Source organism: [Actinomadura] parvosata subsp. kistnae, from assembly GCF_900323885.1.
Lineage (GTDB): Bacteria > Actinomycetota > Actinomycetes > Streptosporangiales > Streptosporangiaceae > Nonomuraea > Nonomuraea composti.
Genome location: NZ_OOHJ01000018.1, coordinates 1 through 458,308, shown reverse-complemented (window position 1 = coordinate 458,308; position 458,308 = coordinate 1). Strand labels below are relative to the sequence as shown.

Here is a 458,308-nt window from a genome sequence, read left to right as displayed (position 1 = left end):
CGACCTGGTCGGCGAGATCACCGGCCGAACGCTGCCGCTGACCATGGGTCGCCGGCGCCTGCAGGAGATCGCCCGCCAGGCGAGGGCGCATCCACGCTGGGTCGGGGCCGCGGCGCCCGCGCTGGTCGCGGCCTCGGCAGCGGTCCTGACCGGTGGCGGTCCGGTGGTGGCGCTGGCCGCGTTCATCGCGACCCTGCTCGGGGACCGCGCCGGGACCTGGCTCGCCAGGCGGGGAGTCGCGGAGTTCTTCCAAACGGCCGTGGCCGCGGCCGTCGGCACCGCGGCCGCGGTGCTCATGATCTGGCAGCAGGTGCCCGTCCAGGCCTCAGCGATCGTCGTCGGAGCGGTGATCGCACTGCTGCCCGGCCGGCCGCTCGTCGCCTGCGTGCAGGACGGCATCGCGGGCGAATACGTCACCGCCACCGCGCGACTGTCGGAGGTGGTGTTCATCGTGGCAGCCGTCCTGTCGGGGATCGGCATCGTGCTCACCGTCGCTGTCAAGGCGGGTGTGCGGATCACCGTGGACGATGCGCCCACGGCACCACTGTCGCTGGCGGTGCCGCAACTCATCGGGGCGCTCATGCTGGGGCTGACGTTCGCGGTGGCGCTCCGAGTGCCGCCCAAGCACACACCACCGGCGGCCCTCGGTGGTGTGGTCATTTGGACTGCTTATGTCTGTCTACGGTGGCTGGACTGGCCGGCGGTGCTCGCCACCGCCGTGGCAGCCGCGGTGATCGGGCTGATGGGCTCGATCTACGCCAACCGGGTGCGGGTACCACCCATCGTGTTCGTGATCCCGGCGATCGGACCGCTGCTGCCAGGTTCGGTGATGTTTCGCGGAATGCTGAAGCTGAACCTCGGTGACGTGCTCGGTGGCACCCACTACCTCATCGAGGCCCTGTCAACTGCCCTGGCCATCGGCGCCGGGGCGATCCTGGGCATCGATGTGCTGCGTGCCCTGGGCAGGCGCGACATCAGGCGCCGCATCCGTCCGGCTGCCCGCCGTACCAGGGGCTATTGACGTCCGCCGACCTCAGCCACGAGCGGGGTTGTGGGGGAGTCGGCGCAGAACGTCCGCTATGTCGACCGGAGGGATCTCCCGCTGTTCCTCGCGGCGTTCGGTCCGAAGCACGAATCGCGCGTCGCACCGTCGTACAAAGCCGTTCCGCCCACCGGCCCTGATCTCTGCACCGCCCCCTGTCGATGCTTCGCATTGGTGTCGAGTCGCGCGCTGGATGTGATTCAGCCGTGACCGGTGTTCTGCCCCTTGAAGCCTAGGATCAAAATCATGCTTCTGCCGGTACATCCGAATGCCGCTGCCAGGGCCGCGGCCATAGTGCTGACACTGATTTCCTTCACGTTGTCCTGCACTATTCAGGATGTCAGCACGCCTCTTCCCGGGCGTCCGCAGGCGTTGCCTGAAGTGCCCGAATACGAGTCGGCGGCGAGCATATGGCGTGATGCCGTAGTCACGGTGCCTGCGAAGATCAAGGGCAAGTTGCCCGTTGAGCCGGCTGCCATGTTGGGCGAGGACGAGGTTCTGATGGTCACCTCGTCCGAGTGGCGGCCCACTTTTTACTCCTACGATCTTCGTGCGGGCGGTGTTCGCGCCCTCGGCACTGCGCCGAAGTGGGCAGAGTGCAGTTTGTGCTTCGAGATCATGAGCGTCGCCACGAGTGAGACGAAAATCGTGTGGACGGCAGGGGTCTATCGCTCGGAGCCGTGGAACGCGGGCAAACGGCACGTGGAACTCTGGACGATGCCTCGGTCGGGCGGCGAAATGAGATTGGCGACCTGGTTGACCGGCCATGGCCAGGTGCCGTTCGAGGACAGGTTGTCGATCGTCGGTGATGACGCCGTTTGGCACGGAGATGGACAGGCTTATCGTGTGCCGTTGGAGGGAGGGGCCGCTCAGCGGCTCCCATCGCTGGAGCAGACGGTGCCGGCGGCTGTGCGGGAATGGGACGGAACGCAGTGCGGGCGCGAGTGGTGTGTCGGCCTGCCGCCGCAGCGTCGTTATGAACTGACCAAACTCGTAGTGCTGCGGAAGGACGGGACAGAACGCCGGGAAGTCGTGGCGTCGTACGGAGGGCCCCTGATGAACGATCGGTTCGGGCTTTTCGGAGGACCTTACGTGAATGACAACAAGGAGAGGAGCCATACGGCGAAGCATCCTGGGCCACAACCGATTCTGTACGACCGGTGCACGGAGAAATCGGGGAGGATCGGCGGGCTGCTGAAGGACAGTGCCGCTTACGACGTGTTCACGGGTGGCGAGCGTGCGGCCAGCCCGGAGGAACCGCTCCTGTACTGGAATTCGCCTGATCGTAAGTCCTGGATCGTGCTTGATTTGTCGCGGATTCCCGACTCTTTGTGTACGTGAAGTATGCGCGTTGCCGGCGGCGGCCAGTGCCAGGGCAGCGGATTCCGTGTCGCAGGTCGTGCGGCTGCCGCCTGCCCGTCCGAACCGCGCATGTGCACGGCGAAGCATCGGCTGCCGCGAGCGTCATGGTCGAGGCCGGCGGATGGCAGGCAGGCGTGGTTCGCGCATGTGACGATCGGCCGGCCGGTGCGCGGGTCTCAGATGGGAAGCGTTCCGAGATCGCCGCCCGTACGGACGAAAGCGCGGACGAGCGGCGTCTCGCCGGCCGAGCGCCGGAGGACCAGCGCCCACTCGGTGGGCGGGGCGTCGTGGATGGGCAGGTAGAGCGCGGGGACCCGAACTGCTGCACACCATGCGCACCGGCCGCCGCCCAGGCACGACCTCCCGCCTGGCCACCCTGCCCAGGCACCGCCAGGCCGTCGCATGGACCGGCTTCGGCCTCGGCGCCGTCCCCTGTTCCCCCAGGGCGTCGTCGCCGGGATCTTCGTCGCGAACGGCTTCGAACGCCACACCTGGTTCCTGGCCACCTACATGCCACATGCCCTGCGCTGGCCGGTCGTCGTGGGCATGATCCTGCTCGGCCTGACCGCGTACGGTGTGGCGATCCTCCAGGTCCGCCGGGCCGAAGGCGTACCGGAGTTGCCGCGAATCCTGACGATGCTGCGCCCGCCGCGATGACGAGGAGGCGACGAGTGGCGGAGGCGAAGCCGCTTGGGCAGCCGTCGCGCCAATACGGACGGCAGCACCCGTGCGCCGTGACGTACGTGGGTCCGCCGGGTAGCGTGCTTGACCACGGCGAAGCAGTACAGCCGCGCGAGCATGACCGTGTGAGTGCCGAAAACTACGCCGCCCTTCGTCCGGCCGCCTGGCCGGGTCATGTGCAGGGCGGGTCGTAGGAGGCATCCGTGCCCACATACCGGCGCCAGGCGTCGGGTGTCATGGCGCCGGCCGTGACGGAACAGATGCCGCGGATGTTGCTCTCCGCGTCCAGTTCCCACAGCTGCACGGACTGATCTTGCCCCGCGCTGGCGAGCAGGTGCCCGTCCGGGCTGAAGGTCACGGACGAGACGGTGCCCGTGTGGCCGTTCAGTGGCCTGCCGCGGAGTTCTGCGTGTCCTGGGCCGAGCACCCGCCACAACCACACGGTCCCGTCATAGCCCGCGCCGGCGAGGGTTCGCCCGTCGGGGCTGAACGCGACGGCTCCCAGGCCGTCGTCGGGCCCCGGCAGGGTCTGTGGCGGGCGTACAGGCTCGGCGACGTTCCACAGCTTGATCCATCTGTCCACCGTGCCGGCCAGCGTTCTGCCGTCGGGGCTGAACGCCAGGGACGTGGCCGTGTCGGGAAGGTCCGGCAGGGTTCGGGTGCCGGATGGATGCGCGGGATCGGTCACGTCCCACAGCCGGACCGCTCCGTCCACGGCCAGGGCCAGGGTGCGGCCGTCAGGGGCGAACGCCGGTGAGGGGATGTCCTCGGACGGCCCGTGCAGCACCGTCGGCCCCTTGGGGTGCGCGGGGTCGGTGAGCTCCCACAGCAGGACCGAGCTGTCGAGGGTGACGGCGGCCATGAGCCGTCCGTCCGGGCTGAACCACACCGACTGGAAGCTGTCCCGGGGAGCGAGAGGGGGGCCGAGTCGTTCGGTGATGTACGGCCCCCTGAGACGCCACAGGCGGATGGAACGGTTTCCGTCCCGCTCGTCGCCGATGGTGGCCAAGGTGTGCCATCCGGGGTCAACGGCGACGTATCCGTTGATGGCCGGGGCCTTGTCGGTCGGCCACGTGGGAAACAGACCGAGGGGCTTCGGCCGAGTGGGCCGCGTTATGTCCCAGACGTGAGGATACAAGTCGTCGAAGGCGGCGAGAGTTCTGCTGTCCGGGCTGAAGGCCACTTTGTTGAGGGCCATCGACCGGTCGGTGAGACGACCAGCCTGGACGTTCCACAACCGCACCGTCCCGTCCTCGGACCCGCTGGCGAGCGTACGGCCGTCCGGGCTGAACCCCAGCGACTTGACCCGCCCGGTGTGGCCGGTGAGTGTCCGCCCGATCTGCCGGAGCTCGCTCTGGCCGGCGATGTTCCACAACCTGATGACTCTGCCGTCTGTGCCGGCGAAAGTGTAACCGTCGGGGCTGTAGGCAACGTCGGAGATGTCGTCGCTGGTTCCCCCGAGCGGCCGGCTGGCCATGGTTCCGTCGGCCGGTTCCCACCGCCTGATGTCGTCGCTCGCGCTGGCCAACTCCGTGCCGTCGGAGCTGAACGCCAGCGCGTTGACCGAGGTGAGGAAGCCGTCGTGCCTGATGGGTCGTCCCATCGGACGCGGGTGGGCCGGGTCGTCGAGGGACCAGCACCGGATCGTGCTGTCGTTGTCGCCGACGGCCAGCCTGAGCCCGTCGGGGCTGAACGCCAGCGAGTACACATTGTCGGCGATGGGGGCGGGCAATCGCGCCAGCGGTTTCGGCCGGGCCGGATCGCGGACGTCCCACAGCCCCACCTGCGTGTCCCCGACGGCCAGGACGTGCCCGTGAGGGCTGAACGCGAGCGAGGTCAGGGACTCGTTCCGTCTGGGGAGGGGGTGCAGCGGCCTGGGCCGGGCCGGGTCGCGGACGTCCCACAGCCGCACCGTGCCGTCGTTGCCCGCGCCGGCGAGGGTACGGCCGTCCGGGCTGAACGCCACCTTTCTGAAGCCGTCGGTGGGCTCGGCGGGGGTGCGGCCCAGCGGCCGTGGCTTGAGGGGATCGGCGACGTCGTACAGTCGCACGTGTCCGTCGGACCCGGCGGCGGCGAGAACTCGCCCGTTCATGCCGAACGCCACCGTGTCGATCTCAGTGTCCCGGCCGGACAGCAGGACGGACAGCGGGGTGTGCCGGAGGTTGAGCACCTGGGTGTAGGTGTCGTCTCCAGGTTTCATGCGGTGTGCGACCAGGGTGAGCTGGGCCGACAGGGAGATGTCGGTGTCGGCGAGCCGGTCCGCCTCGGCCAGGACGCGGTTGTAGGTGGCCGTGTCCCGCTGGAGCTCCGCTTCGCCCTGCGAGCGTACGGCCAGCACGGCGGTGGTGGCGGCGACCACGGCCAGCACGGTCAGGGCGGCGATGACGCCGGCGCGCAGCCGCGCCGTACGACGGTGCTGTCGGACGCCGGCCGCCAGAAACTCCCTCGCGGCCACGCTGATGTCGCTGGCCGGGGCCGAGGCCGCCCAGGTCCGCACGACCTCCAGGCGGCTGCCCCGGTACAGCAGGGCGGGATCGCGGTCCGCCCGCTCCCACGCGGCCGCCTCCTCTTCGAGGTCCTGGTGCACGACCCGGCCCGCCCTGTCGGCGTCGATCCACCGGCGAAGCCGCGGCCAGCCACGCAGCAGGGCCTCGTGCACGATCTCCACGGTGTCCGTGTGCCGGGACAGCAGCCGGGCCTCCGTGAAGACGTCCACGACGGCGGACGTGACCGCCGGCTCTTCGAACGCTTCCGCCAGCTCCGCCCACGCGACCCGTCGCCGGGTGTCGTCCGCGCCTTCGCCGATCCGTACCAGTCGCAGGAACACGGCGCGGGCCCTGGCTTGCCCGGCGGCGTCCAGGCCATCGATCGCCTGGTCGGCGGTGGTAGCCAGGGCGCGCTGGATGCCGCCGGTGGCCTGGTATCCCTCGACCGTGAGCGTAGCGCCGTGGCGCTGCTGCCAGCTCATGCGCAGGGCGTGCGCGAGCAGCGGGAGCCGTCCGGCCTCGTAACCGGCCGGCTCCTGCCGGCCGCCGGCGCCGGAGCCCTCGCCTGGACCGCCGGATGAGCCGAGGTCACGCAGAAGCAGCTCGACCAGGCCGGGTTCGATGTCCAGCCCCACGTCCTGCGCGGGGTAGACGATCGCCTCCCGTACCTCCGCGAGCGACATCGCGCCCACCAGCAGCGGCGAGTCCTCCAGAGCTGCACGCAACCCTGGATGGCCGGCGCAGGAGGCGTAGAAATCGGCCCGCAGCCCGATGACCACGACCCCGGCCGGCCTCGCCGCCGCGGAACCGGCGATCCGGGTCAGCACGTCGATGAACCGGCGACCGCAGCGCTCGTCGTCACACGCCGTGAACAACTCCTCGAACTGGTCCACCACCACGACGACTCGCATCCCGTCGTCGTCGCCGGCATAGTCGGCCAGCATCGCCGCGCCCGCGGCGGGATCGACGCCGAGTCGCTCGGCGGTCTCGGCCTGGTCCGCGCCCGTCAGGGAGGAGAGCTGGGCGGCCAAGGCACCGATGGGATCGTCCGTGGGCCTGAACAGCATGACCGGCCAGCGATGGGAACCGGGCAGAGCCGAGGCCGCGAGCCTCGGCAGCAAGCCGGCGCGCAGCAGCGAGGACTTCCCCGCACCCGACGGAGCCACCACCGCCTGGATGCCGCCGGAGCCCAGCAGGCGCCGGTCGAGCCGGGCGAGCAGGTCGGCGACCAGCGCGTCCCGACCGAAGAACCAGCGGGCCTGCTCCGGCCCGAACGCCGCCAGCCCAGGGTAGGGACATTCGACGTCCACGCTGCCCGGGCGCGCCCGTCGACGCGCATCCGGGCTGTCACCGTAGTGGAAGTGCTGGTCCCGGCCCGCCTGGTAAATGCGTGCCGGACCGGACGCGTACGCCTCCTGCCGCGGACCTGCCCCTTCCGGAGCGCCGCGCGAAGTGCCACTGGTGCCCGGGTCCGGGTTCGTGCGGATCACCCCCTGGCGATGTGCCGGCCCTTGCGCGGTAGACACTGGAGCCGTACGTGCCAGGAACCCGCCGAAGCCTTCCCGGCGCCGGCATCGCCGTCACGCCGCGCCTCCAGCAACCGGGCGGTCCCCGCACCCGGGCCGATCGGGTCCATCGCTCCCCCTCCCGGGCGTCGTGCCGCCCTGCATACGTGTCGTCTTTGATCATGAATGCATTACCGGCACGCCGCGTGCTCAGAGGGCTGTATGCGCTGCCAACGCCCACGAAACAGTTCAAGCGGTATGCGTGTACGCGTGCAGAACGCCGCCGAGCCGGTCTTGCCGGCATACGTTCGGATCGGCGATTCGCCATGGATGCGGTCAGGGATGGACGCCACGGGGCAGATGAGGGTGCGGATGGAGCGGATTGTGGATGGGCGCCCTGGCCGCTTCCGCCGGCAGAACACGTTCCACCCTTATGCCAAATCTCCGGACCACCCTAGGGGCATCCCTAGCCTCGCTCCCGATGCGGCGCAACTCCTGTCCTAGCGATACTGCGCGAATGGTCCTCCTCCAGGAAATCAAAGCGTCCGATTTGCTCACCGACATCAACGAGAAAATGAAGGCTGACGACGGCCATCCGGTGGAGTACAAAGATCGTGCCATCATCGGGGACCTCAAACTGTCGAGAATGCGGCTGTCCCGGGCCCTGTGTTTCGCCAACTGCACGTTCACCAGCGCGATCGACCTCACAGCCACGCAGGCTGACGGCGACCTCATCTTCGTGGACTGCGAAATGCACGGACTCAACGCCCCGAGCCTGCGTACGGAGGGTCATCTCGTTCTGCAGCGGGTTCACAACGTCGGCGCGATCTCGCTCATGCGGGGGCGGCTGAACGGCAACCTGCGCTGTACAGGCAGCACGTTCGAAGCAACGGACGGCCCGGCCCTGGACGGCCGCAACCTCCAGGTCGAAGGCGGTGTGCAACTCGACGAGGGATTCGCGGCCGACGGGGAGATCACCATCGTCGCAGCCCAGATCAAAGGCACCATCAACGCCCGGGGCGCGCAATTGCGCAACCCCTCAGGGCGTACCATCGATGCCTCGCACCTGGCCCTGGACGGCGAGTTCCTGTGCGGAGCCGCATTTCGCTCTGAAGGTGAGCTGAGGTTGCGGCTGGCCAGGATCGGCGCGCTGCACGCCAGGCTGGGCCACTTCGTGAACCCCGGTAGGTACGCCCTCATGGCGGAGGGCATCCAGGTCGCCACCGGCCTCTATCTCAGAGGCGGCTTCGAGGCTCATGGGATGGTCCTGTTGAGCGAGGCGAACGTCAGGGGAGAGATCAACTGTACGGGAGGCACGTTCGCCGACCCGCCTCCGGACCAGGCGGTGATCGAGGCGGAGCACCTGACGGCCGACGCCGTGCTCATGCAGTACCAGTTTCGCGCGAAGGGGAAAGTACGCCTGGACGGCAGCACGATCACCGACCGGCTCAGCTGCAATGGAGGCAGGTTCAGCAACAAGGGCGACATCGCCCTCAGCGCCAATGGTGTGAATTGCGGCGAGATCCGCCTAGGCGACGGCTGTGTGATCAACGGCGGTGTCACCCTCCACGTCGCCAGGATCGCACGCGAGCTGAGCTGCTCAGGGGGCCGTGTGTGCAATCCCGGCGACATCGCCCTGATGGCTAACGGTCTGATCTGCAACGGCACGGTGTACCTGAACAACGGCTTCAAGGCCGAGGGGACGGTGCAGTTCCTCAGGGCCCGCATCGCGACGGAGCTCAACTGCACCCGCGGCACCTTCAAGGGTGACAGGACGCACCCCGCCCTGTCGGTCAACGGACTGATCTGTGGCGGCGCCGTCTTCCTCAACGACGGCTTCAAGGCCGAGGGCATGGTGGAGCTCATCAACACCACCATTGAGAGCGAACTCAACTGCACCAACGGACGTTTCCACAATGTGGACGACGACGCTCTCGTCGCGGAGGGGCTGGTCTGTCGCGGCAGCGTCTACCTCAACGAGAAGTTCGTCGCAAAGGGCAAGGTGCTGCTGCATCAGGCATCGGTGGCCCGCCAACTCGACTGCACCCATGCCAAGATCGACCGGTTCTACGCCCGATGCATGAAGGTCGGCACGAACTTCATCTGGCGTCCCCAGGAAACCCCGAAGGCAGTGGACGTCTCCCATTCGCACGTCGGCAACCTCCAGGATCTGCCGGCCTCCTGGCCGGGCGGGCAGGCGACAACTCTCGCTGGGTTCGCCTTCGACGAGGTCGACGACGAGGGGGTCTCGCCCGACACGCGGATCACGATCAGCCAGCGTCTGGACTGGCTCCGCTCGGCGGCCTTCGCCCCCGACGTCTACCAGCGGCTCGTTCGCATCTACCAAGGTGACGGCCACAGCGACAAGGCCAGGCGGATCGCCATCGAACTCCAGCGGCAACGGAGGCGCCAGCCGGACCTGAAACTACGGCGGGACGGTTCGAACGGCCGCGTCTGGAACCTCGGCGGCCCGCTTCTGCGACTGTGGAACTGGTTCCTCGACAAGTCCGTCAGCTACGGCTACGCCTTCCACCGCCTGCTGCTGCTGGCGGTGCTGTGCTGGGTCGTCTCCTGGTTCCTGTTCACCCTGGCCCAAGGACAAGGGCTCATGATCGCCGCTGCCGCCGGGCAGAGCGGCCCCCGTCCCCGGGTGTCCGAGTGCACGGCGAGCTATCCGTGCTTCGTGCCGTCCATCTACTCCATGGAGTTGCTGCTGCCGGTGGTCAACCTGCGCCAGGTGACCTATTGGCTGCCCGACTTCGCGGTGTCGCCGTTGGGCAAGGTGCTCTGGTATTGGGTGTGGGCAGTGATCATCTTCGGCTGGATGATGGCGATCGCCCTCGCGGGCGGCATCGGCCACCTGTTCAGCCGCCGCGACTGACTCACGCGTGAATCAACCTTGGGCCAAGCAGGCGGCAGCGAAACCCTGGCCGATGATCGTCGATCAGGGGCTGGTGATGTGGGCGCCGAGAAACTCGGTCGTCCTATGTGACCTGCGTAGTGGTATTCCTTGATCATTCCTGTGATGGCTTCTTCAGCGTCGCGACGCGGCCGAGAGGAGCACCCGCCGATGCCAGGGCCCCGGCTGGTTCGCACGCCGCTGGAAAGCGGGCGATCATCGCCGTACGACGTATTCCTGATCGCGGATCACTCCTCAGTACAAGGGGACACGTACCAGTGAAGGAGTGCGCGAGGAGTGCGCAAAAACACACTGTGCACGCTCTGTCCGGGGCACTCGTCGGATGCCGGCGCCTGCCCCCCATGCCCGCTCACCGAGCTCAGCCTCGAAGCGCCCCCTGACGATCGTCCGCCGTCTCTGGCTTCGGTCTTCCTGCGCCGCCACGCCAGGGACATCAAACGGGCGGACGACGAGGTGACCCGGCACCTGTGCTGCGCCGCAGAGGCCGACTTCGTCTTCGCCCAACGGCTCTTCGACCACATCGTCCGTCAGCCGCGGCGCGGTATCGCGACGTCGCCTGGCGTGGACATCCCGGCGGTGCTGCGACACGCGTGCGCGGGCCGGCGGCGCCGGGCCCTGCGTGACTGCGCTCTGGCCGCGTTCAGCCTGTCCGGCCTGTTCACGGCGTTGGGCACGATCGCCGTTGCGATCCACACGTTGTCGTTGGCGCCCCTCCGCCTGCTTCCGTGGGCGCTGGGCTCGATGCTGCTCGGCAACACCCTGGTGAGGTTCGTCTACGGGCTGACCCTGAACCGCGCGATCACGGTGGCCCTCAGGCCCGGCCATTTCTCGCCGGAGGAGGCGCCCAACCCGGTAAAGCCCCTGCTGCGTCGGCGGATCGCGCAGATCGAGGAGCTGACGCGGGGCAACCTGTCGATCTACCGCAAGTTCGAGCCGTTCACGGGGTACGGGCAGGTCATCGGCGGCTGGTCGTTCGCCATAGACGTCACCAAACCCCGGTACGAGGGAGCCCCCACGAAGCCCTTCGAGGTTCACGACATTCGGGAGCGCGTGGCGGCGCAGGTGCGGGCGCTCAACTGGAAGGGTCTTGAAGTCACGGACCGGATCTTCGTCAGTGGCCGCGACGTCTGGAAGGACGACGGTTACGTCGACGACACCGGCTGTCCCCTTCCTGGTGTCGGGGACACCAAGATCGACGAGCTGCTGGCGGAGCGGGACGGCCGGGCACGCCCGTACACGGTGATCCGGTTGATCGGCTGGGACGGTGAGCTGGCGCTCACCATCTTCCTGCGGTTCGCGATCGTGCAGCAGAACCTGTTCATCGAGGCGAGCCATTCCGTCCTCACACCGTTGCAGGCACGCTTCCACAAGTACGACAAGGTCCGCCCGATCAGGTCGGCGTGGAGCCTTGCCTGGCTGGCGGTACGCAGCATCGGCCTCTTCGGTGGCGTCATGGACGTGTTCGGTCACCTGTCGGAGTTCGTACGGGACCGCAGCGCCCTGGCCGAGCCGGCCGTCGCCCCGCAGGACCGCAGTTTCAACCACGGCGCCTCCTACTGCGTCCGCGAGGAGGCCAGCGACTCGCGGTACCAGCGCTATTTCCAGAAGCTCGACAGCGAGATGTACACGAAGGTCGTCGAGCAGCGCATCTTCGACGCCATGGTGGAGTTCTTGGACGAGCGCAACGTGCACACCGGGGAGCTGATCGAGCGGCAGACGACCATTCTCAACAACGGGGTCCTGGTGACCGGCGGCAGCTCCATCAGCGGAAGCAGCGTCGCGGCAGGGGACAACGCGCAGGCGACCACCCATATGCCCGCGCCGAGCGACAACAGGAGCAAGAAGGGCAAGCAGAAGGAGAAGTGAGGCACCGTGGCCGACAACTACGGCATCCAGGTGAGCGGTGGGCAAGTGACCGGATCCTCCCTCGCGGCCGGGCCCAGGGCGCGGGCGACGACCTACGGCACCCCGCCGCCGGACGGCGAGGCGCCCGAGCACACGCCGGTCGGTCACGCGCCCGTACCGGAGAAGGAGCGCAAGGTCTTCGTGATCCACGGGCGGGACGAGCAGGCACGGTTGCGGGTCTTCGACCTGCTGCGCCGCATGGGCCTGGAGCCGCTCGAATGGGAGACCCTCGTCCGTGAGACCGCGACCATGAGCCCGCACCTCCTGGACGTCGTCGGGCGGGCGTTCGGGACGGCGCAGGCGGTGGTCGTGGTGATGACGCCCGACGACATCGTCCGGCTGCACCCCGAGCTCGCCGGCGACCACGGCGACCACGACCAGCAGTGCCAGCCGCGGCCGAACGTGCTGTTCGAGGCCGGCCTGGCCTTCGGGGTCGCCCCGGCGCGCACGGTCCTGCTGCGACTGGGCCGGGTGCGGCCCTTCTCCGACATCGCCGGGCTGAACCATGTCCAGTTCGACGGCTCCGCGACGAGCGTGCTGAAGATCCGGCAGCGACTGGAGACCGCGGGCTGCCGCCTGTCCGGGACGGGCGTCGACTACGTCGAACCGAGCCTGCTCCGCGACCTGGCCGCCTACACCCGCCGACCTCCGCGACGGGGACGATGACCGGTGCGCCTGATCCACGGCCTGCGGCAGGTCTTCCGCACGTCCCGGGGCCGGGTGTTGCTGGCGACGCAGTTCTTCATCGCCTTCGGCGTCGTCTCGGCCGGCGTCCAGTTCGTCGGCCAGGTGTTCGGCGTGCGGTTCGGCAATCCCGGCGGCGTGACGGCGATCTCGCTGGGGGCCTGCCTGGCCTGGGGCGTCCTGGCCGCCTATTCACGCGGCCGGGTGTCGCGCGACTTCCCCCACCCCGACATGACCATCACCATCCAGGTCGGCGACCTGTTCGCCCAGGAGGCGGATCTGGTGGTCGGCTTCACCGACACCTTCGACCTGGACACCACCGACGACAGCATCATCAATCGCAACAGCCTGCAAGGACAGCTGCTCAGCCGCCTGTACGAGGATGATCTCGCGCGGCTGGACGGAGAGCTGAAACGGGCCCTCACCGCCACCGTCCCGGTCGCCGCCGAGACCGCGGAGTCCAAGCCGCGCGGCAAGCGGGATCGCTACCCTCTCGGCACCGTCGCCGTGATCGGCTCGCCGCGGCGCCGGATCTACTGCCTCGCCTACAGCAGGATGGGCAACGACCTGGTGGCGCGCTCGTCCGTCGACGACCTGTGGGCCGGCTTGGCCCGGCTGTGGGCCGCGATCGGGGACCACAGCCAGCTCGGCCACGTGGCGGTGCCCGTCATGGGGGCGGAGCTGGCGCGGGTGCATGCCCTCGACCGGGAGAACCTGCTCAAAGTGATCATCCTGTCCTTCGTCGCCCACTCCCGGATGCGTCCGGTCTGCCGCCGGCTCAGCGTGATCATCCGGCCCGAGGACGTAGAGAAGGTGGACCTGCTCGAAATGCGCGCTTTCCTCACCGCCCTCTGAACGCCGTAGGATCGGCGCCGTGGCGAAGAAGCGTAAAGGGAAGGCGAGTCCCACGCGCGGGGTCAGCGGCAATCCCGCCCGGCGCGCGCAGCAGCTCGCCGCCGCCCGTCCGCCCGCGCCCGATGCTGGTTCGGGGCTGTTCGAGTCGCTGCTGGGGACCGCTGGGGATCAGTGGTGGCCGGGCTCCCATCGTGCGATCATCGAGCGCCTCGCCGGCCTGCCCGCCGGCTCGCCTCTGCGGCTGGAGAACGCGGTCGTCGACCTGGTCGGCGAGGAGATGTGGGCGCGCACCCAGGCCGAGACCATGGGTTTCCACTGGGACCAGTACCTGGCGTCGCTGGCCGACCTCGTCCGCGACCGGATCCGGCGCGCCGCACGCACCGGTGGGCAGGTGGACGACCTGTGGCGGCTGCTGCACGGGCTCGCCGCGATGACGCCGCCGTCCAGCGGGGAGATGTTGCGCCGCGACCCCGACCCCGCCGTCCGCGCAGCCGTCGAGGACAGCACCGCGGCGCTGGCCGAGGCCGGGGTCGGTCCCGGGTGGCCGGGTGAGGTCCTGCGGGCGGCTCCGGCTGGAGAGCCGCTGCTGCTGACCGACGTGTACGGCTCGCGCCACGCGCTCGTGGCCCCCTTCGCCTGGGGTGGGGAGGACCCGCACTGGTACTGCTGGGACGTCGACCGCTGCACCGGCGACCGGGTCGTGCACGCCGCCGTCTTCGCCTCACCGGAGGAGGCGTTCGCCGAATGGCGGGCCGCCGTGGGGGTGCGCGCGGCGCCCGCCTCCACCCGCCCGGCCCCGTGTGACCGGGCCACCGTCCGTGACCTGCTGGATCCGCTGTGCCGTGCCGATCTCCTGAGTGTCCTGATGATCGGCACCGAGTCGCGACAGCTCGTCGCCGAGCACTTCCGCCAGCGTCAGCGCGCCAGAGCCCTCTGCGAGCCGTTCACCGTCGCGCCCGAGGCCGGCCAGGACCTCGTCCCGATCATCGACGACTTCGCCGCCTGGCTGCGCGAACGGAACGGCCCCAGGCCCGAGCGGGAAGACGTCGCCACGCTCGCCGACAACTGGTCCGACCTGTCCGGGCCCGGCTACTACGCCTGCTCCCCGCATCGGATCGAGCACACCGTGATCCTCGTCGCGGACGGGTACGCCGAGGAGTACGCCGAAGCCGCCCTCGACCTGCTGCCCGAGTGGGTGGAGTGGTGCATCGAACGCACCGGCCTGGCCGACGAGCCGGCCGAGCGAGCCCGGCAGGCGGCCGCGAACAACCGGTGGCACGGATCCGACACCATGGACCTGCGCCGCTCCGAATAGGTGAATCGCTCCTGAAGCACGGCCATGCCCGTGGTGCTCGGCCGCCCGCCTCGGGCGCCCGGCATGAGGCTCCTGATCATGCCCAGGACCGAGAGGGAGCTCTACGGGGCCTGGCCGCCCTCGCCGAGCCGCCTTCGCCGAGCGGCCGTCGCTGGTGGCGGCGGTCGCTGGGCGAGGGGGCTGGTTCCGCTCTGCGCGAAGCAGGCAGAACGCGAACGCACTGGCTATTTATGGTGAGGTATGGCCACATCCATCCCGTCGCGTCCAGCGTTCGATCGGACCGCCCCCAAGTCGTTCCCGGCCGGCGAGCCGCTGTGGCGGCACGTGCTCGGTGAGTGCTTGAGAGGGCTTCGCCATGAGCGGGGCGAGAAGCTGAGCGAGACGGCACGTCGTGCCGGGGTCTCGCCGCAGTATCTGTCCGAGATCGAACGGGGCGTCAAGGAGCCGTCGAGCGAGATGATCGCCGCGGTCGCCGGTGCGCTGGATGTGACGCTGGTCGATCTGACCCTTGCCGTCGCCGAGAGCCTGCGGCCCGCTCAGCACAGCGCGTCGAGGGGGGCCACCTGCTCGGCGGCGGCGACGGTGTACGCGCTGGCCGCCTAGCGCGGCCGGCTTGGGGTTACGAGCGCTCCTCGATGATCTGGTCGATGAGCCCGTACTCCAGGGCCGCCTGGGCGGTGAACACGCGGTCGTGGTCGGTGTCGGCGCGCAGGGTCTCGACCGTCTGGCCGGTGTGCCGGGCGAGGATGCGCTCGATGTCGGCCCGGACGCGTACGACCTCGTCGGCCTGGAGGATCAGGTCGGGGATCGTGCCGCGGCCCTGGGCCGCCGGCTGGTGCAGGATGATCCGCGCGTGCGGGAGGGCGGCCCGCTTTCCTTCGGCGCCCGCGGCGAGCAGCACGGCACCCACCGCGACCGCCTGTCCCACGCAGGTCGTCGAGACGCGCGGGCGGATGTGGCGCATGGTGTCGTAGATCGCGAGCATCGCGCTCGGGTCGCCGCCTTCGCAGTTGATGTAGAACTGGATCTCCGCGTCGGGGTTGTCCGATTCCAGGAAGATCAGCTGCGCGATGAGGGCGTTCGCGACGCCCGCGTCGATCGCGGTGCCCAGGTAGACGATCCGCTCGGTGAGCAGGTGCGAGTAGACGTCCATGATCCGCTCGCCACGAGGGTGCTGGGCGATGACGTTCGGGATCGTGTAGCTGGTCACTGGCCGACTCCTTGGGTGACGCCGAATCCGGGCCGTGGGCGATGTTGTGGCGCGATCTCGTCGAAGTTCTGGACGATCGCGTCGATGAAGCCGTACTCCAGGGCCTCCTGCGCCGTGTACCAGCGATCGTGCAGGGAGTCCTCGAAGATGCGCTCGACGGGCTGGCCCGTGTCCTCGGCGATCAGGCCGAGCACCGTGTCGCGGGTGTGCCGGAGGTCGCCGGCCTGCAGCTCGATGTCGACCGCGGTGCCGCCGATGCCCGCCGAGCCCTGGTGCATCAGCACGCGGGAGTGCGGCAGGGCACGGCGCTTGCCCCGCGTTCCCGACGACAGCAGGAACTGCCCGGCGCTGTAGGCGATGCCCAGCACGAGGGTCGACACGTCACAGGGGATGATGCGCATGATGTCGCGGATCGCCAGCATCGACGGGACCGAGCCGCCGGGGGAGTGGATCCACAAGGAGATGTCGGCCGACGCGTCCTGCGTGGCGAGAGCCATCAACTGGGTGGCCAGCAGCGTCCCGTTGTCGTCGTCGAGAGGGCCGTCGAGAACGAGGACACGCTGCTCGTACAGCTCGCGCCTGACCCGCGGGTTGAACAAGGGGAGTTTCGACTCTTCGCTCATGCGTCCATCTTGTGAGGCCGCCGGGACCGGAGTCGACACAATCTGCCTGCGGCAGATCTGCTGTGAGCAGCGTGAGCTGCTGAGCCGGCGGCGCGGGCTTCCTCGTGGTCGAGGAAGGCGCGCGCGGCCGGCTCGCCGCTCTAGCGCTTGAACAGGCGCGGTGTCAGGTCGATGAGGTTCTTCTGCCAGACGTCCCAGCCGTGCGGCCCGGGGGTGACCCCGTCGAACTCGTAGCGGATGCCGAGCCGGTCCAGGGTGGCCAGTGACGACGTGAAGAACGGGTACACGAAGTCCGTGCGGTCCCCGACGTACAGGCGCAGCAGCTTGGTGCCCTTGTTGATCGCCGCCGCGTCGACCCCTGTCTCGTCGCCGAACCAGCCCGAGAACACCCCGATGTAGGCGAACTGGCCGGGGTGCGCCTTGAGCACTCCGAACGTCTGGACGCCGCCCATGGACAGGCCGGCGAGGGCCTGCTGGGACGGGTCGGAGGAGACGTGGTAGTGGGAGCGGGCGGCCGGGACGATGTTCTCCAGCAGCTCCTTGCCGAAGTCGGGCACGTTGCCGTTGCCCATCACGACCACCATCGGCACCAGGTCCCCGTCGAGGAACCGGTGGTCGAGGATCTGCTTGGCGCGGCCCATCTCGACCCAGTCCGTGTAGCTCTGACCGCTGCCGTGCTGGAGGTAGAGGACGGGGTACGGCTCGGCCCGGTTCGGGTCGTAGCCGGGCGGGGTCCACACCAGCGCGGTCCGGTCCGCGTTCGCCACGGTGCTGCGGTACGTCATGCTCTCGACCTTGCCGCCCTGGCCGGCGGGGACGTCCGAGAGGAGGCGGGCTCGCTTTCCCGGGACGAAGAAGGTGCTCCAGTTCGGCTCGGAGGTCACCTTCGTCGGGTTCGACGCGTCCTTGGCCGACACCCCGTCCACGATCAGCTGGTAGTAGTAGAACCACGGGTCGAGCGGGCCGACGGTGACGCGCCAGCGGTCGCCGGCGCGGGTCGCCGGCACGCGCAGCCAGCTGCCGTTGGGCGCCCAGTTCGCCCACACCTTGACCTGCTGGGCGTCCTTGAAGGCGGTGGTGGTCTCGAAGGTGACGAAGCCGTCCTTCGTCACGAACGGGGTGGGCGTGGTGCCGGGCGCGGGCGGGGTGAACGCGCCCTTCAGCGGCCCGTGCCCGTCGCTGGGGCCGTGGTCGCGCACCTTGCGGAACAGCCGCGGCAGGAAGTCGATCAGGTTCTCCTGCCAGGCGTTCCAGTTACCGCCGGCGTCGGGGTTGACGCCGTCGAACTCGTAGCCGACGCGGGCACGGTCCAGTGCCTTGGTCAGCTTGTACGTGGCGTTGTAGGCGGGGTCGGTCACGTTGCCCGTGTACAGGCGCAGCAGCTTGGGATGCCGGTTGAGCGCCCGGCCGGGGTCGTCGGCCGCGAGGCCGGAGAACGAGCCGGCGTAGGCGAAGCGCTCGGGGCGGGCCAGCGCGGCACGCACCGCTTGCGCGCCGCCGGCGCCGATGCCGGCGATGGCCTGGTGGGCGGGGTCACGCAGGACGCGGTAGCGGCCGGCGAGCGCCTGGCGCAGGTCGTCGTCGGTCCCGCCGGCGTCGCTGATCGCGACGACCATGGGCTCGATGGCCTTCTGGGCGGCCAGGTTGTCGAGGATCTGCTTGGCCCGGCCCAGATCGAGCCAGTCGCTGGCGCTGCCGCCATCGCCGGGCTGCAGGTACAGCACGGGATAGGCCTTCGGTCCCCTGGGCGCGTAACCGGGCGGGGTCCACACCAGGGCCGAGCGCTCCTGCTGCTGGGCCCGGTAGGTCAGGGTCTCCACCTTGCCGCCCTGCCCCTGCGGCACGTCCGCGAGCAGGCGCGCCGACTCGCCGGGCACGAAGAACGTGCTCCACAGCGGCTTGGAGGCCACGCCGGTGCCGTTCGTCGGGTCCTTGAGCCCCTTGGTGTCGTCACCCGTGACCTGGTACGAGTACAGCCCCGGCTTGAGCGGGCCGATGGCCCCCGTCCAGACGTCGCCTCGCCGGGTCAGGCCGTAGTCCGCCCAGGCGAAGGAGGGGCCGAAGTTCCCCTCGACGTTGAGCTGCGCCACCTGGCCCACGCTGGCCTCGACGTAGGCCGCCGGCACGTTGAACGCCACGTAGCCGTCCTCGGAGACGTCCAGCCACGGGGCGTCCGCGACCGCCGGTCGCGGCGCGAGCGACACCGCCGCGATCGCCATGACCCCGGCCGCGATCGCCGCCGAGAGCCGGCGCACCCCCTGAGGGCGCGAAGTGCCGTGATCAGGTGCAAAGGGCATGCGAAACTCCCCTGACGAAGCCGGCCGCCGGAAGGTCAGCCGCGGGTCCAGCGCTGGTTGGCGCCGCCGTGGCAGGACCAGATCTGCAGCCTGGCGCCGTTGGCGGTGGTGTTGCTCGGCACGTCCAGGCACTTGTTCGCGCCCACCGCGGTGATGCTGCCGTCGGCGTTGAGGCGCCACTGCTGGTTGGTCTGGCCGGTGCAGTCCCAGATGATCACGCTGCTGCCGTCGGCGGTGGCGCGGTTGCTGACGTCCAGGCACTTGCCGCCGTAGACGCGCAGCTCACCGGCGGCGGTGGGCGTCCACTGCTGGTTGGCCTGGCCGTTGCAGTCCCAGATCTGCGCCTGTGCGCCGTTGGCCTGCGAGGCGCCGGCGACGTCGAGGCACCTGCCGGACGCCACGTTTTTGATCGCGCTCGCGCCCGTGGGAGTCGGGTCCGGATCCGGATCCGGTGTCGTCGCGTCGAGGCCGAGGAAGGAGATGGCGTAGGCGAGCTGGCCGCTCATCGGCAGCTGGTGCCCGACGCCGGAGATGCTGATGCCCTCGACGGTGGCATGGGTCGAGGTGTCGCCGTACCGGGTACGGGTCCAGGACGACTGCGGATGGTCCGTCAGGGCCGGGGTCTGGCTCAGCGCGTTCAGGTTCGTCCACTGCTTGATCTCTTCGCCGAAGTTGGGGTAGGCCAGCGTGGTGTCCGTGGTGCCGTGCCACAGCTGCATGCGCGGGTAGCGGCCGGTGTAGCCGGGATACATCGCGCGGGCCTGGTCGCCCCACTGCTGGGCGGTCTTGACGACCTGCCCGCCGGAGCACTGGCTGTTCCACAGCGAGCCGTTGGTGGTGGCGAAACATCCGGCCGGTACGCCGGAGAAGGCCGATCCGGCGGCGAACACGTCGGGGTACTGGGCGGCCAGCACGTTGGTCATCATCGCGCCGGAGGAGAAGCCGCTGACCACGATCCGGCCCGGGTCGACGTTGTAGCGCTGGCGGGCGTAGGCGACCATCGCCATGATGCCGGTGGAGTCGCCGCCGCCGTCGCGCCTGAGAGCGGCCGGGGTGGACACGTCGAAGCACTTCTCCGAGCGGGTGGCCTCGGGCAGGACGATGAGGTAGCCGTACCGGTCGGCGGCGGTGACGTAGTCGTGCCCGTTGCCGTTGAAGATCGCGCTGGCGGATCCGCCGCAGTAGTGGACCAGGACCAGCAGCGCCGGCCGGGCCGCGACCCGGTCCGGCACGTACAGGTACATGTTCAGGTTCGTCGGGTTGGTGCCGAAGCCGGTCACCCGGGTCAGCGACGCCGCCCCGGCGGGCGTGATCCCCAGCAGCACGGCGGCGGCCAGCAACGCCGCGGCGACGGCCGCTGACACGGCGGACAATCCTCGTTTCACCCTGTGTCCTCCCATCAGGACGCCATGCAGGACCCGCGGCGGTGGCGAAACGGAGCAAATATGAGGCCGAAACGTACTGTCAAGAAGCCCCTGGTTCGTCGCGGGGAGGGGGAGGGGGCGGGCGGGCGCACCTACCTCGCGTTCCGCGCCGGGGCGGAGGAGGACCGGCCATGAAACTTTCATGCCGGGAACGCCGTACCGAAAGTTTCGGGAGGAAGCAGCCGGAGGTGAGCCCGGAACAACCGGCCTGGATCCGGAGAGGTGTTTCCGAAATTTTCCGAAGATTCGTCGATAGGTTTCGGCGAGCTGCCGGGGCGGCGAACGGAGTAGGTTCAGGCCCGTGAGCGATATCCGACTCCTCGGCCCCGAGGACCTGCCCCTGTGCCGGCGGCTCGAAAGCGACCGCGGGTGGTCCACCGACGAGGCCAAATGGCGGTTGATGTTCGAGGTGGGCGAGGTCCACGCCATTGACGCGGCCGACGGCGACGGCCTGGCCGGGTGCGTCGTGGTGACCCGCTACGGCGACGCGCTGGCCGACGTCGGCATGATGCTGGTCGCCGGCCGGTACGGCAGGCAGGGCCTCGGCACCCGGCTCATGGAGCACGCCCTGGAGGTCGCCGGTGACCGCGTCGTGGAGCTGACCGCGACCCGCTTCGGCCGCCCCGTCTATGAACGGCTGGGCTTCCGCCCCACCGGCAGCCTGACGATCAACGCGGGCCCACTGCGGGGCACGTCGAGGCCGCCCGGGGTCCGCGCCGCCACCCCGGACGACCACGCCGCGCTCCTCGCCCTGGACGCCGAGGTCACCGGCGCCGACCGGAGCGCGGCGCTGACGGCGCTGCTGGCCAGGGCCGAGCGCACGGTCGTCACCGACGGCGGCTTCGCCGTGGCCTGGAACGCCGGCCCCCACCGCGTCATCGGCCCCGTGGTCGCACCCTCGGAGGAGGCCGCCCGCGATCTCATCCTGGCCGCCGCGCACGACGCCGACCGCGACGTGCGCATCGACCTGCTGGACGCCTACCCGGGCCTGCGCCCGTGGCTCACCGCCCTGGGCCCCGCCGAGGGACCCGCGCCTCTGCCCACGATGGTCCACGGCGCCGACCGCCACCCGGGCGACCGCGGGCGCTACGTGGCGCCCATCCTCATCTCGATGGGCTGACCGGGCAGCACTCCGGCTGCTACAGCCGCTCGGCCAGGCGCCGGGCCGCGATCTGGACGATCTCCCACGCGGTGGAGAACGGCGGCGCGTAGGACAGATCCGACCAGGCCAGGTCGTCGACGGTCGCGCCGTGCCACAACGAGGTGGCGACGGTGTCGATGCGTTTGCCCGCGCCCCGCCCGCCGACGATCTGCGCGCCCACCAGCCGGCGGTCCGACGGCGACGCGAGGATCTTCACCGCGATCGGGTCGGCCTCGCTCATGTAGCCGCTGGCCGTGCCGCCCTCGGTGACGAGGGCCGCCACCTCGATGCCGGCGGCGGCCGCCTCGTGCTCGTTCAGTCCGGTACGGGCGATCTCCAGGTACGTCGGCCCCGCGGCGAACCGGGTGATCGCGGTGCCCAGCACGCCGCCGAACCGCAGCGTGCCGGGGGTGACGAGGTTCGTGCCGACGATGCGGCCCTGCTTGTTGGCATGGGTGCCGAGCGGCAGGTACGTCCACGTGCCGGTGAGCCGGTGCCGGGCCTCGCAGCAGTCGCCGGCCGCCCAGATGCCGTCGGCCAGGCTCCCGTCCGGCTCGGGCCGCAGGCCGCCGCCGGGGCCGCTGGGCAGCTTGTCGAGGTCGAGGAAACCGGTGTTCGGGGTGACGCCCAGCGCCAGCACGACCAGGTCCGCCGGGTGGCGCTCGCCTTCCGCCGTGTAGACGCCGCGCACCCGTCCGCCGGCCACGTCCAGCCGCACGACCGGCGAGCCGGTCACGACTCGGACTCCCGCCGCGCGCATCCCCGCCTCGATCCGGGCGGACAGGTCCGGGTCGAGGGAGCTCATCACGCGGGTACGGGTGATGACGGTGACCTCGTGGCCCCGCCTCCTCGCGGCCTCGGCCATCTCGACGCCGATGTAGCCGCCGCCGGCGACGACCACCCGGCCGCCGCCCCCGGGGAGCCCCGCGAGCAGGTCCAGCCACGCCGCGCCGTCCGCGAGCGTCTTCACCGGCGCCACCCCGGCGTACCGCCGCCCCGTACCGGGGTCGACGGCCCAGTCGCGCACCACGGCCGACGCGCCGGTCGCGATCACCAGCTCGTCGTAGCCCAGCACCTGCTCGCCGCCGGCGTCCTGGTAGGTGACGGTGCCGGCCTGCCGGTCGATCGCGGTCGCGGTGGCGCCGAAGCGCAGGTCGATCCCGGCCGCCCGGTGCTGCTCGGCGGTGCGGGCCACCAGCGCGTCGCCGCCGGGCACGTCGCCGGCGATCCAGTAGGGGATGCCGCAGGCGGAGTACGACGTGTCGCCCGTCGCCTCCAGCACGGTCACGGCCAGCCCTGGCCCCGCCGCCCGGAGCGCCTGGTGCGCCGCGCTCATCCCTGCCGCGTCGGCTCCGATGACCAGCAGCCGGGTGGCGCTCACCGGGCCACGTCCGTCGAGGTCACGTCCGTCGAGGTCACGTCCGGGATCACGTTCGTCGAGGTCACGGCTCGGAGCCTATCCGGCTCTGAGCGGACATGTCGTGCTCCTTCCGGCTCGTCTACCGGGGGGCCTGTGCCGCCGGCCGCGGTGTCCGGGTGGTCGAGCGGGAGATGAGCCTGGTGTGCTGCTCGCGCTCGCTGGCCAGCCGCGGGCCCCACACGGGCTCCGCGTCCGGAGCGGACGCGGGCTCCTCCCGGTAGAAGATGTCGATGTCGACCTCCTCGCCGCCCATGACCACGGTGTCCCACGCCTCGCTGATGACCAGGACGCGCAGGGTCTCGGCCGACAGCCGGCCGAGGTGGGCCCGCAGGGCGGCGTCGTCCGGGAGGCCGGAGACGCGCTGTGACAGGCGGCCCCGGATCGCTCCGAGCCGGTCCATCAGCGTGTCGATGTCCGCCGCGACCTGCGCGTCGGAGCCCGATGCGGCGGGCGTGGTCGCGCAGCCCTTGGCGATGTTGTCCTTGATGGCGCGGGTCACGCCGTTCTCGTCGGTCGTGACCATCGCCTGCCAGGCGCGGCTCTTGTGCCGGTACTGCAGCATCGCCATGGCGGCCTCGTGGCGGATGAAGTCGGCGTCGCGGAACGGTCGCCCGCGCCAGACCTGGCTGAGCGTACGGGCCAGGGAGATGGCCGAGGCCAGCCCGCTGTTGAGCCCGCGGCCCGGCCAGAAGTGGATGGCGTTGGCGGCGTCGCCGAGCAGGAAACCGTAGGTGCCGGGGGTGGTCGAGGTCGGGGCGTGCAGGCGCGCGGTGAAGCGCGGCCGCTGCACCATGTCCAGCCGGAACGCGGTGACCGCGCTGAGATTGTGCTCGGCCACCCCGAACATCACCAGCCCCTCCTGCACCCGCCGCCACAGGGCCGACCCCTTGATCAGGGCGGGCAGGAACAACGTGCCGTGCGTGGAGCAGTGGAAGTCGCCGTCGCCGGTGCGGCCCATCATGCACGGGTTGGCGGCCACGCACTCCTCGAACACGCGGCGCACGGGATCGATGCCGACGACCTCCGCCGCCTCCTCGTCGGTGAGCCGCATGTTGAGGAAGCCCTCGCCGCCCAGCGCGTTGAGCAGGTAGCGGTTTTGAGCCACGGTCAGCAGGACCGACATGGCGTCGGGCAGGTCGGACTTGACGCGCAGGCCCAGCACGACATCCTGCAGATGCTTGCCGTCCAGGGAGTAGATCGAGCTGTCGGCGGTGCCGAACTTGGCGGAGAACCGCTCCCGCGTCCGCGAGCGGCCGCCCTCGCAGATGGCCAGCACGTGATCCTGCTTCGCGCTGTCGCCGTGCTCGCCGGGGTCGAAGCGGGCGGGGACGAGCCGGATGCGGTCGGGCTTCTCGCCGGCCATCTCCAGGAGGGTGTCCTCGATGTAGGCGATGCGCAGGTTGCGGGGGGCGTGCCCCCGGATGGAGTCGGGGCCGGGCGGCCACATCTCCGAGTACGCGCCGGGCTCGAACAGCCGGGTCTGCACCGGGCCGGGGAGATTCAGGTACTGGCGGCTCTGCACGGTGACGACCTGCTGACGTCGTACGTTGCCCTGCTCCTGGCCCTTCCACACGACCCGGGAGCCGTCCTGGGTCCAGCGGCCGTCGTACACGGTGACGGCGACCCGCGGGCCCATGAGGTGCTCCAGGAGGAGCGCGAAGCTCAGCCCGACGGGGCCGCCGCCCGAAACGGTCACCCGGAGCACCGGCCCCGGGTCAGGTGGCTGCGCGGGCCCGCCGGTTCGCGGCAGCGTGGATCCGGCTGCGTGCGGTTGCAAGGGGCCGCCGTAGACGGTCGCGCTGTCGTCGAGGGCGCCGAGGATCGTCGCGGTGTCGTCGGCGGGCAGGAAGCGGAACTGCTCGTCGCCGATCGTGATCAGATCGCCGGGCTGGAGCACCTGTGAGGTGACGCGCCTGCCGTTGACCAGCGTCCCGTTGCGGCTTCCCAGGTCGTGCAGGACGTACTGCCCCGCCTCATGGCGGATCTCGGCGTGGCGGCGCGAGGCTCGTTCGCTGGAGAGCACCACGCTGGAGTCGGTCCTGCGGCCGAAGGTGGTCGGTGTGTCACCGAGCGGGAAGCGGCGGTCGGCGAGAGGGCCGCCGTGTCCGACGATGGCAGGGGGCATGATGCCTTCCTTATCGTGAAAAATCGTGACAAGAGCGCTGGCCATCGATGCGTTCTCGTCCATCATGGGCGATCAGAGGCGGCCGCGTAAGTGAGAAATACGCACATCCGGCTCGGCCCCGCCCGCGAACCCGTGCTCCCGTGCCGTCCGCTCGCAAGCGTCCGGCAGGGAACCGGCAAGCGGGCTCCGCATGCTGGGAGATGTCAGGCGGTACCAGCCGATGCACGCGCGGAGGCGATGGGAATGACCGGCACCGAGATGCGACAGTTCCCGGCCCAGCTGGAAGAGATCGGGCACGCGCGCCGTTTCGCGGGCGGCGTCGTCGCCGGCCACCCCGCCGCGGACGACGTCGTCCTGGCCGTCTCCGAACTGGCCGCCAACGCCGTCGAGCACACCGCCGCCGGCCGCCACGACAGCTTCGAGGTGCGCATCACCCACCTGGCCGACGCCGTCCTGGTCGAGGTGCACGACCACGGCGGCGCGGGCGCGCCGCGGCTCGGCGCGGCCGGGTCGGAGGCCACGCGGGGGCGCGGGCTGTTCCTCGTGGACCACCTCTCCCGAGGCTGGGGCGTCACCCGGCGGCCCGACCACACCGGCGTCTGGTGCGAGATCGGCTGCACCTGCGCGGCACCCGTACCGGCCGCCGCCTGAAGGAACGGCGGATCAGGCGCCCGCACGATGATCGAGGAAGCACTTCGGTTGTGCGGCACCGTGTGCAAGCGCTTCCTGATCCTGGTCGCATTCCGGCACGACCCCTGTACCGCGCCACCATCGGCCTCGACGACCCGGTGGTTTATCGGCCTGTCAGGACGCCGCGCAGGAATCGGGCGTAGGAGATCTGACGGTAGGCGTCGAGCTCGCAGGCGACGCCTCTTGTTCCTGACCCTCCGCCTGCTGTTCGGTGCGCGCCGCTGAGAGCCGCTGGTTGGCGTCCTGGAGGGCTTGCGCCGCATTCCGCACGGCAGCACTGTGCGGGTCAGTCAGCTGCCGCTTACTGCTGGGTGAGATCGCTAGGGGCCTTGCCGCCGGTGCTCAGCAGTCGACGAAGTCCCGTACGGTTGCGGCGCTGGATCGGATCACCCACAGTCCGCTGCCCGCTGCGAGCACGTCCGAGCGGGCTCTGACGTGCTCGATGTCCACATCGTCTGGCCACCATGTGCCCGTCTCCGACCACCGCACCCCTTCCAGTTCGACATCCGACAGCCGCACGGAACGCAGGTCGGACGTGGTGAAGTCGTCGAGGAACAGGTACACCATGTCCTGGTCGAGAAAGACCTCGCGGCCCAGCAACTCGCTGACGACGTCCCGGACCCAGGTGACGGCCCACGCGACCAGGGTGCGCGCCGCGTCGTGGATGTCGCCGAGATCACGGGTGAGGCAGTGGATGAGCTGGCCGGCGAGGTCATGCTCGAGATCGCGGCTGAGCGCGTGTGCGAGGTCGAGCACCAGGTCGAGAGCACGGGCGTGATCGAGGCCGCGGGCGAGGTCGCCGGCGCCGATCGGATTGTGAGAGGAACCGGCGGATCGGGCGAGAACCGCTGTCAGCTCCGTGGCGCGCTCGCGATCCGTACGAAGGCGGAAGGCGAGGTCGTGGGCCAGCGAGCGGGCACGCTGGCGCGTGTGGCCGTGGACTTGCGGGCGGTCGACGTGATGGGCCAGTTTCCGGGCGAGACGGAGGCTGAGGCCGAGGGCATGGTCGTGGTCGAGGGCGCGAGTGAGGAGACGGCGCGACGTCCGGACACGAGGATGCTGCCGTAGGGCCAGACGATCCTCAGGGCCGACGGCAGGGAACGCCTCATCGTAGGTGCAGTGACGGCTCTCTGCCCGTTCCTCGCCCATGGAGGAGATCTTGGTGAGCAGGATCTGGCCGAGCCCCGCCTCGATGTCGAGAAGCGCGTGCAGGCCGTCGAGCTGGGTGGCGTAGTGGGAGTGCAACAGCACCTCACGTAGCCCGGCCTCGATGTCCAGGATGCTGTGCAGATCGTTCATCACTGTGTTGGGCCACAGGTCCAGCCGTCTGGCGGGATCAATATCCAGGGCGAGCATGGGGGTCCTCCTCTCCGCGGGCGAGGTGTGCAAGGATGGCTCGGCGGGCCTTCTTGAGGCTGGCGCTGACCGCGTTGGGAGTGATGCCGAGTTGCTCGGCGATCTCGGCCGGGGTGTAGTCACTGAGCCTCCAGGCCATGACCTGGCGTTGCCGGGGTGGGAGCGTGCGGAGCGCCTGCAGGATGACCTGACGAGACTCCCACTCTGCGGCCTCTTCGGGGCGGGGCAGGAGCGCTGTCGGTTCAGGCACTGGGTCGAGCGCCTCTTCGCGCGCGTCGGTGAGATGCCGGACCAGGGCCCGTGAGGCGACTGTATGCACCCATGCCGGCGGATTGTCGATCTCCTGCCATCGCTGGTAGGCCTTCTCCATTGTCTCCTGTGCGATGTCACCGGCCACCGATGCTGTCGCGCCTTGATTGACCAGGAAAGCCACCAGAATATGGGCCGTGCTGCGGTAGAACGACGAGAATTCCATATCGGTGGTGTGGCGCGCTTCGGGCTGGGATCGCCGAATGTCCTCATGCGGTGCGCGCGATGAGCTTAGCCCTTCTGGGGGGTTCGGGTCGCTCATGGCGCCGTGTCTGCTCTCGGGGCATATGTGAGAGTCATGGTCAGACGGTGTGCTTTTCCGTGCTCCTCGCCCCACTCCAGCTGCCCGTGTCCGGCGACCATCTGGACGAGTCGCACGAGGTAGCGGCCCTGTATCCGGGCGTGCCGCACCTGCCAGCGCAGGCGTAGCCATAACGCCAGGAGTGCGCCCGCATGAGCGCTGATGACCGTGATGACGGTGATCACGGCAGTGAGGATGTCCATGTACGAGCCCCTTCTGGCTGTGCGCGAGTCTATGTATAAGAGCTCGGGAAGGCCCTCGAAATGAACGTGCTGCCGAAGATTTCCATCAGAAGAATTACTCTGAAAAAAGCTCGGATAATGCCGCAGGTCTCGCTGGAACCGAACGCGTACTTAAGTCGCCATTCGTTGTTCGGGCCGGTCGAGGTGGGTGTGGGCCCGCACGTGCGTGTTCCCACAGTCTCGGGGAGCTGACGGCGGGGTCACGCACGCGGTGATCCGGGTCGTAGAGGAGTGGCTCAGATCAGACCCAGGGCCAGCATGGCGTCGGCGACGCGGCGGAAGCCGTCGATGGTGGCGCCGGCCACGTCGTTGCCCGGCATGCGGTACTCCGCGGCCGTCGTCAGGCAGCGGGCGTGGATGTCCCGCATCCTGTCGCGCAGCCGGCGCTCGGAGAAGTCGAACGACCACGAGTCGCGGCTGGCGTTCTGCTGCATCTCCAGCGCGCTGGTCGCCACGCCGCCCGCGTTGGCCGCCTTGCCCGGCCCGAAGGCGACGCCCGCCTCCAGGAACACCTTGATCGCCTCAGGGGTGGTCGGCATGTTCGCGCCCTCGCCGACCGCGACGCAGCCGTTGTCCACCAGGAACGCGGCGTCGCGGCCGGGCACGAAGGCGACTTGCCCGCCACGGCGTTCCGCGTACGTCTCCAGCCGGCCGCGCTCCATCTGCTTGGCCTGCTTGAGCAGCGCCAGGTCGATGCCCTTGCCGTCGAAGCGCACCTGCGCGCCCTTTGGCCTGACATGCCTTTTCTGCGGGGCTGGGCTATGGTCGGGCCTATGAGGGGGCCGTGGAGAACACCACACGGGTCCATCGCGTTCAGCGGCGTGATGGGCCTGGTTCTGCTGTCCCTCATCGCGTTGATGCTGGCCGGCGCCGTTGCGGCCCCTGGTCCAGCCACGGCCGCGCCCGCATCCGCCGGCCACGTGTGGGCTCCCGGCGGGCAGGACGTCGACCTGTCCAGCCTGCCGCCGCAGGCCGGGAACGTGCGCGAGCACCACGTGCTGTCGTTGTGGCGGGTCGTGCGCGGCACCGGGCAGGCCGAGGCCGCCCACCTGGCGCTGACGGCCGTTTCCGGGGCGGACCGCGAGCTGCTGCGGGATCCGCAACAGCTCGCTCACCGCACCGCGGGGTCACGAAGCCCGCCGCTCGCCTGACCCGCGTCTCCGCCGTCCAGCCGGTGTCTTCTTCGCCCTGGCCGGTGTCTTCTCCATGGGCCGACGCCTTCTCCATGGTGAGGCGTCTTCGCGTCGCAGACTTCACCAGCGAGTCCTCGTAGGGACGCCCTGACCTGTCGTCATGTCCCGGCCCGTTCGTCCGGGCCGTCTGCTGTGGGGGCGGCTGCCGCATGCCGCCTTCCGCCTCGACATCAGCTAGGAGCTGATCATGCTCGTTGCCGAAGAAGTCCACCTCTTCGCCCCGCGACGACGTCCGCGTGGATCCGTGTCCCGCCGGCCGGCCACCCGCGTGCTGCGGGGAGGCCCGGCATGAACGCGTGGCGGCGCTTCGTGGCGCTGGACCTCGGCACCGCCCGCACCCGCTCGCTGATCCTCGGCGGGCAGGCCATCGCCGACCGGCCGTCGGTGGTCGTGCGGCGCCCGGCCGGCGCCGGTGCGGCGGACGTGGTGCGGCCGGTCCGGCACGGCATGGTGGCCGACCGGGGCGCGTGCGCGCGGCTGGTGCGGCTGGCGTTGCGCGACACCCGGCTCTTCGACAGCCGGCCGCTGGAGCGGGTGCTGGCCGGAGTGCCGGTGGCGGCGTCGCCCGGCGACCGCGAGGCGGTCCGCGCCGCGGTCGCGGGGATCGCCGGGTGCGAGGTGGCCCTGGTGGAGGAGCCGCTGGCGGCCGCCGTCGGCGCCGGTCTGGACGTTCTCGGCGCCCGTCCCCGGCTGCTGCTGGACGTCGGGGCGGGCATCGTCGAGGCCGTCGTCCTGCGGGACGGGGTGGTCAGCGACGCGGTCAGCCTCCAGCTCAGCACCACCACCGGCACGGGGCCGACCGCGGACGCGGTGGACAGCATCGCCGACATGACGGCGGGCCTGCTCCGCCGCCTCCCGGCCGCCACCCGCCCCGACGCCCGGGCCCGTGGCCTCGTCGTCACCGGCGGCGGCGCGCACCACGAGCACCTGCTCCGCCGGCTGCGCACCGCCCTGCGGGCACCGGTCGCCGCAGCGCCCCAGCCGCAGTACGCCATCGTCCGCGGCCTGATGCGGCTCTGCCTGCAACCGGCCTTGGCGGGCCACCCCGCCTCGCCGGCCCGCTGACGCGCCCGATCCCGGCGCGCCATCCCGCTCGGCGCGGGTCGCCGGCCTGCCCACGGCTTTCTGCCGCGTACCGTCACGGAAAGGAACGAAGGATCATGAGCACCCACCTCAGCAGCGTGCAGCTGCAGGCTCTGCGCGAGGACCTGCGGGAGCAGCTCGAACAGCGCAAACGGCACCTGGACGAGCTGCGCGAGCAGGAACGCGACAGCAACGGCGGCGAGGGCACCTGGCAGGAACTGGTCGCCTCGGCCGCCGCCGCCGAGCGTGCCGTCGCCGAGCTGTCCCGGGCCTTCGACCGGCTGGCGGCCGGCACCTACGGCCGGTGCACGCACTGCGAAGCCGGCATCCCGTTCGAACGGCTGGAGATCCGGCCGCTGGCCCGCACCTGCATCGACTGCCAGCGGCGGCACGAGGCCGCCTGACCCCACGGAGGGGCAGGTCATCCTGCCCCTCCCTCTTCCCGGAAGCTGATCATGATCACACTGGATCGCCTGGTGAACGTCCTCGGCGGGTACGGCGTGCGGCTGTGCAACCGGCCCGAGGCCCGCGCCGCCTGGCTGCACGGCGTGGCCGTGCCCGACGCCGCCGACCCGCACGTCACGGGCGACCTGCTCCTGGCCATCGGCACCGGCTCGATCGAGGAGGCGGTGCGCTGCGCCGTCGCGGCCAAGGCCACAGCCGTCCTGGTCCGGCCCTCCCCGTCCGGTGGCCCAGGGGAGAGGGGCGGCTTGGCCCGGCCCGCCCCGTCCGGCGGCCCAGGGGAGAGCGGTGGCGGCCTGGACCGGCAGGCTGCCGCGCTCGGGGACCGGCACCAGGTGGCGGTGCTGCTGGCCGACCCCGCGATGCCGTGGAGCCAGCTCGCCGGGGTCGTGTACGGGCTGGTGCTGGAGAGCCGCGAGACCGCCTCCGGGCGCGGCCCGACCGACCTGTTCGCCCTGGCCGACAGCCTGGCCGACACCCTCGGCGGCGCGGTGACCATCGAGGACCGGCACTCGCGCGTACTCGCCTACTCCCGCTCCCAGCAGGCGGGCGACCCCGCGCGGCTGGAGACCATCCTCGCCCGCCGCGTTCCCGACCGGCTGCGCGAGCTGTTCCAGCGGCGGGGGGTGTTCGACCGGCTGGCGGCGGCGGACGAGCCGGTGTTCGTGCCCGCCGACCCCGAGCACGGCCTGACGGCGCGGACGGTCGTGCCCGTACGGGCCGGTCGCGAACTGCTCGGCTCGGTCTGGGTGACCTGCGAACGCCCGCCGGCCGGCGCCCACCGCCGCGCCCTGGCCGACGGCGCGCACACGGTCGCGCTGCACCTGCTGCGTTCCCGGGCGAGCGCCGATCTGGAGCGGCAGGTGGAGTCCGACCTGATCATCCGGCTGCTGGAGGGCGGCGCCGACGCCCCCACGGTGATCAGCCGCCTGGGGCTGGCGCCGCAGCCGCTGCGGGTCGTTGCGGTGCGCGCCCACACCGACGGTGAGCGGCGGGGAGAGGGCGAGCGGTACCTCGGCGGTGAGCGGCACCTCGGCGGTGAGCGGCACCTCGGTGGTGAGCGGCAGATCGGTGGTGAGCGGCGGGTCGGGCGTGAGCGGCAGGGCGGTGGGGATCGGCAGGGCGGTGGGGATCGGCAGGGCGGTGGGGATCGGCAGGGCGGTGGGGATCGGCAGGGCGGTGGGGATCGGCATGCCGCGTTGCTGCTGGCCTTCGAGCAGGCCACCACCGGGTTCGGCTGGTCCAGGCCGGGTCGTAGCGCGTTGCTCGGTGACACGCTCTACACCGTCCTGCCCGCCGAGCAGGCCGGCGCGGCGCGGAGGTGGATCTCCGCACTGTGTGCGGAGCTGCCCGCTCATGTACGCGTCGCCGCCGGCATCGGCGCGCCCGCCGAGGCCGCCGAGCTGCCCGCCGGCCGTCAGGAGGCCGACGAGTGCCTGGCGCTGCACGAGAGCAGGCCCGGCGACGTCCCGCCCGCCTACGACGAATCGTGGGACGACATCCTGCTGCGACGCCTGCGCGCGGCCGTGCGCACGGGCCGGACCCCGGCTCGCGGACCGGTGTCCACGCTGCTGCGGCACGACGCCCGCCACGGCACGCGCTTCGTCGCCACGTTGCGGGCCTGGCTGGAGTGCCAGGGCGACCCGGTGCCGGCGGCCGAGCGTCTCGGCGTGCATCCCAACACCGTGCGGAACCGGTTGCGCAAGATAGGCGAGCTCACCCCGCTGGACCTGGGCGACGCCCGGCAGCGCCTGGCCATGACGATCATGCTGGCCGCCGTCGAGGACGAGCCCCGAGCCTGAGCGATGCGCCGAACCCGGGCCCGGGCGTGGGGCCAAGGCCGGGCCGGGGCGTGGGGCTGAGGCGGGGCCGGGGCGTGGGACTGAGGCCGGGCCGGGGCGTGCGGGCGAGCCCGTGGCCCCGTCGTTGTGCCGGGCCCACAACGGCGGCGCCGCGGTTGTCGTCCGCCCACAACGCCCCCGCCCGCCCGCCGGGCCATGCTGGCCGTGACATCGGCATTCGTACCCCAGGAGGTTGGACATGGCCGGGAACTGGCCGCGCTCGGCGATCGTGGTGGGCGCGGGCATCGTGGGCCTGTCGACCGCGTGGTTCCTCCAGGAGCGCGGGGTCGAGGTCAACGTGGTGGACCGCGCGGGGGTGGCGGGCGGCGCGTCCTGGGGCAACGCCGGCTGGGTCGCGCCGGGCCTGGCCATCCCGCTGAACGAGCCGGCCGTGCTGCGTTACGGCCTGCGCTCGCTGCTCGACCCGGCCGCGCCCCTGTACGTGCCCGCCGGTCTCGACCTCGGCCTCTGGCGGTTCCTGCTCCGCTTCGCCGCGAACAGCGGCCGGCGGTCCTGGTCGCGGGCCGCCCGGGCGAACCTGCCGCTCAACGAGGAGTGCGTCGAGGCGTACGAGGTGCTGGCCGCCAACGGCGTGTCCGCCCCGGTCGTGGACGCGCCGATCACCGCCGCGTTCCGTACCTCACGGCAGGCTGAAGGCCTGCTGCGCGAGCTGCGTAGGCTCGAGCAGGTGGGGCAGCACGTCGAGCACACCGTGCTGGACCGGGACCGGCTCGCCGAGCAGGTCCCGCTCGCCGGCGGGGAGCTGGGCGCGGGGGTGCGCATCGACGGGCAGCGGTACGTCGACCCGGGCGCTTTCGTGCACGCCCTCGGCGAGGCCGTCATGCGGCGGGGCGCGACGGTGTACGCGTTCGAGGTCGACGAGGTGCGGACCGACGACCGGAAGGCGATCGTCCGCTCGGCGAAGGGCACCGTGCTGTCCGCGGACGCGGTGGTGCTCGCGACCGGCGCCTGGCTGCCCCGGCTGGCCCGGCAGTGGGGCGTGCGCGTCCCGGTGCGGGCGGGCCGCGGCTACTCGTTCACGGTGCCGGTCGATCGTCCCGTGCCCGGCCCTCTTTACCTGCCGGACGTCCGGGTCGCCTGCACTCCCTACCGGGGCGGGCTGCGGGTGGCGGGCACGATGGAGTTCCGCGACCCGGACGCGCCGCAGGTGCCGGCCCGCCTGGAGGCCATCATCGCCTCCGCCCGTCCTTTGCTGCGGGGCGTGCGGTGGGACGAGCGGACCGACGCCTGGGTGGGGCCGCGCCCGATCACCCCGGACGGGCGCCCGCTGGTCGGCGGGACGGTGGCGCCCACCGTGTACGTGGCGGGCGGGCACGGCATGTGGGGCCTGGCGCAGGGCCCCGTCACCGGCCGGCTGCTGGCCGAGTGGATCACCACCGGCAAGCAGCCCGAGGCCCTGGCCGACCTCGACCCGCTGCGCTGACCGGCGGCCCGGCGACCGCGGCCGTCGTTCAGTGGTGGAGTGCGGGAGCCCCGGCCCAGTCCGGCAGGGGCTCGCAGCGGCTCGTCCACCGCGGCGGCAGGTGGACGCCTTCGGCGGCGGCGACGATGCCTCCGACGATGGCGCACGTGGTGTCGATGTCCCCGCCGGCCGCCGCCGTGGTCCACAGGGCCGCCTCGTAGTCGTGGCGGTGCCGCGCCGCCACCCACAGCGTGAACGGCACCGTGTCGTGCGCGGTGACCTGCCGGCCGTTGCCGAGCGCCCGGGCGGCGAGCACGGGGTCGCTGACGGTGAGGAGCCGCCGGGCCTCCTCGATGCCATCGCGGACCAGGCTCGCGGGCACGTGCCGGCTGATCCGGTCGAGGAAGGGCCCGGCGGGCAGGCCGGGCTCGGTCGCGGCCACGGCGGTCGCCACCGCGACGGCCACGGCCCCGGCCACCGCCTCAGGGTGGGTGTGGGTGACCTGCGCCGACAGGCCGGCCTGACGGACGACTTCGGCCAGATCGCCGGCGAACCAGGCGCCGAGCGGCGCCACCCGCATCGCGGCGCCGTTGCCCCACGAGCCCTTGCCGTCGAAGAGCCCGGCGGCCAGCGCCCGCCAGCCGGCGCCTTCGCGGACCAGCCGGAGCATCCGGTTCGTGGAGGGGCCGTATCCGCGGTCGAAGTCGTGCCGGGCGGCGAAACTCGCCGCGAGCTCGTCCTGGTCGACGGTGCCGTGCTCGGCCAGGACGCGATAGACGGAGCACGCCATCTCGGTGTCGTCGGTCCACTGCCACGGGCCTGGTGGCAGGGAGCGAGAGGAGAGGGCGTGCCGGTTGGCGGGGACGAAGAACTGGGAGCCGAAGGCGTCACCGAGGGCCAGGCCGTGGAGCGAGGCGGTGGCCCGGGCAAGGGGATGTGCTGACATCGCTTCTCATTGTGGCGGATGCCGGGCCCCGCTTTCCCGGCGCCGCGTCGGTCAGGAGAAGGCGTTCGACAGCCGCTGCAGGTCGGCGGCGTGGCCGAGGGGTGAGCCGTCCTCGACCCATCGGGGAAGCGTCGCGGGGTTGAAGAGGTGCTCGACGGCGAGCAGCGCCGCGCCCGTGACGCCCTCCATGTGGTCCATCGACGCGGCCCTGACCTCCAGGCCCTGCCCGGCCAGGTCGGTGACGCGCCGCAGGATGACCTCGCGGAACACGTCGAGGAAGTAGCCGCCGGTGCGTAGGACGCCGCCGCCGAGCACGAGCGCGCCGGGGTTGCAGAAGTTCACCAGGTTGGCCGCCACGGTGGCGATGGTGCGCGCGGCGCGGCCGACGAGCTCGCGCGCGAGGTCGTCGGCGGCCACGACGGCGGCGCCGACGTCCGCGAGGGTCAGGTGGCCGCGCCGCCGGATCGCCGCGCTGAAGGCGGGGCTCTCGGCGGCCCGTTCCGTCGCTTCGATCAGCAGGGCCCATCCGCTGGCGACGGCTTCGAGACAGCCGGTCTTGCCGCACCGGCAGACCTTCGCCGGGTCGTCGGTGATGTGCGTGTGCCCGATGTCTCCCGCCGCGCCGCGCTGCCCGCGCAGCAGCCGCCCCCGCACCACCAGGCCGGCGCCCACCCCGGTGCCGACCTTCATGAACAGCATGTCGCGTCCGTCGGGCGCGGAGCCGCGGGTCCACTCGCCGAGCGCCATGAGGTTGACGTCGTTGTCGACCCAGACGGGGGCGTCGTAGTGGTCGCGCAGCCAGGACCGGACGCTGAAGCCGTCCCATCCGGGCATGATCGGCGGCGCGACGAGACGCCCGGTGGAGAAGTCGACCGGCCCCGGGACGCCGATGCCGATGGCCCAGGGCCGCCCCAGCCGCGTCTTCTGGGCCAGGTGGTCGAAATGCCGCCGGACGTGCTCCATCGTCTCGTCGGGGCCGTCCTCGACACTCCAGTCCTCGTGGACGTCCTCGATCAGCCGGCCGTCGAGGTCGGCGACGGCCACGGTCATCTCGGACGCCCCGAGGAGGGCGGCGTACACGTGCCCGGCGTCGGCACGGAAGCGCAGCAGGCGCGGCTGCCGGCCTCCCGAGGAGGGCGCCAGCCCGTCCTCGGCGAGCAGGCCGGCGTCGATGGCCTGCTCCACGCGCTGGGTGATGATCTTCCTGCTGAGCCCGGTCGCGGTGACCAGCTCGGGACGGGTTCTCGCCCGCCCTGAGCGGACGAGGTCGATGACCAGGGCGAGCGGCGCGCTTTCGAGCGCGGTGAGCGGGCCCTGGAGCTCGGTCAGGCCCGGCTTGGGTGGGACGCCGCGGACCGGGGTGCTCTCAGCCGACGCTCCGACGGGCCTTCTCGGCGCGGCGGCTGATGGCATCGCAGGTCCTTGTCGCGGTGAGGGGGCTGGTGGATGCCCATACTCTCACGGCCGCGCCGCCGGATCTTCGGCGTGGCGCCGCGCGCTGATCTCCGCCTTGATCGCGGGCAGCCGCCGCTGGAGGTCGTACGGCGCGATCGCGAGGATCTGCAGGACGGCCAGGCCCGCGGGCAGGGCGATGAACAGCCACATGATGCCGCCGGCGACCGCCGGGGTCACCGCCGCGGGGTCGTAGGCGATGGCGGCCAGGCCCCAGGCGAGCAGTGCCGAGCCGAGCGCGGCGCCGACCTTGGTGCTCATGCTGTAGCCGGAGAAGAGCAGCCCCTCCTCGCGGCGGCCGCCGCGCCACTCCTGCCACTCGACCGTGTCGGCCGTCAGCGCGGGAGCGGCGACGAAGCCGAGCCCGCCGACGAGGTTCGCCGCGAAGAACACGACGGTGAACGCGACGAGCTGCTCCCGCAGCGGGACGAGCGACAGGGTGAGCGCGATGTAGGCGACCAGGCCGAGGACGATGCCGCGCCGGTGCCCGATGACGCGCAGGATCGGCGCGGTGAGCAGCGACCCGACGACCGCCGACAGTGAGAACGCCAGCAGGATGACCGAGATGGCGGCCGGGTCGCGCATCGTGTGGAGCGCGAAGTACACGGCGCCGCCGGTGATGACGCCGAGCCGGGCGAAGGACAGGATCGAGAAGGCGAACACCGACAGCCAGGGCCGGTTGCGGGCGAGCGTCCTGAGCGAGGCGCCGAGGTGCCCGCGCTCGCGGGCGGCCGGGGTGAGCGCGACCCGCTCCTTGACCCAGGCGTGGACGAGCCAGATGAGCAGCATCCCGGCCACCGAGAAGATCGTGATCGTGACGCCGAACCCGAGCCTGGAGGTCGGTACCCCGCCGATGGCGGTGATCAGCGGCTGGGTCAGGGTGGAGACGAGGATCAGGCCGATGCCCACGCCGAACGAGCGCAGGCCGGCGAGCTTCATCCGCGTGCCGGAGTCCCGGGTGGCCATCGACAGCAACGCGCCGTAGGGGACGTTGACGATCGAGTAGGCCAGGCCGACCAGGATGAACGTGACGGTGGCGTACGTGATCGTCCACGGCTCGTCGCCGCCCGCCGGGGTGAGGAAGGTCAGCACCGTGAGGCCGGACAGCAGCGGAGCCCGAACAGCAGGTAGGGGCGGGCGCGCCCGCGCCGGGTGTGGGTGCGGTCGAGGAGCACGCCCACCAGTGGGTCGAAGAAGGCGTCGAGCAGCCGCGCGGCGAACATCACGGTGCCCGCGGTGGCCGCGCTGATCAGCGCCACGTCCGTGTAGAAGAAGAGCAGGTAGCTGGAGATCGTCGTCCACGTGAGGTTGGAGGCGATGTCGCCCAGGGCGAACGCGGCCCGTTCACGCAGGCGCACGGCTCTCGGATCGTCGGCCGGGTCGGTCCGGGGCTGGTCGGAGGGTCCGGCCGGGTGGGCGGAAGGGGGTGCGGTGCGTCGCCTGAGCATCGGGGGGCCTACCCATCGTCGTCTGCCAGTCATCGGCTCGGCCATCTTGTGTTCCGTAGGGGCATAAGTCAAGGTCGAACCGCAAGATCCTTTGCGTTACGTCGAAGTCAACCCTCGTGTGACACCTCCCTGGACTTTTGTGCCTTAAGCGCGTAACTTGCTCCCCGGTTCACCGGGGCGGCGTCCGCGCCGCCCGGCCGCAGACAGATTGGGAGACCCATGACCGACCCCGGGTCGCGGCGCGTCTATCCGGACCACGTCGACGTCGCGATCATCGGAAGTGGCCCGGCGGGCGCCGCCTACGCGCGCGTGCTCAGCGAGCGGGCCCGCACGCGTCCGTCGCGCTCTTCGAAGCGGGCCCCACCGTCACCACCCCGCCGGGCGCGCACGTCAAGAACCTGCGCGACCCCCGCGCCCGCGCGCTCGCGCAGCGCCGGTCAGAAGGCCCGAGCCGCAGGACGCGACGGCCCCCACCGACACCATGGACGGCTACGCCGGCTCGCGGGAGCGCCTGCTGCGCCCCGGCACCTTCCTCCTACGGGACGGCTGGCGGCAGCCAGGGGAGGACGGCCTGCCCGCGGCGGCCTTCTCCAGCAACGTGGGCGGCATGGCGGCGCACTGGACCGGCGCCTGCCCGCGTCCCGGCGGGGGGGAGCGCATCCCTTCGTGGCCGGCCTCGACGACCTCCTCACCGAGGCGGAGCGGCTGCTGGCCGTCACCTCGTCGGCGCTCGCGGACGCTCCCCTGGCAGACCTCGTGCGCAAGAGGCTCGCCGAGGAGTTCGACGACGGCCGGGCGCCGGACCGGCGGGTGCGGCCGATGCCGCTCGCCGTGCGGCGCACGGCCTCCGGCGAGCTGATCTGGTCGGGCTCCGACGTCGTGTTCGGCGAGGTGACGCGCCGCAACGCGAACTTCCGGCTGCTCGACGAGTCGCTGGTGACGCGGGTCCTCGTCCAGGACGGCGCGGTCCGCGGCGTCCGGGTGCGCGACCTGCGGAGCGGGCACGAGCACGTGGTCGGAGCGCGGTTCACGGTCGTGGCCGCCGACAGCCTGCGCACCCCGCAGGTGCTCCACGCCTCCGGCGTCCGCCCGCCGCCCTGGGCCGCCACCTCAACGACCAGCCGCAGATCGTCCACGCCGCCCGCCTCCGCGACGCCCCGCAGGAGCCGCCCGCCCCGGCGGAGGACGGCGCCATCACCGCGCGGAGCGGGGTGAGCTGGGTGCCGTTCACCGACGACCAGCCGTTCCACGGGCAGGTCATGCAACTGGACGCCTCCCCGGTTCCGATCGACGGCGACGCCGTCCCCGGCTCGATCGTCGGCCTGGGCTGGTTCTGCGCCAAGGACCTCCAGCCCGGCGACCGCGTCACGTTCTCCGACTCCGAGACGGACGAGTACGGCATGCCGGCCATGCGCATCCACTACACCCTCACCGACCGGGACAGGGCGAGCATCGAACGTGCCAAGGCGTCGATCAAGGCCGCGGCCGCGGCGCTCGGCACCCCCTCGGCGACGAACCGCTCGTCTTCCCGCCCGGAGCGTCCCTGCACTACCAGGGCACCATTCGCATGGGCGTCCGCGACGACGGCACCTCGGTCTGCGACCCCACCAGCCAGGTGTGGGGCGTCCGGGGCCTGTTCGTCGCCGGGAACGGCGTCATCCCCACCCCGACGGCCTGCAACCCCACCCTCACCGCCGTCGCCCTGGCCGTCCGCGGGGCGCGCCGCGTCGCCGCCGAGCTGAACCAGCGAAAGGACGCATGATGCTGGAACGGGAACTGATCCAGAGCCGCGGCTTCCGCAACGTCGTCACCGGCGGCGACATCGCGGGCTTCCAGCTCCTTCTCCGCATGCCCAACTACCGAGGGGTGTGGGCCAGCCTGATCGACGGCGTGGCCGTCCGGGTCGGCGACCGCCAGTGGGACGCGGAACAGCCGCTGTGGACCCTCCAGGGACGCACCTTCACCATCGCCGAGCTGCGCGCGTCCACCGGCGTCCGCTGGCAGCTCGACGAGCCGGCCACCATCTTCGTCCCGCACCCCGGCGGCCTGGCCCCGGCGTCCACGACGTGGCCGTGGACATCGCCATCCACGCCCCGTACATCCCCGCGGAGTTCCAGCCCTCCCTCTTCCACGCCGAGCGAAAGGTCACGCTGACCGCATGAACGACACCGCGACCCTGCGGTACGGCGTCTCGCTGTACAGCTACACCGGCGACATGAACACCGTCCTCACCCTCGACGACGCCATGGCCCACATCGCCGACCTGGGCGCCACCGGCATCGAGATCCTCGGCGAGGGCAACATCCCCGGCTACCCCACCCCGAGCACCGGGTGGATCGACTCCTGGCACGCCGGCCTCGCCCGCCACGGGCTGGAGGCCACGAACTACGGCTCCTGGATCGACTCGCGCATGTGGCGCGAGCGTGACCTGACGGTCGCGGAGGGCGCCGCGATGCTCGCCCGCGACCTGCGGTTGGCCTCGACGCTCGGCTTCACCAGCGTCCGCCCCAAGGTCGGCGTGGTGTCGGCGGACCTGCGGCCGCACCCGATCTGGGAGCCGGTCATCGAGCGCAACCTCGACCTGGCCGCCGAGCTGGGCATCGTGATCTGCCCCGAGATCCACGCCCCCACCCCGATCAGGCACCCGGTCGTCGACGACTACCTCTCCTTCATCGAGCGCACCGGTACGTCCAGCTTCCGCATCCTGATCGACACGGGGATCTTCCAGCGCGCCGTCACCACGGTCAAGCACGACGGGCTGAGCGAGGAGGCGATCGAGGAGGGCTGGCGCAAGCCGCTCGCCGTCCCCATGGAGGATCTGGTGGCGGTGCTGCCGTACGTCGCCTTCGTCCAGGCCAAGTTCTTCGACATCGACGACGAGCTGAACGACCCGCACATCCCGTGGCGCGAGATCCTCCGGACCCTGATCGAGCACGGCTACGACGGCTACCTGTCCAGCGAGTACGAAGGGGATCGGGCGCCGTACCGCTCGATCGAGCAGGTACGCCGCCAGCACACCCTGCTCAGGAGGCTGGAACGGGAGATCCGCGCGAAGGCGTGACCCTGGCGAGGCCCCGCCCCGCCGCTCCGGCTTCACGAAGGGGCGCCTGAACCGCCCGGCACACTTTCCCGCCGGACAGGAGATCCACGATGATGTGAGCGCGTTATGGGCCCGCCGATTCGCGCACGCCGATCAAGGCCATGACGCGGATGGAGGCATTGCCGTGACAATAGCTCCAGGCCGGTGGAAGAGGGCGACCGCGATTATGCTGGTCGCCGTGCCCATGGCCCTGTTCGGCGCCATACTCGCCGGCCAGGCGACCGCGCACGTGTCTCCGCGCGAAGGCATTTCCTGGGATCTGGGTGCGGCGGATGCGTTGCTCTATGACTCCGGGGCGACGGGGCCGGTCACGCAGGACGGCAATGGTTATGAGTTGTACCCGCTGAAAGACCACTCCGAGACGCGGAAGCCCTACACCCGTGACGAGATCGAGGGCCTGTTTCCCGAGGGCAGCAGGGCGATACCCATCAACGTCGACAACGGGCCCCGGCAGGACTGGCCCGGCGTGGTGGCAGAGCTGGACCTGAAGGATCCGTTGACGCGCGGAATGTATCCGCTGGAAAGCGGCAGGTATCCGGCGGCCAAAGGCGAGCTTCTCGTCGTGGCGAGTGAATATGACGATATTCGAGCGGCTGTGGGCGGATTCCAGCCCGGGAGCAGATTCGCCGAGACGGTGAAGATCGTGGGGGTGGCCAAGGACATTCGACGGCACTGGCTCCCTCCCACTGTCTCCTTTCCCGGCAGCGGGCTGGTGGAGAACGGCGGGCGCTGGCACCAATGGCTGGTGGACACGCCGCAGCCCATTGGCTGGGAGCAGGTAGGCGCGCTGAACCAGAAAGGGCTCTACGTCAGGTCGCGGGCGGTCGTCAACAACCCGCCGCGGCCGGATGAGCGAGCCGAAGCCTTGGACAGGGAATATCACCTGACGCAGCCGGACTATTCGAAGGCCCTCATCTGGGGTGTGGCGGTCTGTGTGGTGCTGGTGTATCCGGGTCTGGTCTTTCTCCTGCGGGGCCGGCGGCGGCTCATCGTGGTGCAGCTGATTCTGGCCGTCCCCGTGAGCATCGGGCTCGGCCTTTTGTGCGCGTCATGGCTGACGCCCTCTTTCGCGGAATCGGCCATCGGCCCGTTCGAAGTGCCTTGGCAGCAGGTTCTGGTCGTGGCCGCCGTAGGGGAGGCCGTCATCGCGCTCGCCCTCCCCAGGGCGATCGGCCGGGCCGTGTTCGGGGGCTGATCACGGCGTCCCCTCGTCGAGGAGCGCGCGGGCGGTCGCCACGTCGGTGATCAGGACGTTCACCCAGCCGCCGCTGATCGCCGCGCGGATCGCCGCGTGCTTGCGCTCGCCGCCGGCCATGCCGATGCGGCGGGGGATGGCGCGCAGGACCTCCGGGTCGATGCCGACGACGCGGCTGTTGAGGTCGCTGTGGATGAGCTCGCCGGCGGCGTCGAAGTAGCGCTGGCAGACGTCGCCGACCGCGTGGGCGGCGATGAGCTGGTCCTGGTCGGCGGGGGCGATGGCGTTGCCGCTGTCGCGCAGCAGGGGGGAGGGCTGCACGCTGCCGATGCCGACGAGGGCCATGGTGAGGCTCTGCCACTCCTTGGTGATCGACTGCATGGCGGTGTCGGCCACCAGGCTGCGGCGGGTCTCGGCGGTGCTGACCAGGCCGGGGGCCTGCACATAGACGGGCTCGGCGCCGATCAGCTCGGCGAGGTGGCTCAGCAGCCGGTTGGCCTTGGCCTGGACGGCGCCTTCGCCGACACCGCCGGCGAGCTGGACGACGCGGTCGGCGCCGGCCACGCGCAGCGGGTGCAGCCGCTCGGCGACCGACAGGAGGGTCTGGCTCCAGGGGGAGATGCCGATGCGTTCGCCGCCGGCCAGGGTCGATTCGAGGTAGGCCGCTCCGGCGGAGCCGATGCCGGCGATGATCTCCGACTCGTCGCCCTCGACGTCGACGACGACGGCCTCCCGTAACCCGTACCGGCTCTCCAGGCCCTGCTCCAGGGCGAGGTGCACGCCCTGCGAGACGATGACCACCGTGCGGACGATGCCGATCTCGCCGGCCCGCTTCAGCAGGCGGGACACCTTGGTCTGGGAGATGTGCAGGGCGTCGGCGATGTCGGCCTGGCGGATGCCCTGTTCGTGGTACATGTGCGCGACCTTGGTGATCAGCCGCACCCTGCCGTCGGAGGCGGACCGGCCGGCGCCGCTCGCATGGACAGCCATCAGGACCCGTCCCCTTCGTCGTCGCGGAGTTTCCTCGCCTGACATTGTCCACGCGCGGGGTCACTCCTCGTACACGCCGCACTGAGGCGTGCGCGGCCCGCTGCGCCGCGTTCTGTGCGGCGGGCAGGTCGAGGCTGCGGGTCGCGCAGGGGACAAGCGGTTCTCACCACGGAAGGTCGCTCAGAGTTATTGACAGACATGCACGGATCAGCCAATCTACGGACACGGAAAATTATGCACTATCGCATAATTATGCACCACTGGGAGACTGCGATGTGCCGGCGCTGACGGGTGGAGGAGCCTCCACCCGGCCTGCTCCTGAAGACCTGCCCGCCGAGCGACGAAGCGGATGACGAGCGAGGAGTGATCGACATGACTGATCTGCCCACCTTTGGTGCTGGTATCTGGCATTTCGCCACCTACAAGGACCGTTATGCCACCGACGGCTACGGGCCGCCGGTCGGGCTGCTGGAGCAGATCGACCGCGCGGGCGCCGTGGGCGAGCTGTCGGTGGTGGACCTGAACTGGCCGTTCGTGGGTTTCGACGGGACGCTCGACGACGTCAAGGCCGCGCTGGCGAGCAACGACCTCAAAGCGATCGCGGTCACGCCTGAGATCTACACGCGCGACTTCGTGAAGGGTTCGTTCACCAACCCGGATCCGGCGGTGCGCAAGAAGGCGCTGGCGTTGATGCACGACGCCACCGAGGTGGCGCTGGAGCTGGGCTGCTCGTACGTGAAACTGTGGCCGGGCCAGGACGGCTGGGACTACCCGTTCCAGGTGAACTACCGCGACGTGTGGCAGCTCGCCCTCGACGGCCTCAAGGAGCTGTGCTCGGCCCACCCCGAGATCAACTACGTGATCGAGTACAAGCCGCGCGAGCCCCGCGTGAAGATCGTCTTTCCGAGCGTGGCCCGCACGCTGCTCGGCATCGAGCGCATCGGCCTGCCGAACCTGGGCATCCTGCTCGACTTCGGCCACTCCCTCTACGGCCAGGAGACCCCGGCCGACGCCGCCCAGCTCGCCATCGACCACGGGCGGCTGTTCGCGATCGACGTCAACGACAACATGCGCGGCTGGGACGACGACATGGTGGTCGGCTCGGTGCACCTGGTGGAGACGTTCGAGTTCTTCCACACCCTGCGCAGGAACAACTGGGACGGCGTCTGGCAGCTCGACCAGTTCCCCTTCCGCGAGGACAGCGTGCAGGCCGCCAAGCAGGCGATCCGCTTCCTGAAGGCGATCCACCGCGCGCTCGACGTCCTGGACGACGACGCGCTCGCGCGGGCCCAGGCCGCGCACGACGCGCTGGCCGCCCAACGGCTCGTGCAGAACGCGCTGCTGACCTCGATGGCCGGGCTGGAGAGCGCATGACGGACCTGGCCGTGCACGAGCACGTCGGCCTGCCCGTCTTCGAGCGGCTCGGCCCGCACGCGAGCCGGGCCGAGCAGGTCGCGCACCTGGCCGAGGCCGCCCGCCAGATCCGCATCCAGGACCTCAAGCTCGTCCACCACGCCCGGGCCGGGCACATCGGCGGCGACTTCTCCGCCATCGACATCCTGACCACCCTGTACGGGGCGGTGCTCGACATCAGCCCCGACCGGGTCGCCGACCCGGAGCGCGACCGGTTCATCCTGAGCAAGGGCCACGTCGCGGGCGCGCTCTACACGACGCTGGCCGCGTTCGGGTTCCTGCCGGTGGCCGAGCTGGCGACGTTCCTGCAGCCGCTGTCGGCGCTGAACGGCCACCCGAACCGGACGAAGGTGGCGGGCGTCGAGGCCAACACCGGGCCGCTCGGGCACGGGCTGCCGGTCGCGGTCGGGCACGCGCTGTCGGCCAAGCTGGACGCCTCCCCGCGCCGCACCTACGTGCTCGTGGGCGACGGCGAGCTGCAGGAGGGCAGCAACTGGGAGGCGATGATGGCCGCCTCCCAGCACCGGCTCGACCGGCTCACCGTGATCGTCGACCGCAACCGGCTCCAGCAGGGGGCGACGGTCAAGGAGACCAACGACCTCGACCCGCTGCACGACAAGGCCACCGCCTTCGGGTTCGCGGTGGCCGAGGTGGACGGGCACGATCACGGCGCGCTGCTGGACGTGCTGGCGCAGGTGCCGGTCCAGCCGGGCAGGCCGACGTTCGTGATCGCCCACACGCACAAGGGGCATCCGATCTCGTTCATGAGCGACAACGTCGCCTGGCACCACAAGGTGCCGGGCGAAGCCGAGTACCACCAGGCGCTCACCGAACTGGAGGACAAGCCATGACCCCGCCCCCCTCGGTCGCCGACCGGCCCCGCTTCGACTGCCGGGACGCCTACGTGGCGACCCTGTCGGAGCTGGCGCACGAGGACCATCGGATCGTCGGCGTGGTCAACGACTCGGTCGGCTCCAGCAAGCTCACCGGCTTCCGCAGCTCCTTCCCCGACCGGCTGATCAACGTCGGCATCGCCGAGCAGGACATGGTGGGCGTGGCCGCCGGCCTGGCCAACGGCGGGCGCATCCCGTTCGTCTCGGCGGCCTCCTGCTTCCTGACCGCGCGGGCGCTGGAGCAGATCAAGGCCGACGTCGCCTACTCCAACCACAACGTCAAGCTGTGCGGCATGAGCCCCGGCCTGGCCTATGGCGAGCTGGGTCCCACCCACCACTCGATCGAGGACATCGCCTGGCTGCGGGCGATCGACAACCTGACCGTCATCGTCCCGGCCGACCCGGTCGAGACGAGCGCCGCGCTGCGCTGGGCCGCCCAGGTGGAGGGGCCGGTGTTCGTCCGGGTCAGCCGCATGAGCGTGCCGCAGGTCAACGCCGACGACTACACCTTCACCCCCGGCCGGGCGGTGACGCTGCGCGACGGCGGCGACGTGACGCTGATCGCCAACGGCACCGTACTGTGGCGCGCCCTGGTGGCCGCCGAGCAGCTCGAAGCCGAAGGGATCTCGGCGCGGGTGCTGTCGATGCCGACGGTCAAGCCGCTCGACGTGGACGCGGTGGTGGCGGCGGCGCGGGAGACCGCGGGCATCGTCACCGTCGAGGAGTCGACCATCGCCGGCGGCCTCGGAGGCGCCGTCGCCGAGACCGTCGTCCAGCACCACCCGGCCCGCGTCACCATCCTCGGCATCCCCGGGTTCGCCCCCACCGGCTCGGCCGCCTTCCTGCTCGACCGGTACGGCATGTCCCCCGAAGGCATCGCCGACGCCGCACGGAGCCTCGCCCGCCATGGCTAGCCCGCTCATCCTGGCCATCGACCAGGGCACCAGCTCCACCAAGGCCCTCCTCGTGGACGGCGAAGGGCGCGTGGTCTCCCGCGCGTCCGCGCCGCTCGCCGAGACGCAGCCCCGGCCCGGCTGGGTGGAGCAGGACCCGGAGGAGCTGTGGCAGAGCGTGCGGCGGGCGGTCGCCGCATGCGTCACCCCCGACCAGGCCCGCCGGGTCGCCGGCGTCGGGATCAGCAACCAGCGCGAATCCCTCGTCCTGTGGGAGCGCCGCACCGGCAAGCCGCTCGGGCCGCTGCTGAGCTGGCAGGACCAGCGCACCGTCGGCCGCTGCCGCGAGCTGGCCGCCGAGGCCGAGCTGGTGCGCTCGGTCAGCGGGATGCCGCTGGACCCGATGTTCTCCGCGCTCAAGGCGCGGTGGCTGCTGGACACGTACGGGCGGAGCGAGGTCTGTCTCGGGACGGTCGACTCGTGGCTGCTCAGCCGCTTCGGCGGCGAGCACGTCATCGAGGCCGGCAACGCCTCCCGCACCCAGCTCCTCGGCGTCGAGACCGCGCGGTGGGACCCGGGGCTGCTGGAGCTGTTCGGGGTGCCGGACGAGGTGCTGCCGCGCGTCGTGTCCTCGTTCGGGCCGTTCCCCGCCGTCCGCGACCTGGCGCCGCTGCCGGACGGGGTGCCGGTGCTGGCCGTCCTGGGCGACTCGCACGCCGCGATGTTCGCCCACGCCGGCTGGCGGCCCGGCGTCGTCAAGGCCACCTACGGGACCGGCTCGTCGGTGATGGCCGTCGGCGGCGGCCGGTCGGCGGGGCTGTGCCGCAGCATCGCCTGGGACCTGGGCGACGGGCCCGTCCCGGCCGTCGAAGGCAACATCCGCGCCACCGGCCGGACCATCACCTGGCTGTCGGAGCTGCTGGGCGTGCCCGCCGAGACGCTGCTGGCCGAGGCGGAGGGCACCGACGCGGGCGGGGTGACGTTCGTGCCCGCGTTCGGCGGGCTCGGCGCCCCCTGGTGGGAGCCGGACGCCACCCCCGTCATCACCGGCTTCTCTCTCGGCACGCGGCGCGCCCAGCTCGCCGCCGCCGCGCTGGAGGCCGTCGCCTTCCAGGTCGAGGACGTCGTGACCGCCGTCGAGGAGGCGGCCGGGCAGGTTCGCGTCCTCATGGCGGACGGCGGGCTCACCCGCAGCGCCCGGCTCATGCGGCTCCAGGCCGACCTCAGCGGGCGCACCGTGGCGCGCTCCGGCGAGCACGACCTGTCCGCGCTCGGCGCCGCCGACGCCGCAGGGCTCGCCGCCGGATTCTGGACGACCGAGGAGCTGGAGCGCCGCCCGAGGCCGGTCGAGGAGTTCCGGCCGGCGGCGGACGACTCCTACCGGCGGGCACGCCACGCCACCTGGCGTGCGGCGGTCCGCCGGGCCCGGCCCTGCGAGGAGAGCCAGGCCGCCCGCGAGGAGAGCCACGCCGCCCGCGAGGAGAGCCGGGCCCGTCCCGACGAGGAAAGGAGCAGCACATGACCGCGAGGGTGCCGGCCCGCTGGATCGCTGGCGCGGCCGTCGCCGCGCTGGTCGTGCTCATGGCGGTGGACACGGAGTACCGCACCGCCGAGACGGCCGCCGCGGCGGCGCCCGCGACGTTCGACCCGGCCGCGTTCGGCGCGCGGAACTACGAGGCCAAGGTCGTGCCGGCCATCAAGCAGTCCGCCGTGGACCTGCCGGTCCTGCTGAAGGCGCTGGCCGAGGACAAGGAGGCGGCCGGGCGGAAGTACGGCAAGCGCCAGGGCACCGGCCCGTACACCTTCGCCGTCAAGGGCAGGGGCGAGGCCGGGCAGGCCCGCTCGGGCCTGCTGCCGGTGACCGTCGAGGGCGTGCCGGCCGGCACGCGGGTGTCGCTGCAGATCGGCCCGGCCATCAACGGCACCGCGCTGCGCGACGCCGCCGGCTTCATCACGTTCGGCCAGTTCACCAACCAGGTCGAGTACGCCGACGCGGCCACCGCGCTGAACGACGAGCTGCGCGCCAAGCTCCTCAAGAGCCTGGACGTGCCCGCCCTGGACGGCAAGGAGATCTCGTTCACCGGCGCGTTCACCCTGCTCACCCCGCAGACGGTGACGATCACCCCGGTGGAGATCTCATGACGCTGCGGGCCCGCGAGGTCACCAAGGTCTACGGCGGCACGCACGCGCTCAAGGGCGTGGACTTCGCCGTCGCGCCCGGCCGCGTCACCGCGCTGTTCGGGGAGAACGGCGCCGGAAAGTCCACGCTGATGAAGATCCTGGCCGGGATCGAGCAGCCCACGACCGGCCACGTCGAGCTGGACGGCAGGCCGGTGCGGCTGGCCTCCTCGCGGGACGCCGCCGACCAGGGCATCGCCATCATCCACCAGGAGCTGAGCCTGTGCCCGAACCTCAGCATCACCGACAACCTGTTCCTGGCCCGCGAGCTGCGCACCCCGTTCGGCGCGGTGGACCGCACGGCGCAGCGCGAGCGCACGCTCGCCGTGCTGCGCACCCTGGAGGAGGAGCTCGACCCCGACACGCCGGTGGCCGACCTGCGGCTCGGCCAGCAGCAGATCGTGGAGATCGCCCGGGCGCTGCTCCAGGACACCCGCGTGCTGATCATGGACGAGCCCACCTCCGCGCTCACCGCGCCCGAGGTGGAGGTGCTGTTCAAGGTCATCCGCGACCTGACCTCGCGCGGGGTCGCCGTCGTCTACATCTCCCACCACCTGGACGAGGCGCTCGACATCGCCGACGACGTGGTGGTGCTGCGTGACGGCACGCTGGTGGCCACCGCCCAGGCCGCGGAGGTGGACCTGCGCTGGATCGTCGAGCAGATGGTCGGCCGCGACCAGGACACCCTCTTCCCCGACCGCGACTCGCAGGCGGGGGAGCCGGTGCTCGACCTGCGGGACCTGATCGTGATCGACCCGGCCAACCCCGACCGGCTCGCCGTCGGCGGCGTGAGCCTGACCCTGCGCGCCGGGGAGATCGTCGGCGTCTACGGGCTCATGGGCTCCGGACGCACGGAACTGCTCGAAGCGCTCGCCGGGCGCATCCCGCCCGCGTCCGGCGAGATCGTCCTGGCCGGCGAGCCGCTGACGCGGGCCGGCATCCGCGACCGCATCCGGCGCGGCCTCATCCTCGTCCCCGAGGACCGGCAGCGCGACGGGCTCGTGCAGACCATGACCGTCGGCGAGAACCTGTCACTGGCCGGGCTCTACCAGTACGTGCGGCGGCTGTTCGTCTCGGCCGCCCGCGAGGGCGCGGCCGTGCGCCGCGTCATCACCGACATCACCGTCAAGACCAGCGGCGCCAAGGCGGCCATCGGCTCGCTCAGCGGCGGCAACCAGCAGAAGGTCGTCATCGGCAAGGCGCTGCTGACCGGGCCGCGCGTGCTGCTGCTGGACGAGCCGTCCCGCGGCGTGGACGTCGGCGCCAAGGCCGACATCTTCCAGCTCATGGCCGCGCAGGCGCGCCGCGGGCTGGCCGTGTTGTTCACCACCTCCGAAGCCGAGGAAGCCCTGCACATCCCCGACCGGCTGCTCGTGCTCGCCCGCGGCGCCGTCGTCGGCGAGTACCGGCGCGGAGAGATCGATCGGGAGGAACTCATGCGCGTATCCGACGGCGCCACGAACGGAGGTGCGCTCCGATGACCTCCACAGCGTCCAGGCCGGCCGGCACCGTCCAACCGGACCGGGCCGCCGCCACGGCCCGCCGGCTGTCCCTCCTGAACGTGGCCTTCGAGCTGCGCGCGTTCATCGCCCTGGCCGTGCTCGTCGTGGTGTTCGGCGTGCTGTCCGACGCGTTCCTGACCGTCCCGAACCTGATCACCATGACCAAGCACGTGGCGATCAACGCGGTGATCGCGCTCGGCATGCTGCTCGTCATCCTCAAGGGCGGCATCGACCTGTCGGTCGGCTCGATCGTCGGCCTGTCCGGCGTGGTCGCCGGCGAGCTGCTGGGCGGCCTGCACGTCGGCGGCGTGATCGCCTACCCGCCCGTGTGGGTGGTGATCGTGCTGTGCGTCGGCGTCGGCGCGCTGGTCGGCGTCGTCAACGGCGTGCTCGTCACCCGCTTCAACGTGGCCCCGTTCATCGCGACGCTCGGCATGCTGTACGTGGCGCGCGGCGCCGCGATGCTCATCTCCGACGGCGCCACCTACCCCAACCTGGCCGGCAACCCCGCCTTCGGCAACACCGGCTTCGGCCTGCTGGGCAGCGGCCGGCCGCTCGGCCTGCCCACCTCCATCTGGATCATGATCGTGCTGGCGGTGGCGGTCGTGCTGCTGCTGGCCAAGTCGCCGTTCGGCCGCTGGCTGTACGCGACCGGCGGCAACGAGCGGGCCGCCGACCTGTCCGGCGTGCCGATCCGCCGGGTCAAGACCATCGTGTACGTGATCTCGGGCGCGTGCGCGGCCGTGGCCGGGCTCATCATCGCCTCCGAGCTGACCTCGGCCGCGCCGCAGGCGGGGGAGACGTACGAGCTGAACGCCATCGCCGCCGTGGTGATCGGCGGGGCCGCGCTCAGCGGCGGCCGGGGCACCGTGCGCGGCACCCTGGTCGGCGCGTTCGTCATCGGCTTCCTGGCCGACGGCCTGGTGATCCTGGGCGTCTCGACGTTCTGGCAGATCCTCATCAAGGGCGCCGTGATCATCCTCGCGGTCATGCTCGACCAGGGCCAGCAGCGCTTCAAGCGCCGGGGGGCCGCCGCCGCGGCGGTCGCCGCGACCCGGCACCACGACTAGACAGCACCACCCCCCCACAAGGAGAACCACCATGCGCCGTGTCCTGACCATGGCCCTGTCCCTGACCCTCGGCTGCGCCGCCCTGACCGCCTGCGGAGGCGGCGGCGAGCAGCCCGCGACCGGCGCGCCCGCGAGCAGCGGCTCGGCCGCCGCCGGCGGGCTGATCGCCGTCATCACCCCGTCCCACGACAACCCGTTCTTCAAGGCCGAGGCCGACGCGGCCAAGGCGCAGGCGGAGAAGCTCGGCTACCAGACGTCCGTGGCCTCCCACGACGACGACCCGAACAAGCAGAGCGAGCTGATCGACGCCGCCATCTCCCGCCAGGCCAAGGCGATCATCCTGGACAACGCCGGCGCCGACGCCTCCATCGGCCCGGTCCGCAAGGCCACCGAGGCCGGCGTGCCCGTCTTCCTCATCGACCGCGAGATCAACGCCACCGGCATCGCCAAGGCGCAGATCGTCTCCAACAACTCCCAGGGCGCCCAGCTCGCCGCGCAGTCGTTCGTCGAGGCGATGAAGAGCAAGGGCAACTACGTCGAGCTGGTCGGCAAGGAGTCCGACACCAACGCCAGCGTCCGCTCCAAGGGCTTCGCCGACGTCATCTCCCAGTATCCCGACATGAAGCAGGTCGCCAAGGAGAGCGCCAACTGGGACCAGCAGGAGGCGTTCACCAAGATGGAGACCATCATCCAGAAGAACCGCGACATCCAGGGCGTCATCGCCGGCAACGACACCATGGCCCTCGGGGCGGTCGCGGCGCTGAAGGCCGCGAACCTGCTGGACAAGGTCACGGTCGTCGGCTTCGACGGCAGCCCCGACGCGATCGCCGCCATCAAGGCGGGCGAGATGCACGCCACCGCGCTGCAGCCCGCCGCGCTCGGCGCCACCAGCGCCGTGGACCAGGCCGACCAGTTCATCAAGACCGGCAAGACCGGCAAGGAGGAGAAGCAGTCGATCGACTGCGAGCTGGTCACCAAGGACAACGCCGACGACTTCGGCGTCTTCGCCCGCAAGTAGAGCGGAGCACAACGATGGGACAGACCGCGACCTTACTGAGCCGCCTGCTGATCTGCGCGCTGACCGTCATCGTCACCGCCGCCCCGGCCCCGCCCGCCGTGGCCGGCGCCGCCCGTCACGGCGACGCGGACCGCAGGCCACGCGTGATTCTCATGCACGACCCCGAGCTGGACGACCAGAACACGCTGATCCGCTACCTGCTCTACAGCAACGAGTTCGACACTGAAGGGCTGCTGTACGCCAGCAGCGGCGTGCACTGGGCCGGCGACGGCAAGGGCACCACGTGGTTCGTCCCCGGCCGCGAGTACGACCGGCCAAGGCTGAACCTCTGCCCGTGCACCTCCTGGCGGTGGAAGCCCGGCGAGCGGTTCATCCACGAGGCCGTCGACCTGTACGCACGGGCGTACCCGAACCTGAAGGCACACGCCAGGGGCTACCCGAGCCCCGGCGAGCTGAAGTCGAAGATCCTCGGCGGCAACATCGCGTTCGACGGCGACATCTCCACGGACTCTCCCGGCTCCGACCTCATCAGGCGCAAGCTCCTCGACGACGAGCCAGGCCCGCTCCACCTGCTCACCGGCGCCGGCCAGAGCACGATCGCCCGCGCCCTGAAGTCCATCAAGGACCAGTACGAGGGCACGCCGCAGTGGCCGGCGATCTACCGCAAGGTGTCGCGGAAGGCCGTCATCCAGTCGTGGGGCGACCAGGACGACACCTACGCCAAGTACATCCAGCCGAACTGGCCGGACGTCGAGTTCCGCCAGATGGCCACCACCATCTGGGGCTACGGCGCCCGCCGCGCCGTCCTGCCGCAGGACGCCGAGCTGCTGTCCGCCGCCTGGACCAGGGCGAACGTCTCCGAGGTCGGCCCGTTCGGGCCGTTCTACCGGGTGTGGGGCGACGGCAGGCAGATGGTGCCCGGCGACATCTTCGACTTCTTCGGCTTCTCCGGCGTGACCGCCGAGCAGCTGCGGGAGCAGGGCTACATCGTGTGGACCGCCCTCCAGGAGAAGGGGTCGTGGATCTCCGAAGGTGACACCTCCATCTTCATGAACCTGCTCGCCAACGGCCTGCGCGCCGGCACCGACGCGAGCTGGGGCGGCTGGGGCGGGCGCGCCGGCACCGACGTCGGCCCCGACGGCACATCCTCCGCCGACTACGCCTCCACCCGCTGGTTCCGCGCCGCGCAGCACGACTTCGCCGCCCGGCTGAAGTGGACCACCACCCCCGCGTTCTCCCAGGTGAACCACCAGCCGGCCGTCAGCGTCGCCGGGCCGCTGGACCGCGACGTCCGGCCCGGCCGGACGGTGACGCTGAACGGGCGGGTCGCCGACCCCGACCGCGACGCCGTCACCGCCACCTGGTGGCAGTACACCGACGCCGGCACCTACCCCGGCACGGTCGAGGTGACCCAGCGCGACGGCGCCGCCCGGGTCCGCGTCCCGCGTGACGCGCGGCCCGGCCAGACCATCCACCTCATCCTGCAAGGTACGGACGCCGGCACCCCGGCGCTCACCTCGTACCAGCGGGTGGTGCTGACCGTGCGGTGAGCAGATGGGCGGGGCGCGCCGTCACGGACCTTCCTTCGCGGCGGCGCGGGCCCTGGCGAGCCGGCGTTCCCGGGCCGCGCACGCGAGGCGCACGACCACCGAGCGGACGGCCTCGGCGGGGCGGTTGGACGGCACGAACAGCTGCCGCTTCAACCGGGCGAGGCGCTGGTGCCGGGTGATGGACGGGCGCAGCCGGGACTCCCAGGCGGCCAGCGCGGCGCCGAGGTCGCCGGGGCTCTCCCGCAGGGCCCGCCCGAGCTCGGCCCCGCCCCGCAGGGCGAAGGTGGCCCCCATCCCCGAGTACAGGTTCAGGCACCAGGCCGCGTCGCCCACCAGCACCACCCTTCCCCTGCTCCACCGGGGCATCTTCACCTGGTGCACCGAGTCGAACAGGAAGTCCGGCGCCTGCTCCAGCGCGTTCAGGGCGTGCCGCACCACGGGGTCGTCCATGTCGGAGAACGCGGTGCGCAGCCGCTCGATCCTCGACCCGGTGAACTGCCCTTCGACGTCGTCGGTGCGGTAGGTCAGCAGGGCGGTCGGCGGCCGGTCGGCGAACCCGAACACCCACGCCCCACGGCCCGCGCGGGCGCTGATGACGCTGTCGGCCGCCGCGAAGGACGGCACCTGCTCCTCCAGCTGGAACACGCAGATCATCGCGTTCCACTCGGTCATGTGGTCCTCGTGCGGGCCGAAGACCATGCGGCGCACGCCCGACCGCATCCCGTCGGCGCCGACGACCAGGTCGAAGCTCTCGCGGTGCCACGTGGCGGCGCCGGTCTCCTCGAGCAGCACGCGGGCCCTGGCGCCGGTGTCGTCGATCTCGACGGGTTTCGTGGCGAACCGTACCGGGATGGGCTTGTCCGTCCCGTCCCCCTGGACGCCCTCCCAGAGCGCGGCCTCGATGTCGCCGCGGACGACCGCGGCGGGAGCGCCCGGCTGGTGCAGGAACCCCAGGCCGGGCTCGCGGGTGCCGCGCCGGGTCAGCGAGTACGCCTTCCCGCCGTCCGGCGGGTTGCGGGTGTGCAGGTGGGCGGCGATGCCGAGGTCGGCGGCGGCCCGCCGGCCCTCCGGCATGAGGCCGATGAAGTAGCCGCCTCGGCGGCGGACGGGGGCTCGTTCGACGATGACGGGCTGCCAGCCGGCCTGCCGTAGCCCGATCGCCGCGGCCATGCCGGCGATCCCGAGCCCGACGACCAGTGCGCGTCTCTCCATGGTGTCGCTTCTCCTCAAGCTCGGTCGGGGACGACGACCGCGCGGGTGGGCCCCTGGTGCGCCCACGCCTCGCCGACGCGGCTGAGCGGGAAGGCGGTGTACGGGGCGTCGAAGGTGCCGTCGGCGAACCGGGCGATGACCTCGGGGAACGCGGCGATCATCGCGGCCTTCGAGACCGAGCCGGCGCCGCTGCCGCCGATCCGGATCGGCCGGCTGCGCAGCAGGGACGCGGGCAGCGCTGCCGCACCGCCGGCGAGCGAGCCGATCTGCACGTAGTCGAGCGCCGACCTGCCGGTCCTGCTCAGCGCGGCGAAGGCGGCCTCGGCGACGGGGCCCCACACGAAGTCGAGCACGAGCGTGGGCGGCGCCTCGGCGACGGCGGCGGTGAGGGCGGCCGCTCCGGCGTCGGGTGCCGTGAGCGGAACGGTGACGGCGCCGAGGCCGCGCAGCCGGTCCAGCGCCTCGTGGTCGCGCCCGGCCGCGATGACGTGCTGCGCGCCGAGGGACAGCGCCGCCCGTACGGCGAGGCTGCCCGACATGCCGGTCGCCCCCAGCACGAGGACGGTGCCGAGCCCGCCCGTCTCCTTCTGGTGCTCGACCAGCGGGATCCAGCCCGCCGTGGCGGGGTTCATGCCGGCGGCGACGGCGAGCGGGTCTGCCCCGGCGGGCACCTCCACCTCGAACGGGGTGACCAGCCACTCGGCCATCGTGCCCCACGGCGCGCGGGCGAGGCCCGTGTAGACCAGCCGCCCATCGTCGGTCCTGGCGACGGCGTCGACGCCGGGCACGAGGGGGTAGGTCGTGCCGCTGCCGTAGTGGCGGCCGGCGGCCAGCCCGCGGACGACGTGGTGGAGGCCGGCGCCGACCAGCCTCAGCGGCGCCTTGCCCGGCTGCTGCTCCGGGTCGGGGAAGTCGGCGCAGACGGGCGCCGATTCGGGGGTGGTGACGACTGCGGCACGCATGACACGCTCCTGAACTTAGTTCAATTCCGACGTCACCCACCGTGCCTGAACTTTGTTAAGCTGTCAACCGTGGCGAAGGGCATCACGCGGGAGCGGATCGTGGCGGCGGCGTTCGAGCTGCTCAACGAGAAGGGCATGGACGCCCTGACCGTCCGCGCGCTCGCCTCCCGGCTCGGCGTGGGAGCCCCCGCGCTCTACTGGCACGTCCGCAACAAGCAGGAACTGCTGGACGAGATGAGCACGTCCGTCATGCGGCGGGTCATCGAGGCCCTGGAGAAGATCGACCTCGGCGCGGGCTGGCGTGCCGACCTGGCCGCCTACGCCCGCGTCCTGCGCTCGGAATACCTGCTCTACCGCGACGGCGCGCGCATCTTCAGCGGCACGCGCTTCTCCGACGCCGAGGTGGTGCGGGCGAAGGAGCACTGGCTCGGGCGCCTGACCGCGGCCGGGTTCTCCCTGGGCGCGGCCGACGACGCCATCGACCTGGTCGGCGCGTTCGTGGTCGGGTTCGTGATCGAGGAGCAGGAGCGCAGGCAGTCCGCGGGCGCCGACCCGGCCCGTTACTCGCTGGCCGGGCGCGACGCGTGGCTCGGCGAGGGCGCCGACCTGGTCAAGGCCGCCGGGCACCTGCGCGACGACGGCGATCGCCGGTTCGACCGGCAGCTCGGCGTCCTCCTCGACGGGCTCGCCGCCCAGCTCCGCTGACCGCGCCCGGGGTGCGGCTCAGCCGGCCAGTGCCGGCTTGATGCTCTCTTCGGCGAACGCGCGGAACGTGGTGGGCGTGGTGCGGGCGGCGGTGCGCGGCAGGGCGTTGTTGACGCCGCGCTCGCCGGGCTCGTACCGGACGGACCTGCCGAGCACGTCGGTCAGGACCGCCGCGATGCCGCGCGGTAGGAGAGGTCGTCGCCGCCGAGCACCTCGACCGCCGACGTCGACCTCGACCGGATCCGGCGCCTCCTCCGGACCGTCGTGCCCGCCTGACCGCCAATCACCAGGGGAGGGGCCCGTGTTCGTCGACGAACGTGCCGGTCGGGCCGTCCGGGCCGAGCGTCGCCATCCGCACGGCGATCGCGGCCCCCTGCTCCGGGGTACGGTCGCCGGCGAACCCGTTCCCCTCGGTCGCGGTGAGCCCCGGGCAGACCGCGTTGACCAGGATCCCGTGCTCGCGCAGCCGCTTGGCGTACTGGAGGGTGACGGCGTTGAGCGCGGCCTTGCTCGGCGGGTACCCCAGCAGCGGCGGCAGGCCCGCGAGGTCGCCGTCTTGTGCGGCCATGGCGGTGAGCGAGCCGCCGCGCCCGGACAGGTTCACCACCCGCCCGGCCGGCGAGCGCAGCAGCAGCGGCAGCATCGCCTCGGTCACCGCGATCACGCCGAAGACGTTCGCCTCGAACACCCGCCGCACCTCGGCGAGCACGTCGCCGCCGGTGCCGGGGACCTGCCGCTCGTCGCCGAGGATCCCGGCGTTGTTGACCAGGACGTCCAGCCGGCCGTGCCGGGCCGCGACCTCCTCGGCCGCCGCCGCGACGGTGCCGGCGTCGGTGACGTCCAGGGCGATTCCGTGCACGTCGCCCCCGGCGGCACGCAGCCGCTCGACCGCCGCCGCCCCCCGCCGGGCGTCGCGGGCGCCGGCGAACACCGTCATGCCGAGCCCGGCCAGCCCCGCCGCGACGGCCTCGCCGATTCCCCTGTTGGCCCCGGTGACCAGGGCGATGCTCCTCGTTCCTGTCATGCGGACAGCTCACCAGCCGGCGGCCGGCGGCCCCAACACCGATGGAGCCTCGCACCCATACCCTGAAGGTATGGATTCGCGGAAGCTGGCCTACTTCGTCGCGGTCGCCGAGGAACGCAACTTCACCCGGGCCGCCGACCGGCTCGGCATCGCCCAGCCGCCGCTGTCCCGGGCGATCCAGCGCCTGGAGCGCCGGCTCGGCGTGCGGTTGCTGGAGCGCACCAGCCGCCACGTGTCGCTCACCCGTGCCGGCGAGGTCCTGCTCAAGGAGGGCCGCAAGGCACTCGACGGCCTGGCGGCGGCCGAACGCCTGGCCCAGCGCGCCGGGCGGGCGCTCACGGTGGTCACGAAACCGGGCGGCGACGCCGGACTGCTCGGGCCGCTCCTCGACCGGTTCGCCGCGCACCCCGACGCGGTCGAGGTCGAGGTGCTCATCTGCGGCATCGGCGAGGAGCAGGCCCTGCTGCGCGGCGGGACGGCCGACCTCGCGCTGCTGCGCCTGCCCCAGGACGACCTGACCGGCCTCGCCACCGAGGAGCTGCTGACCGAGCGCGAGATGGTGGTGCTGCCGCGCACCCACCGGCTCGCCGGGCGGGCCGCGCTCCGCCCGGCCGACCTGGCCGGCGAGACCTTCCCACGCTGGACGGCACGGTGGCCGGGCACCGGGCCGGTCATCAGCGACACCGGTCAGGTAGCCGAGCTGATCGCGCTCGGCCGCATGGTCGCCGTGCTGCCCGAGTCGGTCGCCCGGCACCTCGGCCGCGGCCTGGCCGCCGTGCCCCTCGACGGCCGCCGGACGACGCTGCTCGCCGTCTGGCGCGAGGGGCGCCGCGACCGCGCGCTCGCCGCGCTCGTCCGCACCGCCGCCGAGGTCGCCGTGACGCGCTCGACGTCGGCAGCGTCGGCGGCCTCGGCGGGGTCGGTGGGGTCGGCGGCCTCGGCGGGATCGGGCGTCGTCGGACGCGCGGTCACGCCCTGAGGCCGCCGAGGATCACCCACAGCACGCCCGCCTGAACCAGGCCCGCCACGTCGATGGCCAGCATCCAGGCGATCCCGCTCAGGCTGGTCAGGGAGACGAGATAACTGAGCGGGAGGGTCATCACGGTCTGCGCCATGACGAAGACGTCCGGCACGCCGCTCCGCGACGCCAGCCACCCGGCGAGCCCGAGGAGCACGACCAGCGCCGCGTAACTCCCCGCTATCCAGGTGGCCACTGCCCTCCCTCTCAATTCCCCTCCCGTGTCGTCGGACTAACTGGTGGCGTCGGCGCCGTTCTTGGGATCGCCCAGCCGCACCCCTTGGCGATAGGTCCAGGCCCACGCCGTGCAACCGAACGGCGAGCCGTAAGCGGCGCAGGTGCGGTCGAGCAGCGTGGTGTAGAACACGTCGTCCACCGCCGACTTCTTGTCGGGCGTCATGTGATAGGTCGCGCCCTTGTAGTAGTTCCCGATGACGCCGAAGCCGTAGTCGTGCATGTCGCAGGCGACGGTGAAGTCATACCCGCCCGGCTGGTTTCCGGTCGGCGACGAGCAGTGGTCGTAGGTGATGCCCATGACGGTGTGGCCGGTGGGCGTGGTCCTGGTGCTCGAACTCCGCCAGCCGTAGTGGGCGACGGACGCGGCCCTGCACTCCGCCTGCGTGTACCACATCCATTGGGAGGCGTTGGGGCAGGTCGGCGGGTAGTTCATGAGGCCGGCGGACGGGGTGTCGGCCGCCTTCACGAGGGTGGCCCTCGGCTCCCGCGCTCCGGAGAAGTCCAGGCTCCACGTGCCCGAGCCGGGCGACTTGAGCCGGGTCAGGTTCCCGGCCTGGTCGTAGGCGTAGGTCGAGACCGTGGAGGCTCCGCCCTTCTGCAGCGTCACGCTGCGCAGATAGCCCTTGCGGTCGTAGCTATAGGTCTCCACCGTCTGGGCGGCCTCGTCCTTCGACTTGCTCTCCACCGACTTGAGGTGCCCGGCGAAGTCGCCGAGGCCGTCGGCGGTGGCCGTGGTCGTCTCCGCGTAGCTCAGCGCGAGACTCCGCTGGGGGCCGCTCCCGGTGTCGAGGTCCGCGACGGCGGTCACGCGGCCCTTGTCGTCGTAGGTGACCTTGGAGGTGCCGGACGATCCCGCGCTCACCGTGGTCACGCGCCAGTCGCCGCCGACCCGCTCCCAGGTGAGCACCAGCGTGGTGTCCGCGCCCAGGACGATCGTCTCGGTCGCCTGGTCGGCGCCCACGGTCAGGGTCGATCCCGTGCTCGCCTTGTACGTCTTCTGGTCCGTGCCCGCCACCCGCGCGTACCGGATCGTCTCGCCCTCATGCAGGTCGGCGACCTGGGCGGCGGAATCGTCGGCGTCGAGCTGCCGGCTCGTCAGGCCGCCGAGGATGTCGGCCCGCCATCCGGGGCCGAGCACGGACAGATCGGGACGGGGCCGCGGCAGTTTCGCCGCCTGAATTTCACCGTCCGTTTGTCTGGTGAGCCGGTATTCGCGGTCGAAAGCGCCCGCGAAACCATTGCGCTCCGCGAACTGGAACGTACGGGTCGCCGGGACGTAGAGCCCGGGACCGGTGATCTGCACTGCTCTGGTGGGCTGGGTGGGGGCGGCCGATGTCTCTGCGGTAGCGGGAGAAAGGGCGCTCACGACCGTCGCCGAACATAACGCGACAGCGATCGCGGCATGCAGGATGCGCATGCGGGTAATCTTCCTTTCGGTTGTGACCGGGGCCGGATGGTGCTCGGCCTAATGGGTGATCACCGTCGAGAAGTATTACTGGTGTAAAGAGACCTGTCAATGTTCGATAAATGGCGCATGTGGCCATTCCGGGCGTTATTTAAGCAGGGTTTTCAGGCGGCTTGAATGCGTCGTCAGCGGTCGGAAGGGCGTACCAGATCGGTCTCGTAGGCCAGGATCGCCAGCTGGGTCCGGTCCCGCAGGCCCAGCTTGTTGATCAGGTGCGTCACGTGCGTCTTGACGGTGTGCGGGCTGATGAACAGGCGGCGGGCGATGTCGCCGTTCGAGTGCCCGGCGGCGACCAGCTTCAGGATCTCGTGCTCGCGTGGCGTCAGCCCCGACAGCCGGGCCTCGGCATCGTGCGCGCGCGGGGGCCTGTGGGCGAACTGCTCGATCACCCGGCGGGTGACGCCCGGCGACAGCAGCGCCCCGCCCGCCGCGACGGAACGGACGGCGCCGCGCAGCTCGTCGGCGCGCACGTCCTTGGTGAGGAAGCCGCTGGCGCCCAGGCGCAGCGCCTCGAAGACGTGCTCGTCGGTGTCGAACGTGGTCACGACGATCACCCGGCAGCCCGGCACCTCCCGCAGGATGCGCTCGGTGGCGGCCAGGCCGTCGAGGCCGGGCATGCGGATGTCCATCAGCGCCACGTCCGGCCGGTGCGCCCGGGCCTGACGCACCGCCTCGTCGCCCGTCGCGGCCTCACCGACCACTGTGATGTCGGGCGCCCGGCCGAGCAGGGTACGGAACCCGGCCCGTACCAGCGCCTGGTCGTCGGCTATCAGGACGGTGACGGTCATCCGGGCCGCCCGGGTGGTGCCGGTATGACGGCTCGTACGACGAAACCGGCCTTGGTGGGGCCGGCGGTCAGCGTTCCGCCCAGGGAGGCGACGCGCTCCCGCATGCCCGCGATGCCGTGCCCGGCGCCGCGGCCGTTGTCGGCGACGGTGATCTGGACGTCGCCGGTCGTGTGCCGGACGACGACCTCGGCGTGGCGGGCGTCCGCGTGCTTGACGGTGTTCGTCAGCGCCTCCTGGACCACCCGGTAGACCGTCCAGGCGAGCGGCGCCGGCACCGGCGCGCCCTCCTGCCGCACCGTCACGTCCAGCCCGGTCGTGCGCGCCAGCTCCACCAGCGTGGCCAGCTCCGCGGGCGCGGGGAGCTCCGCCTGAGAGGGCGGCTCGGTTTGAAGGGGCAGCTCCGTCTGAGGGGGTGGCTCCGTCTGAGGGGGTGGCTCCGTCTGAGGGGGTGGCTCCGTCTGAGGGGGTGGCTCCGTCTGACGGGGCGGCTTCACCTGGGCGGACGGGCCGCCGCCGGGGGTGCGGGGGTCGTCGCGGAGGGCGCCGATCAGCGTGCGCAGCTCCGCCATGGCCTGCCCACGGGCCTGCTGCGCCACCCGCACCGCCTCCCTGGCCGCGGCCGGGTCGGCGTCGAAGGCGTCCTCGGCCACGGTGAGCTGCACGCCGAGCACGGCCAGCGTGTGCGCGACGACGTCGTGCACGTCGCGGGCCATCGCCACGCGCTCGGTGGCCCGCAGCCGGGCGTGCGTCTCGTCCTTCAGCCGCCGCTCGGCCCGATAGGCGGCCGACGCGGCCAGGACGAGGCCCAGCCACAGCGCCTCGCCGGCGAGCACCCGCCCCGACACGGCCGACCCCGCCGCCAGGAACAACGCCCCGCAGCCCGCCGCCCACCCGAGGTGCCCGCGCAGCACGGCCCGCGCGTACGCCAGGCTGGCCGGCCACACGAACGCCCCGGCCGTCAGCCCCGCCACGGCCAGCCCGAACACCAGCGTCGCCGAGGCGCCCAGCACGGCCAGTGGCCACCGCCGCCCGGCGACGTGCAGGACGGGCAGGGACACGGCCAGGGACACGAGCCCCGCCCATGACGTACGGCCGCCGAGCAGCAGACTTCCCGCCACGACGCCGGCCCCGGTCGCCACCGCCCACCCGCCGACCTTCACCCGCACCGCGCTGACCGCCGCCCGCCTGCCGACCTTCACCCGCGCGGCGCTGACCGCCGTCCACCCGCCGACCTTCACCCGCACGACGCTAACCGCCGCCCATCCCTCCGCCCAGCCCCGTGCGGCCGAAATACGCGAAAGGATGACATGCTCAGCCGCAGGCGCAGGAACGCACCGCACCCCTGCTCCGATGTGCCACCCCCGCCGGGACGCCTAGGTTCGGCGGGCATGAGAAGCCTCATCGCGCTGATCCTCGCCGCCACGCTCACCGTCGCCCCTGCCCCTAAGGACCTCCGTGGTGCCGTCCAGGCGGTCGTGGACGCGGGCGCACCCGCCGCTGTGCTGGCCGTCCGTACCGAAGAAGGGCCGGAGGACGTCGCCGCAGGGGTCGCCGACACCCGCACCGGCCGCCCCGCGAGCGCCGGCGACCGCTACCGCGTCGCCAGCATCACCAAGACCTTCACCGCCGTGCTCGTCCTCCAGCTCGCCGCCGCGCACACGATCGACCTCGGCGCCCCCATCAGCCGGTACGTCGAGGGCGTCCCCGGCGGCTCCCGGATCACCATCAGGGACCTGCTCCGCCACACCAGCGGCCTGCCCGACTTCTACGACGCGCTCGCCCTGAGAACGTCGGCCGACTGGCGACGGCGCCGCCTCGAACGCCTCACCGACGACCGCCGCCTGTCCCTGGCCTTCGGCCTCGAACCGGCCCCGCCCGGCGCCCCGGAGGCGACGTACTCGAACACGAACTACGTGCTGCTGGGCAAGCTCGTCGAGCACGTCACCCGCCGGCCGTACGCCGACGAGGTCGCCGGCCGCATCATCCGGCCGCTCGGCCTGCGCGACACCTACTACGCCGACGGGCAGCCCGCCATCCGAGGCCGCCACCTGCACGGATACATGCCCGGCGACCTGCCGGGCGAGCCGGACGCCGACTACGCCCACCTGACGGACTTCACCACCCAGACCGTCAACCAGAGCGGCCCGGCCGGCTCGATGATCTCCACGGTGCACGACCTGACCCGTTTCTACCAGGCCCTGTTCACCGGGCGGCTGCTGCCCGCCGCGCTCATGCGGGAGCTGACCGGCACCGTGCCGGTGCGCGGCAACTCCCTGCCGTGGGTGCGCGGCTTCGGGCTCGGCGTGCACCGGTACGACTTCGGCTGCGGCCCCGTGTACGGCCACATCGGCGGGGTCCGCGGCTACACGGGCATCGTGGTCAGCACCGCCGACGGCCGCCGCCAGGCCGCCATCGCCGTCACCCTCAACCCCAACCCGGCCGCCGTCCTCCCTGCTGCGGTCAAAGCCGTCACCGAGGCCATCTGCCCGTGACCGTCACCAGCCGTTGTCGATGAGGCGCTCGGGCGGGGCCGTGATCTTGACGGGGGATCCCCATCCTCGGTAGACGATGTTCATCGTCATGGTGCCGGCGTCGCCGCCCTCTGGCCTGGTGAACTTCATGGTGGCGTGGAAGCGCCGGGGGAGATGGTCGGGGCCCGTCCAGAGCTTCCAGGTGATCTGCCCGCCGTAGGACCCCATGTCCTCGGTCCCGAACGAGATCCCGGCCTGCCTCTCGCCCAGGTCGGGCACCGTCACGGTGCCGCTGTGGAGGGTCGTCCGCACTCCCTCGACGGTGCCGCCTTCGGCGGTGGCCGCGTCGTAGGAGGCGGCCAGGTCGAGGAAGCCCGGGTTGATCCCGTTGACCAGGTCCTTGCCCCAGACGACCCCGGCGAGGTTCTGCCAGGCGTCCCATTTTCCCAGCTTGGGCGGCGACTTCCAGATGTACTTGCCCTCGTCGGAGCGCACGTAGCTCTGCGAGTAGTAGTACCGGCCCATGGTGATCTGCCGTGACCGGCCCGTCGCGGCCGGCTCGCGGGAGATCACCGTGAGGTCGGCGGCGTACATGCCCGCGGCGTTGAAGCGGTACGCGCCGGAGATCGACAGGTCGTCCGAGGGCGGAGGGCCGCCGCGTCGCCTGACGGAGAAGCGCACGCTGCTCTTCTTCGCGAACTGCTTCTTGATCGCAGTGACGACGGAGCCGAGCGACTCCGGCGCGGGAGCCGCGTGCACGGCGCCGCCGGGGATCGCCACGCTCAGCACGCCGGCGACGACCAGCGCGGCGCCCATGCGTTTCATGCGCTGATCGTCCCAGACGATGATCACCATCTCGTCACGGCAAGATGATCAGGACAGGTGCACCAGCGGTTCCTCCCTGGTCTCCGTGCCGACCGCGACGTTGCCGCCGGACAGGACCGCGACCACCGGCCCCGGCGGCAGGTGCGCCCGGTGGGTGAGGTAGGCGGCGGTGGCGACCGCGCCGCTGGGCTCCGCGCGTTCGCCCAGCTTGTGCCAGAGGAGGGCGGCGGCGGTGTCGATGGCGTCCTCGGTGACGGTCACCATGTCGTCCACGTACCGGTGGATGTGCTCCCACGCCAGCGCGCCCAGCACCGGCGCGCGCAGCCCGTCGGCGCGCGTGCGGTAGGTCAGCTCCACCGGCCACGCCGTACGCGTGCCCGAGCGGAAGCTGGCCGCGCCGTCGGCGGCCAGCTCCGGCTCGACGCCGATCACCCGGATCGCCGGGTCGGCGGCCTTGACGGCGACCGCGATCCCGGCCAGCAGGCCGCCGTTGCAGACGGGCACCAGGACGGCGCCCGCGTCCGGCAGGTCCAGGCAGATCTCGGTGCCGGCGCTGCCGTGCCCGGCGATCACGTCGAACGCGTCGGAGCCGACCACCGTCGCGCCGAACCGGTCGGCCAGCGCCAGGCACGCCTCCTCCCGCAGGGCGGGCGGCACGATCACCACCTCGGCGCCGAGCCGGCGCGCGGCCCGCACCTTCAGCTCCGGCGCGGTGTCCGGCAGGACGACGGTCGCCCGCACCCCCTGCTCGGCGGCGGCGTAGGCGATGGCCTGGGCGTGGTTGCCGGACGACTGCGCGATCACGTGCCGGACGCCGCGCCCGGCCAGCCGGGCCACGGCGTTGACCGCGCCGCGCACCTTGAACGAGCGGGTGGGCTGCCGGTTCTCCGGCTTGACCCAGAGCCGTTCGCCGGGCAGCCGCAGCAGCGGCGTGCGCCGCACGTACGGGGCGATGCGGTCACCGGCGGCGCTGATGTCGGCCGCGGTGACAAGCCCCGCGCGCGCCGCGCCTTCCGCGCCCGCACGGGCGATGTCTTCCGCGTTCGTACGGGCGGCGCCTCCCGCGCCCGTACGCGCCGTCCCTTCCGCGTTCATGCGCTCAGCACCCTCTCCTGAACGGCGTCCAGGTCGGCGGCGGACTCCGACGGCGGCGCCGCGTCCGGGACGTGGTCCTCCAAGTGGTGCAGCGGCCGGTACCAGAGCCCGACCAGCCCCCAGACCACCAGGAACACGCCGCTGGCGAGCAGCACCGCGCCCGCGCCCCCGCCGGGCCCGCCGGCGAACCGGCCGGCCCAGGCCGCGAGCGGGTCGGCGGCGAGGAAGCCGAGCGGCTGCATGGCGGTGGCGATCATGATGTTCACGGCGAGCACCCGCCCCTGCAGCTCCGGCCCCACCTTGACCTGGATGATCGACAGCCAGTGCGCGTTGCCGATGCTCATGCACGCCAGCCGGACGAACAGCCCGGCCGCGACCAGCCACACGACCGGCCACACGCCCATCAGCACCACGCCGATCCCGGACCCGACGACGAAGCCGATCATGCCGGTGGCCCGCCGCCGGGTGCCGCCCCACACCAGCACGACGCCGGTGCCGACGGCCGCGCCGACGCCGCCGACGGCGGTGACCGCGCCGAGGTCCGCCGAGGTGCCGATGGCCAGCACGACGGGGGTGACGAGCACCCACATCAGGGCGGTGCAGAAGTTCACCACCGCGAAGTACAGGGCCATGACGAGCAGCGGCCGGCGCCTGCGCAGGAACCGCCACCCGCCGGTGAGCGCCGCCGTGAACGTCTCCTCGCGCCGGCGGAACAGCCGGTCGGGGAAGCGCACCAGCAGCAGCGTCAGCACGCCGACCGCGAACGTGGCCACGTCCACGGCGACGACGGCCGACAACCCGAACAGGCCGATGAGCGCGCCGCCCGCGAGCGGCGCCACCACGTTGCCCGCGCCGAAGCCGACGTTCGCCAGCGCGTTGGCCTGCGGCAGGTACGGTTTCGGCACGAGCTGCGCGATCGCCGCCAGCCACGCGGGCTGCTGGAACGCCGACACGACCGAGGTCACGCCGACGATGAGGCAGACGTTCCAGAACTCGAGGCGTCCGGTGGTCAGCAGCAGCACCAGCGCCACCATCGCCAGCCCCGACAGCGCGTCGCAGGCCAGCATGATCTTGCGCCGGTCGATCCGGTCGGCCAGCGCGCCGCCGAGCGGGGTGAGCAGCACGGCCGGGATCTGCGCCAGCATCGTGACCAGCGCCAGGTCCAGGATCTCGCCGCTGCGCTGGTAGGCCCACACGCCGAGCGCGAACGAGCTGAGCGCCGTGCCCAGCGCCGAGACGATCTGCCCGGCCGCGACGGTGTAGAAGGGCTTCAGGCCGGTACGTTCCGGCGGGCGTACCGGGTCGGGCAGCGTTCCGGCCGCCCAGCGGGTCAGGTGCGCCAGCACGAGGGCGGCCAGCGGCTCGGCCTGGTGGCGCAGGAAGTAGTGCCCGGCCCTGGGCAGCACGGCCCGCTCCACCCGTGGCGCGAACGCGGCCCACTCGGTGTAGCGCTCCTCGTGCAGCTCGGTGGCGCGGTCCCGCTCCCCGACCAGGCTCAGGATCGGCGCCCGCAAGGGCACGGCCTTGCCGGCCCCCTCACGAGCCCCTTCACGAGCCCTCTCACGAGCGCCCTCACCGGCCGCCTCGCCGCTGAGTTCGCGGGTGAACCACTCCTGCGCCTGGTCGGCGTCATGCCGCATCGCCCGTACGGCGGTCCGCTTGGCGGCCTCGTCCATGTCGTCGAGCAGCCCACCCGAGGCGCGCAAGGCGTCGCGGAACATCCGGTCCGACACCCACCGGTCGCCGCCGAACAGCCGCCTGACCGGCCCGGGCAGCCGCGCCGCCGGGAAGCTGGCGGCGGCGATCACCCCCAGCACGGGCACGCCGTCCGCCTCCAGCCGGCGGGCCAGCGCGACGGCGGGCGCGGAGCCCACGCAGTGGCCGTAGATCGCGACGGGAGCGGACGCGGTGGCGGCCACCTCGGCGGCCAGCACGTCCACCAGCTCCTCCAGCGGCAGCGGCGGCTCGTCCGGGCGGGCGGGGTCGTGGCCGGGCAGCTCGGCGGACAGCACCTCCACCCGGTCGCCCAGCGCCTGGGCCAGCGGCTGGTACACCGCCGCGGACCCGCCGCCGTACGGCACGCACACCAGCGTGAACTCGCTGGTCCGGCCGCCGCCGAGGCGGTGCAGCAGCCCGCCGCCGTCCTCGCGCCCCAGGAACGCGGCCAGGTCGGCCACGGCCGGCCGGGTGAACAGGTCGATCACCCGCAGCCCGTGGCCGATCTCCTTGACCGCGCGCACCGCGGCGAACGAGTCGCCGCCGAGGGCGAAGAAGTCGTCGCCCGCTCCCACCCGATCCACGCCGAGCACCCGGGCGAACACCCCGGCGACCAGCTCCTCGGCCGGCGTCGAGGGCGCCGCGTACGCGGCCTGCTCGGCGACCGGCTCGGGCAGGGCGGCCCGGTCGATCTTCCCGTTCGGGTTGAGCGGCAGCCGGTCGAGGGGGACGACGTGCGCCGGCACCATGTAGTCGGGCAGCCGCTCGCGCAGCGCCGAGCGCACGGCCGCGGCCTGCACGGTCGCGGGCGTCACCCAGGCGGCGAGCTGCCTGGCCTTGCCCTCGCCGACGGGCAGCACCACGGCCTCCGCGACCTCGGGCAGGGCCCGCAGCGCGGTGGTGACCTCGCCCAGCTCGACGCGGTAACCCCGTACCTTGACCTGGTCGTCCACTCGCCCGCGGAACTCGATCCGCCCGTCGGAGGTGACGCGCAGCAGGTCGCCGCTGCGGTAGCAGCGGCCCTCCCCGGTCAGCGGGTCGGGGACGAACCGCTCGGCGGTCAGCTCCGGCCGGCCGATGTAGCCGCGGGTGACGCCGGGGCCGCCGACCACCAGCTCCCCGGGCACGCCGGGCGGCACCGGCCGCAGGGCCGCGTCCACCAGGTGCCCGTACACGCCGGGCAGCGGGCGGCCCAGCGGCACGATCCCGGTCCGCCGGTCGGCGGGGACCTCCTCGGTGTCGCACACCAGGCAGATCATCGTGGACTCGGTGTGGCCGTAGTGGCTCTGGATCCTGAGCCCCGGCCGGGCGGCCCTGGCCCGCTCCACCAGGTCCCACGGGCACGCCTCGCCCGCCAGGATCAGCAGCTCGCGCGGCAGGACGGCGGCCAGGTCGCCGCCCGAGGCCAGCAGCTCCAGGTGGCTCGGCACGCACTTGACGACGTCCACCTGGTGCTCGGCCAGGTAGCCGGCGAACGCGGCCGGGTCCATCGCGGTCTCGCGCGGCACCAGGTGCACCGTCCCGCCCGTCGTCAGCGCGCCGAACACGCAGGTCAGGCCGAAGTCGGCGGCCGGCGTCGAGACCACCGCGAACGACCCGCCGGGCACGCCGATGCGCGGCAGCATGCCGCCCAGGTAGTTCAGGACGCCGCCGTGCTCGGCCGCCACCGCCTTGGGCGTGCCGGTGGAGCCCGACGTGAAGATCACGTGGTGCAGGTGCTCCGGCCGTACGTCCACCTCGGGGCGGGTGTCCGGCAGGGACGGGAGGCGGTCGAGCGCCAGCACCCGCCGGCCGTCCCCGACCAGAGGCGCGAACTCGCTCACCGTCACCACGGCCCGCACCCCGGCGGCCTCCAGCATGGCGGCGATCCGCGCCGCCGGGTACGCCGGATCCATCGGCAGGTAGCCGCCGCCCGTCTTCTGGATGCCGAACAACGCGCACGCCAGGCCCGCGCCCGGCTCCAGCAGCACGCCGACCGGCTCGTCCGCCGCCACCCCGGCCGCCAGCAGCCAGTGCGCGACCCGGTTCGCCTCCGCCTCCAGCTCCCCGTACGTCAGGGCACGATCGGCGCCCACCACGGCCGGCGCGCCCGGCGTCTCGTCCACCCAGCGCTCGACCAGGTGGTGCACCGCCCCGGCGGGCGGCTCAGGCGGCGGCCCGCCGGCCACGACCGGGCCGGTCACCGGCTCCAGCGGCACCGCGCCCACGGGCGCGTCCAGGTCGGCGAGCAGCCCGTCGAGCAGCGCCGCGTACCAGCGCGTCAGCTTGGCCGCCGTGCCCGGCTCGAACAGGTCCGTCCGGTACGCGAGCCCGCCGCGCAGCGGCACGCCCGGCCCGTCGTCGACCACGTGCCAGCTCAGGTCGAACTTCGTGGTCAGCTCCGGCAGGTGGATCTCGGACGCCTCCAGCCCCGGCAGCTCCGGCCCCGCCACGCCCGGCAGGTAGTTGAGCATCACCTGGAACAGCGGCGTCGCCGCCAGGTTCCGCTCCGGCCGCAGCCGGTCCACCACCCGGTCGAACGGCGTCCCCGCGTGCGCCAGCGCGCCCAGCGCCGACTCCCGCGCGCGGGCCAGCAGGTCACGCCCCGTCGGGTCGCCCGCCACGTCCGTCCTGACGACCACGGTGTTGAGGAAGCAGCCGACCACGCCCTCGGTGTCCGGGTGGTCGCGGCCCGAGACGGGCACGCCCACCGCGATGTCCGTGCTCGCCGACAGCCGGGCCAGCAGCGCCTGCAGCCCGGCCAGCAGCACGATGAACGGTGTCGAACGGTAGGCCGCGGCCACCGCCCTGATCCGCTCGCTCAGCCCGGCCGGCAGCTCCAGGTCGATCGCCGCCCCACCCGGGTCGGGCACCGCCGGGCGCGGCCGGTCCGTGGGCAGGTCGAGCACCGGCGGCAGGCCGTCCAGATGGCCGGCCCACCAGTCCAGGTCGGCCGGGTCGGGAATCGGCGACACCTCCGCGTACTGGGCCGGGGGCGGGGCCAGCGGGGGGCGCAGGCCGAGGCGGGCGGCGTACAGGGCGGACAGCTCCGACAGCAGCAGGCCGCGCGTCCACGCGTCGGTGGCCATGTGGTGGAAGGTGAGCGAGAGCACATGCTCCCGCTCACCGCCTGCCGCGCTGTCCTCCGCGCCGCGGTTCGTGCCATCCGCGCCGCCATCCGCGCCGCCGTCCGCGCCGCTTTCCGCGCCGCTTTCCGCGCCGCCGTCGCTCACGGTGAGGAGCACCGCGCGCATCGGCGGCTCGCGGTCCAGTGCGAACGGTGTCGCCAGGTGCGTGGCCAGCACGCCCTCGACGTCCGAACGGTCCACGCGGGCCGTGGAGACCGGCACCTCGGCGGCGTCCCGCACCACCATCACCGGCTCGGGGCCGGAGTCGTCGATCACGCCGCGCAGCACGTGATGCCGCTCGGCCAGGTCACGCACCGCGCCCAGCAACGCCTCCACTCGCAACGGGCCGCGCAGCCGCAACGCGACGGGCACGTTGTAGGCGCTGCTGTCCGGTTCGAGCTGCGCCAGGAACCACAGCCTGGCCTGCACCCCGGACAACGGCACCGGCCCGTCCACCAGTCCGTCCACGCGTCCGCCCGCCGGCCCGTTCACCGGTCCGTCCGCGCGTCCGCCCACCGGCCCGTCCACCGGCTCGCCGGTCAGGGTGTGGCGCGCGCGTGTGGCGGTGGCGGTCGCCGGGCGGGGGAGTGCGGCGGCCAGGTCGGCCAGCACCGGATGCTCGAACAGCAGCCGCACCGGCACCGCCGCCCCCAGCCGCTCCCGCAGCCGCCCCGCCACCCGGGTCGCCGCGAACGAGTGCCCGCCGAGGGCGAAGAAGTCGTCGTCCGCCCACACCTCGGCGAGCCCGAGCACGTCCGCCCACACCTCGCCCACCAGGCGTTCCTCGGGAGTCGCCAGCGGCACCCGCACCGCCGGCCCCGCCTCGGGCACGGGCAGCGCCGCCCGGTCCACCTTGCCGTTCGGGGTGAGCGGCAGCGCCTCCAGCACGCCGATCGCGGCCGGCACCATGTAGTCGGGCAGCCGCTCCCGCAGCGTCGCCCGCACCTGCGCCGCATCGACCGTGGCCGGCGTCACCCAGGCGGCCAGTCGCCGCTCCAGCCCGTCGCCGACCGGCTGCACGTACGCCTCCGCGACCTGCGGCAAGGCCCGCAACGCCGCGGCGACCTCGCCCAGTTCGACGCGGAACCCGCGCACCTTCACCTGGTCGTCGATCCGCCCCAGGAACTCGACCAGCCCGCCCTCGGTCACCCGGACCCGGTCGCCGGTGCGGTACCAGCCGCCGGTGAAGCGTTCCGCGGTGAGGTCGGGCCGGCCGAGGTAACCGCGCGCCACACTGGGCCCGCCGATCCACAGCTCCCCGGGCACGCCGGTCGGCAACGCCCGTCCGGCCGGGTCGGCCACCCGGCACACCACGTCGGCCAGCGGCCGCCCCAACGGCGCCCGGCCGTGACCCTGACCCGAGCCTTGACCTGTGTCCCGGCCCGTGCCTTGGCTCGCGTCCCGGCCCGTGCCCTGGCTCGCGTCCTGGCGCAGCTCGGCCAGGGCCTCGCCCGCGTCGCAGGCCAGCACCGACACCGTGGTCTCGGTGGGCCCGTAGTGGATCTGCACCTCCAGGTCCGGCCGCGCCTGCCTGACCCGCGCCACCAGGTCCGCCGGCACCGCCTCGCCGGCCAGGATCAGCAGCTTCCCGGGTAACGCGGCCGTGCCGAGGAGTTCGAGCTGGCTGGGCACCATCTTGATGGCGTCCACGGGGTGCGCCGACAGGCGGGCGGCGAACGCGGCCGGGTCGGTGGCCGTCTCATGGTCGATCAGGTGGAGGGTGGCGCCCGTGGTCAGGGCGCACCACACGTTGGTCATGCCGAGGTCGGCGGCAGCGGTGGAGACCAGCGCGAACGACCCGAGCCCCCTGGGGATGACCTCGGCCACCGCGCCGAGATAGTGCGTGATGTGCCGGTGCTCGACCGCGACGCCCTTCGGCCGCCCGGTCGATCCCGACGTGTAGATGACGTACGCGAGGTGCTCCGGCCGCACGTCCACGCCGGGACGTTCGCCGGACGCCCGCGCCGCGTCGGCCAGTTCGGCGTCCGTGAGCACGATCCGCGCCCCGGCGTCGGCCACCACCGCCTGGTTGCGCCGCTCCGGGTAGACGGGGTCGAGCGGCAGGTAGGCCGCGCCCGCCTTGAGCACGCCGAGCAGGGCGACCACCAGCTCGGGCCGCCGCTCCAGCAGCACCCCGACCGGCTCCTGGGGCCGCACCCCGCGCTCCAGCAGCCAATGAGCCACCTGGTTGGCACGCCGCTCCAGCTCCGCGTACGTAAGCGAGCCGCCCGCGACCGCGTCCGAGGGCGAGCCGGCCGTAACGCCGTCCGTGCCTGAGGCGGCCCCGGCCACGTTCGTGGGCGAGCCGGCCCGCGCCGCGCCAGCGAGCGAGCCGCCCGCGACCGCGTCCGCCGGTGGGGCGATCGCGATCGCGTCCGGGTGGAGGTCGGCCATCCGCTCGACCAGCGTGTGCAGCGGCACGTCCACGGGCAGGTCCGCGGCGCGGCCGTGCAGGTCGTCGCCGGACGGGAGCCGTACCGGCGCGTCCGGGGTGGTGAGCATGCCGTCCAGCAGCTCCAGGTACCAGCCGGCCAGCCGCCGTACGGTGGCCTCGTCGAACAGGTCCGTGCGGTAGCGCAGCTCGCCGGAGAAGCGGGTGCCGTCGTCGCCCAGCTCCAGGTTCAGGTCGAACTTGGCGGTCGGCGCGGGCGGCGTCCCCACCTCGACCTCCAGCCCGGGCAGCGACACGGGCGCGCCGGTGTCGTAGACGTTGAGCATCACCTGGAACAGCGGCGTGACCGCGAGGTTCCGCTCGGGCTGCAGCCGCTCCACGACCCGCTCGAACGGCGTGCCGGCGTGCGCGAACGCGTCCAGCGCCGCCGCGCGGGCCCGCGCCAGCAGCTCGGCGCCGCTCGGGTCGCCCGAGGTGTCGCCGCGCACGACGAGGGTGTTGATGAAGCAGCCGACGACCCGCTCGGCGTCAGGGTGGTGGCGGCCTGCGTGCGGCACCCCGATCGCGATGTCGTCGGTGCCGGACAGCCGGCTCAGCAACGCCTGCAGCCCGGCCAGGAACACCATGAACGGGGACGTCCCCGTTACCGCCCGTACCTTCGCCGACAGCGCCTCCGGCACCTCCACCGCGACCGCCGCACCCTCCCACGTGGGCACGGGCGGGCGCGGCCGGGCCAGCGGCAGGTCGAGCACCGGCGGCAGGCCCGCCAGGTGCGCGGCCCACCAGTCGAGGTCGGCGTCCGGCCGGCCGGCCTCCCACGCGGCCACGTCCGCGTACTGCAGGGACGGGGGAGCGGGGGGCGGCTCCAGGCCGAGGCGGGCGGCGTACAGGTGGGCGAGGTCGTCCAGCAGGACGCGTTCCGACCAGGCGTCGGTGGCGATGTGGTGGAAGGTGAGGGCGAGCACGCACTCGTCGTCCCCGACCCGGAACACCGTGGCCCGCAGCGGCGGCTCCGCGTCCAGCCGGAACGGCCGCCACGCGTGCCCGGTCAGCTCCCGCTCCAGCTCGGCCGGCTCGACGTCCACCACGGGCACGGGCACGGTGGCGGCGGGGCGCACGCGTCCGTCCTCGATGACGCCGCGCAGGATCCAGTGCCGCTCCGCCAGGTCCGCCACCGCGCCGGTCAGGGCGGCGACGTCCACCGGGCCGCGCAGCCGCAGCGTCAGCGGCACGTTGTAGGCGGGAGTGTCCGGTTCGAGCTGGGCCAGGAACCACAGCCGCTCCTGCGCCGGCGACAGCGGCATCTCGGTCGCCGACGTCGCCGGGATGCCCGGCGCCTTGCCGTTCTCCTTGGTGGCGGCCTGCTCGTTCTGCTTGAGGGCGGCGGCGAGCCTGGACCGGACGAGCTGCGCGATCCGGTCCTCACGTACCTCGGTCATCCCTCGATCCCCTCCATCAGGTCGGCGGCCAGCAGCTCCTCCAGCGCGGCGGCGAAGTCGGCGAGCACCGGGCGGTCGAACAGCAACCGCACCGGCACGGCGACCTGCAACATCTCGCGCAGGCGGGCGGCCACCCTGGTCGCGGCGAACGAGGCGCCGCCGAGGGCGAAGAAGTCGTCGCCGGCCCAGACCTCGGGACGTTCGAGCACCTCGGCCCAGACGGCGGCCACCAGCAGCTCGGCGTCGGTGGACGGCGCGGTGCGCGGCGGTTCGGGGCCGGTGTCCGGCTCCGGCAGCGCGTCCCGATCGACCTTGCCGCTGGGCAGCGTGGGCAGGGCCGGCAGGGCGACCCACCGGCGCGGCACCATGTGCCCGGGCAGCCGGGACCGGGCGTGCCGCTCGATCGCGGCCAGATCCGCCGCCTCCGGCACGACGTAGCCGACCAGGTGAGCATCCGCCCCCGCCCCCGCCACGGTCACCACGACGTCGCTCAACGCGGGCCCGGTGGTCCCGGCGCCGGTCAGCCCGGGCCCGGTCGGGGCAGCGCCGGTCGTCACGGCGTTGGTCACCGCGGGCTCAGGCAGTGCGGGCTTGGTCGCTGCGGGGTCGGCCAGCTCGCGCAGCACGGCCTCGATCTCGCCCAGCTCGATCCGGTACCCGCGTACCTTCACCTGGTGGTCGCGGCGGCCGTGGAACTCCAGCGTCCCGTCCGGACGCCAGCGCACCAGGTCGCCGGTGCGGTAGCAGCGGCCGCCCGGCGCGAACGGGTCGTCCACGAACGCGGCCGCCGTCAGGTCCGGCCGGCCCCGGTAGCCGCGCGCCACCCCGGCGCCGCCCAGCAGCAGCTCGCCGACCGCGCCCGGCGGCACCAGCCGCAGCCGCGCGTCCACCACGTACGCCCGCTCGCCCGGCATCGGCGCCCCGATCGGCACCCGGTCGCCCTCGTGCGCCCGCACCCGGTGCAACGTCGAGGTGACGGTCGTCTCCGTCGGCCCGTACGCGTTCCACAGCTCGCCGACGCGCAACAGGATCTGCTCGGCCAGCGCCGGATCCAGCGCCTCCCCGCCCGCGACCGCGCGCAGCGCCGGGCCGCCCGCCCAGCCGGCCGCGATCAGCATCCGGTACGAGGTCGGCACCAGGTCGATCACCGTCGCCCCGCTCGCCGTGATCACCTCGGCCAGCGCGTGCCCGTCGGTGGCCGTGGCCCGGTCCACCACGACCGACGTGCCGCCCGCGGCCAGGACGCTCCACAGCTCGGAGGCGGAGGCGTCGAAGCTCAGCGACGCTACCGCGGGCTGCACGTCGGCCGGGCCGAGCCGCAGCGTCGAGATCATCCCGGCCACGAGCGCGGCCAGCCCGCCGTGCGTCACCTCGACTCCCTTGGGGGCGCCGGTGGAGCCGGAGGTGTAGGTGACGTACGCCAGGTCCTCGGAACGCACCTCGGGCAGGTCAGCGCGCGGCCCCGCCGCCAGCCGGTCCGCGTCGAGCACCACCGGCCCGTCCGCGTTCCCTGCTTCGCCGCGCGTGAGCACCACGCGGGCGCCCGCGTCGGCGGTCAGCAGGCGCAGCCGCTCGGCCGGGTGTTCCGGGTCCAGCGGCAGGTACGCCGCCCCGGCCCGCCACACTCCGAGCAGCACCGCCGGCAACATCCGGTCCCGTGGCACGCGGACCCCGACCACGTCACCCCGCGACACCCCGTGCGCCAGCAGCCCGGCCGCAATCCGGTCGGCACGGTCGTTCAGCTCCGCGTGGGTGAACGCGGCACCATCCGGGCCCAGCACGGCCGTGCCTGCGGAATCGCCCGCGCTACCCGTCGTACCACCTGCCGTGCCCGCGGCATGTGCGGCGAGCATCACCGGCACCGGCGGCAGATCGTCGGGCAGCTCCGGCCCGGCCGCACGGTGAAGCAGCGCCGCCCGCTCGTCCGGAGTGACCGGCTCGAACGTGGCGACCACCAGGTCAGGCTCGGCCACGGCGCGCCGCAGCACCCAGAGCAGCCGATCCAGGTAAGCCTCGGCCGCCTCCCGCTCGAGCAGCGCGACCGCGTACTCCAGGTGCAGCTCGGCCCCGGCGGTGGTCCGGTTGACGAGGACGCTGAACTCGTGGACCGCCGCCCCCGACCCGACCTCGGTGAGCAGTTCGAGGCGGCCGGCGCGGACCGGCACGTCGGCGTGCTGCATGGCGAGCAGGACGGGGGCGCGGGGCAGGTCGGCGGGCGGCACCTCCTGGTGGACGAGCGCCCGCGTGGTGGCCTGCCCGGCCTGCCGGACGAGGTCGCGGAAGGTCGGCGCGGCGTCGGGCCGCAGGCGTACCGGAACGGTGTCGATGAGCGGCCCGACGACGCGGGCCAGCTCGGGGCGGGCGCGCCGCGCGGCGACCATGCCGACCAGCGTGTCGGGCTCGCCGGTGACGAGGGCGAGCGCGGCCACGTACACGGCGAACGGGGTGGCGCCGCAGGCGCGGGCCAGCGCGGCGATGCCGTCGGTGAGCTCGCCGGGCAGCGGCCTGATCAGCCGGGACGTCGTCAGGTCGGCAGGCGGCGGCCCCGCCACCGGCGCCCCGGCCAGCTCGTCCCGCCAGAACGCGCGCAGCCGGGCGAGGTCGGGCCGCTCCTCCTGCTCGCGGACCGAGAGGCCGGGCCGGTCCTCCTGCTCACGGACCGAGAGGTCGGGCCGGTCCTCCTGCTCGCGGACCGCGACATCGGTCCGGTCCTCGTGCTCGCGGACCGCGACGTCGCCGAGCTGCACCGCCGGCTCGGGCACGGGCTCGCCCGCGAGCTCGGCGGCCAGTTCCTCCATGAGCACGCCCACGGAGCCGCCGTCGAAGGCGAGGTGGTCGGTGACGAGCACCAGCTCGGCCGCGTCGTCCGCGACGGGGCACAGGCTGGCGCGCAGCAGCGGCACCTCGCCGGTCACGTCGAACACGTGCTCCGCCGCGGCCTGCGCCACCTTCACCGGGTCCGCGCCGGCGGGGTGCTCGGCGAGGGGGACGGCGACGGGCGGGTGCACGACCGCGTACGGGACGCCGTCCTCTCCGACGGAGACCGTGCTGCGCAGGGCCTCGTGCCGGCGCAGGACGGCGTCCAGCGCGGCACGCAGCGGCGCGCTCCCGCTCAGGCCCCGCACGCGCAGCCGCACGGACACGGTGGTGACCGGGCTGTGCGGATGGAGCTGGCGCAACGTCCAGAACTCGCGTTGCGCGGCGGTGAGCGGATGCCGGGTGCGGCCGGTCCGCCGCACCGGCGCGGAGCCGGGGTCGCGCAGGCGCGCCGCCAGCCCGGCCGCGGTGGGTTCGGTCAGGAACGCCGCCAGGGGCACGGTGTGCCCGAGCCGCCGCGACAGCTCGGTCACCACCCGGGCGGCGGCCAGCGAGTGCCCGCCCAGGTCGGGGAACCGGTCGTGCACGCCCACCTCGGGCAGGCCCAGCACGTCCGCGATCACCTCGGCCACCTGTCGCTCGTCGTCCGTGCGCGGCGCGACGAAGGCGGCGCCTCCGGTCCGGGCGGCGCCCAGCTTGGGCAGGGCCGCGCGGTCCACCTTGCCGGTGGGGCCGATCGGCAGCTCGTCCTGGACGCCGATCCTGGCCGGGACCAGGTGGTCGGGCAGGCGGTCGCGCAGCCAGTCGCGCAGCTCGGGCTCGGTGACGCCGGAGGCCGCCACGTGCGCGGCGAGGTAGGCGATGCCGTCGCCGTCGGTGTGCGACAGGACGACGGCGCGGCGTACGGCGGGATGGCGGTCCAGCGCCACCTCGACCTCGCCCAGCTCCACCCGGTAGCCGCGGATCTTGACCTGGTCGTCGGCGCGGCCCACGTACCGCAGTTCGCCGTCCACCCACCGGACCAGGTCGCCGCTGCGGTAGACGCGGGTGCCGTCCGGTTCGGTGCGGAACGCCGGCGACTCGTGGCCGAGGTAGCCGCGGGTCACGCCGGGCCCGCCGATCCACAGCTCGCCCACCTCCCCGTCCCGCACCGGTTTGCCGTCGGTGTCGCGCACGCTGAGCAGCGCGCCGGCCATCGGCTCGCCCAGCGGCGGCTCGCCCTGGTAGTCGCGGGTGACCTCGAACATGGTGGAGCCGGTGGTGCACTCGGTGGGGCCGTACATGTTGAGCACCCGCCGTACGCCCGGGTTCGCGAACATGCGCGCGACCAGGGCGGCCGTCAGCCGTTCGCCGCCGGACAGCACCATGCGCACGCCGTCCGGCAGCGGCTCGCGCAGCAGCACCGACAGCGCCGACGGGACGCCGAAGACCGTGCGCACCTCGTCGCGGGCGGGCAGCGTGGGCAGCGACAGCACGGTGTCCGCCATGATGACGGTGCCGCCGGCGTACAGCGGCGTGAAGATCTGCGTGATGGAGGCGTCGAAGCAGATGGAGGAGCCGGCCAGCATGCCGCTCAGCTCCTCGGGGGTGTAGTGGGACGCCTCCCAGCGCACCAGGTTCATGGTGTTGCGGTGCTCCACGACCACGCCCTTGGGGCGGCCGGTGGAGCCGGAGGTGTAGATGACGTACGCGGCGTCGCCCGGCTCGCCGGGCACCTCGGGCCCGTGCCCGGCGGGCGTGACGTCGTCGACGAGCACCGTGCCGGCGCCGGTCAGCGCCGCGGTGTCGCGCCGCGCGGCCGAGGTGACCACCGCGCTCACGGCGGCGTCCTCGGCCATGAACCGTAACCGCTCCGCCGGGTACGCCGGATCCAGCGGCACGTACGCGGCGCCCGCCTTCAGCACCCCGATCAGCGCGGGCACCAGCCACTCGTCGCGGTCGAGGCAGATGCCCGCCAGGTCACCGCGTCCGACACCCCGCGCGGCCAGCGCGTGGGCGACCCCGTTGGCCCTGCGGTCGACCTCGGCGTAGGTCAGCCGGGTCGTGCCCGCGACGACGGCGACGCGATCGGGCGTGCGCCGGCACTGCTCCTCCAACGCCTCGTGCAGGCGGCGGGGCGAGTCTGTGAGAGGGCGGTTCGCGCCCGTCACATCCGTAGTCATGTGTCCTCTTTCCAGCAATGGTCGAACGTGCACGGATGGGCGGCTCTCGAAGGTGCCCATCCCTCGGTGACCGTCATCGCGGGCCCGGGCGAGGTCGTCGCCGGGCGGGCGGGGTCGTGCGTGCGGTCAACTGTCGCGGGGCCGGCGGGGGAGCGGGTCGTCTGCGGATCGCCTGCTCCCTTCGCCGAAGACCAGGGTCGTCCGCACAGCAGCATGAGCGACGCGGCTTGCCGCTGACTTGGAACCTGCCGTGATCTTGCTTGCAGGAGGGGCGCGTCATCGGCCGTTCGGCTCGGAACGGTGCAAAAGGCGATAGGGGACGCACCGGCGCGCAGCGTCGACCAACACGCGCAAACCTCCTGGACCGGCGACGGGTGTACGTCGGGCTCCGGACCTGAACGAGGCACGTGACCTCGCCCCGCACCGGGGCGCCGGCCCACCATGATCCTCTTCACCCGGGCCGAACCGCAATCGGTATCAGCGTCCGAACACGGACACCGCGTGGAGGGAGGTGATCGCTAGGACCTTTCAGCCATTCCGCCGCCGGACGACGCCGGAGAGCAGCACGGCCCCGGTGAGGGCCCGGCTCGCGGCATGAACGACCCGCCGGGCCCGCCCCATGGCCAGGACGAGCGCCACGATCAGGCCGGGCCAATCGAAGACGACGTAGCTCCAGACGGAGATGTCGTCGCCGACGAGGGCGTGCCTGAGCGGGCCGTCGAGCAGCAGGCCGTTGAGTGTCGCCCAGGTCAGGAGGGCGACGGCGGCCGCGTACGAGCCGACCGTGAGCGCCACGGGGCCGGGCGTCGGGAGGCGGCCCGCATGTACTCGATCACGATACGTGTCCGGCCAGAGGTGAGCGAACTGTCGCCCGCGTTCGATGCCGGGACGGCATGACGGCACTCGCCCAGCACGGGAAGACCTGCGTGGCATGATTCCGCCATGACGGAGATCGGCAGATCCGGTGCGCACGACCGGGTGGTCAGCAGCCTGGGCACGGCCATCGTCAACGGCGACCTCGCCCCCGACGACGACCTCGACGTGGCGGCGCTCCAGGAGCGCTTCTCGGTGAGCAGGACCGCCGTGCGTGAGGCGCTGCGCGTGCTCGCCGCCAAGGGCCTGGTGGGCGCCCGGCCCCGGCGCGGCACCTTCGTGGCGCCGCGCGAGCACTGGGCGCTCCTCGACGCCGACGTGCTGCGCTGGCGCTTCGCCGACCGGGTGGACGAGACGTTCCTCGACGAGCTGGGCGAGGTCCGCCTCACCGTCGAGCCGGCCGTGGCCCGCATGGCCGCCCTGCGCCGCACCGACCGCGATCTCGCCGACCTGGAGGACGCCCTGGCCGCCATGCGTACGGCGGCGGGCCGGGCGGCCGTCGATCACGTCGAGGCCGACCTGGCCTTCCACCACGCCCTCCTGCGGGCCGCGCACAACGAGCTGATGACGCAGATGGCCACCGCGATCGAGGCGGGGCTGCGGCTGCGCGACCAGTTCGTGCACGCCACGCTCACCAGCGAGTCCGCCGACAAGCACGCCGAGGTGCTGCTCGCCGTGCGCAAGCAGCGGCCGAAGGCGGCCGAGAGCACGATGCGGGCGCTCATCGAGCGCTCGATCGCGGACGTCGAGCTGGCCAAGAAGGTGCACGGGGAGCAGGCACAGCACTGAATGAACGGCGGCCTGCCGGGGTCTGCGTCGTTACCTGGCCACGCCGGCGACCGCCACCGCCCGCTCCACGGCGGCCATCGCGCGCTCCACGGCGGCCATCGCCCGCTCCACGGCGGCCATCGAGCGCATCCCGGCGCCGGCCAGGGTCTCCATCACCGCGTTCAGATGGCGGGACCCGGCGGCTCGGAGGGTGGCGATGACGGGCAGCGCGGCCGGCGCCTCGTCCAGGGCGGTCATCCCGCGTCCTCGACGATCACGGTGCGGGGCACCGGGACGAGGGTGACCGAGCGCAGCTCCAGGGCCGGACGGGTGGCGGGCCGCACCTGGGGCGAGAGGAAGACGGGGGCGTCCGCGCCCAGCGGCAGCAGCTTGATCTCGATCCCGTGCTCCAGCACCTCCTCGCGGAAGCGGCGCAGCCCGATCTCCCAGGCGGGGCCGTACCAGAACTGGTCGGCCACCAGCCGCCCGCCGAGGTAGGCGCGGCCCACATCGCCGATCCAGTCCAGCCGCAGCAGCACCTCCTCCTCGCCCGTGAACGCCTCCCGGGGGACGGTGACGCGGTACACGGCGGCTTGCTCGAAGTCGGCGTCGGTGGGCGCGGAGGCCCGTCCGGAGGCGGGATCGATCACCGGGGGCCGCGCCGGGCCCGCCTGCCTGACCTCCTCCACCTTCGCCTCGGGCGCCTGACCGGCCGCGGCAGGCGCCGGCAGCAGGCCGAACACGCCGTCGGTGCCCGTCGCCGAGGCCGGCGCGGGGAAGATCCGCACGTCGGAGGAGCCCTGGCCGTAGACGACCAGGCGGCCTTCCTCGATCACCACGGGCCGCTCGCTCAGCACCAGCCGGTCGGCTCCCCACAGCCGCCCCTGGGCGGCGGTCAGGGCCTGGCCGGCGTCCAGCACCAGGACGGCCGCGCGGGCGCCGGCCGCGTCACGCATCCGCAGCAGGCAGCCGGTGCCCGGCGCGAGGTCGGAGACCACGAGGCGGTCGCCGTCGCGCTCCACCGTCGCGGGGCCCTCGACCTCGGTGGCGGCGTCGAAGACGAGTTCCACCGGGATACCGGCCGTCTGGCAGAAGACGTGCACCGGCTCGTCGCCCTCCAGCACCCCCATGGGCTGCGCGGTGGCGGTCAGCAGCAGGTTCCCGCCGACCGGGCGGGCCAGCGGCCACACGAAGTACGCCCCGGACGGCACCGTCACCGGCTCGCGCGGCACCACCAGCTCCCGCCCGCCCAGCTCGACCGCGAATCGCACCTCCTCGTGGTCGGGCAGCGTCTCGACCGGCTGGTGGTTGTTGACGAACAGGAACCCGGAACGGCCGTCGGAGCGCACGCACCAGCGCAGCGTCTCCCGGTCGGCGGTGTCGGCGGGGGCGTCCGGCGGCATCGCCAGCGTCATGGTGGCCAGGTCGGGCCCGTCGGCGGCCAGCCACAGATGTTGCAGCCGCAGGTGCCGGAACGAGTCGCGGAACTGGCCGTACTCGCCGAGCGGGGCCTGGAAGTCGTAGTTGATCACCGGGCAGTCGTTGGGGTAGCCGGTCGCGTGCGACTCCTGCAGCGTGGACAGCGCGCCGATCTTCTGGGACGCCCCGTGGTACATGTAGTAGCCCTGCCACACCGACCCGCTGCCCAGCTTCACCAGCCCCAGCGCGGCGATGTCGGCCGCCTCGATGATCGGCCGGCGGTGGTAGGAGGTGTACATGCCGCCGCCCAGCTCGCACGTGGCGAAGGGGTAGCGGGCCAGATGGCTCTCGTCCGAGCCGGTCACCTCGGTGGTGCGCAGGTCCGCGCCGATGGAGTCGTCGTCGCGGCCGGGGCCGAAGAAGTAGTGGGCCCGGCTCTGCTGCGGCGAGCCGTCGTGCGCGGTGTCCCACGCCGCCTCCGGGTAGCCGCCGAACAGCGGGATCACCTCGTCCGGCGGCAACTGCGCGTGCCCCCACCCGGTCGCCGTCCACAGCGGTGCGTCGATGCCCGCCGCCTGGGCGATCCGCTTCAGCGTGACGAGGTGGCCCGGCTGGTCGTGCAGCTCGTTCTCCACCTGCACCGCCACCACCGGACCGCCGTGCCCGCGGGTCAGGCCGGACAGCTGGGCGCCGATCTGCTCGAACAGCGGCCGGACCAGCTCGATGTAGCGGGGGTCGTCGGTACGCGGCACACAGTCGGCCGCCAGCACCCAGTCGGGGAAGCCGCCGTTACGCGACTCGCCGTGCCCCCACGGGCCGATCCGCACCACCACATCGAGCCCCAGCTCGGCACAGGTGGTCACGAAACGGCGCAGGTCGCGGTCGCCGCTCCAGTCGAAGACGCCGCGCCGCTCCTCGTGCAGGTTCCAGAAGATGTACGTGGCGACCGCCGTCACCCCGCCCGCCCGCACCTTCAGCAGCTCCTCCCGCCACTCCTCGGCGGGATAGCGGCCGTAGTGGAACTCGCCCATGATCGGGAACCAGGGCCGGCCGCCCCGGATCAGGTACCGGGAGTTCACGGTGATCGCGTCGGGCTGGTGGGGGAGGTCGCCCAGCCGCAGGTGGCCTTCCATGGGCGGGGGGATCAGGGCGGGGACGTCGAGTCGTCGCACGGCTGCACGGTACTGTGAATGCACGAAAAAATACTACTATTTGGGGTTCCTGTCGGCAGCCGGCCGGCCTGCTCCTGGAAGGGAAGGAGGCCGCCTGGCCCGCCGTCCGGGCCGGCCTCGATCCGAACGTGTTCCGCGTAAAGGACGCGGTCAGAAGCGGGTGGCGCGTACCTCGAACACGGTGAAGTCGTCGATCGTGCCCCGGCTCTGCAGCAGGAACCCGACCAGGCAGGCCACCGCCTCCACCCCTTGGGCGGCGCGCGCCTGCCCGGTCAGGAGGAAGACGAGCGGCGTCGAGGGCTGGTCGATGGCGAAGTGCCGGTCGTGGCGGTGCACGTCGTGCAGCACCTTGATCGGGATCGGCCGGGGTGAGGTGAACCACACCACGGCCGCCCACAGCGGCAGCGCCGGGTCGGGCTCGACCGCGGCGTCGTAGCACGCCACGCAGCCCTGGCCGACGTGCCGCCCGTGGGGGCACGTCCAGTGGGCCGCGTCGTGGTGGGACCGGTCGCCCGCACCGAAGGTCGCGGTCTCGACCACGCGACGGCGTGCGGTGCGGGTGCTGGGCTGGCTGATGATGAGTCCTCCGGATGGTCGCAGAGCCGATCGGCGACGAGGCCCGCTCGCCGGTGCGGACGGAAGCGCCCGGCCCCGCGCTGGGCGGCCGTCCCGCTGGACCATCCTGCTCGCTCAGGCGGGGTCAGGCGAGCACCGGCGGCGGAGCGGCGCTCCTCACAGCTTGACGAGTTTCGCGTACGGGGAGGCGATGCGATACGTTTCCGCGCCGAAATCGATGAGAACGGTGTCATCCTCGCCAACCGCGAGGACCCGGCCCAGACCGTATTTGTCGTGGCTCACCCGATCTCCCATCGTGAACTGCTCGATCGGTGGCGGCGGAATTTCCGGAGTGTTGAACGGGCTGCCCGGCGGGCGTCGCCGGACGGCCGGCGAAGTACGTCTCATTGGACAAGTATGCGCCCCACCGGCGAATAAATCGAGCCCGGGGCGAAATGTGCGGGATCCCACAGGGGCGGGACCTGGCCGGACGGCCTGCTCAGGACAAGCGGAAGCCGGGCCCTGGCCTGCGCCTGGACCCGGCGTCGTGCCGTGCCAGGTCAGGCGGGAACGATGTTCTCCGCCTGCGGGCCCTTCTGACCCTGAACGACGTCGAAGGCCACCTTCTGGCCCTCGGTCAGCTCACGGTAGCCGCCGTTGGCCACGATGTTGGAGTAGTGCGCGAACACGTCGGCGCCGCCGCCGTCCTGCGCGATGAAGCCGAAGCCCTTTTCCGAGTTGAACCACTTCACAGTGCCGGTGGCCATGTCGATCTCCTTCAGACAGTGCCGAAAACGAGAGAAATCACACCTCGTGAAATCTCGTGCCGCCGTGATGCGCCCATCCGGAAATTGGCCGGAAAACAGAAAACGCGCCCGTAGATTACTCCGTCAGGCGCGCATAAGTTTTTATGGGTACCATAACTGCAACGTACATCAGGCTAACACACTTTCTCCGTGCCCATCGCTGCTCGGGAAAAATCCCCGTGCCCGGCGCCGTGACACAACCATGACACGGCGCTGACGAGCCGAGGACATCGCCGTCCCACAGTGATGGGGATCGACCGGCGCCCGCGTCCCCGCGGCGCGTCCGGCTGTCCCCGTGCCACTGAGGAAGGCTGATCGAACGTGACAGAACGCTTGCGCGTCGCCGTGCTGGCGGGTGGGCCGTCCGCCGAGCACGAGGTGTCGCTGCAGTCGGCGCAGGCCGTGCTGGACGCCCTGCCGAGAGACCGGTACGAGCCCTTCCCCGTCATCATCGACCGGCAGGGCAGGTGGCCGGTCGAGCTGCGACGCGACCTCGCGGACGTGGTCTTCCCCGTGCTGCACGGCCCGTTCGGGGAGGACGGCGTCGTCCAGGGCCACCTCCAGACGCTGGGGCTGCCGTACGTGGGCTGCGGCGTCCTGGCCTCGGCCGTGGCGATGGACAAGGTCGCGATGCGGCGCACGTTCCTCGCCGAGGACCTGCCCGTCACCCCGTACGTCTGGTTCACCGAGCACGACTGGCGCACCACCACCGACCCGTGGGCCCTGGTGAAGCCGCTCGACTGGCCGATGTACGTCAAACCGGCCAACATGGGCTCCTCCATCGGCATCTCCCGCGTCACCTCCATGGACGAGCTGCGCGCCGGGGTGGACCTGGCGCTGGCCCACGACCGGGTGGTGGTCGTCGAGCAGGGGGTGTCCGCGCGCGAGCTCATCTGCGGCGTGCTCGGCGATCACGACACGCCGCGGGCCTCGGTGCCGGGCGAGCTGATCGTCTCCGGCGAGTGGCTGGACTACGAGGCCAAGTACCTCAGCCGGGCCGAGATCGCCACCATCCCCGCCGTGCTGCCCGAGCGGGTGGCCGACGAGGTGCGGGAGCTGTCCCTGCGCGCCTTCCGGGCGATCAACGGCTACGGCCTGGCCCGCGTCGACTTCTTCTACGAGGAGGACTCGGGACGCCTGTACATCGGCGAGATCAACACCATGCCCGGCTTCACCGCCCGCTCCGTCTACGCGCGGGCGTGGGCGGCGAGCGGCGTCCCGTACCCCGACCTGCTGCGCCGCCTCATCGACCTGGCGCTCGCCAGGAGCGCCGCATGATCCCCATGACGCTGGACGAGATCGCCAGGGTCGTCGGCGGCCGGCCGCACGACGTGCCCGACCCCCAGTCGCTCGTGACGGCGCCCGCGGCGGTCGACTCGCGCGAGGTCGTGCCCGGCGGCCTGTTCGTCGCGACGGCCGGCGCCCACGTCGACGGCCACGACTTCGCGGCCGCGGCCGTCGCGAGCGGCGCCGCCTCCGTGCTGGCCACCAGGCCCGTCGGCGTGCCCGCCGTCGTCGTCGAGGACGTGCAGACCGCGCTCGGCCTGCTCGCCAGGCACGTGCTCGGCCGCCTCGGTCCCGCCGTGATCGGCCTGACCGGCTCCGTCGGCAAGACCACGACCAAGGACCTGCTCGCCCAGGTGCTCGAACGGCACGGGCCGACCGTCGCCACCGACCGGTCGTTCAACAACGAGCTGGGCCTGCCGCTCACCGTGCTGCGCGCCGACCCCGCCACCCGCTACCTCGTGCTGGAGATGGGGGCGAGCAGGAAGGGCGACCTGACGTACCTGACCGGGATCGCGCCACCCCACGTCGGGCTGGTGCTCAACGTCGGCAACGCCCACGTGGAACGCATGGGCGGCGGCCTCGCCGACGTGGCCCAGGCCAAGGGCGAGCTGGTCGAGGCGCTCCCGCCGGGCGGGCTCGCCGTCCTCAACGCCGACGACCCGCACGTCGCCGGCATGGCCGGCCGCACCAAGGCCCAGATCCTCTGGTACGGCGGATCCGCGCCGGTCCGCGCCGAGAACGTGCGGATGGACGGCGCGGCGCGGCCCGCGTTCGAGCTGGTGACGCCCACCGGCCGGGCCCCCGTCACGCTCGACCTCATCGGCGCCCACCAGGTGAGCAACGCCGTCGCCGCGGCCGCCGTCGCCACCGCGCTCGGCCTGGACGCCGCCGACATCGCCGCAGGGCTGACCGCCGCCCGGCGCCGCTCCGCCGGCCGCCTGGAGATCGTCGAACGGCCCGACGGCACCACCATCGTCAACGACGCCTACAACGCCAACCCCGAATCCATGCGGGCCGGGCTGCGGGCGGCCAAGGCACTGGCCGGCGCCCGCCGTACCGTCGCCGTGCTCGGCGCGATGGGCCAGCAGGCGGACGCCTCGCGCGCCCGGCACGCCGAGATCGGCCGGCTCGTCGCCGACCTCGGCTACGGCGTGCTGATCGCGGTCGGCGACGGAGACCCGCTCGCCATGGCCGAAGCGGCACGGGCCGCCGGCCAGGGCGTCGCCGTCCACACCGCCGAGGACGCCGCCGAGGCCGTCACCCTCGCCACCGCGCTGCTCCAGCCCGGCGACGTGGTGCTCGTCAAGGCCTCCAGCGAGATCGGCCTCGCCGCCTGCGCCCGCGCGCTCGCCGCCACCAGTTAGAGGAACGGAGACTCATTGCGCACCATCGGCCTCATCGGCGGACTGAGCTGGGAATCGACCGTCATCTACTACCAGATCATCAACCAGCGGGTCCGCGAACGCCTCGGCGGCAGCCACTCCGCCAACAGCCTCATCTGGTCCGTCGACTACACCACCGTCGAGGACCTCATCTTCGCCGACCGCTGGGACGACGTGAGCGCGCTGCTGACCGGCGCGGGCCGGAAACTGGAGGAGCTCGGCGCCGACGTCCTGCTCGTCTGCAGCAACACCTTCAGCCGCGTCAGCGACGACGTCGCCGGCGCCGCCCGCGTGCCCGTCCTGCACATCGCCGACACCGTCGGCGCGGAGGTCCGCGCCCGGGGGATGCGCAAGGTCGGCCTGCTCGGCACCCGCTTCACCATGGAGCAGCCCTTCTACCGCGACCGGCTGGCCGCCCACGGCTTCGACGTGATCGTCCCGCGACGGGAGCAGCGGGAGCTGGTCCATCGGGTCATCTTCGAGGAGCTGGTGCGCGGGGTGATCAGCGAGCCGTCCAGGGACGCGTACGCCCGCATCGTCGCCGACCTCGCGGACGACGGCGCGGAAGGCGTCATCCTCGGCTGTACGGAGATCGAGCTGCTGCTCAGCGAGAAGGACACCGCCGTCCCGGTGCTGCCCAGCGCCCGCCTGCACGCGGAGGCCGCCGCCGCCTTCGCCCTGGCCGGCTGACACCCACCTCCCGCCCGCAGGGTGCCGCCCATACCGCACCCTGCGTCCCCGCCCGCAGGGTGCCGCACCCTGCGGGCGGACGCTACCGCGGAGAGGCGGCGGGGCGCGGTCGACGGTGGCAGCATCGGGCGTCCCGCCGGGATCGAGGGATCGGCGGGCCGCCGCGATCAGGCGCCTGCTCGCCGCGAACGCCGCCGCCTTCCTCTCGGCGAGCGGGTCACCGTCGTCGCCCTGCCGCAGGACCACCCCGAGGATCAGCCGGTCACGGTCGCCGGACGCGGGGCGGGCGGCCCACAGCAGCGCCGCGCCCGCCGCCGAGCTGGTGCCGGTCTTGAGACCGACCACTCCGGGGAACGCGAGCAGCTTGTTCGTGTTGACGATCGTGCCCGGGACGCCCGGCACGGTGACCCGGGGGGTGGCGACGATGTCACGCAGCACCGGGTTCTTCATCGCCTGCTCGGCCAGCCTGAGCTGATCGGCCGCCGTGCTGACCGTGGTGTCCTCGTAGCCGCTCGCCCCGGTGTAGACGGTGTCCTGCATGCCCAGCTCGGCGGCGGTCGCGTTCATCCTGGCGACGAAGGCGCGCTCGGAGCCGGCGTCCCAGCGGGCCAGCAGCCGGGCGGCGTTGTTCCCGGACGGGATCAGCATCAGCTCCAGGAGCTGCCGCTGCGTGAAGCTCTGGCCCTGCCTGATCGGCACCGTCGACTCGTCCCGATTGGCGGACTCGACCGCCGCCTGCCGGTCCACCCGGATGGACGGCCCCTGAGCGGTCCCGCTGAGCGGGTGGTCGCGCAGGATCACCAGGGCGGTCATCACCTTGGCCAGGCTCGCGATCGGCACGGGCCGCTGCCCGCCGTGCGTGCGGAGGCTGCCCGCCTGCCCGGCGATCGCGACCGCCGCCTGACCCGCCGCCGGCCAGGGCAGCGCCGCCGGAAGGGCCGGCGTCCGGGCGTACGTGCGGGCAGGCGTTCCGTCCCTCGTGCCGGTCGATGCCGGTCGCGGCGGGCCGGCGCCCGGGAACGACGGCGGCTGCGCCTGCGTGCCGCTGTAGACCATCCAACCGGCGGCGAGGACGGCGGACACGGCGACACCGAGCACCACCATGGCGGTAGAAGGGCGGGCCGCCGCCATCGACGATCGCGGCCGGAGCGGGAACGTGCGTGATGCGTCCATGACGATTCACGATCGGCGCCGAATGTACGCACGCCGTGCGCCGGAGGTCACCGTTTCTCGACGGCCACCACCGCTGCCGCAGGCCGTGACACGACGATGACGCGACACGGACCAGCCCAGGACACGACCGCCCGGCAGCGGTGACCCGGGCACGCATCCTGACCGCCCGCGACGTCGCCCGGCAGCGGTGACGCCGACGCGTGTCGTGACGGCCCGCGACGTCGGCCGGCGGCGTGACGCTGACGCGTGTCGTGACGGTCCGCGACGTCGGCCGGCGGCGGTGACGCGGATGTGCGTTCTGGCCGCCGCCGGGCGTGCCGTCAGACCACGGCCGTCGGCTCAGTTGCGGTGAGCTGGGCGTGCAGGCGTTTGCACTCGTGGACGAAACGGATCGTCCGGCGGCTGCGCGCGAACTCGGCCACGACCGGGATCTCCCCGCGCGCACCGGCCCAGCGGGCCACGTCGGCGGCGAACGCGACGAGCTCGGCGTGGGTCACGGTGATGCGCTGCCCCTCGCCCGGCAGCATCCCGGGCAGCAGCGCGCGTACGATGCGCCACACCTCGCGCTGCCCGCCGGCCTCGGCCAGCTCCGTCAGGGCCGCGACGGCGGGGCGGATCTCCCGCCAGGTGCGGCGCAGCACCAGCGCGAGCTGGCGGCCGATCGCCTCGGCGGGCAGGTCGCCGCGCGCGGCCATGCTCAGGATCAGCGGGATCATGCCGGGCACGCGGCCGGCCAGGAGGTAGGCGAGGATCACCGCCGTGGACTCGCCCAGCGGGCCCTCGGCGAGGTCCAGGCTCGCCAGCTCCGCCGGGGCCGCCCACTCGCCCCAGTGGCCGCGCAGCAGGAACGGCAGGAAGTTGACGGCCACGACCTCGCGGTGCGAGGGCAGCATGGCGGGCCAGGCCCGGAGGGTGCCGCCGGACTTGCTCATCGACCAGTCGTACGGCTCGCGCAGCAGCACCTCGTCGATCAGCCGGTGCCCGGTGGGGGCGGTCGTTCGCAGCACGGGCTGCAGCCTGACCTCGGTGAAGTGCTCCGGCTCGCCGTCGCCGAAGTCCACCATGGAGGCGCCGACCATGTGACGCCACACGTGGCCGCACTCGGGGTCGGCCAGCCCGCCGCCGGCGAGCCACCGGGCGGCCAAGCGCCCCGCCTCAAAGCCGGCCTCAGAGCCGGCCCTGGTGCCGCCCTCCAAACCGCCCTCCGAGCCGCCCTCCGAGCTGGCCTTAGCGCCGACCTCGGCGCCGATCTTGGCGGCTCGGTCGGCCGCGTCCTGGTGGCAGCCTCGGGGCAGCCGGAGCAGCGCCTGTGCCAGGTCGGCCGGGAGCGGCTCCACGCGCCCGGCCGCGGCGGGCGCCGCCCGGGTCACCACGCCGCTGAAGAACCGGGGGGCCACGGCGGGGCCGGACAGGGCCCGCCCGCCGGAGGTCGCCAGGCCGAGGCGACCGTCGATGAGGGAGGAGGGCGCGGCGTACGTGTACGCCTGCGTCGCAGAAGTCATGGCCGGGACGATAGATCGCCCCACCGACAAACCGGGTCAGCTCACCGGGCCGCCGACGGGGGAGGGGCGGGCGGCCTGGAGGGCGGCGCGGATGGCCTGCTCGACCCCCTGGTGCACGTTGAGCATGCCTTCGACCTCGGTGACGCGCAGCAGGCGGGCCGGCCCGGGCTGCAGGGACGCGAGGTGGAGGGCGGCGCCGTCGCGCTGGGTGGCGAGGTGGGTTTGGAGCAGGACGTGCAGGGCCGAGCCGCGCATGTACGGCACCTCGCTCAGGTCGAGGACGATGTGGTCGCCGTGGTGGCACGTGCGACGGATGTAGTCGTCGAGGAGGTGGGCGGTGGTGGTGTCGATCGTGCCAGCCACCGCGATCACGGTGACGCCGGGCAGGTGCTGGGAACTGAACGTCAGCGACGGCACAGCGGCGGACCTCCATCAGAGCCCAGGGGGGACGGGCATGTGTCCGGGTAACGTTCACACTACGCCTCCCCTGGTGCCCCTGCGCTACCCCTGCGGCGGCCTTCGGGCGCGAAGATCTCCCGGTTATCCGGGTTTGCCGCGAAAGTCCTTGCGAGCCAGGGTGCCTTGTGCCTGCCGGATGCGGCGGCCGGTGGCCTCCCCCGAGGTGATGACGATGAAGCGGTCGCGGCCTCGTGCCCACGGCGGCGCGAGCACACCCGTGGCGGTCATGAGGACTTCCGGCCCTGTTGGCGGGTGCGGCGCCCGGGATCTCATGGTGCGGGCTGCCCGCCCATCACCAACGGAAGGGAACGTGCTCATGACCGCGGTTTCGCAGGAGCAGGTGCGCAAGGCCGTCGACGAGGAGCCGCGGCACATCAAGCCGCGGCTGCTGGGGCACCAGCCCGGGCCTGTCGCTGATCTACGCGCACGTCTCCCGGCTGATCCGGCACACCGGCCAGCAGGCGATCTACCTGGCCGGGCCGGGGCACGGCGGGTCGGCGCTGGTGGCCGCCGGTTACCTGGAGGGCACCTACAGCGAGATCTACCCGCACGTCGGCCAGGACGAGGCCGGGATGCTGCGGTTGTTCCGGCAGTTCTCCAGCCCGGGCGGCATCCCCAGCCACGTCTCGGTGACCACGCCGGGCTCGATCCACGAGGGCGGCGAGCTGGGGTACGTGCTGGTGCACGCCTTCGGCGCGGTGATGGACAACCCCGACCTGCTGGGGATCGCGGTGGTGGGCGATGGGGAGGCCGAGACGGGGCCGCTGGAGGGGTCGTGGAAGGGCGTGTCGTTCCTCAACCCGGAGCGCGACGGCGCCGTGCTGCCGATCCTGCACCTCAACGGCGCGAAGATCGCCGGCCCGACGGTGCTGTCCCGCAAGGACCCGGCCGAGGTGCGCCGGCTGCTGGAGGGGCACGGGTATGAGGTGCTGGAGGTGGCGGGCGCGGACCTGCCGGGCATGCACCACCGCTTCGCCGCGACGCTGGCCGGCGCCTGGAGCAAGATCCGCACCATCCAGCACCTGGCCCGCACGGGCGAGTGGGACGGGGCGCGCCCCCGGTGGCCGCTGATCGTGCTGCGCTCGCCCAAGGGGTGGACCGGGCCGGAGCAGGTGGGCGGCGTGCGGATGGAGGGCACGTGGCGCTCGCACCAGGTGCCGCTGTCGGGGGTGCGTGACAATCCGGAGCACCTGGCGATGCTGGAGCGCTGGCTGCGCTCGTACCGGCCGCAGGAGCTGTTCGACGCCACCGGCGCGCCCACCGAGCCGGTGCGCGCGCTGGCGCCCGAGGGTGAGCTGCGGATGAGTGCCAGCCCGCACGCCAACGGCGGCCTGCTGACGCGCGACCTGGCCCTGCCCGACTTCCGTGACTACGCCCTCGACGTGCCGGAACCGGCGCGCACGCGGGCCGAGTCGACCCGGCGGCTCGGGGAGCTGCTGCGGGACGTCTACCGGGACAATCCCGACAGCTTCCGGCTGTTCTGCCCGGACGAGACCAGCAGCAACCGGCTGGGCGCGGTGTTCGAGGTTTCCGGCCGGGCCTTCGCCGAGCGCGTGACGGCGGACGACGTGGCGATCGGGCGGGACGGGCGGGTGATGGAGGTGCTGTCGGAGCACAACTGCCACGGCTGGCTGGAGGGCTACACGCTGACCGGCCGGCACGGCCTGTTCGCCACGTATGAGGCGTTCGCGATGGTCAGCGCGTCGCAGACGGTGCAGCACGGCAAGTGGTTGCAGGAAGCGGGCCGGCTGCCGTGGCGGGCCAGGGTGCCCAGCCTGAACGTGCTGCTCACCTCGACGGCCTGGCGCAACGACCACAACGGCTTCTCCCACCAGGGGCCCGGCCTGATCCAGGTGGTGCTGACCCAGCGCGGCGACGTGGCCCGCGTCTACCTGCCGCCGGACGCCAACTGCCTGCTGTCGGTGGCCGATCACTGCCTGCGCTCGCGCTCGTACATCAACCTGATCGTCATCGACAAGCAGCCGCAGCCGCAGTGGCTGGGCATCGAGCAGGCGGTGGAGCACTGCGCCCGCGGGGCGGGGATCTGGGAGTGGGCCGGCACTGACGACGGCGCCGGCGACCCGGACATCGTGCTGGCCTGCGCGGGTGCACGGCCGCCCGGACGCCGACCGGTTCCGGGTGCGGGGCTTCGTCGAGGAGGGCACCACCACCACGCCGTTCGACATGACGGTGCGCAACCGCGCCTCCCGCTACCACCTTGTCATGGACGCGATCAACAACGCCAAGCGGCTGCCGCGCGGCGCCGGCGACCTGATGGCCTGGTGCGAGCGCAAGCTCGCCGAGCACCAGGCGTACGTGGTCGAGCACCTGGAGGACCTGCCGGAGGTGCGCGACTGGGCGATGAAGGACTGATCGGCCCCGATGCCTGAGGACCAAGGTCCTCAGGCGCCGGGCCGTCCGGCACTGAGCACCGGCCGCGAGAACCGATGTGATGAAGGTGCGCAAGGGAAACCCGACAGAACAGGAAAGGGAGGCCCGCCATGGCCACCGCCATCAACCGGCCTGTGATGCACACCAGTGTGGGCCAGGCGGAGCACAAGAACCCCGTCGACTACGTCTGGGCCGCCGCCCGCATCGCGATCGGCTGGATCTTCCTCTGGGCCTTCCTCGACAAGACCTTCGGCTTCGGCTTCGCCACCCCGGCCGCCAAGGCGTGGATCCACGGCGGCAGCCCCACCACCGGCTTCCTCAAGGGCACCGGCGAGCACGCGCTCGGCGGCTTCTTCTCGGCCCTGGCCGGGCAGGCGTGGGTGGACTGGCTGTTCATGGCCGGTCTGGCCGGGGTCGGGCTGGCGCTCGTGCTCGGCATCGGCACCCGGATCGCGGCCGGCGCCGGCACCGCGATGCTGCTTCTGATGTGGGCGGCCGAGCTGCCCCTGACCACCAACCCGTTCATGGACGACCACATCATCTACTCGATCGTCCTCGTCGGCCTGGCCCTCGCCGGCGCCGGTACCACCCTCGGCCTCGGCAACCTGCCCGTCGTCCGCCGCACCCCGTGGCTCCGGTAGCCGCCCCGATCCCGCGCCCGCCCCGCCCCCGGGGTGGGCGCGTTGCCGTGTCCCTATAGGTCAAGAATGGGGGTCATGACGCGGTCTGTGTATGTTGCGGCGGGTGAGGCGGGAGCCAACAAGGCGACCGTGGCTCTGGGGCTGGTCGAGCTGCTGTCCCGGCAGGTGGGGACGGTGGGCGTGTTCCGGCCGGTGGTGCGGGCGGGCCGGGAGGACGCGCTGGTCAACACGATCAGGAGCCGGTTCCAGCTCGCGCTGCCGTACGAGGCGTGCGCGGGCGTCACCTACGACGACGTGCACGCCGACGTGGAGCGCGCGGCGGGCGAGGTGGTGGCCCGCTTCCGCGCGCTGGCGGGGCGGTGCGACGCAGTGGTGGTGGTCGGCACCGATTACACCGACGTGGGGGCGCCGACGGAGTTCGGGTTCAACGCGCGGCTGGCCGCCGACCTGGGCACCCCCGTGATCAACGTGGTGAACGCGAGAGACCGCGGCGCGGCGCAGGTCGCCGCGGCGGTGGAGCTGTCGTCCAGGGAGCTGGCCCACCACCATGCCCGCGAGCTGGCGGTCGTGGTGACCAGGGCCGGCGAGCATCTGACGCTGGAGCACCCGACGCCGGTGTTCGTGCTGCCGGAGACCCCGTCGCTGCGCGCGCCGACGGTGGCCGACCTGCTGGACGCCTGCGAGGGCCGGTTCTTCCTGGGCGAGCGGGACGGCCTGGGCAGGGAGGCGAGCGCGCTGATGGTGGGCGCGATGTCGCTGCCCGGCATCCTGGAGCGCCTGACCGAGGGCGCGGTGGTGATCATCCCGGCCGACCGGGCCGCGGCGCTGCTGCCGGGGTTGATCGCGGCGCACCAGGCGCCGGGCTTCCCCGCCCTGTCGGCGGTGCTGCTGACCGGCGGCACGCAGCTGCCGCCCCCGGTGGAGCGGCTGCTGCGCGGCATGGCGATCCCGCTGCCGGTGATCGCCACCGACCGCGACACGTTCGACACCGCCACCCGCCTGTCGGCGGTGGAGGGCCGGTTCACGCCCGAGGCGGGCGGGAAGATCGACACGGCTCTGAAGCTGTTCGCCGCGCACGTGGACGGCCCGCTGCTGCTGGAGCGCCTCGACATCGCCAAGACCGACGTCGTCACGCCCCTCATGTTCGAGTACGAGCTGCTCGACCGGGCCCGCGCCCGCCGCCGGCACATCGTGCTGCCCGAGGGCGAGGAGCCGCGCATCCTGCGTGCCGCCGACATCCTGCTGCGGCGCGGCGTGGCCGAGCTGACCCTGCTCGGCGACGAGGAACGCATCCGGGTCCAGGCCGCCCAGCTCGGCCTCGACCTCGACGCGGCCCGCGTGCTCAGCCCGTTCGACCCCGAGCTGCGCGAGCGGTTCGCCCGCGCGTACGCCGAGGCGCGCGCCCACAAGGGCATGACGGTGGAGCTGGCCCGCGACACGGTCACCGACGTGTCCTACTTCGGCACCCTGATGGTGCACACCGGCCTGGCCGACGGCATGGTGTCGGGCGCGGCGCACACGACCGCGCACACGATCAGGCCGGCGTTCGAGATCCTGCGGCTGGGGCTGGTCTCCAGCGTGTTCTTCATGTGCCTGGCCGACCGGGTGCTGGTCTACGGCGACTGCGCGGTCAACCCCGACCCGACGGCCGAGCAGCTCGCCGCCATCGCGATCGCCTCGGCCGGCACCGCCGCCCGTTTCGGGGTGGAGCCGCGGATCGCGATGTTGTCGTACTCGACCGGCGCCTCGGGCGCGGGCGTGGACGTGGACAAGGTCCGCGCCGCCACCGAGCTGGTCCGCGAGCGCCGCCCCGACCTCCAGGTGGAGGGGCCCATCCAGTACGACGCCGCGGTGGACCCCGCCGTCGCCCTGGCCAAGATGCCGGAGAGCCAGGTGGCCGGGCGCGCCACCGTCTTCGTGGTGCCCGACCTGAACACCGGCAACAACCTCTACAAGGCCGTCCAGCGCAGCGCCGGGGCCGTGGCGGTGGGGCCGGTGCTGCAGGGGCTGCGCAAGCCGGTCAACGACCTGTCGCGGGGCGCGACCGTGGCCGACATCGTCACCACCGTCGCGGTCACCGCCGCCCAGGTGCACGACGACGAGCCGCCGGCCTGAGGGGGCTTCAGGCGGGGCACCGCTCGAGGGTCTGGCGGGCGATCTCCCCTTCCTCGTCGGTGGGGACGACCAGGACGGGCACCTCGGCGCCGGGCGGGGACACCGCCCGCTCCCCGGTCGCGTCGGCCTCGTTGAGCGCGGCGTCCACGGTGATGCCGAGCCGCTCCAGCCCCGCCAGGGACTCGGCGCGGGTGGCGGCGTCGTGCTCGCCCACCCCGCCGGTGAAGACGATCGCGTCCACCCGGCCGAGCAACGCGTAGTAGGCGCCGACGTACTTGCGGATGCGCCGGGTGTAGACGGCCAGGGCCAGCCGGGCCTCGTCGTCGTCGCGGGCGCGGGCCTGGCGCATGTCGTTGGAGCCGGTCAGCGCAAGCAGCCCGCCGCGGTGGCTGAGCGCGTGCTCCACCTGCTCGGCGTCCAGGCCCGCGGTACGGGCCAGGTAGCCGGCGAGGGCGGGGTCGACGTCGCCGGAGCGGGTGCCCATGACCAGCCCTTCCAGCGGCGTCATGCCCATGGAGGTGTCGACGCTGCGCCCGCCGGCGATCGCGGTGGCGCTGGCGCCGTTGCCCAGGTGCAGCACGATCAGGTTGAGGTCGGCGAGGTCGCGGCCGAGCAGGGCGGCGGCGCGGCGGGAGACGTAGGCGCACGAGGTGCCGTGGAAGCCGAACCGGCGTACACCCCACTCGCGCGGCACCGCGTACGTGTACGCCTCCGGCGGCATCGTGCGGTGGAAGGCCGTGTCGAACACCGCTACCTGCGGCACGTCGGGGAACACTTTGAGCGCCAGCCGGATCCCGGTCAGGTTGACCGGGTTGTGCAGCGGCGCGAGCGGCGCCAGCTCCTCGATGGCGGTAATGACCGCGTCGTCGATGAGCACCGCCTCGGCGAACCGGTCGCCGCCGTGCACCACCCGGTGCCCCACCGCGACCGGGGCCAGCTCGGGGCCCGCCGCCGCGAACGCCTCCAGCATCGCGTCCAGACCCTCACCATGGCCGGGGAAGACGGCCTCCCGCTCGTACGGCGGCCCGTCGCCGGTGCGGTGCGTCAGCCGCCCCGCTCCTCCCCGATGCGCTCGACGAGGCCCTTGGCCGACCGCTCGCGAGTGCGCGGGTCGATGAGCTCGTACTTGATGGAGGAGGAGCCGGTGTTGAGGACGAGGATGGGGGAGGCCATGCCCCTGAGCCTAATCTCGTGCGGGGGCTTGACCTTGCCCCAGGGGCAGGGTTCGACGATCGTCCCCATGAACGACAACGACTTCCGCACCGTCGAAGCCCAGCTCCGCGAGCAGTCCGCCGCCTACTGCGCGGCCAACCACGTCCCCGGGTTCGTCGCCGGCGTTTTCCACGCCGGCCGGCAGGCCGTCGTCGCCCACGGCACCGCGAACGTCGTCACCGGCGCGCCGATGCGCGAGGACACCGGGTTCCTCATCGGCTCCGTCACCAAGGTCCTGACCACCACCCTGGTGCTGCAGCAGGTGGACCGGGGGGTGCTCGACCTGGACGCGCCGGTCGTCAGCTACCTGCCGGAATTCGCCCTGAACGTGCCGGGCGCGGCGGACAAGATCCTCGTCCGGCACCTGATCTCGCACACCAACGGCATCGACGCGGACCTGTACTTCCCCGACGCGAAGGGCCGCGACGCGCTCAAGGCGTACGTGGCGGGCCTGGCGGACTCCTGCGGCGTGCTGTTCGAGCCGGGCGAGCAGCTCAGCTACTCCAACGGCGGCATGATCGTCGCCGGCCGCCTGCTGGAGGTGGTGACCGGCCTGTCCTTCCCCGAGCTCCTGCAGCGCGACCTCTACGGGCCGGTCGGCATGAAGGACTCCAGCACCTCGGCGGAGCAGGCCATCCTGCGCGGCACCGCGATCGGCCACTTCCCCGACCCGGAGACCATGGAGGCCAGGCCCACCGGCCTGTTCACCCTGCCCGACACCTGGGGGCCGGCGGGCGGCACCCCCATCGGCACCGTCGCCGACCTGCTCGCCTTCGGGCGCACCCACCTCGCGGGCGGCGTGTCGCCCTCCGGCGCGCGGGTGCTGTCGGCCGCGTCGGTCGCGCTGATGCAGCAGGTCTCGTACGACATGCGCACCCCGAACGTCCCGCCCATGGGCATGGGCTGGGTGCGCTATCCGTTCGGGGACGTGACCGTGCTGGCCATGTCGGGCGCGTCGCCGGGCGGCGTGTCGCTCCTGTGCGTCGTCCCCGAGCACGACCTGGTCTTCGCCGCGTACGGCAACACCCCGGGCGCGATCATGCTGCACGACCAGCTCCTGCAGTGGCTCCTGCGCGAGCACCTCGGCGTCCCGATCCCCAGGCTGGTCACCGAGATGCGGCAGGACGTGGACCTCACCCCGTACGCCGGCACCTACCGCTCCGACCAGCTCCGCATCGACGTCAGCATCGTGGACGGCCAGCTGGAGGAGCGGACCACCTACGAGCCGGCGGACGGCGCGCAGGAGCGGATCTTCACCGCGTTCGCGGGCGGCGCCGTCTCCGCCCCGCCGCAGCGTTACGTGCCGATCCGGCCCGGCCTGTTCGCGCCCGCCGGGTACCCGCTGGAGGCGTTCGACGGATACCTGCGCCTGCTGCTCGTCTCCTACCACGACATCCGGGAGGGCCGGGCGCGCTTCCGCAACGGCGGCGGCCGCCTGACCCGGCGGGTCTGACCGGGGGAATGGGAGGATGTCCGGCATGCTCACCATCGGCCAGCTCGCGGACTACGCCGGAGTGACCATCAAGGCCGTCCGCCACTACCACCAGCGCGGCCTGCTGGCCGAGCCCGGCCGGGACGTCTCCGGCTACCGGCGCTACACCGCCAAGGACGCGATCGACCTCGTCAAGATCAGGACCCTGGCCCAGGCGGGCGTGCCGCTGGCCCGGATCAAGGACCTGCTCGACGCCGACGCGGACACGCTGGCGGCGGCCATCGCCGAGATCGACCACGACCTGGAGGACCGCATCGCGCAGCTCCGGCGAACCCGGGAACAGCTCGCCGAGCTGCGCGGCGGCGACCGCCTGTTCGTCTCGCCGGAGGTCGCCGACTACCTTGAGGAGCTGCGCCGGCTGGGCGTCAGCGAGCGCCGGCGCGACCTCGAACGCGACGGCTGGATCCTGATGCAGACAGCCTCGCCCGAGGACGCGGCCGGCTGGATCGCGGAGAAGCGGCAGCTCATCGGCGACCCCGAGTTCCGGGCCCTCTACCTGGAGCACGACGCCGCCTACGACTGGCCGCCCGACGACCCGCGCCTTCCGGCGCTCGCGGAGCGCACGCGGAGCTGGTTCGCCGGCCGGGTGGAGTCCCCGCCCGTCCGCGGCGAGGCGATCGCCCGGCTGGCCCGGCAGTCGCAGCCCGGGGCCTCGTCCCCGGCGTGGGAGCGGCTGGCCCGGCTCATGGAGGGCTGACCGGCAGGCTGACGATCATCGTCAGCCCTCCTCCCGGTGTCTCCTCGGGGACGAGGGTGCCGCCCATGGCCTCGGTGAGCCCGCGCGACAGCGCGAGGCCGAGCCCGACGCCGGTGCCGTTGTCGCGGTCGCCGAGCCGCTGGAACGGCAGGAAGACCCGCTCGTGCTGCTCGGGCGGGATGCCGGGCCCCCGGTCGACGATCCGGATCTCGACCTCGTCGTCGTGCCGGCTGCCCGTGACCAGCACCTTGTGCCCGGGCGGGCTGTGGCGTACGGCGTTGGCCATCAGGTTGACCAGCACCCGCTCCAGCAGGGCGGGGTCGGCGACGATCTCGGGCAGGCCGGCGGACACGTCGCCCTCGACGCGCTCGCGCAGCGGGCCGAGGTCGTCGATGGCGCGGGGCACCACGTCCTCCAGGGCTACGGGCTGGAGCGACAGGCCGAGCACCCCGGCCTGCAGCCGGCTCATGTCGAGCAGGTTCTCCACCAGCCGGTCGAGCCGGGTCAGGGACTCGTCGGCGGTGGCCAGCAGCTCGTCGCGGTCCTCGTCGGTCCACGTGACGTCCCGGCTGCGCAGGCTCTCCACCGCCGCCTTGGCCGCCGAGAGCGGCGTGCGCAGGTCGTGGCTGACGGCGGCGAGCAGCGCGGTCCGCATTCTGTCGGCCTCGGCCAGCGGCTTGGCCAGCCCCGCCTCCTGCTCCAGGCGTTCCTGGCGGAGCGCGACGGCGGCCTCGGCGGCGAAGGCTTCCAGCACCCGGCGGTCGCTGGCGTCCAGCAGCCGGCCGCGGGCGGCGAGCACGAGCCGGTCGCTGATCACCACGTCGGTGTCGGCCGCGGCGGGGGCGGTGCAGGGCGCGGCGCCGGAGGTGGCGATGATCCGCCAGGCGGCCGGCTCGGACTGGTCGTCGGGGGTGGGCTCGCCGGCGCGTTCGAGCAGGGTGACCGACTCCAGGCCGAACGTCTCGCGCAGCCGTCCCAGCAGGGAGGGCAGCGCGGCCTCGCCGCGCAGGACGTGCCCGGCCAGCGTGGACAGGACCTCGGCGTCCGCGCCCGCCCGCGCGGCCTGTCGGGTGCGCCGGGCCGCCAGGTCCACGATCGTGCTGACCACCGCCGCGACCAGCACGAACACGATCAGGGCGAGCAGGTTCTCCGGGTCGGCGATGGTGATCCGGCCGACCGGCGGCGTGAAGAACCAGTTGAGCAGCAGCGACCCGCCCACCGCCGCGACGATCGCCGGCCACATGCCGCCGATCAGCGCGACCCCCACCACGAGGCACAGGAACAGCAGGATCTCGCTCGGCAACTGCAGCACGTCGCGGAACGGGGCGAGCGCGGCGGTCAGCGCGGGCAGCCCGGCCGTCGCCACCGCCCATCCGGCGAGCCGCCGCTTGCGGGTCAGGGCGGCGCGGCTGCGTTCCCGCCGCCCGCGGCCCTTCTTGGCCTCCTCGTGCGTGACCAGGTGCACGTCGATCGAGCCGGACAGGGCGGTGGTCTCGACGCCGACGCCGCGCGAGAGTATCTGCGCGAACCGGCCCCTGCGGGAGGCGCCCAGGACGAGCTGGGTGGCGTTGACGCCGCGGGCGAAGTCGAGCAGCGCGCGCGGCACGTCGTCGCCGACGACCTGGTGGTAGGTGCCGCCCATGCTCTCGACCAGCGTGCGCTGCCGGGCCAGGCTCGCCGGGTCGGCGCCGGCCAGCCCGTCGGCGCGGGTCACGTGCACGGCCAGCAGGTCGGCGCCCTTGGTGCGGGCCGCGATCCTGGCCGCCCGCCGGACCAGCGTGTCGCCCTCCGGGCCGCCGGTCAGCGCGACCACGACCCGCTCCCGGGTCTCCCATGTGCCCTTGATGCCGTGGTCGGCGCGGTAGCGGTCGAGCTGGTCGTCCACCTTGCCCGCCACCCACAGCAGCGCCAGCTCCCGTAGGGCGGTCAGGTTGCCGACGCGGAAGTAGTTCGCCATGGCGGCGCTGACCTTCTCCGGCGCGTACACGTTGCCGTGCGCCATCCGGCGGCGCAGCGCCTCCGGCGACATGTCCACCAGCTCGATCTGGTCGGCGCGGCGCACCACCTCATCCGGTACGGTCTCCCGCTGCGGCACCCCCGTGATCTCCTGGACGACGTCGTTGACCGACTCCAGGTGCTGGATGTTCACCGTGGAGATGACGTCGATGCCGGCGTCCAGGATCTCGTCGATGTCCTGCCAGCGCTTGACGTTCTTCGAGCCGGGCACGTTGGTGTGGGCCAGCTCGTCGATCAGCGCCACCTTCGGCCGGCGCGCGATCACGGCCTCGACGTCGAGCTCGGTGAACGTGGCCCCCCGGTACACGACGCTCCTGCGGGGGACGACCTCCAGGCCCTCCAGGAGGGCGGCGGTGCGCGGGCGGCCGTGCGTCTCGACCAGGCCCACGACCACGTCCCGGCCGCGCTCGGTCGCGCGGCGGCCCTCCCCGAGCATCGCGTACGTCTTGCCGACCCCGGGGGCCGCCCCGAGGTAGACCCGCAGGCGGCCCCTGGTCATGACCGGTCCAGGGCCAGGTTGAGTTCGAGCACGTTCACCGCGGGCTCGCCCATGAAGCCGAGCGCGCGGCCGGTGGTGTGCTGCCGGATGAGCCGCTCCACCTCGGCCTGGTCGAGACCGCGTTCCTTCGCGACGCGGGGGGCCTGGAGCTCGGCGTAGGCGAGCGAGATGTGCGGGTCGAGACCCGACCCGCTCGCGGTCACGGCGTCGGCGGGGACCACCGCCGTGGCGTCGCCCCGGACGGGGACGGTGCGGCCGGCCGCGTAGTCCTCGCCCGGCCTCGCGCACTCCACCCTTCTGCCCTCGTAGGTGGCGACGAAGGGGACGGCCGGGCACGCCTGGTTGACGCTGACGGCCTTGTCGGGGAAGACCTTCAGCACCGCGCCGACCCCGTCCGGGGTGCAGTACGGGCGGGCGCCGCTGACGCCCTCCAGTTCGCCGATCGCCTTGGAGCGGGTGCAGACCTGGGTGAGCAGCGACTTCCGGTCGGGCGTGTCGATGACGTCCTCGGGGCCGAGGTTGCCGGCGCTGGTGGAGGTGGGGTCGTAGCCGTCGCCGGCGGCCGACGGGCGGGACTGGAAGTACTTCCTGACCGGGTTGCCGTCGGCGTCGGTGAAGGACTGGCCGATCAGCGAGCTGCCGTGGCCGCCTTCGACCAGGGAGCCGTTGGCCTGGTGGTGGAACAGGGCCTGGGCCACTCCGGTGGTGACCAGCGGGTAGACCAGGCCGAGCAGCACGGTCAGGACGGCCACCGCGCGCAGGGCGGCGAGATGCTGGCGGAGCCAGCCGGGCATGCGGTCCATTCAGCTCATCCCCGGAAGGAACTGGATCAACAGGTCGATGATCTTGATACCGATGAAGGGGGCGACGATGCCGCCCAGGCCGTAGACGTACAGGTTGCGGGACAGCAGCTTGGAGGCGCTGGACGGCCGGTAGCGCACGCCCCGCAGGGCGAGCGGGATGAGGGCGACGATGACCAGCGCGTTGAAGATCACCGCTGCCAGGATCGCGGACTGGGGGCTGGACAGGCGCATGACGTTGAGCGCGTCCAGGCCCGGGTAGACCGCGGCGAACATGGCCGGGATGATCGCGAAGTACTTGGCGATGTCGTTGGCGATGGAGAACGTGGTCAGCGCGCCGCGCGTGATGAGCAGCTGCTTGCCGATCTCGACGATCTCGATGAGCTTGGTCGGGTTGGAGTCGAGGTCGACCATGTTGCCCGCCTCCTTGGCGGCCGACGTGCCGGTGTTCATCGCCACGCCCACGTCCGACTGGGCCAGGGCGGGGGCGTCGTTGGTGCCGTCGCCGGTCATCGCCACCAGGCGGCCGCCCTCCTGCTCCCTTTTGATGAGGGCCAGCTTGTCCTCGGGGGTGGCCTCGGCCAGGAAGTCGTCCACGCCGGCCTCGTCGGCGATGGCCTTGGCGGTCAGCGGGTTGTCACCGGTGATCATGACGGTGCGGATGCCCATCCGGCGCATCTCGTCGAAACGCTCGCGCATGCCCGCCTTGACCACGTCCTTGAGGTGGATCACGCCGAGCACCCGGCCCTTTTCGGCCACCACGAGCGGGGTGCCGCCGGAGGCCGAGATGCCGTCCACCAGGTGGCCGACCTCGTCGGTGGGGTGGCCGCCCGCGTCACGCACCCACTTCATGACCGCGGTGGCGGCGCCCTTGCGCACCTCGCGGCCCTCGAAATTCACCCCCGACATGCGGGTCTGGGCGGTGAAGGGCACCCATTCGGCGCCGTGGATCTCGCGTTCGCGCAGGCCGTAGTGCTGCTTGGCGAACACCACGATCGAGCGGCCCTCGGGGGTCTCGTCCGCGAGGCTGGACAGTTGCGCCGCCTCGGCCAGCTCGGCCTCGCTGACTCCGTCCACCGGGACGAACTCGGCGGCCTGCCGGTTGCCCAGGGTGATGGTGCCGGTCTTGTCCAGGAGCAGGGTCGAGACGTCCCCGGCGGCCTCCACCGCGCGGCCCGACATGGCCAGCACGTTGCGCTGCACCAGGCGGTCCATGCCGGCGATGCCGATCGCGCTCAGCAGCGCGCCGATCGTGGTCGGGATCAGGCAGACCAGCAGGGACACCAGGACGACGCCGGTGACGCCGTCGGCGTTCAGCGCGAGCGAGTCGGGCACGCCCGGGTTGACCAGCTTGCTGTAGATCGCGAGCGGCTGCATGGTGACGGTGGCGACCAGGAAGATGATCGTCAGGGCGGCGAGCAGGATGTTGAGCGCGATCTCGTTCGGGGTCTTCTGCCGGTTCGCGCCCTCCACCAGGGCGATCATCCGGTCGATGAAGCTCTCACCCGGCTTCTGGGTGATCTTCACGATGATCCGGTCCGACAGCACCTTCGTGCCGCCGGTGACCGCTGAGCGGTCGCCACCCGATTCCCGGATGACCGGGGCGGACTCGCCGGTGATGGCGGACTCGTCCACGCTCGCGATGCCCTCGATCACGTCGCCGTCGCCGGGGATGACCTCCCCGGCCTCGACGATCACCAGGTCGCCCTGCTTCAGCTCCGGGGCCCCGACCACGTCCCACTCCGTCGCCGCGCGGCTCTTGAGGCGGCGGGCGGTGGTGTCGCGCTTGGCGGCGCGCAGCGTGGCGGCCTGCGCCTTGCCGCGCCCCTCCGCCACCGCCTCGGCCAGGTTCGCGAAGATCACCGTCAGCCACAGCCACACCACGATCGCCCAGGCGAAGAACGACGGGTCGAAGACCGCGAGGACGGTCGTGAAGACGGCGCCGGCCTCCACGATGAGCATCACCGGGTTGCGCCACAGGGTCGCCGGGTTGAGCTTGCGCAGCGCGTCCGGCAGCGAGCGGATCATCTGCTCCGGGTCGAGCAGCCCGCCGCCCACGCGCCGCTTCTCCAGTACGGGGGTCGACATGTCAGGACAGTCCTTCCGCGATGGGGCCGAGCGCGAGGGCGGGCAGGAACGTGAGGGCGACCAGGATGATCGTCACGCCGACGACCATGCCGACGAACTGCGGCCGGTGCGTCGGCAGCGTGCCCGCACCCGCCGGCACCGGCGCCTGCGCGGCCAGCGAGCCCGCCAGGGCCAGCACCAGGATGATCGGCAGGAACCGGCCGAACACCATGCACAGGCCGAGCGCCACGTCGTACCACGGGGTGTTGACGGTGAGGCCGGCGAAGGCGGAGCCGTTGTTGTTGGAGGCGGAGGTGAACGCGTACAGGACCTCCGAGAGGCCGTGCGGGCCCGAGTTGAACATGCTGGCGCGCTGCTCCGCCGAGCCCATCGCGAACGCGGTGCCGACCAGCACCAGGGCCGGGGTGACCAGGAAGTAGAGCGAGGCCAGCTTGATCTCGCGGGCGCCGATCCTCTTGCCCAGGTACTCCGGCGTGCGGCCGACCATCAGCCCGGCCACGAACACGGTGATCACCGCGAGGATCAGCATGCCGTACAGGCCCGATCCGGTGCCGCCCGGCGCGACCTCGCCCAGCATCATGTTGACCAGCGTCATCATGCCGCCGAACGGGGTGTAGCTGTCGTGGAAGGAGTTCACCGCGCCGGTGCTGGTGAGCGTGGTGGCGGCGGCGAAGGTGGCCGAGTTCGACACGCCGAAGCGCACCTCCTTGCCCTCCATCGCCGCGCCGACCGCCTGCGGCACGGTGGCGTTCCCGCTGAGCTCGAACACGTTCGTCAGCAGGACGCTCGCCAGCGCGAGCACGCCCATCACGGCGAGGATCGCGTAGCCCTGCCGGACCTGGCCGACGAGCCTGCCGAACGTGCGGGTGAGCGAGAACGGGATCACCAGGATCAGGAAGATCTCGAACCAGTTCGTCCAGGTGGCCGCGTTCTCGAACGGATGGGCCGAGTTGACGTTGTAGAAGCCGCCGCCGTTCGTGCCCAGCTCCTTGATCACCTCCTGGGAGGCGACCGGGCCGCCGGTGATCGCCTGGGTGCCGCCGGTCAGCGTGCTCACCTCGTGCGGGCCGGCGAAGTTCTGGATCAGCCCGCCCGCGACCAGCACCAGCGCGCCCACGAACGCGATCGGCAGCAGGATCCGGATCGTGCCGCGGACCAGGTCCACCCAGAAGTTGCCGATCGTGCCCGCCTTGCGCCGGGCGAAGCCGCGGACGAGGGCGATCGCCACCGCCATGCCCACGGCGGCCGAGACGAAGTTCTGCACCGCGAGGGCGGCCATCTGGGTCAGGTGGCCCATCGTGGACTCGCCGGAGTACGCCTGCCAGTTGGTGTTGGTGACGAAGCTGATCGCGGTGTTCCAGGCGATGTGGTCGGTGACCGGCTTCATGCCGACGCTCAGCGGCAGCTTGTCCTGCAGCCGCTGGATGCCGTACACGACCAGGATCGAGACCACCGAGAACGCCAGCAGGCCGCGCGCGTAGACGCCCCAGCTCTGCTCGGCGTCGGCGCGCACGCCCAGCAGGCGGTAGATCACCCGCTCGGCCCGGTTGTGCCTGGTCGTGGAGTAGACGCGGTACATGTGATCGCCGAACGGCTTCCACACCAGGGCCACCGCGGCGATCAGGGAGGCGATGAAGAGCATCCCGGCCAGGGTCGTGCTCATCAGAACCGCTCCGGGAACAGCAGGGCCGCGACCATGAAGATCACCAGACCGGCCACCACGACCAGGCCGGTGGCGTTGACAGCGCTCAAAGCCGCTCCACCGCCCGCACGACCAGCCCGAAGACCACGAAGATCGCGATCGTCAGGGCGACGAAGATGACGTCCGCCATCCCCACTCCTCAGCTCGAATGATGAGATCGCCGCCGCCCTCGGGGGGCGGCCGCAGATCAAGCAAACGCCGGGAATCGGGTGGTTTTGCCGTTCTTGACGGGATTCATACGGGTGGAGCCGGAATCTTGACGGGCTCTCTACGCGCCGGCCCGGGCCGTGCTCAGCCCTCGCTCACGCGTCCCAGGTGACCGGGAGGCTCTTGACGCCGTAGATGTCGGCGGTCTCCGGCCGCAGCGCGACCTGGTCGGCGGGCACGGCCAGGCGCAGCGTGGGGAAGCGGTGGAACAGGGCGGGGAAGGCGACCCGCATCTCGACGCGGGCGAGCTGCTGGCCCAGGCACTGGTGGATGCCGTGGCTGAAGGCCAGGTGGCCGCCGTCCTGCCGGTGGACGTCGAGCACGTGCGGGTCACGGAAGCGCTCGGGGTCGCGGTTGGCGGTGCTCAGGGACAGGATGAGCGTCGTGCCGGCCTTGATGGTGTGGCCGCCCAGCTCGACGTCCTCCAGCGCGACCCGGAAGAACTGCTTGGCGACGGTCAGGTAGCGCAGCAGCTCCTCCACGGCCTGGTCGGTGAGGGCGGGGTCGGCGCGCAGGGCGGCGAGCTGGTCGGGATTCCGCAGGAGGGCGAAGGTGCCCAGGGCGAGCATGTTGGCGGTGGTGTCGAAGCCGGCCGACAGCAGGATCAGGGCCATGCCCTGCAGCTCCTCGTCGGTCAGGTCGCTGTCGAGCAGGTCGCTGAGCACGTCGTCGGTGGGATGGGCGCGCTTGGCGGCGACGAGTTCGGCGAGGTACTGCTGGGTCTCGACGTAGGCGGCGCCCACCTCCTCGTCGCCGGCCTCGCCGCCGAGGAACAGGTCGATGTTGTGCTGGAAGCGGCCGCGGTCCTCGTACGGGACGCCGAGCAGCTCGCAGATCACGATGGCCGGGATCGGCTTGGCGAAGGCGGTCACCAGGTCGGCGGACGGGCCGGCCTTCTCCATGGCGTCCAGGTGCTCGGCGGTGATCTGCTCGACCCGCTCGGTCAGCAGCCGCATGCGCCGGACGGTGAACTTGCCGACCAGCGGTTTGCGGTAGCGGCTGTGCTGGGGCTCGTCCATCAGCAGGAACTCGCCGGGCGGCGCCGGAGGCACCTCGATGTCGCCGTAGTCGATGAGCGGGTGGTGCTTCATCAGCTCGCGGCGGGAGCTGAAGCGCGGGTCGGCCAGCACCTGCCGGACCAGGTCGTAGCCGGTGACCACCCAGCCCTGGTGGCCGTCGGGGAAGGTGAAGCGGCTGATCGGGCTCTGCGCGCGGGCCTCGACGAGCTCCTGGGGCGGGTCGAACGGGCAGCCGGGCCGGCGGGTGGTGGGCATGGCGGCGAGGGTGTGGTCCATCAAGGTGGTTCCTTTCAGGAGATCTTGCGGCGGTAGGCGTTCATGGCGAAGGCGTAGGCGACGACGAGGATGCCGACGCACCAGCCCAGGGCGATCCAGATGTCGTTGCCGACGGGCTGCTCGGCGAACAGGGCGCGCACGGCGTTGACGATGGAGGTGACCGGCTGGTTGTCGGCGAAGACGCGCAGCACCGTCGGCATGGTGTCGGTGGGCACGAACGCCGAGCTGAGGAAGGGCAGGAAGATCAGCGGGTAGGAGAACGCGCTCGCGCCTTCCATGGTCTTGGCCGACAGGCCGGGGATGACGGCGATCCAGGTCAGCGCGAGGGTGAACAGGATGAGGATGCCCGCCACCGACAGCCAGGCGAGGATGCCCGCGCTGGAGCGGAAGCCCATGAGCAGGGCCACCAGCATGACGACGACGAGCGAGACGAGGTTGGCGACCAGCGAGGTCAGCACGTGTGCCCACAACACCGACGAGCGGGCGGTCGGCATCGACTGGAAGCGCTCGAAGATGCCGCCCTGCATGTCCATGAACAGGCGGTAGGCGGTGTAGGCGATGCCCGAGGCGACGGTGATGAGCAGGATGCCGGGCAGCATGTAGTTCACGTACGACGTGCCCGATCCGATGTTGATCGCGCCGCCGAAGACGTAGACGAACATGAGCATCATGGCGATCGGCATGATCGCGGTGGTGATGATGGTGTCGGGGCTGCGGGTGATGTGGCGCAGGGAGCGGCCGAGCAGGACGCCGGTGTCGCCGAAGAAGTGCTTGCTCATGATGGGGTTCCTTAGGCTTTCGTGCCGACGAGGCTGAGGAAGACGTCCTCGAGGGTCGGCTGCTTCTCGACGTACTCGACCTTGGCGGGCGGCAGCAGCCGCTTGAGCTCGTCCAGGGTGCCGTTGACGAGGATGCGGCCCTCGTGCAGGATCGCGATCCGGTCGGCGAGCTGCTCGGCCTCGTCGAGGTACTGGGTGGTGAGCAGGACGGTGGTGCCGTTCGCGGCGAGCTCCTTGACGGCCTGCCAGACCTCGATGCGGGCCTGCGGGTCGAGGCCGGTGGTGGGCTCGTCCAGGAAGATGACCGGCGGGTCGCCGATGAGGCTCATCGCGATGTCGAGGCGGCGGCGCATGCCGCCCGAGTAGGTGGCCACCTTGCGGCCGCCCGCGTCGGTGAGGGAGAAGCGGGCGAGCAGGTCGTCGGCGATCCTGCCGGGGTTGCGCAGGTGGCGCAGGCGGGCGACCAGCACCAGGTTCTCCCGGCCGCTGAGGATCTCGTCCACGGCGGCGAACTGGCCGGTCAGGCTGATCGACTCGCGCACGTCCGCCGCCTGGGTGGCGACGTCGAAGCCGTTCACGCGGGCGGTGCCGGCGTCCGGCTTGAGCAGCGTGGACAGGATCTTCACGGCGGTGGTCTTGCCGGCTCCGTTGGAGCCGAGCAGCGCGAAGATGCTGCCCCGCGCGACCTCGAAGTCCACGCCGCGCAGCACGCGCAGGTCCTTGTATGCCTTCTCCAGGCCGTGCACCTGGATCGCCGGAGCTTGCTGGGTGGTCATCGCGTCGTCCTGTTCTCTTGCGCGGCGCGCTCGATGGCGCTGGTGAAGCGGGCGCGCTCGCGGGCCCGGTACTGTCCGAGGGGGTAGTTGGCCATGAACGCCTCGACGAACTCCACGGGGTCGTCGCCGAAGATGTCGCGGATGGGGGTGCGGTCGGCCGCGCTCTGCTCGAACAGGTCGGCCAGGTCCTCGTACATGGTCATCGCTTCGGCGCCGTCGGCCGGCCCGAAGTGCATCAGGTAGCGCTCCAGGGCCTCGACCGCGGTGCGGTAGGCGCCGGGCAGCCCCTTGACGCGGGCCTTGTACCGCCGCCAGCGCTTCTTCTCCTCCAGGGAGCCGGTGACCAGCTCCAGGTAGTGCAGATAGCGGCTCTTCTGTTCGTCGGCCACGTCTACTTGCCTCCTTTGCGCAGCTGCTGGAGCCGTTCGGCCAGGAAGCTCCAGGTCTTCCAGAACTCGTCGAGGTGGTCGCGGCCCCGGGCGTTGAGGGAGTAGACCTTGCGCGGCGGCCCCTTCTCCGACGGGACCTTCGCCACCTCGACCAGGCCGCGCTGCTCGGCCCTGACCAGCAGGGCGTAGACGGTGCCTTCGGCGATGTCGGTGAAGCCCCGGCCGCGCAGCCACGCGGTGATCTCGTAGCCGTGGGCGGGCCGGGCGGACAGGATCGCGAGGACGATGCCGTCCAGCGTTCCCTTGAGCATTTCCGTCATGAGGGTGGCCATGGCGTATCTCCCCCTTTCTCCGCTACTCGGTGGTGCTGACTACCGGTACAAAGTAACACTGACTACTGGTACCTAGCAACACCGAATAGTGGGCGGCTTGAGCGTTCACGCGCCCACCATCGGCGCATCCGCTGACACCGGGCCGTCATGGCGCTGAGACGGCCACTGACACGAAGTCCCGCCGTGCGGCGCCGCACGGCGGGACTTCGTGGTGGGGTGATATCCGGGCTCAGGGCCTCGCGGTCGCGGGGAAACCCGTCCAGCGCAGGTGGGCCGGGAGGTGGCTCATGTCGTTGAACATCACGATCGTGGGAGGCAGGCCGGTGCGGTAGTCGATGACGGTCAGCGCCGTGTTGGCGCTGTTCAACCCCAGCCAGCGGGACGGCGGCGCGTCCATCGCGTGCCGGATCAGCCACGCGATCTGGTAGGCGTGCGTCACCAGCACCTCGTGCGTGTCGGGCTCGTCCCGGTCGGGCGTCCTCGCGAACCGTTGGACCAGGGCGTCGGCGAGCTCCCGGCCCTCGGCCGCCTCCGCCGCGTCGTAACCGTCGAAGAAGCCGAGCCAGGACGCCGGCGTCTCGGCCGGGTCAGGGATGTAGGGCACGTGGTCGGTCAGCTCGGCGGCCTCGGCCACCGGCACGTCCGGCAGGTGGCGGGCCAGCTCGTACGCGCTCGCCTCGGCGCGCGGCAGCGGCGAATGCCACACGGCGTCGATCGGCAGCCCGGCGAGCCGCTCGCCCAGCAGGCTCGCCTGCTTCCGCCCCGCGTCGGTGAGCTGCCCGAACGCGTCGGCGGCGCCGTGGCGCGCCAGGTAGAGGTGTCGTGTCGTCATCGGGGGTCGGGAACGCGGCGGTCGCGCTCCCTGCTCCTTCCTCTCGGGTCTTTCTCAGGTCGTGACAGTGCCGGTCGTGACGGTGCCGGTGGTGCCGTCGACGGTGATGAGGGCGCCGTCCCGCAGGACGGTCGTCGCGTCCGGCACGCCCAGGACGGCCGGGATGGCGCACTCGCGGGCGACGATCGCGGCGTGCGAGAGCACGCCGCCGGTCTCGGTGACGACGCCGGCGGCGACGCGCAGCAGCGGGGTCCAGGCGGGGTCGGTGAAGGGGCAGACCAGGATGTCGCCCGGGCGGACGCGGGCGAAGTCGGCGGGGCCGCGGACGATCCTCGCAGTGCCGGTCGCGGTCCCGCGACTGCCCGGCGCGCCGGTGAACGCGGCCGGCGGATGTTCTGCGCCGGAAGGCGGCAGCGTGGCCGGCGGGTGTTCTGCGTCGGTAGGCGAGAGTGTGGCCGGAGGCGGTGTCTCGCCGTGAGGCGGGAGTGCGGTCGGCGCGTGTGTCTCGCCGGGCGGCGGAGGGAGGGCGGCGGTGATCGGCCGGGCTTGCAGGATCCAGATGCGGTCGCCGGTGATCGCCCACTCGATGTCCTGCGGCCCGCCGCACGCGGCGGCGATCCGCTCGCCCAGCCCGGCGAGCCGGATGGCGGTCGCGTCGTCGAGTGCCGGCAGGTCGCGGGCGGGGGCGGGCACCTCGCTCGTGACGAGCCGCGTGCCGTGCCGGTCGAGGCGGGTCCGCTTGCTCGCGACGGTACGGGTGACGGATCCGCCGGCGGTGACGACGTAGGCGTCAGGGGTGACGGTGCCGCCGACGACGCTGGGCCCGAGCCCCCAGGACGCCTCGATCCGGGTGGGGTTCCCGGTGAACATGACCCCGGACACCTCGGCGTCCAGATGGCGCTGGACGATGACGGCCATCGCGAGGTCGTCGCCGCCGGCCGTGCCCCGGTAGTGGACGGCGCGTTCGGAGAACAGCGAGGCCCAGCAGGAGCGTACGGCGGCGGCGACCTCGCCCGCCCCGTGCACGGCGAGGAAGCTCTCGTGCTGCCCGGCGGCCGATGCCTGGCCGGTGTCCTCGCCCGATGCCGACGACCTGACCGCCACGACGGGATCGCCGAGCCCAGCCAGTGCCTCGGCCAGTGCCTCGGCCAGCTCTCCGGCCAGCTCTGCGGTGAGGTCGCCGGAGCCCGCCGGGTCGCGCGCGGCGGCGCGGTACGCGGCGAACGGGACGACGAAGCCGTCAGGAACCGGCAGTCCCGCCCGCAACAACGCGCCGAGCGCGCCCGCCTTGCCCCCGCAGGTGCCGGCGACGGCCTGCGCAAGGGGAACGATCATCCCTCCGCCTCTCAACATTTTGTTGACAATAATTTGTTGATTCTGCATGATGAGTCGCATGTCACGCAAGCAGCACAAGGCTCACAGCGCGCAGGGCGACCACGCCCAGGCCGAGCGGGAGCAGGGCGCGCGCCGGCGGCTCATGGACGCGGGCGCCGCCGCGCTCGACCCCCGCCCGTGGCGGCCCTCGCCCGCGCCGCCGTCGGCGGTCGACCTGGTGCAGTTCGCCGTCTGGCGGCACGCCGACCTGAGCCCCGACGACATCCTGAGCGCGCTCGCCCTCCTGCCCGCCGCCCGCGCCGAGGTGGAGGGGCTGGAGTCGGCCCTGCTGTTCATCGCCAGGAGCGCGGGCCTGACGTGGGCGCAGGTGGCGCAGGTGATGGGGTTCAACTCGCCGCAGGCGTGCCAGCAGCACTTCACCCGCCTGACGGCGCGGCAGGAGGCCGGCTCGTGACGGTCGACTCCCCGCTCGACCTGCTGGTCCTGCACGCCGTACGCATCACCGGCTACGCCGACACGCCGGCCATCGCGCACCGTTACGGGCTCGACGCGGCCGAGACGAAGGAGGTGCTGCTCGACGCGCAGGCGTACGGCTGGGTCCAGCACACCGTCGCCTTCGGTGACACCGGAGGCTGGTCGCTGACCGAGCGCGGCAAGGCGGAGAACGAGCGCCTGCTCGCCGCCGAGCTCGCCCGCGCCGGCGTCGCCGACGAGGTCCGCGACGTCTACCGCGCGTTCCTTCCGCTGAACGCGCTCCTGCTGCGGGCCTGCACCGACTGGCAGCTCCGGCCCGCCGACGGCGACCGGCTGGCCGTCAACGACCACTCCGACCCCGACTGGGACGCGCGGGTGCTGACCGAGCTGGCCGGCCTCGACCAGGCGCTCAAGCCGCTCGCTGCCCGGCTCGAAAGTGCCCTGGCCCGGTTCCGTGGCTACGACACGCGCTTCACGGCGGCACTCGCCCGCGCCCGGTCAGGCGACGCCGCGTGGGTGGACCGCACCGACGTCGACTCCTGCCACCGCGTCTGGTTCGAGCTCCACGAGGACCTGCTCGCCACCCTCGGCCTCGACCGGCACGAGCAGCCCTGATCCCGCGCTCTGCCACCGGCGCGAAAAGGCCCCGGCCTCCAGCGGGTCGCTGGAGCCGGGGCCCGTTCTTGCCGTAGCGGGGGTTTCTCCTTCACTTGAGGGACGCGGTGACGTCGTCGACGGGTGCGGTGGCGCGGGTGCGCAGGGTGGCGGCGGCGAGCAGGGCGGCGGCCAGGGCGATGGCGGCGGCTCCGACGAACGCGGCGGAGAAGCCGTCGGTCAGGGCGGGCAGGTCGCCGAGCCGGTCGGCGCCGTTGGCGGCGGCGACGGCGGTCATGGCGGCCAGGCCGAGGGCGGAGCCGACCTGGTAGCTGGTGTTGACGATGCCGGAGGCCAGGCCGCCCTCCTCGGGGCGGGCGGCGGAGATGGCGGTGCCGAGGGAGGGGATGAAGGCCAGCGACATGCCGAGGGCGGCCACCAGGCTGGCGGGCAGGACGTCGGTGGCGAAGCTGCCGTCCGGGCTGATCAGTGAGAGCCAGGCCATGCCGGCGGTGAGCAGGGCGAGGCCGGTGACGGTGGTGGTCTTCGGGCCGAAGCGGCCGATGGCCTTGGGAGCGAGGACGATCATGCCGAGCATGATGAGGATGGTCATCGGGAGCAGGGCGGCGCCGCTGGGGAAGGCGCTGTAGCCGAGGACCTGCTGCAGGTAGAGGTTGAGGAAGAACCACATCGGGATCCAGGCGCCGCCGAGCAGGAGCTGGGTGAGGTTGGCGGCGGCCAGGTTCGGGGTGCGGAAGATGGACAGGCGCATCAGCGGCTCGCGGCGGCGGGCCTGGATGGCGATGAACGCGATGAGCAGGGCTGCGGCGGCGGCCAGGGTGATCCAGGTCTGGGCGGAGGCCCAGCCGGCTTCGGGGGCGCGGACGATGGCGTAGACGGCGGTGCCGAGGCCGAGGGTGACGGTCAGGGTGCCGAGCACGTCGATGGAGCCGCGCGTGGAGGTGGTGGCGGGCATCAGCGGGCCGGTGGCCAGGAGCGCGGCGATCGCGATGGGGATGTTGATGTAGAAGACCCAGGGCCAGCTGAGGTATTCGGTGATGAGGCCGCCGAGGAAGACGCCGGCGGTGCCGCCGGCCGGGGCGGCGGCGCCGTACAGGGCCAGGGCCTTGGTCAGCTCCTTGGGGTCGTGGCCGAACAGCATCATGAGCAGGGTGAGTGCGGACGGGGCGATGAGCGCGGCGCCGATGCCCTGGACGGCGCGGCCGGTCAGTTCCACCCATACCTCGGGGGCGATGCCGGCCAGCAGGGAGCCGGCGAGCAGGATCAGCCAGCCGGTGCTGAACAGGCGGCGGGCGCCGAGCAGGTCGGACAGGCGGCCGCCGAGCAGCAGCAGGCCGCCGAAGGCGACGACGTAGGCGTTGAAGACCCAGGACAGGTTCTCCTGGGAGAAGCCCAGGTCCTGCTGGATGCGGGGGAGGGCGACGCCGATGATCGAGGTGTCCATGATGACGATGAACTGGGCGGTGGCGATCAGGGCCAGGGCGGCCCAGCGCCGGGGGGATGGTGCGGACATGAGAACTCTCCCATAGCTTTTCGTTACCCCTGGGGGGTATGTCGGGCGGTGCCAATAAATACCCCCTGCGGGTATATGTCAAGCCCCGAGTTCTCGCGGTTGCTCGGAATACCGTAGGGGGGTATGGTGTTGGTATGAGCGACTGACCTAGGAGAGGGGTGGACATGGCCGGATACGCCGGTACCAAGCAGGACCACGCGTTGCGCCTGCGCCGTATCGAGGGGCAGGTCCGCGGGCTGCAGCGGATGGTCGAGGACGACAAGTACTGCATCGACATCCTGACGCAGGTGTCGGCGGCGACCAGCGCGCTGAAGTCGTTCTCCCTGTCGCTGCTCGAAGAGCACCTGGCCCACTGCGTGGCCGAGGCCACGCTGAAGGGCGGGCCCGAGGCGGAGGCCAAGGTCAAGGAGGCCTCCGACGCCATCGCCAGACTCGTACGTTCCTGACCCCCACCGGATTGAAGGAGAGATCTGCTATGAGCACCGCCACCTACACCGTCAAGGGCATGACCTGCGGCCACTGCGTGAGCTCGGTCAAGGAGGAGGTCGGCGAGGTGGCCGGGGTCACCGGCGTCGAGGTGGACCTGGCCTCCGGGCTGCTGACCGTGGACAGCGACGGCCCCGTCGACCCGGCGAAGATCGTCGCCGCGGTGGAGGAGGCCGGGTATGAGGTGGTGACGTCGTGAACACCGCGGTGAAGCTGGGCTCGTACGTGCTGGGGCTGGCCGTCGTCTTCGGTGGCGCGCTGGGCGTCGGGAAGGTGGTCGGCCCGGTGGGCGCGCAGCCGGCGGCCGAGAACCACGCCGCCATGGCGGCGCCCACTCCGAGTGCGAGCGCGGCACATGGGGAGCACGCCACCGCCCCGGTGCAGGACGATACCCCCGGGGGGCTCCAAGTTTCTGAGAACGGCTACACCCTGGACCCGATCACCACGGCGCTCAAGCCCGGCGAGCCGGCCGACTTCCGTTTCACGGTGACCGGCCCGGACGGTAAGGCGGTCACCGGTTACCAGGTGGAGCACGACAAGAAGCTGCACCTCATCGTGGCCTCCCGGGATCTGGCGACGTTCCAGCACGTGCATCCGGAGATGGCGGCCGATGGCGTGTGGTCGGTGCAGCTGACCTTGCCGAAGGCGGGCCCGTACCGGGCGTTCGCGGACTTCGCGCCGACCGGTGGCGAGGGCCTGACGCTGGGCGCGGATGTGTTCGTGGCCGGCGACTACCAGCCCGAGGCGCTTCCCCAGCAGAGCCGGACGGCGACGGTCGACGGGTATGAGGTCACCCTCGACGGCGACCTGACCCCCGGGCAGTCCAGCCGGCTCACCCTCAAGGTGAGCAAGGATGGCAAGCCGGTCACCGACCTGCAGCCCTATCTCGGCGCCTACGGCCACCTGGTCGCGCTGCGCGCCCGGGATCTGGCCTACCTGCACGTGCACCCCGACGGCGAGCCGGGCGACGGCAAGACTCAGGCCGGTCCCGAGATCGTCTTCTACGCGGAGGTGCCGAGCACCGGCGACTACCGGCTGTTCCTGGACTTCCAGCACGAGGGCAAGGTCCGCACCGCCGACTTCACCCTGAGCGCGGGCGAGCGACCGCAGGTCCCTACGCCCACCCCCACGCCGACGCCGACCGGGCACGACGACGACGGCCACGGCCACTGATCGAGGAAGGAGAACGGTGATGTCCCAGCTCACCGATGACCGGCAGAACGCGGTCGAGCTCTCGATCGGCGGCATGACGTGCGCGTCCTGCGCGAACCGGATCGAGCGCAAGCTGAACAAGCTGGACGGCGTGACCGCGACGGTCAACTACGCCACCGAGAAGGCGAAGGTCACCTTCCCCGAGGGTGTGGATCCGCAGCAGTTGATCGCGGAGGTGGAGAAGGCCGGCTACACCGCGGCCCTGCCCGCTCCGCCGCAGCCCGACCAGGCCGAGCCGGAGCCGCAGGACGAGCTGCAGTCGCTGCGGCAGCGGCTGATCACCTCGGTGGTGCTGGCGGTGCCGGTGATCGCGATGGCGATGATCCCGGCGTTGCAGTTCACCAACTGGCAGTGGCTGTCGCTGACGCTGGCCGCCCCGGTGGTGGTGTATGCGGGTTGGCCGTTCCACAAGGCCGCGTGGACCAACCTGCGCCACGGCGCCGCCACCATGGACACGCTGATCTCCATCGGCACCCTGGCCGCGTTGGGCTGGTCGTTGTGGGCGCTGTTCTTCGGCAGCGCCGGCACGCCCGGCATGACGCACCCGTTCGCGTTCACCATCGAGCGCACCGACGGCTCCGGCAACATCTACCTGGAAGCTGCCGCCGGGGTGACGGCGTTCATCCTGGCCGGCCGCTACTTCGAGGCCCGCTCCAAGCGCCGCGCCGGCGCCGCATTGCGGGCGCTGCTGGAGCTGGGCGCCAAGGACGTGGAGCTGGCCGACGGCCGCCGCATCCCCACGGAGCAGCTCAAGACCGGTGACCGGTTCATCGTCCGGCCCGGCGAGAAGATCGCCACCGACGGCGTGATCGAGGAGGGCACCTCGGCGGTGGACGCCTCGATGCTCACCGGCGAATCGGTGCCGGTCGAGGTGCGGCCGGGCGATGCGGTCACCGGCGCCACCGTCAACGCCGGTGGGCGGTTGATCGTGCGGGCCACCCGGGTCGGCGCCGACACTCAACTGGCTCAGATGGCCAAGCTGGTGGAGGACGCCCAGACCGGCAAGGCGCAGGTGCAACGCCTGGCCGACCGCATCTCCGGCATCTTCGTGCCGATCGTGATCGCGCTCGCGCTGGGCACGCTCGGGTTCTGGCTGGGCACCGGGGACGGGGCGGGGGCGGCGTTCACCGCGGCGGTGGCGGTGCTGATCATCGCCTGCCCGTGCGCGCTGGGCCTGGCCACGCCGACCGCGTTGCTGGTCGGCACCGGCCGGGGCGCGCAGCTGGGCATCCTGATCAAGGGGCCGGAGGTGCTGGAGTCGACCCGCCGGATCGACACGGTGGTGCTGGACAAGACCGGCACCGTCACCGAGGGCAGGATGACCCTCACCGGCGTGCACGTGGCCGAGGGGGAGAGCGAGGAAGAGGTGCTGCGCCTGGCCGGCGCGCTGGAGCACGCCTCCGAACACCCCATCGCCCAGGCGATCGCCCGCCAGGCCCGCTCCCAGGCGACCGTGGAGGACTTCACGAACGTCGAGGGGCTGGGCGTGCAGGGCATCGTGGACGGCCACGCGGTCCTGGTCGGCCGCCCCCGCCTGCTGGAGGAGTGGTCCCAGCACCTGCCCGCCGACCTGGAGCGGGACCTGCACGAGGCGCAGGCCGCCGGCCGCACCGCGGTCGCGGTCGGCTGGGACGGCAAGGCGCGCGCGGTGCTGGTGGTGGCCGACGTGGTCAAGCCGACCAGCAGGGAAGCCATCGCCCAGCTGAAAGCGCTGGGCCTGACCCCGGTCCTGTTGACCGGCGACAACGAGGCCGTGGCCAGGACCGTCGCGCAAGAGGTGGGCATCGACGAGGTGATCGCCGAGGTGCTGCCCGCCGACAAGGTGGACGTGGTCAAGAAGCTGCAGGCCGACGGCAAGGTGGTGGCGATGGTGGGCGACGGCGTCAACGACGCCGCCGCGCTGGCCCAGGCGGACCTGGGCCTGGCCATGGGCACCGGCACCGACGCGGCGATCGAGGCCAGCGACCTGACCCTGGTCCGGGGCGATTTGCGGGTGGCCGCGGACGCGATCCGGCTGTCCCGCCGCACGCTGTCGACCATCAAGGGCAACCTGTTCTGGGCGTTCGCCTACAACGTGGCCGCCCTGCCACTCGCGGCGCTCGGCCTGCTCAACCCGATGATCGCGGGCGCGGCCATGGCGTTCTCCAGCGTCTTCGTGGTCACCAACAGCCTCCGGCTGCGCCGCTTCAAGTAACGCGGGTCAGCGGGCCTCGGTCGTACCGTAGGCGAGCCACCCCAGGTCGCGGAAACCGGCGGCCTCGGCCACCGCAGCCGAGGCCCGGTTGTCGGGCGCGTGCATGTAGGTGGGCAGGGCGCCTTCGTCGAGCACCCGCCTGGCCGCCTGCGCGACGAGCCGGCGTGCGAGCCCCTGGCCGCGGGCCTCGGGGGCGGTCACGACGGCCAGCTCGTGCCCGTAGGCGTCGTGCCGCTTCACCCCCACCCCGGCCAGGTGCGCGCCGGTCGCGGGGTCCGTGGCGACCAGGACCTCGCCGCCGAAGGGCCACAACCACTCCGGTACGCCGCGCGCGTCGGCGGGCACCCAGGCTCCGGCGTCCGGCAGGGGCGCCGGGTCGGTGGTCCAGCGGTAGACGGCGGTGAACCAGCCACGCTCGGGAAAGCCGACCAGGGCGGGGATCTGCGGCCCCAGCACGGCGAGGTCCTTGTCCTCGGCATACCGCTCCGCCACCGCCACGGCGGCGTGCGGCGGCACGGACAACACGCCGGCCTCGGGGCTCGACACGCCCAGGGCGGGGTGGATCCGGCCGTCCCAGCCGGGCTTCTCGCGCTGGGGGGCGCCGATGACGTCCAGCCCGGAGGCCGGGAGCCGGCCGCCGAGCCAGTGGGACAGGTGCTCGGTGAGCAGTCGTTCCATGACCTTCCTCCAAAGTACGGTAGGGGGGTATGGTACATCTCGATCCTGGAGGAGGACATATGAGACGCCTCGCCCCGCTTGAGCCCGATGAGGCGCCGGGCAAGTCCAAGGAGCTGCTGAACGACATCGTCAGCAGGAGAGGCGGCGTGGGGGAGATGGTCGCCACCATGGCGCACTCGCCGGCGCTGCTGGAGGGCTACCTGAGCCTCTCCAGGGCCATGAAACGGGTCAAACTGCCGCGCGCCCTCAGCGAGAAGATCTCCCTCGCCGTCCAGGAATGGATCGGCTGCGGCACCTGCCTCCAGGCGCACACTGAGGCCGCCCGCGCGGCCGGGCTCAGCGACGCCGACATCGCGCTCGCCCGGCAGGGCACCTCCACCGACGCCGGGGAGGCGGCCCTGATCGCCGTGGCCGTGCGGGTGCTGGTGGAGCCGTCCACCATCACGGACGCGGACGTCGCCGACCTCCGGGCGCACGGCTGGAGCGACCGGATCATCGCCGAGCTGGTGGGCGTGGTCACGCTCAACCTGCTGACCGGGGCGTTCAACCTGCTGGCCGGCCTGCAACCGACCGAATGAAACGGCAGCGCCATGCTCGATGGTAGGAGGGTCATGGCTGCGACTGCATCGGTGAAGTCGCCGTTCCCGGCGAGCAACGGCGCTCCTCCGCCGGTCGCGGCCGGCAGGTTTGCCGCAGGCGCTGGACGTGCTGTTCGGGCGGGCGCACGGGGCGGCGCCCGATCCGTTCCTGGTCGCGCTGTCGACCCTGTCCATGCTGTCCCTGCTGGGTGGCGACCAGCCGGTGCTGTGTCTCGTCGATGACGCGCACTGGGCGGACGAGCCGACGCTGAAGACCCTGGCGTTCGTCGCCCGCCGGCTCAGCGACGAGCCCGTCGCGCTGGTGCTCGCCACGCGGCCCGACGAGGGCCACGATGCCGGCCTGCCCGGCCTGCGCCGCGTCCCTCTCATGGGCCTCGACCGGGAATCGGCCAGGACGCTGCTTACCCGGCACCTCGGCGAGCGGCGTCCGGCGGCACCTACGAGCCGCCGGTCATGACCGACGAGCTGCGGCGCTCGTTCCTGGCCAGGGTCCGGGCGCGGCACGCCGCAGCTTACCTCGCCCTGGACGATCTCTTCGTGGCCGCCGAGGGGTCGGGGAGCGGCTGATGCGGGCGGTCGCCGAGGCTGCGGAAGGCAGGGTGATCCGCTGGGAGGTGGCCGCGGCGAACGAGGCGGCGCAGCGGTTCTACCGGCGCATCGGGCCGGGCTGGTCCCCAAGGTGATCTGCCGGTGGCAGGTGGGGGCCACCTGACGCGTACGGAATGGGTCTAGGATCTTCGGCGGCCCGTTCTGAGGAGGATTGACCCGTATGGAGCGCAGACGTTTCCTGGCCCTGGCAGGCGCCGCCGGTCTGGGTGCCGCGACCGGACACGTCACCCCGGCCCTGGCCGCGAGCTACCCCTACTACGACGGCGGCGTGCCGGACGAGGCGCACGCCAAGCTGGGGGAGCTGGCGCCGTACGGGGTGTCGGCGCTCGCGTTCACCCCTTCGGGCGGCTGGGTCGTCGTCACCCAGGACGGCCGGTACTTCGCCCGCGGCATCCCTGACGCCTGCTTCGCCGAGATCGGCCGGCTCAGCGCCGCCGGGCGGAAGATCAACTGTGTGGCGTTCCCGCCGGAGGGCGGCGACCGCTGGGTGATCACCACGGATCGGGGCGTGACGGCGCGCGGCATCCCCGAGGCGTGCGAGCAGCGCATCGACGCCTTCTACGAGGCCGGCCAGCAGGTCGTGGACGTGGCGTTCCCGCCCGCCGGCGGCGACCGGTGGGTGGTGACCGCCTCCGCCGGCTACTACGCCAAGGGCGTGGACGACGAGTGCTACCAGATGATGCGCAACCTCACCCAGGGCGGGCGCCGCATCACCCGCGTCGCCTTCCCCCGCGCCGGCGGCTGGACGGTGGTGGCGCAGGACGAGTTCCACGCCCGCGGCATCCCCGACGCCTGCTTCGAGCGCATGAACACCCTGGCCGGCGGCGGCTGGCAGCTGCACAACGTGGCGTTCTCGCCGTCCGGCGGCTGGGCGCTGGCCTCGCGCGGCAAGGTGCCCGCGCTGCCCGCCGACAAGGTCCGCCAGGTCGAGAACGCCGTCGGCGGCGGCACGATCTGGCAGCGCATGAACGCGTACCGGACGCCCGGCGTCGCGGTCGCGGTGGTCGTCGGCAACAAGATCGCCTGGTCGACCGGCTACGGCTGGCTGGAGGCCGGCAGCGGCGCGGCGGCCCACCCCGAGACGGCGTTCCAGGCCGCGTCCATCAGCAAGGCCGTCACCGCGGTCGGCGTCCTGCGCCTGCTCCAGACCCGCAAGATCGCGCTCGGTGCGGACATCCGGCCCTACCTCGGCTGGTCCCTGCCCCGCCGCTCCTGCGTGACGTCCACGGCGGTGCCCACGATCGACCGCGTGCTGACCCACCGGGCCGGCGTGATCGGCCGCGGCTCCACCACCCCGGCGGACGCCTGCACCGGGTTCGCGGCGGGCGGCGGCGGCTTCCCCGGGTACGGCCCCGACGCGACCGTCCCCACGCTGCTCCAGGTCATGAACGGCGCGGGCAACACCCCGAAGATCGAGCTGACCACCGCGCCCGGCGCCGAGTACCACTACTCGGGCGCCGGGTTCGTGCTCCTGCAGCGGATGGTGGAGCAGCAGACCGGCATGACGCTGGCCCAGTACATGCAGAAGGAGGTGTTCGCGCCGCTCGGCATGACCACCAGCTCGTACGCCCTCACGCCCGCCTTCGAGCTGGCCGCCGGCCACACCACCACCGGCGCCGTCATCCCCGGCAAGCGCAACCGCTACCCGGAGTCGGCCGCCGCCGGCCTCTACACCAATGTGCTGGACCTGTGCCGGCTCGTGTCGTACCTCAACCGCGCCTACACCGCCTCCGCCGACATCGCCGGCCCGCTCACCAGGACCTCGGTCCGTACGCTGCTCACCCAGGGGCCCCAGCCCGGCATGGGGCGGGGCCTGTTCATCGCCGGGGCGGGCACCGACGGCTTCTCCTACAGCCACGACGGCTCCAACTACGGCTTCAAGTCGCTGTTCGCCGGCTACCCGAAGTTGGGCGCCGGCTTCGCCGTGCTGGCCAACGGCAGCAACACGAGCCTGGTCACCGAGATCGCCGCCGCCGTCAAGAAGGTGTACGGCTGGCCCTGACCGGCGCGGGCGGCCCGCCCCTTAAGGGTGGGTCACCAGTCAGGGGCGGGTCACGAGGATGCCGTCGTCGTCGCTGAACAGCTCGGCTCCCGGGTGGAACGTGACGCCGCCGAACGACACCGGCACGTCCCGCTCGCCGGTGCCCGACTTGCCGCTCTTGCGGGGGTTCGAGCCGAGGGCCTTGACGCCCAGGTCCAGCTCCCGCAGGGCGGTGACGTCCCGTACGGCGCCGTTGATCACCACGCCCGCCCAGCCGTTGCCGGCCGCCATGCCGGCGATCACGTCGCCCATCAGCGCCGTGTGCAGCGAGCCGCCGCCGTCCACGACGAGCACGCGGCCCTCGCCCGGCTCGCCCAGGACGGACTTGAGCAGGGCGTTGTCCTGGTGGCAGCGGACGGTCGCGATCGTGCCGGAGAAGGCGCGGCGGCCGCCGTACTGGCGCAGCTGCAGGTCGCAGGAGTCGAGGCGGTCGCCGTGCTCGTCGTACAGGTCGGCGGTGACGATGGTCATGATCGGAAGCCTCTCACGTCACCAGCTCGGTACGCAGCTCGTGGCTGTCGTCCGGCAGCCGGGCCTCGTAGAAGAGCCGGTGGGTGCCGTCGGGGAGGGGCAGCACGTCGAGGTAACGCACGTCCGCGACCGGCGCTCCCGGCACCAGCGCCCCGTTCCTGGGGGTGGCCAGGCCGGTGCGTTCGCGCCAGTTCTCCGAGGCGGAGGCGCGGCCGTCGTAGGAGGCGCGGCCGTCGGGCAGGACGCTCGTCACTCGGGCGCCGCGGGCGTCCCACGCGCCGGGCCGGCCGGTCAGGACCGTGCCGCGCGGGCGCCAGCTCAGGCCGTCGTCGCTGGTCGCGTACGCGGTGCTCATGCGGTCCTCCGCGCCCGGCACGTCCAGCGGGTGGCAGCAGAGCCACGCCCGCCACTCGCGCCCGTCGTGACGGATCACCGGGTCCTTGACGCCGGTGCGGGCGTCGCCGGGGAAGACCGGCCGCACCTCGGACACCGCCAGCCCTTCCGGCGTCGCGGCCTCGGTGACCCCGATCCACCAGTGCTTGGTGCCCGGCGTCGCGCAGCTCACGTACAGCCGCCATCGCCCCGACGGCGTGCGGACCAGCGCGGGGCGCTCCACCATCGCGGCGCCGAAGCGGTCGCGCGGCAGCACGGCGACCGTCGTGAACCGCTCGCCGTCCGGGGAGCGGGCCACGACGTTGTGGTCCTCGCCGCCCGCGCGGACGCGGTAGGCCAGGACGAACGTGCCGTCGGCGGCGAGCGCGGCGCTCGGCGCCCCGGCCCACTGCTGCGGCCCGGAGCCGGGCGCGGGCACGGCGACCGCGACGCGGCCCTGCCCGGGGAGGGGGAAAGACGTCATGGCCCGAGTCTGGGGAGGAGGGCGCCCCGGCGGGAGTGGCAGCACTGCCCTGGTACGGGAATTTCCTGCCATACTCGTGGCCGTGATCCGCAACGTCGCCGCCGTGGTCGGCGATCAGGTCGCCGCGTTCGAGCTCGGGATCGTCTGTCAGGTGTTCGGCCTCGACCGCTCCGACGACGGGCTGCCCGTGCACGACTTCGCGGTCTGCGCGCCGCGGCCCGGCCCGATCCCGACCACCTCCGGGTTCCTCGTGCATGTCGAGCACGGGCTGGAGCGCGTCGCCGAGGCCGACCTCGTGGCCGTGCCGGCCTGGCCGCCGCTCGACGCGCCGGCTCCCGAGCCGCTGCTGGCGGCGCTGCGGGAGGCCGCCGGGCGCGGCGCGCGGGTGCTGACCATCTGCACGGGCGCCTTCCTGGCCGCCGCCGCCGGGCTGCTCGACGGCAGGCGGGCCACCACCCACTGGCAGTTCGCCGGGCTGCTCGCCCGCCGCCACCCCCGCGTCCGCGTCGATCCCGGCATCCTGTACGTCGAGGACGGCCCCGTCCTCAGCAGCGCCGGAGCCGCGGCCGGGATCGACGCCTGCCTGCACCTCGTCCGCCTCGAACACGGTGCCGCCACGGCCAACGCCCTGGCCCGGCGCCTCGTCGTGCCCGCCCATCGGTCGGGCGGGCAGGCCCAGTACGTCGAGGCTCCCATGCCGTCGCCGCGCACGCCGTACGAGCTGGCGGAGCTGCTCGACTGGATGCAGCAGCACCTCGACCGGCCCCTGACGGTGGAGACGCTGGCGGCACGGGCGGCCATGTCACCGCGCACGTTCGCCCGGCGGTTCAAGGCGCTGACCGGCACGACGCCGCACCGCTGGCTGCTCGAACGGCGGCTGCAGCTCGCCGAGGAGCTGCTGGAGGGCACCGAGCTGAGCGTGGACGCGGTGGCCGTGCGGGCGGGGTTCGGCGGCGCCGACGGTCTGCGGCACCACTTCGCCGCCAGGCGCGGGGTCGCCCCCGCGGCCTACCGCCGCGCCTTCCGCCACCATCCGCCGTGATCCCCGCCCGCACGGTGCCTGTGTCCCGTGGCCTCTCATGGGCAACTCACGGGAACGTCCTGTGCGGCCGCTCACCGCGACCGCACGGCACGCGTATCGTCCTGAGGCCTCTCGGCGGGTCGGGCAGAGCCCGCCGAGAGGCCGCTTGGACGCCGACGGCCGGTCAGCCGCCGTTCGCCGGGGCGCCGGCCTGAGCGGCGACCCGCTCGATGGCCTGGACGGCGACCTCGGGCTGGTCGACGTAGATGTAGTGCTCGCTCTTCTCCGCCGTGCTCAGCTTGCTGTTGCTGGACAGCGCCAGCCACGCGCGCTGGCCCGCGGCCCACGCCTTCTCCAGGCGCGGCCCGTACTCGGGCAGGGCCGCGAGGTACGGCTTGCCGTGCTGGACGACCTCGACCGGGATGTCCCCGGCGGAGCGGACCTTGCCGTCGGTGATGGTGAGCTTCTCGGGGTTCTGGCCCTGGAAGACGGCGAGGTTCTGGGCGCGCAGCTCGGCCGCCGGGCCCTTGGCGGACTCGGGGATCGCCTTGGAGATGTCGGCGAGCATCGTGGAAGGAGTGGCGTCGAGCAGGACCAGGCCCTTGACGCGGTCCTGGTGCTCGGGGGCGTAGCGGGCGGCGATCAGGCCGCCGAGCGAGTGGCCGGCCAGGACGACCGGGTTGTCAGCGGCGACCCGGTCGAGCACGCCGGTGAGGACCTTGCCGGTGGCCGCCATGTCCTGCGGGCCGTCGGGCTGGTCGCTGGCGCCGGAGCCGAGGCGGTCGTAGGAGCAGACGCGGTTCTTCGCGCTGAGCGTCTTCTGGATGCCGGCCAGCTTGTCGAGCCCGTCGCCGGCGCCGTGCAGGAGCACGATGACCGGCCGGCCGTCCGCCGCCTCGCCCGAGCAGGACACGTTCACCAAGTGACCGGCGACCTTGATCTTCGTGGTGCCGGAGATCACGGCGTCCTCGGACTGCGGCTCGCTCTTGGTCTTGGGCGTGCTCTTGGGGGAACTGCTGGAGGCGAGGGGATCCCAGTTCTCCAGGGAGTCGCCGTCACAGCCGGTGACTCCGGCGCCGATCATGGTGCAGCACAGTGCGGCCACTGCGGTTGCCTTGATCCTGCGGAGCATGATGTTCCTCCATCGAGAGTACGAGAGCGGGCCGGCGGGCGATGGCCGCGCGATAACGCTACGGAGCCGGCAGTGCCGGGATCGTCACCACACGGTGGACATTCGCCGGTAGCTCGCATGGGGGACAAACCCCGCGAACCCGTTAAGCTCACCCGGTGCTCGATCTACGACGCGCCAAGGATCTGTGGCAGCGGTGTGACGTCACGGTGCGGGACCTTCCGCTCGCGCTGCTGCTGACCGTCCTGTCCCTCCTGCCGGGCTTCCAGGGCCACGGGACGCAGATCGGCGAGTTCCCGTCCCGGCCGTACGATCTGGTGGCCGTCGCGGTGATCGCCCTGGAGGCGATGCCGCTCGCCGTGCGGCGGCGGTGGCCGGGCTGGTCGGTCGCGCTGGTGGCGCTCGGCTTCGCCCTCGACCAGTTCTTCGCCTGCCACGCGCTGGCGGGCATCGCCCTGCCCATCGCGCTCGTCAGCGCCGGCGCCCACGTGCGGCGCCGCCGGCCCCTCACGATCGTCCTGCTGTCGGTCGCGTACGTGGTGTTCATCGCCGCGCTCCAAGGGCTCGGCGCGAACGAGACCCCGCTGGACATCGCGCTGCTCTACCTGGCGCTGGCCCTCTCGTGGGCCATCGGCGCCTGGCTGCGCTCCACCCGGGCCGCCGAGGCCGAGCGCCGCCGCCACGTCGCCGAGGCCACCCGCGTCGCCGAGCGCACCCGCATCGCCCGCGAGCTGCACGACGTCGTGACGCACCACGTGACCGCGATGGTCGTGCAGGCCGAGGCGGCCCGCTACATGACCGCCGCGCCCGAACGCCTCGACACGACCCTGACCGCCGTCACCGACACCGGCCGCCGGGCCATCGCCGACCTGCGGAACCTGCTCGACCTGCTCAACCCCGACCACGACGCCGAGGTCAGGACGCCGTCCGCCGCCGACCTGCCCGCCCTCGCCGAGCAGACCCGCCAGGCCGGGCAGCCGGTGGAGCTCGTTCAGGAGGGCGAACCTTCGCGATCGTCCGGCGCCGCCGAGTTCGTGGCCTATAGGGTCGTCCAGGAAGCCCTGACGAACGCGCTCAAATACGCCCACGGCAGCCGCACCGTGGTGCACGTGCGCTACGGCGAGAAGGAGATCAGCGTGGCGGTGAGCACCGACGGCCCCAGCACGGCGGCCGGCTCTCCCGGCGAAGGCGGGCCAGGCCCGGCCGGCTCGTCCGGCGGGAGCGAGCACGGCCCGGCCGGTCCTCCCGGCCGGCGCGGCTCGTCCGGCTCTCTCGGTGGGAGCGGGCGCGGCCTGGCCGGGCTGCGGGAGCGGGTCGGCGCTCTGGGCGGCGAGTTCAGCGCGGGGCCGCAGCCGGACGGCGGCTTCCTCGTACGGGCGCGCATCCCCCTGGAGAGCGCGTCGTGACCGCGCCCGTCCGGGTCCTGGTCGCCGACGACCAGGCGCTGATCCGCACCGGCTTCGCGACGATCATCGACGCGCAGCCCGACCTGGAGGTGGTGGGCGAGTGCGGTGACGGCCGCACCGCCGTCGACCTCGCCCGCCGGCTGCGCCCCGACATCGTCGTCATGGACGTGCGCATGCCGGTGCTCGACGGCATCGAGGCCACCCGCCGGCTCGCGGGCGCCGGCGTGACGGACCCGGTCAAGGTGCTCGTGGTGACCACGTTCAACCTCGACGAGTACGTGTACGAGGCGCTGCGGGCGGGCGCGAGCGGGTTCCTGCTCAAGGACGCCCCGCCGGCGCAGCTCCTCCAGGGCATCCGCACCGTCGCGTCGGGCGCCGCGCTGCTGGCCCCCGAGGTGACCCGGCAGCTCGTCGGCCGGTACGCGGCCCGCATCCGCCCCCAGGAGGGCGGGGCCGAGGACGTCCCGCTGACCCGGCGGGAGCTGGAGGTGCTGCGCCTCATCGCCGACGGCCTGTCCAACAGCGAGATCGCGGGCACGCTGGTGATCAGCCAGGAGACCGTCAAGACGTACGTGTCCCGCATCCTGACCAAGCTCGACCTGCGTGACCGCGTCCAGGCGGTCGTGTACGCGTACCGCAGGGGCCTGGTGGCTTAGAGAGCGGCGGGTCAGACGCGTACGACGGCGGTGTGGCCGTGGCCCCGGCTGTCGCCGACCTCCACCTTGAGCGCCCGCTTGGCCCGGCGCACGCCGCGATCGCCCTTCTTGACCGACCGAACCCGCCACGGCAGCGTGATCTTCACCTCGTCGGCGGTCCTGGACGGGTCGGACACCGCGAGCCGCACCTCCTTCCGGCCGGGGTCGCGGCGCACCAGCAGCGTGCACGGCCCGTCGGCGGTCAGCGGCCCGTCGGGGGTCTGCACCGTGCCGGCCTGCCAGAAGACGGCGGCGAGCAGGTCGCCGCGCGAGATGGCCTGCGCCGTGCCCGAGTTGGCGAGGATGCGGACGCGCAGCCCGTAGGACGCGGTCTGCGCGGCGGACGCCCCGGGCAGCACCGCGTAGGCGTAGCGGGCCTTGCGCGGGTCGGTGCCGTGGTCGATCACGATCGTCGTGTAGTGCCTGGTGACGGGGGTGTCGTCGCCGGCGGTGGTGGCGCCCGTGTCGATGTCGCGCCAGCGGCCGGTGCGCTCCTCGCGGATCACCTTGGCGCCGTCGCCGTCGAGCAGCGCGTAACCGGCCACGCCCGGCAGGTGGATCCAGCGGTCGCCCTGTTCGAGCGGCGGGTGGCGGTCGTGGGTGTTGCGGTTCTCGACGATGGTCTCGACGCGGCGGCCGTCGGAGGCCGTGATGCCGGCGCCGAGGGCGATCACGGCGTCGTCGAGCAGGAACCACGCCTTCTTGGCCCGCAGCGAGGAGCCCTCGGCGATCAGCTTCATGGCGGCGACGCCGTACTCGCCGTCGAGCGCCACGCCGCCCGCCCACGGCGTGGGCGGCAGCCGGCGGTGCCCGTGGGGGAGATCGGCCCGCCTGCGGGTGTCGACCGTCGTGCCGGGCAGCCGGTACGGGTCGATCGTCGGCCACAGCTCGTCGTTCCAGTGGGTGAGGTCGTCGGTGTAGAGGTAGGTCATGCCGTCGCCGGTGTACCAGCCGTGCAGGTTCTCCCGGTTCATGGCCTCGGCGGCGCCGATCCGCCGCGAGCTCATCGCGATCGCGAACGCCCACGTGGGGCGGCGGTGCACGACCCGGTCCATGTCGGCGAACACCCACGTCCCGGTCGTGCGCGGGCCGACCGGGACCTTCGGGTCGTCCAGCAGGGCCCTGGCCTTGGCGACGCTCGACAGCGGCGCGACCGTCTCGTACGGCACCGCCGTGTTGCGCGTGAGCCACCCCTTCACCAGCGGGCGCCAGCGCCGCGCGTGCCGCTCGGGCGCCGCGTCCAGCAGGGCCAGCATGGTCTCGACGGTCTTCTGCCCGGAGTGGTAGTCGCGGTGGCCCTGCCGGGAGATGGACCGGCCGCGCACGCAGTCCATCATCAGCCCGTCGAAGACGAACGGGACGAAGGAGCGGTCCACGATGTCGCAGACCTTCCCGATGCCGGGGATCTCCCACGGCGAGCGCGCGAGCATGACGATCAGCTTGGCCACGCTCTCCAGGTAGTCCACGCCGTAGGCGCCCGTGTAGGGGTACACGTCGTGCTGGATGAACGACCCGTCGCGGTGGAAGCCGTCGCCCGGCCCCCGCGTCGGCCGCAGCAGGTCGGCCACCGCCTCCCTGGCCCGCTTGACCAGGCGCGCGTCATGGGTGAGCAGCCCGCGCACGGCCACCGCCATCGCCTTGCCGGCCCGGTTCGCGCCGGTCTCGACGACGCCGGGGTGGCTGACGCGCCGCTCCGGGTCGGGGCACCACCGGCGCAGCGGGCGCAGCCAGCGCTTGAGCCCGTCCTTCGGCAGGCCGTCGTACAGCAGGGCGCACGTGTCGGTCAGCGAGCGGGGGACGCCGATCTCCCACCAGTACCAGTTGCTGCCGCGCGGGTCGAGGCCCTCGTGGTAGGCGTGCTCGTACAGGAAGTCCAGCGCCCTGGCCGCCGTCCGCGCGACCCCGTCGTCCCGGTACATCGAGGTGCCCGGCGTGGCCCAGCCCAGCGCCAGCGTGCGCATCCGGTTGTAGGCGCGGTTGAAGTTGCCCGTACGGGGGTCGCCGAGCGGCAGGTCGGGCCAGAGGCTCGGGCCCCTGGGGGAGAACTCCAGCTTGCGCAGCACCGCGTTGGCCGAGCCCTCGACCGCCTCGGTCCTGTCGGCGTGGGCGGTGCCGTGGTCACCGCCGGCCAATAAGCTCACCCACCGCTCCCGGGCGGCGTCGAACGCGGCGGCGCCGACCGCCTCGGCCGGTCGTTCCCACAGGGCGAGACCGGCCGCCTCGGCCGGTCGTTCCCACAGGGCGAGACCGGCCGCCTCGGCCGGTCGCTCCCACAGGGCGAGACCGGCCGCGGCGGCGGCGCCCAGCAGGGCGGAACGCCGGGTAAGGGGGTGGATCACCATGCGTAATAGGATATGGACCGCCGATATTCGCGCATCCCCGCATTTCCCCCGCTATCAGCGTCAGTCGGCCGGGGTCATGGAGATCTCCCAGTAGGCGGCGTACCGCCCGCCGAGCCGCAGCAGCTCGTCGTGCGTCCCCGCCTCCACGATCCGCCCGCCGTCCAGGAAGGCGATGCGGTCGGCGTGGCGGATCGTGCTCAGGCGGTGGGCCACCATCACGACGGTGCGGCCCGCCATCAGCCGCTCGATCCCGGCGTGCACGGCCGCCTCGTTGACCGGGTCGAGGGCGGAGGTGACCTCGTCCAGCAGGACGACGGGGGCGTCCTTGAGGAGGGCGCGGGCGATGGAGACCCGCTGGCGCTCGCCGCCCGACAGCAGGGCGCCGCCCTCGCCGACCGGAGTGGCCCAGCCGTCGGGGAGCCGGGCGATCACCTCGTCGAGGCGGGCGGCGCTCGCCGCCGCGCGGACCTCGGACTCGGTGGCGCCGGGACGGCCGAGGCGGACGTTGTCCTCGATGGTGCCGTCGAAGAGGTAGACGTCCTGGAAGACGATCGCGAACCGGGACATCAGGTCCTGCGTGTCCACGTCCCGCACGTCCACGCCGCCGATGCGGACCGCGCCGGCGTCCACGTCGTGGAAGCGGGCCAGGAGCTGCAGCAGCGTGCTCTTGCCCGCCCCCGACGGGCCGACGACGGCGAGCCGCCGCCCCTCGGGCACCGCCAGCGACAGGCCGTCGAGGACGAGGCGGTCGCCGTGACGGAAGGACACCGCGTCGAGCTCCAGGTCGTGCCGTTCCGGGCGGACCGGGTCGGGGGGCTCGGGCAGCGGCGGGGTGCGCAGCACCGTGTCCAGCTTGGCCAGCTCGGCCCGGGCGCCGCGCGCCTGGCCGCCGATCTCGCCCAGCGACAGCAGCGGGTCGGCGCAGCGGGCGGCCAGGACGAGGATCGCGAGCAGCTCGGCCGGCCCGATGGCGCCGCCCAGCGCCAGGTACGTGCCCAGCACCAGCAACGCGGTGAGGACCGCCTGCACCGTGAGCGACAGGCCCAGGATGCCCGGCAGCGCCGACACCATCGTGCGGCGGGAGGAACGCCGCAGCTCGTCGAGCGCGTCGTCGAGCAGGCCGAAGCGTTCCGCGGTCCGGCCGCCGGCCCGCAGCACCGGCTGGGCCTGGAGGTATTCGATGACGCGGGCCGTGGCGTCCTGGTCGCGGCGGTGCCGTTCGGCGTCGGCGGCGGCCGTGGCGCGTCCCGTCCAGAGCTGGATCGCGGCCACGAGGGGCGCGGCGAGCAGCGCGGCCAGCCCCATCCGCCAGTCGAAGGCGAGCATCACCGCGACGATGGCCAGCGGGGTGACGGCGGCGGAGACGTACGGGGACAGCAGGTGCGCGATCACGCTCATCGCCTGCTGCACGCCCCGGCCGGCCAGCAGCGACACCTCGCCGACGCGGGCGGGGGCGTACCAGCCGATGGGCAGCCGGGCGAGGTGGTCGCCGAGCCGGCGGTACGTGCCGCGCAGCAGCGTGGTGCCGGCGCGGAAGCCGGACAGGTCGCTGACGTAGCGCAGCGCCGCGTAGATCGCGACCCCCGCCGCGAACGCGGCCAGCCACGGGCGGGCGCCGGCGACGTCGCCGCCGAACAGGGCCCGCAGCACGGGCACGAGCAGGGCGTAGGACAGGCCCTCGACGATGGCGGTCGCCATCATCAGGGCCACGGTGCGGCGGACGGGGCCGGCGTACTGGTGGCCCAGGACGCGCAGCAGCATACGGATCATCGGGCCTCGTCTCCTCGCTGGGATCGCCAGAACGCGGCGAACCTGCCGTTGCGGCGCAGCAGCTCGGCGGGCGTGCCGCGCTCGATGACGGATCCGTCGTCCAGCATGACGACGGTGTCGGCGTCGGCGATCGTCTCCATCCGGTGCGCGATGACGACGATCGTCCGGCCGGCGCGCAGCGTGGCCAGCGCGTGCCGGACCGCCTGCTCGGTCTGCGGGTCGGCGAACGCGGTGGCCTCGTCCAGCACCAGCACGGGGGTGTCGGCGAGCAGCGCGCGGGCGATGGCGATGCGTTGCGCCTCGCCGCGCGACAGCCGGGCCTCCTCGTCGAGCACCGTGTCGTAGCCGCGCGGCAGCCGCAGGACACGGTCGTGGACGCCCGCCAGGCGCGCGGCGCGTTCCACCTGGTCGGGGTGGGCGCCGGGAACGGCCAGCGCGATGTTGTCGGTGACCGAGGCGCGCAGCAGGCGGATGTCCTGGAAGACGAAGGAGACCGTCCGGTAGAGCCGGTCGCCGCCGAGCTCGCGCAGGTCGACGCCGCCGAGCGTGATCGAGCCGTGCGTCGGGTCGAAGAACCGCGGCAGGAGCTGGACCAGCGTGGACTTGCCGCTGCCCGACGGGCCGACGATCGCGGTGACGGTGCCGGGCTCGAGCGTCAGGTCGATGCCGCGCAGCACCTCGCGCTCCGCGTCGTATCCGAAGCGCACGCCCCGCAGCTCGACGCGGTGCCCGCGCGGCTCGGCGGGGCGGGCGGGCTCGGGCAGCGGCTCCACCGCGAGCACGTCCCTGATGCGGCCGACGGCGCGCCAGGCCGCCCGCATCGCGTCGAAGCCGTGCCCCAGCGCCGCCACCGGCGCGGTCAGCCCCAGCCCCAGCAGCAGGAACGGCAGCAGGTCCGCCGGCGCCAGGCCGCCGCCCGCGATCAGGGCGGTGCCGCCGGCCAGCACGACCAGCAGCACGAACGGCGGCGACAGCGCCGTCTGCATCGCGGCGGCGATCGGCGCCAGCCCGCGCGCCCAGCGCAGGAACGTGCCGGCGAACTCGTCGGTGGCCGTCACGAACCTGCGGTGCGTGCGATCGGCGCCGCCGAACGCCTTCACCACCGCGATGCCCTGCACGAACTCCACCACGGAGCCGGCGATCCGCCCCATCGCGGCGTCGAACTCGCGCTGCTCGCGCTGTCGCGCCGCCGTCATCATCAGCGGCACCGTCGCCACCGCGACCAGCACCGGGATCAGCGTGATGAGCGTCAGCCGCCAGTCCACGGTGAACAGGTAGACGAGCGACACCAGCGGCACCACGAACGCCGAGACCAACTCGGCGGGCGTGTGCGCGATGAACGGGTGCACGGCGCTCACGTCCTCGCCCACGACCTTGGCCAGCTCGCCGGTGCGGCGCCGGGAGAACCAGCCGATCGGCACGCGCCCCAGGTGGGCGGCCAGCCGCCGGCGGAACGCGAGCTGCACCCGTCCGTCGAGCAGGTGCCCGATCGCGGACGACGCCGCGGTGAACAGCAGCTGGACCAGCAGCCCGGCCACCCCGGCGAGCACCACGAGCCAGACCCGGCCGGGGTCGGCGGGGCCCGGCGCCAACAACACGCGGCCCAGCTCCACCACGGCCAGCAGCGGCGCGAGGCCCGCCACGGCCCCGATCACCTGCAGCACCACCAGGGCGGCGAAGCTCCCGGCGTGCGGGCGCAGCAGCCCGGCCAGGTCTCCGGGCCGCTCGACCGGCGGGGCCACCTCCGCGAGTGCGGCTCCGGGCCGGGTGTCAGCCACCGAGGGCCTGCCGGAGGAAGCCGAGGATCTCCGCCCGCGCGGGCTCCGCCTGCGGCACCATGCCCGGCATGCTGAGGAACGCGTGCCCGGCCCCGTCGTACTCGCTGAGCCGGGCGGGCGTCCCGGACGCCTGGAGCCGCTCGGCGTAGCGGCGGCCGTGGTCGGCGACCGGGTCGGCGGTCGGCACCACCACGAGGGCCGGGGCGAGCCCGCTCAGGTCTCCGGCGTGCAGGGGCGACAGCGCGCGGGCGTCGGCACCCTCCGGCACGGCGAGCTTCCGGAAGAAGTGCAGCTGGGGCAGGGTGAGGGTGGGCGTGCAGGGGTACTCGCGGGTGGAGGGGAGGTCGAAGGCTTCCGAGGTCACGTCCGCGCCGGGGTTGACCAGCACCTGCGCCCGCAGGCGCAGGCCGGCCTGCCTGGCCCGGATCGCCGACAGGGCGGTGATCAGCCCGCCGAAGCTCTCGCCGAAGACCGCCACCCGGCCGGGGTCGACGCCCCACTCGCCGGCGTGCTCCACCACGTGCCGGAGCACGTCCCAGCCGTCGTCGGCGGCGGCGGTCAGCGGGGTCTCCCAGTCGAGCAGGCGGTGCTCGACGGCGACGACGACCGCGGGCAGGCGGGCGGCCAGGTGGCTGTTGGCCCAGTCGCACTGCGCGGCCGTGCCCACGAACCCGCCTCCGTGCACCTGCACCACGAGCGGCAGGCGGGCGCCCCCGGCCGAGGGCCGGTGGACCCGGACCGGGAGGTCGCGGCCGGGCAGCGCCACCTGCCGCCACTCGATGGTGGCGCCCGGGTCCGGCTCCCCGGTGATCGCGCGCGCCGCGACGGACGCCCGGACCCGGTTCTCGGCCTCCTGGAAGGCGGCCAGCCCCTCGGGGGTCAACGTGGACCAGTCCGGCTCCGCCGGCCTGTCCATGGTGGTGGTCTCGCTCATGCGCTCTCCTCCACGAGTTTCGCTACCTGAGGTTTCGAAACTTAAGGTAGCGCAAATGGATATCCTGTGCGCATGACCTCCGCCACACCCGCCCGGCCGCCCGGCCGCCCGCGCTCCGGCGTCAACGACGTGGTGTTCGCCGCGACGCTGAGCACGGTCCACGAGCTGGGCTACGCGCGCGCCACCGTCGAGCGCATCGCCGCCGCGGCCGGCGTCGCCAAGACGACGATCTACCGCCGCTGGCCGACGAAGGGGGCGCTGATCGTCGACTGCCTCCTCGACGCGTTCGGCCCGGTGCCGGTGGACGGCGGGAGCAAGGCCGCGATCCTGTCCGGGGCCATCCGGTGGATCGCGGGGAAGATCGGCGAGCCGGGCGTGGGCGACGCGTTCGCGGGCGTCTTCAGCGACGCCGTCAGCGACCCCGGGCTGCGGCTGATCCTCGCCACGCGGCTGCAGGACCCCTACCGGATCGCGCTCCAGGACGCGCTCGGCGAGCCGGAGCAGCGGGTCCTGTTCTTCATCGACGTCGTCGTCGGAACCCTGCTCCACCGTCTCGGCATGACCGGCGTGCCCATGGTCGAGGCCGACGTGGACGCCCTGGTCGACATGGTCCTGCCGGTCTTCGGCTGAGCCCGGGCGCTCGCCGGCGCGTGACCGCGGTTACTTCAGGTCGGCGAGCAGGGCGTCGAGCACCGAGCGCAGGGCGGCGGCGTTGGTGTCGTCGAACCAGGTGGTGCGGACGCGTTCGTTCAGCCCGCCGGGCGTCTCGTGGTCGCCGGCCAGCCGGTGCAGTGGGCGGGTCTCGTCGCTCAGGGACCGGCCGACGCCCTGGAAGAGCCCGCGCACGTAGCGGTCGGCGTCGGCGGGGGACAGCCCGTGCCCGGCCGCCCAGGACGTGAGGGTGGCGAGGTAGGAGTAGTGCGTGCTGAGCGTCGCGGTCAGCGCGGAGAAGACGTTGAACGTGGCCTCGTCGGCGACCGGCAGGGCCCCGCCCAGCGAGGCGAAGAACGCGTCCACCACGGGGTTCGGCGGGCAGGTCACCGTGACGGAGCGGCGCTCGCGCACGGCGGGCAGGGGGATGGCCCGCACCACGGGCGCGTCGGTGCCGAGCAGGCTCCGGACGTCGTCGTTGGCCACGCCGCCCATCACGTTGACGACCGTCGTGCCGGCGGCCACGCGCAGCCCGGCCAGCGCCTCGTGCCGGTCCTGGGGGCGTACGGAGATGATCAGCAGCTCGGCGCGGCCGGCCACGTCCTGGTTGTCCGCGCACACGTGGACGCTCGCGTAGCGCTCGGACAGCTCCGCCGCCGCGCGCGCCCCGCGCGGCGAGAGGAGCACCTCGGGCGGCGCGTCGGCGCCGTCGCACAGGCCGGTCACGATGGCGCGGGCGATTTCGCCGACCCCGATGATGCCGATGCGCACCGCTGCTACCTCCACGTTGAACGGGCGGGACGTGCCCCCGCGAGGATACCGGTCACGTACGGGAGGCGATCCGGCCCTTCCTGCGCGGCCGGTGGCCGGTCACCTCGTGCCCCGCCTCCGGCCGCAGCCGCACCATCAGCAGCGCCCCGGCCAGCGCGACCGCGCCGCACAGCCCGAACGCGAGCGAGAAGTCCCCCTGCGTGAGCGGGGTCGCGGCGGAGCCGTGCGCCACCTGGAGGACGATCGCGGCGGCGGCCACGCCCAGCGCCACGGAGATCTGCTGCGTCATGCTGAAGAGCGTCGAGGCCGAGGCCCGGTCGGCGGGCCCGATGTCGGCGAACGACAGCGTGTTGATCCCGGTGAACTCGATCGAGCGGGTCACCCCGGCGACGAAGGACACCACGGCGACCAGGACGAACCCCGTCCGCGCGTCCAGCAGCCCGAACGCCGCGATCGACAGCGCCACCCCCACGCCGTTCGCGACCAGCACCGTACGGAACCCGAACCGGCGCAGCAGCGGCGTGGTGACCGCCTTGATGACCAGGTTGCCCAGGAAGTACACCAGCACGATCTGCCCCGCCTCCAGCGGCGACAGCCGCCACGCCTCCTGGAGCATGAGCGGGAGCAGGAACGGGGTCGCGCTGATCGCCAGCCGGATGAGGTTGCCCGCGTGCACGGACGCGGCCGCGAACGTCGGCACCCGCAGCGGCCCCAGCTCGACCAGCGGATGGGCGGCCCGGCGGAACCGGCGCACGGCGGCCACGCCCACCAGCGTGCCGACGGCGAGCAGGGCGAGGTCCAGGCCCACCGCCGACGGGTGCGCCAGCTCCGACAGGCCGTAGATGGCCAGGCTCAGCGCCGTGATGATCAGCACCGTTCCGGCGCGGTCGAGCGGCCTGGGGTCGGGCTCGCGCAGGCCGGGGACGAAGGTCAGCACGAGGACGGTGCCGGCGACGGCGAGCGGCACGTTCAGCAGGAAGATCCACTGCCAGCCGTACCAGGTGGTCAGCGCGCCGCCGACGACCGGGGCGACGACCGGCGCGATCAGGGCCGGCCACGTGATCAGCGCCGTGGCCCGCAGCAGGTCCTCCTTGCCGGCGTTCCTGAGCACGATGATGCGGCCGACCGGCATCATCAGGGCGCCGCCCACGCCCTGCACCACGCGGGCCAGGACGAACTGCCACAACTCCGTGCACGCCGCGCAGCCCACCGAGGCCAGGCCGAACACCACGATCGCGGTCGCGAACACCCGCTTGGCGCCGTAGCGGTCCGACAGCCAGCCGCCGAGCGGGATCAGGGCCGCGCCCGCGACGACGTACGCGGTGATGCCGATGTTCACGCTGACCGTGTCCACGCCGAACGTGTGCGCGAGCTGGGGGAGCGAGGTGTTGATGATCGTGGAGTCGAGGTTCTGCATGAACCACGAGACGGCCACGATCAGCGCGACCCGCCGGGGCGCCTTGGGGGAGGGGTCGTGCGGGGCTTGCGTCATGTTCTCTCCGGGGGGCGGGCGCGCTCGACGACCATGGTCACACACCGACCGGATAAGGTACGCGCGTGAGTCTCGAGCGGGAGCAGGGCCCGTCCCGGCGGCGCGGCGCCGAGCTGGAGGCCGCGCTCCTCGACGCCGCCTGGGACGTCCTGCTGGAGCACGGCTACCACGGCTTCACCTACGAGGCGATCGCCGCCCGCGCCGGCACGAGCCGCCCCGTCCTGTACCGCCGCTGGCCGCAACGCGACGACCTGCTGCTGGCCACCCTCACCCGGCACTGGCGGCCGATCGCGGTGCCCGACACCGGCAGCCTGCGCGAGGACGCGATCGGGTTCCTGCGCAACGCCGACGCCGACCGCGCCGGCATGATCACGCTGATGAGCGTGCAGCTCGTGGAGTACTTCCAGGACGCCGGCACGAGCCTCGAAGAGCTGCGCGACACCCTCGTGCCACCGGGCCTGCCGGGCCCGTTCGAGACGATCGTCGCCCGCGCGGTCGAGCGCGGCGAGCTGCCCGACGTGCCGCGCTCGTCCCGGGTGCTGAACCTGCCACTCGACCTGCTGCGCCACGACATGCTCATGACGATGCGCGCGGTGCCCGACGAGTCGATCGCGCAGATCGTGGACGAGGTGTGGCTGCCGCTCCTGGGAGCGCCCGCGCACCCGTGATTCCCGGCGGCCCCGGTTTGTCGGTCGGGCCCGCCATACTCACCGCTGAAGATCGCGTGAAGACCGGCGGGCCGTCGCCCGGCCGGTCCATCCCCCCTTTCACCCATCAAGGTAGGTGCCGCATGAGTCATGCCCGGATGGCGCAGGTCACGATGCCCCGCTCCGAGGACGAGCCGGCGGGCTCCCCGGAGACGACCGGCGAGCACGAGCAGCACGCCGAGGACCGGCTGACGATGCCGGCCGCCTGGCTGCGCGCGCTGCACCCGCGCCGCGGCGGGGCCAAGGTCGCGGTGCCGCCGCTCGACCTCGCCGCCCCCGAGCGGCTGGCCGCGAAGCTGGACGGGCTGCGGCAGCAGGTTCTCGACGCGCTGGAGGCGTGCCGCGACCCCGAGCTCGCCGCCGCCGGCGCGGCGTACCTGGCCGGCGAGCCCGCGGCCGCGCCGCTGGGCGCCGCGGTGGTGGTGGCGTCGCTGTCGTGGAGCGACCACGAGCTGGCGGCCCTGTTCGCCGAGACGTGGCTGGTCGAGCGGGGCCTGGCGTTCGCCGCGACGGCCGTGACGGAGCTCGCCTCGCTGACGTACGAAGTCGCCCAGGACAGCTGGCGGGTGCGGCGGATGGCCTCCCACGAGTACCACCACTACTGGTACGGCTGGAACCGGATGGAGCTCGCCGCCCGGATCCGCGCCGTCCTGTCGGCCGCCTCCGACGCCGAGTACGCCGAGGTGGTCGCGGCGCTGGCGGCCGGCCGCGAGGGCGGGCTGCACCATCGGGTGATGGCGTCGTTCCTGGCGCCGTCCGAGACCGGCTGGGTCACGGCCGACTGCGCCAAGGCCGGCGCCGTCAACGTGTACCTCGCCCATTACCTGGTCGCCGCGATCAGCACCCCGGAGCAGGCGGCGCTCATCGTGGACCACGTGCACGGCCACATGGCGGCGAGCTCCGCCTCGCTCGCCACGCTGGTCGACGGCATGGGCGTCGAGGTCGTGCCGCTGCTGATCGGCTGGCTCGGCCAGACGTACGACGCGGACGGCGAGCGGCGGCTGCTGGGCACGCTCGCCGAGCTGCCGTCCGACGCGGCGATGCGGGCGCTGCTCGACCGGCTCGACCAGAAGCACGTCCAGCCGGCCTTCCTGCGCGCGGCGGCGCGCTTCCCGCGCCGGGCGATGCGGCTGCTGGCCGCCACCGGCGGCAAGACCGCCGACCAGCTGCTGCGCGCCCACGTGCTGACCCACCTCGACCTGGTGGAGGAGGTGGTGTCCGGCATGAACGCCGGCGCCGCCGAGCGGATCACCGGCATCGCGAACGCCGTGCCCGTCGCCACCGCCCCGCCGGAAGCGCTACCGGAGGTGCTGGTCAGCCCGCCCTGGGCCAGGAAGCGCAAGACCCGCAAGCCGACCGTGGTGACCGGCCTGACCTGCGCGGACGCGCCGGTGCTGGCATGGGCGCCGGGCGAGCGGGACAACTGGCGTTCCCCGGCGGCCCTGGACCGGTGGGACCGGGCCTACAACCAGACCTGGGAAGCGGTCGCGCGCGGCATCTCCAGCGACGGGGCCAGGCGGGACTACCTGTACAACGAGATCACCCTGTTCGTCTCCGGGCCCGAGCGGCTGGCCGCGCCGCTCATCGAGAAGTGGCGGCCCATCGACCAGTGGGGCGCCGGCGACTGGCTGCCGCCGGTGATCGCCAGGTTCGAGCTGGCGGCGCTGCCCCTGGCCCTCGACCTCGCCAGGAGCAACCCGGCCACGGTCGGGCACGTGCTGCTCCCGTTCGCCGCCCCGGAGATCGCCGTGCTGATGGCCGACTGGCTGTCCCGGCTGAAGTCCGCCCGCGCCACCGCGCTGGCCTGGCTCGACCGCCACCCCGAGACGGCCGCCCGGGCGCTGGTCCCCGTGGCCCTGGGCAAGCCCGGCGTGCCGAGGCGGCAGGCCGAGCAGGCGCTGACCGCGCTGGCCGGCGCCGGCCACCACGACGTCGTGACGCGGGCCGCCGCCGGCTACGGCCCCGCCGCCGAGGCCGCCGTCACCGACCTGCTCGCGGCCGACCCGCTCGACGCGCTGCCCGCCAGGCTGCCCGCCCTGCCCGATTGGACGCAGGTCGCCCTCCTGACGCCGATCCACCTGCGCGGCGACAAGGGCGCGCTGCCGGCCGAGGCCGTCAGGAACGTGATGACGATGCTGGCGATCTCCAAGCCCGGCCTCCCGTACGCGGGCCTCGCCCTCGTCAAGGAGGCGTGCGACGGCCGCAGCCTGGCGGAGTTCGCCTGGGCGCTGTTCCAGCGCTGGCAGGCGGCCGGCTACCCGGCCAAGGAGAGCTGGATCATGGACGCGCTCGGCCTGCTCGGCGACGACGAGACCGTGCGCCGGCTCACCCCGCTCATCAAGACGTGGCCGCGCGACGGCGGGCACGCCCGCGCGGTCGCCGCCCTCGACCTGCTGGCGGGCATCGGCTCCGACGTCGCGCTCATGCACCTGCACGGCATCGCCGAGAAGGTCAAGTTCAGCGGGCTCAGGAGCCGGGCCAAGCAGAAGATGGACGAGGTCGCCGCCGAGCTCGGGCTGACGCCGCTGGAACTGGCCGACCGGCTCGTGCCCGACTTCGGGCTGTCTCCCGACGGCAGCATGACCCTCGACTACGGGCGCAGGAGCTTCGTCGTCGGCTTCGACGAGCAGCTCAAACCGTACGTGACCGACGCCGCCGGCAAGCGGCTGAAGAACCTGCCCAAGCCGGGCGCCAACGACGACCCCGAGCTCGCGCCCGCCGCCCACCAGCGCTTCGCCGGGCTGAAGAAGGACGTGCGGGCCGTCGCCTCCGACAACATCCGCCGCCTGGAGCAGGCGATGGTGACCCGCCGCCGCTGGAGCGGCGCCGAGTTCGGGCGGCTGCTCGTCGGCCACCCGCTGCTGTGGCACATCGTCCGGCGGCTCGTCTGGGGCATCTACGACCCGTCGGGCGAGCTGACGGGCACCCTGCGCGTGGCCGAGGACCGCAGCTTCGCCGACGTCGAGGACGACCCGCTGACGCTGCCCGCCGACGCCCTCGTCGGCGTCGCCCACCCCCTGGAGCTGGGGGAATCGCTGGCCGCCTGGTCCGAGGTGTTCGCCGACTACGAGATCCTCCAGCCGTTCCCGCAGCTCGGCAGGGAGACGTACGAGAACGACCCCGCGCTGATCGCCGAGATCGAGGCCGCCAAGATCCCGGCCGGCGCCGTCATCGGCCTGGAACGGCGCGGCTGGCGGCGCGGCGCGCCCCAGGACGCCGGTATCCAGTACTGGATCGAACGGGACGTGCCCGGCGGCCGGACCGTCACCATCGGCTTCGAGCCCGGCTTCGCCATCGGCTACGCCGGCTACGAAGAGGAGCAGAGCCTCGTCGGCGTCTCCGTCGACGGCCTCGACCCCGTCACCGCCTCCGAGATCCTGCGCGACCTGCGGGAGATCACCCGATGAACGAGCACGTGCAGCGCCCCCCTGCCGAGATCCGCTACGCCGCCGAGCTGGCCCGGCTGCGTGAGAGCGACACCGACGCCCGCCCGCCCGGCTGGGCGCTGAGCCTGCGCGCCGCCCGCCGCTTCGTGCTCGGGGACGAGAAGCTGGGCATCAGCCGCAAGTTCGTGGGCGACCCCTCGCTGATCGACCGGTCGCTGGTGTCGCTGGCCACCAACCGCGGGCTGATGCTCGTCGGCGAGCCCGGCACGGCGAAGTCGCTGCTGTCGGAGCTGCTCGCCGCCGCGGTCAGCGGCACCTCGACGCTCACCATCCAGGGCGGCGCGGCCACCACCGAAGACCAGATCAAGTACTCGTGGAACTACGCGCTGCTGGTCGCCGAAGGCCCCTCCACCCGGTCGCTGGTGGCCGCGCCGCTGCTGCGCGGCATGGCCGAAGGCAAGGTGGTGCGCTTCGAGGAGATCACCCGGTGCCCGCTCGAAGTCCAGGACTGCCTGCTGTCGCCGCTGTCGGACCGCGTGCTCGCCGTGCCCGAGCTGAGCGGGCCCGAATCCATGGTGTTCGCCAAGGAGGGCTTCACCGTCATCGCCACCGCCAACACCCGCGACCGCGGCGTCAACGAGATGAGCGCCGCACTCAAACGCCGCTTCAACTTCGAGACCGTCTTCCCGATCGCCGACTTCGAGACCGAGCTGCTGCTGGTCGAGGCGGAGGCCGCCGCGCTGCTGAAACGCTCGGGCGTCGAGGCGCCGCCCCGGCGCGACGTCCTGGAGGTCCTCGTCACCGCCTTCCGCGAGCTGCGCGAAGGACAGACCGCGCGCGGCGACGCCACCGACCGGCTGTCCGGGGTGATGAGCACCGCCGAGGCCGTCTCCGTCGCGCACGCCGTCGGGCTGCGCGGCTGGTTCCTGCGCGGCGAGCCCGGTACGGCCGCCGACCTGGTCTCCTGCCTGGCCGGCACCGCCGCCAAGGACAACCCGGAAGACCTGGCGAAACTACGCCGCTACCTGGAGCAGCGGCGGCGGCACGGCGACCAGTGGCAGGCCCTGTACGAAGCCCGCCACCTCCTGCCGGGCTGACCATGGCCGTCACCTTCATCGGCGTCCGCCACCACAGCCCCGCCTGCGCCCGGCTCGTCGCCGACACCATCACCTCCCTGCGGCCCGCGTACGTGCTGGTCGAAGGCCCGGCCGACATGAACGCCCGCATGGACGAGCTCCTGCTCGGCCACCAGCTGCCGATCGCCGTCCACACCGGCTACCGCGACCCCGAGCGGCGGCACGGCTCGTGGACGCCGCTGTGCGACTACTCGCCCGAATGGACGGCGCTCACCGCCGGCCGCGCCGCCGGCGCCGAGCTGCGCTTCATCGACCTGCCCGCCTGGCACCCGGCCCTGGCCGGCGTCCGCAACCGGTACGCCGACGCCGAGGCCCGCTACGACGAGGTCACCCGGCGGCTGTGCCACGCCTTCTCCGTGGACAACGTGGACGCGCTGTGGGACCACCTGTTCGAGATCGAGCCGGCCGACGGGCTGGCCGAGCGGCTGGCCACGTACTTCGACCTGGTGCGCGGCGACACGGAGCCGGGGGCGGACGACGCTGCGCGCGAGGCGTACATGGCGCGGTGGATCAGGGCCGCGGCGGCCGACGCCGGCGAACGACCGGTGGTCGTGGTCACCGGCGGCTTCCACCGACCTGCGTTGATCCGGCTCGCCGGGCAGGGCGCCGCGAGCCGGCCGGGATCGGCTGGGGATGGCGACGCGAGCCGGCCGGGATCGGCTGGGGAGGGTGGCGCGAGCCGGGCGGAGTCGGCTGGGCATGGTGACGCCGAGTGGCCGGAGGTGCCCCGGCCGCCGGAGGACGCCGTCGTCGGGAGTTACCTGGTGCCGTACTCGTTCCGGCGGCTGGACGCCTTCGACGGTTACCAGTCGGGCATGCCGTCGCCGGGCTACTACCAGCGCCTCTGGGAGTCGGGGCCGGACGAGGCCGCGCGCGGGCTCACCGAGGCGGTCACGGCCCGGCTGCGTGCCCGCCGACAGCCCGTGTCCACCGCCGACCTGATCGCCGCCCGCGCCACCGCCGACGGGATCGCGCTGATGCGCGGCCACCCGCGTCCGGCCCGCGTCGACGTGCTCGACGGCCTGGCCGCCGCGCTGGTCAGCGAGGCGCTGGAGACACCGCTGCCCTGGGCGGCACGCGGGCCGCTGCCGGAGGGCAGCCATCCGGTGATCGTCGAGATGATCGCCGCGCTCAGCGGCGACCGGACCGGCCGCCTCCACCCCGCGACCCCGCTGCCGCCGCTCGTCCACGCGGTGCTCGCCGTGCTGGGCGGCCCCGGCGAGGAACGGCTCGACCTCGGCGAGGACGCCGGCCGCGAGCGCAGCCGGCTGCTGCACCGGCTGCGCGTGCTGGGCATCCCCGGCGTGGAGCGCATCTCGGGGCCGCGCCCGGCGGGCGACGCCGAGCTGACCGAGCGGTGGGTGCTGACCGAATCGGAGGACCGGCTGCCCGCCCTGATCGAGGCCGGCGGCTACGGCGTGGACCCGCAGGAGGCCGCCGCCGCCGCGCTCGCCGAGCGGATCACCGGCGCGGACCTGGACCAGCTCGCCGACGTGCTGTTCGACGCGGCGCTGTGCGGCATCGGCGAGCTGGCCGGCCGCGTGCTGGACGACGTCGCCCGGGCCGTCGGCGCGGCGGCCGACCTCGGGGCGCTGGGCCGCACCCTCACCGTGGCGCTGGCGATGTGGCGCCACGACGGCCTGTTCCACACCAGCGGCAGCACCACCCTCGGCACGGTCGTCGAGGCCGCGACCCGCCGGGCGCTGTGGGTCGCGGAAGGCATCCGCGGCGGCCCCGCCCCGGCCGACCTGCCGCGCATCCACGCGATGGCCGCCGTCCGCGACGCCATCCGGCACGCGGGCCCGGCCCTCGGCCTCGACCCGCAGCTCGCCCTGGGCGTCGCCGACCGCCTCGCGACCTGCCAGGAGGCACCCCCCGACCTGCGGGGCGCGTCACTGGGCCTGAGCTGGTCACTACGCGACACGACCGCCGCCGATCCCGCCAAGACGGCGCACAGTACGGACTCTGGCGATGCCGCCAAGGCGGTGCACGCTGCGGGTGCTGGCGATCCCGCCGGGGCGGCGCGTGGTGGGGTGGCCGGTGATCCAGTCAGAGCCGTGCGGGGTGCGTTCGTGCCGGCGACGGCCGGGGACTGGCTGGCCGGGTTGTTCGCGCTGGCGCGTGAGGAGGTGCTGCACGCCGACGGCATGCTGGAGCTGCTCGACGAGCTGGTCGGCGGGATGAGCGACGACGACTTCCTGGTGGCGTTGCCCGCGCTGCGCCAGGCGTTCGGCTTCTTCCCGCCCCGCGAGCGGCACCTCATCGCCACCCGCCTGGTCGCGCGGCGCGCCGGAGGGGCGTCCGCGTGGGAGTTGATGCGGTTGGAGGCGGCACCAGAGCTGGTGGCCGCCGGCATGGCACTGGACGAGCGGGTCGAGACGGCCCTGCGCAGGGAGGGACTGATCACGTCATGACCGACCCCACCCTCGAACGGTGGCGGCTCCTGCTCGGCGAGCCCGGCAGCGTGTGCCTCGGCGGCGCGCCGCTCGGCGGGCCGGCCGCCGCCCGTGACGCGGCTCTCGACTGGCTCTACGGCCGCGACGAGGACCTGCGCCGGCGTGGCGTACGGCGGCAGGGCGGCACCGGCCCGTCCACGCTGACCACCTTCGACTGGCTGGACGACATCACCCGGCTCTTCCCCAAGGAGACCGTGGAGCGCCTGCAACGCGACGCCGTCGAGCGTTACGAGATCCACGACGTGGTGACCGACCCGGCCGTGCTGGCCCGCGTCGAGCCCAACCCCGCCCTGCTCAAGGCGGTCCTGCGCACCAAGCACCTGATGAACCCGCAGGTGCTGCGGCTGGCCAGGCGGATCGTCGAGCAGGTCGTCCGCCAGCTCATGGACAAGCTCGCCACCGACGTGCGCAGCGCGTTCACCGGCACCAAGGCGCGGCGAGCCGGCAGGTTCCGGCTGGCCCGCAACTTCGACATGGTCCGCACCCTGCGCGCGAACCTCGGCCGCTACCAGCCCGACACCGGCAAGGTCGTCATCGAGACCCCGTACTTCTTCTCCCGCACCCGCCGCCACCTGGAGCAGTGGCAGGTGATCCTGCTCGTCGACCAGTCCGGGTCGATGGTCGACTCGGTGATCCACTCGGCGGTCACCGCGGCCTGCCTGTGGGGGTTGCCGGGGGTGCGCACCCACCTGGTGGCGTTCGACACGGAGGTGGTGGACCTGACGTCCGACGTGGACGATCCCGTGGAGCTGCTGATGAAGGTGCAGCTCGGCGGCGGCACCGACATCGCCCGCGCGGCGGCGTACGGCGCCGGGCTGGTGGAGCAGCCGCGCCGGTCGATCGTCGTGCTGATCTCCGACTTCTACGAGGGCGGCGACCCGGGCCGGCTGGTGCGCATCGTGCGCGGCCTCGTGGAGCAGGGAAGCAAGGTGCTGGGACTGGCCGCCCTCGACGAGCAGGCCAACCCCGACTACGACCGCGGGCTGGCGCAGCGGCTGGCCGACGCCGGGGCGCACGTGGGCGCGATGACGCCCGGCGAGCTGGCGTCCTTCGTGGCGGAGCACGTGGGCCGATGAGGACGGACCTGCTCGGGCTCACCCCCGACTCCCTCGCCGCGCTCACCAACCGCGGGCTGGTCAAACGGGCCGGCAAGGAGGCCGTGCCGGAGTTGCGTACCGACGAGGATGGCACCGTGCACGGCGACTTCCCCGGCGGTCCCGCCACCAGCGTCCCGACGGGCGGCCTGGACGCGGCCCGCTGCACCTGCGGCGCCACCACCGCCTGCCGGCACGTCATCGCGGTGATCCTCGCCTACCAACGCCTGCATGCCGAGCCCGCACCCGCACCCGAACCCGCGCTTGCGCCAGGGGACGCCGCGCCGGGGAAGGCCGCGCCCCAGCCCGTGCCGGGGGAGGCCCCGCCGCAGCCCGCGCCGGGAGAAGCCGCACCCCAGCCCGCGCCTGAGGAGGCTGCGTCCCAGCACGGGGCCGAGGTGGGGGTGTGGTCGCCGGGGGAGATCGGGGATGACCAGCTCACCGCCCGGATCGGGGCCCGGCTCATGGCGGCCGCCCGGCGGGCCGTGCGGGCCGGGTTTGCTGCGCGGGTTCGGCGGGCGAGCGCCGTCGATCCGGTGCCGCAGGTCGAGTTGCCGTCGGCGACCGTGCGGTTCCTGGTGCCGGGCGATCTCGGGTTCGTGCACACCGACAGCGTCGCCGGGGTCAGGGACGATGTGATCGCGCTGGCCGTGTGGGCGTTCCGGGTGGCGGACGAGCGGCATCCCGGCGTGCCCGACGTGCGGGTGGACGTGGGCGGGGAGGCGGGCGCCGGGGACGGGCCTGGGCTGGGGCGGGCGCTGGGGCTGGCGGGGACGGTGCTGCGTGAGGGGGCGGCGCATCTCGGGGAGGGCCTGGAGGCGACGGTCGCGGACGTGCGGCGGCACCTGGACGCCGCCGGGCTGCGCTGGCCGTTGCTGGCCGTCGAGGATCTGGCCGAGCAGCTGGCCGCTTACCGTGACCGCGGCGCGCACTACCGTCCCGAGCTGGTCGCGAGCCACGTCGCCGAGCTGCACGCCCGCCACCGCGCGGTGACCGGGCCGGGCGCGACCTTGCGCAGCAGTGTGCTCGGCACGGCGGAGGCGGCGGAGACGCCGCTGCGCCGGGCCCGGCTGGAGAGCCTGGGCTGCCGGGTGCGCGGCGTAGGGTATCGGCGGATCGCGGAGGTGTACCTGGCGCACGGCGACAACGCCATGGTGCTGGTGCTGCGCCGCGAATGGGATGGTGACGAGGACGGCCCGGCCCTGGCGCGCCGCCGCGTCGCCTCGTCCACGCTGGGCGCCCTGGCCACGGGGAACCTGGTCACGGAGTCCGCGGTGCGCAGCGCGAGCCGCACGGTGCGGCTGGCCACGGGCCGGATCTCCAGGACGACGGTCAGCCCGTCGCGGGGCGACTGGGGCGCGCTGCCGCCGTCCCTGGTGGTCAGCGACTACGCGGCGCTCGGCCGCGAGCTCGACGCGCTGCCGCTGCGGCCGGTCCGGCCGCGGATCGAGGCGGAGCTGGTGCGGGTCGTGGCCGTCGCGGGCGTGGAGACCATCCGGTACGCCCCGGCGACCAGCGGCTCGACGCGGTGATAGCCGACGGTTCCGGCAACACCGTCGTCGTCTCGGCCACCCACACCGCCGCCGCGCCCGGCCGGCTCGACGCGCTGGCGGCCGTGCTGGCCGGGGTGGAGGGCGAGCCGCGGTTCGTCAGCGGCGTGGTGGGGCGCCGGGCGGGGGCTCTCGTGATCGAACCGCTGGGCGTGGCGGCCGGTGACCGGGTGATCGTTCCCGATCTGCGGGCCGAGGGCGGGGGCGGCGGGCCGGTGGCCGTCGCGGACGATCGGCCGGAGCCGCTGGCCGAGGCCCTGATCGAGGCGCGCGGGCTGCTCGCCGAGGTGGCCCATCACGGCCTGGTGCACCTGCCGCCCGCCTACGGGGAACGGCTCGCCGGGGCGGCGCACCGGCTGACCGTGCTCGGGCTGCGGCGCGTCGCGGGGGCCGTCACCGCTTTCGAGCGGGCGCGGGCGGGCGGGGCCGAGGAGGAGGCGGTCGAGCGGGCGTGGGTGGATGCGTACCTGCGGGTGGAGGTCGCCCTGGACCTGAACTGACGAGGGGTTGAAAACATCGTCTCTCATAGAGACAATGTTTCCGGCGCCTCAAGGAGTGAGGCGCCTGAAACGTGGTACTACTGGAGATCCGCGAAGGAGGACGGAAGGGCGAGTTGGGGCACCCATGACCGAGCGTTACCTCGGTGTCCTCGGCGTGGCCGAGGCCCTGGGAGTGAGCCGGCACGCGGTGCACAAGTGGCGCACGCGCCACCCCGGCGGCTCCGAGCACCCGTTCCCGGAGCCTGATGTCGAGGTGGACGGCGCTCCTGGCTGGCGGGCCGACCGGGTGCAGGAGATCGTCCGGTGGCGGGAGAGCCTGCCGGGGCGCGGCACAGGCGGCGGGCGGCCCACGGCGGCGCGTCAGGAGTACCTGAAGGTGGCGCTGGCGCGCGGCCTCCACCGTGACGAGGCGCTGCGCGCGCTGGCCACGTTCCAGGCGGAGTTCCCCCAGATGACCGAGCCCGAGTTGTGCGCCTGGCTCATCGAGAAGTTCCGCCGCTGACCCTCTTCTTCTTCCTGACGGGACATGAAAGGCGATGACGCATGCTCGGAAACGGCTCAGAGGTGGGCGGGGAGACGGCGCCGGGGTTCGAGGCGGTGCGCGCGGCGTTCGAGGAGAATCTGGCCTCCGGTGCGGAGATCGGCGCGGCGGTCACCGTCTACGTGCACGGGCAGAAGGTCGTCGACCTGTGGGGCGGGCTCGCCGACCCTGACGCCGGCCGCCCGTGGGAGCGCGACACGGTGCAGGTCGTCTACTCCACCACCAAGGCAGTGACGGCCGCCTGCGCGCTGCTGCTCGCCCAGCGGGGCGAGCTGGACCTGGACGCGCCCGTGGCCCGCTACTGGCCCGAGTTCGCGGCCGGCGGCAAGGAGCGCATCCCGGTGCGGTGGCTGCTCACCCACCAGGCGGGCCTGCCCGTGCTCGACCGCCCGATCACCCCGGCCGAGGCGATCGCCTGGGACCCCGTGGTGGACGCGCTCGCGGCCCAGCGACCGGCGTGGGAGCCGGGCACGGAGCACGGCTACCACGCCTTCACCTACGGGTGGCTCGTCGGCGAGGTGGTCCGCCGGGTCTCCGGGCGGAGCATCGGCACGTTCCTCGCCGAGGAGATCGCCGGGCCGCTCGGGCTGGACCTGTGGATCGGGCTGCCCGAGCGGGAGCGGCACCGGGTGAGCCGCATCGTCACCGACCCGGCGGCGTTCGACACCTCCGCGATCGACCTCGACGCCGTTCCCGAGCTGATGCGGAGCGTGCTGGCCGCCTACGCCGACCCCACCTCGCTCAGCTCGCGGGCCATGAGCCTCGTCCGGCCCCCGCTCGACCACAACGACCCCGCCGAGCAGGCCGCCGAGCTGCCCGCCACCAACGGCATCTGCACGGCGCGCGGCCTGGCCGGCTTCTACGCCGCCCTCATCGACGGGCGGCTCCTCACCCCCGGCACCCTGGCCGCGGCGACCGCCGAGCAGGCCGCCGGGATCGACCGCGTGCTGCTCGTGCCGGTACGGATCGGCACCGGGTTCGGCCTGCCCACCCCCGACGCTCACTGGTACTCGCCCACCGCCTTCGGGTTCGGCGGCTGGGCGGCTCGCTCGGGTTCGCCGATCCGGGGAACGGGGTCGCGTTCGGCTACGTGATGAACCGGATCCGGCACGAGGTCCCGGACACCCGGTCGGCCCGGCTCTACGCCGCCGTCAAGGAAGCGCTGAAAGCGTGAGCCGTCAAGAAAGCTCTGAAAGCGTGAGCGGTCACCAGCTCCACATCCCCACCCGCACCTGCACTCCCGGCGAGGCGTGCAGGACGGGCTGCCCCTCTGGCTCGGGCAGCCCGGCGGCCGGCACCACGCTCTGGTCCAGCCCGTGGAGCCGGGCGTGGTGCAGCGGCCACGGCGGATGCTCGACCTGGGCGGCGGCCAGCCGCCCGGCCACGACGCTGAACAGCCGGAACCGGGCGGTCAGGAAGTGCGCCAGCTCGTCCCGCTCGCGCTCCACCAGCGGCACGCCGACCTCCACGTCCGCGTCGCACCGGGCGCCCACCGGCCCGGGCAGGCGGCGGCGGCACCGGTAGCGGAGGTGGCCGTGGTCCGCCTCCACGGACATGCCGGACCAGTAGTAGGGCAGCCAGTACCCGCCCCGCCCGCCGAGCGCGGCCGGCAGCAGCCCCGCGTCCAGGGAGAAGAACCAGATCCCGGTACGCCCGCGGGCGTCGCGCACGTACGTCCGCAGGTTCGTCTCGGGAAAGGTGGACAGCCACGGCAGCGCGGGCAGGCCGGGCACCCGGACGCCCCGCATGAGGAAGCAGGTGAGCCCGACCCACGCCGACCCGTCGAACGTCTCCACCGTGAGCTGAGGGGGCAGGAGCGCCTGGACGTGCTCGGGCCGGTAGCGCCAGTGGATGAAGGTCATGCGCGACCACTCGTGGTACATGACGGGCAGGCTGACGTGGGGTGATGGTGGAGGTCGCACACCGTGCCCCTGCCCGGCGGCGGCGCGGCCAATCCAGCGGTATGTCCGTTTCCGCATCCTGTGTCGGGGCAAAGGAGCTCATGGATCATTCACAGGCACCGATCTTGCAGGCTTTGCAGGCGTACCACGAGAGCGGGCAGCTGCCCTTCACGCCGCCGGGGCACAAGCAGGCCCGGGGCGTCGATCCGCGCGTGGCCGCCGTGATGGGGGAGGCGGTGTTCCGCTCCGACGTGCTGTCGGTGGGCGGGCTCGACGACCGGTCCAGCTCGGGCGGCTTCCTGGAGCGGGCCGAGGAGCTGATGGCCGACGCGGTGGGCGCGAAGCAGGCGTTCTTCTCCACGTGCGGCAGCTCGCTGTCGGTCAAGGCCTCCATGTTGTCGGTGGCGGGGCCGCACGAGAAGCTGCTGATCGGCCGTGACGCGCACAAGTCGGTGGTGGCGGGCCTCGTGCTGGCGGGGATCAGCCCGGTGTGGGTGGATCCGCAGTGGGACGCGGAGCTGCACCTGGCGCATCCGCCGTCCCCGGAGGCGTTCGCGGCGGCCTTCGCCGAGCATCCCGACGCCAAGGGCGCCCTCGTGGTGACGCCCACCCCGTACGGCACCTGCACCGACCTGGCCGCGCTCGCGCGGGTCTGCCACGAGCACGGCAAGCCGCTGATCGTGGACGAGGCGTGGGGCGCGCACCTGCCCTTCCACCCCGACCTGCCGACGTGGGCGATGGACGCGGGCGCGGACGTCTGCGTCACCAGCGTCCACAAGATGGGCTCCGGGCTGGAGCAGAGCTCCGTCTTCCACCTCCAGGGCGACCTGATCGCGCCCGAGCTGCTCAAGCAGCGCGCCGACCTGTTCAGCACCACCAGCCCGTCGGTGCTGGTGTACGCCGCGCTGGACGGCTGGCGCCGGCAGATGGTGGAGCACGGCCACGCCATCTACGACCGGACGCTGCAGCTGGCCAAGTCCGTACGGGCGGCGGTCGAGGCCGTCGAGGGCCTGCACGTGCACGGCCGCGACGACTTCTGCGGCGACGGCCGGGCGTTCGACCTGGACCCGCTGGAGCTGGTCGTGGACGTCAGCGGCCTCGGGACGGGCGGGTTCCAGGCGGCCGACTGGCTGCGCGAGCACCACCGGATCAACGTGGGCCTGGCCGACCACCGCCGGATCGGCGTCCAGCTCACCCACGCCGATGACGAGGAGACCACCGGCCGGCTGCTGGACGCGCTGCGCGACCTCGCCGACGGAAGTGCCGGGTTGCCTCCCGCGCCTCGCCTGCGCATCCCGTCGCCGGCCGAGCTGCGCCTGGAGCAGGCCATGCTGCCCAGGGACGCGTTCTTCGGCCCGGTGGAGCACGTGCCGTGGCAGCAGGCCGCGGGCCGGATCGTCGCCGAGCTGATCACCCCGTACCCGCCCGGCATCCCGGCCGCGCTGCCGGGGGAGCGGCTGAACCGGGAGGTGCTGGACTACCTGCACGACGGGCTGGAGGGCGGCATGGTCATCCCCGACTCGGCCGACCCGTCGCTGAAGACCGTCCGCGTGGTGGCCTGATCCTCCGGGATCCGGGTCAGGCGCTCTCGCTGCGGACCACGGACAGGTGCCGGGCGTGGCCCGCCGAGTGGTGCAGCCGGTCGAGCAGGATGCCCTCGCGCAGCGCCCACGGGCAGATGCGCACGACCGGCAGGTCGAGGGCGGCCATGGTGGCCTCGGCGACGACGGCCCCGGCGAGGATCTGCCGGGCGCGGGCGGCCGAGACGCCCGGCAGCTGCGCCCGTTCCCTGGGGGTCCGGCACGCCAGCAGCTCGACGGCGGCGCGCAGGTCGGCGCGGCGCAGCTCACGCGTCACGTGCGGCCCGGCCTTCGCCCGCGGCGCGCCGCACAGGCGGGCGAGCTGGGCGAACGTCCGGGACGTGGCGACCGCGGTGGCCTGGCCGGCGCGGTGCCGGGCGCGCAGGTCGCCGACGGACTCGGCGAGCACGGACTCGACGTGCTCGCGCAGCCGCTTGACGTGCTTGTTCTTCACCCGCTCCGGGTCCGGCAGTCGGTGCCGGGTCAGCCGCCCGGCGCCCAGGGGGAGGCCGAGTGCCAAGTCGGGGGTCTCGCCGCTGCCGTAGGCGAGCTCCATGGAGCCGCCGCCGATGTCGGCCAGCAGGATCGGCCCCGCCGACCAGCCGAACCAGTGCCGCACGGCGAGGAAGGTCAGCCGCGCCTCCTGCTCGGCGTCCATGTAGCCGACGCGCACGCCCGTGGTGGCGAGGACTTCGGCGAGGATCGCGTCGCGGTTGGCGGCGTCGCGGATGGCCGCGGTGGCGTACGGCACCAGCTCGTTCACCCGGTGCCGGGCCGCGACGGCGGCGGTCTCCCTGACGGCCTCGATCAGCCGGTCGATCGCCGCCCGCCCGACGACCCCCTCCCGGTTGATCGCCTCGGCGAGGCGGATCTGGCGTTTCAGCGTGGCGACCGGTTGCGGCGGATACCCCGGCGTGAGGTCGGCGATACGCAGATGGGCGGCGTTGGAGCCGATGTCGAGTACGCCAAGTCGCATGGTCAGGCGGATACCCGCTAATGGCACGCACAATCTTCGACAGTGCCGGTGCATTCAACGGCCGCGGCACTTAGTGGGAGCCATTCGGACGCGATTTCCGGGGAATGCGCCTGACCTGCGCGAACATTCGCGATCAGCGGCGCCCGCGTATTCGGCGGCGCATATTCCGAAGACGCATTCCCGGAAAACTCAGGCCGACTGCTCGCGGGGGCCGCGCCGGCGCACCATGGCGGCGCGGCCGGGCGGGATCAGGCTCGGGTTGACGCTGCGCAGCACGGCTTCCTCGTCGATGACGACCCGGGCGACGTCGGTGCGGCTGGGCACGTCGTACATGACCGGCAGCAGCACCTCCTCCATGATCGCGCGCAGGCCGCGCGCCCCGGTGCCGCGCAGCAGCGCCAGCTCGGCGATCGCGTCGAGGGCGCCCGGGGTGAACTCGAGGGCGACGCCGTCCAGCTCGAACAGCCGCGCGTACTGCTTGACCAGCGCGTTGCGCGGTTCGGTGAGGATCTGGATGAGGGCTTCGCGGTCGAGGTCGTGCACGGTGGTGATGACCGGCAGCCGGCCGACGAACTCGGGGATCATCCCGTACTTGACGAGGTCTTCCGGCATGAGCGCGGCCAGGGCGCCGCCGTCGTCGTGCTCCTCGCCCGCCGCGCGCAGCATGGAGCCGAAGCCCATCCGGCGGCGGCCGACGCGCTGCTCGATGATCTGGTCGAGGCCCGCGAAGGCGCCGCCGCAGATGAACAGCACGTTGGTGGTGTCGATCTGGATGAACTCCTGCTGCGGGTGCTTGCGCCCGCCCTGCGGCGGCACCGACGCCGTGGTGCCCTCCAGGATGCGCAGCAGCGCCTGCTGGACGCCCTCGCCCGACACGTCGCGAGTGATCGACGGGTTTTCGCTCTTGCGGGCGATCTTGTCGATCTCGTCGATGTAGACGATGCCCTTCTCGGCCTTCTTGACGTCGTGGTCGGCGGCCTGGATGAGCTTGAGCAGGATGTTCTCGACGTCCTCGCCGACGTAGCCGGCCTCGGTCAGCGCGGTGGCGTCGGCGATCGCGAACGGCAGGTCGAGCAGCCGGGCGAGGGTCTGGGCCAGGAGCGTCTTGCCCGACCCCGACGGCCCGAGCAGCAGGATGTTGGACTTGGCGAGCTCGACGTCGTCGCCCCGCGAGCCGGTGCGGCCGGCGAGGACGCGCTTGTAGTGGTTGTAGACCGTGACCGAGAGCGTCTTCTTGGCCTTGTCCTGCCCGACCACGTGCGCGTCGAGGAACTGGTAGATCTCGTGCGGCTTCGGCAGATGGGCGTGCCGGACCTCGGTGGTCTCCGCGGCCTCTTCCTCGATGATCTCGTTGCAGATCTCGATGCACTCTTGGCAGATGTAGACGCCGGGGCCCGCGATGAGCCGCCTGACCTGCCGCTGACTCTTGCCGCAGAACGAGCATTTGAGCTGATCCGAGCGATCACCGAGGCGTGCCATTTCCGGCGCTCCTTCGCTTCTGGCCGCCTCTGGCGACTTCCGCGTTTTTCGTTCCACAGCGTACAGGCTGTGCCGAGTACTGAGAATGAGCCGCGGCCGCGGCTCCCTTAATTGCGGCGTGATATTCGTGCGGTGCGAAAAGCGAAAATCGGGCCGGCCCCGTCGCTGCGGTGGGCGACCCCTCGTGGCAGAGTTCCGATACAGAGCTGTACTGTATTGTAAGTCGGCACATGAGAGACGGGAAGCAGCCATGAGTGCGCTGGTGCTGGGCTTCGAGGACATCGACAGGACACGGACGGCCCTGGCCGGGGGCAAGGGAGCCAACCTCGGCGAGCTGTCCGCCATCGAGGGGGTCCGGGTGCCGCCCGGGTTCTGCGTCACGACCGAGGCGTACCGGACGGTCGTCGAGGAGGACGCCGCGGTCGGCGCGCTGATCGACGCGCTGAGCGGGCTCGACGCCGGCGACCGGGACGGGATCGCCGCCGCGTGCGCCCGCCTGCGCGCCGCCGTCGAGGCCCTGACCGTGCCGCAGGAGCTGGCGAGGGAGATCGCCCGGCGCCTCGACGGCATGGACGGCCCGTGCGCGGTGCGCTCCAGCGCCACCGCGGAGGACCTGCCGTCCAGTTCCTTCGCCGGGCAGCAGGACACCTACCTCAACGTGCGGGGCGCCGAGGCGGTGATCGACGGCGTGCGGCGGTGCTGGGCGTCGCTGTTCACCGACCGCGCCGTGGCCTACCGCATCCGGAACGGTTACGACCACCGTGCCGTCCGGCTCGCCGTGGTCGTCCAGCGGATGCTCTTCCCCGACGCGGCCGGCATCCTGTTCACCGCCGACCCCGTCTCGGGCAACCGGCGGGTGGTCTCGATCGACGCCGGGTTCGGCCTGGGGGAGGCGTTCGTGTCCGGGCTGGTCGACGCCGACAACTACCGGGTCCGCGCGGGGCGGATCACCGGGAGGAGGATCGCCACGCAGACGAAGGAGCTGCGCCCGTCCCCGTCCGGCGGCACCACGGAGCAGCCGATAGAGCCGGCGCGGCGGAGCGTCCAGAAACTCACCGACGAGCAGATCCTGCGGCTCGAAAGCCTCGGGCGGCGCATCGAGGCCCACTACGGCCGGCCCCAGGACATCGAATGGGGCCTGTACGAGGACGAGCCGTACGTGCTGCAGAGCCGCCCCATCACCACGCTCTACCCGGTGCCGCCGTCACCCGACGGCAGGAACCACGTCTACATCTCCTACGGGCACCGGCAGATGATGACCGACGCGTTCGCCCCGCTCGGCCTGTCGGTCTTCGCGCTGCTGCACGAGAAGCTGGGCCGCCCGGCCGGCGTCGTGGCCGGCAACCGCTTCTACAAGGACGTCTCGGCCGAGCTCACCTCCTTCTGGGCCAGGCCCGCCACCCTCAAGAGCCTCGACCAGGTGGACGTGCTGATGGCCAACGCGCTGCGGGCCGTGCTCAAGCGCGAGGAGTTCGTCGCCTCGCTGGCCCGCGGCCGGACCTCGATGCTGGACTTCGGCCGGACCGGCCCGCTGACGATCGCCCGCTGGTACCTGAAGCTGGCCCGCGAGGACGACCCCGGCGTCGTGCCCGACCTCATCGCGCGCACCGAGGAGACGGTCGAGCGGCTCAGGCGCGGCCTGGCGGGCAAGTCCGGCGACGAGCTGTTCCAGTACGTCATCGACGACCACGCCGTGCTGGCCGAGCTCACCTTCGACCCGCGCAGCGTGGCGGCGGCGTTCGTCGGCATCCAGGCGGTCCACTGGGTCGACAAGCACATGGAGCGCTGGCTGGGCGTGCGGAACGCCGCCGACGTCATCGCCCGCTCCGCCGACCACAACGTGGTCGCCGCCATGGGCTTCGACCTGCTGGACGTCGCCGACGTCGTCCGCGAGCACCCCGAGGTGCTGCGTCACCTGGAGACCGCCCGCCGCGAGACGTTCTTCTCCGGCATGGAGGGGCTCGACGGCGGCCCCGCCGTGAGCGAGGCGCTGCGGCGCTACCTGCGCACGTACGGGATGCACTGCGCCGGCGACATCGACCTCACCAGGACGCGGTGGAGCGAGGACCCGACGCTGCTCGTCCCCCTCATCCTGGCCGACATCAGGAACTTCCCGCCCGGCGAGCGCCGCCGCAAGGCGGAGCGGGGCCGCGCCGAGGCCGAGCGCACCATCGACGACCTGCTCACCCGCCTCAGGCGGCTGCCCGGCGGCGCCGCCAAGGCGCGGCGGGCGGCCAGGAAGATGAGCCTGATCCGGCACTTCATCGGCTACCGCGAGTACTCCAAGCACGCCCTGCTCATGCGGTACGAGCTCTACAAGCGGGCGCTGATGGCGGAGGCCGAGGGGCTGGTCCGGCGCGGCGTCATCGAGGAGCCGCAGGACGTGTACTTCCTGTCCCTCGAGGAGTTCCGGCACGCGGTCGGCACCGGCGAGGTCGACCGGTCGCTGATCGCCCGGCGCAGGGAGGAGCACGAGACGTACCAGCGGCTCACCCCGCCGCGCGTGATCACCTCGGAGGGCGAGGTGATCACCGGCGCGTACGACACCGGCGCGCTGCCGGACGGCGCCCTGCCCGGCATCGCCGTGTCGTCGGGCGTGGTGGAGGGCCGCGCCCGGGTCATCCGCGGCCTGGCCGAGGCGGACGTGGCCGACGGCGACATCCTCGTGACCGTCTTCACCGACCCGAGCTGGTCGCCGCTGTTCGTCGCGGTCAAGGGCGTGGTGATGGAGGTCGGCGGCGTGATGACGCACGGCGCCGTGGTGGCCCGCGAGTACGGCCTGCCCGCCGTCGCCGGGGTGGAGCGGGCGACCGAGCGCATCCGCGACGGGCAGCGCATCCGGGTGCACGGCGGCGCGGGCTACGTGGAGCTTCTTCCGGACGCGTGACAGGGTCAGGCGCGCGGTGCGACCGGGGCCGGCAGGCTCACCTCGAACAGGCGGGCGTCCACGTCGTTGAGCGCCAGCCGCAGCGCCCCCAGCGCGACGCTCTCCGCGCCGAGCGTGGAGGCGCGCAGCTCGGGCACGCGCAGGCAGGTGCGGCCGAGCTCGCGGGCGAGCTGGTCGAGGATGAGGTCGGCGGAGCGGGAGAAGCCGCCGCCGAGGACGACGACCTGCGGGTCGAGGGTGAGCACGAGGGCGGCGGCGCCCACGGCGAGGTCGCGGGTGAAGCGGCGCACCGCCGTGCGGGCCGTCTTGTCGCCGGCGCGGGCGGCGTTGAACACCCAGGCGGCGGCGTCGTCGGGGCCGATGCCGGCCGGCAGGCTGGGGCAGCTCTGCAGGTGGGAGGGGGCGGCGAGCCAGCGGACCGCCGGCAGGGCGCCGATCTCGCCGGCCGCGCCGCCGTAGCCGCGCCGCAGCGTGCCGTCGATGATCAGGCCGGCGCCGAGGCGCATGCCGGCCAGCAGGTAGACGATGTCGTCGGCGTCGCGGGCGGCGCCCTGCCAGCGCTCGGCCAGCGCGGCGAGCTTGCAGTCGTTCTCCACCTGGACGGGGCAGGAGAAGCGGGCGGCCAGGTGCTCGGCGGGGCTCACGGTGGCCCAGCCGGGCAGCGGGGTGAACAGCGCGGTGCGCCCGCTGGCGTCGACCGGCCCCGTCACGCCGACGGTGATGGCCCAGATCTGGTCGGGGCGCAGGCCGGCCGCGGCCAGGCACTCGTCCACGGCGGCGTCGACGACGGCGAGCCGCGCCGCCGGGCCGGCATCGGGATCGACGGGCAGCCGGCTGGTGGCCGCCACCGTGCCGTCGAGGTCGGACAGCATGGCCAGCACCTTGTGCGCGCCGACGTCGACGCCGACCACGTGGCCGGCGTCGGCGTTGAAGCGGTAGCGGCGGGCGGGCCGGCCGACGCTGCTGCTGCCGTCGGGCTCGACGACGGTGAGCCAGCCGTCGGCGACCAGGCCCTGCACGATGACGTCGGTGCCGGGCCGGGACAGCCCGGTGCGGGTGGCCAGCTCCGTGACGGTGGACGGCGGGTTGCCCCGCAGCGCCCTGACGATGCTGAGCGCGTTGAGCTCCCGCATCCGGTTCACGTCAGTCCCGGTCGTGACCTGCTCGGTCACCCTGGCCCCCCTGATTAACGATGCGCTCTTGACAAAAGAGTAGTGCGACCTCAGGAGATCGGATACCACTGCCCGTCAGGAGCGACCGCCGGGCCGAAGTCCACCTCGCGCCCGTCGATGGCGAAGACGTAGCGGCCCTTGCGGACGACGGCGGGCGTGGCCGACAGGTACGCCGTCATCTCGGCCAGCTCCTCGGGCCGCAGCCACCCGGGCGGGTCGGACACCGCGCGGAAGCCGCACACCACCGCGAGGTCGCGCAACCAGCCGAGCTGCTGCTCGCTGAGCAGGTTGAGACGGCTGCGGAAGTACACGACGTCCGGGTCCACCTCGGCCAGCGGCGCCTGCCACAGCCGGTGCAGCGTGTTGACGACGGCGTTGCGCGCCATCGCGTCGGACGGGTCGTCGCTGGCGTAGTTCTGCCACATCGGCGCCACGTCGGGGCCGCTGCGCAGCCCGTCGAGCAGGCCGAGCGAGGGCAGCAGGATCGCGCCGCTGCCCAGCAGGTACACGTCGTCGCCCGCCGTCCGCCTGATCAGCTCCAGCGCGTTCCGGTACGCCCGCTCGCGGCCGAGGCCGCCCTCCCGCACGCCGGGGGCCGCGCCCGCGTTGATGAAGTCGAGCTTGAGATAGCGGAAGCCCCACTCGTGCACGACCCGCCTGACCAGCCGCTCCACGTGCTCCAGCGCCTCCGCCTTGGACAGGTCCAGCGCCCAGTAGCTGGTGCCCCAGTTGTAGCCGGCGACCACGGGCTCGCCCCGCTCGTCGCGCAGCAGCAGATCGGGCCGCTCGCGGGCGGTGCGCGAGCCCGGCAGCACGATGAACGGGGCCAGCCACAGCCCCGGCGTCATCCCCGCGCCGGCGATCCGGTCGGCCAGCGCCCGCATCCCCGACGGGAACTTGGCGTTCGGCTCCCAGTCGCCGACCATCTCCTCCCAGCCGTCGTCCACCTGTAGCACGTCGAACGGCAGGCCGTTCAGCTCGTCGATGTCCTTGGCCAGGCCCTGCTCGGTGATGCCCTCGTAGTAGGCGTACCAGCTGCACCAGACGTTGCCCGCGCGCCGCCCGCCGGTGCCAAGACGGGCGGCCAGCGCGCGCGTGTAGGCGCCGAAGACCTCCTCCTCTTCGCCGTAGGCGAGGAACCAGGGCGCGCCGTCGTCCTCGTACCAGCCGGCGAGGGTGTCGCGGTCGGCGGCCAGGCGCGGGGTGCCGAGGCCGAGCGCGCCGAGCAGCAGGACCCGCCCGTCGCCGCCCTGGAGGGCGGCGACGGCGGAGGAGTGGTGGCGGGCCGGGTCGTCCCAGACCGGGTCGTCGGCGGTGGTCCTGCGCCGCGGGTCGGCGATGCGCAGCGGCGGCTCCGACAGCCGCCGCCACCCGCACGGGCTCCACGAGTTGTGCCCGTGCCGGTAGAACAGCGCGTCGCCGAGGCCGTGCAGCACGGCCACCCGGCCGGGCGGCAGCAGCACCCCGCCCTCGATCCTCTGCGGTGGCTCGGAGCCGGAAGGCTCAACGGCTACGGTACGGCCTGCCAGCTCGACGAGCAGCGGCATGATGCTCCTTTTCCTCGGTGTACGTCGTCTCGATCAGGTGAACAGCGCGTTGACCTGGTCGTTGGCCTGCTTCAGCCCCTCGGCGGTGCCGACCTGGCCGAGGACGACCGACTGGATGGCGTCCTGGACGATCTGGCTGATCTCGTTGCCGTGGTCGGTGATCGGCAGCAGGAACGTCTCGCCCCGCGCCTTCGTCGGGCCGAGGTACGCCTGCACGTCACGCCCCGCGGCCTGGTGGGCGGCGGCGGCCTTGTCGCTGGCCGTCTTGATGGCGGGGAAGACGACGGCGCTGTCCGCGACGATGTCCTGGCAGCCGGCGGAGCCGAGGAACTTCACCCACTTCCACGCCTCCTCCTTGTGCTCCGTGCCCGCGAAGATCGCGTCGGACAGGCCGTTGATGGCCGTCTTCCGCGTGCCGGCCGGGCCGACGGGCATCGGGGCGAGGGCGAACTTCTGCTCGGCGTCCGGGCCCAGGAACGTGCTGATCGTCCACGAGCCGGCGAAGGACATGGCACCCTTGCCCGCGTTCAGCACCGCGTCCCGGCCCAGCGTGGACTGCTTGTCGAACTTCGGCGCGTACCCCTTGTCGATGAGCTGCTTGTACCAGTCGATGACCTGGGCGAGCTTGGGGTCGTCGTACTTGTAGCGCGTGCCCCACGGGTTCTTGTCGAGGTAGGTCCAGCCGTTGGCGACGGCCAGGTCGCCCCAGCCGTTCTGGCCCTGGGAGCCGTCGCCCCATTCGGGCAGGAAGCCGTACACCTTGACCTTGGTCTTGTCGAAGGCGGGGTCGAGGCCGTCGCGGCCGTTCTCGTCCACGGTGAGCTTGGCGATGACCTGCTGGAGGGTGCCGCCGTCGGTGGGGTTCCAGGTGAGGTCCGCCATCTCCGCCGGCTTGACCTTCTGCTCGGCGAGCATCGTGGTGTTGTAGACGAGCGCGATGGTGTCCCAGTCCTTCGGCAGGCCGTACCGCTTGCCGTCCTTCACCCACAGGTCGGCCAGGCCCTCCTGGTACTGGGTCAGGTCCACCTTGTCGCGGTCCACGAACGGCTGGATGTCCATGATCTGGCCGCTGCTGACGAACTGCGGGTAGTAGGAGCCGTGGTCGGTCCACACGTCGGGGGCCTGGCCGGCGGCGAGCTGGGTGGTGAGGTTCTGCCAGTACTGCGCCCACGCCGTCTGCGTGATCTTGACGGTGACGTTCGGCTCGGCCTTGTGGAAGGCGTCCGCGCACGCCTGGTACGCCGGGAGCTGCTTGTCGTCCCAGAGCCAGTAGTCGATCGTGACGGTGCCGCCGGCCGCGCCGCCCTGCTCCTGGCCGCCGCCGGAGCCGCAGGCCGCGAGCGTGCCGGCGAGCGAGAGCGCCAGCAGCGCCAGGCCTGCCCGCTTGGTGGTGTTCATGATGCCTCTTTCAGGGGGGTTACTTGATTCCGGAGAAGTTGAGCGACTGGACCAGCCGGCGGCCGAGGAAGATCAGCAGGATCAGCACGGGCAGGACCGAGAGGGTCGAGCCGGCCATGAGCCCGGTCCAGTCGGGGCGGGTGTTGGGCGACTGCTGCAGGAAGACGCCGAGCGCGACGGTCAGGACGCGGGTCTGCTCCTCGCGCCCGACCAGCAGCGGCCACAGGTAGTCCTTCCACGCCCACACGGTCGTGGTGAGCCCGATGGTGATCAGCGGCCCGCGGCTCATCGGCAGCACGATGCGCCAGAACACGCCCCACGCGCCGTTGCCGTCGAGCCGGGCCGCCTCCTCCACGTCGCGGGGGATGGACAGGAAGAACTGCCGCAGGAAGAAGACCGCGAACGGGGTCATCAGGATCGACGGGGCCACCATGCCGGCGAACGTGTTGACCCAGTCGAGGTTCTTGACCAGCACGAAGTTGGGCAGCAGCGTGAAGATCGGCGGCACCATGAGCGCGGCGATCACGATGCCGAAGACCACCTCGCGGCCGGGGAAGCGCAGGCGGGCGAACGCGTACCCGGCCATCGCGCAGAAGAACGTCTGGAGCGTGGCGATCAGCCCGCTGTAGACGACCGAGTTGAGCAGGTAGCGGGCGAAGTCGATCCGCGCGCCCGATCCGCCCGCCGCGCGGGCCTCCTCCTGGGTGGTGAGCCCGAGGATGCGCTGGAAGTTCACCAGCGTCGGGTTGCTGGGAAAAAGGGCGCCGCTGTCGGCGTAGAGGTCGGCGGCCGGGGTGAGGGCCGTACGGACCATCCAGTAGAAGGGGAACAGGGTGAGCACGAGGGCCAGGGCCAGCATGGCCCAGGCCGCGAGGGTGCCGATGCGCCGCAAGGTGTCGCCTCCTCAGGCCAGGTCCGAACGGGAGGCCCGCAGCAGCCGCAACTGCACGACCGTGAGCACGCCCAGGATGAGCGCGAGCAGGAGTGCCGCCGCCGAGGCGTAGCCCATGTGGAAGTACTGGAAGGCCTGCTGGTAGATGAAGTAGTAGATGACCCTGATCGCGCTGCTCGCCCCGCGACCGCCCGCGGCCACGGCGACCGTGTCGAAGATCTGGAACGATCCGATCAGCGACACGACGAGCACCAGGGCGAGGACGGGCCGCAGCATCGGCAGCGTGACCGAGCGGAACATGCGCAGCTCGCCGGCGCCGTCGAGGGCGGCGCTCTCGTACAGGTGCGGCGGGATCTGCAGCATGCCGGCGTAGAGGAGCAGCGCGGTGTAGCCGGTGTACGCCCAGGTGTTGACCAGGCCGATCGTCGGCATCGCCCAGTCGGGGGAGACGAAGAAGCCGACGGTGCCGAGGCCGAGCGCCTTCAGCAGGTGGTTGACGAAGCCGAGGTCGGCGTCGAGCAGCCAGATCCACAGCAGGCCGACGGTGACGTTCGGCACCAGCCAGGGCAGCAGCAGCATCGCGCGCAGCGCCACCGAGCGGGTGAGGCGGTGCATGAGCGCGGCCAGGAGCAGGCCGAGCAGCATCTGTGAGCCGATGTTGATGACGACGTAGTAGCCGGTGACGCCGAGCGAGTGCCAGAACTGCGGGTCGCGCACGATCTGGGCGTAGTTGTCGCCGCCGACGAACGTGGGGTCGCTGAGCAGGTTGTAGTCCGTCAGCGAGTACCAGACGCCGCGCACGGTCGGGTAGCCGTAGAAGATCACGAAGCCGGCGAGCGCGGGGACCAGGAACAGCCAGGCCGCCCGGCGGTCGTCACGCGGCCGGGGCCGTCTTCGCCGGGCCGCGCCGGCGTCGTTCGGCGGCTCGGCGAGCTGCGACCGTTCCTCGGTCCGCATCGTTCTCATCTTCGTCCTCGGCGCTTGGTGAAATTGCCCTCTTGCCACGGGGTGACTCCCGAATAATGATGTGGGGCATCGTAAGTTTGTCAATAGCTCCTCATATTCGAGGAGCGCGCCCGGACCCTTCCACCCCACGTCGACCCCCCATCCGGCGGGCTCTTCACGCCTGCCGGCAGCCACGTATCCCGGAGGTTTCCGCACTCATGCCTGCTTCTGTCCCGCCGTCGCGGCGGCTGCACCGGGCCGTGCTCGCGGCATTGGCCGCCCTCGCGCTGGCCCTGCTCCCGGCCACCCAGGCGTGGGCGCTCGCCCCGCCGCCGGCGGGGTACCGCCCCGGCCGCAGGCGCCCGCCGCGCCCGACCCGTCGCTCCAGGCGCACCCCTGACCGCCGCGCCGGGGCCGCTGGACAACCCGCTCAAGGGCTTCGCCCGCTTCTACTGGCCGGGCAGCGACCAGAACACCGGCTACCCGCACTCCCTCACGTGGAGCTACTTCGGCCTGTCCGAGGTGATGACCGACCCGGCCGACTGCTCGAAGATCAACTGGTCGATCCTCGACAACGCGCTGAACGAGATCGCCTCGTACGGCAACCAGGCCGCCGTGCGCTTCTACCTGGAGTATCCCGACGGCAGCGGGACGCACCCGGCCAACGCCATCCCGCGCTGCTTCGACGGGCACGTCACCTACCGGACCAACACCCGATGGGGAACCACCAGCCCCGACTACGACAACGCGTACCTGCTCGACGCGCTCAGCGGCTTCATCGCCGCCTTCGGCGCCCGTTACGACGGCGACCCGCGCATCGGCTTCATCCACCTGGGCCTCATCGGGCTCTGGGGCGAGTGGCACACCTGGCCGTACGACACCGACACCAGCGGCGACTCCTACCCGAACTACATGCCGACCGACGAGCACGCCGCGCGGATCCTGCGCGCCTACGACGACGCCTTCGACCAGACCAAGCTGGAGGTGCGCTACCCCGACTCGGCGGGAGGCGCGGCGACCGGCCTCGACGTCGGCTACCACGACGACTCCTTCTGCTTCCGCGAGGGCTCGCCCTGGCCGGCGTCACGCTGCCGCAGTCGCTCGGCGGCGCCTCCTGGGCGCAGCTCCAGCGGGCGCTCGCCGTGGGCGGCGAGAACAAGTGGATCACCTCGTCGATGGGCGGCGAGGTCCGGCCCGAGATCCAGGCCACGGCGTTCGCGTCCTGGCCGGGCGGCTCAGGGCAGGTCGACAACATGAAGGCGTGCATCGAGCTGGAGCACACCACCTGGAAGATCAACGAGCAGAGCCAGGGCTACGCGGCCGGCGACCCCGGCGTGGCCGCCGCCGTCCGGCTCATGGGCTACAACCTCACCGTCGACAACGCCTACTTCAAGGACACCGCCTCCGGCACCACGAACGTCGGCGTGAAGATCAGCAACACCGGCGTGGCCCCGTTCTACTACCCGTGGACGGTCACCCTCGGCCTGCGCAACACCGCCGGTACCGTGGTCAAGACCTTCGACACGCCCTGGGACCTGCGCAAGGTCATGCCGCTCAAGATCCGCGCGTTCCCCGACTGGGGCGCCGGCGCCGACCCGACCTACCTCGACTACGGCTACCCGCAGTACTTCCAGACCGGCGTCGACCTCTCCGGCGTGGCCGGCGGCTCCTACCAGTGGGTCCTGCGCGTGAAGAACCCGCTGGAAGCCGTCTCCGCGAACGCCAGGAAGCTGCGCTTCGCCAACGCCACGCAGGGCGCCGACGGCTGGCTCACCCTCGGCCCCGTCACCGTCGGCTCCGGCGGCACCGACACCTCCGCGCCCACCACGCCCGGCGGGCCGACCTCGCCGTCCCGCACCTCCACCTCGGCCACCCTGTCGTGGACCGCGTCCACCGACAACGTCGGCGTCGCCGGCTACCGCGTCTACCGCGGCTCTACCGAGGCCGGCAGCACGACGACGACCTCCTTCACCGACACCGGCCTGACCCCGCGACCTCCTACACCTACACCGTCAAGGCGTACGACGCGGCCGGCAACACCTCCGCGGCCTCCGCGCCCGTCACCGTCACCACCCTCCCGGCCACCACCACGGGGCTGGTGCTCGACGACTTCGACGGCGACCCCGCCTACCCGTCCGCCGCGCTCAACGACCTGGGCAGGTGGACCGGCGGCAACTGCTTCCTCAACGGCGGCGGCTCGGGCACCGTGTCCGGCGGGGCGCTCGCCCTGCGCTACGACAACTGCGGCTGGTTCGGCAGCGACGTCGGCACCGGCCTGTCCGCGTACACGTACCTCGTCGTCCGGATCAAGGGCGCGGCCGGCGGCGAGCAGGCCCACTTCAACCTCGGCCTCGGCGGCACCACCAAGCTGTTCGCCGACTACACGCTCGACGGCGGCGGCCACCCCGCCATCACCACCTCCTACCAGGACATCAAGATCCCGATGGCGGCCAACGGCATCAACCGCTCCTCACCCGGGCAGCTCGCCATGGGCTTCTGGTACGGCGGCAACAGCACCGTCACCATCGACTCCCTCTCCTTCCAGTGACCCCGGGGGAGGCCGGGTCCGCCCGGCCTCCACCGCGCGGCGGCCGGTTGCTCGAACCCCCGTACCGCTCTTGAATGGGGACTTATGTTCCTCCGCCGCCCCAAGCCCGTCCGCCGCCCCACCGAGCTCCTGATCGGGATCGGGTTCTTCGTGGCGGTCGCCGCCTGCGCGGCCACCGCCCTGCTCGTCCCCGACACGCTGGTCGAGGTGCGGTTCGCCGTCATGGGGCTGGCCGCCTGCCTGTACGCCGTCGTCGCGGCGGACCTGTGGGCGGCGGCGGTGACGGGGATCCTGGCCTGGACGCTGGCCACCGGCTTCCTCACCCATCCGGTGGGGGAGCTGAGCGTCACGGGCGGCTCCGACGCCATCCGGCTCTTCGCGATCATGGGGCTGTCGGTGGCGGGCGGCCTCTACGGCGTCCTCCGCCGCCGCACGGCGTGACGCTCATGAGCTTGTGAAGGCGCCGGCGGCGGCGTGCTCGCTCACCTGCCGCTCCTGCTCCTCCGTCCACCCGGCGGTCTCGCGCAGCGCGGCGAACTCCCGCTCCAGCGTCGTCGCGGACGTGGTGCGCGCGTCCGTGCCGATGGTGACGGCGAGCCCGTCCTTCAGCAGCCGGGTGGCCGGATGGGCGGCCAGCGTGGCGACGGCGCCCGTCTGCGCGTTGCTGACCGGGCACATCTCCAGCGTGATCGCGTCGCGGCGCAGGCGTTCGAGCAGCGCGCCGTCCTCGGCGCTGCGCACGCCGTGGCCGATCCGGCGGGCGCCGAGCACGTCGATCGCCTCCCACACGCTCTCGGCCCCCGCCGCCTCGCCCGCGTGCACGGTGCACGGCAGCCCGGCCTGGTGGGCGAGGTCGAAGGCGGGGCGGTGCGGCGCGCCCGGATACAGCCGCTCGTCGCCGGCCAGGTCGAGCCCGGCGACCACGTCCCGGTGCCGCAGCGCGGTCTCGGCGACGGCCAGGCTCTCGTCGGGGGTCTGGTGGCGCAGGCAGCACAGCAGCAGCGCCGTTCGGACGCCCGTCGCGGCGCGACCCTCCGCCAGCCCGGCGGCGACCGCGGCCACCGCCTCGTCCGGGGTCATGCCCTGCCGCCCGTGCAGTTGCGGCGCGAAGCGCGCCTCGCCGTGGACGACGCCGTCGGCGCTCCAGTCCTCGACCAGCTCGCGCGCCGCCCGGCGCAGCGCGCCGGGGGTCTGCAGGACCCGCAGCGGCAGGTCGATGTAGGTGAGGTAGCGGGCCAGGCTGCCGCAGTCGGCGGGCGCGGTGACCAGCTCCGTCACCGGGCGGTCGAGGGTGATGCCCTGCTCGCGGGCCAGGGCGGCGATGGTGTCCGGGCGGACGGAGCCGTCGAGGTGGCAGTGCAGGTCGTAGCGGCCGGTCATGAGGATCCTTCCGGAAGGGGGACGTGGGCGCAGGCGTCGAGGAGCAGCCGTTTGAAGCCCTGCTCGTCGACCCGGCGGACCAGGGTCAGGTTGGGCGGGGGCGCCGCGCGCCGGCGGTCGATGACGAGCTGGCCGCGGGTCTCGTCGCCGACCGCCACGTCCACGTGCGCGTGCTCGCGGTCGAGGACCAGCTCGGGGTGCAGGGCCACGGCCATCGCGACGGGGTCGGGCAGGTCGTAGCCGGGCAGGCCGGTGACGTCGCGGGCCCAGTCGGCGACCGTCCGGTTGATGCGGTGGGCGAAGGCGGCCAGGGGAGTGCCGAGGGCTTCGAGCCGGCGCTGGTCGTCGGGGTCATGACGGCGTACCGGCGCGAGACGTCCCAGCCGATCCACGTGACCTGGCCGGGCGTGGCCGCGCGCAGCACCACGCGGGCGGCCTCGGGGTCGGCCCACACGTTGAACTCCGCGGTGGGGGTGACGTTGCCGTGCAGGTCGGCGGCGCCCGCCATGCAGTAGACGTGGCGGAAGCGGGTCAGCAGCTCGCGGTCGCGCAGCAGGGCGGCGGCGAGGTTGGTGAGCGGGCCGAGGGTGACGAGCGTCAGCTCGCCGGGGTGGCGGCGGGGGAGCGACAGCAGGACGTCCACCGCGTGGCCGTCCGCCGGGCCGCGCGCGGGGTCGGGCAGGCCGGTGTCGCCCATGCCGTCGAGCCCGTGCACGTGCTGGGCGGTGGACGGCGGCCTGGTCAGCGGCCGGTCGCAGCCGGGGTGGACGGGGACGGCGGCGTGCCCGGCCAGGTCGAGCGTGATCAGCGCGTTGCGGGTGGCCGTCTCCAGGGGGACGTTGCCCGCCACGGTGGTCACGGCGCGTACGTCGCCGTCCTTGACGGCCAGCAGGAGCGCCACGGCGTCGTCCGAGCCGGTGTCGGTGTCGATGAGGAGTGGCACTTCACACCTTGTCTAATCGTTTAGATTCCTGAGCGGCACCATCTAACCGAGGAGATGGGAGAATGTAAAGCCTCATGAGCAGGCAGATCACCGTGGCCGACGTGGCCCGCCGGGCCGGCACCTCGACGGCGGTCGTCAGCTACGTCATGAACAACGGCCCCGCCCCGTCGCCGCCGCCACCCGCGCGCGCGTGCTCGCCGCCGCAGAAGAGCTCGGCTACCGCCCCAACCGCATCGCCCGCGCCCTGCGCTCACGCACCACCGGCGTGGTCGGCCTCGTGCTCGCCGACGCGCTCAACCCGTACTTCGGCGCGCTGGCCAGGCACGTCGAGCAGGCGCTCGCCGGCCACGGCCGGCTCATGCTGATCGGCAACGCCGGCTACTCGGCCGAGCGCCAGCGGCACCTCGTCGAGCGCTTCCTCGAAGCCAGGGTCGACGGGCTGCTGATCACCTCGGCCGACGCGGGCGACGACGTGGCCGCGCACGCCAGAGCGGCCGGCGTGCCCGCCGTGTACCTGCACAACGGGCCGGCCGACGGCGAGACGCCCCTGGTCACCGCCGACAACGCGGGAGCCGTCCGGGAAGCGGTCGCCCACCTGCGCGAGCACGGCCACGACGACATCGCCTTCCTGGCCGGCCCGCAGGACATCGGCCCGGTGGGCCGGCGCCGCGAGATCTGGCAGGAGGCCGTCGAGGGCCGGGGCACGCTGCTGCGCTCCGCCTACTCCCGCGCCGAGGCCGACGCGCTCATCCGCTCCCTGGCCGCGGCGGGCGCCGTGCCGAGCGCGGTGATCGCGGCCACCGACGAGCAGGCCATCGGCGTCCTGTCCGGAGCCTGCGCCGCCGGGCTGCCCGTGCCCGGCCGCCTCGCCGTCGTCGGCCTCGACGGCACCCCCGACAGCGCGCACACCGCCCCGACGCTGACGGTCGCCGGGCAGCCCCTGGAGACGATGGCGCGGCAGGCCGTGGACCTGCTCCTCGACCCCGCCACCCCGCACCCGCCCACGGTCGCGACCCTGGTCAGGAGGCGTAGCTGCGGCTGCGCGGATCGTTGAGCCCGCGCCCCAGCGTGCGGTCGGCGGCGATGCGGGTCAGCCAGCCGAGGCCGGCGGTGAAGAGCGGCGGCCACACGATCGGGCCGAAGGTGTAGAAGACCAGCACCGCCAGGGGGATCCACACGCGGTGCACCGCCTGGTGCAGCGGGCCCGGCGGGCGGACCCCGGCCAGGCGTGCCACATCGGGCAGGACGACGAAGGCCAGCGCGGCGGCCGTGGTCGGCAGCCCGTACTTGACGCTCTCGAAGACCGCGAAGGCGGCCAGGAACAACGCGAGCGCTCCCCAGGCGAGCCTGCGGAGCCAGGTGATCTTCACGCCGCCAGCGTACCGAGTCGCCGCGCCCCGCCTTCCGCCCGGTGAATGCAAGGTGAAACACCCCCGGCGTACGCTGTCAAGGCAGTCAAGATCCCGCGCAAACGCCTGCCAGGCCCCAGAGAGCCGGCGGGCGCGTTCACTCGCACCACCGGACCTCGGACTCGGACTCGGAAAGGTTGTGGCGATGCGACCGACCAGGATCGTTGTCGTGGGCATGGCAGTGGCGCTGGCGCTCAGCGCGTGCGGCGGCGGAGGCAGCGGCCAGCCGGCCGCCTCCGGTGGCAGGCTGGAGAAGACCCACCTGCTGATCGGGGTGGTGCCGGTCGCGTCGTCGGCGTCGCTGTTCATCGCCGAGAAGCGCGGCTTCTTCAAGCAGGAGGGCCTCACCGTCAAGACGGAGATCATCCAGGCGCCCACCGCCGTCATGCCGAAGATCGTCAACGGCAGCATGGACGCCTTCCTGACCAGCTACGTCTCGCTCATGACGATCAACGACTCCGGCGCGGCCAAGCTCAAGCTGTTCCAGCACACCATGGGCGGCGCGCCCGGCTTCTGCGCGGTCGTCGTGGCAAAGGACTCGCCGATCAGGACCGTCGCCGACCTCAAGGGCAAGACGATCGCCGTCAACGTGCTCAAGACCCTCGGCCACACCGTCGTCAACGCCCACCTCCAGCAGGCCGGGCTGCGGCCGGACGACGTCAAGTTCGTCGCCGTGCCCTTCGCCGACCAGCTCGGCGCCCTGTCCACCGGCAAGGTGGACGCGGCCTGGCTGGCCGAGCCGTTCCTCAGCGCGGCCAAGAAGAACGGCGCCGTCCAGATCGTCGACACCATCGGCGGGCCCACCGCCGGCGTGCCCGTCGACGGATGGGGCGTGACCGAGCAGTGGCTGGCCAAGTACCCGAAGACGGCCGCCGCCCTGCACCGCGCCCTGGCCAAGGGCCAGCAGATCGCCGGCGCCGACCGCAAGGCCATCGACGAGGTCGTGCCGACCTACACGCAGATCTCGCCCGACGTGGCGGCGGCCATGCGGGTCGGCACGTTCACGATGGAGAGCGACCGGGCCGGCGTGCAGAAGCTCGCCGACCTCATGTACGGCTTCGGCTTCATCAAGACCAGGCCGGACGTGGGGCAGATCTTCGCGTCGGTGAGCTGAGGCCGCCGGGGTCAGGCCATCTTGGACGAGGGTGTTCCCGCCACCCGCGGTCCGGCCCTCGGGCGCTCCGCACGAAGGCGCCGGCCCCGACTCCGCTCGTACGGTGGGTCCCGGCCACCCCTCGCACCGGGACCACCACATATGTGTGCGGCCGGAGCCGTTTGCCCTTCATTCGCCGGAGCAGGGCTCCCGGATGAGAGGGGATTCCGCGGCTTGACCTGGAGCCCGGTCCAGGTGGCAGCGTCGTCCCCGAGCACGTACGCGGCACGAAGGAGCCTGACATGACATTCCGGCAGCTGGGGCGCAGCGGCATCCAGGTGAGCGCCATCGGGTTCGGCGCCTGGGCCATCGGCGGGCCGTTCACGTCCGGCGGCAAGCCCGCCGGCTGGGGCGAAGTGGACGACGACGAGTCCGTGGCGGCGATCCACCGCGCGCTCGACCTCGGCATCACCTTCTTCGACACCGCCGACGTCTACGGCACCGGCCACAGCGAGCGGGTGCTGCGCAGGGCGCTGGCCGGGCGGCGCGACGACGTCGTCATCGCCACCAAGTTCGGCAACGTCTTCGACGCGGAGACGCGGACCGTCACCGGCCGCGACATCTCGCCCGCCCACATCCGGCGGGCCTGCCGGGCCTCGCTCGACCGGCTCGGCACCGACCGCATCGACCTCTACCAGCTCCACGTCGGCGACGCGCCGCTCGACCGGGTGGACGACCTCATCGCCACCCTGGAGGAGCTCGTCGACGGCGGCCTCATCCGCGCCTACGGGTGGAGCACCGACGACCCCGAGCGGGCCGCCGCCTTCGCCAAGGGGCCGCACTGCGCGGCCGTGCAGCACGAGCTCAGCGTCCTGCGCGACGCGCCCGCCATGCTCGCCGTCTGCGACACCCACGATCTCGCCTCGGTCAACCGGGGGCCGCTGGCGATGGGGCTGCTGTCCGGCAAGTACGGCCCGCAGTCCCGGCTGCCCGGCGACGACGTACGGGGGGACTCGCCGGCGTGGATGACCCTCTTCCGCGACGGCCGGCCCGCCCCCGAGTTCCTGGCCATGATGGAGGCGATCCGCGACATCCTCACCTCCAGCGGCCGCACCCTCGCCCAGGGCGCGCTCGGGTGGCTGCTGGCCCGCAGCGACCGCACCCTGCCGATCCCCGGCATCAGGACGGCCGCCCAGGCCGAGGAGAACGCCGGCGCCCTGCGCCACGGACCGCTGAGCGCGGCCGACCTGGCCCGGATCGACGACCTCCTCCAGCGCCCGTCCTGATCACGACGCGCGCCCCGCCCCGCATGGGCGAGCCGCCCTGGCTTCCGGTCTGAACGGTCATGAAGCCGCCAGGGGACGTCTTGCCGCGCTGGTGTCGTCGTGCGGGTGCTGGAGGCGGATCTGGCGGACGCACTCGGCGGCGATGCGGCGGGCGAACCCGGCCGGGTCCTCGTGGGCGGGCACCGGCTCGGGCACGACCGCGTGCACGATGCCCTCGGCGAGCAGGTCGGACGCGCGGACCCGCTGCCGCCCGGCCACTGACGCCGCCTGCTCCGGGCCGCCGTACAGGATGGCGCTGGCGCCCTCGGGCGGGAGCGGCGACAGCCACGCGTTGCCCGCCGCGATCACCCGGCGGGACGGCAGCAGCGCCAGCGCGCCCCCGCCCGTCCCCTCGCCCAGCAGCACCGAGACGGTGGGGACGGTCAGCTCCACCATCTCGGCCAGGCACCGGGCGATCTCGCCGGCCAGCGCGCCTTCCTCGGCCGCCGCCGACAGGTCGGCTCCGGGGGTGTCGATGACGCACACCAGCGGCAGGCGCAGCTCCTGCGCGATGCGCATGCCCCGGCGCGCGCCCCGCAGCGCGGCGGGGCCGAGTGGCCGCTGCTGGGACTGGGTGCGGCGGTCCTGGCCGACGAGGACGCAGGAGGTGCCGGAGAACGAGGTCAGCGCCAGCAGGAGCGCGTCGTCGGTCTCGCCGAGCTGCGTGCCGTGCAGCGGCAGGACGTCGTCGGCGGCGTACCGCAACAACTCCCGCACCCCGGGCCGGTCGGGCCGCCGCGTCAGTGCGATCGACGCCCACGCGTCCCCCGCCGCCGCGGGCGCCACGTCGCTCGCGCTGCCTGGGGCGGTCGTGGCCGGGAGGAGCGGGTCGGCCGTGACGGGTGAGCCGTGCTCGGCGGGGTGGCCGGTGAGGAGGGCGAGGGCGCGGGCGGCGACGGTGGCCAGCTCGTCCGTGGGGACGACCGCGTCCAGGATGCCCTTGTCCACCAGGTTCTCGGCCACCTGCACCCCTTCGGGGAACGGCTCCCCGCGCAGGGTCCGGTAGACGACGGGGCCGAGGAAGCCGATGAGCGCCCCGGGTTCGGCGACCGCGACGTGCCCGAGCGACCCCCAGGAGGCGAACACGCCGCCGGTGGTGGGGTGGCGCAGGTAGACGAGGTAGGGCAGCCCGGCGGCCTTGTGCGCCACGACGGCGCGGCTGATCTCGACCATCCGCACGAAGGCGGGCGTGCCTTCCTGCATGCGGGTCCCGCCGGAGGCGGGTGCGGCGAGGAGGGGCAGGCGTTCGCGGGTCGCGCGCCGCACGGCCGCGACGATGCGCTCGGCGGTGGCGACGCCGATGGAGCCGCCGAGGAAGCCGAACTCGCTGACGACGAGCGCCGCCGCGTGCCCGCGGATGGAGGCGCGCCCGGTGAGCACGGCCTCGTCGGTGCCGGCCCGTTCGGCGGCGCGCCGCAGCACGGCGAGATAGCCGGCGTCGTACGCGCCGAGCTCGACGGGCTCGTCCCAGGAGCGGAAGCTGCCGGGGTCGACGGTGGCCTCGATCAGCGCGCGGGCGCCCAGCCGGGTCATCGCAGCCGGGCGTCGTTGCCGACGATGGGGTTGCGGAGGGTGCCGAGGCGTTCGACCTCGACCTCGACGACGTCGCCCGGCCGCAGCAGCCATGGGGGAGTGCGGGCGTAGCCGACGCCGGCGGGGGTGCCGGTGGCGAGCAGGTCGCCGGGGCGCAGGGTGAACGTGCGGGAGATGAGGGAGAGCGTGTCGCCGACGGTGTAGACCATCTCGTCGGTGCTGCCGTCCTGGACGACCTCGCCGTTGACGCGGGTGCGGACGCGCAGGCCGTCGCGCAGGTCGCCGACCTCGGGGGCGGGCACCATAGGGCCGAGGGGGCCGGAGTTGTCGCCGTTCTTGCCGAGGATCCACTGGCTGGTGAGCTTCTGCGCCTTGCGGGAGGTGATGTCGTTGAAGGCGGAGTAGCCGACGACGGCGGCGAGCGCCTGGTCGGGGTCGGCGTCCACGAGGGGCGCGCCGACGTAGGCGACGACTTCGCCCTCCCAGTCGAGGCCGTCCTCGTTGGCCGGGACGGGGACGGGGGCGCCGCCGACGGTGAGCGACTGCGTCCAGCGGGCGAACAGCGTGGGGTGCGGCGGGAGGTCCTTGCCGGCGAAGGAGCCTTCGGCGACGTGCTTGAGGTAGTTGAGCCCGATGCAGATGACGCGGGCGCCGGGCAGCACGGGCGGCACGAACGTGACGTCCGCCGCGGGGACGGGCGGACCGGACGGCTCCCGCGACAGGTGGCCGGCCGCGTCGGCCCAGAAGCGTTCCAGCGGGGCCAGCACCGTGACCTCGGTGCCGTCGGGTGACAGGGACGCCACCTCGACCGGGCCGCCGTCGCGGCGGATCCCCACGATCCTCATCGGTGATCTCTCCTTGCGTGCGCGCTGAAAGAAACGAACCCTTATAAAGGTTCGCAGGTTTGTGCTTAGATGAGGACTATGCCGCAGACTTCCTCGTCCGGACAAGCCCTGACCGGCGTGGGGCAGGGCGCGCGCACCCGCGCCGAGCAACTGGCCGCCCTGCTCGACGACCGGATCCGCACGCGTGGCCTGGCCCCCGGCGAGCCGGTCGGCACGCTGGAGTCGTTGCGCGCGGAGACCGGTCTGGCCTACGCGACGGTCAGCGAGGCCGTCCGGCTGCTGCGCGACCGGGGCGTGCTGGAGATCAGGCCGGGGCGTGGCGGCGGGCTGTTCGTCGCCGAGCGCGGGCCCGTGGTGCGGCTGCGGCACACGCTGCTGAGCGTCGAGGAGGAGCCGGGCACGGTCGCCGACGCCATCGAGCTGCGCGACCACCTCGAGGAGCTGATCGACGTCGGCGCCGCCCGGCACCGCACCGCCCAGGACGTCGCCGACCTGCGCGCCCTGCTGGGGCAGCTTGAGGCGGTGCCCGACTGGGCCGGGTTCATGCGCGCCAACTGGGCCCTGCACGAGCGCATCGCCGCGATCAGCCCCAACGCGATGGCGCGCGCCGTCTACATCGGCACGCTGGGCCACCTGGGGGCCGCGTCCTCCCGCTTCGACGACGACGCGGCCGCCGCCGGCTACCGCGCCGAGCGCCACCAGGTCCACGCCGACCTGGTCGAGGCGATCGCCGACGGCGACGAGGCCGCGGTGCGCGCCGCCGTGGCCCGGCACAACACCACCACCTGAGAAAGACCGAAGGGGCCTGCCATGCCCGGTGAGTACCGCCAGTACCTGTTCCCGCCCGACCACCCGAGGCTGGCGGAGGTGCGGGGGCTCGACCCGTACGCCTACGGCGAGTTCGCGAGGAAGCCGGGCACGTTCACCGGCGGCCTGGTCGAGGGCTGGACGCCGCTCTACAGGAACGACTTCCACGGCGTCACCGAGAACGGCGTCCTGCGCGCCGGCCTCTACCCGCTCAAGCCCGCCGAGCCGGGCGAGCAGGCGCCGGTCGAGGCGATGGTGGCCGCCGCGAACGACCTGCTCGCCGTCCTCGACGACGAGGGACGCGAGCGGATCTCCTTCGCCGCCGACGCCGTGGAGTGGCAGACGTGGGCGAACCCGGAGTTCATGCAGTTCGACACCGGCCTGCGGCTGGACCTCCAGCGGGAGGCCGTCCGCGAGCGGGCGCTGGCGCTGGTGCGGGCCTCGCTCTCGCCGGAGGGCTACCGGCTCGCGCACGCGATGATGCTGGTCAACGGCTTCCTCGGCGAGGTCGTCGGCCTGGAGAGCATCCTCAACGAGTTCAGCTACAACATCGCCCTCTACGGCACCCCCGACCCGCGCGCCCCGTGGGGGTGGCAGCTCTACGGCCACCACTGCGCGCTCAACTGCCTGGTCGTCGAGGGGCGCATGGCGCTCTCGCCGGTGTTCCTCGGTGCCGAGCCGGACGAGATCGACGCGGGGCCGCACGCGGGCCTGCGCGACCTGTTCGCCGACCGGGTGCGGCTCGGGCTGGCGCTGATGGCGGCCCTGCCGGAGGAGCAGCGGCGCCAGGCCGTCCTGTACGAGCGGATGGTCGATCCGGCGATGCCGGAGGGCCGGGTGCATCCGGGTGACGAACGCCACCTGGCGGGAGCGTTCCAGGACAACCGGGTCATCCCGTTCGAGGGGATCCGGCTGATCGGCGCGCCCGCCGAGGCGCGGACGCACGCGCTGGCCATCGCCGAGGAGTTCGTCCGGCTGCTGCCCGAGGGGCCGCGCGCGGCCCGGCTGCGGGAGATCGCCGAGCACCTGGACGAGACGTGGTTCTGCTGGATCGGCGGGCACCGGCCCGGTGACGTGTTCTACTACCGGTTGCAGTCGCCGGTGCTCATCGCCGAGCTCGACCACCACTGCGGGGTCTTCCTCGACTACGACACGCCCAAGCCGTTCCACGTCCACACCGTGCTGCGTACCCCGCACGGCAACGACTACGGCCGCGCCTGGGTGCGGCAGTGGCAGGAGCGGGCCAGGTGAGCGCCGAGGCGCGGCCCCGCCGGCGGCCTGCTCGCCCGCCAGGGCCGCGTGCGGCTCCCCAGCGGAGTGGCGGGGCTGTTCGACGACGTGTTCGGCGGGCCGGGCGCGCTGATCGCCCGGGACGCGGGCGGCCTGGCCGGGGTGCCCGGCGCGGCGCTGAAGGAGCTGGGCGTCGACCTGGTGGCGCTGTCGGGGCCCGAGCTGCCCGGGGTCACGGTGGTCGAGGACGTGGACGGGGTGTACGGCGCCTGGCTGGACACGCTCGCCGCCGGCGCCGTGCTGGTGCGGCCGGACTTCCACCTCTATGGTGCCGGTGACGCGGCCGCCGAGCTCGCCACCGGCTTCCTCGCCCGCCTCGGCGCGCCCGCGCCCGCCGCCACCCATTGAGATCGGAGCCCCCATGCCAGGACCGCTCGACGGCGTGCTCGTCGTCGACCTCACCCGCGCCCTCGCCGGCCCGCACGCCGCCATGATGCTGGGCGACCTGGGCGCCCGCGTCATCAAGGTGGAGAACCCGGCCGGCGGTGACGACACCCGCGGCTGGGGCCCGCCGTTCGTGCGGCCCGAGCACGGCGACCGCGAGTCGACGTACTTCCTGTCGGCCAACCGCAACAAGGAGTCGATCGCCCTCGACCTCAAGGACGACGCCGACCGCGACGTGCTCACGAGCCTGCTGCGCCGCGCCGACGTGCTCATGGAGAACTTCCGCCCCGGCACGCTCGACCGGCTCGGCTTCGGCACCGGCGTCCTGGCCGAGCTGAACCCGCGCCTGGTCACGCTGTCCATCAGCGGCTTCGGGCACGACGGCCCCGAAGGCGGCCGGGCGGGCTACGACCAGATCGCGCAGGGCGAGGCCGGGCTGATGTCGCTCACCGGATCGGGGCCGGACGACCCGCAACGCGTCGGCGTCCCGATCGCGGACCTGCTGGCCGGCCTGCACGGCGCGTCCGGGGTGCTGGCCGCGCTGATCGAGCGGCAGCGCACGGGCCGCGGCCAGGTCGTGCGCACCTCGCTGCTGGCCTCCGTCGTCGGCGTGCACGCCTTCCAGGGCACGGCGTGGACCGTCGCGGGCCAGGTCGGGCGCGCCCAGGGCAACCACCATCCGTCGATCGCGCCGTACGGGCTGTTCCGCTGCCAGGACGGGTCGGTGCAGCTCTCGTGCGGCAGCGAGCCGCTGTGGCGCCGGCTGTGCGCCGAGTTCGGCCTGGACCCGCAGGCGCCGGGCCTGGCGACGAACGGCGAGCGCGTCGCCAACCGGGAACGGGTGATCGAGCTGATCGAGACCGCCTTCGCCGCCCACCCGGCCGAGACCCTGCTCGCCCGCCTGGCCGCGGCCGGCATCCCGGCGGGCAAGGTCCGCACGATCGACGAGGTCTACGCGTGGGACCAGACGCTGTCGCAGGGCCTGCTCGTGGACGTCGAGCACGACACGCTCGGCCCCCTGCGCCTGCCCGGCCCGCCGCTGCGCTTCTTCACGGCGGGCCCGGACGGCGAGCGGGAGACCACCCGCCGCGACCACACGGCCCCGCCGGTGCTCGACGCCGACGGCCCGAGCATCCGCGCGGAGGTCGGCGAGGGCTGAGGTCGAGTGCGGGCTCAGGTCAGCGCGGGCTGAGGTCGAGTGCCGCGTCCTGGTCCAGGGGGAAGATGGGGCGCTTCAGGTTGCGGTACGGGAGCCGGTGCAGGTCCTGGTCCACGCCGCCCGGCGTGAGCGCGAGCATCCAGTCGGCCGCCGCCTCGAACAGCTCCGGCTCCAGGTACCCGATCTTGACCGCGACCACGTCCACCTCGGCGACGTCCACCCCGAGCCGCCGGTACGACTCCAGCAGCCGGTACTGCATCCGCCGCGAGGTGAGGAAGACGCTCAGCCCGCCGATGCGCACGCCGGCCACGAGCCCGCCGTCGGGGTCGTCGGCCAGCGCCTCCAGCGTGCCCTCCAGCAGCAGCGGCCCCGGCGGGCGGGTGTCGACGCGGCCCCCGGCGCGCACGCTGACGGGCGAGCCGACCGGCAGGTGGGAGACGGCGGCCACGGCCTCCGGGTCGTACAGGGAGGCGTAGACGGCGCGGACCGAGCCGTCGCGGATCTCGGGCCTGGCCAGCATCCGCTCCAGGGCGTAGGTGACGTCGTCGGCGCCGCCCGCGCCGGGGTTGTCGCCGGAGTCGCTGATGAAGTACGGGCGGGCGGAGCCGTCCTTGAGCGCGGCGTCGAGGCATTCGTCCATGGAGCCGGTGGGGGCGACGAAGGCGAAGTCGTCGCGGGCGTCCCAGAACGCCTGCCCCAGCTCGCGGGCCGCCTGCTCGGTGGCGGCGGCGTCGGTGCCGGTGGCGACGACCGCGCCGGTGCAGCGCGGCTCGTCGGCCCAGGCGAAGCCGATCCAGACGGCGGCGTCGATCACGCCGGGCCTGGCTTCGATCTCGGGGATGCGGGCGTACAGGCCGCGGGCGGGCTCGACGCGGGTGCTGGTCATCTCGCCGGGCAGCAGGATCGGCACGTGGACGAGCGCCTTGTGCGGCCGGCCGCCGCGGCGCAGCGCTTCGACGAGGTTGCGGGCGGCGCGCTCGCGGGTCTCCCAGACGTCCACGTGGGGCGCGGTGCGGTAGCAGGTCAGCAGGTCGCAGCCGGCGAACAGGGTGGGGGAGACGTTGCCGTGCAGGTCCATCGCGGCCGACACGAGCGGCTCGGGGCCGATCACGGAGCGGACGGCGGTGATCAGGTCGCCTTCGGCGTCCTGGCGGCCGACGACGCTCATGGCGCCGTGGATGTCCAGCAGGACGCCGTCGAACGTGCCGTCGGACAGGCCCTCGACGATCTCGGCCCGCCAGGCGTCGTACGCGGCGGGCTCGACGGCGCCGCCGGGCAGGGCGCGGGCGTGCACGATCGGCACCCATTCGACGCCGGCCGCCCACGGCTCGGCGAGCCAGCCGTACCGGGCGAGCAGGGCCTGGCCCCGGGTGACCTCGAAGTCGGCGGTGCCGCTCAGGTGCGGGGAGAACGTGCTGGACTCGATGTGGACGCCGCAGATGGCGATGCGCAAGGACACTGCTGTGCTGCTTTCTAGGAGGAACTTTCCGGCACCGGACGCAGGTCGGCCGTCTCCCGCAGGAGCCGGCCCAGCCCGATGAGGGCCGCGTCGGGGCCGGCGATGCTCGCCTCGATGGACAGGGACTGGGTCAGCGGCGGCAGGCAGCGCTCGTAGAGCATGCCTTTGACGGCGGCCACGTAGACGTCGAGGCTCGACAGGGCGCCGCCGATGACGACGCTGTCGGGGTTGAGGAAGTTGACCAGCCCCGACAGGGCGACGCCGAGCAGCCGGCCGGCCTGGCGGACGAGGGTGACCACGGCCGGGTCGGCGTTGACGGTGGCGGCGATGACGTCGCGGATGTCGGACACGGGCAGGCCGCGCCCGGCCAGCTCGCGGGCCAGGGCGGCGCCGCTGGCGACGGTCTCCAGGCAGCCGCTGCCGCCGCAGGAGCACTCGCGCTCGCCGCTGTCGGCCACCCGCACGTGGGTCAGGTCGCCGCTCAGGCCGCGCCCGCCCCGGTAGATGCGCGAGCCGCTGACGAGGCAGCCGCCGATGCCGCTGCCGGCCTTGACGTAGATCATGTCGCCGGGGTCGCGCCGGTTAGGGTGCTCTGCCTGGTCACGCCGGGCGGCGTGCTCGCCCGAGTCGCGCCGGGTGACGTGCTCGCCGATGGCGGCGGCCTTGGCGTCGTTGTCGACGACGGCGGTCACCTGGAACCGGTCGCGCAGGTCGCTCTGGACGTCGTACCCGCTCCAGCCGGGCATGCGGGCGGGGCCGACGAGCCGCCCGTGCGGGAAGTCGACCGGGCCCGGCAGCGCCATGCCGACGGCCAGCAGCCGCCGGCCGGGCGCGTGCGCGGCCCGGACGCCGTCGAAGGCCGCGCCGATCTCGTCGAAGATCGCCTTGGGCCCGGCTCCTATGTCGACGGCGAACTCCTCGGCCGTCAGCAGGTCCCCCGAAGGGGAGCACAGGCCGACGCGGGCGTGGCGGGCGCCCAGCTCGGCGACGGCGAAGACGCCGCCGTCCTCGCGCAGGCGCAGGATCCTGGGCCGGCGCCCGCCGGTGGAGGCGCCGACGCCCTCCTCCAGGATCGTGCCCTCCTCCAGCAGGCGGCGCACGACGCTGGAGACCGTCGAGGGGGCCACCTGAAGGATCTCCACCAGATCGGCGCGAGAGACGGCCTTGCCGCTGGCCAGCAGACCCAGGGCCTGCTCGCGCAGATTGGCGGCGTCCGACATGCCTCTCCCTCCGTGAGGAACAACAGATGCGCCCATCATCGAGCACGAAGACGATCACTGGAACACGCTTCGCGGCGGACTCTACCTCGAAATAAGTGTCGCGAACAAAGTGGATTTTTCGCATTGACTTACTACTTGTACCTCTATACATTCTCCCGCTGAACGGCCCCTGGAGGGCACGCCCACGTCTCGACGAGGAGAATCATGGGGACGAGAACCCGCATCGTGTGCGGCGTGGTGGCCATCGGGCTCGGTCTGACCGCCTGCAGCGCAGGCGCCGGCGGCAGTGCCCAGCAGGGCGGCGGCGCGCAGGGCAAGGACACCGCGACCGTGGCCTTCCGCACGCCCAACTGGATCCTGCCGATCTCGGCACCCGGCTTCACCCAGGGCGAGAACGAGATCTTCTCCACCGCCCTGTACCGCAAGCTGTACAGCTACAAGCTCGACGGATCCAGCACCGACAACGTCGACCCCGAGCGCTCGCTGGCCGAGCCGCCGGCCGTCAGCGACGGCGGCAAGACGCTGACCATCACGCTCAAGGACAACACCTGGAACGACGGCAAGCCGATCACCACCAAGGACATCCGGTTCTGGTGGGACCTCGTCACCGCCAACAAGGACAAGTGGGCGTCCTACAAGCCCGGCGGCTTCCCCGACAACATCGAAAGCTTCAAGGTCAAGGACGACAAGACGTTCTCCCTGACCACGAAGAAGGCGTACAACACCGCCTGGTTCGTCGGCAACCAGCTCAACCGGATCGTCCCGCTGCCCCAGCACGCCTGGGACAAGGGCGACGCCAAGAAGACCTTCGAGGAGCTGACCGCCGCCTCCAAGGACCCCAAGTCGTACGCGACGAACCCGCTGTGGAAGACCAACAGCGGCCCGTGGAAGCTGCAGAGCTACGTGCCCAGCGGCGAGGTGGTCCTGGCCAAGCAGGACACGTACTCGGGCACCGACAAGCCGAAGCTGAACAAGATCGTGCTGCGCCCGTTCACCGGCGACGACGCCGAGTTCAACGTGCTGCGCGCCGGCCAGATCGACTACGGCTACATCCCGCCGGCGAACCTCTCGCAGAAGGCGTACCTGGAGTCGAAGGGCTACAAGATCGCCCCCTGGTACGGGTGGTCGATCACCTACCTGCAGCTCAACTTCAACAACCCCAAGACCGGGGTGCTGTTCAAGCAGCCGTACCTGCGCCAGGCGCTGCAGATGCTCATCGACCAGCCCACGATCAGCAAGGTCATCTGGTCCGGCATGGCCGCCCCCACCTGCGGCCCCGTGCCGGCCAAGCAGGGCGCGCCCGCCGGTCAGGGCTGCGTCTACCCGTTCGACCCGGCCAAGGCCAAGCAGCTGCTGGAGAGCCACGGCTGGAAGGTGACCCCCGACGGGCAGACCACCTGCGCCGACCCCGCCCTGTGCGGCGAGGGCATCGCCAAGGACACCCCGCTGAGCTTCACCGTCACCAGCCAGTCCGGCTTCTCCGCGACCACCAAGATGTTCGCCGAGATCAAGTCGGCGATGTCCAAGGTCGGCGTGCAGCTCACCATCAAGGAGGTGCCCGACTCCGTCGCGGTCACCCCGGCGTGCAAGCCGGATGACGCCAAGTGCGACTGGGACATGTCCTTCTTCGGCTCCCAGGGCAGCTGGTACTACCCGGCCTTCGCCTCCGGCGAGCGCCTGTTCCAGACCGACGCCCCCGTCAACCTCGGCAGCTACAGCAACCCCGAGGCCGACAAGCTGATCGAGAAGGCGCAGTTCTCCGCCGACGCCGGCGCCCTCCAGGAGTACAACGACTTCCTGGCCAAGGACCTGCCGGTGCTGTGGATGCCGAACCCCGTCTACCAGATCTCGGCGTACAAGTCGGGCCTCCAGGGCGTCGAGCCGCAGGACCCGATGAACCTGATGTACTTCCAAGACTGGTCCTGGAAGAGCTGACCGTTGACCCGGTACCTCCTCACCCGCCTCGGCCAGGCCCTGGTCATCGTCATCCTGGTGACGCTGATCACGTTCGTGATCCTGCACCTGCTGCCGGGAGGCGCGGCCAGGGCCATCCTGGGCAAGGAAGCGACGCTGGAGCAGATCGCGGCCTTCAACCACGAGATGGGGTACGACCGGCCGCTGTGGCAGCAGTACGCGATGTACCTGCAGCGGCTGGTCCAGGGCGACCTGGGCTACTCCTTCCAGCTCAACCAGTCCGTGGCCGAGGCCATCTGGCAGCGGCTGCCCAAGACCATGCTGCTGTCGCTGGCCTCGACGTTCCTGGCGGTCGTGGTGGCCGTGCCGCTGGGCGTCGTGCAGGCCGTACGGCGTAACCGCTGGCCCGACTACACCATCAACGGGCTGTCGCTGCTGGCCTACGCCACGCCCATCTTCTTCATGGGTCTCATGATGATCATTCTGTTCTCCCAGGTGTGGCCGGTGCTGCCGCCCGAGGCCCCGCAGGGCTTCACGCTGGCGGAGGTGCTGGCCGACCCGGCCGGGCTGGTGCTGCCCACGCTCACGCTGACGATCCTCACGGTCGCGGTCTACTCCCGCTACGTCCGCTCGTCCATGGTCGACAACCTGAACGAGAACTACGTCCGCACGGCACGCAGCAAGGGCCTGTCGGAGGGCCGGGTGATCGTCGGGCACACGCTGCGCAACGGCCTGTTCCCCGTCATCACCCTGCTCGGCATGTACCTGCCCGCGCTGTTCAGCGGCGCCCTCGTCGTCGAGCGGCTGTTCAACTACCCGGGCATGGGGCTGCTGTTCTGGCAGGCGGCGCTCAAGCGGGACTATCCGATCCTGCTCGGCGTCACGCTGCTGATCTCGGTGGCCACGGTGCTCGGCGCGCTGGTCGCCGACGTGCTCTACGCCGCGGTCGATCCGCGCGTACGACTGAAGGCAGGCCGCTCATGACCGCGCCGCACGAGGAGGAGGCGCCCGTCCGGGGGATGTGGCGGCAGGGATTCGAGGTCTTCTGCGAGAACCGGCTCGCCCTGGTGGGCGTGGCCCTGTTCGTCCTGCTGGCCGCGTTCTCCTTCCTGGGGCCGCTGTTCTACCAGACCGACCAGGTGCACACCGACCTGACCAAGGTCTTCCTGACGCCCGGCACGGACGGGCACCCGCTCGGCACCGACGGCGTCGGCTACGACCAGCTCGGCCGGCTGATGCTGGGCGGCCAGACGTCCATCGTGGTCGGCCTGGCCGCCGGCCTGCTCGCCACCGTCGTGGGCACGATCTGGGGCGCCATCGCCGGGTTCGCCGGGAGCTGGGTGGACGCGGTCATGATGCGGGTGGTCGACGCGATGATGTCGATCCCGGCGCTGTTCCTGTTCATGCTCATGGCCTCGATCGTGACGCCGACCGTGCCGATGCTCATCGTCATCATCGGCGCCTTCGCCTGGCTCGGCCCCGCCCGCCTGGTGCGCGGCGAGGCGCTGACGCTGCGCACCCGCGAGTACGTCATGGCGATGCGCGGCATGGGCGGCACCGGCGGGCGCGCCGTGCGCCGGCACATCATCCCGAACGCCATCGGCACCGTGATCGTCAACGCCACCTTCCAGGTCGCCGACGCCATCCTGTACGTGGCCTACCTGTCGTTCCTCGGCCTGGGAGTGCCGCCACCCGCGGCGAACTGGGGCGGCATGTTGTCGGACGGCCTGTCGGACACCTTCAGCGGCCACTGGTGGCTGCTCTACCCGCCCGGCATCGCCATCATCCTCATCGTCCTCGCCTTCAACTTCATCGGCGACGGGCTGAGGGACGTCTTCGAGGTCCGCCTCCGGCGGCGCTAGCAGGAGGTTTCGTACATGGAGGCATCGAGCGAGCCGCTGCTGCGGCTGCGCGACCTCAGCACCGACATCGCGCTGCGGCGCGGCACCGTGCACGCGCTCGACCACGTCAACCTCGAGGTCAACCAGGGCGAGACGCTCGGCATCGTGGGGGAGTCGGGCAGCGGCAAGACCATGACCGTGCTGTCGGTCATGGGGCTGCTGCCCACGGGCGGCAGTGTCGTCGGCGGGGAGATCCTGTTCGACGGCCGCGACCTGCGCACGATGCCGGCGCCCGAGCTGCGCCGGGTGCGCGGTGTCGAGATGGGCATGGTCTTCCAGGACCCGCTCACCTCGCTCAACCCCACCATGCGCATCGGCGCCCAGGTGGCCGAGCCGCTGCGCGTGCACCAGGGCGTGAGCAAGGCCGAGGCGCGCGAGCGGGCCGTCGAGATCCTGCGCCGGGTCGGCATGCCCCGCCCCGACAAGATCGTGGACGACTACCCGCACCAGCTCTCGGGCGGCATGCGCCAGCGCGTGGTCATCGCCATGGCGCTCATCCGCTCCCCGCGCCTGCTCATCGCCGACGAGCCCACCACGGCCCTGGACGTCACCACCCAGCGCCAGATCCTGGAGCTCATCGACGACCTGCGCGAGGAGTTCAGGATGGCGGTCATCCTGGTCACCCACGACCTCGGGGTGATCGCCGGCCGCGCCGACCGGGTCGCCGTCATGTACGCCGGCCGCGTCGTGGAGACCGCCACGACCACGGAGCTGTTCCGCGCGCCGCGCCACCGCTACACCGAGGCGCTGATGCGCGCCCTGCCCGAGTCGGCCGCCGACGGACGGCTCTACAGCATCCCCGGCCTGCCGCCGGACCTGTCGCGCCCGCTGACCGGCTGCCGTTTCGCGCCCCGCTGCCGCTTCGCCACCGACGAGTGCCGCACCACCGACGTCGCCCTCACCGGGGACGGGCACAAGTTCGCCTGCCTGCACCCCGTCGCCGAGCCCGTCCCGATCACGGTCTCCACCGGTCACCACCGGGCCGCCGCCACCTCCGCCGCCGACCCCATCCTCACCGTGCGGGACCTGGTCAAGGAGTACGACGCGGGCGGCGCCGGCCTGCGCAGGACCGCCGGGCGCGTCAGCGCCGTGGCCGGGGTGTCGTTCGACGTCAAGCCCGGCGAGACGCTCGGCATCGTCGGCGAGTCCGGCTGCGGCAAGTCCACCGTCGGCCGCCTCGTCGCCGGGCTCGAACCGGCCACCGGCGGGCAGATCATCGTGGACGGCACCGACATCGCCACCCTCGACCGGCGGGCCCGCCACCACATGCACCGCAAGGTGCAGCTCATGTTCCAGGACAGCTACGCGGCCATGAACCCGCGCATGCGCATCGACTCCATCCTCACCGAGCCGCTGGAGATCCAGCAGGTGGGCGACGCCGCCGCGCGCCGCGCCCGGGTCAGCGAGCTGCTGGACCAGGTCGGGCTGCCCCGGCGGGCGCTGGAGCGCTACCCGCACGAGTTCTCCGGCGGGCAGCTGCAGCGCATCGGGCTGGCCAGGTCGCTGGCATTGCGGCCCCGGCTCATCGTGGCCGACGAGCCGGTCAGCGCGCTCGACGTGTCCGTCCAGGCGCAGGTGCTCAACCTCATGCGCGACCTCCAGGGCGAGCTGGGCCTGTCGTACGTGTTCATCAGCCACGACCTGTCCGTGGTCGACTACATGGCCGACCGCATCGGCGTGATGTACCTGGGCAAGCTGGTCGAGATGGGGCCCGCCCACCAGGTGGTGCGCGCCCCGCGGCACCCGTACACGCAGGCGCTGCTGGACGCCGTGCCCTCGCCCGACCCCGGCCGCACGCCCAGCCCGGACACCACCATCCGGGGCGAGCTGCCGAGCGCGCTCAACCCGCCGACCGGCTGCCGCTTCCGCACCCGCTGCCCGCTCGCGCAGGACGTGTGCGCCACCGAGCCCGTGCTGGAAGGCGGGCCGCACCAGGTCGCCTGCCACTTCCCGCTGCGGCAGGAGGCACCGGCCGCCTGAGTTCCCTTCGGTGCGGGACGCGGTCAGCGGCGGACCCGGAAGGCCAGGTGCAGCACGCGGTCACCCTGGACGACCACGTGCGGGTCCTCCAGCAGGCGCTGCCCGTCCAGGGAGCCGAAGTAGCGCCTGCCCGAGCCGAAGACCACGGGCACGACGTCCATCGCCACCTCGTCCACCAGGCCGAGCGCCAGGGCCTGGCCGCCGGCCTCGCCGGCCGCCACCGCGACGTCGCGCCCGCCGGCGAGCTTCCTGGCCAGCTCGACGGCCTGGGCCACGTCGTCCACGAAGTGGTAGGGGGCCTCGGGGTGCCAGCCCTCGGGCCTGGGCCGGTGCGAGACCACCACCACGTGGTCACCCACGGACGGCCTGCCCTCCCAGCCGTTGGTGAGGTCGAACAGGCGCCGCCCGATCACCATCGCCCCGATGCCCGCCCAGATCGGCCTGACGTAGGCGGCCGACGTCTCGGAGACCATGATCCCGTCGGTGAGCCGCACGTCGCCGTTGGCGTACCAGTCGAACAGCGGCCCGACCTGGTCGTGCTCGTCGGCGATGAAACCGTCGACCGACACCACGTTGTGCATGATCACGTTGCCCATGACATCTCCTGAATGCGTTCCTGCCGTGCTCTCACCCATGCGTCGAACGCGCGCGGCAGGAATCGACATCGGCCGGAGAAAGTTTTTTATCCGGCGGTCGCGCGGGCGGCGCTCTCGATCACCCGGGCCACCGTCTTCGGGTGGGAGACGGCCACCGAGTGCGAGGCGCGGACCTCGGTCATGTGCGCGTGGGCGCGCTCGGCCATGAAGCGCTGCGCCGCCGCCGGGATGTTGCGGTCCTCGGTCGTGATGACGTCCCAGCTCGGCTTGTCCTTCCAGGCGGCCACCTCGGCCTTCTCCTCCAGCGCCGACTGGGCGATGGGCCGCTGCGTGGCGGCCATCAGCGCGGCCGCGCGGGCCGGCACGTCAGCGGCGAACTGGTGGCGGAACTTGTCGGCCTTGATGGAGAGGTCGGTGCCGGTGCCGCCGCCCGGCAGGGTGAACGGCGTCGGGTCGAGCGCGTCCGGCAGCGTGGAGCCGGGGAACTTGTTCGTCAGCTCCAGCGCGGTCTCGCCGGGGGCGGGCAGGAACGCCGCGACGTACACGAGCGCCTTGACCTGCGGGTCGTTCGCGCCGGCCGTGCTGATGACCGAGCCGCCGTAGGAGTGCCCCACCAGGATCTTCGGGCCCTTCACGTGGTCGAGGACGCTGCGCAGCGCGGCGGCGTCGCTCGCGGGCCCGCGCAGCGGGTTGGCCGTCGCGATGACCGGGTAGCCGTCCTTGCGCAGCTCCTCGATCACGCCGTTCCAGCTCGACGCGTCGGCGAACGCGCCGTGCTCCAGCACGATCGTGGGCTTGCCGGGCGCGGTGGTGGCGGGCCCGGTGGCGGGCACGGTGGCGGCGTTCGCGGGCCGGCGACGACGAGGGCGCCGAGCGCGGCGCCCGCCGACAGGGCTCCCAGCAGGAGCCGCCGCTTGATGCTGACCATGGGACTTCCTTCCGAGCGTTCCAGCGGCGCCGCCCGGACGGGCGGCGCCACCCTCACTCTCGGCCGCGAGGGGGCGCCGCCACATCAGTCACATGACGGTCAACCTGCGGTGAAAGGTGCCGGTGCGGGGTGTGCGGGACGGCTCGGCGGCCCGGCCCCCGCCGTACGAACGGAACTCGGCGGCCCGGCCCCCGCCGTACGAACGGAAGCGGACCCGTCCGGTTCGGCCGTCATGTGACTGATGTGCCGCGCCCGGCGGGCGGACCAGAGTGAGGGCACCGCAACGGAGTCCGGCCGGACCCCCTCCTCAGCGATCACCCCACTCAGCGATGGGAACCTCATGAAAAGACTCCTGGCCGTCCTGGCGGCCGGTGTGCCCCTGGCGGCGGCGCTCTGCCTCCCGGTCAGCGCCTCGGCCGCCACAGCACCGGCCGCCACAGCACCGGCCGCCACCGCGCCACCGGTCACCGCCTCCGCCGCCACCGCGTCGCCGGTCAGCACCTCCTCCGCCGCCAGTGTGCCGGCCGCCGGCGCGTTCATGTGTGCGGACATCTCCGTCAAAGCCCCCGCGGGCACGACGGTGGAGTCCGTGACGGCGCAGCGCCACGAGGCGGGCACCGTGCACGTGCCCGCGGTGACGCCGCTGCCCGCCGTGGACGTCCCCGACGTGCCGGCCCACTGCGCGGTCACCGTCACGCTCACCCACCCGGGCGTGGACGACCACGCCAAGGTGCAGGTGTGGCTGCCCGAGCAGGGCTGGAACGGGCGCTTCCAGGCGGTCGGCGGCAGCGCCTTCGCCGCCGGCGACTACGGAGCGGCGCTGGCCGGCGCGGTCAAGGCCGGCTACGCCACCGCGACCACCGACGCGGGCGTCAGCACCTACATCGACACCGCCTGGGCGCTCGACGATGCCGGCAAGGTCGACACCGCGCTGCTGAAGAACTTCGCCGACCGCTCCGTGCACGAGATGACGCTCGTCGCCAAGCAGGTCATCTCCGCCGTGTACGGCAAGCCCGCCTCCTACTCGTACTGGAACGGCTGCTCGACCGGCGGCCGCCAGGGCTACATGGAGGCCCAGCGCCACCCCGGCGACTACGACGGCATCCTCGCCACCGCCCCCGGCATCAACTGGGACGAGTTCGAGGTCGCCACCCTGTGGCCGCAGGTCGTCATGAACCAGGAGAAGACGTACCCGGCCGCCTGCGAGTTCGCCCTGTTCGCCCAGGCCGCCGTCAAGGCGTGCGACCCCCTCGACGGCGCCCGCGACGGGCTCATCGGCGACCCGGCGAAGTGCCGCTTCGACCCGCGCGAGCTGATCGGCAGGACGGTCGAGTGCGACGGCGAGCAGGAGACCATCACCGCCGCCGACGCCGCCGTCGTCCGCAAGATCTGGGACGGCCCCCGCACCCCGTCCGGCAGGAAGTTGTGGTCCGGCATCCCCGTCGGCGCCGCCTTCGACCTCGCCGCCACCAAGCCCGGCGCCGACGGTCAGCGGGTAGGCCAGCCGTTCCCCGTGCCGGCCGCCTGGGTCGCGACGTGGCTCAAGCGCCAGCCGTCCTTCGACGTCTCGACGATCACCTACGCCGAGTTCGCCAAGCTGTTCGCGCAGTCGCAGGCCGAGTACGACAAGGTCATCGGCACCGACGACCCCGACCTGTCGGCCTTCCGCAGGTCCGGCGGCAAGCTGCTGACCTGGCACGGGTACGCCGACCAGCTCATCCCGACGCAGGGCACCGTGGACTACCGCCAGCGGGTGGAGCGCGCCATGGGCGGCGCGCACCGGGTCGACGACTTCTACCGGCTGTTCCTCGCCCCCGGCGTGGACCACTGCGGCAACACCGGCAGCACCGGCCCCGTGCCGACCGACGCCCTGGGCGCCCTGACCGCCTGGGTCGAGCAGGGCAAGGCCCCCCGGACGCTGAGCGCCGCCGTCAAGGACTCCTCCGGCAAGACGGTCACGCGCGAGCTGTGCCTCTACCCGTCCGTCTCCCGCTACACCGGCCACGGGGACGTGGCCGACGCGGCGAGCTACCGGTGCGTCCAGCCCCGCCACTGACCGGCCCGCGGACCGGGGCCGCGCGCGTGCGGCCCCGGGCCCTCGCGATGCGGCCCGGGCCCTCGGGCTGCGGCCCGGGCCTTCGCGAGGCGGCCCCGGGCTCCGGCCCCCATCCCGGCTTTTGCCTCTGACATTCAGTCATTCGACTGTTCCCGCCGGTGGGCCGCCCGCCCGATCCTTGAGCCACGTCCAGCGCCTACGGAGGATCCGTGAACCCCACCCCCATCGTCTTCATCCACGGCGTGTGGCTGCACGCGCTGTCCTGGGAGCCGTGGGACGAACGGTTCTCCAGGCTGGGGTTCGCTGTCTCGGTGCCCGGCTGGCCGGGCGAGCCCGCCACGGTCGCGGAGGCCCGCCGGCTCCAGGGCGGCCCCCGCGAGGTGGGCCTCGACGCGCTCACCGAGCACTACGCGCGCATCGTCCGCTCGTTCGACACCCCGCCGGTGATCGTCGGCCACTCGGTGGGCGGCCTGATCGCCCAGCACCTCCTCGGCACGAACCTCGGCCGCGCCGCGGTCGCCATCGCCCCCGTCCCGGCCGGCCAGGTCCCGCGCGAGCGGTGGCCGGCCACGCTGGACGCCGGGCTGTTCCGGCGGCTGTTCGCGAACGCGGTCACGGAGGAGGAGTCGGCGCGGCTCTTCGAGCGGCACGCCGTCCCCGCACCGTCCCGGCTGCTGGCCGACCTGGGCGGCCCCCACCCCCGCGCCGACGTGGACACCGGCAACACCGCCCGCGGCCCGCTGCTGCTGATCTCCGGCCAGGAGGACCGGCTGGTGCCCGACTCCGCCACCCGCGCGGTCTACAAGCTGTACGGGGACTCGACGGCGGTGAGCAGCCTCAAGCAGTTCCCCGACCGCGCCCACTCGCTGGTCGTGGACAGCGGGTGGCGGGCGGTCGCCGACTACGTCCTGCTCTGGCTGGCCGAACGAGGCATCCGTGCCTGACGGCAGGATGTCCAAGCCTGACGGCGGGATGTCCAAGCCTGACGGCGGGGCGCCGGGCGAGGCTCCTGTGCCTCACAACGCGCCGAACGGGGCGTCCACGCCAGACGACGGCCCGCCGGACGAGGCGCTCGCGCCTCACGGCGAGCCGTCAGTGGGCGGCTTTGGCCAGGGCGTCGCGCAGTGCGGCGCGCGAGGCGATACCCAGCTTCGGGAACACCCGGTACAGGTGCGAGCTGACCGTGCGCGGCGACAGGTGCATGCGCTCGCCGATCTCCTTGTTCGTCAGCCCGCTCGCCGCCAGCTCCGCGATCCGGCGCTCCTGCCAGGTCAGCTCGGCCAGGTGGACGGGCGAGGCGCCGGCGGGCAGCCCCGTGGCGCGCAGCTCGGTCTGGGCGCGCTCGGCCCAGCCCGCCGCGCCGAGCTGCTCGAACGTCCCGGCGGCGCCGGCGAGGAGCGGCCGGGCCGCCTTCGGCCCCTGCGTGTGCCGCAGCCGCACGCCGTGCGCGAGCCGGATGCGGGCCAGCTCGAACGGGAAACCGCCGCCCGCGGCCTCGGCCCTGGCGTACATGTCGTCGGCCTCCCGGTCGTCGCCGGTCGTCATGGCCACCGCGCCGTACGTGATCATGGCCAGTCGCGGGGAGATGCCGGGCAGCCCGGCGTCCAGGGCGGCGCCGGCGTGCCGACGGGCCTGCTCCAGCCGCCCCGTGTGCACGGCCGCCTCGACCAGGTCCAGCAACGTGCGCGGCGCCTGGTGCGCATACGCCTCGAAGGCGCCCGGGCGGGTGATGCCGATCGCGTGCAGGTAGGCCGCCTCGTAGTCGCCCTCGCTCAGCGCCGCCGCCGTGCCGACCGCGTCCGCGACCTGGGTCAGGAAGCCGATGCCGCGCGGGCGCGCCCAGGCGTCCACGACCGCCTGCGCCTCGCGCGCCTGCTCCACCCTGCCCCGGACGGCGGCCAGCAGCCCCAGGTACGCGCGGGTGTGGTGGGCGAACAACGCGTTGCCGTGCGCGGTGTTCAGCTCCAGCGCGCGCCGTCCCGTGCGCTCGGCGTCGTCCCACTCGCCGGCGGCGAGCTGGTCGAGCATGATCAGGTGCAGCATGGTCATGCCGTTCGCGACGGCGCCCGTCTCCACCTCGCGGTCTACGGCCCGTCGCAGGTACGGGCGGTAGCGGCCCAGCGTGTCCACGTGGTAGGCGGCCACGGCCAGGCGGGAGACGTCCCACGGCTCCAGCGCCGACACGTCGGCGAACGCGCGCTCCACCCGCCCGCCCACGCCCGCGCCGTGGCGGACCACGTCGCTCCAGGCGTCCCGGTAGATCGCCGAGCGCGGGTCGACCCGGTCGCCCAGGGCGTCCATGAGCTGTTCCGTACGGTGCCACGACGCGCTGTCGCCGGCGTACAGGCTGGTGGCGAGCAGCAGGTCCACCAGCCGGGTGAGCACCTCCGCGCCGCCGTCGACGACCCCGGCCCTCTGGTGGTGGGGGTCGCTCAGGTGCTCGATCGCCGCCGCCACCCGGTGGTGCGCGGAGCGGACGTCGCCGTCCTCGTACAGGGCCACGTACGCGGCGGCGATGGCCGTGGCGGGCGACTCCGACCGGCCCGGCGCCGGGTCCGCGCGGACCAGCCGCTGCGCCTGGTCCAGCAGCGCCGCGTGCCCGGCGATGAAGGCGGCGTCGCCGAGCCGCCGGGACCGGGCGTCCGGCGTCTCGCTCAGCTCGGCCGCGCGCGTCAGCCACGCCACGGCGGCCACCGCGCCGCCGCGCCGCGTCGCCGACTCGGCCGCCGCCTCCAGCGCGGCGGCCACCTCCTCGTCCGGGTCCACCCGGGAGGCCGCGAGGTGCCGCGCCCGCCGCTCGACGTCGTCGCGGTGCATCCGGGCGAGCTCGGCGTGCGCGGCGCGCCGCTGGTTCGGCGTGGCGAGCTGGACGACCGTCGAACGCACCAGCGGGTGCCGGAACACCAGGTCGCCCGTGGCGGGATCCACCTCCAGCAGCCCCGCCGCCACCGCCTCGTCGGCCTCCCGCATGCGGTACCGCGCCCCGCTCACCCGGCTCCCGCCCGGCCCCGCGCCGACACCGTCCAGGGCGCCACGCAGCAGCTCCTCGCGTACGGGGCCGGACAGGCGCTCGATGCGCAGGCCGTACACGTGCTGGAGGCGCCGCGACAGCGGGACCGCACCGAACCCGCCCGGCTCGCCCGCCCCCACGGAGGACGGCAGCTCCAGCAGGGCCAGCGGGTTGCCCCGGGCGTGCTCCAGGACCACGCGCCGGGCCGGCGGGGCGAGCCGCGGATGGCGCAGGTCCAGCAGCCGTCCGGCGGCCTCGTCCGGCAGGGCCGTCACCGGCAGCTCGGGCAGCGCGGCCGTGTCGAACCGCGAGGCCACGTCCGAGCGCACCGCGATCAGCAGCTTCACGGAGCCGCCCGCCAGCCTGCGCCCCACGAACCCGCACACCTCGATGCTGGAGGCGTCCAGCCACTGGCCGTCGTCGAGCACGAGCAGCAGCGGCCGCTCCTGCGACGCCGCCACGGCCAGCAGGTCGAGGACGGCGATGCCGAGCGACATGATCGACGGCGCCCCGCCCGCACGCAGCCCGAACACGACGTCGAACACCGCCCGGTGCCCGTCGTCGAGCCCGGACAGGTGGGGGAGCAGCGGGTAGAGGAGCTGGTGCAGGCCGGCGAAGGGCAGCTCCGCCTCCGCCTCGACCCCGGCGGCCCGCACCACGTCGTACCTCTGGGCGGCGGCGAGGCCCGCCGCGTGATCGAGCAGGGCGCTCTTGCCCACCCCGGTCTCACCCCGCAGCACGAGCGCCTGCCCGCCACTCGCCGCCAGGAACGCGGCCAGCTCCTCCCGCTCGCCGTCCCGTCCCACGATCGCGCACCCCGGCGGCACCGGTCCCCCCGAACCGGTCATGACAGCAGGTCCGCCAGGCGGCCGATCTGGTCGAGGTCGTCGGACCAGCAGCTCAGCATCACCTCGTGCGCGCCCGCGTCCCGGTACGCGGCCACGACGTCCCTGATCGCGCCGGCCGTCGTCGCCATCGACGCCACCGACTGCGCGGCCAGCTCCGGCGCGAACCCGCCGAACAGCAGCTCGGGGCCGCCCACGCGCGACGGGGCAGGGCCGACCGGGCCGGTCCCGGCCACGACCGGCTCGCCCGCCCACACCCGGCGCATGATCGCCAGCTGCTCGTCCATCCGCCGTCCCCGCGAGGCGTGGTCGGCGCCCACGGCCAGGAAGTCGTCCTCCCGCGCGCCGACCGCGAGACCCAGCGAGAACCGCCCGCCGGACAACCGGTCGAGCGTCGCGCTCTGCTTGGCCAGCAGCACCGGGTCCCGCAACGGCGCGAGCACCACCTCCGACTGCACCCGGATCCGCTCGGTCGCCGCCGCCATCGCGGCCAGCATGACCATCGGCTCGGGATTGTCGTACACGATCCGGTCCGGCACGCCGATCCGGCCGAACGGGCCCGCGTCCGCGCGCCGCGCCCACGCGAGCAGCGCGGCGGGGTCCGTGAAGGGCACGGCGAGTCCGAGCGTCATCCGCGCCCCGCCTTTCCGCCGTCGCCGGCAGCTTCAGGATGTGTTCGTCCGAACGCGCGCATGCGGCGGACTTCGGTGGCCGTCGCGAATTCGATGGTGGTGGGCATGGCAGGGAGCGTAGGAGCGGCAGGCGAAGACTCCGTTGACGAACGGTCGCCATCGGGGCGGGGCGGTGTATACGTTCTGTTGCAGCTCGACCTCCGGCACGGGGTAAGGTCCCCCAGGACTCACGCGCCGAAGTTAGGAGTCGCACCACCATGCCGCTTCACGGGCGGAAGGCCGAACTGGAGGCCCTGACCGACCTCATCGCCGACCTCCGAGGCCGTAGCGACCTCCAGAACCGTGGCGGGCTCGGCGACAGTGGCGGCCTCCCGCATCGTGGCGGGCTGCGGAACGGTGGTGGCGTCCTCATCCGGGGTGAGGCCGGGATCGGGAAGTCGGCGCTCGTGGCGGAGGCGGCCTCGGCGGCGTCGGCGGCCGGGCTGCGCGTGCTCACCACGACCGGCGTGCAGGCCGAGCGCGACCTCGCCTACGCGGGGCTGCACCAGCTCCTGTACCCGGTCCGGGCGGCCGTGGCCACGCTGCCCGCCCGCCAGCGCACCGCCCTGCGCGACGCCCTCGGTCTGGGCGAGGACCCGGAGCCGGCCGCCACCCCACCCGAGGGCGTGGCGCAAACCGGTGTGTTCCTGGTCGGGCTGGCCGCGCTGACGTTGCTGGCGGAGGTGGCCGCTGCCCGGCCGCTGCTCGTCGTCGTCGAGGACGCGCACTGGCTGGACCGGGCCAGCGCCGACGTGCTGGCGTTCGTGGCCCGCCGGATCGAGTCCGAGCCCATCGCCATGATCGTGACCCTGCGCGAGGACGAGCCCTCACCGCTGCTGGAGGCGGGCCTGGCGGCGATGCCGGTCGGCCGGCTCACCGGCGAGGCCGCCGCCGAGCTGCTGGACGCGACCGCCCCCGGCCTCGCCCCGCCGGTACGGGCGCGCCTCCTGGAGGAGGCGGCGGGCAATCCGCTCGCCCTCACCGAACTCCCCGCGACGGTCACCGGCTTGGGCACGACCGGCTCGGGCGGCTCAGGCCCGATGGGCGCGATGGGCTCGATGGGCACGACGGGCGCGGGTGGTCTGGGCGCGATCGGCTCGCTCGTCCCCCTGGGCGAGCGCCTGGAGCGCGCGTTCACCGCGCGTTACGCCACCCTGCCCCCGCCGGCCCGCGCGGCCCTGCTGGTCGCGGCGCTCAACGAGAGCGAGTCGGTCGCGGAGACGCTGGCGGCCACGGCCCGGCTCCTGAGCCAGGAACCGCTGACGGACACGGGCGCGCCCGCGCAGCCACTCGCGGGCGCCGAGGTGGAGATCCTCGTGCCGGCCGTCGAGGCGAGGCTGGTCGAGCTGGGCGGCGGGACGATCAGGTTCCGTCACCCCCTGATGCGCTCGGCCATCCCTGCGGCGGCCCCGCTCCCCGAGCGCCGGCGGGCGCACCTCGCGCTGGCCGAGACGCTGGGTGAGCAGCCCGTCCGGCGGGCGTGGCATCGGGCGGCGGCGACGGCGGGGGCCGACGAGGGAGTGGCGGCGGAGCTGGACCGGGCCGCGGCCGAGGCGCGGCGCAGGGGTGCGGCCGCGGCGGCGGTGGCGGCGCTGGAGGAGGCGGCCAGGCTGAGCGAGGAGCGCGAGGGGAAGGCGCTCCGGTTGTTGCGGGCGGCGGAGCTGGCGGTGGAGTCCGGCAGCCGCGAGGCCGCCGAGCGCCTGGTCGCGGAGGCTCGCGAGGTGGGTCTGTCGCCGCGCCGCCGCGCCACCGCCGCCTGGCTGCTGAGCGGTTTCGAGGACGGGGTGCGCGAAGACGTGTCCCGGGTGCGGGAGCTGGCCGGGCTGGCCGCGTCCATCGCCGCGGAGGGCCACGTGGGGCCGGCCGTCAGGATCCTGTGGGGCGCCGCGATGCGCTGCTTCTGGTCGGAGCCGGGCCAGGACGCCCGCCGCCTGGTGCTGAGCGTGGCCGACGGCCTGCCGCTGCCGGCCGGGGACCCGCGCCTGGTGGCGATCGTCGCGTACGCGGCGCCGTTCGAGCGGGGCGAGAGCGTGCTGGGCGGGCTGCGGGAGCTGGCGGGGGCGGCGGGCGCGGACCCGGAGGTCGATCGCTACCTGGGCAGCGCGTCCATGCAGGTCGGGGCGTTCGACCTGGCGGCCCGCCTGTCCGCCGCGGCGGCGCCCGGTCTGCGCGCGCAGGGCAGGCTCGGGCTGCTGCCGAGGGCGCTGGCCGTGCAGGCGTGGACCTCGGCCAGGCTGGGCGACCTGGCGACGGCGGTGCCGGCGGCGGAGGAGGCGGCGCGGCTGGCCCGGGAGACGGGCCAGCCGTTCATGTACGGGCTGGCCACGGCGGTGCAGGCGGAGATCGCGGCGTTGCGCGGCGACAGCGAGCGGGCCAGGGCGCTGGCGGACGAGGCGGAGCGGGTGGCGCTGCCCGCCGGCGCCCGCCCGGTCCTGGCCACGGTGCAGCTCGCGCGCGGGCTGGCGGCCATGAGCGAGGGACGCTTCGACGACGCGTACGCCGACCTGAGCCGCATCCTCGACCCCACCGACCCCGCCTGCCAGCTCGCCCTGCGCGCCTGCTTCCTCGCCGAGCTGACCGAGGCCGCGCTGCGGGCGGGGCGGGCCGCCGCCGCGCGGGACGTCCTGCTCGGGCTGGAGCCCCTGGCCGCGTCGGCGCCGTCGCCCGCGCTGCACATCGGGCTGCGGTACGCGCGGGCGGTGCTCGCCCCGGAGGAGGAGGCGGAGGAGCTGTTCGCCGCCGCGCTGCGGGCGGACCTGACGGCGTGGCCGGCCGAGCGGGCGCGGCTGCACCTGGCGTTCGGCGAGTGGCTGCGCCGCCGGCGCCGGGCCGTCGAGTCCCGCATGCACCTGCGGACGGCCAGGGACGCGTTCGACGCGCTCGGCCTGGCCGCCTGGGGCGAGCGGGCCCGGCTGGAGCTGCGCGGCGCGGGCGAGTCGAGCCCGAGCCGGGACCCGGACGCGTGGGACCGGCTCACCCCGCACGAGCTGAGCATCGCGCAACTGGCCGCCGAGGGGCTGACGAACCGGGAGATCGGGCAGCGGCTGTACCTGTCGCACCGCACCGTCGGCACCCACCTGCACCGGATCTTCCCCAAGCTGGGGGTGAGCTCCCGCGCCGACCTCGCGCGGGTGCTCCAGACCTACCAGCAGCCGGACGAGTGAGGCGCCGGCCAGGACGTGTACCGGTCGAACGCGTGAGGCGCTGGCCAGGACGTGTACCGGTCCGACGCGTGAGGCGCTGGCCAGGACGTGTACCGGTCCGACGCGTGAGGCGCCGGCCGGAAGGTCAGACGAGGGAGGCGCCGGCGGTCGCGCTGATCCTGGCGTACATGCGGCGCAGGCCGGGCCCCGGGCCGAGCCCGAGGTCGTCGTCCAGGAGCCGGGCGATCCGCCGGAAGGCGGCCAGGGCCTCCTCGCGGCGGCCGTCGCGGTCGAGCGCCCACATCAGCAGCTCCCACAGCCGCTCCCGGTACGGCTCGGCCGCCGTCGCCCGCGTCAGCTCGGCGATGGCCGGGCCGCAGTCGCCCCGTTCGATGTCGAGCGCCCACCGCTCCTCCACGGCGGAGGCACGCAGCTGCTCCAGCCACGTGCGGCGCCCCTCGAAGAACGCCCCGCCGAGCCCGTCGAACGCCGGCCCGCGCCACAGCGCCAGGGCGCCGCGCAGCAGCCGGGCGGCCTCGGCGAGGTGGCCGCGCTCGCGGGCCTGCCGGGCGGCGGCGGTGGTCTGCCGGAACACGGTCACGTCCACCGCGCCGGGGTCCACGACGAGCTGGTAGCCGCCGCCCGCCGACCGGATCTCCGCCTCGGTGCCCAGCCCGGCGCCCCCGCCGTCGGCCAGCACCCGGCGCAGGCGCGAGACGTACGTGCGGGTGCTGACGACGGCGCTGCGCGGCGCCCCGTCGCCCCACAGCGCGCCCACGATATCGTCGAGCGAGACCTGGCGCCCCTCGCCGAGCAGCAGCAGGGCGAGCACCCCGCGCTGCTGCGGCGGCCCCGCGTCGCGCTCCTCCCCGCCGCTCCAGACGCTGATCGGGCCCAGCAGCCCGAAGCTCACCCCGCCCATCGAGGTTCCCCCACCTCTTGCTTCGCATGATTCATCACCGATGCCGTGAAAGGCATCTCCGACCGACCCTACTGACGCCGCGTCGGGATTTTGACGCATTGCCGGGCTTGTTCGCGGTCCGTAAGTTCTTGGGCACGGGTCCGGTTCCGGCGGCACGTACACGTGACGTACACATATGGCGTCATCTGACGCTCGCGGCGCCGATTCCGGCGCTCCTACCGTCGGGGGCATGCTCCCGTCCCTCTGCAGGTTCACGATCCTCGGGCCGCCCGGGCTCTCCTGCGGCGCCACGCGGCTGGACCTCGGCACGCCGCAGCAGCAGGCCGTTCTCATGCTGCTGCTCGCCAACAGCGGCAGTTACGTCCGGATCAGCGAGGTCATCGACGGCCTGTGGGGCGAGCACGCGCCGGCCACCGGCGAGGCCGTCGTCAGAACGTATATCTCGCGCATCAGGCGGCTGCTGTCGGCGCAGGGGCTGGACGCGGCGATCACCTCCAGGTCGGGCGGCTACATGCTCGACCCGGCGCTGTTCGCGGTGGACGCCCTCGAGTTCGCCGGCCTGCTGGAGTCGGCCAGGGAGGAGCGCGAGCGCGGGCACGTCCCGGGCGCGGTGAAGCTGCTGGAGCAGGCGCTCGGCCTCTGGACGGGCACGGCGCTGGCCGGCGTGCCGGGCGAGGCGGCCGAGCGGGAGCGGTTCCGGCTGGAGCGGCTGCGGCTGGTGGCCGTCCAGGAGCTGCTGCGGCTGCGGCTGGAGCGCGGCGAGCACGCCGAGGTGGCGGCCGAGGTGCCGCTGCTGATCGAGCTGAACCGGCTTGAGGAGCCGCTGTACGAGATCTACCTGCTCGCCCTGTACCGGAGCGGCAGGCGGGCGGAGGCGCTCGAGGTCTACCGGATGGTGTACGACCTGCTCGGCAAGGAGCTGGGGGTCAGCCCGGGGCCGCGGCTGCGGGCCGTCCACGACCGGATCCTGCGGGCCGAGGCCGACCCCCGCGACGAGCCCGCGCCCGCGTCGCCCGCCCGCCGGCCCGCCCAGGAGGCCCGGCCGGCCGCCGTGCCGTTCGTCGGCCGGGCCGCCGAGCGTGCCGCCTTCCAGGACCTCCTCCAGCAGGGCCGCCTCGGAGTGCTGTTCGTGCGCGGGCCCGCCGGCATCGGCAAGTCGGCGCTGCTGCGCGGCCTCGCCGAGGACGCCGCCGCCCAGGGCCGCCCGGTCCGCCACCTCACGCCCGCCGCCGGGAACCACCTGACGCCCGCCGCGGATCGGCCCGCCGTGGACCGGCCCGCCGCGGATCGGCCCGCCGTGGACCGGCCCGTCGCGGATCGGCCCGTCGCGGACCGCCCGGGCGCCGATGCCCGCGATCGTCTTGAACGGTTCGCGGAGGAGCTGGCGGGGGCGGCGGGCTCCGTCCTGCTCATCGACGCCTTCGAGGAGCTGGCCGAGCTGGAGCCGTGGCTGCGCGACGACCTCCTCAGGCGGCTGCCCGCCGACGCGGCCGTGGTGGTGGCGGGCAGGAGCGGGCCGAGCGCCGCCTGGCTCACCGACCCGGCCTGGTCCGGCACGATCACGATCCGGCACCTCGAACCCCTCACCGCCGCGGAGTCCGCCGCGCTGCTGGAAGCCCGGGGCGTCGAGCCGGGCCTGCGCGCCTCGATCGCGGGCTTCGCCGCCGGCCACCCGTTCGCGCTGTCGCTGGCCGCCGAGGTGGGCAGGAGCAGGTCGGCCACGGGCCAGCCGCCGTACCGGGAGGCGGTCCGTTACGTCGTGGACAACGTCCTGGACCGGCTGGCCGGGGACGTGCCGTCGGACCTGCACCGGTGGGCGCTGCACGTGTGCGCGCACGCCCGCCACACCACGGAGGACCTGCTGGCCGCGGTGCTGCCGGACGGCCGGGCGGCGGAGCTGTTCGACTGGCTGCGGACCCGGCCGTACGTGGAGACCGCCGCCCTCGGCCTGGACGTCGGCGGCGTGCTGCGCGAGGCCCTGGAGCACCATCTGCGCTGGCGCGACCCGGCCGGCTACGAGCGGATGCACCGCCGCGTCCGCCACTACGTCATGGGCGAGCTGCTGCGCGGCGCCCGCGACCCGCGCGCGTGCGTGGCGGTCATGCGCACGATCAGCCACCTGCGCCGGCGCGGCGGGGTCATCGGCCGGTACGTGTCGCAGGTCGGCGAGGAGGACGTGCGGGCGTGCGGGGTGACGCCGGACGGCCATGACGAGGTCGTCGCGATGGCCCGCGAGGCCCACGGCGAGCTGACGGCCGCCTCCGTCCGGTTCTGGCTGCGCCGCCGGCCGGAGGCGTTCACGCTGCTGCGGTCGCGGCGGAGCGGCCGGCTCCGTGCGTACCTGAGCTGGCTGACGCTGAGCCGGCCGGAGCGGGCGGAGCTGGACGCGGACCCGGTCGTCGGGGAGATCTGGCACGACGTGAGCCGCCGCACGGCGCTGCCGCCGGGGACGCACGTCGGGATCGCGCGGCACCTGATCTGCCCGGCGTTCGAGGCGAAGCCGTCGCCCATCACGGACGTGTTCCAGGCGTGGCTGCTGCGCCGCTGGCTGCACGAGCCGGGGCTGGCGGCGTCGTACCTGCTGGTCGCCAACGCGCAGCTGTGGCGGCCGCTGATGGAGTACCTGGGCCAGGACGAGCTGACGGACGCGGGCGCGGACCACCCGTACGCGATCTTCGGCCACGACTGGCTGACCGAGCCACCCGAGGTGTGGCGTGACCACCACATGGACGAGGAGCTGTGGGCGGAGCGGGGCGCGAGCCTGTTCCTGCGCCAGGGCGGGTCCGGAGCGGAGCGGGAATGAGGAATGACGAAAGTCTTACTGGAGCGGGCCGCCGCGCGCGGGAGGAGGCCGCGGCTGCTCGAATCACGGACGTGAACGATCGACGACACCCGAAGGAGAGCGGCGCGCCCATCGCGCGCCGGGCGATGCTCTCGATGCTCGGCGCCGGCTTCGCCGCCCTCGCCGCGGCCCCTCTCGTGCAGGACGGCTGGGAACGGCTGGCGAGCTCGGACCCGACCGGGTTGCTGCCCGGCTCGGGCGGGTTCCGGTACTTCAGCGTGGCCGGCTCGGTGCCGGAGCGGACGGCGGCCGACTACCGGCTGGAGATCGGCGGCCTGGTCGCGCGGCCGGTGACGTACACGCTGGCCGAGCTGCGCGCCATGCCGCAGACCAGGGTCGTCGGCGACGTCACGTGCACGGACGGCTGGCGGGTGCCCCGCACCCCGTTCACCGGCGTGTCGCTGACGCACCTGCTGGAGGTGGCGGGCGTGCGGCCCGAGGGCAGGGCGCTGCGCTTCACCTGCTTCGACGGCGTCTACACCGAGAGCCTGACGCTGGAGCAGGCCCGCCGCTCCGACGTGGTCGTGGCCCTGGACATGCAGGACAAGCCGCTCACCCACGAGCGCGGCGGCCCGGTCCGGCTGTACGTCGCGCCGATGTACTTCTACAAGTCCGCCAAGTGGCTGTCCGGCATCTCCGTCACGGACCAGGTCGTCCCCGGATACTGGGAGGAGTACGGCTATGACGTCGACGGCTGGCTCGACGAGCGCGGCGCCTGACCGGCTGCGCCGCTTCACCCGCCCCGAGCGGCTGGTCCACCGCGCCACCGCCACGCTCATGCTGGTGTGCGTCGGGACGGCGGCGTTCCTCTACGTCGGGCCGCTGGCCCAGCTCGTCGGCCGCCGCCACCTGCTGGTCGTCGTGCACGAGTGGTCGGGGATCCTGCTGCCGGCGCCGTTCCTGCTCGGGCTCGCCGCCCGCTCGTTCCGCGCCGACCTGCGCAGGATCAACCGGCTCGCCCCGTACGACCGGGAGTGGCTGCGCGCCGTCCGCCGGGGCACGCCGGGGCCGCGCCCGGCCGGCAAGTTCAACGCCGGGCAGAAGATCTGGGCGGGCTGGATCGCCGGGGCCGTGCCGGTGATGATGTTCACCGGGCTGCTGATGTGGTTCACCGGGCTGCTGCCGTGGATCTCGCGGGCCGGCGCCATCTTCGTGCACGACCTGACGGCGCTGGCCATCGGCGTCGTCGTGCTGGGGCACATCCGGCTCGCCTGGCGGGATCCCGGGGCGCGGCTGGGCATGCGTACGGGGTGGGTGACGTGGGGCTGGGCCAGGAGGAACCATCCCCGGTGGGCCGAGGAGGAGCGCGGGTAGTCGACAGAAGATGCTATGGTGACAGGTGCTCGTTCATGACAGCTAGGAGAGCAGACGTGGCAGGTGACGACGACATCTCCGGGTGATACCGGAGATTGACCCCGGCCCCGGGCAGGCGTGACAAGACCGCCCCCGGTGTGGCCCAGGTCGTCGTTTCCTCATTCCCGTTCCACTTGCCGGGCCCTTCTTTTCGCGTGCCCGGGTCAATTCTCCGAGGTCTCTCAGCATGTCCGACGCTTTCGTCATCTGTTCCGGGCTGTCCTTCTCCTGGCCCGACGACACCCCCGTCTTCACCGACCTGTCCTTCAGCGTGGGCGGCGGCCGTACCGGGCTCGTCGCCCCGAACGGCGCCGGCAAGAGCACGCTGCTCAAGCTCATCGCCGGCGAGCTGCGGCCGTCCGGCGGCGACGTCTCCGTCAAGGGCGTGCTCGGCTACCTGCCGCAGAGCCTGCCCCTCACCGGCGACCTCACCGTGGCGGAAGTGCTCGGCATCGCCCCCGTCATCGCCGCGCTGGACGCCATCGAGTCCGGCGACGCCTCCGAGGAGCACTTCACCACCATCGGCAACGACTGGGACATCGAGGAGCGCACCCGCGCCCAGCTCGACCGGCTCGGCCTCGACGGGCTCGCCTTCGACCGCACGCTCGCCACGCTGAGCGGCGGCCAGGTCGTCTCGCTCGGCCTGGCCGCGCAGCTCCTCAAGCGGCCCGACGTGCTGCTGCTCGACGAGCCCACCAACAACCTCGACCTCGAGGCCCGGCACCGCCTGCACGACCTGCTCGGCGACTGGAACGGCTGCCTGCTCGTGGTCAGCCACGACCGCGTCCTGCTCGACCGCATGGACCGCATCGCCGAGCTCGAACGGGGCGAGGTGCGCTTCTACGGGGGCAACTTCACCGCGTACGAGGAGGCCGTACGGACCGAGCAGGAGGCCGCAGAGCGCACCGTGCGCAGCGCCGAGCAGGAGCTCAAGCGCGAGAAGCGGGAGATGCAGCAGGCCCGCGAGCGCGCCGAGCGCCGCGCCGGCAACGCCGCCCGCAACCTCAAGAACGCCGGCCTGCCCCGCATCTTCGCCGGCAACATGAAGCGCGGCGCCCAGGAGTCGGCCGGGCGGGCCGGCCAGATGCACGCCGCCCGCGTCAGCGACGCCAAGGCGAGGCTCGACGAGGCCGGGCGGGCGCTGCGCGACGACCAGCGCATCACGCTGGAGCTGCCCGGCACCAACGTGCCCGCCGGGCGCACCGTCTTCCACGGCGAGCACCTCCAGGCGCGCGGCCTGTTCGCCGAGCCCGGCCTCGACCTGACCGTGCGCGGGCCCGAGCGCATCGCGCTGACCGGCAGGAACGGCGCCGGCAAGTCCACCCTGCTGCGCATCGTCAGCGGCGACCTGACCCCCGACGGCGGCACCACCCGCCGGGCCGACGGCCGCGTCGCCTACCTGTCGCAGCGGCTCGACCTGCTCGACCTCGACCGCACCGTCGCCGAGAACCTCGCCGACGCCGCCCCCGGCATGGCCCCCGCCGAGCGGATGAACCTGCTCGCCCGCTTCCTGTTCCGCGGCCCGCGCGCCCACCTGCCCGTCGGCGTGCTGTCCGGCGGCGAACGGCTGCGCGCCACCCTGGCCTGCGTCCTGTGCGCCGAGCCCGCCCCACAGCTCCTGCTGCTCGACGAGCCCACCAACAACCTCGACCTGGTCAGCGTCGCCCAGCTCGAAAGCGCGCTCGCCGCGTACGAGGGGGCGTTCATCGTGGTCAGCCACGACGAGCGGTTCCTCGCCGAGATCGGCGTCGAGAGGTGGCTGGAGCTGGCCGGCGGCCGCCTCCTGGAGACCGGAGGCCCCCAGGGTGAGTGACGCGCTGCTCGCCCGCGATCTCGTACGGACGCTGGGCGCGCGGCGCGTGCTCGACGGCCTCTCCTTCACCGCCGCGCCCGGCGAGCGCATCGGGCTCATCGGCGAGAACGGCGCGGGCAAGACCACCCTGCTGCGGCTGCTGGCCGGGGTGGACCGGCCCGACGCGGGCACCGTCACCCGCCCCGCCGACCTCGGCTTCCTGCACCAGGAGCTGCCGTTCGACGCCCGCGCCAGCATCGCCGACGTGCTGGCCGACGCCCTGCGCGAGGCCCGCGCCGACCTGGCCGAGCTGGACCGGCTCGGCCAGGCGCTCGCCGCCGACCCCGGCGACGCCGCCCTGCTCGCCGCGTACGGGGCCAGGCTGGAGCAGGCCCAGGAACGCGACTCCTGGGACGCCGACCGGCGCGCCGGCATCGTCCTCGACCGGCTGGGCCTCGGCGGCCTGCCGCACTCCCGCGCGCTCGCGTCACTGTCGGGCGGCATGCGCGGGCGGCTGGCGCTGGCCGCGCTGCTCATCCGCCGGCCCGCGGCGCTCCTGCTCGACGAGCCCACGAACCACCTCTCGCCCCGCCTGTCGGACGAGCTGGAGGAGGCCCTGGGCGCGGAGGGGCCGGGCGCGGTCGTGGTCGCCAGCCACGACCGGTGGCTGCGTTCCCGCTGGCAGGGCCGGCACCTCCGCCTGTCACCGGCGTGACAGGCGGAGGCGAGGCGTCTCAGAGCCGCAGGCCCACCAGCAGCGGGTCGTGGTCGGAGGAGCGGAACGGGTCGGGCGCGTACAGGTAGGGCGGGTTGTACTCGGTGTTGTAGTCCATGAACCGGCCCTCGTCGGCGTTGACGTGCCAGATGGTCGCGCCGGTGACCAGCTTGCGGGCGCCCTTGTCGGCCAGCACGTGGTCCAGCTCGCCCGACAGGCCGTCGAAGACGTAGCTGTAGCGGTCGTCCTTCTTGACGTACTTCTTGCTGAGGCTGGTCAGCCCGCCGTCCTCGAAGGCGTGGATCGGGTCCTCCTCGCCGTAGGCGTTGATGTCGCCGAGGACGAGCGCGTTCTTCAGCTTCAGCTCGCCGATCAGGGACAGCACGGCCTGGGCCTGCTTGACGCGCTTGGCGTTGTAGCAGCTCTGCCCGTCGCCCTGGTCGGCGTCGGCGCCGGTGGCGGGCCCGTCGGCGTCGGTGCAGCCCTTCGACTTGAAGTGGTTGACCAGCACCGTGAACGTCTTGCCCCGGCCGTTCGCCTTGCCGAACGTCTGCACCAGCGGCGGCCGGTTGAAGATCGGGTCGGAGGAGGAGCGCGCGGGGCCGATCGGGGTGACCCTGGCCGGCTGGTAGATGAGCGCGGTCTGGATGAGGTCGGTGCCCGGGTTCGGGTGCGTGATCGCCTGGTACGTGCCGGCGCCCGCCTTGGCGTTGAGCGCGTCCACCAAGGCGTTGAGCGCGACGTCGTCGTTGCGCTCGACCTCCATGAGGCCGGCCACGGCGGGGTCGAGCGTGGTGATGGTGGCGACCAGCTTGGCGAGCTGGCGGTCACGCTCCTCGGCGGTGGTGGCGCCGCGCGAGCCGAGCGTGGTGAACCAGTTGAGCGTGTTGAGGCTGGCCACCCGGACGTCGCCGCCGACCCGCTCGGGGCGGGCGGGGCGCGGGTTCTCGGCGCGGAAGACGACGGGCGCGGTCGGCTGGACGCGGTAGACGTCGAAGCCGTAGGTGAGGATGCCGGTCAGGTCCCGCACCTCGTCGCCGACGCGCACGGTGTTCGAGCCCTGCGTGTGGTACGGCAGCGTGGCCGGGTTCTGCGCGTTGGGGCCGTCGTCGAGCAGGATCCGGCGCCGCGCGTCCCTGGCGGTGTCCACGCCCTCGCGGTCGGTCGGCTGGAACAGCCGCTCGTCCTCGGCCAGGAGCAGCTCGCCGTAGCGGGCCAGGTTGTAGGTCTCGGAGATCGCGAGGTCGTCGTCGAACGTGACGAGCATGCCCTCGTACCGCTCGAACGTGACGTCCTTCCTGAGCGGCAGCTCGATCTCGGTGCGCCGGACCGTGCCGGTGCCGCAGACGTTCACGGCCGTGGCGGGGGAGATCTCGGTCAGGCCGTTGTACTCGATCGCCTTGCCGGACACGAGCACCCGGTCGCCGGCCTTGACCGGCGTCGAGGAGAACACGAACAGGCCCTCCGAGGTCGCCGGGTCGGCGTCCGGCCGGGCGGCCTGCACGTAGAAGCCGCCGAGACCGCCGGAGCCCTGGAAGTCGCCGGTCACGACCCCCTCGACCCGCACGTTCTGCCCGGCCACCGGGCTCGCCTCACCGTTGCCCTGCACCTGCGGGATCTGGTGCGTGGCCGGCGTGTCGCAGCTCTCGGCCGGCGTCGGAGTGGGTGTCGGAGTGGGCGTCGGGGACGGCTCGCCGCCGCAGGGGGCCGGGGCGGTGGCGCTGTTGCGGGGCGCCGGGGCCCCGGTCTCGAAGTCGGCGGCGTTGTCGTCGGTGTCGGCGCAGCCGCCGCCCTTGCGCAGCCCGGCGGTGGCGTTCGTGAGCGCGGGGGCAGCGGTGCCCTCCGAGAAGTTCGCGGTGCCGTACCCGACGAGGTCGGCGAGCTGCGCCAGCTGGGCGTCCGAGCAGGGAGTCGTGGAGCCGTTGCAGGCCAGGCCCTCGGCCGAGCGCACCAGCGCCACCTTGCCTGCGGTGCCGCTCAGGTTGATCGAGCCGACACTGTCGGGCTGGGGCAGCGCCCCGCTGGGCGTGGTGCCCGCGGCGAGCTGCACCAGGTGGTACTGGCCCGGCGCCAGCGTGCCGGACAGATCGGCCTTGTTCGAGGCGAAGTTCCCGGTGCCGGTGGCGCTGGTGTACTGCACGGACCAGCCGTCCAGCGAGACGGGGGCGGCGCTGCGGTTGAACAGCTCCACATAGTCGTTCGAGAGGGGGGCGCCGGAGTTGCCGCCCCCGCCGTAGACCTGGCTGATGACCACGGCGCCTGGTGCCGCGGCGGCCATGGAGGGTGAGGACAGGGCGGCGATCGGACCGGCGAGGCCGGCCACGACGAGGATCGCCAGGGCCCGGGACTTAACACGCATGCCGGGGAGCGTAAACCGACAAACGACGAAAAACCCTGACTTGGGCGTGGACTTGTCATGAAATCTCAAACATTGACACTTCATGTCCACTCAGGGCCCCCGGATGTGTCGCCTTCGGCCAATGCGCCACCCCGCCGCCGCCCCCTGCGCCCACGCGCGCAAGCGCGACCGCCACCCGGCCACCCACACCCAGAAGGCGCGGCCCCCGCCTCGCGCGGCGCCCGCCTCGCGCGGCGCCTGCCTCCCGCGGCCCCCGCCTCGTCCGGCGCCCAGCTCGTGCGGCGCCTGCCTTATGCGGCGCCGCCCCGTGCGGCGGCCACCTCCCGCGGCGGCACTCCGTGCGGCGGCACCTCGCGCGGCCACCGAGGGGCACATGTGCGACCCGGAACGGCAGGCTCGATCGACCTCCGCCCGGCCACCCACACTCAGGAGGCGCGACACCCGCCTCCGCGCTGCGGCGCCCCCGTGCGGCGCCCTCGTGCGGCTCCCGTGCGGCGCCCGCCTCGTGCGGCGCTCACCTTGCGCGGCGGCACACCGCCCGACGCCAGCGACCTCGTGCGGCGGCACCTCGTGGGGCGCCACCTCGTGCGGCGCCCGCCTTGCGCGGCGCTTACCTTGCGCGGCGCGCATCGCACGGCCCGCGCGGCCACCTTGCGCGGCGCTGACTTTGCCCCCGTGCGCGTCGCGTGGCTCGGGCACGGCATGGGCGCGTAGGGCACGAGGTCCGGTGTGGCGGGCTCGCGCAAAGGGTGGGAGCCGGGCGGCGGGGCCGGGGTGCGGGGGCGGGTCAGGGGGACAGGGTGAAGCCCTCGTAGCCCTTGGCGGCGATCTCGTCGCACAGGGCGCGGTAGGTGCCGACCCCGCCCGCGTAAGGCATGAACACCCGTGGCTTCCCAGGGATGTTCGCCCCCATGTACCAGGAGTCGGCCCGGGGGAAGAGCGTCTGGGCGGCGATCTCGCCGACGTGCCGCGTCCACCCGTCCTCGGCGTCGGGGTCGGCCTCGATGACGGCCGCGCCGCTGTCCGCGAGGTGGCGGAGGCAGTCGGCGATCCAGTCCACGTGCTGCTCGATGGAGACGAACATGTTGCTGAGCACCGACGGGCTGCCCGGCCCGGTGATGGTGAACAGGTTGGGGAAGTCGGCGGTCATCAGGCCGAGGTACGTACGGGGCCCGCCCGCCCACTTGTCCCGCAGCGCCACGCCCCCCGCGCCCGTGATGTCGATGGCGAGCAGCGGCCCGGTCATGGCGTCGTAGCCGGTCGCGTACACGATGACGTCGACCTCGTACGTGGCCTCGGTGGTCCGCAACCCGGCCGAAAGGAGCTCCTTGATGGGGGTGGCGCGGACGTCGACGAGCCGCACGTTGGGCCGGTTGTAGGTGGCGTAGTAGCCGGTGTCGAAGCAGGGCCGCTTGGTGCCGATGGGATGGTCGCGCGGCGACAGCAGCTCCGCCACCTGCGGGTCGTCGACGGTGTGGCGGATCTTCTCCCGTACGAACTCGGCGACGACCTCGTTGGCCCGCTCGTCCACGGCGGTGTCGCCGAAGGCGCCGAGGAAGCCGGGCCCGCCGTGCGCCCATCGCGCCTCCAGCTCTTCGGCGCGCTCCCGCTCGGAGGCCGCCAGCGCGGAGCGGGTGTTGAACGGCGCCGCGATGCCGAACAGGGATGCGCGCATGGAGCGGCGCATCTCGGCGAAGTTGTCCTTGACCCATCGGGCGTATTCGGGCCGGATGGGGCGGTTCCAGGCGGGGATGGTGAAGTTGGGCGTCCGCTGGAAGACCGTGACCTGCGCGGCCCGTTCGGCGATGACGGGGATGATCTGGATGCCGGACGAGCCGGTGCCGATGACGGCGACCCGCTTGCCCGTGAAGTCGACTTCTTCGTGCGGCCAGCGTCCGGTGTGGTAGCTCTCGCCCTCGAAGGTGCCGGGCAGGTCGGGGACGCGCGCGTCCGAGAGGCAGCCGACGGCGGTGATGAGGAAGCGGCCGGTCACGCGGTCGCCGCGGTCGGTCTCCACCCGCCAGCGGGCGCCGGCCGCGTCGTAGGCGGCGCGAGTGACGCGCCTGCAGAACCTCATGTCGCGGCGCAGGTCGAAGCGGTCGGCGACGTGCTCGGCGTAGCGCAGGATCTCGGGCTGGGACGGGTATCGCTCGGTCCAGTCCCACGCCTGCTGCAGTTCCTCGGAGAACGAGTAGCAGTACTCGACGCTCTCCACGTCGCACCGGGCGCCCGGGTACCTGTTCCAGTACCAGGTGCCGCCGACGCCGTCGCCGGCCTCGTAGAGGCGCGCGGTCAGGCCGAGGCCGCGCAGCCGGTGCAGCATGTACATGCCGGAGAATCCGGCGCCGATGACGACCGCGTCGAAGGACGAGCCGGTCTCGATGGACGCTTCGGTCATGACGATCACCCCTGTCGGCACGATCCGTGCCCGTAACCCTGACATGACCGTCACGAGCGGCCAAGAGCCCCGATACAGGATTGGCACCCGGCGGCTCGTGAGTGCCCCGTCACCCCGCCGGGCCCGTGTTGGGCCTAGCATTTCGCAGGTGACCAGCTACGACGATCATGACGACTTCGAGTACGTGGACTTCTCGGCCCTGCCGCAGCGCCAGCAGCGGATCCTGGCCACGATCAGGGACTGGGTGGCCAGGTACGGCTACCCGCCGAGCACCCGCGAGCTCGGCCGCGCGGTCGGGCTGAGGTCGCCCTCGTCGGTGTCGAAGCATCTGAGGAGCCTGGAGGAGCGGGGGTTGCTGCGCCGGGGCACGACGGTGACCCGCTCGATCGACGTGCGCCCGTTTCTGCGGGCGGCGGCGCCGGAGCGTCCGGCGGACATGGTGAGCGTGCCCGTGGTGGGTGACATCGCCGCCGGCAGCCCGATCCTGGCGGAGGAGCACCTGGACGAGGCGCTGACGCTGCCGCGCGACCTGACCGGCCGCGGCACCGTGTTCGGCCTGCGGGTGCGCGGCGACTCGATGATCGACGCGGCCATCTGCGACGGCGACATCGTCGTGGTGCGCCAGCAGCCGGAGGCGCACTCGGGCCAGATCGTCGCCGCGATGATCGACGGCGAGGCCACCGTCAAGGTGTTCCGCCGCCGCGGCGGCCACGTCTACCTGGAGCCGCGCAACCCCGCCTACGACGTCATCGACGGCGACGAGGCCGTGGTGCTGGGCATCGTGGTCTCGGTCCTGCGCAGCGTCTGACCCGCCCCGACGGCCTACGTCGCGGGGATGGGGGCGGGGAGCAGCTTGCCGAACGGGACGGCGCGCAGGGCCCGCAGGCGCTCGATGGCCTGCGGGTGGCCGTGGTCGGCGGCGAGTTTGTAGTAGAACCGCGCGATCTCCTCCTTGGCGGCGCCCGCTTGCTCGTAGGTCTGCCCGTAGGCGAAGCACTGACCGGCCGCGAACTCCTCCGGCCGCGAGGTGGCGGCGAACGCCTCGGCGCCGGGGTGCCGCCGCTGCCTGGCGACGTGCAGCCAGTATCGGGCCTCCGCGTTCTCGCCGGTCAGCACCTTGATGATCGCCAGGCGGTAGACGGACTCGTCGTCGCCGTCCCCGGCGAGGCGGACCAGGCGCGCGACGGTCCTGGTGGTACGGCGCTCGGCCTCGTCGGCGGGGGTCCCGTAGAGGTCGTACGAGCCGATGGCCTGGGAGCGCTCGTTCCTGGCGGCGCGCCAGTGGGCCAGCCACTGGGCGACGCTGCCGAGGCCGTCCGTGGGCAGGCCGGTCGACTCGGCGTGGCGGTGACAGACCATCACGAATGAGACGACGAGCTGGCAGTCGGGCAGGCGCTCCCGCTTGCCGTTGAGTATGTCGTTGAGCGTGCTCGCCGGTAGCTCCTTGGGGATGTCCTCGGCGCGCGACAGCTTGTGCATCTGGGAATAGGTCGGCTGGCCGGCCGCTTCCCGCAGCTCCTTGAGCGCGGCGATGAATTCGGAACGGGCTCCTGCCCTATGAGTGTCTGCCATCATCTTCGATGATCGATTCCGGTTCATGTGGCGGTGGGGTCGACGGGGGTCGACGGATGCGGGCCATGCTTCCAGAGAACGTTTCACGATAGACGCGACTTCGCGGATCCGATCTCATCCGGTATCGCAGGTCACATCCGCTGATCGCCTGCCCATGCGACCCAAGAGTGGCATTCAGCCTTGATTTCGCGATTAATCCGGATGAATCCGGATGCATTCGGAGAAGTGCGGAAGTTTACGTCGACCCACGCGATCGTTTTCGGCCTCGTACGGCTCCGTCCGAGCACGTTTGGACCGCTGGCCGACGGCGTTCTCCGGGCCACAGGGTGGGTCGCGTCCATCGACGCCGACCACCTCCAAGGGGACACCGCCTTGTTCACCACCCGCCAGCTTCTCACCCTCACCCTGACGATCATGATCGCCGCGATCACCTGCGCGCTCGTCCTCGCCGCCGGCGCCCAGTGGCCGGGCGCCCTGCTCAGCGGCGGCGGCGCGGGCGGCGCGACGCTCGCGGCCCTGCCCAAGCTGCTGAGCAGGCGCGACCCATGACCAGGGACGGTCCGCGGAACGGGCCGCGCCGGTCGCCGGGCGTCCCCTATGATGCTTGCCTCGATCAGGCGAACGCCTTCCCAAGTAGGAGGAAGGCGACGGTCCCGGCAGAGGAGACGAGCGCGTCGCCGTGGTGCCCCGATGAGTGATCCTGAACTGCGGCTGTCCGTGCTGGGCCCGGTGCGCGCCTGGCGGGGCGGCGCCGAGGTGGACGTCGGCTCGCCGCAGCAGCGGCTCGTGCTGGCGGTGCTGGTGCTGGCCGGCGGCCGGGTGGTCTCCCACGAGCACCTGCTCGACGCGGTGTGGGGGGCGGAGCAGCCGCGTACCGCCATCGGCACTTTGCGCACGTACGTGTCCCGGCTGCGGTCCGTGCTCGGCGCCGAGGTGATCGCCTCCGTCGGCAGCGGGTACGCCCTCACCGCCGGCACCACCGACCTTGGCGTCCTCGACGAGCTGTCCCGGCAGGGGCGGCTCGGCGAGGCGCTGGCGCTGTGGCAGGGGGAGCCGCTGGCCGGGCTCGACGGCGGCTACGCCCGCGCGCAGCGGGCCCGCCTGGCGGAGCGGCGGCTGGCGCTGCTGGAGCGCCGGATCGGCGAGGACGTCGAGCAGGGCAGGCACGCGGAGGTCGTCGCCGAGCTCACCACGCTGTGCGCGGAGCACCCGGTCAGGGAGCGGCTGGCCGGGCTGCTGATGGTGGCGCTGTACCGGTCGGGCCGGCAGGCGGAGGCGATCGGCGTCTTCACCGACCTCAGGAAGCTGCTGGCCGCGGAGCTGGGCGTCGATCCGTCGCCGGAGCTCGCGGAGCTGTACCAGCGGATCATCACCGCCGATCCGGGGCTCGGCACGGAACAGAAGGAGCAGGGGCCGGCCCCGTGGCCGGTGCCGCGCCAGCTTCCCGCCGACATGACGGACTTCACCGGCAGGCAGCCGGACGTCGAGCGGGTGGTGCGAACCCTGCGCGAGGGGAACGGCTCCGCGCTGGTCATCTCCGCCGTGGCGGGCGCCGGTGGCATGGGCAAGACCGCCCTGGCCGTGCACGCGGCGCACCGGCTCGCCGCCGCCTACCCCGACGGGCAGCTCTTCGTCGACCTGCGAGGAGCGGGGCCGCGCCCGCTGGGGGCGCAGGCGGTGCTGGGCGCGTTCCTGCGCGCGCTGGGCGTGGACCCGGCCGCGGTCTCCGAGGACCTGGAGGAACGGGCCGCGCTCTACCGCTCGGTGCTGGCCGAACGGCGCGTCCTGGTGCTGCTGGACAACGCGGCGAGCGCGGCACAGGTGCGCCCGCTGCTCCCGGGCGCCGCCGGGTGCGCCGTGCTGGTCACCAGCCGGGCGCGCCTGGCCGGGCTCTCCGGCGCGCGGCACCTCGGCCTGGCGGCGATGCGCCCGGACGAGGCGCTGGAGTTGCTGGTCAAGGTGGTGGGGGCGGAGCGGGTGGCCGCCGAGCGGGAGGCGGCGCACGAGCTGGTGCGGGCGTGCGGGTACCTGCCCCTGGCGATCAGGATCGTGGCCTCCCGGCTGGCGGCGCGCCCCGGCTGGCGCCTGGCCAGGATGCGCGACCGGATGGCCGACGAGCGCCGCCGGCTGGGCGAGTTACGGGTGGACGACCTCGCCGTGGAGGCGACGTTCGCCCTGGGGTACGACCAGCTGGACGCGGCGCACGCGGCGGCGTTCCGGCTGCTGGCCGTGCCGAACGCGGCCGACCTGCCCGCCTCGTCGGCGGCGGCCGTGCTGGGCGTGACGGAGCCGGAGGCGGAGGAGCTCTGCGAGGCTCTGGTGAACGTGCACATGATGGAGTCGCCCGCCCCCGGCCGCTACCGCCACCACGACCTCCTCAAGCTGTACGCCCGCTCCCGCCTGGACGACGAAGGGACGCGAACCGGCGAATCGGACACGCTCGGTGGCGAGGGAGCGGGTGGCCTGGCGTGGACGCACGGCGAGGGGGCGGGTGGCCTGGCGCGGACGCACGGCGAGGGGGCGGGCGGCCCGGCGCGGACGCACGGTGAGGGGGCGGGTGGCCCGGCGCGGACGCACGGTGCCGAGGCGCGGCGGGTGGCTCTCGACCGGCTGCTCGGGCACTACCTGGCCGCCATGGCGTGGATCGTCGGCGTGATGTACCCGGGCGACCCGGTGCTCGACGGGCTCACCCCGTCCGGCCCCCGGCCGCCGTTCGAGGATCTGGACGCCGCGCTCGCCTGGGGGCAGGCCGAGGAGCAGGGCATGCTCGGCCTCCTGCACCAGCTCGCCGAGACGCCGGGCGGCACGCTGCGGGACGCGGTGTCGCTGTTCGACATGATGAGCCTGGTCTTCGACTTCGAGTCGGGCACGACCTGTTACGAGCAGACGGCGGAGCGGCTGGTCGCGGCGGCGGCCGAGCGCGGCGACCGGGTCGCCGAGGCGCACGCGCGGCGCAAGCGCGGCGAGATCCTGTACGCCGGCCGGGCCACCGAGGCGGCGGCCGAGGAGGGCAGGGCCGTGCGGGAGTGCGCCGGCGCCCGCCCGGCGGATCACGCCTTCGCGGTCAACCTGCTCGCCATGCTCGCGCACGAGAGGCGCGCGTACGACGAGGCGATCGCCCTCTACAACGAGACGATCGGGACGTGGCGCGCCCTCGGCCGCCGCTCGGAGGAGGCCGTCTGCCTGGGCAACCTGGCGCTCCTGCTGGCCGAGGCCGGGCAGGGGGAGGTGGGGGTGGAGGTCGGGGAGCTGGCCGACGGCATCGGCCGGGAGCTGCGCGGCGGCCGGCCGAACCCGCAGCTGCTCTACCAGCTCGCCGTGGCGCTGGGCGCCGCCGGCCGGCACGAGGAGGCGCTGGCCCGCTTCGGCGCGGGCCGGAGCGAGTTCCGGCGGCTGAAGCAGCGCGCGTGGGAGGGCATGACCGTGCGCCGCATGGCCGAGACGTACCTCGTGATGGGGCGGCCCGACCGGGCCGTGGACCACGCGGAGGAGTCGCTGGCCATGCTGCGGGAGGCGGACCAGGGGTGGATGCGCGGCAAGGCGCTGGCCGTGCTGGGGCGGGCGCTGGCGGGGCTCGGCCGGCGCAGCCGGGCCAGGGCGTGCCTGGCCCAGGCGCTGGAAATCATGGAGCGGCAGGACCTGCCGGACGCGGCCGACCTGCGCGCCCTGCTCGCCACCATGGACGCGGAGCCACCCGCCACTGAGTCGCCCGCCGCCGAGCCACCCGCCACCGAGCCCGCGTCACCAGGCCGCCCGCGCCCGGCCGTCGCGGGCCGCTGAGCCCGCGTCATCCGGCCGTCGCAGGGCCGCCGAGTTGCGCGCCCTACTGCCGCTCGGCCAGAGAGCCGCAGGTGAAGCCCTTCTCGCGGTCCGGGTCGAGCTGGATCGAGGCCAGGTTGGTCGTCTCCATGGGCCGGCGGAACGTCTCGTACTTGTCGCAGTCGTAGAAGATGTACGTGCCGTCGCTCTCCCCGAGCAGCATCATCCAGCGCCCGTCGTAGAGCGGCTTGTCGTCCTCGGCGTTCTTGATGATCGCCCACTGGTCCTGGAAGCCGACGTACGTGAGCAGGTCGTTCGCCTGGCCGGTCGCCTGCACCTGGAGCGCGCCCTGCACCATCGCGAGGATCAGCAGGAACCCCAGCCCGACGCCGGTGAGGGCGCCGAGCAGGACCTTCGTGGCGGCGCGCCCGACGGGCTTGCGGCGCAGCAGCCGGAACGGCACCAGAAACGTCAGCACGCCGAGCCCGACGGCGACGACGACCATGACGAACAGGTCGAGGTCGCCGAAGAGGGTGAACAGCCCCCAGTACGTGGCGCCGCACCACAGCGCGGCGAGCAGCGCGGCCACCCACGGCCGCCGCCGGACGGCCTCGATCAGCCGGCCGAGCGCGCCCCGGGTGATCCGGTCGGCGACCCAGAACAGGCCGACGGCCAGGCCGAGGGTGGGGAGGAGGATGAGCAGCATCAGGACCAGCGTGCCCATGAGCCGCCCGAGCAGGACGGACTGGTCGATGCCGGCCTGCTGGGGGCTGATGCCGAACACCTGGTACATCGCCTCGACGCCGAGGTAGAGCACCGCATAGAGCGTCACGCCGATGGGCACGATGACGGAGCCGATGCGTTCGAGCAGATAGAGGACGCCGCCGTTGCTCTCCTCGTCAGAGGAGGGGGCGCCGCTCTCGGGGGGCATATGTGTAGCGGTGGTGCGTTCTACCGCGACCTGGTCTGTGGACATGGCGCACGAGGATAGGGCCTGCGTGTCAACGGATCATTGACGGATGCTCAACGGGGGAAGTCGTCGGAGGGGTCCCGCTTCACCAGGCTCAGCGAGAAGACATCCGATGTGAAGTCTTGTTACGCCCGGATTTCGATGCTATTTCCTTTGATCAAGGCTCCTGTGATCGGAGGAATCCGTGCCGCACCCCCCGCGACGACGCTTCAGCAGCGCCCTGGTCGCCCTCTTCACCCTGGCCGCCGGCTTGTCCACCCCGCTGACCGCGACCGCCGCCACCGCCCAGACACCCGATGACTTGACCCTCTGGTACGACAAGCCCGCCACCGACTGGGAGACCCAGGCCCTGCCCATCGGCAACGGCCCCATGGGCGCGATGATCTTCGGCGGGGTCGCGTCGGAGCAGCTCCAGTTCAACGAGAAGACGCTGTGGACGGGCGGCCCCGGCGTCCAGGGCTACGACTTCGGCAACTGGAGGACGCCGAGGCCGGGCGCCATCGCCGAGGTCCAGCAGCAGATCGACCGCGACGGCAGGATGACGCCGAACGACGTGGCGGCCAGGCTCGGCCAGGGCAAGACCGGGTTCGGGGCGTACCAGACGTTCGGCGACCTGTTCCTCGACTTCGGCCACGCGGCCCCCGCCGATTACCGGCGCGAGCTGAGCCTGCGCGAGGCCGTCGCCCGCGTCGGCTACACCGCGGGCGGCGTGCGTTACTCGCGGGAGTACTTCGCCAGCAACCCCGGCAACGTGATCGTCGGCCGGATCGCCGCCGACCAGGCCGGCAAGGTGTCGTTCACGCTGCGGCACACCTCGCCGCGCGACGACAAGACCGTCACCGCCTCCGGCGGCCGGCTCACCATCCGCGGGCAGCTCCGGGACAACCGCCTGCGTTTCGAGGCCCAGGTGCAGGTCATCGCCGAGGGCGGCACGCGTACGGACGCGGGGGACCGGATCACCGTCACTGGGGCCGACAGCGCCGTGATCGTCCTGTCGGCGGGCACCGACTACGCCGGCACGTACCCCGCCTACCGGGGCGATGACCCGCACGCCAGGGTCACCGCCGCCGTGGACGCCGCCGCCGCCCAGAGCTACGACCAGCTCAGGAAGGCGCACGTGGCCGACTACCGCGAGCTGTTCGACCGGGTGCGGTTGGACCTCGGCGGCACCGCCCCGGCGATCCCCACCGACCGGCTCCGCAGGAGCTACACCGGCGGCGCCGCCGCCCAGGACCGCGCCCTGGAGGCGCTGTTCTTCGCCTACGGCCGCTACCTGCTGATCTCCTCCTCCCGCGAGAACGACCTGCTCCCGGCGAACCTGCAAGGCGTGTGGAACAACGTCACCAACCCGCCCTGGTCGGCCGACTACCACGTCAACATCAACCTGCAGATGAACTATTGGCTGGCCGAGCAGACCAACCTGCACGAGACGACCACGCCCTACGACCGCTACATCACCGCGCTCGTCGCGCCCGGCCGCAAGACCGCCCAGGAGATGTACGGCGCCCGCGGCTGGGTGGTCAACAACGAGACCAACCCCTTCGGCTTCACCGGCGTGCACGACTACGCCAGCTCCTTCTGGTTCCCCGAGGCCGCCGCCTGGACCACGCAACACCTGTACGACACCTACCGCTTCACCGGCGACGAGAGATACCTGCGCGAGACCGCGTACCCCGTGATCAAGGGCGCGGCCGAGTTCTGGCTCGACTTCCTGCACACCGACCCGCGGGACGGCAAGCTGGTCGTCTCGCCGAGCTATTCGCCCGAGCACGGCGACTTCTCGGCGGGCGCGTCGATGTCGCAGCAGATCGTCCGCGAGGTGCTCACCAACGCCGTGGCGGCGGCGAAGAAGCTGAAGGTGGACGAGGACTTCCAGGCCGAGGCAAGCGCCGTCCTGGCGAAGCTCGACCCCGGCCTGCGCGTCGGCTCCTGGGGCCAGCTCCAGGAGTGGAAGAGCGACTGGGACTCCAAGACCGACACGCACCGGCACGTCTCCCACCTGTACGCCCTGCACCCCGGCAACCAGATCACGCCCGGCACGCCCGAGGCGGAGGCGGCGAAGGTGTCGCTGACCGCGCGCGGCGACGGCGGCACCGGCTGGTCGAAGGCGTGGAAGATCAACTTCTGGGCGCGGCTGCTGGACGGCGACCACGCGCACAAGATGCTCGCCGAGCAGCTGAAAGCCTCCACGCTGGACAACCTGTGGGACACGCACCCGCCGTTCCAGATCGACGGCAACTTCGGCGCCACCTCCGGCATCGCCGAGATGCTGCTGCAGAGCCAGCACGACGTCGTGCACGTGCTGCCCGCCCTGCCCGGCACGTGGCGCGACGGCTCCGTCAAGGGGCTGCGCGCCCGCGGCGACATCACCGTGGACGCCGCCTGGAAGGACGGCGCCCCCGACACCGTCACCGTCCGGCCGGGCAAGAGCGGGCCGATCAAGGTCAGGTCGTCGTTCATCGCCGGCCGCTACCGCGTCTACGACGAGCAGGGGCACGAGGTCGGGCCGCGCCGCGACGGCGACACGCTGAGCTGGACCGCCCGCGCCGGCAAGGCGTACACGATCCAGAACGAGGCCGCCGTCGCCCTCCAGACGCCCGGCACCGCCACGCCCGGCACGCCGTTCGAGGCCAAGGTCACCGTCACCGCCACCCGCCGCAGGTCCGTGCCCGCCTCCGACGTGACGCTCACCGCCCCCCAGGGCTGGACCGTCGAACCCGCCACCCGCCACCTCGCGGGCGTGGCGCCCGGACGCTCCCGCACGGCCGCCTTCACCGTCACGCCCGGACCGGCCGACGGCACCCGGCGGGCGGTGCTGACCGCCTCCGTCGCCGGCGACACCTGGAAGGGCGCCGCCACCGCCGTGCTCGCCCTGGAGGCGTGCGCGCCCGCGCCGCCCGGCTCCGTCCTGGTCGCCTGGGACCCCAAGGAGGGCGGAACGGTCACCGACTCCTCCGGCAACGGCCGCGACGCCACCGTCGCCGGCGGCACCCCCGCCTACGACGCCACCGCCCCCACGGGCAGCGGGCTCACCCTCGACGGCAACACGTACCTGACCACCGCGAACACCACGCTCGGCGTCATGCGGGAGGCCACGTTCGCCGCCGAGGTCAAGGTCGCGGGCAGCGGCTACCGGCGGCTGTTCGACTCCCAGCCGTCCGGCGACCCGGGCACCGACGGCGTGCTCATCGACGTCACCCCCGCAGGGAAGGTCCGCTTCATCGGCGCGGGCGCCAACGTCACCCTGGACGCCACCCTGCCCGCCGGCCGCTGGCTCGACCTCGTCCTCACCCTCGACCGCGCCGGCGCCCTCACCCTCTACGTGGACGGCGAGCGCGTCGCGACCGGCCAGGTCACCGCCGACGGCATCACCGGCTGCACCGCCCGCCCGCTACGCTTCGCCGCCGACCAGGGCGGCGGCCAGCGCCTGACCGGCGGCGTGGACCGCGCCGCCATCCTCGCCAGGACGCTGACCGCCGACGAGGTCAAGAACTGGAGGGACCTGGCCTTCTGACGTCATCCCGCCCCAGCCGGTCACGTCCGCCGCAAAAACCAGTCGCCCTCGCGGGAACGGGACGGCAGCATGACGACGGCGGCTATCGGCGTTCGGGAGGGGCGGATGACTGTGCTCGAAACACAACAGGGCTCCGAGGAGAGCACCGCTCCCTCGGAGCCCACGTCTCCGCGCAAATCAGCGATCCTGCTGGTCCTGCGCCACTACTTCGGCGAGCTGAAGCGTCAGTGGCGGGTCGCCACGCCCGCGCTGACGCTCCCGGCCCTCGGCAACGTCTGCCTGTACTACCTGGCGCCGCTGGCGGTGGCCGGGCTGGTCGGGCACCTGGCCGCCGGCGGCGACGGCGCGCTCGGCGCGCTGCTGCCGTACGTGCTCGGCTTCGGCGGCCTGCTGCTGCTCGGCGAGGTGTTCTGGCGGGTGGGCCTGCACTTCCTCAACCGCACGGACGCGCGCGGCATCGAACGGCTCGGCGTCGTCGGCATGGACGAGCTGCTCGTCAAGGACGCCGCGTTCTTCCACGACAACTTCGCCGGCTCGCTGACCAAGCGGGTGCTGGGCTTCTCCAGCAGGTTCGAGGACTTCGTCGACACGATGACGTTCTCCATCATGGCCAAGCTGGTGCCGCTGGCCTTCGCCTCGGTGGTGCTGTGGAACTACGACCCGCTGCTGGTGATCGTGCTGCTCGGGCTGATCGTGGTGACGGGCTTCCTCGTCGCCCCGCTCATCCGCCGCCGGCAGGCGATGGTGGACGAGCGCGAGGCCGCCAAGGTACGCGTGTCCGGCCACGTGGCCGACGTGCTGTCGAACATGGACACGGTCCGCGCGTTCGCCGCCGAGGACCGCGAGGCCAGCGAGCACCGCGCCAGGATCGCCGAGCAGACCAGGCTGTCGCTGCGCTCGTGGGACTACGGCAACCTGCGGGTCGACACCGTGGTCGCCCCCATGTCGGTCCTGACCAGCGCCGTCGGCCTGCTCCTCGCGGTGGCGCTGCGGGGCGGCCTGGGCGTGGAGGCCATCGTGGTGACCTTCACGTACTACACGAACACGATCAGCATCATGTTCGAGTTCAACCAGATCTACCGGCGGCTGGAGAGCGTGCTCACCGAGGCCGCGCAGTTCACCGAGCTGCTGCTCGACCCGCCGACCGTGGTCGACCCGGCCGACCCGCAGCCGCTGCGGCCGGCCGACGCGAGCGTGCGCTTCGAGCGGGTGCGGTTCGCCTACAACGACGGCCCGCCCCTGTTCGACCGGCTCGACCTCGACATCGCCAGCGGCACCAGGATCGGCCTGGTCGGCCAGTCGGGCGGCGGCAAGAGCACGCTCACCCGGCTGCTGCTGCGCCTCATGGACATCGACGGCGGCCGCATCCTCATCGGCGGCCAGGACATCTCCCGCCTGCGGCAGGCGGACCTGCGCAGCCTCATCGCGTACGTGCCGCAGGAGCCGGCCATGTTCCACCGGTCGATCCGCGACAACATCGCCTTCGCCCGGCCCGACGCGACCGAGGCGGAGATCATCGAGGCGGCGCGGGCGGCCCACGTCACCGAGTTCGCCGACTCGCTGCCCGACGGGTTCGGCACGCTGGTGGGGGAGCGCGGCGTCAAGCTGTCCGGCGGGCAGCGGCAGCGCATCGCGCTGGCCCGCGCCATCCTGCGCGACGCCCCGATCCTGCTGCTGGACGAGGCGACCAGCGCGCTCGACTCCGAGAGCGAGATCCTCGTGCAGGAGGCGCTGTGGCGGCTGATGCAGGGGCGCACCGCGCTCGTGGTCGCCCACCGGCTGAGCACGGTCGTCCGGATGGACCGGCTGGTCGTGCTCAACAAGGGGCGCATCGTGGAGCAGGGCACCCACAGCGAGCTGCTGCAGGCGCAGGGCCCGTACGCCCGGCTCTGGCGGCACCAGTCGGGCGGCTTCCTCATCGACGACGACCAGGAGGACGACGCGCCGGCCGCGGCCCGCGACACCATGGCCGACCGCTGACCTGCTCCGGCGCGCCGGCCTGCTCCGGCGGCGGCCTGAGCCGGCGGCACCGAGCAGCCGCCCGGGCCGGCGCCGGTCAGAAGCCGGCCAGCTTGGCGAAGCGCTCGCCGATGAGGCGGTGGGTGGCGGCGTCCGGGTGGAGCTCGTCGGGCAGCGGCAGCTCGGCGTAGTCGGCCGCGCCGTAGAGGTCGCGACCGTCGAGGTAACGCAGGTTCGGGTCCTCCGCGCGGCGCTGCTCGACGATGCGGGCCAGCTCGTCCCGGATGACGCCCAGCGTCAGCTTGCCCGCGGCGCGCTCGGCCGGGTCGCCGGTGGCGCGGAAGCGCAGCCTGCCGGAGCTGAGCGCGGACAGGTCGAACGCGCAGGGGCCGGGCGTGTCCTCGTGGATCGGGCAGTAGATGGGCGAGACGACCAGCAGCGGCGCGGTCGGGTGGCCCTCGCGGATGGTGTCGAGGAAGCCGTGCACCGCCGGGCCGAACGCGCGCAGCCGCATCAGGTCGGCGTTGACGACGTTGATGCCGATCTTGACGCTGATGAGGTCCGCCGGGGTGTCGCGCATGGCGCGGGCGGTGAACGGGTCGAGCAGCGCGCTGCCGCTCAGCCCGAGGTTGATCAGCTCCAGGCCGGCCAGGCTCGCCGCCAGGGCGGGCCACGTGGTGCTGGGGCTCGCGGCGTCGGAGCCGTGGCTGATCGAGCTGCCGTGGTGCAGCCACACCCGGCGGCCGCGGTCCGGCACGGGTTCCACGGGAGCGTCGGTGCGCAGCGCGACCAGCTCGGTGGTCTCGTTGTGCGGCAGCCAGATCTCGACGTCCTTGTCGCGGTCGGGCAGCCCGGTGAAGCGGACGGTGCCGACCGGGCCGGGCCGGGTCTGCGTGGCCCCGGTGGCCAGGTCGATGGTGATCGTGTCGCCGTCGCCCAGCGTGGCCTGGCCGGTCAGGCGGCCGTCCACGATGAGGTCGTACACGCCGTCGGGGCGGGGCGGCGCGCCGGTGTAGAGGCGCTTGGTGGGCAGCGTGTCCAGCTCGACGGTGGTGGCGCGGGTGCGCAGGGCCAGGCGCACGCCGGACGGCTGCGACTCGGCCATGGCGAGCTGGCCGTCGGCGCACTGGGCGCGGGCCCGCGCGGGCAGCCGGTGCGGCAGCAGGCCGCGCTCGGTGCGCTCCAGGTCGAGGGCGCCGCGCAGCAGGCCGGCGGTGATGGGCGTGGTGATGAGCATGGTGTCAGCCGATCGTCGTGACGGGGAAAGGGCTCAGGGGGTGGGGCCGGGCCAGTTGCGGAGGAGGGAGTCGAGGGCGTCCATGGTGCGGGCCCAGGTCTCCTGGCTGTCGGGCGCGCTGTGGTCGAACCCGCCGCCCAGCTCCAGGCTGACGTAGCCGTGGAAGACGCTGCCCAGCAGCCGTACGGCGTGCGTCTGGTCGGGCTCGGCCAGGTCGTAGCCGCGCAGGATGGCGCGCGTCATCTGCGCGTGCCGGGGCCCGGCGCTGGCCATCGCCGTCTCGGTGTCGAGCCGGAGCCGGGCCGCGGCGTAGCGGCCGGGGTGCTGGTGGGCGTAGTCGCGGTAGACGTTCGCGAAGGCGACGAGGGCGTCCTTGCCGGCCCGGCCGGCCAGCGCCTCGGCGGCCCGGTCGGCCATCTCCTCCAGCGCGAGCAGGGCGATCCTGGTCTTCAGGTCGTGGGAGCTCTTCAGGTGGGAGTAGAGGCTGGCGACCTTGACGCCGAACTTCCTGGCCACGGCCGAGACCGTCACCTGCTCGAACCCGACCTCGTCGGCCAGCTCCGCCCCTGCCTGGACCAGGAGCTCCGTGGTCAGCCCCGCCCGTGCCATAAGTGTTCCTCTCTTTGCCTTAATCGAGTATGCAACTACCTAAAGCTTTTAGGCAAATCCACGAGTGGAACAAAGCATTCCGTTCTGATAAGGTGAGGCGACAACGACGCACAGAGGAGGACGACATGATCCTGATCGTCGGGGCCACGGCCCACTTCGGCAGGCAGACCGTGGAGGCGCTCGCCGCCGGGGGCCACCCCGTGCGGGCCCTCAGCCGGGCCCCGGAGCAGGCCGGCCTGCCCGACGGCGTCGAGGTGGTGCGCGGCGACCTCACCCGGGAGGAGACGCTGGCCCCGGCGCTGAGCGGCGTGCGCGCGCTCTTCCTCGTCCTGCCCTACGGGCTCGACGCCGCGCCGCTGCTGCGCGCCGCGCGCCAGGCGGGGGTGGGGCGGATCGTGTTCCTGTCCTCCGGCGCCGTGCTCGACGGCGCCACGGAGCAGCCCGACGTGATCGCCGCCTACCACCACGGCGTCGAGCAGGCGATCAAGGAGACGGGCGCCGAGTGGACGTTCCTGCGCCTGCTCTTCCCCGCGATCAACTCACTGTCGTACGCCATGCAGCTGCGCGGCTCCGACGTCGTGCGCGGCGCGTACGCGGGCGCCACGAGCGCGCCCGTCCACGAGCGGGACGTGGCGGCGGTGGCGGCCGAGGTGCTGACCGGCGACGGGCACGCCGGCCGCGTCTACGAGCTGACCGGGCCCGAGTCCATGACGCAGGCCGACCAGGTGCGCGTGCTCGGCGCGGCGCTGGGCCGCCCGCTGCGCTTCGAGGAGCTGGACGCGGGGCCGGTCAGGGAGCAGCTGGCGCGGTTCATGGACCCGGCCTTCGTCAACGCGCTGTTCGACCTGATGGAGGCCACGGTCGGCAAGGCCGCGCCGGTCAACTCCCTCGTCGAGGAGATCACCGGCCGGCCCGCCCGCACGTACGCGCGGTGGGCCGCCGACCACGTGGCGGACTTCCGCTGACCGCCGGCTCAGCGGGGCAGGTCCGGGGTGCTCTCCGCCGGGCGCAGCTCGCTGAACAGCCGCAGCGTCAGCCGGCGGGGCCGCAGCAGCGGCACCCCGGGCAGCCGCAGGCTCCACGAGGAGAACGCCGTCTCCAGGACGATCTTCTCGTACGGCCGCTCACCGGGGATCTCGGCGCACAGCACCGACACCGCCCGGCACACCTCGTGCTGCCCGAGCCGCAGCCAGGCCCGTCCCTCGCGATCGAGGTCGGCGGCCTCCCACCACAGGTCCTGAGGCTCGCCCCGGCGCGCGGGCAGCGGCAGCCGCAGCGCGAACCCGGCGAGCCCGCCGCCGGGCCGCAGGTAGAAGGCGCCGTCGAGGCTGGGTAGCGTGAAGAGGGGGTCGGGGGACGTGCTCGCCGAGAGCGTCGCCTCCGTGGCGTCCATGGCGATCCGCCAGGCCATGATTCACCTCGCTATCACTCAGTTACCTCTTAGACGTCGCAGCGAGCACGTTTGTGACACCCCATGACCCGGATCACCACCGCCCGCTCCATGTCACACTCGGCACCCCGCCGGGACTCTTGGTGGGCGGATCAGGAAGACGACGGGGGGTTCGAGGATGTCCGGGGAGAACCGGGAGGACACGGCCGCGAAGGTGTTCGCCGAGCACCGCGAGCTGCTGTTCTCCATCGTCTACAACATGCTCGGCACGGTGGGCGACACCGAGGACGTGCTCCAGGAGACGTGGCTGGCCTGGTCCGGCAAGAGCCTGGAGGAGATCGGCCACCACCGCGCCTACCTGGTGCGCGTCGCGGTCAACCAGGCACTGGCCCACCAGAGCACGCTGCGCAGGCGCAAGGAGACGTACCTGGGCCCGTGGCTGCCGGAGCCGCTGGCCACCGACGCCTCGGAGCCCGCCGTGCGCGGGGAGTCGGTCTCGATCGCGGTGCTGGTGGTCCTGGAGACGCTCACGCCGCTGGAGCGGGCGGTGTTCGTGCTGCACGAGGTGTTCGCCTACCGGCACACCGAGATCGCCGCCATGATCGACCGCAGCCCGGCGGCGGTGCGGCAGATCGCGCACCGGGCCCGCGAGCACGTGCAGGCGCGGCGGCCGAGGGCCCGCGTCGACCGGCGGACGCACCAGGAGGTGACCGAGCGGTTCGTCGAGGCCGCGTTCGGCGGGGACCTGGGGGCGCTCATGGAGCTGCTCGCGCCCGACGTCACGCTGTGGCCGGACGGCGGCGGCAAGTCGGCGGTGGCCGGGCCGCGCCCGATCCGCGGCCGGGACGGCGTGGCCCGCACGATCGTCGCCGGCGCCCGCCACAACGAGCACGTTGATCTGCGGTACCGGCAGGTCAACGGCGATCCGTCCGTGGTGCTGTTCGCCGAGGACGGGCCGTTCGCGGTGATGGTGCTGGACCTGGCCGCCGACGGGGAGCACGTCCGCGACGTGTACGTGGTCAGCAACCCCGACAAGCTGGCCACCATCCCCGACGACCGGACGGGGTGAGCCCCCGGCCGGTGCGGACGGCCGGGGGCTCAGAGGGTGTCACTTGTAGGTGATGTCGGACGAGGAGTAGATGCAGTTCACCCCGTCGGCGCCTTCGCCGATCTTGGTGGGCTCGCTGCCCTTCGGCACGCCCTTGTACTTCTCGCAGATGACCGCGCTGCCGTACACCGTGATCCGGCTGAAGCGCGCGGTGTCGCCCCAGTTGGTGTTGATGCCGGCCAGCACCTTCGTGGAGCGGGCGGTGACGCCGTCCATGACCACGTTGCGCTTGTAGGAGGAGGAGCAGTTGCCGCACGCCCGGTAGAGCTTGCCGGCGCTGTGCACCTGGAAGTTCTTGATGGTGACGGTGCCGGCGCCGTTGTGCTGGAAGACCTTGTCGGAGGCGGACTTGGCGCCGCCGCCGTCCACCAGGTAGGTCGCCGAGGAGCTGGAGCTGAGGAACGTGGCGGCGTCCTCGCCGACGTCGTTCCACCACACGTTGCGGATGGTGCAGGAGCCGAGGCAGTGGATGCCGTCGCCGGCGGGGGCGTCGATGATGACGTTCTGGATCGTGCCGCCGTTGGCGACCTCGAACATCGGGTCCTGGCTCTCGCTCTGGCCGCCGTCGCCGATGCCGTAGTAGCTCTTCATGCCGCCGTCGAAGTTGGTGACCTGCTGGGTGTCGGTGATCTTGACGCTGCCCTTGGCGGTCGGCCACGCGCCGCTGCCGTCACCGCCGCCGCTGGTCGGGGTGATGGTCGGCGTGGGGGTCGGGTCGGGGCCCGAGCCCCCGTCGGCGGGCTGCAGCGTCCACTGCTTGGTGGCGGCCGAGTCGCAGGAGTTCTGCTGCAGGACGGCGCCGGAGGCGGTGGAGTTGTCCTTGACGTTGAGGCACTTGCCGCCGTTGCCGTTGACCACGCGGTAGGCCGATCCTGAGGCGGTGAGCTGCCAGGTCTGCGAGGCGGCGCCGGTGCAGCTCTCCTGCTCCACGGCCTTGCCGGCCGAGGTGGAGGCGTCGCGGACGCCCGCGCACTTGCCACTGTGCTGGGCCTTGATCTGGTAGCCGCTGCCGGAGGAGGTGAGCGTAAAGACCTGCCCCGCGCCGCCGGAGCACGCGCTCTGGACGAGCTGGACGCCGTCGCCGGTGCTCTGGCCGGGCACGGCGGCGCACAGCCCGCTTCCGCCGTTGACCAGCGTGTAGTTGCCGTTGGACGGGGCGGCCGAGGCGGGGCCGTTGAGCGCGACCACCAGTCCTCCGGTCGCGAGGAGGCCGGTGGCCAGCACGATGGCCAGCCGTCTGCCGAGACGTTCCTTTTCGCGCACGCCGAAACTCCGTTTCGAGAAGAGGAATGGGTAAGCGCTTTCCCGAAGTGAGGGCGAGTCAACCACAGCGGGAACGACTGCGGGAAGCGACCGCTGCAACCGGTTGCACATCCCTGCAACACCCTCGGATGAGCCCCAGGTCGGTGGCTGATCGGCGGCTCATGACGGCGATGAAAGTTTCACCGGCGGCCCGCCGCGCGGACCTCGCGGAACGCGGGGCGATCCGCCGCGCGGCGCTCCAGAATGGAGGCAGGATCGGGCCGGCGTTGACACGGTGGCGATGAGGCGGTGGCGATGAGATTCGTACGGCGCATCAAGGCCGACGTACGGGCACGCAAGAACCTCGAGGCCTACACGATGGCCCTGATCGTGGCCGCGGTCGCCGTCGTCTCGGTCGTCGGCGACGCCGTGCCGGAGGACGTCAGGTGGGCGGCCGTGCTGGCCGGCGTCGGCGTGCTCCTCTACCGCGCCACCCTGCCCGAGCAGGAGCGCGGCGGGCGCGACGTGCTCGGCGACCGCACCGACTTCGACCAGACCCCCGTGACCAAGCTCTTCGAGGGCGTCCGCGACGTGCGCATCTTCGCGCCGTCCGCCGCCAACCTGCTCACCGCGCAGGTGTGCGAGACCCTGCGCACCGGCGTGCTGCGCCACCCCGAGGCGACCGTCCGCGTCGTGCTGCTCGACCCCGGCGAGGAGACGGCGATCCGGATCGCGTGCAGACAACTCGACGAGTCGGACGCCCACCGCACCCAGACCCTGCCCGTCGCGCTCACCGCGGTGCTGGAACGGCTCGCCAGCATGAAGGGCTGGAAGACGCGGGGAAAGGTGGAGTACCGGCTGTTCCCGTACAACCCGGGATTCAGCCTCGTGCTCACCGACCCCGAAGCCTGGCAGGGCCGCGCCATCGTCGAAATGCACGGGGCCGGCCAGTCGACTTTCGCGCGTATGCACGTGGACCTCATCCGGGAGCGGCACGAGCGCTGGTACGCCTATTGGGTCGGGCAGTTCGACTATCTGTGGGAAACGGCGCGGCCGGTGGAGCCGCCCGCGCGCGGGCCTGAAGGCGCCTGACGCGGGGCCGGCCGGCGCCGCAAAGCCCTATGCAGCAAGGGAAACTTTGAATTCGACTTCAATACCGGGGAATCGCCGCCAATGCCCTCGGGGCCGGTCTGAGCGGCGGGTCAGGACGGCCGGTCGGCGCCCGTGTACCCGGCGGGGTTGACCCGGGCGAGCATCAGTCCGGTGCCATCATGCGCAAGTCGCATCCTGACGCGGGGCCGGTTCGCTAAAGTCGTTTGCGCAGGTATGGCCCCCTCGGTGATGCACGATGTGCTGAAGCGGGCTACAGTACCTGCAGCCCGTGACGTTAATTGGAGCACCCTTATGGCGAAGCGTATTGTTGAGTCCTTTATCGATGACATCGACGGCAGTGCGGCCGAGGGCACGACAAGGTTCGCACTCGACGGAGTGAACTACGAGATCGATCTGTCGGGCCCGAACCGGGAGAAGCTGGAGAAGGCTCTGGCTCCGTATATCACCAAGGCCCGCGCGGTGCGCGGCGATCGCGGTGTTCGCGGCCGTCGTGCCGGCGCGCTCTCCTCGCGCGCGGTCAGCCGTGAGAAGGCCACGGAGATCCGCCGCTGGGCCAAGGCCCAGGGGCTGCCGGTCAGCGAGCGGGGCCGCATCGCCTCCACCGTCGTGGAGCAGTACGAAGCCGCTCACTAGAGGTTCCGGGTGGTGGCGGCGCCGAATCCGTCCTGATCGAGACAAGACGATTGTCAGCATTTGATGATCTTCTTATATTCGAAGAGGTCGGACTCCCCAGTCGGAGGACAAAGGTGATGGCTGACGCGATCCCCGATTTCCCGTTCGACCGCCCCACCGCTCTGGAACCGCCGCCGCAGTACGCCGAGTTGCGCGAGCGGTGCCCCGTGGCGCACGTACGACTGCCGAGCGGCGACGTCGCCACGATGGTCACCAGGTACGACGACGCCCGCGCGATCCTGGCCGACCCGCGCTTCAGCCGCAACCTCGCGGGAAAGGGCGCCGCCAGGCTGGCCGACACCGAGGACGGCGGGATCTTCGGCCGCCGGAAGGAAGGCGCGGCGAGCGTCCCCGACGGTCAGGGGCACCTGCGCTGGCGGCGGCTGCTCAGCGGCTGGTTCACCCTCCGGAAGATGGAGGCGTGGCGGCCCAGGGTCCAGGCCATGACCGACGACCTGCTCGACTCCATGCTGGCCAAGGGCGCGCCGGGCAACCTGTCGTCGGGGCTGGCCCTGCCGCTTCCCGTACGCGTGATCTGCGCGCTGGTCGGCGCGCCCAGCGAGGACCAGGACAAGTTCGCCCACTGGTCCCGCGTGATGCTGACGCTGACCCTGTTCACGCAGGAAGAGGTCGACCAGGCCTACAGCGAGTTCAACGCCTACGTCTCCGACCTGGTGGCGCGTCACCGGGCCCACCCCGGCGACGACCTGCTCAGCGAGCTGATCCAGATCACCGACGCCGAGGACGGCCGGCTGAGCCACGAGCTGCTCGTCTCCACGGTGCGGGGGCTGCTGCTGGCCGGCCACGAGACGACGTCCAACATGATCGCGATCATGGCCGCGATGGTGCTCGCCGACAGGAGGCGGTACGAGGACGTCGTGGACGACCCCGACCTGATCCCCGGCACCGTCGAAGAGGTGCTGCGCATGGACAGCACGTTGTCGGCGCTCGGCGGGGTGCCCCGGTTCATCACCGAGGACGTCGTGCTGAGCGGCACCACGGTGCCCACGGGCAGCACCGTGATCCCCAACATCCCGGCCGCCAACCGCGACCCCGCCAAGTTCCCCGACCCCGACCGGTTCGACCCCCGGCGCGAGAACGGCGCCCAGCACCTCGCGTTCGGCGCCGGCCCGCACTACTGCCTCGGCCAGCCGCTGGCCCGGCTGGAGCTGCAGACGGTGCTCGGCACGCTGACCCGGCGCCTGCCCGGCCTGCGGCTGCGCGACCACCCCGACGACCTGCGGCTGCGCACCGGCGGCATCTCCGGCGGCCTCCAGGACGTGTGGGTCGTCTGGTGACCGCCGCCGATGGTCCATCGGCCTAGAGGTGTCCGCCGGCGGCCGCACCTGCAGATGGTGGGTCAGGCGTTTACGGTGGGCAGGCCCGCCTGGTCGGGGACGACCTTGGGCAGGGCGCGGAGCCAGGCTTCCAGGTCCGCGGGCCACCACCGTCCGGCGGCCAGCCGTCCCAGCTCCGCCGCGACCGCCGCCGAGGACGCGCTGACCGGCACCACCCGTACGGGCGCGGCCCCCGCCAGCACCCCCAGCCACCAGTGCCGCCACGTCTGGGTCAGCTCGTCGGGCTCCAGGACGAGGTAGTAGTCGGGCAGCACCAGGCGTCCGGCCCGCAGCTCGCCCAGAGCGGCCTCGATGGCGACTTCGAGGGCGCCGACGACGCCGGTGCCGTCGAAGTAGGCGGCCCATGCCGCCGCCACGTCGGCGAGCGGGTCGGCGTCGTGCACGACGTAGGTGGCCGCCGAGCGCCCGGCGAGCTCCATCACCTCGGACGGCGCGCGCTCGCCCCGGACGATCGCCCGTACGTTGTGCAGCTTGTCCAGCCCCGCGATCACGCCGGCCGCGCCGTCTCCGGCGACCACGACCACCGTACTGCTCAAACGCCGCATACCCGGCAGTTTACTGTCGGCCCCGAAAACAATTTCCGGCTCCCGAGTCACACTTCCGCGGTGCCCGGGGTCAAGGCGGTGAAAGACCCCGCAACGCACTGAAGGAGCACGTCATGAGCACCGCTCACACCGTCGTCACCGTCCTGGCCGCCCTCTGGGTCGGGTTCTCGGCCGTGTCGGTCTTCATCCACGCCAAGTGGGTCGTCGAGCCCCTGGCCGAGTACGGCGTCGCCCGCCGCTGGTGGCCGTGGCTCGGCACCGCGAAGGCGGCGGGGGCGCTGGGCCTGCTGGCGGGCCTGGTCGTGCCGGTGATCGGGGTCGCGGCCACGATCGGCCTGGCGGTGTACTTCACCGGCGCCCTCGTCACCGTGGCCAGGGCCCGCTCGTACGGCCACCTGCCGTTCCCGCTGCTGTACCTGGCCCCGGTGGTCGGCGCGTTCGTGCTCGGGCTGGCGGCCTGAGCGCCCCGGCCCGGCGTGGCACCACCCTCGTGGGCGCGATCGCGGTGACAATGGCGAAAAGCCTGGTCAGGGCGTACGGGGAGGGTGCATGCGGGCCATCATCGGCATGGCGGCGGCGGCCGTCCTCATCACCGCTCAAGCGGGCGTCGCCCATGCCGGGACGCCGCCGCCGTGGCGCAAGCTCACGTCCTTCTTCGTCCTGCCGTACTCGCCGCACCAGAACGACGTGGTCCGGGTGCTCCTGCACTGCCCGGACGAGGCGAACCACGCGATCGTCGGCTCCACCGCGTTCATGCTGAAGGGCTCCTGGCGCACCTACCGGGAGGTCGGGCTGGGCCTGTCGGAGCGGGGTTTCGCCAGGGACGGCGTGATCATCTCCCGGTACGCGCCGCCCGGCCACCACGAGGTGCGCATGAAGTGCGTCAAGGTGACGATCGACCAGCACACCCACCTCAGGAAGGTGAAGGTGCTCAGCCGCGCCTCCGCCCCGCTGTTCGTGCGCGAGTTCCGCGTCCGGCAGTACTTCTGACGGCCTCCGGTCGGGCTCGTCCCGGTTGCTCCCTATAACCTGCGGGTCGGCGAGTAAGGGATCTGCAGAAGGAGTGCCGGCCATGGCCGACCAGCGGGAGCTGCCGCGACGCCCGAGGCTGCTCGGAGGAACGCGCCCCACGGGCGAGCAGCACAAGGCGACGACGTTCGAGCTCTTCTTCGACCTGGTCTTCGTCTTCGCCGCCACCCGCGTGACGGGGTTCATGGCGCACGAGCACAGCGCGCACGGCCTGCTCCAGGGCCTGTTACTACTGGCGCTGCTGTGGTGGACGTGGGAGGCGTACACGTGGCTGGGCAACCAGGCGCGCGCCGACGAGGGCGTGCTGCGCTGGGGCACCGCGGTCGCGACGGCGGCGGTGTTCGTGGTGGCGCTGGCCATCCCCGAGTCGTGGCACGACGTGCCCGGCGGGTTGTTCGGGCCGCTCGTGCTGGTCTGCGCGTACCTGCTCGTGCGGGTCGTCCACCTCACCCTCTACGGCATCGCGGCGGCGGGTGACACGGGGCTGCGCCGCCAGCTCCTGCTCTCGTGGGCGTCCCTGCTGGCGGGCGCGCCGTTCCTGGTGGTGGGGGCGCTGCTGGGCGGGTGGGCGCAGACGGCGCTGTTCGCGGGGGCGCTGCTGGTCGACTGGGCCGGTACGTTCGTCACCTCGCGGCGCGGCAACTGGCGGGTGCACAGCGCGGCGCACTGGAGCGAGCGGCACGGCCTGTTCGTGCTGCTGGCGATCGGCGAGTCGATCGCGGCCATCGGCGTCGGCGCCGGCGGGCACGCCCTGAGCGTCCCGCTGCTGGCGGCGGCCGTGCTCGGCATCGGCGTCGCCGTCTGCCTGTGGTGGCTCTACTTCGACACGGTCGCCCTGGCGGCCGAGCACCGGCTCGTCCGCACCACCGGCGCCGACCGGGTGAAGATGGTCGTGGAGGCCTACACCTACGGGCACTTCCCGATCGTCGTCGGCATCATCGTCACCGCCCTCGGCGTCGAGGGCGTGCTGGCCCACGCCGACGAGAGCACGCCGCTCGGCGGCTTCTACGCGCCGGCGCTCTTCGGCGGGGCCGCACTCTACCTGGGCGGGCACGTGCTGTTCGGCAACCGCATGCACGCCACCGTGAAGGTGCCGCGGCTCGTCACGGTGGCGGTGCTGCTGGTGGCGCTGCCGGGCGTGATCGCGGTGCCGCCGCTGGCCGCGCTGGCCGGCCTGGTGCTCGTGCTCGCGGCCCTGATCGCCTTCGAGACCAGGCAGTACGCCCAGCAACGCCAGGAGCTCCGGCAGTAGCCCCCCTGGTCAGTCGTTCAGCACGGCGTACGCCCGTACCGTGAAGGTGCCCATGCCGCGCACGGCGGGCGGCGCGGCGTGGAAGGCGAACGACCGCCCCGCCAGCCGCTCCAGCCCGGTCAGGTGCTCCACCACCGGGATGCCGGCGGCCAGCAGCTTCGTGTGCGCGGGGCGGGACGGGTCGGCCGTGTCGTCGATGTTCACCGAGTCGATGCCCACGAGCGCGGCCCCCTGCTCCACCAGCCACTCGACGGCGTCGGCGGTCAGGAACGGGTGGGACCCGCCGCCGTACAGCTCCGTGCGCCAGTGCCGGTCCCAGCCCGTGTGGACCAGCACCGCCCTGCCGCGCACCTCGTGCTTGTCGAACGCCTCCCGCCCGATCGCGCGGGGCTCGCCCGCGGACACGAGCACCCCTTCGAGGCCCACCAGCCTCGACAGCGGCAGCTCGCTCAGGTCGGCGCCGTCGGGGTAGCGGTGGAAGGGCGCGTCGAGGTAGGTGCCGGTGTTGGCGACCATGCTGATCCGGCCGATCTGGAACTCCGTGCCGGGCCCGTACGTGCCGCGCGACGCCTCCCTGGACAGATGGTCGGCGATCTCGGGCCCGGGCAGCCCCGGGTAGGTGATCATGCCGTGCTCGACGGCGTGCGACAGGTCGACCACTTCGGTCATCTCGGGCCTCCAATGCTCCGGGGCCACGTTACCGCTGCTGCCCGAGCCACTCCTCGAAGGTGGTCGGCGTGATGCGGGCGTCCTTGCCGGGCAGCAGCACGTCGCCGGCCATCTCCGTGCCGAACAGCCCCGACCACACCGGCACCAGCTTCACCTCGCGCCCGCGCGCCTGGTGCGTGCGGCGGGCCATGTCGACCAGGTCCTGCGTCTCCGGCCCCGCCACGTCGGCGTGGCGGCCCTGGGGCTCGCCGACCGCGACCTCGGCCAGCACCTCGGCCACGTCGGCGGGCGCGATCGGCTGGATGAGCAGCGGCGCGATCGTGGACACGCCGTCCTGCTCCGTCCAGCCCGCCACCATCTCCGCGAAGTCGTGGAACTGCGTGGCGGGCACGATCGTCCACGGCACCCGCCCGGCCTCCACCAGGCGCTCCTGCTCGCGCTTGGCCGCGTAGTGGGCGTTGCCCTCGATCCGGTGCACGCCCACGATCGACAGCAGCACGTGGTGGCGCACGCCGGCCCGCTCCTCGGCGGCCAGCAGGTTGCGGGTGGCGGCGGCGAAGTAGCTCACCGCCTCCTCGCGCGAGCCCGCCGGGCCGTTGACCGCGTCCACCACCGCGTCCACGCCGGCCAGCGCCGCGTCCAGCCCCTCGCCGCTCACGAGGTCGACGCCGAGTGAGCGGCTGATGCGCACCACGTCATGGCCGTCCCGTTCGAGGGCGGCGGTGGTCAGTGCTCCGATGTTGCCGGTCGCGCCGGCGACGGCGATCCGCATGATGATCTCCTTCTCGATCTCGTAATGCCCTGACCGTATCTCGGACTAAACAGATCCGCAATATCCACGATATGCTGATGATCGTGAAGCTGCCTGTGAGTACCGAATGGTTGTTGCACTGCGCGACGTCCCTGGCCCAGCTCGAGCCGGGCGCGACGGCGTCCGCGGCCCAGCTCGCCGACTACTACGACCTGCCCGCTCCCTACCTCGCCAAGCAGCTCCAGGCACTGGTCAAGGCCGGGATCCTGGCGGCGACGACCGGGCCGAGGGGCGGCTTCCGGCTGGCGCGGGCGGCCTCCGAGATCACGATGCTGCAGATCGTCGAGGCGGTCGACGGCGCGTCCATGCCGTACGAGTGCCGCGAGATCCGCCGGCAGGGGCGCGGCGCGCTGCCGCCCGAAGACTGCCGGAGCATCTGCGTGCTGGCGGAGAAGATGGCCGACGCGCACCGGGCGTGGCGGGCCAGCCTCGCCGGCGTCTCGCTCGCCGACATCCTCGCCGAGCTGCCCGCGTACGCGCCGGAGCGCACCCGGTCCCGGCTGACATCCCGGGCATGAGTCCCGGGCACGCGTTCCGGGCACGCGTTCCGGGCATGAGAAGGGCGCACGTGCCTGCTACGCACGTGCGCCCCGAGTTCATCGGCGGCCGGTTACTCGCTCACCTCGATGGCGGCGCCCGGGCACACCGCGGCGGCTTCACGCACCGCCGCGTGCTGGCCCGCGCCCGGCTCCGCGTCCAGCAGGATCACGATGCCGTCGTCCTCCCGCTGGTCGAACACCTCGGGCGCGATCAGCACGCACGACCCGGCGCCGCAGCACTTGTCCTCATCCACGGTGATCTTCATCTTGGGTTCCCTCCTCGTCGAACGATGTCACCAGCGGACCGGCACCGTACGCAGGCCGCCGACCGCCAGGCCCTCCACCCGCTCCAGCTCCGCCACCGGCACGGCCAGCTCCAGCGTCGGGAGCCTGCGCAGCAGCACCTCCAGCACGACCTGCAGCTCGGTGCGCGCCAGCGACTGGCCCAGGCACGAGTGCGCGCCGGCGCCGAAGGCCAGGTGCGGGTTCGGGCTGCGGGTCAGGTCCATGGACGCCGCGTCCTCGAACGCGCTCTCGTCGCGGTTGGCCGCGGCCATGCTGCAGATCACCGTCGTGCCCTTGGGCAGGGTCTCGCCGCCGATCTCCGCCTCCACCGGCAGGTAGCGGGGCAGGCCGAAGCCGGAGTTCGCGTCCAGGCGCAGCGTCTCCTCGACGGCCGTGCGCACCAGCGACGGGTCGGCCAGCAACGCCTCCCAGCGGGCCCGGTCGGCCAGCAGCATCGAGACCATCTTGCCGATCATGTTGGCGGTCGTCTCGTGCCCCGCGACCAGCAGGGCCATGCCCGTGACGATGATCTGCAGGTCCTCCAGCCCGCCCTCGTCGGGCCCGCCCGCCGCCAGCAGCTCGCTGAGCAGGTCGTCGCCCGGCTCGGCCCGCTTGGCGGCGATGAGGTCGGACATGTACTGGAAGAACTCGGCCTGCGCGGCCTCGATCTCCTCCTTGCCGTACCGGGTCAGGTTCAGCAGCGTGTCCGACCAGTACGAGAACCGCTCCCGGTCCTCGGCCGGCACGCCCAGCATGTCGCAGATCACGTACACCGGCAGCGGGAAGCCCAGCCCCGCCCGCAGGTCGCCTGGCGCGCCCCGCTCGACCAGGTCGTCGATGAGGCTGTCGGCGATCTCCGCCATCCGCGGCCGCATCGCGGCCATCCGCTTGGCCGTGAACCACTTGCCCACCAGGCGCCGCCAGTGCAGGTGCCCGTCGCCGCTGTCGGGGATGATCTGGGCCACGTCGCTGTTGAACACCCCGCCGCCGTCGGCCGATAGCCGGGCCGCGTCGGGGGCGGTGAGCTGGCGGGTGAAGCGCGGGTCGGCCAGCACCTGCTTGACGTCCTCGTAGCGGGTGATCAGCCGCGCCGCGTCGCCGCTGGGCAGCTTCACGTGCGCCACCGGGCACCCGCCGCGCAGCTCCGCCCACTCGGCGGGCGGCTCCAGCGGCGCTTCTGCGGGGATCGGATAGCTCAGGACCTGCTCGTTCACACTCATGAGGCACTCTCCTCGTACGCGGATCTTCCGGCCGCCCGGTGGCGGCCCGTGTCATGCCTGGATCGCTGGGGGCGGCCTCTCTTGAGGCCGCGCTGGGCATTCGCGCGGTCGAGTTGCCCTCTCACGCGCTCGCGCCGGGCTGTCATGCGCTGGCACCAGGCTCTTGCGCGGTCGCGCCGGGCTGTCATGTGCTGGCACCAGGCTCTTGCGCGGTCGCGACGGGCTGTCATGCGCTCGTGCCGCGCTCTTACGCGCTCGCGACGGGCTGTCATGTGCTCGTGCCGCTCTCTTACGCGGTCGCGACGGGCTGGGTGGCGAGGTGCTGCTGCCGCAGCACGCGCGCCTGCTTCGGCATGTTCCAGCCGAGCACCCCGGTGACCCGGCCATCCTCGCGGTAGACGGCGGCGAAGCGGCCCTGCTCGGGATCGCCCTCCACGATGCTCACCTCGGCGGTCGCCGACGGCAGCCCGTGGGCCTGGATCTTGATGTCGTACTGGTCGGTCCAGAAGTACGGGATCGGCGTGTACGGGCGGTCGGCGCCGAGGATGTTGGCCGCCACCACCTGGGCCTGCTCGGTGGCGTTGGTGCGGTTCTCCAGCCGCAGCCGCCGGCCGAGCCCTTCGTGCTGCCACGACGCCACGTCCCCGACGGCGTAGACGCCTTCGGCGGCGCGGCAGCGCGCGTCGCACTCCACGCCGTCGCCCAGCGAGAGCCCGCTGCCCGCCAGCCAGCCGGTCGCCGGGCGGGAGCCGATGGCCACCACGACCGCGTCGGCGGGCAGCACCTCGCCCGTCGCCAGCCGTACCCCGGTGACGCGCCCGCCCGCCGACGTCAGCTCCTCGACCGCGACGCCGAGCCGCAGCTCGACCCCGCGCTCGGCGTGCGCGCGGGTGAGCAGCCCGCTGACCCGGCCGCCGAGCTGGTCGGCGAGGATCGCCTGGCCGAGGCCGACGAGCGTGACGTCGAGGCCGAGCTTGCGGGCCGTCGCGGCCAGCTCGCCGCCGAGCACGCCCTCGCCCACGACCACCAGCCGCCGGGCGGCGGTCAGGTGCGCGCGCAGGGTGAGCGCGTCGTCCAGGCCGCGCAGCTCGTGCACCCCCGCAAGCCCCTGCTGCCCCGGCCCCCGCATACCCGCCGGCCCCTGCATACCCGCCGGTTCCCGCATACCCGCGGGCCCCTGCATACCTGCCGGCTCCCGCATACCCGCCTGCCCCTGCTGTCCGGGCAGCCGGTGCGGGGTCAGGCCGGTCGCGATGACGACGGCGTCGGCACGCAGCACCCGTCCGGTGGCCGTGCGCACCTCGCGCGCCCCGGCGTCGAACGCGACGGCGGCCTCGCCGCGGACGAACTCCGCGTCCAGCGCGTCGAGCTGCGCCTGCGAACGGAGCTGGGCGCGGCCCGGCTCCCAGTCACCGGCCAGGACCTGCTTCGACAGCGGCGGCCGGTCGTAGGGGAGGTGCGGCTCGGCGTCGAGCAACGTGAGCCGCCCCTGATGACCCTGACGCCGCAACGCCTCGGCCGTGCTCAGACCGGCGGCCGACGCGCCGACGATCAGGACGCTCCTGGGCGGGGTCACGCCGCCCCGCTCCGGTGAGAGGTGGCTCTACCCGCAGTAACCCGCATGGCTCGTCGTCCTTTCCCTCGTGTCGCCCACAGATTACCCTACATCTGTAGGAAAACCTTCACGTGTCGTTAGACGGTAGGGTGAACATGTGGCCACGACCAGAGCAAGCACCACCACCTCCGCGGGCGACCGGCGCGTGCGCCGCACCCAGGCGGCCCTGGCGCGGGCGCTGCTCGACCTCGTCGAGGAGCAGGACCTGTCCCGCGTCACCGTCGCCGACGTCGCCGAGCACGCCGGCGTGAGCCGCTCCACCTTCTACGACCACTACCGCGACGTGCACGAGCTGGCCGAAGCCGCCTGCACCGCGATGATCGACCGGCTGATCGAGTCGCTGCCCGGCGACTTCGACTCCGCCGACCCCGAGGTGGAGGCCACCGCGTCACTGGAGTCGTTCTTCGCCAGCCTCGCCGAGCACGCCGGGCTCTACCGTGCGCTCCTCGGTCCGCAGGGCAGCGCCCGCGTGGCCGACCACATCCGGCAGCGCAGCACGGCCGCCATCCGCGAGCGCCTGGAGGAGGCCGTGGCCGGCGCCGACGTGCCCGAGCAGGCCAGGCCGCTGCTCAGCCTGCCGCTCGACGTGCCCGCGTCGTTCACGGCGGGAGCGCTCATCGGGGTGGCCGCCGAATGGCTGCAGGGCGGCTGCGCCCGCTCGCCGGGGGAGATGGCCGCGCTGACCTGGCCGCTGTTCCACTCGCTCTTCCGCATCGAGGCCCGCCCACCCTCCTGAGCGCCGGTGAGGGGCTTCTAGTGCACGAACTTCAGGCCCACGACCCCGCCGATGATCAGCGCCAGGCAGACGAGCCGCGCGGCCGTGGCCGGCTCCTGGAGGAAGACCATGCCGTACAGCGCCGTGCCGACCGCCCCGATGCCCACCCACACCGCGTAACCCGTGCCGACGGGGATCGTCCGCAGGGCGTACCCCAGCCCGAGCATGCTCGCCGCCAGCGCCGCACCGAACAGCAGGCTGGGGCGCAGGCGCGACAGACCGTGCGAGGCGGACAGGGCGGCGGCCCAGACCGACTCCAGCACCCCGGAGACGACCAGCACGATCCACGCCACGACGCACCCCCTGCCTTCGCGGGGGTTTCGTCCTGTATCGACGCTATCACGGGCGGTAAGGGCGAGTCCTCAGCTCACGTCGGCCCGGAGCGGCCGCACCGAGTCACGGACGATGATGTGCGTGCCGAGCAGCACGTGCTGGGCCGGCCGCGACCGGTCCTGGCGGCGTTCGAGCGCCAGGCGCACGGCGGTGCGCCCCAGCTCCTCATGCGGTACGTGGACGGTGGTGAGGTCGATGTCGGCCGACGGCGGCAGATCGTCGAACCCGACCATCGAGATGTCGTCGGGCACCCGCAGCCCGTGCTCGCGCAGGGCCTGGCGGGCGCCGGCGGCGATGAGGTCGTTGCCGGCGAAGACGGCGGTGAAGTCGGGCGGGCCGGCCGCGAGCCGTTCGCGGATCATGCGGTAGCCCTCGCTGCGCTCCATCGTGCCGTCGACCTCAAGGCCGGGGTCTTGGGGGACGCGGTGGTCGGCGAGCGCGTTGCGGTAGCCGGTGATGCGGCTGTCGGAGGTGGTGTAACCCTCGCGCCGGCCCAGGAACAGGATGCGCCGGTGCCCGGCCGACAGCAGGTGGCTGGTGATGGCGTAGGCGCCGCCGGTGTTGTCGTACTCGACGACGAGGGCGGGCACGTCGGGGCCCAGCGTGGGCCGTCCGCACAGGACGAGCTGCGAGCCGGCCGCCGCGAGCGCGCGCGCGTAGTCGGCCATCCGCTCGCGGTAGGCGTCGTTGTTGACGACGTTGCCGACGAGGATCACGCATTCGGCGTGCTCCTGCCGCATGAGCTGGACGGTCGCCAGCTCGCGCTCGGGGTCGCCGCCGGTGGTGCCGACGATGCACAGCTTGCCTTCCAGCGCGGCCTGCGTCTGTACGCCCTGAGCGACGTGCGCGTAGTGCGGCGAGACGACGGAGTTGACGATGATGGCGACGCTGCGGCTGCTGGCCCCGGCGAGGTTGCGGGCGTTGGCGTTGGCCACGTAGTCGAGCTCGCGGACCGCCTTCATGACCTTGCTGCGGGTGGCGGGGGCGCTGGGATAGGAGCCGGACAGGATGCGGGAGACGGTCGCCACGGACACGCCCGCGTGCGCCGCCACGTCGCGGATCGTCGTCGGCCGCCGCTCCTCGCCCTCGGACGCCGCCCGCCGGACCATGCCACCTCCTGGTGAAACATACGGGTAAACCGCTTACACGCGATGTTTCCGCCCGGCCGCCGCGGTGTCAAATCCCCCTCGTGGCGGGTTTGCCGTAACGGTCGGGTAAAACGCTTACTAGTGGAACCCGTCCTATACCTCCATATTCCGGGCACAGTGGCCTAGTATCCGCTTTATGCCGATTCCCGGAGAGCACCCCCGACTTCGGTGGGAGGCAGCCGCGGACCACCTGCTGGCCTCCGTGCTGCCCTACGCCACCGACGGCCATGCCCAGTACCGCCTGCCCGGCCGGACCAGCAGGTCGGGGACGGTGAGCGACGGCCTCGAAGGGTACGCGCGCACGTTCCTGCTCGCCGCCTTCAGGATCGCCGGCGCGGGTGGCGACGTGCCGCCCGCGCTGCTGGAACGGTACGCGGAGGGCCTCGTCTCCGGCACCGACCCGGCGCACCCGTACGCGTGGCCCGCCCTGAGCGACATGGCGCAGCAACTCGTCGAGGCGGCCTCCATCGCGCTCGCCCTGCACGAGACTCGGCCGTGGCTCTACGACCGGCTCTCGCCCCGGCAGCAGGAGCGGGTGGTGGACTGGCTGGCCGGGTTCATCGGCAAGCGCACGCCCGACAACAACTGGGTGCTCTTCCGGGTGATCGTCGAGCAGTTCCTCGCCGGAGTCGGCGGGCCGCACGAGCCCTCCGAGATCACCGGCGGCCTCGAACGCATCGAGGAGTGGTACGCCGGCGACGGCTGGTACACCGACGGCAAAGGCCGCAACTACGACTACTACTGCGGCTGGGCCCTGCACCTCTACCCGTCGCTGTGGGCCAGGATGAGCGGCGACACCGCCAGACAGGACCTCTACGCCGGGCGGCTGCGCCGCTTCCTGGAGCAGTACCAGCACTTCTTCGCCGCCGACGGCGCACCCGTGCACCAGGGCCGCTCCCTCACCTACCGGTTCGCCACGGTCGCGCCCCTCTGGCTCGGCGCCCTCACCGGCGCCTCCCCCCTCCCGCCCGGCCGCACCCGCCGCATCGCCGACCGCGTCCTGCGCCACTTCGCCGACCACGGCGCCCCGGACGAGCGCGGCCTCCTCACCCTCGGCTGGTACCACGAGTTCCTCCCCGTCACCCAGTCCTACTCGGGGCCCGCGTCACCGTACTGGGCCAGCAAGGCGTTCCTCGGCCTCCTGCTCCCACCCGACCACCCCGCCTGGACCGCCCCCGAGGAACCCGCCCCCGTCGAACTCGCCGACCAGACCCTCACCATCCCCGCGCCCGGCTGGCTGCTGCACACCACCAGCGCGGACGGCATCGTCCGCCTCGTCAACCACGGCACCGACCGCGACCGCGTCCAACCCCCCGACGGCATCCCCGACCCCCACTACGTCAAGCTCGCCTACACCAGCCACACGGGGCCGGAGGTGGGGGAGCAGGCGGCGGGCGTCGACAACCACGTGACCGTCCTCGCCCCCGACGGCACCCCTTCGTCGCGCCGCCTCATCGAACCCCTCACCACCGCCGACCGCTTCGCCGCCTCCGCCTACCAGGACGGCGCCGTCCGCATCGTCACCGCCTCGGTGGTGGACGGCGCGTCCGAGATCCGCATCCACCGCGTCACCGCCCCAACCGGCCACCAGGTCCGCGACGGCGGCCACCCGGTGGCCGCCGGCTCCGAAACCGGCCTCTTCGTGTGGCAGGAGGGCGATCTGGCGCTCGCCCGCCGACGACCGGAGGACGATCCGTCGCTTGCCGGTCTGGGGCGGGAGGGCGGCCCGGCACCCGCCGACGAGCGGCCGGAGGGCGAGATGGCGCTCACCGGTCGGCGGCCGGAGGATGATCTGGCGCCCGCAGGTCTGGGACGGGAAAGTGATGCGACGCCTGCCGGCCTGGGACAGGAAGGCGACCCGAAGCTCGTCGATCATCGGCCGGAGAGTGATCCAGCGTCCACCGATCGCCGGCCGGAGGATCACCTGACAGCCGCCGATCGCCGACGGGAGGGTCACCTGGCGCTCGCCGATCGCCGACCGGGGGATGACCTGATGCCCGCCGATCGCCGGCCAGGGGGTGACCTGATGCCCACCGATCGCCGGTCCGGCGGTGACGCGGAGCTCAGCCGTCTACGGCAGGAAGACAGCCTGGCGCGCGCCGGCCGTTCGGTCGGCGGCCTGACCAGCGCCGTCCGCGCCCTGCACGGCTTCACCAGCACGGGCCTGGTCACCGCCACGGACACCAACGCCTTCGGCCGCCACTCCGCCACCCCGTACGCGCTCGCGACGTCCCACCCAGGCGGGACCGCCCTCTACGCGAGTCTCGTGTGGCTGGCGGGAACGGGGCAGGAACCGCCCGCCCCTGAGGCGCGCGTCGAGCCCGGCGACGTGGTCGTCATCACCCTTCCCGGAGGCGGGACGGTCACGGTCGACATGGGCACGGACGTACCGACCGCCCGCTGGGAAGATCCCGCCGCTCACCACCCGTAACCTGTCCGCCCGGCGATGGGGATCGCCCCCTTGCCTGGCCACCTGCCCACTCGGTGGCGTGCCGGCTGAGCCGCGTGCCACGGTCGGGATCCCGCTCGGTCAGGTGCCGCCCTGAGGGGTGCGGCGTAGCCGTGCGCCCACCTGGTCGCGTTGCGCGTGGCTGTGTGCCTGGTTGGCCGTGTTGCGTGTGGCCGTGTGCCTGCTCGGCCGCGTGCCAGCCTGGACGTGTGGGTTCCCACCACGCCGCCTGCCCAGCCGTGCTGCCGTGCGCCCGTTGAGACGCTCGCCGCGTGTCCGCCAGCCCTTGTGCCCACTCGGCCATGTGGCCGCGCGCCCGCTCGCCCCCCGGCCGCTTGTCCGTGTGTAGGCGCCTGGCCTGTGTCCGCGCCCGGGTCCTCGGCTGTGTGCGTGTCCGACTCGTGTGGCCATCCCGTCCGGCCGCCGTGTGCTCGTCCGGACGCGTGCCCGCATGACCGCTCGGGGGTGTGCCCAGGCGGTGTGCACGAGCGGCCGATCCCGATTTAGGTCCAGCTCGTGAGCCTCGCCCGAGTGTGTCGCCGTGTGTCTGCCTGGTCGCGTGGTCATGCGCCTGCCTGACCGTCTGGTTACCTGAGCGGGTGCCTGTCCGAGCCCGGGTATGCGGGCGCCCATAGGCGGGGTTGTCAGGTGAGGCCGATGGTGAAGAGGAGGGCGGCGCTGATCAGGACGGCTACGGCGGTGGCGAAGTGGATGCCGAAGGCGGCCGCCTTGGTGCCTCCGTGCCGTAGGACGATCAGCGTGTCTCCCAGCGGGGCCAGGGCGGTGGCCAGCATGAACCAGGCTTCGGCTGTGGGGCCGGCGAAGGCCAGGAGGGACAGGCCGATCACTCCGAACGTGAAGTCGCGCAGGCCCTTGATCGTCAGGTAGGCGGCGTCGCCGTTTTCCTTGGCGGGGACGCCGTAGCCGGCGGCGGCGGGGTGGGGCGTGAGCAAGAAGCGGGCGCCGATGAAAAGGATCATCAGGTTGAGGGCGATGGCGAGGCCGTAGGCAAGGTAAGTGAGCATGTTCGTTCCTTGAAATGCTAGCGGTGCTAGGAATTGGAGCGATGCTAGCACTAGCGGTGATAGAAGTTCTAGCGGTGCTAGATTTGGAGGCATGACGATGCAGACGCGGCGTGAGCGGGTTCGGGCCGAGCGGGAGAAGCTGATCGTTTCCGCGGCCAGGGAGCTGGCCGAGGCTGAGGGGTGGGAGGCGGTGACGACTCGGCGGCTTGCCGAGCGGGTCGAGTACAGCCAGCCGGTGCTCTACAGCCACTTCAAGGGCAAGGGGGCGATCATGACCGCCGTGGCGGTCGAAGGGTTCGCCAGTATGGCTGAGGAGTTGCGGGCTGCGCGTACGGAGGCGGTCGACGCGGCTGGGGCACTGGAAGCCGTTGCGCGGGCGTATACCGCCTTCGCCGGATGGCGGCCGGCGCTCTACGACGCGATGTTCCACCACCAGGTGGATCTGCCGTTCGGTGATCCCGACGCGCCGCCTGCGCTCTGGGCGGCGTTCAACGAGCTGGCCGCTGCTGTTCGGCCGTACGCGGAGAGCGAGGATGAGCTGGGGGCGCTGGCCGAGACGTTCTGGGCTGCGTTGCATGGCCTGACGACCTTGATGCGTCAGGGCAGGCTTCCGAATGATGGTCACGAGCGTCGGCTTGCGCTCCTGCTGTCCCGATTTATCGGGGTGTGACCCGCGCCGCTCGTAGCTCGATCCACACCACCCGACGGGATGTCACCCTCGCGCCTGTTAGCTCTGTGCTTCTTTCTGTCGTCCGTTACTTCGTCTCGGTGTGGGGTGAGGAAGCGAGAGAGGGTGTGACGAGTGCCTTTGCGGCCTTGCGGTCCTGATGTCCTGCTTTGTCTCGGGCGGGTGAGGGGTGTGACGGGCAGGGGCGGGGGCTTGGGTTCGTGTTGTCCCGCCGTGCCTCGGATGGGGTGAGGTGGGAGGGGCCGTGATGGTCATGGCCGTTGGGTTGGGCTTTTGCTGGGCCGCTTTCGTCTGGGGTGGGGTGGTCGGGAGGGCATGATCGATATACCTTCGGGCGAAACCGGTTCTCCTTCGAAGGAGCGCATGTCGTGCGATTACGGTTTCTGGCCGCGTTGGCGGCAGCGACCCTGGCCCTCCTCCTGCCCGCTCTTCCGGTCACCGCCGCAGCTCAGGACGAGCTGCTTGAACGGCTCAAGGCCATTCCCGGTCTGACCGTGGTGTCGGAGACGCAGCCCGCCGGCTATCGGTTCTTCGTCCTGTCCTATACGCAGCCCGCTGACCATCGGCATCCCGGACGGGGCGTCTTTCAGCAGCGTCTCACTCTGCTCCATCGTTCGGAGCAGGCACCCGTCGTGCTCGCTACCAGCGGGTACGGGCTGCCGGTGAACCCGGCGGCCTCGCGTGCCGAGCCGACCAGGCTGCTCGACGGCAACCAGGTCTCCGTCGAGCACCGTTTCTTCCGCTCCTCCCGGCCGTCGCCCGCCGACTGGGACGACCTGACGATCTGGCAGGAAGCCACCGATGAGCACCGCATCGTTCAGGCGCTCAAGACGATCTACTCGGGGAAGTGGATTCAGACGGGGGTGAGCAAGGGCGGGATGACCTCGGTCTACCATCGCCGCTTCTACCCGGACGACGTGGATGGCGTGGTCGCCTATGTTGCGCCCGACGATCCGGTCAACCCGCAGGATCTCGCCTATGACCGGTTCTTCGACAGGGTCGGTACCCCGGCCTGCCGCGCGGCGCTGGAGAACGTGCAGCGGGAGGCGTTGAAGCGGCGCGAGCGGATGGTGGCGCTGCTGGAGGCGGACGCGGCGCGCAACGGGTACACGTTCGGGCGGACGCTGGGCAGCGCCGACCGGTCGTTCGAGATGACGGTGCTCGACACGGCGTGGGCGTTCTGGCAGTACCTCGGCGTGGCCGACTGCCCGTCCGTGCCGGCCGTGACGGCGACTGACGAGGAGTTGTACGCCTGGATCGACAACGTCGCCTCCTTCGCCTTCTACACCGATCAGGGCATGGAGTACTACACGCCGTACTACTACCAGGCGGCCACCCAGCTCGGCTGGCCCGATCTCGCCTTCCGGCACCTGCGCGGGCTGACCCGCTACCGAGGGCTGTACCAGCCCAACTCCGTTCTGCCCGCCGAGCTGCGGTCCCGGCACGATCCGTGGCCGATGCTGGACGTGGACCACTGGGTGCGTACGCGCTCGGAGCGCATGATGTTCATCTACGGCGAGAACGATCCGTGGAGTGCCGAGCGGTTCACCCCGAGCAGGCGTGACTCCTACCTGTACGTCGCGCCGGGCGCGAACCACGGGGCGTCCATCGCGCTGCTGCCCGAGGCGGAACGGGCGGAGGCGACGGCCACGCTGCTCCGATGGGCGGACGTGTCCATGGGGCAGCAGCGGCTCCCGGAGGCGGCGCCACTTCCGGACGATCCGATGCTTCCCGACCGTCACACCCGCTGACCGTCTCGCCCGACTCACCGTCACACCCGCTGACCGCCTCGCTTGCAGCACCGTCTCGCGCGACTCACCTCTCGCGCGACTCACGTCTCGCGCGACTCACGTCTCGCGCGACTCACGTCTCGCGCGACTCACCGTCTCGCCTGCTGACGTCGTACGCGGCGCGCGTTCGTTGGACGCCACGCGGGCGGCGCCGGCGGAAACGGCGCGGAGAGCAGGGGAGAGGGAGGGAGGTGGGCGAGCGGGGCGATGACGTTCCGGGGCACTTGCCCGTGCGAACGTCGCGCCCTGCCGCGCCTGCGGGTCACCGCTGCCGCGGTGCGGGTCCCGCTTCGGGGGCGCGGGTCACGGCCGGGAAGACCGAGGCTGTGGCCCGCGCCGCGCGACGGTGTCCCGTCCCTGAGGTCAGGACAGGACGGTGGCCGCCGCGCCCCAAGCCTTCAGCCGTTCCCGGACCTCCTCCCGCACCGGCAACAGCAGCGCCTCCTCGTACGCCCGCTCCAGCAAGGCCCCGATCTGCACCCTTTCCCCTGTCTCGGCTGAGCGGACGGCCGCCTCGACCATGGCCAGGCTGCGGAGGTTGCCGTGGATGGTGCCGTCGGGCTGGGAGCCGGTTCGTAGGGCGTGCACGAACTCGGCGAGTGCCCCGGCGATCTGCTCGTGGGCGGCCGGAGCCACGTCCTCGGGCTGGTCGCGAGCGCTGGAGGTGACATGGCGCTCGCCGTCCCAGGTGGCGGTGCCGCCGGCGGCGACGGCGCGCCATTCGCCGTTCCAGGACGTGTCCCGGCCCTCCGCGCACCAGCTCCCCGTGAACACGTACCGGGTGCCGTCGGAGAACAGGAAGGTGGCGGTGGCGGACGCGTCCCCCTGGTACCAGCTCCAGGGCGGGTTCCAGCTCTCGCACACGACGGAGACCGGCTCGGCGCGCAGGAGGTAGCGGCTGGCGTCGAAGGCGTGGATGGCCATGTCGACCAGCAGGGGTTGCGGCATCTCGTCGCGGAAGCCGCCGAAGTGGGGGGCGCGGAAGAAGCTCGTGGTGAGCAGGCCGGGGGTGCCGAGCTCGGCGATGCGTTCGCGGAAGGTGGACAGGGCGGCGAAGTAGCGGCGCGACTGGCTGATCATCAGTAGCCGGTCGGCGGCTTCCGACGCGGCGGCCTGGACGAGTGCTTCGGCCAGGGTCGGGGCGGCGGGTTTCTCGCACAGGACGGGCACGCCGGCGAAGAGCGCCTCGATGTTCACCGGGCTGTGGGCCGCGGGGACGGTGACGTTCACGACCGCGTCGGGCTCGACGGACGCGAGCAGCTCACCGAGCGAGCCGGCCACCATGACGGACTCATGACGCGGGCCGCCCGAGCCAAGCGAGCCGCCAGAACCGCCAGAACCGCCGTCCGGGCTGTCGAGCGAGCGGACGGCCGCCTCCGCGCGCGCCACGTCGAGGTCGGCCACGCCGACCAGCTCGACGTCCGAGGAGGCGGCCAAAGTGCGCAGCCACGCCAGCCCCATCGCCCCGGCCCCCACCTGGACGACGCGGAGCGGACGTGCACTCACTGGCCGCTCTCCTTGTTGTGCATGGCGCCCCGATAGCCGTGCCCGTTGAAGAAGTCCCCCATCTCGTACCGCAGCAGGGTCGGCAGCTCGCGCCGCGCGGGGTCGCCGGCCGCCCATTCGACCCCGTTGGCGAGGACCTGCAGCACGTCGGGGTGGTGGTAGACGGGGTAGTCCTGGTCGCCGGGGCTGAAGTAGAAGATCTTGCCGTTGCCGCGGCGGAACGTGCACCCGCTGCGGAACACCTCGCCCCCGGTGAAGGAGCTGATGAAGATGAGCTCGTCGGGTGTCGGGATGTCGAACTGCTCCCCGTACATCTCCTGGGCGGGGATCTCGATGGGGTGCGGGATGCCGCGCGCGATGGGGTGGGTGGGGTTGACGGTCCAGATGAGCTCGCGGTCGTTCTGGCTGCGCCAGCGCAGGGTGCAGGTGGTGCCCATCAGCTTGGTGAAGATCTTCGACCAGTGGCCGGAGTGCAGCACCAGCAGCCCCATGCCGGACAGGACGTGCCGGTGCACGCGCTCCACCACCTCGTCGGCCACCTCGCCGTGGGCGGCGTGCCCCCACCATGTCAGCACGTCGGTGGCGGCGAGCACGTCTTCGGTCAGGCCGTGCTCGGGGTCGTCAAGGGTGGCGGTCCGTACGGTCGCCCGCTCGCCGAGCCGCTCCTCGATGCCGCGCCGGATGGCGTTGTGCATGCCGTCGGGGTAGATCTTGGCCACTTCGGGCTCGGCCTGCTCGTGGCGGTTCTCGCCCCACACCAGGACCCGGATCGTCATGAGTTCTCCTTATTTGACGGCGCCGGCGACGGCGCCTGCCGCGATGTAACGCTGCGCGAAGATCAGGAGCAGGGCGGCGGGGATGGAGGCGAGCACCGCCGTGGCCATCACCGTGTCCCAGTCCTGGGTGTTCGCGCTGATGTAGTCGTAGATGCCGAGGGTGATGGGCCGCACTTCCGGCGTGCTGGTCAGGGTGAGGGCGAACAGGAAGTCGCTCCAGGCGGACAGGAACGTGAACAGGGCGGCGGTGACGATCGCGTTCTTGCTGATCGGTACGACGATCGAGAGGAACGCCCGCAGCTGCCCGGCCCCGTCCACCATGGCGGCCTCGACGAGCGCCCGGGGGATGGAGCCCATGAACGCCCGCATGAGCAGCACCGCGAACGGGATGCCGGCGGCGGTGTTGGCGAGGATGAGGCCGAAGACGTTGTTGATCAGGTAGAGCTGGTTGAACAGCGGGTAGAGCGCGTTCGCGATGACCATGGCCGGGATCATCTGCGTGATCAGCAGCACCAGCACGAACGTGCTCGCGCCGCGCGAGCGGAAGCGGGACAGGCCGTAGGCGGCGGGGGTGGCGACGACCAGGGTGAGCACGACGGTGCCGAGGGCGATGAGCAGGCTCGTGACGAAGTTCTGTCCCTGCTCGGAGATGGCCTTCGCGTAGCCCGACAGGGTGGCGTCGAGCGGGAGCCAGTCCCTGGTGGTGGCGCCGGAGCTGGACTGCAGGCTGCTGTTGACCATCCAGTAGACGGGGAACAACATCACGGCCAGGAAGAGCACGCCCAGCGCGGTCATCGGCAGCCGCCGCGGGTCGAGGCCGGCGCGGGCGCCTCCCGCGCCCGGGCGGACGGTGAGGTTCATTCGGACGGCTCCCGGCGCGACAGGTACAGGTAGACGAGGGCGAAGACGAGCGAGACGACGATGAGGACGTTGCTGATCGCCGCCCCCTCCCCGAAGTTGAACTCGACGAACGACTTGTTGTACGCGTTCGTCGCCAGCGTCTGGGTGGAGTTGGCGGGCCCGCCGCCGGTCAGCCCGAGGATGATGTCGACGACCTTGAGCGTGTAGACGACGCCGAGCACGATGACGACGCTGACCACGGGCCGCAGGTTGGGCCAGGTGATGTGGCGGAACGCCTTCCACCCGGTGGCGCCGTCGAGCGAGCCCGCCTCGTACAGCTCCTTGGGCACGGCCTGCAGCCCGCTGTAGAGGATGGCGACGTTGAACGGGATGCCCAGCCAGATGTTGACGCCGATGACGCCGGCCAGCGCGAGCGTCGGGTCGACGAGCCAGGGCACGGCGGGCACGCCGAACAGGCCGAGGAACTGGTTGAGCGCGCCGCTCTCCTGGTCGAGCAGCCATTTCCAGACGGCGCTGGAGGCGATGAGCGGGATCAGCCACGGCAGCAGCAACATCGAGCGCAGGAACCCGCTGAGCGGGAAGGCGCGCTTGAAGAACAGCGCCAGCGCGAGCCCGATGACGAACTGGAAGGTGATGGACCCGACGGTGAACAGCGCGGTGTTGACCAGCGTGGTGGTGAACAGGTAGCTGGACAGGATGGTGGCGTAGTTCGCCAGGCCGACCCAGGGCGCCGCACCGCTGTAGAACGTCGAGGTGGTGTACTCCTGGAAGCTCATGACGACGTTCTGGACGATCGGGTAGCCGAAGAACATCGCCACGAACACGACGGCGGGCAGGGAGAACAGCCAGGGCGTGGCGCGCCGCAGCAGCCGCGTCCACAGGATCGTGCGGCGCTCGCCGGCCGCGACGGTCAGGCTCAGGTGGGCTGAGGTCATCGCGGTGCTCCTTTACTGCTCGCCTTGCGCCTGGCGCAGGGCCTCGGCGGGAGCGGCCTTGCCCGTGAGGGCGATCTGCACGGCGTTGTAGATCTTGGTGGCCGCTTTGGGCCAGTCGGGGCCGAGCAGCGCGGTGCGGGAGCGCGCGGTCCTGACGGTCGTGACGAACGGGGCGAGCGCGGGGTTCTCCTTGCCGGCCTGCTCGGCGACGTCGGGGTTGGACGGCACGTTCTGCTTGATCCTGGCCGTTTCGAGCTGCTTCTCCGGCGATACGAGACATTTCACGAACTGCCCGGCCTTGGCCATCTTGGCGTGGTTCCCGGTGCGTGGCACCGTGAAGACCTCGCCGCCGAGCGGCGCGACCGTGGTCTGCGACGGGTCCCGCTTGGGGATCGTGAACGCGCCCCAGCGCACCTCCCGCTGCTTCTTGAGCGCGGGCAGCTGCCAGGGCCCGTTGACGACCATCGCCGCCTTGCCCGCGACGAACTGGTCGATCACGTCGTCCTGGCTCCAGATGATCGAGCTCCTGGACATCGACCCGTCGTTCTGCAGATCGACGAGGAAGCGCAGCGCCTGCACGGTCTGGGGCGTCGTGATGTCCCGCTCGGTGCCGCCGTTGCCCCACATGAACGGCAGGAACTGCCAGGTGCCCTCGTACGTGTTGATCGTGCTCATGGCGAAGCCGTAACGGCCCTGGCCGGTCAGCCGGCGGGCGACCGCGCGCAGTTCGTCCCAGGTGGCGGGCGGGGTGGTGATGCCGGCCTGGTCGAACAGGTCCTTGTTGTAGAAGATGCTCAGCGTGTTCACGCCGGGGGCGAGCCCGTACAGTTTGCCCGCGTACGTGCCGGCCTGCACCACGGCGGGCACCATGCCCTCGCCGGTGAGGCCGTGGTCGGACAGCGGGGAGAGCGCGCCCGACTTGGCGATCTGCTGCACGTCGGGGTTGTCGAGCATGAGCACGTCCGGCAGGGTGCGGGAGGAGCTCTGCTGGAGCACCTTGGGGATCAGCCCGGGGCCCGCGACGTGGCTGATCTCGAGGGAGACGCCCACGCTCCGCGCGCACGAGTGGTAGATCGGGTCCTGGGTCTCGTCGTAATAGTCCTGAATGGTCAGTGTGTTCGGGGATTCCGTGCCGGAGGCGGCCGCCCCGGTGCACGCGGTGAGCGTGAGGGGGGCGAGCAGCGCCGCCGCGACAGCCACTTTGGGCGCCTTTCCCTGGCGCTTCTGTGCTGTCTCCATGTGATGACTCCTGTCCCGTTGGAGCGGGTCGCGGAAATCGGCCGTGGAGGGGTGGAGAGCAGGGGAGATGGAGGGAGGGGGCCGGCCCGCGCTGATCGATCAAAGCGCTTAACCGGCGTTCGCTTGTTGTGTATGTTGCGCTGATCTGTCTGTGATGTCAACCACAAGTTAAGCGTTTTGCCGAAGGCCGCCGGGATATATAGTCGCAGTGCTCGGTGCTCACTCAGGAAAGTCTCCCGGCAAAGAGAGCGGGCAGCCATGGTCACGATGCGCGACGTCGCCGCCCGGGCGAACGTCTCCATCGCCACGGTCTCCTTCGTGCTCAACGGCACCAAGCGGGTCGCGCCCGAGACCAGGGCCCGCATCGAGGCCGCCATCGAGGAGCTCAACTACCGGCGCAACGTCGTGGCCCGCGCTCTGGCCAGCTCGCGCACCCGCATCCTCGCCCTGCTCCACCCCGACCTGGAGTCGCGGCCGAACGCCACCGTGATCCAGTTCGCCATGGGCGCCGCGCACGGGGCCCGCGAGCGCGGCTACGACCTGGTGCTGTGGCCGGTCAACGACGACGAGCAGATGTCGCACCTGCTCGCGGGCGGGCTGGTCGACGGGGCGCTGCTCATGGAGGTGCAGATCCGTGACTCCCGGGTCGAGCGGCTGGTGGCCAGCGGCATCCCGTTCGCGCTGATCGGCCGCACCGAGAACGACGACCTGCCGTACGTGGACATCGACTTCGCCACCACGCTCCGCGAGGCGGTCGCCCACCTGCGCTCCTACGGGCACGAGCGCATCGCGCTCGTCACGCAGCGCACGAAGGGCGGTGCGGAGCCGGGCCGGATCATGCGCGTCGAGTCGGCCTACCGCGACGCGATCGCGCCGCTCGGCACGCCGCCCGTGGTCATCCCCGTGGACGGCACGTCAGCCGGGGGGCGGGAGGCCGCCCGCGTGCTGTGCGAGGAGCACCCCGCGTGCACCGCCGTCGTCCTGGTCAACGAGGGCGCCTCGGCGGGGCTGGCCAAGGGGCTGCGGGCGGCCGGGCGTGCCATCCCCGGCGACGTGTCGGTGATCTCGGCGTCCACCACGCGGGAGCTGGGCGAGATGATCGAGCCCGAGCTGACCGTCATGGCCGCGCCCGCCGCCGAGCTGGCGAGGCTGGCCGTGGACGCGCTGATCGACCAGATCGAAGGCGTGCCCGACGCGCCGCCGCACACGCTGATCCCGTGCACGCTGGTGCCGGGGGAATCCGTGGGGCCCGTTCCCGTTTTGTGACAAATGCCCAGAATGAGGAGACAGTTCCCATTCTCTTCAGTCACTCCATGCTCAACGTTCACCCGAGCGCCCCAAGGTGCCCGGGGGCCGTCCGACCGGCCCCGGAACGTTTGAGAAAGGGACCCCTCTCCCGATGCAGCGCAGATTATGGCAACGGGGACGGCCGGCCACGGCCGTCGCGCTCACCGCACTCCTGGTGAACACCCTCGTGACGGCCGCGTACGCCGACCCGGAGCGCGGCCGGCCGACCCCGTCGCCCACGCCCCCCACCTCCCAGACCCCGCCGGCCCTCACCCCGGCCGACGGCTCCTACCTCGAAGGCACGGTCAAGGTCGCCGCCGTCCCGGCGACGGCCGGCGACAGCGTCACCAAGCTCGCCGTGGACGGCGCCGCGATCGAGGGCGCCACCCGTACGGTGGGCGTCTCCAAGCTCGCCTTCGACGTCGGCTCCAACTCCACCGAAGCCCAGTACCACAGCTACGTGCTGGTCAACGGCGCGTACAAGGTCGAGATCGGTAACTACGTCAGCCAGCGGGCCACCCTCGACATCCCGAACGAGCACCTCGTCAAGGGCGAGAACACCGTCGAGATCGTCGTCGGCGCCATCCAGTCGTCCTGCGGCACCAACTACGACGACTTCGTGCTGTCCGACGTGGGCCTCGAACTGCTCGGCGAGATCGCCGACGGCGAGGACAACCCGTACACGCTCTCGTTCGGCGACGGGAGCTGCGGCACGAACACGACGCTGCTCAAGCGCGCCACCCTCACATTCTTCACGCAGTCCGACCCGCAGGGCACCACCGGCCTCGCGGCGGACGTGGACACGACCAAGCTGTCCAACGGCCCGCACGTGCTCAGCGCCACAACCGCGGCGGGCGTCACGGTCAAGCACAATGTGACCGTCAACAACGCCCCCGCCGGGGCGCCGCGGCTGCTGCCCACCGACGGCACGCTGGTCGCGGGCACCAAGGCGGTCTTCGCGACGGTCCCGGCGGGCAGCGCGGGCGGCGTCAGGAAGCTCACCGTGGACGGCGCGGCGCCCGTCACGAAGGCCACCCTCGGCAACGGGGCCGCGATGCTCGCCTTCGACGTGGGCGCGGACGCGCTGGACGACAAGTACAACAACTTCCTGCTCGTCAACGGCAAGCGCATCGACCTCGGCGGCTCGTACGTCAACGGCCGCGCCACCGTCGCCGTGCCGGCCCGTTTCCTGATTCCCGGCGACAACACGATCAAGGTCGTCACCGGGGACTACAAGGAGGCGTGCGGCACCGACCGCGACGACTTCACCCTGTCCAACCTGGCCCTGACGCTCGACGGCGCCACGGTGACCGGGCAGGGCGTCGAGGCGTCGTACGCGATGGGCGACGGCACCTGCGGCTCCGACACCGCGGCCAAGCGCGAGGTCGAGCTGCGCTACACGATCGACGCCCCGGCCGTGCACCTCGTCGAGACGCTCGGCTCGGGCGAGGCGAAGCTCAGCTTCAACGTCGGCAGCAACTCGATCGAGGCCCGCTACCAGAGCTACCTGCTCGTCAACGGCCAGAAGGTCATCGTGGACGGCGACTTCGTCAGCAAGCGCGTCGACCTGACGATCCCGAACGAGTACCTGGTGCCCGGCTGGAACACGATCGACTTCGTGGCCGGCACTTACCCGACGTCCTGCGGCAACAACCGCGACGACTACGCCATCTCCAACATCGCCCTGACGCCGGCGCAGGGCACGGCCACCGGGCAGATGCTGAAGAGCTCGTACAGCATGGGCGACGGCAACTGCGGCGACTCGGTCAACCCGCTCACCGAGATCGACCTGGAGTTCCTGGTGGCCGCCCCGGCGGGCGGCCTGCGCGCCGACCTCGACACCACGGCGATCAAGGACGGCAAGCACACGCTGGCCGCCGAGTCGAGCGGCGGCGAGCGCGCCACCCGTACGCTGATCACCGACAACTCCGCGCCGAAGGTGACCAGGAGCGTCCCGGCGGCGGGCGAGAAGATCAGGGCCACGGTCGTGCTGGACGTCCGGCTGGAGGACGCCTCCGGCGTGGTCACCGGCCCCGAGGTCAAGCTCGACGGGCAGCCCGTCGCGCTCGGCGCCCAGGTCGGGCCGGGCCTGAAGGCGGGCCGGCACACGCTGTCGGTGTCCGGCTCCGACGGGCTCGGCAACGCCGCGACGCGCGAGATCGTGTTCGAGTCGGCCGGCATCCCGGACGTGCCGTCCGAGCTGAGCCCCGCGCTGGGCGCCGTGGACGTCTCCGACCCCGCCACGCTGTCGGCCAAGGTGGCCGAGCCGGACAGCGGCCCGGTCACCGCGACGTTCTCGCAGGCCGAGATCCTCACCCCGAACGAGGTGTACCAGGGCACGGCCACGACGCTGCCCACCACGCTCCAGGTGCCCGGCGAGAAGAAGGTCAGGGCACGCGGGCTCGAACCGGCCGACGGGCAGACGCTCGACGCGCCGAGCGGCCAGGACCTCGTCTACCAGCGCTTCGACGTCCAGGTGAAGGGGCACGCGGACGACCCGGTGCTGCGCTGGGAGGGCTCGATCGACCCCGAGCGGCTCGCCTCGCTGCGCGTGTGGAACACCAAGGCCAAGGCGTGGGACCTGCTGACCAGCTCCCGCGGCGCCCCCGCGGGGAAGACCGCGCTGACGGCCGTGGTGGACCCGGCCTACATCGACCGGCAGAAGGTGCACGTCATGGTGACGGCCGAGGACCCGTTCGCCGACGACATCGAGCCGGGCGACCCCAACGGCTTCGCCGACCCCGCCACGTACGACTTCTCGATCGTGCACTTCACCGACACCCAGTACATCTCGGAAGGCGCGGTGGAGCAGGAGACGGCCGAGGAGCGCGCGGTGTGGGAGTCCGCCTACGCCGGCATCGTCAACTGGATCAAGGACAACAAGGACCAGCGGAAGATCTCGTACGTCGCCCACACTGGCGACATCGTGGAGAACAACATCCGCAAGCCCGCCGACGAGGCCACGCAGCGGCAGGTCGTCGGCGAGTTCGAGGTCTCCTCCAAGCAGCAGCGCGTGCTGGACGACGCCGGCATCCCGAACGGCGTGATCGCCGGCAACCACGACAACCAGTCGGGCACCGAGGACGGCCCCGGCGCGATCTACAACCAGTACTACGGCCCCTCCCGCTACCGGACCGCCGCGCAGGGCTGGCAGCACGCCGAGTACGGCGGCCCGTGGAAGGAGGGCGACAACCAGAACCACTACGACCTGTTCTCCGCGGGCGGGCTGGACTTCGTGGTCGTCGGCCTGTCGTACGGGGTGACGCGCGACGAAGCCGAATGGGCCGACTCGATCTTCAAGAAGTACCCGAACCGCAACGGCATCCTGCTCTCGCACGACTACCTCGTGCCGAGCACGAACCCCGACGGGCGCGGCGCCGGCTTCTCCGCCCCCGACGGCTCGATGCTGTACAAGACGGTCGTCGAGAAGAACCCGAACGTCTTCCTCATCCTCGCCGGCCACGAGCACGGCGTGGGCACCAACGTCAAGCCGAAGGTGGGCCAGGTCGGCAACGGCGTCGTGGAGCTGCTGGCGGACTACCAGTTCTACACGGTCTCGGCCGACCGGCTCGGCCTGACCGAGATCGGCGGCTACAACCCGCAGGACCAGCTCCAGTTCGGCGCGAGCTTCCTGCGCATGCTGCAGTTCGACGTCAAGCGCTCCGAGCTGAGCGTCGACACGTTCTCGCCGCTGCTGGGCGAGTTCGGCGCCACCGAGTACGACCCGCTGCGCCGCTACAACGGCATCGAGGACAACATGGTGCTGCCGGTCGACCTCACCTCCCGTACGACGAGCCTGCAGACCGACTCGCTGGCCATTTACAAGCCGACCCGGGTCATCGGGCGCGACCGGGTCGCCTCCGGCCAGGTCGCCTCGGTGACGTGGGACCGGCTCAAGGACGACACGGCCTACGCCTGGTTCGTCACCGCCCGCTCCGCCGGCGGCGGCGTGACCGCGTCCGAGCCGAGCGTCTTCGTCACCAAGGACGAGCACGGCCGCCCCGGCAGATGGGACGCCGACTCGCCCATGCACCGCTGGTTCAACCGCTAGATCCACCCGCCGCCCCGGGCCCGGCCCGGGGCGGCATCCCCTCTGGAGACCTGACATGTTGCGCTGGCTACCTGTTTTTGTGGTGCTGGCCGCTCTGCTGCTCCCCGCCCCCGCCGCGGCGCACGACGCCACCACGACCGCCCGCGCCGAGGTCACCGGCACGGGGACGGACGTGCGGGTCGTGCTGGACCTCGAGTACGACCTGCTGATGAAGTCGGCCTGGCTCTACGCCTCCGCCTACGACGCCAGGGAACGGGCCGAGCAGCTGCGCCAGCTCAAGCTCAACCGCGACGCCGTCGTGGAGTACGTCACGGAGCGCTTCGCCGTCACGTACGACGACCGCCCCTGCGCACCCACCCTGACCCGCGACGCCGACGTGCGCCCGCAGGACAGGAAGACCTTCGCCGTGCTCACCTTCACCTTCGCCTGCCAGGGCGGCCCCGGGGGCACGCACGCGATCTCCAGCGCGCTGTTCCCCGACGCCGAGACGTTCGTGCACAGCACGGAGACGCTCGTCCGCTACGACCTCGACGGGGAGCGCGGCTCCGCCGTCCTGGTGGCCGAGTCCCCGACGCTGAAGGTCGGCGAGCGCGCGCGCAGCGACCAGGCCGGCGAGTTCTTCCTGCTCGGCGCCGAGCACCTGCTGACCGGCCTCGACCACGTGCTCTTCCTGCTGGCCCTGCTCATCGGCGCGCGCCGGCTGCGCGACGTCGTCGTCACCGCCACCGCGTTCACCGCCGCGCACAGCATCACGTTCCTGCTGGCGGCGCTGGGCCTGGTGGACGTGCCCGGCGCGATCGTCGAGCCGGTCATCGCCGCCTCCATCATCGTCGTCGCCACCGCCAACCTGCTCGGCCGCGACGAGGACCGCCTCGGCCGCCGCCGCCTGCCCATCGTCCTCGCCTTCGGCCTGGTGCACGGGCTGGGCTTCGCGGGCGCCCTCGACATCGACCGCAGCGGGTCGTGGGAGCTGCTGCTGTCGCTGCTCAGCTTCAACGCCGGCATCGAGGCCACCCAGCTCGCCCTCATCGCCGTCCTCTTCCCCCTCCTCACCCTGCTCCGCCGGACGCCCTGGGCCCGCTGGGCGATGGCCGGGCTGTCGGTGCCGATCGTGGGGGTCAGCCTTTACTGGCTGGTGGAACGCCTTCCGCTGCCGCTCTGACAGTAGGCGGATTTGTCGGGGAATCTCCCGAGGTTAGCGGCGAACAGCCCCTCTGTGTTCTGCTGATCCTCGGGGGAGGGGCGTGAGCAGACGGTTGGGCCGGTCCTTGCGGACGCGGCTGGCCCTGTGGGCCAGCATCGCGATGTTGCTGCTGAACGTCGTCGTCAGCGCGTTCGTGTTGTTCGGCATCCGCAACGAGGTGGCCGACATCAGGGCGCGCGAGGTGACGAGCAAGAGCGTGCGCGTACTGCTCATGGTGAAACGCAACCGGCTGCCCCAGGTGCTGCCGGACCACGGGCTCGACGGGGTGCAGGTCGTGAACCCGCGCGGCCGGCCGGTCGCCTGGACGCGGGGGCTGGCCGGGGCGCCGCGGCTGACCACCGAGATCCCGCACCACGACCAGGCGAACGAGGTCGCGAGGCTCTGCGACCTGCCGCGCTTTCCCGGCACGTGCAAGACCGTCGTGGTGCTGGTCGCGTACCAGCCGGAGGGGGAGTGGCTGATCTACGGGGTCGGCCCGGCCGTGCCGTGGTACGTCGCCCCGCAGGTGATCGCGTTCCAGGCCGTCGTGACGGCGGCGCTGGTCGTGCTGACCTGGTTCGGGGTCTCCCGCGTCGTGGCGAGGACGTTGCGGCCGGTCGGCGGCATCACCAAGCGGCTGGCCGAGATCAGCGAGGGCGGCGGCGGGATGCGGGTGCCCGTGCCGGAGACCGACGACGAGATCAGGGCCCTGGCCGAGACGAGCAACCGCACGCTGGAGCGGCTGGAGTCGGCCCTGCAGCGGTTGCAGGAGGCGATGGAGCGGCAGCGCCAGTTCGCCGCGGACGCCTCCCACGACCTGCGCAGCCCGATCACCGCGATGCGCGCCCAGGTCGAGGACGCGCTGCTGCATCCCGAGGACGCCGACTGGCCGGAGACCGGCGCCGAGGTGCTGGCCAGCCTGGAGCGGCTGCAGGCGATCGTGACGGACCTGCTCACGCTGAGCAAGCTCGACGCGGGCGCGCCCGACGAGCGCGAGCCCCTCGACCTGGCGGATCTGGTGACGGCCGAGACCGCCAGGCCGCGTTCCAAGCGGATCGTCACCACGCTCCAGACGGGCGTGGTCGTCAACGGCGACCGGCTGCAGCTGGCCCGCCTGCTGACGAACCTCCTCGACAACGCCGAGCGGCACGCCGAGTCGCAGATCATCGTGACCCTGCGCAGGCAGGGCGACGAGGCCGTGCTGGAGGTGGTCGACGACGGCACGGGCATCGCGCCCGAGCACCGCGAGAAGGTCTTCGAGCGCTTCACCCGCCTCGACGCCTCGCGCAGCCGCGACGCGGGCGGCACCGGCCTCGGCCTGCCGATCGCCCGCGAGATCGCGACGGCACACCTCGGCACGCTCACCATCGAGGACTCCGACACCGGCGCCCGGTTCGTGCTCAGGCTGCCGGTGCAGGAGGACTGACCAGCCTCGACCGGGCAGGCTCAGCGTTGCATCTGCAGGCTGTGGACGGGGTGGTCGCCCTCGGTCTGCAGCCGGTACTCCTCGCCGGACTTGGCGCGGTTGTCCTCGATGACCCGCTCCGAGGGGGCCTTCTCGCCGCCCATCAGCGCCTCCTGCATCTTCTCGAAGCGCTCGTGGGCGTCCTGAACGTAGCCGGTGCCCAGCGTGGTGTAGTCGATCTGGGTGGCGATCAGCTCGCGCAGGTAGGCCTTGTTCGGCTCGAACGTGACCGGCTGCGGCAGTTCCGGCGCGCACACCTGCTCGGGGTCGCGGCCGTCGTGCTTCTTGAACAGCTCGGCGGCCAGCCGCAGGTGCTCCAGCTCCATGTTGAGGTGCAGCTCCCAGATGTTCTTCACCTTGGGGTCGGACTCGGTCTCCATGAACGAGTGGTACAGGTAGCACTCGTTGTACTCGTGGTTGAGCAGCATCTCCCACCAGCTCTCGCCCGGGTCGACCAGCGACTCGTAGTGGGTGACGTGCTCCTCTTCGATGAGGCCGATCTCCTGGTAGAGCTGGCGGGCGATCGGCTCCATGTAGGTGGGGCCGACGTTCATGTAGAAGTTCATGGTCTGCTGCTCGGCCGACATGATCGTCAGGGCGTGCAGCTTGCTGATCGGGGCGGCCGAGCTCTTGTCGTACGGCTCGCGCACGTTGTCGACCGGGTCGCGGTGGTGCAGGTACGTCGGGCGGCCCGGCATGACCTCGGTCAGGTTGTCGACGATCTTCTCCGCCTTGCGGTGCTCGATCATCTCGTACAGGTTGGCGTACCGGTAGAGGTGGTCGAAGTCCTCCAGCACGCCGAACTGGTAGGCCTGCTGCAGGTACGGGTCCGGCTCCATCCGCGCGACCCAGGCGGTCAGGTCGACGGCCACCTGCTCGTAGGCGATCGTGGTCTCCAGCACCGAGGCCAGGCCGGGCAGCAGCCAGTTGACCACCTTCTGCTGCTGGGCCTCGATGTAGCGCACCCGCGCCAGGTGCTGCTTCAGCTCCAGGTCGGGGCAGTGGCGGGCGAGCTGGTGGCTGAACAGGATGGCCTCCACCTCGATCCCGTTCATGGTGATGATCCGGCACCGCGTGTACGGGTCGGCGTGGTCCGGGTCGGTCGGCGTGACGTTCAGCTCCCGCCAGTTGCGCAGTTGCTTGTCCAGCGGGATGCCCCGCTCCTGAAGTGGATTGAAGGTCATGTCGGTGCGTTCCTTCGCGCTCGTCGGCGTGCGACCTGCCCGCTCGCCCTACCCGAGGCTTCCCGGTCGAATCTCTGGACGCTCCCGCTTGAACCTCCGCAGTCGGTAATGATCCCGGACAGGCCCGGCATGCTGCGGCATGACTGACCCGACGGTGATCGGGGCATGGACTCGGCACCAGGGTTGCGTGATCGGAGGGAGATCCAGATGGACCAGCGGGGCACCGGCGGGAACGTCCGCACCGTCGACGGGCGGGCGAACGGACACGTCCGCTGCACGCCTCCTGCCGCCGCCGAGCTGTTCGAGATCGCCGTTCTGGACACCACGGGCGACGACGGCGAGGCGCGCTGGCACACGATCGGCTGGGGCGTGGACCGCGGCCACGCCGACAGCATCGCGGAGGCGTACGTGACGCGGCCCCTGTGCCCCTACGACGAGGCACAGGTGCGGCAGAACGGTCATCTGGTGAACGTGCACCGCCGGCCGGCGTGACCCCCTACGCGGGCTCCTGCGGGTTGACCAGGTCGAGGTCGACGATCGCGCCGAGGGCCTGCTCGATGTGATCGTGCACCGTCACGGCCCGCCCCGCTCCGGTGATCTCCAGCAGGCGGGCCGGCATCGGTTGCAGCCCGGCCAGGTGCACCTCGGCGCCGTGCGCGCGGGCGAGCGTGGCGGCGGCGAGCAGCACGGCCAGGCCCGAGCTGTCGAGGAAGGACAGCTCGCTCATGTCGATGACGAGGTGCTCGTCGAGCCGCTCGCGGTGCTGGTCGATGTACTCTTCGAGGCGGCCGGACGTCGTGGTGTCCACCTGCCCGGCCACGGCGATGAGCGTGGCGCCGGGGAGGCGGCGACAGGTGAGGTTCACGGGCACTCCTGGGGCTGGGGGTCTTCGATTACCGCGGGTACGCCTGTCGTTGCGCACAAACTCTATGCCCGTAGATAGATACAGGAAAGACTTTTCGTCATAGGATCTTCGCGAAAGCTTTTTCACCCGGGGCAAGGATCGGAGTCGAAAGGGGTATGAGCGCAACCGAAGATCGAGCGTCCAGCTGGACCTTCCTCACCCACCACGCCCGCGTGCTCTTGGAGATCGCCCGAGATCCTGACATCCGGCTGCGTGACATCGCCGCCGGCGTCGGCATCACCGAGCGCGCCGTCCAGAACATCGTGCGCGACCTGCTCGAAGGCGGCTACGTCACCCGCGACAAGGTCGGCCGCCGCAACCGCTACAGCCTCAACCTCGACCAGCACTTCCGCTACCCGACCGAGGCCGACCTGCCGATCAGGCTGCTGATCGACATGTTCACCCAGCACGACGACCTGCCCCGGCTGCGGACGGTCGACGGGGCTCAGCCGCGCTCGTCCATGACGCCGTAGGCGGTCGCCCGGAACAGGAACGAGGCCCACGAGCGGTAGGGCCGCCACGCGTCGGCCAGCTTCCGGTACGCCGACGGCGGCGCGTCCTCCGCCAGCCCGTACGCCTCGCGCAGGATCGCGAACAGCCGCGGTTCGTCCCCCGGGAACGCGTCGGGGGCGCCCGCGCCGCGGATCAGGATCAGGCCCGCCGAGAACGGCCCCACGCCGGGCAGTGCCCGCAGCTCGGCCAGGGCCTCCTCCGGGGCCAGTGAGCGCAGGTGCTCGGTGGTGAGCAGGCCGTCGAGCGCCGCCCTGGCCAGGCCGCGCACCCACTCCTCCTTCTGCACGGGCAGCCCGAGCCCGCCGGCGTCCAGCAGCGAGACGGGCGGCGGGAAGGCGGTGTACGGGTGCCCGTCCACCTCGACCCGCGCGCCGTACCGCTCGGCGATGCGCTGCTTGATCCGGGACGCGATGAGCATCGACGAGCGCTGCACGATCACCGCCCAGCACGCCGCCTCCCACGGGCTCCAGAAGCACACGGGCCGCAGGCCGGGGCGCAGCCGCTGCAGGTCGCCGAGCACTGGGTCGGCCTCGCCCAGCTTGGCGAAGCCGGCGCCGTCCACGTCGAGGGAGAGGATGCGCGCCACCTCGCGCCTGATCGCCGGCCCGGCCGGCCGCGTGGTGGTGACCGCCACCCCGCCCGGCGCGCCCGTCACGCTCACGCCGATCGGCCGCCAGTCGGCTTCCGCGCAGTACGCGAAGCGCAGGCTCCGGCCGTCGGAGGGCAGCGCGCTCGTGGCCGGCCAGTCCTCGACGAACCGCAGCGAGTCGGCGAAGTCGAACGGCCCCTCGGCGGTCAGCGTGAATCGGTGCGTGGTCATGCGCGTATGGTAGGCGGCCCCGGGGACTACAGGCGGCAGCTGATCTCGATGCCGTCCTCCACCGGGAACGGGACGCTCTCGTAGCCGTTGGCCGGGTCGCGGACGTAGTCGAGGTAGGGGCGGACGCTGTCGAAGGTGGTGTCGTCGGCGGCGACGAGCGTGCCGGGGGCGAGGCGGGGCTCCAGCAGGCGCAGCACGGGCAGGTAGAGGTCCTTCCAGCCGTCGAGCAGCACGAACCCGGCCGGCTCGGACAGGCCGGCGAGCGTTTCGCGGGCGTCGCCCTCCAGCACGGTGATCACGTCGTCCAGGCCAGTCTCGGCGAACGTGCGGCGCGCGGCGGCGATCTTCTCCTTGCTCAGCTCGGTGGTGACGACGCGGCCCGTGCCGTTGTCGCGCACGGCGGAGGCCAGGTAGAGGGTGGAGATGCCGAACGAGGTGCCGAACTCGACCACCGTGGCGGGGCGGGCGGCCCGTACCAGCGTGTAGAGCAGCCGGCCGCCCTCGGGGGAGATCGGCATGTAGATCTCGGCGGCGGCGTCGGCCTGCTCCTGGGCCGTCATCGTGCCGCCGGCGCGCGGGAACGGCCGGGAGTCGTCGCGCTCGGCCTCGGCGAACATGCGCTCGAGCGCCGCCGCCACGCGCGGGTCGGCGAGTGTGCTGGTGTGTGTCATGCCGCCTAGACTAGACGCAACGTCGCGTCTACGCTAACGATATTCTTCACGACATGACGGACACGGAGCGGCGGCACCACGGCAACCGGCACGGGCGCAGCGAGGCGGCCCGGCAGGCGGTGCTCCAGGCGGCCGACGACCTGCTGGCCGAGAAGGGGTTCGCGGGCGTCACCATGGAGGGCATCGCGGCCCGCGCCGGGGTCGCCAAGCAGACCGTCTACCGCTGGTGGAGCGGCAAGACGGCGGTGCTCGTCGACGCGCTCGTCGAAGACCTGGCCGAGGACCTGACGCCGCCCGACCACGGCCGGCTCGCCCTCGACCTGCCCGCCTACCTCGCCCAGCTCGCCCACGTGCTGAGCGCCACCGACACCGGGGCCGTCTTCAAGGCGCTCATCGCCCAGGCCCAGCACGACCCCGCCTTCGGGGCCGGCTTCCGCGCCCGCTACCTCGACGAGCAGCGGCGGCGCGACCGCCTGCCGCTGGAGCGGGCGGTCGCGCGAGGGGAGCTGCCCGCCGGGATCGACGTGGCGGCCGAGACCGACCGCCTCGTGGGGCCGCTCTACTACCGGGTGCTCGTCACGGACGAGCCGATCGGGCGCGACTACACCGACCGGCTCGCGCACGACTTCCTCGACCGCGTGCTCCATGAGCGCGGACCCGCGGCGCCGGGCTGAGGTCGCGCGTTCAGCGGGCGTGGGCCTGCGGCGCCGGGCTGAGGTCGCGCGTTCAGCGGGCGTGGGCCTGCGGTGCCGGGCTGAGGTCGCGCGTTCAGCGGGCGTGGGCCTGCGGTGCCGGGCTGAGGTCGCGCGTTCAGCGGGCGTGGGCCCGCAGGGCCCGGCCGAACCAGGTGAGCGCCGGGGCCAGGCTCTCCGGCGGCGGCCAGCCGTTGATCACGGCGAGCAGGCGCAGGTACCGCTCCCTGCGTGGGTCGCAGGCGGCCTCCAGCCGGTCGGCCAGCCCGGCCCGGTCGAGGCCGGAGGCGGCGAGGAGCGCCGCGACGTACGGCTCGGCCTCGGGCCCGGCCGGATCGACGCCGGCGGCCAGGGCGGGGGCGGCCAGGTCGCGCGCCAGCGCGGCGGCGTCGGGCCGGATGCCCGGCTCTCCCGCCCGGTCGGCGGCGTGCCGCTCGATCATCCGGCGCAGTGCGGCCCGGAAATCCGGGTCGCGCGACAGCTCCGCCAGCTCGACCCAGGCTTCGACCTGCTCGGGCGCCGGATCGTCCGGCAGCTCCGGCGTCATCGACACCATCGCGCCCGCGTAGGCGGGATCACCGTCCACACCGCCGAACGTGGCGGCGAGGAAGTCGCCGATCAGGTGGCGCCGTCCGGCTTCCGGCAGTTTGGCGAGCTCGTGCATCAGTTCCATCTCCTCCGGGGTGGAGCCGCGCCTGGCCACCGCGCGCAGCACGGCCTGCCGCAGGCGCAGCGTGCGGATGTGCACCTCCAGGGCCTCGGCGTGCGCCGCCGCGACCTCGGGCAGCGACGACTCGCGCGCCACGACCCGGCGGATCGTGGGCAGGTCGAGCCCGAGGTCGCGCAGCGTGCGCACGAGCTCCAGGCGGGCCGCGGCGGCGCGGTCGTACCGGCGGTAGCCGGCGGGGCTGCGGCTGGTGGGCGGCACGATCCCCGCGTCGGAGTAGAACCTGACGGTCTTGACCGTCAGCCCGGTGCGCCGGGCCAGGTCACCGATCGAGTAGAGCGTGTCCCCGTCCATGGGTCCACTCTGGCGTCTCCCCCTGCTGGAGACTCAAGCGGCGTCGTAGAACGCGCGCGGGTCGCCGGCCAGCGACGCCTTGACGTGCGCGGACCACTCGTCCACCACGACCTCGTACGCGCCGGCCTCGGTCCCGTCGAGCGCCGCCCGCACGACGTCGGCCGGGTCGAGCAGGTCGCCCTCGTAGCCGGCCATCATGTCGGTGGCGGCGGCGCCCAGGTGCACGCCGGTGACCTGCGTGCCCTGGCCGCGCAGCTCCAGGCGCACCCCGTTGGTCAGGCTCCAGGCGGCGGCCTTCGCGGCGGCGTAGGCGTTGGCGCCGTCGTAGGAGAACCAGGACAGCGCGGACAGCACGTTCACGATCGCGCCGCCGCCGCCCGCCGCCAGCACGGGGGCGAAGGCGCGGACCATGCTCAGCGTGCCGTAGAAGTGCGTGTCCATCTCCAGGCGGATCTTGTCCAGGTCGCCGGTGACGAGGTTCGCGTAGGTGGAGATGCCGGCGTTGTTGATCAGCAGGGTCACGTCGCCGGCGGTCGCGGCCGCCGCGGCCACGGAGGCCGGGTCGGTGATGTCGAGCCGCAGCGGCTCCACGCCGGGCAGGTCGACGCGCTCCGGGTTGCGCGCGGTCGCGTACACCTTCTTCGCGCCCCGCTCCAGCAGCTGCTGGGCGAAGTGGCGGCCGAGGCCGCGGTTGGCGCCGGTGACGAGAGCGACGGAGCCGGAGATGTTCATGGTTGTCCTCCGAAGTGAACTGAGTGAGGGGTGTGCGGATACGCTAAAACCTCACGTTGACGTCAGAGGCAAGTGTTGTGAGGAGGGTCACTCATGAGGATCGGCGAGCTGGCCGCCAGGACCGGGGTGAGCGTGCGCGCGCTGCGTTACTACGAGGAGCAGCGGCTGCTCGTCCCGGAGCGCACCCCCAGCGGGCAGCGCGTGTATCCCGAGAACGCGGTGGACCGGGTGCGGATGATCCAGCACCTCTACGCGGCCGGGCTGCCGAGCCGCTCGATCGAGCCGATCATGCCGTGCGTGGCGAGCGGCGAGGTGACCCCCGAGCTGCTGGAGCGGCTGCGGGCCGAGCAGCGGCGCATCGAGGAGCGGATCGACGACCTGGTCAGGACCCGCGACCGGCTCGACTCGATGATCAACGCGGCCTCGGTCTACGAGGGGCGAACCTGTCCCAGGTGAGCCTGTTATGACGATTCCCGCGTAAGGTGCAGAATTCCACCATGGCCGAGACCGCGTTCGTGCTCGGTGGTGGGGGCGTGCTCGGCGCGTACGAGGTGGGCATGCTGCGCGCGCTCGACGAGGCGGGCATCCGCCCCGACCTCGTCGTGGGCACCTCCGTCGGCGCCCTGAACGGGGCCGTCATCGCCGCCGACCCGGCCGAGGCGGTCGCCCGGCTGACCGGTCTGTGGCGGTCCGACGTCGTCCGTACGGCGTTCGCCGGGTCCTGGGTGTCCCGGTTGTCCACGCTCGCCAGGACGGGCACCCATCTGCACCCGATCGGCCCGCTGCGTGCGGTGCTGAGCAGGACCGTCCGGGTTTCGCGCATCGAGGAGCTGGCCGTCCCGTTCCAGTGCGTGGCGGCCTCGGTCGAGCGGGCGGCGGCGCACTGGTTCGCCAGCGGCCCGCTGGTGGACGCGGTGCTGGCGTCGTGCGCGGTGCCCGGGCTGCTGCCGCCTGTGGTGATCGGTGGCGAGCACTTCTACGACGGCGGGCTGGTGCACAGCATCCCCATCGGGCGGGCCGTGCAGCTCGGGGCGAAGCGGGTCTTCGTCCTGCACGTCGGCCGCATCGAGCGCCCGTTGTCGCCGCCGCGGCGGTTCTGGGAGGTGGGCATGGTGGCGTTCGAGATCGCCCGCCGCCACCGGTTCGCCGAGGACCTGGCCACGCTGCCGCCCGGCGTGGAGGTGCACGTGCTGCCGTCGGGCGTGACCGAGCCGCTCTCGCCGCTGCGCTACCGCGACGTGTCGCAGATCTCCGCCTGCATCGAGCGCTCCTACGAGGCGTCGCGCGGCTACCTGCGGAACAGGGCAGGATGAAGGGAGACGCTGAAGGGGGCTTCGGTGCTGCCACCTCGGATCCTGCGCAGGCTCGTGCTGGCGCCGCTGGTCATCGTGGTGACCGTGTTCATGGTGCTGACGCTGCCGTTCTGGCTGGTCGTCGCGGCCGCCGCCGCGCTCCGGCTGCCGCCGCCGCAGCGCAGGAGCGCGCGGTTCGTGTGGTTCCTGGTGGTGTGGCTGACGCTGGAGTCGGCCGTGCTGGTGGCCTGCCTGTGGCTGTGGGTGGCGGGCGGGGCCCGGCGGCAGGAGCGCCACTACGCGCTGATCAAGTGGTTCCTGGAGAAGGTCTACACGACCGCGGTGCACATCTTCCAGCTCCGCGTGGACATCGAGAAGCCGGACCTGCCGGACGAGTCGGGGGTCGCCAGGCCGATCATCGTGCTGTCCAGGCACGCGGGTCCCGGCGACTCGTTCCTGCTGATCCACCACCTCCTCGAGCGCTACGAGCGCCGGCCGCGCATCGTCATGAAGGCCGCGCTCCAGTACGACCCCTCGCTCGACGTGGTCATCAACCGGCTGCCGAACGCGTTCGTCCCCCGCAAGTCCGGCCAGACGCTCGTGATCGAGGAAATCCGCCGCCTGGCCGCCACCATGAGCGGCCAGGACGCCCTCGTGATCTTCCCCGAGGGCGGGAACTTCACCCCGCGCCGCCGCCAGAAGGCCATCCACCGCCTGGAGGAGAAGGGGCTGCACGCCGAGGCGGAGCGGGCGCGCGGCATGAACCACCTGCTCCCGCCCCGCCCGAACGGCGCCATCGCGGCCATCGAGGCGTGCCCGTCGGCCGACGTCGTCTTCGTCGCCCACACCGGCCTCGACGACCTGGTCACCCTGCACGACATCTGGCGCTACCTGCCCATCCGCGCACACATCACCGCGAAGTGGTGGCGCGTGCCCGCCGGCGATGTCCCGCGCGGCCGGGAGGAGCGGATCCGCTGGCTGTACGACCACTGGGAGCAGATCGACGAGTGGATCACGGCGCAACACGTGGCCGCCAGGCGGGGCTGAACGTGCGGATTCGTCCCGCATGTCAGGGCGTGAGCGTCTAGGTTGATCTCTGAGACGAACCGAAGTGAATGCCACCGGGGAGGCATTGATGGGCGACGCGCCCAAGAAGATCGACAAGGCCGCGGAGCTGGCCCGCATCGACACCTCCGTCCCGCACCCGGCTCGCGTGTGGGACTACTGGCTGGGGGGCAAGGACAACTACGCGCCCGACCGCGCGGTCGGCGACGAGATCGTCAAGGTCATGCCGGACCTGCCGGTCAACGCCCGCGCCGAGCGCGAGTTCATCGGCCGGGCCGTCCGCCACCTGGCCGGCGAGTGCGGCATCGACCAGTTCCTCGACGTGGGCACCGGCATCCCGACCGAGAGCAACACCCACGGCGTGGCCCAGGCGGTGAACCCGGCGGCCCGCATCGTGTACGTCGACAACGACCCCATCGTGCTCGTCCACGCCCGCGCCCTGCTGGTCGGCACCGACGAGGGCGAGACCGACTACATCGACGCCGACCTGCGCGAGCCGGACACCATCCTGCGCGAGGCCAAGCGCACGCTCGACTTCTCCCGGCCGATCGCGCTGATGCTGATGGGCGTGCTGGAGTTCGTCCCCGACGCCGCGCAGGCGCACGCCTCGGTGAGCACGCTGCTGGACGCGTTGCCGTCCGGCAGCTACCTGGCGATCGCGCACAGCCTGCGCAGCCCCTCCATGGAGGAGGCCGCCGCCCGCTGGAACGCCAGCGGCGCGACCCCGCTCGCCCTGCGCACCGAGGAGGAGCTGCTGGCCTTCTTCGAGGGCATGGAGCTGGTCGAGCCGGGCCTGGTGTCGCTGCCGAAGTGGCGGCCCGAGCCGGAGACCAGCTTCACCGATCGCGAGGTGTTCCAGTACGGCGTGGTGGGCCGCAAGCCGTAGCCCTCACTGCACGGTTCCGGGCGGCAGGGCGGGCAGGGTCGCGGGCGGGCCCTGGTCGATGAGGCGGAGCAGCGCGTCCGTGTCGAGATGCTGCTCGACCAGGTCGCCGAGCGCGTCGAGCCGCCGCTCGCGCAGCCCCGCGAAGTCGGTGGCCGGGTCGGGGACGAAGTCGCGCCCGGCCCGCGCCGCCACGTCGGCGAGGAAGGCGCGGCGGAAGCCGTCGTTCTCCAGGGCGCCGTGCCACGTGGTGCCCCAGACGTCGCCCACCCGGCAGCCGTCGAGGAACGGCTCGCCCCCTTCGACCGTGGCCACCCCGTGGTGGATCTCGTAGGCCCGCACCGGCTGCCCGTAGGCCGTCCCCTCGGGCCTGGCCAGCCGCTTCTCCCGCCCGAACGTCACCCGTACCGGCAGGACGCCCAGCCCCTCGACGCGGCCCGCGCCCGACTCGACCTCGTCCACGATCTCCTCGGCCAGCATCTGGAACCCGCCGCAGATCCCCAGGACCGGCCCCTTCCTGGCGCTGATGGCCGCCGCGAGGCCGCTCTCGCGCAGCCAGGCCAGGTCGGAGACGGTGGCGCGGGAGCCGGGCAGCACGACCAGGTCGGCGTCGTCCAGCTCGACCGGGTCGGTGGCGAACCGCACCACGACGCCCGGCTCGGCGGCCAGCGCGTCCACGTCGGTGAAGTTGGAGATCCTGGGCAGCCGCACGACCGCCACCCGCAGGGTCTGCCGGCCGTACGGGGCGCGCAGGGGGACGTGGCGGCTGTCGAGCGCCAGTGAGTCCTCGACGTCGAGCCAGAGCCCGTCGAGCCAGGGCAGCACCCCGTACACGGCCCGCCCGGTCAGCTGCCTGATCATGTCGAGCCCCGGCTCCAGCAGCTCCTTCGCGCCCCTGAACTTGTTGACCACGAACCCGGCCACGTGCGCCTGGTCGGCGGCGTCCAGCAGGCCCACCGTGCCGTAGAACGCGGCGAACACCCCGCCCCTGTCGATGTCGCCGACCACGATGACCGGCAGGTTCGCGGCCCTGGCCAGGCCCATGTTGGCGATGTCGCCGCGGCGCAGGTTGATCTCGGCGGGGCTGCCCGCGCCCTCGCACACCACCACGTCGTAGCGGGCGCGCAGCCGCTCCAGCGCCTCCAGGGCCGAGGTGCGCAGCAGGTCCTTGAGCGCGCCGTACTCCATGGCGTCCACGTCCGCCACCGGGCGGCCCATGAGGACGACCTGGCTGCGGCGGTCGCTGCCCGGTTTGAGGAGGATCGGGTTCATGTCGGCGACGGGTTCGAGGCCGCATGCCTGCGCCTGCATGGCCTGGGCGCGGCCGATCTCGGCGCCGTCGGCGGTGACGTACGAGTTCAGCGACATGTTCTGCGCCTTGTAGGGCGCCACGCTGACGCCCTGGCGGGCCAGCCAGCGGCAGATGCCCGCCGTGACCACGCTCTTGCCCGCGTCGGATGTGGTGCCCGCGACCAGCAATGCCCCCTTGACCATGGGATCACGGTACACGGAGGCAAATTCCCAGTAATTCACCATTTACGAACGCTGTGACTTCTGCCACTCTGGCTAGAACATTGCCCTAGAACGCAATTCTAGATTTCCCTACGGAAAGGGTGGGCATGGTCGGGACGTTCGGTTCGCCGCGTACAGGCACCATCAACGCGCAGTCCCGCGCACCATTCGGCTGGGCACCCCTCGTGGTGCTCTTCATCGTCGGACTAGTGGACCGGATCGAGCACAACCTCCTGTCGGGCGTGCTCCCGCTCATACAGAAGGAATGGGGCTTCAGCGACACCGCCGCCGGCTCCATCCCGACCGCCGCCGCGCTGGCCGCGGTCGTCGTGTCGCTGCCCGCCGGATACCTGGCGGACCGCTTCAGCCGCACCCGCATCATCGCGATCGTCGTCTTCTGCTGGGCCATCGCCACCCTCGGCTCCGGCCTGGCCACCGGCTTCGCCGTGTTCTACCTCATGCGCGTCTTCCTGGCCGCCGCCGAGAACATCGACAACCCCGCCGCCGGCAGCCTCCTCGCCGACTACTACCCGCCCGTCAGCCGCGCCAAGGCGTACGGGCTCACCCGCGTGACCACGTACCTCGGCGGCGTCGGCACCCTGCTCGGCGGCGTGCTGGCCGAAGCGTTCTCGTGGCGCACCGCGTTCCTCATCATGGTCGTGCCGGGCGTGCTCACGGCGCTGCTCGTGTGGTTCCTGCGCGAGCCGCGGCGCGGCGAGCTCGACCGGCTCGTCGCCACCGGCGAAGCGCCCGCCGAGACGCCGGCCGGGGAGGTGGCGCCGCAGGTCAAGCCGCCGTTCTGGGCGCAGCTGCGCCAGGTGGTGGCCATCCCCACCCTGCTCTTCGTCTGCGCCGGGCTGGCGCTGCTCAGCCTCGGCCTGGCCGGCGTCTTCTTCTGGCTGCCCACCCTCATGGTGCGCGGCTTCGGCGCCGGCGTCGGCGCCGCCGGCTCGCTCAGCGGCCTCATCACCATCGCCGGCACGCTGATCGGCACCCTCGTCGGCTCGTGGCTGGGCCGGAAGTGGCACGGCACCCGCAAGGGCGGCCGGCTCCTGGCGGGCGGCAGCGGCATCACGGCCGGCTCGCTCGTGCTGGCCGGCGCGCTGTCCATGGACTCGCTCGCCGCCCTCACGGCGCTGGTGCTGCTCGCGTGCTCGCTGATGTCGATCGCGATCCCCAACATGACGGCCTGCCTGGCCGACGTCGTGCCGGCCGCCTCGCGCGGCCTCGGCTTCGCCGTGCTGCAACTGCTGCTCACAGCCGGGACCGCGTTCGGGTCGCTGGTCGTCGGCATCGCCTCCGACCAGTTCGGGTCGCTGCTGACCGGCATGTACGTCCTGGTGGTGCCCATGGCCGTCGGCGGGCTGCTCACGCTGGGCGCCAGGGCGTCCTTCGAGCGGGACGCGCGCCGCGTCATGGAGGCCGCCGGCCGTTGACGAGCATCTGACGAGCCGGGGGGCGTGGCCTGTGAGGCGGCCACGCCCCTCTCGCCGTCAGCCCTGCGTGCGGCGCTCGCGCTCCTCCTGCGAGTACGGCTGCTGCTGCGGCGGGTACGGCGGCCGATGCTCACCAGGGGTGCCCGTGGCACCAGGCGTGCCGCCACCGCCGTAGCGGCGCTGCACGGCGTCCACACCCTTGCTGATCTTGTCGTCGTACTTGTGGCCCGTGCGCTCCTTCGCATACCGCTCGGCGCGGTCAAGCACCTGGTCGGCCTGCTTGGAGTGCCCTCTGGCCAGGTTTTCGGCCTTCTTCAGCCATTCTCCGATGCGGCTCATGACCAATTCCCCTCTTCAGACTACGTGCGCCCCCTACCCCCGCAGCCTCGAATGATGTTTGCCGGGCTCCGGAAGCGAACCAGGTCACAAGCTGCCGTACTCGCCCCATGACGCCTCGCCCCGCGAGCGGGACGATGCGGGCATGACAGCAGTGGTACAGGCGGAAGCCCTGACCAAGTACTACGGCAGGCGCCGCGGCCTGGAGGAGCTCACGCTCGACATCCAGCCGGGCGAGATCTTCGGCTACCTGGGCCCGAACGGCGCCGGCAAGACCACCACACTGCGCCTCCTGCTCGACGTCATCCGGCCCACCCGCGGCTCGGTACGCGTCCTCGGAGGCGCCCCGCGCGAGCCCGCCACCCGCGCCAGGATCGGCTACCTGCCCGGCGACCTCGTGCTGGAGGGCCGCGACCGGGCCATCGACTACCTGCGCTTCCTCGGCCGGATGCGCGGCGGAGTGCCGGCCTCCCGCATCGAGGCGCTGGCCGAGCGGTTCGACGCCGACCTGACCGTGCCGATGCGCAAGCTCTCCAAGGGCAACAAGCAAAAGGTCGGGCTGATCCAGGCGTTCATGCACGAGCCGGAGTTCGTCATCCTCGACGAGCCGACCATGGGGCTGGACCCGCTGGTGCAGCAGGAGTTCCTCGCCCTGGTGCGGGAGGTGCGCGCGTCCGGGCGTACCGTGCTGATGTCCTCGCACGTGCTGGCCGAGGTGCAGAGCGTCTCCGACCGGGTCGGCATCGTCCGCGCGGGGCGGCTCGTCGCCGTGGAGAACGTCGCCGCGCTGCGAGAGAAGGCGGTGCGCCGCGTCGAGCTGCACTTCGCGTCGCCCGTCCCGCCCGCCGCCTTCGAGAACCTGCCCGGCGTACGGGACCTGCGGGTCGAAGGGGCGAGCGTGCGCTGCACGATCGACGGCCGGCCCGACGCGCTGGTCAAGGCCGCGGCCCGGTTCACCGTCGTCCACCTGGTCAGCGCCGAGCCGGACCTGGAGGAGATCTTCCTGACCTACTACAGCGAGGGGGAGCACGATGATCGCCAGAAGCCTGCGTGACCACCGTCGGCCGCTGATCTGGTGGAGCATCGGCATCGGCGCCTTCATCGCCCTCTACCTGGCCGTCTACGGCAGCGTCCGCGAGGATCCCGAGGTGTACGGGCCGGCCGCGGTCGCCAAGTTCCCCGGCCCGCTGCGCGACCTCATGGGCGGCATGACCGACATGGTGTCCGGCGCCGGATACCTCCAGACGGTTGTCTACCAGCTCTTCGTCCCCATGCTGTTCATCGCGTGCGCGACCCTGCTGGCCAACCGGACGCTCGCCGGGCCCGAGGAGAGCGGCACCCTGGAGCTCGTCGTCACCCTGCCCGTGGACCGGCGGCGGCTCGTGCTCGACAAGCTCGCCGCGCTCGCCCTGGGCCTGCTCTTGGTCGCCGGCGCGACGTTCGTCATCGCCGCCGGGCTGAGCGCGCTCATGGAGACCGGGGTCCCCTTCGACCGGATCCTCGCCGGGCACCTCGGAGTGCTCCTGCTCGGGCTGTTCTTCGGCACCGTCGCGCTGGCCGCCGGCGCCGCCACCGGGCGCCGCGTCGTCGCCTCCGCCGTCGTCGGCGTGTGGGCGGCGGCCGGCTACACCGTCGTCACCGTCGGCCGCTCCCTCGACGCCATCGCCTGGCTCAAATGGGTCTCGCCGTTCCACTACTACGCCGAAGGCCGGCCCCTCTACGACGGGCTGCCCGCCGGGGACTACCTTGTCCTCGCGGGCGCGACCGCCGTACTCGCGCTCACCGCGGTCCTCGCCTTCGACAGGCGTGACGTAGGAGTCTGATGGCGATCTCCGAGCTGCCCGCCGACCTGCTCGCGGGGCACGGGCAGCGGCTGGCCGACCACGCGGCCACAGGCCGCTTACCCGACCGGCACGCCCTGGACACCTACCGCGCCGCCGGCACCAGGGCCGCCGAACTGGGCGTCCCGCTCCGCACCCTCGTGGACGCCGCCCTCGCGGCCGGCGAGCACCTCCCCGGGGTGCTCCCCGCTCTGCGCAAGGCCGTCTCCGCGCTCATGGAGGGGTACGAGGCGGCGCAGCTCGCCGCCATCCGCAACGAGGAGGAGGCCCGCAGGGAGTTCGTCGACGACCTCCTCCAGGGGCGGGCCGAACGGCTCGCGGAACGGGCCGAGCACTTCGGGCTGCGACTCGCCGAGTCGTACGTCGTGGCGGTCGCCCGGGCCTGCGCACCGCAGACCACGGCGCGCACGAGGGTGCGGGCGGCCCGCCCGACGGCGCCCGCGGCCTGCACCACGGCGCCCGCGGCCTGCACGACGGCGCCCCGGCCTGCGCGGCGACGCTCGCGGCCTGCGCGGCGACGCTCGCGGCCTGCGCGGCGACGCTCGCGGCCTGCGCGGCGACGCTCGCGGTCGTCCCGCGCGCGAGGGGGATCTTGGCAGGCGCGATCGTACCGGCGACGGCCGGGACTGGGGGCGCATCGAACGGGACCTCATCGCCCGCTTCGGCTCCCACAACGTGCTCGTCGCCGTCCGGGACGGGCTGCTGGTGTGCGTGGCCCCCGCCACCCTGCCCGCCGCCGTGGGCGAGTTCACCTACCACGTACGCGCCCGCTTCCCGCCCGGCTGGCGCGTCGGCGTGGGCCGCGCCCACCGGGGCCCCGGGGGAGTGGTGACCTCCTACCGCGAGGCCGCGCAGGCCCTGGAGCTGGCCGACGGCCTCCGCCTCACGATCGACGTGGTCAAGGCCGCCGACCTGCTGGTCTTCCCCGTGCTGCTGCGCGACAGAAGCGCCATCGAGGATCTGGTGAACAGCGTGCTCAGCCCGCTGCTGGAGGCGAGGGGCGGCCACGAGCCGCTCCTGGAGACGCTGGAGGCCATCTTCGCCGCCCACGGCAACCAGACGGCCGCGGCACGACGGCTGAAGGTGAGCCCGCGGGCGGTCACGTACCGGCTGGAACGCATCCGCCGCCTGACCGGCTTCTCACCGGACGACCCGACCCAGCGCTTCACCCTGGAGACAGCCGTCCTCGGCGCCCGCCTCCTCGGCTGGCCCCCAACCGACTGACAGCGGCTCACCGGTTCACTCGCTGACGGCGAGCCGTACCCCGAACCCCACGATCACCACACCGGTCAGCCGATCGAGGAACCGCCGCACCGCCGGGGAGCGCAGCACCCCGCCCATCCACGACGCGAACCCGATCAGCACCGCACTCCACACCAGCCCTTCCACCACATGCACCCCGGCCAGCGCCAGCCCCATCACCGCATGCGGCGCCTGCGCCGGGATGAACTGCGGCAACATGGCCACGTAGAACGCCCCCACCTTGGGATTCAGCAGGTTCGTCAGCAGCCCCCGCCGCAACCCCCTCCCGAAGCGCGGCTCCTCCTGCCGCTCCACCTCCGGCGCCTGCGCGTGCCTGGTCAGCAGCATCCGCAGCCCCATCCACACGAGGTACGCCGCCCCCACCCAGCGCAGCACGTCGTAGGCGAGCTGGGAGGCGGCCAGCAACGCCGACAACCCGGCCGCCGTGAGCACCCCCAGCAGAGCGTGCCGAGCTGGATGCCCAGCGTCACCCCCCAGGCCGGCCGCCGCCCGGCCAGCAGGGACGTACGCAGGATCAGGGCCGTGTCGAGGCCGGGGGTCAGGGTGAGCAGGGCAACGACGGCGGCGAATGACCAGAAAGATCCTGCGATGTCCACGAACGCGAGGCTACAGCAGCCATTCACCACCACTCCTGAAACCTCGCCCCCCGACCCCGCGACCTCCGACCCCCTGGCTCCTGGCCCTGGCACGCCCGGCCCTCGTGCGCCCGGCCCTCGTGCGCCCGACTCCGGTTCCCGGCCCTCGTGCGCCCGACTCCGGTTCCCGGCCCTCGTGCGCCCGACTCCGGTTCCCGGCCCTCGTGCGCCCGACTCCGGCTCCCGGCCCTCGTGCGCCCGACTCCGGCTCCCGGCCCTCGTGGGCCCGGCTCCGGCGCCCGGACCTGATGCGTTCGGACCCTTGAAGCCCGAACTCCGGGCCTCCGAGCCTCCGAGCCTCCGAGCCCTCGGCCCCTTACCCCTCGCCCCTACGGGATCAGGAGCAGCTTTCCGGTGGTGCGGCGGCCGGCCAGGTCCTCGTGGGCCTGGCGCGCCTCCGCCAGCGGATACCGGTGGGAGATGTTGATCGTGAGCTGCCCCTCGGTGATCCACCCGAACAGGTCGGAGGCGCGCCGCAGCAGCTCCTCCCGCTCGGCGATGTAGTGGACGAGCGTCGGCCGGGTGAGGAAGAGCGAGCCCTGCTTGTTGAGCGTCTGCGGGTCGAACGGCGGCACGGGGCCGCTGGCGGCACCGTACAGAGCCATGAGGCCGCGCGGCCGCAGCGCCTCCAGCCCGCCGTCGAACGTGGCCTTGCCGACCCCGTCGTACACCACGTCGATCCTGCCCCGCAGCACCTCGGCGAAGTCGTCGTAACGCAGCACCTCGTCCGCCCCGGCCTCCCTGGCCAGCTTCTCCTTCTCGCTGGTGGAGACCGTGGTGTAGACCTTGGCGCCCTTGTGCTTGGCGAGCTGGATCAGTAGCTGCCCCATGCCGCCCGCCCCGGCGTGCACGAGCACCTGGTCGCCCTCCTTGACCTCATGCGTGGAGTGGGTCAGGTAGTGGGCCGTCATCCCTTGCAACATGGCCGCCGCCGCCACCTCGGCTGGCACCCCGTCCGGCACCGGCACCGCCCGGTGGGCCGGCACGACGGCCTTCTCGGCGTAGCTGCCGAGCACGTTCGCCCAGGCGACGGTGTCACCGACGGCGACGCCCTCCACCCCGGGCCCGACGGCCGAGACCGTGCCCGCCCCCTCGGAGCCGATGGGCGTGGGCAGGGGGAGGGGGTAGGCGCCTGAGCGGTGGTAGATGTCGATGAAGTTCACGCCACTGGCGGCGACGTCGACCACGATCTCCCCGTCACCGGGGACAGGGTCGGGCCGTTCGACGTATTCGAGAGCCTCTGGGCCGCGTGGGGCGGAGACGATGATGGCATGCATGGTCCTAGTCAACTCCTCCCCTCGGGATCAGTGCCACTTGGGGACCGAGGCGGGGGCGGATCGTGCACCGACCAGGTTTTCGCGCCGTACCCGTCTGTATGTGTGAGATCGACTCACGAGAGGTTGGCACGATGCGGAAACTGATCTTCGGCATGAACGTGACCCTGGACGGCTACACCGCCGCCACCGGCGACGACATCGGCTGGAGCGGAGGGGAGGGGCCGGACTCGTCGCCGGGCGCCGAGCTGTTCCAGTGGTGGTACGAGCAGATGCGGGCGAGCGAGCTGTCGCTGTACGGGCGCAAGCTGTGGGAGGCGATGAGCTCCCACTGGCCGACCGCCGATCAGCGGCCCGGCGCTCTCCCGGCGGAGATCGAGTTCGCGCGCCTGTGGCGGGACATGCCGAAGGTGGTGTTCTCGTCCACGATCGACAAGGTCGACTGGAACTCCCGCCTGGTCACCGGCGACGCGGTCGCCGAGATCGCCCGGCTCAAGGCCGAGGACGGCGGCCCGATGGACATCGGCGGCGCGACACTCGCCGGGGCGGCCATGCGGGCCGGGCTGATCGACGAGTACGCGATCGTCACCCATCCGGTCCTGGTGGGCGGCGGCACGCCGTTCTTCACCGCACTGGACAGCTGGGTGAACCTCCGCCTGGTCGAGACCCGCACCTTTCCCGGCGGCGTGGTACTGACCCGCTACGAGAGAAGGCGATGAGCACGGGCCACCCGCTCGGCTCGTAACACCGCCCCTGGGACCGGCGCCCTCACCGTGCCCCTCGGCGAGCCGCGGAACCGCCTCGCCGAACTTGAGGACGATGGACACCCCTCGGCTCACAGCGTCGCGGGCAGGCCCAGCCATGGCTTGTCCGTGGCGTCGAACCCGGTCAGCTCGGCGATCCTCCCATCGACGATGTGCAGGACCGCGATGTTGAACAGACGGTACTCCAGGTCGTCGGGGACGCGGCGGTACAGCACGGCGGCCGGCATGAGGTTCACCGTCGTGGGAACGCAGCGCCAGTCGTCGTAGCCACGCTGGAAGAGCCCGCCGGAGAGCCAGCCGTCCACCGCGTCCTTGGCCGTGACGACCAGCGTGCCCGGATCGGGCAGCATCGCGAAGCGCAGGTCGTCGCGCAGCAGAGCCGTCAGCCCGTCGAGGTCGTTGCGCTCGTGAGCGTCCATGTACGACTTCACCACGCCGCGCTCCTCGTCCGACAGCTCGTGCGTGGCAGGGCTGCGCCAGTCGAGGCGGCGGCCGGGCAGCCGCTCGCGCATCGTCACGCGCGCCCGCCGCAGCGCGCTCGTCACCGACGCGACGGTCAACTCCAGCGCGCCAGCCACCTGCGGCGCCGGCCACCCGAGGACGTCACGCAGGACGAACACCGCCCGCTGCCGCGGCGGCAGATGCTGGACGGCGACGACGAACGCCAGCTCGATCGTCTCCCGCGCCACCACCGACTCCTGCGGATCCTCCGGAAGCATCCGGTCCGGGTACGGCTGCAGGTAGTGCACCTCCGAACCCGCACCCGGCAGCTCCGCCGGCACGGGTATGCGGTCGTTGCGCTTGCCCAGGAAGTCGAGGCAGGCGTTCGTCGCGATCCGGTACAGCCAGGTCCGCAGCGTGGCGTGGCCCTTGAACGACTCCCGCTTGCTCCACACCCGCAGGAACGTCTCCTGCGTCAGGTCCTGGGCGTCCTCGTAGTTCGCGAGCATCCGGTAACAGTGCACCTGCAGCTCACGCCGGTAACGCTCCGTGATGAGCGCGAACCGCGCCGCGTCGTTCGAGCGGGCCGCCGCGATGAACGCGGCCCCGTCGTCCTCCAGCAGCCTGGCATCGTTCATGGACGTCCATCCTTCCGCGGGTGGCAAGGGCGTACCAGAACTGACGACGTGGCGGCGGATTTCTGAGCGGTGCGGCGCGATGGCGCTGCCGTGAGGACCGGCTCACTCACCGCCCGCTGCACATCGCCCAACCCACCCTGGTACGGCCCCCGCCACCGCCGCCATCAGCCCCATGGCGGGGCAACGCCCATCCTCGCCATCACCGTCGTCAGACCCCAGCGGGGGAACACCCGCCCCCCGCCAATGCCAACATCCGGCCTCGGCGGGGCAACGCCGGTCCCCGTCAGCACCGTCGTCAGGCCCTGGCGGGGCAACGTCCGTCCTCGCCAGCACCGTCGTCAGGCCCTGGCGGGGCAACGTCCGTCCTCGCCAGCACCGTCGTCAGGCCCTGGCGGGGCAACGTCCGTCCTCGCCAGCACCGTCGTCAGGCCCCGGCGGGGGAAACGCCCGTCCCCGCCATCACCGGCGTCAGGCCTGGCGGGGGAAACGCCCCGCCTCCCGGCAACGTCGTCATCAGACCCCGGTGGAGGAACGTCCGTCCTCGCCGGCACCGTCGTCAGCCCCCGGCGAGGGAACGTCCGACCCCGGCAACGTCGTCATCAGGCTCCAGCGGAGGAACGTCCGTCCTCGCCGGCACCGTCATCAGACCCCGGCCGGGGAGCGTCCGACCCCCGCTAGCACCGTCATCAGGCCTGGCAGCGGGAAGTGCTCGTCCCCGCCGTCACAGGTCAGCCGATGCGGGCCAGGGCTCCCGCCTCCAGCGCTACCCAGATCGCGCCGTCAGGGCCCACCGTCAGCCCGTGGGGCTCGGCCTTGCGTTCGTTGCCGTCCTCGCCCGGAACGCTGGGTAGCGGCTGCACGTCGAAGGTGCCGTCGGGGGTGAGGCGGCCGACGCGGCCCGCCGCCCATTCCGTGAACCACAGGGCACCGTCGGGGCCGGTGACGATCGCGTGGGGGCGGGCGGCGCGGTCGGGGAGCGGGTACTCGGTGATCTTGCCGGAGGTGTCGATCCGCCCGATCTGGCCGGCGCCGATCTCCACGAACCACAGGGCGTCGTCGGGCCCCAGCGTGATGCCCACCGGCCCGGCTCCCTCGGTCGGGAGCGGGTGGACGGTCACCTCGCCCGACAACGAGATGCGGCCGATGGCGTTGGCCTGGTTGAGGGTGAACCAGAGGGCGTCGTCAGGACCCACCGTGATGAAGGACGGCATGCCACCGCCCTCCACCGCGAACTCCGTCATCGCCCCGTCGGGCCCGATGCGGCCGATCGCACCCGGCTGCATCTGGGTGAACCACATGGCGCCGTCCGGGCCGGCGACGATCCCGTACGGGGAGGGCGCCGCGTGTGCCGTCACCACACCGTCGGCCGAGATGCGGCACACCCTGCCGATCTCACCGAACTTCCCCTCCGTGAACCACATCGCCCCGTCATGACCCGGCGTGATCACCATCGGCTGGCCGTCGGCCGGGTCGAGCTGGTGGATCACCGGATCCTGCCCGGGCACCATCCTCCCGATGCGCCCCTCATGGACGAGCGTGAACCACAAGGCACCGTCGGGCGCGGTGGCGATGCCGTAGGGCGCGCCTGCGTCGATCATGGTCAAGGTATGCATATGTCCCCCTGGTCGTCGTTCTGGTCCGGCGGGTGACCCCGCGCGGGCGGTCGCTTGTGCTGAGGCCGCCCGTACGCCTCATGAGGGCGGTCGTTTGTGCTGAGACCGCCCGTACGCCTCATGAGGGCGGTTGCTTGTGCTGAGGCCCGCCCGCACCCCTCACGAGGGCGGTGAGACTGCCCGTACGCCCCACGTGGGCGTACATCTGTGCTGAGGCCGGGTGCGACGCCCGCGCGGGCGGCGTCTGTGCGTGGGCGGCTGCGTCCGCCGCGGTCTTGGTCAGCGGACGCGGCCTCCCACCAGCTCCAGCTCAGCCCCCCGGAAGCGGCGGACCAGTGCGCGGTCGTGCGAGACCAGGACGAGGGCGCCGCTGTAGGCGTCGAGGGCCCGCTCCAGCTCCTCCGCCAGGACCGGCGAGAGGTGGTTGGTCGGCTCGTCGAGCAGCAGCAGGTCGTACTGACGCGCCAGCAGCCGGGCCAGCGCCAGCCTGCGCTGCTGGCCGACCGACAGCGTGCCCACCTTCTGGTCGAGGGTGTGCGCCCGGAACAGGCCGGTGCTCAGCAGCTTCGCGCGCCGCTCGTCCTCATAGCCCTCGCCGTACGCCTCCAGCACGCTCTGATCGGGATCGAACGTCACCTCCTGCGGCAGATAACCGACCCGGCAACCGCCCCACTCGGCCCCCTCGGCCTGATGATCGGCTCGGCCGGCCAGCCCTGCCCGCTCGGCCAGTCCTGCCTCCTCGGCCAGCCCTGCCTCCCTTGCCGGTCGTGCCGCCTCAGTCAGCCCTGTCCCTGCGGCCAGCCCGCTCTGCGCGGCCGGCCCGCTCTGCCCGGCCGGCCCGCTCTGCCCGGCAAGTCCGGTCTGTTCGGCCAGCTCGGCCTCCTCTGTCAGGCGGGTCTGCTCGACCAGGCGGGTCCTGTTAGTCCGCTCGGCTTGGGCGGCGAGGGCTTGCAGGAGCGTGGACTTGCCTGCGCCGTTCGCGCCCCGGACCAGGAGCCGCTCGCCCTGCCTGATCGTCAGCGAGTCGATGTGCAGGCGATTGCCGATGTGGAGATCACGCAGCTCAACGAGCACGCGAGCACCGGCATGCGAGCCCGCCTGCCCAGCCGGCCTTCGGATCGCGCGGCCCTCATCCGCCCGCCCGGCGGCATCCCGGACGGCACTCTCGCCCGCCTTCGCAGGTGCGGTGCGGGTGGTGCTGTCGCTCGCCTTCGCGGGCGCGGTCAAGACGGCGCTCTCGCTCGCCTTCCCGGATGAGGTCCGGGTGGCGCTGTCGCTCGCCTTCACAGGTGCGGTGCCGGTGGTGCTGTCGCCCGTCTTCCCAGACACGGTCCGGATGGCGCTCTCGCCTACCTTGCCAGATGAGGCTCGGGCGACGCTCTCGGCCCGTCGGACCGGCGATGACCCCGTGGCGCTCCTGACCGGCTGCGCGGCTGCGGCGGCCCCGGATGTGGTCGCCCGCGCCGGTTCGGGGCGGTCGGCGGGGGACGGAGCCGGGTCGAAGGTGCCCAGGAAGCGGAGCGGGGCCGGTGGGCGGGGGACCGGGTCGGCCTCCAGGCGGCGCAGCCGCTCGTGGGCGTTGCGGACGCGGGTGGCCACCGAGCTCTGCACGCGCCCGGCGTTGCGGTCGTAGGCCATCTTGTTGTTGTCGCGCATCACGCGCCCGGCCGCCACCCGGTGGGCGGTGGTGGAGGCGTACTCGCGGACCTGCCGCACCTCCTCGCACCACGCCGCGTAAGCCTGCTCCCAGCGGGCTCTGGCCGCGGCCTTGGCGGCGAGGAAGCCGGTGTAGCCGCCGCCGAAGCGGGTGACGGAGCCGTGCTCGACCTCGACGATCGCGGTGGCGACGCGGTCGAGGAAGACGCGGTCGTGCGAGATCACGGCCACCGCGCCCCTGTGCTCGCGCAGCCGGTCTTCGAGCCAGGTCAGCGCCGGCGCGTCGAGGTGGTTGGTCGGCTCGTCGAGCAGCAGCACGCGCGGCGCGGCGGCCAGCACGCAGGCCAGGCCGAGCCGCGCCTGCTCGCCGCCGGACAGGCTGGACAGCGGCCGGTCGCGGCCCACGTGGGCCAGGCCGAGGCCGTGGAAGGCGCGGTCGACGCGGGCGTCGGCTTCGTAGCCGCCGCGCAGCTCGTAGGCGGTGAGCAGCTCGCCGTACTCGTGCATGACCTCCTCGGTCAGCGCGGACTCCAGCTCGCGCATCCGGCGCTCCATGGCCCGCAGGTCGGCCAGCGCGGCGTCGACGGCCTGCTGAACGGTGTGGGCGGGCGGCAGGCCGAGCGTCTGGCCGAGGTAGCCGAACTCGCCGGTCACCCGGACCTCGCCGTCGTCGGGCCGCTCGACCCCGGCCAGCAGGCGCATCAACGTGGACTTGCCCGAGCCGTTCTCGCCGACGATGCCGACCCGCTCGCCCGCGGACACGGACATCGAGACGCCGGTGAGGACGGCCCGGTCGCCGTAGGACTTGTGGACCTGATGAACGCTGATCAGGATGGAGCTCCAATCGCAACTCGTGTAGCGTTAGTTTGGCATACGGTGAGATCTAACGCAACTGGAGTAGTTTTTGGAGACGAGCAAGCGCCCTGGAGGGCGGAGCGCGCGCGTCCGTGACGCCGTGCGGCAGGCCACGCTCGCGGAGTTGTCCGAGCGCGGCTACCAGGGCCTGACCGTGGAGAACGTCGCCGAGCGGTCAGGCGTGCACAAAACGACCGTCTACCGGCGCTGGGGCGGGATCGAAGGGCTCATCTCCGACGCGCTGGAGCTGGCCAGCCACGAGCCGTGGCCCATCCCCGACACGGGCTCCATCGAAGGTGACCTGCGGGGGGTCGTCCAGCTCGTACGCAGCGGGTTCGCCGATCCCGAGCTGGGGCCGGTGTCGTCGGCGTTCGTCGCGGCGGCCGTACAGGATGCCGCTGCCGCGCGGGCGCTGCACGACTTCTTCGCGGCCCGGCACGAGCAGTCGGCCGAGGTGGTGCGGCGGGCGGTCGCGCGCGGTGAGCTGCCCGACGTCGTGGACCCGAGCGAGGTGATCAGGGTGGCGGTCGCGCCCGTCTACTACCGGCTGTTCGTCGCGCACGAGCCGGTGACCGAGCGCGACGCCGACCGCGCCGCCGACGCGGCCCTGGCCGCCGCCCGCGCCGGCGTCCTGTGAAGATCCGAACGCGAGACACCCCGGCGCGAAGGCGCGAACGCGGGACGTCCCCCGCAAAGGCGCGAACACGAGACGCCCCGCGCGAAGGTGCGAGCGTGGGACGTCCCCTGCGAAGGCGCGAACGCGAGACGCCCCGCGCGAAGGTGAGAGCGTGGGACGTTCCCGCGCGAAGGTGCGAACGTGGAACGTCCCGCAAAGGTGCGCATGTGCAACGTCCGCGCAGGCCCCCACCTGCGCCGGCGGCCGCTGGGCGCCGCGGCACCAGCGCCGCGCGGGTCAGGTCTCCTTCTGGCCGCGCAGCTCGAAGTCGTCGAACGTCGTCTTCAGCAACGACTTCCCGTCCTCCGGCGTACGGGCGAACAGCCCCAGGGTGCCGCTGCCGATCCCGTTCGGGTCCTCGACGTCCTGCACCAGCTCGTCGTTCACCCACATCCGCAGCCGCACGGTCGAGCCTGACTGCTCGCACGCGGCCACCAGTCGCGCCTTGCCTGGCAGGTCGGCCACCGGTACGGACTGGCCCAGCGTCCCGCCCGCCCCGTCCATGATGCGCCGGATCCTGGCGTTGCCCTTCGTGTCCAGCCCGAACTCGTAGTAGGTGTCGTCATCGTCGGAGTTGTGGCAGTAGATGCCGTACTCGCCGCTCCCGACCGCCTTCGTGACGTCGGCGGTGACGGCGATGACGACGGAGGACGGCAGGATCGGCGTGGGGGTGGCCGACGGGTCGGGCGTGCCGGTGGGTGAGCTGATCAGGAAGGGTATGGGCGCCTTCGCCCAGCGCTCGTCGTCGCCGTTGTCCGCCTCCGCGTCCAGCCCGTACGTGCCGTCCGTGCGGTACCCCTGGCTGGTGGTCTCGTCCGGGTCGTAGATGCCGTTCCAGCCGCCGGAGGTCTGCGTGAAGTCCTCCCGGTAGAGCACGCCCATGTCGTCGGGCGGCCCGCTCGGCGCGAGCACGGCCCAGGCGGTCACGCTCCCGGCGATCAGGAGGGCCGCGGCGGCCGCCACCCCGCCGTACAGCAGCCCGCGCCGCGGCCGGCGCCCGCCCAGCGCGGTGGTCGCCGTGAAGGGGGTCGTCTGCCAGGCAGCCTGTACGGTCTGCGCCGCCTGCTCGGGAGCGGCCGCCCGCCCGACGAGATGGTCCAGCAGTTGCTGCGCGGTGGGCCGCGCGGCCGGGTCCTTGCGCAGCGCCGCCGCGACCAGCTCGCGCAGGCCGGGCTCGACGGCGTCGAGGTTCGGCTCGGTGTTGAGCACCTGGTAGACGATGGCGGGCAGCGTGTCGCCGCCGAACGGCGCCCGCCCGCTGGCCGCGAACGCCACCAGCGTCCCCCACGAGAACACGTCGCACGCCGGCGAGACCGGATCGCCCCGCAGCACTTCGGGAGCCATGTAACGCGGAGTGCCGACGATCTCGCCGGTGCCGGTGACGCCGCCGAGCGTGTCGAGCGCCCGCGCGATGCCGAAGTCGATCACGCGCGGGCCGACGGGCGACAGCAGCACGTTCGACGGCTTGAGGTCGCGGTGCACGACCCCGGCGGCGTGGATGGCGGTGAGCGCGGTGGCCACGCTGACGGCCAGCGCGTCGAGACTGGAGCCGCGCAGAGGGCCCGACTGGCGTACGGCCTCTTCGAGGTTGGGGCCGGGCACGTACTCGGTGACCACGTAGAGCTGGTCGCCGTCGAGCGCGGCCTCCAGCACGGCGGCCGTACAGAACCTGCGCACCCGCTGAGCCGCGTCCGCCTCCCTGCGGAACCGCATGCGGAACTGCTCGTGCTGGCTGAGCTCCGGGTTGATCACCTTGATGGCGACCCGCTGCCCAGCGGCATCCTCGGCGAGATGCACCGTGCCCATCCCGCCCCGCCCCAGCACGCCAAGCAGCCTGTAGCGCCCGATGTGGGAGGTTTCACCGCTCACGCCGCGCAAGCTTACCGATACCGGGTCTCCCGCCGCAGACCCCGAGAGACGACACGCGTACGGCGGCTACGGGACAAGGGTCATGGACGTCTTCCTGACCGGCGAATGGCTTCGACGATCAGCCAGACGTTCGTGGAGGGATTCGTGCCCTTGCGGTTGGGCTCGCAGTGCTCAGGGTCGGCTCGGCAGGCACGTTCCCGCGCTGTCTCGTGGTGAACGAAGGGAAAATCCCTGCCCAGGTGCTTGTCGTAGTCCTTGATGTGCTTCCTGAGCCGCTGCCTGATGCGTTCCTGGTCACAGGCGGCTGCGTGATCCTCGAAGTGATAGAGGATCCACAGCTCGAAGCAGGGAAGGGAGATCGCGAGATTGACCTGCCCCCTCCGGGCCGCCACGAGAGCCTGGTCGAGAGTCTTGTGCTGGTCGACGTCCACGACGCACCACACCTCGTCGTAGGCGATGTTGACGTCCCGCTGCGCACGCGCCTCCTTGTCCTTCTTGTCGCGTTCCCGGATGGCGTACGCGACGATGGCCGCCGGGTCCCGGCCGAGACCGATCACCTTGCAGTTGAGAATCTCCACGGGGAGAGAGCGGAAGTAATCGCGGACGCCTGCGAAGTACTCGACCTCCGTGACCTCGCCCTCGCACACGATGAGCAGACGTTTCTTCGGGGCTCGTCGGCCGACGGGACGGTCAAGGCGCGGGGGGCTACGCCTGGGGCTCATGGCTTTAGGACGGGCCCTTTCTTGAAGATCTCGCGGATGCTCTCGAAATTGAGATACGGCACGGCGCCGTAACGGCCCTGCAGATAACCACGTTCGATGTTCTCGTCACGCCTGGTGTGGAATTCGGCGAGCGAGTAGAGGCTCGTGGCTCCGGAGTCGTCCTTCTCGGTGAACCAGACCTCGTCCCTGGCGAGGATCTCCTCATTGAGGAGGGAGCCGAGAAGCGTGGTGTCGTGCGAGGAGAAGATGAGCTGGGCGCCGTGCCGATTGATGTCGTGGTCCTTGAACATCCGGATCAGCGTCGAGCTGAGCAACGGATGAAGGCTGGAGTCGATCTCGTCGGCGAGCAGGGTGCCACCGATGTACAGAATGCTCAGCGTGTGCCCCAGCAGGGAGAGCCACGCCCTCGTCCCCGCACTTTCCTCCTCCAGGCTCAGCGGCGGGGCGTCTTCCATCCGCCGGCGCAGGACCACCTTTTTCTCCTGCGCACCTGTCTCCACGAGCTCCATCCGCTCGACCCCGAGGTCCGCGATGCGAAGGAGTTCGTTGATGTCGTCCGTCGCGTACTCCGCGTCGAGGATGTGCTTCACGACATCCAGGCGGAACCTTTCGTGCAACTCGCCGTGCTGGATGAAATAGGCGCCGCTGGACGTGAGGCGTTCATAGAGGCCGCTGAGCAACGGATGATTGTTCGACGCCGCGCACGAGAGATAGAGCGAGTTCGGGCGGGTGAGCTTGCGTATGCGCTGTGTCTCGCCGGCGAGGCCGCGTCCGAAGGTGAAGTCGGTCGGCCCGCCGCGGTCGAAGAGTTTTCTGACGCGGCCTCGGGGAAAAGTGTTGAGCCATTCGCCGAGCACCACTTCGTCATCGACTTCGAAGCCGTAGGAGTAGCGGACGCCTTCATGCAGGAAGTCGACCTCGAAGAACGACGGGGTCTCCCGCCCTGCGGGGGAGAGCTTGAACGGTCGTCTCGGCACTCCTCCGGTCGGCTTCCAATGCGTGTGGGACAGCCGGATCGCGTCGGACATCCACCTCAGGGAGTCGAGGACATTGGACTTTCCCGAGGCGTTGGCCCCGTAGATCCCGGCCACTTGAAGCGGTTGTGTCCGTTTCGCCTCTCCCCGGCGCGGAGCGGCCGTGAGAGAGAGCGTCTGCTCGCCGCGGATCGACCGGTGATTGGCGACCCGGAAGCGCAACAACACGATCTTCTCCTAGCCTTGGAGTTGCTCAGAACTCTACACTTTCAGGCCTCCTCAGGAAGGGATTCCCCGCAACTGGCCTCCCAAGCGCATACGACATGCAAGGACGGCAGCCCTTGCTCCGGTGAGGCCACCAGTACGCGGCAGCCCGCTGCCCGGGCCGCCGCGATGCCCGCCGGGCTGTCCTCGATGGCCACGCAGCGTGACGGCGGGGCGCCCAGGCGGCGGGCCGCCTCCAGGTACGGGTCCGGCCACGGCTTGCCGCGCCGCGTGTCCTCGTTGGACAGCACCAGGTCGAAGGCGTGGCCCAGCCGGGGCAGCACCAGGTCCACGATGCTCCGGGGGGAGGCGCTGACCAGGGCGGTGGGGATGCCGGTCGCGGCCAGGTCCGCCAGGAGTTCGGGGGCTCCCGGTACGACGGTGAGGTCGCGTTCGACGCGCTGGGCGAAGGCGCCGGTCAGGCAGGGGGTCAGGCCGGGGTCGCCGAGGTAGCCGGCGACGTCCTCGATGGTGCGGCCGTGGATGAAAGGGGCGTCGGCGGCGGTGAGCGGGCGGCCGGCCACGGAGGCGACCGCCTGCCACCACGACCCCTCGGTGTCCACCAAGGTGCCGTCCATGTCCAAGAGGACAGCCGCCGGTCCATGCCATAGCGGGTCGGACCGGGCTGCTTCGGACAGGGCTGCCTCGGACTGCGCCGCCTCCGACCGCGTCGCCTCCGGCCGCGCTGCCTCGGGCCGCGTCGCCTCCGGCCGCGCCTCCTCGGATCGCGCCGGGTCAGACCGCATCGGCGGGTATGACGGGGGCGGGGACGGTGACGGTGCGGGCCGCGACGAGGACGGGCCGCTCCACCAGGCGTACCACCACGCGGGCGCCGGGGCCGAGCCGGGCGGCCTCGTGGCCGGGCACGTCCGCCAGCACCTCCCCGCCGTCCACCGCGAGCCGCAGCCGTACGGAGGCGCCGCGGAAGGAGGCCGCCAGCACTTCGGACGGACCGTCATCGGCGGGGACGACCTGGACGGCTTCCGGACGGATCAGCACGTCCACGGACGGATCCGCGGGAACGGGGCCGTCCACCGGGAGGAGCTGGCCGAGCACGGTCACGTGGTCGCCGGTGACCTGCCCGGCCAGGTGGTTCATGGTGCCGACGAACTCGGCCACGAACGGCGTGGCCGGCCGGTCGTACACCTCGGCGGGCGTGCCGACCTGCTCCAGCCGCCCGTCGCGCAGCACCGCGACCCGGTCGGCGATCGACAGGGCCTCCTCCTGGTCGTGGGTGACGAAGACGGTGGTGATGCCCAGGGAGAGCTGGAGGCGGCGGATCTCCTCGCGCAGCGTCACCCGTACCTTGGCGTCGAGCGCGGACAGCGGCTCGTCGAGCAGCAGCACGCGCGGTTCCAGGGCGAGGGCGCGGGCGAGCGCGACGCGCTGCTGCTGGCCGCCGGAGAGCTGGTGCGGGTAGCGGTCGGCGTGGTCGGGCAGGCCGACGAGGGCGAGGAGTTCGTCCGCCTTGGCCCGTCTGACGGCGACGGGGGCCTTGCGGACGCGCAGGCCGAAGGCGACGTTGTCGCGGGCGTTCATGTTCGGGAACAGGGAGTAGGACTGGAAGACCATGCCGGCGTCGCGCTTGTTGGCGGGCACGTCGGTGACGTCCTTGCCGTCGACGAGGACGGCGCCCGAGTCGGGCCGCTCGAACCCGGCCACGCAGCGCAGCGCCGTCGTCTTGCCGCAGCCGGAGGGGCCGAGCAGGGCGACGAACTCGCCGGGGGCGATGACCAGGTCCAGGCCGTCCAGGGCGACGGTCCTGCCGAACGTGCGCCGCAGTGCGCGGAACTCCACAGAGGCGGACGCGGACACCGACGCGGACGACAAACCGGGCGTCCCCGATCCAGACCCCGTCCCCGATCCCGATCCCCACCCCGATCCCGATTTCGATCCCGATGCGGTCATTTGCCCTTCTCCTTGCCGAAAACGGTGGACACCGCGAGCAGCAGCAGCCAGATGAGCAGCAGGCTCAGGATCGACACCGCGACCGAGAGCTGCCCTTTGGACCCGGACACGGTCACGATCCACACCGCGAACGGCTGGTAGCCGAGCAGGCTCGCCACGGTGTACTCGCCCAGCACCAGCGCCAGGGTCAGGAACGAGGCGCTGGCCAGGGCGGAGCGCAGGTTGGGCACGATGACCCTGGCCAGCACGTACGGCCACGAGGCCCCGAGGTTGCGGGCCGCCTCGACCAGCGTCCGCACGTCCATGGTGCGCAGCCCGGCGTCCAGCGACCGGTACACGAACGGCAGCACGAGCACCACGTACGCCAGCACGAGCACGAGCGGGAACCCGGGGTCCTGGATCGCGATCAGCGTGGCCCAGAACGGGGTGGGGGCCAGCAGGTCGGTGCCGCCGCGCAGCGCGGTGCCGATCCCGGCCACGAACGTGATGGGCGGCACGACCAGCGGCAGCGTGCACAGGACTTCCATGACGGGGCGGAGCCGGGGCGCGAAGAGCCGGACGGCCAGCATCGCGGGCAGCGCGAGCAGCAGCACGACCGCGATGGTGGCCAGGGCGAGCCCGAGCGAGAGCGACAGCGACCGGACGAAGCCGTCGGCGGTGAGCAGTTCCCCGTAGGCGGACAGGGACACGCCCGCGCCCGGCGTGTGGATCGTGTACCAGAAGGCGGTGCCGAGGGGGACCAGGAAGTAGATCCCGGCGAGCAGGAACACCGCGCCGCGCCACCAGGCCCGCCGGGGGCGTGGGGTGTCGGCGCCGGAGACCCGTTCGAGGCCGGTCAGTGCAGCCATCGGGAGGTCCTCCTCTGCAGCGGCAGGTAGATCGCCATGACGAGCCCGGCGACGACGACCATGTCGAGGCTGAGCGCGAGCGCGATGTTCTCGTAGCCGACCAGCACGTCGCCGGTCAGCGCGCTGGCGATCTTCAGGGTGACGAGCGGGACGACGGTGCCGACCATGGCGTTCGCGGTGGCGTAGGCGGAGAAGGCCCCGCCGAACAGCAGGACCACGCCGCCGAGCATGGCGGGCGCCAGCACGGGCAGCGCGACGAAGCGCCAGTAGTGCCAGCTGGTGGCGCCGCTGTTGGCGGCGGCCTCGCGCCATTGGGGGCGCAGCCCGTCGAGGGCGGGGGCCATGGCCAGCACCATGAGCGGGACGGAGAAGTACAGGTAGACCAGGGCCAGGCCCCAGAACGTGTAGAGGGAGCCGGAGGGCAGCCCGACGAGGCCGCTGACCACGCCGGAGTTGCCGAGCGTGGCGATCCAGAAGAACGCCAGCGGCACCCCGCCGAAGTTGGCGAGCACGCCGGACGCGGTCAGCACAGCCTCGCGCAGCAGGGTGCGGCGCGAGGTGACGATCGCGTACGCGAGGAACGTGCCGAGCACGGCCCCGAGGAGCGCGACGACGGCCGACAGCCGCACACTGCCGATCATGGCGTTGAGGTAGCCGCCCTGGAGGCTCTGCGAGAGGTTGGCGAGGCTGGGCCGTCCCTGCGCCGTGAACGCCCCCGCCACCAGCACGACGGCGGGGACGCCGAACACGAGCGCGAAGAACGCCAGCAGCGGCAGCGCGCCCAGCCAGCCTCGTGACCGGGTGCGGTTCATCCCGAGATCGCGGCGTCCCAGCCGGCGGCCAGCTTGGCCTTGGCCGCGTCCACCTGCTCGGTCGTCGGGAACTCGGGCTCGCCCTCGACGGCGGGCAGCTTGGCCGCCAGCGCCTTGTCCACGGTGCCGTCGGCGGTCATCGCGGGCAGCAGGACGGGGCGGGCGAAGCCCTTGAGGTAGAGGTTCTGGCCTTCGGCGCTGTAGAGGTACTCCTGCCACAGGCGGGCGGCGGCCGGGTGCGGGGCGTCCTTGTTGATGGCCTGGGCGTACATCTGGAAGTACTTGCCGTCGGAGGGCACGTTCACCTTCCAGTCGATGCCCTTGGCGGCCATCTGGGGGGCGTAGGCGGCGTTGTTGTAGTCCCAGTCGATGCTGATCTGGGTCTCGCCCTTCTCGATGGTGGCGGGGGTGGTCTCGACGGGGTTGTAGTTGCCGGCGTCCTTGAGCTTCTTGAAGAAGTCGATGCCGGGCTGGATGTCGTCGAAGGAGCCGCCGTTCGCGATGGCGGCGGCGTAGACTCCCGCGAACGCGGAGCCGGCCTTGGTGGGGTTGCCGTTCATCGCGACCTTGCCCTTGTACTCGGGCTTGAGCAGGTCGGCGAAGCTGGTCGGGCAGGTCTTGATCTGCTTGGCGTCGCAGCCGATGGAGACGTAGCCGCCGTAGTCGTTGACCCAGAGCCCGGTGGGCTCCTTCTGCCCTTCGGGGATCTTGTCGAACGTCTGCACCTTGTACGGCGCGAACAGCCCTTCGGCGGCGCCGCTGATCGCGAACGACTGGCCGAGGTCGAGCACGTCGGGGGCGCGGTCCTGGCCCTTGCGCGTCTTGACCGCGTTGATCTCGTCGGCGCTGGCCGCGTCGGGCGTCTCGCTCTCGATCTTGATGCCGTACTTGGCCTGGAACTTCTCGATGATCTCGCCGTAGTTGGCCCAGTCGGGCGGCAGGGCGATGACGTGCAGGTTGCCTTCCTTCTTGGCCGCCTCCACGAGCTTGTCGAGGCCGCCGAAGTCGGCCGCGGAGGTCGCGGTGGCCGCGTTCACGCCGCCTTGCGAGGCCTGGGTGGTCTGCTGGGTGCTCGGGGCGGCGCCGCACGCCGCGGTGACAATGGTGAGGACTGCGACAACGCCGGCCGCACGGGCGCGAGGTGTGAACACGACGCCTCCACTTTCCAGGGGTGTGGCAAGAACGTAAAGGAACTTGTACAAACAAGCGAGCACCAGTTAGTCGCATCAATGTTGCTCTTTCATGAATGGGAAGGATCGGGGATGGTTGCGCGCTATGAACGGATCGCCGATGAGCTGCGGGGCGAGATCCTGTCGGGCGCGCACCCGGTCGGCTCGCAGCTCCCGAGCGAGGCGGAGCTGGCCGAGCGGCACGGCGCGGCCCGCGGCACCGTGCGCCAGGCGATCGCGGTGCTGGCCGCCGAGGGGCTGGTCGGCTCCCGGCAGGGCGCCCGGCGGATCGTGCTCGGCAGGGCGCGCAGCCAGAGCTTCGCGGAGCTGCACAGCTTCGCCCAGTGGGCGCGCGCGAACGGTTACCGCTACGGCGGCCAGGTGATCGAGCAGCGCCGCCGGGCCGCCCGCGGCACCGAGCCGGCCCGGCTGGGCTGCGCGCAGGTGCTGGAGGTGCTGCGGGTGCGCACGCTGGAGGGCGAGCCGGTGCTGCTGGAGCGGACGGTGTACGCGGACTGGGTGGCCGGCGCCGTCGAGGGGCTGCCGGCCGACTGCGAGTCGGTCACCGAGGCGCTGTACGCGTCCATCGGCCTGGTGTTCGCCTACGGGGAACACCTCATCGACGCGGTGCCCGCCGGGGCCCGGGACGCCCGCCTGCTGGGGGTGCGCCGCGGCAGCCCGCTGCTGCGCCAGCGCAGGACCACCACCACGTACGAGGGCCGCCCCGTGGAGACCTCCGACGACCGTTACCGCGCAGGCAGCGTGGCCTTCAGCATCCGCAACTCGATCGGCGCCAACCCGCTCGTGAGGCAGGCCGGCGACTTGCGTTTCGGCGCCGGAGAACATATGTTCGAGTCATAAGCGCCCGTCTTCCCCCGGGTGGCTCAGTAACCGGACCAGAGCCGCGGGGAGAAGCGTCTTGAGCAGACTCTATGGCGATCCGATAGAGGTGTGGACCAGAGACGGGGAGCCGACCCAGTTCGTCTGGCGCGACCGGCTTTACCTCGTCCGCCGCGTCCTCGACCAGTGGGTGGTCGCGCGCGAGTGGTGGAAGACCGGCGAGGGCGACCCGGGTGAGCGCCAGTTCTGGCGGGTGGAGGCCAGCCCCGGCCGCGAGGTGGGCTCCTACGAGCTGCGTTACGACACCGCGAGCAACGGCTGGCTGCTGCTGAGGGCGTGGGACTGATGGCGCCCCCGTTCGCGCACCTCGACGTGTGCTCCGCCTACTCCATGCGCTACGGCACCGCGTTCCCGCGAGCGCTGGTGAACCGGGCGGTGGAGCACGGGATGGACATCCTCGCCCTGACCGACCGCGACGGCCTCTACGGCGCGATCAAGCACGTCCAGGCGTGCGCGGAGGCCGGCGTCGCGCCGGTGGTCGGCGTGAACCTGGCGCTCGACGCCCCGGCTCCCGCTCGCCGGCCCTGGGAGTCGCGCCCGAGAACCGGCCCCGACGCCGAGGACCGCGTCACCGTGCTGGCCCGCGGCAAGGGCTGGTCCCGCTTGTGCCGCCTGGTCACGGCCGCCCACCACGCGGGGGAGCGGGGCGCGCCCAAGGTGACCCGCGAGCTGCTCGGCGAGTGGGCCGGCGGGCCCGGCGGAGATCACGGCTTCGGCGCGGAGGACGGGCTCGTGGTGCTGCTCGGCCCCAGGTCCGACGTGGGCCGCGCGGTGGCCGCGCGCCGCGACGAGCACGCCAGGGCGCTGCTCGGCCAGTGGCGCGCCGCCGTGCCCGGCGTGGTGGTCGAGCTGGTCGACCAGTACGGCTTCCGCGACGCCGGCACCGCCGTCCGCATGCTCGGCCTGGCGGAGTCGGCGGGCGTGCCCGCGATCCTGACCAACGCCGTGCGCTACCTCGACCCCGCCGACCACCAGGTCGGCGACGTGCTCGACGCGGCCCGCCAGCTCGTCCCGCTGCACCCGCGCCACCTGGAGCGCACCACCTCCCACGCCTACCTCAAGAGCACCAAGGAGATGTGGCAGGTCGCGGCCAAGGTGTGCGGCGCCGACCAGGAGCGGATGGGCCGGCTGCTGTTCACCACGAGGCGGCTGGCCGAGGCGTGCGCGATGGAGCCGCTCGACGTGCTCGCGCTGCGCAACGACCCGCCCGCCCTGCACCTGCCGGAGATCGGCCGCGACCCCGTGCCGCTGCTGCGCCACCGCGTCGAGGACGGCCTGTTCAGGCGCGGCCTCGACCGCTCCGCCGACGCCAGGGAGAGGCTGCGCGACGAGATGGCGATCATCGAGCGCAAGCGCCTGTCGGGCTACTTCATCGCCGTGGCCGGCATCACCGACATGATCCGCGACATGGGCGTCCGCTGCGCCATCCGCGGCTCGGGCGCCGGCAGCCTGGTCAACTACCTCATCGGCATCGGCGAGGTGAACCCCCTGGAGCACGGCCTGCTCATGGAGCGCTTCCTGTCGGAGGGCCGCATCGGGCTGCCCGACATCGACGTGGACGTCGAGTCGGCCCGCCGCCTCGACTGCTACCAGGCCATCTTCGACCGCTACGGCGAGTCCCGCGTGGCCTGCGTGTCCATGATGGAGACCTACCGGGCCCGCAGCGCGATCCGCGACGTCGCCGGCGCGATGGGCCTGCCGCCGCACGAGATCGACGCCATCGCCAAGGCGTTCCCGCACATCAGGGCCAAGCAGATCACCGCGTCCCTGGAGGACCTGCCCGAGCTGCGCGAGAGCCGGCTCGGCGAGGCCGGGCTCGACCGGGTCTTCCGGCTGGCGGAGAAGCTCGACGGCCTGCCCCGGCACATCGCCCTGCACCCGTGCGGCGTGCTGATCGGCAACGCCGGGCTGCGCGACCGCACGCCGGTCGAGCGCAGCATGCTGGGCTTCCCGATGTCGCAGTTCGACAAGGACGACGTGGAGGAGGCCGGGCTGCTCAAGCTCGACGTGCTGGGCGTACGGATGCAGTCGGCGCTGGCGTACGCGCTGAGCGAGATCAAGCGCGTCGACGACGTCGTGGTGGAGCTCGACACCCAGCGCGGCGACGACCCCGGCGTCCAGTACGTGCCGCACGACGACCAGGACACCTACGACATGATCTGCGCCGCCCGCACCCTCGGCTGCTTCCAGATCGAGTCGCCCGGCCAGCGCGAGCTGGTGGCCAAGCTGGAGCCGCGCAGGATGCACGACCTGATCGTGGACATCTCGCTGTTCCGTCCTGGGCCGGTCAACTCCGACATGGTCACCCCCTACCTGGAGGCCAGGGGCGGGTGGCGGCAGCCGTACTATCCTCATGAGCGGCTGCGGGAGGCGCTGAAGGAGACCCACGGCGTCGTGGTCTTCCACGAGCAGGTCCTGAAGATCATCTCCGTGATGACGGGGCGCGACCTGTCCTACGCCGAGAAGCTGCGGCGCACGCTCGACACGCCGGAGGGCCGCGAGCGGGTGCGCCGCGCGTTCGTCCCGCTGGCCAGGGCCAACGGGTTCGACGACGCGGCCGTGGAGCGGGCCTGGCAGGTGCTCGACGCGTTCGGCTCGTTCGGGTTCTGCAAGGCGCACGCGGCGGCGTTCGCGCTGCCCACGTACCAGTCGGCCTGGCTCAAGCGGCACCACGCGGCGGCGTTCTTCGCCGGGGTGCTCACGCACGAGCCCGGCATGTACCCGCCGCGGGTCATCATCGACGAGGCCCGGCAGTGCGGGGTGAAGATCCTGCCCCTCGACATCAACAAGTCCGGCAAGGACTGGCAGGTCGAGCGGATCGGGCCGCGCGTCCAGGTCCGCGTGCGGCCCTCCTCGCTGGAGGGCGGATCTCCCGTGCGCAGAGACTTCAAGATCGGGGAGATCGGCAAGGGGTACGCGCTGCGGGTGCCGTTCTCGGCGATCAAGGGCGTCAGCGAGGCCGAGGTCGAGCGCATGGTGGCCGGGCAGCCGTACACGTCGCTGGCCGACTTCTGGGACCGCGCCCGGCCCTCGCGGCCCACGATCGAGCGGATCGTCCAGGTCGGCGGCCTCGACGCGCTGCACGACCTGCACCCGGGCGGCGGGCGCCGCTGGCGGCCCGGCGAGCTGACCAGGCGCGACCTGATCGCCCAGATCGGCGCGCTCGACCGGGCCTCCGCCATCGGCGTGCAGGCGGGGCCGCGCAAGTCCAAGCGCTACAACTCACACATGTCCCAGCTCGATCTCTCCCGGAACGCGGCTCCTCCGGCGGTACAGCTTCCGCTCGGGTTCGGCGAGAGGCTGCCGCCGGGGGAGCTGCCCGAGATGACCGAGACGGAGATGGTCGAGGCCGAGCTGGAGATCCTCGGCATCGACGTCAGCCGGCACATCCTCAGCTTCCACGACGAGCTGCTCGACGCGCTCGGAGTGGTACGTTCCAGAGACCTGCTCACGCAGCGCAACGGGGCGGAGATCCTCGTCGCCGGCGTCAAGGTGGCCACCCAGACGCCCGCCATCCGCTCGGGCCAGCGCGTCATCTTCACCACGCTCGACGACTCGACCGGGCCGATCGACCTGACGTTCTTCGAGTCGGTGCAGGGGCGGTGCGCGTCGATCGTGTTCGGGTCGTGGCTCATGCTGGCCAAGGGGGTGGTCCGGCGCACGGGGGTGCGGGCGGTGTCGCTGCGGGCGGTCGACTGCTGGAACCTCGCCGACCTCGACGCGCTGTGGCGCTCCCAGGGGATCGAGGCGGTGCGGGCCGTGCTGGAGCAGGCGCCGCAGGAACTGGCCGGGGTCGGCGGGCGCAAGATCGAGTACGCCAACGGGTTCAGGCTGTCGCCCTACTCCGACCTGGGGCCGGCCGTCACCGCGAAGCCGCCCAGGCAGCTCTGGCACGCCAGCCCGGGCAGCTCGGGCCCCACGGCGGCCTGACCGTCAGCTCGTGCGGCCCACCGCCGTGGACCCGGGAGCCGGCTGGGGGGAGAAGGGGCGCAGGGTGCCCGGCTCGACCACCCGGGCCGACCGGGCGGCCCGCTGCAGCCGCGTCAGCTCTCGCACGGTGCCGGCGCACAGCAGCGCCGCCACCGAGGCGCAGGCCAGCTCCGGCACCCCCACCCCCGTCAGGTCGCCGGCGGAGGCGTCGAGCGGCAGCCGGATCGTGAACAGGGCGAGCGTGCCGAGCCAGGCCGCCCACCACGAGCCCAGCAGCGCCAGCCAGCGCCCGCGGCGCCCGGCGGGCGGCCGGGTGCCGCGCCAGACCTCGTCGACCAGCACCGCCGGCGCGACGAGGTTGACGCCCGGCAGCAGCCAGGCCGCCGCGACCGGGGCGGTGGCGGCGGAGCGGTCGTTGGCCTGCCTGGCGCGCACGAGCCAGGTCACGTAGGCGGCAGCGGCGGCGACGGTGGTGACCGCCACCAGCATCATCAGCACCGCGAACAGGGTCACCGCCCCCACCACGGCCTCGGCGTCGGCGCCCTGGGGGCGCCCGCCGAAGGCGGCCAGCTCGGCGGCGAGCCGGCGCCCGCGCGACAGCTCGAAGCTCACGAGAGCGCCGAGGGAGAGGATCTGGGCGGTGAGCGTCACGTAGACGGCGGAAGCGGCTCTGGCGGGCGATGCCTGGGTGTAGCGCACGTTGATCTCCCCCCGGGCCATGCGCTGAGGTTCTGATTCACTTGTATCCCGGCGGCCCCGCTGTTAATCAGCTCACCACGCCGGATTCCCACGCCCAAGCTGCGATTTCAACCCGATTGCGGACACCGAGCTTGGCCTGGATGCTGCCCAGGTGCGTCTTCACCGTCGACAGCGACACGAACAGCTCCGCCGCCACCTCCTGGTTGGTGCGCCCCCTGGCGACCAGGCGGACGACGTCCAGCTCGCGGTCCGTCAGCGGGTCGTTCACCGGGGCCGGGACGCGGCGGGGCTGGGCGAGGTGCTGCAGCAGCCGCACGGTGACCGACGGTGAGACCAGCGCGTCGCCCGCCGCCGCGGCCCTGACGGCCTCGATGAGCAGCGTGGGCCCGCTGTCCTTGAGCAGGAAGCCGGTGGCGCCGGAGCGCAGGGCTCCGTACACGTACTCGTCGAGGTCGAACGTGGTCACGATGACCACCCGCAGCGGGTTCTCCACACCCGGGCCGGCCAGCACGCGGGTCACTTCCAGCCCGTCGAGCTTGGGCATCCTGATGTCGAGCAGGCACACGTCCGGCCGCAGCCGCCTGGCCTCCGCGACGGCCTCGGCGCCGTCGGAGACGGCGGCCACGACCTCCATGTCCGGCTGGGCGTCGAGGATCATCTGGAAGCCGGTGCGCACCAGTTGCTGATCGTCTGCGATGAGAACCCGAATAGTCACGGCCCCAACTCTAGGATCAGCCGTTCGGCCGAGGCGGATATGGACGCAAGGCCGATCCCCGCGCACCCCCTCAGGCGGGAGCCTGGACGGCATGAACGACGTGCTTGTTGGACGGGCCCTGGCCAAACGGTTCGGGCAGACGGTCGCCCTGGGCGGCGTGGACATCGCGGTACGGTCGGGCGAAGCCGTGGCGATCATGGGGCCGAGCGGTTCCGGCAAGTCGACCCTGCTGCACTGCCTGGCCGGCATCATGAAGCCGGACGGGGGCGAGGTGCACCTTCTCGGCCAGCGCATCGACACGCTCGGCGAGCGCAAGCGCAGCGCGCTGCGCCGCAGCCGCTTCGGCTTCGTCTTCCAGTTCGGCCAGCTCCTGCCGGAGCTGCCCGCCGAGGAGAACGTGGCGCTGCCGCTCATGCTCGGCGGCGTGCCGAGGGCCCAGGCCGTACGGCAGGCCCGCGAGTGGTTCGCCCCGCTCGGCCTGCACTCCCTGGAGGCCAGGCGGCCGGGGGAGCTGTCCGGCGGCCAAGCGCAGCGGGTGGCCATCGCCAGGGCGCTGGTGACCAGGCCGGCCGTGGTCTTCGCCGACGAGCCCACGGGGGCGCTCGACCAGCAGACCGGGCAGGAGACCATGCGGCTGCTGGTGGAGGCCACCAAGCACAACGACGCCAGCCTGATCGTCGTCACCCACGACCCCAACGTGGCCGCCTGGTGCGACCGCACGGTCGAGGTCCGCGACGGCCGGCTGCTCACGAGAGAGCCCGGGGTGTACGCGTGAACCTCGATCTGACCTGGCGGCTGCTCAAGGGCGGCGGGCGCAGGGGCCTGCTCGGCACCTGGCTCACGCTCGGCGCCGTGGCGGTGGCGACGGCGCTGCTGCTGTTCGCCGTGGCGGCGAACTCCGCCTTCCAGGCCAGGGCCGAGCGCGGCGCCTGGCGCAACCCGGTGCCGGCCGCCTCCGGCGCGGTCGCCGTCGAGGCGTCCCGCTACGACTTCGTCCGCGACCGGACGATCACCGTCGTCGACCTGGCCGCGCTGCCCGGCCGGACGCCGGAGCCGCCGCCGGGGCTGCCCCGCTTCCCCGCGCCGGGCGAGACGTGGCTGTCACCGGCCCTGGCCGAGCTGGCCGAGGAGCTGCCCGCCGGCGAGCTGGCCGAGCGCTACCCCGGCAGGAAGGGCGTGCTGGGGGACGAGGCGCTGGTGTTCCCCGGCGAGCTGGTCGCGGTCGTCGGCCACGCGCCGGACAGCCCCGCGATGACCGCGCAGCGCACCGACGACTGGGTCGTCGCCAAGCCGCCCGTCAAGGTCGCGAGCCTGGCCGGGCAGCCGAGCGAGGACGCCGAGGCGTACCAGGTGCTCTCGCTCATCGCCAGCGTGCTCATGGTCGTGCCGCTGCTCGTCTTCGGGGGCGCGGCGGCCCGGCTCACGGTGGCCAGGCGGGATCAGCGGCTGGCCGCGCTGCGCCTGGTCGGAGCCACGCCGGGGCAGGTCGTGGCGATGACGGTGGCGGAGGCGGTGATCGTCGCGCTGGCCGGCGCGCTGGCGGGGGCCGTCGTGTTCGCGCTGGCCGTGCCGCTGCTGGCCGGCATCGAGATGCAGGGCGGGCCGTGGTTCGCCGGTGACCTGTTCCCGTCGCCGCTCGTCCTGGCCGCGGTGCTGGTCGCGGTGCCGCTGCTGGTGGGGCTGTCGGCGGTGGCCGGGCTGCGGCGGGTCGTGGTGAGCCCGCTCGGTGTGGCCAAGCGGGAGACGCCGCCGGGCATGCGGTTCGTACGGGTGCTCGCCCTGCTGGCGGTGCTGGCCGCGTTCCCGCTGCTGACCAGGGGCACCAGCGTCTCGATCATCGCGGTGGCGCTCGCCCTGGCGTTCCTGTGCATCAACCTGGCCGGGCCGTGGGTGGTCGGCATGATCGGCCGGATCACGGCGGCCAGCGCGCGCGGCCCCGCCCGGCTGCTGGCCGGCCGCCGGCTCGTGGACGACCCGCGCGCGGCCTGGCGGACCGTGAGCGGCGTGGCGCTGACCGGCTTCGTGGCGGGCTTCCTCGGCCTGCTCAGCCCGACCGGGTTCGGCGACGAGGTGACGGGCCCGCCCCAGCTGCGTGTCACGGCGCCGGCCGGGCAGGTCACCGAGGTGGCCGCGCAGGCCCGCGAGCGGCTGCGCGCCTCCGGCGTGCAAGCCACCGTGAAGCCCGTCAAGAACGTCGTGGTCGCGGCGCTGGGCAGCGCCGCCGACGACGCCACCCTCGACCGCGCCCGCACCGCGCTGGCCGAGCTCGTGCCCGGCCGCACGCCCACCACGCAGCGTGACGACCGGCGCTTCGGGATCCAGATCCTGGCCGACGTGCGGGTGGGCACGATCGTGGTGCTGTCGGTGTCGTTCCTGGTGGCCATCGCCAGCTCGGGCATCACGGCCACGTCGTCGATCCTCGACCGGCGGCAGACGTACGGGCTGCTGCGGCTGGCGGGCACGCCGCTGGAGGTGCTCGACCGGGCCCGCCGCACCGAGACGCTGGTCCCGCTGACGGTCATGGGCGGCGGGGCGATCCTGGTCGGGGCGTTCTGCGCGGTGCCGTTCATGATCGGCGGCATGAACGTGGTCGGCACGGTCACGCTCGTCGCCTGCGTCGTCGTTGGCTTCGCCGGGGTGATCGGGGCGGGCGCGCTGAGCCGCCCGCTGCTCCGCTCGGTCACGGCCGACCCGGCGCCCCGCCCCGATTAACCCAGCACGAGGTCGCGGACGAGCTTGAGCGAGGGCTCGTCCCGCACCCCCATGACGAGCAGGCTCGTGACCGGGCTGCGGTGCCACAGCTCCAGCCGCTCCTTGATCCGGCCGGGCGGGCCGACGAGCGAGATGCCGTCGGCCAGCTCGTCCGGGATCGCCCGGAACGCCTCGTCCTTGCGGCCCGCCAGGTAGAGCGCCTGGATGTGCTCGGCCGCCTCCGCGTAGCCCATCCGGCCGATGATGTCGGCGTGGAAGTTGCGCTGCCGGGCACCCATGCCGCCGATGTAGAGCGTCAGCATCGTCTTCACGACGTCGAGCGCGCCCCGGAGGTCGTCGGAGATGAGCACCATCACCATGGCGGCCACGTCGAAGCCCGGCTCGGCGCCCGACAGCGCCTCGCCGTACATCTCCTCGATCTTCTCGGGGAAGGCGAACAGCGGTAGCCAGCCCTGCGCGACCTCGGCGGCCAGCGCCACGTTCTTCGGCCCTTCCGCCCCGAGATAGACGGGGATGTCGGGGCGGAGCGGATGGGTAATGGACTTGAGCGGTTTGCCCAGGCCGCCGGGCAGCGGCAGCGGGTAGTGCGGGCCGTCGCTGGTGACCGGCTCGTCGCGGCGCCACACCTTGCGCATGATCTCGACGTACTCGCGGGTCCTGGCCAGCGGCCGGGCGAACGGCTGGCCGTACCAACCCTCCACCACCTGCGGCCCGGAGGCGCCCACGCCCAGCAGCAGCCGGCCGCCGGTGAGGTGGTCGAGCGTCATGGCGGTCATCGCGGTCGTGACCGGGGGCCTGGCGGAGATCTGGGCGATCGAGGTGCCCAGCTTGATGCGGGACGTCCGCGCGCCGTACCAGGCCAGCGGCGTGAAGACGTCGCTGCCGTACGCCTCGGCCGTCCAGACCGAGTCGTAGCCGAGGCGTTCGGCCGCCAGGACCGATTCGGTCGCGTCGTCGGCGTTGCGCTGCCAGTAGCCGAGGTTCAAGCCGAGCTTCATGGGACACCTCCGGAATTAAGTTCTATTACGGCCGGGGATGTCCCAAGTGTCAATGGAGGATCTTCCGGGGAAGTGACACTCTGTGCTCAAGGCTCTCTGTCGACTCGCCTGCCTGCTGCTTCTCCTGCCGGCGGCCGAGCCGACGATCGCGGCGGGCGACTCCCGGCCCAACATCGTCCTCATCCTGGCCGACGACCTCGAGACCGGCACGCTGCCGCTGTTCCCGAACATCACGCAGCAGCTCGTCCGCCAGGGCACCTCGTTCGACCGCTTCTTCGTGACGAACTCCTGGTGCTGCCCGTCCAGGGCGTCGATCCTGCGCTCGCAGCACGTCCACAGCCACGGGGTGCTGACCAACACCGCCCCGGAAGGGGGCTTCGACCGCTTCCACACCCTGGGCCTGGAACGTTCCACGGTGGGCACCTGGATGCAGCAGGCCGGCTACCGCACCGGGCTGATGGGCAAGTTCCTCAACCACTACCCGGGCGGCACGGCGGAGGAGGAGTACGTGCCGCCGGGCTGGGACGAGTGGGACGTCCCCGTACGCAAGCTCTACGAGGAGTACGGCTACCGGCTCAACGAGAACGGCGAGCGGCGCGAGTACGGCTGGGAGGAGGACGACTACCTGTCCGACGTGCTGGCCGGCAAGGCCCACGACTTCATCACCGGCGCCGACCAGCCGTTCTTCCTCTACCTGGCGCCGATCGGCCCGCACAACCCGTCCAACCCGGCCCACCGGCACGCGCACGCCTTCCCGCTGGCGATGGCGCCGCGCACCCCGTCGTTCAACCAGACGGACGTGAGCCACGAGCCGTACTGGCTGCGCAACAGGCCGGCACTCGCGCCGGACACCCAGGCCGACGTGGACGAGCACTACCGCAGGCGGCTGCGGGCCATGCTGGGCGTGGACGACCTCGTCGGCTCGGTGGTGGACGCGCTGCGGGAGTCGGGGAAGCTGGACAACACCTACATCTTCTTCACCTCCGACAACGGCTTCCATCTCGGCACGCACCGGCTGAAGCAGGGCAAGACCACCCCGTTCGAGGAGGCGATCAGGATCCCGCTCGTCGTGCGCGGCCCCGGCGTCGCGGCCGGTGCGACGGTCACGCACATGGGGGCCACGATCGACCTCGCCCCCACCTTCGCCGAGCTGGGCGGGGCCACGGTGCCGCCGTTCGCGGAGGGCCGCTCGCTGGTGCCGCTGCTGCGCGGCAGGCCGCCCGCCCAGTGGCGAAAACAGGTGCTCGTGGAGTTCACCCGCCCGGCCGACCGGTCGTCGGCGGCCCAGACGCCCGTGCCCGCCTACCAGGCGCTGCGCACCGAGCAGCACACCTACGTCCGGTACGAGACGGGGGAGCGGCAGCTCTACGACCTGACCACCGACCCCTACCAGCTCACGAACCTGGCAAGCACCGCCGACCCGGCGCTGCTGGCCCGGCTCGACCAGCGGCTGTCGGGCATGGTCGGCTGCTCGGGGGCGAGCTGCCGCGTGGCCGACAGCCAGGGCTAGCCGGGCCCCGCGAACAGCGAGGGGTAGGCGTGCGCGAGGTGCTCCGACACGGCCCGGGTCGCCTCGCCCGCCGCGCCCCGCTCGATGGCCTCGAGGATGCGGACGTGGTCGGCGCGCAGGACCGAGGTGTCGCCGAGCCGCCGCACCGCCTCGACCGAGTACCGGCGCATCGAGTCGCGCAGCGAGCGCATGATGGCGGCGATGAGCCGGTTGCCCGACGCGTCCGCGATCGCGCAGTGGAAGGCCGTGTCGTGCTCGACGAACTCCTCCGCCGTGCGGGCCGCGTCCATCCCGGCCAGGGCGGCGGCCAGGGCCGAGGTGTCGGCCCGCGACGCGGCGGCCTGGGCGGCGGCCCACTGCTCGATCATGTGCCGGGTGTCGATGACCTCGCGCATCTCCAGGGTGGCCAGGCCCAGATGGAGCCGCAGCAGGTCGGTCAGCGCCGAGTCGGGGCGCGAGGTGAGCACGGCGCCCGCGTCGGGGCCCCGGCCGACCTGGGAGGAGACCACGCCGAGGGTCTCCAGCACGCGCATCGCCTCGCGTACCGACGAGCGGCTGACGCCGAGCTGCTCGGCGAGCTGGCGCTCGGCGGGCAGCCGGTCGCCCACGGTGAGGCCGTCCTCGGTGATGCGCCGCTCGATCTGCGCGAGCACGTCCTCGAACGTCCGCGTCCGCTTGACGGGACGCCAGCCGGTGTCCTCCACTGTGGAGCCTCCTCGCTGCCGGCCGGAAATGTTGTGCTTCGGTATGGTCTGACCATACTGTGGTCGGACCATACTTCGGAAGGAGAGCCGTGCGAGTCGCCCTGTTCATCACGTGCGTGAACGACACGCTCTTCCCGGGCACCGGCAAGGCCGTGGTGTCGCTCCTGCGCAGGCTCGGCTGCGACGTGGACTTCCCCGCCGCCCAGACGTGCTGCGGGCAGATGCACGTCAACACCGGCTACCGGGAGGAGGGCGTGCGGCTGGCCCGGCACTTCACGGAGGTGTTCGCCGGCTACGACGCGGTCGTCGCGCCGTCGGGGTCGTGCGCGGCCATGGTGCGCGAGCAGTACCCGAAGCTGGCCAAGCCCGGCAGCAGGGGAGCGGCGGCGATCGCGGAGGTCGCGCCCAAGGTGCACGAGCTGTCGGAGTTCCTGATCGACGTGCTCAAGGTCGAGGACGTCGGCGCGTACTTCCCGCACCGGGTCACCTACCACCCCACCTGCCACTCGCTGCGCGGGCTGCGCCTCGGTGACCGGCCCACGCGGCTGCTCCAGCACGTACGCGGCCTGGAGCTGGTGCCGCTGCCCGGCGCCGAGGAGTGCTGCGGCTTCGGCGGCACGTTCGCGGTCAAGAACCCGGCGGTCTCCGCCGCGATGGGCGCCGACAAGACCCGCAACATCATGGACACCGGCGCCGAGGTGCTGTGCGCCGCCGACAACTCCTGCCTCATGCACATCGGCGGCACCCTCAGCCGCCAGAAGACCGGCGTCAGGACCATGCACCTGGCCGAGATCCTCGCATCCACGGAGGAGGCCCAATGAGCGCGACCTTCCTCGGCATGCCGGGAAGTTTCCCCAAGAACTCCCGGAAGGCCGTCCAGAACTCCCAGCTGCGCTTCAACCTCCGCAAGGCCACCCACACCATCCGCGGCAAGCGGGCCGGCGTCGTCGGCGAGCTGCCCGACTGGCAGGAGCTGCGCGCGGCCGGCAAGGCCATCAAGGACCACACGCTGCGCAACCTCGACCGCTACCTGCTCCAGCTCGAAGAGGCCGTGACGCGGGCGGGCGGCACCGTCCACTGGGCCAGGGACGCCGCCGAGGCCAACCGCATCGTCACCGACCTGGTCAAGGCCACCGGCGAGACCGAGGTGGTCAAGGTCAAGTCGATGGCCACCCAGGAGATCGAGCTCAACCAGGCGCTGGCCGCGCACGGCATCACCGCGTACGAGACGGACCTGGCCGAGCTGATCGTGCAGCTCGGCGACGACTTCCCCAGCCACATCCTGGTCCCCGCGATCCACCGCAACCGCTCCGAGATCCGCGAGATCTTCCTCGACAAGATGCCGCACGTCCCGCCCGGCCTGACCGACGACCCGCCCGCCCTCGCCGAGGCGGCCCGGCTCCACCTGCGCGAGCGCTTCCTCAGGAGCAAGGTCGCGATCTCCGGCGCCAACTTCATGGTGGCCGAGACCGGCACGCTGGTGGTGCTGGAGTCGGAGGGCAACGGCCGCATGTGCCTGAGCCTGCCCGAGACCCTGATCAGCGTCGTCGGCATCGAGAAGCTGCTGCCCTCCTGGCGGGATCTGGAGGTGTTCCTCCAGCTCCTTCCGAGAAGCTCCACGGGCGAGCGGATGAATCCCTATACGAGCATGTGGACCGGCGCCGTCGAAGGCCAGGACTTCCACCTGGTGCTCCTCGACAACGGCCGCACCGACGTGCTCGCCGACGAGGTGGGCCGCCAGGCGCTGCGCTGCATCCGCTGCTCGGCCTGCCTCAACGTGTGCCCTGTGTACGAGCGCGCGGGCGGCCACGCGTACGGCTCGGTCTATCCCGGCCCCATCGGCGCGATCCTCACCCCGCAGCTCAGGGGCATGTCGTCGGAGCTGGACGCGTCGCTGCCGTTCGCCTCCAGCCTCTGCGGGGCCTGCTACGACGTCTGCCCGGTGGCCATCGACATCCCCGAGGTGCTGGTGGACCTGCGGGCCAAGGCGCCGCACGCGGCGGCGGAGAAGGCCGGCATGAAGGTGGCCGGCTGGATACTGAACGACCACGAGCGGCTGGCCAAGGCGCAGCGCGCGGCCACCCGCGCCCGCAAGCTGGTGCCCAAGCGGCTGCCCGGCCCGCTGTCGGCGTGGACGGACACCCGAGACCTGCCCGAGATTCCCGAAGAATCCTTCAGAGACTGGTGGGAGCGGAATGAGCGCGCGTGAGGAGATCCTCGCCAGGGTCCGCAAGGCCGTCGCCGGCGCGGAGGACGTCGAGATTCCCCGCCACTACCGGACGAACCGGCAGGGCGAGGACCTGGTGGGGTTGTTCGCCGAGCGGGTGGACGACTACCGGGCGATCGTGCACGTCGTCCCGGCGGCCGAGGTGCCCGGCAAGCTCGACGCGTGCCTCGGCGAGCGCCGCATGATCATCCCCGACGGGTTCGACCGGGCCGGCGGCTGGGACGACGTGAACACCGCCGACGGCGTGGTCACCGGCTGCGCCGTCGCCATCGCCGAGACCGGCACGATCGTCCTCGACCACGGGCCCGGCCAGGGCACGAGGGCCCAGACGCTGGTCCCCGACTACCACCTGTGCGTGGTGCGGGCCGACCAGATAGTGGCGGGCGTGCCGGAGGCGCTGGCCAGGCTCGACCCGGCCCGCCCCCTCACCTGGATCAGCGGCCCCTCGGCCACCAGCGACATCGAGCTGAACCGGGTGGAGGGCGTCCACGGCCCCCGCACGCTCGAAGTGATCATCAGCACGTGATCATCAGTACCTGAGCACGGCGGCCACGTCCTCGACCGCGTCGGTGAACCACAGCTCCGCGTCGGTCATCGCGGCCGCCCTGGCCAGCGCGGAGTCCGACCGCTCCCGGATCGGCTCCTCCACGCCCCAGCGGCGCAGCTCCCCCTCGTCGGTGGCGAGCTGCGTGCCGCCCTCGCCGATCCAGACCGGGCCGGGCCGCTCGCCGGGCAGCAGCACGGCGTGCACCCGGCCCTCGCGCAGCGCCTGGCAGACGCGCGCCATCCCGGTCGGCCCCGCGGACTCCTGGTGGCGTTCCAGCAGCTCGGCGCGCCTGCGGTCGAGCCATTCGTCGAGCGCCCGCTCCACGTCCTGCTCGAACTGCCCGTGATTGTCGCGGCTGCCGTGCTCGACGATCATCACCCGGTCGGCCGCCTTCGTGCCGAGGTGGTGCAGCAGGTACGAGCGCGACTTCGGCTCGCCCGCGACCAGGATCAGCTCGGCGCCGATCCGGCGTACCTGCTCGTCGATCTCCTTGGCCACGGCCTGCGCGTTCTTCTCCCAGGCGTCGTCCACGGCGCGCTCGTACCGCTTCTGGGACCAGCCGCCCTGGGCGGTCTTCTGCAGCGGCCACGAGGCCGCCTCCACGGTGGTGCTGCGCGGCGACCCGCCGCCGAACACGGTCACCTCCGCGCCCGCGTGATCCACGATCACCCGGATGTGCGGGATGTTCTCGCCGCGCCGCATGAGCAGCGGCGTGACGTGCGGCAGCGGCGTCCACGTGGCCAGCTCGGACGGCGCCTCGGGCAGCGACTCGGCCAGCACCACGTCACCGTGCGTGGCGAACAGGGCCCGCCCGGCGGCGGCACCCAGGGCCTCCTCCTCCAGGGCGTCCAGGGTCGCCTCGTCGGCGTGCCCCGAGTGCCCGTCGAGCCGGTCGCGCACGCTGCGCCAGTGGGACTCGCGTTCAGGCCCCGTCAGAGCGCCCAGGTAGACCGAGGCGTACGGGCCGCGCCGCTCGTACAGCGGGCGGATGAAGTCGAGCCGCACGGCTCACCACCTCCGCTTCTCCACGCCGATGCCGAGCGCCTTGGCGACGTCGGCCATGTTCGTGTAGTCGCGCTCGGGCAGGGACTCGACCATGTCGATGATCGGATCGGGCGCGCCCTCGCGCTGGGCGCGGGCCAGCAGGTCGCGCTTGGACGAGGGCCAGTGGGTGTCGCTCAGCCACTTGGCGAGGTCGCTGCGCACGTCCACGTCCCGCTGCGTCATCCCTTCGGGGACGCCCGGCTCGTGTCCTGGCGGGTACGAGTGAAGCGACTCCTCACCGGGCGCCGGCATGGCCTCGGGCTCCTTCCACTCCTCGGCATGCGTCGTACCGCCTCCGCGCACCAGGCCCTCGGTCTCGTGCTTCTGCTCGTTGTCGAGGCGGGGTCCGTGCTTGTCGCTTCCACGTTCCATCATTCAAGCCACTCTCCTCTCAATCCGCCCCTACCCCCGCTTTCGTGGGCAAACATCGCGACTGTGTACCCTCCACACCGTGTTCGATCCCGACGTGAGCATCGCCACGGAACGGCTTACGCTCCGGCCGTTCGGCCCCAAGGACACCCTGCGCATCCGCTCCATCGTGCAGTCCGGCGCCCAGTTCCTGCCGCCGGGCGCGCCCGCCAGGGTCTCCGGGATCGCCCCCTGGCTGATGCACGGCGTGCACGAGCTGCGCCGCTCCGGCCAGGGCATCCACCTGGCCATGACCGACGCCGAAGGGGTCATCGTCGGGGCGATCAGCCTGTTCAAGACCTCGTGGAGCGCGGGCACCACCGAGGTCGGCTACGGCGTGCACCCCCTCTACCGGGGCCGCGGCTTCGCCACCGAGGCCGTGCGCGGCCTGACCGCCTGGGCGTTCGACACCATGGGGCTGCGCAGGATCGACCTGACCGCCAGGCTCGACAACCTCGCCTCGCTCCGCGTCGCCACCAAAGCGGGCTTCACCTGGGAAGGCGTCGTCCGCGACGCGGTCGTGGACGACGACGGCGCGCACGACCTCGTCCTGTTCGGCCTGCTGCACTACGACAGCCGCGTGCCGCCCGCCACCCTGTCGAAGGCGGAGCTGCGCACCCAGCGGCTCCTCCTGCGCAGGCAACGCCCCGAGGACGCCGCCGACCTGGCCGTCACCGGCGCCGACCCGCTCACCCAGCGGTTCACCGGCGTGCCCAGGGACTACTCGGCCGAGCACGCCCGCGCCTACGTCGCGCACGCCGAGCGCCGGTGGATCAGGGGCGTCGGCGTCGCCTGGACCGCCGCCGAGCTGGCCACCGGCCGGTACGCGGTCAACGTCGACCTGCGCGACCTCGACTGGAACGGCAGGACCGCCGAGGTCGGCTACATGACCGCGCCCTGGGCCAGAGGCAGGGGGTACGCGGGCGAGGCCGTGCAGGCGGTCGCCCGCTGGCTGTTCGAGCGGCACGGGTTCAGCCGCCTCCAGCTCCGTGTCTCCCCGGCCAACAACGCCTCCCAGCGGGTCGCGGAGAAGGCCGGCTTCGTCAGGGAAGGGCTGGCCCGCGCCTCGATCGCGGGCGAAGACATGATCGTCTACAGCCTCATCCCCTCGGACCTGGCCTGAGGGCACACCGGACTGACCCCCGTACCCTTTGTGAAACCCCGCCCGAGCCGTCACCCTTGAGTGGAGGACGGTGAGGCGCATGATCACGGTGGTCGGCTGGGACGGCAGTGAGCTCTCGGCCAAGGCGGTGGGCAAGCTGCGGGAGGCCAAGCTCGTCGTGGGGCCCGACGCCGTTCTCGGACAGCTCGGCCTGACCGCGGCCACCGCGGCCGACGGGGCGCTGCTGGAGGCCCTCGACGACCACCTGGAGCACGGCGAAGGCCCCGCGGTCGTGGTCGCGCCGGGCGATCCCGGCTTCTTCGGCGTCGTCCGCACACTACGGGCGCACGGCCTCAAACCGGACGTGCTGCCGGCCACCTCGCTCGTCACCCGCGCCTTCGCCTGCGCCGGGCTCAACTGGGAGGACGCGCTCGTCGTCGCCCCGTCCGGCCCCCGCCAGCTCGACCGGGTCGTCAACGCCTGCCGCGCCCACCCCAAGGTCGCGCTGCTCGTCGCCCCCGGCGTCGGCCCCGCCGAGATCGCCAGGGAGCTGGCGCCCACCACGCCGCGCGCGCTCATCGTGTGCGAGGACCTCGGCGGCCCCGACGAGCGCGTCACCCACAGCCGCATGGGCGAGGCCACCACCAGGCCGTGGAAGGACCCCGACGTGGTCCTCGTGATCGACCCGCTGCACCAGCCGAAGGAGCCGAGCTGGGTGGCCGGCGCGCGGCCCGGGCCGTCCGAGTGGGCGCTGCCGTCCGCCGACGGCATGCCGGCCGAGGCCAGGGCGTACGTGCTGGCCAAGCTCGGCCCGCGGCTCGGCGACCTCGTGTGGGACGTCGGCGCCGGCACCGGCCAGATCGCCGTCGAATGCGCCAGGCTCGGCGCCGCCGTCGTCGCCGTCGAGCGCGACGAGGAACGCTGCGCCAAGCTGCGCGCCCACGTCCTCGAACACGGCGTCAAAGTGGCCCTCACCAGGGGACAGGCGCCCCCGGCACTGGAGCCGCTGCCCGACCCCGACGCCGTCTTCGTCGGCGGCGGCGGCCTCGACGTCATCGTCGCCTGCGCCGCCAGAGGCCCGCGCGTGCTGGTGTGCGCGCTGCGCAAGGTCGAGCACGTCGCCGGCGTGCTCGACCGGCTGCGCGAGCACGGCTACCGCGGCGAAGGCACCCAGATCCAGGTCTCCAAGCTGCTGCTCAACCCCGACGGCTCCCACAGCCTGGCCGCCGTCGACCCCGTCTTCGTGGTGCACGCGACACCCGCGCACGCAGCGTGACCTGTTGCCCACACGGGCGCATCGGTTATCCTCGCGTGTCTTTGTCCACCGCACCGGAGAATCCCTCACGATGAAGCCGCCGCTCCTGCTGATCGGGCAGAGCTCCCAGGATGACGCCTACGCCGCCGAGTTCGGCAGGTTCGTACACCGCCTGCGCTGCCGCCTCGACCAGTCGGGCGCCGACGTGTCCGGGGGCTACCTGGAGCGGGCCACGCCCCGGCTGAGCGACTCCGTCGCCTCCCTCGTCGCGCGGGGGCACCACCGGCTCGTCGCGCTGCCGCTGAGCCTGAGCAGGGTCGGCGAGGAGTTCCCCGCCGCCATGGCACTGGAGCAGCAGCGCCACCCCACCCTCATGTACGACTACGGCCGGCCCCTCGGCCCCGACCCGCGCGTCCTCGCCCTGCTCGCCGAGCGGCTCAACGAGGCCGCCACCGAGCTGTCCAGGCCGCGCGCCCTGGAGCTGGCCGGCGCCCGGCCCCGGCTGCGCGCCGTCGACTCCCCGCCCGCCGAGGACCTCCACCAGCACATCGAGCCGGGGGAGACCGCGGTCGTGCTCGTCGGCGAAGGCTCCACCGACGCCGCCGCCAACGCCGAGGTCCACCGCGTCTCCCGGCTGTTCTGGGAGACCCACGCCTACGACTTCATGACCGTCGAGACCGCCTTCGTCTCCGTCACCCCTCCCGGGGTGCCCGGCGGGCTGGAGCGCTGCCGCCGCCTCGGGGCCAAGCGGGTGATCGTGGTGCCGTACCTGCTGTTCGCGGGCGGCCTGCTGGAGCGGGTCTGGGCGCAGGCGCTGGCGTACGGCGCGGGGCACCCCGACCTCGACATCCGCTGCGCCGAGGTGATCGGCGACTGCGAGACGCTGGCCGACGTCGTGATCGACCGCTACGAGGAAGCGCTCCAACTCGTCCCGTGACCGGAGGTTCGTCGTGGTCGCCGAGATCCTGTACTGGAGGTCCTGTGTTCGCTGAGACGCCCGCGGTTCTGATCGGGAGGCGCCGTGTTCGCTGAGACGCCCGCGGTTCTGATCGGGAGGCGCCGTGTTCGCTGAGACCCTGGCGGCGATCCGCCGTGCGGACCCGCGGGTGCTGGCCGAGGCGCGCGCCCACCAGGACCGCCTCACCAAGCCGCGCGGCTCGCTGGGCGCCCTGGAGGAGGTCGCGGTCCGCCTGGCGGGCGCGGCCGGCACCACCCCGCCGCCCATGCCGGAGCCCGCCGCCCTGGCCATCTTCGCCGCCGACCACGGCGTGCACGCGCGCGGCGTCAGCCCGTGGCCGCAGGAGGTCACGGTGCAGATGGTGGCCAACTTCCTGGCCGGCGGCGCCGTCGCCAACGCCTTCGCCGCCCAGGCCGGCGCGTCCGTGACCGTGGTGGACGTGGGCGTCGCCGCCGACCTGCCCGACGCCCCCGGCCTGGTCAACCACAAGATCGCGTACGGCACCGCCGACCTGTCGCAGGGCCCCGCCATGACCGTCGACCAGGCCGTCCAGGCGCTGGAGGCCGGCATCGTCGTGGCCCGTGACCTGGTCGCCAAGGGCGCCCGCTGCCTGATCACCGGCGACATGGGCATCGCCAACACCACCGCCTCCGCCGCGCTCGTCTCCGCCTTCACCGGCAAGGACCCGGCCGAGGTGACCGGGCGGGGCACCGGCATCGACGACGAGACGTACGAGCTGAAGGTCGGCATCGTGCGCGCGGCCCTGCGCGCGAACGCGGTGACCGACCCCGCCTCCTCGCCCAGCGAGACGCTGCGGGCGCTGGCGGCCGTCGGCGGGTTCGAGCACGCGGCCATCGCGGGCTTCATCCTGGGCGGCGCGGCCCTGCGCGTGCCGGTGATACTCGACGGCGTGATCGCCGGGGCCGCCGCGCTGGTGGCCGCCGCGTTCGACCCGGCCGCCGTCGACCACTGCGTGGCCGGCCACCGCTCCGCCGAGCCGGGCCACACCGCCGCGCTCGCGCATCTCGGCCTGCGTCCCCTGGTCGATCTGGAGCTCCGGCTCGGCGAGGGTACGGGCGGGCTGCTGGCGCATCCGATGGTGTGCGCGGCGGTGCGGGTGATGCACGACGTGGCGACGTTCGACTCGGCGGGAGTGACCGAAAAGCCCGTGTGATGATGGAGGCACTGGAGGGAGCGACAGTGTCTCGTTATGGACCCATGTACGGCCCTGACATCACGTTCCTCGGGGTCGATCGCTGCGACGTGAACGACCCCGAGAGCTACGCGGGCGCCGACGTGGTGATCATCGGCGCCCCGTTCGACGGCGGCACGTCCAACCGGCCGGGCGCCAGGTTCGGGCCCATGGCGCTGCGCCAGGCGTGCTACCTGCCGCACGACGGCTCCAGGCCCAGCCTCGCGCTGCGCGTGGACGCGCTGCGCGACCTGCGGGTGCTCGACGCCGGCGACGTGGAGTGCTACTCGGGGGACGTCGAGGGCTCGCTGGCGGCCATCGAGGAGGCGGTGCACCGGGTGGCCGCGTCGGGGGCCGTCCCGCTGGTGCTCGGGGGCGACCACACGGTGGCGCTGCCGGACGCGCGGGGGACCGCCAGGGCGTACGCGGCGGGGCGCACCTCGATGATCCACTTCGACGCGCACGCCGACACGGGCGACATCGCCTTCGGCCACCTGTACGGGCACGGGCAGCCGATGCGGCGGCTCATCGAGTCCGGGGCCATCAGGGGCGACCGGTTCCTGCAGATCGGCCTGCGCGGCTACTGGCCGGAGCCGGAGACGCTCGGCTGGATGGCCCGGCAAAAAATGCGTTCCTATGAAATGACGGAGATCGTGGCTCGCGGGCTGGACGAGTGCCTGACCGAGTCGTTCTCGATCGCACTCGACGAGTGCGACCAGATCTTCCTGTCCGTCGACATCGACGTCTGCGACCCCGGCCACGCCCCCGGCACCGGCACACCCGAGCCCGGCGGCCTCACCGCCCGGCAACTGCTCGATGCGGTCCGCCGGATCTGCTATGAAATGCCCGTGGCCGGCATGGAAGTGGTGGAAGTGGCGCCGCCGTACGACCACGCGGACATCACCGCGTACCTCGGCAACCGGGTTATCCTGGAAGCCCTGTCAGCGATGGCCAGACGCCGCAAGGACGATGAGGGCGGGCCACGCTGGGATCCCAGGCAGCCTCTTCTTGATGGTCGTTGACCCGTGCGCAGCAAATGACGCATGCGGAGCCGGTAGGTTTACGTCCTAACACAACCTTCGCGAACGGGAGATTCCCCCATGGGTCCCTACCTCCTCGGCCTGCGGCTTTCCGGCCGCCGGGTCCTCGTCGTGGGCGGCGGCCGCGTCGCGCAGCGACGGGTGCCCGCGCTGCTAGAGGCCGGTGCGGAGGTCACCGTCGTGTCGCCGTCCGTCACGCCGGCCCTCGACGACCTCATCGCCGCCGGCCGGGTCACCTGGCACGCCCGGCCCTACGAGGTCGGCGACTGCGACGGGGCCTGGCTCGTACAGGCCTGCACCGATGACAGGTCCGTCAACACCGCGGTCGCCGCCGAGGCGGAGGCCAAGCGCGTGTGGTGCGTGCGCGCCGACGACAAAGACGCCTCCGCCGCCTGGACCCCCGCCACCGGCCGGGTCGACGAGATCAGCGTCGCCGTCACCGCGGGCGGCGACCCGCGCCGCGCCGCCGGCATCAGGGACGCCGTGGTCGAGGCGCTGCGCGACGGCACCGTCGACGCCCGCCGCAACCGCACCAAGCCCGTCGGCGTCGCCCTCGTCGGCGGCGGCCCCGGCGACCCCGGCCTCATCACCGTGCGCGGCCGCCAGCTCCTCGCCCAGGCCGACGTCGTCGTCGCCGACCGCCTCGCGCCCCGCGCCCTGCTCGACGAGCTGGCCCCGACGTCGAGCTCATCGACGCCGCCAAGGTCCCCTACGGCCGCGCGCTCTCCCAGGAGACGATCAACGAGCTGCTCGTCGACCGCGCCCGGCAGGGCAAGTTCGTCGTCCGGCTCAAAGGCGGCGACTCGTTCGTGTTCGGCCGCGGCGGCGAGGAGATGATCGCCTGCGCCGAGGCCGGCATCCCCGTCCTCGTCGTGCCCGGCCTCACCAGCGCCGTCGCCGTGCCCGCCGCCGCCGGGGTGCCCGTCACCCACCGCGGCGTCAGCCAGGAGTTCCACGTCATCTCCGTGCACGTGGCCCCCGACGACCCCAAGTCCACCGTCGACTGGCCCGGCCTGGCCCGCTCCCAGGGCACGCTGGTGCTGCTGATGGCCGTCGAACGCCTCGCGAAGGTGGCCGAAGCCCTCGTCCGCGACGGACGTCCGCCGGAGACTCCCGTAATGGTGGTACAGGACGGTACCCTTCCGACCCAGCGGGCGGTCACCGCTTCGCTTTCCACCGTGGCCGACCGCGTGTCCGCGGCTGGGATCCGGCCGCCGGCGATCGTCATCGTCGGCGACGTCGTGCGGGTCGGCCAGGAGGTCGAGATGGTACGAGCGGAGCGCTTGCCGTGAACACGGCCATGGATGACGGGCGGCACGAGTCGCTCGGGGAGCAGACGTTGAGCTTCCGCCCGATAACGGACGACGACCTCCCCCCGGAGGCCCAGCCCGACGCCACCCACCGCCCGGGCCCCGCCACCGACGGGGAGAGCTCAGGCGAGCCCGCCGACGGGAAGGGCTCGGGCGAGCCCACCCACCGGGAGCGCCGGGCTGAGCCCGCCCCTCAGCAGGGCCAGACGGGGTCCGCCCATCGGGAGGGCCGGGGCGAGCCTGCCGATCCTCAGCCCGGTGGCCCTCAGCCCGGTGGCCCTCAGTCCGCCGGCTCTCGGTCCGCGGGGGAGGAGCCGCCTGCCCGCCGCCCCTCCCTTTTCGAGAAGCCCGCCATCCTGCGTCGGCCCGCGCCCGAGGCCCCCTCGCCGGAACGGCCCTCCCTCTTCGTGAAGCCGGCCGCCCTCGGAGGCCCCGGCGCCCCTGTCTCGAGGAGCGACGCCCCGGACGCGCCGCCTCCCACGAGGGCCGGCGAAGGCAAGGCCATCCCCGAGCCCGCCACGGAGGCCCCTGAGCGCGCGGAGGCCTCCACGTCCGCCACGGAGACCGCCGTGCCCGCCACGGAGGCCACGGACGCTTCCCCCATGCCGCAGGCCGACGAGCCTGCGACGGAGGCCACCGAGACCTCTGCCGCCCCGCAGGCCGACGAGCCCGCCGCCGACCTCGCAACGGAAGCCGCGGACGCCTCCACCACCGCCCAGGCCGACGAGCCCGCCATCGAGCCCGCAGCCGAGAGCGCGTCGGAGGCCGCCGATGCCTCCGCTGCCCAGCAGGCCGACGAGCCCGTCACTGCGCCCGCCACGGAGGCCGCAGCGGAGGCCGAGGATGCTCCCGCCGCGTCACAAGCGGCCGAGGAGTCCGCCGCCGGAGTCGTGACCGAGCCCGAGGCCGCGTCCGCCGCCGCGCCCGACGGCGAGTCCGACACCGAGCCCGGCGTAGCCCTCGCCGCCGACGCGCCTGAGGGCCAGCCCGACGCCGCCACCGGCCCCGCCGTCGAGTTTGCGCCGGACACCGGCTCCGCGTCCGAGCCCGACGCCCCTGCCGAGGCCGCCTCCGCTTCCGAGCCGGAACCCGCATCTGAGTCGGACACCACGCCCGAGCCGGAGGCCGCGTCCGAGCCCGAGGCCGCCGCGTCCGCAGAGCCCGAGCGCACGCCTGCGTCCGAGGTCGAGCCCGAAGCCCAGTCCGAGCCCGAAGCCCAGTCCGAGGCCGGACCTCAGCCCGAGGCCGGGCCTGAAGCGGAGTCCGAGCCTGAGGCCGGAGGGGCGGGGGCGGAGTCCGGTGAGGAGCCGGTGGGGCCGGGCGAGACGCTGGAGGAGCTGCCGCAGGAGGCCGCCGAGGCGCTCATGTCGGCCCTGGGCGCCCTCCGCGAGAGCATCGCCGACCTGCGTTTCGGTCTCGACCTGCCGGGCTCGGCCGAGGCCAGGCAGGCGCAGGCCGACCTGCTGGCCCAGCTGGAGAACTACGTCCTGCCCCGGGTGCGAACCCGCACGGCCCCGGCCCTGATCGTGGTCGCCGGCTCGACGGGCGCGGGCAAGTCGACCCTGGTCAACAGCCTGGCCGAGAAGAACGTCTCGCGCACCGGCGTGCGCCGCCCGACCACCGGCACCCCGGTCCTGGTCTGTCACCCTGAAGACCACGAGTGGTTCGCGAAGGGCGAGCTGCTCGGCGGTCTGCGCCGGCTCGACCAGCCGTCCCGCGAGGCCGGCATGGACGGCCTGGTGATCGTCTCGACGGAGAAGCTCCCGCAGGGCGTCGCGCTGCTCGACACGCCCGACATCGACTCGGTGGTCGAGGAGCACCACGAGATCGCGCACCGCATGCTCGACGCCGCCGACCTGTGGATCTTCGTGACCACGGCGGCCCGTTACGCCGACGCCCCCGCCTGGAGCCTGTTGCGGCTGGCGAAGGAGCGCGGCGCTCGCCTGGCGATCGTCCTGTCGCGGGTGCAGGAGCGCTCGGCGGACGTGGTGCTCAAGCATTTCGTCCGCATGCTGACCGAGTACGGCCTGGGCGACATCGACCGGTTCGTCATCCATGAGGCGAAGGTGACCGACGGCAGGCTGCCCGACGCCGAGGTGACCGATCTGCGGTTGTGGCTGGCCGAGCTGTCGGTGGACGAGGCGCGGCGGGCGCAGGCGGTGCGCGAGACGCTCAACGGCGTGCTCAACAGTTTCCGCACCCGCGTTCCGGCGCTGGCCAAGCAGCTGGAGGCGCAGGTCGCGTTCAGGGCGGAGCTGCGCGCGGACGTGGAGGCGGCGTTCCTGAGCGCGCTCAGCGAGATCGACAAGGCGTCCAGGAACGGCTCGCTGCTGCACGGCGAGGTGCTGGCGCGGTGGCAGGAGTTCGCGGGGTCGGGCGACCTCGTCCGCTCGTTGCAGCTGCGCAAGCGCGGCCGGGCGGCCAAGCAGGCGCCGGAGCGGGTGCTGGCGTTCAAGGCGGCGATCCGCACGGGGCTGGAGGCGGTGATCGTCGCGGCCGCGAACCGTGCCTGCGAGGAGGTGGTGGCGCGCTGGCGGCACCGCTCGGAGCTGGGGGCCAAGCTCGGGGAGGACCTCGACCGGCCGTCCGACGACCTGGTCCGCCAGGCGGGGCGGGCGATCGCGTCCTGGCAGGAGCATCTGGGCGAGCTGGTACGCACGGAGGGTGTGGCCAAGCGGTCGGTGTCGAAGCTGGTGTCGTTCGACCCCGAGTCGCTCGCGTTGATCTTCATGGTCGCCATGTTCAGCGGGGGCAGCGGCGAGGGGTGCCGCACCGGCTGGTCAACGCCCTGCTCGGGCCGAGTCGCTGCGCGGCATCGGGGCCAAGGCGCTCAGTGATCTGCGGGCCAGGATCGGCATGCTGTTCGACGAGGAGGCCATGCGTTACGTGCAAGCGCTCGACTCCGCGGGCATTCCCGACGAGTCCGTCGCGACCCGCCTCTATCAGGCAACGTACAACCTTGAGGTCGCTCGATGACCACCACGACCACCAGACCGGGCCTGGCTGCGCGGCTGACGGCGCTCACCAAGGTGGTGGAGCTGGGCCCGGGGCGGCTGGACAAGAAGCTGCTGAACGAGTCCGGCGCGCTGCTGCAGCGGGCCGGCAACCGGCTCAAGCTCTCCTCGGAGCACACGGTCGTCGCCCTGGCGGGCGGCACGGGCAGCGGCAAGTCGTCGCTGTTCAACGCGCTGTCGGGGCTGGAGCTGTCGCCGACGGGCGTCCGCAGGCCGACCACCGCCCGTACGCACGCCTGTGTGTGGGGGCTGGAGGGGGCGGGGCCGCTGCTCGACTGGCTGCAGATCCAGTGGCGTCACCGTTTCTCGCGGGCCAGCGCGCTCGACAAGGGCGACAGCCAGCTGCACGGGCTGATCCTGCTGGACCTGCCCGACCACGACTCGATCAGGGCGCTCACCGACACCGAGGCCGACCGGCTCATCGGGCTGGCCGACCTGGTGGTGTGGGTGCTCGACCCGCAGAAGTACGCCGACGCCTCCACGCACCGCCGCTACGTGACGGAGCTGGCGGGGCACGAGGCGGTCACCGTGTTCGCGCTCAACCAGGCCGACCGGCTGACCACCGAGGAGCTGGCCGAGCTGGTCATCGACCTCAACGACCTGCTGCGCAAGGAGGGCGTCGAGCATCCGAGCGTCGTCCCGACCTCGGCGGTCACCGGCCGCGGCATCGAGAGCCTCAAGAGCGTCATCGCGACCGCGGTGGCCCGGCGGCGCGCCGCCATCCAGAAGCTGGAGGCCGACCTGCACCGGCTGGAGCAGAAGCTCAGCCAGGCCATGCCGCTGGGTGAGGCGCTGTCGGCGCCGTCCACGGTCGACGAGGCCCGCAGGATGGGCCTGACGGACGCGCTGTGCGACGCGGTCGGCGTGCCGGCCGTGGGCGAGGCCATGGAGAACGTGTACGCGGAGCGGTCGAGCCGGTGGGTCGGTTGGCCGTACCCGCGCTGGGTCGGCAAGCTGCGCGGCGACCCGCTGAAGAGCCTGCGGCTCGACGACGTCAGCGAGGAGATCCGCGGCATCTCCACCTCCTCGGTGAGCGCCCAGTCGGCCGAGGTCGCGAACGCGGTGCAGGCGCTGGCCGACGGCCTGTCCATGAGCATGCACCCGGTCTGGCGCACGGCCGTGCACCAGGCGGCCAGGTCCCGCGCCGGCCAGCTCCCGCAGGCCCTGACGGAGGACCTGGCGGAGGTGGCGCCGCAGCTCGACCGGGTGCCGGGCTGGTGGCGGGCGCTGAAGGTGTGGCAGTACTTCCTGGTGGTGGCGTTCGTGGCCGGGCTCGCCTGGCTGGCGGTCGGCCTCCTCATGCCGGGGCAGCTCCCGCCGTCCCTGGAGCTGCTGGGTGACACGGCGACGCTGCCGTGGGTGGGGCTGATGATGGCCTCGGTGCTCGGGCTGGGGGCGTTGTCGGGCATCGCGTCCCGCAACTTCGTGGAGCTCGGTGCCTCGCGGGAGCGGGAGCGGCTCGAACGGGAGATGCGCCGCAGGGTCGCGGCGGTGGCGGCCACGATGGTGGTGGAGCCGGTGGAGCGGGAGCTGGGCCGGCACCATGCCTTCTACACAGCCCTGAGGGATTTGTCGGTATAAATCAGCACCACCGGCCCCGGCGTCGTCAGCTCTGGGCGATCAGCTGGCGATACACGTCGTAGGCGGGCTTGGGCCGGTAGTCGCTGGTGGTCAGCCCGAGCCGGGCGGTCGGCTCGTCGCGGCCCGAGTCGGCGTCCCGCAGGCCGAACAACTCGTGGTGCGTGACGTTGAGCCGGGCGGCGCAGGCGGCCACCGTACGGATCATGATGTCGAGTCGGGCGGGCCCGCCGTGCCGGCGACGCGGCCGGCCGCGTAGATGCCGTACGTCAGCCCGCTCATGCCCGTCCCTCCGCCGCCGGCCAGGCCAGCTCGCCGTCCTCGATGCGGGTGATCAGCGCACGGATCCAGTCCGCCTCGGAGTGGAGCTGGTGCAGGACGAAGTCCACCTCGATCATGGTGATCTCCTTCACGCCGGGGCCGCCCGCCCGTTCCAGCTCCGAGATCCGCTCCTCCAGCGACTCCAGACGCTCGCGCAGCACGTGCGGGGCCTCCGCGCGGTCGAGCGCGCCGAGGTAGGCCAGCGCGTCCACGAACGCCGAGGTGGTCACCCTGGCCTCGCGGAGCTGCCGCCGCACCCGTTCCCTGAAGACGCGCCAGCCCTGGTCGGTCAGGGCGTAGACAGTGCGTGTCGGGCGGTTGCCCACCTGCTCGACGCCGGTCCGGGTGACCCAGCCGGCCGTCTGCAGCGACCGGACGAGCGCGTAGACGGAGCCGCTCTTGGCGTTCAGGTACGGGTAGCGCTCGTTGAGCGCGACGGCCAGGGCGTACTGGTGCATGGGCTGCTCGACCAGGAGGCCGAGCAGCCGCAGGGTCAGGGGGTTGTCCACTGCGGTCGTTGGCATAGCCGAATACTAACAGTCGTATACGGATATATGGGCTTATCGGGACAGAAGTTCCCTTAGTGGGCGAGCGGGTGCTACTGTTCTCTCGTCTTAACGGAACTTTTGAACCGTTTGCAGCGGCGTGCCGTACCGCACGCCCGAGAGGAAGCCCTCTGCCATGACCACCACCACACCCCTGCCGGCGACCACCGGCCAGGCGCCATCGCCGCAGCTCACCGGCCGCCTGCGCGTCGTACTCGCCGTGCTCCTCGTCGCCCAGTTCATGCTGGCCGTCGACTTCTCGATCCTGAACGTCGCCCTGCCCGCCATCGGCGACGACCTCGGCTTCTCCCTCGGCGGCCTCCAGTGGATCGCCACGGCCTTCGCCCTGTGCGCGGCCGGGTTCACCCTGTTCTTCGGCCGCATCGGCGACCTGGCCGGGCGCAAGCGCATCTTCCTCGGCAGCCTCGCGCTCCTCGGCGTGGCCTCGCTCGCCGGCGGGCTCGCCCCGACCCCCGAGATCCTCATCCTGGCCCGGGTCGCGCAGGGCCTCGCGACCGCCGCCGCGACCCCGGCCGGGCTCGCCCTGCTCACCACGTCCTTCCCCGAAGGGCCGCTGCGGCAGAAGGCGCTCGGGCTCAACGGCGCCCTCATGTCCGCCGGGTTCACCGCCGGCGCGGTGCTCGGCGGCGTCCTGACCGACCTGCTGTCCTGGCGCTGGGCGTTCCTCATCAACGTGCCCGTCGCCCTCGCCGTGCTCCTCGCCGCGCCCGCCGTCATCGCCGAGTCCCGCCCCGCTGGACGCCCCCGGCTCGACCTGCCCGGCGCGCTCAGCGTCACCCTCGGCCTGCTCGGCATCGTCTACGGCCTCACCCAGGCCGGCGAGCACGGCTGGACCCACCCCCTCGCCCTGACCGGGCTGCTCGCCGGCGCGGCCCTGCTGGTCGTCTTCCACCGCGTCGAACGCCGCGCCGCCCAGCCCCTCGTGCCCCTCCACGTCCTGCGCCGGCCCACCGTGGCCTGGGGCAACCTGCTCGGCCTGCTCGCCTTCGTCACCGAGACGTCGCTGGTGTACCTGCTCACCCTGTACCTGCAGAAGACCCTCGGCTTCTCCGCCCTCGCCGCCGGGCTGTCGTTCGGCGTCCTCGGCCTCGGCACCGTCGCCGGCGGCCTGCTCGCCCCCAAGGTGATCGCCCGCACCTCCACCGCGACCGTCCTGATCGGCGGCGGGCTGCTGCAGACGGCCGCCACCGCCGTCCTGCTCCTCATGGGCGGCACCTCCGCCTCCATGGGGCTGCTGCTGCCCGCCACCTTCCTCGGCGGCGTCGGGAACATGCTGGTCATCGTCGGCTTCATGGTCACCGCCACCACCGGCCTGCCCGACCACCAGCAGGGCCTGGCCACCGGGCTGGCCTCGATGTCCCAGCAGATCGGCATCACCATGGGGACCCCGATCATGTCCGCGATCGTCACGGCGGCCATCGGCGGCGTCGTCACCGCCGGAGCCGTGCTGCACGGGGTCACCGTCGCCATCGCGGTCAACGCCGCGCTCGTCCTGTCCGGCGTCCTCATCGCCGCGCTCTTCCTGCGGCCCCGCGCCTGACCCGTCCTACCTCCACGGAGCACATGATGGATCTTCAGCTCACCGGCAAGGTGATCCTCGTGACCGGCGCCACCAGCGGCATCGGGCTGGCCGCCGCACGCGTACTGGCGGCCGAGGGAGCCCACGTCGTGGCCCTCGCCCGCGGCCACTCCACCACCGTCCCGCCCGCGCCGACTGGGAACGCGCCCGCGTCCGGCGGGAACGCGCCCGCGCCGGCTGGGGACGTCCTTCCGGCTGGGACGCTGCTCGTCCGCGGTGACCTCACCGACCCCGCCACCCCCGCACGGGCCGTCGCCGCGATCATCGACCGGTACGGCAGGCTGGACGGTCTCGTCAACAACGCCGCCGCCCTGACCTCCCGCGACTCCTTCGCCGCCATCGACGACGAGCAGTGGCACGCCACCTTCGAGCTCAACCTGCACGCGGCCATCCGCATGACCCGGGCCGCGCTGCCCCTCCTGGAGAGCAACCCGGCGGGCGGCGCCATCGTCCACGTGGCCAGCGAGGCCGCCCGCCTGCCCGACCCCACCATCGCCGACTACGCCGCGTCCAAGGCGGCGCTGCTGTCGGTGTCGAAGTCGCTGGCCGCCGCGTACGGCCCGGCCGGGATCCGCTCGAACGTCGTCTCCCCAGGCCCCACCCGCACCGCGCTGTTCGACGCGCCCGGCGGCTTCGCCGACCAGCTGGCCCACCGCTTCGACCTGCCGCCGGACCAGGCCGTGGAGCACTTCGTCCGCGTCGAACGGCGGCTGCCCACCGGGCGCATCGGCACCCCCGAGGAGGTGGCGGGCGTCATCGCCTACCTGCTGTCACCCCTGGCGGCGCAGGTCACGGGGGCGGAGTGGGCCATCGACGGCGGCGCCCGGAGGCAGCTGTGAACACGACCACGAAGCCCGCCACCCCCGGACCGGAGCCGGTCGTCGGCCCGCCTCCGTCATGGTCGAGCCTCGTCCTTCCCGGCGCGCCACCCGTGCCGGTCCGGGTCCACCTGCCGGAGGGCCGCGCCCCCGCCGGGCTGCTGGTCTGGGCGCACGGCGGGAGCTGGCAGCACGGCTCGGCCGCCGAGTGGCACCACACCACCACGGCCCTGGCGGCCCGCTCCGGGTGGGCGGTGATCAGCGTGGACTACCGGCTCGCGCCACGCCACCGCCACCCCAGCGCCGTCCAGGACGTCCTCACCGCCCTCACCTGGGCCCACGACGGAACGCCTGGCACTCCGCTCGCGGTGGATGGCTCCAGGGCCGGGACTCCGCGTGCGGCGGGTGGCTCCAGAGCCGGGAATCCGCGTGCGGCGGGTGGTTCCAGGGCCGGGACTCCGCGTGCGGTGGGCGGTGACAGGGCTGGGATTCCCCTCGCGGTGGGCGGCGACAGCGCCGGTGGCACGATCGCCGCCGTCGCCGCCCTGGCGGCCCGGGACCGCGGCCTGCCACTGGTCGCCCAGGTGCTGGCCTACCCGCCGTTCGACCCCGACTGCGCCGCCCCGTCCTATCACCGCTCACCCTCCGCGTTCCCGCAGGCGGCGGCGCTGCGCGGAGCGTGGCGCGCCTGGCTCGGCGACAACACCGCCACGACCCACGACGCCGCTGCTCCCGACATCGGCGGCGGGACCACCGCGGACCGCACCCGCCTGTACGCGACCCCCTGGCAGGCACCCACCCTCGAAGGAGTGGCCCCCGCCATCCTCGCCGTCGGCCGCGACGACCCCGTGCACGACGACGTCGTCACGTACGCGCGCCGCCTGCACGCCGACGGCGTCCCGGCGAGGCTCCTTCGCCCATCGGGCGCCCGTCACGGGGACATGTTGCGCCCGGACCGCCCCCTCCTCCACCAACTCGCCGCAGCCCTGCGCGAGCTCACCCCGTCCCTTGAGGAGAGAAATGACCACGAACGTCGCCCCTGCCCCACTAGAGGCCCTCGTCCGCCACTTCACCGACCTGCGTGACGGCACCCACGCCGGCCACACCACCCGCGAGGGCAAGGAACGCGCCTTCCACCAGGCCGTCACCCTCCTGGACGCGCCCGCCCGGCAGGTGCTGGCCGAGTTCGACCACCACCTGCTCCTGGACACCGGCACCATCGAAACCACCGGCCTGGTGCCGGACACCACGGGCGGCAGCTTCGCCGCCTGGTCCCTCTCATGGCCGGCACAGCGAGCGGCGGGCATCGCGCCCATCACCCTGACCGCCCACTACGGCGCCGGCTTCCACCACCCGCACCTGCGGGGCGCCACGGTGGGCGAGTGGCCGCTCAACGTCATGGACGCGCGGCACGCTGCGGAGCTCGTCCCCGTCCTGCGCGCCATCGCCGCCGCCGACCTGCACAACCTCGTGTTCCTGCGCGACTGGCGCATCGTGCCGGCCATCTGAAATCCCTATCGAGTAGGAGATGCGATGAACCTCTTCTTCGCCGTAAAGACCGGAACGGCGCTGACCGCGCTGCTGATCGCTCTGGGCACCCCCGCAACCACCACCAGCCCCGCCCGCGCCGCTGCCGCGGTGTCCGTCCCGGCAGGTGTCACATCAGCACAGACCGACGCCCTCAGGCGACAAGCCGAGTGGCGAGCCGGCTGGCGAGCCGCCTGGATGGCCGCACCCCAGCGCGCCAGCACCGGCTTCGAGCCCAACTGGTCGGAGGAAGGCTTCAGCGGCCAGAGCGTCCGCCAGATCGTCAGGCTCACCGCAGGCGGCTCATCACTGCGCATCCGCCTGTCGAACGACTACGGCCCCTCACCCGTCCACGTGACCGGAGCCACCGTGGCGTACGCGGGCCAAGGCGCGTCGCTGCAGCCAGGCTCGGTACACCGCCTCACCTTCAACAGCACCCCCTCGGCCGACCTCCCCGCACACGGCACCCTGACCAGCGACCCGGTACGGCTGCGCATCGAGCCGTTCCAGTCCATGGCCGTGACGCTCTACTTCGCCGGCACCACCGGCCCGGCGACGTTCCACTCCCAGGCCTATGCCACCAGCTACCGCGCCCAGGGCGACCACGCCACCGACACCACCGCCACCGCCTTCACTCAGAGCACCCACTCCTGGTACTACCTGTCCCGGGTGGACGTCACCGGCGGAAAGGACCAGCAAGGGAAGGCCGTGGTGACCTTCGGCGACTCCATCACGGACGGCTTCGGCTCCACCAACGGCGCCAACAACCGCTACCCCGACGAACTGGCCGAGCAACTGGCCGCCCGCGGCGCCTCCCGCCCGGTCCTGAACGCCGGCATTGGCGGCAACCTCGTACTGAACGACTCGGCCTGGTACGGCGACCGCTCGGCGGCCCGCTTCCGCCGCGACGTGCTCGATCAGCCCGGCGTCGGTACGGTCGTCATCTTGCAGGGCGTCAACGACATCGGCTTCAACGAGTCCGACACCCCGACCTACAAGCCCGCACCCGTGGTCTCCGCGGACGAGCTGATCGCCGGCCACCGCCGGCTCATCCGCCAGGCCCACGCCAAGGGCATCGAGGTCGTCGGGGCGACGCTGCTCCCGTTCAAGGGCTCGGACCACTGGGGCGCGCACGCCGCCGCGGTCAGCGACGCCGTCAACGAGTGGATCCGCACGTCAGGCGAGTACGACGCGGTGGTGGACCTCGACCGCGCCATGGCCGCCCCCGACGACCCCGACGTCCTCAACCCCGCCTACGACAGCGGCGACCACCTGCACCCCAACAACGCCGGCTACACCGCCATGGCCCGCCACATCACCGACAAGCTGACCTCCACAACGAAGTAGCCCCCTCAAATCCGCCCGTTGAACTCCCTCACATCCACCTATCGAAGCCCCTCATCCACAGCCACCATGCCCCTCCCACCCCCTCATCCACAGAACCACGTTCGGCCGTCTCCACCCCCCTCCCACCACGGCACCGTGTTCACCAGACCGCGGGCAGCCGGCCCGCCACATGGGAGGCACGGGATGAACGACATTTACATCACGCTCACCGGCAACGTCGCGGCAGAGCCGAGGCAGTACAGCTTCGACGAAGGCGTCAAGGTCACCTCACTGCGGGTCCTCACCACCCACCGCTACTTCGACAAGAGGGCGGGCCAGTGGGTGGACGGGGAGAAGGTCTGCTTCACCGTCCGCTGCTGGCGCGCCCTGGGGGAGAACGTCGCCGCCTCCGTACGGGCGGGCCATCCCGTGGTGGTGTCGGGCAAGCTGCGCATCCGCGAGTTCGGCGCCGAGGGAGACCGCCGCTTCATGCCGGAGATCGAGGCCAGCGCGGTAGGCCACGACCTGCGCTGGGGCACCGGCGCCTTCACCAAGCCGGAACGCGGCGGGTCCGGCGCGGTCAGCAAGGAGATGCGCGACCGCTTGGACGAGGAAACCCGCGACTGGGCCATGGGCCCCCGCCCCCAACGCTCCCTGAGCCGCTCCCCCCTCCGCGAAGAACCCAACCCCTTCCACACATCCGACGACAACGAGCAACCCCTGACCACCGTCAGCGCAACCGTCGGAGGTAGCGGGGCCGCCGAGAACGGCACGACTGCCGAGCGCGGAGAGACGGCCAGGCGGGGAGGGACCGCCGAGCGCGGGGAGACGGCCAGGCACGGAGAGACCGCCGAGCGCGGGGTGACGGCCGGGCACGGAGAGACCGCGGAACGCGGAGAGACGGCCGAGGGCGGCATGACCGCTTACAGCGGCGTGATCGCCGAGGGCGGTATGAGCGTGGAGAACGCTCTGCGCGACTTGGGCGGCACCGTCCACACCCTCGTCCCCGACCACGCCCCGGCAGCCTCGGCCACCGAAGGACACTCCGCGGAAGCGAGCGGACATCACACGCTCGCAAGAGGCCGCGACGCGGACGTGAAGGGACGTGGCACGAACCTTAAGGGACGTGGCCCGGACGTCAAGGGACGCGGCGGAAACACCAAGGGACGCGACGCGGAAGCCAGGGGACGCGACACCGGCACTAAGGCGGCCGACGGTGACGACGGACACCTGACCATGGCAGAGAAGGCAGCAGCCTAGCCACGAGCCAGAAAGCGACGAAAGCACCGGGGGCGCCGTTCGCCAGCACGGCGTCCCCGCTAGCCAGCACGGCCTCTCGCTCGCTGGCGCGCGCCCCCGTTCGCTGGCATGGCCTCTCGCTCGCTGGCGCGCGCCCCCGTTCGTCGGCATGGCCTCTCGCTCGCCAGCACGGCGTCCCCGCTAGCCAGCACGGCCTCTCGCTCGCCGGCGCGCGCCCCCGTTCGCTGGCACGGCCCCTCGCTCGCCGGCACGGTGCCCCGTTCGCTGGCACGGTGCCCCGATGGCCGGCACGCCGCGCGAGCTCCGGCGCGGAGCACGCCCGAACCTCTTGCCCCCGAATCGCGTCCGATCGCCCGGCCCCGGAATACATCCGGACCTGCGCAGGGGAGGACTGGAGCGTCGGGGAGCGCTGCAGCGGAGGGGAAGGGCTGGAGCCGAGGAAAAGGGCTGGAGCGGAGGGGAGAGCCGAGGGAGAGCCGAGGGAGAGGGGCGCCGGAGGGGAGGGTCGGAATGGGGGGAGGAGCGCAGGGGCAGGGCTGGAGTGGAGGGGGGAGGGGGCACCGGCCGGGTCCCGTTGCTGACACCCCGAGGGGCGGCCGATGGTGTGTTGCCCGCGGCAGATGTCGAGAGCATCTGTCAGGTCCAGGTCACGCCCCGCACCATGGCTGCTCCTTTCCAGCATGGACTTCTTGTCACGGCCTGCTCGTAAAAGTGAGCAGGTGTGGTCACTGCCAACGTATCGGTTCCCATCGCACAACGCACACTCCGCAATTATTGTGTTACACATCGTTAGTCAGAGGGGAGACGAGATGGCGGTGACCAGTCACGCATCGATCAAGTCTCGAGACGGTGTGTCAACACTGGCCGACCGCTGGCCGTTGCTAGGGCAACGTCGGCCGCTTGTCGTCTATCTGTGCGCGATCGTCACTCTTGATCTTGCTGCGATCGTGACGTTCTCGGCGTCCACCGTCTTCGAGTGGCGGGAGGCGTTGACGTTCGCCGCTCTCATGGGTTGTGGTGCGGTGTGCATCGAGGCGAGCAGGCGGCTGGGCATGCCCGCCGGCGTGTCGCGGGACCTGTTGTCGGCTTGGTGGTTGCCGGTGGCGTTGTTGCTGCCGCCGGTGTATGCCCTATTTGCCCCCATTGTGCTGCAGATACTGCTCCAAGTGCGGGTGCGGGCGACGGTGGTCTATCGCCGGGTGTTCAGCTCGGCGGCCATCGGGCTGGCGGGGTGTTCGGCGTCCTTCGTGTTCCACGGGCTGGTGGCGGATCCGTGGGCGCTGTCGCAGGGCGGCGGGAGGCTGATTCTCTTCGCGGTGGCGTCCGCCGTGCTGTTCTCCCTGCTCAACATCGCGCTCATCGCCATCGCCGCCCACACCGCCAACCCCGACAGTGCCTGGCGGGAGGTGCTGTGGGACAGGGAGAGCGTGCTGCTGGACGTCGTCGAGCTCTGCCTGGGCGTCACCGTCTCCATCAGCTGCGGCCTCAACCTGGGCCTGCTGATCCTCGCGCTGCCACCCGTGGTGCTGCTGCAACGCAGCCTCCTGCACGCGCAGCTCCAGGCCGCCGCCCGTACCGACGCCAAGACCGGGCTGCTCAACGCGGCGGCGTGGCAGCGCGAGGCCGACACCGAGATCGTCCGGGCCCGCCGCACGGGCGACACCCTGGCGCTCCTGATCATCGACATCGACCACTTCAAACGCGTCAACGACGCCCACGGCCACCTCGTCGGCGACCAGGTCCTGGTCGGGGTGGCCTCCATGCTGCGCAGCCAGCTCCGCGACTACGACGTGGTGGGCCGGTTCGGGGGCGAGGAGTTCGTCGTCCTGCTGCCCGGCGCCGACATCGACGAGGCCCGCCAGGTCGCCGAACGCCTGCGCGTCCGCATCGGGCACATGGCCATCCCCGTGGACGACACGCTGGTCCGGGTCACGATCTCGGCGGGGGTGGCGCTGATGAGCGTCCACGGCGACGACCTGATCGACCTGCTGACGGCGGCCGACCTGGCTCTCTACCGCGCCAAGGAGCTGGGCCGGGACCGCGTCTGCATCCCCGCCGTCCAACCCCCGCCCCGCTCCCTCCCCAACGACCCATCCACCCCATAACCTCCCATCCCCGCCTCCTCCGGCTCACTCCTGCCCTTGCTCCCCGTCCTCGGCTCTCTGTCCTCGGCTCCCTTCCCCCGGTTTCCGGCTTCCGGAGGCAAGGGGCCGGCTCTGGCGTATAGGTGCTGCGTGGGCTCTAGCTTCGGCTTGGGTGCTTGCGTCTGCGTGCGGTTGCTGGGCGCTCTCTCGCTCCGGTTTGTGGCGCTGGGTGGCCTCTCGCTCCGGGGCAGGTGTGGCGTGATTGCTTGCGTCTTCGTGGGTGCGGTGTCGACTCTCGCTCAAGGGGCGTGGTCCCGGTGCGTTCCTTCGCCGTCCTGGGCAGGCGGGCCTGGGGCTCTGCTTCGTGTGTGAGGAGGGAGCGGGGGCCGTACTTCCAAGGGGCCAACGGAGGCGTAGCCGGGGCGGAAGGGTGGCGGTGGGGAGGAGCGGCGGAAGCCTGGGCCGGGAGCCCCTAAGCTAGAGAGCATGCCGGAGTACATCTACACGCTGCAGCGCGTGCGCAAGGCGCACGGCGACAAGGTTGTGCTTGACGACGTCACGTTGTCGTTCCTGCCCGGAGCCAAGATCGGTGTCCTGGGGCCGAACGGCACCGGAAAGTCGACGCTGCTCCGGATGATGGCCGGCCTGGAGCAGCCGTCCAACGGTGAGGCGAGGCTGATGCCGGGCTTCACGGTGGGCATGCTTCAGCAGGAGCCGCCGCTCAACGAGGAGAAGACGGTCCTCGGCAACGTGCAGGAGGGTGTCGCCGAGACGATGGCGATGCTCCAGCGCTACAACGACATCGCCGAGCAGATGGCCACCGACTACAGCGACGAGCTGCTGGAGGAGATGGGCAAGCTGCAGGACCAGCTTGAGCACCGCAACGCGTGGGATCTCGACAGCCAGCTCGAGCAGGCCATGGACGCGCTGCGCTGCCCGCCGCCCGACGCCGAGGTGTCGAAGCTGTCGGGTGGTGAGCGTCGCCGGGTCGCGCTGTGCAAGCTGCTGCTGGAGGCGCCCGACCTGCTGCTGCTCGACGAGCCCACCAACCACCTCGACGCCGAGAGCGTGCAGTGGCTGGAGTCGCACCTGGAGAAGTACGCGGGCACGGTGCTGGCCGTCACCCACGACCGCTACTTCCTCGACAACGTCGCCACCTGGATCCTCGAGCTCGACCGGGGCCGGTGCTACCCCTACGAGGGCAACTACTCCACGTACCTCGACATGAAGGCGCAGCGGCTCAAGGTCGAGGGCCAGAAGGACGCCAAGCGCAAGAAGCGCCTGGAGGAGGAGCTGGAGTGGGTCCGGTCGAACCCCAAGGCTCGCCAGACGAAGAGCAAGGCCCGTCTGCAGCGGTACGAGGAGATGGCCGCCGAGGCCGACAAGTACCGCAAGCTGGACTTCGAGGAGATCCAGATCCCGCCGGGCCCGCGCCTGGGCACCACGGTGATCAAGGCCGAGCAGCTCACCAAGGGCTTCGGCGAGCGCCTGCTCATGGAGAACCTCACGTTCGACCTGCCGCGTAACGGCATCGTCGGCGTCATCGGCCCGAACGGCGTCGGCAAGACCACGCTGTTCCGCATGATCACCGGTGGGGAGACGCCCGACACGGGCTCGATCACGATCGGTGACACCGTGAAGATCTCCTACGCCGACCAGAGCCGGGGCGGCATCGACCCGAGCAAGAACGTCTGGGAGGTCGTCTCCGACGGGCTCGACCACATCAAGGTCGGCAACGTCGAGATGCCGTCGCGGGCCTACATCGCGGCGTTCGGCTTCAAGGGCCCCGACCAGCAGAAGAAGGCCGGCGTGCTGTCGGGCGGCGAGCGCAACAGGCTCAACCTGGCGCTCACGCTCAAGCAGGGCGGCAACGTGCTGCTGCTGGACGAGCCCACCAACGACCTCGACACCGAGACGCTGTCGTCGCTGGAGAACGCGCTGCTCGACTTCCCGGGCTGCGCCGTGATCACCTCGCACGACCGGTGGTTCCTCGACCGCATCGCGACCCACATCCTGGCCTGGGAGGAAGGGTCCAACTGGTTCTGGTTCGAGGGCAACTTCGCCGACTACGAGAAGAACAAGATCGAGCGGCTCGGTGCCGATGCGGCGCGTCCGCACCGGGTGACGTACCGGAAGCTGCACCGCGACTGATCGGCTGAGGAAGACGCGCCGCGCCGCGGCGGGTCGGCTGAGTCCGAGCGACAACCCATGGATCACGCCCTCACGGGGCCTGGTCCATGGGTTTCGTGCTTGAGGGCTCCATAGGTGGTCAGGAATCGCACGCAGGAGTGGCGCGGGGCGCTCGGCGCTGACGTTGGTGTCCGGTCGGGGCCGGCTTCCTGGTCGCCGGCCCCATCGGTCCTCGCCGCTGCCGATCAGCTTTCCACGCTCACCGCCGCCGGCGCCGAAACGGGGCGGCGCCGCCATGGTCCGTTGAACATCACGATGGCCGGGACGAACAGCACCAGGCAGCCCAGCGCCACGAACAGCCACGTCTGCCAGTTCGTGGCCTCCACCACGTGCGGGATGACCAGCAGCCCGATCACGGCGATGCCCTTGCTGAGGAACCCGAACAGCCCCCAGGCCGTCCCCTGCAGCCGGGGGTCGGCGTCCTCGGCGTCCTCGGAGTAGTTGGCCATCCAGGGCGCGTAGGCCACGCCGAGTGAGCCGCCGAGCAGCGCGCCGACCACCATGAGGGTGCCGGTGGAGACGCCTTCCTGGCCGAGCGAGACGGCCAGGTACGCGGTGACGATCACGGCCGAGATGGTGCCGCCGAGGCAGAACGGCTTGCGCAGTTGCGTGCGGTCGGACACTCGTCCGGTCACGATGAGCGTGATCAGGTTGAGGCTCCAGAAGGCGGCCATGATGGTGGAGGCTTCGGCGCTGCTGATGCCGAGCGCGCCGACCAGCATCGTCTGGCCGAACAGCGACAGCGTGATGTAGAGCACGAGCCACAGCGAGATGCCGACGACGTGCGCCCAGATGTTGCGCCGCAGGAACAGGGAGCGCACGCGGGCGGGCTGGGTCAGGTCGACGACGTCGGTGGCGGCGCGTTCGGTGTGCTGGATCCTGGCGCGCAGCTCGGGCGACAGGTCGGCGATGTTGAACGCGATGACGACCGAGATGACCAGCGAGAAGCAGCCCATGATGACGAACTGGGAGCGCCACGAGTCGTTGAAGATGGGCAGGGTCCAGCCGGCGACGGCGGCGGCGAGGAAGTTGGCCCCGACGGGGCCCCACGTCCAGAAGCCGAATGCCTGGGCGCGGCCGAGGCGCGGGGAGAAGTCGCGGATGAGCGGCGCGGTGCTGGCCATGGCCACGCCGTCGACGAACGCCAGCACGATCCGGGCGATCAGCAGGTCGCGCGGGCTGTGCACGAGTGTCATGGCGAAGCAGCAGACGGCGGTCAGCGCCATGAGGGGGATCAGCAGCCGCACCCGGCCGAGCCGGTCGGTGAGCCGGCCGCCCAGGATGGAGGCGATGGCCCCGGCCACGGCCGCCGCGCCGGACACGGCGCCGTACGTGGTCAGCGTCATGTCGAGGTCTTTGAGCAGCAGGGGAACGACGGGCGCGATCTGCCCTTCGTAGGAGCCGATGAGGATGGCCAGCACGGCCATCGTGAGGATCTTCATGCGGCGGGCGCCGGTCGGGTACTCGTCGAGCTCGCGGGCGTAGGACAGCCTCATGGCTAGCCTTTCTGGTCGGGCCGGACCCCCGTACGTTCTAGAAGCTAGCTCTAGAATTCCTTTCTGCGATGCTGCTCCTCACAGCGAGTGCCCGTCAAGAGTGAGTGGCTAGAATGAAATTCTAGGATTCCGAATGTGTGAGGAGCCCCGCGTGGACCTGGAACTGGACGGGCTGGAAGTGCACTTCGACCACACGGCCGTGGCCGCGCCGCGCATCGCGGACCTGCTGCCCCTCTACCGCGACCTGCTCGGCGGCCGGCATTTGGGCGGCGGCGGCGACAACCGGGCCGCCGGATACCGCACCCTGCAGCTCACCTACGCCAACGGCAACAAGGTCGAGCTCATGGAGCCGCTGGCCGGATCCACGTTCTTCGACAGCTTCTTCGAGCTCACCCGGGGGCGGGGCGGCGTCCACCACCTGAACTTCCACGTCAACGACCTCGACGCGGCCGTGGCCCGGCTGACCGCGCGCGGCTACCGCCTGCACGGGCTCAACCGCTCGGACGTTCGCTGGCAGGAGGTGTTCCTGCACCCCAAGGAGGCGCACGGCGTGCTGATCCAGCTCGCCCAGCCGGGGCCGCGCGATCCGGCCGAGCCGCGCCCGTCCCTGGAGGAGGTGCTGGCCGGGCGTGGCAGGAACGGCAACGGCATCCCGAGCCCGTGAGCGCCCGCGGAGGCTCTTGAGCCGTAGCAGAATCTAGATCTAGAGTGGGATTCTAGAACTAGGATTGGGGAGGCCGATGAAGCCGGCACCTAAGCCCACGCCCGAGACCCAGCCGTTCTGGGACGGCACCGCGGCGGGCGAGCTCAGGATCCAGCGCTGCGAGCCCTGCGCGCGGCACTACTTCTACCCGCGGCCGCGCTGCCCCCGGTGCGGCGGCGACCAGGTCGAATGGGTGCGCGCCAGCGGTCGCGCGACCCTGTACTCCTACGTGATCAACCACCGCCCGGCGCCCGGCTTCGAGGACGACGCCCCGTACGCCATCGCCGTCGTCGAGCTGGAGGAGGGCGTGCGCATGATGACGAACATCGTCGGCGTGCCGAACACCCCGGAGCACCTGGAGCTGGACATGGAGCTGCGGGTGGTGTTCGAGCGGCGCGGGGACGTCAGCGTGCCGCTCTTCGAGCCGGTCGGAGGCGCCGCATGACCATCGTGATCGCGGGCGCCGCCGAGACCGACGAGGTGGGCCGCCTTCCCGGCCACTCCACCGTGCAGCTGCACCTGGAGGCCGCCGGGAACGCCCTCGCCGACGCCGGCATGACCATCCACGACATCGACGGCATCGCCACGGTCGGCACGCCCGGCCCGATCCAGATCGCCCACGCGCTCGGCATCACCCCCGCCTGGCTCGACGGCACGGGGGTGGGCGGCTCGTCGTTCCTCTTCCACGTGCGCCACGCCGCCGCCGCGATCAGGGCGGGGCTCTGCAGCACCGTGCTGATCACCCACGGGGAGTCGGGGCGGTCGCGGGTCGGGGCCGGGCGGTTCGGGCTGGGGGCCGACTCGCTGCTGGGGCAGTTCGAGCTGCCGTACGGGGTGGTCGGGCCGCCCACGTCGTTCACGATCACGGCGCTGCGCTACATGAAGGAGACCGGGCTCACGCACGAGCAGCTCGCCGAGGTCGCGGTGGCGCAGCGGCGGTGGGCGCATCTCAACCCGCGCGCCATGTACCAGGACCTCATCACGGTCGAGGACGTGCTCGCCTCGCGCCTGGTCGCCTACCCGTTCCACCTGCTGGAGTGCTGCCTGGTGACGGACGGCGGCGGCGCGCTGATCGTCACCACCGAGGAACGTGCCCGCCGCGCCCCGGTCTACCTGCTGGGCTCCGGCGAGGCCGCGGAGTCGCCGATCATCTCGCAGATGGAGGACTTCACCACCTCCAAGGGCTTCCGCCTGTCGGGCGAGGCCGCGTTCGCCGAAGCCAAGATCACGCACGAGGACGTCGACCACCTCATGATCTACGACGCCTTCGCCCACGTGCCCATCTACGGCCTGGAGGACCTGGGCTTCGTCGGCAGGGGCGAGGCCGGCGCGTTCATCGCCGAGGGGCACACCTCGCCCGGCGGCCGGCTGCCGCTCAACACCAACGGCGGCGGCCTGTCGTACACGCACACCGGCATGTACGGCATGTTCGCCATCCAGGAGTCGGTGCGCCAGCTGCGCGGCGAGGCGGCGGCGCAGGTGCCGGACGTGGAGGTCAGCGTGGTGCTGGGGAACGGCGGCATGTTCGCCTCGGCGGCCACCCTGGTGCTGGCCAACCGCCTGCCCTGAGGCGATGGCACGGGATGGAACGCCTTCCTCCGGAAAGGGACAACTGACCCACGAGGAGGGATGCGCCATGCCGAAGTTCATGGACGTGCACAGTGGTTTCGTCGGCGTCACCGAGGAGCAGCTGCGCGCCGCGCACGAGCGTGACCTCGCCATCGAGGAGGCGGAAGGGGTGCACTTCGAGCGCGCCTGGCTCGACCCGGAGTCCGGGAAGGTGTTCTGCCTGTCGTCGGGGCCGTCCAAGGAGGCGGTGCTGCGGGTGCACGAGAAGGCCGGGCACCCGACGACGGAGATCTACGAGCTGCCGGTCGAGGTGGAGTAACACCCGCACGAGGAACGGGCGGCCCCTTCGCTGAGGCCGCCCTTTCCTGCGGCCGCCCCTTCGCTGAGGCCGCCCTTTCCTGGGGCCGCCCCTTCGCTGAGGCCGCCCCTTCCTGTGGCGGCCCCTTCGCTGAGGCCGCCCGTTCCCGAAGTTGTCTAGCGCCAGGTGATGAGCGCGTCGAGGGCCTCGACCCGCGAGCCGCTGACCAGCAGCGGGTTGATCTCCAAGGATTCCAGGCCGTCGCCCAACGACTCGGCGAACGCCGCGACCCGCGCCACCACGTCCGCCACCGCGTCGAGGTCGGCGGGCTCGCCACCCCTGACCCCGTTCAGCAACGCGGCGCCGCGCAGCTCCCCGAGCGCCCTGCGGACCTCGCCGGCGTCCACCGGCAGCACCCGCAGCGCCGTGTCGCGCAGCACCTCCACCCAGACGCCGCCCAGCCCCACGGCCAGCGTGAGCCCCCAGGCCGCGTCGCGTACGACGCCGACCAGCAGCTCGATCCCGCCGGTGCGCTGCGGCTGCACGAGCACGCCGGCCAGCGACGGCACCGCCGCGACGATCTCCCGGTAGGCCCGCCGCACCTCCTCGGCGCCGCCGAGCCCGAGCCGGACCCCGCCGACGTCGCTCTTGTGCCCGAGCCCCTCGGCGGCGGCCTTGAGCACGACGGGATAGCCGAACCGCCCGGCCGCGGCCACCGCCGCGTCCTCGTCACCCGCCAGCTCCGACGGCACCACCGGCAGCCCGGCCGCGGCCAGCAGCGCGGCGGCCCGGTGCTCGGCCCACACCCCGCTCGCCCCCTCGGGAGCCGCGCCGGCGCGGGGGAGCGGCGCGGGCCGGGCCAGCACCCGCTCGCGCTGCTCCGACCAGCGCACGGCCGCCGCGATGGCCTGCAGCCCGTGCTCGATCCCGCCCGCGACGTACGGGAAGCCGGTCTCCTCCTGCACCCGCCGCCCGAACTCGGTCACGTCGGTCAGCACGTTGCTCACCACCACGACCGGCACCGGCGAGGCCGCGATCCGCTGCGCGCTGGCCGCGTACATGGCCAGCACGGGAGCCGGATCCGGCGGCGCCACCTTGGGCGGCTCCGACAGCAGCATGATCAGGTCGATCCCCGGGTCGGAGGTCACCGCCTCCAGCGCCCGGCCGAGCAGGGTGCGGTCGATGAGCACGTACCCGGTGACGTCGAGCGGGTTCTGTACGGTGCCGAACGACGGGACGATCTCCGCCAGCTTCGCCACCGTCTCCGGCGCGAACGGCGGCAGCTCCAGCCCCTCGTCCTCGGCCCGGTCGGCGATGATCTCCGAGGCGCCGCCGGACGGGGTGACCACCCCGACCCGCCGCCCCGGCAGCGGCCCCGTGGACGCCAGCAGCCCCGCCGTGATGATCAGGTCCTCCAGCGAGCGCACCCTGATCACGCCGAGCTGCCGCAGCGCCGCGTCGATGACGTCGTCGTCGCCCACGAGCGCGCCCGTGTGCGCCTGCGCGGTGTGCGAGGCCAGCTTGCTGCGCCCGATCTTGAGCGCCACGATCGGCTTGCCCGCCTCCAGCGCCCGCCGCGCCACCCGGGAGAACTCGGCCGGGTTCCTGACCGTCTCCAGGAACAACGCGATGACCTTGGTGGCCGGATCGTCCACCAGATACTCGATCACGTCGGTGACCGTCATGACCGACTCGTTGCCCATGGAGGTCAGCAGGCTGATCCCCACGTTCCTGGCCTGCGCGAACCCCAGCACGGAGCTGGCCAGCGCGCCGCTCTGCAACACCACGCCGACCGCGCCGCGCAGCAGCGGCGGCTGGATGGGCAGCCCGTACGGGGTCACGCCGGCGGCGGCGTTGATGTAACCGTTGCCGTTCGGCCCGAGGATCGTCAGCCCGTGCTCGGCGGCGAAGGCCGTGATCTCCGCCTCCAGCCGCGCCCCCTCCTCCCCGGACTCCCCGAACCCGGCCGTGAGGATCACGTAACACCGGATCCCCAGCTTGGCGCCCTCCCGCAGCACGCCCAGCACCGCCGCGGTCGGCACCATCACGTACGCGAGGTCCACCCGCTCGGGGATCTCCGTCAGGCTCCGGTACGCGGCCTGGCCGTGCACCACGCCACCCCGCGGATTGACCAGGTGGACGGGCCCGGGGAACCCGTGGGCACGCAGGTTGGCCAGCGTGCTGATCGACCACCCCGACTTGTCCGTGGCCCCGACCAGGGCGATCGAACGCGGATTGAACAGTTCCCCTACCGACATGTACGTCATTCCCCGATGAGGCCGAGCTTGGCGTGACCCTTGATGAGATTGCGGGCGATCGTCCGGCGCTGGATCTCGTCGGTGCCCTCGAAGATGCGCAGCAGCCGCAGCTCGCGGTACCACCGCTCGATCGGCAGCTCCTTCGTGTACCCCATACCCCCGTGGATCTGCAGCACCCGGTCCACGACCTGGTTGGCCATGACGGCGCCGTTCAGCTTGGCGATGGAGGAGGCGTGCCGGGCGTCCAGGCCCTCGCCCACCCGCCAGGCCGCGTACAACGTCAGCCACTTCGCCGCCTCGATCTCCACCTGCGAGTCGGCGATCATCCACTGGATGGCCTGGTAGTTGGAGATCGTCTGCCCCATGGACTTGCGGATCTTGGCGTAGTCGATCGCCATCTGCAGCATGCGCTCGGCCGAGCCGATGGCCCGCGCCGGGATCATGTAGCGGCCCTGGCCGATCCACTGCATGGCCAGCTCGAAACCCTTGCCGAGCTCGCCCAGGATGTTCTCCTCCGGCACCCGCACGTCCTCGAACACGAGCGAGGCCGGCCCCCACTGGCCCATCGTCGGGATCGGCTCGGACTTCCAGCCCATGTCACGGTCCACCAGGAAGCAGGTCACGCCGTGCTCCTCGGCCACCGCGAACACCATGACGAAGTCCGCCTCGTTCCCGCCCGTGATGAACGTCTTCTCGCCGCTGATCACCCACTCCGAGCCGTCGCGCACCGCCTTGGTGCGGATGTTGCGGGCGTCGGAGCCGGCGCCCGGCTCGGTGATCGCGAAGCAGGAACGCCGCTCGCCCTCGATGGTGGGGATCAGGTAGCGCTGCTTCTGCTCCTCGGTGCCGGCGTACAGGATGTTGTCGGCGGTGCCGCCGAACGAGAACGGCACGAACGTCCGGCCGAGCTCCATGGCGATGATCGCCGACATGATGGGGCCGAGGGCGGCACCGCCGTACTCCTCGGGGGTGTTGATCCCCCAGAAGCCGGACTTCCTGGCCTTGGCGCGCAGGTCACGCAGGACGTCGGGGTCGAGCCCCGGGCGGCCCTCGCGCTCGTTGCGCAGGACCTCGGGCTCCAGCGGCATGACCTCCTTCTCGATGAAGGCGCGGACGGTGTCGCGGATCTGGCGTTCCTCCGGGGTGAGCGAGAAGTCCACAGCCGCCTCCCTAGTGCTATTTCTAGAATCACTCTCTAGGAAGACACTCTAACCGCTACGACCCTGTGTCAAGAATCTGATTCTAGAATTTCGGCGGCTAGGATGGCTGGCATGGCACGCAAGTCCTCGTGGGAGTGGAGCCGAACGGCACAAACCCGCAAAAGCATGCTCCAGGCGGCTCGCGAGGTCTTCAGCGAGCACGGCTTCGCCGAGGCCAGCGTCTCCGAGGTCGTCGCCCGCGCCGGCTCCAGCGTCGGCAGCCTCTACCACCACTTCGGCGGCAAGACCGAGCTCTTCCTCGCCCTCTACGAGGACCACCAGGCCGCCCACGAGCAGGCCTCCGCCTCCAGCGTGGCCAAAGCCAGAAAAGCAGGCGTCTCCGACCCGGTGGAACTGCTCATCGCCGGCGCCCGCGCCTACCTCGCCGGCGCCTGGGAACGCCGCGACCTGGTCCGCCTCTTCATCGACGGCGACGGCCCCCCGGGCTTCGAGCTCATCCGCCGCACGCGCGGACGCGAATGGGTCCGCCAGAACGCCGTCCTGCTCGGCGCCGGCGGAGACCCCCTCGACCGCTTCACCGTCGCGGTCCTGACCAGCATCATCGGGGAGGCGGCGCGGGAGGTGGCCACGTCGGACAGCGAGGAGGAGGCCCGGGAGGTCATCGAAGCCGCCGTCACCCTGATCCACCGCCTCGACCCCCTCAAATCCCTCGACCAACCCTGACCATCGCCCCGGCTGGCGTGCGCCGGACGGTGTGACCTGGACGGGGGAACCCACCGCCCACGCGATGCGGCGCTCATGCCAGCCCCGACAGCGCCCCATGGCCTCGCGCCTCGCCGCCGCTCGCCGCATTGGCGGGGGCCGGTGGCACGTGACGCGGTGGTGTCGGTGTGGCGTGGGCGGGGACGGTGTGGCGGTGTCCGGCGCAATGCGGACCGCGGCTCGGCGGCGCGTGGCGCGGTGGTGCCTTGCGCGGCACGGGCCGCGGGATGGCGCGGCGGTTGTGCGCGCTCCATGGCACGGCGCCCGGCCGCACTGGCGCCGGGTCGGCGGGACGTGGCGCGGTGGTGTCCGGCGCAACGCGGGCGGCGGCTCAGCGGCGCCTGGCGGGGTGCTGTCGGGTTGCGGCGCGGGCGGCTGCTCGGCGGCGCGTGGCGGGATGGTGCCCTGCGCGACACGGGCCGCGGGATGGCGCGGCGGTTGTGCGCGCTCCATGGCACGGCGCCCGGCCGCACTGGCGCCGGGTTGGCGGGACGTGGTGTGGCGGTGTCCGGCGCAACGCGGACGGTGGCTCGGCGGCGCGTGGGGGGATGGTGCCCTGCGCGACGGGGGCGGCGGCCCGGGGTGTGCGGGCGTGCGCGTCGCCTCGCGCCCTGTCGCCCCGTCGCCTCGCGCCCCGCCGCACCGTGCCCCGCCGCGCGCACGGCGTCGAGCCTCGCTGCACTGGCGCCGGGTCGGCGGGACGTGGTGCGGTGGTGTCCGGCGCAACGCGGGCGGCGGGGCGTGGTGGGGTGGTGTCGGGTGCGGCGTGAGGGCGGGGGCGCGGGCGGGGACGGTGGGGGTGCCTCCCTCGGGGGCGTGGGAGGGGTTAGGTGATGGTGGCCCGGCCTCGGTCGATTACCACCGTCCCATCATCCTTGGCGGTCCTGAACAGGACGTCCTCCCCGTCCACCCAGATCGAGACGGTCAGCGACTCCCCAGGAAACACGGGGCTGGAGAACCGGCCCGACATGGCCTTGAACCGGGCGGGATCCGACCCGGCCACGGCGTGCAGCAGGGCCCGGCCCGTCACCCCGTACGTGCACAGCCCGTGCAGGATGGGTCGGTCGAAGCCGGCGCGGGCGGCGAAGGACGGGTCGCTGTGCAGGGGGTTGTAGTCGCCGGACAGCCGGTAGATGAGGGCTTGCTGGGGCAGCGTCGAGTAGGTGACCTTGTGGTCGGGGGCGCGGTCGGGTGGTGACCAGGTGTCGCGGGGTCCGCGGTCGCCGCCGAAGCCGCCCTCGCCCCGGATGAACACCGAGCTGCGTGAGGAGATGACGAGCTCGCCGGTGTCCAGGTCCACGGCCCGCGACTCCGAGGTGACGAGGGCGCCGGAGCCTTTGTCGTAGATGCCGGTCACCCGTGAGGCGGTGCGGACGCCGCCGGCGGCGGGGAGTTCGCGGTGGAGTTCGAAGCCTTGTTCGGCGTGGACGAGCATGGCGGGGTCGAAGTCGCCGATGCGCCGGCCGGGTGCCTGGGCGGCGAGGACGGCGAAGGTGGGCAGGACGCGCTGGTCCTTCTCGGTGGTGAACTGCAGCTCGGACGTGCCCGCTCCGACGCCGAGCGCGTACAGCATGGTGTCCTTGGCGGTCCAGGTGCGCTCGTGGGCGGGCCCGTCGACCCCGATGAGTGAGTGGTCGAGTGCCATGGCGGGTCAGTCCTCCCGTCCGGGGATGCGGCCGTTGGTGAGGGCGTTGGGTGCGGCCTTCTCGACGAGGGCGGGGATGACGGCGCCGAGCTCGGCGGGGTCCCAGCGGCTGCCCTTGTCGGTTTCGGGGCCGGCGTGCCAGCCTTCGGCGACGCTGATCTTGCCGCCGCGCACGTTGAAGACGCGTCCGGTGATGGAGCGGGCTTCGGCGCTGGCGAGCCAGACGACGAGGGGTGCGATGTCGTCGGGGTCGGCGCCGGTGGCGCCGGCGGGGATGAGGTTCTCGGTCATGCGGGTGAGTGCGGCGGGGGCGATGGCGTTGACGGTGATGCCGTACCGCTCCAGCTCCTTGGCGGCGATGATCGTCAGGCCGGCGATGCCGGCCTTGGCGGCGCCGTAGTTGCCCTGCCCGGGGTTACCGTAGATGCCGGAGGACGAGGTGGTGTTGATGATCCGGGCGTCCACCCGTTCGCCTGCCTTGGCCTGGGCGCGCCAGTAGGCCGCGGCGTGGCGCAGCGGGGCGAAGGTGCCGCGCAGGTGCACCCTGATGACGGCGTCCCACTCGTCGGCGGTCATGTTGACGAGCATCCGGTCGCGCAGGATGCCGGCGTTGTTGACCAGCACGTCGAGGCGGCCGAAGTGGTCGATGGCGGCCCTGATGAGGCGTTCGGCCCCGTCGAAGTCGGAGACGTCCTCGCCGTTGACGATGGCCTGGCCGCCCATGGCCTCGATCTCCGCCACCACTTCGGCGGCCGCTCCGGAGGAGCCGGTGCCGTCGACCTCCGCGCCCAGGTCGTTGACCACCACCTTGGCTCCTTGCCTGGCGAACTCCAGCGCGTGTCCCCGTCCGATGCCCCTGGCCGCACCCGTGACGATCACCACGCGGCCTTCGACGATCCCGCTCATCCGACACCTCGATCCTTGACCGGCTGACGATTTGAATTGGATTCTAGTATTAAAATCTAGAAAGGACAGGGCCTTTGCCGGCGACGACCACCCCCATCCGCGACGCCTGGCGAACGCTGTCGGTCGTGAGCCTGGCGAGCGTGCTGACCGGTCTCAGCGGCAGCGCCATCAACGTCGCGCTGCCCGAGATCGCGCGGCACACCGGGGCCGGCGCCACGGCGGCGAGCTGGATCCTCCTGGGCTACCAGTTGACCACGACCGTCCTCATGGTGGTGTTCGGCCGGCTGGCCGACATGTTCGGCAGGCGCAGGATGTACCTGTTAGGGCTGGCCACGTACACGCTGGCGGCCCTGCTCGCGGGCCTGGCGCCGAACGCGTGGGTGATCGTCCTCATGCGGGTGCTGCAGGCCATGGGCGGCGCGATGCTGCTCACCAACAGCGCCGCCCTGATCAGCGACGCCTTCCCGCGCGAGCGGCTGGGGGAGGGGATGGGCGTCTACGTCGCCTCGTTCTCGATCGCCGGGCTGATCGGGCCGACCCTGGGCGGCGTGCTGGCGGAGAGCCTGGGCTGGCGGTGGGTGTTCTGGTTCAACGTGCCGGTCGGCGTGGCCTGCCTGCTCCTGGGGCTGCTCGTGCTGCCCAGGCCGCCCAGGAACGAGCGGCGGGGCGGCCTCGACGGGCCGGGGAACGTCCTGGTGCTGACCACCCTGGGCGGGCTGCTGCTGGCGCTGTCGGAGTTCACCCGGCTCGGCTGGGATCATCCGGTGGTGCTGGGCGGGCTGGCCGCGTTCGTGGCGGGGCTGCCGTTGTTCCTGCTCAGGGAGTCGCGGGCGGCGCATCCGGTGGTGGACCTGAGCCTGTTCAGGGAGCGGGCCTTCGCGTTCGGGACGCTGGCCTCGTTCCTCAACGCCGTCGCCCGCATGGGCATGGTCTTCCTCGTCGCGCTCTACTTCCAGGCCGTGCGCGGCGACGAGCCCGTCCAGGCGGGGCTCAAGGTGCTGCCGCTGGCCGTCGCCGCCATGATCGGCTCGGTGAGCTCGGGCTTCCTGCAACGCCTGATGAGCGCGCGCACGCTGGCCGTGGCCGGCGCGGCGACCACCACGTGCGGGCTGGTCGTCATGCTGTCGGTGATGTCGGCGGACATGCCCTACCCCGCCGTCGCCGCCGGGCTCGTGCTCATCGGGCTCGGCTCGGGCGCGTTCCTGCCGTCCAACACCACCGCCATCCTGGACGGCCTGCCCTCCAACCGGCTCGGCATCGTCAACGCCATGCGCCTCATGCTGCAGAACACCGGCAACGTCGTCGGCACCGGCCTCGTCCTGTCCATCATCACCGCGCCGCTCCCGGCCGAGCTGCACCAGAGCGTGTTCGCCGGTACGCTCGCCCAGCTCTCCGGCGGCGCGGTGGAGCAGCTCGTCACCGGCTACCGCTGGGCCTTCTCCGCCATGGCCGCCATCTCGGTGCTGACCGTGCTGTCCTGCCTGGCCCGCCGCAAGGTCTCCTGACCGGGGCGGGTACGGTGGCGGACGTGGTTGAAAGCACCCCGGCCGAACGGCACATCTACCCGCGCACGGTGAGATTCGGCGACATCGACTCCCAGGGGCACGTGAACAACGTGCGCTTCCTCGACTACCTCGAGGACGCCCGCTTCGGCATGCTGAGCATCGATCCGTACGTCGCGGGCGACGAGCCGTTCAAGGGCCTGGTCGTGACCAGGCACGAGATCGACTACCGCCGCCCGCTGGGCTTCCGCGCCCAGCCCGTGCGCGTCGAGACGTGGGTGACGGAGATCAGGGCGGTGCGGTTCACGCTGCAGTACGAGATCCGCGACGACGAGGGGCTGTACGTGACCGCCAAGTCCGTCATGGCGGCCTACGACGTCGAGCGGGCCGCGCCGCGCCGGCTCACCGAGCACGAACGGACCTACCTGAAGCGCTACGCGGCGGGATGAGACGCTGGTGGATGCTGGCGCTGGGCGTCAACGCGCACGCCGGCGTCACCTTGGGGCTGTTCGGCCTGCCCCTGGTCATGCCCGAAATATTGCGACATTTCGATGTTCTGCTGCCGGTGGGCGGGCTCATCGCCAACGCCCCCGCCCTCGGCATCCTCTGCGCCCTCGTCGCCTGGGGCGCCCTGGCCGACCGCTACGGTGAGCGGCTCGTCCTGGGCGCCGGCGTCGGCCTGGCCGCCGTGCTGTTCGCCGCCGCCGCGTTCGTCGAGCGCACCTGGGCGGTGATCGTGCTGCTCGCGCTGGCGGGTGCGGCCGGCTCGGCCGCCATGGTCGGCGGCGGGCGCATCGTGCTGCGCTGGTTCCGGCCGCCCGAGCGCGGCGTCGCCATGGGCCTGCGCCAGGTCTCCTTCACCCTCGGCATGGCCGTGGCCGCCTTCGCGCTGCCGCCCATGGCGCGGGCGCACGGCCTGCCCGGCGTGCTCCTGCTCTGCTCCGGCGTGAGCCTGCTGGCCGCCGTGCTGGCCGCGCTCTTCATGGCCGAGCCGCCGCACGGCATCGCGGGGTCCGGCTCGGAGCGGGCCGGCTCGCCGTACCGGCAGCCCGCGCTGTGGCGGGTGCACGCCACCTCCGCCCTGCACGTGGTGCCGCAGGTCGTTGTCAGCACGTACGGCGTGGACTGCCTGGTCAGGGCCTACGGCTGGGACGACGTCGCGGCCGGGAGGCTCTTCGGCGTCGCCGCCATCGGCGGGGCCGTCATCCGCGTCGCGGCCGGCCGCTGGTCGGACCGGACCGGCCTGCGCATGCGGCCCCTGCTCGTGCTCACCGTCTGGAGCATCGTGGTGCTGGCGCTGCTCGTCGCCGGTACGGCCACCGGCACCGGCCTCGGCGTGGCCATGCTCGTGCTCGCCTCGGTGACGACCGTGGCCGGCAACGGGCTCGCCTACCTCGCGGCGGGCGAGCTGGCCGGCCCCGGCTGGGCGGGCAAGGTGCTCGGCACGCACAACACCGTCCAGAACAGCGTCTCCCTGGCCGTCACCCCGCTCGCGGGCGCGCTGATCCTCGCCACCGGCTACTGGGCCGGCTTCGCGGCCGGGCTGGCCTGCGCCGCCGTCTCGCTGCCCGTCATCCCCCTGAGCCAGGAGCGCCGGCGAAGCTCCTGATCATCCCGCTGAGGTGGGAGCGTCGGCGGACCTCCTGAGCCACACCGCCGCGTCGGGCGGCAGCAGGCCGCGCTTGAGCGGCGCGCTCGACAGCAGCACCTCCTCGTGCCTGGGCAGGCGTACCGGGCGGGTGCCGCAGTTGATCGCGCAGATCAGCGGGCCCCGGGTGAAGAACAGCGCCCCCTCGGGGGACTTCAGCCACTCCAGGGTGTAGGGCAGGCTGCGCACCAGCTCGCGCCGGCAGGCCAGGGCCCGCCGGTAGAACTCCAGCGTCGAGTCCGCGTCCCCCTCCTGCTTCTCGACGCTCAGCTCCGCGAACGACTCCGGCTGCGGCAGCCACGGCTCCACCCCGCCGGGGGAGAAGCCGTGCGAGGGCGGGTCCACCGTCCACGGGATCGGCACCCGGCACCCGTCGCGCCCCGGCAGCTTGCCCTTCGACTGGAAGAACACCGGGTCCTGCCTGGCGTCGTCGGGCAAGTCGGTCACCTCGGGCAGGCCCAGCTCCTCGCCCTGGTAGAGGTAGGCGGAGCCGGGCAGCGCCAGCATCGCCAGCAGCGCGGCCCTGGCCCGGGCCAGCCCCGTGCCGGGGTCGGCCGTGCCGTAGCGGGTGCGGTGGCGTACGACGTCGTGGTTGGACAGCACCCACGTCGCGAACGGCACCGTGGCGAGCGTGTCGTCGATCACCTTCCTGAACGCCGTGGGCGACCACGGCGCCTGCAGCCAGGCGAAGTTGAAGCTCTGGTGCAGCTCGTCGGGCCGCACGTAGAGGGCCAGGTCTTCGGGGCTGTCGGTCCACACCTCGCCCACGGCCATGCGCTGCCCCGGATAGCCGTCCAGCACCCGCCGCCATTCGCGGTAGACGTCGTGCACCTCCGGCTGCCCCCACACCGGCGACACCGACGAGAACGACTGGTCGCCCACGTCGGGCAGCCCCTCCGCCTTGTACAGGCCCATCGCCACGTCGATGCGGAACCCGTCGACACCCCGGTCCAGCCAGAAACGCAGGATGTCGAGGAACTCCGCGTGCACCTCGGGGTTGCGCCAGTTGAAGTCGGGCTGCCCGGGCGCGAACAGGTGCAGGTAGTACTGCCCGTCGGGCACCCGCGTCCAGGCCGAGCCGCCGAACGTGGACTGCCAGTTGTTGACGGTGTCGCGGAAGATGTACCGCTCGCGCCCCTCGCCCCGCAGCGCCGCCTGGAACCAGGGATGCTCGGAGGAGCTGTGGTTGGGCACGATGTCCACGATCACCCGCAGCTCGTGCTCATGCGCGTCGGCGACCAGCGCCTCGAAGTCGCGCAGCGAGCCGAACAGCGGATCGACGTCGCGGTAGTCGGCCACGTCGTAACCGCCGTCGGCCATGGGGGAGCGGTAGAACGGGGTCAGCCAGATCGCGTCGACACCCAGCCGCCGCAGGTACGGCAGGCGCTCGCGCACCCCCGCCAGATCGCCGACACCGTCGCCCGAGGCGTCGGCGAAACTGCGGACATAGATCTCGTAGACGACTGCGTCACGCCACCAGGGGATATCCATGTGGCGTGTCATGCCCCGTTATGTGGGCGAGTTCACCAGGCTGTGGGCAGCGTAGACCAGATAGTCCCAAAGCCTGGTCTCCAGCTCGTCGGGCAGGTCGAGCGAATCGACCGCGTCACGCATGTGCCGCAGCCACGCGTCGCGCTCCGCCTCGCCGATCACGAACGGCATGTGCCGCATGCGCAGCCGGGGATGGCCGCGCTGCTGGCTGTAGGTGTTGGGGCCGCCCCAGTACTGGATCAGGAAGCCCCGCAGCCGCTCCTCGGCGCCCGACAGGTCGGACTCCGGATAGAGCGGCAGCAGGATCGGGTCTTCGGCGACCCCCTCGTAGAAGCGGTGCACGAGGCGCCGGAAGGTCTCCTCGCCTCCGACGGCGTCGTAAAAGGAGGTCTCTGTCACGTTTCCTAGCTTAGGCGGTGGCGACCATGGGGATGCCCGCGGTGTCGAGCGCCGTCTTGACCCTGAGCCTGAGCTCACGCGCCACCTCCGCCTGCGCCGACGGCAGCGTCTTGGCCGAGATGCGGAACACCAGCGAGCTGTCGGAGAGCTGCTCCACCCCGAACACCTGCGGCGGCTCCACGATCTTCGACTCGCGCAGCTCGGGGTCGGCCCAGATCTCCTCGGCGACGTGCTCCAGCAGCACCTTGACGCTGACCACGTCGGCGTCGTAGGCCACCGGCACGTCCATGAACGCGCGCGACCAGCCCTGCGACTCGTTGCCGACCCGGGTGATCGTGCCGTTGCGTACGTACCAGACCCGGCCGTCGACGTCGCGCAGCCGGGTGACGCGCAGGGTGACCGCCTCGACCGTGCCCACGGCGGGGCCCGCGTCGATCACGTCGCCGACGCCGTACTGGTCCTCCAGCAGCATGAACATGCCCGCGATGAAGTCCTTCACCAGCTCCTGCGCGCCGAAGCCGATCGCCACGCCCAGGATGCCGACGCTGGTCAGCAGGGGTGCGATGGGGATCGTCAGCCGGTCGAGGACGGTCAGCACCGCCGTGCCGAGGATGACGATCGAGGCGATGTGCTTGAGCACCGACCCCATGGTCTCGGCCCGCTGCTTGCGCCGCTCGTGCAGGAGCGCGTCGATGCTGTCGGTCGCCGCGCCCTTGCGGAACCGGCTGGTGATCGAGCCACCCGTTGCCGCCCGGTTGACCACGCGCGTGATGACCCGATGCGCGACGTTCCGCAGGGCGAACGCGAGCACGAGGATCAGAACGACGACGACCAGCATGGCTGCCAGGGGTGCCCAGGCCGCGTTGTTGAAGATTCCAGCGATCGTTGAGCAAACCGGGTCGTTCTGACAGGTCACGGCCACTTGTGAGGTCACCTTGTCGATATCGGGTAGCACCGATGGAGTCGTCGGCGGTGGCGACGGCGTCACCAGCAGTAACACTATGGTGGATCCCCCTCCGGAAGCGGTTCGGTCAGCAACTTGGACCGTTTCGATCCAAAAATACCGCTGACCGAACCGCCCGCCGTCACATCACGCCGGGGAAGACGGGGTCGCCTGCTCTCTGGGCCGCGGAGGGAGAGAGCCTGCGCTCCGATGACGGACGGCTCGGGACGGGACACGCACCCGGAAGCGTGCCCCATGCCGGTTCCGGGAGGGATCCCCCGAACACCCGCCCGGCTGACCCGGGCGGGCGGATCGTGGACGCGGCGCGGTGCAGCCGCGTGAGGCGCAGGTGAGCGGGCCGGAACCGGCGGAGTGACCAGGGCTCCGACGTGCGGGAGACCCTCCGCACCGGCCACTCCGCCGGCTCCCAGGAGCCGCCGTGGGTTGCGGTGAGCCGCGGTGGCTGCGCTCCACCCGGTTCACCGGGTCGTCACTCCCCCACGGCGGCGAGTACGCGGGCGACCTTCGTCGCGGCACCGGCCGGGTCGTCGGCGGTGTGCATCCGCTCGCCCCAGGACCAGCAGTACCACCAGTCGCGCATGTCGGAGACGGCTGCCGACCGGCAGGTGACGTTCTCGGACAGGCTCGTCGCGCTCGGGTTGATGACCCGTACGAACGTGCGTCCGCTCTGGGTCCGGACCACTCGTGCGAGCAGCCCTCGTGCGTCCAGTTCAGCTACGAGACGCTCCAGGTGCTCGAAGTTGTCGTCCCCCACCGTTCGTTCCTCCCTCAGGAATCGTTGCTGGTGGGCCAAACATGGCTCAAGTCAAGGGTTCGCGCAACGAGGGGATCCGCTCACAGGGAGTCGCTTCTCACTCGTGGGAGGTAAGAAACAGTCCCGGGGAGGATGTTCCTTAACCGTAGGTTGAGTGAAGGCGTTCCCATCGCGTCGGCATTGCTTCATAGTCATGGGTAGGCGCAGGGCAACTTGAGGGCTACGCTGAGTCACCAGTTGCGGACCGGTCGAGACATGCGTGAGAGGGGCCGGGATGTCCGGCAGACAGCACAGAGAGACGGAGATCGCCCGGCGGATCAGGGCCAAGGGTCTGGCCGCCGGGCGCACGTCGGCTCAGATCGCTGATGAGATCCACGAAGCGTGCGCGGCGGGGTTCGGCACGAGCCGCATCAAGGCTCATCGGCTGGCTCACGGCATCGCTCTGGCCGACGTCATCGAGCAGGTGCGAGCCCTGTTCGAGCGCGACAACAAGGCGATGCCCGGCATCGGCGAGACGCTCCTGTCGGCGTACGAGAGCGGGCTGAAACGCCCGGGGCCCGAATACCTGCACTACCTGTGCACGGTCTACCGGGTCGAGCCGGCGGCGCTGGGTTACGACCCGCCCTGCATCTGCGGTCACGGCCACCGGATGCCGGGGGTGGTGGCCGCGGCGGAGGTCAAGGAGCGCCCGCAGCGCCCGCAGGAGCGCGAGCTCGTGCTCCGGCCGGTGGAGACGGACCCGGAGGACGAAGAGGATGAGAACATCCTCCGCCGCACCCTTTTAAACTCCCTTCAGGCCGACGCCAACCTGACCGACCTGGAGGGGCCGGTGCTGGGGGCGTGCGAGAGCATCCGGCGCCGGATGGACGAGACGCTGGTCTCCTCCACCGTGTCGGCCGCGATGCTCGACCAGTGGGAGGAGTCCACGGTCAGCTTCGGCCGCCAGTACACGACCACGGCGCCGCTGCGGCTGCTGTGCGACGTGCTGCTGGAGCTGAGCGCCGTGCGTACGGCGATGTCGCAGCGCCAGCCGATCGACCTCCAGGAGCGCCTGTGCAGGATGGCGGCCCAGCTGTCCGGGCTGGCCGGCATGATCATGATCAACCTGGGTGACCAGCGGCTGGCCCGGTCGTTCTTCCGCACCGGCCGCACCGCGGCCGACGAGACCGGCGACCGCGCGCTGCGGGCGTGGATCGGGGCCCGCGAGTCGCTCGTGCCCCTCTACTTCGGCGACGCCCGCGAGGCGCTCACCCTGGCCAAGAAGAGCCGCGACATGGCGGGCTCGACGCCGTGCCCGGCCCAGGCGATGGCGCCGGTCGTCGAGGCCAGGGCGCTGGCCATGATGTCGAACGGCGAGAGCAAGAAGGAGATCGTCGACCAGGCCAAGCGGGCGCTCGCGCGGGCCAGGAACGCCTTCACCCATCTGCGCCCCGAGGATCAGGAGGACGTCGCTTTCGGGTACACCGAGAAGCAGCTCTACTTCTACCAGGGCGACGTGCTCACCAAGCTCGGTCAGACGATCGAGGCGGAGGTCGTGCTCGACCAGGCGCTGGAGAAATACGAGGACCACATCCTCGACCAGACGCTGATCAGGCTCGACCAGGCCCAGTGCCGGCTGATCGACGGAGACGTGCAGGAGGCGGTGGCCATCGCCACGAAGGCACTCAATCTGGTCAGCGACGAGTATCTGACCGACCTCATCGTGCGGCCCGCGCTGGCGCTCGAACGGGCGATCATCTCGCGGGACGCCACCGTTCCAGGACTGGACGGCTTCTCGGCCGCCCTCAGACGGACGAAGCAACCCGAGTTGAAAGGGGGCGATGGATGAAGCTGACGATCAGACGCTATCGGTGGTCGGATCTCGACACCATTCTCGCACTCCACCGGATCTGCCTCGCGGAGGTGGGCCTGGTACCCGGTGACGGCGTCTACTACGACGACGACTTCCCCCGCATCCAGGAGATCTACCTGGGCTGCGGCGGTGACTTCCTCGTCGGGGAGATCGGCTCGCGGGTCGTGGCCATGGGCGGGCTGAAACCCGTCGACACCGGCACGGCGGAGGTCTGCCGGTTGAGGGTCCATCCCGAGTTCCAGCGCCGCGGCTTCGGCGCGGCCATGCTCATCGCGCTCGAACGGCGGGCGGTGGAGCTCGGCTTCCACAGCGTCAGAGGTGACACCACGCTCAACCAGGAAGCGGCGCTGGCGCTGTACGAGCGTCAGGGCTGGCGCGAGCTGTGCAGGGAGCAGGTGGGCGGCCTGGTCGTCGTCTACGGTGAGAAACGCCTGGTCCCGCCCGCAGTGCTGGAGCTTTAGAACGCGCATCGCCACACGGCCCCAACCATCCCCCTCCTGGGGCCGCCACTCTCGTCTTTCCCGGTGACCTGTCCCGGGCCCGCTCGGCGTGACGAGACCGCCGAGCCTCTTCCGTCACGCTGGGTGACCGTCTCCGGCCGCCGGCCCCGACATCTTTCGCCTCATTTCCTATGCGAGATATGTCGGAGACGCCGTAAAGTGGCGTCGTCGGATAAGGATGTACGAACCCGCGGGTGAGGGTCTTACCACTGAGGTGTAAGCAAGCCTCACCGGCTGCTCCCTGTACATCCAAGGCTGCGAATAGTAGTGCCATGCTTTTACCATGGCAGTCGTGGCCGCTCCCCGCCCCCTTCGGGGAGCCGTGCTTCTGGTGTTCGTCAGCGCCGCCTGGGGGTCGGCCTTCCCGCTGATGAAAGATCTCATCCACCGGTTACCGGTGGAGGACCTGCTCGCCGAGCGTTACCTGCTGGCCGCGCTGACGCTGTTCCTCATCAGGCCCGGCTGCCTGCGGGGGCTGTCGCGCGACACGTGGATCAACGGGGGCCTGCTCGGGCTGATGTTCGGGGCCGGGCAGGTGGGCCAGGCCATGGCGCTCGGCAGCCTGCCGTCCGCGGTGTCCGGCTTCGCCGTCGGATGCAGCGTGGTGATCACGCCGATCCTGTCGCTGATGATCTTCAAGGAGCCGGTACGCCGGCGCGTCTGGGCCGGGGTCGCGTGCGCGCTGGCGGGCATGGCCGTCTTCACCCTGGTGCGCGGGGTGGAGGAGCACCGGATCTCGCTGCTCGCCCTCGGCGTCACGCTCGCCGCCGCCGCGCTCTACTCCGGCCACACCCTGCTGCTCGGGCGGCTGTCGGAGCGTCCCACCGGTTTCCCCGCCTACGCGCTGACGGTCATCCAGCTCTTCACCATCGGGGTGCTCACGGGCTGTTTCGCCGTACGCGACGGGATCTCCCTGCCGGTCGGGCTGCCCGACTGGGGCATCCTGCTGCACCTGTCGGTGATCTCGTGCGCGCTCGGCTTCCTGGCCCGCTCCCACGCCCAGGCCCACCTGCCGGCGGTGCCCAGCCAGATCCTCATGTCGTCCCAGCCCCTGTGGGTGGCGGCGATCGCGGTGATCTGGTTCCACGAGCAGCTCGGGTGGGGCATGGTCCTCGGCGGCCTGCTGATGGCCGGGGCGATGCTGCTCGCGCTGCCCTCCCGCGCGCAGGCGCGGGGAACGGAGCGCCGCCGGCTGCTGTCCGTCGCCCGCCGGGCGGCCCAGGTGCTCGCCAGTCAGCGGATCAAGCGTGAGGATCCGCTGCACCTCCAGGCGGGGGTGACGCCGTACATCGCCAAGAGCGCCTGTACGGACTCCTCCGCCTGCCCATGGCAGACCCGCTCTCTCAAGGGCGGCGCCGAGCCGAGCCTGGAGCGCCTGATCGAGCGGGCCACCCGCATCGTCCGGGCGAACGACCCGCAAGGGCCCGGCTGCTGCCAGTCGGTCACGCTGCTCGGCAGGTGCCTGTGCGACTTGATGGAGGAATCGGATCAGACGCATACCACAGGATTGCACCGTTGGTTTCGGTCCTCCTAGGTTAGATATTCCCCACAAAAGGCAACTGCTTTTTATCCATCGTCTTCCCACTTATTCGCGATAAACCTTGATATTCGGTGGGGTGACCCAATAATGGGTGTTTCAACCCCAAGTGGAGAGGCATGTCATGAAGCGCATCGTCGTCCGCAAGCCTGGAACGGCAAGGCTCGCAGGGACCTCCAGCGTCATTCACAAGGGGTGACTGAGGAGAGGTCCCACCTCAGGGTCCAGGGCGAACCACCCGCCCGATGGGGGGCCGTGCGGCTGCTGGCGCCGTTGATCGACGCCCACCGGCGGCCGCGCGGCCCCTACACCTTCGCCGCCGCGCTCCTGCGCCACCTGGCGCCCTCGGCCCTGCGGCAGGCCCCTGAGCTGGTGGCCGCCCACCACATCGAGATCCTGGCGGCCGCCCCCGAGCTGGCCGACCTCTTACCGGCGGCGCCGATCACGAGCGGCGCGGACCTGTCCGACGAAGAGCGCATCCTCGTGCCCGCGCCCCGCCGCACGCTGCGGCTGGCCAACGGGCTCGCGGAGTTCGTCCGCGACGCCGTGCACCCCGGCCGCGCCATCGCCGTGTGCAACGCCGACGCCGCCGACCCCACCGACACCGAGCTCCTGGACGTCATGATCCGGCGGATCCCGCCCGCCACCCTGACGATCATGGTGTACGCCGGCGGCCCCGAGCCGCCCCCGACACCCGCGACACCGCCGAGCTGTGGCGCCTCGTCGACCGCTGCACCCGGGAAGGGTTCCTGCACGCCGTCGCCGAGCTGGGGGAGCAGGGCATGGGAGCCACGCCGCCGGGCGGCACCAGCTGGTGGCGCTTCGCCCAGCGCACCGCCACCGCGCTCGGCGGGCTCGGCCGCACCGACGAGGCCCGCGCCATCTGGGACCGCGTGCGCCTGGTCAGCCAGGACCCGGCCATGCACGCCGCCGCCGCGTACGGCACCGCCATGCTCGACGCCCGCCACCCCGACCCCGCCCGCCGCGACCTGACCCGCGCCAGAGCCTGGATCAACGAGGCCATCGCCATCTCCACCATCCTGCCCGACCCCGCCGAGCGGGCCTTCAAGCTCGGCTTCGACCGCAACGGCCTCGCCCTCATCGAGCTGCGGCAGGGACGGCTCGACGCCGCCCTCACGCTGGTGGAGTCGGCCATCGAGCTGGCGGGCGAGCTGGGGGAGCGCCACCGGCAGCACCGGATGGTGCTCCTCGCCAACAGGGCCCAGCTCCTGGCCGCTCTCGGACGTACGAAGGAGGCGCTGGAGGACTACGGGGCGGCGATCGCCCTCGACCCCGCCTTCCCCGACCAATACCTGGAACGCGGGAACCTGCTGTTCAAGCTGGGCCGCCACGAGGAGGCCGGCGCCGACTTCGAGCAGGCCATGCGCCTCGGGCCGCCGCTGCCCGAGGCCTACTACAACCGGGCCGAGCTGTACGCCGTGCGGGGCCAGACCGAGGCGGCGCTGGCCGACCTCGGCCGCGTGATCGACCTCGACCCCGCCTACCTCGACGCCTACGTCAACCGGGCCGGGCTGCTGGCCGGCTGCGAACGCGACGAGGAGGCCAGGGCCGACGTGGAGGCCGGGCTCCGGCTCGCGCCCGGGAACCCGTACCTGCTGACGGTCCTGGGCCAGCTGGAGACGGCGGCAGGCCACCACGCGGAGGCCGAGGCGGCGCTGGAGCAGGCCATGGAGCGGGCGCCCGGCCTGGTCGCGGTGTGGGCCAGCCGGGGCGCGCTCCGGTACGCCACGGGCGACCTGGAGGGCGCGGTGGACGACCTGACGCACGCCATCGAGCTCCACTCGCAACCCGACCTCTACACCAACCGCGCGATCGCCCTACGCGCCCTGGGCCGCCACGCCGAGGCCGAGGCCGACGACCATCGGGCGGCCAAGGCAGCGGATGGCAGCATAGGCATATGACGGGGCAGTCGGAGCAAACGGGGCAAACGGAGCCGACGGCGCGTGTCGAGGGGACCGCGCCTGCCGAGCGGGCGGCGCCCACCGGGCCGACGGCGCCTGCCGAGTTGACGACGCCTGCCGGGTCGGCGGTGCGTGCCGAGCCGACAGCGGCCGCAGAGCGAGCGGTCTCTGCGGGGCGGGTGGGGCGGATCGGGCGGGCCGCCGTGGTGTGTGGGGCCGTTGGTGTGTTGTGGTGGGCGACGGTGCGGCTGGCGTGGGCCGGGTCGGGTGTGAGGACTGGGGGTGTCTGGCGCCGGCCGTCGGTGTCGTCGTGGTGCTCACCCTGGCACTGCTCGCCGGCACCGTGCTCGCCCTGGAGCGGGTGGGTGTGCGGCCGGGGTGGCGGGTGGCGTTGACGGCGGCCGGGGTGCTCGTCGTGCTCCGGCTCGCCAGTGAGGTGCTGCCCTCCTGGACGTCGCAGCTCGTGGACGCGGCGACGACCGGGCTGGTGTTCGCGGGAGCGGGGGCGCTGGCCGCGTTCATAACGGAGGCCGGCTCGCCGGGCCGCCGGCGGCTGGTGACCGCGCTCGCCCTGATGGCGCTGCTGCCGGTCGCCCTCGCCACGTCCGTCGTCAGGCACGGCATCTGAGGTACGTCCGTTGTCAGGCACGGCTTCTGACGCCCAGCCCTTGGAGGTGCTCATGCGACCCAACTCCCGATTCGCGCACGTGCAGCCGTTCGACATCGACAGGGTGGCCGCCGCGGCCGGAGCCGATCCGGACGTGCTGCGCATGGAGAACCTGGACACCGACGTCCCGCCCCCGCCCGCCGCGGTCGAGGCGACCGTGCGCTCGCTCCAGGAGGGCACCGGCAACAGCTGGCTGCCGTTCACCGGCCTGCCCGAGCTGTGCGCGGCGGTGGCCGACGACCTGCGGGAACGCACGGGACAGGACTACGACCCGCTGCGCCAGATCGCGATCACCTCGGGCGGGACGTCGGCCGTCATGCCCGTGCTGCTGGCCACCACCGAGCCGGGCGACCCCGTGGTGCTCACCGACCCGACGTACGCGGGGCTGCTCCAGCGCGTACGGCTGTCGGGCGCGCGGCCCCACCTCGTGCCGTTGCGGGTGGACGGCGGGCACTGGCGGCTGGACCGGGAGGCGCTGGCCGAGGCAGGACCGGCGGCGGCCCTGCTGCTGATGAGCCCGTCGATGCCGTCGGGCGTGGTGCTCGACCGTGAAGACTGGGAGCTGGTCGCCCGGGTGTGCGAGCGCACCGGCGCGTACCTGATCTACGACGCCGCGATGGAGCGCATCGTCTTCGACGGCCACCCACGCGTCAACCCGTGCCAGGTGGACGGCCTCGCCGAGCGGACGATCATCATCGGCTCGGTGTCCAAGGAGTACCGCATGATCGGCTGGCGGATCGGCTGGGTCGCGGGGCCGGCGGACATCATGTCCCGGATCATGGTGGCGACCATCTACAACACGACCGTCGCCAGCGGCTTCCACCAGCTCGGCGCGGCGGCCGCCCTGCGGGAGCCGTCGGGGGTGGCGGAGGCGGTCGCCGAGTACCAGGCCCGCCACGAGACGGTGGCCGCCCAGCTCGACGGCCTGCCGCTGGTGCGGGCGGGCGGCGGCTGGTCGTGCCTGGTGGACGCGGAAGCGCTGGGCCTGACGGCGGCCGACCTGTCGGCCCGCCTGCTCGACCGCGGCCGGGTCGCCGCCACGCCCATGACGGCGTGGGGCGAGACGGTGGCGCCGCGCTACGTCCGTCTCGTCTTCAGCAACGAGCCGGTCGAACGCCTGGCGGAGCTACGCGCCAGGTTCGACGCCGCCCTGTCCTGAGCTGCCGGGCTGGGCCGTCCTGAGCTTCGGGCGGGATCGGCCGCCGTGCCGTCCTGAATATCCTTGACCGCATGGGCACACGCGGCAGGCAGGCCGAGGCGGCACGTAACGATCTGCGGCTGCTGCGGGCGGCGCACGAGGTGTTCACCACGCAGGGCTTCGACGCGCCCGTGTCGGCCATCGCCAAGCAGGCGGGCGTCGGCATGGGCAGCCTCTACCGCCGCTACCGCACCAAGGAGGAGCTGCTCCAGCGCCTGTGCCTGATCGCGATGGAGCGGGTGGTGGAGGCGGCCGAGGCGGGCCTGGCCGAGCCCGACCCGTGGGAGGGCCTGGCGCTCTACGTCCGCACCTGCGTGGCCAACAGGGCGGGCGCGCTGGCGCCGGTCGCGGGCACGATCGAGGTCACCGACGAGATGTGGCGCGTCTCGCGCCGCGCCGACGAGGTGGCCGAGCAGGTCGTGGCCCGCGCGCACGAGGCGGGCGTGCTCAGGAGCGACGTGACCATGCTCGACATCTCGCTGCTCATGGAGCAGTTCGGCCGCCCGGCGGCCGGGCCGCCCCGCCCGGAGCACGAGCAGGTCAAGCAGCGCCTGCTGGCCATCGCCCTCGACGGCCTGCGCGCGCCGGGCCGCACGGAGCTGCCGGGCGAGGCGCCGACCCTGGAGTGGTACGAACGGCGTTGGGGAACCCCTCCGTAGGTCTACGGTGGGGTGCGTGGGGTTCAACGAGCTGCTCGACGGCCTTGATCACAGTGCCAGCGTCCAGGCGGCGGGCATCAGGCGCGGCTACGGCGGGCCGCCCGTGCGCGCGGTGAGCGTCACCTCGGGCATGACGCGGCTGCGCTGCGCCTCCCTGCTCAAACCCCTGTACGCGTGGGTGAGCGCGGCCCGCATCCCCGACACCGACCGGTGGCGCCGCCACGCCGAACCGGCCGTCGTCATCTCCTCCAACGCCGACACGCTCAACCTGTGGCTCGCCGTCGGCCCGCGCGTCATCCTCGACGACCTGCGCGAGCGCACGGGCGTGGCGTGGGCGCTGCCGAACGGCGACCCGTCCAGGTTCGGCTCGGTCGAGGTCACGGCCGACGAGGTCAGCGCCGCCTACGCGGTGTTCGCTCAGTCGGCGGTCGCGGGCGATCCGGTGGCCGGGGCGGTGCTGGGCTGGATGGGGCAGGTGGCGGAGCCGCAGGCGTTCGGCGCGCGCGAGGCGCTGGGCTGGCCGGAGTCGGCGGTCAAGTGCGGCTGGTACGGCGCGCCCGACGAGACCTGCCTGCGCACCCACGCCGTCGCCGTCCAGCCGCGCGGCGGCACCCGGGTGAGCGTGATCGTCGCGATGACCGCGCTGCCCTACACCGACGTGCGCGAGCGTGACCTCTACCGGGAGCGGGTGGGCGAGGGCCGGTCCGTGGAGGGCGAGCACGAGAAGGTGGCGGGCCGGGTGCTGCGCGGGCTGATGACGGCGACGCAGGAGGAGCTGGGGCTCGCCAAGCCCCGCCGAAAGGCCAGGCCAGGCCCGTGAGGCACGACGGCGAAGGTCACGCGGGCCGCTCGGCGGCGTCGGAGTTTCAGGCGGGGCGCTCGGCGGCATCCGGGCTTCAAGCAGGCTGTTCGGCGGCGTCCGGGTTTCGGGTGAGCTGCTCGATGAGGCTCGCCAGCTCGGGCGGATCGACCCCCTCCGGCAACTCCTCGACCCACACGCAGCCGCGGAAGGCCGCGCGCTCCTCCTCGGTCAAGGCCCCGGGATCCACCGGGGGCCGTGCCTCGGCGAACCTGGCCAGGTAGAACAGCTCCCGCTTCAGGAACCGCGTGCCCAGCCACCGGAAGTCCCGGTCGACCTCCACGTGCCGGTCGAGCACCGCCGAGCCGGGCAGCCCCGTCTCCTCGGTCAGCTCCCGCCGGGCCGCCTCCAAGGGGGTCTCGCCGGGCTCCAGCCTGCCGCCGGGCGGCTCCCAGACCTCGGTGTCGTCGACGTGGTCGTACCAGTGCATCAGCAGCACCCGTCCGTCGCGGTCGAGGCAGATCACGCGGGCGGCGGGCCGCTCGTCGACGTCGCTCACGCTCCCCGAGCCTACTGGGGCACGTGGTGCCGCAGCCGCAGGGCGTCGGGGTAGGGGGAGAAGTACGTCTGGTCGCGTACGTACGCCGCGGCCTCCCCGCGGGCGTGGTGGCGCAGCAGGGTCGTGGGCACGCTCAGCGGCACCAGGCCCGCCTGGTAGGCGTCGATGACGTCCACCACGTCGGCCCGCCTGACGGGGTCGAGCGCGAGCATGCCGAGGCAGTGCTGCAGCACGTTGACGTTCTTGCCCGTGGTGGCCTTCGTGGCGAGCGTGCGCTGGAACGCCTCCGTGTACCGGGCGGCCACCTCCTCGCGGGGCCGTCCGCCGGCGGCGGCGACCACGCGGCCCGCCTCCCGGTAGAGATCAGGGTCGTGGGCGAGGAGCTGCATCTTGTGCCGGGCGTGGAAGGCGACGAGGTCGCGGGTGCGCCAGTCGCCGGCGAACAGCGCGCGCAGCCGGGCGTGCGCGAACACCCGCTCCACGAAGCTCTCCCGCAGCAGCGCGTCGTGCAGCCGGCCCTCGTCCTCGACGGGCAGCAGCGGGCGCCGCCGCATGACGATCCCGCTGAACACGCCCCTGTTGCGCCGGTCCGCCGGGGTCCCGTCGGGACGGTAGACGGGCACGCCGTGGATGCCGCAGGTGGGGCTCCTGGCCTTGAACACGTACCCGTCCACGTCGAGCTCGGCGGCCCGCCGGTCGGCGAGCCGGGTCATGCGGGCGGTCAGGTCCACGTGCGTCGTGCGGGTGACCAGGCGGGGGCCGTCGTCCGACCGCTCCTGCCGCAGGGTCTCGCGGGGCGCGCCGAGGCCCGCCTCGATCTCGGGGCAGACGGGGACCCAGTCCACGTACGGGCCGAGGGCGTCGGTCAGGAAGCGGTCGCGGCTGTGCCCGCCGTTGTAGCGCACCGGCTCGCCCAGGAGACAGGTGGAGACCGCCAGCCGGGGGCGTGCGGCCTGCGCGCCTGCCGTCCCGGGATCGTCGATCACCTTCACATTGCAGCCGGTACGGCCGGAGGCGGGCAACCAAGCCCGAGAAGATCATTTGACTTCGAGTGCACTCTCATTCATAGCGTGGAGGCATGACCACGCCACAACACAAGATCGGGTCCGGTTTCGGTGCCACGAGCACCGCGGACGACGTGCTGCACGGCATCGACCTGTCCGGGAAGCTGGCGATCGTCACCGGCGGCTACTCCGGCATCGGCCTGGCCGCCACGCGCGCGCTGACCGCTGCCGGCGCGCACGTCGTGGTGCCCGCCCGCCGCCGCGCCGCCGCCGAGGAGGCGCTCAAGGACGTCGACGGGGCCGAGGTGGACGAGCTCGACCTCGGGGACCTCGCCAGCGTGCGCGGCTTCGCCGAGCGCTTCCTCGCCACCGGCCGTACCGCCGACATCGTGATCACGAACGCGGGCATCATGGCCTGCCCGGAGACCCGCGTCGGGCCCGGCTGGGAGGCGCAGTTCGCCACCAACCACCTCGGCCACTACGCGCTGGTCAACCTGCTCTGGCCGGCCATCGAGCGCGGCCGGGGCCGGGTGGTGTCGCTCTCGTCGGTGGGGCACCGCCGCTCGCCCATCCGCTGGGACGACGTGCACTTCGAGCGGGGCTACGACAAGTGGGCGGCCTACGGGCAGGCGAAGACCGCGAACGTGCTGTTCGCGGTGCACCTCGACGCCCTCGCCAAGGACGCCGGCGTGCGCGCGTTCGCCGTGCATCCCGGCGGCATCCTCACCCCGCTGCAGCGGCACCTGACCAGGGAGGAGATGATCGGCGAAGGCTGGATGGACGAGCAGGGCAACGTGCTGGCCACGTTCAAGACGCCCGAGCAGGGGGCGGCGACCGAGGTGTGGGCCGCGACGTCGCCGCGGCTGGCCGGCATGGGCGGCGTCTACTGCGAGGACTGCGACATCGCCGAGGCGGCCACCGACCCGGAGGCCCGCTCGGGCGTGCGCTCCTACGCGACCGACCCCGGCGAGGCCGCCCGCCTGTGGGCCCTGTCCGCGCAGCTCACCGGCATCGACGCCTTCGCCCGCTGAAGGCGCCCTTCACCCGCTGAGAACACCCTTCGCCCGCTGAAGGCGCCTTCATCCGCTTAAGGCACCTTCGCCCGCTGGAGGCGCCACCGTCAGCGTTTCATCGCGCCGTCGGCGATGGCGTCGGCCGCGTCGCCGATGGCCACGCCGACGATCTCCAGCCGCCGCACCAGCTCCCGCTCCTTCATCGCGTTCGCGGTGATCTTCTCGTCGGAGAAGATGCGGGAGATCTCGTACTGGTACATCCGCCGGATCGCCCCGCCCGCCTTCTTCGCCTCCAGGGCGTCGTGGGAGACCACGGACGGCCGGGAGGCCAGGCCGCGCACGGCCTCCTCCAGGGCTTCGATGCCCACGATGACCTGGTCGAGCATGGGGGTGAAGCGGATCTGGTCCGGCACCCGGTACAGGTGGGACTCGCGGACGAAGTCGCGCAGCGAGTCGAGCACGTCGTCGATCGACCGGGACAGCCGGAACAGGTCCTCCCGGTCGATCGGCGTGACGAGGGCCGTCTTCAGCTCGTCGATGAGCCGGGCGCGCTCCTCGTCGCCGAGGTGCTCGATCGCGCGCATCTGCTCGTGCGCCCCCGTGCGGCCGACCTCGCCGCCGATCATGGCCATGGCCAGCCACGCGCCTTCCTTGGTGGCTTTGAGCTGGCCGAGCAGCGCCTCCGTGAGGGCGCCGTCCATGCGCCCGGTCATGAGGTCCCTGATCCGCCGCAGCCGCTTCACGCCCACCTTCCCTTCATGACAGTCTCACGCTCGCGAACCCCTTCACCAGCAGGGCGAGCCCCCAGCCGAGCAGGCCGCTGGCGGGCAGCGTCAGCAGCCAGGCGGCGACGATCTTGCCGGCGGCGTACCAGCGGACCCGGCCGCCGCCCTGGGCGACGCCCGCGCCGATGAGGCCGCCGGCGATGGCCTGCGTCATGCTCACGGGCATGCCGACGGCCGCGCAGCCGATCACGGCCGCGCCGGCGGCCAGCTCCGCCGCGACGCCGTGCGGGGGCCGGGAGACGATGATCTCGCGGCCGAGGGTGCGGCCGGCCTTGGGCAGCCCGTACAGGGTGCCGGCGGCGAACAGCACGGCCGCGAGCGCCGTGTACTCGACCGGAGCCCCGGTGAACCCGACCGCGATCATGAACACGGCCAGCATCTTCTGGGCGTCGTTGGCGGCGTACGCGAGCGTCTGGAGCAGGAAGCCCGCCCAGTGCCAGCGCCACAACCCGCGTGCGGTGGTCGTGGCGACCAGCACCCGGATGAGCACCCACGCCAGCAGCCCGCCGGCGAACGGCGCGGCCAGCCCGAACGCCAGCACCAGCGCGACCCACTCGCCCGACACCTGCAGCCCCCAGCCCAGCCCCGCCCCGGTGAGGCCGCCGACGACGGCCAGGGTCAGGCTGGTCGGGCGGCCCTTCGCGCTGAGCACGCCGACCACGGCGAGCGCGGAGACCACCGCGATGATCATCGCGAACTGGCCGCCTGGGTCTCTGTAGGAGCCGAGCCGGGTCACGAACGTCAGCGCCACCTGGTGGGTGACCAGCGGCACCGCCGCCACGAGCACGGTCAGCACCACGATCCCGGTCATCGGGCGGATCGCGGGCAGCTTGAGCCCGGTCGCGAGGAGCGCGCCCCCGTCGTTGATCCCGGCTACGACGGCGAACAGGCCGGCCGCCACGATCAGCACGACAGTGTCCAAGAGCACGCACTCCATCCCGCCCCGGCCTCGGCGGGGCCCGCTCGATCGAGGGATGGGGCCACTCCGCCCCCGCCCATCGCATCCGCTCCACCAGCAGTGCCGAATAACTACCCAAAATGGACACTCGTCCACGGCGTTCCCCGTTACGGTCCTGCATCCCGCCGTCACGGGTACGCTCGACGGAAGGCCGCCGGTCCAGTGGTGGCCCCGTGACGTCCGCGAGAGTGAAGGCATGACCAGCCCCGCCGAATACATCCTGACGCTGTCCTGTCCCGACCGGCCCGGTGTCGTGGCCGCCGTCTCCGGCCTGCTCGCCGGGCACGGATGCAACATCATCGAGAGCCAGCAGTTCGGCGACAGGGTGGGGCAGCGCTTCTTCATGCGCGTGCAGTTCGCGGGAGAGCTGGGGGAGGACGAGCTGAACGCCGCCTTCGCCGCGCTCGCGCCCGACTTCGCGATGGAGTTCAGGCTACGGGACGTCGCGCGCAAGCCGCGCGTGCTGATCATGGTGAGCAAGTTCGACCACTGCCTGAACGACCTGCTCTACCGCGTCCGCTCGAAGGCCCTCGACATCGAGATCGCCGCCGTCGTGTCCAACCACCCCGACCTGCGGCCGCTGACGCAGTCCAACGGCATCGACTACCACCACCTGCCGGTCACCCCCGAGACCAAGCCGAAGCAGGAGGCCGAGGTGCTGGCGCTGGTGGAGCACTACCAGGTCGACCTGGTCGTGCTGGCCCGCTACATGCAGGTGCTCTCGGAGGACCTGTGCGAGAAGCTGGCGGGGCGGGCGATCAACATCCACCACTCGTTCCTGCCGTCGTTCAAGGGCGCCAAGCCCTACCACCAGGCGTACAACCGCGGGGTCAAGCTGATCGGCGCCACCGCCCACTACGTGACGGCCGACCTCGACGAGGGGCCGATCATCGAGCAGGAGGTGGCCAGGGTCAACCACAGCCACTCGCCCGAAGACCTGGTGGCCATCGGCCGCGACGTGGAGTGCCTGGCCCTGGCCAGGGCGGTCAAGTGGCACGCCGAGCAGCGGGTGCTGCTCGACGGCCACAAGACCATCATCTTCCCGCGCTGACCCCCGTCAGGGCCGGTACGTCCCGAAGAACCAGGGGTTGCCCTCGGGGTCGTGGCAGGCGTACTCGCGCGAGCCGTACGGCTGGTCCGTCAGCTCCATCGTGATCGTCGCGCCCGCGGCCCTGGCGCGGTCGTGGTGGGCGTCGACGTCGTCCACCGCGACGTAGATGCCGGGGCCGCCCGGCCTCCCCTGGCCGATCATGATCAGGTCGTCGCCGATGAGCAGCTCGGCGTGGTGGATGACGCCTTCGCCGTTCTTGGACGCCTCGTGCAGGCGGAAGCCGAACGCGCCGGTCAGGAAGTCGATCGCGGCCTGGCAGTTCTCGTAGCGGGCCAATGCGTAGACGGTACGTGTCATGAGGCCCACGATGCCGGGGCGGCGCCGCCGGGTCTTGGACGAATCTGACCTGGCGTGGTGTCGCCCAGCACCCGGAACTCGCGGTTCATGTGCGCCTGGTCGTAGAAGCCGCACTCCGCCGCCGCGACGGCCGGGGCCGTGCCCGCGCGCAGCAGCCGCAGCGCCCGCCCGAACCGGATGACCCTGGCCACCGTCTTCGGCGGCAGCCCCACCTGGTCGTGGAAGCGGGCGACGAGGTGGCGGTGGCTCCAGCCGAGCGCGTCGGCCAGCGACGCCACGCTCAGCCGGCCGCCCGTCTCCAGCAGCCGCGCCCACGCCCACGGCAGCTCGGGCCCCAGCTCGGGGCCCGCCGCGATGCGCTCGCTCAGCAGCCGGTCGGCCAGCGCGAGGCGGGCCCGCCACGACGAGGTCTCCGCCAGCCGCTCCACGAACGCATCCGCGCGCGGCCCGAGCAGGTCGGAGATCGGCACCACCCGGTTCGTCAGGTGCCGCATCGGCAGGCCGTACAGGCGCCGGGCCCCGAACGGCGTCAGGAACACCTCGACGCCCTCCGACGGCCCGGCGACGCGCGTGACGGTGAAACGATCGCCGAGGCCGCCGCCGAACGCCCGCACCCGCTGCCCGCCCGCCTCCATCGGCGTGCCGAAGGCCAGGACGAGCACAGAGCCGGGCATCGCCATCTCCGACCGGGTGACCGGCTCGGCGTAGTGCTCGCGGTAGGCGCACAGCCGGGTCACGTACGGCCGCAGGGCGGCGCTCGGGGCGGCCTCCACCATGGCCAGCCCCGACGTCGCGCTCATGCCTTCGACACTACAGACCCGTGTGCCGCGCCAGGAAGGTCAGCGTGTCGGCCGACAGGTCCACCGACCTGCTCACCGAGCGGGCGCCGTGCCCGACCTCGGTCTCGTTGCGCAGCAGCACCGGCCGGTCGGCCGTCGAGGCGTGCTGCAACGCCGCGCACATCTTCCACGCGTGCAGCGGGTGCACGCGGGTGTCGGACTGGAAGACGGTGAAGAGCGTCGCCGGGTACGCCACCGACTCCTTGACGTGGTGGTAGGGCGAATAGCTCCACAACCAGCCGAACTGCTCGGGGTCGTCGGCCGAGCCGTACTCGACGTTCCAGGTGGCGCCGAGCCCGAACTTCTCGTACCTGATCATGTCGAGCAGCGGCGCCGAGCAGACCACGGCCGCGTACAGCTCGGGGCGCTGCGTCAGCGCGGCGCCCACCAGCAGGCCGCCGTTGGAGCCGCCCGAGATGCCGAGCTGCTGCGGCGTGGTCACGCCGGTGGCGATCAGGTGCTCGGCCGCGGCGTGGAAGTCGTCGAAGACGTTCTGCTTGTTGGCCAGCATGCCCGCGCGGTGCCACTCCTCGCCCTCCTCGCCGCCGCCGCGCAGGTTGGCGATGGCGTAGACGCCGCCGGCCTCCACCCAGGCCAGGATCGAGGCCGAGTAGCCGGGCGTCATCGACACGCCGAAGCCGCCGTAGCCGTACAGGATGGTGGGGCGCGGGCCGGTCGCCTCACCGACGGGGGAGATGACCAGCATGCGGACGGGGGTGCCGTCCTTCGAGCGGTAGACCACCTGCTCGGTGCGCACCTCGGGCACCTCGACCGCGCCCGGCGAGGCCGCCCAGAGCGTCGTCTCGCCCGTGCGGGCGTCGTAGCGCTGGATGGTGGGCGGCGTGGTGTTGTCGGTGTAGCCGAACCACGCCTCGTAGCCGCCCTCGGGGCGCTCGGCGATGCCGCCGATCGTGCCCAGCCCCGGCGTCGGCACCTCGCCGACGCGCTCGCCGGTCGCGAGGTCGTGCACGGTGATCTCGCTGATCGCGTGGCGGGTCCAGCCCACCAGCATGACCGGGCGCTCCAGGTCGTCGAGGATCGCGAACGTGCTCAGCACCGCCTCGGGATCCTCGGGGATCAGGTCGCGCCAGGTGTCGGAGCCCGGCTCCGCCGGGTCGGTGACGCAGACGCGGCCCCTCGGCGCGTCGCGGTCGGTGTGCACGTAGAGCCTGCCGTCGCGGCCGAACGTGAGCCCGACCTGCGCGTCCACGCCCTCCTGCACGACCTTCAGGTCCGGCCGGTCGATCGGCGAGGCGGTCAGGTCGGCCACCCAGACGTCGTTGCGCGGCGCGGTGCCCTCGTGGGCCGACACCTGCAGCCAGCGGCCGTCGCGCGAGACCGAGACGCCGTAGTAGTTGGTCATCTTCAGGCCCTGGCCGAAGATCATCACGTCGTCCTCGGTGGAGGTGCCGACGCGGTGCAGGTAGACGCGGCGGTGGAACTGCGTCTCGTTCTCCGGCACCTCGGTGCTCGGCAGCCGGCGCACGTAGTAGAACGCCTCGCCGCCCGGCAGCCACGCGATCGGCGAGTAGCGGCAGCGGTCGATCGGCCCCTCGACGCGGTCGCCGGTGGCCACGTCGATGACGTAGAGGATCGACTCCTCGTTGCCGCCCACCGAGATCTGGTACGCCAGCAGGCGCCCCTCCTTGTCGGGCTGCACCGCGTCGAGCGTGGTCAGCCCGGACGGGTCGAGCGCCATCGGGTCGACCAGCGCCCGCTCGGTGCCGTCGGGCTCGGCCACGTAGTAGACGGCGTGCTCCTGGTCGGGGGTGCGCCGCGAGAAGAAGTGACGCTCGCCGCGCCAGGCCGGCACGCCGACGGAGCCGGACCTGAGCAGCTCGGCGATGCGGTCCTTGAAGCGCTGCGGCCCGCGCTCCTTGCCGAACAGCTCGGCCTGCGCGAGCAGCCACCCCTTGGTCTCGGGGCTGTCGGGGTCCTCCAGCCACCGGTAGGGGTCGGGGACGGGCGTTTCGTGCAGGATGTCGACGGTGTCTTCGCGACGTGCAGTCGGGTACGGCTCTCGCGTCATGCCAGGAACCCTACTGCCAAAGGGCATGCGTAAAGCGCTGGTAGAGCGGGCATAAAACGTACCGTGAGTCCCTCTGGTCATTCCGGCAGGAGGTTTTTGGGGTGGCGGGGACCACGGTGCAAACGCCAGACTTGGTGACAGGACGGTGCCGTGGTGACCATCCGCTGGACCGTCCGGCGGAGGTCCACGTGACGGAAGCACGAGTGCCCCAGGAGGGGCCGACAGGAGGGACATGCCGCGGCATGTCCCCTTTGATACGCGCGCAGCGGGGAGAGGCCCGATGATGCGCCAGGTCCTGCTGCTGAATGCCACTTACGAGCCACTGACCACCCTCTCGCTGCACCGCGCCGTGGTGCTCGTGCTGCGGGAGAAGGCCGACGTCGTCCACCGCGACGGCCGGGGCGCTGTGCTGCGGTCCGCCAGCCGCACGCTCGAGGTGCCCTCGGTGATCAGGCTCCGCAGATACGTACGCATCCCCTACCGGTCCCGCATCCCTCTGACCAGGGCCGCTCTCATGCGGCGCGACGACTACCGCTGCGCCTACTGCGGTCAGAAGGCCGAGACCATCGACCACGTCATCCCCCGGTCCAGGGGCGGCACCCACACGTGGGAAAACTGCGTCGCCTCCTGCACCACCTGCAACCACAGAAAGGCCGACAAATACCTGGAGGAGCTGGGGTGGACACTGCGCGTCAGCCCCGCGGTGCCCCGAGGCGCCCACTGGCGGCTCATCGGCGCCTCGCTCGTCGGCGACCCGCAATGGGCGCCCTACCTCGAGGCGGCGGCCTGAAACGGCGTTGAGCGGGCGGCCACCTGCCTGACACCATGAGCAGGCATGTGGACCTTCACCTCGTCCTTCGACGAGTACGCACGGGTCGCCGAGCCGTTCCTGCTCGGCGACCCGGTGCGCAACACCGTGGCACTGACCGTCCTCGCCAACCTGCGGGCCGGCATGCCCACGAAAGACCCCGTGTTCGGGTGGTGGACGGTGGACGGCCAGGTCCGCGGGTCCATGTTCTGGACGCCGCCGCACCCCGCCGGGCTCTTCGCCGTGCCCGTCGAGGCCGTCGCACCCCTGGTGGAGGCGCTCGACGGCAGGCTGCCCGCCTGCGTGGGCCCGCTGGAGGTCACCGGCGCCGCCACCCGGCTGCTCGGCCCGCCGTCGCGCGTCGTCTCCGAGCGGCTCTACCGGCTCGGCACCCTCACCGTCCCCGACGTGCCCGGCTCCGGCCGGCTCGCGACGCCGGGCGACCTGCCGCTGCTGGTGAGCTGGTACCAGGCGTTCGGCGAGGAGACGGGCATGGGCGAGGGCGACGTCGTCGACCGGGTGGCGCGGCGGCTGGCGGCGCGCGAGCTGTTCCTGTGGGAGGCCGAGCAGGCGCCGGCCTCGCTGGCCGCGCTCTCCCCGGAGGCCGGCGGGGTCTGCCGCATCGGCCCCGTCTACACGCCGCCGTCGCGCCGCCGGCGCGGCTACGGCGCGGCCGTCACCGCGCACGCCAGCCGGGTGGCGCTGGAGGAGCGCTGCGAGCAGGTCGTGCTCTTCACCGACCTGGCCAACCCGACCAGCAACGCCATCTACCAGTCGATCGGCTACGAGCCCGTCTCCGACTACGCCCACCTCACCTACGACTGACCCCCCTGACACACGACGGGGCGCGGCTAAAATGGGCCCATGCCGCGTTACGACTTCCGGTGCCGCGCCTGCGGCTCCACCTTCGAGGTGTCCCGCCCCATGTCGTCCTCCGACGCCCCGGCCACCTGCCCGGAAGGCCACGACGACACGGTGAAGCTGCTGTCCACGGTCGCCATGACGGGCGGCGCCGCCGCGCCCAAGGCGGCCGGCGGGTGCTGCGGCGGCGGCTGCTGCTCCTAGACCCCTCTGCGGAGCAGCGCCCTGACCGCGAGCCGGGCCATCCGCTCCACGGTCGCGACCCCGTCCGCCATGGTGGGGCTGCGCTCCGACAGCACGGCGATCAGCAGCTCGTGGCCGCGGACCACGAGCCGCCCCACGCTGTTGACCGTCCACAGCCCGCCGTGCGGCTCGGCGGGCAGCCATCCGTTCTTCAGCGCCACCTCACCCCGCGGGGCGGCGGCGCTGACGCCCCACGCCTGCTCCGGGCGTACCGACGACATGAGGCGCAGCGCGTAGCGGCGGCTGCGGGCGGGCAGCGGCCCGCCGGGGCCGGTGAGCCGCTCCAGCACCCTCACCTGGTCGGAAGGGCTGCTGCGGGTGTAGCCCCACGACTGCCCGGCGCCGGGCCGCGTGTGGCGCACGCCGGTCCGGCGCAACGCCCGGCCCAGGCCGTCCCGGCCGCCGATCGCCAGGTAGAGCTCGTGCGCGCAGTCGTTGTCGCTGTTCCTGATCATGCGTGAGATGAGCCCGCGTTCGTCCCCGCTCAGCCGCCGGCCGTGCGCGCCGAGCAGGAACGCCAGCAGGATGTCCACCTTCGCCACGCTGGCCAGCAGGAACGGGGCCCGCTCGCGGAAGGCGTAGCGGGCGCCGGTGGTGCGGTCGTGGACGGCCAGCGCCGCCCGTCCGGGACGTTCGCGCAGGTAGCGCCGCAGCGCGCGGTCGATGGCGCGCCGCTCGCCGGTCGGCAGCGCGCTCCTGGTCACGACGGCCGGCATCCGCATGGCGGGCGGAGCCGGGCGCGGCGCCCCGCCGGAGGGCGCCGCGCCGCCGGACGCGACCAGCAGCAGGACGGCGAAGAGCGAGAACTCCCGTACACGCATGTGCGGGAGCCTGCCAGCCGCCGCGCCAACGCCCGGAAGCCCGGCGGTCAAGCTGCGGCCAGTTTTGGGCTCTAGGCGGTCAGCCTGCGCTGACCGGCCCCGGCGGCGGGAACGGCCCGCCGCTTGCGCCGCTGGAACGGCAGGAACCGGTCGGCCAGGTGCGGCCGGGACGGGGTGAGGGTGGGCTCGACCGCGATGATTCGGTCGAACCTGAACGCCCTGATCGCCCTGCGCAGCTTGCACACGCCGACCAGGTACCAGTATTCGCGGTGCACCAGGCACGTCACCGGCTCGACGTCGCGCGAGGTGACCAGGCCCGAGGCGTCTCGGTAGTGCAGGCGGATCATGAGGCGGCTGGTGATGGCGTCGGCCATGAGCCGGGCGCGGGAGGCGACGTCGACGGGCAGCGGCTCGGTGAGGGTCGTGAGCGTGGTGGCGATGACGTCGTCGTCGAGGTCGAGGTGCTCGAATGCGTGCTGCAGGCCACGCCGGGCGGTGACGGCCTGGGGCCCCGCTCCGAGGTGGGCGAGGGAGAGGGCGAGTGCGGCGATCTCGGCGGTCGTCAGCGGGCGAGTATCGTGCTTCACGACTGTCGTCATACCCCAACAATACGGATGACGACCGACAATTTTCGAAAGTCTGTCCGGGAAGACAGGTGCCTGTGCGGCAGGCGAGAACCCACCCGCCCGCCGCACAGGGAGCGACTACCGCGAGAGCTGCGACAGGTCGCGCGAGGCGCCCGTCGAGGCGGAGGTCGTCATCGCCGCGTACGCCTGCAGCGCCACGCTCACCGGCCGGTTGCGGTCACGCGGCCGGTAACCGCCCAGGTCGGCCAGCAGCCGCTCGCGCCGCGCGGCCAGCTCGGCCTCGGGCACCCGCAGCTCCATCGACCGGTTGGGGATGTCGATGTCGATGATGTCGCCGTCCTCGACCAGCGCGATCGTGCCGCCCTCGGCCGCCTCGGGGGAGGCGTGGCCGATGGACAGCCCGGACGTGCCGCCGGAGAACCGCCCGTCGGTGACCAGCGCGCACACCTTGCCCAGGCCCTTGCCCTTGAGGAAGGACGTCGGGTAGAGCATCTCCTGCATGCCGGGGCCGCCCTTGGGGCCCTCGTAGCGGATGACGACCACGTCGCCGGCCTTGACCTTGCCGCCGAGGATGCCCTCGACCGCCTGCTCCTGCGACTCGAACACCACGGCCGGGCCGCTGAACGTCCAGATCGACTCGTCCACGCCGGCCGTCTTCACGACCGCGCCGTCACGCGAGATGTTGCCGTAGAGCACGGCCAGGCCGCCGTCGGCGGTGTAGGCGTGCTCGCGGTCGCGGATGCAGCCGTTCGCGCGGTCGAGGTCGAGGTCGTCCCAGCGGTTGTCCTGCGAGTACGCCTTGACCGTGCGCACGTTGCCGGGCGCGGCGTGCCACAGCTCCACGGCCTCCGGCCGGACCGTCGGCGACATGGCGTCCCACTGGGCCAGCAGGTCGCCCAGCGTGCCGCCGTTGACCGTGCTGACGTCGCGGTGCAGCAGCCCGGCGCGGTCGAGCTCGCCCAGGATGGCGGGGATGCCGCCGGCGCGGTGGACGTCCTCGATGTGGTACTTGGCGGTGGCGGGGGCCACCTTGCACAGGCACGGCACCCGCAGCGAGATCTCGTTGATCTCCTTGAGCCCGAAGTCGACCTGCGCCTCGCGGGCGGCGGCCAGGATGTGCAGGATCGTATTGGTGGAGCCGCCCATCGCGACGTCGAGCGTCATCGCGTTCTCGAACGCCTCGCGGGTGGCGATCGAGCGCGGCAGCACCGACTCGTCGCCGTCCTCGTAGTAGCGGCGGGTGATCTCGACGAGCTGGCGGCCGGCGTCCTCGAACAGCTGCTTGCGGGCCTTGTGCGTGGCCAGGATCGTGCCGTTGCCGGGCAGCGCCAGGCCGATGGCCTCGGCCAGGCAGTTCATCGAGTTGGCGGTGAACATGCCCGAGCAGGAGCCGCAGGTGGGGCAGGCGTTCTCCTCCATCTCCAGCAGCTCGGCGTCGGAGACGGAGTCGTCGGCGGAGGCGATCATCGGGTCGATCAGGTCGAGCTTCTTGCCCGGCGTCTTGCCGGCCTCCATGGGGCCGCCCGAGACGAAGATCGTCGGGATGTTCAGCCGGAACGCGGCCAGCAGCATGCCCGGCGTGATCTTGTCGCAGTTGGACACGCAGATCAGCGCGTCGGCGCAGTGGGCGTTGACCATGTACTCGACGGCGTCGGCGATCAGCTCGCGCGACGGCAGCGAGTAGAGCATGCCGCCGTGGCCCATCGCGATGCCGTCGTCGACCGCGATCGTGTTGAACTCGCGGGGGATGGCCCCCGCCTCCCTGATCGCCGCCGAGACCACGTCGCCGACCTCGCGCAGATGCACGTGCCCGGGGACGAACTGGGTGAAGCTGTTGGCCACCGCGATGATGGGCTTGCCGAAGTCGCTCCCGGCTACGCCGGTCGCCCGGAGCAGGGCCCGGGCACCGGCCATGTTCCTGCCGTGGGTGACTGTACGTGACCTGAGGGCGGGCATTGGGCATCTCCCATCGTTGGCGAGTCTTCACATGTTACGGCCACCGCCCGGTAAATGAGACGCCTGTCCACGCATCGGACGGTTGGTTACCGGATCGTGGCGGAATCGCGGCCGATGACGCCCGGACTCGTGTTACAGAGATCAGATGAGTCACGGGGCAGCCATGCTGGACGACCCCGCAAGGGTCGGCAACTTCATTCATACGATAGACCGCTTATGCCGTAGACCTGCCAAGGGTGAGGGCGTACAGGACTCGCCGCACGTCGCCAGGCGGCCGCTGCTGACCGGGTGGCGGGAGGGGGCCGAGGCCAGGCAGCACACGGATCGCAGGGGGATCCCGCTGGTCCGGCTCAGCTCGGCCGGCGACTGGCCGCGGGTGCTGGCCCCCGGCGGCGGTGCCGCTACGGGTGGGGCCGCCGGGGGCGCGCCCACCAGGGGCGGGGCCGCGCGGAGTGGGGCCGCCCGGGGTGGGGCCGCCCGAGGTGGGGCCGTCGCGCATGTCATCTCGCCCGACATCCCGCGCGCCCACCCCGACATCCAGCCCGGCGAGCCGGTGCCGAAGATCCTCGCCCGCATCGTAGCCGAGCTGCGCAGCAACCGGCTCCGCTTCCCCCGCTACCGGCTGGCCGCGCTGCTGATCGAGCAGCTCGCCGAGACCCACGGCAGGGAGGAGCACGCCCGCCGCGTCCTGCGCGAGGCCGACCGCAACTGGGGCTGGGGCGTGGACACGGCCGGCACCGGCGCCGAGCACGTGCCGTTCCCGCTCAACCTGCTGCTGCGGCTGGTGCCCGGCTTCCTGCACGACCTGCGGCTGAGCGGGCGCGTGCCGGGCCTCGGCGGCCGGTTCCGCTGGCTGCGGCGGGCCCTGTCGCAGGACGACCGCCGCGCGCCCGGCGTGCCCGCCCTGCTGGCCGGCCTCGACCCGGCCGACGAGAAGCGGGCCGCGCGGCTGCTGCTGCGCGCGTTCATGGACGACCTCACCCGGCAGTACCGGCGCTCGCCCGCCCACGTCCGCGGCGCCGCCCACGTCTTCTACCCGCTCCTGCTGCTCAACGAGCACGGCGGCGAGCTGGTCGAGCTGATGACCGAACGGCGGGCGGACCTCGACCGGTTCGACCCCGTCGTCGTGGTCTCCTACACGCCGGACGCCGTCGAGGTCGCCGACGACGAGGAGCCCCTGTGGACGCTCATCCGCTGGCGCAGGGAGCTCGTCACCGCCGACGACGCCGCCGCCTGGCACCAGGTGCTGCGCACCCCGCTGGCCATCAGCGCGCCGCCGCTCCCGCCCGACCTGTCCCGCTACGACGTCGCCGACCGCACCTGGGTGCCGCCCGCCCGCGTGGCGCCGTGGTGGTCGTCCTGGATCGCCATCACGCTGTTCTGGATGGCCCTGGCGGGCGCCGCCGGCGCGTACGCGGGCCAGACCGCCGCCTGGCACCGCAGCGCCTGCGCCACCGGCCTGTGGACGCCATGGACGGAGAGCGGCAGGCAGCTCGCCGGCACCGAGTGCGTGGGCGTGGCCGAGCCCGACTACCTGTTCGCCCCGGGCAACGCCGAGATGCGGCAGGTCCAGACGGTGCTCCAGCAGGAGAACGAGCGGGCCGCGCGCCTGCACGAGGGCAGCGACCGGCCGTACGTGACGATCGTCTACCTCGCCGCGCTGACCTCCTCCGACAACGACACGCTCGCCGCCGCCCGCGAGGGCCTCGCCGGCGTGGCCATCGCCCAGAAGCGGCAGAACCGCTCCGCCGGCCCCAGCGAGCCGCTGGTCCGCATCCTGCTCGCCAACGCCGGCGGGCGCATGCAGCACGGCGCCGGCATCGCCCGGCTGCTGCGGCGCTACCAGGACGGCGAGGCGCCCATCGTCGGCGTCGTCGGCCTCGACCAGAGCCGCCAGGAGACCGTCGCCGCCATCCAGGAGCTGGGCAAGGCCGGGCTGCCCATGGTGGCCTCCACGCTGTCGGCCGACCGGCTCGTCGGCGAGTCGCCGTTCTACTTCCAGGTGGCGCCGCAGAACTCCCGGCAGGCGTGGATGGCCGCCGCCTTCGCCGACTCGCTGGCCGGCAAGGGCCAGGTGACCCGCCGGGCCCGCGTCTACTACTCCCACGACGAGACCGACTACTACGCCTCCAACCTCAAGTCCCGCGTCGTCGCCCGCCTCAAGGAGCGCCGCTTCGCCGTCGAGGCGCACCGCTTCACGCCCATCGGCGCCGCCAAGCCGGGCGCCGCCGACCGCAGCGAGGACCCGTACGCGGGCGACCCGCGCGACGCCGGCGTCTCGGCCTGCGGCTTCGGCGGGCTCGTGTACTTCGCCGGCCGCGGCATCCCCGACTTCGCCGAGTTCGTGAAGGGGGTGGCCGACAAGTGCGCGTCCGCACCGCCCGTCATCCTCGGCGGCGACGACGTCACCCGGTACGTCGCGGACGTCCGCGTCCGGTCGGCCGTCGGCGGCATCGGGTACTACTACGAGTCGTTCGCCGCGGCGCCCAGCAAGTGCGGCCAGCCGCAGCGGCACGACTTCTACGCCGAGTTGTTCGCCACGTTCCCCTTCGAGTGCCAGGAGCCCGGCCCCGGCCGCACCCTCGACGGGCACGCCGCGCTGTCGTACGACGCCACCGAGACCATGATCACGGCGATTCGCCGGCTCGGCGGCCTGCGGCACCGCGTGCCGGTGAACTCCTACACCGTCTGGCGCCAGCTCGGCACCCTCTACACGCCCGACACCAGCGGCCACGCCATCGAGGGCGCCACCGGCGCGCTCGACTTCGGCACCGGCTCACCTCGGCAGTACCCCGTGGACAAGGCCGTGCTGATCCTGCGCGCCAAGGGCGCCGAACGCCCCACCCACGTCGGGGCCTGCGGCAACATCACCGGCGCCACCGACGAGGAGCTCTTCCCCTGGTGCGACTCCATCCCGGAGCCCTACCGCTAGCCCCCTGGGAAATGAGCCGGCCGCCCGCCTCGACGCCTTCGGTACGAGGCCGGCGGCCCGCGGGCCCACCGCAGCGGACGACGATGGCAGGGGAAGGGAAGGAGCGGCCACCGAGGTCAGGGACGGGGACCCCGTCAGTGAATCAGGAGGGTCGGAGGGTCAGTCTTCGCCGTAACGCGCGGGCAGCACCTGCGCCGCGATGTCGTAGATGCGGTCGATCTCGGCCGTCGTCAGCGCCCGCTCCCGCTTGGTGATCCACTTGCGGGCCCGATCGCCCTGGTAGACGTCCACGCCGCGGATGTTCATCACCTTCCACGGCACCGGCGGGCCGTAGATCGCCAGCGACGGCACCACCGCGATCTCGCGGCCGAACGACTTGCTGATCAGCTCGCTCGCCTGCGACGCCTCCCACTTCGCCTCGGTGAGGCGGGGCTTCATGTCGAACGGGCCGTGGAACAGCTTCTTGCCCATCTGCACCCGGACAGGCAACCGGCGGTCCCACTTCTCGGAGTCGACCGCGTACACGCCCGTCGGGCCCACCACGAGGTGGTCGATCTGGGCCTCGCTGCCCGGGATCGCCCTGGCGTGCAGCGTGCGGTAGCCGCTGCGCTCAAGCCTGCGCAGCTGCGCCTCGGTGCGCCGCTCCGCCACCGACGTCCGGCGCCACGCGGGCACGGACGAGTTGGAGCGCGCGCGATAGACCGCCTCGAGCACGGCCGCGATCACACCCGCGGTCACGCCCACCCGCCAGTCCTGTACGAGGAAGCCCACCGCCAGCCCGGCGACCACCGCCACGATCGCACGATTGCGCAACCGGCGGAAACGGGGCTCTTGCAGCAGGCTACGCACGGACGCGCGCTCGATCGGCGCGTACGTGGAGGTGGGCGCCGAAGGCTTCGCGGCGGCGGTCTGCTCACTTTCTGGTCGGTCGCTCACCCAGATCGGTGACGCGTTGTGACCGTCTTCTCGCTGGTTGTCGGAGTCCACGTAACTCACCGTAGCCCGGGGATTCGATCGATTCCTAGTGTTGCCGCGTCCATAGTTTTATGGCCCAGCTCATCGTGTTCCACGCCTGTTTTCGGGGTATGTCTAATGTTCTTCTCTAGAGATGCCCGCTCGTAAAAGATCTTAACCCGGTCACGGCACGACACCCACGACGGGTCTGGCCGAGGCCGCTGACGAGGTTTACGGTCTTGTTGTGAAAAGCGCGGCGGAGATTCTGCTCTTTCTCATCGGTGTGTCCATGGGCCTGTTCGTGCTGATCACCCTGCTCGTCATGATGCCGGGGCGCGGGGCGCAACGGCGCATCGACGCGGGCCCCGTGTGGCTGGGCGGGCCCTCCAGGAGCGAGCGCGGGGTGAGCACGTCCGGCCTCGTACTGGCCGACAGAGTGGCGCACTGGGCCGAGGTGCCCGAGCACGACTGGGTCGCCGCGGCCGAGACGGCCGAGCCGGGCCGGCACGTCGGCGGCGCCTCGGCGGGATGGTGAGGTGGCCATGACTCGGCGGGATGGTGAGGTGGCCATGAGCCGGCGGATGGTGAGGTGGCCATGAAAGGGCTGACCACCGCCCAGGGAGACGACGTCCGCAAGGCCCTGCACACCGCCGAGCGGCGCACCGGCCTGCGGTTCGGCGTCTTCCTCGGCGACCCCGTGGGCGGGCGCCGGCACTTCGCCGAACGCCTGCACGCCGCCCTCGGCGAGGAGGCCGACGACGCCGTCGTGGTGTTCGTGGACCCGCGCGGGCGGGCGCTGGAGATCGTCACGGGCGAGAACGCGCGCAGACGGCTGAGCGACAGCGCGTGCCGGCTGACGGCCATGTCGATGGCCACCGCCTTCAGCGTGGGCGACCTCATCGGCGGCCTCCTGTACGGCATCGGCGCCCTCGCCGAACAAGCCACCGCCCGCCGCTGACCCCACCCACGACGCCCGCCACCGGCCCCCGCGCGCCGCAACGCGCCCGCTCGCGCCGAGCTGCGCCCGCTCGCCCCCTGCGCGCCGCGCCCGCCCAGGCGCGCTCGTGCCGTGCGCCTGGCGTGTTGTGACGCGACTGCCCTGGCCCGCGTGCGAGGGGGCGCGTCGGCTCGGGCCGGTCGCACCGTGACGTGCCCGGCCGGGCCTGCTCGTGCCTCTACGCGCCGTGATGCGCCTGCCGGGGCCCACTCCCGCCGCCATGCGCCCGCCCGCAGCCCCCGTGTGACGGGACGCACCCGGCCAGGCACCTCCCGTGTTCCGGCGTGCCGCAATGCACCTGCTCCCGCCCCTGCGCGCCGCAGTGCGCCCGGCCGCACCCGTGTGACGGGACGCTGCCTGCCCGCAGGTGGTTCGGCCGTGATGCGCCCGCTCGCACCCGCCCAGGCGTGATCGTGCGGTGCCCCTGGCGCGTTGTGACGCGACCTGACCGGCCTCGCACGCCGCTGTGCCCAGCGCACCCCAATGCCTCCCCGCAGCCCCTGCGGGCCGCGACGTGCCCGACCAGGCTCGCGGGCGCGGTGCCTAGGTGCGCCGCGATGCGCCTGCCCGCAGCCCTCGTGTGACGCGGGGCGCGCTTCTCCCGGAGGCTCGGGCTCAGGGCTGGCGTTCGAGCAAGGTGACGATGTGCTCGCTGACCCCGGTCAGGAGGGTCGAGGGCTCGATGGGCGTGTCGGCGATGGCTGAGAAGAGGGAGGGCAGGCCGGGCAGCGGGAAGCCGTCGTTCTTCAGTGCCGATGTGCCGATCGGGTTCTTGTCGAGGACGGCGCGGCTGCGTTCCCAGGCGTCGAGCACCTCCTCGGGCGACGGCACCCCGAACCCGTGCCCCACCGGCGCCGCGTGGCGCAGCCGTACGAGGGGGGTTTCGGCGAAGGCCAGCGCCGTGCGGGCCCGTGACTGGAGGTCGGCGCGCGGCTCGGGCGCGATCCAGTCCATGGCGGTGCAGGGGTTGCGGCAGGTGGCGACGCAGACGCCCAGGGCGCCGGCCACCTGGCTGTGCTGGCGGTCGAAGTAGGCGCGCCAGCCCTCGGCGGGCTCGGCGGAGACGCGGAGGGTCCGGTTGGTGGCGGACTGCTCGGACTTGGTGTGGTCGCACTCGCGGTCGCCGATCACGCCGAACCTGCTGCCGGCCGCGCTCAGCCCCGCCGGCCACCGCGCGGGGTCGCCGGCGTGGCCGAGCTGTGGCTCGAAGGCCAGCAGCGGCAGGTATTCGCTGGCGATGTGCACGGCGGCGATCATGGGGCTCAGCTCGCGCCGGTGCCACCGTACGGCGATGACCTCCAGCAGCAGCCCGTACGCGGGACGCAGCGACTCCAGCGCTCCCCGTGGCTGCTCGCGCGGGGTCTGCGGCATGTGGCAGGCCCTGGCGCGCCGCCGCAGGTCGGCGGGCACCACCCGGGCCTCTGCGGCGAAGTCCTCGGCGTCGAGCGAGAGCAGCCGGTGGCCGAACTCGCACACCTCCGCGATCTCCGGGTCGGGCGCGAGCGCTCCGAGGTCGGCGAAGGCGTGCCGGCGGGCGAGGGCGACGAGCAGGTCACGAGTCGAGTCCACGCGATGACTTTCTCACGATCAGCGAGCGATTACGGACATGGCACCCATGGGTGTCGCCTCCGGACGGACCGCACAAGGGCGGGACCTGTCGCGGGCGAGGGCGGGCATCGTCATGGGCAGGGGGCGCGGATGCACTGGATGTCGCCGGGCTCGCTGCTGATCGTGGGCTCGGACGTCGGCTCCTCGGGGCCCGGCCCCGGTGACGTCGGCTCTTCGGTGGGCGGCTCGGGCTCGGACGTGGTGGGCGTCGCGGACGGGCTCTCGGTGGGAGACGGGCTGGAGGTGGGCGCCGTCGGGCTGGGGGAGGCGGGCGGCTGCGTCGCCTGCGTCGGCCGCGAGGTAGGCTCGCGCTTCGGCGGCTGCGTCGGGTGCCTCCTGCCGCCGGTGGCGGACGGTGTGGTCGGTACGACGTCCGCCGGGACGTTCACGCTGATCGGGGGAGCGGGCGTCTCCTCGCGCGCCGCGGGCTGGACCGGCTGCAGCCAGACGAACCCGGCCACGGCCGCCGACACGAGCACCGCGGCCGAGATGGTGACCGCCGCGCGCACCGTGCGCCGCCGCCGCCCGGACGGAGCGGGACCGAGCGTGCTGCCGGGCGTGGTGCCGGGCAGCGTGGTGCCGCTCGTGGTGCCGCTCGTGGTGCCGTTCGTGCTGGCTGCCGCGCCGGACGAGGCCCCATGGGAGCCGGGCGTTGCGGCAGTGGAGGCGCCGGCGATCTCGTGCGGGCCGCTCGCTGAAGGCGGGCCGGGCGTACCGAAGCCGCCGGGAGAGCCGGATCGCCCGGCCAGGTCGCCCAGAGCGGTGGGCGCGCCGGCCTCGCCGAGGGAGACGGGCGCGTCGGGGGCGGCGAGTGCCGCGCGGGCGGCCTCCGCCATTTGCGGCGCCGTCAGCCACCGGCCCTCGGGCGCCTTCTCCAGCGCCCGCTCCACCACCTGCCGCACCCCGAGGGGCACGTCGTCGGGCAGCGGCGGGACGGGCGCGTTGAGGTGCTTGAAGATGATCTGGATGGGGGTGTCGCCCTGGAACGGCAGGTGCCCGGCGAGGCATTCGTAGGCGACGACGCCGAGCGCGTACACGTCGACGGCGGGCGTGACGGCGTTGGAGGTGGCCATCTCGGGCGCGCAGTAGCCGGCCGAGCAGAGCATCGTGCCGGTGGCGGTGAGCTGGCCGGCGGAGGCGGAGTGGGCGATGCCGAAGTCGGTGAGCACCACGCCGCCGCCGGGCCTGACCATGAGGTTGGCGGGTTTGACGTCGCGGTGCACGATGCCCTGGGCGTGCGCGGCGGCCAGCGCGTCGGCGACCTCGGCGACCAGCCGCAGGGTGGCGGTGACGCCGAGCGGGCCGCGCCGCAGCACGCGGTCGAGGGATTCGCCCTGGATGTGCTCCATGACGAGGAAGCTGACGCGGCGCCCGCCGACGTCGCTGACGCCGTAGTCGTAGACGTCGACCACGCCGGGGTGGGTGAGGGTGGCCATGGCCCTGGCTTCGTTCTGGAAGCGCTGGGTGAAGGTGGGGTCTTCGCTGAGCGCGGGCATGAGCACCTTGACCGCCACCGTACGCCCGAGGACGGTGTCGTCGGCACGCCACACCTCGCCCATGCCCCCGCCACCGATGCGGGCGCCGAGCACGTAGCGGTCGTTGAGGGCGGACCCCGGGCCTAGCACGTTTCGAGGCTAACACCGCGTCCTGGATGCCCACGTCAAGTCGGTGCGGTCGGCCCCCGCCGAAGAGGCGGGGGCCGGCCGGACGGGTCACGCGGAGGCGGCGTCCTTCTCCCTGTTGCGCAGGGCGCGGCGGACGCCGTCGGCGCCTTCGAGGATGAGCCGGCGCAGCGCCTGGGGCGGCTGCGCGGTCGACAGGAAGTCGTGCGCCGCCTGCACGGTGGCGGGCTCGATGAGCAGCGACGGGAAGCATCCGACGGCGAACGTGGACGCCTGGTCGAACGTCCACTCCTGGTAGATGCGCCCGACCTCGGCGAAGTACTTGTCCCGGTACGGGGCGAGCAGCTCGGAGTGGTGCGGGTCCTGGAAGCCGCCGATCGTGGCGCGGGCGATGTGGTTGGCCAGCTCGCCGCCGACGATCTGGGCCCAGGCGGTCTCCTTGGCCTCGGCCGTCGGGATCGAGGCCCGGCACTCGGCGGCCGAGCGCTCACCCTTCGCCGTAGGGTCCCGCTCCAGCTCGGCCTGGATGTCGGCCTCGCCGAGCCGGCCGCCGGAGACGAGCGCGCGGACGAGCGTCCAGCGCAGGTCGGCGTCGACGGTCACGCCGTCGGGCACGGACGTGCCGTCGAGGATGCCCTCCAGCAGCGCCAGCTCCTCCTCCGAGGTGGCCGCGGCCGCGTACGCCTGGAGGAAGGACAGCTGCTGGTCGGAGCCGGGCGCGGCGGCGCCGAGCAGCGCGCGCAGCTCCGTGGCCAGCAGGGACAGGCCCTCGGCCCGCCAGGCGGGGTCGGCGTACTGCTGGACGGCCAGGCGCGCCTGCCGCAGCACGGCCTGGAGGACCGTGATGTCGGTGATGGTGGCGGCGCCGGAGACGACGAGCTTGACGTAGTCGCGGGTGGACATCTCGCCGTCGCGGGTCATGTCCCAGGCCGCGGCCCAGCACAGGGCGCGCGGCAGGGACTCGGTGAACGCGGTGATGCCGCCGTCGACCAGCGTCCGCAGCGAGCGGGCGTCGAGGCGGATCTTGGCGTACGTCAGGTCGTCGTCGTTGAGCAGCACCAGGTCGGGCTGCTCCTCGCCGATGAGCTGGGTGACGCTCGTGCGCGCGCCGACGACGTCCAGCTCGACCCGCTTGGTACGGGTGAGCTCGCCGCCGGCCAGCGAGTAGAGGCCGATCGCGATCCGGTGGGAGCGCAGCGTGGGATGCTCGACCGGCGCTTCCTGGACGACGTCGAAGCTGGTGAACCGGCCCCCCGACACCTCGAACTCGGGGCGCAGCGTGTTGACCCAGGAGGTCTCCAGCCACTCCTTCGACCAGGAGGACAGGTCGCGGCCCGAGGTCCGCTCCAGCGCGCCCAGCAGGTCTTCGAGCTCGGTGTTGCCCCAGGCGTGCTCGGCGAAGTAGTCGCGCACGCCGGCCAGGAAGTTGTCGAGGCCGACGTAGGCCACGAGCTGCTTGAGCACCGCGGCGCCCTTGGCGTACGTGATGCCGTCGAAGTTGACCTCGACCGCCTGCATGTCGGGGATGTCGGCGGCGATGGGGTGGGTGGAGGGGAGCTGGTCCTGGCGGTAGGCCCAGGACTTCTCGACGTTCGCGAACGTGGTCCAGGCCTTGGTCCAGCGGGTGGACTCGGCCTGGGCGAGGACGGACATGTAGGTGGCGAACGACTCGTTCAGCCACAGGTCGTCCCACCAGCGCATGGTGACGAGGTCGCCGAACCACATGTGCGCCATCTCGTGCAGGATCGTCTCGGCGCGCCGCTCGACGACGGCGTCGGTGACGCGGGAGCGGAAGACGTAGTCCTCCAGGAACGTCACGCAGCCCGCGTTCTCCATCGCGCCGGCGTTGAACTCGGGCACGAAGAGCTGGTCGTACTTGCCGAACGGGTAGCGCACGCCGAACACGCGGTGGAAGAAGTCGAAGCCCTGCCGGGTGACCTCGAGGATGTTGTCGGCGTCGAGGTGCTCGGCCAGCGAGGAGCGGCAGTAGATGCCGAGCGGGATGCCGTCGTGCTCGGATGTCACCTTGTGGTAATGACCTGCTACCAGCGCGGTGATGTAAGTGGAGATGACCGGGGTGGGTGCGAACTGCCACCGCTTGGCCGCCTGCACGGTGCCGTGCTTGCCGGCCTGCTCGGGCAGGTCCTCCACGCCGGTGGGGGCGGAGTTGGAGACGACCTCCCAGTCGGCCGGGGCCAGCACGGTGAGCTGGAAGGTGGCCTTGAGGTCGGGCTGGTCGAAGCACGCGTACATGCGGTGCGCGTCGGCGGTCTCGAACTGGCTGTGCAGGTAGACCTTCTGGTCCACGGGGTCGACGAAGCGGTGCAGGCCCTCGCCGGTGCGCATGTAGGTGCAGTCGGCGTCGACGACGAGCTCGTTGGACGCGGCGAGCGAGGGGAGCGGGAAGCGTCCCTTGTCGGCGTCGTAGGCGGAGACGTCGAGGTCGGCGCCGTTGAGCGTGACCTTGCGGACGTTGGCTCCGTGCAGGTCGATGAAGGTGGACGCCCCGGGCGTGGTGCTGGTGAAGCGGACCGTGGTGACGCTCTCGAAGCGCTCCTCTCCCTCCGTCAGGTCGAGTGCGACCTCGTACGACTCGACCTTCAACAGCCGGGCGCGTTCACGAGCCTCGTCCCGGGTCAGGTTGCCTGCCAAGTTGCGCTCCTTTTCACCACTTCGTCGGGGTTGTCCGTATCCTGCCATGCCGGGAATAGGACCCGAACCACCTCAGGTTACGGGCAGACATGACTGAGAAGATTCCCGTGGACCTGTGGTTCGACCCCTCGTGTCCGTTCGCGTGGGTGACCTCGCGCTGGCTCCTGGAGGTGGAGAAGGTCCGCCCCATCGAGCCGCGCTGGCGCATGATGTCCCTCTACTTCCTCAACCAGGAGAAGGACGTCCCCGCCGACTACCTCGAGCGCGCCGCCAGGGCCATGGGGTCCATCAGGACGGTCGCCGCGGCCGCCGCCAAGCACGGCGAGCAGGTCATCGGCCCCCTCTACACCGGCCTCGGCACCCGCCTGCACAACCAGGGCATCAAGGACCCCGAGCGCCTGCGCGAGGTCATCGAGGGCGCCCTGGAGGACGCCGGGCTCGAGCCGAGCCTGGCCGACGCCATGCACTCCGACGAGTACGACGACGTCATCCGCGCCTCCCACGACGAGGGCATCGGCCTGGTCGGCCAGGAGGTCGGCACCCCGATCATCCGCGTCGGCGAGAACGCCTTCTTCGGCCCCGTCATCACCAAGATCCTGCGCGGCGAGGACGCGGGCAAACTGTGGGACGGCGTGCTCATGGTCACCCAGTACGACGACTTCTTCGAGCTGAAGCGCACCCGTACCAAGCGTCCCCAGTTCGACTGATACGCCGGAGTAATAAAGCTGGTGGCGGTGGAAAGGGCTTATCCCCGGCTCAGGATGAGCCCTCGCCTTGTGACCCGGGTCACTGTCAGGATGGGCCTATGCGTCAGCTGTACATCAGCGGCTCCTGGACCGCTTCGGCATCCGACGACTCCATCGACGTCGTCAACCCGGCCACCGAAGAGATCATCGACCGGGTGCCCGCGGGCTCTCCCGACGATGTCGAAGCGGCCGCGGCAGCAGCCAGAAAAGCCTTCCCCGCCTGGTCGGAGACGGCCGCCTCCGAACGCGGCAAACTCCTCGCGCACGCGGCCGACCTGCTGAAACAGCGCTCCGACGAGATAGCCAAGACGATCGCCACCGACATGGGCGCGCCGCTCGGCTTCGCACTCAGGGTGCAGACGCTCATGCCGGCCGGCGTCCTCGCCTCCTACGCCCGGCTCGCCGAGAGCCACCCGCGCGAGTCGCGCGTCGGCAACTCCCTGGTCGTCAAGGAGCCCATCGGCGTCGTCGCCGCGATCACCCCGTGGAACTATCCGCTGCACCAGATCGTGTGCAAGGTCGCCCCCGCGCTGGCCGCCGGGTGCACCGTCGTGCTCAAGCCGAGTGAGGTGGCGCCGCTGGCCGCGTACGCGCTGGCCGAGATCTTCGACGAGGTGGGCCTGCCGCCGGGCGTGTTCAACCTGGTCAGCGGGCGCGGCCCGGTCGTCGGCGAGGCCATGGCGGCCCACCCCGAGATCGACATGGTCTCCTTCACCGGCTCCACCGCCGCCGGCCGCCGGGTGGCCGCGCTGGCCGCCGAGTCCGTCAAGCGGGTCGCGCTGGAGCTCGGCGGCAAGTCCGCCAACGTCATCCTGCCCGGCGCCGACCTGCCCCTGGCCGTCAAGGTCGGGGTGGCCAACTGCTTCGTCAACGCCGGCCAGACCTGCTCGGCGTGGAGCCGCATGATCGTCCAGCGTGACCAGTACGACGAGGCCGTGCACCTGGCCGTCGAGGCCGCGCGCGGCTACCGCGTCGGCGACCCCTTCGACGAGTCCACCAAGATCGGCCCCCTGGTGTCGGCGACCCAGCGCGACCGCGTGATCCGCTACGTCAACCGGGGGCAGGAGGAGGGCGCCCGGCTGGTGGCGGGCGGCACCGAGCGGCCGCACGAGCGCGGCTACTACGTCGAGCCCACCGTGTTCGCGGCCGTGGAGCCGGGGATGACGATCGAGCAGGAGGAGATCTTCGGGCCGGTGCTCGCGCTGATCCCGTACACGACCGAGGACAACGCGGTCGAGATCGCCAACGACACCAAGTACGGCCTGGCCGGCGCCGTCTGGGCGGCCACCGAGGAGCACGCGGTCGCGGTCGCCAGGCGGCTGCGCACCGGCCAGGTGTCGATCAACGGCGGCCGGTTCAACCCGATGGCGCCCTTCGGCGGCTACAAGCAGTCGGGAGTGGGCCGCGAGCTGGGCGAGCACGGCCTGGAGGAATACCTCGAGGTCAAGTCGCTGCAGCTCTGACGCCACCGGGCCCGGAGGCGGACGCCGGCAGGGCCTTCAGGCCGGCACCACCGGGCTCACAGCAGCAGGCCGCCGGTGGCCAGGACATTCTGGCCGGTGACCCACCGCCCGTCGGGCCCGGCGAGGAACGCGACCACCGCCGCGATGTCGTCGGGCCTGCCCAGGCGCTGCAACGCCGTCATCGCCGGCGTGCTCTCCAGCGCCTCGGGCGGGTTGGCGCCCCGCAGCATGTCGGTGTCGGTGGCGCCCGACGAGACGACGTTGACCGTGATGCCGCGCGGCCCCAGCTCCCGCGCCGCCACCTTGGCGAACTGCTCCATCGCGCCCTTGCTGCCGCAGTAGAGCGCCAGCGTCGGCGCCGGCACCTGCGTGTTGAGCGACGAGACGTTGACGATGCGCCCGCCGTCGCGCATCACCCGCGACGCCCACTGGATCGCCAGGAACACCGCCCGCGTGTTCACCGCGAACACCCGCTCGTAGTCGTCGTCGGTGATGTCCGTGATGAGCTTCTGCGCCTCGGCGGTGGCGGCGTTGTTGACCAGGATGTCGACCCCGGGCAGCCGCGCCTCCGCCTCGGCGAACAGCCGCTCCAGGTCTTCCTTCCTCCCGAGATCGGCCCGCACGGCGTGCGCGCCCGTCTCCTTCGCCACCTGCTCGGCGGCCTCGTCGGAGCTCTGGTAGCAGAAGACGACCTGCGCGCCGTCTGCGGCCAGCCGCTCCACAATGGCCTTCCCGATGCCCCGGGAGCCGCCGGTGACCACTGCGCCCTTTCCGGAAAGTACGCTCATGCCGCCAAGCTATGCCTTCAACATGATCTCGCGGGCCTCGTTTCGCGGCAGGCGATCGACGTACAGCTTGCCGTCCAGATGCTCGGTCTCGTGCTGGAAACAACGCGCCAGCGAGCCGCGCGCCTTCACCCGCACCGGACGCTGCAGCCGGTCCACGCCCTCGACCGTCACGCCCGCCGCGCGGGCCACCGTCGCGTAGATCGGCTGACGGGTACGCCGGTCGGGCACCGACAGGCAGCCCTCCTCGTCGAGCACGTCCTCCGGGTCGTCCACCGTCAGCAGCGGGTTGATCACGTGACCCTTGCGGCCCGCGATGTCGTAGACGAACAGCCGGCGCGACACGCCGATCTGCGGGCCCGCGAGGCCGACGCCGTTGACCGCGTACATGGCCTGGAACATCTCCTCGATCAGCCGGCGCAGCTCCCGATCGAAGTCCGTCACGGGCTCGGCGGGCGTGCGCAGGACGGGATCGCCGATGACGCGGATCTCTCGCATGGCTCTCTGCTTTCGCGATGTAAGGACTGGGTTGCGGTACGGGCCCTTACTCTAGCGGGCGAGCCTGATCGGCGGGGCTGTGGAAGACTGGGCGGGTGCGTGTCTACATCGGTGCCGACCATGCCGGCTATGAGCTCAAGAACCACCTGGTGTCCTGGCTGAAGGACCACGGGCACGAGGTGACCGACTGCGGTCCCTTCGTCTACGACGCCGAGGACGACTATCCCGCGTTCGTCCTGCGCGCCGCCGAAGGCGTCGCCGGCGACCCCGGCAGCCTCGGCGTGGTCATCGGCGGATCCGGCAACGGCGAGCAGATCGCCGCCAACAAGGTCCGCGGCATCCGCTCGGCCCTGGCCTGGAGCGAGGAGACGGCCCGGCTGGCCCGCGAGCACAACAACGCCAACGTCGTCAGCGTGGGTGCCCGCATGCACTCGCTCGACGAGGCGACCCGGTTCGTCGAGGTCTTCCTGGGCACGTCGTTCTCGGGCAGCGAGCGGCACAGCCGGCGGATCGCCCAGCTCACCACGTACGAGACGATCGGCCAACTCCCCTCCCTGCCCTAACCTCCGCCCTATGGGGCCGCGGCCCTTCTTGGGCGCCGCGCTCGGGTCGTGGCGCGGCGACTCGCGCCTTCGCGGGCCCTCCCACCGGAGGCGCCCGCCAAGGCGCCACCCCACCGTCCGCCCCGAGGCATCGCCGCGCCCGTGCCCGTGCGGCGCCTGCACCCGCTTCCTGGCGCGCCTCTCCCGCCGCAAGGGGTTGCGGTCCTTTTAGGGGAGAGGAGGGGGCGATGCTCGCGCCGTGCGGTGCCGCGCCGTGCGGTGCCGCGCCGTGCGGTGCCGCGCCGTGCGGTGCCGCGTCTGCGTCCTGAGTGCGCTGCGCTCGTGCTGGCGGTCGTGGCGCTTGCGCTCGCTTCCTGGTGCGCGCCTCTCCCGCCGCAAGGGGTTGCGGTCCTTTTGGGGGAGAGGAGGGGGCGACGCTCGCGCCGTGCTCGCGCCGCGCCGTGCTCGCGCCGCGCCGTGCTCGCGCCGCGCCGTGCTCGCGCCGCGCCGTGCTCGCGCCCGTGCGGCAACGGGCCGTGCGTGTGCGCGGGGCGGTGCACGCGCGGGCGAGGTCAGGTTTTGCGTTTGGAGTCGCGCCTGGGCGTTTCGTCGCGCAGGGGCCGCCGGTCGGCGGCCTCCTGCTGCTCCTTCGACGGGCGCGACACATCGCGGGCGCGCATGGCGACGACCGCCGTGATCTGCAAGCTCTGCAGCGCCATACCGTCGAGCCTACGTCAGAAGGTCAGCCCCGCCCACGGCTTGGGGCTCCAGGACAGGGCGGTGGCGAGGCGGTGGACGGCGCCGGCGGAGTGCTCGCGCAGGAGCCCCGCCTCGAACTGCTCGCCGAGCATGCCGTCGCCCAGGTACGCCGATCCGAGCGCGGCCACCGGCAGCGTGATGTCCGGCTCCTCGTCGACCGGCTTGCACTCGGCCCCGGTCAGGTCCGCGGTGAGGCGCCAGCGGCGGGCGTTCCACGGGCAGACGTCGTCCTCGACCTCGATGACCACGTCCACGGGCGCCGCGTACGCGCGTTCGGCGAGCGCCCGGTCGACCTCGACGAGGCGTACCCACAGCTCGTCCGCCCAGCGGGCGCGGAGCTGGCGGGTGTCCGCGAGCAGCGCGATGAGCGGGTCGTCCACGGGCCTGCCGTACGTCTCGACCTTGGAGACCAGGTCGCGGTCGAGGACGCTGCGCCAGAGGAGGGCGTAGGCGGCCGGGTCGGCGGCCTCCAGCTCCTGCAGTTTCAACGTCCCGTTGGGGATGCCCGCTTCGTCCCAGGACGACTTGATGCGGAACAGGGCGTAGCCGCGCACGCCGTGGTCGTCCTCGGCCACGATGGAGCGCATCGGTCCGTTGCCGCGCTGGTCGTGCTCCTCGTCGGCGAGCACGGAGTCCCAGAACTCGGGCCTGCGCTCGTAGCGGCCGGGGCGCCGGGTGACGACGGCGGCGAACAGCTTCTCCAGGTCACCGCGCACCTCGGCGGGGACGACGACCCTGAGCCGGAGCGAGGGGTCCTGCGGCGCGCCGGGGGCGAACGCGGAGCGGTGCTTGTCGATGGTGAAGGACAGCTCGGAGGCCGCCCTGCCGTACCCGTACCGGCCGTAGATGAGGGATTCCGAGGCGTAGAGGGCGGCGACGGACTCGCCGCGCTCGCGGATGTCGTTGAGCTGCCGGCGCATGAGGGACGACAGCACGCCGCGCCGGCGGTGGGAGGCCAGCACGCTGACGGCGGTCACGCCCGCGACGGGGAGCTGCCTGCCGGGGACCGTCATGGTGAGGCTGAAGACGGCGGTGACTCCGGCGATGGTGTCGCCGTCGAAGGCGGCGAGGGTGCGGTCGAACTCGGTCTGTGCCTTGTACCGCTCGGCCTGCTGGGGGTGGGGCGTCCAGCCGAACGCCTCTTCGTTCACCCTGGCGAAGGCGGTCCACTCGGACTCGTCAATCGGGCGGATGGGATACGTCATTCGTCCACGGTAGGAGCGGGCAAAGGGGGACGGCCACCCAATATACGGCCTTAATGATCAAGGCGTTGGTCAAGTGGGCTGCCCAAACACGGGTCAGACCGATACAGTCAGGCGCATCATGAGTTCCCGTCCGGCGCCGCTGATCCCGCCACGGGTCCGCGCCGCCCTGGTGCGGGTGCCGGGTCTGGTGCCTGTCGTGCGGTTCGTCCGGCAGGTGCTGCTGGCGCGCGACCGCAACCTGCTCATCACGCTGATCGTGGTGGCGCTGGTCATCGGGTTCCTCGCCGCCGAGGTCTCGAACGAGTGGTTCTCGCCGTCCCTGCTCATCCTGGTCACTCTGATCGGCGGGCTCCAGCTCCGGCTGGCCAGCCTGGTCAAGCTGCTCGTGGGGGTCGGGGCGGCACTCGGGTACGTCGCCGCGCACCTCGGCGCGGGCCGGGTGGGGCTCGGGCTGACCGTGACCATCGTGTTCACCGCCGTGCTCGCCGTGCTCATGGCCCGCACGAGGGGCAAGCTGGGCGTGCAGGGGTTGCGTGGTGACGCCATGCTGCTGGAGCTGCGCGACCGGCTCAGGAGCCAGGGCGAGCTGCCCGCGCTGCCGAAGGACTGGGGCGGCAAGGTGGTGCTCAAGCAGGCGGGCGGCTCGTCGTTCGGCGGCGACTTCCTGGTCTCGATGCGCGACGGCGACTCCGTCGAGATCGCCCTGGTCGACGTGTCGGGCAAGGGCGTCGACGCGGGCACGCGGGCGCTGCTGCTGTCGGGCACGTTCGGCGGGCTGCTGGGCTCGGTCGACGACTTCCTGCCCGCGTGCAACGCCTACCTGCACCGGCAGCGGGGCGACGAGGGGTTCGTGACGGCGGTGCACGTGCGCCTCGACCTGGCCACGGGCGACTACACGATCACCTCGGCGGGGCATCCGCCGGTGGTGAAGTTCGACGCGGGCACGGGCAACTGGCAGGTCGCCTCGGCCAAGGGCGTGGTGCTGGGCGTGGTGCCCGACCTGCACTGCGAGCCTGACAGCGGCACCCTGCGCAAGGGCGACGCGCTGCTGCTCTACACCGACGGGCTGATCGAGCAGCCGGGGCGCGACATCGACGCCGGCCTCGACCGGCTGCTGGGCGAGGCGGAGCGGCTGCTGCCCTCCGGCTTCCGCGACGGCGCCAGGGCGCTGGTCAACGCCATGGCGTCCGGCCACAACGACGACTGCGCGCTGGTCCTCATCTGGCGCCCGTGACCCCCGCGCCCGTTCCCTACGCACACCCGTGACGTTTCACATGGGCCGGTCGTGATGGCGGTCACTGGCAGCGGGCTCGGCGGTGCTGCCATTCTCTAGGTGTTCGGGCCCCGGCGGAGCGGCGCGGCTCCACCGGGTCCCGTCAACCGCCCGTATCAGACCGGCTCACAACCAGCCGCAGTCGCTGGCGATGCGCACGGCGTCGAGCCGGTTACGCGCCCCGGTCTTGCACATGATGCGCGACAGGTGGTTGCGCACGGTGCCGACCGACAGGAACAGCTCGTCGGCGATCTCCGTCGAGCGGGCCCCGCCCGCCGCGATGCGCAGCACGTCCAGCTCCCGCCTGGTCAGCGGGTTGGACGCGCTCTGCAGCGCGGCCACGGCCAGCTCCGCCTCGATGGCCTGCCGGCCGGCGGCCACCTGGCGCACCCCTTCGGCCAGCCGCTCGGGCGGCACGCACAAGCTCATGAACCCGAGTGCCGGCCCCGACAGCGCCGCGCGCACCTGCCCGGGGTTGGGCGCGGCCGACAGGATCAGCACCCGGCACCGCGGCACCTGCTCGGCCAGGTCGCGCAGGATCGGCGGCCCGGGCAGGTCGAGGTCCACCACGGCCACGTCGGCTTCCGACGACAGCGCCGCGCGCACCACCTCCTCCGCGCGGCCGGCCTCGGCGACCACCCGCAGGTCGGGCTCGGCCCCGAGGGTGGCCAGCAAACCCCGGCGCACCAGCGGCAAATGCTCAGCGATCAGTATGCGGATCAAGACGTCCCCCTCCGTCGTCTCCCAGAGTGATCGCGCGACCGCACGCTGTCAATGCCGGGAAAAGCAGTACGCCATGACGCGTGGGGAGTTCGACTACTCTGGGGCTGTCGGTCCTTTCGTCTGTCCTTGTCGTCTGCCGGGGAGCGCGCCTAGATGAACTGGCTCTACGTCGTGGGGATCATCCTCTTTCTCCTCGGCCTGATGGTCTCCATCGCGCTGCACGAGATCGGGCACCTGGTGCCGGCCAAGATCTTCGGTGTCAAGGTGACCCAGTACATGGTGGGCTTCGGCTCGACGGCGTGGTCCCGGCGCAAGGGCGAGACCGAGTACGGCATCAAGTGGATCCCGTTCGGCGGCTACATCCGCATGATCGGCATGCTGCCGCCGCGCCCGGGCGACGAGCCGGGCAAGCTGCGCAGCACGGCGACCGGCCCGTGGCAGGGCCTGATCGAGTCGGCCCGCGACGCCGCCCAGGAGGAGGTGCGGCCGGGCGACGAAGACCGCGTCTTCTACCGCAAGAAGTGGTGGCAGAAGGTCATCATCATGTCGGGCGGCCCCGCGATGAACTTCGTGCTCGCCTTCATCTTCTTCACCATCCTGCTGGTCGGCATCGGCCTGCCCACCTGGGCGCCGATCGTCTCGCCCGACACCAACACGTGCGTGATCCCGATCTCCGAGCAGCGCACGCAGTGCAAGGCGACCGACAAGCCGACCCCGGCCGCGCAGGCGGGCATGAAGCCGGGCGACCGCATGGTGAGCTTCAACGGCGAGCGGATCGGCTCGTGGGAGGACGCCACCCGGCTCATCCGCTCCCACGGCCCCGGCCCGGTGAAGGTCGGCATCGTGCGTGACGGCAAGCCCATGACCCTGAACGTCACGCTCATCGCCCAAGACCGCCCCAACCTGGAGAACCCCGAGAAGATCGACAAGAACGTCGGCTTCCTCGGCGTGCTGCCCACCGAGGTCATGGAGCAGCAGAGCATCGGCCAGGTCATCGGCTACATGGGCGAGCTGACCGGCCGGGTGGCGGGCTCGCTGATCAACCTGCCGGAGAAGATGGTCGGCGTCTGGCACGCGGCCTTCTCCGGCGAGGAGCGCGACCCCGAGGGGCCGGTCGGCGTGGTCGGCGCGGGCCGCATGGGCGGCGAGATCCTCGCCTCCGACCTGTCCACGGAGAAGAAGGTCGCCATCTTCGTCAACCTACTGGCGGGCTTCAACCTGGCGATCGGCATGTTCAACCTCATCCCGCTGCTCCCGCTCGACGGCGGGCACATCGCGGGCGGCCTGTGGGAGGGCATCAAGCGGGGCTTCGCCCGGATCATGCGGCGGCCCGAGCCCGCTTACGTGGACATCGCGAAGGTGCTGCCGCTGACGTACGCGATCGCGATCGTCATGATGATCATGGCGGGGCTGCTCGTCTACGCCGACCTCGTCAACCCGCTCACGCTGACGAACTGAGCGCCTGGCCCACCGTGACGGTGACGTCGAGCCCGCCGTCCGGCAGCGGCGTGACGTCCAGCGTGCCGTCGTGGGCCTCGACGATGGCGGCCACGATCGACAGGCCCAGCCCGAGCCCGTCACGGCCGGCCCTCCTGCCGCCCTCCAGGCGCTGGAACGGCTGCGTGAGCAGGTGGGCCTGCTCGGGCGGGATCACCGGGCCGCTGTTGGCGACCCGCAGGACGGCGCGGCCGGCGCGGGTGGCCGTCTCCACCTCGATCCGGCCGCCGGGCACGTTGTACCGGACGGCGTTGTCGATCAGGTTCGTGACCAGGCGCTCCAGCAACGCCCGGTCACCCGAGGCAGGCGCGGGGCCGAGACGAAGGTCGGTCTCCAGGTCGATACCCGGGTGCGGGTCGAGGGCCTCGGCGGCGATCTCGGCCAGGTCGAGCGGCTGCCGCTGGTCGAGGCCCTGCTGGCTGCGGGCCAGCACGAGCAGCGCCTCGATGAGCCGTTCCTGGTGCTTGCCCGCCGCCACCACCCGCTCCAGCACGCCCCGCAACGCCTGGGCGTCGGCGTCCGGGTCGGCGAGCGCGACCTCGGCCATGGCCCGCTGCAACGTCAGCGGCGTCCGCAGCTCGTGTGAGGCGTTGGCGACGAACCGGCGCTGCGCGGTGAAGGCCGCCTCCAGCCGGTCCAGCAGTGCGTCGAACGTGTCGGCCAGCCCCTTCAGCTCGTCGTCGGGCCCTGTGGCGGCCAACCGCCGGTCCAGCCGGTCGGCCGTGATGCGCCGTACGGTGGCGGTCATCTCGCCGAGCGGGCGCAGCACGCGCCCCGCCGTCACCCAGCCCAGCACCGCCGCCGCGCCCGCCATGACGGCCAGCGCGATCAGCGAGTTGACCAGCAGCCTGCTCAGGGTGTCGGGCCGCGGCGGCTGGGGCTCGGGCACGGACAGCCCGCCGAGAGGGTCGGGGGCGGCCGGAGGGGCGGGGAAGGGGGAGTACCTGACCAGGAGGTAGATGAGCACCACCAGGACGACGCCGGCCATCAGGAACAGCCCGCCGTAGAGCGCGGTCAGGCGCAGCCGGACGGTCCGCCTCATATCCGGTACCCGGCCTGCGGGACGGTCTCGATGAGCGGCGGGTCGCCGAGCTTGCGGCGTAACCGGCTGACCGTCACCTTCACGGTCTGCGTGAACGGGTCGGCGAACTCGTCCCAGCAGCGCTCCAGGAGCTGCTCGGCGGAGACCACCGCGCCCTGCGCGGCCAGCAGCAGCTCCAGCACGGCGAACTCCTTGGGGCTCAGCGGCAGCCGGTGCCCGTTCCGGGTGGCGATCCGCGTGGCGGGGTCCAGCCGCAGGTCACCGCGGACGAGGACGGTGGGCAGGGCCTGCTGCGCCCGCCTGGCCAGCGCCCGGATCCGCGCGACCAGCTCGGCGAAGGCGAACGGCTTGGGCAGGTAGTCGTCGGCGCCGGCGCCGAGCCCGGCGACCCTGTCGTCGATCGTCCCGGCGGCGGTCAGCATCAGCATCCGCGCCGGGTGCCCGGAGGCGGCCAGCGACCGGCACACCTCGTCGCCGTGCAGGCCGGGCAGGTCCCGGTCGAGCACGATGACGTCGTAGTGGTGGACCGAGGCGCGTTCGAGCGCGCCGGGCCCGTCCAGCACGACGTCCACGGCCATGCCCTCGCGGCGCAGGCCCGCGGCGACGGTCAGGGCCAGCTCCTCGTGGTCCTCGACCACCAACACCCTCATGATCCCCAGGATGCCCGCCACCGGGGTTACAGCGGGGTAACCATCTCCGTCACCGCCGTGTAACCGGGCTCCGGCTTGCCTGATCCCCACAGCAACCACACCCGGAGGCATGATGATCAGAAAGCTGCTCCTGGCCGGTGTCGCCCTCGCCGCGGGCCTGACCTCGCTGCCCGGCGCCGACGACGGCAGGGCGTTCACCGCGTGCATGCGCTCGCACGGCCTGCCCGGCTTCCCCGAGGTCACGCTCTCGGAGGACGGGCCGATCAACCTGCGGATCGACGGCGAGCCCGTGGACGTCCTGTCCGAGAAGTACGGGGCGGCGGTGCGGGCGTGCGAGCCGCTGCTGCCCGCCCGCTTCCGGCTGCCGGCCGCTCCGAAGGCGCCAGCCGCTCCCAAGGCGCCGCCGGCCCCGTCCTTCTGACGCCTCTTTACCCACTCCATACAACTGTGTTCCTAAAGTGCTAGGACACTAGTTAAATGGAGAAAGGGGGCGGATATGTCCGCCGTCTTAGAAGCTCACGGGCTCGGCAAGAGGTACGGCAGGCGCTGGGCCCTGCGTGACTGCACCATCGACATCCCCGAGGGCCACGTCGCCGGCCTCGTGGGCCCCAACGGCGCGGGCAAGACCACGCTGCTGAAGCTGGCCACCGGCCTGCTGGAGCCCACGACCGGCGGCATCGACGTCCTGGGCGGCCGGCCCGCCGCCGGCCCCGCGCAGCTGGCCAGGGTCGGCTTCGTCGCCCAGGACACCCCCGTCTACGCGGCCCTGACCGTCGCCGAGCACCTGCGGCTCGGCGCCCGACTCAACCCGGGCTGGGACGCCGCGCTGGCGCGGGACCGCATCGCCGCGCTCGGCCTCGACCCCGGCCAGCGCGCCGGCCGGCTGTCGGGCGGGCAACGCGCCCAGCTCGCGCTCACGCTCGGTCTGGCCAAGCGGCCCGACCTGCTCATCCTGGACGAACCGGTCGCCTCGCTCGACCCGCTGGCCCGCCGCGAGTTCCTGCAAGGGCTGATGGAGGCCACCGCCGAGCACCGGCTCAGCGTGGTGCTCTCCTCCCACCTGGTCTCCGACCTCGAACGCACCTGCGACTACCTGATCGTGCTCGTCGAGTCGCGCGTCCAGGTCATCGGGCGCACAGAAGAGCTGCTGGCCGGCCACCACCGCCTCACCGGCCCGCGCCACGACCCCGCCGCCCCGCTCCTCGACGGGCAGGTCGTCTCCGCCCGGCACACCGAGCGGCAGAGCACCTTCGTCGTCCACGGCGACCTGCCCGGCCTCGGCCCCGCCTGGACCGCGAGCCCGCTCGGCCTGGAGGACCTCGTCCTGGCCTACATGGACCACTCCCGCCTGGAGGCGCAGCGATGATCTGGCTGACCTGGCGGCAGTTCCGCGGCGCCGCCGTGATGACGGCGACCCTGCTCGTGCTGCTCGCCGCCGTGCTGCTCACGACCGGCTCGCGGCTGGCGAACGACTACGCGACCGGCATCGCCTCCTGCACGCGGGGCGAGGAGTGCGTGGGCTTCTACGACCGCTTCTTCGGCGAGTACGAGCTGCCGTTCCTGGCGAGCACGCTCGTGGTGCTGATCCTGCCCGCCCTCGTGGGGCTCTTCTGGGGAGCGCCGCTGATCACCCGCGAGCTGGAGGCGGGCACGCACCTGCTGGTGTGGAACCAGAGCATCACCAGGACCCGCTGGCTGGCGATCAAGCTCGGGTTCACGGGCCTGGTCGCCACGGCCGCCGCCGGGGTGAGCGGCCTGGCCGTCACCTGGTGGTCGGGGCCGCTGGACCAGTCGGCGCCGGAGGGGTTCGCGCTGATGGACCCGCTGGTGTTCGGCGCGCGCGGGATCGCCCCCCTGGGGTACGCGGCCTTCGCCTTCGCGCTCGGCGTCACCGTGGGCATGCTGGTGCGCCGCACCCTGCCCGCGATGGCCCTCACCCTGGCCCTCTTCGCGGCCGTCCAGGTCGCCGTGCCGCTGCTGGTCAGGCCGCACCTGCTGCCTCCGGTCACGGCCTCCTTCGAGATCGGCAAGGGGAACGTGGACGGGCTGAGCATGAGCCGCGACGGCGTCTTCTCGGTGATCCTGACGTCGGCGATCCCCGGGCACACGGGCTCGTGGGTCCTGTCCAGCGCGCTCGTCGACTCGTCGGGGCGGACGGTCGCGCCCGCCGGCGAGCACGCGCCCATCCCGGTCTCCACCACGTCGGGGCCCTGCGCGCTGTCGGGTGCCGGGCCGCAGGGCGGGGAGGCGTGCATGGTGGAGATCAACCGGCTCGGCTACCGGCAGCGGGCGACGTACCAGCCGCTGGAGCGTTTCTGGCCGCTGCAGTGGATCGAGACCGGCATCTACGCGCTGCTCACCCTCGCCCTGACGTGGTTGTCCTTCTGGTGGATCAGGAGGCGCCCGTCATGAGGGCGAGGACGGTGGCGGCCGGGCTCGCCCTGCTCCTGGCGGCGGCCTGCTCGCCGCCCGCCCCGCCGCGCGGCCAGGCGGGCAGCGCGGCCGGTACGGCCTGCGCACGGCCCCAGACGGCCCCCGGAGCGGAGACGCCGACCACGATCGACGTCGTCGAGCAGGCGTACTTCTGCATCCTCACCCACTACTACGGCGCCGCCACGCTCGACGCCCGCGCGTTGCTGACGGCCGGGTTCGCCGCCCTGACGCGGGAGCTCAACCGTGACGGGCGCGACCTGCCGGACGCCGTCATGCCGGCGCTGACCGGCGACAGGAAGGCCGACTGGGCCGCGTTCGAGACCGTCTACCGCAAGCTCGCCGACCAGGTGCCCGGCCTGCGCGACAAGCTGGCCGTGGTCACCCTCGAAGCGATGGTGGCCGCCCTCGACGACAACCACGCGCGCTGGGCGCACGACGTCGAGCGGCCCCCCGACTACTACGACGGCGACGGTTACGGCCTGGGGCTGGAGGCGAGCGCCGACGGCCCGGAGAGCCCGGCCCTGCCGCCGCTGTTCGTCACCGCCGTGCAAGGCGGCGCGGCCCGGGCCGCCGGGGTGCGGCCCGGTGACGTCATCGAGTCGGTCAACGGCTCGGCGCCCTTCATCGACGGGACGGCCGTCGCCCCCGCGATCACCGCCCTGCAGCCCCAGTATCCGGAGGCCCGCCCGGTGCGGCTGCGGCTGCTGCGGGAGAGCACCGGCCGCCGCTGGACCGTGACCCTCCGACCGGGCCTCTACCAGCGGGATCTCGCCGCCTTGCAGGTGGTCCGGTCGAGGCTGGAGGGCGACGTCGCCTACGTGCGGGTGCGCGGGTTCGGGCCGGACGCGGCGAAGCGGGCGCTCGACGCGATCGCCCGGCTGCGCAGGGGCCGGACGCTCACCGGTGTCGTGCTGGACCTGCGCGGCAACGGCGGCGGCAACCCCACTGAGGCGGTCCGGCTGCTGAGCGCGTTCGTCCACGGCAAGGTCACGGGCTACCAGTGCGCGGCGGACGGCACCTGCGAGTCCTTCCGCACCGACGACACCGTGGAGCTGGTGAACCTGCCGCTGGCCGTGCTCATCGACGGCGGCTGCGCCTCGGCGTGCGAGCACGTCGGCTCCGCCGTCAAGGGTCTGCGGATCGGCACCCTGGTCGGCACCAGGACGGCGGGGGTGATCTCCGGGCCGGCGGAGCCGTACCTGCTCGGCAACAACACCGTGCTGAGCTTCCCCGCCCGCCACCACCTCGGCCCCGCCCGCGAGGTGGTCGACAGGATCGGCGTGCCGCCCGACCACTACGTGCCCCTGACCTCGCGGGACGCCGCCGCCGGGCGCGACCCCGCGCTGCGGCGGGCCCTGACCCTGCTGCGCAAGTGAGAGGAACCGATCGCCCCATGAGACCGATCGCGGTGGCGCTCGCCGGCCTGGCCGTCCTCGCCGCCTCCGCCTGTACGGCGCCCGCCCCGCCCAGGGCCGCCGCCGTGTCACCCCCGCCGTCCGGCCCCGCCACCCTGCCCGCGCCCACCGGCCCGCACCCCGTCGGCACCACCGTCCTGCACCTCAAGGACGCCTCCCGTCCCGATCCCTGGAACCTCGACGCCAAGGTCAGAGAGCTGAAGGTGACCCTCTGGTACCCGACCGAGCAGCGGGACGGGCCGCCGGCGCCGTACATGACGGCCGAGGAGTCCGAGCTGCTCCTGAAGGGCGGCAGGATCGCGAGCGCGCCGTACGACACGCTGAGCAGGACGCGGACGAACGCCGTGGTGGACGCCGCGCCCGCTGGGCGGAAGCTTCCCCTGGTGGTGCTCTCGCCGGGGTTCACCAAGCCGGTCAGCACCCTCACCTCACTGGCCGAGGACCTGGCCAGCCGGGGATACGTCGTGGCCGGGATCGACCATCCGTACGAGAGCTACGCCACGACTTTGGAAGACGGCACGATCGCCGAGTGCCTGGCCTGCGACAGTGACGCGGACCCCGGGTTCGGCGCGGTCGTCTCCGCCGGGCGGGCGGCGGACGTCTCGTTCGTGCTCGATCAGTTGCCGTCGAAGTGGGCCGGCTCGAAGGTGATCGACCGCTCCAGGATCGCGATGGCCGGCCAGTCGATCGGCGGGGCCGCCGCGGTGGCGGCCATGGTGAAGGACGCGCGGATCCGCGCCGGGATCGACATGGACGGCAGCACGTACGCGAGGATCCCGAAGAGCGGCTTCACCAGGCCGTTCCTGTTCCTCGGCGCGCCGGAGCACGTCCCCGGCGGCCGGGACCCGTCGTGGGAGCGCGACTGGGATCTGCTGGCCGGGTGGAAGCGGTGGATCGTGGTGAAGGGGGCGGACCACCAGGCGTTCACCGACGGGCCGCTGCTGGCCGGCGCGCTCGGCCTCACGCCCGCGTACGGCGCCCTGACCGGGCCGCGCGCGGCCGAGCTGACCCGCACGTACGTGGCGGCCTTTCTCGACCTGCACCTCAAGGCACAGCGACGGCCCGTGCTGGACGAGCCGTCGCCGCGTCACCCGGAGGTCAAGATCGTGCGGGCCGGGGGCTAGTTCATCGAGATGTGCACGTGGTCGTAGTGGTTCTCGGTGATGCTGCCCCGGTCGGACATCGCCCGCCAGCCGGAGCCCTGGTTGATGCGCTGCTTCCAGATCACGTACTTGACGCCCAGCTTGTCCTTGTTCTGCAGCGCCCAGGCGGCGATGCGGTCGCCGAGCGCCTGGTTCGCGGCGGTCGGCATCGAGCCGCCCGAGCTCATCATGAAGTCGCAGGCCCGCCCGAGCGGGTGCTCGCCGCTGGAGCCCGAACGGAAGCAGCCGACCGCGAACGGCAGCGCGAAGTTCTTCTCCACCTGGGCCTTCATCAGCCGCGTGCGGGAGGTGATGTTGTCGGAGCCCGAGGGCAGCTCGGGGGCCCAGGAGCCGTCGGAGTTGCGGCCCGTGCCGAAGGGGACGAGGTCCTCCAGCTTGTCCTTGATGTCGTCGATGACGTCCTCGGCCTCGTCGCGCTGCTTGTCGACCTCGGCGGCGTCCGCCTTGATCTTGTCCGTCAGGGCGGCGGCCTCCTCGCTGGCCTTCTTCTTGTCGTCGCGGGCCTTGGCGACGGTGGCGACGAGGGCCTGCTGCTCGGCGGTGAGCTGTTCGAGCAGGGCGGCGGTGTCGGCGTCCGTGGGGAGCAGGAAGCCGGGCAGCGCGGAGGGGTCGCCGTTCTGGTAGCGCAGGCGGGCGATGTCGGCGACGCGCTGCTCGGCCTCGGTCAGCGTCCGCTCGGCGGCGGCGGCCCTGGCCGCGGCGGCCTTGGCGGCGTCCTCGGCCTTGGCCAGCTCGACGCGCTTGAGGTTGTACTTCTCGATGAGCTTGTCGACCTTGCTGTTGAGCTGCTTGAGCTGGGCGCGGAGCTCGGCTTCGGTCGGTTTGGGCGCCGCCGACACGGGGGCCGCCGAGAAGGCGACGGCGGTGGCGGTGATGAGTCCGATGGCAAGAATCGCGGGGGACGAAGCCGCCACGTGGATGTTCCTCTCCCTCTGCCGGCCGGGTTAGCTGACGGGTTCGGGCAAGGGAGGTGCGATTCCCTACCGCCGTAGCGGATTCACCCCAGGTGCGGTTTGGGTCCCCGGCTCCCGGGCGAGGCGCCCGGGATTAGGCGTGCTACGGCCGTTACGGCCGGTGCATATGGGGATATTAGTGGTAGATCACGAGTCATGCGACCTTAACTAGAAATCTATTAGTGATCTATCTGTGATCGAATCAGCCGCGCCGCCTCCTCCGGCAGCACGTCGTTCACGAACGCCCCCATCGCCGACTCCGAGCCCGCCAGGTACTTGAGCTTGTTCGCCGCCCGCCTGATGCTGAACAGCTCCAGATGCAGGTAGCCCAGCTCCCTGTCGACCCGCACCGGCGCCTGGTGCCAGGCCGCGATGTACGGCATCACCACGCCGAACAACCCGTCGAACGCTCGCAGCACCGAGGTGTAGAGCGGCGCGAACGCCGCCCGCTCCGCCTCCGTCAGCGCCGCCAGGTCCGGCACCTGCCGGTGCGGATACACGTGCACCTCGAACGGCCAGCGCGCGGCGGCCGGCACGAACGCCGTCCACAGCTCGTTGGCGGCCACCACCCGCACCCCGGCCTCCCGCTCGGCGGCCAGCACGTCGGCGAACAGGTTCCCCTTCGTGTACCGCCGCGCGGCGCCGAGCTGCAGCTTCGTCCTGGGCGTGACGTACGGGTAGGCGTAGATCTGCCCGTGCGGATGTGCGAGCGTGATGCCGATCTCCGCCCCCCGGTTCTCGAAGCAGAACACCTGCTCCACGCCCTCGATCTGGGACAGCTCTGCCGTGCGGTCGGCCCACGCCTCCATGACCAGCTCCACCTGGGAGTCGGACAGCTGGGAGAAGGAGGAGTCGTGGTCGGAGGTGAAGCACACCACCTCGCACCGGCCCACCGCCGGACGGACCTCGCTCAGCCCGCCCGGGTCCTCATAAGTGCCGAAATTAGTGGAGAAGGACGGGAAACGGTTCTCGAACACCACCACGTCGTAGTCATAGGACGGGATCTCCGACGAGCGCGTCTCCGACGACGGGCACAGCGGGCACTCGGCCGTGCCGCCGGTCGGCAGGAACGTACGCGTCTGCCGGTGCCCGGCGATCGCGATCCACTCCTCCGTCAGCGGGTCGTAACGCAGCTCCGAGGCCACCGGGCGCGGCTCCAGGGCCCGCCGGTCGATCGCGCTCCGGTCGGCGTCGTCACGCCGGTCGAAGTAGATCAGCTCCCGGCCGTCGGCCAGATGGGTGATGGTGCGCTTCAAGAGGAGGCCTCCGCGATGATCAGTTCGCCGGCCCGTTCGGCCAGCTCGGTGCGTGCGTCCTGCGGCAGCCCCGCGTCGCTGATGACCACGTCGGCCTCGCTCAGCTCGGCGATGGTGCTGATGCCGACGGTGTTCCACTTCGTGTGGTCGGCCGGGACGACCAGCCGGGTCGCGGCCGCCACCAGCTCCCTGTCGGTCTCGGACTCCAGCAGGTTGGGCGTGGTGAACCCGGCGCGCACGCTCATGCCGTGCACGCCCAGGAAGAGCGTGTCCACGTGCAGGCGGCGGATCGCGGCCACGGCGACCGGGCCCACCAGGGCGTCGGACGGCGTGCGTACGCCGCCGGTCAGCACGACCGTGCGGTCGGCGCGCGGGTTGCGGTGGAAGACGTCGGCGACCGGGATCGAATTGGTGATCACGGTCAGCTCGGGCACGCCGATCAGGTGACGGGCCAGCGCCCACGTGGTGGTGCCCGCCGACAGCGCCACGGCCGTGCCGGGGCGGACGAGCGTGGCCGCGTGCCGCGCGATGGCCTCCTTCTCCGGCTGCTGGCGGGCGGACTTGGCGGTGAAGCCCGGCTCCTCCGTGGAGCCCGGGCCGAGCGCGGTCGCGCCGCCGTGCACCTTCTCCAGCAGCCCGCGCTCGGCCAGCACCTCGAGGTCGCGGCGGATGGTCATGTCGGAGACGCCGAGCTCGCGGACGAGATCGGCCACCCGGACGCCGCCGTTGCTGCGCACGCGTTCGAGAATCGCCTGCTGACGCTGCTGTGCGAGCACGCCCGCTCCTTCCAACAGATTCCACCAAATTATGACACGGAATTGTTGGGGAATGTTAGTTACGGCGGAACGCTTGCGCTGGTCAGCGCGGCGGGAGACGGTGAGGGCTCACCGATCAGCCGCAGGCACACCGGAGGCGAGCTCATGGCCAGGCGCGCACGCAAGGGCAAGGCACGCAAGAAGAAGAAGGCCAACCACGGCAAGCGCCCCACAGCACGATGACGCCGTCGGGTGGCCGCCCGCCCGCGAGCGGCCACCCTCGCACTCAGGACGACGGGTCGCCCGAAGCCCGAGCGATCACCCCGCGAGATCAGGACGGCAACTCGGAGAGCGCCTGCTGAATGCGCTCCCGAGGCAGCGTGTAGTCCTCCAGCTCACCCGCCAGATACCGCTCATAAGCACCCAGATCGAAATGACCATGACCGCACAACGCGGTCAGGATCACCTTCTCCTCGCCGCTCTCCTTACAACGCAGCGCCTCGGCGATCGTCTCCGCCAGCGCGTGCGTCGGCTCCGGCGCCGGCAGGATGCCCTCCGTCCGCGCGAAGCGGACACCGGCCTCGAAGCACTCGTTCTGGCTGCGGGTGACCGCCTCGAACAGGCCCAGCTCGTACATGTGCGACAGCAGCGGCGACATGCCGTGATAACGCAGCCCGCCCGCGTGGATCGGGTCCGGCACGAACGAGTGCCCCAGCGTGTGCATCTTCAGCAGCGGCGTGAACCCGGCCGTGTCACCGAAGTCGTAGGCGTACGTGCCGCCCGTGAACGACGGGCAGGCCGCCGGCTCCACCGCCCGGAACACCGTCCGCGAGCGCCCCGCCAGCTTCTCGCGCAGGAACGGGAAGGCCAGGCCGGCGAAGTTCGAGCCGCCGCCGGTGCAGCCGATGACCACGTCGGGCGGCTCAGGGAGCTGGGCCAGCGCCTCCTCGCCGATCACCGTCTGGTGCAGCAGCACGTGGTTGAGCACCGAGCCGAGCGCGTACCTGGCGTCGGACGTCGCCGCCGCCACCTCCACCGCCTCGCTGATCGCGATGCCCAGGCTGCCGGGCGAGCCGGGATCCGCCGCCAGCACCTTGCCGCCCGCGCTCGTCACCGGTGACGGGCTCGCGTGCACCGTCGCGCCGTACACGCGCATGAGGGCGTGACGGTACGGCTTCTGATCGTAGGACGCGCGTACCATCCAGATCCGGCACTCCAGGCCGAACTGCGCGCACGCGAACGCCAGCGCCGAACCCCACTGGCCCGCGCCCGTCTCGGTCGTCAGCAACCGCACGCCCTCGCGCGCGTTGTAGTACGCCTGCGGCACCGCCGTGTTCGGCTTGTGCGAGCCGGCGGGGGAGCCGCCCTCGTACTTGTAGTAGATCCTGGCCGGGGTGCCCAGCGACCGCTCCAGCCGGCGCGCCCGGATCAGCGGCGTCGGCCGCCACAGCCGGTAGACGTCCAGCACCTCCTCCGGGATCAGGACGTACCGCTCGCCGCTGACCTCCTGCCCGATGAGCTCCATGGGGAACAGCGGCGCCAGGTCGTCGGGCCCCACGGGCCGCCGCGTGGCCGGATGCAGCGGCGGAGGGGGCGGTGCGGGAAGGTCGGGGACGATGTTGTACCAGTGGCTGGGCATCATCGCTTCAGTCTGCGCCGCCCGCGCCCCGCTGACCACTCGTTCCCGATGGTCAGCGGAGCAGGACGGCCGGCCGGTCCGGATGGTCGGCCCGCACCACGACGTCGGCCGCCTCCTGGGGCCGCGCCTCCCGCTCGTACCGCCCGTAGGCGGGCAGCGTCCACCGCTCACCCTCGGGCGTCCCCCGCTCCAGCGCCCCCGGCGACAGCCACACGTGCACGCTCACGTCGAACGCCAGCCCCCGCCCCAGCAGCAACGCCCCGTCCACCAGCACCACCCCGCCAGGCGCCAGCTCCGTGTACGGCATCCGGTACGCCCGATCGATCCCGCTGTCCCACAACGCCGGCAGCACCCGCCCCGACCCGCCCGGCTCCAGCGGATCCAGCACCTCCCTGCGCAACGCCTTGACGTCGAGCCAGTCGTCGTAGAAGGCGTCGGGATCGGTCCTGCCGTACTCCAGCCGCAGCGAGGCGGGCCGCAGGAAGTCGCCCGCCGACACCCGCACCACGGGCCGGCCCCGCAACCGCAGGGGCGCGACCAGCTCGTCCGCCAGCGCCCCCGGCCGCGCGGGCGGCGCCCCGTCCACCGCCACCCGCACCCACGCACGTGCGGGACGGGCGGCGACCAGCTCGGCCAGCTCCTCGACGAGAGCCTCACGGGAGATCGGTCGCACACGCATCGATCACAGCTTACGAGCGCACGGAAGGCTCCGATCCCGGCTCGGGAGCGCCCGAAATGCCTTGGACGCCCGCACCACCACGTCGCTAGGGTGACCCGCCATGGCTGCTCATTGCGACTGCGGCGCGCCGGCGGGACCGCTCGGCGAGTGCGCCGACTACTACAACACGATCCTCGCCGAGGAACAGCTCGACCCCGACATGTACAAGTGGCACGCCGTCGTGGTCTGCGTGTACCTCCTCCAGCACCCGTCACGCGGCCACGAGAAGTACCTCGACAGCCAGTACCGCTGGCTGCAGTTCTACCTCGACCAGGGCATCGACGCCGTACAACGCCTCCGTGACCACCAGGTGGCCCGCAACAACCACCGCTCCCGCGCCGCCTACGACATGAGCCCCCTGGACCCGTACCTCCCGCTGCCCGCCGGCGGCCCTCCCGCCCGCTTCCGCACCGGCTTCTGCGACCTCCCGTACGGCGAGGGCGGCTTCATCCTCGACGGCCACGAGACATACGGACACCGCATGAAAGCTCTCGCCGAGGCCACCCTGGACGCCTGGAAAAACCTCGGGCCAGGCTCCCCATCACGGGGATGACCTGGCCCTCGGCCCTGCTGGAGCGGACGACGGGAATCGAACCCGCGTAGCTAGTTTGGAAGACTAGGGCTCTACCATTGAGCTACGTCCGCGCGAACCGGTCGAACTCTGGTCTAGACTTCATCCGGTCGTCAGGGCGTAAGCGTACCGGAGTCCCGGAGCGCATGCGCACTCGGCGAGACGGGGCGTGGCGCAGCTTGGCAGCGCGCTTGCTTTGGGAGCAAGAAGTCGCAGGTTCAAATCCTGTCGCCCCGACCAGCTGGATGGCCACTTCCGACACGGAGGTGGCCATCTGAGTGACTAGCTGAGTGACCAAGCCCTAAGAGGGTCAGCTCCAGTCGAACCAGACACGGGGAAGGCGCTTGCGAGCATCCTCCAGCGCCTCGGGCGTCCGTGCGCGGATATTGATGTCCGCGACACTGCCTGGGCGGTGCCACCAGCCCCGGTCAGCACCTGGTGGCAACTCTCCGCCGTACATGTAAGGACTGAGGCACACCAACAGGTCGTCGCCTGCATACCACCGGCTCCCTGGCACACACGGTGATGAATCACTGGGATACGAGGGGAAGGGGAGCGGCCGGAACATCTGGTCCACCAGAGAAACCTCGTCTCGGCGGAGTTCGCCCCAAATGCCCAGGTGGCAGTCGGTGCCGTAGGTGTTGTAGAACGACTCGGTCAGGACCAGTTCGATGCAGTCCATGGAAAGCCGTTCCATCCATGCGACCCCATGGACGGAGTGACCCTCGCAACTGCACGGGGGGAGATGGACCACGGGTGGGTCGTCCAGATGGAGATCGGCGAGTCGGACTCCGCACGCCCAGGCGCCCTGGTTCTCCACGTGATACGAGAGCAAGTTCCAGGGCGGGGAGACGCTGAGCCTGTCCAGTGGCTGCAGCCGATGCATGGTGCCGCACAGGTCCTCCCGAAGCCCGAAGAGGGCGTACGCCTCTCTCAAAGCGGTAGGAAGGCGGAGGCCAAGGCGTTCCTCCGCGGCGGCGAGCTCGGAGCCGTCATAGCCGTCGCCGTCCCGGATCGGGGCCGACGACCACGCGGCGGCGAAGCCCCGGATGAACTCCCACGCACTCCTCCGGCCGAGGACTCCGGTCGCGAGCGCCGAATGAAGATCGAACTTCTTTGGCATCCAAGCATGGTAGGCGGCCGGGAACCCCATGGCCGCCTCCGATCATTTTCCACACCTGGCCAGGAGACGGTGGAAGGAAGGCCGGCTCGCGGGCGTCAGGACAGCGCCAGGCCCACAAGGAACGGCGCCGGGATGAGTACGGCGGCGCCGAGCCACCAGGACAGGCGCAGGCCGTGCCTGAGCGGGAGGACGACGTCGATCACCACCACCGCTGCCAACCCGAACAGGCCGGTCACCGCCAGGGCGAGCATGACGATCGGGGCGTGGTCCAGGGTGTGGTAGCCGCAATTCGCCAGGTCGGGTTCGGCGAGGTCCGCGACGCTTCTGCAGTCCATCGGCAGGTACTCGGTCACGAGCCACCACGTCAGGTAGAGCGGCACGATCGCGGGGATGCCGAGCCCGAGGTTCGCCGCGACAGGCAGCCAGAGTCCCGCCTTGCGGCCGGCAGAGGCTTCGGTCCCGTGCGTGCGCATCCCGCCGCCTTTCGGTCGGTCTGATGGTCCTTAACGTGCCACATGGCGGCGACCGGGCCTGCCCCGCGCGGCGGTGAGGCCGAGCAGAATGGAGATCGGCTGACGAGCGCGCGTGGAGGATGGCATGGTCCTGATGGAGGCGGCCCCGGAGGGTTTAGCGAAGCGGCGGAGCAGGTGGCCGTTCGTGCTGTGTCTGGTGATCCTCGCCGCCCTCGTGGCGGTCAAGGTCCCGCAATGGGTCAACGACGGGAAGCTGGCCGGGCTGGAGGAGCGGGTGAGCAGGCTGGAGCTCCCGCCCGGCACGGAGCGTGACGGCAGCGCGGCCGTGCAGGGCTCGGTAGGTCTCCAGGAGGGCAACGGCAACCATTGCGACTTCCTGGTCCGCATGACCGTGCGGACGAGGCTGCCCGATGCCGAGATCGCGGCCTACTACGCGTCCGCGAAGGTCGAGGGGGTCGCGGGCGCCGAGCTGTCCGGCAGGGCGTACGTCAGCCCGTACGGGTACCGGGACGGGTTCAAGAGCGTCGTCGTGGAGTTCTTCGACTGGGGCCAGGACCCGGGGCTCGACCTGCGTTGCCACTGATGCTGCGTCAGGTGAGCTGGTTGATGCGCACCATGTTGCCCGCCGGGTCGCGGAAGGCGCAGTCGCGCACCCCGTACGGCTGGTCGAGGGGCTCCTGCACGACCTCGGCCCCGCCGGCACGCAGCCGTTCGAACGTGTCCTCCAGGTCGGAGGCGCCGAGGACGATGCTGGCGTAGGTGCCCTTGGCCATCAGCTCGGCGATCGTGCGGCGCTCGGCGTCGGTGATGGCGGGGTCGGCGCCCGGCGGGTAGAGGACGATCGAGGTCTGCGGCTGGTCGGGCGGGCCGACGGTGATCCAGCGCATGCCGCCGTAGCCGACGTCGTTGCGTACCTCGAAGCCGAGCGCGTCGCGGTAGAAGGCGAGCGACTTGTCCGGGTCGTCCGCGGGCAGGAACGTGTGGTGAATGATGACGCTCATAGGCTCACGATAGGCGGGCGTCGGCGGGCAGTGTCTCCTGGTGCCTGCTGGGCCGCATGATCTGCTTGGCGACGCAGCTGGGGATGCCGGCGCCGTCGCGGGCGGCCAGGCGGCGGTAGGTGCTGGGGGACATGCCGACCAGCTCGGAGAAGCGGGTGCTGAAGGTGCCGAGGGACGAGCAGCCGACGGCGAAGCACACCTCGGTGACGGACATGTCGCCGCGCCGCAGGAGCGTCATGGCGCGTTCGATGCGGCGGGTCATGAGGTAGCTGTAGGGCGATTCGCCGTAGGCGGCGCGGAAGAGCCGGCTCAGGTGCCCCGCGGAGAGGTGCACGCCGCGCGCGAGCGCCTCCACGTCCAGCGGCTGCGCGTAGTCGCGGTCGATCCTGTCGCGCACGCGGCGCAACAGGGTGAGCTCGCGTAGGCGCTGGTCAGGTTGGGTGGCCATGCCTTACAGCCTGCCCTGGGAAGCGCGCCGCTGTCCATCCGGGGGGCATCCTGTACGGATGGATCTGTTCGCCGACGACCCCGTGGCCGCTCCGCTCACGTACCCGGGCCGGATCCCGCCCGGCTCGGGGGTCCTGATGGACGACGCGTACGTGCCGCGGGAGTGGCGGGCGGGCGGGGCGGCGATCGCCGCCCTGCTGGCGTCGGCGGGTCAGGCGCCGCTGGACGCCCGCCACCGCGTGGTCGCGGTCGGCTCGAACGCCGCTCCCAGTCAGCTCCGCAGGAAGTTCCGCGATCATGGGGTACGCGCGGTCGTCCCGATGACGCTCGCCGAGGTGCCGGGGGTCGCGCCCGGCGTGTCCGCGCACGTGAGCAGGTGGGGCTACGTGCCGGCCGCGCCGATCGAGACGCCGGGCGAGGCGTCGAGGCTGTTCGTGCTCTGGCTCGACGAGCGCCAGCTCGCCGCCCTCGACCTCACCGAGCCCAACTACCGCAGGCGCCCGCTGACCAGCGCGGTCACGCTGGAGGACGGCACGCCTCTTCCGCCGCCCTTCGTGTACGAGGGCCGGCACGGCTGCGTCGCGGCGCCGGGGGACGGCCGGCCGCGCCGCCTGACGTCCCAGCCGGAGCTCATCCGCTCTCTTCTGGACGGCTCCGCCGCGCTGCGCCGCCTGTGCGGGAGCACGCCGGAGGAGTTCGTGGCGAACGTCAGGGACGACACCGTACGGGAGGCGGCGTACCTGCTGCTGCAACGGGAGCGGACCGGCGGGGGATAGGGTCGGGGCTCGTGACGGACACGAGAACCCCTCCGCCTTTCGACGGCGACGAGCGGACGATGCTGAACAACTGGCTCGAATGGCACCGCGGCACCCTGGCGGTGAAGTGCGACGGGCTGTCGGAGGAGCAGCTGCGCGAGCGCTCCGCGCCGCCGTCGACGATGTCGCTGCTGGGCCTGGTCCGGCACATGGCGCACGTGGAGCGGTCGTGGTTCCGCAAGGTGCTCAACGGCGAGGACCTGCCGAAGCTGTGGGACAAGGACCGCGACAACGACGCCGACTTCAACGAGGTGGACACCGCTTCGGCGAAGGAGGCGTTCGACACGTGGGAGGAGGAGATGAGGCTGGCCCGCGCGATCTCGGCGGCCAAGCCGCTGGACGCGGTGGGCGACCGTAACGGGCAGGACTGCACGCACCGGTGGATCCTCGTCCACATGATCGAGGAGTACGCCCGCCACAACGGTCACGCCGACCTGCTGCGCGAGCGCATCGACGGCGTGACGGGCGAGTAAAGGGAGGCGGCTGGTCGTCGGCCAAAGGGAGGCGGCTAGTCGTCGGCGCGGAACAGCGCCCAGACGGCCTTGCCGCCGCGGGCCAGCGGGTCCCAGCCCCAGCACTGGCTGTAGGTCTCGACGATGTAGAGCCCGCGCCCGTTCTCGGAGATGAAGTCGGGCTCCTTGGGGCGCGGCACCTCGTCGCTGGGGTCGGCCACGGCGAGCAGCACGTGGGGTGCGACCCGCATCAGCAGCAGCTCGATCTCCCTGCGGCCCGCCGCGTACATCGCGTACCTGACCGCGTTCGTGACCAGCTCGGAGACCACCAGAGCGGCGTCGTCGCTGAGGTCGTGCAGCCCCCAGCCGCGCAGTGTCCTGCGGGTGACGTCCCTGGCGGTCTTCACCGAGTCGGCCTGGAAGGGCAAGGGGCACGAGGTCGTGTACGGCTTGCCACCCGTCAGGAGGTGGTCGAAGCCCACCTCGCGGGTGATCTGCAGGCAATCGGCAGTGGCCAGAGGGTCTCCCACCATGCCGCCGATACCTCCCCGTTCAGCCTTGGTTAGTGCATGTTTGGCCCAATATGCACTAAGCCATCATGGGTCACGAACGCGGCACCTGCAAGACCCAAATGCACGTGCAGCTGCAATGTGCAGCAGCAAGCGACGTTTTGGGGATAAATCTCCGAATCCGGACACGAGGTTGAGACCTTGTCATACCCGGCAATGTGGTGTCACTGTGTGTGCGGACCTTGATAGGAGGCAAAGTGACGCAGAACCAGCCGGGTTCCGGGCCGACGGCGCTGCGCATCCTCCTGGGCTCCCAGCTGCGCAAGCTCAGGGAAGCGAAGAACGTCACTCGTGAGGAGGCCGGCCACCTCATCAGGGGGTCGGAGTCCAAGATCAGCCGGATGGAACTCGGCCGAGTGGGGTTCAAGGAACGGGACGTGGCGGACCTGCTGACCCTTTACGGGGTCGTGGATCAGCAGGCTCGCTCCGCCGTACTCGACCTGGTCGCCACCGCCAACGAGCCGGGCTGGTGGCACCGGTTCAACGATGTCCTGCCCACGTGGTTCCAGGCGTACGTCGGCCTTGAGGAGGCCGCCGCCAGGATCAGGACCTACGAGGTCCAGTTCGTGCCAGGACTCCTGCAGACCAAGGAGTACGCAAGGGCCGTGGTGACCGCCGGAGCGGCGGGCATCGGGGCGGAGGAGATCGCCCGCAGGGTGGATCTCCGGCTGGAGCGCCAGCGGATGTTCGACAGGCCTGACGGGCCGGTCTTCTGGGCCGTGATCGACGAGGCCGCGCTCAGGCGGCCCATCGGCGGGGCCGAGGTGATGAGGGCGCAGATCGAGCACCTCATCGACCTGATGCGCCAGCCGAACATCACGATCCAGATCATGCCGTTCAGCTTCGGCGGGCACAGCGCGGAGGGCGGGGCGTTCAGCATCCTGCGCTTCCCCGACAGCGACCTGCCCGACGTCGTGTACGTGGAGCAGCTCGCCAGCGCGCTCTACCTGGACAAGCGTGAGGACGTGGACCGATACACCGAGGTGATGGAGCGGCTGTGCGCCGTGAGCACGACCCCGGATGAGACGATCGAGCTGCTGAGGACGATCGCGGAGGAGTTCTGACCGCGGCGGCGTCGTGGTTGGGTGTGCATCTGCCCTAGACTGGCCATCGGCGTTGGATGCCGCCGTTGCGGAGCATGCCCAACACCGCTCATGTGGGCGCGGCGCGCGAGCCGTACCGATTGGACGCGCCCGCGATCACTCGTAGCTTGATCAAGGAGACCATTCCGTGAAGACCGCTGTCGAGGAGCTCAGCCCGACCCGGGTCAAGCTCACTGTCGAGGTGCCGTTCGACGAGCTGCGCCCGAGCATGGATGCGGCGTACAAGAAGGTCGCGCAGCAGGTGCGCGTCCCCGGGTTCCGGCCTGGCAAGGTTCCGGCCCGCATCATCGAACAGCGCTTCGGCCGGGCGGTAGTGCTGGAGGAGACCCTCAACGACGCGGTGCCCAAGCTTTACGGCCAGGCCGTCGACGAGGCGGACGTCTTCCCCGTCAGCCAGCCTGACATCGAGGTCACGAAGATCGACGACGGTGAGCAGATCGAGTTCACCGCCGAGGTCGACATCCGCCCCAACTTCGAGGTCCCCGACTACCAGGGCATCGAGGTCACGGTCGACTCCGCCGAGGTCTCCGACGAAGACGTGAACGCGCAGCTCGACGCGCTGCGTCAGCGTTTCGCCACGCTCACCGGCGTGGAGCGCGCCGCGGCCAAGGGCGACTTCGTCGTGATGGACCTGCGCGCCGAGATCGACGGCAAGAACATCGAGGAGCAGCAGGCCAACGAGGTGTCCTACGAGGTGGGCGCCGGCTCCGTGCTGCAGGGCCTCGACGACGCCCTCGAGGGCATGTCCGCGGGCGAGGAGAAGCGCTTCAAGACCGAGCTGGTCGGTGGCGAGAACGCCGGCGAGGAAGCCGACGTCATCATCAACGTCAAGTCGGTCAAGGAGAAGGTGCTGCCCGAGCTCGACGACGAGTTCGCGCAGCTCGCCAGCGAGTTCGACACGCTCGACGAGCTGAAGAACAGCATCCGCGAGCAGGCCCGCCGCAACAAGCTCATCGACCAGGTCGTCCAGGCCCGCGAGAAGGCCCTCGACGCGCTGCTCGAGAAGATCGACATCCCGCTGCCCGACAGTGCGCTCAAGGCCGAGGTCGACGCCCGCAAGCACAACCTCGACCACCAGGTGGCCGAGAGCGGCCTCAGCCGTGACGCCTTCTTCCGCCTCTACCAGACGACGGAGGAGGAGCGCTTCGAGGAGTTCGAGAAGAACTCCGCCCGCGCGATCAAGGTCGGCTTCGTGCTCGACAAGATCGTCAAGGCCGAGGAGCTGGGCGTCTCCGAGCAGGAGCTGACCAACTTCGTGGTCCGCCGCGCCATGGAGATGGGCGTGCAGCCCAACGAGCTGGCCAAGCACCTCGCCGACAACGACCAGCTCACGCTGGCCATGGTCGAGATCGTGCGCGACAAGGCCAAGTCCGTCCTGGGCGACGCCGCCAAGGTCGTCGACACCGACGGCAACGAGGTCGACCTCAAGGCCATCTACACCGAGATCAACGGTGAGCCGGTCGCCGAGGACGAGGCTGCCGCCGAGGGCGACGCCGGCTCCGAGGCCAAGCCTGCCGAGGACAAGGCCGAGGCCTGACGCCACAGGAGTGACGGGAGCCCCTGGACCTGACGGTCCGGGGGCTTCCGCTTTTGGTGGCGGACCGGAAATATGCCGTCCTCGGGAGGGAATTGTGGCCCGCCCGCGACGTCCCGGGGCTCCGGGGCGCTCAGAGGCCCGCTGCCGCTCCCGCAGCCGCCCGGCGCCCTCGTGCGGGAGCCGCGCGCACGCGGCACCCCGAGGCGCCCTCTGAGGGCTCTCCGAGGGGGGTACGGGAAGCCGCCCGGCAGACGCCCCGCGAGCGGGAACCCGGACGAAAGCCGCATGAAGCCGCGAAGGGCCACAGGAGGCGGCCTCCCCGAACCTGCGCCGTCAGCGAACAGTCCGGGGGACCGGGCATGACCTGTGGGCGGCGCGCGTTAAGGTCACAAGCAAAGCCAATCGATTACGACGCATCGGAAGGTGACGCTGTGACCAGCCCGCCGACCTTCTATCAGCCTGAGTCTCGAGGCCGTGAGAACGGCTCCGCCTTCCGGCTTGAGGACCAGCTTTACCAGCGCCTGCTCCGCGAGCGCATCATCGTGCTCGGGCAGGAGGTCAACGACGAGATCGCCAACCGCATCTGCGCGGAGCTGCTCCTGCTCGCGGCCGACGACCCCGAGCGCGACATCACGCTCTACATCAACTCGCCGGGTGGCTCGGTGAGTGCGGGCATGGCGATTTACGACATGATGGAATACGTGCCTAACGACGTCTCCACCGTGGTGATGGGCATGGCCGCCTCCATGGGGCAGTTCCTGCTCACCGCGGGGGCGCGGGGCAAGCGTTACGCTCTGCCGCACGCCCGGGTGATGATGCACCAGCCGTCGGGTGGCATCGGTGGCACCGCCGCCGACATCGCCATCCAGGCCGAGCAGATGCTCTACGTGAAGAAGACGCTGGCCGAGCGCATCGCCTTCCACACGGGGCAGCCGCTCGACCAGATCGAGGCCGACTCCGACCGTGACCGCTGGTTCACGGCCGAGGAGGCCAAGGACTACGGCTTCATCGACCACGTGGTGCGCAGCGCGCGTCAGGTGCCCTCCGCGGGCCCGGTTTCCTAGGGGGAGCTGACATGAACATTCAGAGCCGTTACGTTCTCCCCTCCTTCGTCGAGCGCACGTCTTACGGCGTGAAGGAGATGAACCCGTACAACAAGCTCTTCGAGGACCGGATCATCTTCCTCGGGGTGCAGATCGACGACGCGTCGGCCAACGACGTGATGGCCCAGCTGCTCACGCTGGAGTCGCTCGACCCCGACCGTGACATCAGCATCTACATCAACTCGCCGGGTGGCTCCTTCACGGCCATGACGGCGATCTACGACACGATGCAGTTCGTCCGGCCGGAGATCCAGACCGTCTGCCTCGGCCAGGCCGCGTCCGCCGCGGCCGTGCTGCTGGCCGGCGGCACCCCGGGCAAGCGGTTCGCGCTGCCCAACGCCCGGGTGCTGATCCACCAGCCGTCCACCGAGGGCGGCGGCCAGGGCAGCGACATCGAGATCCAGGCCCGCGAGATCCTCCGCATGCGCACGCTGCTGGAGGACATCGTGGCCCGGCACACGGGCAAGTCCTCCGCCGAAGTCCGCAAGGACATCGAACGCGACAAAATTCTCAACGCGGACGAGGCGAAGGCGTATGGTCTGATCGACGACATCATCCCGTCCAGGAAGAAGCGAGCCCAGGCCGTGGCTTCCTAGACGAGACGTGACGCACCGGAGCGCTGCCCAATAGGGCACGTTCCGGTGCGACTCGCCGCTAGGGGGCTCACTGAGGGCCCAGAAGACGGTAACGTCGAAACCTGAGCGGTTCGGCCTAGTCCGGAGGATGTCCGGAGACACTGCTCTCGGGAGCAGGGCGGTCCCACGCAAAGGAGTATCTGGGGTGGCACGCATCGGCGACGGGGGAGACCTGCTGAAGTGCTCTTTCTGTGGAAAGAGCCAGAAGCAAGTCAAGAAGCTCATTGCCGGTCCAGGCGTCTACATCTGCGATGAGTGCATCGATCTCTGCAACGAGATCATCGAGGAGGAGCTCACGGAGTCCTCCGAGCTCAAGTGGGACAACCTGCCCAAGCCGAGAGAGATCTACGAGTTCCTCGACGCCTACGTCATCGGTCAGGACAAGGCGAAGAAGGCCCTCTCGGTGGCGGTGTACAACCACTACAAGCGGGTGCAGTCGGGCGACCGGGGCAGAGACGACGTTCTCGAGCTGGCCAAGAGCAACATCTTGCTGCTCGGGCCCACCGGGTCGGGCAAGACGCTGCTGGCGCAGACCCTGGCGAAGATGCTCAACGTACCCTTCGCCATCGCCGACGCCACGGCGCTGACCGAGGCCGGCTACGTCGGCGAGGATGTCGAGAACATCCTGCTCAAGCTCATTCAGGCGGCCGACTACGACGTCAAGAAGGCCGAGACCGGCATCATCTACATCGACGAGGTCGACAAGATCGCCCGCAAGAGCGAAAACCCGTCGATCACGCGCGACGTCTCCGGTGAGGGCGTGCAGCAGGCGCTGCTGAAGATCCTGGAGGGCACCACCGCCTCGGTTCCTCCGCAGGGCGGCCGCAAGCACCCGCACCAGGAGTTCATCCAGATCGACACCACCAACGTGCTGTTCATCTGCGGTGGCGCGTTCGCCGGTCTGGAAAAGATCATCGAGTCGCGCATCGGCAAGAAGGGCATCGGCTTCAACGCCATCATCCGGTCGAAGGAAGAGATCGACACCGCCGACATCTTCGGCGACGTCATGCCCGAAGACCTGCTGAAGTTCGGCATGATCCCCGAGTTCGTGGGCCGGCTCCCGGTCATCACCTCGGTGCACAACCTCGACCGCGAGGCGCTCATCCAGATCCTCACCGAGCCACGCAACGCGCTGGTCAAGCAGTACCGCAAGCTGCTCGAGCTCGACGGCGTGGAGCTGGAGTTCACCGACGGCGCCCTGGAGGCCATCGCCGACCAGGCGATCCTGCGCGGCACCGGCGCCCGCGGCCTGCGCGCGATCCTGGAGGAGGTGCTGCAGTCCGTCATGTACGAAGTGCCCTCCAGGCAAGACGTCGCCCGCGTGGTCATCACCCGCGAGTCGGTGCTGGAGCACGCGATCCCGACGCTCGTCCCGCGCGACCAGCTCGCCGCCAAGCAGCAGCACACGCCGCAGGAGAAGTCGGCCTGAGCAGGCTTTGATCGCAACCGGACGCCCCGTGGTGGAAACCATGGGGCGTTCCGCTTGCCCGCCTCCCTAGAATTGGGTGCTGTGACAACGCCAGAGCTGCCTACCCAATACACACCGGCCGACGTCGAGACCCGCAGCTACGAGCGCTGGGTGTCCGAAGGCTACTTCCGCGCCGACCCGGGCAGCTCGCGCGAGCCGTACAGCATCGTCCTCCCGCCGCCCAACGTGACGGGCGTCCTGCACATCGGGCACGCGCTCGACCACTCCATCCAGGACGCGCTCACCCGCCGCGCCCGCATGCTGGGGCGCGAGACGCTGTGGCTGCCCGGCATGGACCACGCCGGCATCGCCACCCAGAACGTCGTCGAGCGCGAGCTGGCCAAGCAGGGCAAGTCCCGCCACGACCTGGGCCGCGAGGCGTTCGTCGAGCGCGTCTGGGAGTGGAAGGAGGAGTCCGGCGGCCGGATCCTCGGCCAGATGCGCAAGCTCGGCGACGGCGTCGACTGGTCGCGCGAGCGGTTCACCATGGACCCGGGGCTGTCGCGCGCCGTCCAGACCATCTTCAAGAAGCTGTTCGACGACGGGCTCATCTACCGCGCCGAGCGCATCATCAACTGGTGCCCGCGCTGCCTGACGGCCCTGTCCGACATCGAGGTGGAGCACAGCGAGGACGAAGGCGAGCTCGTCTCGATCCGCTACTCCGACGAGATCGTCGTGGCCACAACGCGGGCCGAGACCATGCTCGGCGACACCGCCGTGGCCGTGCACCCCTCCGACGAGCGCTACGCCCACCTGGTCGGCACCATGGTCGAGGTGCCGCTCACCGGCCGCATGATTCCGGTCGTCGCCGACGAGCACGTCGATCCGGCGTTCGGCACCGGCGCGGTCAAAGTGACGCCCGCTCACGACCCCAACGACTTCGAGATCGGGCGGCGGCACTCGCTGCCGTCGCTGACCGTCATGGACGAGCGCGGCGTCATCACCGCGCACGGCCCGTTCGAGGGGCTCGACCGCTTCGAGGCGCGGCCCGCCGTCGTCGCCGCTCTGCGCGCCGAAGGCCGCATCGTCGCGGAGAAGCGCCCCTACGTGCACTCCGTCGGCCACTGCTCGCGCTGCAAGACGGTGGTGGAGCCGAGGCTGTCGCTGCAGTGGTTCGTCAACGTCGCGCCGCTGGCCAAGGCCGCCGGCGACGCCGTCCGCGACGGCCGCACCCGCATCCACCCGCCGGAGCTGGCCAAGCGCTACTTCGACTGGGTCGACGACATGCACGACTGGTGCATCTCCCGCCAGCTCTGGTGGGGGCATCGCATCCCGGTCTGGTACGGCCCCGGCGGCGAGGTCGTGTGCGTGGGCCCCGACGAGGAGCCGCCCGCCGGCTACACCCAAGACAGCGACGTGCTCGACACGTGGTTCTCCTCCGGGCTGTGGCCGTTCTCGACGCTGGGCTGGCCCGACCGCACCGACGAGCTGGAGCGCTTCTACCCGACGTCCGTGCTGGTCACCGGCTACGACATCCTGTTCTTCTGGGTCGCCAGGATGATGATGTTCGGCCTGTACGCGATGGACGGCGAACCGCCGTTCCGGGTCGTCGCGCTGCACGGCATGGTCCGCGACCAGTACGGCAAGAAGATGTCGAAGTCGTTCGGCAACGTCGTCGACCCGCTCGACTGGGTCGACCGCTTCGGCGCCGACGCCACCCGCTTCACCCTGCTGCGCGGCGCCAACCCGGGAGCCGACGTCGCGGTGAGCGAGGAGTGGGCGGCCGGATCCCGCAACTTCTGCAACAAGATCTGGAACGCCACCCGCTTCGCGCTCATGAACGGCGCCGCCGTCGGCTCGCTCGACGGCGCCGAGCTGACGGCGGCCGATCGGTGGATCCTGTCACGCCTGCAGTCGGTGATCGAGGCGGCCGATGCGGCCTTCGAGGAGTTCGAGTTCGCCAAGGCCTCCGATCTGCTCTACCACTTCGCGTGGGACGAGGTCTGCGACTGGTACCTGGAGCTGGCCAAGATCCAGCTCGGCGAGGGCCTGGAGCACACGAGGCTGGTGCTCGGCCACGTGCTCGACGCGTTGCTGCGGCTGCTGCACCCGCTGGTGCCGTTCGTGACCGAGGAGCTGTGGCGGGCCGTGACGGGCGGCGAGTCGGTCGTCGTGGCGCCGTGGCCGGTGCGCGACGAGCGTTACGCCGATCCCGCCGCCGAGGCGGAGATCGAGGCGTTGCAGGAGCTGGTGACGGAGGTCCGCAGGTTCCGCTCGGACCAGGGGCTCAAGCCCGGCCAGAAGGTGGCGGCGCGGCTCGGGCTGAGCGGCACGCCGCTGGCCGGCCAGGAGACGGCGATCCGCTCGCTGCTGCGACTGACCGACCCGTCCGAGTCGTTCAACGCCACGGCGCGGCTCTCGGTGGGGGCGGTGACCGTGGAGATCGACACCGCGGGCGCCATCGACGTCGCCGCCGAGCGCAAGCGGCTGGAGAAGGACCTTGCCGCCGCGCGCAAGGAGGCTGCCCAGGTGGCGGCCAAGCTGGGCAACGAGCAGTTCATGGCCAAGGCGCCGCAAGACGTGGTGGCCAAGGTCAGGGGACGGGCCGAGCAGGCGTCGGCCGACATCGAGCGCCTGGAAGCCCAGCTCGCGGCCCTGGGTGTTTGAACCGTACGCACGAGGGGAAGGTCCATTCGTTACCGAAGATGGACCTTCCACCTCTTCGAGGCTGCTACAGTTTTCAACGCGGGGCCAATTGGCCCCGACATCCCGCTGAACAATCCCCGACTTTCGGGTGGCTCCAGCCGCGCGGTTGGACAAGAGCCGAAAGTTGGAGTAAGTTAGCAGGGTTGCCTCGAAGAGAGGCAAGTCCGGAAGCTCCCGGATCGGGCGGTTTGACAAGAATCGTCCGGATCTGGTAGTCTGAAGGGGTACGAAATGTGCGCCTCGCGCATCGGAGCCTGGAAGGGCTCGGGTGCGGATGAACGCGTCCGTTTCTTGAGAACTCAACAGTGTGTTAAAAGCCAGTGCATGATTTTCATGCAGCACCTCGTCAAGTATTGACGATTTGCTTGGATTAGTTTCCAGACATTGTTTGGAGAGTTTGATCCTGGCTCAGGACGAACGCTGGCGGCGTGCTTAACACATGCAAGTCGAGCGGAAAGGCCCTTCGGGGTACTCGAGCGGCGAACGGGTGAGTAACACGTGAGCAACCTGCCCCTGACTCTGGGATAAGCCCGGGAAACTGGGTCTAATACCGGATACGACCGCCTCCGGCATCGGGTGGTGGTGGAAAGTTTTTTCGGTTGGGGATGGGCTCGCGGCCTATCAGCTTGTTGGTGGGGTAGTGGCCTACCAAGGCGACGACGGGTAGCCGGCCTGAGAGGGCGACCGGCCACACTGGGACTGAGACACGGCCCAGACTCCTACGGGAGGCAGCAGTGGGGAATATTGCGCAATGGGCGGAAGCCTGACGCAGCGACGCCGCGTGGGGGATGACGGCCTTCGGGTTGTAAACCTCTTTCAGCAGGGACGAAGTTGACGTGTACCTGCAGAAGAAGCGCCGGCTAACTACGTGCCAGCAGCCGCGGTAATACGTAGGGCGCAAGCGTTGTCCGGAATTATTGGGCGTAAAGAGCTCGTAGGTGGCTGGTCGCGTCTGCCGTGAAAGCCCGCAGCTTAACTGCGGGTCTGCGGTGGATACGGGCCGGCTAGAGGTAGGTAGGGGCAAGTGGAATTCCTGGTGTAGCGGTGAAATGCGCAGATATCAGGAGGAACACCGGTGGCGAAGGCGGCTTGCTGGGCCTTACCTGACGCTGAGGAGCGAAAGCGTGGGGAGCGAACAGGATTAGATACCCTGGTAGTCCACGCTGTAAACGTTGGGCGCTAGGTGTGGGACCCTTCCACGGGTTCCGTGCCGGAGCTAACGCATTAAGCGCCCCGCCTGGGGAGTACGGCCGCAAGGCTAAAACTCAAAGGAATTGACGGGGGCCCGCACAAGCGGCGGAGCATGTTGCTTAATTCGACGCAACGCGAAGAACCTTACCAAGGTTTGACATCACCCGGAAAGCTCTGGAGACAGAGCCCTCTTCGGACTGGGTGACAGGTGGTGCATGGCTGTCGTCAGCTCGTGTCGTGAGATGTTGGGTTAAGTCCCGCAACGAGCGCAACCCTTGCTCCATGTTGCCAGCAACACCTTCGGGTGGTTGGGGACTCATGGGGGACTGCCGGGGTCAACTCGGAGGAAGGTGGGGATGACGTCAAGTCATCATGCCCCTTATGTCTTGGGCTGCAAACATGCTACAATGGCCGGTACAGAGGGTTGCGATACCGTGAGGTGGAGCGAATCCCTAAAAGCCGGTCTCAGTTCGGATTGGGGTCTGCAACTCGACCCCATGAAGTCGGAGTCGCTAGTAATCGCAGATCAGCAATGCTGCGGTGAATACGTTCCCGGGCCTTGTACACACCGCCCGTCACGTCACGAAAGTCGGCAACACCCGAAGCCCGTGGCCCAACCAGCTTGCTGGGGGGAGCGGTCGAAGGTGGGGCTGGCGATTGGGACGAAGTCGTAACAAGGTAGCCGTACCGGAAGGTGCGGCTGGATCACCTCCTTTCTAAGGAGCACTCTCACCTATCACCGCCGAACGTGTGGTGGGGTGACAGCTCACTAGTGGAGCACTGGCTACTCAGCCGGTTCGCGTCGTCGGACCGCAAGTACCGCCCCTGTAAGGGGGAGTGGGAACGGGGTTTGCGAGGGCGTGGATCGGCTGGACACACTGTTGGGTCCTGAAGGAACGGGCGACCGGTTCTTCGGAGACAGGACCAGCGAGCATCCCTTCGCGGGGTGGGAGCTGGTTTGCTGTTTGTTGTTTGAGATTTGCATAGTGGACGCGAGCATCTTTGTGGCCAAGTTTTTTAGGGCACACGGTGGATGCCTTGGCATCAGGAGCCGATGAAGGACGTGGGAGGCTGCGTTAAGCCTCGGGGAGTCGCCAACCAGACGTTGATCCGGGGATGTCCGAATGGGGAAACCTAGCACCAGTCATGTGGTGTTGCCTCCGCCTGAATGTATAGGGCGGTTGGTGGTAACGCGGGGAAGTGAAACATCTCAGTACCCGTAGGAAGAGAAAACAAGAGTGATTCCGTGAGTAGTGGTGAGCGAAAGCGGATGAGGCTAAACCGGGCGTGTGTGATAGCCGGCAGGCGTTGCATGTCCGGGGTCGTGGGACCCTCTTGAAGTAGCTGCCGCTGCTTCGAACAGTGATAAATCGATGGGGTAGTTGAAAGCTCTGGGAAGGGCTGCCGTAGACCGTGAGAGCCGGGTAGACGAAACCTTGTCGACTGTTGGAGGGGATCCCAAGTAGCACGGGGCTCGAGGAATCCTGTGTGAATCTGCCAGGACCACCTGGTAAGCCTAAATACTCCCTGATGACCGATAGTGCACGAGTACCGTGAGGGAAAGGTGAAAAGTGCCCCGGTGAGGGGTCGTGAAATAGTACCTGAAACCGTGTGCCTACAAGCCGTAGGAGCTTACAAGAATTTCGGTTCTTGTGTGATGTGACTGCGTGCCTTTTGAAGAATGAGCCTGCGAGTTATGGTGTGTGGCGAGGTTAACCCGGGTGGGGGAGCCGTAGCGAAAGCGAGTCTGAAGAGGGCGTTTGAGTCGCATGCTGTAGACCCGAAGCGGGGTGATCTACGCATGGGCAGGTTGAAGCTCAGGTAAGACTGGGTGGAGGACCGAACCCACCAGGGTTGAAAACCTGGGGGATGATCTGTGTGTAGGGGTGAAAGGCCAATCAAACTCCGTGATAGCTGGTTCTCCCCGAAATGCATTTAGGTGCAGCGTTGCGTGTTTCTTGCCGGAGGTAGAGCACTGGATGGCCGATGGGCCCGACAAGGTTACTGACGTCAGCCAAACTCCGAATGCCGGTAAGTGAGAGCGTGGCAGTGAGACTGCGGGCGATAAGGTTCGTAGTCGAGAGGGAAACAGCCCAGATCACCGACTAAGGCCCCTAAGCGTGTGCTAAGTGGGAAAGGATGTGGAGTCGCAGAGACAACCAGGAGGTTGGCTTAGAAGCAGCCACCCTTGAAAGAGTGCGTAATAGCTCACTGGTCAAGTGATTCTGCGCCGACAATGTAGCGGGGCTCAAGTACACCGCCGAAGTCGTGGCACTGACAGCTATGTGCTGTTGGTGGGTAGGGGAGCGTCGTGTATGCGGTGAAGCGGCAGAGTGATCTAGCCGTGGAGCGTACGCGAGTGAGAATGCAGGCATGAGTAGCGAATCGAGGGTGAGAAACCCTCGCGCCGGATGACCAAGGGTTCCTGGGCCAGGCTAATCCGCCCAGGGTAAGTCGGGACCTAAGGCGAGGCCGACAGGCGTAGTCGATGGACAACGGGTTGATATTCCCGTACCCGCTTCAATGCGCCCATACTGAACCCCTTGATACTAAGAGTCCTTAACTCGCCTAAAGCCTTCGGGCTTGGGGTCAGAGTGAACGCTCGGCCTGATTGGGTAGTAGGTAAGCGATGGGGTGACGCAGGAAGGTAGTCCAGCCCAGGCGATGGTTGTCCTGGGGTAAGCATGTAGGGCGGAACGTAGGCAAATCCGCGTTCCATGTGCCTGAGATGTGATGCCGAGCCGATTGTGGTGAAGTGGATGATCCTATGCTGCCGAGAAAAGCCTCTAGTGAGTGTTGTGGCGGCCCGTACCCTAAACCGACTCAGGTGGTCAGGTAGAGAATACTAAGGCGATCGGGTGAACTGTGGTTAAGGAACTCGGCAAATTGCCCCCGTAACTTCGGGAGAAGGGGGACCTCTGCTGGTGATGAGTCTTGCACTCGGAGCTGGTGGGGGTCGCAGTGGCCAGGGGGAAGCGACTGTTTACTAAAAACACAGGTCCGTGCGAAGTCGTAAGACGATGTATACGGACTGACGCCTGCCCGGTGCCGGAACGTTAAGGGGACCGCTTAGCCGCAGCAATGTGGCGAAGGTGAGAACTTAAGCGCCGGTAAACGGCGGTGGTAACTATAACCATCCTAAGGTAGCGAAATTCCTTGTCGGGTAAGTTCCGACCTGCACGAATGGCGTAACGACTTCCCCGCTGTCTCAACCGCAGACCCGGCGAAATTGCACTACGAGTAAAGATGCTCGTTACGCGCAGCAGGACGGAAAGACCCCGGGACCTTCACTACAGCTTGACATTGGCGTTTGGAGCGTCTTGTGTAGGATAGGTGGGAGACTGGGAAGCTCGGACGCTAGTTCGGGTGGAGTCATTGGTGAAATACCACTCTGGTCGTTTTGAACGTCTAACTCTGGTCCGTGATCCGGATCGGGGACAGTGTCTGGTGGGTAGTTTAACTGGGGCGGTTGCCTCCTAAAGGGTAACGGAGGCGCCCAAAGGTTCCCTCAGCCTGGTTGGCAATCAGGTGTTGAGTGTAAGTGCACAAGGGAGCTTGACTGTGAGACTGACGGGTCGAGCAGGAGCGAAAGCTGGGACTAGTGATCCGGCATCGGCGTGTGGAAGCGGTGTCGCTCAACGGCTAAAAGGTACCCCGGGGATAACAGGCTGATCTTCCCCAAGAGTCCATATCGACGGGATGGTTTGGCACCTCGATGTCGGCTCGTCGCATCCTGGGGCTGGAGTAGGTCCCAAGGGTTGGGCTGTTCGCCCATTAAAGCGGTACGCGAGCTGGGTTTAGAACGTCGCGAGACAGTTCGGTCCCTATCCGCTGCGCGCGTAGGAGACTTGAAAGGGGCTGTCCCTAGTACGAGAGGACCGGGACGGACGAACCTCTGGTGTGCCAGTTGTACCGCCAGGTGCACGGCTGGTTGGCTACGTTCGGAAGGGATAACCGCTGAAAGCATCTAAGCGGGAAGCTCGCCTTGAGATGAGGTCTCCCACCCTGTGAGGGGGTAAGGCTCCCGGTAGACGACCGGGTTGATAGGCCGGAGGTGGAAGCGCGGTAACGTGTGGAGCTGACCGGTACTAATAGGCCGAGGACTTGACCACAAAGCATTCTTGCTCGCGTCCACTATGCAGTTCTGAGACAGCAAATGGCTGTTTCGCAGGGTTACGGCGGTTATGGCGGGAAGGAAACACCCGGTTACATTCCGAACCCGGAAGTTAAGCTTCCCTGCGCCGATGGTACTGCACTCGGGAGGGTGTGGGAGAGTAGGTCACCGCCGGACAATCTTTATAGGAAGGGCCCCGACGCCAACGCGTCGGGGCCCTTCCTTTTTGTGCAACGAGGGCCACCCCCAGCAGCCGGGGTGGCCCTCTCTTGCGTTCGGGGACCGTGTGGGTCAGGCGCGTTGCCACAGCGCGGGCACGTTGGGTGGCTCCCAGCCCGCCTGGGCCTGGTGCCCTTGCAGGCACCGGTAGGTCGCGCCGCCATAGGTGACCCGGTCACCCGCCTGGTAGGTCACCCCAACCTGCCAGGTGCCGCCGCCCGGAGGCGGACTCGTCGGCGGGTCCGTGGGCGGTACGCCCGGGACGTTGAGCACGAAGTCGAACGTGGCCTCCTTACCCGTCCCCACCGTCCGCACCGTCATGAGGAGGCGGGGGTCGAAGATGGTGTCGGTGTTGTTGCGCGGCTCGCCGGGGAAGTAGAGCTGCGTCGTCAGGATCGGCCGGCCGGGGGCCTGGGCCTTGACGTGGATGTGGCGGGTGCGGCCGGGGTAGAGGCCGGGCACGATCGTCGTGAGCTTGAAGGCACCCTGGGCGTTGGTGTACTGGTGGCCGCGGAAGTTGTACGTGATGTTGTCGTAGGCGCCGTTGTTGTCGGCCTGCCAGAAGTCCAGCAGCACGTTGGCCAGGGGCTGGCAGGCGAGGCCGAAGACGTACCCGCTGACGGTCAGCGGGGTGCCGGCGCCGGGCAGGACCGTGCGCTGCGGGGAGTTCGGCTTGAAGTAGGGGCCCTCCGTCTGCGGGATCGTGGGGTCGTCGCCGTCGTCGCAGTACGGGGTGGGGGTGAGCGGCTCGCCGCTCTCGGCCGTCTGCCGGGCGAGGGCCGGCACCTGTCCTGCGAGTAAGGGGACCGGTGTCGCTATGAGAGCCGCTTTGAACAGCGTCTTCCTGCTGATGCCGCCTTGCATTTCCGCGCGAGTGTGCTCGCCTTCCACGATTGCCTCCTCAAGAGCGGCCCGCCGGGGGGTGGGGCGGGCTGTTTCCCAAGGTGGCACCGTGGCCGCGGGGGTGAGTACCCTCCACTTTTCTATATGTCCGGCAATATGTGCGCCGGGTGTACGGACCGCGTCCGGCGGTCAGTAGGGTTGAAGGGTGGATTATCGTGCGGTAGAACGCGCGATCCTGGATCGTGGCGTCGAGTGGGATTTCGAGCCGACGCTCGATCGGATCGCGGCCCTTCTTGACCTGCTGGGCTCGCCGCAGCGGGCGTACCCGGTCATACACATCGCCGGCACCAACGGCAAGACGAGCACGGCGCGGCTGACCGAGGCGCTGCTCAAGGAGCGCAACCTGCGGGTGGGGCGCTACACCAGCCCGCACCTCGTGTCGATGCGCGAGCGCATCACCGTGGACGGCGAGCCGCTGAGCGAGGAGCGGTTCGCCCAGGTCTACGAGGAGGTGATCCCGTATGTCGAGCTGGCCGACACGCAGGGGCGGCGCATCCAGTTCTTCGAGCTGCTGACGGCGATGGCGTTCGCGGCGTTCGCCGACACGCCGGTCGACGTGGCGGTCATCGAGACCGGCATGGGCGGGTCGTGGGACGCGACGAACGTCGCCGACGGCACCGTCTCGGTGATCACGCCCATCTCGCTCGACCACACCGACCGGCTCGGCCCCGACATCCCGAGCATCGCCGGCGAGAAGGCGGGCATCATCAAGGCCGGTGCCACCACCATCCTCGCCCAGCAGGAGCTCGCCGCCGCCGAGGTGCTGATGCGGCGGGTGGCCGACGTGGGCGCGGTCGTCGCCCGCGAGGGGCTGGAGTTCGGCGTGCTGAGCCGGGAGGTGGCGATCGGCGGGCAGCTGCTCACGCTGCGCGGCCTCAAGGGCGTCTACGACGAGGTCTACCTGCCGCTCTACGGCGCCCACCAGGCGAGCAACGCCGTGTGCGCGCTGGCCGCCGTCGAGGCGCTGACCGGCGGTGACGACCCGCTCGACGTGGAGCTCGTACGCGCCGCGTTCGCCCAGGCGTCCTCGCCGGGGCGCATGGAGGTCGTGCGGCGCACCCCGACGGTGGTGATCGACGCCGCGCACAACCCCGGCGGCATGCAGGCGAGCCTGGAGGGGCTGCACGAGGCGTTCGACTTCGCCAAGGTGATCGGCGTGGTCGCGGTGATGCGCGACAAGGACGTCGAGGCGCTGCTGGAGCTGCTGGAGCCGATCCTCGAAGAGATCGTCGTGACCCGCAACTCCTCGCCCAGGTCCCTGTCGGCGGAGGAGCTGGCGGCGCTGGCGCTGCCGCTGTTCGGCGAGGAGCGCGTGCACGTCGTGGAGCGGCTCGACGACGCCATCGACCGGGCGATCGGCATCGCCGATGCCGAGGGCGAGTTCAGCGGCACGGGCGTGCTGATCACGGGGTCCGTCGTCACCGCGGGCGACGCGCGGTTGCTGCTCAAGGCGGACGGCACATGATGAGCTTCGAGGTCACCCCTGGCATGCGCCGGCTCGGCGCCAGCGTGCTGGGCATGGAGGCCATCGTGGCCGGGCTGGTCACGCCCGTGGCGATCACTGTGGGGGAGGTGGCGCCCGCGCTGGCCGTGACGGTCGGCATCGGGCTCGCCGTGCTCTGCGTGATCGCCGCCGGCCTGCTCAAGCGGCCTTTCGGGTACGTGCTCGGCAGCGTCGTCCAGGTGCTGGCGATCTGTACGGGTTTCCTGGTGACCACCATGTTCTTCCTCGGCGCGATCTTCGCCGCGCTGTGGATCACGGCGATTATCGTAGCTCGCCGTGTCGAGGGCGCTACTTCCCGCTAAAGTCGGCCTACATGGCCGTCCCCCCATTCACGCGGCCGCCGCATCAGGCGCGCCACGGGTTCTCCTGGTTGCTCGACACGTTGCTCGGGCTCCTCGTCGTGGTGTCGCTGCCTCTGGCGGTCGTCGCGATCCCCAACACGCTGTCCGTCGTCGCCAGGCTGCTGCCGCCGGGCCTCGACCAGGCCGGGCTCATGCGCACGCACGGGCTCGCGCTGCCGGCGCTCATGCTGGCCGTCCCGCTCGCGGCGGTGGCGCTGCGCCGCGTGCCCGCCGCGCACCTGCTGGTCGCCGGGCTGGCGCTGGTGGCGCTGACCGACGCGGCGGGCGGCTTCGCGGGCTCCGAGCTCGTCGTCGGCGTGGTGCGCGTGCTGCGCGGCGTCGGCTCCGGGCTCGTCCTCACCACCACGCTGGCGGCCGTGTGGCAGCGCGTGCCGGTCCTGCGGGCGCTGTGGGTGGGCGTGTTCGGGCTCGGCCTGCTCACGGCCCAGGCGCTCGCGCTGTGGCCGCTCGACGAGGTGAGCAGCTGGCGGGTCACGCTGCAGCCGTACCCGTTGCTGACTGGGGTCGCGCTCGGGCTGGCGGCGCTCCACCTGGTCGCGTGGATGTTGCTGGGCCGGCCCGAGACGCCCGTTCCCGACCTGCTGGAGCGCGGCCGGCTGCTGGTCGCGGCCGTGCCCGCGGCGGTCGTCGCGGCCGTGGCGATCAGCACGGCGTCCGAGGGGTGGCGGGCGCTGCCGGTGATCCTGCTGGCGTCGCTGGCGGTCTTGGGACTGCTGGTGCTGGCCTCTACGGGGGACGCGGGCGGGCGCCTGCCGGCGTACACGATGGTGGCGGTCGGCGTCGTGCTGCTGCCCAGCGCCGCGCAGGTCACGCTGGTGGAGATGGGCGGTCTCGGCGGTCCAGGGCTGCGCGGCCTGTGGGTGCCGTACGTCGTGGCCGGGCTCCTCGCGGTCGTGGCGTCGGTGGCGGTGCGGCTGCTCACGAGGACGACCGGGCGCTGGCTGGCGCCGATGGGGCTGCTGGCCATGGTGGTCGGGCTCTGCTCGGTGCGGCTCGTGGTGCCGTCGGCCGACGGGCTGGTGCTGGCGGTGCCGTTCAGCCTGCTCGCGGTGGGGGCGGCGGTGGCGCTGACGGCGGCCTCGCAGGAGGCGGGCGTCGGCACCGCGATGTTCGGGCTCTCGCTGGGTTGTACGGGCGTGCTCGTCGGGTTCCTGCTCGGCACCGGGGTGCAGATGGCCATGCTCGACGGGGTGCGCTCGGCTCAGGAGCTGGTCGACAGCTTCGTGGGGGCGTTGCACTGGTGGGCGCTGATCGGCGGGTTCCTCGTGGTGGCGATCATCGTGCTGGCCGCCGTGATGGCGCGGCGTTCCGGGTCGGGGGCCGTGCCGGTGGAGCCCGTGCCGTCGTCGGAGCCTCCCTGCGCGGGCATTCCCACCATGCCGCCCGCCGACGTGCTGCTCGTGCCGGCGCCCGGCCGGGACGACGACGACGAGGAGGAGGGGCCCACCGGCGCCATCCCGCGAGTGGTGGTGCCCGTGTCGACCAGGGGCGCCTTCGACCAGGTCGCGGCGGCTCCCGGCGACGGGCCCGCCGTGCCGCCTCAGGGGCAGTCGCCCGAAGACGGCGCGGCTTCCTAGGGCGCCGGGTTCCGCTGGGGAAACGAGGGCAGGGGCCGGGACGGTAAGCTGAGGGCCCTGCTACGGCGACGCGCGGGCGCGTGCCCCGCGACGCGTCCTCGCGGCCAGGCCGGATGCCTGCAGTCGCGACCCCACTCTGTTCGAAGGAGAACTTCAAGTGTCCGAGCGCACTCTTGTCCTGATCAAGCCCGACGGGGTTAAGCGCGGCCTCATCGGTGACGTGATCGCCCGTGTGGAGCGCAAGGGCCTCAAGGTCGTGGCGATGGACCTGCGCACCCTCGACGCCGACACCGCCAAGGCGCACTACGCCGAGCACTCCGAGCGGCCGTTCTTCGGTGAGCTCGTCGAGTTCATCACCTCGGGGCCGCTCGTCGCCATGGTGCTCGAGGGGCCGCGCGCCGTCGAGGCGTTCCGCGCGCTGGCCGGCCTCACCGACCCGGTCAAGTCGGCGCCCGGCACGATCCGCGGCGACCACGCCCTCGAGATCGGCGAGAACGTCGTGCACGGCTCCGACTCGCCCGAGTCGGCGGCCCGCGAGATCAAGATCTTCTTCCCGGACCGGTTTTAGGTTCTAGGGGCATTTCGCGTTTTTACGCGCCTCCGCGGCTTCGGCCGCGGAGGCGCGTTTCGCATTTGGGGGAGCCGGTAGTGCTGGGGTAGCCGGAGCGGGCCAGCGCCGGAACTCGCAGGTTTTCGTGCCGGGGCGTGCGCCGATGGCACTCTGGGCGAGGCCGGGCGGTGGTGTGGTGGTGCGGAACGCCTCGCGGGTCGGAGTGGCGCGGTCAGACGGGCGGCTGCGGAGGCGCGCCGGAAGCTCTTGAGCCGGCGTGCGCCGCCCCCGCTCTGGGCGAGCTCGTGCGGTGCGGGGATGCGGGCGAACGGGTGGCGGGGATTTTTTGTCGGGCGCTTACCGTAGTGTTTCCCGCAGTTGGTTGATGGACCGTTCCAGGCTTCCAGCGGATGTTGTGGTGCAATCCGGGCAAAATTGCGGTTGAGGTAGGGGCTGGAGATTTTTGACGGGCGCGATGGCTCATTGCGCGCATCGGTGGGTACGTCACGTTACGATTCGAATTCGATCCGTAGTCATTCGCGAACGACGTTACGGAGGGCTCCGTTCCCCATGGGCAGCAAGCTCGCGTTCCTCGGCCGTGACATGGCGGTCGACCTGGGCACCGCCAACACGCTGGTCTATGTGCGTGGCCGTGGCATCGTGCTCAACGAGCCATCAGTCGTCGCGATCAACACGGCGACGGGCAAGATCGTGGCGGTCGGCATCGAAGCCAAGCGGATGATCGGCCGCACGCCTGGCAACATCATCGCGGTCCGTCCGCTCAAGGACGGTGTGATCGCGGATTTCGACGTCACTGAGCGGATGTTGCGCTATTTCATTCAACGGGTGCATCGGCGGCGGCATTTCGCCAAGCCGCGCATCATCATCGCCGTGCCGAGCGGCATCACCAGCGTTGAGCAGCGGGCGGTGAAAGAGGCCGGCTATCAGGCGGGGGCCAGGAAGGTCTACATCGTCGAGGAGCCCATGGCCGCCGCCATCGGGGCCGGGCTGCCGGTGCACGAGCCGACGGGCAACATGGTCGTCGACATCGGCGGCGGCACCACCGAGGTGGCGATCATCTCGATGGGCGGCGTGGTCACCAGCCAGTCGATCAGAATCGGCGGCGACGAGCTCGACCAGGCGGTTATCGCGTTCGCCAAGAAGGAGTTCTCGCTGATGCTGGGCGAGCGCACCGCCGAGGAGATCAAGATCGCCATCGGCTCGGCCTGCCCGTTCGGTGAGGAGGCGCACGCGGAGGTCCGCGGGCGCGACCTGGTCAGCGGCCTGCCCAAGACGATCATCGTGTCCAGCGAGGAGATCAGGAGGGCCACCGAAGAGCCGGTCAACGCGATCGTCGACGCGGTCAAGACCACGCTCGACAAGTGCCCGCCCGAGCTGTCGGGCGACATCATGGATCGCGGCATCGCGCTCACCGGCGGCGGGGCCCTGCTCAAGGGGCTCGACGAGCGGGTCAAGGCCGAGACGGGCATGCCCGTCCACCTGGTCGACAACGCCCTCGACTCGGTGGCCATCGGCTCCGGCAAGTGCGCCGAGGAGTTCGAGGCACTCCAGCAGGTCCTGGTGCCGGAGTCGCGACACTGATGAGAGACTCACGCCGTGCCCGGCTGATCCTGGGAGTGCTGCTGACGGCGGCGCTGGTCATCCTGACCGTCGACCACCGCACCGGCGACAGCTCGCCGCTGCGCCCGCTGCGCGCGGCCGGATCCTACCTGTTCGGCACGGCGGAGCAGTTCGGCGGCGGGGTGATGCGTCCCGTCAGCACGTTCGTGCACGCGATACTGACCGCGCCCGCGGCCAGGGAGCGCATCGAAGCATTGAAGGAGGAGAACGCCAAGCTGCGCGCCGGGTTGCTGGCCGGCAAGCTCGACGCCGACCGGGCCAAGGAGCTGGAGCGGCTGGTCGGGCTGGCGGGCGCCGGGGGATACAAGGTGGTCCCCGGCAACGTGATCGCCAGGCGCGGGCAGCCCGGGTTCGAGGACGCGGTGCAGATCGACATCGGCACCAGCGACGGCGTGCGCTCGGAGATGACGGTGCTCAACGGCGACGGGCTGGTCGGCCGGGTGCTGCACGCCTCGGCGCGCACGTCGACGGTGGTGCTGATCAGCGATCCCGCCTCCGCCGCGGGGGCGCGGCTCGAAGGCGGCAAGGAGATCGGCGTCGTGCACGGGGTGGGGGAGCACGGGCGGCTCGTGCAGTTCCGGCTGCTCGACTCCACGGCCACGATGAGCAGGGGCGGGCGGATCGTCAGCTTCGGCTCCCAGAACGCGGTGCCGTACGTGCCGGGGGTGCCGATCGGGGTGATCGAGCGGGTGGAGTCCACGCCCGGCGAGCTGACCCGCATCGCCTACGCCAGGCCGTACGCGGATCTGACGGCGCTCGACGTCGTCGGCGTGGTGGTGAAGGCGCCCGAACGCGACCCGCGTGACTCGGTGCTGCCGGCCAAGGAGGGCTCGCGGTGATCGGGGGCGCTTCCGTGGTGCTGGCGTTGCTGGCGCAGGTGATGCTGGTCAACCGGGTGCCGCTGCCCGCCGGCGGGGCGCCCGACCTGGTGCTGCTGGCCGTGGTCGGGGCGGCGCTGGTCAGGGGGCCCGCGCCGGGGGCGGTGCTCGGGTTCTTCGCGGGGCTGCTGGTCGACGTCATGCCGCCGTCCGCCCATCTGATGGGCCAGTACGCGTTCGTGCTGGCGCTGGTCGGCTACGTCGCCGGGCGGGGCGCGGGCGGGCCGGTGACCACGGTCGTGCTGTGCGTGCTGATCGGGCCGCTGCTGGCGGCGGCCGTCGGCGGGCTGATCGGCGACGCCCGGGTGACGGTGGCCACGCTGACGGAGCAGGTGCCCGTCACGATCGTCTACACGTTGCTCGTCTCGCCGATCGTGATCTGGCTGACCACCAGGAAGAGATTCGCGATATGACCAGGATGCGGGCCCGGCTGCTGGTGTTGCACGTGCTCGTGCTGGCGCTGCTCGTCGTGCTGGCCGTGCGGCTGTGGCAGGTGCAGGTCGTGCGGGGGCAGGAGTTCGTCACGCGGGCCACCGAGACCAGGACCCGCGCCGTGATCGTGCCGGCCGTGCGCGGGCAGATCCTCGACTCGTCGGGCCGGCCGCTGGTGCGCAACAAGACCGCGCTGGTCGTCTCCGTCGACAGGACCAGGCTGTCGCGGATGAAGGACGGCGGCGTCAAGGTGCTGCGCAAGCTGTCGGCGGTGCTCGGGCGGCCGGTCTCCGACCTGCAGCAGCGCATCACGCCGTGCGGGCCCGGCGTGGGCAAGCCGTGCTGGACGGGCTCGCCGTACCAGCCGGTGCCGCTGGACGAGAAGGTCGACACGCGCGAGGCGCTGCAGATCCTGGAGCGGCAGGAGGAGTTCCCCGGGGTGACGGCGGAGATCCACTCCGTCCGGCAGTATCCCGGCGGCCGGGCCGGGGCGCAGATGCTCGGCTACCTGCAGCCGGTCACCGAGGCCGAGCTGGAGCAGCGCGAAGGGCTCAAGGCCAGCTTCTCCGGCGTGGACCTGGCGGGGCGCGACGGGCTCGAATACGTCTACGACGACGCCCTGCGCGGCAAGTCGGGGCTGCGCAGGGTGCAGGTCGACCGGATGGGCAAGGCGCTCGGCGTCGAGGAGCAGATCACGCCCATCCCCGGCGACCACCTCGTGACCAGCATCGACTCACGGGTGCAGGCCGTCACCGAGAAGGCGCTCGACCGGGCGATGAAGTCCGCGCCCTCGGCCGACGGCGGGGCCGCCGTGGTGCTCGACGCGCGTACGGGGCGGGTGGTGGCGCTGGCCAGCGCGCCCGGGTACGACCCCGAGATCTGGGCGGGCGGCATCTCGGCGCGGGGCTACCAGTGGCTGCTGTCGGAGAAGTCGGGCAAGCCGCTCGTGTCGCGGGCGATCAACGGGCAGTTCGCGCCCGGCTCGACGTTCAAGATCTCGTCGGTGTCGGCGATGCTGCGGGCCGGATACCCGCTCAACGGCCACTACTCCTGCCCGGGCTCCTACACCGTGGGCGGGCGGGCGTTCAACAACTTCCGCGGCATCTCGCTGGGCACGCTCACGCTGCACACGGCGCTGGTCAAGTCGTGCGACACGATCTTCTACCGGGCGGCGTACGAGCAGTATTTGAAGGACGGCGGGCGCTTCCCGAAGCGCAAGCCGAAGGAGATCTTCGCGAACATGGCGCGGGCCTTCGGGTTCGGCAAGCCGACCGGCGTCGACCTGCCGGGCGAGTCCGCGGGGCGCATCCCCGACCGGGCCTGGAAGAAGGACCTGTGGCAGAAGACCAGCGCGATCAACTGCGAGCGGTCGCGCAAGGGGTACCCGGAGGAGAAGGACCGGGCGCGGGCCGAGTTCCTCAAGCGGCTGGCGCTGGAGAACTGCACCGAGGGGTTCCTGCTGCGGCCCGGCGACTCGGCCAACTTCTCCATCGGGCAGGGCGACGTGCTGGTCACGCCGATGCAGCTCGCCAGGGCCTACATGGCGCTGGTCAGCGACGGCAAGGTGCGCAGCCCGCGCATCGGGTGGGCGCAGGTGCGGCCCGACGGCAAGGTGGTGCGCACCATCCCGGTGCCCGTCGTGGGCAAGCTGCCGCTCAGCGAGAAGGAACGTCTCTACATCAAGCACGCGCTGAGCCAGGTGGCCGCCGACGGCACGGCGGCCGGGGCCTTCGCCGGGTTCCCGATGAACAAGGTGCGGGTGGGCGGCAAGACCGGCACCGCCGAGGTGTGGGGGAAGCAGGACACGTCCTGGTTCGCCTCGTTCGCGCCCACGAAGAACCCGCAGTACGTGGTCGTCGCGATGGTCTCGCAGGGCGGGATGGGCGCGCAGACGGCCGCGCCCGCCGTGCGGGAGATCTACGAGGGGATCTACGGCATCAAGCGCAAGCCCGCCGTGCCCGGCGGGCGGCTGACCACGCGTCTGCCGCGCTTCGCCCCCGACGGAACGGTGATCCGGGGATGAGCACGCGATCGGGAGGCCGGCGATGACGGCCCGGACGGCGGCCGTCCGGCGGCCCTCACTGCTGCGGCGGATCACCGCCGAGAGCTCCACCGTGCGGCGGCTCGACGGGCTGATGCTGGTCGCGGTGGCCGGGTTGTGCGTGATCGGCACGCTGCTGGTGTGGTCGTCCACCCGCACGTGGGCGCCCGGCTCGACGGGGCTGGTGAAGAAGCACCTGCTCAACGAGACCATCGGCGTGGTGCTGTGCGTGATCGTGGCCGCGGTCGACCATCGGGCGATGCGGGCGTACGCGCCGCTGGTGTTCCTGCTGTCGCTGGTCGGGCTGGCGCTGGTCATCACCCCGCTCGGGGCGACGATCAACGGGTCGCACTCGTGGATCCTGCTCGGCGGCGGGTTCGCGGTGCAGCCGTCGGAGTTCGCCAAGGTCGGGCTGCTGCTCATCATCGCGATGCTGCTCGCCCAGCCGGCCGAGGGCACCGATCGGCCGCGCGGGTTCGACGTGACGCTGGTGCTCTTCGCCGCGGCGATCACCCTGGGGCTGGTGATGCTCCAGCCGGACCTGGGCACGGCGCTGGTGCTGGCGGTGATCACGGCCGCCGGGCTGATCATCGCGGGGGTGCGCAAGCGGCTGATCGGGGTGCTGACGCTGGTCGCGGGCGCCGGGGTGTTCGCGGTCTTCTACTTTCAGATGCTGGAGCCGTACCAGGTGGCGCGGTTCACGGCGTTCGTCGACCCGAGCGTCGATCCGCGCGGGGTGGGCTACAACAGCACGCAGTCGCTGATCGCGATCGGCTCGGGGCAGCTGCTCGGCAAGGGGCTGCTCGGCGGCGGGCAGACGACCGGGCGGTTCGTGCCCGAGCAGCACACCGACTTCATCTTCACGGTGGCGGGGGAGGAGTTCGGCTTCCTCGGGTCGGTCACGGTGGTGCTGCTGCTCGGGGTCGTGCTGCTGCGCGGGCTGAAGATCGCCCGGCAGTGCGAAGACCGGTTCGGGACACTCGTCGCGGGCATGATCGTGTGCTGGTTCGCGTTCCAGACGTTCATCAATGTGGGCATGACGATCGGGATCATGCCGATCACGGGGCTGCCGCTGCCGTTCGTGTCGTACGGCGGCACCGCCACATTCGCCAATCTCATTGCGATCGGGTTGCTGCAGGCCATCAGGATCCGAAGACAGTCGTTTAATTAGAAGTATGTTCTTGGCCTATTGCGATGAGTGCGGCGAACGCTTCCTGCTGCCCGCGAACCATGTCGTCGCGGTGCACAACCTGGAAAGCGGGGTCATCGCCGTCGAGCTGACCTGCTACGAGGGGCACCACATCCTGGTGCTCAGTGGAAACGACATAGACATCCCCGGACCTGCCACCGTCTGAGCGCCGCTACCCTTGACGGTATGCCTGTCGAGTCGATTTTCCACCGCCTGGAAGCGCTGCTGCCCAAGGTGCAGAAGCCCATCCAGTATGTCGGGGGTGAGCTCAACTCGACCGTCAAGGACTGGGACTCGGCGGACGTGCGATGGGCGCTGATGTACCCGGACGCCTACGAGGTCGGGCTGCCCAACCAGGGCGTGGCCATCCTCTACGAGATTCTCAACGAGCTCCCGGGCACGCTGGCCGAGCGCACGTACGCGGTCTGGCCCGACCTCGAGGAGCTCATGCGGGCCGAAGGCGTCCCGCAGTTCACCGTCGACGCGCACCGGCCGGTGCGCGCCTTCGACGTGCTCGGCGTGTCGTTCTCGACCGAGCTCGGCTACACCAACCTGCTGACCGCACTCGACCTGGCCGGCATCCCGATGCTGGCCGTCGACCGCGGCGACGACGACCCGATCGTGCTCGCGGGCGGCCACGCGGCCTTCAACCCCGAGCCCATCGCCGACTTCCTCGACGCGGCCGTGCTCGGAGACGGGGAGCAGATCTCCATCGCCATCTCCGAGGTCATCCGCGAGTGGAAGGCCGAGGGCAGACCCGGCGGGCGCGACGAGCTGCTGATGCGGCTCGCCGAGTCCGGCGGCGTCTACGTGCCGAAGTTCTACGACGTCGAATACCACGCCGACGGGCGCATCAAGCGGGTCGCGCCCAACCGGGCCGACGTGCCGTGGCGGGTGCACAAGCACACCGTCATGGACCTCGACGAGTGGCCCTATCCGAAGAAACCGCTGGTGCCGCTGGCCGAGACGGTGCACGAGCGGTTCAGCGTGGAGATCTTCCGCGGCTGCACGCGCGGCTGCCGCTTCTGCCAGGCCGGCATGATCACGCGCCCCGTGCGCGAGCGCTCCATCACCACGATCGGGGCGATGGTCGACAACGGCATCAAGGAGTCCGGCTTCAACGAGGTCGGCCTGCTGTCGCTGTCGTCCGCCGACCACTCCGAGATCGGCGAGGTCGCCAAGGGCCTGGCCGACCGTTACGAGGGCACCAACACCTCGCTGTCGCTGCCGTCCACCCGGGTCGACGCGTTCAACATCGACCTGGCCAACGAGTTCTCCAGGAACGGCAGGCGCTCGGGCCTGACGTTCGCGCCGGAGGGCGGCTCCGAGCGCATGCGCAAGGTGATCAACAAGATGGTCACCGAGGAAGACCTGATCCGCACCGTCACCACCGCCTACTCGCAGGGCTGGCGCCAGGTCAAGCTCTACTTCATGTGCGGCCTGCCCACCGAGCAGGACGAAGACGTGCTCGGCATCGCCGACCTGGCCAAGAAGGTCATCCAGGCGGGCCGCGAGGCGACCGGCAGCCGCGACATCCGCTGCACGGTCTCCATCGGCGGCTTCGTGCCCAAGCCGCACACGCCGTTCCAGTGGGCCGGGCAGGCCGACCACGAGACCGTCGACCGGCGGCTCAAGGCACTGCGCGACGCGCTGCGCGGCGACAAGAACTACGGCCGCGCCATCGGCTTCCGCTACCACGACGGCAAGCCGTCCATCGTGGAGGGCCTGCTGTCGCGGGGCGACCGCAGGGTCGGCGCCGTCATCAGGAACGTCTGGGAAGACGGCGGCCGCTTCGACGGGTGGAGCGAGCACTTCTCCTACGAGCGCTGGATGGCCGCCGCCGAGAAGGCGGGCATCGACGTCGACTGGTACACCACGCGCGAGCGGGAGGAGAACGAGGTCCTGCCGTGGGACCACCTCGACGCCGGCCTCGACCGCGAATGGTTGTGGCAGGACTGGCAGGAGGCCATCTCCGGCGGCGAGGTCGAAGACTGCCGCTGGACCCCGTGCTACGACTGCGGAGTCTGCCCGACTATGGGCACCGAGATCCAGATCGGCCCCACGGGGCGCAAACTCCTTCCTCTGACGGTGGTCTAGCGCGCTCAGTGGGCGAGCCGTGCCACGGCGTACACGTTCACGCGCCGCAGCGGCTTATCCTGAGACGTAGGAACTCTTACAAGGGAAGGACGACAAGCTCTGAAACCTGTTCCCGAAGGGCCTCCGCCCGCGCCCACGGTGCAACGCCTGCGTGTGCGTTACGCCAAGCGCGGCCGCCTGCGCTTCACCAGCCACCGCGACATCTCGCGGGCCGTTGAGAGAGCGGTCCGCCGTGCCGGCATTCCGGTGGCCTACAGCGCGGGCTTCTCGCCCCACCCGAAGATCTCCTACGCGGGCGCGGCGCCGACCGGCGTCGCCAGCGAAGCCGAATACCTCGAGATCGGTGTCACCACACCGTGCGACCCCGCCCAGGTCAGGCAAGACCTGGACGAGTCGTTGCCGTCTGGGCTCGATGTGCTCGACGTTGTGGAGGCGGGTCCGGGTGGGCTGGCCGACCGCTTGGAGGTCTCCGACTGGGAGGTGCGGCTGCCGGGTGCCGATCGCGAGCTCGCCGAGGTGGCGGTGGAGAAGTTCCTCGCGGCAGGCACGGTGGAAGTCGAGCGCCTGACCAAGAAGGGTCCCCGCCGCTTCGACGCGCGGCAGGCGGTCCTGGGGCTCACGGTTTCCGAGGGAGCAGAAAGAACCGCAGCTCAGGTGCATGGAGGGCCGTGTGTCATACTGCGCATGGTTGTTCGGCACATGACGCCTGCCGTTCGACCCGACGATGTGCTCACAGGGCTGCGCCTTGTGGCCGACTTCGCGCCGCCGGTTCCCCCCGAGGTGACCAGGCTGGCGCAGGGGCCGCTCGACGCGAGCACCGGTGCACTTGCCGATCCGCTCGACCTTGACCGCGACACCACGCGCGGCGGCGAGGCGGGGCCGGCGGGTGAGCACGTCGCCGGTTAAGGACGTGCCCGGCATGAGCCGAGCACGACCGCTGACAGGACTTGGCGCCGGCGCGCTCCATGCGGGAGCGCCGGCGGACAACGAGACACGAGGGCTCCTGCGCGGCGCGGCGACGCGCCCGGGAGCTGACGGGAGAGCGCCCGCATGCTCGACAACGAGCCCAACGCCGGGGCCACTGGCCCTGACGGGGAGACAATTGAACAGCCCGAGGTGACAAAGCGTCGCCGCTCCGCCAGCCGCCCCGCGGGTCCGCCGCCGGAGCTGCCCGAGGAGCCGGCCTCCACACCGGTCACGGTCGTCGCCGCGCAGGCCGCGCCGTCCGTGGCCGAGGTGCAGGCGGTGCAGCGCAAGGCCGTGCAGCGGGCCGCCGGGGAGCCGGCGCCCGAGCTGCTTGAGGCCGCCGTGAGCCCGGCCGACGCCGCTACGGCGGCCCCGCCCGCTGACAGCCCGGTGGAGGCCGCCGTGGCCGACGCCGTCGCCGAGGCGGTGGCCGAGAAGCCCAAGAGGGCCACCCGCACCCGGTCCACCGCCACGACGACGCGGCGGCGTACGACGAAGAAGGCCGAGGCGGAGGCTGCGGCGGAGACGCCCGCCGAGGCCGCCGAGGCCGGTGCGGACGTGCCCGCCGAGGTCGCGGAGGAGGCGCCCGCCAAGCGGCGCCGCACGCGCAAGAAGGCCGAGACGGAAGAGGCCGCGGCGGCCCCTGCCGCCGAGGTGTCCGGCGCCGGAGCCGGCGAAGTGCCCTCCGGTGATGAGACGGTGGCCGCGGAGGCGGCCGGGACCACGCGGCGCCGCACGCGCAGGACCACGACGGCCAAGGCCGGCAAGGCGGAGGCCGAGGGCGCTGAGACGGCTGCCGGTGAGGCTGAGGCGCCGGTCAGCACCCGCAGGAGGCGGGCCGCGGCGACTGGTGCCGGGACGACCGGCGAGGCCGTGAGCGACACTGAGGGCGCCGCGGCGGGGACTGCCGCGGGCGTCGAGGCCGCGGAGGCCGGGGTCGCAGGGGCCGGTGTCGCAGAAGCCGGTGTCGCAGGGGCTGGGGTCGCTGGTGGCGGTGCCGCCGCCGATGCCGCTGCCGGTGTCGCTGCCGACCGGGGCGCTGAAGGCGCCGAGGGTGCTGAAGACGCGGGCGTTCAGGGTGACGAGGCGGACGAGGACGACATCCTGGAGATCCTGCCCGAGGACGAGCCGCTCGACGACGAGCCCGCCGGCGAGGACCTCGACGAGGAGAGCGTGCGGCCGAGCCTGCTCGCCGACCCGTTCGGGCTGACCGCGCGGCGCACGGTCGAGCCGGGCAGCACCGCGTTCCAGCGGCCGGCGGCCATCTTCGCGCCGCTGTTCCAGGCCCCCGACCCGAGCCAGGCCAAGCCGGCCGTGCAGCGCAAGCCCGAGCCGCAGGCCGCTCCCGAGCCCGAGGAGGCCGAGGAGCCGGTCGAGGAGATCGTGGCCGAGGACGAGTCCGACCTCGACACCTCCGAGGAGCAGGAGGAGGAAGAGGAGGAGGGCGGCAGCCGCCGCCGTCGCCGCCGCAGGGGCGGCCGGGGCCGCGGCAAGGCGCGCGAGCGGGACGAGGCCGAGGACGGCGAGGAGTCCGAGGAGGAGGGCGACGAGGAGCAGGCGGAGGAAGGCCAGGAAGAGGAGGCCTCCACGTCGCGCCGCCGTCGCCGTCGCCGCCGCAGGGGCACCGAGGAGGGCACCGAGCCGGCCAGCGACGACCCGCCGAACACGGTGGTGCGCATCCGCGCGCCGCGCTCCGGCCGTACGGCGACGCTCGACACCGCCACCGACGGCGTGCAGAGCGTGCGCGGCTCCACCCGGCTGGAGGCCAAGAAGCAGCGCCGCCGCGAGGGGCGCGAGCTGGGCCGCCGGCGTCCGCCGGTGATCACCGAGTCGGAGTTCCTGGCCCGCCGCGAGTCGGTGGACCGCATGATGGTGGTGCGCCGGCACGGCGACCGCACGCAGATCGCGGTGCTGGAGGACGGCGTGCTCGTCGAGCACTACGTCAACCGCGAGGCCAGCCAGTCGTACGTCGGCAACGTCTACCTCGGCAAGGTCCAGAACGTGCTGCCCTCGATGGAGGCGGCGTTCGTCGACATCGGCAAGGGAAGGAACGCGGTCCTGTACGCCGGCGAGGTGAACTTCGACACCGCCGGGCTGGAGGGCCAGCCGAAGCGGATCGAGTCGGCGCTGAAGTCGGGCCAGTCGGTGCTCGTGCAGGTCACGAAGGACCCGATCGGCCACAAGGGCGCCCGGCTCACCTCGCAGATCAGCCTTCCCGGCCGTTACCTCGTGTACGTGCCGGACGGTTCGATGACCGGCATCAGCCGCAAGCTGCCCGACAAGGAGCGCACGCGGCTGAAGAGCATCCTGAAGAAGGTCATGCCGGAGAACGCGGGCGTCATCGTCCGTACCGCGGCCGAGGGCGCCTCCGAGGAGGAGCTGGCCCGCGACGTGGCCCGGCTGTCGGCGCAGTGGGAGAACATCCAGAAGAAGGCCAAGTCGGCCAGCCCGCCGGAGCTGCTGTCCGCCGAGCCCGACCTGACGATCAGGGTCGTGCGTGACGTCTTCAACGAGGACTTCACGAACCTGGTCGTCCAGGGCGACGACGCCTGGAACACGGTGGACGAGTACGTGAAGTACGTCGCTCCGCACCTGGCCGAGCGGCTGTCGAAGTGGGACGACGGCGAGCACGGCGACGTGTTCGAGTCGTACCGGATCGACGAGCAGCTCGGCAAGGCGCTGGAGCGCAAGGTGTGGCTGCCGAGCGGCGGCTCGCTGGTGATCGACCGTACCGAGGCGATGACCGTCGTCGACGTCAACACCGGCAAGTTCACCGGCCAGGGCGGCAACCTGGAGGAGACCGTCACCAGGAACAACCTGGAGGCGGCCGAGGAGATCGTCCGCCAGCTCAGGCTGCGGGACATCGGCGGCATCATCGTGATCGACTTCATCGACATGGTGCTGGAGTCGAACCGCGACCTGGTGCTGCGGCGGCTGCTGGAGTGCCTGGCGCGCGACAGGACCAAGCACCAGGTGGCCGAGGTCACCTCGCTGGGGCTGGTCCAGATGACGCGTAAGCGGGTCGGTCAGGGGCTGCTGGAGGCGTTCTCGACGCCGTGCGAGTGCTGCAACGGGCGGGGTCTGCTGGTCTCCACGGAGCCGGTGGAGTCCAAGCCGGAGCCGCGCGGCACGCAGGGGAAGATGGCGATCGAGAAGACGGTCTCGGACAAGGTTTCCGCGGCCAAGGACTCCTCCAGCCGTGATACCGTGACCGGTGCGCTGGAAGATGTCCCGGCCGAGGACGACCAGGCAAACCAGACTTCCGGCAGGGGGCGGAGACGCTCCCGCCGAGCCAAGTCGGCCGAGTAGCCCTCGGCTGGCTTCCGACGATCCGTCCGGTTCGCCTAGGGCACCGTTAATCCGGTACTCTGGGGGATCGGTGCGTCAGGTGACGCGCCCTGTTGGCGCGCTTACTCGGTTCGTCGGTTTGAGAGACAGACCGAATGACAAGGCGCGGCATTCGGCGGTCGCCTCTCCGTGAGGCGGCCGAGGGTCGAAACGAAACCAACAGTGAGTCAGTAGAAGGGTTCCGCGGTGTACGCGATCGTTCGTTGCGGCGGCAGGCAGCAGAAGGTCTCCGTCGGTGACGTCCTCGAGGTGGACAAGGTCGCCGGCGAGGTCGGCTCTTCGGTTTCGCTGCCGACGGTGCTCGTCGTCAACGACGGCGATGTGACCACGGAGGCGGGCAAGTTCACGGTCAACGCCGAGATCCTCGGTGAGACCAAGGGCCCGAAGATCCGCATCCTCAAGTACAAGAACAAGACCGGTTACAAGAAGCGCCAGGGTCACCGCCAGCGGTACACCCAGGTGAAGATCACCGGTATCGAGCAGGCCTGAACGGGAGTTTGAGAGATGGCACACAAGAAGGGCGCGTCGTCCACCCGGAACGGTCGTGACTCCAACGCTCAGCGTCTGGGCGTCAAGCGCTTCGGTGGCCAGCTGGTCAACGCGGGCGAGATCATCGTCCGCCAGCGCGGCACCCACTTCCACCCCGGCGACAACGTCGGCCGTGGTGGCGATGACACGCTGTTCGCGCTGGCCGCCGGTCACGTGCAGTTCGGTGTCAAGCGCGGCCGCCGGGCCGTGAGCATCGTTCCCGTCGCGGAGTAGGGTTTCCCGCTTCCCGGCCTTCGGGTTTGTTGCTTTTCAGGGGTGGATCGACTCGATCGGATGTCGATCCACCCCTTGGCGTTTTCTGAGATTTTGTATGGAGGAATGCGGCGATGCCGGACTTCGTGGACCAGGTGGTCCTGCACATCAGGGCCGGTGACGGGGGGAACGGCTGCGCCTCCATCCACCGGGAGAAGTTCAAACCGCTCGGCGGCCCCGACGGCGGCAACGGCGGGCGCGGCGGCGACGTGATTCTGGAGGTCGACCCCAACACGGCCACCCTGCTCGACTACCACCGCCGCCCGCACCGCAAAGCGGAGAACGGCAAGCAGGGCCAGGGCTCCAACCGCGACGGCGCCAACGGCGAGGACGTGATCCTGCCCGTGCCCAACGGCACCGTCGTCAAGGACGCGGCCACCGGTGAGGTGCTGGTCGACCTCGTCGGCGCCGGCACGCGCTACGTGATCGCCCAGGGCGGGCACGGCGGGCTCGGCAACGCGGCGCTGGCCACGACCAAGCGCAAGGCGCCCGGCTTCGCGCTGCTCGGCGAGCCGGGCGACGCCCTCGACGTGATGCTGGAGCTGAAGAGCGTCGCGGACGTGGCGCTGGTCGGGTTCCCGAGCGCCGGCAAGAGCTCGCTGATCGCGGCGCTGAGCGCGGCCAAGCCGAAGATCGCCGACTACCCGTTCACCACCCTGATCCCCAACCTGGGCGTGGTGACCGCGGGCGAGAACGTGTTCACCGTCGCCGACGTGCCGGGGCTGATCCCCGGGGCGTCGCAGGGCAAGGGGCTCGGGCACGAGTTCCTGCGGCACGTCGAGCGGTGCGACATGCTGGTGCACGTCATCGACTGCGCCACCATGGAGCCGGGGCGCGACCCGGTCACCGACTACGAGGTGATCGAGGCGGAGCTGCGGGCGTACGGAAAGCTTGAAGACCGGCCGCGCATGGTCGTGCTGAACAAGGCCGACGTGCCCGACGCGCGGGAGCTGGCCGAGCTGGTCAGGCCCGAGTTCGAGGCCAAGGGGCTGCAGGTGTTCACGATCTCCGCCGCGACGCACGACGGGCTGCGGGAGCTGACGTACGCGATGGGCGAGTGGGTCGCGGCGGCCAGGGCCAACAAGCCCGTCGAGGAGCCGACACGGCTGGTGATCCGGCCCAAGCAGCTCGGCGACGCCGGGTTCAAGGTGCGGCGGGTCAACGACAACCTGTTCCAGATCACCGGCGAGAAGCCGGAGCGGTGGATCAGGCAGACCGACTTCAGCAACGACGAGGCCGTCGGCTACCTGGCCGACCGGCTGGAGCGGCTGGGGGTCGAGGAGGAGCTGGCCAAGGCGGGGGCCAAGGCCGGCGCCGAGGTGGTCATCGGGCCGATGGAGGGCGGCTACGTCTTCGACTGGCAGCCGACGCTGAGCGCGGAGTCGGCACGGCAGGGGCCGCGCGGCACCGACACGCGCCTCGGCTAGCGGGTGCTTCCGGCGCGGAGGGTGGCCTCCGCGCCGCCGTCCGCGTACAGGATCTGGCCGGTCATGAACGCGTTGTCGGCGCTGACCGTCCAGGCGAGCAGCGACGCGATCGCCTCGACCGGCCCCGGGAAGCCCAGGGGCTGTGGCATGGCGGCGGCCACGAGCGCGCGGGTGCGCGGGTCGTCGAGGAACGTCGTGCGGGCCGTCTCCGTGTCCACCACGCCGGGCGCGACCGCGTTGAGCGGGATGCCGTCCTGCGCCCAGGACAGGGCGGCGCGGCGGAGCCAGCGGTCGAGCGCGAGCTTGCTGGACGGGTAGACGGCCCGGCCCTGCCCCGACTCGACGAGTGCGCGGGCGGCCGCGGCGGCGGCGTCCTCGTCCATGGTGAGGCAGGACCGCACCAGGCCCTCGTCGGCGGCCACGATGGCGCTCAGCGACGAGACGGCGACCGCCCTGGGCTGCGGCGACGCGGTCAGGAGCGGCCGCAGGCCCTCCAGGGTGGCGATGGTGCCGAAGAAGTTGAGGCGCACGGTCAGCTCGGACGGCAGCGCGATCCCGGCGACGGCGACCAGGCCGTCGATCAGGCCGCCCGAGGCCGCCGTCACCCCCGCCACGAGGGCGGCGCGGCCCTCCTGGGTGGTCAGGTCGGCCAGGACGTCGGCGTCGCGCACGTCGCAGCGGATCACTTTCGCGCCCGACCGTTCGAGGCGGCCGGCGGTGGCCGCGCCGATGCCGGAGGCGGCGCCGGTGACGACATAGGTTCGATCTTCCATGAGTGAAAAATTACATTCGTTGAAGTAATGCGGTCAATGCAGCTATCCGGGTAATTCGGTAGCGTCGGCCCTTCGGCGAGCCGATAGGCTTCCTTACGTGCGGCAACGGATCAGCTCAGCGTCGAAGGTCGTCGTCAAGGTCGGCTCCTCCTCGCTCACCACCCCCCAGGGCATGATCGACGTCGACCGGGTCGACGCGCTGGTCGACGTGCTGGCGGCGCGCCGCCGCACCGGCACGCAGATCGTGCTGGTGTCCTCGGGGGCGATCGCGGCGGGCCTCGGCCCGCTCGGGCTGAGCGCGCGGCCGCGCGACCTGGCCACCCAGCAGGCCGCCGCCTCCGTCGGGCAGGGCGTGCTCGTGGCCCGCTACACCTCCTCCTTCGCCCGCTACTCGCTGCGCGTGGGCCAGGTGCTGCTGACCGCCGACGACATGATGCGGCGCGCGCACCACGCCAACGCCCAGCGCACCCTGGCCAGGCTGCTGGAGCTGGGCATCGTGCCCATCGTCAACGAGAACGACACGGTGGCCACCGACGAGATCCGCTTCGGCGACAACGACCGCCTGGCGGCGCTGGTCACCCACCTCATCCACGCCGACGCGCTGGTGCTGCTGTCCGACGTCGACGCGCTCTACGACGGGCCGCCCAGCCGCGCCGGCTCCAAGCGGCTGGCCGAGATCCGCGGCCCCGAAGACCTGGCCGGGGTCGAGCTGGGCAAGAACGGCGCGGCCGTCGGCACCGGCGGCATGATCACCAAGGTGCAGGCGGCCAGGATCGCCACGGGGGCGGGGGTGCCCGTGGTGCTCACCGCGGCCGCCCACGCCGCCCAGGCGCTCGCCGGAGCCGACGTTGGCACCTACTTCCACCCTGGGGGCCGCCATCCCGGCACGCGCCTGCTGTGGCTCGCGCACGCCACCACCGGGCGCGGCCTCCTCCACCTCGACCAGGGGGCCGTGGAGGCCATCGTGGGGCGCCGCAAGTCGCTGCTGCCGGCCGGGGTGACGGCGGTCGAGGGCGACTTCGCGGCCGGCGACCCGGTGGACCTGTGCGGGCCCCAGGGCGTCGTGGTGGCGCGCGGCCTGGTCAACTTCGACGCCACGGAGATCCCCGGGCTGCTCGGGCGCTCCACCAAAGAGCTGGCCAGCACGCTCGGTCCGGAATATGAACGCGAGCTGATCCACCGCGACGACATCGTCATACTGGAATCCCACAACTAGACCGGCCCCCCAGAGGAGCGCGTGATGTCCGAAGAGTTCCTGAAGGTCGCCCGTGCGGCACGAGAGGCCGCCGCCGAGCTGGCCCCGCTGCCGCGGGCGCCCAAGGACCGGGCGCTGCGCACCATCGCCGACGCCCTGGTGGCGCACGCCGCCGAGATCGTCGCCGCCAACGCCGACGACGTCGAGCGGGCCAGGGCCCAGGGCACCTCAGAGGCGATGATCGACCGGCTGCGGCTCGACGAGGCCAGGATCGGCGCCATCGCCGAGGCCGTCCGCCAGGTCGCCGACCTGCCCGACCCGGTCGGCGAGGTCGTCCGCGGCTCCACACTGCCCAACGGGCTGGAGCTGCGCCAGCTCAGGGTGCCCCTGGGCGTGATCGGCATCATCTACGAGGGCCGCCCCAACGTCACCGTCGACGCCGCCGCGCTCTGCCTCAAGAGCGGCAACGCGGTGCTGCTGCGCGGCTCGTCCAGCGCCTACTCCTCCAACACCGCGCTGGTGAAGATCATGCAGGACGCGCTGGCGGCCACGGAGGTGCCCTCCGGGGCGGTCCAGCTCGTGCCCGGCCAGAGCCGCGACTCCGTCAAGGAGCTCATGCGCGCCCGCGGGCTGGTCGACGTGCTGATCCCGCGCGGCGGCGCGTCCCTGATCAACTCCGTGGTCGAGGAGTCCACGGTGCCGGTCATCGAGACCGGCGTGGGAAACTGCCACGTCTACGTCGACGCCGAGGCCGACGTCGAGCTGGCCGTGCAGATCCTGGTCAACGCCAAGGCGCAGCGGCCGTCGGTGTGCAACGCCGCCGAGACGTTCCTCGTGCATGCCGACGTGGCCGACGCGTTCGTGCCCAAGGCGCTGGCGGCGCTGCGCGAGGCCGGGGTGACCGTCCACGGCGACGAGCGGATCGCCGGCTACGGCCCCGACATCGTTCCCGTCACCGAAGAGGACTTCTACGCCGAATACCTCTCGCTCGACATCGCCGCCGCCGTCGTCGGCTCGCTGGAGGAGGCGGTGGCGCACATCAGGCGCTACGGCTCCGGCCACACCGACGCCATCGTCACCCGCTCGCAGGGCGCCGCCCGCCGGTTCGTGTCGCTCGTCGACTCCGCCGCCGTGGCCGTCAACGCCTCGACGCGGTTCACCGACGGCGGGGAGTTCGGGTTCGGGGCGGAGATCGGCATCTCCACCCAGAAGCTGCACGCGCGCGGCCCGATGGGGCTGCCCGAGCTCACCTCCACCAAGTGGGTCTATACCGGTGAGGGGCATTTGCGCACGTCAGAAGGCACGGTGGTGTGCGGTTGACCGGCGTGTCGGCCTGACCCGAGCGGGGTGCCCTGGATTGACTGGGGGGCATGGACATTGTCGTCGCCCTGGTCTTCTCGGCCGCGGTGCTGTTCGGCGCCGACCGGCTGCTGCTCTGGCTGGAGAGCCGCGGCCACGTCAACTGGCGCAGGAAAGGACGCCGGCAGCTGTCGGACGAGCCCACGGCCCGGCTCGACAGCATGCTCACCGATCACACACGCCGATAATCCTTCGGCGTGCCTCACGCGGCAACTCGCGTACCGGCGCTAGGGTTGTGTCCCTTATGGGCGCGCCGGGCGGGGAGGGACGGTGAGCAAGCTCGGCAAGGTCGGGCCGTACACCTTGGTCGAGCGGCTCGGCCGGGGCGGCATGGGCGAGGTCTACCTCGCCACCACCCGCCGCAACGAGCGCGTCGCGCTCAAGGTCCTGCACGACCTGGCCGAGGACGAGACCTCGCGCATCAGGCTGGAGCGCGAGGTGCGCGCGCTGCGCAGGGTCGAGAGCCCGTACGTCGCCAGGGTGCTCGACGCGGACCTGAGCTGCGCCCGGCCGTACCTCGTCATGGAGCACATCGAGGGCGCCACGCTGCTCGACCGCGTGCGCCAGAGCGGGCCCCTCGACGTGGCCCAGCTCGTCGACATGGCCCAGGGCATCGCCGCCGCGCTCGCGATCATCCACGCGGCCGGGGTCGTGCACCGCGACCTCAAGCCCGGCAACATCATCATGGCCGACCGCGGCCCCGTGCTGATCGACTTCGGCATCGCCCAGGTGCTCGACGCGACCCGGCTGACCATGACCGGCACGTTCCTCGGCACGCCCGGCTACACGGCGCCCGAGATCTTCGCCGACGAGCAGGTCGACTCGCCCGCCGACGTGCACGCCTGGGCCGCCACGGTGGCGTTCGCGGCCACGGGGCGGCCGACGTTCGGGCGGGGCACTGCCGAGGCGCAGATGTACGCCGTGCTGAACGGCCAGGCCGACCTCAAGGGCGTGCCCGTCGAGCTGCTGCCCCTGGTGCGCGCCGCGCTCAACAGGGAGCCCGGCAAGCGGCCCACCGCGGCGCTGCTGGCCGACCGGCTCTCCCGGCTGGCCAAGGCCACCAACGGAGCCACCGACACCGAACCCGCCCCCACCGGCGGGCGGGCCGGCGACGTGGCCGAGGAGAGCGGCAAGGGTACGGCCGTGCGCGGCCGTCCCGCCGACGACGCCGCGGCGCGGGCCGAGGCCGCCAAGGCGCGCGGCGAGGCCAAAGCACGCAGCAGGCCCAACGCGGTGCCCGCCGAGGGCAAGGTGCCGCCGCCGCGCGGGCGCACCGGGAGCAGGCCCGTGCCCGACGGCAAGGGCGCGGCGGCGGTGGCGCGCAGCCGGGCCGAGGGGAAGGTGCCCGCGCCGCGCGGCCGTACCAGCACCGACGGCAAGCCCGGACGGACCGGAACGGACGGCAAGCCCGGACGGACGGGCATGGACGGAAAGCCCGGGCGGACGAGCATGGACGGCAAGACCACCGGGCCGCGGCCCAAGCCGGCCACGCCGCGTCAGCGCACGGCGGCGGCCGTCAGGAGCCGGACGGCGGCCCGGGCCAAGGGCGAGACGGCCCGGGCGAAGGGCGCGTCGGCCACCACCCTGCCCGCGGGCAACGGCGCGCTGCTGATGCTCGCCGTGCTGGCCGTGCCGTGCGTGGTGGCCTCCGTCATCCTGCCCATCGCCTCGATCGGGATCACGACCGCGTTCGTGGTGCTGACCAGGACGATCTGGATGAGCCACTGGATGGTCAGAAACCGCAGCACGCGGCGCTCCCGGGTGACGCTGCGGGTGCTGCTCTTCCCCGTGGCGCTGGCCGGGGCGGCGCTGACCGCCGTCGTGTGGCCGGGCGTGCCCGTCGCCGTGGCGTCGGGTGGCGCGCTCTGGGCCACCGGAGGCGGTGAGATCGACTCCGACTGGTGGCAGCAGGCCGCGCCTGTGACGGTGGCCGGAGTCGTGTTCGGGATGTTGTGCGGTGGTATCACCGGGCGGGAGATCGAGCGGATCGGGCATCGGCTGCCCGATCTGCGGAGAGAAGGGCTGCGCGCGCTGGCCGTGCTGGGCGGGTTCGTCGCCCTGTGCGCGGCTGCGGTGCGCGCGATCGCCCTTCTGCTGTGAGCGGGTGCGGTGCGCGCGCGATCGCCCTTCTGATGTCAGCGGGTGCGGCGCGCTCCTGAGCTGAGCGGGTGTGGTGCTCTGCTGCTTGCACCTTGTGCGGCCTTGCTCTGGGCCTGTGCGGCCTTGTTCCGAGCTTGTGCGGCCATGCTCTGGGTTTGTGCGGTTCGTGCTGAGTTTGGGTGGTTCGGGGGGAGCGCGTGCCGTTTTGCGGTGGGTGAGCGTGTGCGGCCCGCCGCCGGGTCACGGCGGGCCGGCGCGGCTGATCACGTCGATCGGTCGCGCGGGGCTCAGCCCTGGCCGCCGTCGCGGCGGGAGAAGCGGTTGAAGATGCGCTCGCCCGCGTTGACCGCGCCCTCGGCCACGTCGCGCAGGACGCCGATGAACGGGTCCTGGGACTGCTGCCAGGACGTGCGGTAGGACTCGGCCGCCGCCTTGATCTCGTCGGTCACTCTCGCGTTGGGGTCGTCCTCCCTCCGGGGGTAGTCCCCGCCGAGGATCCGCTCGTACTCGCCGCTGCGCTGCCACTTGTCCAGCTCCGCCACGCGCACCACCGCGAACGGGTGAGTGGTGCCGAGGAGGTTGAGGACCTTGAGGAAGCCGTCGCGAAGGTCGCCCGCGGTGTCGTACTCCTGGTACTGCTCCAGGAACGCCTCGATGTTCATCTCGTGGGTGTAGTCGCCGCCGGCGAGCTTCATCAGCGCGCGCTTGGCCGCCTCGGGGTTCTGCCCGACGAGCAGGCCGCCGCGGTCGGAGGACAGCTCGGACTTGCGGTACCACTCCTCCAGGCCCGCCACGATCGCCCGCAGGCCGATGTAGCCGAGCGGGATCCACGCGACGCGGGTGGCGAGGCGGGTGAGGATGTCGAGCATCGTCCGGTAGACCGCGTGCCCCGACAGGATGTGCGAGGTCTCGTGGCCGATGACGAAGCGCTGCTCCTCCTCGTTCATGAGGTTGAGCAGGCCGGTGGTCACGACGATGAACGGGTCGTCGAAGCCGATGGCCTTGGCCTGGACCTGCGGGTCCTGCTGGACGTAGATCTCGGGGATCCGGTGCAGGTCGAGGGTGTAGGCGGCGTCGCGGCCCATGTCGTAGAGGGAGCGGAACTGGGTCTCGCTCACGCGTACGGCCGACGCCAGGTACATCAGGCGCAGCCGCCGCTCACTGATGAGACCGGACATCTGCTTGAGAACCGTGTCGAACCCACTGAGCTTACGCAGAGCGACCAGGGCGGACCGGTCTGCGGGGTGTTCGTAGGCTCGGGACGAGATGCCGGGCAGTTGGACGCGGTTGCGGTCCGGGGTGGTCGTCATGCCCGGCATGCTACGTCCGCAACGGAAGTGATGCGCGGTCATCACGAAGGGGGGTCCCATCATGTTGGGGGGAAGCGTCCGCGTAAGGTCCGTTTCATGATGAATGCGCCTGGTGTGCAGGGGATGCGACGAGTGGGCGTGATGGGTGGGACGTTCGACCCCATTCATCATGGTCACCTTGTCGCCGCCAGCGAGGTGGCCCACCACTTCCAGCTCGACGAGGTCGTCTTCGTCCCGACGGGGCGGCCGTACCAGAAGTCGGAGCGGGAGGTGTCCGCGGCCGAGGACCGCTATCTGATGACGGTCATCGCTACGGCGTCGAATCCCCGGTTCTCGGTGAGCAGGGTCGATGTGGACCGTCCCGGGCCCACGTTCACGATCGACACTTTGCGTGATATTTCGGATATTTACGGGCCTGAGACGCAGCTGTTCTTCATCACCGGCGCCGACGCGCTCGGCGCCATCCTCGACTGGCAGCAGGCCGACGAGCTGTTCGAGCTCGCCCATTTCGTCGGCTGCACCCGCCCCGGGCACACCCTCCACGACCCCGGCCTGCCCGAAGGCCGCGTGACCCTGCTGGAAATCCCCGCGCTGGCCATTTCCTCCTCCGAGTGCCGTCAGCGCGTGGCAAAGGGCGAGCCGATTTGGTATCTCGTGCCCGACGGAATCGTCCAGTACATCAACAAGCGCGGGCTGTACCACGCGGCCGGATGAAGGCGCCCGCGAATACACAGGTGAGGAGTTTCGGGCTGGAAGGGTACCCTCAACATAAGGGCATGCTGCCGACACAGGAGGACAGACCCGCATCGTGACCGCATCTGACAGATCCGTCCAGCTCGTGCGCATCGCCGCGGAAGCCGCGGCCGACAAGCTGGCCGATGACATCCTCGCCTACGACGTGAGCGAACAGCTCGTCATCACCGACGCCTTCCTGCTCTGCTCCGCCACCAACGACCGCCAGGTACGCGCCATCGTCGACGAGATCGAGGAGCGGCTGCGCACCGAGGCCGACGCCAAGCCCGTACGCCGAGAAGGCGAGCGCGAGGGCCGCTGGGTGCTGCTCGACTACATCGACATCGTCGTGCACGTCCAGCACGAGGAAGACCGTACGTTCTACGCGCTCGAACGCCTCTGGAAGGACTGCCCGGCCATCTCGCTGCCGGAGAGCGTCATGCAGGCCAACCTTCAGCGGGCCCGCGCGTGAGCTCCACCTTCACGCGCGTCCACGCGGCCTTGACGCGTTCTCGTGAGGCCGCCGCATGAGCCGGCGGATCGTGTGCCTGCGCCACGGGCAGACCCTGTGGAACGTCGAACAACGCTTCCAAGGCCACTCCGACATCCCGCTCGACGAGACCGGTGTCGCCCAGGCCGCGAGGGCGGCCTCGCTGCTGGCCTCGCTGCGGCCCACCATGATCGTCTCCTCCGACCTCCAGCGGGCCAACGACACCGCCCTGGCCCTCGGACGGCTGGTCGGGCTCGACGTGGCCGTCGACAAGGACTTCCGTGAACGCGGCGGCGGTCAATGGGAAGGGCTCACCCGCGACCAGATCGCCGCGCGCTGGCCCGAGGAGTACGCCGCATGGGAGGCACCCGACGGCGAGCCCGTCACCGACGTGGCCTCCAGGGTCGCCACCGCCATGCGCCGGTGGGCGGCCCGGGTCGACGACGACGGGCTGCTGGTCGTCGTCTCCCACGGCGCGGCGCTGCGGCTCGGCATCTGCGAGTTGCTCGGGCTGCCCGAACAGCTGTGGCCGGCGCTGGGCGGGCTGGGCAACTGCTCCTGGTCCGTGCTGCAGGAAGGGCGCAAGGGGTGGCGGCTGCTCGAACACAACGCCGGCACCTTGCCGGAGCCGGTCCACAGCGACGACAAGCCCGAGGCTGAGGCTTAAGAGGTCGTACGGGTCGGGGGCGTACGACTGCGACGGTGCGACGGATCGTCGGCCTCCTTGGTCTCCTTGGCCTTCGAGCCGTCGCTCGTGAGGTGGATGACGGACGTGCGGCCCGAGCGCTGGACTGCCGCCGTGCCGAGGTGGGCGCTGGGTGAGGTCGGTGTTACCTGTTCGGGGCTTGGGAGCCTTGCGCATGGGTGTCGGACGCGCGCTGCCTGAGGGCTGGTCTACGGCCTTGCTGGATGAGCGTTCGGGGCCGGAACGTGTGTTTGGGCGGGGCTCTGGAAGCCTTCTGCATGGTGGTGGATAACGCGCGCGCTGCCCCAGGGCTGGGCCGCGGGCGTGCCGGGTGGGCGTTCGGTAAGCGACGTGAACTGGCCGAGAGCCTTGCGCAGAGGTGGCGGGCGTTGCGGCCTCAGGGCTGATCACTACGGGCGTGCCGAGCGGGCATTCGGGGAGCGCGTCAGGTGCCTGATCGAGGTTGCGCGAGCCTTGCCTGTGGGTGGTGGGTGCCGGAGGTGCGGTCCGAGAGTTGGACGGCGGCTGTGCCGGCTGGGCGTTCTTTGAGTGGAATGTGCCGGGTTGGGCCCTGCTCCTTGCGTGTGCGGGCGTGTGGCTGGCGAGCCTGCGCGGCGACGTGGCTTGTTGCGACGTGGCTTGTTGCGACGTGGCTCGTTGCGGCGGTGCCGGGGCGTCGGCTTTTGAGGGCCTTGCGCTGGGGGTCTTCGGCGGCCTGGGGCTGGGGCGGGAGGTGCGATTAGGTGAATGAGGCCGGATGGCTATATGCTCTCGGAGCGCCGCAACGGGTGGACTCGGAGCGGTGACCAGGGGCTATAGCGCAGTTGGTAGCGCGCCTCCATGGCATGGAGGAGGTCTGGGGTTCGAATCCCCATAGCTCCACAGGACATCCCGCCCCGATCCAGATGACTGGATCGGGGCGTTTTGCGTTGGTGGGGCCGGAAGGCAGGTGGGGTGCCTGCCTCGACCAGGAGCGAGCCCGGTGGGCGGGTGGTGGGCGCTCGTCAAGGGGCGTCTGTGGGGAGTTGCCAGAGTTGCTCGCCGTCGTCGAACTGGATCGTGGGCTGGAGGCCGGCGTTGCGGGCCACCCTCGCGGAGGCGGTGTGGGCGGGGTGGATGTGGGCTTCGATCGTGGTGGCGCCGGTGGTGCGGAGCCAGGCGATCAGGGTCTTGGCGGCTTCCGATGCGTAGCCCTGGCCCTGCCACTGCTCGCCGATCACCCAGGCGACCTCCGCGCGGCGGCCCTCGTCCGTGATCGTCGCCTGGACGAAACCGATCGCCTCGGAGTCCGGCTTCTTGCGCAGGATCCAGTTGCGCCACTCCTGGCTCCCGTCAGGGGAGCGCCCGACGACTTGGCGGGTGTAGCGGTCGCGTAACTCGTCCAGGGTGGGCGGGGCGCCGCCGATGAAGGTGTAGAGGCTCTTCGCGCTGAGGACGTGCACCATTTCCTCGGCGTCGGTCACCGACAGCGGGACGAAGAGGAGCCGAGCGCTGGTCAACCGGGGGTCGGGCATCTCTTTTCGCCAATCTTCCAGGGTGGGTGGCTGCCAATTTCCGGGGCGGGTGACTGCCGGTCTTGCGGGATGAGTGGCTGCCAGCTTTGCTGGGTGGCTGGCTGCCGGTCTTGCGGGGTGGATAGCTGCTGGTCTTGCCGGGCGGGTGGCTGCCGGTCTTGCCGGAGGGGTGGCTGCCGGTCTTGCCGGAGGGGTGGATGCCAGTTTGCTGGGTGGCTGGCTGCTGGTCTTGCGGGGTGGCTGGCCGCAGTCTTACCGGGTGGTGGGCTGCCATGAGCTCGGGCCCGGCGATGCTGTGGTGTTTCGATGGTGTGAGGCATGCTACGGGTCCGCTGCCGGAGGGCTTTCACTGGGGAAGGGGCCGGGGCGGGACACTGCTCGGGCGTCGGGTGTGGTGAGCCGGTGTCCCGCCCCGGTGGTCGTGCGGGTTGAGGTCAGGAGAAGACGACCGACTTGAGCAGCAGGCGGCTGCTCGCCCGGCCGCCGGGGCGGAGGGAGTAGTAGTCGCCCGTGCAGTCGATGCCGGTGAACATCGTGACGGTGGAACCCGTGTGGTTGATCGGGGTGTGGGCGCTGTCCTCGATGCGGGCTACCTCGGGAATGTTGATGCAGGCTTTGCTGGGGGGATCGGTCAGGTCGGCGATGCTCGTGCCGTTCGGGGTCGGATAGGTGTAGGTGAAGGTGCCCAGTGCCGCGAGGGCGGGGTGGCGAGGGCGAAGGTCAGGGCCAGGGCTAGCGACGAAATGGTGGCGGCGGTCCTGCGAGCGGTCATGGCGGAGCACGTCCCTTCGGGATGGGATGAACGCTTCGATCGGCACCACATCCTATGACTACTCTGCGTGATTGAGATCTTACTCAGAGGTGCTAACGGCCCTTCTCGTAGATGACGAGGCCCTTCGACAGGCGCAAGGGGACGAGGATCAGCTCCACCAGGAGGGCCTTCCAGGCGTAGTAGAGGTTGACCGCCTTGTTCAGGTAGACGAAGGGGAGGTTGAGCAGCACCTGGCCCACTGGCAGGCGGCGGCGTCTGGCCGCGTAGAGGAGGGCGGGGACGGTCAGGAGCAGCTCCGCGCCTGCCCACCACGCCACCGTGCGGGGCATCGGCTCGTCGTAGGTCGTGGTCAGGAGCAGCGGGGTCACCCACCACAGCGGGGCCACCAGGATCTCCAGGAGGGCCACGATGACCCAGGTGGCGAGCATGGGCTTCCGGGTGAGCAGGCGGGGCAGGTGGAGGCGGACGTTCTGCATGAAGCCAGACATCCAGCGCCACACTTGCTTGCGGAGGTACGTGAGGGTTTCCGGGTCGGCGGCCCAGGCCACCGCGTCGGAGACGTAGACCGCCCGGCGGCCGGCCACCTGCTGGCTCCAGGTGAAGTCCATGTCCTCGACGATCGTGCGCTCCGGGAAGCCGCCGGACTCCGTCAGGGCCGTACGGCGGAACATCGAGCAGCAGCCGGAGCAGACCATGGGGCTGTTCGCGAGCTGCTGGATCGGGCGGTGCCAGTGGAAGCCGAAGAGGTATTCGGTGGACCTGCCGCGTTCCCAGGGGGTGCGGGTGAAACGGGTCTGGACGTTGCCGGCCGCCACCTGCACCGACGGGTCGTCGAAGGCGGGCCTGAGCTGCTCGATGTAGTCGGGGGCCAGGACCGTGTCGGCGTCCACGGCCAGGATCAGGTCGGTGTCGCAGTGGGGGAGGGCGTGGTTTTGCGCCTTGGCCTTGCTGCCGAGGTTCTGGGGTGGGCGGAGGACTGTCGCGCCGTATGAGGCGGCTATGTCGCTGGTGTGGTCGGTTGAGGCGTCGTCCACGACGATGATCTTGTCTGGGGGGATGGATTGGGACTTGATCGAGCGGAGGGTGGCGGGGAGGCCGAGCTCCTCGTTGTGGGCCGGGATGATCACCGTGATGGTGAGGGGTGCGTCGGTGGTGGGTCCCGGCGGTGTTGTTTCTGTCATCGGTGTCGGTGTCGGTGTCGGTGTCGGTGTCG

Annotated in this window: 395 protein-coding genes, 3 tRNA genes, 3 rRNA genes, 8 pseudogenes and 1 riboswitch (1 of these 410 cut by a window edge); of the genes and pseudogenes, 224 read left to right on the top strand and 185 right to left on the bottom strand. The window is 72.0% G+C overall.

Annotated features, from left to right (window positions below):
- The 3 genes from KIS93_RS22240 to KIS93_RS22230 form a co-directional block, all read left to right on the top strand.
- Nucleotides 1–1,021: the 3' portion of a threonine/serine exporter family protein gene (locus KIS93_RS22240; protein WP_080045841.1), read on the top strand. Its footprint begins 275 nt before the window's first position; the window shows 1,021 of its 1,296 coding nt (coding positions 276–1,296); the start codon falls outside the window, past its left edge; it ends in the stop codon at nt 1,019–1,021.
- A gap of 267 nt (nt 1,022–1,288) precedes the next feature.
- A complete protein-coding gene (locus tag KIS93_RS22235; RefSeq protein WP_080045842.1) occupies nt 1,289–2,383 on the top strand; it encodes a hypothetical protein in 1,095 nt (364 codons plus the stop codon).
- 423 nt (nt 2,384–2,806) lie between these two features.
- Nucleotides 2,807–3,061, top strand: a complete 255-nt coding sequence (locus KIS93_RS22230) for a hypothetical protein (protein ID WP_080045843.1) — start codon at nt 2,807–2,809, stop codon at nt 3,059–3,061.
- A gap of 196 nt (nt 3,062–3,257) precedes the next feature.
- Here KIS93_RS22230 and KIS93_RS22225 read toward each other — a convergent pair whose 3' ends face one another.
- A complete protein-coding gene (locus tag KIS93_RS22225) occupies nt 3,258–6,881 on the bottom strand; it encodes an nSTAND1 domain-containing NTPase (protein ID WP_080045844.1) in 3,624 nt (1,207 codons plus the stop codon).
- A gap of 712 nt (nt 6,882–7,593) precedes the next feature.
- Here KIS93_RS22225 and KIS93_RS22220 point away from each other — a divergent pair.
- The 6 genes from KIS93_RS22220 (at nt 7,594) to KIS93_RS22195 (ending at nt 15,358) form a co-directional block, all read left to right on the top strand.
- Nucleotides 7,594–9,957 carry a hypothetical protein gene (locus KIS93_RS22220; RefSeq protein ID WP_155129284.1) on the top strand — a complete coding sequence of 788 codons (2,364 nt, stop codon included), beginning with the start codon at nt 7,594–7,596 and terminating at the stop codon, nt 9,955–9,957.
- 315 nt (nt 9,958–10,272) lie between these two features.
- Nucleotides 10,273–11,862, top strand: a complete 1,590-nt coding sequence (locus tag KIS93_RS22215; RefSeq protein WP_155129287.1) for a hypothetical protein — start codon at nt 10,273–10,275, stop codon at nt 11,860–11,862.
- A 6-nt stretch (nt 11,863–11,868) separates the two neighbouring features.
- A complete protein-coding gene (locus KIS93_RS22210; RefSeq protein ID WP_080045848.1) occupies nt 11,869–12,567 on the top strand; it encodes a TIR domain-containing protein in 699 nt (232 codons plus the stop codon).
- Nucleotides 12,568–12,570: 3 nt separating this feature from the next.
- Nucleotides 12,571–13,440, top strand: coding sequence for a macro domain-containing protein (locus tag KIS93_RS22205; protein ID WP_222107591.1), 870 nt, complete (start codon nt 12,571–12,573; stop codon nt 13,438–13,440).
- Between the two features lie 19 nt (nt 13,441–13,459).
- Nucleotides 13,460–14,755: a hypothetical protein gene (locus tag KIS93_RS22200; RefSeq protein WP_080045849.1), complete on the top strand. Its 1,296-nt coding sequence runs from the start codon at nt 13,460–13,462 to the stop codon at nt 14,753–14,755.
- A 240-nt stretch (nt 14,756–14,995) separates the two neighbouring features.
- Nucleotides 14,996–15,358 carry a helix-turn-helix domain-containing protein gene (locus KIS93_RS22195; RefSeq protein ID WP_080045850.1) on the top strand — a complete coding sequence of 121 codons (363 nt, stop codon included), beginning with the start codon at nt 14,996–14,998 and terminating at the stop codon, nt 15,356–15,358.
- Nucleotides 15,359–15,374: 16 nt separating this feature from the next.
- On the opposite strand, the gene KIS93_RS22190 is transcribed toward KIS93_RS22195, so the two are convergent.
- The 4 genes from KIS93_RS22190 to KIS93_RS22175 form a co-directional block, all read right to left on the bottom strand.
- Entirely contained in the window at nt 15,375–15,965 is a 591-nt protein-coding gene (locus KIS93_RS22190; RefSeq protein WP_080045851.1) for a ClpP family protease, read from the bottom strand.
- Complete coding sequence (locus KIS93_RS22185; RefSeq protein ID WP_080045852.1) at nt 15,962–16,588, bottom strand: ClpP family protease; 627 nt, start codon at nt 16,586–16,588, stop codon at nt 15,962–15,964. The genes KIS93_RS22190 and KIS93_RS22185 overlap by 4 nt, the downstream gene beginning before the upstream one ends.
- 140 nt (nt 16,589–16,728) lie before the next feature.
- Nucleotides 16,729–18,885: an alpha/beta hydrolase gene (locus tag KIS93_RS22180; RefSeq protein ID WP_080045853.1), complete on the bottom strand. Its 2,157-nt coding sequence runs from the start codon at nt 18,883–18,885 to the stop codon at nt 16,729–16,731.
- A 35-nt stretch (nt 18,886–18,920) separates the two neighbouring features.
- A complete protein-coding gene (locus tag KIS93_RS22175) occupies nt 18,921–20,249 on the bottom strand; it encodes an extracellular catalytic domain type 1 short-chain-length polyhydroxyalkanoate depolymerase (protein WP_230465859.1) in 1,329 nt (442 codons plus the stop codon).
- A 361-nt stretch (nt 20,250–20,610) separates the two neighbouring features.
- On the opposite strand from KIS93_RS22175, the gene KIS93_RS22170 reads away from it, so the two are divergent.
- Nucleotides 20,611–21,429: a GNAT family N-acetyltransferase gene (locus KIS93_RS22170; protein ID WP_080045855.1), complete on the top strand. Its 819-nt coding sequence runs from the start codon at nt 20,611–20,613 to the stop codon at nt 21,427–21,429.
- 19 nt (nt 21,430–21,448) lie between these two features.
- On the opposite strand, the gene KIS93_RS22165 is transcribed toward KIS93_RS22170, so the two are convergent.
- Both KIS93_RS22165 and KIS93_RS22160 read right to left on the bottom strand, forming a co-directional pair.
- A complete protein-coding gene (locus KIS93_RS22165) occupies nt 21,449–22,831 on the bottom strand; it encodes an FAD-dependent oxidoreductase (RefSeq protein WP_222107590.1) in 1,383 nt (460 codons plus the stop codon).
- A 118-nt stretch (nt 22,832–22,949) separates the two neighbouring features.
- Nucleotides 22,950–24,995, bottom strand: a complete 2,046-nt coding sequence (locus tag KIS93_RS22160; RefSeq protein ID WP_080045856.1) for an FHA domain-containing protein — start codon at nt 24,993–24,995, stop codon at nt 22,950–22,952.
- A gap of 243 nt (nt 24,996–25,238) precedes the next feature.
- Between KIS93_RS22160 and KIS93_RS22155 the strand changes: the two genes are divergently transcribed.
- Entirely contained in the window at nt 25,239–25,646 is a 408-nt protein-coding gene (locus KIS93_RS22155) for an ATP-binding protein (protein ID WP_186404382.1), read from the top strand.
- A gap of 381 nt (nt 25,647–26,027) precedes the next feature.
- Here the strand turns inward: KIS93_RS22155 and KIS93_RS22150 are convergent, their stop codons facing one another.
- The 4 genes and pseudogenes from KIS93_RS22150 to KIS93_RS22135 all read right to left on the bottom strand — a co-directional run.
- A complete protein-coding gene (locus KIS93_RS22150) occupies nt 26,028–27,041 on the bottom strand; it encodes a hypothetical protein (protein WP_080045858.1) in 1,014 nt (337 codons plus the stop codon).
- A complete protein-coding gene (locus KIS93_RS22145) occupies nt 27,022–27,612 on the bottom strand; it encodes a sigma-70 family RNA polymerase sigma factor (RefSeq protein ID WP_222107589.1) in 591 nt (196 codons plus the stop codon). Before KIS93_RS22145 ends, KIS93_RS22150 begins: the two co-directional genes overlap by 20 nt.
- Nucleotides 27,609–27,854, bottom strand: a complete 246-nt coding sequence (locus KIS93_RS22140; protein ID WP_080045860.1) for a hypothetical protein — start codon at nt 27,852–27,854, stop codon at nt 27,609–27,611. Before KIS93_RS22140 ends, KIS93_RS22145 begins: the two co-directional genes overlap by 4 nt.
- A 275-nt stretch (nt 27,855–28,129) precedes the next feature.
- Nucleotides 28,130–28,600, bottom strand: a pseudogene (locus tag KIS93_RS22135) (dehydrogenase family protein); the annotation flags it as partial.
- A 66-nt stretch (nt 28,601–28,666) separates the two neighbouring features.
- On the opposite strand from KIS93_RS22135, the gene KIS93_RS22130 reads away from it, so the two are divergent.
- The 5 genes from KIS93_RS22130 (at nt 28,667) to KIS93_RS22110 (ending at nt 33,916) form a co-directional block, all read left to right on the top strand.
- Complete coding sequence (locus KIS93_RS22130) at nt 28,667–29,044, top strand: hypothetical protein (protein ID WP_186404381.1); 378 nt, start codon at nt 28,667–28,669, stop codon at nt 29,042–29,044.
- A 330-nt stretch (nt 29,045–29,374) separates the two neighbouring features.
- Complete coding sequence (locus tag KIS93_RS22125; RefSeq protein ID WP_080045862.1) at nt 29,375–30,151, top strand: rod shape-determining protein; 777 nt, start codon at nt 29,375–29,377, stop codon at nt 30,149–30,151.
- A gap of 95 nt (nt 30,152–30,246) precedes the next feature.
- Entirely contained in the window at nt 30,247–30,573 is a 327-nt protein-coding gene (locus KIS93_RS22120; protein ID WP_080045863.1) for a TraR/DksA family transcriptional regulator, read from the top strand.
- A 51-nt stretch (nt 30,574–30,624) separates the two neighbouring features.
- Complete coding sequence (locus KIS93_RS65525) at nt 30,625–32,433, top strand: PucR family transcriptional regulator (RefSeq protein WP_230465860.1); 1,809 nt, start codon at nt 30,625–30,627, stop codon at nt 32,431–32,433.
- 238 nt (nt 32,434–32,671) lie between these two features.
- On the top strand, nt 32,672–33,916 hold the full coding sequence (locus KIS93_RS22110; protein ID WP_080045864.1) for an NAD(P)/FAD-dependent oxidoreductase: 1,245 nt from the start codon (nt 32,672–32,674) through the stop codon (nt 33,914–33,916).
- A 28-nt stretch (nt 33,917–33,944) separates the two neighbouring features.
- Here KIS93_RS22110 and KIS93_RS22105 read toward each other — a convergent pair whose 3' ends face one another.
- The 4 genes from KIS93_RS22105 to KIS93_RS67565 are packed head-to-tail and all read right to left on the bottom strand — an operon-like array spanning nt 33,945 to nt 37,741.
- Nucleotides 33,945–34,841, bottom strand: a complete 897-nt coding sequence (locus KIS93_RS22105; protein ID WP_080045865.1) for an ADP-ribosylglycohydrolase family protein — start codon at nt 34,839–34,841, stop codon at nt 33,945–33,947.
- Between the two features lie 51 nt (nt 34,842–34,892).
- Nucleotides 34,893–36,254, bottom strand: coding sequence for an ROK family protein (locus KIS93_RS22100; protein WP_080045866.1), 1,362 nt, complete (start codon nt 36,252–36,254; stop codon nt 34,893–34,895).
- 45 nt (nt 36,255–36,299) lie between these two features.
- Entirely contained in the window at nt 36,300–37,385 is a 1,086-nt protein-coding gene (locus KIS93_RS22095; RefSeq protein ID WP_186404380.1) for an MFS transporter, read from the bottom strand.
- Nucleotides 37,379–37,741: an MFS transporter gene (locus KIS93_RS67565; protein WP_186404379.1), complete on the bottom strand. Its 363-nt coding sequence runs from the start codon at nt 37,739–37,741 to the stop codon at nt 37,379–37,381. The genes KIS93_RS22095 and KIS93_RS67565 overlap by 7 nt, the downstream gene beginning before the upstream one ends.
- A gap of 666 nt (nt 37,742–38,407) precedes the next feature.
- On the opposite strand from KIS93_RS67565, the gene KIS93_RS63515 reads away from it, so the two are divergent.
- The 5 genes from KIS93_RS63515 to KIS93_RS22075 all read left to right on the top strand — a co-directional run bounded on the left by KIS93_RS63515 (nt 38,408) and on the right by KIS93_RS22075 (nt 42,036).
- Entirely contained in the window at nt 38,408–38,956 is a 549-nt protein-coding gene (locus KIS93_RS63515; RefSeq protein ID WP_222107588.1) for a GMC family oxidoreductase N-terminal domain-containing protein, read from the top strand.
- A gap of 1 nt (nt 38,957) precedes the next feature.
- Complete coding sequence (locus KIS93_RS68405) at nt 38,958–39,503, top strand: GMC oxidoreductase (RefSeq protein WP_335673916.1); 546 nt, start codon at nt 38,958–38,960, stop codon at nt 39,501–39,503.
- Nucleotides 39,500–39,895, top strand: a complete 396-nt coding sequence (locus KIS93_RS63505) for a C-glycoside deglycosidase beta subunit domain-containing protein (RefSeq protein WP_222107586.1) — start codon at nt 39,500–39,502, stop codon at nt 39,893–39,895. Before KIS93_RS68405 ends, KIS93_RS63505 begins: the two co-directional genes overlap by 4 nt.
- Before the next feature lie 4 nt (nt 39,896–39,899).
- Nucleotides 39,900–40,802: a sugar phosphate isomerase/epimerase family protein gene (locus KIS93_RS22080; protein ID WP_222107585.1), complete on the top strand. Its 903-nt coding sequence runs from the start codon at nt 39,900–39,902 to the stop codon at nt 40,800–40,802.
- A 217-nt stretch (nt 40,803–41,019) separates the two neighbouring features.
- Entirely contained in the window at nt 41,020–42,036 is a 1,017-nt protein-coding gene (locus tag KIS93_RS22075; RefSeq protein WP_155129293.1) for a hypothetical protein, read from the top strand.
- On the opposite strand, the gene KIS93_RS22070 is transcribed toward KIS93_RS22075, so the two are convergent.
- Nucleotides 42,037–43,026, bottom strand: a complete 990-nt coding sequence (locus KIS93_RS22070) for a sugar-binding transcriptional regulator (RefSeq protein WP_080045869.1) — start codon at nt 43,024–43,026, stop codon at nt 42,037–42,039. It abuts the gene before it with no gap.
- A gap of 372 nt (nt 43,027–43,398) precedes the next feature.
- Here KIS93_RS22070 and KIS93_RS22065 point away from each other — a divergent pair, with 372 nt between their 5' ends.
- From KIS93_RS22065 to KIS93_RS22025, 9 genes are read left to right on the top strand one after another with little or no spacing between them, the layout of a single operon-like run.
- Nucleotides 43,399–44,400, top strand: a complete 1,002-nt coding sequence (locus KIS93_RS22065; protein ID WP_080047579.1) for a sugar phosphate isomerase/epimerase family protein — start codon at nt 43,399–43,401, stop codon at nt 44,398–44,400.
- A complete protein-coding gene (locus KIS93_RS22060) occupies nt 44,397–45,290 on the top strand; it encodes a transketolase (protein WP_080045870.1) in 894 nt (297 codons plus the stop codon). The genes KIS93_RS22065 and KIS93_RS22060 overlap by 4 nt, the downstream gene beginning before the upstream one ends.
- Nucleotides 45,287–46,246 (top strand): transketolase family protein, encoded by a 960-nt coding sequence (locus tag KIS93_RS22055; RefSeq protein ID WP_080045871.1) that lies wholly within the window; start codon nt 45,287–45,289, stop codon nt 46,244–46,246. The genes KIS93_RS22060 and KIS93_RS22055 overlap by 4 nt, the downstream gene beginning before the upstream one ends.
- The gene (locus KIS93_RS22050; RefSeq protein WP_080045872.1) at nt 46,239–47,747 is read left to right on the top strand and encodes an FGGY family carbohydrate kinase; all 1,509 of its coding nucleotides are present in this window, start codon (nt 46,239–46,241) and stop codon (nt 47,745–47,747) included. The genes KIS93_RS22055 and KIS93_RS22050 overlap by 8 nt, the downstream gene beginning before the upstream one ends.
- Complete coding sequence (locus KIS93_RS22045; RefSeq protein ID WP_080045873.1) at nt 47,744–48,367, top strand: DUF2291 family protein; 624 nt, start codon at nt 47,744–47,746, stop codon at nt 48,365–48,367. Before KIS93_RS22050 ends, KIS93_RS22045 begins: the two co-directional genes overlap by 4 nt.
- Nucleotides 48,364–49,884 (top strand): sugar ABC transporter ATP-binding protein, encoded by a 1,521-nt coding sequence (locus KIS93_RS22040; RefSeq protein WP_080045874.1) that lies wholly within the window; start codon nt 48,364–48,366, stop codon nt 49,882–49,884. Before KIS93_RS22045 ends, KIS93_RS22040 begins: the two co-directional genes overlap by 4 nt.
- On the top strand, nt 49,881–50,975 hold the full coding sequence (locus KIS93_RS22035) for an ABC transporter permease (protein ID WP_080045875.1): 1,095 nt from the start codon (nt 49,881–49,883) through the stop codon (nt 50,973–50,975). The genes KIS93_RS22040 and KIS93_RS22035 overlap by 4 nt, the downstream gene beginning before the upstream one ends.
- 31 nt (nt 50,976–51,006) lie before the next feature.
- Nucleotides 51,007–51,993: a D-ribose ABC transporter substrate-binding protein gene (locus KIS93_RS22030; protein ID WP_222107584.1), complete on the top strand. Its 987-nt coding sequence runs from the start codon at nt 51,007–51,009 to the stop codon at nt 51,991–51,993.
- 14 nt (nt 51,994–52,007) lie between these two features.
- The gene (locus KIS93_RS22025) at nt 52,008–53,543 is read left to right on the top strand and encodes a DUF1593 domain-containing protein (protein ID WP_080045876.1); all 1,536 of its coding nucleotides are present in this window, start codon (nt 52,008–52,010) and stop codon (nt 53,541–53,543) included.
- A 21-nt stretch (nt 53,544–53,564) separates the two neighbouring features.
- Here KIS93_RS22025 and KIS93_RS22020 read toward each other — a convergent pair whose 3' ends face one another.
- Both KIS93_RS22020 and KIS93_RS22015 read right to left on the bottom strand, forming a co-directional pair.
- Complete coding sequence (locus KIS93_RS22020) at nt 53,565–54,755, bottom strand: FAD-dependent monooxygenase (protein WP_080045877.1); 1,191 nt, start codon at nt 54,753–54,755, stop codon at nt 53,565–53,567.
- A 14-nt stretch (nt 54,756–54,769) separates the two neighbouring features.
- The gene (locus KIS93_RS22015) at nt 54,770–55,717 is read right to left on the bottom strand and encodes a hypothetical protein (RefSeq protein WP_222107583.1); all 948 of its coding nucleotides are present in this window, start codon (nt 55,715–55,717) and stop codon (nt 54,770–54,772) included.
- 69 nt (nt 55,718–55,786) lie between these two features.
- Between KIS93_RS22015 and KIS93_RS22010 the strand changes: the two genes are divergently transcribed.
- Nucleotides 55,787–56,422, top strand: coding sequence for a TetR/AcrR family transcriptional regulator C-terminal domain-containing protein (locus KIS93_RS22010; RefSeq protein WP_080045878.1), 636 nt, complete (start codon nt 55,787–55,789; stop codon nt 56,420–56,422).
- An 18-nt stretch (nt 56,423–56,440) separates the two neighbouring features.
- Here KIS93_RS22010 and KIS93_RS22005 read toward each other — a convergent pair whose 3' ends face one another.
- A complete protein-coding gene (locus KIS93_RS22005; protein ID WP_155129296.1) occupies nt 56,441–56,578 on the bottom strand; it encodes a hypothetical protein in 138 nt (45 codons plus the stop codon).
- Nucleotides 56,579–56,705: 127 nt separating this feature from the next.
- On the bottom strand, nt 56,706–57,446 hold the full coding sequence (locus KIS93_RS22000; protein ID WP_080045879.1) for an SDR family NAD(P)-dependent oxidoreductase: 741 nt from the start codon (nt 57,444–57,446) through the stop codon (nt 56,706–56,708).
- 70 nt (nt 57,447–57,516) lie between these two features.
- On the opposite strand from KIS93_RS22000, the gene KIS93_RS21995 reads away from it, so the two are divergent.
- Entirely contained in the window at nt 57,517–58,425 is a 909-nt protein-coding gene (locus KIS93_RS21995; RefSeq protein WP_080045880.1) for a LysR family transcriptional regulator, read from the top strand.
- Here KIS93_RS21995 and KIS93_RS21990 read toward each other — a convergent pair.
- The 4 genes from KIS93_RS21990 to KIS93_RS21975 form a co-directional block, all read right to left on the bottom strand.
- A complete protein-coding gene (locus KIS93_RS21990; RefSeq protein ID WP_080045881.1) occupies nt 58,415–58,660 on the bottom strand; it encodes a hypothetical protein in 246 nt (81 codons plus the stop codon). The two genes, KIS93_RS21995 and KIS93_RS21990, sit on opposite strands and share 11 nt — an antisense overlap.
- Before the next feature lie 36 nt (nt 58,661–58,696).
- The gene (locus KIS93_RS21985; RefSeq protein WP_080045882.1) at nt 58,697–60,118 is read right to left on the bottom strand and encodes a phospholipase A2; all 1,422 of its coding nucleotides are present in this window, start codon (nt 60,116–60,118) and stop codon (nt 58,697–58,699) included.
- 173 nt (nt 60,119–60,291) lie between these two features.
- A complete protein-coding gene (locus KIS93_RS21980; RefSeq protein ID WP_080045883.1) occupies nt 60,292–60,954 on the bottom strand; it encodes a response regulator in 663 nt (220 codons plus the stop codon).
- Complete coding sequence (locus tag KIS93_RS21975) at nt 60,951–62,192, bottom strand: sensor histidine kinase (protein ID WP_186404378.1); 1,242 nt, start codon at nt 62,190–62,192, stop codon at nt 60,951–60,953. Before KIS93_RS21975 ends, KIS93_RS21980 begins: the two co-directional genes overlap by 4 nt.
- 150 nt (nt 62,193–62,342) lie before the next feature.
- Here KIS93_RS21975 and KIS93_RS21970 point away from each other — a divergent pair, with 150 nt between their 5' ends.
- Nucleotides 62,343–63,446 (top strand): serine hydrolase domain-containing protein, encoded by a 1,104-nt coding sequence (locus KIS93_RS21970; protein ID WP_186404377.1) that lies wholly within the window; start codon nt 62,343–62,345, stop codon nt 63,444–63,446.
- 3 nt (nt 63,447–63,449) lie between these two features.
- On the opposite strand, the gene KIS93_RS21965 is transcribed toward KIS93_RS21970, so the two are convergent.
- The 5 genes from KIS93_RS21965 to KIS93_RS21940 form a co-directional block, all read right to left on the bottom strand.
- Nucleotides 63,450–64,280: a hypothetical protein gene (locus KIS93_RS21965; protein ID WP_080045886.1), complete on the bottom strand. Its 831-nt coding sequence runs from the start codon at nt 64,278–64,280 to the stop codon at nt 63,450–63,452.
- Nucleotides 64,281–64,298: 18 nt separating this feature from the next.
- A complete protein-coding gene (locus KIS93_RS21960) occupies nt 64,299–65,345 on the bottom strand; it encodes a threonine ammonia-lyase (protein ID WP_080045887.1) in 1,047 nt (348 codons plus the stop codon).
- Nucleotides 65,342–73,999 carry a non-ribosomal peptide synthetase/MFS transporter gene (locus tag KIS93_RS65515; protein WP_230465863.1) on the bottom strand — a complete coding sequence of 2,886 codons (8,658 nt, stop codon included), beginning with the start codon at nt 73,997–73,999 and terminating at the stop codon, nt 65,342–65,344. The genes KIS93_RS21960 and KIS93_RS65515 overlap by 4 nt, the downstream gene beginning before the upstream one ends.
- Nucleotides 73,996–78,978: a non-ribosomal peptide synthetase gene (locus KIS93_RS21945; RefSeq protein ID WP_186404376.1), complete on the bottom strand. Its 4,983-nt coding sequence runs from the start codon at nt 78,976–78,978 to the stop codon at nt 73,996–73,998. The genes KIS93_RS65515 and KIS93_RS21945 overlap by 4 nt, the downstream gene beginning before the upstream one ends.
- Nucleotides 78,979–79,506: 528 nt before the next feature.
- On the bottom strand, nt 79,507–79,773 hold the full coding sequence (locus tag KIS93_RS21940; protein ID WP_080045889.1) for a hypothetical protein: 267 nt from the start codon (nt 79,771–79,773) through the stop codon (nt 79,507–79,509).
- 147 nt (nt 79,774–79,920) lie between these two features.
- On the opposite strand from KIS93_RS21940, the gene KIS93_RS21935 reads away from it, so the two are divergent.
- Nucleotides 79,921–80,640, top strand: a complete 720-nt coding sequence (locus KIS93_RS21935; protein WP_080045890.1) for a FadR/GntR family transcriptional regulator — start codon at nt 79,921–79,923, stop codon at nt 80,638–80,640.
- 30 nt (nt 80,641–80,670) lie between these two features.
- On the opposite strand, the gene KIS93_RS21930 is transcribed toward KIS93_RS21935, so the two are convergent.
- The 5 genes from KIS93_RS21930 to KIS93_RS21910 form a co-directional block, all read right to left on the bottom strand.
- The gene (locus KIS93_RS21930; protein ID WP_155129302.1) at nt 80,671–80,877 is read right to left on the bottom strand and encodes a hypothetical protein; all 207 of its coding nucleotides are present in this window, start codon (nt 80,875–80,877) and stop codon (nt 80,671–80,673) included.
- On the bottom strand, nt 80,874–83,210 hold the full coding sequence (locus KIS93_RS21925; RefSeq protein WP_246005342.1) for a beta-galactosidase: 2,337 nt from the start codon (nt 83,208–83,210) through the stop codon (nt 80,874–80,876). Before KIS93_RS21925 ends, KIS93_RS21930 begins: the two co-directional genes overlap by 4 nt.
- A gap of 150 nt (nt 83,211–83,360) precedes the next feature.
- Nucleotides 83,361–83,750, bottom strand: a complete 390-nt coding sequence (locus tag KIS93_RS21920) for a hypothetical protein (protein ID WP_080045892.1) — start codon at nt 83,748–83,750, stop codon at nt 83,361–83,363.
- A gap of 192 nt (nt 83,751–83,942) precedes the next feature.
- Entirely contained in the window at nt 83,943–84,173 is a 231-nt protein-coding gene (locus KIS93_RS21915) for a hypothetical protein (protein ID WP_080045893.1), read from the bottom strand.
- A 152-nt stretch (nt 84,174–84,325) separates the two neighbouring features.
- Entirely contained in the window at nt 84,326–84,532 is a 207-nt protein-coding gene (locus KIS93_RS21910; RefSeq protein WP_080045894.1) for a cold-shock protein, read from the bottom strand.
- Between the two features lie 360 nt (nt 84,533–84,892).
- On the opposite strand from KIS93_RS21910, the gene KIS93_RS21905 reads away from it, so the two are divergent.
- Genes KIS93_RS21905 through KIS93_RS21895 form a run of 3 tightly spaced genes read left to right on the top strand, consistent with a single transcriptional unit; the run spans nt 84,893 to nt 87,930 of the window.
- Complete coding sequence (locus KIS93_RS21905) at nt 84,893–85,849, top strand: D-alanine--D-alanine ligase family protein (protein WP_080045895.1); 957 nt, start codon at nt 84,893–84,895, stop codon at nt 85,847–85,849.
- On the top strand, nt 85,846–87,222 hold the full coding sequence (locus tag KIS93_RS21900; protein ID WP_080045896.1) for a UDP-N-acetylmuramoyl-tripeptide--D-alanyl-D-alanine ligase: 1,377 nt from the start codon (nt 85,846–85,848) through the stop codon (nt 87,220–87,222). The genes KIS93_RS21905 and KIS93_RS21900 overlap by 4 nt, the downstream gene beginning before the upstream one ends.
- Nucleotides 87,223–87,237: 15 nt before the next feature.
- Nucleotides 87,238–87,930 carry an aspartate/glutamate racemase family protein gene (locus tag KIS93_RS21895; protein WP_080045897.1) on the top strand — a complete coding sequence of 231 codons (693 nt, stop codon included), beginning with the start codon at nt 87,238–87,240 and terminating at the stop codon, nt 87,928–87,930.
- Nucleotides 87,931–88,272: 342 nt separating this feature from the next.
- On the opposite strand, the pseudogene KIS93_RS69040 reads toward KIS93_RS21895, so the two are convergent.
- From KIS93_RS69040 to KIS93_RS21875, 4 genes and pseudogenes are all read right to left on the bottom strand, one after another.
- Nucleotides 88,273–88,986, bottom strand: a pseudogene (locus KIS93_RS69040) (D-alanyl-D-alanine carboxypeptidase family protein); the annotation flags it as partial.
- Between the two features lie 437 nt (nt 88,987–89,423).
- Nucleotides 89,424–90,605 carry a hypothetical protein gene (locus tag KIS93_RS21885; RefSeq protein WP_080045899.1) on the bottom strand — a complete coding sequence of 394 codons (1,182 nt, stop codon included), beginning with the start codon at nt 90,603–90,605 and terminating at the stop codon, nt 89,424–89,426.
- 36 nt (nt 90,606–90,641) lie between these two features.
- Complete coding sequence (locus tag KIS93_RS21880) at nt 90,642–91,022, bottom strand: STAS domain-containing protein (protein ID WP_080045900.1); 381 nt, start codon at nt 91,020–91,022, stop codon at nt 90,642–90,644.
- A 123-nt stretch (nt 91,023–91,145) separates the two neighbouring features.
- Nucleotides 91,146–91,292, bottom strand: coding sequence for a hypothetical protein (locus KIS93_RS21875; protein ID WP_155129305.1), 147 nt, complete (start codon nt 91,290–91,292; stop codon nt 91,146–91,148).
- Between the two features lie 179 nt (nt 91,293–91,471).
- On the opposite strand from KIS93_RS21875, the gene KIS93_RS21870 reads away from it, so the two are divergent.
- The 3 genes from KIS93_RS21870 to pta all read left to right on the top strand — a co-directional run bounded on the left by KIS93_RS21870 (nt 91,472) and on the right by pta (nt 96,211).
- Nucleotides 91,472–93,454 carry a phosphoketolase family protein gene (locus KIS93_RS21870; RefSeq protein ID WP_478212900.1) on the top strand — a complete coding sequence of 661 codons (1,983 nt, stop codon included), beginning with the start codon at nt 91,472–91,474 and terminating at the stop codon, nt 93,452–93,454.
- A gap of 111 nt (nt 93,455–93,565) precedes the next feature.
- Nucleotides 93,566–94,096 (top strand): hypothetical protein, encoded by a 531-nt coding sequence (locus KIS93_RS21865; RefSeq protein WP_080045901.1) that lies wholly within the window; start codon nt 93,566–93,568, stop codon nt 94,094–94,096.
- A gap of 75 nt (nt 94,097–94,171) precedes the next feature.
- Nucleotides 94,172–96,211, top strand: a complete 2,040-nt coding sequence (pta, locus tag KIS93_RS21860; protein WP_080045902.1) for a phosphate acetyltransferase — start codon at nt 94,172–94,174, stop codon at nt 96,209–96,211.
- Nucleotides 96,212–96,218: 7 nt separating this feature from the next.
- Here pta and KIS93_RS21855 read toward each other — a convergent pair whose 3' ends face one another.
- Nucleotides 96,219–97,181 (bottom strand): acetate/propionate family kinase, encoded by a 963-nt coding sequence (locus KIS93_RS21855; RefSeq protein WP_186404375.1) that lies wholly within the window; start codon nt 97,179–97,181, stop codon nt 96,219–96,221.
- A 74-nt stretch (nt 97,182–97,255) separates the two neighbouring features.
- On the bottom strand, nt 97,256–97,384 hold the full coding sequence (locus KIS93_RS67560; RefSeq protein ID WP_186404374.1) for a hypothetical protein: 129 nt from the start codon (nt 97,382–97,384) through the stop codon (nt 97,256–97,258).
- Nucleotides 97,385–97,451: 67 nt separating this feature from the next.
- Between KIS93_RS67560 and KIS93_RS21845 the strand changes: the two genes are divergently transcribed.
- A complete protein-coding gene (locus tag KIS93_RS21845; protein WP_080045904.1) occupies nt 97,452–98,876 on the top strand; it encodes a serine hydrolase domain-containing protein in 1,425 nt (474 codons plus the stop codon).
- A 25-nt stretch (nt 98,877–98,901) separates the two neighbouring features.
- A complete protein-coding gene (locus KIS93_RS21840) occupies nt 98,902–99,612 on the top strand; it encodes a MerR family transcriptional regulator (protein ID WP_186404373.1) in 711 nt (236 codons plus the stop codon).
- On the opposite strand, the gene KIS93_RS21835 is transcribed toward KIS93_RS21840, so the two are convergent.
- The 12 genes from KIS93_RS21835 to KIS93_RS21775 all read right to left on the bottom strand — a co-directional run bounded on the left by KIS93_RS21835 (nt 99,599) and on the right by KIS93_RS21775 (nt 112,662).
- The gene (locus tag KIS93_RS21835; protein ID WP_080045906.1) at nt 99,599–102,127 is read right to left on the bottom strand and encodes a sensor histidine kinase; all 2,529 of its coding nucleotides are present in this window, start codon (nt 102,125–102,127) and stop codon (nt 99,599–99,601) included. The two genes, KIS93_RS21840 and KIS93_RS21835, sit on opposite strands and share 14 nt — an antisense overlap.
- The gene (locus KIS93_RS21830) at nt 102,124–102,930 is read right to left on the bottom strand and encodes a potassium-transporting ATPase subunit C (protein WP_080045907.1); all 807 of its coding nucleotides are present in this window, start codon (nt 102,928–102,930) and stop codon (nt 102,124–102,126) included. The genes KIS93_RS21835 and KIS93_RS21830 overlap by 4 nt, the downstream gene beginning before the upstream one ends.
- Nucleotides 102,931–105,015 (bottom strand): potassium-transporting ATPase subunit KdpB, encoded by a 2,085-nt coding sequence (gene kdpB, locus KIS93_RS21825; protein WP_080045908.1) that lies wholly within the window; start codon nt 105,013–105,015, stop codon nt 102,931–102,933.
- 1 nt (nt 105,016) lies between these two features.
- Entirely contained in the window at nt 105,017–106,678 is a 1,662-nt protein-coding gene (gene kdpA, locus KIS93_RS21820; protein ID WP_186404372.1) for a potassium-transporting ATPase subunit KdpA, read from the bottom strand.
- Nucleotides 106,678–106,767 carry a K(+)-transporting ATPase subunit F gene (kdpF, locus tag KIS93_RS21815; RefSeq protein WP_080045909.1) on the bottom strand — a complete coding sequence of 30 codons (90 nt, stop codon included), beginning with the start codon at nt 106,765–106,767 and terminating at the stop codon, nt 106,678–106,680. The genes kdpA and kdpF overlap by 1 nt, the downstream gene beginning before the upstream one ends.
- Before the next feature lie 252 nt (nt 106,768–107,019).
- A complete protein-coding gene (locus KIS93_RS21805) occupies nt 107,020–108,219 on the bottom strand; it encodes a cytochrome P450 (RefSeq protein ID WP_080045910.1) in 1,200 nt (399 codons plus the stop codon).
- 14 nt (nt 108,220–108,233) lie between these two features.
- A complete protein-coding gene (locus tag KIS93_RS21800; RefSeq protein WP_080045911.1) occupies nt 108,234–108,998 on the bottom strand; it encodes an ABC transporter permease in 765 nt (254 codons plus the stop codon).
- Nucleotides 108,999–109,009: 11 nt separating this feature from the next.
- Nucleotides 109,010–109,774, bottom strand: coding sequence for an ABC transporter ATP-binding protein (locus tag KIS93_RS21795; protein ID WP_080045912.1), 765 nt, complete (start codon nt 109,772–109,774; stop codon nt 109,010–109,012).
- Nucleotides 109,771–110,163: a DUF1048 domain-containing protein gene (locus KIS93_RS21790; RefSeq protein ID WP_080045913.1), complete on the bottom strand. Its 393-nt coding sequence runs from the start codon at nt 110,161–110,163 to the stop codon at nt 109,771–109,773. Before KIS93_RS21790 ends, KIS93_RS21795 begins: the two co-directional genes overlap by 4 nt.
- Nucleotides 110,164–110,165: 2 nt before the next feature.
- Complete coding sequence (locus KIS93_RS21785) at nt 110,166–110,495, bottom strand: PadR family transcriptional regulator (RefSeq protein ID WP_080045914.1); 330 nt, start codon at nt 110,493–110,495, stop codon at nt 110,166–110,168.
- A gap of 229 nt (nt 110,496–110,724) precedes the next feature.
- On the bottom strand, nt 110,725–111,327 hold the full coding sequence (locus tag KIS93_RS21780; protein ID WP_080045915.1) for a histidine phosphatase family protein: 603 nt from the start codon (nt 111,325–111,327) through the stop codon (nt 110,725–110,727).
- Nucleotides 111,328–111,381: 54 nt separating this feature from the next.
- Nucleotides 111,382–112,662 carry a PEP/pyruvate-binding domain-containing protein gene (locus KIS93_RS21775; protein WP_080045916.1) on the bottom strand — a complete coding sequence of 427 codons (1,281 nt, stop codon included), beginning with the start codon at nt 112,660–112,662 and terminating at the stop codon, nt 111,382–111,384.
- Between the two features lie 58 nt (nt 112,663–112,720).
- Here KIS93_RS21775 and KIS93_RS21770 point away from each other — a divergent pair, with 58 nt between their 5' ends.
- Nucleotides 112,721–113,116 (top strand): DNA-binding protein, encoded by a 396-nt coding sequence (locus tag KIS93_RS21770; protein WP_080045917.1) that lies wholly within the window; start codon nt 112,721–112,723, stop codon nt 113,114–113,116.
- A complete protein-coding gene (locus tag KIS93_RS21765) occupies nt 113,113–113,751 on the top strand; it encodes a transcriptional regulator (RefSeq protein ID WP_080045918.1) in 639 nt (212 codons plus the stop codon). The genes KIS93_RS21770 and KIS93_RS21765 overlap by 4 nt, the downstream gene beginning before the upstream one ends.
- 91 nt (nt 113,752–113,842) lie before the next feature.
- On the opposite strand, the gene KIS93_RS21760 is transcribed toward KIS93_RS21765, so the two are convergent.
- Nucleotides 113,843–115,264, bottom strand: coding sequence for an MFS transporter (locus KIS93_RS21760; protein ID WP_080045919.1), 1,422 nt, complete (start codon nt 115,262–115,264; stop codon nt 113,843–113,845).
- Nucleotides 115,265–115,428: 164 nt separating this feature from the next.
- On the opposite strand from KIS93_RS21760, the gene KIS93_RS21755 reads away from it, so the two are divergent.
- From KIS93_RS21755 to KIS93_RS21740, 4 genes are read left to right on the top strand one after another with little or no spacing between them, the layout of a single operon-like run.
- On the top strand, nt 115,429–115,710 hold the full coding sequence (locus tag KIS93_RS21755) for a metal-sensitive transcriptional regulator (protein ID WP_080047583.1): 282 nt from the start codon (nt 115,429–115,431) through the stop codon (nt 115,708–115,710).
- Between the two features lie 29 nt (nt 115,711–115,739).
- On the top strand, nt 115,740–115,949 hold the full coding sequence (locus KIS93_RS21750; protein ID WP_080045920.1) for a heavy-metal-associated domain-containing protein: 210 nt from the start codon (nt 115,740–115,742) through the stop codon (nt 115,947–115,949).
- Nucleotides 115,946–116,923: a hypothetical protein gene (locus KIS93_RS21745; protein ID WP_080045921.1), complete on the top strand. Its 978-nt coding sequence runs from the start codon at nt 115,946–115,948 to the stop codon at nt 116,921–116,923. Before KIS93_RS21750 ends, KIS93_RS21745 begins: the two co-directional genes overlap by 4 nt.
- A 19-nt stretch (nt 116,924–116,942) precedes the next feature.
- Nucleotides 116,943–119,156 carry a heavy metal translocating P-type ATPase gene (locus tag KIS93_RS21740; protein ID WP_080045922.1) on the top strand — a complete coding sequence of 738 codons (2,214 nt, stop codon included), beginning with the start codon at nt 116,943–116,945 and terminating at the stop codon, nt 119,154–119,156.
- 6 nt (nt 119,157–119,162) lie between these two features.
- Here the strand turns inward: KIS93_RS21740 and KIS93_RS21735 are convergent, their stop codons facing one another.
- A complete protein-coding gene (locus tag KIS93_RS21735) occupies nt 119,163–119,834 on the bottom strand; it encodes a GNAT family N-acetyltransferase (RefSeq protein WP_080045923.1) in 672 nt (223 codons plus the stop codon).
- A 59-nt stretch (nt 119,835–119,893) separates the two neighbouring features.
- On the opposite strand from KIS93_RS21735, the gene KIS93_RS21730 reads away from it, so the two are divergent.
- From KIS93_RS21730 to KIS93_RS21720, 4 genes are all read left to right on the top strand, one after another.
- Nucleotides 119,894–120,412 (top strand): carboxymuconolactone decarboxylase family protein, encoded by a 519-nt coding sequence (locus tag KIS93_RS21730; protein WP_080045924.1) that lies wholly within the window; start codon nt 119,894–119,896, stop codon nt 120,410–120,412.
- 109 nt (nt 120,413–120,521) lie between these two features.
- Nucleotides 120,522–120,890, top strand: a complete 369-nt coding sequence (locus KIS93_RS63500; RefSeq protein WP_222107582.1) for an ATP-binding protein — start codon at nt 120,522–120,524, stop codon at nt 120,888–120,890.
- Nucleotides 120,891–120,999: 109 nt separating this feature from the next.
- The gene (locus KIS93_RS69035) at nt 121,000–121,116 is read left to right on the top strand and encodes an N-acetyltransferase (RefSeq protein WP_222107581.1); all 117 of its coding nucleotides are present in this window, start codon (nt 121,000–121,002) and stop codon (nt 121,114–121,116) included.
- Between the two features lie 86 nt (nt 121,117–121,202).
- Nucleotides 121,203–123,044 (top strand): serine hydrolase domain-containing protein, encoded by a 1,842-nt coding sequence (locus KIS93_RS21720; protein ID WP_080045927.1) that lies wholly within the window; start codon nt 121,203–121,205, stop codon nt 123,042–123,044.
- 39 nt (nt 123,045–123,083) lie between these two features.
- Here the strand turns inward: KIS93_RS21720 and rraA are convergent, their stop codons facing one another.
- Complete coding sequence (gene rraA, locus KIS93_RS21715; RefSeq protein WP_080045928.1) at nt 123,084–123,554, bottom strand: ribonuclease E activity regulator RraA; 471 nt, start codon at nt 123,552–123,554, stop codon at nt 123,084–123,086.
- A gap of 13 nt (nt 123,555–123,567) precedes the next feature.
- Nucleotides 123,568–124,410: a glycoside hydrolase family protein gene (locus tag KIS93_RS21710; protein WP_080045929.1), complete on the bottom strand. Its 843-nt coding sequence runs from the start codon at nt 124,408–124,410 to the stop codon at nt 123,568–123,570.
- Between the two features lie 85 nt (nt 124,411–124,495).
- Between KIS93_RS21710 and KIS93_RS21705 the strand changes: the two genes are divergently transcribed.
- A complete protein-coding gene (locus KIS93_RS21705; RefSeq protein WP_418115108.1) occupies nt 124,496–125,452 on the top strand; it encodes a helix-turn-helix domain-containing protein in 957 nt (318 codons plus the stop codon).
- Between the two features lie 163 nt (nt 125,453–125,615).
- Here KIS93_RS21705 and KIS93_RS21700 read toward each other — a convergent pair whose 3' ends face one another.
- Nucleotides 125,616–126,563, bottom strand: a complete 948-nt coding sequence (locus tag KIS93_RS21700) for an alpha/beta fold hydrolase (protein ID WP_080045930.1) — start codon at nt 126,561–126,563, stop codon at nt 125,616–125,618.
- Nucleotides 126,564–126,718: 155 nt separating this feature from the next.
- Here KIS93_RS21700 and KIS93_RS21695 point away from each other — a divergent pair, with 155 nt between their 5' ends.
- Together KIS93_RS21695 and KIS93_RS21690 are read left to right on the top strand one after the other, a co-directional pair.
- Nucleotides 126,719–127,966 carry a sensor histidine kinase gene (locus KIS93_RS21695; RefSeq protein ID WP_080045931.1) on the top strand — a complete coding sequence of 416 codons (1,248 nt, stop codon included), beginning with the start codon at nt 126,719–126,721 and terminating at the stop codon, nt 127,964–127,966.
- On the top strand, nt 127,963–128,622 hold the full coding sequence (locus KIS93_RS21690) for a response regulator (protein WP_080045932.1): 660 nt from the start codon (nt 127,963–127,965) through the stop codon (nt 128,620–128,622). The genes KIS93_RS21695 and KIS93_RS21690 overlap by 4 nt, the downstream gene beginning before the upstream one ends.
- An 11-nt stretch (nt 128,623–128,633) precedes the next feature.
- Here the strand turns inward: KIS93_RS21690 and KIS93_RS21685 are convergent, their stop codons facing one another.
- Genes KIS93_RS21685 through KIS93_RS21670 form a run of 4 tightly spaced genes read right to left on the bottom strand, consistent with a single transcriptional unit; the run spans nt 128,634 to nt 135,485 of the window.
- Nucleotides 128,634–131,003 (bottom strand): polysaccharide lyase 8 family protein, encoded by a 2,370-nt coding sequence (locus KIS93_RS21685; protein WP_155129307.1) that lies wholly within the window; start codon nt 131,001–131,003, stop codon nt 128,634–128,636.
- Nucleotides 131,004–131,063: 60 nt separating this feature from the next.
- Nucleotides 131,064–132,773 (bottom strand): ABC transporter ATP-binding protein, encoded by a 1,710-nt coding sequence (locus tag KIS93_RS21680; protein ID WP_080045933.1) that lies wholly within the window; start codon nt 132,771–132,773, stop codon nt 131,064–131,066.
- The gene (locus tag KIS93_RS21675) at nt 132,770–134,551 is read right to left on the bottom strand and encodes an ABC transporter ATP-binding protein (protein WP_080045934.1); all 1,782 of its coding nucleotides are present in this window, start codon (nt 134,549–134,551) and stop codon (nt 132,770–132,772) included. The genes KIS93_RS21680 and KIS93_RS21675 overlap by 4 nt, the downstream gene beginning before the upstream one ends.
- Nucleotides 134,544–135,485, bottom strand: coding sequence for an alpha/beta hydrolase (locus tag KIS93_RS21670; RefSeq protein ID WP_080045935.1), 942 nt, complete (start codon nt 135,483–135,485; stop codon nt 134,544–134,546). The genes KIS93_RS21675 and KIS93_RS21670 overlap by 8 nt, the downstream gene beginning before the upstream one ends.
- A gap of 72 nt (nt 135,486–135,557) precedes the next feature.
- Between KIS93_RS21670 and KIS93_RS21665 the strand changes: the two genes are divergently transcribed.
- Nucleotides 135,558–136,115 carry a TetR/AcrR family transcriptional regulator gene (locus KIS93_RS21665; RefSeq protein WP_080045936.1) on the top strand — a complete coding sequence of 186 codons (558 nt, stop codon included), beginning with the start codon at nt 135,558–135,560 and terminating at the stop codon, nt 136,113–136,115.
- Between the two features lie 30 nt (nt 136,116–136,145).
- Here the strand turns inward: KIS93_RS21665 and KIS93_RS21660 are convergent, their stop codons facing one another.
- Nucleotides 136,146–136,907 carry an NAD(P)-binding domain-containing protein gene (locus KIS93_RS21660; RefSeq protein ID WP_230465864.1) on the bottom strand — a complete coding sequence of 254 codons (762 nt, stop codon included), beginning with the start codon at nt 136,905–136,907 and terminating at the stop codon, nt 136,146–136,148.
- A 52-nt stretch (nt 136,908–136,959) separates the two neighbouring features.
- A complete protein-coding gene (locus tag KIS93_RS21655) occupies nt 136,960–138,399 on the bottom strand; it encodes an MFS transporter (protein ID WP_080045938.1) in 1,440 nt (479 codons plus the stop codon).
- 65 nt (nt 138,400–138,464) lie between these two features.
- Here KIS93_RS21655 and KIS93_RS21650 point away from each other — a divergent pair, with 65 nt between their 5' ends.
- The 9 genes from KIS93_RS21650 (at nt 138,465) to KIS93_RS21615 (ending at nt 150,863) form a co-directional block, all read left to right on the top strand.
- Entirely contained in the window at nt 138,465–139,067 is a 603-nt protein-coding gene (locus KIS93_RS21650) for a TetR/AcrR family transcriptional regulator (RefSeq protein ID WP_080045939.1), read from the top strand.
- Nucleotides 139,068–139,189: 122 nt separating this feature from the next.
- A complete protein-coding gene (locus KIS93_RS21645; RefSeq protein ID WP_155129310.1) occupies nt 139,190–142,513 on the top strand; it encodes a DUF4132 domain-containing protein in 3,324 nt (1,107 codons plus the stop codon).
- Entirely contained in the window at nt 142,510–143,589 is a 1,080-nt protein-coding gene (locus KIS93_RS21640; RefSeq protein WP_080045941.1) for an ATP-binding protein, read from the top strand. Before KIS93_RS21645 ends, KIS93_RS21640 begins: the two co-directional genes overlap by 4 nt.
- A gap of 2 nt (nt 143,590–143,591) precedes the next feature.
- Nucleotides 143,592–146,042, top strand: a complete 2,451-nt coding sequence (locus tag KIS93_RS21635; RefSeq protein ID WP_080045942.1) for a DUF5682 family protein — start codon at nt 143,592–143,594, stop codon at nt 146,040–146,042.
- Entirely contained in the window at nt 146,039–147,160 is a 1,122-nt protein-coding gene (locus tag KIS93_RS21630; RefSeq protein ID WP_080045943.1) for a VWA domain-containing protein, read from the top strand. Before KIS93_RS21635 ends, KIS93_RS21630 begins: the two co-directional genes overlap by 4 nt.
- On the top strand, nt 147,157–148,710 hold the full coding sequence (locus KIS93_RS21625) for a hypothetical protein (protein ID WP_222107579.1): 1,554 nt from the start codon (nt 147,157–147,159) through the stop codon (nt 148,708–148,710). The genes KIS93_RS21630 and KIS93_RS21625 overlap by 4 nt, the downstream gene beginning before the upstream one ends.
- The gene (locus KIS93_RS63490; protein ID WP_222107578.1) at nt 148,707–149,228 is read left to right on the top strand and encodes a hypothetical protein; all 522 of its coding nucleotides are present in this window, start codon (nt 148,707–148,709) and stop codon (nt 149,226–149,228) included. The genes KIS93_RS21625 and KIS93_RS63490 overlap by 4 nt, the downstream gene beginning before the upstream one ends.
- A 124-nt stretch (nt 149,229–149,352) precedes the next feature.
- The gene (locus tag KIS93_RS21620) at nt 149,353–149,730 is read left to right on the top strand and encodes a hypothetical protein (protein WP_080045945.1); all 378 of its coding nucleotides are present in this window, start codon (nt 149,353–149,355) and stop codon (nt 149,728–149,730) included.
- A 41-nt stretch (nt 149,731–149,771) separates the two neighbouring features.
- Nucleotides 149,772–150,863 carry a serine hydrolase domain-containing protein gene (locus KIS93_RS21615; protein ID WP_222107577.1) on the top strand — a complete coding sequence of 364 codons (1,092 nt, stop codon included), beginning with the start codon at nt 149,772–149,774 and terminating at the stop codon, nt 150,861–150,863.
- A gap of 111 nt (nt 150,864–150,974) precedes the next feature.
- Here the strand turns inward: KIS93_RS21615 and KIS93_RS21610 are convergent, their stop codons facing one another.
- Complete coding sequence (locus KIS93_RS21610) at nt 150,975–151,652, bottom strand: YqjF family protein (RefSeq protein ID WP_186404371.1); 678 nt, start codon at nt 151,650–151,652, stop codon at nt 150,975–150,977.
- A gap of 119 nt (nt 151,653–151,771) precedes the next feature.
- Between KIS93_RS21610 and KIS93_RS21605 the strand changes: the two genes are divergently transcribed.
- Entirely contained in the window at nt 151,772–153,232 is a 1,461-nt protein-coding gene (locus tag KIS93_RS21605; protein WP_080045948.1) for an aminotransferase class I/II-fold pyridoxal phosphate-dependent enzyme, read from the top strand.
- 16 nt (nt 153,233–153,248) lie between these two features.
- On the opposite strand, the gene KIS93_RS21600 is transcribed toward KIS93_RS21605, so the two are convergent.
- Together KIS93_RS21600 and clpX (KIS93_RS21595) are read right to left on the bottom strand one after the other, a co-directional pair.
- The gene (locus tag KIS93_RS21600) at nt 153,249–154,226 is read right to left on the bottom strand and encodes a Ppx/GppA phosphatase family protein (RefSeq protein ID WP_080045949.1); all 978 of its coding nucleotides are present in this window, start codon (nt 154,224–154,226) and stop codon (nt 153,249–153,251) included.
- 189 nt (nt 154,227–154,415) lie between these two features.
- Nucleotides 154,416–155,705 carry an ATP-dependent Clp protease ATP-binding subunit ClpX gene (clpX, locus tag KIS93_RS21595; RefSeq protein WP_080045950.1) on the bottom strand — a complete coding sequence of 430 codons (1,290 nt, stop codon included), beginning with the start codon at nt 155,703–155,705 and terminating at the stop codon, nt 154,416–154,418.
- A gap of 250 nt (nt 155,706–155,955) precedes the next feature.
- Here clpX (KIS93_RS21595) and rph point away from each other — a divergent pair, with 250 nt between their 5' ends.
- Nucleotides 155,956–158,592, top strand: a complete 2,637-nt coding sequence (rph, locus tag KIS93_RS21590; protein WP_080045951.1) for a rifamycin-inactivating phosphotransferase — start codon at nt 155,956–155,958, stop codon at nt 158,590–158,592.
- Between the two features lie 5 nt (nt 158,593–158,597).
- On the opposite strand, the gene KIS93_RS21585 is transcribed toward rph, so the two are convergent.
- The 5 genes from KIS93_RS21585 to KIS93_RS21565 are packed head-to-tail and all read right to left on the bottom strand — an operon-like array spanning nt 158,598 to nt 164,567.
- Complete coding sequence (locus KIS93_RS21585; RefSeq protein WP_222107576.1) at nt 158,598–159,764, bottom strand: ROK family transcriptional regulator; 1,167 nt, start codon at nt 159,762–159,764, stop codon at nt 158,598–158,600.
- 50 nt (nt 159,765–159,814) lie between these two features.
- Nucleotides 159,815–161,311: a glycoside hydrolase family 36 protein gene (locus tag KIS93_RS21580; RefSeq protein ID WP_080045952.1), complete on the bottom strand. Its 1,497-nt coding sequence runs from the start codon at nt 161,309–161,311 to the stop codon at nt 159,815–159,817.
- Nucleotides 161,312–161,344: 33 nt separating this feature from the next.
- The gene (locus tag KIS93_RS21575; RefSeq protein WP_080045953.1) at nt 161,345–162,709 is read right to left on the bottom strand and encodes an ABC transporter substrate-binding protein; all 1,365 of its coding nucleotides are present in this window, start codon (nt 162,707–162,709) and stop codon (nt 161,345–161,347) included.
- A 19-nt stretch (nt 162,710–162,728) separates the two neighbouring features.
- A complete protein-coding gene (locus tag KIS93_RS21570; protein WP_206068868.1) occupies nt 162,729–163,601 on the bottom strand; it encodes a carbohydrate ABC transporter permease in 873 nt (290 codons plus the stop codon).
- Nucleotides 163,602–163,613: 12 nt separating this feature from the next.
- Nucleotides 163,614–164,567 carry a carbohydrate ABC transporter permease gene (locus KIS93_RS21565; protein ID WP_080045954.1) on the bottom strand — a complete coding sequence of 318 codons (954 nt, stop codon included), beginning with the start codon at nt 164,565–164,567 and terminating at the stop codon, nt 163,614–163,616.
- 504 nt (nt 164,568–165,071) lie between these two features.
- Here KIS93_RS21565 and KIS93_RS65495 point away from each other — a divergent pair.
- Together KIS93_RS65495 and KIS93_RS69030 are read left to right on the top strand one after the other, a co-directional pair.
- Nucleotides 165,072–165,803 (top strand): hypothetical protein, encoded by a 732-nt coding sequence (locus tag KIS93_RS65495; protein ID WP_246005339.1) that lies wholly within the window; start codon nt 165,072–165,074, stop codon nt 165,801–165,803.
- Nucleotides 165,722–166,231 (top strand): annotated as a pseudogene (locus KIS93_RS69030) (DUF4832 domain-containing protein); the annotation flags it as partial. The gene KIS93_RS65495 and the pseudogene KIS93_RS69030, both read left to right, overlap by 82 nt.
- Here the strand turns inward: KIS93_RS69030 and KIS93_RS63485 are convergent.
- A complete protein-coding gene (locus tag KIS93_RS63485; RefSeq protein ID WP_222107821.1) occupies nt 166,216–166,410 on the bottom strand; it encodes a hypothetical protein in 195 nt (64 codons plus the stop codon). The pseudogene KIS93_RS69030 and the gene KIS93_RS63485 sit on opposite strands and share 16 nt — an antisense overlap.
- Before the next feature lie 15 nt (nt 166,411–166,425).
- Between KIS93_RS63485 and KIS93_RS67555 the strand changes: the two genes are divergently transcribed.
- Together KIS93_RS67555 and KIS93_RS21555 are read left to right on the top strand one after the other, a co-directional pair.
- Nucleotides 166,426–167,094 carry a hypothetical protein gene (locus tag KIS93_RS67555; protein ID WP_281261976.1) on the top strand — a complete coding sequence of 223 codons (669 nt, stop codon included), beginning with the start codon at nt 166,426–166,428 and terminating at the stop codon, nt 167,092–167,094.
- An 84-nt stretch (nt 167,095–167,178) separates the two neighbouring features.
- Nucleotides 167,179–167,535, top strand: a complete 357-nt coding sequence (locus tag KIS93_RS21555; protein ID WP_080045956.1) for a hypothetical protein — start codon at nt 167,179–167,181, stop codon at nt 167,533–167,535.
- 3 nt (nt 167,536–167,538) lie between these two features.
- Here the strand turns inward: KIS93_RS21555 and add are convergent, their stop codons facing one another.
- Nucleotides 167,539–168,474, bottom strand: a complete 936-nt coding sequence (gene add, locus KIS93_RS21550) for an adenosine deaminase (protein ID WP_080045957.1) — start codon at nt 168,472–168,474, stop codon at nt 167,539–167,541.
- Nucleotides 168,471–169,375 (bottom strand): annotated as a pseudogene (locus tag KIS93_RS21545) (nucleoside hydrolase). The gene add and the pseudogene KIS93_RS21545 overlap by 4 nt, the downstream one beginning before the upstream one ends.
- Nucleotides 169,376–169,607: 232 nt before the next feature.
- Between KIS93_RS21545 and KIS93_RS21540 the strand changes: the two are divergent.
- Nucleotides 169,608–170,471: a LacI family DNA-binding transcriptional regulator gene (locus tag KIS93_RS21540; RefSeq protein ID WP_246005413.1), complete on the top strand. Its 864-nt coding sequence runs from the start codon at nt 169,608–169,610 to the stop codon at nt 170,469–170,471.
- Here the strand turns inward: KIS93_RS21540 and KIS93_RS21535 are convergent.
- Nucleotides 170,437–170,787 (bottom strand): hypothetical protein, encoded by a 351-nt coding sequence (locus tag KIS93_RS21535; protein WP_222107572.1) that lies wholly within the window; start codon nt 170,785–170,787, stop codon nt 170,437–170,439. The two genes, KIS93_RS21540 and KIS93_RS21535, sit on opposite strands and share 35 nt — an antisense overlap.
- Nucleotides 170,788–171,001: 214 nt before the next feature.
- On the opposite strand from KIS93_RS21535, the gene KIS93_RS21530 reads away from it, so the two are divergent.
- Both KIS93_RS21530 and KIS93_RS21525 read left to right on the top strand, forming a co-directional pair.
- Complete coding sequence (locus KIS93_RS21530) at nt 171,002–171,940, top strand: ABC transporter substrate-binding protein (protein ID WP_230466628.1); 939 nt, start codon at nt 171,002–171,004, stop codon at nt 171,938–171,940.
- A 281-nt stretch (nt 171,941–172,221) separates the two neighbouring features.
- Nucleotides 172,222–173,205, top strand: coding sequence for an aldo/keto reductase (locus tag KIS93_RS21525; RefSeq protein ID WP_155129322.1), 984 nt, complete (start codon nt 172,222–172,224; stop codon nt 173,203–173,205).
- Nucleotides 173,206–173,262: 57 nt separating this feature from the next.
- Here KIS93_RS21525 and KIS93_RS21520 read toward each other — a convergent pair whose 3' ends face one another.
- On the bottom strand, nt 173,263–174,777 hold the full coding sequence (locus tag KIS93_RS21520) for a carboxyl transferase domain-containing protein (RefSeq protein ID WP_222107571.1): 1,515 nt from the start codon (nt 174,775–174,777) through the stop codon (nt 173,263–173,265).
- Nucleotides 174,774–175,622, bottom strand: a complete 849-nt coding sequence (locus tag KIS93_RS21515; protein ID WP_080045961.1) for a fumarylacetoacetate hydrolase family protein — start codon at nt 175,620–175,622, stop codon at nt 174,774–174,776. The genes KIS93_RS21520 and KIS93_RS21515 overlap by 4 nt, the downstream gene beginning before the upstream one ends.
- 78 nt (nt 175,623–175,700) lie before the next feature.
- On the opposite strand from KIS93_RS21515, the gene KIS93_RS21510 reads away from it, so the two are divergent.
- From KIS93_RS21510 to KIS93_RS21495, 4 genes are read left to right on the top strand one after another with little or no spacing between them, the layout of a single operon-like run.
- The gene (locus KIS93_RS21510) at nt 175,701–176,411 is read left to right on the top strand and encodes a FadR/GntR family transcriptional regulator (RefSeq protein WP_080045962.1); all 711 of its coding nucleotides are present in this window, start codon (nt 175,701–175,703) and stop codon (nt 176,409–176,411) included.
- Nucleotides 176,412–176,432: 21 nt separating this feature from the next.
- Nucleotides 176,433–177,680 (top strand): DUF3500 domain-containing protein, encoded by a 1,248-nt coding sequence (locus KIS93_RS21505; protein WP_080045963.1) that lies wholly within the window; start codon nt 176,433–176,435, stop codon nt 177,678–177,680.
- A gap of 48 nt (nt 177,681–177,728) precedes the next feature.
- Nucleotides 177,729–178,067 carry a hypothetical protein gene (locus tag KIS93_RS21500; RefSeq protein ID WP_155129324.1) on the top strand — a complete coding sequence of 113 codons (339 nt, stop codon included), beginning with the start codon at nt 177,729–177,731 and terminating at the stop codon, nt 178,065–178,067.
- Nucleotides 178,068–178,080: 13 nt separating this feature from the next.
- On the top strand, nt 178,081–179,262 hold the full coding sequence (locus KIS93_RS21495) for a CaiB/BaiF CoA transferase family protein (RefSeq protein ID WP_080045965.1): 1,182 nt from the start codon (nt 178,081–178,083) through the stop codon (nt 179,260–179,262).
- 19 nt (nt 179,263–179,281) lie between these two features.
- On the opposite strand, the gene KIS93_RS21490 is transcribed toward KIS93_RS21495, so the two are convergent.
- Together KIS93_RS21490 and KIS93_RS21485 are read right to left on the bottom strand one after the other, a co-directional pair.
- Nucleotides 179,282–180,721: a M81 family metallopeptidase gene (locus KIS93_RS21490; protein WP_222107570.1), complete on the bottom strand. Its 1,440-nt coding sequence runs from the start codon at nt 180,719–180,721 to the stop codon at nt 179,282–179,284.
- A 14-nt stretch (nt 180,722–180,735) separates the two neighbouring features.
- The gene (locus KIS93_RS21485) at nt 180,736–181,941 is read right to left on the bottom strand and encodes an ROK family transcriptional regulator (RefSeq protein ID WP_080045967.1); all 1,206 of its coding nucleotides are present in this window, start codon (nt 181,939–181,941) and stop codon (nt 180,736–180,738) included.
- Between the two features lie 204 nt (nt 181,942–182,145).
- On the opposite strand from KIS93_RS21485, the gene KIS93_RS21480 reads away from it, so the two are divergent.
- Genes KIS93_RS21480 through KIS93_RS21465 form a run of 4 tightly spaced genes read left to right on the top strand, consistent with a single transcriptional unit; the run spans nt 182,146 to nt 187,736 of the window.
- Nucleotides 182,146–183,876, top strand: coding sequence for a peptide ABC transporter substrate-binding protein (locus tag KIS93_RS21480; RefSeq protein ID WP_186404369.1), 1,731 nt, complete (start codon nt 182,146–182,148; stop codon nt 183,874–183,876).
- 3 nt (nt 183,877–183,879) lie between these two features.
- Nucleotides 183,880–184,839 (top strand): ABC transporter permease, encoded by a 960-nt coding sequence (locus KIS93_RS21475; RefSeq protein WP_080045968.1) that lies wholly within the window; start codon nt 183,880–183,882, stop codon nt 184,837–184,839.
- Complete coding sequence (locus KIS93_RS21470; RefSeq protein ID WP_080045969.1) at nt 184,836–185,717, top strand: ABC transporter permease; 882 nt, start codon at nt 184,836–184,838, stop codon at nt 185,715–185,717. The genes KIS93_RS21475 and KIS93_RS21470 overlap by 4 nt, the downstream gene beginning before the upstream one ends.
- A 15-nt stretch (nt 185,718–185,732) precedes the next feature.
- The gene (locus KIS93_RS21465; protein WP_080045970.1) at nt 185,733–187,736 is read left to right on the top strand and encodes an ABC transporter ATP-binding protein; all 2,004 of its coding nucleotides are present in this window, start codon (nt 185,733–185,735) and stop codon (nt 187,734–187,736) included.
- 23 nt (nt 187,737–187,759) lie between these two features.
- Here KIS93_RS21465 and KIS93_RS21460 read toward each other — a convergent pair whose 3' ends face one another.
- Nucleotides 187,760–188,332: a dihydrofolate reductase family protein gene (locus KIS93_RS21460; RefSeq protein WP_080045971.1), complete on the bottom strand. Its 573-nt coding sequence runs from the start codon at nt 188,330–188,332 to the stop codon at nt 187,760–187,762.
- Between the two features lie 86 nt (nt 188,333–188,418).
- Entirely contained in the window at nt 188,419–189,165 is a 747-nt protein-coding gene (locus tag KIS93_RS21455) for an alpha/beta fold hydrolase (RefSeq protein ID WP_222107569.1), read from the bottom strand.
- Nucleotides 189,166–189,600: 435 nt separating this feature from the next.
- Here KIS93_RS21455 and KIS93_RS21450 point away from each other — a divergent pair, with 435 nt between their 5' ends.
- Nucleotides 189,601–191,316, top strand: coding sequence for a tannase/feruloyl esterase family alpha/beta hydrolase (locus KIS93_RS21450; protein ID WP_080045973.1), 1,716 nt, complete (start codon nt 189,601–189,603; stop codon nt 191,314–191,316).
- Between the two features lie 209 nt (nt 191,317–191,525).
- A complete protein-coding gene (locus KIS93_RS21445; RefSeq protein WP_080045974.1) occupies nt 191,526–192,260 on the top strand; it encodes an alpha/beta hydrolase in 735 nt (244 codons plus the stop codon).
- A gap of 148 nt (nt 192,261–192,408) precedes the next feature.
- Here KIS93_RS21445 and KIS93_RS21440 read toward each other — a convergent pair whose 3' ends face one another.
- Both KIS93_RS21440 and KIS93_RS21435 read right to left on the bottom strand, forming a co-directional pair.
- Nucleotides 192,409–195,132: a helix-turn-helix transcriptional regulator gene (locus KIS93_RS21440; protein WP_222107568.1), complete on the bottom strand. Its 2,724-nt coding sequence runs from the start codon at nt 195,130–195,132 to the stop codon at nt 192,409–192,411.
- Nucleotides 195,133–195,170: 38 nt separating this feature from the next.
- Nucleotides 195,171–195,803: an LLM class flavin-dependent oxidoreductase gene (locus KIS93_RS21435; RefSeq protein WP_080045976.1), complete on the bottom strand. Its 633-nt coding sequence runs from the start codon at nt 195,801–195,803 to the stop codon at nt 195,171–195,173.
- Nucleotides 195,804–196,060: 257 nt separating this feature from the next.
- Here KIS93_RS21435 and KIS93_RS21430 point away from each other — a divergent pair, with 257 nt between their 5' ends.
- The gene (locus KIS93_RS21430) at nt 196,061–199,006 is read left to right on the top strand and encodes an AAA family ATPase (protein WP_080045977.1); all 2,946 of its coding nucleotides are present in this window, start codon (nt 196,061–196,063) and stop codon (nt 199,004–199,006) included.
- 124 nt (nt 199,007–199,130) lie between these two features.
- On the opposite strand, the gene KIS93_RS21425 is transcribed toward KIS93_RS21430, so the two are convergent.
- Entirely contained in the window at nt 199,131–199,907 is a 777-nt protein-coding gene (locus tag KIS93_RS21425; protein WP_080045978.1) for an AfsR/SARP family transcriptional regulator, read from the bottom strand.
- Between the two features lie 229 nt (nt 199,908–200,136).
- Here KIS93_RS21425 and KIS93_RS63470 point away from each other — a divergent pair, with 229 nt between their 5' ends.
- From KIS93_RS63470 to KIS93_RS21400, 5 genes are all read left to right on the top strand, one after another.
- On the top strand, nt 200,137–202,710 hold the full coding sequence (locus tag KIS93_RS63470; protein ID WP_222107567.1) for an AfsR/SARP family transcriptional regulator: 2,574 nt from the start codon (nt 200,137–200,139) through the stop codon (nt 202,708–202,710).
- Between the two features lie 71 nt (nt 202,711–202,781).
- Entirely contained in the window at nt 202,782–203,468 is a 687-nt protein-coding gene (locus tag KIS93_RS21415; protein WP_222107566.1) for a molybdopterin-dependent oxidoreductase, read from the top strand.
- Nucleotides 203,431–204,063 carry a cytochrome b/b6 domain-containing protein gene (locus tag KIS93_RS21410; RefSeq protein ID WP_080045980.1) on the top strand — a complete coding sequence of 211 codons (633 nt, stop codon included), beginning with the start codon at nt 203,431–203,433 and terminating at the stop codon, nt 204,061–204,063. The genes KIS93_RS21415 and KIS93_RS21410 overlap by 38 nt, the downstream gene beginning before the upstream one ends.
- A gap of 226 nt (nt 204,064–204,289) precedes the next feature.
- A complete protein-coding gene (locus KIS93_RS21405) occupies nt 204,290–205,915 on the top strand; it encodes an ABC-F family ATP-binding cassette domain-containing protein (protein ID WP_080045981.1) in 1,626 nt (541 codons plus the stop codon).
- Complete coding sequence (locus tag KIS93_RS21400; RefSeq protein WP_080045982.1) at nt 205,908–206,609, top strand: ATP-binding cassette domain-containing protein; 702 nt, start codon at nt 205,908–205,910, stop codon at nt 206,607–206,609. Before KIS93_RS21405 ends, KIS93_RS21400 begins: the two co-directional genes overlap by 8 nt.
- Before the next feature lie 19 nt (nt 206,610–206,628).
- Here the strand turns inward: KIS93_RS21400 and KIS93_RS21395 are convergent, their stop codons facing one another.
- On the bottom strand, nt 206,629–208,968 hold the full coding sequence (locus KIS93_RS21395; protein ID WP_080045983.1) for an ExeM/NucH family extracellular endonuclease: 2,340 nt from the start codon (nt 208,966–208,968) through the stop codon (nt 206,629–206,631).
- Nucleotides 208,969–209,755: 787 nt separating this feature from the next.
- On the bottom strand, nt 209,756–211,366 hold the full coding sequence (locus KIS93_RS21390; protein WP_080047588.1) for a flavin-containing monooxygenase: 1,611 nt from the start codon (nt 211,364–211,366) through the stop codon (nt 209,756–209,758).
- A gap of 139 nt (nt 211,367–211,505) precedes the next feature.
- On the opposite strand from KIS93_RS21390, the gene lexA reads away from it, so the two are divergent.
- Nucleotides 211,506–212,174 (top strand): transcriptional repressor LexA, encoded by a 669-nt coding sequence (gene lexA / locus KIS93_RS21385; protein WP_230466629.1) that lies wholly within the window; start codon nt 211,506–211,508, stop codon nt 212,172–212,174.
- Between the two features lie 14 nt (nt 212,175–212,188).
- On the opposite strand, the gene KIS93_RS21380 is transcribed toward lexA, so the two are convergent.
- Nucleotides 212,189–212,938, bottom strand: a complete 750-nt coding sequence (locus tag KIS93_RS21380) for a hypothetical protein (RefSeq protein ID WP_222107565.1) — start codon at nt 212,936–212,938, stop codon at nt 212,189–212,191.
- A 372-nt stretch (nt 212,939–213,310) separates the two neighbouring features.
- On the opposite strand from KIS93_RS21380, the gene KIS93_RS21375 reads away from it, so the two are divergent.
- Nucleotides 213,311–213,487: a hypothetical protein gene (locus KIS93_RS21375; protein ID WP_155129327.1), complete on the top strand. Its 177-nt coding sequence runs from the start codon at nt 213,311–213,313 to the stop codon at nt 213,485–213,487.
- 141 nt (nt 213,488–213,628) lie between these two features.
- Entirely contained in the window at nt 213,629–216,718 is a 3,090-nt protein-coding gene (locus KIS93_RS21370; protein ID WP_186404368.1) for an AfsR/SARP family transcriptional regulator, read from the top strand.
- Nucleotides 216,719–216,761: 43 nt separating this feature from the next.
- Here the strand turns inward: KIS93_RS21370 and KIS93_RS21365 are convergent, their stop codons facing one another.
- Nucleotides 216,762–217,673 (bottom strand): hypothetical protein, encoded by a 912-nt coding sequence (locus KIS93_RS21365; RefSeq protein ID WP_230465867.1) that lies wholly within the window; start codon nt 217,671–217,673, stop codon nt 216,762–216,764.
- A 178-nt stretch (nt 217,674–217,851) separates the two neighbouring features.
- Between KIS93_RS21365 and KIS93_RS21360 the strand changes: the two genes are divergently transcribed.
- Both KIS93_RS21360 and KIS93_RS21355 read left to right on the top strand, forming a co-directional pair.
- Nucleotides 217,852–221,181 carry a glycosyl hydrolase family 95 catalytic domain-containing protein gene (locus tag KIS93_RS21360; protein ID WP_230465868.1) on the top strand — a complete coding sequence of 1,110 codons (3,330 nt, stop codon included), beginning with the start codon at nt 217,852–217,854 and terminating at the stop codon, nt 221,179–221,181.
- Between the two features lie 105 nt (nt 221,182–221,286).
- A complete protein-coding gene (locus KIS93_RS21355; protein WP_080045989.1) occupies nt 221,287–223,161 on the top strand; it encodes an ABC transporter ATP-binding protein in 1,875 nt (624 codons plus the stop codon).
- Nucleotides 223,162–223,237: 76 nt separating this feature from the next.
- Here KIS93_RS21355 and KIS93_RS21350 read toward each other — a convergent pair whose 3' ends face one another.
- Together KIS93_RS21350 and KIS93_RS21345 are read right to left on the bottom strand one after the other, a co-directional pair.
- On the bottom strand, nt 223,238–224,377 hold the full coding sequence (locus tag KIS93_RS21350) for a GDSL-type esterase/lipase family protein (protein ID WP_080045990.1): 1,140 nt from the start codon (nt 224,375–224,377) through the stop codon (nt 223,238–223,240).
- A gap of 33 nt (nt 224,378–224,410) precedes the next feature.
- The gene (locus KIS93_RS21345) at nt 224,411–224,986 is read right to left on the bottom strand and encodes a TetR/AcrR family transcriptional regulator (RefSeq protein WP_080045991.1); all 576 of its coding nucleotides are present in this window, start codon (nt 224,984–224,986) and stop codon (nt 224,411–224,413) included.
- A gap of 125 nt (nt 224,987–225,111) precedes the next feature.
- Between KIS93_RS21345 and KIS93_RS21340 the strand changes: the two genes are divergently transcribed.
- On the top strand, nt 225,112–225,951 hold the full coding sequence (locus KIS93_RS21340; protein ID WP_080045992.1) for an NAD(P)H-binding protein: 840 nt from the start codon (nt 225,112–225,114) through the stop codon (nt 225,949–225,951).
- A gap of 8 nt (nt 225,952–225,959) precedes the next feature.
- On the opposite strand, the gene KIS93_RS21335 is transcribed toward KIS93_RS21340, so the two are convergent.
- Nucleotides 225,960–226,397: a hypothetical protein gene (locus tag KIS93_RS21335; protein WP_080045993.1), complete on the bottom strand. Its 438-nt coding sequence runs from the start codon at nt 226,395–226,397 to the stop codon at nt 225,960–225,962.
- Nucleotides 226,398–226,554: 157 nt separating this feature from the next.
- Here KIS93_RS21335 and sigJ point away from each other — a divergent pair, with 157 nt between their 5' ends.
- On the top strand, nt 226,555–227,445 hold the full coding sequence (gene sigJ / locus KIS93_RS21330; RefSeq protein WP_080045994.1) for an RNA polymerase sigma factor SigJ: 891 nt from the start codon (nt 226,555–226,557) through the stop codon (nt 227,443–227,445).
- A 39-nt stretch (nt 227,446–227,484) separates the two neighbouring features.
- On the opposite strand, the gene KIS93_RS21325 is transcribed toward sigJ, so the two are convergent.
- Nucleotides 227,485–228,747, bottom strand: coding sequence for a pectate lyase (locus tag KIS93_RS21325; protein WP_230465869.1), 1,263 nt, complete (start codon nt 228,745–228,747; stop codon nt 227,485–227,487).
- Nucleotides 228,748–229,041: 294 nt separating this feature from the next.
- Between KIS93_RS21325 and KIS93_RS21320 the strand changes: the two genes are divergently transcribed.
- From KIS93_RS21320 to KIS93_RS21310, 3 genes are all read left to right on the top strand, one after another.
- The gene (locus KIS93_RS21320; protein WP_080045996.1) at nt 229,042–229,818 is read left to right on the top strand and encodes a hypothetical protein; all 777 of its coding nucleotides are present in this window, start codon (nt 229,042–229,044) and stop codon (nt 229,816–229,818) included.
- Nucleotides 229,819–230,130: 312 nt separating this feature from the next.
- On the top strand, nt 230,131–230,472 hold the full coding sequence (locus KIS93_RS21315; protein ID WP_080045997.1) for a histone-like nucleoid-structuring protein Lsr2: 342 nt from the start codon (nt 230,131–230,133) through the stop codon (nt 230,470–230,472).
- Nucleotides 230,473–230,588: 116 nt separating this feature from the next.
- Nucleotides 230,589–231,809: a cytochrome P450 gene (locus KIS93_RS21310; RefSeq protein ID WP_080045998.1), complete on the top strand. Its 1,221-nt coding sequence runs from the start codon at nt 230,589–230,591 to the stop codon at nt 231,807–231,809.
- Between the two features lie 62 nt (nt 231,810–231,871).
- Here the strand turns inward: KIS93_RS21310 and KIS93_RS21305 are convergent, their stop codons facing one another.
- Nucleotides 231,872–232,414, bottom strand: a complete 543-nt coding sequence (locus tag KIS93_RS21305) for a hypothetical protein (protein ID WP_080045999.1) — start codon at nt 232,412–232,414, stop codon at nt 231,872–231,874.
- A 113-nt stretch (nt 232,415–232,527) separates the two neighbouring features.
- Here KIS93_RS21305 and KIS93_RS21300 point away from each other — a divergent pair, with 113 nt between their 5' ends.
- From KIS93_RS21300 to KIS93_RS21290, 3 genes are all read left to right on the top strand, one after another.
- Entirely contained in the window at nt 232,528–232,875 is a 348-nt protein-coding gene (locus tag KIS93_RS21300; RefSeq protein WP_080046000.1) for a DoxX family protein, read from the top strand.
- Nucleotides 232,876–232,963: 88 nt separating this feature from the next.
- Nucleotides 232,964–233,404 (top strand): hypothetical protein, encoded by a 441-nt coding sequence (locus KIS93_RS21295; protein WP_080046001.1) that lies wholly within the window; start codon nt 232,964–232,966, stop codon nt 233,402–233,404.
- A gap of 82 nt (nt 233,405–233,486) precedes the next feature.
- The gene (locus KIS93_RS21290; protein WP_080046002.1) at nt 233,487–234,695 is read left to right on the top strand and encodes a low temperature requirement protein A; all 1,209 of its coding nucleotides are present in this window, start codon (nt 233,487–233,489) and stop codon (nt 234,693–234,695) included.
- A 9-nt stretch (nt 234,696–234,704) separates the two neighbouring features.
- Here the strand turns inward: KIS93_RS21290 and KIS93_RS21285 are convergent, their stop codons facing one another.
- Both KIS93_RS21285 and KIS93_RS21280 read right to left on the bottom strand, forming a co-directional pair.
- Nucleotides 234,705–235,364: a cyclase family protein gene (locus tag KIS93_RS21285; protein WP_080046003.1), complete on the bottom strand. Its 660-nt coding sequence runs from the start codon at nt 235,362–235,364 to the stop codon at nt 234,705–234,707.
- Nucleotides 235,365–235,392: 28 nt separating this feature from the next.
- The gene (locus KIS93_RS21280) at nt 235,393–236,136 is read right to left on the bottom strand and encodes an SDR family oxidoreductase (RefSeq protein WP_080046004.1); all 744 of its coding nucleotides are present in this window, start codon (nt 236,134–236,136) and stop codon (nt 235,393–235,395) included.
- Nucleotides 236,137–236,219: 83 nt separating this feature from the next.
- Between KIS93_RS21280 and KIS93_RS21275 the strand changes: the two genes are divergently transcribed.
- Entirely contained in the window at nt 236,220–236,693 is a 474-nt protein-coding gene (locus KIS93_RS21275) for an RrF2 family transcriptional regulator (protein WP_080047590.1), read from the top strand.
- Between the two features lie 92 nt (nt 236,694–236,785).
- Here the strand turns inward: KIS93_RS21275 and KIS93_RS21270 are convergent, their stop codons facing one another.
- The 3 genes from KIS93_RS21270 to KIS93_RS21260 all read right to left on the bottom strand — a co-directional run bounded on the left by KIS93_RS21270 (nt 236,786) and on the right by KIS93_RS21260 (nt 239,795).
- Complete coding sequence (locus KIS93_RS21270) at nt 236,786–236,980, bottom strand: ferredoxin (protein ID WP_080046005.1); 195 nt, start codon at nt 236,978–236,980, stop codon at nt 236,786–236,788.
- Nucleotides 236,981–237,007: 27 nt separating this feature from the next.
- Complete coding sequence (locus KIS93_RS21265; RefSeq protein ID WP_080046006.1) at nt 237,008–238,219, bottom strand: cytochrome P450; 1,212 nt, start codon at nt 238,217–238,219, stop codon at nt 237,008–237,010.
- Nucleotides 238,220–238,508: 289 nt separating this feature from the next.
- On the bottom strand, nt 238,509–239,795 hold the full coding sequence (locus tag KIS93_RS21260) for an NAD(P)/FAD-dependent oxidoreductase (protein ID WP_080046007.1): 1,287 nt from the start codon (nt 239,793–239,795) through the stop codon (nt 238,509–238,511).
- Nucleotides 239,796–239,931: 136 nt separating this feature from the next.
- On the opposite strand from KIS93_RS21260, the gene KIS93_RS21255 reads away from it, so the two are divergent.
- Nucleotides 239,932–240,570, top strand: coding sequence for a TetR/AcrR family transcriptional regulator (locus tag KIS93_RS21255; RefSeq protein ID WP_080046008.1), 639 nt, complete (start codon nt 239,932–239,934; stop codon nt 240,568–240,570).
- A 17-nt stretch (nt 240,571–240,587) separates the two neighbouring features.
- On the opposite strand, the gene KIS93_RS21250 is transcribed toward KIS93_RS21255, so the two are convergent.
- Entirely contained in the window at nt 240,588–240,902 is a 315-nt protein-coding gene (locus tag KIS93_RS21250; RefSeq protein WP_080046009.1) for a DMT family transporter, read from the bottom strand.
- Nucleotides 240,903–240,971: 69 nt separating this feature from the next.
- Nucleotides 240,972–242,051 (bottom strand): LacI family DNA-binding transcriptional regulator, encoded by a 1,080-nt coding sequence (locus KIS93_RS21245; RefSeq protein WP_080046010.1) that lies wholly within the window; start codon nt 242,049–242,051, stop codon nt 240,972–240,974.
- A 175-nt stretch (nt 242,052–242,226) separates the two neighbouring features.
- Between KIS93_RS21245 and KIS93_RS21240 the strand changes: the two genes are divergently transcribed.
- A complete protein-coding gene (locus KIS93_RS21240; protein WP_155129330.1) occupies nt 242,227–244,521 on the top strand; it encodes a DUF2264 domain-containing protein in 2,295 nt (764 codons plus the stop codon).
- Nucleotides 244,522–245,183: 662 nt separating this feature from the next.
- Here KIS93_RS21240 and KIS93_RS21235 read toward each other — a convergent pair.
- On the bottom strand, nt 245,184–245,564 hold the full coding sequence (locus KIS93_RS21235; protein WP_080046011.1) for a DUF4267 domain-containing protein: 381 nt from the start codon (nt 245,562–245,564) through the stop codon (nt 245,184–245,186).
- 91 nt (nt 245,565–245,655) lie between these two features.
- Here KIS93_RS21235 and KIS93_RS21230 point away from each other — a divergent pair, with 91 nt between their 5' ends.
- Both KIS93_RS21230 and KIS93_RS21225 read left to right on the top strand, forming a co-directional pair.
- Entirely contained in the window at nt 245,656–246,234 is a 579-nt protein-coding gene (locus tag KIS93_RS21230; protein ID WP_080046012.1) for a TetR/AcrR family transcriptional regulator, read from the top strand.
- A gap of 386 nt (nt 246,235–246,620) precedes the next feature.
- Nucleotides 246,621–248,003, top strand: coding sequence for a S28 family serine protease (locus KIS93_RS21225; protein ID WP_080046013.1), 1,383 nt, complete (start codon nt 246,621–246,623; stop codon nt 248,001–248,003).
- 402 nt (nt 248,004–248,405) lie between these two features.
- On the opposite strand, the gene KIS93_RS21220 is transcribed toward KIS93_RS21225, so the two are convergent.
- Genes KIS93_RS21220 through KIS93_RS21200 form a run of 5 tightly spaced genes read right to left on the bottom strand, consistent with a single transcriptional unit; the run spans nt 248,406 to nt 253,359 of the window.
- Nucleotides 248,406–249,548 carry a Gfo/Idh/MocA family protein gene (locus tag KIS93_RS21220; RefSeq protein WP_186404721.1) on the bottom strand — a complete coding sequence of 381 codons (1,143 nt, stop codon included), beginning with the start codon at nt 249,546–249,548 and terminating at the stop codon, nt 248,406–248,408.
- The gene (locus KIS93_RS21215) at nt 249,545–250,324 is read right to left on the bottom strand and encodes a ThuA domain-containing protein (protein WP_080046014.1); all 780 of its coding nucleotides are present in this window, start codon (nt 250,322–250,324) and stop codon (nt 249,545–249,547) included. The genes KIS93_RS21220 and KIS93_RS21215 overlap by 4 nt, the downstream gene beginning before the upstream one ends.
- Before the next feature lie 9 nt (nt 250,325–250,333).
- Nucleotides 250,334–251,185, bottom strand: a complete 852-nt coding sequence (locus KIS93_RS21210; RefSeq protein ID WP_080046015.1) for a carbohydrate ABC transporter permease — start codon at nt 251,183–251,185, stop codon at nt 250,334–250,336.
- On the bottom strand, nt 251,182–252,120 hold the full coding sequence (locus tag KIS93_RS21205) for a carbohydrate ABC transporter permease (protein ID WP_080046016.1): 939 nt from the start codon (nt 252,118–252,120) through the stop codon (nt 251,182–251,184). The genes KIS93_RS21210 and KIS93_RS21205 overlap by 4 nt, the downstream gene beginning before the upstream one ends.
- A gap of 12 nt (nt 252,121–252,132) precedes the next feature.
- Nucleotides 252,133–253,359: a sugar ABC transporter substrate-binding protein gene (locus KIS93_RS21200; protein WP_080046017.1), complete on the bottom strand. Its 1,227-nt coding sequence runs from the start codon at nt 253,357–253,359 to the stop codon at nt 252,133–252,135.
- A gap of 258 nt (nt 253,360–253,617) precedes the next feature.
- Here KIS93_RS21200 and KIS93_RS21195 point away from each other — a divergent pair, with 258 nt between their 5' ends.
- The 4 genes from KIS93_RS21195 (at nt 253,618) to KIS93_RS21180 (ending at nt 261,306) form a co-directional block, all read left to right on the top strand.
- Nucleotides 253,618–254,625 (top strand): LacI family DNA-binding transcriptional regulator, encoded by a 1,008-nt coding sequence (locus tag KIS93_RS21195; RefSeq protein ID WP_080046018.1) that lies wholly within the window; start codon nt 253,618–253,620, stop codon nt 254,623–254,625.
- 133 nt (nt 254,626–254,758) lie between these two features.
- A complete protein-coding gene (locus KIS93_RS21190) occupies nt 254,759–258,697 on the top strand; it encodes a metallophosphoesterase (protein WP_080046019.1) in 3,939 nt (1,312 codons plus the stop codon).
- 55 nt (nt 258,698–258,752) lie between these two features.
- Nucleotides 258,753–259,859 (top strand): HupE/UreJ family protein, encoded by a 1,107-nt coding sequence (locus KIS93_RS21185; protein WP_080046020.1) that lies wholly within the window; start codon nt 258,753–258,755, stop codon nt 259,857–259,859.
- A gap of 82 nt (nt 259,860–259,941) precedes the next feature.
- A complete protein-coding gene (locus tag KIS93_RS21180; protein WP_230465871.1) occupies nt 259,942–261,306 on the top strand; it encodes a sensor histidine kinase in 1,365 nt (454 codons plus the stop codon).
- A 20-nt stretch (nt 261,307–261,326) separates the two neighbouring features.
- Here the strand turns inward: KIS93_RS21180 and KIS93_RS21175 are convergent, their stop codons facing one another.
- Entirely contained in the window at nt 261,327–262,529 is a 1,203-nt protein-coding gene (locus KIS93_RS21175; RefSeq protein ID WP_080046021.1) for a hypothetical protein, read from the bottom strand.
- A 207-nt stretch (nt 262,530–262,736) separates the two neighbouring features.
- Between KIS93_RS21175 and KIS93_RS21170 the strand changes: the two genes are divergently transcribed.
- Nucleotides 262,737–263,021 carry a hypothetical protein gene (locus KIS93_RS21170; protein WP_080046022.1) on the top strand — a complete coding sequence of 95 codons (285 nt, stop codon included), beginning with the start codon at nt 262,737–262,739 and terminating at the stop codon, nt 263,019–263,021.
- Between the two features lie 4 nt (nt 263,022–263,025).
- On the opposite strand, the gene KIS93_RS21165 is transcribed toward KIS93_RS21170, so the two are convergent.
- Nucleotides 263,026–263,394 carry an STAS domain-containing protein gene (locus tag KIS93_RS21165; RefSeq protein WP_168015063.1) on the bottom strand — a complete coding sequence of 123 codons (369 nt, stop codon included), beginning with the start codon at nt 263,392–263,394 and terminating at the stop codon, nt 263,026–263,028.
- 155 nt (nt 263,395–263,549) lie between these two features.
- On the opposite strand from KIS93_RS21165, the gene KIS93_RS21160 reads away from it, so the two are divergent.
- A complete protein-coding gene (locus KIS93_RS21160) occupies nt 263,550–263,906 on the top strand; it encodes a helix-turn-helix transcriptional regulator (protein ID WP_080046024.1) in 357 nt (118 codons plus the stop codon).
- On the opposite strand, the gene KIS93_RS21155 is transcribed toward KIS93_RS21160, so the two are convergent.
- Together KIS93_RS21155 and KIS93_RS21150 are read right to left on the bottom strand one after the other, a co-directional pair.
- The gene (locus KIS93_RS21155; protein WP_080046025.1) at nt 263,879–264,766 is read right to left on the bottom strand and encodes a DNA-3-methyladenine glycosylase family protein; all 888 of its coding nucleotides are present in this window, start codon (nt 264,764–264,766) and stop codon (nt 263,879–263,881) included. The genes KIS93_RS21160 and KIS93_RS21155 overlap by 28 nt on opposite strands.
- A 26-nt stretch (nt 264,767–264,792) precedes the next feature.
- The gene (locus KIS93_RS21150) at nt 264,793–265,437 is read right to left on the bottom strand and encodes an O-methyltransferase (RefSeq protein WP_080046026.1); all 645 of its coding nucleotides are present in this window, start codon (nt 265,435–265,437) and stop codon (nt 264,793–264,795) included.
- Nucleotides 265,438–265,490: 53 nt separating this feature from the next.
- Here KIS93_RS21150 and KIS93_RS21145 point away from each other — a divergent pair, with 53 nt between their 5' ends.
- A complete protein-coding gene (locus tag KIS93_RS21145) occupies nt 265,491–266,111 on the top strand; it encodes a TetR/AcrR family transcriptional regulator (protein ID WP_080046027.1) in 621 nt (206 codons plus the stop codon).
- Nucleotides 266,112–266,247: 136 nt separating this feature from the next.
- Here the strand turns inward: KIS93_RS21145 and KIS93_RS21140 are convergent, their stop codons facing one another.
- Complete coding sequence (locus KIS93_RS21140) at nt 266,248–267,150, bottom strand: MerR family transcriptional regulator (protein ID WP_080046028.1); 903 nt, start codon at nt 267,148–267,150, stop codon at nt 266,248–266,250.
- Between the two features lie 33 nt (nt 267,151–267,183).
- Nucleotides 267,184–267,882: an SDR family oxidoreductase gene (locus tag KIS93_RS21135; RefSeq protein ID WP_080046029.1), complete on the bottom strand. Its 699-nt coding sequence runs from the start codon at nt 267,880–267,882 to the stop codon at nt 267,184–267,186.
- A 93-nt stretch (nt 267,883–267,975) separates the two neighbouring features.
- Here KIS93_RS21135 and KIS93_RS21130 point away from each other — a divergent pair, with 93 nt between their 5' ends.
- From KIS93_RS21130 to KIS93_RS21115, 4 genes are all read left to right on the top strand, one after another.
- Nucleotides 267,976–268,338, top strand: a complete 363-nt coding sequence (locus KIS93_RS21130) for a MerR family transcriptional regulator (protein WP_080046030.1) — start codon at nt 267,976–267,978, stop codon at nt 268,336–268,338.
- 41 nt (nt 268,339–268,379) lie between these two features.
- The gene (locus KIS93_RS21125) at nt 268,380–269,195 is read left to right on the top strand and encodes a patatin-like phospholipase family protein (RefSeq protein WP_080046031.1); all 816 of its coding nucleotides are present in this window, start codon (nt 268,380–268,382) and stop codon (nt 269,193–269,195) included.
- Nucleotides 269,196–269,219: 24 nt separating this feature from the next.
- Nucleotides 269,220–270,221, top strand: coding sequence for a 1-acyl-sn-glycerol-3-phosphate acyltransferase (locus tag KIS93_RS21120; protein WP_080046032.1), 1,002 nt, complete (start codon nt 269,220–269,222; stop codon nt 270,219–270,221).
- Between the two features lie 88 nt (nt 270,222–270,309).
- Complete coding sequence (locus KIS93_RS21115) at nt 270,310–271,125, top strand: SAM-dependent methyltransferase (RefSeq protein ID WP_080046033.1); 816 nt, start codon at nt 270,310–270,312, stop codon at nt 271,123–271,125.
- A gap of 3 nt (nt 271,126–271,128) precedes the next feature.
- Here KIS93_RS21115 and KIS93_RS21110 read toward each other — a convergent pair whose 3' ends face one another.
- Entirely contained in the window at nt 271,129–272,616 is a 1,488-nt protein-coding gene (locus tag KIS93_RS21110) for a cobyric acid synthase (protein WP_080046034.1), read from the bottom strand.
- Nucleotides 272,617–272,741: 125 nt separating this feature from the next.
- On the opposite strand from KIS93_RS21110, the gene KIS93_RS21105 reads away from it, so the two are divergent.
- Nucleotides 272,742–274,070 carry an MFS transporter gene (locus KIS93_RS21105; protein WP_080046035.1) on the top strand — a complete coding sequence of 443 codons (1,329 nt, stop codon included), beginning with the start codon at nt 272,742–272,744 and terminating at the stop codon, nt 274,068–274,070.
- Nucleotides 274,071–274,127: 57 nt separating this feature from the next.
- On the opposite strand, the gene KIS93_RS21100 is transcribed toward KIS93_RS21105, so the two are convergent.
- Nucleotides 274,128–274,409 carry an antitoxin gene (locus KIS93_RS21100; RefSeq protein ID WP_080046036.1) on the bottom strand — a complete coding sequence of 94 codons (282 nt, stop codon included), beginning with the start codon at nt 274,407–274,409 and terminating at the stop codon, nt 274,128–274,130.
- Between the two features lie 142 nt (nt 274,410–274,551).
- Here KIS93_RS21100 and KIS93_RS21095 point away from each other — a divergent pair, with 142 nt between their 5' ends.
- Complete coding sequence (locus KIS93_RS21095; RefSeq protein WP_080046037.1) at nt 274,552–275,460, top strand: ABC transporter ATP-binding protein; 909 nt, start codon at nt 274,552–274,554, stop codon at nt 275,458–275,460.
- Nucleotides 275,438–276,229, top strand: coding sequence for an ABC transporter permease subunit (locus KIS93_RS21090; RefSeq protein ID WP_080046038.1), 792 nt, complete (start codon nt 275,438–275,440; stop codon nt 276,227–276,229). The genes KIS93_RS21095 and KIS93_RS21090 overlap by 23 nt, the downstream gene beginning before the upstream one ends.
- A 77-nt stretch (nt 276,230–276,306) precedes the next feature.
- On the opposite strand, the gene KIS93_RS21085 is transcribed toward KIS93_RS21090, so the two are convergent.
- Nucleotides 276,307–276,582, bottom strand: coding sequence for a hypothetical protein (locus tag KIS93_RS21085; RefSeq protein WP_186404367.1), 276 nt, complete (start codon nt 276,580–276,582; stop codon nt 276,307–276,309).
- Between the two features lie 151 nt (nt 276,583–276,733).
- Here KIS93_RS21085 and KIS93_RS21080 point away from each other — a divergent pair, with 151 nt between their 5' ends.
- Complete coding sequence (locus tag KIS93_RS21080) at nt 276,734–277,471, top strand: PucR family transcriptional regulator (RefSeq protein ID WP_420895878.1); 738 nt, start codon at nt 276,734–276,736, stop codon at nt 277,469–277,471.
- A gap of 15 nt (nt 277,472–277,486) precedes the next feature.
- On the opposite strand, the gene KIS93_RS21075 is transcribed toward KIS93_RS21080, so the two are convergent.
- A complete protein-coding gene (locus KIS93_RS21075; protein ID WP_222107564.1) occupies nt 277,487–277,942 on the bottom strand; it encodes a LysE family translocator in 456 nt (151 codons plus the stop codon).
- Between the two features lie 532 nt (nt 277,943–278,474).
- On the bottom strand, nt 278,475–279,422 hold the full coding sequence (locus tag KIS93_RS21070; protein ID WP_080046040.1) for a quinone oxidoreductase family protein: 948 nt from the start codon (nt 279,420–279,422) through the stop codon (nt 278,475–278,477).
- A 131-nt stretch (nt 279,423–279,553) separates the two neighbouring features.
- Here KIS93_RS21070 and KIS93_RS21065 point away from each other — a divergent pair, with 131 nt between their 5' ends.
- Nucleotides 279,554–280,138: a dihydrofolate reductase family protein gene (locus KIS93_RS21065; protein WP_080046041.1), complete on the top strand. Its 585-nt coding sequence runs from the start codon at nt 279,554–279,556 to the stop codon at nt 280,136–280,138.
- A 116-nt stretch (nt 280,139–280,254) separates the two neighbouring features.
- On the opposite strand, the gene KIS93_RS21060 is transcribed toward KIS93_RS21065, so the two are convergent.
- From KIS93_RS21060 to KIS93_RS69015, 5 genes and pseudogenes are all read right to left on the bottom strand, one after another.
- Nucleotides 280,255–281,262, bottom strand: coding sequence for an RNA polymerase subunit sigma-70 (locus tag KIS93_RS21060; protein WP_080046042.1), 1,008 nt, complete (start codon nt 281,260–281,262; stop codon nt 280,255–280,257).
- Nucleotides 281,263–281,990: 728 nt separating this feature from the next.
- Nucleotides 281,991–282,860 carry a Vgb family protein gene (locus KIS93_RS21055; protein WP_186404366.1) on the bottom strand — a complete coding sequence of 290 codons (870 nt, stop codon included), beginning with the start codon at nt 282,858–282,860 and terminating at the stop codon, nt 281,991–281,993.
- A 294-nt stretch (nt 282,861–283,154) separates the two neighbouring features.
- Nucleotides 283,155–283,529, bottom strand: a pseudogene (locus KIS93_RS69025) (ATP-binding cassette domain-containing protein); the annotation flags it as partial.
- Nucleotides 283,530–283,703: 174 nt separating this feature from the next.
- Nucleotides 283,704–283,946, bottom strand: a pseudogene (locus tag KIS93_RS69020) (ATP-binding cassette domain-containing protein); the annotation flags it as partial.
- Between the two features lie 888 nt (nt 283,947–284,834).
- Nucleotides 284,835–285,359, bottom strand: a pseudogene (locus KIS93_RS69015) (ATP-binding cassette domain-containing protein); the annotation flags it as partial.
- Nucleotides 285,360–285,435: 76 nt separating this feature from the next.
- Here KIS93_RS69015 and KIS93_RS21040 point away from each other — a divergent pair.
- A complete protein-coding gene (locus tag KIS93_RS21040) occupies nt 285,436–286,023 on the top strand; it encodes a TetR/AcrR family transcriptional regulator (protein ID WP_080046044.1) in 588 nt (195 codons plus the stop codon).
- A gap of 276 nt (nt 286,024–286,299) precedes the next feature.
- On the opposite strand, the gene KIS93_RS21035 is transcribed toward KIS93_RS21040, so the two are convergent.
- The 8 genes from KIS93_RS21035 to KIS93_RS21000 form a co-directional block, all read right to left on the bottom strand.
- Nucleotides 286,300–287,931: a serine/threonine-protein kinase gene (locus KIS93_RS21035; protein ID WP_230465874.1), complete on the bottom strand. Its 1,632-nt coding sequence runs from the start codon at nt 287,929–287,931 to the stop codon at nt 286,300–286,302.
- Between the two features lie 80 nt (nt 287,932–288,011).
- Nucleotides 288,012–288,578 carry an RloB family protein gene (locus KIS93_RS21030; RefSeq protein WP_230466630.1) on the bottom strand — a complete coding sequence of 189 codons (567 nt, stop codon included), beginning with the start codon at nt 288,576–288,578 and terminating at the stop codon, nt 288,012–288,014.
- Between the two features lie 71 nt (nt 288,579–288,649).
- Nucleotides 288,650–289,855, bottom strand: coding sequence for an AAA family ATPase (locus KIS93_RS21025; RefSeq protein WP_080046046.1), 1,206 nt, complete (start codon nt 289,853–289,855; stop codon nt 288,650–288,652).
- A gap of 41 nt (nt 289,856–289,896) precedes the next feature.
- A complete protein-coding gene (locus KIS93_RS21020) occupies nt 289,897–290,637 on the bottom strand; it encodes an HAD family hydrolase (RefSeq protein ID WP_418113828.1) in 741 nt (246 codons plus the stop codon).
- A complete protein-coding gene (locus KIS93_RS21015) occupies nt 290,627–291,688 on the bottom strand; it encodes an ABC transporter ATP-binding protein (protein WP_246005337.1) in 1,062 nt (353 codons plus the stop codon). Before KIS93_RS21015 ends, KIS93_RS21020 begins: the two co-directional genes overlap by 11 nt.
- A gap of 107 nt (nt 291,689–291,795) precedes the next feature.
- The gene (locus tag KIS93_RS21010; protein WP_080046049.1) at nt 291,796–292,647 is read right to left on the bottom strand and encodes an ABC transporter permease; all 852 of its coding nucleotides are present in this window, start codon (nt 292,645–292,647) and stop codon (nt 291,796–291,798) included.
- Nucleotides 292,635–293,459: an ABC transporter permease gene (locus KIS93_RS21005; RefSeq protein WP_080046050.1), complete on the bottom strand. Its 825-nt coding sequence runs from the start codon at nt 293,457–293,459 to the stop codon at nt 292,635–292,637. The genes KIS93_RS21010 and KIS93_RS21005 overlap by 13 nt, the downstream gene beginning before the upstream one ends.
- Nucleotides 293,456–294,610, bottom strand: a complete 1,155-nt coding sequence (locus tag KIS93_RS21000) for an ABC transporter substrate-binding protein (RefSeq protein WP_080046051.1) — start codon at nt 294,608–294,610, stop codon at nt 293,456–293,458. Before KIS93_RS21000 ends, KIS93_RS21005 begins: the two co-directional genes overlap by 4 nt.
- Before the next feature lie 111 nt (nt 294,611–294,721).
- On the opposite strand from KIS93_RS21000, the gene KIS93_RS20995 reads away from it, so the two are divergent.
- From KIS93_RS20995 to KIS93_RS20985, 3 genes are read left to right on the top strand one after another with little or no spacing between them, the layout of a single operon-like run.
- A complete protein-coding gene (locus KIS93_RS20995) occupies nt 294,722–295,489 on the top strand; it encodes a GntR family transcriptional regulator (protein ID WP_080046052.1) in 768 nt (255 codons plus the stop codon).
- 58 nt (nt 295,490–295,547) lie between these two features.
- Nucleotides 295,548–295,814, top strand: a complete 267-nt coding sequence (locus tag KIS93_RS20990) for a DUF6504 family protein (protein ID WP_168015120.1) — start codon at nt 295,548–295,550, stop codon at nt 295,812–295,814.
- Nucleotides 295,814–299,458 (top strand): DNA polymerase III subunit alpha, encoded by a 3,645-nt coding sequence (locus KIS93_RS20985; RefSeq protein ID WP_186404365.1) that lies wholly within the window; start codon nt 295,814–295,816, stop codon nt 299,456–299,458. Before KIS93_RS20990 ends, KIS93_RS20985 begins: the two co-directional genes overlap by 1 nt.
- Nucleotides 299,459–299,461: 3 nt before the next feature.
- On the opposite strand, the gene KIS93_RS20980 is transcribed toward KIS93_RS20985, so the two are convergent.
- Together KIS93_RS20980 and KIS93_RS20975 are read right to left on the bottom strand one after the other, a co-directional pair.
- Nucleotides 299,462–300,178 carry a DUF4328 domain-containing protein gene (locus KIS93_RS20980; protein ID WP_080046054.1) on the bottom strand — a complete coding sequence of 239 codons (717 nt, stop codon included), beginning with the start codon at nt 300,176–300,178 and terminating at the stop codon, nt 299,462–299,464.
- A gap of 46 nt (nt 300,179–300,224) precedes the next feature.
- Entirely contained in the window at nt 300,225–300,872 is a 648-nt protein-coding gene (locus KIS93_RS20975) for a response regulator (protein ID WP_080046055.1), read from the bottom strand.
- Between the two features lie 91 nt (nt 300,873–300,963).
- On the opposite strand from KIS93_RS20975, the gene KIS93_RS20970 reads away from it, so the two are divergent.
- The gene (locus tag KIS93_RS20970; protein WP_080046056.1) at nt 300,964–301,647 is read left to right on the top strand and encodes an ABC transporter ATP-binding protein; all 684 of its coding nucleotides are present in this window, start codon (nt 300,964–300,966) and stop codon (nt 301,645–301,647) included.
- The gene (locus tag KIS93_RS20965; RefSeq protein ID WP_080046057.1) at nt 301,644–303,584 is read left to right on the top strand and encodes an FtsX-like permease family protein; all 1,941 of its coding nucleotides are present in this window, start codon (nt 301,644–301,646) and stop codon (nt 303,582–303,584) included. The genes KIS93_RS20970 and KIS93_RS20965 overlap by 4 nt, the downstream gene beginning before the upstream one ends.
- On the opposite strand, the gene KIS93_RS20960 is transcribed toward KIS93_RS20965, so the two are convergent.
- Nucleotides 303,581–304,582 carry an LLM class F420-dependent oxidoreductase gene (locus KIS93_RS20960; RefSeq protein ID WP_080046058.1) on the bottom strand — a complete coding sequence of 334 codons (1,002 nt, stop codon included), beginning with the start codon at nt 304,580–304,582 and terminating at the stop codon, nt 303,581–303,583. The two genes, KIS93_RS20965 and KIS93_RS20960, sit on opposite strands and share 4 nt — an antisense overlap.
- 82 nt (nt 304,583–304,664) lie before the next feature.
- Between KIS93_RS20960 and KIS93_RS20955 the strand changes: the two genes are divergently transcribed.
- Nucleotides 304,665–306,092 carry a sulfatase family protein gene (locus KIS93_RS20955; protein WP_155129336.1) on the top strand — a complete coding sequence of 476 codons (1,428 nt, stop codon included), beginning with the start codon at nt 304,665–304,667 and terminating at the stop codon, nt 306,090–306,092.
- Here KIS93_RS20955 and KIS93_RS20950 read toward each other — a convergent pair.
- Entirely contained in the window at nt 306,089–306,796 is a 708-nt protein-coding gene (locus tag KIS93_RS20950) for a FadR/GntR family transcriptional regulator (protein ID WP_080046059.1), read from the bottom strand. The genes KIS93_RS20955 and KIS93_RS20950 overlap by 4 nt on opposite strands.
- A gap of 89 nt (nt 306,797–306,885) precedes the next feature.
- On the opposite strand from KIS93_RS20950, the gene KIS93_RS20945 reads away from it, so the two are divergent.
- From KIS93_RS20945 to KIS93_RS20935, 3 genes are read left to right on the top strand one after another with little or no spacing between them, the layout of a single operon-like run.
- Nucleotides 306,886–307,617: a (Fe-S)-binding protein gene (locus tag KIS93_RS20945; RefSeq protein WP_080046060.1), complete on the top strand. Its 732-nt coding sequence runs from the start codon at nt 306,886–306,888 to the stop codon at nt 307,615–307,617.
- Nucleotides 307,614–309,005, top strand: a complete 1,392-nt coding sequence (locus tag KIS93_RS20940) for a lactate utilization protein B (RefSeq protein WP_080046061.1) — start codon at nt 307,614–307,616, stop codon at nt 309,003–309,005. Before KIS93_RS20945 ends, KIS93_RS20940 begins: the two co-directional genes overlap by 4 nt.
- Nucleotides 308,992–309,549, top strand: coding sequence for a LutC/YkgG family protein (locus tag KIS93_RS20935; protein WP_080046062.1), 558 nt, complete (start codon nt 308,992–308,994; stop codon nt 309,547–309,549). Before KIS93_RS20940 ends, KIS93_RS20935 begins: the two co-directional genes overlap by 14 nt.
- A 3-nt stretch (nt 309,550–309,552) precedes the next feature.
- Here the strand turns inward: KIS93_RS20935 and KIS93_RS20930 are convergent, their stop codons facing one another.
- Both KIS93_RS20930 and KIS93_RS20925 read right to left on the bottom strand, forming a co-directional pair.
- Nucleotides 309,553–310,575, bottom strand: a complete 1,023-nt coding sequence (locus KIS93_RS20930) for a baeRF2 domain-containing protein (protein WP_080046063.1) — start codon at nt 310,573–310,575, stop codon at nt 309,553–309,555.
- A gap of 3 nt (nt 310,576–310,578) precedes the next feature.
- Complete coding sequence (locus KIS93_RS20925; RefSeq protein WP_230465876.1) at nt 310,579–310,989, bottom strand: DUF2795 domain-containing protein; 411 nt, start codon at nt 310,987–310,989, stop codon at nt 310,579–310,581.
- Between the two features lie 76 nt (nt 310,990–311,065).
- Here KIS93_RS20925 and KIS93_RS20920 point away from each other — a divergent pair, with 76 nt between their 5' ends.
- The 8 genes and pseudogenes from KIS93_RS20920 to KIS93_RS20885 all read left to right on the top strand — a co-directional run bounded on the left by KIS93_RS20920 (nt 311,066) and on the right by KIS93_RS20885 (nt 322,474).
- On the top strand, nt 311,066–312,145 hold the full coding sequence (locus tag KIS93_RS20920) for a GNAT family N-acetyltransferase (protein WP_186404364.1): 1,080 nt from the start codon (nt 311,066–311,068) through the stop codon (nt 312,143–312,145).
- Between the two features lie 79 nt (nt 312,146–312,224).
- A complete protein-coding gene (locus KIS93_RS20915) occupies nt 312,225–313,400 on the top strand; it encodes a bifunctional cobalt-precorrin-7 (C(5))-methyltransferase/cobalt-precorrin-6B (C(15))-methyltransferase (protein WP_080046065.1) in 1,176 nt (391 codons plus the stop codon).
- Nucleotides 313,401–313,470: 70 nt separating this feature from the next.
- A complete protein-coding gene (locus tag KIS93_RS20910; RefSeq protein ID WP_080046066.1) occupies nt 313,471–314,316 on the top strand; it encodes a sirohydrochlorin chelatase in 846 nt (281 codons plus the stop codon).
- Nucleotides 314,317–314,440: 124 nt separating this feature from the next.
- Nucleotides 314,441–315,511 carry a nicotinate-nucleotide--dimethylbenzimidazole phosphoribosyltransferase gene (cobT, locus tag KIS93_RS20905; RefSeq protein ID WP_080046067.1) on the top strand — a complete coding sequence of 357 codons (1,071 nt, stop codon included), beginning with the start codon at nt 314,441–314,443 and terminating at the stop codon, nt 315,509–315,511.
- A 26-nt stretch (nt 315,512–315,537) separates the two neighbouring features.
- Nucleotides 315,538–316,551: an agmatinase gene (gene speB, locus KIS93_RS20900; protein ID WP_080046068.1), complete on the top strand. Its 1,014-nt coding sequence runs from the start codon at nt 315,538–315,540 to the stop codon at nt 316,549–316,551.
- Between the two features lie 78 nt (nt 316,552–316,629).
- Nucleotides 316,630–317,861, top strand: a pseudogene (gene cobA, locus KIS93_RS20895) (uroporphyrinogen-III C-methyltransferase).
- 587 nt (nt 317,862–318,448) lie between these two features.
- Nucleotides 318,449–320,716, top strand: coding sequence for a dynamin family protein (locus KIS93_RS20890; protein ID WP_246005336.1), 2,268 nt, complete (start codon nt 318,449–318,451; stop codon nt 320,714–320,716).
- Nucleotides 320,717–320,851: 135 nt separating this feature from the next.
- Entirely contained in the window at nt 320,852–322,474 is a 1,623-nt protein-coding gene (locus KIS93_RS20885; RefSeq protein ID WP_080046070.1) for a GTP-binding protein, read from the top strand.
- Nucleotides 322,475–322,499: 25 nt separating this feature from the next.
- On the opposite strand, the gene KIS93_RS20880 is transcribed toward KIS93_RS20885, so the two are convergent.
- Nucleotides 322,500–322,679: a hypothetical protein gene (locus tag KIS93_RS20880; protein WP_155129342.1), complete on the bottom strand. Its 180-nt coding sequence runs from the start codon at nt 322,677–322,679 to the stop codon at nt 322,500–322,502.
- 70 nt (nt 322,680–322,749) lie between these two features.
- Complete coding sequence (locus KIS93_RS20875) at nt 322,750–323,316, bottom strand: PadR family transcriptional regulator (RefSeq protein WP_080046071.1); 567 nt, start codon at nt 323,314–323,316, stop codon at nt 322,750–322,752.
- Between the two features lie 157 nt (nt 323,317–323,473).
- Here KIS93_RS20875 and KIS93_RS20870 point away from each other — a divergent pair, with 157 nt between their 5' ends.
- From KIS93_RS20870 to ettA, 8 genes are all read left to right on the top strand, one after another.
- Nucleotides 323,474–324,898: an MFS transporter gene (locus KIS93_RS20870; protein ID WP_080046072.1), complete on the top strand. Its 1,425-nt coding sequence runs from the start codon at nt 323,474–323,476 to the stop codon at nt 324,896–324,898.
- 23 nt (nt 324,899–324,921) lie between these two features.
- Nucleotides 324,922–325,776, top strand: coding sequence for an SDR family NAD(P)-dependent oxidoreductase (locus tag KIS93_RS20865; RefSeq protein ID WP_230465878.1), 855 nt, complete (start codon nt 324,922–324,924; stop codon nt 325,774–325,776).
- Nucleotides 325,773–326,840, top strand: coding sequence for an alpha/beta hydrolase fold domain-containing protein (locus KIS93_RS20860; protein ID WP_186404363.1), 1,068 nt, complete (start codon nt 325,773–325,775; stop codon nt 326,838–326,840). The genes KIS93_RS20865 and KIS93_RS20860 overlap by 4 nt, the downstream gene beginning before the upstream one ends.
- On the top strand, nt 326,776–327,264 hold the full coding sequence (locus KIS93_RS20855; RefSeq protein WP_080046073.1) for a hypothetical protein: 489 nt from the start codon (nt 326,776–326,778) through the stop codon (nt 327,262–327,264). Before KIS93_RS20860 ends, KIS93_RS20855 begins: the two co-directional genes overlap by 65 nt.
- A 24-nt stretch (nt 327,265–327,288) precedes the next feature.
- On the top strand, nt 327,289–328,629 hold the full coding sequence (locus KIS93_RS20850) for an SGNH/GDSL hydrolase family protein (RefSeq protein ID WP_080046074.1): 1,341 nt from the start codon (nt 327,289–327,291) through the stop codon (nt 328,627–328,629).
- A 183-nt stretch (nt 328,630–328,812) separates the two neighbouring features.
- A complete protein-coding gene (locus tag KIS93_RS20845; protein WP_186404362.1) occupies nt 328,813–329,868 on the top strand; it encodes a single-stranded DNA-binding protein in 1,056 nt (351 codons plus the stop codon).
- A 947-nt stretch (nt 329,869–330,815) separates the two neighbouring features.
- Nucleotides 330,816–331,973, top strand: coding sequence for a GGDEF domain-containing protein (locus KIS93_RS20840; RefSeq protein ID WP_230465879.1), 1,158 nt, complete (start codon nt 330,816–330,818; stop codon nt 331,971–331,973).
- A 465-nt stretch (nt 331,974–332,438) separates the two neighbouring features.
- Nucleotides 332,439–334,103: an energy-dependent translational throttle protein EttA gene (gene ettA, locus KIS93_RS20835; RefSeq protein WP_080046077.1), complete on the top strand. Its 1,665-nt coding sequence runs from the start codon at nt 332,439–332,441 to the stop codon at nt 334,101–334,103.
- A gap of 224 nt (nt 334,104–334,327) precedes the next feature.
- On the opposite strand, the gene KIS93_RS20830 is transcribed toward ettA, so the two are convergent.
- Nucleotides 334,328–335,638 (bottom strand): MFS transporter, encoded by a 1,311-nt coding sequence (locus KIS93_RS20830; protein WP_080046078.1) that lies wholly within the window; start codon nt 335,636–335,638, stop codon nt 334,328–334,330.
- A 151-nt stretch (nt 335,639–335,789) separates the two neighbouring features.
- On the opposite strand from KIS93_RS20830, the gene KIS93_RS20825 reads away from it, so the two are divergent.
- The 4 genes from KIS93_RS20825 to KIS93_RS20810 all read left to right on the top strand — a co-directional run bounded on the left by KIS93_RS20825 (nt 335,790) and on the right by KIS93_RS20810 (nt 338,229).
- On the top strand, nt 335,790–336,302 hold the full coding sequence (locus tag KIS93_RS20825) for a VOC family protein (RefSeq protein WP_186404361.1): 513 nt from the start codon (nt 335,790–335,792) through the stop codon (nt 336,300–336,302).
- 76 nt (nt 336,303–336,378) lie between these two features.
- Nucleotides 336,379–336,786: a Zn-ribbon domain-containing OB-fold protein gene (locus tag KIS93_RS20820; RefSeq protein WP_080046080.1), complete on the top strand. Its 408-nt coding sequence runs from the start codon at nt 336,379–336,381 to the stop codon at nt 336,784–336,786.
- Nucleotides 336,783–337,910, top strand: a complete 1,128-nt coding sequence (locus KIS93_RS20815; protein ID WP_080046081.1) for a thiolase C-terminal domain-containing protein — start codon at nt 336,783–336,785, stop codon at nt 337,908–337,910. Before KIS93_RS20820 ends, KIS93_RS20815 begins: the two co-directional genes overlap by 4 nt.
- A gap of 67 nt (nt 337,911–337,977) precedes the next feature.
- Nucleotides 337,978–338,229 carry an SCO4226 family nickel-binding protein gene (locus tag KIS93_RS20810; RefSeq protein ID WP_080046082.1) on the top strand — a complete coding sequence of 84 codons (252 nt, stop codon included), beginning with the start codon at nt 337,978–337,980 and terminating at the stop codon, nt 338,227–338,229.
- Between the two features lie 155 nt (nt 338,230–338,384).
- Here KIS93_RS20810 and KIS93_RS20805 read toward each other — a convergent pair whose 3' ends face one another.
- Nucleotides 338,385–340,466 (bottom strand): acetate--CoA ligase family protein, encoded by a 2,082-nt coding sequence (locus KIS93_RS20805; protein ID WP_080047600.1) that lies wholly within the window; start codon nt 340,464–340,466, stop codon nt 338,385–338,387.
- A 5-nt stretch (nt 340,467–340,471) separates the two neighbouring features.
- Nucleotides 340,472–341,626 carry an acyl-CoA dehydrogenase family protein gene (locus KIS93_RS20800; protein WP_080046083.1) on the bottom strand — a complete coding sequence of 385 codons (1,155 nt, stop codon included), beginning with the start codon at nt 341,624–341,626 and terminating at the stop codon, nt 340,472–340,474.
- A gap of 111 nt (nt 341,627–341,737) precedes the next feature.
- On the opposite strand from KIS93_RS20800, the gene KIS93_RS20795 reads away from it, so the two are divergent.
- Entirely contained in the window at nt 341,738–342,349 is a 612-nt protein-coding gene (locus KIS93_RS20795) for a TetR/AcrR family transcriptional regulator (RefSeq protein ID WP_080046084.1), read from the top strand.
- A gap of 865 nt (nt 342,350–343,214) precedes the next feature.
- Here KIS93_RS20795 and KIS93_RS20790 read toward each other — a convergent pair.
- Together KIS93_RS20790 and KIS93_RS20785 are read right to left on the bottom strand one after the other, a co-directional pair.
- Complete coding sequence (locus KIS93_RS20790; RefSeq protein WP_080046085.1) at nt 343,215–344,033, bottom strand: MaoC/PaaZ C-terminal domain-containing protein; 819 nt, start codon at nt 344,031–344,033, stop codon at nt 343,215–343,217.
- Nucleotides 344,034–344,039: 6 nt separating this feature from the next.
- Nucleotides 344,040–344,939 carry an SDR family oxidoreductase gene (locus KIS93_RS20785; protein WP_080046086.1) on the bottom strand — a complete coding sequence of 300 codons (900 nt, stop codon included), beginning with the start codon at nt 344,937–344,939 and terminating at the stop codon, nt 344,040–344,042.
- Nucleotides 344,940–345,013: 74 nt separating this feature from the next.
- On the opposite strand from KIS93_RS20785, the gene KIS93_RS20780 reads away from it, so the two are divergent.
- The 3 genes from KIS93_RS20780 to KIS93_RS20770 are packed head-to-tail and all read left to right on the top strand — an operon-like array spanning nt 345,014 to nt 348,050.
- Nucleotides 345,014–346,444, top strand: coding sequence for an MFS transporter (locus tag KIS93_RS20780; protein WP_080046087.1), 1,431 nt, complete (start codon nt 345,014–345,016; stop codon nt 346,442–346,444).
- Between the two features lie 23 nt (nt 346,445–346,467).
- Nucleotides 346,468–346,890, top strand: a complete 423-nt coding sequence (locus KIS93_RS20775) for an acyl-CoA thioesterase (RefSeq protein WP_230465880.1) — start codon at nt 346,468–346,470, stop codon at nt 346,888–346,890.
- Complete coding sequence (locus tag KIS93_RS20770) at nt 346,887–348,050, top strand: MFS transporter (RefSeq protein ID WP_080046088.1); 1,164 nt, start codon at nt 346,887–346,889, stop codon at nt 348,048–348,050. The genes KIS93_RS20775 and KIS93_RS20770 overlap by 4 nt, the downstream gene beginning before the upstream one ends.
- Here the strand turns inward: KIS93_RS20770 and KIS93_RS20765 are convergent, their stop codons facing one another.
- The 4 genes from KIS93_RS20765 to KIS93_RS20750 all read right to left on the bottom strand — a co-directional run bounded on the left by KIS93_RS20765 (nt 348,051) and on the right by KIS93_RS20750 (nt 351,697).
- A complete protein-coding gene (locus KIS93_RS20765; RefSeq protein ID WP_080046089.1) occupies nt 348,051–349,580 on the bottom strand; it encodes a glycoside hydrolase family 13 protein in 1,530 nt (509 codons plus the stop codon).
- 18 nt (nt 349,581–349,598) lie between these two features.
- A complete protein-coding gene (locus KIS93_RS20760; protein ID WP_080046090.1) occupies nt 349,599–349,979 on the bottom strand; it encodes a globin in 381 nt (126 codons plus the stop codon).
- A 10-nt stretch (nt 349,980–349,989) separates the two neighbouring features.
- A complete protein-coding gene (locus tag KIS93_RS20755) occupies nt 349,990–350,817 on the bottom strand; it encodes a mechanosensitive ion channel family protein (protein WP_230465881.1) in 828 nt (275 codons plus the stop codon).
- 595 nt (nt 350,818–351,412) lie between these two features.
- The gene (locus KIS93_RS20750) at nt 351,413–351,697 is read right to left on the bottom strand and encodes a hypothetical protein (protein WP_080046092.1); all 285 of its coding nucleotides are present in this window, start codon (nt 351,695–351,697) and stop codon (nt 351,413–351,415) included.
- Between the two features lie 274 nt (nt 351,698–351,971).
- On the opposite strand from KIS93_RS20750, the gene KIS93_RS20745 reads away from it, so the two are divergent.
- The 9 genes from KIS93_RS20745 to KIS93_RS20710 all read left to right on the top strand — a co-directional run bounded on the left by KIS93_RS20745 (nt 351,972) and on the right by KIS93_RS20710 (nt 360,852).
- Nucleotides 351,972–353,525, top strand: a complete 1,554-nt coding sequence (locus tag KIS93_RS20745; protein ID WP_080046093.1) for an NsdA family TPR-like regulatory protein — start codon at nt 351,972–351,974, stop codon at nt 353,523–353,525.
- The gene (locus KIS93_RS20740) at nt 353,522–354,010 is read left to right on the top strand and encodes a GNAT family N-acetyltransferase (protein ID WP_080046094.1); all 489 of its coding nucleotides are present in this window, start codon (nt 353,522–353,524) and stop codon (nt 354,008–354,010) included. Before KIS93_RS20745 ends, KIS93_RS20740 begins: the two co-directional genes overlap by 4 nt.
- 361 nt (nt 354,011–354,371) lie before the next feature.
- Nucleotides 354,372–355,583, top strand: a complete 1,212-nt coding sequence (locus tag KIS93_RS20735) for a DMT family transporter (protein ID WP_186404360.1) — start codon at nt 354,372–354,374, stop codon at nt 355,581–355,583.
- A 198-nt stretch (nt 355,584–355,781) separates the two neighbouring features.
- Nucleotides 355,782–356,579: a hypothetical protein gene (locus KIS93_RS65480; protein WP_246005335.1), complete on the top strand. Its 798-nt coding sequence runs from the start codon at nt 355,782–355,784 to the stop codon at nt 356,577–356,579.
- Nucleotides 356,507–357,508 carry a tetratricopeptide repeat protein gene (locus tag KIS93_RS65475; protein WP_335673914.1) on the top strand — a complete coding sequence of 334 codons (1,002 nt, stop codon included), beginning with the start codon at nt 356,507–356,509 and terminating at the stop codon, nt 357,506–357,508. Before KIS93_RS65480 ends, KIS93_RS65475 begins: the two co-directional genes overlap by 73 nt.
- 310 nt (nt 357,509–357,818) lie before the next feature.
- Entirely contained in the window at nt 357,819–358,136 is a 318-nt protein-coding gene (locus KIS93_RS20725) for a hypothetical protein (protein WP_186404358.1), read from the top strand.
- Nucleotides 358,137–358,188: 52 nt separating this feature from the next.
- A complete protein-coding gene (locus KIS93_RS20720; RefSeq protein ID WP_080047602.1) occupies nt 358,189–359,334 on the top strand; it encodes a pyridoxal phosphate-dependent aminotransferase in 1,146 nt (381 codons plus the stop codon).
- 71 nt (nt 359,335–359,405) lie between these two features.
- Nucleotides 359,406–360,032 carry a TetR/AcrR family transcriptional regulator gene (locus tag KIS93_RS20715; RefSeq protein ID WP_206068970.1) on the top strand — a complete coding sequence of 209 codons (627 nt, stop codon included), beginning with the start codon at nt 359,406–359,408 and terminating at the stop codon, nt 360,030–360,032.
- 16 nt (nt 360,033–360,048) lie between these two features.
- Entirely contained in the window at nt 360,049–360,852 is an 804-nt protein-coding gene (locus KIS93_RS20710) for a hypothetical protein (RefSeq protein ID WP_080046098.1), read from the top strand.
- A gap of 76 nt (nt 360,853–360,928) precedes the next feature.
- Here the strand turns inward: KIS93_RS20710 and KIS93_RS20705 are convergent, their stop codons facing one another.
- Complete coding sequence (locus tag KIS93_RS20705) at nt 360,929–361,390, bottom strand: NUDIX domain-containing protein (protein ID WP_080046099.1); 462 nt, start codon at nt 361,388–361,390, stop codon at nt 360,929–360,931.
- A gap of 11 nt (nt 361,391–361,401) precedes the next feature.
- On the bottom strand, nt 361,402–362,376 hold the full coding sequence (locus KIS93_RS20700) for a YbgA family protein (RefSeq protein ID WP_230465883.1): 975 nt from the start codon (nt 362,374–362,376) through the stop codon (nt 361,402–361,404).
- A gap of 92 nt (nt 362,377–362,468) precedes the next feature.
- Here KIS93_RS20700 and KIS93_RS20695 point away from each other — a divergent pair, with 92 nt between their 5' ends.
- Nucleotides 362,469–363,425, top strand: a complete 957-nt coding sequence (locus tag KIS93_RS20695) for an SDR family NAD(P)-dependent oxidoreductase (RefSeq protein WP_080046100.1) — start codon at nt 362,469–362,471, stop codon at nt 363,423–363,425.
- 89 nt (nt 363,426–363,514) lie between these two features.
- On the opposite strand, the gene KIS93_RS20690 is transcribed toward KIS93_RS20695, so the two are convergent.
- Both KIS93_RS20690 and KIS93_RS20685 read right to left on the bottom strand, forming a co-directional pair.
- Nucleotides 363,515–364,150, bottom strand: coding sequence for a DUF47 domain-containing protein (locus tag KIS93_RS20690; protein WP_080047605.1), 636 nt, complete (start codon nt 364,148–364,150; stop codon nt 363,515–363,517).
- A gap of 13 nt (nt 364,151–364,163) precedes the next feature.
- Entirely contained in the window at nt 364,164–365,120 is a 957-nt protein-coding gene (locus tag KIS93_RS20685; RefSeq protein ID WP_230465884.1) for an inorganic phosphate transporter, read from the bottom strand.
- A gap of 226 nt (nt 365,121–365,346) precedes the next feature.
- Here KIS93_RS20685 and purU point away from each other — a divergent pair, with 226 nt between their 5' ends.
- Nucleotides 365,347–366,201 carry a formyltetrahydrofolate deformylase gene (gene purU / locus KIS93_RS20680; protein WP_080046101.1) on the top strand — a complete coding sequence of 285 codons (855 nt, stop codon included), beginning with the start codon at nt 365,347–365,349 and terminating at the stop codon, nt 366,199–366,201.
- A gap of 6 nt (nt 366,202–366,207) precedes the next feature.
- Here the strand turns inward: purU and KIS93_RS20675 are convergent, their stop codons facing one another.
- Genes KIS93_RS20675 through KIS93_RS20665 form a run of 3 tightly spaced genes read right to left on the bottom strand, consistent with a single transcriptional unit; the run spans nt 366,208 to nt 369,426 of the window.
- Nucleotides 366,208–366,558, bottom strand: a complete 351-nt coding sequence (locus KIS93_RS20675; RefSeq protein ID WP_080047607.1) for a VOC family protein — start codon at nt 366,556–366,558, stop codon at nt 366,208–366,210.
- Nucleotides 366,555–367,358, bottom strand: a complete 804-nt coding sequence (locus tag KIS93_RS20670) for a helix-turn-helix domain-containing protein (protein ID WP_080046102.1) — start codon at nt 367,356–367,358, stop codon at nt 366,555–366,557. The genes KIS93_RS20675 and KIS93_RS20670 overlap by 4 nt, the downstream gene beginning before the upstream one ends.
- A 10-nt stretch (nt 367,359–367,368) precedes the next feature.
- Nucleotides 367,369–369,426, bottom strand: a complete 2,058-nt coding sequence (locus KIS93_RS20665) for a prolyl oligopeptidase family serine peptidase (protein ID WP_080046103.1) — start codon at nt 369,424–369,426, stop codon at nt 367,369–367,371.
- Between the two features lie 283 nt (nt 369,427–369,709).
- On the opposite strand from KIS93_RS20665, the gene KIS93_RS20660 reads away from it, so the two are divergent.
- The 3 genes from KIS93_RS20660 to KIS93_RS20650 are packed head-to-tail and all read left to right on the top strand — an operon-like array spanning nt 369,710 to nt 371,299.
- Nucleotides 369,710–370,216 carry an HNH endonuclease gene (locus KIS93_RS20660; protein WP_080047608.1) on the top strand — a complete coding sequence of 169 codons (507 nt, stop codon included), beginning with the start codon at nt 369,710–369,712 and terminating at the stop codon, nt 370,214–370,216.
- Nucleotides 370,217–370,261: 45 nt separating this feature from the next.
- Nucleotides 370,262–371,059 carry a GNAT family N-acetyltransferase gene (locus tag KIS93_RS20655; protein ID WP_080046104.1) on the top strand — a complete coding sequence of 266 codons (798 nt, stop codon included), beginning with the start codon at nt 370,262–370,264 and terminating at the stop codon, nt 371,057–371,059.
- A gap of 39 nt (nt 371,060–371,098) precedes the next feature.
- The gene (locus tag KIS93_RS20650) at nt 371,099–371,299 is read left to right on the top strand and encodes an FmdB family zinc ribbon protein (protein ID WP_080046105.1); all 201 of its coding nucleotides are present in this window, start codon (nt 371,099–371,101) and stop codon (nt 371,297–371,299) included.
- Here KIS93_RS20650 and KIS93_RS20645 read toward each other — a convergent pair.
- The 3 genes from KIS93_RS20645 to ilvD all read right to left on the bottom strand — a co-directional run bounded on the left by KIS93_RS20645 (nt 371,296) and on the right by ilvD (nt 374,702).
- On the bottom strand, nt 371,296–372,159 hold the full coding sequence (locus KIS93_RS20645) for a serine hydrolase (protein WP_080046106.1): 864 nt from the start codon (nt 372,157–372,159) through the stop codon (nt 371,296–371,298). The genes KIS93_RS20650 and KIS93_RS20645 overlap by 4 nt on opposite strands.
- 71 nt (nt 372,160–372,230) lie before the next feature.
- Entirely contained in the window at nt 372,231–372,758 is a 528-nt protein-coding gene (locus KIS93_RS20640) for a WYL domain-containing protein (RefSeq protein ID WP_080046107.1), read from the bottom strand.
- 105 nt (nt 372,759–372,863) lie between these two features.
- A complete protein-coding gene (ilvD, locus tag KIS93_RS20635; protein WP_080046108.1) occupies nt 372,864–374,702 on the bottom strand; it encodes a dihydroxy-acid dehydratase in 1,839 nt (612 codons plus the stop codon).
- A gap of 145 nt (nt 374,703–374,847) precedes the next feature.
- Between ilvD and KIS93_RS20630 the strand changes: the two genes are divergently transcribed.
- The gene (locus tag KIS93_RS20630) at nt 374,848–377,634 is read left to right on the top strand and encodes a type 1 periplasmic-binding domain-containing protein (RefSeq protein ID WP_155129352.1); all 2,787 of its coding nucleotides are present in this window, start codon (nt 374,848–374,850) and stop codon (nt 377,632–377,634) included.
- 159 nt (nt 377,635–377,793) lie between these two features.
- Here the strand turns inward: KIS93_RS20630 and KIS93_RS20625 are convergent, their stop codons facing one another.
- Nucleotides 377,794–378,621 (bottom strand): nuclease-related domain-containing protein, encoded by an 828-nt coding sequence (locus KIS93_RS20625; protein ID WP_080046110.1) that lies wholly within the window; start codon nt 378,619–378,621, stop codon nt 377,794–377,796.
- Between the two features lie 211 nt (nt 378,622–378,832).
- On the opposite strand from KIS93_RS20625, the gene KIS93_RS20620 reads away from it, so the two are divergent.
- Both KIS93_RS20620 and KIS93_RS20615 read left to right on the top strand, forming a co-directional pair.
- Nucleotides 378,833–379,123 carry a hypothetical protein gene (locus KIS93_RS20620; protein ID WP_155129355.1) on the top strand — a complete coding sequence of 97 codons (291 nt, stop codon included), beginning with the start codon at nt 378,833–378,835 and terminating at the stop codon, nt 379,121–379,123.
- A 60-nt stretch (nt 379,124–379,183) separates the two neighbouring features.
- A complete protein-coding gene (locus KIS93_RS20615) occupies nt 379,184–379,546 on the top strand; it encodes a DUF5130 family protein (protein WP_080046112.1) in 363 nt (120 codons plus the stop codon).
- A 654-nt stretch (nt 379,547–380,200) separates the two neighbouring features.
- On the opposite strand, the gene KIS93_RS20610 is transcribed toward KIS93_RS20615, so the two are convergent.
- The 3 genes from KIS93_RS20610 to pepN all read right to left on the bottom strand — a co-directional run bounded on the left by KIS93_RS20610 (nt 380,201) and on the right by pepN (nt 385,467).
- Nucleotides 380,201–381,154 carry a hypothetical protein gene (locus KIS93_RS20610; protein WP_080046113.1) on the bottom strand — a complete coding sequence of 318 codons (954 nt, stop codon included), beginning with the start codon at nt 381,152–381,154 and terminating at the stop codon, nt 380,201–380,203.
- Between the two features lie 110 nt (nt 381,155–381,264).
- On the bottom strand, nt 381,265–382,818 hold the full coding sequence (locus tag KIS93_RS20605) for a serine/threonine-protein kinase (RefSeq protein WP_186404357.1): 1,554 nt from the start codon (nt 382,816–382,818) through the stop codon (nt 381,265–381,267).
- Between the two features lie 87 nt (nt 382,819–382,905).
- A complete protein-coding gene (gene pepN, locus KIS93_RS20600; RefSeq protein WP_080046114.1) occupies nt 382,906–385,467 on the bottom strand; it encodes an aminopeptidase N in 2,562 nt (853 codons plus the stop codon).
- An 89-nt stretch (nt 385,468–385,556) separates the two neighbouring features.
- On the opposite strand from pepN, the gene KIS93_RS20595 reads away from it, so the two are divergent.
- Both KIS93_RS20595 and KIS93_RS20590 read left to right on the top strand, forming a co-directional pair.
- On the top strand, nt 385,557–386,174 hold the full coding sequence (locus tag KIS93_RS20595) for a mycothiol-dependent nitroreductase Rv2466c family protein (protein WP_080046115.1): 618 nt from the start codon (nt 385,557–385,559) through the stop codon (nt 386,172–386,174).
- Nucleotides 386,175–386,272: 98 nt separating this feature from the next.
- On the top strand, nt 386,273–387,676 hold the full coding sequence (locus KIS93_RS20590; RefSeq protein WP_080046116.1) for an aldehyde dehydrogenase family protein: 1,404 nt from the start codon (nt 386,273–386,275) through the stop codon (nt 387,674–387,676).
- Nucleotides 387,677–387,732: 56 nt separating this feature from the next.
- On the opposite strand, the gene KIS93_RS20585 is transcribed toward KIS93_RS20590, so the two are convergent.
- Nucleotides 387,733–388,464, bottom strand: coding sequence for an SDR family oxidoreductase (locus KIS93_RS20585; protein WP_080046117.1), 732 nt, complete (start codon nt 388,462–388,464; stop codon nt 387,733–387,735).
- Nucleotides 388,465–388,473: 9 nt separating this feature from the next.
- On the bottom strand, nt 388,474–388,959 hold the full coding sequence (gene def, locus KIS93_RS20580) for a peptide deformylase (protein ID WP_080046118.1): 486 nt from the start codon (nt 388,957–388,959) through the stop codon (nt 388,474–388,476).
- 95 nt (nt 388,960–389,054) lie between these two features.
- On the opposite strand from def, the gene KIS93_RS20575 reads away from it, so the two are divergent.
- The gene (locus KIS93_RS20575; RefSeq protein WP_080046119.1) at nt 389,055–389,522 is read left to right on the top strand and encodes a ribose-5-phosphate isomerase; all 468 of its coding nucleotides are present in this window, start codon (nt 389,055–389,057) and stop codon (nt 389,520–389,522) included.
- A gap of 551 nt (nt 389,523–390,073) precedes the next feature.
- Here the strand turns inward: KIS93_RS20575 and KIS93_RS20570 are convergent.
- Together KIS93_RS20570 and KIS93_RS20565 are read right to left on the bottom strand one after the other, a co-directional pair.
- On the bottom strand, nt 390,074–390,220 hold the full coding sequence (locus tag KIS93_RS20570; RefSeq protein WP_155129358.1) for a hypothetical protein: 147 nt from the start codon (nt 390,218–390,220) through the stop codon (nt 390,074–390,076).
- 15 nt (nt 390,221–390,235) lie between these two features.
- Nucleotides 390,236–391,465, bottom strand: coding sequence for a GNAT family N-acetyltransferase (locus KIS93_RS20565; RefSeq protein WP_080046120.1), 1,230 nt, complete (start codon nt 391,463–391,465; stop codon nt 390,236–390,238).
- Between the two features lie 118 nt (nt 391,466–391,583).
- Here KIS93_RS20565 and KIS93_RS20560 point away from each other — a divergent pair, with 118 nt between their 5' ends.
- The gene (locus tag KIS93_RS20560) at nt 391,584–392,699 is read left to right on the top strand and encodes a PP2C family protein-serine/threonine phosphatase (RefSeq protein ID WP_080046121.1); all 1,116 of its coding nucleotides are present in this window, start codon (nt 391,584–391,586) and stop codon (nt 392,697–392,699) included.
- A gap of 165 nt (nt 392,700–392,864) precedes the next feature.
- Here KIS93_RS20560 and KIS93_RS20555 read toward each other — a convergent pair whose 3' ends face one another.
- Entirely contained in the window at nt 392,865–393,461 is a 597-nt protein-coding gene (locus KIS93_RS20555) for a response regulator transcription factor (protein WP_080046122.1), read from the bottom strand.
- A 153-nt stretch (nt 393,462–393,614) separates the two neighbouring features.
- On the opposite strand from KIS93_RS20555, the gene KIS93_RS20550 reads away from it, so the two are divergent.
- The gene (locus KIS93_RS20550; RefSeq protein WP_080046123.1) at nt 393,615–394,919 is read left to right on the top strand and encodes a M50 family metallopeptidase; all 1,305 of its coding nucleotides are present in this window, start codon (nt 393,615–393,617) and stop codon (nt 394,917–394,919) included.
- Here the strand turns inward: KIS93_RS20550 and KIS93_RS20545 are convergent.
- The gene (locus KIS93_RS20545; protein WP_080046124.1) at nt 394,903–396,000 is read right to left on the bottom strand and encodes a sensor histidine kinase; all 1,098 of its coding nucleotides are present in this window, start codon (nt 395,998–396,000) and stop codon (nt 394,903–394,905) included. The genes KIS93_RS20550 and KIS93_RS20545 overlap by 17 nt on opposite strands.
- Nucleotides 395,997–396,650, bottom strand: coding sequence for a response regulator transcription factor (locus KIS93_RS20540; RefSeq protein WP_080047609.1), 654 nt, complete (start codon nt 396,648–396,650; stop codon nt 395,997–395,999). The genes KIS93_RS20545 and KIS93_RS20540 overlap by 4 nt, the downstream gene beginning before the upstream one ends.
- A gap of 109 nt (nt 396,651–396,759) precedes the next feature.
- Between KIS93_RS20540 and KIS93_RS20535 the strand changes: the two genes are divergently transcribed.
- From KIS93_RS20535 to KIS93_RS20515, 5 genes are all read left to right on the top strand, one after another.
- Complete coding sequence (locus KIS93_RS20535) at nt 396,760–397,071, top strand: hypothetical protein (RefSeq protein ID WP_080046125.1); 312 nt, start codon at nt 396,760–396,762, stop codon at nt 397,069–397,071.
- 75 nt (nt 397,072–397,146) lie between these two features.
- On the top strand, nt 397,147–398,016 hold the full coding sequence (locus tag KIS93_RS20530) for an ABC transporter ATP-binding protein (protein WP_080046126.1): 870 nt from the start codon (nt 397,147–397,149) through the stop codon (nt 398,014–398,016).
- Complete coding sequence (locus tag KIS93_RS20525) at nt 398,013–399,062, top strand: ABC transporter permease (protein WP_080046127.1); 1,050 nt, start codon at nt 398,013–398,015, stop codon at nt 399,060–399,062. The genes KIS93_RS20530 and KIS93_RS20525 overlap by 4 nt, the downstream gene beginning before the upstream one ends.
- Complete coding sequence (locus tag KIS93_RS20520) at nt 399,059–400,459, top strand: S41 family peptidase (RefSeq protein WP_080046128.1); 1,401 nt, start codon at nt 399,059–399,061, stop codon at nt 400,457–400,459. Before KIS93_RS20525 ends, KIS93_RS20520 begins: the two co-directional genes overlap by 4 nt.
- A gap of 17 nt (nt 400,460–400,476) precedes the next feature.
- Nucleotides 400,477–401,622, top strand: a complete 1,146-nt coding sequence (locus KIS93_RS20515; RefSeq protein ID WP_080046129.1) for an alpha/beta hydrolase family protein — start codon at nt 400,477–400,479, stop codon at nt 401,620–401,622.
- Here the strand turns inward: KIS93_RS20515 and KIS93_RS20510 are convergent.
- The 3 genes from KIS93_RS20510 to KIS93_RS20500 form a co-directional block, all read right to left on the bottom strand.
- The gene (locus tag KIS93_RS20510) at nt 401,619–402,575 is read right to left on the bottom strand and encodes a coiled-coil domain-containing protein (protein WP_080046130.1); all 957 of its coding nucleotides are present in this window, start codon (nt 402,573–402,575) and stop codon (nt 401,619–401,621) included. The genes KIS93_RS20515 and KIS93_RS20510 overlap by 4 nt on opposite strands.
- A gap of 5 nt (nt 402,576–402,580) precedes the next feature.
- A riboswitch (cyclic di-AMP (ydaO/yuaA leader) is annotated at nt 402,581–402,725 on the bottom strand.
- 68 nt (nt 402,726–402,793) lie between these two features.
- Nucleotides 402,794–403,870 carry a galactose-1-phosphate uridylyltransferase gene (gene galT / locus KIS93_RS20505; protein ID WP_080046131.1) on the bottom strand — a complete coding sequence of 359 codons (1,077 nt, stop codon included), beginning with the start codon at nt 403,868–403,870 and terminating at the stop codon, nt 402,794–402,796.
- Nucleotides 403,867–404,646: a DeoR/GlpR family DNA-binding transcription regulator gene (locus KIS93_RS20500; RefSeq protein ID WP_080046132.1), complete on the bottom strand. Its 780-nt coding sequence runs from the start codon at nt 404,644–404,646 to the stop codon at nt 403,867–403,869. Before KIS93_RS20500 ends, galT begins: the two co-directional genes overlap by 4 nt.
- A 144-nt stretch (nt 404,647–404,790) precedes the next feature.
- On the opposite strand from KIS93_RS20500, the gene KIS93_RS69010 reads away from it, so the two are divergent.
- Nucleotides 404,791–404,868 (top strand): 50S ribosomal protein bL37, encoded by a 78-nt coding sequence (locus KIS93_RS69010; RefSeq protein WP_371252575.1) that lies wholly within the window; start codon nt 404,791–404,793, stop codon nt 404,866–404,868.
- Nucleotides 404,869–404,956: 88 nt separating this feature from the next.
- Here KIS93_RS69010 and KIS93_RS20495 read toward each other — a convergent pair whose 3' ends face one another.
- Together KIS93_RS20495 and KIS93_RS20490 are read right to left on the bottom strand one after the other, a co-directional pair.
- A complete protein-coding gene (locus tag KIS93_RS20495; RefSeq protein ID WP_268966922.1) occupies nt 404,957–406,303 on the bottom strand; it encodes a TrpB-like pyridoxal phosphate-dependent enzyme in 1,347 nt (448 codons plus the stop codon).
- Nucleotides 406,304–406,316: 13 nt separating this feature from the next.
- The gene (locus KIS93_RS20490; RefSeq protein WP_080046134.1) at nt 406,317–406,943 is read right to left on the bottom strand and encodes a nucleoside/nucleotide kinase family protein; all 627 of its coding nucleotides are present in this window, start codon (nt 406,941–406,943) and stop codon (nt 406,317–406,319) included.
- Nucleotides 406,944–407,043: 100 nt separating this feature from the next.
- Here KIS93_RS20490 and KIS93_RS20485 point away from each other — a divergent pair, with 100 nt between their 5' ends.
- Nucleotides 407,044–407,535: a DUF5946 family protein gene (locus KIS93_RS20485; RefSeq protein WP_080046135.1), complete on the top strand. Its 492-nt coding sequence runs from the start codon at nt 407,044–407,046 to the stop codon at nt 407,533–407,535.
- 18 nt (nt 407,536–407,553) lie between these two features.
- On the opposite strand, the gene KIS93_RS20480 is transcribed toward KIS93_RS20485, so the two are convergent.
- Nucleotides 407,554–407,627: transfer RNA gene (locus KIS93_RS20480), tRNA-Gly, on the bottom strand.
- Nucleotides 407,628–407,716: 89 nt separating this feature from the next.
- Between KIS93_RS20480 and KIS93_RS20475 the strand changes: the two genes are divergently transcribed.
- A tRNA-Pro gene (locus KIS93_RS20475) sits at nt 407,717–407,793 on the top strand.
- 70 nt (nt 407,794–407,863) lie between these two features.
- Here the strand turns inward: KIS93_RS20475 and KIS93_RS20470 are convergent.
- Together KIS93_RS20470 and KIS93_RS20465 are read right to left on the bottom strand one after the other, a co-directional pair.
- A complete protein-coding gene (locus tag KIS93_RS20470; protein WP_155129361.1) occupies nt 407,864–408,676 on the bottom strand; it encodes an SMI1/KNR4 family protein in 813 nt (270 codons plus the stop codon).
- A gap of 95 nt (nt 408,677–408,771) precedes the next feature.
- On the bottom strand, nt 408,772–409,149 hold the full coding sequence (locus KIS93_RS20465) for a hypothetical protein (protein WP_080046137.1): 378 nt from the start codon (nt 409,147–409,149) through the stop codon (nt 408,772–408,774).
- 184 nt (nt 409,150–409,333) lie between these two features.
- Between KIS93_RS20465 and KIS93_RS20460 the strand changes: the two genes are divergently transcribed.
- Nucleotides 409,334–409,732 (top strand): hypothetical protein, encoded by a 399-nt coding sequence (locus KIS93_RS20460; RefSeq protein WP_155129364.1) that lies wholly within the window; start codon nt 409,334–409,336, stop codon nt 409,730–409,732.
- A gap of 7 nt (nt 409,733–409,739) precedes the next feature.
- On the opposite strand, the gene KIS93_RS20455 is transcribed toward KIS93_RS20460, so the two are convergent.
- Nucleotides 409,740–410,150, bottom strand: coding sequence for a VOC family protein (locus KIS93_RS20455; RefSeq protein WP_080046139.1), 411 nt, complete (start codon nt 410,148–410,150; stop codon nt 409,740–409,742).
- Between the two features lie 4 nt (nt 410,151–410,154).
- Nucleotides 410,155–410,598 (bottom strand): helix-turn-helix transcriptional regulator, encoded by a 444-nt coding sequence (locus KIS93_RS20450; RefSeq protein WP_080046140.1) that lies wholly within the window; start codon nt 410,596–410,598, stop codon nt 410,155–410,157.
- Between the two features lie 58 nt (nt 410,599–410,656).
- Here KIS93_RS20450 and KIS93_RS20445 point away from each other — a divergent pair, with 58 nt between their 5' ends.
- Entirely contained in the window at nt 410,657–411,373 is a 717-nt protein-coding gene (locus KIS93_RS20445) for a hypothetical protein (protein ID WP_080046141.1), read from the top strand.
- An 11-nt stretch (nt 411,374–411,384) separates the two neighbouring features.
- Nucleotides 411,385–411,885, top strand: a complete 501-nt coding sequence (locus KIS93_RS20440) for a DinB family protein (protein WP_230465885.1) — start codon at nt 411,385–411,387, stop codon at nt 411,883–411,885.
- Nucleotides 411,886–411,920: 35 nt separating this feature from the next.
- Here KIS93_RS20440 and KIS93_RS20435 read toward each other — a convergent pair whose 3' ends face one another.
- Nucleotides 411,921–412,397: an ATP-binding protein gene (locus KIS93_RS20435; protein WP_080046142.1), complete on the bottom strand. Its 477-nt coding sequence runs from the start codon at nt 412,395–412,397 to the stop codon at nt 411,921–411,923.
- 233 nt (nt 412,398–412,630) lie between these two features.
- Between KIS93_RS20435 and KIS93_RS20430 the strand changes: the two genes are divergently transcribed.
- The 9 genes from KIS93_RS20430 to rrf all read left to right on the top strand — a co-directional run bounded on the left by KIS93_RS20430 (nt 412,631) and on the right by rrf (nt 426,407).
- Nucleotides 412,631–413,497, top strand: a complete 867-nt coding sequence (locus tag KIS93_RS20430) for a helix-turn-helix domain-containing protein (protein WP_080046143.1) — start codon at nt 412,631–412,633, stop codon at nt 413,495–413,497.
- A gap of 166 nt (nt 413,498–413,663) precedes the next feature.
- The gene (tig, locus tag KIS93_RS20425) at nt 413,664–415,073 is read left to right on the top strand and encodes a trigger factor (protein ID WP_080046144.1); all 1,410 of its coding nucleotides are present in this window, start codon (nt 413,664–413,666) and stop codon (nt 415,071–415,073) included.
- A 431-nt stretch (nt 415,074–415,504) separates the two neighbouring features.
- Nucleotides 415,505–416,137, top strand: a complete 633-nt coding sequence (locus tag KIS93_RS20420) for a ClpP family protease (RefSeq protein ID WP_080046145.1) — start codon at nt 415,505–415,507, stop codon at nt 416,135–416,137.
- A gap of 11 nt (nt 416,138–416,148) precedes the next feature.
- A complete protein-coding gene (locus KIS93_RS20415; protein WP_080046146.1) occupies nt 416,149–416,772 on the top strand; it encodes an ATP-dependent Clp protease proteolytic subunit in 624 nt (207 codons plus the stop codon).
- 184 nt (nt 416,773–416,956) lie between these two features.
- On the top strand, nt 416,957–418,240 hold the full coding sequence (gene clpX / locus KIS93_RS20410; protein ID WP_080046147.1) for an ATP-dependent Clp protease ATP-binding subunit ClpX: 1,284 nt from the start codon (nt 416,957–416,959) through the stop codon (nt 418,238–418,240).
- Between the two features lie 72 nt (nt 418,241–418,312).
- Entirely contained in the window at nt 418,313–420,886 is a 2,574-nt protein-coding gene (locus tag KIS93_RS20405; RefSeq protein WP_186404356.1) for a valine--tRNA ligase, read from the top strand.
- A gap of 424 nt (nt 420,887–421,310) precedes the next feature.
- A 16S ribosomal RNA gene (locus tag KIS93_RS20400) occupies nt 421,311–422,832 on the top strand.
- Nucleotides 422,833–423,122: 290 nt separating this feature from the next.
- Nucleotides 423,123–426,228 (top strand): 23S ribosomal RNA (locus tag KIS93_RS20395).
- Between the two features lie 62 nt (nt 426,229–426,290).
- Nucleotides 426,291–426,407: ribosomal RNA gene (gene rrf, locus KIS93_RS20390) — 5S ribosomal RNA — on the top strand.
- Together the 16S, 23S and 5S rRNA genes form the textbook arrangement of a ribosomal RNA operon.
- A 114-nt stretch (nt 426,408–426,521) precedes the next feature.
- On the opposite strand, the gene KIS93_RS20385 is transcribed toward rrf, so the two are convergent.
- Nucleotides 426,522–427,235 carry a dioxygenase family protein gene (locus KIS93_RS20385; RefSeq protein ID WP_230465886.1) on the bottom strand — a complete coding sequence of 238 codons (714 nt, stop codon included), beginning with the start codon at nt 427,233–427,235 and terminating at the stop codon, nt 426,522–426,524.
- Between the two features lie 262 nt (nt 427,236–427,497).
- On the opposite strand from KIS93_RS20385, the gene KIS93_RS20380 reads away from it, so the two are divergent.
- From KIS93_RS20380 to obgE, 16 genes are all read left to right on the top strand, one after another.
- The gene (locus tag KIS93_RS20380) at nt 427,498–428,817 is read left to right on the top strand and encodes a bifunctional folylpolyglutamate synthase/dihydrofolate synthase (RefSeq protein WP_080046150.1); all 1,320 of its coding nucleotides are present in this window, start codon (nt 427,498–427,500) and stop codon (nt 428,815–428,817) included.
- Nucleotides 428,814–429,158: a DUF4233 domain-containing protein gene (locus KIS93_RS20375; protein ID WP_080046151.1), complete on the top strand. Its 345-nt coding sequence runs from the start codon at nt 428,814–428,816 to the stop codon at nt 429,156–429,158. Before KIS93_RS20380 ends, KIS93_RS20375 begins: the two co-directional genes overlap by 4 nt.
- Nucleotides 429,159–429,169: 11 nt before the next feature.
- Nucleotides 429,170–430,795: a hypothetical protein gene (locus tag KIS93_RS20370; RefSeq protein WP_080046152.1), complete on the top strand. Its 1,626-nt coding sequence runs from the start codon at nt 429,170–429,172 to the stop codon at nt 430,793–430,795.
- 157 nt (nt 430,796–430,952) lie between these two features.
- Nucleotides 430,953–431,363: a nucleoside-diphosphate kinase gene (gene ndk / locus KIS93_RS20365; protein ID WP_080046153.1), complete on the top strand. Its 411-nt coding sequence runs from the start codon at nt 430,953–430,955 to the stop codon at nt 431,361–431,363.
- 552 nt (nt 431,364–431,915) lie between these two features.
- Nucleotides 431,916–432,947, top strand: a complete 1,032-nt coding sequence (mreB, locus tag KIS93_RS20360; RefSeq protein WP_080046154.1) for a rod shape-determining protein — start codon at nt 431,916–431,918, stop codon at nt 432,945–432,947.
- Nucleotides 432,947–433,825 (top strand): rod shape-determining protein MreC, encoded by an 879-nt coding sequence (mreC, locus tag KIS93_RS20355; protein WP_080046155.1) that lies wholly within the window; start codon nt 432,947–432,949, stop codon nt 433,823–433,825. Before mreB ends, mreC begins: the two co-directional genes overlap by 1 nt.
- On the top strand, nt 433,822–434,277 hold the full coding sequence (mreD, locus tag KIS93_RS20350) for a rod shape-determining protein MreD (RefSeq protein WP_080046156.1): 456 nt from the start codon (nt 433,822–433,824) through the stop codon (nt 434,275–434,277). The genes mreC and mreD overlap by 4 nt, the downstream gene beginning before the upstream one ends.
- On the top strand, nt 434,274–436,319 hold the full coding sequence (gene mrdA, locus KIS93_RS20345; protein WP_080046157.1) for a penicillin-binding protein 2: 2,046 nt from the start codon (nt 434,274–434,276) through the stop codon (nt 436,317–436,319). Before mreD ends, mrdA begins: the two co-directional genes overlap by 4 nt.
- Nucleotides 436,320–436,341: 22 nt before the next feature.
- Nucleotides 436,342–437,508 carry a rod shape-determining protein RodA gene (gene rodA / locus KIS93_RS20340; protein WP_080046158.1) on the top strand — a complete coding sequence of 389 codons (1,167 nt, stop codon included), beginning with the start codon at nt 436,342–436,344 and terminating at the stop codon, nt 437,506–437,508.
- A 4-nt stretch (nt 437,509–437,512) separates the two neighbouring features.
- Nucleotides 437,513–437,692 (top strand): hypothetical protein, encoded by a 180-nt coding sequence (locus KIS93_RS20335; RefSeq protein WP_080046159.1) that lies wholly within the window; start codon nt 437,513–437,515, stop codon nt 437,690–437,692.
- 20 nt (nt 437,693–437,712) lie between these two features.
- Entirely contained in the window at nt 437,713–439,623 is a 1,911-nt protein-coding gene (locus KIS93_RS20330; RefSeq protein ID WP_080046160.1) for a TIGR03960 family B12-binding radical SAM protein, read from the top strand.
- Between the two features lie 153 nt (nt 439,624–439,776).
- Nucleotides 439,777–440,529: a TIGR03936 family radical SAM-associated protein gene (locus KIS93_RS20325; protein WP_230465887.1), complete on the top strand. Its 753-nt coding sequence runs from the start codon at nt 439,777–439,779 to the stop codon at nt 440,527–440,529.
- Nucleotides 440,530–440,739: 210 nt separating this feature from the next.
- Nucleotides 440,740–443,898 carry an Rne/Rng family ribonuclease gene (locus KIS93_RS20320; protein WP_230465888.1) on the top strand — a complete coding sequence of 1,053 codons (3,159 nt, stop codon included), beginning with the start codon at nt 440,740–440,742 and terminating at the stop codon, nt 443,896–443,898.
- A gap of 225 nt (nt 443,899–444,123) precedes the next feature.
- Complete coding sequence (gene rplU, locus KIS93_RS20315) at nt 444,124–444,426, top strand: 50S ribosomal protein L21 (RefSeq protein WP_080046162.1); 303 nt, start codon at nt 444,124–444,126, stop codon at nt 444,424–444,426.
- 15 nt (nt 444,427–444,441) lie between these two features.
- The gene (gene rpmA, locus KIS93_RS20310; protein ID WP_012893687.1) at nt 444,442–444,699 is read left to right on the top strand and encodes a 50S ribosomal protein L27; all 258 of its coding nucleotides are present in this window, start codon (nt 444,442–444,444) and stop codon (nt 444,697–444,699) included.
- Between the two features lie 113 nt (nt 444,700–444,812).
- Nucleotides 444,813–446,165 (top strand): GTPase ObgE, encoded by a 1,353-nt coding sequence (gene obgE / locus KIS93_RS20305; RefSeq protein ID WP_080046163.1) that lies wholly within the window; start codon nt 444,813–444,815, stop codon nt 446,163–446,165.
- On the opposite strand, the gene KIS93_RS20300 is transcribed toward obgE, so the two are convergent.
- Nucleotides 446,162–446,938, bottom strand: a complete 777-nt coding sequence (locus tag KIS93_RS20300) for an SDR family oxidoreductase (RefSeq protein ID WP_080046164.1) — start codon at nt 446,936–446,938, stop codon at nt 446,162–446,164. The genes obgE and KIS93_RS20300 overlap by 4 nt on opposite strands.
- A gap of 97 nt (nt 446,939–447,035) precedes the next feature.
- On the opposite strand from KIS93_RS20300, the gene proB reads away from it, so the two are divergent.
- The 4 genes from proB to KIS93_RS20280 all read left to right on the top strand — a co-directional run bounded on the left by proB (nt 447,036) and on the right by KIS93_RS20280 (nt 451,592).
- Complete coding sequence (gene proB / locus KIS93_RS20295) at nt 447,036–448,154, top strand: glutamate 5-kinase (RefSeq protein WP_222107563.1); 1,119 nt, start codon at nt 447,036–447,038, stop codon at nt 448,152–448,154.
- Nucleotides 448,155–448,178: 24 nt separating this feature from the next.
- On the top strand, nt 448,179–449,453 hold the full coding sequence (locus KIS93_RS20290) for a glutamate-5-semialdehyde dehydrogenase (RefSeq protein WP_080046165.1): 1,275 nt from the start codon (nt 448,179–448,181) through the stop codon (nt 449,451–449,453).
- 50 nt (nt 449,454–449,503) lie between these two features.
- Nucleotides 449,504–449,680: a hypothetical protein gene (locus tag KIS93_RS20285; RefSeq protein WP_186404355.1), complete on the top strand. Its 177-nt coding sequence runs from the start codon at nt 449,504–449,506 to the stop codon at nt 449,678–449,680.
- An 82-nt stretch (nt 449,681–449,762) separates the two neighbouring features.
- Nucleotides 449,763–451,592, top strand: coding sequence for a serine/threonine-protein kinase (locus KIS93_RS20280; protein ID WP_080046166.1), 1,830 nt, complete (start codon nt 449,763–449,765; stop codon nt 451,590–451,592).
- Between the two features lie 287 nt (nt 451,593–451,879).
- Here the strand turns inward: KIS93_RS20280 and KIS93_RS20275 are convergent, their stop codons facing one another.
- Nucleotides 451,880–452,911 carry a M48 family metallopeptidase gene (locus KIS93_RS20275; protein WP_418113869.1) on the bottom strand — a complete coding sequence of 344 codons (1,032 nt, stop codon included), beginning with the start codon at nt 452,909–452,911 and terminating at the stop codon, nt 451,880–451,882.
- An 87-nt stretch (nt 452,912–452,998) separates the two neighbouring features.
- Between KIS93_RS20275 and nadD the strand changes: the two genes are divergently transcribed.
- The 4 genes from nadD (at nt 452,999) to KIS93_RS20255 (ending at nt 455,691) form a co-directional block, all read left to right on the top strand.
- Nucleotides 452,999–453,616, top strand: a complete 618-nt coding sequence (nadD, locus tag KIS93_RS20270; protein ID WP_080046167.1) for a nicotinate-nucleotide adenylyltransferase — start codon at nt 452,999–453,001, stop codon at nt 453,614–453,616.
- A gap of 94 nt (nt 453,617–453,710) precedes the next feature.
- Nucleotides 453,711–454,106, top strand: coding sequence for a ribosome silencing factor (gene rsfS, locus KIS93_RS20265; protein ID WP_080046168.1), 396 nt, complete (start codon nt 453,711–453,713; stop codon nt 454,104–454,106).
- 55 nt (nt 454,107–454,161) lie between these two features.
- Complete coding sequence (locus KIS93_RS20260) at nt 454,162–454,791, top strand: histidine phosphatase family protein (RefSeq protein WP_080046169.1); 630 nt, start codon at nt 454,162–454,164, stop codon at nt 454,789–454,791.
- 827 nt (nt 454,792–455,618) lie between these two features.
- Nucleotides 455,619–455,691 (top strand) — tRNA-Ala (locus KIS93_RS20255).
- Nucleotides 455,692–455,813: 122 nt separating this feature from the next.
- Here the strand turns inward: KIS93_RS20255 and KIS93_RS20250 are convergent.
- The 3 genes from KIS93_RS20250 to KIS93_RS20240 form a co-directional block, all read right to left on the bottom strand.
- Nucleotides 455,814–456,323 carry a GNAT family N-acetyltransferase gene (locus KIS93_RS20250; RefSeq protein WP_080046170.1) on the bottom strand — a complete coding sequence of 170 codons (510 nt, stop codon included), beginning with the start codon at nt 456,321–456,323 and terminating at the stop codon, nt 455,814–455,816.
- A 434-nt stretch (nt 456,324–456,757) separates the two neighbouring features.
- Entirely contained in the window at nt 456,758–457,141 is a 384-nt protein-coding gene (locus KIS93_RS20245) for a hypothetical protein (protein ID WP_222107562.1), read from the bottom strand.
- Between the two features lie 46 nt (nt 457,142–457,187).
- A complete protein-coding gene (locus KIS93_RS20240; RefSeq protein WP_080046172.1) occupies nt 457,188–458,276 on the bottom strand; it encodes a glycosyltransferase family 2 protein in 1,089 nt (362 codons plus the stop codon).
- Nucleotides 458,277–458,308 lie beyond the last annotated feature (32 nt).

Excerpts from the sequence above, each read along its gene's own strand:
- KIS93_RS22235 (WP_080045842.1), top strand. The coding sequence starts at position 1,289 with ATGCTTCTGCCGGTACATCCGAATGCCGCTGCCAGGGCCGCGGCCATA.
- KIS93_RS22230 (WP_080045843.1), top strand. The coding sequence starts at position 2,807 with ATGGACCGGCTTCGGCCTCGGCGCCGTCCCCTGTTCCCCCAGGGCGTC.
- KIS93_RS22220 (WP_155129284.1), top strand. The coding sequence starts at position 7,594 with ATGGTCCTCCTCCAGGAAATCAAAGCGTCCGATTTGCTCACCGACATC.
- KIS93_RS22195 (WP_080045850.1), top strand. The coding sequence starts at position 14,996 with ATGGCCACATCCATCCCGTCGCGTCCAGCGTTCGATCGGACCGCCCCC.
- KIS93_RS22185 (WP_080045852.1), bottom strand. The coding sequence starts at position 16,588 with ATGAGCGAAGAGTCGAAACTCCCCTTGTTCAACCCGCGGGTCAGGCGC.
- KIS93_RS22180 (WP_080045853.1), bottom strand. The coding sequence starts at position 18,885 with ATGCCCTTTGCACCTGATCACGGCACTTCGCGCCCTCAGGGGGTGCGC.
- KIS93_RS22160 (WP_080045856.1), bottom strand. The coding sequence starts at position 24,995 with ATGCCCCCTGCCATCGTCGGACACGGCGGCCCTCTCGCCGACCGCCGC.
- KIS93_RS22155 (WP_186404382.1), top strand. The coding sequence starts at position 25,239 with ATGACCGGCACCGAGATGCGACAGTTCCCGGCCCAGCTGGAAGAGATC.
- KIS93_RS22150 (WP_080045858.1), bottom strand. The coding sequence starts at position 27,041 with ATGCTCGCCCTGGATATTGATCCCGCCAGACGGCTGGACCTGTGGCCC.
- KIS93_RS22145 (WP_222107589.1), bottom strand. The coding sequence starts at position 27,612 with ATGAGCGACCCGAACCCCCCAGAAGGGCTAAGCTCATCGCGCGCACCG.
- KIS93_RS22140 (WP_080045860.1), bottom strand. The coding sequence starts at position 27,854 with ATGGACATCCTCACTGCCGTGATCACCGTCATCACGGTCATCAGCGCT.
- KIS93_RS22130 (WP_186404381.1), top strand. The coding sequence starts at position 28,667 with ATGAGGGGGCCGTGGAGAACACCACACGGGTCCATCGCGTTCAGCGGC.
- KIS93_RS22125 (WP_080045862.1), top strand. The coding sequence starts at position 29,375 with ATGAACGCGTGGCGGCGCTTCGTGGCGCTGGACCTCGGCACCGCCCGC.
- KIS93_RS22120 (WP_080045863.1), top strand. The coding sequence starts at position 30,247 with ATGAGCACCCACCTCAGCAGCGTGCAGCTGCAGGCTCTGCGCGAGGAC.
- KIS93_RS65525 (WP_230465860.1), top strand. The coding sequence starts at position 30,625 with ATGATCACACTGGATCGCCTGGTGAACGTCCTCGGCGGGTACGGCGTG.
- KIS93_RS22110 (WP_080045864.1), top strand. The coding sequence starts at position 32,672 with ATGGCCGGGAACTGGCCGCGCTCGGCGATCGTGGTGGGCGCGGGCATC.
- KIS93_RS22105 (WP_080045865.1), bottom strand. The coding sequence starts at position 34,841 with ATGTCAGCACATCCCCTTGCCCGGGCCACCGCCTCGCTCCACGGCCTG.
- KIS93_RS22100 (WP_080045866.1), bottom strand. The coding sequence starts at position 36,254 with ATGCCATCAGCCGCCGCGCCGAGAAGGCCCGTCGGAGCGTCGGCTGAG.
- KIS93_RS67565 (WP_186404379.1), bottom strand. The coding sequence starts at position 37,741 with ATGCTCAGGCGACGCACCGCACCCCCTTCCGCCCACCCGGCCGGACCC.
- KIS93_RS63505 (WP_222107586.1), top strand. The coding sequence starts at position 39,500 with ATGATGCTGGAACGGGAACTGATCCAGAGCCGCGGCTTCCGCAACGTC.
- KIS93_RS22080 (WP_222107585.1), top strand. The coding sequence starts at position 39,900 with ATGAACGACACCGCGACCCTGCGGTACGGCGTCTCGCTGTACAGCTAC.
- KIS93_RS22070 (WP_080045869.1), bottom strand. The coding sequence starts at position 43,026 with ATGGCTGTCCATGCGAGCGGCGCCGGCCGGTCCGCCTCCGACGGCAGG.
- KIS93_RS22065 (WP_080047579.1), top strand. The coding sequence starts at position 43,399 with ATGACTGATCTGCCCACCTTTGGTGCTGGTATCTGGCATTTCGCCACC.
- KIS93_RS22060 (WP_080045870.1), top strand. The coding sequence starts at position 44,397 with ATGACGGACCTGGCCGTGCACGAGCACGTCGGCCTGCCCGTCTTCGAG.
- KIS93_RS22055 (WP_080045871.1), top strand. The coding sequence starts at position 45,287 with ATGACCCCGCCCCCCTCGGTCGCCGACCGGCCCCGCTTCGACTGCCGG.
- KIS93_RS22050 (WP_080045872.1), top strand. The coding sequence starts at position 46,239 with ATGGCTAGCCCGCTCATCCTGGCCATCGACCAGGGCACCAGCTCCACC.
- KIS93_RS22045 (WP_080045873.1), top strand. The coding sequence starts at position 47,744 with ATGACCGCGAGGGTGCCGGCCCGCTGGATCGCTGGCGCGGCCGTCGCC.
- KIS93_RS22040 (WP_080045874.1), top strand. The coding sequence starts at position 48,364 with ATGACGCTGCGGGCCCGCGAGGTCACCAAGGTCTACGGCGGCACGCAC.
- KIS93_RS22035 (WP_080045875.1), top strand. The coding sequence starts at position 49,881 with ATGACCTCCACAGCGTCCAGGCCGGCCGGCACCGTCCAACCGGACCGG.
- KIS93_RS22030 (WP_222107584.1), top strand. The coding sequence starts at position 51,007 with ATGCGCCGTGTCCTGACCATGGCCCTGTCCCTGACCCTCGGCTGCGCC.
- KIS93_RS22025 (WP_080045876.1), top strand. The coding sequence starts at position 52,008 with ATGGGACAGACCGCGACCTTACTGAGCCGCCTGCTGATCTGCGCGCTG.
- KIS93_RS22020 (WP_080045877.1), bottom strand. The coding sequence starts at position 54,755 with ATGGAGAGACGCGCACTGGTCGTCGGGCTCGGGATCGCCGGCATGGCC.
- KIS93_RS22015 (WP_222107583.1), bottom strand. The coding sequence starts at position 55,717 with ATGCGTGCCGCAGTCGTCACCACCCCCGAATCGGCGCCCGTCTGCGCC.
- KIS93_RS22000 (WP_080045879.1), bottom strand. The coding sequence starts at position 57,446 with ATGACAGGAACGAGGAGCATCGCCCTGGTCACCGGGGCCAACAGGGGA.
- KIS93_RS21995 (WP_080045880.1), top strand. The coding sequence starts at position 57,517 with ATGGATTCGCGGAAGCTGGCCTACTTCGTCGCGGTCGCCGAGGAACGC.
- KIS93_RS21985 (WP_080045882.1), bottom strand. The coding sequence starts at position 60,118 with ATGCGCATCCTGCATGCCGCGATCGCTGTCGCGTTATGTTCGGCGACG.
- KIS93_RS21980 (WP_080045883.1), bottom strand. The coding sequence starts at position 60,954 with ATGACCGTCACCGTCCTGATAGCCGACGACCAGGCGCTGGTACGGGCC.
- KIS93_RS21970 (WP_186404377.1), top strand. The coding sequence starts at position 62,343 with ATGAGAAGCCTCATCGCGCTGATCCTCGCCGCCACGCTCACCGTCGCC.
- KIS93_RS21965 (WP_080045886.1), bottom strand. The coding sequence starts at position 64,280 with ATGGTGATCATCGTCTGGGACGATCAGCGCATGAAACGCATGGGCGCC.
- KIS93_RS21960 (WP_080045887.1), bottom strand. The coding sequence starts at position 65,345 with ATGAACGCGGAAGGGACGGCGCGTACGGGCGCGGGAGGCGCCGCCCGT.
- KIS93_RS65515 (WP_230465863.1), bottom strand. The coding sequence starts at position 73,999 with ATGACCGAGGTACGTGAGGACCGGATCGCGCAGCTCGTCCGGTCCAGG.
- KIS93_RS21945 (WP_186404376.1), bottom strand. The coding sequence starts at position 78,978 with ATGACTACGGATGTGACGGGCGCGAACCGCCCTCTCACAGACTCGCCC.
- KIS93_RS21935 (WP_080045890.1), top strand. The coding sequence starts at position 79,921 with ATGACGGAGATCGGCAGATCCGGTGCGCACGACCGGGTGGTCAGCAGC.
- KIS93_RS21930 (WP_155129302.1), bottom strand. The coding sequence starts at position 80,877 with ATGACCGCCCTGGACGAGGCGCCGGCCGCGCTGCCCGTCATCGCCACC.
- KIS93_RS21915 (WP_080045893.1), bottom strand. The coding sequence starts at position 84,173 with ATGAGACGTACTTCGCCGGCCGTCCGGCGACGCCCGCCGGGCAGCCCG.
- KIS93_RS21910 (WP_080045894.1), bottom strand. The coding sequence starts at position 84,532 with ATGGCCACCGGCACTGTGAAGTGGTTCAACTCGGAAAAGGGCTTCGGC.
- KIS93_RS21900 (WP_080045896.1), top strand. The coding sequence starts at position 85,846 with ATGATCCCCATGACGCTGGACGAGATCGCCAGGGTCGTCGGCGGCCGG.
- KIS93_RS21885 (WP_080045899.1), bottom strand. The coding sequence starts at position 90,605 with ATGACTTCTGCGACGCAGGCGTACACGTACGCCGCGCCCTCCTCCCTC.
- KIS93_RS21875 (WP_155129305.1), bottom strand. The coding sequence starts at position 91,292 with ATGACCGCCACGGGTGTGCTCGCGCCGCCGTGGGCACGAGGCCGCGAC.
- KIS93_RS21865 (WP_080045901.1), top strand. The coding sequence starts at position 93,566 with ATGGCCACCGCCATCAACCGGCCTGTGATGCACACCAGTGTGGGCCAG.
- pta (WP_080045902.1), top strand. The coding sequence starts at position 94,172 with ATGACGCGGTCTGTGTATGTTGCGGCGGGTGAGGCGGGAGCCAACAAG.
- KIS93_RS21855 (WP_186404375.1), bottom strand. The coding sequence starts at position 97,181 with ATGCTGGAGGCGTTCGCGGCGGCGGGCCCCGAGCTGGCCCCGGTCGCG.
- KIS93_RS67560 (WP_186404374.1), bottom strand. The coding sequence starts at position 97,384 with ATGGCCTCCCCCATCCTCGTCCTCAACACCGGCTCCTCCTCCATCAAG.
- KIS93_RS21845 (WP_080045904.1), top strand. The coding sequence starts at position 97,452 with ATGAACGACAACGACTTCCGCACCGTCGAAGCCCAGCTCCGCGAGCAG.
- KIS93_RS21840 (WP_186404373.1), top strand. The coding sequence starts at position 98,902 with ATGCTCACCATCGGCCAGCTCGCGGACTACGCCGGAGTGACCATCAAG.
- KIS93_RS21835 (WP_080045906.1), bottom strand. The coding sequence starts at position 102,127 with ATGACCAGGGGCCGCCTGCGGGTCTACCTCGGGGCGGCCCCCGGGGTC.
- KIS93_RS21830 (WP_080045907.1), bottom strand. The coding sequence starts at position 102,930 with ATGGACCGCATGCCCGGCTGGCTCCGCCAGCATCTCGCCGCCCTGCGC.
- kdpB (WP_080045908.1), bottom strand. The coding sequence starts at position 105,015 with ATGTCGACCCCCGTACTGGAGAAGCGGCGCGTGGGCGGCGGGCTGCTC.
- kdpA (WP_186404372.1), bottom strand. The coding sequence starts at position 106,678 with ATGAGCACGACCCTGGCCGGGATGCTCTTCATCGCCTCCCTGATCGCC.
- KIS93_RS21805 (WP_080045910.1), bottom strand. The coding sequence starts at position 108,219 with ATGGACCACACCCTCGCCGCCATGCCCACCACCCGCCGGCCCGGCTGC.
- KIS93_RS21800 (WP_080045911.1), bottom strand. The coding sequence starts at position 108,998 with ATGAGCAAGCACTTCTTCGGCGACACCGGCGTCCTGCTCGGCCGCTCC.
- KIS93_RS21795 (WP_080045912.1), bottom strand. The coding sequence starts at position 109,774 with ATGACCACCCAGCAAGCTCCGGCGATCCAGGTGCACGGCCTGGAGAAG.
- KIS93_RS21785 (WP_080045914.1), bottom strand. The coding sequence starts at position 110,495 with ATGGCCACCCTCATGACGGAAATGCTCAAGGGAACGCTGGACGGCATC.
- KIS93_RS21780 (WP_080045915.1), bottom strand. The coding sequence starts at position 111,327 with ATGACGACACGACACCTCTACCTGGCGCGCCACGGCGCCGCCGACGCG.
- KIS93_RS21775 (WP_080045916.1), bottom strand. The coding sequence starts at position 112,662 with ATGATCGTTCCCCTTGCGCAGGCCGTCGCCGGCACCTGCGGGGGCAAG.
- KIS93_RS21770 (WP_080045917.1), top strand. The coding sequence starts at position 112,721 with ATGTCACGCAAGCAGCACAAGGCTCACAGCGCGCAGGGCGACCACGCC.
- KIS93_RS21760 (WP_080045919.1), bottom strand. The coding sequence starts at position 115,264 with ATGTCCGCACCATCCCCCCGGCGCTGGGCCGCCCTGGCCCTGATCGCC.
- KIS93_RS21755 (WP_080047583.1), top strand. The coding sequence starts at position 115,429 with ATGGCCGGATACGCCGGTACCAAGCAGGACCACGCGTTGCGCCTGCGC.
- KIS93_RS21750 (WP_080045920.1), top strand. The coding sequence starts at position 115,740 with ATGAGCACCGCCACCTACACCGTCAAGGGCATGACCTGCGGCCACTGC.
- KIS93_RS21740 (WP_080045922.1), top strand. The coding sequence starts at position 116,943 with ATGTCCCAGCTCACCGATGACCGGCAGAACGCGGTCGAGCTCTCGATC.
- KIS93_RS21735 (WP_080045923.1), bottom strand. The coding sequence starts at position 119,834 with ATGGAACGACTGCTCACCGAGCACCTGTCCCACTGGCTCGGCGGCCGG.
- KIS93_RS21730 (WP_080045924.1), top strand. The coding sequence starts at position 119,894 with ATGAGACGCCTCGCCCCGCTTGAGCCCGATGAGGCGCCGGGCAAGTCC.
- KIS93_RS69035 (WP_222107581.1), top strand. The coding sequence starts at position 121,000 with ATGCGGGCGGTCGCCGAGGCTGCGGAAGGCAGGGTGATCCGCTGGGAG.
- KIS93_RS21720 (WP_080045927.1), top strand. The coding sequence starts at position 121,203 with ATGGAGCGCAGACGTTTCCTGGCCCTGGCAGGCGCCGCCGGTCTGGGT.
- rraA (WP_080045928.1), bottom strand. The coding sequence starts at position 123,554 with ATGACCATCGTCACCGCCGACCTGTACGACGAGCACGGCGACCGCCTC.
- KIS93_RS21710 (WP_080045929.1), bottom strand. The coding sequence starts at position 124,410 with ATGACGTCTTTCCCCCTCCCCGGGCAGGGCCGCGTCGCGGTCGCCGTG.
- KIS93_RS21700 (WP_080045930.1), bottom strand. The coding sequence starts at position 126,563 with ATGCTCCGCAGGATCAAGGCAACCGCAGTGGCCGCACTGTGCTGCACC.
- KIS93_RS21685 (WP_155129307.1), bottom strand. The coding sequence starts at position 131,003 with ATGGTGATCCACCCCCTTACCCGGCGTTCCGCCCTGCTGGGCGCCGCC.
- KIS93_RS21680 (WP_080045933.1), bottom strand. The coding sequence starts at position 132,773 with ATGATCCGTATGCTGCTGCGCGTCCTGGGCCACCAGTACGCCGGCCCC.
- KIS93_RS21670 (WP_080045935.1), bottom strand. The coding sequence starts at position 135,485 with ATGAGCGAGACCACCACCATGGACAGGCCGGCGGAGCCGGACTGGTCC.
- KIS93_RS21665 (WP_080045936.1), top strand. The coding sequence starts at position 135,558 with ATGACCTCCGCCACACCCGCCCGGCCGCCCGGCCGCCCGCGCTCCGGC.
- KIS93_RS21655 (WP_080045938.1), bottom strand. The coding sequence starts at position 138,399 with ATGACGCAAGCCCCGCACGACCCCTCCCCCAAGGCGCCCCGGCGGGTC.
- KIS93_RS21645 (WP_155129310.1), top strand. The coding sequence starts at position 139,190 with ATGAGTCATGCCCGGATGGCGCAGGTCACGATGCCCCGCTCCGAGGAC.
- KIS93_RS21640 (WP_080045941.1), top strand. The coding sequence starts at position 142,510 with ATGAACGAGCACGTGCAGCGCCCCCCTGCCGAGATCCGCTACGCCGCC.
- KIS93_RS21635 (WP_080045942.1), top strand. The coding sequence starts at position 143,592 with ATGGCCGTCACCTTCATCGGCGTCCGCCACCACAGCCCCGCCTGCGCC.
- KIS93_RS21630 (WP_080045943.1), top strand. The coding sequence starts at position 146,039 with ATGACCGACCCCACCCTCGAACGGTGGCGGCTCCTGCTCGGCGAGCCC.
- KIS93_RS21625 (WP_222107579.1), top strand. The coding sequence starts at position 147,157 with ATGAGGACGGACCTGCTCGGGCTCACCCCCGACTCCCTCGCCGCGCTC.
- KIS93_RS21620 (WP_080045945.1), top strand. The coding sequence starts at position 149,353 with ATGACCGAGCGTTACCTCGGTGTCCTCGGCGTGGCCGAGGCCCTGGGA.
- KIS93_RS21615 (WP_222107577.1), top strand. The coding sequence starts at position 149,772 with ATGCTCGGAAACGGCTCAGAGGTGGGCGGGGAGACGGCGCCGGGGTTC.
- KIS93_RS21610 (WP_186404371.1), bottom strand. The coding sequence starts at position 151,652 with ATGTACCACGAGTGGTCGCGCATGACCTTCATCCACTGGCGCTACCGG.
- KIS93_RS21605 (WP_080045948.1), top strand. The coding sequence starts at position 151,772 with ATGGATCATTCACAGGCACCGATCTTGCAGGCTTTGCAGGCGTACCAC.
- KIS93_RS21600 (WP_080045949.1), bottom strand. The coding sequence starts at position 154,226 with ATGCGACTTGGCGTACTCGACATCGGCTCCAACGCCGCCCATCTGCGT.
- clpX (WP_080045950.1), bottom strand. The coding sequence starts at position 155,705 with ATGGCACGCCTCGGTGATCGCTCGGATCAGCTCAAATGCTCGTTCTGC.
- rph (WP_080045951.1), top strand. The coding sequence starts at position 155,956 with ATGAGTGCGCTGGTGCTGGGCTTCGAGGACATCGACAGGACACGGACG.
- KIS93_RS21580 (WP_080045952.1), bottom strand. The coding sequence starts at position 161,311 with ATGCCGCTGCTCGTCGAGCTGGCAGGCCGTACCGTAGCCGTTGAGCCT.
- KIS93_RS21575 (WP_080045953.1), bottom strand. The coding sequence starts at position 162,709 with ATGAACACCACCAAGCGGGCAGGCCTGGCGCTGCTGGCGCTCTCGCTC.
- KIS93_RS21565 (WP_080045954.1), bottom strand. The coding sequence starts at position 164,567 with ATGAGAACGATGCGGACCGAGGAACGGTCGCAGCTCGCCGAGCCGCCG.
- KIS93_RS65495 (WP_246005339.1), top strand. The coding sequence starts at position 165,072 with ATGACCGACCCGGCCGACTGCTCGAAGATCAACTGGTCGATCCTCGAC.
- KIS93_RS21555 (WP_080045956.1), top strand. The coding sequence starts at position 167,179 with ATGTTCCTCCGCCGCCCCAAGCCCGTCCGCCGCCCCACCGAGCTCCTG.
- add (WP_080045957.1), bottom strand. The coding sequence starts at position 168,474 with ATGACCGGCCGCTACGACCTGCACTGCCACCTCGACGGCTCCGTCCGC.
- KIS93_RS21530 (WP_230466628.1), top strand. The coding sequence starts at position 171,002 with ATGGCAGTGGCGCTGGCGCTCAGCGCGTGCGGCGGCGGAGGCAGCGGC.
- KIS93_RS21525 (WP_155129322.1), top strand. The coding sequence starts at position 172,222 with ATGACATTCCGGCAGCTGGGGCGCAGCGGCATCCAGGTGAGCGCCATC.
- KIS93_RS21520 (WP_222107571.1), bottom strand. The coding sequence starts at position 174,777 with ATGACCCGGCTGGGCGCCCGCGCGCTGATCGAGGCCACCGTCGACCCC.
- KIS93_RS21515 (WP_080045961.1), bottom strand. The coding sequence starts at position 175,622 with ATGAGGATCGTGGGGATCCGCCGCGACGGCGGCCCGGTCGAGGTGGCG.
- KIS93_RS21510 (WP_080045962.1), top strand. The coding sequence starts at position 175,701 with ATGCCGCAGACTTCCTCGTCCGGACAAGCCCTGACCGGCGTGGGGCAG.
- KIS93_RS21505 (WP_080045963.1), top strand. The coding sequence starts at position 176,433 with ATGCCCGGTGAGTACCGCCAGTACCTGTTCCCGCCCGACCACCCGAGG.
- KIS93_RS21495 (WP_080045965.1), top strand. The coding sequence starts at position 178,081 with ATGCCAGGACCGCTCGACGGCGTGCTCGTCGTCGACCTCACCCGCGCC.
- KIS93_RS21485 (WP_080045967.1), bottom strand. The coding sequence starts at position 181,941 with ATGTCGGACGCCGCCAATCTGCGCGAGCAGGCCCTGGGTCTGCTGGCC.
- KIS93_RS21480 (WP_186404369.1), top strand. The coding sequence starts at position 182,146 with ATGGGGACGAGAACCCGCATCGTGTGCGGCGTGGTGGCCATCGGGCTC.
- KIS93_RS21470 (WP_080045969.1), top strand. The coding sequence starts at position 184,836 with ATGACCGCGCCGCACGAGGAGGAGGCGCCCGTCCGGGGGATGTGGCGG.
- KIS93_RS21465 (WP_080045970.1), top strand. The coding sequence starts at position 185,733 with ATGGAGGCATCGAGCGAGCCGCTGCTGCGGCTGCGCGACCTCAGCACC.
- KIS93_RS21460 (WP_080045971.1), bottom strand. The coding sequence starts at position 188,332 with ATGGGCAACGTGATCATGCACAACGTGGTGTCGGTCGACGGTTTCATC.
- KIS93_RS21450 (WP_080045973.1), top strand. The coding sequence starts at position 189,601 with ATGAAAAGACTCCTGGCCGTCCTGGCGGCCGGTGTGCCCCTGGCGGCG.
- KIS93_RS21435 (WP_080045976.1), bottom strand. The coding sequence starts at position 195,803 with ATGACGCTCGGACTCGCCGTGCCCTTCACGGACCCCGCCGCGCTGCTC.
- KIS93_RS21430 (WP_080045977.1), top strand. The coding sequence starts at position 196,061 with ATGCCGCTTCACGGGCGGAAGGCCGAACTGGAGGCCCTGACCGACCTC.
- KIS93_RS21425 (WP_080045978.1), bottom strand. The coding sequence starts at position 199,907 with ATGGGCGGGGTGAGCTTCGGGCTGCTGGGCCCGATCAGCGTCTGGAGC.
- KIS93_RS63470 (WP_222107567.1), top strand. The coding sequence starts at position 200,137 with ATGCTCCCGTCCCTCTGCAGGTTCACGATCCTCGGGCCGCCCGGGCTC.
- KIS93_RS21410 (WP_080045980.1), top strand. The coding sequence starts at position 203,431 with ATGACGTCGACGGCTGGCTCGACGAGCGCGGCGCCTGACCGGCTGCGC.
- KIS93_RS21405 (WP_080045981.1), top strand. The coding sequence starts at position 204,290 with ATGTCCGACGCTTTCGTCATCTGTTCCGGGCTGTCCTTCTCCTGGCCC.
- KIS93_RS21395 (WP_080045983.1), bottom strand. The coding sequence starts at position 208,968 with ATGCGTGTTAAGTCCCGGGCCCTGGCGATCCTCGTCGTGGCCGGCCTC.
- KIS93_RS21390 (WP_080047588.1), bottom strand. The coding sequence starts at position 211,366 with ATGACCGAAGCGTCCATCGAGACCGGCTCGTCCTTCGACGCGGTCGTC.
- KIS93_RS21380 (WP_222107565.1), bottom strand. The coding sequence starts at position 212,938 with ATGGCAGACACTCATAGGGCAGGAGCCCGTTCCGAATTCATCGCCGCG.
- KIS93_RS21370 (WP_186404368.1), top strand. The coding sequence starts at position 213,629 with ATGAGTGATCCTGAACTGCGGCTGTCCGTGCTGGGCCCGGTGCGCGCC.
- KIS93_RS21365 (WP_230465867.1), bottom strand. The coding sequence starts at position 217,673 with ATGTCCACAGACCAGGTCGCGGTAGAACGCACCACCGCTACACATATG.
- KIS93_RS21355 (WP_080045989.1), top strand. The coding sequence starts at position 221,287 with ATGACTGTGCTCGAAACACAACAGGGCTCCGAGGAGAGCACCGCTCCC.
- KIS93_RS21350 (WP_080045990.1), bottom strand. The coding sequence starts at position 224,377 with ATGCTCATCACCACGCCCATCACCGCCGGCCTGCTGCGCGGCGCCCTC.
- KIS93_RS21345 (WP_080045991.1), bottom strand. The coding sequence starts at position 224,986 with ATGGCACGGGCGGGGCTGACCACGGAGCTCCTGGTCCAGGCAGGGGCG.
- KIS93_RS21340 (WP_080045992.1), top strand. The coding sequence starts at position 225,112 with ATGATCCTGATCGTCGGGGCCACGGCCCACTTCGGCAGGCAGACCGTG.
- KIS93_RS21335 (WP_080045993.1), bottom strand. The coding sequence starts at position 226,397 with ATGGCCTGGCGGATCGCCATGGACGCCACGGAGGCGACGCTCTCGGCG.
- sigJ (WP_080045994.1), top strand. The coding sequence starts at position 226,555 with ATGTCCGGGGAGAACCGGGAGGACACGGCCGCGAAGGTGTTCGCCGAG.
- KIS93_RS21320 (WP_080045996.1), top strand. The coding sequence starts at position 229,042 with ATGAGATTCGTACGGCGCATCAAGGCCGACGTACGGGCACGCAAGAAC.
- KIS93_RS21315 (WP_080045997.1), top strand. The coding sequence starts at position 230,131 with ATGGCGAAGCGTATTGTTGAGTCCTTTATCGATGACATCGACGGCAGT.
- KIS93_RS21310 (WP_080045998.1), top strand. The coding sequence starts at position 230,589 with ATGGCTGACGCGATCCCCGATTTCCCGTTCGACCGCCCCACCGCTCTG.
- KIS93_RS21305 (WP_080045999.1), bottom strand. The coding sequence starts at position 232,414 with ATGCGGCGTTTGAGCAGTACGGTGGTCGTGGTCGCCGGAGACGGCGCG.
- KIS93_RS21300 (WP_080046000.1), top strand. The coding sequence starts at position 232,528 with ATGAGCACCGCTCACACCGTCGTCACCGTCCTGGCCGCCCTCTGGGTC.
- KIS93_RS21295 (WP_080046001.1), top strand. The coding sequence starts at position 232,964 with ATGCGGGCCATCATCGGCATGGCGGCGGCGGCCGTCCTCATCACCGCT.
- KIS93_RS21290 (WP_080046002.1), top strand. The coding sequence starts at position 233,487 with ATGGCCGACCAGCGGGAGCTGCCGCGACGCCCGAGGCTGCTCGGAGGA.
- KIS93_RS21285 (WP_080046003.1), bottom strand. The coding sequence starts at position 235,364 with ATGACCGAAGTGGTCGACCTGTCGCACGCCGTCGAGCACGGCATGATC.
- KIS93_RS21280 (WP_080046004.1), bottom strand. The coding sequence starts at position 236,136 with ATGCGGATCGCCGTCGCCGGCGCGACCGGCAACATCGGAGCACTGACC.
- KIS93_RS21270 (WP_080046005.1), bottom strand. The coding sequence starts at position 236,980 with ATGAAGATCACCGTGGATGAGGACAAGTGCTGCGGCGCCGGGTCGTGC.
- KIS93_RS21265 (WP_080046006.1), bottom strand. The coding sequence starts at position 238,219 with ATGAGTGTGAACGAGCAGGTCCTGAGCTATCCGATCCCCGCAGAAGCG.
- KIS93_RS21245 (WP_080046010.1), bottom strand. The coding sequence starts at position 242,051 with ATGGTCCGGCGGGCGGCGTCCGAGGGCGAGGAGCGGCGGCCGACGACG.
- KIS93_RS21240 (WP_155129330.1), top strand. The coding sequence starts at position 242,227 with ATGCCGATTCCCGGAGAGCACCCCCGACTTCGGTGGGAGGCAGCCGCG.
- KIS93_RS21235 (WP_080046011.1), bottom strand. The coding sequence starts at position 245,564 with ATGCTCACTTACCTTGCCTACGGCCTCGCCATCGCCCTCAACCTGATG.
- KIS93_RS21230 (WP_080046012.1), top strand. The coding sequence starts at position 245,656 with ATGACGATGCAGACGCGGCGTGAGCGGGTTCGGGCCGAGCGGGAGAAG.
- KIS93_RS21215 (WP_080046014.1), bottom strand. The coding sequence starts at position 250,324 with ATGACGATCCGGGTCCTGGTGTGGGGCGAGAACCGCCACGAGCAGGCC.
- KIS93_RS21210 (WP_080046015.1), bottom strand. The coding sequence starts at position 251,185 with ATGAACCTCACCGTCCGCCCGGGCGCGGGAGGCGCCCGCGCCGGCCTC.
- KIS93_RS21205 (WP_080046016.1), bottom strand. The coding sequence starts at position 252,120 with ATGACCTCAGCCCACCTGAGCCTGACCGTCGCGGCCGGCGAGCGCCGC.
- KIS93_RS21200 (WP_080046017.1), bottom strand. The coding sequence starts at position 253,359 with ATGGAGACAGCACAGAAGCGCCAGGGAAAGGCGCCCAAAGTGGCTGTC.
- KIS93_RS21195 (WP_080046018.1), top strand. The coding sequence starts at position 253,618 with ATGGTCACGATGCGCGACGTCGCCGCCCGGGCGAACGTCTCCATCGCC.
- KIS93_RS21190 (WP_080046019.1), top strand. The coding sequence starts at position 254,759 with ATGCAGCGCAGATTATGGCAACGGGGACGGCCGGCCACGGCCGTCGCG.
- KIS93_RS21185 (WP_080046020.1), top strand. The coding sequence starts at position 258,753 with ATGTTGCGCTGGCTACCTGTTTTTGTGGTGCTGGCCGCTCTGCTGCTC.
- KIS93_RS21175 (WP_080046021.1), bottom strand. The coding sequence starts at position 262,529 with ATGACCTTCAATCCACTTCAGGAGCGGGGCATCCCGCTGGACAAGCAA.
- KIS93_RS21170 (WP_080046022.1), top strand. The coding sequence starts at position 262,737 with ATGGACCAGCGGGGCACCGGCGGGAACGTCCGCACCGTCGACGGGCGG.
- KIS93_RS21160 (WP_080046024.1), top strand. The coding sequence starts at position 263,550 with ATGAGCGCAACCGAAGATCGAGCGTCCAGCTGGACCTTCCTCACCCAC.
- KIS93_RS21155 (WP_080046025.1), bottom strand. The coding sequence starts at position 264,766 with ATGACCACGCACCGATTCACGCTGACCGCCGAGGGGCCGTTCGACTTC.
- KIS93_RS21150 (WP_080046026.1), bottom strand. The coding sequence starts at position 265,437 with ATGACACACACCAGCACACTCGCCGACCCGCGCGTGGCGGCGGCGCTC.
- KIS93_RS21145 (WP_080046027.1), top strand. The coding sequence starts at position 265,491 with ATGACGGACACGGAGCGGCGGCACCACGGCAACCGGCACGGGCGCAGC.
- KIS93_RS21140 (WP_080046028.1), bottom strand. The coding sequence starts at position 267,150 with ATGGACGGGGACACGCTCTACTCGATCGGTGACCTGGCCCGGCGCACC.
- KIS93_RS21135 (WP_080046029.1), bottom strand. The coding sequence starts at position 267,882 with ATGAACATCTCCGGCTCCGTCGCTCTCGTCACCGGCGCCAACCGCGGC.
- KIS93_RS21130 (WP_080046030.1), top strand. The coding sequence starts at position 267,976 with ATGAGGATCGGCGAGCTGGCCGCCAGGACCGGGGTGAGCGTGCGCGCG.
- KIS93_RS21125 (WP_080046031.1), top strand. The coding sequence starts at position 268,380 with ATGGCCGAGACCGCGTTCGTGCTCGGTGGTGGGGGCGTGCTCGGCGCG.
- KIS93_RS21115 (WP_080046033.1), top strand. The coding sequence starts at position 270,310 with ATGGGCGACGCGCCCAAGAAGATCGACAAGGCCGCGGAGCTGGCCCGC.
- KIS93_RS21110 (WP_080046034.1), bottom strand. The coding sequence starts at position 272,616 with ATGGTCAAGGGGGCATTGCTGGTCGCGGGCACCACATCCGACGCGGGC.
- KIS93_RS21105 (WP_080046035.1), top strand. The coding sequence starts at position 272,742 with ATGGTCGGGACGTTCGGTTCGCCGCGTACAGGCACCATCAACGCGCAG.
- KIS93_RS21100 (WP_080046036.1), bottom strand. The coding sequence starts at position 274,409 with ATGAGCCGCATCGGAGAATGGCTGAAGAAGGCCGAAAACCTGGCCAGA.
- KIS93_RS21095 (WP_080046037.1), top strand. The coding sequence starts at position 274,552 with ATGACAGCAGTGGTACAGGCGGAAGCCCTGACCAAGTACTACGGCAGG.
- KIS93_RS21090 (WP_080046038.1), top strand. The coding sequence starts at position 275,438 with ATGATCGCCAGAAGCCTGCGTGACCACCGTCGGCCGCTGATCTGGTGG.
- KIS93_RS21070 (WP_080046040.1), bottom strand. The coding sequence starts at position 279,422 with ATGCATGCCATCATCGTCTCCGCCCCACGCGGCCCAGAGGCTCTCGAA.
- KIS93_RS21065 (WP_080046041.1), top strand. The coding sequence starts at position 279,554 with ATGCGGAAACTGATCTTCGGCATGAACGTGACCCTGGACGGCTACACC.
- KIS93_RS21060 (WP_080046042.1), bottom strand. The coding sequence starts at position 281,262 with ATGAACGATGCCAGGCTGCTGGAGGACGACGGGGCCGCGTTCATCGCG.
- KIS93_RS21055 (WP_186404366.1), bottom strand. The coding sequence starts at position 282,860 with ATGATCGACGCAGGCGCGCCCTACGGCATCGCCACCGCGCCCGACGGT.
- KIS93_RS21020 (WP_418113828.1), bottom strand. The coding sequence starts at position 290,637 with ATGCGGTCTGACCCGGCGCGATCCGAGGAGGCGCGGCCGGAGGCGACG.
- KIS93_RS21010 (WP_080046049.1), bottom strand. The coding sequence starts at position 292,647 with ATGGCTGCACTGACCGGCCTCGAACGGGTCTCCGGCGCCGACACCCCA.
- KIS93_RS21005 (WP_080046050.1), bottom strand. The coding sequence starts at position 293,459 with ATGAACCGCACCCGGTCACGAGGCTGGCTGGGCGCGCTGCCGCTGCTG.
- KIS93_RS20995 (WP_080046052.1), top strand. The coding sequence starts at position 294,722 with ATGGTTGCGCGCTATGAACGGATCGCCGATGAGCTGCGGGGCGAGATC.
- KIS93_RS20985 (WP_186404365.1), top strand. The coding sequence starts at position 295,814 with ATGGCGCCCCCGTTCGCGCACCTCGACGTGTGCTCCGCCTACTCCATG.
- KIS93_RS20980 (WP_080046054.1), bottom strand. The coding sequence starts at position 300,178 with ATGGCCCGGGGGGAGATCAACGTGCGCTACACCCAGGCATCGCCCGCC.
- KIS93_RS20970 (WP_080046056.1), top strand. The coding sequence starts at position 300,964 with ATGAACGACGTGCTTGTTGGACGGGCCCTGGCCAAACGGTTCGGGCAG.
- KIS93_RS20960 (WP_080046058.1), bottom strand. The coding sequence starts at position 304,582 with ATGAAGCTCGGCTTGAACCTCGGCTACTGGCAGCGCAACGCCGACGAC.
- KIS93_RS20940 (WP_080046061.1), top strand. The coding sequence starts at position 307,614 with ATGAGCGCGACCTTCCTCGGCATGCCGGGAAGTTTCCCCAAGAACTCC.
- KIS93_RS20935 (WP_080046062.1), top strand. The coding sequence starts at position 308,992 with ATGAGCGCGCGTGAGGAGATCCTCGCCAGGGTCCGCAAGGCCGTCGCC.
- KIS93_RS20925 (WP_230465876.1), bottom strand. The coding sequence starts at position 310,989 with ATGATGGAACGTGGAAGCGACAAGCACGGACCCCGCCTCGACAACGAG.
- KIS93_RS20915 (WP_080046065.1), top strand. The coding sequence starts at position 312,225 with ATGATCACGGTGGTCGGCTGGGACGGCAGTGAGCTCTCGGCCAAGGCG.
- KIS93_RS20910 (WP_080046066.1), top strand. The coding sequence starts at position 313,471 with ATGAAGCCGCCGCTCCTGCTGATCGGGCAGAGCTCCCAGGATGACGCC.
- KIS93_RS20885 (WP_080046070.1), top strand. The coding sequence starts at position 320,852 with ATGACCACCACGACCACCAGACCGGGCCTGGCTGCGCGGCTGACGGCG.
- KIS93_RS20880 (WP_155129342.1), bottom strand. The coding sequence starts at position 322,679 with ATGATCCGTACGGTGGCCGCCTGCGCCGCCCGGCTCAACGTCACGCAC.
- KIS93_RS20875 (WP_080046071.1), bottom strand. The coding sequence starts at position 323,316 with ATGCCAACGACCGCAGTGGACAACCCCCTGACCCTGCGGCTGCTCGGC.
- KIS93_RS20870 (WP_080046072.1), top strand. The coding sequence starts at position 323,474 with ATGACCACCACCACACCCCTGCCGGCGACCACCGGCCAGGCGCCATCG.
- KIS93_RS20865 (WP_230465878.1), top strand. The coding sequence starts at position 324,922 with ATGATGGATCTTCAGCTCACCGGCAAGGTGATCCTCGTGACCGGCGCC.
- KIS93_RS20855 (WP_080046073.1), top strand. The coding sequence starts at position 326,776 with ATGACCACGAACGTCGCCCCTGCCCCACTAGAGGCCCTCGTCCGCCAC.
- KIS93_RS20850 (WP_080046074.1), top strand. The coding sequence starts at position 327,289 with ATGAACCTCTTCTTCGCCGTAAAGACCGGAACGGCGCTGACCGCGCTG.
- KIS93_RS20845 (WP_186404362.1), top strand. The coding sequence starts at position 328,813 with ATGAACGACATTTACATCACGCTCACCGGCAACGTCGCGGCAGAGCCG.
- ettA (WP_080046077.1), top strand. The coding sequence starts at position 332,439 with ATGCCGGAGTACATCTACACGCTGCAGCGCGTGCGCAAGGCGCACGGC.
- KIS93_RS20830 (WP_080046078.1), bottom strand. The coding sequence starts at position 335,638 with ATGAGGCTGTCCTACGCCCGCGAGCTCGACGAGTACCCGACCGGCGCC.
- KIS93_RS20820 (WP_080046080.1), top strand. The coding sequence starts at position 336,379 with ATGAAGCCGGCACCTAAGCCCACGCCCGAGACCCAGCCGTTCTGGGAC.
- KIS93_RS20815 (WP_080046081.1), top strand. The coding sequence starts at position 336,783 with ATGACCATCGTGATCGCGGGCGCCGCCGAGACCGACGAGGTGGGCCGC.
- KIS93_RS20810 (WP_080046082.1), top strand. The coding sequence starts at position 337,978 with ATGCCGAAGTTCATGGACGTGCACAGTGGTTTCGTCGGCGTCACCGAG.
- KIS93_RS20805 (WP_080047600.1), bottom strand. The coding sequence starts at position 340,466 with ATGTCGGTAGGGGAACTGTTCAATCCGCGTTCGATCGCCCTGGTCGGG.
- KIS93_RS20795 (WP_080046084.1), top strand. The coding sequence starts at position 341,738 with ATGGCACGCAAGTCCTCGTGGGAGTGGAGCCGAACGGCACAAACCCGC.
- KIS93_RS20790 (WP_080046085.1), bottom strand. The coding sequence starts at position 344,033 with ATGGCACTCGACCACTCACTCATCGGGGTCGACGGGCCCGCCCACGAG.
- KIS93_RS20785 (WP_080046086.1), bottom strand. The coding sequence starts at position 344,939 with ATGAGCGGGATCGTCGAAGGCCGCGTGGTGATCGTCACGGGTGCGGCC.
- KIS93_RS20770 (WP_080046088.1), top strand. The coding sequence starts at position 346,887 with ATGAGACGCTGGTGGATGCTGGCGCTGGGCGTCAACGCGCACGCCGGC.
- KIS93_RS20765 (WP_080046089.1), bottom strand. The coding sequence starts at position 349,580 with ATGGATATCCCCTGGTGGCGTGACGCAGTCGTCTACGAGATCTATGTC.
- KIS93_RS20755 (WP_230465881.1), bottom strand. The coding sequence starts at position 350,817 with ATGCTGGTCGTCGTCGTTCTGATCCTCGTGCTCGCGTTCGCCCTGCGG.
- KIS93_RS20745 (WP_080046093.1), top strand. The coding sequence starts at position 351,972 with ATGTCCGGCAGACAGCACAGAGAGACGGAGATCGCCCGGCGGATCAGG.
- KIS93_RS20740 (WP_080046094.1), top strand. The coding sequence starts at position 353,522 with ATGAAGCTGACGATCAGACGCTATCGGTGGTCGGATCTCGACACCATT.
- KIS93_RS65475 (WP_335673914.1), top strand. The coding sequence starts at position 356,507 with ATGCACGCCGCCGCCGCGTACGGCACCGCCATGCTCGACGCCCGCCAC.
- KIS93_RS20720 (WP_080047602.1), top strand. The coding sequence starts at position 358,189 with ATGCGACCCAACTCCCGATTCGCGCACGTGCAGCCGTTCGACATCGAC.
- KIS93_RS20715 (WP_206068970.1), top strand. The coding sequence starts at position 359,406 with ATGGGCACACGCGGCAGGCAGGCCGAGGCGGCACGTAACGATCTGCGG.
- KIS93_RS20695 (WP_080046100.1), top strand. The coding sequence starts at position 362,469 with ATGACCACGCCACAACACAAGATCGGGTCCGGTTTCGGTGCCACGAGC.
- purU (WP_080046101.1), top strand. The coding sequence starts at position 365,347 with ATGACCAGCCCCGCCGAATACATCCTGACGCTGTCCTGTCCCGACCGG.
- KIS93_RS20675 (WP_080047607.1), bottom strand. The coding sequence starts at position 366,558 with ATGACACGTACCGTCTACGCATTGGCCCGCTACGAGAACTGCCAGGCC.
- KIS93_RS20670 (WP_080046102.1), bottom strand. The coding sequence starts at position 367,358 with ATGAGCGCGACGTCGGGGCTGGCCATGGTGGAGGCCGCCCCGAGCGCC.
- KIS93_RS20665 (WP_080046103.1), bottom strand. The coding sequence starts at position 369,426 with ATGACGCGAGAGCCGTACCCGACTGCACGTCGCGAAGACACCGTCGAC.
- KIS93_RS20660 (WP_080047608.1), top strand. The coding sequence starts at position 369,710 with ATGCGCCAGGTCCTGCTGCTGAATGCCACTTACGAGCCACTGACCACC.
- KIS93_RS20655 (WP_080046104.1), top strand. The coding sequence starts at position 370,262 with ATGTGGACCTTCACCTCGTCCTTCGACGAGTACGCACGGGTCGCCGAG.
- KIS93_RS20650 (WP_080046105.1), top strand. The coding sequence starts at position 371,099 with ATGCCGCGTTACGACTTCCGGTGCCGCGCCTGCGGCTCCACCTTCGAG.
- KIS93_RS20645 (WP_080046106.1), bottom strand. The coding sequence starts at position 372,159 with ATGCGTGTACGGGAGTTCTCGCTCTTCGCCGTCCTGCTGCTGGTCGCG.
- KIS93_RS20640 (WP_080046107.1), bottom strand. The coding sequence starts at position 372,758 with ATGACGACAGTCGTGAAGCACGATACTCGCCCGCTGACGACCGCCGAG.
- ilvD (WP_080046108.1), bottom strand. The coding sequence starts at position 374,702 with ATGCCCGCCCTCAGGTCACGTACAGTCACCCACGGCAGGAACATGGCC.
- KIS93_RS20630 (WP_155129352.1), top strand. The coding sequence starts at position 374,848 with ATGAGTCACGGGGCAGCCATGCTGGACGACCCCGCAAGGGTCGGCAAC.
- KIS93_RS20615 (WP_080046112.1), top strand. The coding sequence starts at position 379,184 with ATGAAAGGGCTGACCACCGCCCAGGGAGACGACGTCCGCAAGGCCCTG.
- KIS93_RS20595 (WP_080046115.1), top strand. The coding sequence starts at position 385,557 with ATGACTGAGAAGATTCCCGTGGACCTGTGGTTCGACCCCTCGTGTCCG.
- KIS93_RS20590 (WP_080046116.1), top strand. The coding sequence starts at position 386,273 with ATGCGTCAGCTGTACATCAGCGGCTCCTGGACCGCTTCGGCATCCGAC.
- KIS93_RS20585 (WP_080046117.1), bottom strand. The coding sequence starts at position 388,464 with ATGAGCGTACTTTCCGGAAAGGGCGCAGTGGTCACCGGCGGCTCCCGG.
- def (WP_080046118.1), bottom strand. The coding sequence starts at position 388,959 with ATGCGAGAGATCCGCGTCATCGGCGATCCCGTCCTGCGCACGCCCGCC.
- KIS93_RS20570 (WP_155129358.1), bottom strand. The coding sequence starts at position 390,220 with ATGGCGCTGCAGAGCTTGCAGATCACGGCGGTCGTCGCCATGCGCGCC.
- KIS93_RS20565 (WP_080046120.1), bottom strand. The coding sequence starts at position 391,465 with ATGACGTATCCCATCCGCCCGATTGACGAGTCCGAGTGGACCGCCTTC.
- KIS93_RS20560 (WP_080046121.1), top strand. The coding sequence starts at position 391,584 with ATGAGTTCCCGTCCGGCGCCGCTGATCCCGCCACGGGTCCGCGCCGCC.
- KIS93_RS20550 (WP_080046123.1), top strand. The coding sequence starts at position 393,615 with ATGAACTGGCTCTACGTCGTGGGGATCATCCTCTTTCTCCTCGGCCTG.
- KIS93_RS20545 (WP_080046124.1), bottom strand. The coding sequence starts at position 396,000 with ATGAGGCGGACCGTCCGGCTGCGCCTGACCGCGCTCTACGGCGGGCTG.
- KIS93_RS20540 (WP_080047609.1), bottom strand. The coding sequence starts at position 396,650 with ATGAGGGTGTTGGTGGTCGAGGACCACGAGGAGCTGGCCCTGACCGTC.
- KIS93_RS20535 (WP_080046125.1), top strand. The coding sequence starts at position 396,760 with ATGATGATCAGAAAGCTGCTCCTGGCCGGTGTCGCCCTCGCCGCGGGC.
- KIS93_RS20530 (WP_080046126.1), top strand. The coding sequence starts at position 397,147 with ATGTCCGCCGTCTTAGAAGCTCACGGGCTCGGCAAGAGGTACGGCAGG.
- KIS93_RS20525 (WP_080046127.1), top strand. The coding sequence starts at position 398,013 with ATGATCTGGCTGACCTGGCGGCAGTTCCGCGGCGCCGCCGTGATGACG.
- KIS93_RS20520 (WP_080046128.1), top strand. The coding sequence starts at position 399,059 with ATGAGGGCGAGGACGGTGGCGGCCGGGCTCGCCCTGCTCCTGGCGGCG.
- KIS93_RS20515 (WP_080046129.1), top strand. The coding sequence starts at position 400,477 with ATGAGACCGATCGCGGTGGCGCTCGCCGGCCTGGCCGTCCTCGCCGCC.
- KIS93_RS69010 (WP_371252575.1), top strand. The coding sequence starts at position 404,791 with ATGGCCAGGCGCGCACGCAAGGGCAAGGCACGCAAGAAGAAGAAGGCC.
- KIS93_RS20490 (WP_080046134.1), bottom strand. The coding sequence starts at position 406,943 with ATGCGTGTGCGACCGATCTCCCGTGAGGCTCTCGTCGAGGAGCTGGCC.
- KIS93_RS20485 (WP_080046135.1), top strand. The coding sequence starts at position 407,044 with ATGGCTGCTCATTGCGACTGCGGCGCGCCGGCGGGACCGCTCGGCGAG.
- KIS93_RS20470 (WP_155129361.1), bottom strand. The coding sequence starts at position 408,676 with ATGCCAAAGAAGTTCGATCTTCATTCGGCGCTCGCGACCGGAGTCCTC.
- KIS93_RS20465 (WP_080046137.1), bottom strand. The coding sequence starts at position 409,149 with ATGCGCACGCACGGGACCGAAGCCTCTGCCGGCCGCAAGGCGGGACTC.
- KIS93_RS20455 (WP_080046139.1), bottom strand. The coding sequence starts at position 410,150 with ATGAGCGTCATCATTCACCACACGTTCCTGCCCGCGGACGACCCGGAC.
- KIS93_RS20450 (WP_080046140.1), bottom strand. The coding sequence starts at position 410,598 with ATGGCCACCCAACCTGACCAGCGCCTACGCGAGCTCACCCTGTTGCGC.
- KIS93_RS20445 (WP_080046141.1), top strand. The coding sequence starts at position 410,657 with ATGGATCTGTTCGCCGACGACCCCGTGGCCGCTCCGCTCACGTACCCG.
- KIS93_RS20435 (WP_080046142.1), bottom strand. The coding sequence starts at position 412,397 with ATGGTGGGAGACCCTCTGGCCACTGCCGATTGCCTGCAGATCACCCGC.
- KIS93_RS20415 (WP_080046146.1), top strand. The coding sequence starts at position 416,149 with ATGAACATTCAGAGCCGTTACGTTCTCCCCTCCTTCGTCGAGCGCACG.
- KIS93_RS20375 (WP_080046151.1), top strand. The coding sequence starts at position 428,814 with ATGATGAGCTTCGAGGTCACCCCTGGCATGCGCCGGCTCGGCGCCAGC.
- KIS93_RS20370 (WP_080046152.1), top strand. The coding sequence starts at position 429,170 with ATGGCCGTCCCCCCATTCACGCGGCCGCCGCATCAGGCGCGCCACGGG.
- mreB (WP_080046154.1), top strand. The coding sequence starts at position 431,916 with ATGGGCAGCAAGCTCGCGTTCCTCGGCCGTGACATGGCGGTCGACCTG.
- mreC (WP_080046155.1), top strand. The coding sequence starts at position 432,947 with ATGAGAGACTCACGCCGTGCCCGGCTGATCCTGGGAGTGCTGCTGACG.
- mrdA (WP_080046157.1), top strand. The coding sequence starts at position 434,274 with ATGACCAGGATGCGGGCCCGGCTGCTGGTGTTGCACGTGCTCGTGCTG.
- rodA (WP_080046158.1), top strand. The coding sequence starts at position 436,342 with ATGACGGCCCGGACGGCGGCCGTCCGGCGGCCCTCACTGCTGCGGCGG.
- KIS93_RS20335 (WP_080046159.1), top strand. The coding sequence starts at position 437,513 with ATGTTCTTGGCCTATTGCGATGAGTGCGGCGAACGCTTCCTGCTGCCC.
- KIS93_RS20330 (WP_080046160.1), top strand. The coding sequence starts at position 437,713 with ATGCCTGTCGAGTCGATTTTCCACCGCCTGGAAGCGCTGCTGCCCAAG.
- rpmA (WP_012893687.1), top strand. The coding sequence starts at position 444,442 with ATGGCACACAAGAAGGGCGCGTCGTCCACCCGGAACGGTCGTGACTCC.
- obgE (WP_080046163.1), top strand. The coding sequence starts at position 444,813 with ATGCCGGACTTCGTGGACCAGGTGGTCCTGCACATCAGGGCCGGTGAC.
- KIS93_RS20300 (WP_080046164.1), bottom strand. The coding sequence starts at position 446,938 with ATGGAAGATCGAACCTATGTCGTCACCGGCGCCGCCTCCGGCATCGGC.
- KIS93_RS20290 (WP_080046165.1), top strand. The coding sequence starts at position 448,179 with ATGTCCGAAGAGTTCCTGAAGGTCGCCCGTGCGGCACGAGAGGCCGCC.
- KIS93_RS20285 (WP_186404355.1), top strand. The coding sequence starts at position 449,504 with ATGGACATTGTCGTCGCCCTGGTCTTCTCGGCCGCGGTGCTGTTCGGC.
- KIS93_RS20275 (WP_418113869.1), bottom strand. The coding sequence starts at position 452,911 with ATGCCGGGCATGACGACCACCCCGGACCGCAACCGCGTCCAACTGCCC.
- nadD (WP_080046167.1), top strand. The coding sequence starts at position 452,999 with ATGATGAATGCGCCTGGTGTGCAGGGGATGCGACGAGTGGGCGTGATG.
- KIS93_RS20260 (WP_080046169.1), top strand. The coding sequence starts at position 454,162 with ATGAGCCGGCGGATCGTGTGCCTGCGCCACGGGCAGACCCTGTGGAAC.
- KIS93_RS20250 (WP_080046170.1), bottom strand. The coding sequence starts at position 456,323 with ATGCCCGACCCCCGGTTGACCAGCGCTCGGCTCCTCTTCGTCCCGCTG.
- KIS93_RS20240 (WP_080046172.1), bottom strand. The coding sequence starts at position 458,276 with ATGACAGAAACAACACCGCCGGGACCCACCACCGACGCACCCCTCACC.